Raw genomic sequence first — 461,373 nt, 5'->3', positions numbered from 1 at the left:
CATTCGGACAGGCCGATACTCACTGGGAGCAAGGCAGACGACCGATTGACATAGCAAAGAGCCAGGCATTTATCGCTGGCAATGAGGTTCACGTTTGGCTGGCACAAATAGGGTCTTTACCTGCGTGCCAAGAAGTGCTCTCCCAAGAAGAAGGAAGACAAGTCGCAAGCTTCCGATCTCCTCACGATCAGGATCGTTACCAATTTTCACATCGTCTCCTCCGGTTTCTTTTAGCTGCTTATATCGAAATACAGCCTTCTGCCATCCACTTTCAAAAAAATCGCTTCGGAAAACCATCACTTCTCCATCACGACATTCCATACGCCCTTGCATTTAATATGTCGCACTCGCGAGATCATGTCTGTTACGTATTCGCCAGAAATCGTGCGGTAGGCATCGATCTGGAGTTTCTCGATCCTGACTTCGAGTGGGACGGTATTGGGCAAGCTGTTTTTTCCCGAGAAGAACAGCATTTGCTCAAATCCATGCCAGAAGCCGAACAGAACCGGGTGTTTTTTCAGCTTTGGACGAGAAAGGAAGCTCAGCTCAAAGCGCTTGGGCTCGGATTAGCTGCGCTTGATTTGGAGGCAGATCGAGGGGAAAGGTTTGCGATAGAGAATCTGCAGCTGGTGCCATTTTGTTATCAGAACCATTACGTAGGGACGGTGGCGACAGATTCAGATACGCCAGTCGTTCGTTTTTGTTCGTTCAAAGGTCAAGACGCGTTCAGGACGTGAAGGTGCAAAAGGAGGAGTAGCAGGTGAAAAACATTCTTTTGGAGCAAGAGGACATGTATCGTGAGGGACAAAAGCGTCGCTTCACGGAGGAAGAAAGAAAGCGGGATCTTGCCTTTTGGAAACGTAAAATGGGCTATGAGCCTCCCGAGCAGTATTTGCCTGCCGATTTTTCGAGAACCTCACCGGCTTCAGCACCTTCTAGAACCACCCGCTCTTATTCCTTCCAAGCAGCGATCCGGCAGAGTATCGAGACGTATGCCAAGCAAGCACAGGTACATTCGTTTCTCGTACTGCTTACGGTATTAAAAATGATGATGCATCGCTATAACGCCGAAGACGAAATCCGTGTCGCAGCCTTGTTGTCTGGCACAATATCAGAACTTGCGCCAATGGCAAATCCGGTGATCGTACAAAGCTTTTGGACTGGGGAAAAATCACTGGATAAAGCTGTGCGAGAAGTCCAAGAGGCTTTCGCGGAAGCTAGGGAGCATCAGAGTATTCCACTCGATGAGCTTGCATCGTTGCTCGGTTTGAGCCAATCTGCTGGATCTGTTCCTTTGTTTCGCGTCATGCTGGACATGTCTTCCTATGGGGAGAATTTGACGGAAGGAAACCTGCTGGCGAACAGGGACGATGGATGGCATGGTGACGTCGAGACCGATCTGACGTTTAGAATCGTAGAGTCAGAAGAAGAGATGACGCTCGCGATCACGTATGCGACGGACCTGTTCAAAGAAGAGACCATCAACCGAGTAGCGGGGCATTATTTCAAGCTGCTGGAGGGCGCACTCGCAGATCCAGCTGCGAGGCTGTTCACCTTGCCGATTTTGACGGATGCCGAGCGCAAGCAGCTGCTCGTGGACTGGAACACAGCAAAGCCAGCTTATCCCCGTGACGCGAGCATGGTGGATCTGTTTGAAGAGCAGGTGAAGCTTGGGCCCGATCAGATTGCCTTGCTGTTTGAAGATCAGGAAATCTCCTACCAACAGCTCGATCGTCGGGCAAATGAAATCGCTCACCGCCTGAATAACCTAGGGATTGTCCCTGAGCAGCTCGTCGCAGTGTGTCTAGACAGATCGCCAGACATGATCGCCAGCTACCTGGGCGTGCTAAAAGCTGGAGGGGCCTACGTACCTATTGATTTGACCTACCCTAGTGAGAGGATTGCGTACATGCTGGAAGATTCAGCGGCATCCTTTGTGATTACCACTGAACGCATCTTTGCAGAGCTTCCCCGGCTGAACGCTACGATGGTTTTCCTCGATCAGGATTCACTGGAAGCCAAAAGCAAGGCCGATTCGTTCCCCAGAAGCAGCAGCGCTGTTCATTTGGCTTACGTGATGTATACCTCTGGCTCAACGGGAAAACCAAAGGGCGTCATGATTGATCAACGCGGGATCGTTCGCTTGGTGAAAAATATCAACTACGCCAGCGTGGGGCCGGATGAGACGTACATGAATTTGGGCGCGGTCGCCTTTGACGTATCCGCCTTTGAAATTTACGGCGCGCTTTTAAACGGAGGCAGGCTGGTCATCCTGTCCACCAATAAGCCTTCCTTTGGTGAGATCGCGCAGACGATTCAGCGTTACAAAGTCACCTCTCTCAATGTCACCCCGGATCGGCTCAATGTCCTGCTGGAGGATCACAGCGAGGCGCTGGTTGGATTGCGCCAGGTAATGCCGGGTGGAGAGGCGCTGCCCGTGTGGCTCGCTCGCAAGTGCCTAATGAAGCTCCCGCATTGCAGATTGATCAACCTGTATGGACCGACGGAGAATGCGGTCAACACGACGAGCTATCCTGTCAAAGAGATCGCGCAAAATGAAACGACCATCCCGATCGGACGTCCCATCGCGACAGATCGACTGTATATTCTGGATTCGCAGCTGCAGCCGGTGCCGATCGGAGTGATTGGCGACTTGTACATGGCAGGAGATGGCGTGGCGCGGGGATATTTGAACCGGCCAGAATTGACAGAAGAAAGATTCCCGCTTGACCCGTTCAGCCCAAAAGCAGGCGAGAGAATGTACAAATCGGGGGATCTGGCACGCTATCGAGCGGACGGCCATGTGGATTTTATCGGTCGAGCAGACGATCAGGTGAAGATTAGGGGCTGCCGGATTGAATTGGGGGAAATCGAAACGGTTGTGGGGCTCTTCCCAGGGGTTCGCCAGTCTGTGGCAGGGGTGACAAAAGGCAAGGATGGAACCGCAGGCCTCGTCTCCTACGTGGTGATGAACGCAGGTGCCAGCTTTCAGCAGCAAGCGATCCGAGCGTTTGTCCGGGATAAATTGCCCGAGTACATGATTCCCACCTTCTTTGTGGAGCTGCAGGAGGTCCCCGTTACGCCGGTTGGCAAGATCGACCGCAAGCGATTGCCTGTACCCACGGTAGCCAGCAATGAAGCACACTTCACCGCGCCGCGAAATCAAATCGAAGATACGCTCGTGCAAATCTGGGAGCAGCTGCTGGACGTAAAGCCAATCGGTGTCACGGACAACTTTTTTCACCTAGGCGGCAATTCGCTGCTCGCTATGCGTATGTTCTCCTATATGGAAAAAACGTTCCAGAAACGACTTGCTGTCTCGAGTGTCTTCCAGGAAGACACGATCGAAAAGCTGGCGAAGCTGCTGACATCTGACGAAGATCACGCAGAGCTGTCCAAGTCACTGGTGCCCATTTCGCCCGTTGGAACGAAGCCCCCTTACTTCTGCATTCACGGCGGAGGGGGAGAAGTGTTGATCTACGGAGAATTGGCGCGCGGCTTGGGGCAGGATCAGCCGCTGTACGGGTTGAGGTATGTTGCAGGTGCTCCCGAGGTAAGCGTAGAGTCGATTGCACGCAAATACATCCACGAGCTTCGCGAGGTTCAGCCAAAGGGACCTTATCATCTCATCGGGTTTTGCCTTGGTGGCGCGATTGCTTACGAAATGGCACAGCAGCTCTTGCAGGCGGGAGAAGAAATCGAGCTGCTTGCGATCCTCAACTACGCGAGCCCAGCTCTGCCTCCGCTGAAAATGCAAGACAAAATCATCAACAGCTTCAAACTGCTATTCCGTCTGCCTTCCGATCTGCGCAAACCGTTTGTGCTGCAAAAGCTGCGGTTTGTAGGGAAGGTGCTGAAGAAGTCCGTAGATGAAGCTTCACCCGAGGATGACAACGTGCAAGAGCTAGTTTCCGCGACGCGCTCCTATCGGCCTAAGCCATACCCCGGGAAGATCTTGCTGATCCGTGCGGTGACAAATCTCAATCCTGCAGAAAGACTCGGCTGGCAAACGTCGCCGACCGGACTCATTGAAGAACACTGCATGGAAGCGGATCACGCCATGATCCTGAAGGAACCGCATGTAGGTGTCCTGAGAGGTCATTTACGAACGCATTTACAACGGAAAGAATAAGAGCGGACAAAGGCAAAAGCCGAATACCAAGACCTAAGCCGAATACCAAGACCTAAGCCGAATACCAAGACCTAAGCTGATTCCTGATAACGGGATCAGCTTTTTTGCGTAGAGGCGGATTCTTTTGGGTGTTTGCCCATCACCTGAAATGGGTGGGCGACATAAGGTAATCATGACTGGTCAGATACCTATTTTGGAGGAGGATGTCTCCATTGGATTCTCAAACTCGGGTCTATTTTCCTTACGTGAGCCCGCATGATCCTTGCCCGCCGATTCGCGTCAAATCCTACTACGTCCCACCTCAGCTTTTTATTGGCTTTCAGCCTGAAAACCTGCCGCAGTTCTCTCCTATGGAGGCTCTGATGCATGGAACGCTGTGGCCTGCACTGTACAGCCCTTACGTTCCGACAGGACAGAGGGAAAGAAGAGGGGAGGGCCATCATGAACGCTAATCCGCATACAAGACCTGGCGATGAGCAGTACATGGAAATGCTTACACAGCTGCAGGCAGTTGACTTCGTCTTGTGTGAGCTGAATTTATATCTGGATACCCATCCGAATGATGCGAACGCCATCGAGCAATACAATGAACTCGTGCAGCAGCGCTGGCATATGGCCAATGAATTCGAGACCTTGTACGGACCGCTCATGAACCTCGGACACAGCTATTCGGGTTATCCATGGCAATGGAACGATACACCTTGGCCTTGGCAAGTCTAACATAGAGAAATGAGGGAGAAAACGCGACGATGTGGATTTATGAGAAAAAGCTTCAGTACCCGGTTCGTGTCGGCAAGTGCGATGTCCGCATGGCGAAATTTTTGATGGAGCAGTACGGCGGTGCCGACGGTGAACTGGCTGCTGCCCTGCGCTATTTGAATCAACGATACACGATCCCGGATAAAGTCATTGGACTGTTGACGGATATCGGGACGGAAGAATTTGCGCATTTGGAAATGATCGCAACCATGGTGTACAAATTGACCAAGGACGCAACGGTGGAAGAGCTGGAGGCAGCGGGATTGGGTGCCCATTACGCCAACCACGACCGAGCTCTTTTCTATGAAAATGCTGGTGGAGTGCCTTTTACCGCTACTTACATTCAAGCAAAAGGCGATCCCATCGCCGATTTGTACGAAGACATCGCAGCGGAAGAAAAAGCGCGCGCGACGTATCAATGGCTTATTGACATGACGGATGATGTGGATATCCAGGACGGCTTGAAGTATTTGCGTGAGAGAGAAGTTGTCCACTCTTTGCGCTTCCGTGAAGCCGTGGAGATTTTGAAAGAAGAGCAAGGCCGCAAGAAATTCTTCTAACTTTATAGGCGAATGAACGATGGGCCAATCGGGCACACTGGGGGATGACTGAATTTGGAAAGGAGTGTCCCGATGAAGGCCAGACGTTTTGTTTACCGATTATTGCTGCTGATCGGGATCGCTGCTTGCGTGGAGTGGTTCGTCTATGCGAATAACGAAGCGGCCCCAACAGAAGCAGCGGTCGAAGCAGGGCACAGCCATCAGCAAGCTCCGACCTTGAGCGTGACCCATACTCTGAATCAGGATGATTTGGAGCTCAAGATTGCGGTCACGAATTTTTCTTTTTCCCTCGAAAATATGGGAAAAGAGAATCGACCAGGAGAAGGGCATGTCCATCTCTATCTGGATGGGAAAAAGGTGGCAAAGGTATTTGAGCCCACTTACGTAATGAAGGATATTCCTAGCGGCAAGCATGAGGTCATGGTGGAGCTGGCAAATAACAACCATGAATCCTACGGCGTCTCCCAGCGTATTCCGATTGAAGTCAAACCGTAGATCGAGAATCACCAAGGCATTTCATGCAGAAAGCCGACGTTCCGAGTGCCCGTTTGGCGCACTTAGAAGTCGGCTTTTTCTGTAACAAGCTTCTGTTATCGCATTTGTACCGTTACCTGTGCTTGCTGGTCCGGCAGAGCAATGACCAGGGTTGGGTAGGAAATGACCTGGATTTTCATCGAGCCGGGAGCGGGGGCCTTCACGTGTACGGATACCGTAAAGCCATGCGGACCTGTACGCTTCACTTGATCGGCTACCAGCTGATAGCCGCCAGTTGGGCGTTGTCCGGCTCCGATGACGACGTACGATTTGCCATTGGCACGAACGATTGTATGACCACCGCTTTTTCGTACTTTGCTAAGAGCGCTCTGAACGGCTGGTGGATAAGGGGCAGCTACCGGCTCGTACTGTGCATTCACAGTCTTGACCTCTTCCGCAGAAGTCGCTGTTGGGGTAGGATGTGGAGTAGGCGACGATGGCTGAATTCCTGTCAATGTCAAAGCAGCAGAGAGCAACAGTCCGGGAATCATTGTAAACATCTCAAACATCCCTCCATAATTGTGGATATCCTTTTGAAAATGAAAAGAAGAGGTGACAGTCGTGCGAGTCCAGGATTCGCTGGAATATTTGTCCGAAACAACTCGGCAAGCAATCATGGTGGAGCAGACGAAACGCTTTGGTGCCGCTGATGATCAAAATCTGTCCACCCGGCTGCAAGACCCGCAATTTCTGCGGCGCGTGTGGGAGCAGGCCAGTGACATCGAACGAAACGTCATGAAGCGATTTGTCATCGCATCAACCAGAGGCTTTTTTAGCAAACGCGCTTGGGAGCGAGAAGCTGCCTCTGACCAAAGACAATTAACCGTCGGCTTGACTAGGCTGAGACGGCTGGGGTTGGTTATGACCGTCCGCAAAATGTGGAGCGAGATCGGTTATCTCATGCCGCAAGAGATTCGGGAGCAAATAACAAGCTTCATGCTCGCGGAACCTTCGAGGGCGTTCGTGACTCTTTCAAAAACGCTCCCTTATTATATAACGGGTGGACGGGGCATACATCTGGATCTTTTTGGGCTCCTGCTATTCATTCGCGACAACCAGGTACCCGTTACACAAAAAGGCAGCATTCATCGCAGGATGTCGGTACGCATGGCAGGGATCATTTCCCTGTCGGACGAGCATTGTGCGGGCTTGACGCTGGCCCCTTTGGATCAAGAAGAAAGAGAAGGACTGGCATTAACTGTCGCGCTGGACATGGCGATTCGCCTTGGTTTCATCCACGTCCAAAACAAGCACCTCTCCATACGTCCGCAAGAGGTCCGGCGCTGGATGGCGCAGTCGTCTCCTGACCGCTGGAGGGGATTGTATGAGCAGGTGGCAGCCCAGTACTTGCCACATGGCGACTGGTGGGAGGCTTTTTCCCTTCACATGAGACAAGCCCCGCTTGATCAGTGGTGTTCCTTGACAGAGCAAATGCACATACTAAAGGAAGCTGGTTTTTCTATGCCCGCTGACGCCGAGCAGCTCATTGCATCCAAATGGCTTCACCTTCTTTTGGGAATGGGATGGATTCAGCTAGGGAGCGACAGTGAGAATCAACTGTACTGGCGCTGGATCAGTCTGCCTCATTTGACAGCAGAAGAAGGGTGGTTCATCGATGCGACGGGCGCGATCACGATCCCTCCCCTCGTACCGCTGTTGCAGGTGTGGGAGATCAGTCGGTTTTGCACTATCCTTTTTGATGGTCCGATCATCCGGGGGGAGATCCAGGCGAAAGAGGTGCAAGCGTATCTCGCCTCCGGGAAAACCGAGGAGCAAATCATCGATTTATTGCGTGCAGGATGCGTCCATCCGCTGCCAGAAGCTCTTGTGGAGACGATCAGCCAATGGGCAAAGACGGCACGTCAGATTCAGATGGAGCCGTATTATCGGGTGCGAACCGCTCATGCAGGGTTTCTCGAAGAGTGGAAGGAAATCACTGACTTTCAACCATTTTTATCGCAGATCATATCTCCAACCGACTTTCTGATCGCACTCTCCCAGAAATCCCAGCTTGTGGAGCTGCTCCGTGAGTATGGCTACGAGCCTCAAGTGCTTTCGCAAACGCCAGATTTCTTCGAGACTGCTGATCAAACGGCAGAGGGAACAAATGCGCCCGCAGGCTGGTTCGTGGTGGAGCGTCCGTGGGATGGATACGCGGTAGAGAACACTTTTCCCGATCCGTTGGAAGGGATGGGGGAGGTGGCAGCACTGCCCAAAATGTGGACGCAGCATTTTCAATCGTACCACCCACAATCGATGCGAGACTTGTTGAAGCGAGCAAGCGAATTGCAGCTTGAGGTCGAGATTGGGCGGGCGGGCAAGGACAAGCTGCGAGGATTGCCAACGGATGTGCGAATTGAGATGGGGTACTGGACTGTGCTGCTTGCGGGCGAAGGTGGCAAACAGCGCTATCGCCTGGACGATATTGAGCGAGTGCGCATTGTAGTGCCCGATTATCTGTACGAAGGGGTATGATCGTGGTACAATCGAGGGGTAGTTACCTTGAGAAAGGAGGTCTCGCCAAATGGAAACATTGGAAGCAGCGGACATGACACAGCTGTTGATGGAGTCACACGAACTGTCCACAATGATCAACCAGTCGCGCGAGGTCTCGGACTATCTGTCGGCCAAAAGGCAAATGGAGGCAGATGTGGAGGCGCAGCGGTTGTTGGCGCTTTTTGAAAAGAAGAAAGAGCAGTACGAGGATGTTCAAAGATTCGGGAAGTACCATCCCGACTACAACCATATATCCAAAGAAGTTCGCGAGCTGAAGCGTACCATTGAGCTGCTGGATACCGTGCAGGCGTTCAAACGGGCGGAAGACTCCTTGGATGAACTGCTTTACCAAGTGAGCCGCACGATCGCAAATGCCGTATCGGGTACGATCAAGGTTCCGAGCAACAATCCGTTTCTGGAAGCACAGAGCAGCGGCTGCGGAACAGGAGGAAGCTGCGGCTGCAGCGTGAAAAAGCCATCCTGATCCGCATCGTACTAGCGATTTTCTCTTAGCAAAAAGCAGTCCTCACAAAGGTTTCCGCAGCAAAATTGCTTCTCGTTTGGAACGAGAAAACGGAAACGATAAACGTGATGGCGGTCATCTGAGCGCACGTAAATGCACTCAGGTTTCAATTTTGTACCAGTAGTCAGGCGCTCTCCCGTTTCCATCAGCCGTGTAGTCAGGCTCGTGGCGGGGAGCGCGCTGCTTACATAAAAGAAGCGCTGGCCGGCGTGCGTGCGCCAGTTGTAAGACGTGATGGTTCCTTCTTGGAGAAGCGTTTTTTCAAATTGCTGATAAAACGTAGCCAGCATTATCGACCACGATTCCTTTCATTGGAAGCTTTCAAGGTCATTATACCACGATTTGGGAAGGAGACCGACGCCAAGACATGAGAGAGCGACGTCTGGGGGTTGCCGTGTGGGTGAAGAACACGCGTGCCGCCAAAAATTTACGTAAATTTGGCACCATTCACTACATCTCCAAGCGGTTGAATTACGTTTCGATGTACGTTGATGCCAAGCTCATTGACGAAACGATCCGCACCATGGAGAAATTGCATTTCGTCACAAAAATCGAGCGGTCCCATCGCCATGAGATTCCGGTTGAGTACAATAACGCCAGACCGGATAAGGCGAAGGAGTACGATTACAAGCAAGAGAAAAGCCAGCTGCTGGCTCTGGCTGAGACGCTCTCCACAGAGGAAGGGAATCAACCGACAGCAGTATCTTCCTAAAAACAGACACGAGCTGCCAGTTTTCGGCAGCTTTTTTCCTTTTGCTTACACCTAGAACATGGTATTCTTAGAAGAGGAAATCCATAAGAAGCAAGTATGAATCCGTTTTCATGGAATAAAGAATAGCGGTGGAAAGGTGGGGGAGTACCTTCATGATACATCTAGATATTAACTGTGACTTGGCCGAGGGCTTTAGCAGAGGGCGACAATTTGAGGATTTGGGCATTATGAAGTGGATCACCTCCGTCAATATTGCGTGTGGCATGCACGCTGGTGACCCACATATCATTTGCCGAACGATCGAAGCGGCGCTTAGGCATGATGTGAAAATTGGGGCGCATCCTGGCTATCCGGATGTTCAAGGATTTGGGCGCCGTTCCATGAATCTTTCGGTGAATGAGGTTTATGAACTGGTTTTGTATCAGGTCGCAGCTCTTTCTGGCATGACTCGTGCTCTCGGAGGAGAATTGCATCATGTGAAATTGCATGGTGCGCTGTATAACGAGGCTGCAGAAAGACCTGAGTTGGCAGAGGCAGTCGTACAGGCAGTTGCTGACATCGACGAGGATCTGATTCTGTATGCCTTGTCAGGCAGCAAGCTGGTGGAGGCAGGCTTGGAGCATGGCCTTCAGGTAGCCGAGGAAGTGTTTGCAGAGCGTGCTTATCTGCCGAACGGTCGGCTGGCCCCTCGCGAGCTGGAGGGCAGTGTGCTGATCAGTAAAGAGGAACGAATGGAGCAGACGCGCCAGCTGGTTCTCAAGCAAAGAGTGAAGACGGTAGATGGCCAGCAGATCGATCTGGCTGCAGATACACTTTGTGTCCATCACGAAAGCTCGGATGTCCTGCAGTTCCTGGTGGAGCTGCATCGCTGGGCAAAGCAGAACGAGGTCGTCATCGAACCGATTCATGCCCGATAGGCACAAAGCGGAAAAGAAAAGCCATGCATGTGACATCCCCCCGGTTAGCGGGACAAGGATGTCGCAGCATGGCTTTCTTTGATTCGTCCGTTCTCGATAAACAAAATCACGTCCGCAAGCTTTTCGGCTTCTTCGCGATCGTGGGTGACAAGCAAAAAAGGAATATTCCACATTCGATGCAAACGAAGCAGCTCATCCTGGCACTGCTTGCGTGTGTCTGCATCAAGGGCGGAGAGCGGCTCATCGAGAAGCAAAATATCAGGCTCGGTAGCCAATGCCCGCACCAAGGCGACACGCTGCTTCTGCCCCCCGGAGAGCTGATGGGGGTACTTGTCCAGCAGGTGATCGATGCCGACAGTCGAGAGCAAAGCTTCGAGACCAAGCTCATGGCCTGGCTTCATCCCGTAGCGAATATTTCGGGCGACGGTCATGTGTGGAAAGAGCGCGTAGTCCTGAAACAGGTAGCCGATTTTTCGTTTTTGTACGGGCATGGGCTTCTTCCCCTGCTCGAAATAACGTTGATCCCCAAGGGTAATCTCGCCGGCATCCGGATGTACGAGGCCGGCGATGGTGCTCAGGATGGTTGTTTTCCCGGAGCCGGATGGACCGAATAGAGCCACAATTTCCTGGTTCACGGAGAACGAGACGTCCAGCAAAAAATCCGGAAGCTGCTTCTGGATCGAAACCTTCAACATGGAGTCCACCTGCCTCATTTGTGATGGGCATACCGACGGAGATTTCGCTTACTCCACCAGTTCAGCCAGAAAGTCGTACCCATTCCCAGTGATACGATGATGACTACCCAGAACATCGCTTTTTCCATTTGACCTGCTTCGACGGCGAAGTATATCGCAACAGGAATGGTATCCGTTTTCCCGGGGATGTAGCCTGCGAGCATGAGAGTAGCCCCGAATTCTCCCAAGCCGCGTGCAAAGGAAAGGACAAACCCTGCCAAAAGCCCGGGCCATGCGAGAGGGAAGGAAACGGTCCAGAACAGACGCCATTCAGACGACCCAAGAGTTCTGGCGGCATCCTCCAGGCGGCGGTCGATACTGGTAAAAGCAGCAACAGCGCTTTGATACATCAACGGAAAAGAGACGACGATGGAGGCAATCACTGCCCCTGTCAGGGTAAAGACAATTTGGATCCCAAACCATTCATGTAACAGCTTTCCGAAAAATCCGTTTTTGCCAAACAGAATCAAGAGGCCGAACCCCACGACAGTTGGTGGGAGAACCAGCGGGAGCAAAAAGAAAGACTCCAGCAGGTTTTTTCCGAAGAAATCCCGCTGGGTCATGATTCGGGCAAGCAATAAGCCGATGACAAAAACGAGGGAGGTGGAAAGCGCGGCTACTTTCAAAGAGAGGATCAAGGGTGTGAAATTGGTTTCGATCAACGCTGGCCACCTCCATTCCGTTTCTTATTGGAAACCGTATTTTTTTAAGATCTCTTTTCCTTTATCAGAAGTCAAGTAGGAAAGGAAAGTTTTTGCTGCATCGGCATGCTCAGAAGCGGCGACAACGGCACCTGGATACACGATCGGATTGTGCCAGTCGGAATTTGCGGTCGCCAATACTTTCACGTTTTTGGAGATGAGAGCATCACTGGCATACACGATTCCCACTTCCGCGTTACCAGACTCTACAAAGGTCAACACTTGACGCACATCGCTGCCGTAGACGAGACGATCCTTGACGCTGTCGCTGATTTTCAGGGTGTCCATGACTTCTTTTGCATAGCGGCCTGCTGGAACGGTTTCCGGTTCGCCAACCGCAATATGCTTCAGGGAAGCGTCAGTCAGCTTTTCAAAGGAATCGATGGTAACGGAGCTAGACGCACCGGTGATGAGAACCAGCTCATTTTTGGTAAAGTCTTGACGGGTATCTTTGGTAATCAACTGCTTTTCTTCCAAGCCATTCATGTCCTTGGCACTTGCTGACAAGAATACGTCAGAAGGAGCACCTTGTCCGATTTGCTGCGCTAATTTGCCCGAGCTTCCAAAGTTGTAGGAAACGGTGATGCCGGGATTGTCTGCTTCGAAGGTGGATTTCAACTCATTGAGAGCATCGGTCAAGCTGGCAGCGGCGGAAACCATGATCTCTGCTTTTTCGGTTGGCGCTGCAGGAGCTGCAGGAGCTTCCGATGCCGATGTGGCAGGGGCAGGCTGAGCTGCCTGAGGTGCTGCAGGAGTGCCGGAGCACGCAGTGAGCAAAAGGCCCAGAGAAGTACATAATGCGAGTAATTGCTTTTTCATGAAGAAAACCCTCCGTAATTATATTTAGTTATAATTAACTATAACTTGATATAACTAGATTATATTAGGTTGTGTTCAATAATCAATTGCCATTTTACGAAAAGTAAAAGAAAATGAAAGGTAGGAATAAGGAAATAGGGGGTCAGCCATGAGCAGTGAAAATTCATATACGACAGAGGAAATCGCCAAGCTGTTGCGGATCTCTAAGCTGACCGTGTACGACTTGATAAAAAAAGGAGACTTGCCTGCGTACCGGGTTGGACGGCAGATGCGAGTAGATGCAAGCGATCTGGAAGCCTATAAAGCAAAGGCCAAAGGAGAGTACAAGCAGCAGCCAGCAGCTTCTGCTCCTGGAGCTGGGGCACAAGTGGCAGAACCCGTTTTGGTAAAGGCAGGAGCCGTCCGGGACATTATCATCAGCGGGCAAGATGTCAGCCTCGACATGCTGGCCAGCCACTTGCGAAGCCGCGATCAGGCCTATCGACCTCTTCGCTCTTATGTAGGAAGTATAAACAGTCTCATCGCGATGTACGCAGGACAAGCTGACATTGTAAGCACACACCTGTTTGATGGAGAAACGGGCGAATATAACATTCCGCACGTGAGGAGCATCCTTTCCGGGCACCGGTACATGATCGTCAATCTGCTGTCGAGATGGGCTGGCTTTTACGTGCAGCCGGGGAACCCGAAAGCGATACAGACTTGGGCAGACTTGCGTAAAGCAGGTATCCAGATGGTCAATAGAGAGAAAGGCTCAGGTGCGCGTACACTGATCGAAGAGGAGTTTCGGCTGCACAAGATCAAGGGCAGCGATGTAATGGGCTACGAGCGGGAGGAAGCCAATCATCTCGCTGTGGCAGGCACCGTCGCACGGATGGAAGCCGATGTAGGCATTGGCATTGAGCGGGCAGCGGCTATGGTCGGAGTGGATTTTGTACCATTGGTCCGCGAGCGATACGATTTGGTTCTTTTGAAAAACGAGGAGAACGAGCAGCTGATATCCCGCGTGCTGGAGATATTACGCTCAGAGCTGTTTCAAAAAGAGCTGAGTGCAATCGGAGGATACGAGCTGACGCATACAGGGAAGATCATGTACGAGACTTGGTAAACCACATGGAGACCGCCGTCCCAGCAAGAGTGATTGCGAGGAGGCGGCTTTTTCTGTGCTTGATCGACAAAATAAACCTTTTCTTTACAGAATCTCCCGAATTTCTACTCAGGTTGACAAGGATTTGCTATTATAAAAAAAACGAATGCTTGCCGCCGAGCGATTTGAGGGTTGACATGAAAAAAATTCAACAAACGAGTTTATTGGTTTGCATCACGATTTTAATCCTGTTTGGTTCAGCAGGAATCGTTTTCTACTGGCCGACGATATCTCAGGTGCTGGCAGAAGCTATGAGCAAATCAACAGGAGAAGAACAGATCGGTGCAGATCCGTTTTCCTATGATCCGCCGCTGCCCTCCTATGTAAAAGACCTACATCCGAAATACCATATACAGGCTGAACTGCATACGTCAGACGCAAAAATAGCCGGTAAAATGACCGTGGAGTTCGATAATCCGAAAACCAAGGATATCCGCTTGTACGTTTATGACTATCTATGGAACCGAATGAGTGTGAAATCCATCCGCTATAAGGATAAGCCGCTTGCGTTCGACAGGGAGACAACCGCGATCAAGCTTGCGAACCCGTTTGGTGCAGAGCTGCGAGGGGCGCTTGCGATTGAGTTTGAAAACCCGGTACCGCGCAGAGGGACCCGTTTTGGGGTCAAAGATGACATCTGGACACTGACGACGTGGTACCCGATGCTGGGCGCGCAAAACCAGCAAGGAAAATGGTACGATCCTCCCTTGCGCATCGATTATGGGGATCCGTTCATTTATCATTACGCGGATTACGACGTGACCTTCGTCTCGCCTCAAGGCTATAACTGGGTCAGCTCCTGGGGGCGTGGAGTCAGCACTCCGCTGGATGGCAGTAGGCAGCAGGTGCGCTATCAGGGGAAAAAGCTGCTGAATTTTGCGTTGGTAGGAAGTCCGCTTTATCACGTGGAAACGATCACTCTGGGGCAAAACCTCTCCGTGGATATCGCTTCCGTGGACAAGGGCAACATCGAGAGGATCAAAACGATTGCCCAGTCGGTTTTCCCTACCTACGCGGATTGGTACGGAAATCTGCCGTATCCCCATGTAGCCATTGCCGAGACGAGCACAGGGACTACTTATGCGATGGAGTATGCCAACATGGCGATTTTCAAGCGCGATATGTACCAGCGAAATCTCATCGATCATTGGCTGCCGCATGAAATCGCCCACCTGTGGTGGTACAACAGCGTGGCTACGCTGGAAGCAACACACGGCTGGCTGGACGAGGGCCTGGTAGAGGTCAGCGTGACGCATTATTTGCAAAACCGTTACGGAAACCAAGCGGCTAACTCCCTGCTGGACGAGTATGCGAGTGACTCTCAGCGTTTGGGGCAGCGCTACCCCGGTGGAAAGCTGGACAAGCCGCTGCAGAAGTTTGCTACAGAAGAAGAATTTCACTGGACGTGGTACTCGCGGGGAGCACTGCTCTTTGACCACTTGAGACGTCAGATCGGCGACGAGGCTTATAAACAATTTTTGCACAAGGTGCAGCAAAATTATCATGGCAGTGTCATTGGTGCTGAGCATCTCGACCAGGCATTAGGACAAGCCTTGCGAGGCGAAGCGGTATATTTCCGTAAATATACGCAGGCTCTTAATACAACAGCATTCGGGCCGGTACAATTCGAGCCATATGTGACTACCTTTATTAACGGGATGAGCTTTTATCCGTCCATCCCCGCTAGAGTGACGAATCAAACGGCCTACATTCCTTTGCGGGAAGTGGGGGAACGGATGGGGCTTGCGGTGGAATGGTCCAAAGAGAAGCAGATGATTGAGGTATCCGGAAATGGGCGAGTGGCCTACCTCAAAGAAGGCGACACTTTTGCATGGGTAGCAGGTAAGCGGGTAGATCTGGGTAAGCCCATCCGTTCGATCAAAGAGCGTACGATGGTTCCTATGGCGTTCTTCCGATTGGCGATGGACTTTGAGAGCGTGTATGACGCGCAGGAAAGAACGGTAAAATTTGTGACGCGCAAGGCATCCGGAAAGGCGGGAGAATAAACCATGAAAAACGTGGTGCTGGTTGGATTTATGGGAACGGGCAAGACAACCGTAGGAGCGGCGTTGTCAGAAGCGCTTGGCATGACTCAAATCGACCTGGACGAAGAAATCGTGAGAAGAGAAGGCAAAAGCATCCCTGCTTTGTTCGCTGAACAGGGAGAAGCGTACTTCCGTGATGCTGAAAGCAAGTATTTGGCCGATTTGCTGGAGCAGGGTCCTTGCATCCTGACTACAGGGGGAGGAGTCGTTCTCCGTCCGCAAAACGTTGAGGTCATGGTCCAAAAGGGCTTGGTCGTGGCTCTGTCCGCCTCCGAGGAAGAGCTGATCAAGCGGTTGGAAAACGATACAGGTCGTCCGCTGCTGGCAGGAGGAGTGGCACAGCGCGTGCGTACGCTGCTTGCGGAGCGTGCTGGCGCTTATGACTTCGCACCGATCCAGATCGACACGACGGGAAAAAGCCTGACCGCGATCGTCGAGGAAATAAAGGGACATTTGGTTGAAAACGAAGCAGGCGGGGAAGACTAGGAATGAAGCGCTCCGCCGCAGGGAAGACGGCGTGAATCCGCACGACAAAGGAGGCACGTACCATGTCTTTTCAGGAGTATTTAAAATTTCTGACCAGATTGTTTGTCCAGTACATGGAGACCCCGAAAGATGAACGGCGTCAGCGGAAGATGCCGCGGGAATCCTGGTCGTCCCGCTGGTTTGGGGCGATCCCCATGTCGATAAAGCTGTTATGGCGTAAATAACCCCATACCTGGAAACGTGGACGGAGGATGCATATGGCGAGAGTCGCAGTAGAACAATCTCTATCCCAAATCAGCAAGATGCTGCGGGATAACGGGTATGATGTCGTCGATTTGGGTAACTGGCAGCAAGTTGTAGATGCTGTCGTCATTACAGGACAAGATGTGAATGTGCTAGGCGATGAAAGCAAGACCATTACGGGCGCCCCTGTGATCAATGCGGAAGGCATGACTGCCAGCGAAGTGTTTCATGCCGTTCATGAGCGATTGTCTCCGACAGAGCATCGCTAAAGCAGGGAAAAAGCCGCGACAAAAGACAAGCTCTCCACCGTGGATACGGCAAGGGAGCTTGTTTTATTTTTGTCTATGACCATTTTCTGTCTATTCAGTTAACGATTTTGTCGATAAAGATTCTCAAAACCCCTTGACAGATAATGATTTTCAATATAAAGATCCATAAAATCTCCATTTGTAAAATAGGAAAAAGGCGCATACAATAAAAATAAGTATTTGATTAAAATTATTCTAAATAAGAATCATTCTCTGTGAGACATGAATCATAGAAAGCAGGTGCGCAATTATGTACGATTATCATCATCTTCCTCATGTAAAGGAACAATCCAAATCAAAGAAAACATTGTGGATCACTCTCTTTTTGACACTGTTTTTTACGATCGTAGAGATTGTAGGGGGAATCGCCTCCAATTCACTCGCGCTGCTGTCTGACTCCGCGCATATGATTTCCGATGTGCTGGCGCTGGGCCTCAGTATGCTGGCGATCTACCTGGCTACGCGCGAGCCCGATGCCAAACGTACTTTTGGCTATCTGCGCTTTGAGATCATCGCCTCCTTCCTGAATGGCCTGGCGCTGGCCATCATTGCGATTGGAATCTTGGTCGAGGGCATTCATCGCTTTATCCAGCCGCAAAACATTGATTTCAAGCTGATGCTGATCATCTCCACCATCGGTCTTATCGTGAATCTGGTGTTGACACTTGTTTTGTCGCGCAGCATGAGAGAGGAAGAAAACTTGAATGTGCAAAGCGCGTTGTGGCATTTTATCGGTGATCTGCTCAGCTCGATTGGAGTCATCATCTCGTCCGTGCTCATTTATTTTACAGGCATGTACTTCTTTGACCCGTTGATCAGTATGGTGATTGCCGTGATCATATTCATCGGCGGAGCCAAAATTATTCGAGAATCCTTCTTGATCCTGATGGAATCGGTGCCGGAAAAATTCGATCTCGATGAAATCCGTTCTGAAATCTCCAAGATCGAAGGCGTGGAGGATGTGCATGAACTGCATTTATGGGCCATCTCCACCGAGCACTACTCGCTTACTGCCCACGTGTTTATTCATGACAACATTCAGACCTTTTGCGTCATTTTGGCGATTAACGAAATGCTGAAGGAAAAGTACGGGATTACTCATGCAACGATTCAGGCAGAGCACGCCTCCTTCCATAACCATGGGGAATACGGAAAGCATTTTCTCGAGACACACCCCGCCCATTAACGAAGCGAGGAACCACATGAAAAAGGATAGAGCGGCTGAGTGAATTCAGTGCTCTATCCTTTTTTGTTTTTTGGGAAATTTACTGTATCGGCATCGCTTGAGCTGTTTTGACATGAAACGTGCCGACTTTATGGGCGTACGAGTAAGGGACGAAACGCAATCCTTCATCCCAAACTCCGACATAGGCATTTTGATCGTTCCACAGGTGGAGAGAGCCGACAACGAAAGGAGCAAGCACACGAGAATGGTACATCGGTACGGTCAACGTGACTGGCCCCGCCTCAGATTGCTGCTGCCAGAGCTGCGCCAGGCTCACATCTGAAGCGGAATACAAATTATACACCCAGCTGATCTGATCGAAGGGGCTTGCTTCTTCGGAGCGCAGCACCCGTGCTTGTGTCAGACTCTGACCTTCGCGTACAAGCGCATCCACGGGTAAGGAGCTCATTACCGCTTCATTCGCGGTGAAGTCTGTCGGGTAGGATTCACCCGTTTTCGCATTCACCATTTGTGCGGCAGGGTTTTGAGTCAGCAGCCAGTGGGAAGCGAATCCGTCATAGACGGGCTCAGCAGCGATTTCGCGCGGAGCAAAAGCGTCATCGAACAAAATGTACTCGCCTACCCCATATTCCAGCAGAACGAATTTTTCAGCACCCTTCGGGGAGGGCAGCTCGCCGACGACGAGATAGCCGACCTGCTTTCCGTTTTGGCTAATGCTGACAAGCCATTGATGTTGACCTGCTCCCAAGGTTTGAACGTCGGTTTTTGCATTTTGCCATTGCTTGAATTGGGCATCGCGGGTTGCGATCGTGTCCATCCACGAGTGAATTTGCGTCTGAAATTGTTTGTCCCAGCCGCCTTCCCCTTCTGCATGGGCAGGAGTGAGATACACGAGCAGGGAAAACAGCGCGATAAAGAACGGAACCAAGCGTCTGGTCACTTGCATGCACCACCTTTTGCAAAGGCTTTCTACGTTCCTATTGTAACCAGGTATGCCAAAAAGATTTGTTGCAACTTGTCTTCTCCTTGTCATCTTTTCTCGCACTTCTTTTACAGAATTCGTCCGGATACGGGGGATTTGGATGCGTTTCTCCCTTTTGGCGTCGAGTTGGACGGAGGGGTAGACGACAGGTAAAACAGCCCGCCGTTGATAAACTGTACCTCGATTCGCGGCTCGTACTGCCAGGTCAGCTCATCCATGCGACGCTGCCGTTCCTCATCTGGTGTACTTTTTCGCCATTCCTTCTGATTGACTTCTTCTTTAGGAGTTTCATGAATGCCGTTCGCACGTAAAAAGTCGAGGATTCTTCCTCCCGAAGCCCGATATTCGTCAAACGTCTGCACTTGTTCGACAGGAGGGGGAGTAGGAGCGGCAGGAGCTTCCATCTCCGGGATTATCTCGACATTTTCCTCCACTTCTTGCTCGTCTTCTTCTTTCTCCGCAGATTCGGGTTCGCGCCGGGCAAGCTCTTCGTAGTAGGCTGAGAGGATCTCGAGTTCTTCCTGCAGACGAGCTTTGGCTTCCTCTGCCCAGGTTTGGTCCTCTAGCTCCAATACATCTGCTACCGTCTTTTCTGCCATGCTGAGTGCCTGAGGAACGGTGATCCGTCGATCCAAGGTGTAAAAGTAGTCCGGGATCGTCGGAGTGAGCGGCAGGCTGAATAAAAACGACGTGAAATTATGGACCACCTGCGGGTTGTGAAGATTGATCCCCAGGTAGAGCAGGATGTCTCGCTTCTTGTCACAGAGGAGAGAGACTTTTAAATTTAGCCCCAGCCAAGGCACGAGCGGCGTCGAGCGGCGCGTTCCACCCAGCACCCCGCCCTTTTGTTCATACATGCAAAGAAAGCGGCCATGCTTTTGGGTAGAAGCAAAGATCTGCTGCATGCGTGCGGCTCCGAGATGGAGGTATTCTGCCCGCTTCCCCTCAGGAATGCGGTCAGGGTGAAAGGCAAATGTCATCACTAACGGCTGGTAAGCGATGTTCATCTTTTCTACCCAGCTCCAATAAAACGGGCGGTTGCCGATATCTTTGTCTACCTCGACGGGGAGCTTGACGGTCAAGTAATCGGGATGGGATTCGACGATATGGGCAGAAAAGGAGGCGAGATAGCGCTCCACAAATTGTCGAACCTGCTCTTGCTGCATAGGAGAACCTCTTTTCGTGTTTATTGGTCTGCGGCTTCGGATAAAGGTGAAGAAGTCCGAGCCTGCGTCTGCCGAATGGCACGAATGGCATGTCCCATATTGTCCAGCTTGAGAGCCATTTCTCTGGACGAGCGGGAATCCATGATGATCTGGATGAGATTTTCTTCGAGCGAATGGTTGAGATTGAGGCGCTCCACGATGTCATCCAGCTCTCCGATTACCATCTCGAACAAATCGATTTTTTCATAGAGCAGATTCAGGATGTGCTCTTCAATCGTACCCACGGTAGACAGATTGTGGATATGGACATCCCGTTTCTGCCCGAGTCGATGGACGCGCCCGATCCGCTGCTCGACGCGCATCGGGTTCCAGGGCATATCGTAGTTGATGACCTGGTTGCAAAATTGCAAGTTAATGCCTTCCCCACCTGCTTCCGTAGCGATCAGGACTTGGGCGCGGTTCTGAAACAGGTCGGTCATCCAGTCCTTTTTGCTGCGTTTGAAGCCGCCGCGAAAGGGGACAGAGGTGATGCCATGGTCATGCAAATACTTTTGCAGATAGTTTTGGGTGGCGCGGTACTCCGTAAAGATAATTACCTTGTCGTTGATGTCTTGAATCAGCTCGACGGTTTTGGCAGCTTTGGAATGCGTGTCGATCTGCTTGATCATCTCGACGAGCTCCATGATTTGCTCACGCATCACAGAGTTCTCAGCGGTGCGCTGATGCATATGGTATAAGGTCATGAAGGCCGCTTCCTTGCTGGAACAAACCTCGCGCTGCAAGGTGATCAGCGACAGCGAGTTAAAACCGCCACCTCTACCTGTGATGCCGGTATGGTACTGCTCTCGAACGAAGCGGGTTACGCCATCATAGAGAGCCATTTCTTCGGCAGACAGCTGAATGGGCACAGATTGCACGCGGCGGCTGGTAAATTGAATCCCGCCATCGCTTCGTTTGTTGCGGATCATGACCTTTTTGATTTCTTCCCGCAGCTTCTCGCTGTTTTTGGATTGGCGTTTGCCTTCGACGTAATTGGAAGAGAACGTCGCGTTATGTCCCAAATGACCCGGCTTAAGCAGATTGATCAGGTTGTACAGTTCGTCCATCTCATTTTGAATCGGCGTTGCGGTCAAAAGCAGGCAGTATTTCTTGCGGATTTCCTTGACGAACTGGTAGTTGCGGGTGCGCTTGTTTTTGAGCTTGTGTGCTTCGTCAATGATCAGCATGTCATAGTCGATATCGAGGACGTGGCGACGATGCGGGTCCCGTTTCGCCGTATCGATAGAAGCCACGACGACATCATGCTGCCGCCACATGTACTCCTTTTTTTGGGCGACAGCGGTGATCCCGAATTTTTGATACAGCTCCTTCGTCCACTGAATGACGAGGGAGGCGGGGACCAGCACGAGGATCTTTTTCGCCAGACCGCGGACCATGTATTCCTTCATAATAAGTCCGGCCTCTATCGTTTTGCCTAATCCTACTTCATCCGCCAAAATGGCACGTCCGCGCATTTCTAGCAGGACTTTTTCCGCCGTTTGCAGCTGATGAGGAAAAGGAGACAAAAGAGGCAGATACTTTAAGGACTGCAGCTGGTCAAACTCGCGCACGGCCATGGCTTCTTCGGCCTCCAGAGCCAGTTTAAACAGCTCCCACTTGTCCCAAGGTCCGTCCTCCTGCATGCGCTCCGCAAGCGGATCGAGCCAGCTGGTGTCGAGGGTAAGAGGAATATTCGGCATACGTATAGCTCCTTTGCATGTCTGTGCCATATCTTACATAACGAGAGGAAAAAATCTTAACGTTTTTATTTTCATAGATCATTTTGTTAAGTATTTCTTAAGATGACTGTGAATTTGCATATTTTCAAGTGCGTACTCTCATGGTAGGATATAGAGGAAGTTCACTTGTTAGTATGGAATCATATGAAAAACTTATGTATGACCACAAATCCAACGCGAATGATAGTAGCAGGGAGAGACTGCCGATCGAGGCAGCGCCGAAGGAGCAAGCCGGTAACGGTGAATCTCTCAGGCAAAAGTACCTCTACTGGACGCAACTCTGGAGAGAGCTCAATTCGGAGCCACCAAAGGGGAAACTTGCAAGTGAGGTGTTCCCCGCCTCGCTTGATATGCAAGGTAACTCTCAGGTACCAAGGACAGAGGAGGAGAAATGGGCACCATTACTTGGTGTACCCATTTTTCGTCCTCTTTTTTTACGTGTAGGAATTTATAAGCGTAATGCTTATGAATTCTGGAGCGCATGGAAACTTTCCGCTAAAACGCGGTCGCTCCTCCATGAGATGGCCTCGATAGAGGTTTTCTTATGCGGAAAAACGTCAGTCGTTTTTCCAGCTTGGATGTTATTCGCGGGGAAAAACGCCAACCTAAGTTGGCTATCAGGAGGTGCCGATATGTCCACATTAAAAAGAACACCGCTGTTTGATTCTTATGCAAAGTACGGTGGGAAAACTATTGACTTCGGCGGCTGGGAATTGCCTGTTCAGTTTTCCAGCATCGGTCAAGAGCACGAAGCAGTCCGGACAAAGGCTGGTCTGTTCGATGTTTCCCACATGGGAGAAGTGGATGTTAAAGGAGAGAACGCACTCGCTTATCTCCAACGCGTCACAACCAACGACGTGTCGAAACTGGCGGTAGGTCAGGCACAGTACAGCGTGCTTTGCTACCCGGATGGAGGCACCGTCGACGACCTTCTGGTGTATAAATACGCAGATGACCACTACCTGCTGGTCATTAATGCTGGCAATATTGACAAAGACTACGCTTGGCTGCAAGAGCATTTAATCGAAGGGGTTACGATTGAAAATATCTCTCCTCAAACCGCTCAGCTTGCGATCCAGGGACCAGCAGCAGAGGGTATTTTGCAAAAGCTGACGACGACGGATTTGTCTCAAATTGGCGTGTTCCGCTTTCAATCCGACGTATTGGTCGATGGAGTTCCGGCCCTGGTTTCCCGTACCGGGTATACCGGTGAAGACGGCTTTGAAATTTATCTGGCTGCAGACCAAGCAGCAAAGCTCTGGGACACCCTCTTGGCTGCAGGAGCTGAAGAAGGCATAGTTCCATGCGGTCTCGGCGCTCGTGATACTTTGCGCTTCGAGGCAAAGCTCCCTCTCTACGGACAAGAGCTGAGCCAAACGATCACTCCGATCGAAGCGGGTATCGGCTTCGCGGTGAAGGTCGACAAAGAAGTGCCGTTTATCGGCCAAGAAGTATTAAAAGCGCAAAAAGAAAACGGTGCTCCGCGCAAGCTGGTCGGCATCGAAATGATCGACCGCGGTATCCCGCGCACACACTATCCGGTTTATGTAGGCGAAGAGCTGATCGGAGAAGTAACGACAGGAACACAGTCGCCGACTTTGAAAAAGAATGTGGGTCTGGCGCTGATCAAAACAGAGCATGCCGCTCTGGGAACGACACTCGAAGTGGAAATTCGCGGAAAACGGCTGAAAGCGCAAGTGGTTGCCGCTCCTTTCTATAAACGCCCGAAAAACTAACGGCAATGCCCATTTCCCTTACTAAAGGAGGACTACGTTCGTGAAATACCGCTACCTGCCCCAAACCGATCAGGACAAGCGCGAAATGCTGGACACACTCGGCATTTCCAGCGTAGAAGAACTGTTTTCTGACATTCCAGAGGAAGTGCGCTTCAAAGGTGCGCTTCAAATCCCGGAAGCACTCTCTGAGCCAGATCTGGTCAAATACTTTACCGGTCTGTCCAATAAAAACGTCAACTTCAGCACGCACGTAAACTTCCTGGGTGCCGGTGTTTATCAGCACTACACGCCAAGCACAGTCAACCACATGCTGCTTCGCGGGGAATTTTTCACTGCGTATACACCGTACCAGCCGGAAATCAGCCAAGGCGAGCTGCAAGCGATTTTTGAATTCCAGACCATGGTTTGCGAGCTGACAGGTATGGAAGTCGCAAACTCGTCCATGTATGATGGCGCGACTTCGCTGGCGGAAGCTGCGATGATGGCTGCTGGACATACTGGCAAAAAGCGCGTAATCGTCTCTCGCGCCGTACATCCAGAAGCACGCGGCGTTCTGAAAACGTACGCGTACGGCCAAAACGTAGAGCTGATTGAGGTCGGCATCAACAGTGACGGCGTGACGGATCCACAAGCGCTGGAAGCTCTGATCAATGACAGCACAGCAGCAGTGATTGTCCAATACCCGAACTTCTTCGGCAACGTAGAGGATCTGTCTGCGATCGAATCCATCGCACATGGAAACGGCGCACTCCTGATCACTTCCTCCAACCCGCTTGCTTTGGGCGTGCTGGAAGCTCCAGGAAAGCTGGGCGCGGACATCGTGGTAGGCGACATGCAGCCATTCGGTATTCCGGCTTCCTTTGGCGGACCACACTGCGGTTACTTTGCGACCACTACCAAGCTGATGCGCAAAATGCCAGGTCGTATCGTCGGTCAAACGAAAGATGAAAATGGCAAGCGTGGCTTCGTACTGACGCTGCAAGCTCGTGAACAGCACATCCGTCGTGAAAAAGCGACTTCGAATATTTGCTCCAACCAGGCGCTGCTCGCTTTGGCAGCATCCATCACCATGACGGCACTCGGCAAGCAGGGTGTGCAGGAAATGGCGATGATGAACCTGCAAAAAGCGCACTATGCCAAACAAGCCCTGCAAGCAAAAGGGCTGGAAGTTGTTTTCGCTTCGCCGTTCTTCAACGAATTTGCCGTGAAGCTGTCCAAACCAGTAGCAGAAGTAAACAAAAACCTGCTTGCTGCAGGCATTATCGGCGGCTACGATCTGGGACTGGATTATCCAGAGTTTGCGGACCATATGCTCCTGGCCGTAACGGAACTGAGAACGAAAGAAGAAATTGACCAACTGGCGCAGGAACTGGAGGCGATCACCCGTGCATAAAAACCAGGAGAAAGCACTGATTTTTGAAATGAGCAAACCAGGCCGTGTGGGCTACAATCTGCCTGAATTGGATGTGCCCGAGGTAGAAGTAGCCAGCCTGCTGCCGAAGCATCTCATCCGGGAAACACCTGCGGAGCTGCCGGAAGTATCCGAGCTGCAGCTCGTTCGTCACTACACTGAGCTGTCTCGTCGCAACCACGGGGTAGACAACGGCTTCTATCCGCTCGGCTCTTGCACGATGAAATACAATCCGAAAATTAATGAGGATATTGCTCGTTACCCTGGCTTTGCTCAAACGCATCCGTACCAACCAGAAGAAACCGTACAAGGCGCACTGGAGCTGCTCTACAACCTCCAGGAAGAACTGGCTGAAATCACGGGCATGGATAAAGTAACTCTGCAGCCAGCAGCTGGGGCAGCAGGGGAATGGACAGGTTTGATGATGATTCGTGCTTACCACGAGAGCCGCGGGGAAGGACATCGCACAAAAGTCATCGTGCCGAACTCTGCGCACGGTACCAACCCAGCTTCTGCAGCTGTTGCGGGTCTCGATACCGTAACGATCCCGTCGAATGAGCGCGGCTTGGTAGACATCCAAGCTTTGCGTGATGCAGTTGGATCTGACACCGCTGCACTGATGCTGACCAATCCAAACACGCTGGGTCTGTTTGAAGAAGATATCGTGGAAATGGCACAAATCGTGCACGAAGCCGGCGGACTCCTGTATTATGACGGAGCCAATGCAAACGCGATCTTGGGTATTGCCAGACCAGGGGATATGGGCTTTGACGTGGTGCATCTCAACTTGCACAAAACCTTTACGGGTCCTCACGGCGGTGGCGGACCGGGTGCAGGTCCTGTCGGGGTCAAAAAAGTACTCGAGCCATTCCTGCCAACTCCAATCGTGGAGAAAAAAGAAGATGGCACATTCTACTGGGATAGCAACCGTCCACAATCTATCGGCCGCGTAAAAGGCTACAACGGAAACTTCGGTATCCTGGTTCGCGCGTACAGCTACATTCGTACGATGGGTCCAGAAGGCTTGCTGCAAGTATCCCAAAACGCAGTGCTGAACGCGAACTACATGATGCGCCGCCTGGCTACGGCTTACCATCTGCCGTTTGATCAGGTTTGCAAGCACGAATTCGTCTTGTCTGGCGTGATTCAAAAGAAACTGGGTGTTCGTACACTCGATATTGCAAAACGTCTCTTGGATTTTGGCTACCATCCACCAACCATCTACTTCCCGTTGATCGTCGACGAGTGCCTGATGATCGAGCCAACCGAGACCGAAACCAAAGAAACGCTGGATGAGTTCATCGACGCGATGCTGCAGATTGCCCGTGAGTGCGAAGAAACTCCGGAGCTCGTACAGGAAGCGCCACACACCACTGTGGTAAAACGACTGGACGAAGCAACCGCTGCACGCAAACCAATCCTGCGCTACCAGCCGCAAGCTTAATAGCCAAGAGAAGCGAGAAACCGCCTGATCATTTGGGCGGTTTTTCTTTCCATATGGCGATGTTATGATGAGGGGTATGGGGGTGTCGGGATGAAAAAGCGAATTGTCTTTACCGGCGGTGGTTCTGCAGGACATGTGACCGTCAATCTTGCGTTGATTCCCCATTTTCTCGAATCTGGCTGGGAGGTCGCCTATATGGGCTCCACAAACGGCATCGAGAAGGAACTGGTAGTCGGGCTGGCAGGAGTTCAGTACGTCGGGATTTCCACCGGGAAGCTGCGGCGTTATTTTGACTGGAAAAATGTCACGGATCCGCTGCGTGTCGCCAAAGGAATCGGGGAGGCCTTTCTCTTTTTGCGAAGGTGGAAGCCGGACGTGATCTTTTCAAAGGGAGGCTTCGTTTCGGTGCCGGTGGTACTAGGGGCGTGGATGAACCGATTGCCTGTGGTCATACACGAATCGGATCTGACTCCAGGGCTCGCCAACCGATTGTCTGTGCCATTCGCGAGCAAGGTTTGTGTGACCTTTCCAGAAACGGTCCAGCATCTGCCACAAGCAAAAGGGGTGCATGTAGGAGCTGTGATCCGCGCTGAGCTCTTGAAGGGCTCTCGGGAGCATGGTATCTCCTCCTGCGGTTTTACGCCCAAAAAGCCGGTTCTGCTTGTGATGGGAGGTAGCCTGGGCGCACGACGCATCAATGAAGTCATTCGCTCCCAGCTGTCTGCACTCCTGGAGAGCTATCAGGTGGTTCATATCTGCGGCAAGGGTCAATGCGATGATTCGATTCAAAGGGCAGGCTACCGTCAATACGAATATGTCAAAGAGGAGCTTCCTGATCTCTTGGCGATGGCCGACATGGTCGTATCCCGGGCTGGCTCCAATGCTATTTTCGAATACCTGGCATTGCGAAAGCCGATGCTGCTCATTCCTTTGTCCAAAACTGCCAGCCGCGGGGATCAGATAGTAAATGCGCGGTCGTTTGAAAAAAGAGGCTTTTGCGAGGTTCTTTTGGAGGAGGAGCTGACAGAATCCACGTTTCTTGCTGCACTGAAAAAGCTGGAGGAAAATCGGTTCCAGCTAATGAACCGGATGAAGGAAGACTCTCACACGGATTCTTTGGTGAAGGTCATCGCTTTGCTTGAGCAAACAGCAGGGTAAAGGAAGCCCACAGAGGTATTGCCGATTCCCCCGGCAGAAGGCTACAATGGATGCGTAGTGAAGAGGGAGGTACATAGAATGGAACAGTGGCGTTATATCGTGACGGAAGCGATGTCTCCCGCGATGAATATGGCAGTAGATGAAGCGATTTTACAGTTGCACAGTGAAGGCAAGGTACCGCCTACTGTTCGTTTTTACACATGGAATCCAGCCACGCTGTCGATTGGCTATTTTCAAAAGGCAGTCAAGGAAATCAACATGGAGGCTTTGCGTGAGAGCGGTTTGGGCTTTGTGCGCAGGGCGACAGGGGGACGTGCGGTTCTGCACGATAATGAGCTCACCTACAGTGTGATCGTGTCCGAGGACCATCCCAAAATGCCTTCCAGCGTGACAGAAGCCTACAAGATCATAAGTCTTGGGCTGCTGCACGGTTTTCAAAATTTGGGACTGAAGGCAGAGATGGTGTCGCTCGCCAGTGAAGAAGAAAAAGAGAAGTACAGCTCTCCTGGCTCGTCTGCTTGCTTTGACTCTCCTTCCTGGTATGAGCTCGTGGTAGAAGGGAAAAAAGTAGCGGGCAGCGCGCAGACAAGACAAAAAGGGGTCATCCTCCAGCATGGCTCCATCCTGTTGGACATGGACGTAGAGCTGTTGTTCTCCCTGTTGAACTTCCCGTCTGAGCGAGTCAAGGAAAGAATGATGGACAGCTTCCGCCAGAAAGCAGTCACGATCAACGAAGTGAGTCCTCGTCCTATTGGTTTGCAGGAAGCGATCGCAGCATTTGGGCCGGGCTTTGCATCTGGTTTGGAAGTAGAGCTGGTGCCAACGGAGCTGACTGCAGAAGAGCTGGCGCTGGCAGAAGAGCTGGCGCGCACGCGATATTCGACCGACGAGTGGAATTTGCGGCGCTAGTATTAACCGCACTAGAACAAAAGAAGCTCCCGAGGCCATCGAGATGACCGAGGGAGCTTTCGTTCTTTAGACAAGCACGCTCTCGTTGATGTGCTGCTCAAACAGCTCTTGCAGCTTTAGGGAAAGGGGGCCAACTGCACCGGTTCCTACGGGCTGTCCGTCTACAGACACCAACGGCATGATTTCTGCGGTAGTGCTGGTCAAGAACACTTCGTCAGCTTGCTTCAGGAAGTCTGTGGTAAAGGCTTCCTCGTGAACAGGAATGCCATTTTCCTTTGCGAGGTCGATGACGACTTGGCGCGTGATACCGTGCAGGATCATGTTGTCTGCCTGGTGCGTGTAGAGAGCGCCGTTTTTAACCGCGAAAACGTTCGCGGAGCTGCATTCGGTCACGATACCGTTCCGGTGAAGGATCGAATCCTGAGCGCCCGCGTCCTTTGCGTACTGTTTCACGAGAACAGCACCCAAGAGGTTCAACGTTTTGATATCGCAGCGAAGCCAGCGGATATCTTCGATCAATTGCGCAGTCATTCCCTTTTTCATATCTGCCAGAGGGCGTGCTTTCGGACGGGCAAAAGCCATGAGGACAGGCTCAGTCTTTTCTGGTATATCGTGAACGCGAGGGGAAATGCCGCGAGAGACTTGCAGATAGAGAGTTGCATCCACATCTTTCGTAATGTTGTTTTTCTCCAGCAGCTGCTGGGCGAGCGTGCTCAGCTCGTCAGCAGTCCAAGGCAGCTCCATTTTGATCTCCCGTGCACTTCTGAACAAGCGGGTGAGGTGAGCATCCCATTGATACATTTTGCCTTTGTAGATTCGCACAACCTCGTAAATCCCGTCTCCAAAGTTGTAACCTCGATCCTCTGGATGAACGGCTACTTCCCCTTCTTCTACCCATTTTCCACCTACATACAGCATGGTGAGTCCTCCTTCGGTCAGTTCAAGAATAATGATGACAGGAATGAATTGCTAGAACAATCTGCAATTACCCTACTTACGAACAATTGGTTGCTAACCCTTCCAGCGGTTTTTATGACTCAACCTTAGCAAATCGACACAGGAGGGTCAATTTGAAAGTAGCGAAAAGGCTATCAATTATTTCGTCAGAAAAAGCCGTGTCTATAAAGAAATATAATGCTGTCGGAGCGCATGCTGAAAAAGCAAGAATCGACGGTATTTCTGATTCGACATCAGACGGAAGGAAGAATAGGGGGAAGGAAAACTAAAGCTGTCGTCCGCTGGCGTGGGATGAAGGTATTTGACTAACTATTCTGACTAGACGCTGTTTGCAGCATCGGCTCATAATAAAAAGGCAAAGAGGACGTAAGGAGGGAACTGCCGTGCGACCGTTACGAAATTACTCGCTGACTGCCTTGCTAGCCGGTGGGCTGCTACTGCTGCCGTTGCCCTTCTTCACAGAGGCAAATGCCCAATCGGTGCCTGAATGGATCGATGCAGATACGCTATATGAGCATGTGGAAAAATTGGCGCGTACACCGCGGCCACCCGCTACGGAGTCCGAGTTTGCAGCAGCTGTTTATGTAGAGAACCAGCTTCGTGCATACGGCTATGAAACCGACTTGCAGCCTTTTTACTACTACACCTATCGCCAGCCATCCAGTCTCACCCTCTCTGTGGAGGGATGGAAGGACTCTGCGTGGGATGTGCGCAGCTTTACATACGGTCCGAACGGGACAGGAACAGGGGAGCTGGTAGACAGCGGCTTTGGAACTGCTGCTGACTTTCAGGATGGGAAAGCAAGAGGGAAAATTGCGTTGATAAAAAGAGGACAGACGACATTCGGGGAAAAGGTTAGACAGGCAGCTGCTGCCGGTGCTGTGGCGGTTGTCATCTGGAATGATCGGGAGGACAATAGGAAGGCAACACTTGGAGAGCCGCTTGATATGTCTGTTCCCGTGGTTTCCCTATCAAAAGAGCAGGGAAGCAGGCTGCAGGAGGCGCTAAAAAAGGGAGGGCTCAAAGGAACCGTAAAGGTAGACGGTGGATTAACGACCAGGCAGACCTCGTACAATATCGTGGCATCTCGAAAGCCGGCCCAGGCAGGAACAGGACAGACCGTGCTTGTGACCGCTCATCATGACAGCGCTGCAAAATCACCAGGTGCGAACAACGGGGCTTCCGGCGTTGCAGCCTTACTGGAGGTCGCGAGGATGCTAGCGGAGCGACCGATCGATACGGAGGTGCGCCTGGTGAGCTTTGGCTCGACTTCGGCAGGGGAGAGAGGACCAGCTGCGTATGTAGAATCCCTCTCGGATGCCGATAGGCGGAAAACCATCGCTGCTTTTTGTCTGGATGCTGTCGGGAGCAGGGAGGCGGGAGATCTCACGGTAACGGATGAGCAAGGAACAGAAAGTTTGCCTGTCTCCCTGGCAGAGAGCAGCGGTGCCGTGTTCTCTACGGTCTGGAATGATCGGGGAGAGAAAACGGGTGATCATCTGGCTCTCACAGAAGCAGGCATACCGTCCGCCCTCCTCACGAGAGCCCCGGCAGATTCTTGGCGGGATCAGCCAGAGGACACAGTAGAGAAGATCGACCGCGAGCGTCTCGCAGAGGCTGTTCATGTCGTATTCTCCGCGGTGACTCAAATAACTGACTTGGCATCACCAGCCTACAGGGAAAACACGGTCGGCAGCCAAAGGGGGAAATCAACGGAATCCGAAGCAACGCAATAGCAAAGAGAGAACAAAAGCGTCCTTGAAAAGGGCGCTATTTTTATGGGCTCGGACGAAAGAGAGTGTGTCGAACAATGTCGAGTGACAAGGAATAGTCACGAACTTAGAAAAGTCGTATAATTTTTAAGAGTCCTAAAAAAGTTCTCCATTATCTGATTTTTGTGAATGAGCGTCACGGATTATACGACATACTTCCTAGCTATCCATCCTCACATAAAGCCGAAGTTCGCACACCAAAGATCGTGGAGGTCGTAATGAATCGCATTGGGTATCATCCTTTATTCATTCTTTTTCTATTCCTCGCGGGGTGGTTCCCGTTCACTCTTTATTTGCTCGCGTCGAATAAACAGCTGATCAACACACCGCATCTCAGTATCATTCCTGTCATTCTAGGCGGGGCAATCATCTGGCTGCTGTATGGGAACTGGCGCACCTTTCATCGGAGCAGGCAGGGAGGAGCCGACCTGGAGCAAACGCAAGTGCTATTGGAAGCCTTGCTGCAGCATCCCACTGATGCGATCGCGATCATGGATGCAGAGGGCAGAATTGAGCGGATCAATCACGCTTACGCAGAGCTGACGGGATACACAGAAGAAATGCTGCTCGGGAAAAAACAGCCGCATCTACATAAAAAACGAAGTGAAGATATTCAAGCGATGTACACTCAGGTTTTGCAGGGCAGTACTGCCAGCGGTTGTGAAACGTGGGTACACCAAAACGGATCGCCGCTCGTGGTTTCTTATACGTTGACCCCCGTTTTCAATCAGAGGGGAGAGGTCGCATGGATAATCGGCTGTTCTCGAGATCTGACGGAGCGAAAAAGAATCGAGCAGGAGCTCAAAGCGAGCAAAGCCAATTATCGCCTGATCACAGAAAACATGTCGGACATGATTTTTGTCTATCAGCCGAATGGCAACGTCCTGTACGCATCTGCTTCCCACACGAAGCAGCTTGGTTACCCCATCCATGAGCTTGTCGCGATGAAGCCGGATGAACTCGCCGGTTTGATTCATCCAGACGATCTGGCCATGGTCGCAAAGGTTTTCACTCGGGATTGGGAAAAATGCAGCGGGACGACGATTGTGTTTCGCATCCGACATCAGGAAGGGCACTGGATCTCGATCGAATCCAGATACAATCCCATTCTGGATGAAGCGGGTAAGCTCGATAGTGTCATGATTGTCTCTCGAGATGTATCCGAGGTCATGCACACGAAAGAACTGCTGCGACAAACGGACAAGCTCTCTGCGATCGGACAGCTGGCCGCAGGTATTGCGCATGAAATTCGAAATCCGCTAACTTCCTTGCGAGGATTTGTGCAGCTGCTGCAAGCCTCGCTCGCTGACCCGCGCTACTGCGAAATTATGCTGGCAGAGCTGGACCGGATCAATTTTATCGTGAGCGAGCTGCTGGTATTGGCCAAGCCACAGCAGATGAAATTCCAGGAGAAAAAACCGACGCAAATCATCTATGATGTCATCTCCTTGCTGGAAAGCCAAGCAAACATGAACAACGTCATCTTTCACGACCATCTCGAGAGGAGTCTGCCGACTATCTCTTGTGATGAAAATCAATTGAAGCAGGTCTTCATTAATGTCTGCAAGAATGCGATCGAGGCGCTTCCTCAGGGGGGAGATATCTACGTGGAAAGCACGAGACTCGCCCCATCGCGTATCCGTATCAGCATCCGTGACACAGGAAAAGGGATCGATCCAAGCCGGATACCACGTCTTGGGGAGCCGTTTTATACGACGAAGGAAAATGGAACAGGACTTGGCCTCATGGTCAGCTATCGCATTTTGGAAGAGCACGGGGGCAGTTTAACGATCGAGAGTGAGCCGGAAAAAGGAACGACCGTACATATCACGCTGCCTGTATAGGTAGACGAAGACCCCCTGGAGTCTATTTGCCCAGGGGATCCGTTTATTTGGGGGCTTGGCGTTTCCAGATGAAGCGAATTAACAGGCCAAGGCCGCAGTAGGTAGTACCCGAGGCAATGAGCGGGACACTCCAGCTTAACGCCATGGGGAGCAGAGCAAACAGGGCGAGAAAGGACAGCATCACCAGGAGCAGTGGCAGGAGCTGAAGATCATGGCGGTCTGTAATGGGCACGGCGAGGGCGTACAGGATCGCTGCGATGAGGACGCCCCCATGAAAGAGGGAAAACAAGCCGAGCAGCCAGTCACCCTTGGGGATCAGCTGCAGCATGATCAGCTTGAAGGGAGATGCAGAAGCATGAACATCGTGCCAGTAAGACAACAAAATCGCATGTCCGGTGATGAGAAGGAGAAAGAACAGCAAGGAGCCGATGCCAACCCCGAGTCGAATGGATTGTGGGTGTGCGACATTCTTTACCAAAGGAATGGCTACAGCTAGGCAAAGCAAAAAGTGCAGTCCAACGTACAGCAGGGCATGAACGATCCAGTTCAGGTTCATCTGATAACCGAGATTGGGGATAGGAACATGGGGTTGTTCCAGGAAGATCAATCCGAACAGCAGAAATCCCGAAGCGAGGGAGACAGACATCCCAGAAATCAGCCATGACCAGCCCTTTTGCAGCCAAACAATGGCGACAAGCACGGGGACGAGGACAAAGAGGAGCGGGGATGCTCCAGCCGGTGCCTGCATCGCAAACTGTCCGGTAATGACGCCTGCATACGCTAATAAAAACAAATGAGTAAGAACGGAAAGCGTAGGACCAAACGCTTCCCCGAACCAGTGCAAAAAAAGCTCGTGCAAGGAACGGATGTGGGCACGATAACAAATACTCAAAACAGAATAGCCAAACCATCCGAGGGCAAGACTGGCGAGCACCGCCCCGATCGTTCCCCAGGAACCGAAATAAGCAAAGAAGCGAAGCCACTCATATCCACCCAGATACGTACCCCCAAGGGCAGCTCCTGCAAAAAGAACGGCGATTTGCCAAGCGCCTTTGTCCATAGGCATCATCCTTATTTCCAACTTGGTACAAGTGTATGAGGATGCAAGGCTTGTTCAGAACCGAGGATACTAATTAAACTTTAATGTTTGCTATTTATGGTAAATTGCATATAATGGATAAGGACAACAGGTAAATAGTGAAAACGAGGTGACGTTTCGTGAAAATTGTAGGAATTTCCGGGAGCATGAACGCCGATTCCGCTACGAAAAAGGCAGTGAGCATCGTTCTTGATGCAGCAAAAACGGCAGGTGCAAAAGTAGAGCTCATTCATTTGGGTGAGTGGCCAATGCCTTTATATGACAATCGCGAGGATTCCTCCACCTATCCAAAGGTGGTTCATGATTTTATCCAGAAAATTACGGAAGCAGACGGGCTAGTCATCGGTTCACCCGAGTATCACGGTACGATGACAGGGGCGCTGAAAAATAGCTTGGACTTTTTGGAAGGTCGCCATTTACGGGATAAGCAGGTTGCCATTATTGGAGTAGCAGGGGGAAGTATGGGAGCAACCAATACGGTCAATACGCTGCAACTCATCATGCGCAATTTGCATGCATGGCCGCTTCCTGCAAGTCCAAGCATTCCAAATGCTTACAACGCATTCACACCGGAAGGCAAGCTAAAGGACGAGCGTCTGCAGGCCCGATTTGAATTGCTGGGCAAACAGCTGGTCCAGTACATCCAATCGATGAACCCGCAAACGGAAAAACAGGTCCACTAAGGCAGGTTCCCCTTGCAAATCGTTTTCATTACGCGGTATTATATTTCTACGTGCTTTTTTGTACTATGCGGAAGCGATAGTATAAGAAAAATGATGGCTTGCGCTTTTTGGCGATAACCCGGGTTTTTCGAAGGACGTCAGAAATACGGTTTGAAATGAGGGGTTCACATGCCGACGCCGAGTATGGAAGACTATTTGGAACGCATTTACAGCTTAATTGAAGAAAAGGGCTATGCTCGTGTCTCCGATATTGCTGAAGCGTTGGAAGTACATCCCTCTTCGGTTACGAAGATGGTACAAAAGCTGGACAAAGATAAATACCTTGTCTACGAAAAGTACCGTGGTCTTGTTTTGACGACAAAAGGGAAAAAGATAGGCAAACGGCTCGTTGATCGTCATAGCCTGCTGGAGGAATTCATGCGGGTGATTGGTGTCGATGAAGATCATATTTATCAGGACGTGGAAGGGATCGAACACCACTTGAGCTGGGAGTCGATCACTTGCTTGGAATATTTGGTTCAATACTTTCAGGCAGATCCTATCCGGATGGAAGAGCTGCGGCGCATTCGTCAGGAAGATGAGCAAAAAGAAGAATAGCATAGGTGGGGAAATGAGAGCGTAGGCCGACGTGGCTTACGCTTTTCTTGTGTAGAAAAAAGGGAAAAGATTCCGAGCCCGTATACATGCTACATAGCGAGACTTCGAACGAAGTGAGAAAGCAAGACGTTCTTTGCGCAGCCAAGCTTTCGCATGGAAATGCTCGGCAATTCCGAGTTTTCTAGTCGTAATGGATAGGCTATCCCCCTATATTTGGTAAAGAGATTTCAAATTCCAGTCACAGGGGGCGAGCAGATGAAAGCGGACGCGGTCTTTGAAGGTGGAGGGGTGAAGGGGATCGCTTTTATCGGAGCCTTGAAGGTCATGGAGGAGCATGGGTACACATGGGAAAAAGTCGCGGGAACATCGGCTGGCTCGATTGTAGCCGCCTTGCTGAGCGCTGGCTATACCAGCCTGGAGCTGAAGCCGATTTTTGAAGAAATGGATTATCTATTTTTTCTTCAGCGAAAAGGGCTGGGGCGTCTTCCCGTGATTGGCCCGATCATTGAGCTCGTGTTTCACGAAGGCCTGTTTCGAGCAGATCGCCTGGAGCTGTTTATCGAGGAGCTGCTGCGTCGCAAGGGGATTCGTACATTCGGGGATCTGCCGCCGGAAAAGCTGCGAATAGTCGCATCAGATGTAACTGCGGGCAAGATGCTGGTTTTGCCGGATGACTTGCCGCGCTACGATATCGAACCCAATGATTTCCCGATTGCGAAAGCAGCGCGGATGTCCTCCTCCATTCCTTTCTTTTTTCAGCCTGCTCATCTGCAAAGCGAGGGACAGAACCATTATATTGTCGATGGGGCTTTACTCAGCAACTATCCGGTTTGGCTATTTGATGTGCCAGGCAAACCACAGTGGCCGACGATCGGATTTCGACTGCACGACAATAAGATCGAAACGGAAGCGACACCTATACACGGGCTCTTTTCGTTTACGCGAGGCCTGCTGACGACGATGCTGGACGCACACGACAGACTGTACGTAGAGAAAGCAAGTGCTGTCCGTACCATTTTCATCAACACGCTCGGGATTCGTGCTACTCAGTTTCAAATGCCTCTCGAGCTTCGTCAAAAGCTGTTCACGTCCGGGGAGGAATCGGCGCAGCGCTTTCTGGGGAAATGGGACTTCGAGGAGTACGTCAAGGTTTTTCGGAATACGTCCCCCAAGCATCTGGTCTAAGAAAAGGGGGGATAAAAAAGAGACAGACAGCTGCAACCGGCTGTCTGTCTCTTTTTCGTTCAATGCGAAATGTTGTTGTGTGAGTTTTGGTCGTCCTGTTTTTGCTTGGCCTTTCCTTTTTTGCCATCAATGACTCGGAAAGGATGATCTCTCCTGGGGGTGGGAGCCTGCTTTTTGGTCGCTTGTCGCAATCCAGGCGACTTCGGCTTGGTTGGCTTCGGTTTGCGAGGCCCGCTGCTACGCTGGAAAAACGATCCTGTACGCAAGTAGTTGCGCACCACGATGATGAGCAAAACAGACAACCCCAGAATGATCAACGTATTCACAGGGTCTTCGATGAACGTCAACAGAAAACCGTAAATGGCCAGCAACATTACGATCAAAATCACTGGTGGAATGCGGCGTAACATAGGGCCTCACCTCTGAGAGATTCAAAAATGCCTCACGTTATCAATTCGCTGCCATTCTCTCTTGGACCTGTTGTTGATCAAGCTCGCGCATTTTCAGGAAGGAGGCGATGGCCACTTCCACCTGATGGTCTTCCGGTTCGCGGGTTGTAATTTTTTGCAGCCACAATCCCGGGTATCCCAGAAAACGCAGGACAGGTGTATCACGGAGCTTGTTTGTCCATTGCAGCACCTCATAAGAGACGCCCATTACGACTGGCAGGAGAACGATGCGCTGTATGACTCGTTCCGTCAGGGAATCATAAGGGAACAGGGAGTAAATCACTACGCCAACGAACACCGTGAATATGAGAAAACTGCTACCGCAACGATAATGCAGGGTGGAAAATTTTTGTACATTGGCTACTGTTAATTCTACCCCGGACTCGAACGCGTTAATCACCTTGTGTTCTGCCCCATGGTATTGAAACAGCCTTTTGATGATCGGTGCTTTCGCGATCGCGGTGATGTAGCCGAGAAGCAGAATAATTTTGAAGCCGCCCTCTGCAAGCGTCTGCGGGACGCCATCCGGCACCCATTTTCCCAGAAGGAACTCGGCTAGGAATACAGGGACGAGCGTAAAGACAAATTTCCCAAACAAGAAAGACAGGACACCTACGAGGGTTACGCCGAGAATCATCGTCAAGCGGGAAGGACTCTCCGTCACTTCTTCGCCGGATTCTGAGTTGTAGCGTTCAGAGGCAAAGTTCAGGTGTTTTGCCCCGTTTGCAGCGGATTCGATCAATCCGACAACCCCACGCAAGAACGGAATCTTTTTCAAGGGAGTAATCCATTTATATTCCGTACGGGGTGCTTCAAAATACTCAATTTCTTGATTTTTTTTCCGAATAGCTGTGACGGTCATGGATTTGCCACCGAACATGACACCTTCAATGACGGCCTGACCACCGTAGCTAGGTACGATTTGCTGCGCCAACTTGAATCACCATCCTTATTCCCTATATTAACGGAAATAGAGTCTTGAAGCTACATACAGTTCATGGCCTAACAAGTAAATGTCAACAATTAGTGAAAAACAGCAGCAACGCACATACTAGAGACGAGGTGATGGAGAGTGGATGCAACGAAAACTCGGAGAAGTTTTAGAGGTTTGCGGGGAAGACAGAGTGAACAGCATAAACAAGAGCAGCGAACGGAACAGAGCGCATCGAAAAAAATATTGGAAGTCGCTTTCTGGGGGACAATCTTCTGGGGAATCATCCGTTTGATTGCCCATTTTTTAAATTTGACCCCCTATGGCTTAGGCTCGTTCGCACGTCCGATCCTGGCTGGAATCGATGAGAAATCCCTTGCTGCCCTCGGTCTGGGAGTTATCTTTCTGTTTGTAGAGTCCCTGATCGTCTCCGCTATTTTTTCCACGCTGTTTGGCAAGATGAGAGTGTGGTGGAGCGGTTTGGTATTGGGGGCTGTTATGCTCTTGGTAGCAGGATTTTTCTTTCGGATCGGGAATTGGGAGATGTCCACGTTTAGTACAGAAGCTGCTTGGTATTTGTCTTACGGGTTGTTTATCGGGATGACCTTGACCCTCGAGGCATCTGATGAAGAATAGCAAACTAATGATGGGTGGAAACGCCCATTTCTGCCCGTTAGCGTGCGAATCTTGCCATCTTTCTTAAAACAGTGGATCGACAGTTGAACTCTGCAAGGCTTGTGGTAAAATGTTTCATTAGTAAAAAAACTTTTTATGAGAAATCCTACCTGGGAGGGATGAACGATGGCTTCCGTTCTGGTGCTGAATGGGCCGAATCTCAATTTATTGGGAATGCGGGAACCGGGAGTATACGGCAGTGAAACGCTAGAGGACGTGGTCACAAACCTGCGCAAGGTGATGCAAGAGCTGGGTGGCGAACTGGAGCACATTCAGTCCAATCACGAAGGCGTACTGATCGACGCCATTCATCGCGCAAAAGGCGTGCATGATGGGATCCTAATCAATCCAGGTGCATTTACACACTACAGCTACGCGATTCGCGATGCTTTTGCGAGTGTAGCTCTGCCAACCATTGAAGTACATATTTCCAATGTTCACGCGAGAGAAGAGTTCCGGCATCAATCCGTGATCGCCCCTGTTGTCGTTGGGCAGGTAGTCGGCTTGGGAACAGACGGATACGAGTGGGCATTGCGTGCACTGGTTCGTAAAATCGAGAAAAAATAGACCAATGGGTTGTTCATAGAAAGGGGAGGTTGTCATGCAACAACGTCTGGACAAATTGCGCGAGGCTTTGGCAAATGTGGGGGCAGATGCTCTGATCACAGAAAAGGCGGAAAACCGATTTTATTTTAGTGGATTCACCGGTTCTACGGGGTGGGTCGTCGTAACTGAAAAGGAAGCGTTTCTCGTAACGGATTTCCGCTATGTGGAGCAGGCTGGGGAACAAGCTCCTCACTTCACGGTTGTTAACAACGAGCGCAAAGCAGTAGAAGCGATCGCAAAGCTTCTGAAAGAAAAAGGAGTAAAGCGTCTGGCATTCGAAAGCTCTGTTTCTTTCCAGACACATCAAGAGTGGAGCAAAGCCTTTGATGGCGTAGAGCTCGTAGCAACAAGCGGCCTGCTGGAAAAAATCCGCATGTTCAAGGATGAGTCGGAAATGGTCATCATCCGAGAAGCGGTGCGTATTGCCGAAGCGGGTTTTGCGCATATTCAAAGCTATATCCGACCTGGAGTGCGCGAAGAAGACGTAGCGCTGGAACTGGAATTTTTCATGCGGAAGCAAGGCGCATCCGGTTCTGCCTTCGACATGATCGTCGCATCCGGTCCTCGCGGTGCATTGCCGCACGGTCGGGCAAGCGAAAAAATCATTCAAGCGGGCGAAATGGTCACCCTCGATTTTGGTGCTGCTTACAAAGGGTACAACTCTGATATTACGCGTACCTTGTCCGTAGGGGAGCCAAGTGCCAAAATGAAAGAAATCTACGACATCGTTCTGCGTGCCCAGATCGCCGGGGTGGAGGCGTTGAAGCCGGGTGTGACGGGGAAAGAAGCGGACGCTGCAACTCGGGACATTATCGCGGCTGCAGGTTATGGTGACTGCTACGGGCACAGTGCAGGACATGGTTTGGGTATTGAGGTGCATGAGCTGCCAAGCCTCTCCACGGTCAGCACGTTTGTACTGGAGCCAGGCATGCTGGTTACGATGGAGCCAGGGATTTACGTAAGTGGCTTAGGTGGCGTTCGGATCGAGGATGACGTGCTGATCACGGCGGAGGGCCACGAGGTACTCAACAAGTCCACGAAAGAGTTGATCATTTTACCGGTGTAATTTATACTTATCCTGTTATCGATTGATTTGGGAGGACTATCATGATCTCTGTGAACGATTTTCGGACAGGTTTGACGATCGAAGTAGACGGCAACATTTACACGGTTCTTGAATTCCAACACGTAAAACCGGGTAAAGGTGCGGCATTCGTTCGTTCCAAACTGCGCAATCTGCGTAACGGCAATACGACTGAAATGACCTTCCGCGGCGGCGAAAAAGTAAACCCTGCGCGGATTGAATCCAGCACAATGCAATATCTGTATGCAAGCGGCGATGACTACACTTTCATGAATACGGAAACGTATGAGCAAATGACGTTCACTCACAGCCAAATCGAGCGCGAACTTCGCTTCCTCAAAGAAAACATGAACGTGCAAATCATGCAGTACAACGGTGAAACCATCGGAATTCAGCTGCCAAACACAGTTGAACTCGTGGTTACCGAGTGTGAGCCAGGCGTAAAAGGCGACACTGCTTCCAACGTAACGAAAAAAGCTACCCTGGAAACAGGATTCGTTGTCAACGTGCCTCTTTTCGTAGAAGAAGGCGAGCGTCTGATCATCGATACTCGTACCGAAGCATACGTTTCTCGCGCATAAAAAGGGAAAGACGAAAGAAAGGCAGTACCCACTCGAAGGGTACTGCCTTTTTGTATTATCGTCCCCCGAGCCATTCCCACAGCTTCAGCACGAAAGCGGTTATGCCCGCAGCCATGAGAGGGCCGACCGGAATGCCCCGCAGAAAGACGATACCAATAATCGAGCCAATGACCAAGCCGACGATCATATGGGGCTCGGTCCGAAGCAGATCGAGTCCTTTGCCGTTCATCCAGGTGGCGAGTGCCCCACCCGCCAGTGCAGTCAAGCCGACGACGGTAGTGAATAAGGGGAGCACATCTTTCCACGATATTTTTTCACTGGCAAAGGGAACGAGGACGGAGATCGTCAGGAATAGCAACCCCAGCTCCAGCCCGCGTCTTTCTACGGAAGGAAAAAAACGTTCCAGCGCCGTGAGCTTCAGAACCAAAAGGATGCTCGCGGCAGTAGCGATGATCGGTGAACGGCCTATTAACCCTATCACGATTAGGATGACGAGCATCACTTCTCCAGACATCATTGGCATCAAAACCCCTGTCCCTGTTCTCCTTTCACTCTATGAGACAAGGTGTGGGAGTATGCGTTTCTCCTTGATGAAGGGAACGAGACGGTACTGATCGACTTTTGCACAGTAGGATACATCGTCCGCAAAATGATGCTGCATCAGGCGTCTTCCCGTAGTGGTTTGCGGCAAAAGCTCACCGATTCTGTCTGCAAAATACAAGTAGCTTGCCTTGAGAGCCTCTCCGAGATCACAGACTTGAAAATGAGGTGCCATTTTTTGTGCCTGAGCGATCATGAGTCCCGCTGCCAATCCATCCTCGAGGGCGAACTCGGAGCGCGTTCCTGCACAGTACAGTGTGACGTCCAGATGAAAGCTCAGAGCGTGGGACATACAGGCGGTGGCATTGAGGAAGCAGCCAATCAGAAGGGCAGCGGCTCGCTCTGCCTTTTGGATGGCACGTGTTCCGTTTGTGGTGGTCAGGATCAGCTGTTTGTCAGTTAATGTTCGAGCAGCGATTTCAGTGGGAGAGTTGTTGCAATCAAAATCCGGGATTTTGCGGCAGTGACGCTCGCCAGCTAGCAGGCAGCCTGCTGTGCGTAAAGCATTTGCCTGACCGATTGTCTCTACGGGAATGACGGAAACACAGCCGTTGCCGAGAGCCGTTACAATGGTACTGGAGGCGCGCAGAACGTCGATCACGATGACCACATGGTTGCTAATCTGATCGAACCGTATTTCCTCCACGGATGGAACAACTTCTATTCGCACGCGGCAGGCCTCCCTGCCTCCATGATAGCAGCAGTGTCTCCCCGTAAGCCTCGACGAAGCGTCTCCACTGACAAGACATCCTGATAGTGGATATTCCCTAAGTTTACTGTTGTGCCGAGTGTGCAGATCAACAGCACTTGCTGCTCTTTTTGGGGAGCCTCCCAGATGAGACGACTCGCCCGTTCACCGGCAGCTCTGACGACATCTCGTATAAATGTGTCATCTGCACGGCCGTTTTTGTCAAAGATGCCTACCGTGCCGCTTTCTCTCGCTTCCACGATCACATGACTGGCCCCAGCTTCTAGGTCTGCCTGCAGCGTCTTCAAAAGCTCTTCACGCTCCGCTCGATAATCCGAAGCCTTTTTCCCTACCTCGGAATAAACGAACAGTCCAGCTTCACAGCCTGCCGTGATGGCAGCTCTACGCTGTTCTGCGCTCAGCGGAAAGGTACCGTCTGAAATCTCCACAGCGTTAAAGCCAGCCGATTTGATCGCTTTCATGTAAGCGGAGATGGGGGATTGTCGCAGGGCGATCTCAAAGAAAGTGCCGCCTGGCATAATGTGCAGCCCGTACTGGACCGCTAGATGCACTTTTTGCCTTAGCAGCTCATCAGGATACAGAGCCGCTGTGCCAAAGCCTAACTTGTATATATCCATATAAGGAGAGGCCATTTCCAGCAGATCTCGATAGGCGGTAAGTCCGACGCCTTTGTCAATGACCATCGTCAACCCCTCTGCCCGCGGCTTTTCTCGCCTGGAACCGGAGGGATTTGCCCAATGAACGGGCAAAAAAGGGTGGTCGCAGTCTAGCATAGGCTGTTTCCTCATTTCTTCTAGGCGTATGGTTCAGTGTATGCCTCTTGCTGAGCAGGAGTGAAGGCTTGCGTCTCTAGGCGATTGCCCAGAGGAGTGCTGAACGAACTAGGTACAAGCATAGAGTGGAAGAAAGGGAGGACGAGCGAGATGTGGGAAAAAGCAATTATCGGCATGGCAGCGCTGCGCATACTGTCTGGGAGCTTGGAAATCCTGGCTGCTCTGCTGATCCTGAAAGTAAATGAAGTGGAAAAAGCTCTTCTCATTAATTCCGGGCTGGCGATTGTGGGACCCGTTATCTTGATTACGACGACCACCATTGGCCTTCTGGGGATGTCGGATCGTATCAGCTTTTCCAAGCTGGCTTGGATCTTGGTCGGCATTTCGTGCATTTTGATAGGGGTGCGCAAATAAATCCCCAATTCCTTCCACTGGTAACCATCTACTCCTCTGGGAATGATAGAGGAAGGAATGGACAAGAGGAGGGGAATGATCATGCTCGAATCGTTGACAGAGCGAATTTCATACTTGCGCGGTCTGGCAGATGGGCTGGATGTGAGCGAAAAGAGTGCAGAAGGCAAGCTGCTGGTAGAAATCGTGGGTATTCTGGATGAGGTGCAAAATGAATTTCGCGAGCTGCATATGAGGATCGAGGAAACAGAGGATTACATGGAAGCGATCGATGAAGATCTGGAGGATGTGGAGCTGATCCTGTTTGACAACGAGGAGGAGCTCTATGAGACTGTCACCGATTGCGAAGACAGCGAGGATGACGAATACGTTACCTACTATGATCTGGATGATGATGAGGATGCCCGCGTGTACGAATCCGTGGACGACGAAGATCATTTGGAAACCACGTATGAATTTGCATGCCCGTCTTGTCAGGAGATGATTTTCTTGCATGAGGGTGTAGATGAAGACGGTTACTATCATTTCGTCATCGAGCCGTATCATGCGGGATCGGAGATCGAAGCTATCAATCCCACCTAAAAGCTTCTGAAAACGAAGCCTATGCAGCCCGTCCTGTGCGTATCGTGCAGGGCGATTTTTTTGTGCAGATAAGATGGGAAAAGATTCTGATCCAGCAGCAGGGCAGCGTGACGCGAAGTGAACCTACACGGGGGCAAAGGGGATCACAGAAGGCTTCGTCCGCCGAGTTTTTGAGTGGAGGAAAAAATAGAATTCTGCGAGAGTACAGGATGCAAGTTGAGGAGGACTCGTAGAGTTTTCTTAGCATAAATCTCGTCCAGCCGTGCATAGGATGGAGGTAAGTCAATGTGGACAAAGGCTGGATGAATATCTGGCCACAAAAGGAGGGTTACTGCTGTGAGAGAGATACTGGCGATCTTGCCCGCTTCCGTACGAAGCATTTTGACCGCCCTCCCCTCCGCGGTCAGAGAGCATCTGGAGGAAATACGGCTTCGGCAAAATCAGCCACTAGAAATCCGTTACGGCCAACAATCCAGCTACGTGACGCCAAGCGGCCAGCTTACAGCGATCGCCAAGCAAGGGTGGCTGTTTACCGAGGAAAACGCAGTGAAACTGCTAAATCAGGTAAGCCAGCATTCCCTGTACGCGCTGGAGGAAGAGCTGAAGCGCGGGTACATCACTGTCGTTGGTGGTCACCGGATCGGTATTGCTGGCAAGGTGGTGCTGGACAGAGGCGAAGTAAAGGGGATTCGGGATGTAACGAGCTTCAACATCCGGATCGCCCGCGAGAAAAAAGGAGCAGCGACGAAGGTCATGCCGTACCTGTTTGAGGGGGGGAAGCTGCAAAATACGTTACTCATCTCCCCGCCGCAATGCGGGAAAACGACGCTGCTGCGTGACATGGCCCGCTCTATCAGCTACGGGAGTGAATGGGCGTCGAGTCGCAAGGTAGGGATCGTGGACGAGCGTTCGGAGCTGGCAGGCTGCCTCCAAGGAGTGCCTCAGCGAGATGTAGGCCCACGTACGGATGTGCTTGATGCTTGTCCCAAAGCTGCCGGCATGATGATGCTCATTCGCTCGATGTCCCCGGATGTTCTGATCGTAGACGAAGTAGGCAGACCGGAAGACGGAGAGGCTGTCTGGGAAGCGATTCACGCGGGTGTCGCCGTCATTTGCTCGGCACATGGGGCTGATGTTTCCGAAGTGGCGCAAAGACCGATGCTTGGCAAGCTGATTCAGTATGGCGCCTTCTCTCGCTACATCGTGCTGAGTCGCTCGCAAGGAGTCGGAACGATCCAAGCTATTTACGACCAGCAATTAAAACGAGTGGAAAAGGAGAAGGTGGCATGGTCAAGCTGATTGGAGCAGTGCTGATCCTGTTTTCCGCTTCCATGGTCGGATGGCAGATTGGACGTTATTACGCGTATCGCCCGATCCAGCTTCGCGCCCTGCTCGTCGCCCTGCAAATGCTGGAGACGGAAATCGTCTACGGCTTGACCCCGCTCCACCGCGCATTTGTAAAGGTGGGCAATCGCGTAAACGAGGAAGTCGGCAAAATGTTTGTCTTCGCTGCAGAGCTCTTAGTGACAGAAAAGGCACACTCCGCTGAAGATTCTCTGCGGCAGGCGATGAGCCGTCATTGGTCGCAGACGGCGCTGCGCAAGCAAGAAGGCGATGTGCTGGCAAGCCTTTCGCAAGTACTCGGTTCCTCCGACCGGGAAGACCAGCAAAAACATCTGCGGCTCGCCGTCACCCATTTGCGGGGACTGGAGGAAGAGGCGCGGGTCGAGCAAGCGAAATACGAAAAGATGTACAAGAGTCTCGGGTTTTTGGGTGGACTGCTGGTCGTCATCCTGATGTTCTAAAGGCGAGGTGTTCACAGTGGGTTTTGATTTGACACCTGTTTTCCAGATCGGTGCAGTAGGATTTATCACAGCGATCCTGCATGCCATACTCAAGCAGGCAGGGAAGGAAGAAATCGCGCATTGGGCTACGCTGGTCGGGTTTGTCATCGTCCTGTACATGGTATCCCACTACATTGGCGATCTGTTTACCGAGGTGAAACGTGTCTTCCTTTTTAACTGAGGAGGCAAGGGCAGATGGAAATCGTACAAATCGTCGGACTTGGGCTGGTGGCTACCATTCTCGCGCTGGTCATCAAGGAACAGAAGCCGATGTTCGCCTTTTTGCTGGCGATCGCGAGTGGCGTCATCATCTTTTTCTTTCTCGTCGGAAAAATTGCCGAAGTAATCCGGATCCTCGAACGGTTGGCCGTCCAGGCTGATCTGAACCTCGTATTTCTGGAAACGATCCTCAAAATTATTGGAATTGCGTACATTGCTGAATTCGGTGCACAGATGACGAGAGATGCGGGACAAGGGGCAATCGCTTCCAAGATCGAGCTGGCTGGCAAGGTTCTCATCCTGGTCATGGCGGTACCGATTATCCAGATCATTATCGAAACAGTCATCGACTTGCTGCCTGCATGAGGGGAGGGATGAAGTCCGTGGTGCGTACAGGCAAAATAATCGTACTCTTCCTGCTATTCCTGCTTGTACCGTTTGGAGCTGCGTCTGCCGAGGGGACAACCACCTCCGGACCGATTAATCAAATGGTTCAAGAGCAGGTCGACCATTTGCAGCTGGAGCGGGTAGAGCAGTATTGGCAGCAGCTGCAGCGCGAGTACAAAGGCTACCTGCCTGACCTTCAATCACCGGGCTTTATTCAACTGCTCATGCAGCAGGGCGAGCTGAGTATCTCAGGAGTTCTTATGGGAATGGGCAAATTTGTCTTTCACGAAATTTTGATGAACGGCAAGCTGCTCAGCTCCATCATTATCATTACCGTGTTCGCGATGATCCTGGAGACCATGCAAAATGCTTTTGAGCGAAACGCTGTTTCCACTGTAGCTTACTCGATTGCGTACCTCGTGCTGATGGTACTCGCCATCAACAGCTTTCACGTCGCCATTTCTTACGCCAAGGATGCAATTACCGACATGTCCGACTTCATGCTCGCGATGATTCCGCTGGTAATCGCGCTCTTGGCGTCCGTGGGGAATCTGGCAACGGCGACGATGTTTCATCCGCTCATCATCTTCATGATCAACATCAGCGGCATGATGATTTCCTACGTCGTGTTTCCCTTGCTCTTCCTCTCTGCGATGCTGTCGATCGTCAGTCTCTTTTCCGAGCGGTATAAAGTGACACAGCTTGCAACGCTGCTGCGCAACATCGCGATGGGGGTACTCGGGTCGTTTCTCACCATCTTTTTGGCGGTGATCTCGATCCAGGGAGCGACCTCAGCCGTAACCGACGGCGTTACCTTGCGAACAGCCAAATACATCACCGGAAATTTCATTCCCATCGTCGGCAGGGTGTTCTCCGATGCAGCAGATACCGTGCTCAATGCTTCGCTGCTGGTCAAGAACGCAGTCGGATTGGCAGGTGTGGTGATCCTGATCATGCTGTGCGCGTTCCCAGCCCTGAAGATTTTGGTGCTGGCACTGATCTACAATCTGTCATCCGCGGTATTGCAGCCTTTAGGAAATAGCCCGATCATTAGCGCACTGGGAACGATCGGCAAAAGTCTGTTGTTCGTTTTCGCTGCGTTGGCAACGGTGGGACTGATGTTTTTTCTGGCGATTACCATCATTATTGCAGCGGGCAACATCTCCATGATGGTTCGGTAGGTGATCAAATGGACTGGTTAACGCTCTGGCTAAAAAAAATCATCTTGCTCGTGCTCTTGGCAGCCTTTCTCGATCTGATCTTGCCCAATACGACTTTGCAGCGATACGTCAAGATGGTGATGGGGCTTATTCTGCTGCTGACGATCATCTCACCCGTTTTCTCCTTGTTTAGCCTGTCGCAGGATGACCTGGCGCTGCGGCTTGACCGATACCAGCAGGAGTTGAACAAGCCCGCTGCAGTGGAATGGAAGCGCGTTACTGACAAGCTGCTGGGTGAGCAGGACGCACAGGTGACAGCGTACGTCCAGTCGCAAGTGGAGGCGGCCGTGAAAGCAAAGGTCAAAGACGAGTACGGCATGGAGGTCCAGCATGTGGAAATCCAGGTGAACTATCAAAATCCCGAGCAGCCTGCTTTGGAAAAAATCGAGCTGAGCGTGGGGGATAGCGAACAGAAAGGAAAGTCTTCGATCACGCCTATCAAGCCGGTTCAACCCGTCTCGATACAGCTGAATGGTCAAACGGTGACAGATACGAGAAAAGACATCGAAGCGGCTTCGCAAAAGCAAGATCCTACGTATGCGAAGATCGCTGAAGATATAGCAAAGCAATGGGGCCTGACGAACGATCAAGTGGTCGTTACGGACGAGTCTCACCAAGGAGAAAAACAGTAACGGATGTGGCTTAAAAAGCGAGGTGAGTAAGATGCTGGAAAAGCTGAAGAAGCTATGGGAAGGAAACAGTGGAAGCAAAAAGCTGAAGCCCCTTCACTATCTGATCGTCGTACTGGGGATAGGGATCGCCGCTATGATACTGACCGACTTTCTGCGCGTGGAAAAAGATGCGCCGCTTGGTTTTATCGGCGGCACGGAGACGGACGCGACTTCGGGAGCGAGCAGTGCAGGATGGTTTGGGAGCGGTGGCGGCGGTGGGGATGGGACTGGAGGCGATTCGGCAGCACCCGCCATCGGTGGATCACCTGCACCGGATATCATCGCTGAATATGAAAACAATTACGCAGCGCAGCTTCGCGATATTTTGGCAAGCGTCGTGGGAGTCGGAGAAGTCGATGTCATGGTCAATCTGGAGTCCACTCCCGAGCTAGTCATGGCAGAGAATCGCAACAACCGATCTTCCACCAATCAGGAAATGGACAAAGACAGGGCAACGCGCAATCAAAACGACCAAACAAAGGATTCCGAAGTCGTCATCGTACAAGGGGGCAAACAAGATTCGCCTGTCATTGTCAAGACGATGAAACCCCGTGTCAGAGGTGTCCTGGTAGTCGCGAAGGGCGCCGATAACATCCAGGTCAAGGCGTGGATCACCGAAGCTGTCCAAAAGGTTTTGGATGTTCCCGCCTACAAAATATCCATATTGCCCAAAAAAGGGTAGGAGGTAATGGCGAATGATTCTGCGCAAGCAAACGGTATGGTTGTTGACAATGCTGGCTGTTATGGTGGTGCTGTCCGGGTATTACCTGGTAAAAGGGCCGCAAGATCAAATGCCCACTTCCGGACAACAGCAGGCGGTAGACAAACAGGAGCAAATCTCTGGGGTCGTTGTTGAGTCCAAGCAAGTGGATCAGCCGCAGCAAGCAACACCTGTAAATGCGAAAAATGAGAATCCGGTAGCAACCAATCAGCCTGCTCCTGCTGACACGAAAGCACCTGCCACCCAATCCACACCTGCTCCACAGCAAAACGTTGGCAATGCAGTCGTTCCTGTAGCCGAAACATCCAGCGAGATCTTCCAAGGCTACAAAATGAAGCGGGAAGCACAGCTTCAGCAGCAAAAGGATGAACAGCTGGCGATCATCGGCAGCTCAGATTCCTCGGCTCAAGCCGTAGCAGATGCACGCACCAAATACGAGCAGCTCTCCACGCAGGAAAGTGCGACGACAAACATCGAAGAAATGCTGAAAGCCAACGGGTATCAGGACGCGGTTGTCTTCGTCCAAAACGACAAAGTGACCGTCATTGTGCAAAAAGAGAAGCTCTCTGCAAACGAAGCGGTCGATATCATTGCGCAAGTGAAGCAACAGCTGAACGTGCCTGCGACAAACGTAACGGTTCAATTTAAAACAACGTAAAATCCCCGCTCGCAGCGGATCCCGTGGATAAGTTTACCGTTATAAGGGAAGCGAGAGATGGGCATGATGGTAAGGATTTCCTCACTTCTTCGCAAACAGAAGGGGGGAAATCCTTTCTTGACGTGTTATGGGCAACAGGCTACCATTGATTTATGCTTCGCTCTTGATACATATATAGCCACCCAGGAACATCTAACGAAACGAAGGAGTGCTCATTCGTGTTGAAAATTCATGAAATCCGAGAAATTATTAAGCTGATTGATCAATCTTCCATTAATGAATTCAAGCTGGAGACAGAAGGCGCGAAAGTAACGCTGAAAAAGTCTACCGGTATGGAAACGGTAGTTGTATCTCAACCAGTCGCGGCAGCTCCTGTACAAGCTGCTCCTGTCGCTGTAGCTCCAGCTCTGCAAGCTGCGCCTGTGGCTGCACCTGCTGCAGAAGCACCAAAAGCGGCTCCAGCAGTGGCAGCAGCAGACGATGCGAGCCTGCACAAGATCGTATCTCCGATGGTAGGAACGTTCTACAGCTCTCCAGAGCCAGGCAAGCCTGCGTATGTACAAGCCGGCGACAAAGTAAACGCAAGCAAAGTGGTTTGCATCGTGGAAGCGATGAAGCTGTTCAACGAAATCGAAGCCGAAGTCAACGGCGAGATCGTAAAGGTTCTGGTCGAGGATGGCCAACTGGTTGAATACGGACAGCCATTGTTTTTAGTGAAGCCGGAATAAGGTGGGGGAGAGCGGAATGTTTCAAAAAGTATTGATTGCCAATCGCGGAGAAATCGCAGTGCGGGTCATCCGCGCATGCCGCGAGCTGGGCATTCGTACGGTCGCCGTCTACTCCGAAGCGGATCGTGAAGCGCTTCATGTAAAAATGGCCGACGAAGCCTACTGTATTGGTCCAAAAGCATCCAAAGACAGCTATTTGAACATAGCCAACATCATGAGCGTAGCGACCAAGGTGGGGGCAGATGCCATTCATCCAGGCTATGGATTTTTGGCGGAGAACGCTGACTTTGCAGAAATTTGTGCAGCATGCAATATTACGTTTATTGGACCAGATCCGGATGCCATCGTAAACATGGGGGATAAATCTACTGCCAAAGATACGATGAAGGCAGCAGGGGTTCCTACTGTTCCTGGTACGGAAGGTCTGATTGAAGATGTTGCGGATGCCATCAAGACAGCGAACGAGATTGGCTATCCGGTGATGGTAAAAGCAACAGCAGGCGGCGGCGGACGCGGGATGCGCGTCGCAGTCGACGATGAGGATCTGGAGAAAGCCATTCGCCAGGCGCAAAACGAGGCCAAAACGGCATTCGGCAACCCGGGCGTCTACTTGGAAAAATTCGTAGAAGGTCCTCGCCACGTAGAAATTCAAGTGATGGCAGACAAGCATGGAAACGCGGTCTATTTGGGCGAGCGAGACTGCTCGATTCAGCGCCGTCACCAAAAATTGATTGAAGAAGCTCCATCGCCAGCCTTGAGCGAGGAACTGCGCAAGCAAATGGGAGAAGCCGCTGTCGCTGCTGCCAAAGCGGTATCCTACCACGGAGCGGGTACAGTAGAGTTTTTGTTGGACAAACACGGCAAATTCTACTTCATGGAAATGAATACCCGTATTCAGGTAGAGCATCCGGTAACAGAGCTGGTAACGGGCTTTGACCTCATCAAGGAGCAGCTGACGGTAGCAGCTGGACAGCCGCTGTCGTTTACCCAAGAGGACATCGTGCTGGATGGCTGGGCAATCGAATGCCGGATCAACGCGGAAAATCCTGCGAAAAACTTCATGCCATCTCCAGGTCGCATTACCGAGTATTTGGCGCCGGGTGGCTTTGGTGTGCGTGTGGATAGCGCGGCGTATGCTGGCTACTCCATTCCACCTTATTACGATTCGATGATTGCGAAGCTGATCGTCTGGGGGAAAGATCGCAACGAAGCGATTGAGCGCATGAAGCGTGCACTGGGAGAGTTTGTTGTGGAAGGCATCACGACAACCATTCCTTTCCACCTCAAGGTTCTCGAGCATGAAGTCTTTGTGAGCGGTCATTTTGACACGAAATTCCTGGAGACGTACGAGCTGAACCTCGACGAGGAATAGGCGCTTATTTGTAAAAAAACAGAGCGCTTGGTATAATGGAATACAAATCCAAAGGGAGGTGCGAAGCGTGGAAGAATTTTCTCCAGATTTAGATAGAACAGAACTTGGGAAGGTCCAGATCGCTCCTGAAGTCTTGGAAGTGATCGCCGGCATGGCTGCGTCCGAAGTAGAAGGCGTAGCACAGATGAGCGGCGGTTTCGTTGGGGAAATAGCGGAACGATTAGGCCGTAAAAATATTGCTCGGGGAGTTCGGGTAGAAGTAGGCTCTCGTGAAGCAGCTGTGGATGTCTCGATTATTGTCAAATACGGACACCGCATCCCGGATGTCGCTCGAAATATTCAAGATAGTGTGCGCAATGCAATTGAGAGCATGACAGGGCTGTCGGTTGTGGAAGTAAATGTACATATCGTAGATGTAGAGCTGAAAGCGGAAGAAAAAGCGCCGGCAGCTGCAACTGCTGTGGTGGAAGATTACCAGCGCGTGCGCTAAGACAGGCAACGGATGGATGCCCCCTACTCACAGGGGGCATTTTCCTCATCAACCGCTGCACCATACTGCTACCCCGAACGTGCCATGTTTGACTGAGTGAAGCATGGTTGAAGGAGAGATGCATGTGAACTTGTTCGACCGGTTTATTTTGACGATCTACAGTTTTGCGCTGATTATACTTTCCTGCATTGCGATTGCAGCGACTAGTGGTTTGATTTCTCCGGATGTGTTTCGCCCTTATGTCGAGCAAATGCTCTCAGGGACGAATCTAGCCTATCTCATCGTCGCGATTATTTTCCTCGTTGTCAGCCTTCGTTTCTTTTTCAGCTCATTCCGTTCAAACAAGCCTAAAGTAGACCGCGGTATTCGTCAACGCAGCGATTTGGGTGAAGTCAACATTACCCTTCAAACCATCACAACGATTGCGGAGCGTGCTGCTCGTCGAGTAAAGGGCGTGCGTGACATGAAGACTAGTGTCAAGGCATTGGAGAGCGGAAATATCATCACCCTGCGTGTATCGGTAGACGGAGAAACTCCTTTGCCTGATTTGACTCAAAAGCTGCAGCAGGACGTCAAGGAACAGGTCGAAGGGATCGCGGGCGTCGTGATTTCGGAAGTGACGGTCGTCGTGACGGAAGTGGCTCAACAAGATAACTACGCGGCACGTAAACGGGTGGAATAGAAGGTGAGAGCCATGCTATGGGAGTTATTGTGGGAACACAAGGGGAAACTATTGGGGATCTTGGCTGGATTTATTTTCGGGATCATCTACCTTCTCGTGGGCTTTTGGGATACACTGGTGTTTGTTGTGTTTATCGGTACCGGTTATTACATCGGCCGAAAGCTGGATCATAAAGAAGACTTGCGGGAAATTTTGGATCGGATTTTGCCAGGCAAGTTTCGGTAACGGATGTTCGGGTGCTCCCGGTAAATCTGTCCGCTCCCGAACTCAAATTTAATAGTAGGTGAATGGAATGAAACGAAGAACAGCACGAGAAAAAGCAGTCCAATGTCTTTTCCAGATCGATATGGCGGAAGTTCCGGTAAAGGAAGCTGTAGCGCTGGTTATGGAGGATTCCGAAGAGAACGCCCAGTACCTGCGTTATCTGGTGGACGGTGTCCTGACGAATCAGGCTGCGATTGATAACGAGATCAAACAATACTTGCGCGGCTGGCAGCTGGATCGCATTGCCAACGTAGATCGCGCGATACTCCGTCTGGCTTTCTACGAGATTATGTTTGAAGCAGAGACTCCTGACAAGGTCGTCATGAACGAAGCGATTGAAATTGCCAAGCTGTTTAGTGATGAGCAATCCCATCGTTACATCAACGGTGTCTTGTCCAGCTTCCTGCATGCTCGTGAGACTGCGCAGGCGTAAACAGGGCAGGGGACCGGGGCATGACTAAGGTAATTTTGGGCATCGATACGAGCAATTACCGGACATCACTGTGCTTGGCTCAGGAAGACGGCCGGATTGTGGCAGAAGCGAAGCGCCTTCTGAAAGTGAAGGAAGGCAAACGCGGGCTGCAGCAATCTGAAGCCGTCTTTCAACATGTGATGAACTTGCCGGAATTAAGTGAACAAATGAAGTGGAACGAGTACGAGATCGAAGCGATCTGCGTCAGCGAAAAGCCGCGTCCAGTGGATCAATCCTACATGCCTGTATTTAAGGTAGGGGAGGGCTTGGGAAAATCACTGGCTACCTATTTGCGCGTTCCGCTGCATTTGACGACACACCAGGAAGGACACATCGCCGCAGGTGAATATACGGCTGAGAAACGTCCGGGTGAAAATCGCTTTTTGGCCGTCCATTTATCTGGCGGTACGAGCGAGCTGTTGGTTTGCGAACGTCATGAAGCTGGCTATGCGATTGAAAAGGTCGGCGGCACGATCGATTTGCATGCCGGGCAGCTCGTGGATCGGATTGGCGTGGCACTAGGAATGTCGTTTCCAGCTGGACCTCAGTTGGAGGAGCTTGCCAAAGGCGCATCCGGTGAGTTTCGCATCTCTTCGGCGGTAGATGGCTTATCCTTCAGTTTTTCCGGTCCGGAGGCTTCGTTGCTGCGCGCGATCGGGGCAGGTCAAGCAGCTCCTGCTGATATTGCACGCGCGACTGAGCAGTGCATTGCCAATACCTTGGAAAAAACCTTGCGCTATGCGATAGAACAAGGGCTACCGAAGGACATACTGATTGTAGGCGGAGTAGCTGCGAATCAATACATGCGCGAACGATTGATCAAGCGCTTGGAGCATCCGGCAGTCAAGGCTCGGCTGTATTTTTGTGATCCGGTTTACTCGGGTGACAACGCATACGGGGTAGCTATGCTGGGGTGGATGAAGCAAAAGACGAACATTGAATAAGTTTGAACATTTTATGATTCGTCTTTACAGCTCGCTGTGAAATCGTTACACTACAGGTAACGACGTTATGAAGGAGGTTTTTTCTCCATGGCTGCAGTTATTGTCCAAGGAAAAGAAGTCGCGCAAAGCATTCGTGCCGAATTGGCGAACGAAGTGGCGGAATTGAAAAAACAAGGCATTGTTCCAGGGTTGACCGTTGTGTTGGTCGGTGATGACCCTGCTTCTCAATCGTATGTACGAGGCAAGTCGAAGGGCTGCGAGGAAGTTGGAATCGCATCTGAGCTGATTTTGAAGGATGCTTCGATTACAGAGGAAGAACTGCTTGGTATTATCCAGCAATTGAACGAAAATCCGAACGTTAATGGGATCTTGGTTCAACTCCCTCTGCCGAAACATATCTCCGAAACGGCCGTGATCGAAGCGATTCATCCGGATAAAGATGTGGACGGCTTTCATCCGATCAGTGTGGGAAACATGGTGCTGGGAAATGAAACGTTTCTTCCATGTACGCCGCATGGTATTATTGAACTGATCAAGCGAACAGGTACGGAAATGAGCGGAAAGCATGCGGTAGTCATCGGTCGGAGCAACATCGTGGGCAAGCCCGTCTCACTCTTGCTGCAGCAGGAGAATGCTACCGTGACCATGTGCCATTCCCGGACGCAAAACCTCGAGGAATTTACGAAAAAAGCGGATATCCTCGTCGTAGCGACAGGACGTGCGCACATGATCGGAAAAGAACACGTGAAACCGGGAGCTGTCGTGATCGATGTAGGTGTAAACCGCATTGAGACTGGCAAGCTGGTAGGTGACGTGAAGTTCGATGAAGTGAAGGAAGTCGCGAGCTATATTACGCCGGTACCTGGCGGCGTTGGACCGATGACCATCACCATGCTATTGAAAAATACAGTGGCGGCAGCTCGCAAGCAAGCCAACCGATAAGTCACAGACAAGGGAAATGGGTAAAGGTACTTTATCCATTTCTTTTTTATACAGGAAGAATTTATTAGATTCTTAGCCAGTATAAGGGCAACAAAGACTCCACCAAAAGGCTTGGTGGAGCCAGGTTTTCTAACAGTGGGAGGGCTTCGCCGAAAACTTTCTTCGAGTACGCAGCAAAATCTTCTCGAAGCCAGCAAAAGAGGTTTTCTATCTAGGAGGAGCGCATGGCTATTCAAGATATTTTATCTGTCAGTGATCTGAACCGTTATATCAAAATGGTTTTGGAGAAAGACTCGCGGTTGCAGGATGTGTGGGTGAGAGGGGAAATATCCAATTTTACGCATCATTCGAGCGGACATATGTATTTCACGCTCAAGGACAAGCAGTCGCGAATAAAAGTCGTCATGTTCGCCAGCTATAACCGTTTTTTGCGCTTCTTGCCCAAGGACGGGACCAAAGCGATCGTTCGTGGTTCGATATCCGCGTTTGAACGGGATGGCGCGTACCAGCTTTACGCCAAAGAGATGCAGCCGGACGGACTGGGATCTCTTTATTTGGCATTTGAACAGCTTAAGGAAAAGCTTGCGTCAGAAGGGCTGTTTGCCGCCGAAAGAAAGCGGCAGCTTCCCCGTTTTCCAAAAAGAGTCGGAGTCGTGACTTCTCCGACAGGTGCTGCGATCCGCGATATTTGCACGACGATTCGCCGAAGGTACCCGCAGGCAGAGATTGTGCTCGCTCCTGCAGTCGTACAGGGGGTGGAAGCACCGGCGTCCATTATTTCTGCGATACGTATTATCAATGCGCAATCTGATATTGATGTGCTGATTGTAGGGCGTGGCGGTGGTTCCATCGAGGAGCTGTGGGCTTTTAACGACGAAAAGGTGGCGAGGGCAATCGCGGCTTCCGTCATCCCGGTCATCTCTGCAGTTGGTCATGAGACGGATATTACGATAGCTGATTTTGTAGCGGATGTACGCGCAGCAACACCGACAGCCGCAGCTGAGCTCGCGGTACCGCACTATTTAGAATGGGTCGAGAGGGTCAAGCAATTTGACGCGAGAATCCAACGGGCGGTACTTACGCGTATTTCGGACCAGCGCAAGCGACTGAACCAGCTCGGCAATTCGTACGCGATGCGCCAGCCGCAGCGCCGTTTAGAAGAGGCAGCCGAGCGCCTTGATCGCGCGCATTTGCGAATGAAGCAATCGATGAAGCATTTGCTTACCTTGCGCCGTGAACGCTATGAACGGCTTGCTCAACAAATCAAACGCTACCGGTTGGCCGACCAGGTAGGGGAGCGCCGCAAGCAAGTCCTCACCGTCCGCGCCCGATTGGACGAGCGGATGCGCAGGAGATTGACCGAGCAGCAAATGGCTTTTTCTGCAAGAGTGGCCCAGCTGGACGCACTCAGCCCGCTCAAAGTCATGCAGCGAGGGTTTTCGCTCGTCTATGCCGGAGGGCAGATCGTTAAATCCGTCGAGCAATTTGCGAGCGGGGACGAGCTCGTGGTACGATTAAGTGATGGCAGCGCGACTGCACGCGTGGAACAGATTGATCGGGAGGAGAAGCACAATGGCTCGAAAGAAAACGGAGCAAGAGACTGATCTGCAGTTTGAAGAAGCAATGAAGCGTCTGGAAGAAGTCGTAGCGCGTCTGGAAGAAGGGGATATCCCATTGGAGGAAGCGATTACGCTGTACCAGGAGGGGGTCACTCTTTCGCGGATATGCGGACAGAAGCTCGATGCGATCGAGGCGAAAATTACCCAGCTGGTCGAGGAAGACGGCATGCTGAAACAAAAAGCTTTTCGCGCGGAAGGGGAAGCGTAATGGCTGTGGATACGTTTGATACTTACTTGGCCGAAAAGACAGCCTATATTGAGGAAAAATTAATTCCAGCGCTCGAGCAGCAAGGCGTCCCGCAAGCTCTTTACGATTCGATGAAATACTCCTTGATGGCAGGAGGCAAACGACTGCGTCCGATGCTGGTCCTTGCTGTTCTGGAAGCGCTGGACAAGCCGCTTGAGCGTGGAGTGCCATTCGCCGTTGCGTTGGAAATGATCCATACATACTCGTTGATCCACGATGATTTGCCTGCCATGGACGATGACGATTTGCGCCGTGGCAAGCCAACGAACCATAAGGTTTTTGGGGAAGCAACCGCCATTTTGGCAGGGGATGCCTTGCTGACGAGAGCGTTTTCTCTCATTGCGGAGTCGTACCGCAATCACCAGGACGTTTCTGCTTTAACGACGGTCAATCTGATCGCGGAATTAGGCAAACGTGCGGGTGCAACTGGTATGGTTGGAGGGCAAATGGCCGATATCGAGGGAGAGACCAAGCAGCTTGAGCTCAAACAGCTTGAGTTTATCCACGAGCACAAGACCGGTGATCTTTTGATCGCTGCCCTGCGTGGTGGCGGCTATTTGGCAGAAGCGACCGAGAAGCAGATGGAGCTATTGACTCGTTATGGCTACTGCATCGGACTTGCTTTTCAAATTCAGGACGATATCCTGAATGTCGAGGGCGACGCAAGCCAGCTTGGAAAAGCGGTCGGCAGCGATGCAGAACGCCAAAAAGCGACGTATCCAGGCATTCTTGGTCTTGCCCAGTCCAAAGAACGCGTAGCCGCATTGATCACGGAAGCAAAAGCAGCTTTGTCAGCTGCGGGTATGGAGCATTCTGCCTTGAGTCCTTTGGCAGATTATGTGCGCAATCGGACCAAGTAATGGCGCGTTTAAGAAAAGGCCAGTGTGTTTTTCGGTGTAATCCGGACGACGCACTGGCTCTTTTTGTACATTGCTGCTGAAAAGAAAAATCCTCTCTGACAACCCAGAGAGGAGGGGAAATGGTTTTACAGTGCTTTATCGTTTACATGATCCAACCAGCTCTCGATATCGCCGATGACGGATTTCACGCAACCATCCTCGAATGGCGAGATCAGTTTTGCGATAGCGACGAGCTCTGTGAATGATTTGCTGCCGCCTTCCCGGCACAATGTCAGATAATCCTGCCAAGCGATATCTGCATTTTCCTGAGCCCGCTTCCAGAACTGGAAGGCGCAGATCTGTGCGAGTGTGTAGTCGATGTAGTAGAAAGGATCGCGGTAAATATGGCTTTGCTGCTGCCAAAAGCCGCCTTCTTCCAGGAACTCATTTTCGTCGTAGTTACGATGGGGTAGATACTTTCGTTCGATTTGACGCCAAGTGCTTTTTCGCTCCGCAGGCGTCATTTCCGGTTTTTCATAGACAGCATGCTGGAACTCATCCACAGCGACCCCGTACGGAATAAAGGTCAAACCACTGCTCAGATGGGCGAACTTATATTTTTCGGTATCCTCTTTAAAAAAAATCTCCATCCACGGCCAGGTCAAGAACTCCATGCTCATGGAATGAATTTCGCAGGCTTCGTAAGTAGGGAAGTGGTATTCAGGAACTTCAAAGCTGCGGCTTACGTACACCTGAAAGGCGTGCCCGGCTTCATGTGTCAGTACATCGATATCGCCAGAGGTTCCGTTGAAGTTGGCAAATATGTAAGGCAGCTCGTATTTGCTCATATACGTGCAGTAGCCCCCGGTAGCTTTTCCCTTTTTGCTGAGCAAGTCCAGGCAGTCATTCTCGAGCATGAACTGGAAAAACTCATCGGTTTCCGGGGAAAGCTCGGCATACATTTTCTTGCCGTTTTCCACGATCCACTCAGGAGAACCTTTTGGTGTCGGATTGCCTGTAGCAAAATCAAAGCTTAGATCGTAATACTTCATGACGTCTACGCCGATGCGTTCCCGTTGGCGCTCCGCCAGCTTGGTAGCGACAGGAACGATATGCTCAAGAACCTGCTTGCGGAAGATGGCGACCTGCTCGGCGTTGTAATCGGTGCGGTTCAGACGGGCGTAAGCAAGCTCGACAAAGTTGGAAAAACCGAGCTTTTTCGCGATTCGCGAGCGTACCTGGACCAGATCGTCGTAGATTTGATCGAGCTCTTCCGCATGCTTTTGGAAGAAAGCGTACTTCGCTTCATTTGCTTTTTTGCGTGTAGCTCGATCGGTCGAGGTCTGATAGGGAATCAGCTGCGGGATCGTACGCTCTTCCCCTTCAAACTGAATTTTTGCGGAGGCGATGAGCGCGACATAGCGGCTGGTCAGCCTGTTTTCCTCCTGCAGATCACTCACGACTTCAGGGGAAAAGGTACGGAGCGTAGTTTCGGCGATCCGAAATAGCTGCGCCCCCCATTTTTTCTCAAGATCGGTACGGAAGGTGGAGTGGACGATCGCATCGTAGTAACGGGAAACAAGACCTTGGTACACAGGACCGACTTCATCCCAATAGTCCTGCTCCTCCTTGTAAAAAATATCCTCGGTGTTTATGGTATGGCGAATCTGGGCGACTTCACGAGCGGATTCGACTTCCTGGCGCAGCGTGATGAGCTGCCCCATTACCCGGTCCTGCTCTTCAAAGCTTGAGGCTTGTGTAAACGCCTGCAGTAACTGGTCAAATTGCTGTTCTACCTGCTCCATATTGACCCGTTCATAAGCAATTTGGGTAAACTTCATGGAAGTACCACCTCTTTTCAGTTTTGTTCGATCCACTTTATTTTAACGTGTAGAAAAATACAAGCGCAATGACTTATGAAATCGGTTGCACATACTTTTTTGCCGCGTTGCATGACGGATGGAGGGCTGAGATGGGTAAAAGTTCTCTTGCTAGAAGCGGGACATCTTTCACTCGTATTCGCTGATATTGATGAAAAGTGGTGTTTTTGTATAGAAACCGTTATAATGAAGCGAGCGTAAATGAAGCGTAATTGAAGGCTCTGCCCAAAGGGGGAGCCGTGTTTTCCTTGGGTTGGATTGGATTGCAGCACGCACAATCGCCGGAGAACGAACAGTGGAAAGTGAGGAATACCCATGCTGCTAACTACTATAAATGATCCTCAAGACTTAAAAAAGTGCACTCAGCCGCAGCTATATACATTGGCCTCCGAAATCCGGCAGTTTCTTGTGGAGAACCTGTCCAAAACGGGCGGCCATTTGGCTCCAAACCTTGGTGTAGTCGAGCTGACGCTGGCTTTGCACTATGCATTCGAAAGCCCTCGGGACAAGTTGATCTGGGACGTAGGGCACCAGGCCTATGTACATAAAATGCTGACGGGACGCCGCGACTTGTTCCCTACCCTTCGTCAATACAAGGGGCTGTGCGGGTTTCCGAAAATGATTGAAAGCCCACATGACGTGTGGGAAACCGGGCACAGCAGTACGTCCTTGTCTGCAGCGATGGGGATGGCGACAGCCCGCGATTTGAAAAAGGAAAAAAATCATGTGGTTGCTGTGATCGGGGATGGAGCCTTGACCGGCGGGATGGCGCTGGAGGCACTGAACCACATCGGGCATGAGCGGAAAAACGTGATCGTGGTGCTGAACGATAACGAAATGTCAATCGCTCCGAACGTTGGCGCCCTGCACAACTATTTAGGCAAACTGCGTTCCACGGAGAACTACCAGTGGGCAAAGGATGAGATGGAAGGCCTCCTCAAATCCATCCCTGCTGTAGGCGGAAAGCTGGCCAATCTGGCAGAGCGTTTCAAGGACAGCATGAAGTATTTGCTCGTTTCCGGGGTTCTATTCGAGGAGCTAGGGTTTACTTACATTGGCCCAATCGACGGGCATGACCTTGGTCTGCTTCTGGATACCATGAAGACAGCCAAACAGACAAAAGGGCCTGTCCTGATTCACGCGATCACGAAAAAAGGAAAGGGCTATGCCCCAGCGGAAGCGGATTCGGTCAAGTGGCACGGAATCGGCACCTACAAGATTGAGTCTGGTGATACGCCTAAGTCAGCGCCGACCTATACATCGATCTTTGCTGAAACCATGATGCAGCTCGCGAGTGAAGATAAGAATATCGTCGCCGTGACACCTGCGATGCCAGCTGGCTCAGGGCTAATCCCGTTTGGACAGAAGTTCCCGGAACGCCTGTTTGACGTCGGGATCGCAGAGCAGCATGCTTGTACGTTTGCTGCCGGATTGGCGACCCAAGGCTTGAAACCGGTTTTGGCTATCTACTCGACGTTCTTGCAAAGGGCGTACGATCAACTGATCCACGATGTGGCTCGTCAAAAGCTCAATGTGGTATTTGCCGTGGACCGCGCGGGTTTGGTTGGCGCAGACGGCGAAACGCATCAGGGCATGTACGATACCGCCTTTATGCGGATCATTCCCAATATGGTCATCATGGCGCCGAAAGACGAAAACGAGCTGCGTCATATGATGAAAACGGCATCCGTTTACGAAGAAGGACCGATTACCTACCGTTACCCACGTCTGCCTGTGCGCGGAGTCGACATGGACGAGGAACTCAAGGTACTGCCGATCGGAAAAGCGGAAATCGTACGCGAAGGCAAGCATGTGGCGATTGTATCGTTCGGGCATGTTTTCGAGGTAGCTGAGCAAGCAGTGGACCAGCTGAAGAGCGAGGGATTCGAGCCGATGCTCGTCAATGCCCGCTTCTGCAAACCGCTGGATGAGGAGCTTTTGCTGCGCCTTGCCAAAGAAGGCTACCACATCATTACCGTAGAAGAAGGCGCGGAAATGGGCGGGTTTGGCAGTGCTGTACTGGAATGCTACAATCGTGCAGGCTATCACGATGTAAACGTGCAGATGATTGCAGTTCCTGACTATTTCGTCGAGCATGGCAGTGTGAAAGAACAAAGGCTCGAAGTAGGTCTCACGGCAGAAAATATTGCGTCCCGTGTGCGTGCGTTGATGCCAGTAACGAAGGGCGTAGTGGAAGCATGAGTATTCGAAAAGAGCGTGTGGATGTCCTGCTCGTGGAGCGGGGTATGTATGAAACGAGAGAAAAAGCAAAAGCAGCTGTCATGGCTGGGCTCGTTCAAGTAGCGGGCGAGCGCTGCGACAAACCGGGAACCAAATTCCCGGAGGATGTCGCGATTACAGTCAAAGGGGAGGTCCATCCGTACGTAGGACGCGGTGGGCTGAAGCTGGAAAAAGCATTGCGTGTTTTTGGGATTGACATGACCGGACGAGTCATGATGGATATCGGCGCTTCTACGGGCGGGTTTACGGATTGTGCCCTGCAGCATGGCGCACGGCTCGTCTATGCGATTGACGTGGGTTACGGCCAGCTGGCGTGGAGCCTCCGTCAGGACGAACGTGTCGTAGTCATGGAAAGAACGAACTTCCGCCATCTGGATCCTGAGACCTTTGCTCATGAAATGCCGGACTCTGCGTCCATCGACGTATCGTTCATTTCCTTGCGATTGATCTTGCCGGTATTGCACCGCTTTCTCCAAGACGGCGGAGAAGTGGTCGCGCTTGTTAAGCCACAGTTTGAAGCTGGCAAAGAAAAAGTTGGAAAGAACGGTATCGTACGGGATCCAGAAACCCATGAAGCCGTTTTGACAGACATTGGAGAATATGCCCGTGCGCTTGGCTTCTCCTTGAAAGGTTTGGATTTCTCACCGATCACAGGAGGAGAGGGCAACATCGAATTTGTCATGCACGCTGCAAAAGGTGGAGACGGGCTGGATTCGGAGGAGTGGCTAAAACTGGTAACAGAGGTAGTCACTTCAGCTCATGCCGTGTTAAAATAAGGAAGTGCACAAAGCCTCGGGAGTTTTGTCCGAAACGAGGCTTTTTATTTATGCATGAGAAGTTGTATACTTGTATAAGGATTTCCAACCAACCGGTTTGGGGTGGACCATGTGAAGAAAATTGGAATTATAGCGAATAAAGGAAAACCAGAGGCGCGAATCGTTGCACGCGAGCTGCTTTATCTGTTAGAGGACCGTGGTGCTGAGGTTTTTCTGGATGAACACATCGCATCTGACCTGGGACGTGCCGAGCTGGGAACGACTGTAGAAGGGATCGGGAAACAAGCCGACCTCGTATGTGTACTGGGAGGAGACGGTACGCTCCTGGGTATCGCGCGTCAGCTGGCTGGGCGTTCTTTGCCGGTACTGGGGATCAACCTCGGGACATTGGGCTTTTTGTCTGAAGCAGAGCCGGAGAACCTGCAGCACGCTGTCGATAATCTCCTTTTGGGAAAGTATGATATAGAAGAACGCACCATGCTGGAAGCAACCCTTGTCCGCAAAGAGGTCAGCTTGGGCACGTATACCGCAATGAATGACATCGGAATCGCAAAAGGCTCCTTTTGCCGAATCATCCAATGCGCGGTCTATTTGGACAACGCCTATGTGGCGACCTTTAGTGGCGACGGTGTGATCGTTTCGACGCCGACTGGCTCGACGGCGTACTCGTTGTCTGCAGGAGGACCGATCGTTGCCCCAAATGTGGACATGCTATTATTGACGCCAGTCGCTCCTCATTCATTGACTGCAAGACCGATGGTGCTCTCTGGAAACGAAGTCATTCGCATTGAGGTGGATGCCGTTCATCAGGAAATGGGGCTGTCCATTGATGGTCAATTCGGCTACAGGCTGGAGGGCGGCGATCAAATTTTCATTAAAAAGTCCCCGTATGTCACACCATTGATCAAATGGAAGACAGGCGGCTTTTTCGAAGCAATTCGTACGAAATTACAAGGGGAATGGGAGTAAATCATATGAATAAAGGGCAACGACATATCCGAATCCGGGATATCATCAGCAACACTGAGGTGGAGACCCAGGATGAGCTGGTGGAACGTCTGCGTGCGGCTGGCTTCAATGTGACGCAAGCGACTGTGTCCCGTGATATTAAGGAGTTGCATCTGGTAAAGGTGCCGCTGCCAGATGGAAGGTACAAGTATTCTGTGCCAACCGAACAAAAGTTCAATCCACTGCAGAAGCTAAAACGCATGCTCGTCGATTCTTTCATAAGCATCGACAAAGCCGATCACTTTATTGTCCTGAAAACCTTGTCTGGACATGCAAATGCGGTCGCTGAACTGATTGACAACCTGCCCTGGGAAGAAATCATGGGAACGATCAGCGGCGATAACACGATTTTGATCATTTGCCGTTCCAAGGAAAATACTGACGAAGTGACAAAGCGTTTAATGGAAATGCTGTAAAGGGGTCACATGCTATGTTAGTGGAACTCTCCATTCGTAATTTTGCCATTATCAAATCGGTAACGGTGTCTTTTCAAAGAGGGCTGAATATCTTAACCGGTGAAACAGGAGCAGGGAAATCCATCATCATTGATGCGCTGGGTCTCTTGCTGGGAGGAAGGGCATCCGCCGACTTTGTCCGTTATGGAGAAACACGGGCAGAGGTCGAAGGATTGTTTGAGCTGCCAGCGCTTCATCCGGCTTTAGCCGTGTGCGAGAGTGTTGGTGTCCAAGTCGAGCAGGATGGCATGCTGGTCGTGAGAAGGGATATATCCAATCAGGGCAAAAGCATCATTCGCCTGAACGGACAGTTGGTCACCCTTGCCATGCTGCGCGAGCTGGGACCGTGGCTGGTTACCGTACACGGACAGCACGATACGCATATGCTGATGCAGTCGGACAAGCATATTAACTGGCTGGATGCATACGGGGAGTCGGCGCTGGGAGCAGCGAAGGCAGAGTATACAAAACTGTACACGGCTTTTCGCAAAACAAAACAGGATTTGGAACGGATGGCCAGAAATGAACGAGAGCTTGTTCAACGTATCGATCTGCTGGAATATCAGCTCAACGAGATTGAGTCGGCCCAGCTTTCCCCTGGAGAAGATGACAAGCTGCAGCAGCAGCGAAAAAAATGGATGAACATTGAGAAGGTTTATTCATCCATGCAGGACGCGTATCGTTCCCTGTATGGAGATCAAAAAGGGATGGACTGGCTTGGGCACGCCATGGGCGAGCTAGAACGCGTGGTTGGCTACGAAGAACAGCTTGGACCCATTTTGGAATCCGTCCAGAGCGCGTACTACCAGATTGAAGACGTGGTGCATCAGCTGAGGCATTTGTCGTATCAGATGGACTTCGAACCAGCTCAACTGGCAGAGGTCGAAAGTCGGCTGGATCAAATTCAATCGCTAAAACGAAAGTATGGCAAAAATGTAGATGATATTTTGGAGTATGCCGCGACGATTCAGGACGAGCTGGATGACATGCACCACTATGAAGATCGTCTCCAGCAGGTTCAGGAGCGGCTGACAGAGCTTGCAGCGGACTTGGCTGTAGAGGCTATGGAGCTGTCAGTCATCCGCCAGGAGTGTGCGCAAAAGCTGGCTGTCGAAATCGAGCAGCAGCTAAAAGAGCTGCACATGGAACGAGCTCGTTTTGCCATCGACGTCCGACAAACGCCGGATGAGGATGGTGTCGAGATTGAGGGCATCAAGCGGCAGGTAGACGCTAACGGGATGGATCAGATCGAGTTTCTCATCTCTCCCAACCCCGGCGAGCCCCTGCGTCCGCTGGCCAAAATCGCATCCGGTGGCGAGCTATCCCGTGTGATGCTGGCGATCAAGGCCATTCTCGCAGGGACAGATCAGGTCGAGACCTTGATCTTTGATGAAGTGGATACGGGAGTCAGCGGGAGAGCGGCCCAAGCGATTGCAGAGAAGCTGGCCCGAGTTGCCGGTCAGCGGCAGGTCCTCTGCATTACGCACCTGCCTCAGGTTGCTTCCATGGCAGACGCTCATTTTCTCATCCGAAAGGAAATGAGTGACCACGAAACGATGACGTTGGTAACGAGACTGTCAGATGACGAGCGCGTGATTGAGCTTGCTCGCATGCTGAGCGGTGCGGAAGTTACGACGAAAACAGAAGAGCATGCTCGTGAAATGATCGAGCTTGGACGCGAAAGAAAGACTGCTACCTGACAGAAGGGTAGCAGTCTTTTTTTCCTGACATAATCCGCTTCCTCGGAGGCAACATTAAAGGTACACAAGGTGGAGGTGTCACATAGGTGTAGGTAGGGAACGGTAGGAGTGATTGCTGGTGATCCGACAGAACAAAAGAAAATGGATGGGAAGTTTCCTTCTCCTCATCACGGCCCTCGTCGTGAGTTCCACCCCGTTCCGCGACCTGTCGTCCTTTCCTCACGAATTGCGAGTGATGGAAGGATCCCTCGAACAGTTGCGCGTCTCCGTGCCAGTAATGGGCACTCTTGTCAACAGCAACCCCGACATTTTGCACGTCAATGGGACGCAGGCGCGTGAAGTGTCCGTTGATTTGAGCAAGCCGATGTCCGTCGAGCCTCGTCGGGCAGGTGAAGCCCAATTGCAGGTGAAGTGGCGGAATATCCCCCTGACAGCCGTCAAAGTGAACGTCCTGCCTGATTTGCGTTTGTATCCCGGCGGGCAGTCGATTGGCGTCAAGCTTCAAACAGCGGGTGTTCTCGTCGTGGGCCATCATTTGGTGGATGATGGCAAATCCAAATTCTCACCTGGAGAGCAGTCTGGTATACACGTAGGAGACATGATTGTCAAAATGAATGATCTGTACATCAACGACATGAGCGATGTCAAAAAGATGATCAACGAGGCCGGAAAGAAGAATCATCCGGTGCAGCTCTTAGTCGTGCGTGGAAAAGAAAAGCTCAACCTCACTCTGCAGCCAGCCAAAGACAAAAAGGATAACGAGTACCGAATGGGTCTGTACATTCGCGATTCGGCAGCAGGAGTAGGAACGCTTACTTTTTATGATCCCCAATCAAAGGCGTATGGTGCGTTGGGACATGTCATTTCCGACGTGGATACTGGGCAGGCCATTGTCGTTGGGGACGGGCAGATCGTGCAAGCCAGTGTGACATCCATAGAAAAAGGACAGAGCGGCAATCCCGGTGAAAAGTTTGCTCGTTTTTACAACGAGAGTGAAGTGCTAGGAAACATCACCAAAAATACTCCTTTCGGCATTTTTGGAAAAATGAAGGACGAACCAAAGAGAAGCTTTTACGATGAGCCGCTCCCTGTTGCTCTGGCAGAGCAGGTAGAAGAAGGTCCTGCCAAAATCTTGACCGTCGTTAACGGGCAAAAGGTAGAAGAGTTCGATATTGAGATCGCTAATGTGATCAAGCAGCATTTTCCTGCGACAAAAGGCATGATTATTAAAGTGACGGACAAACGTCTCCTGGAAAAAACGGGTGGCATTGTTCAGGGAATGAGCGGCAGCCCCATTATCCAAAAAGGAAAGATTGTGGGAGCAGTGACACATGTTTTTGTTAACGATCCAACTTCGGGCTATGGCTGTTACATCGAATGGATGCTGCGCGACGCTGGGGTCAATGTGCGCAACGCACCTGAGTCGGAGCAGCAATCCCCGATTGGCAAAGCAGCATGAGGACAGGGAGACGGGCCGTCACGCGAAAAAGCGAGACGGCTTTTTTCTCTTTCCGTCGAGAAGGTTCGCTCTATGGCAAATGAGCGTATTCTTTGTCGAAATATCAGTTAAATCGTTCAATCTTTCGTCATTGGCAGGAATGAATATCGGTTTGTCGAATTCCTTTAGTAGTGAAAAGATGGCTTGGACTTATTCTTATAAATCACCAACTTCTAAGATGCCACCTTCTTTCCAAAAGACCGTCCATTGTTAGGAGGAACGACTTTGAGCAAGATTGAAGTGTTGTTGGCAGATGATAACCGCGAATTCGTCAATCTGTTGGAAGAGTACATTAGTAGTCAGTATGATATGGATGTCGTTGGCGTAGCGTACAACGGTAATGAGGTAGTTAGACTGCTCCAAGAACGTGTGCCCGATGTTTTAATTTTGGATATTATCATGCCTCATTTAGATGGTCTGGCTGTATTGGAACAAATTCAGGCCATGCGTTTGTCTCCACAGCCGAAAATCATCATGTTGACTGCATTCGGACAGGAAGAAATTACGAAAAAAGCGGTGGAGCTCGGAGCTGCCTACTACATCCTCAAGCCATTTGACATGGAGGTTCTGGCGCAGCGCATTCGCCAAATGATTTCGTCGAAGCCATCTTCCTTTGTCACCTCGGTAAAGCCGCAGTCTACCTTGCAGGTGAGAGGACGGAATCTGGACGCCAGCATCACCAGCATTATTCATGAGATCGGGGTTCCGGCTCATATCAAGGGCTATTTGTATTTGCGTGAAGCCATCACCATGGTGTACAACGATGTCGAGCTGCTAGGATCCATCACGAAAGTTCTGTACCCGGATATCGCGAAAAAGTTCAACACCACAGCAAGCCGCGTAGAGCGTGCGATCCGCCACGCGATCGAGGTTGCCTGGTCCCGCGGTAATCTGGATTCCATCTCCAGCTTGTTTGGCTATACCATTTCTAACACCAAGGCGAAGCCAACCAACAGCGAGTTTATCGCGATGGTCGCGGACAAGCTGCGGATTGAGGCCAAGATTAGTTAGGGCTCTTTTTAAAGAGATCTCATATTGACCCAAAGACATCCCTGTTCACAGGTTCGATCTAACCATGAACAGGGTGTTTTTGTTGAACTTACATGGATGAAGCAGCAGGCTAGCGGCGCAGGTGTAAGGACGTGACCGTGTTTCACGGGCAAACGCCGGAAAAGAAGGGACATAAAAGTGTCAGCGATCGCAGAAACTAGCGCTTTAACCAGTGAAGTTCTTGCCCGTCATTTTACCCTTTTGGAGGTATTCCCGAATCCTTTTTTCCTGGCATGCATGAGTTTAGAACACCCCCAAATGTGCAGCAAACAGTTGAACCATCTGGATAACCATGTAAAATAGAAGAGAAACTATACTGAATGAGGCGGGTGTACAAGTAATGCGTAACCTAGATGAGATCCTCGAATTCAACCGTCAATTTGTAGAAAACAAAGAATATGAAAAATATCAAACCACCAAATTTCCGGACAAGCGTTTGGTTGTCTTGTCTTGCATGGACACGCGTCTGGAAGAGCTGCTTCCGAAAGCGATGAACATGCGAAACGGAGACATCAAGCACGTAAAAAGTGCGGGGGCGATTGTCTCTCACCCTTTTGGAAGTATCATGCGCAGTATTTTGGTTGCGATCTATGAGCTGAATGCTGCGGAAGTCATGGTTGTCGGCCACTACGACTGCGGGATGAGCGTGATTGACAGTAGCCGCACTATGGAAAAAATGATGGATAAAGGCGTATCGGCTCAGACCTTCTCGACATTGCAGCACGCGGGAATCAACCTCAAGCAATGGCTGCGTGGATTTGAGAATGTGAACGAGAGCGTGAAGAGCAGCGTGGAAACGATCAAGAATCATCCACTGTTGCCAGAGAGCGTTGCAGTACACGGTCTCCTGATCGATCCGGTAACAGGAAGACTTGATGTCGTCGTGAACGGGTATGACAAGATTTAAGGGATGAGTAATCCAAAGCTTTCTACGATCACACGCAAAACCTTTCTGCAAAAACTCATGCACTGGGCAGGCCGACTGGTCGGTCTAGGTGTGGCGGCGGGTGTGTACAGCTATGGCTGGGAGCGGCATTGGATTGAAACAACAGAGGTAACGATCACGCTGCCGAAGCTGCCAGATGCGTTTCGCGGGATGAAGCTCGTGCATTTCAGTGACCTGCACTTGGGGCACTTTAGTGAGCCAAAAGATGTCCAGCATGTCGTGGACCTCATCATGAGCAAAAAACCTGACATGATCTGCTTTACAGGTGATCTGGTGGACGAGAGCACACGGTATCTTTCCGTTGTACTGCCGATTCTCGGACAGCTGGATGCCCCGTTGGGTAAGTATGCGGTGCTCGGCAATCATGACTACCGTGCCAGGCAGCAGCAGGTCATTCGCGATACGCTAAGCAATGCAGGCTTTGAGGTCTTGGACAACCGGCACGTACGCGTGGATAGGCAAGGCAGCTTTCTGCATATGGCAGGCGTGGACGATGTTCTGTTTGGGGTACCTGATTTGGCGAGAGCGCTTGGGGATATCCCCACAGACGAGGCCGTGATCCTGCTGGCGCATGAGCCGGATTTTGCGGATGAGACGGCAGCTTATCCGGTCGGATTGCAGCTATCGGGGCACAGCCACGGGGGACAAGTCAGACTCCCGTTGATTGGAGCCATATTGACCCCTAAGCTTTCCCAAAAATACGTACAAGGGCTGTACAAGGTAAAAGACTATTCGCTGCAGGTCTATACATCAAGAGGGCTCGGAACGACGATTTTGCCCATTCGCTTATTTTGCAGACCGGAAGTGACCGTCATCACACTACATTAATAATGGTCTTTCATCCACCGGACGAATTGCTGAAAAGCTTCGTCCTCTTTTTTTGGGTGCAAATAGGCGATGAGGGTAGGGCGTACGAGCTCACCCTCCGCGATATCATGCGCGACCAGCGATCCTGAGCAGAGCTCTTCTTGGATCGTTCTCTCTGGCAGCATCGTGATGCCTAGAGACTGCTCCACCATTTTTTTGACGGCACTGAAGCTGTCCAGCTCCATGATCGCATTCGGGAACACGCCGTGCTGAGCAAGAAACCGGTCGATTCTTTGACGATAGGGAGCTGTATGATTGCCAAAGAGGATCATTTCTTCGGTTCCCCATTCAGGAAAGCCCGGAAATCCTTTTGCCCAAGGGTGGGTCGGCGAAGTGACGAGCAAAATTCGGTCACTTGGCAAGAACTCCTGGTAAATATGTGGGTGATACATCTCGCTCCCGAGAAACGCGATATCGGCTGTTCCGGTCAGCAAGGCACTGAGCGATTCCTCGTATAAAGTGGAGCGCACGTAACAGGTAAATTGGGGATTTGCCTTTCGATACTGCCCGATGAGACGGGGGAGCTCGTAGGCAACAAAAGCTTTGCCTGCGACGATCGTCATGGATTGGCGCTGCTTTTTTTGCTCCGTAAAGGCTCTCATTTGCTCCACAATATTGGCGGCGATGGGCAGCAAACGACGCCCTTCTGCTGTCAGGGATACGCCGGAAGCAGTCCGTACGAATAGCGCAGTAGAAATCTGGCGTTCCAACTGCTTGAGTCGATGGGTGACCGTCGATTGGGCGAGGAATAGAGCTTGTGCTGCGCGATTGATCGACCCATGCCGGGCGATGGTCAAAAATATTTCTAAACTCTCCTTGTCCATCTCGTCCTCCACTCCTTAACGGATTTGTCGATATCTAGTTATCAATATTCTATAACAAAGTAGGAGTTTTTTGGAATAAGATAGTGGCAGGAGGTGTTCTTCATGATCAATAAGGATGATGTGAAAAAGGCTGTTCAAGCTCAATTTGGAAGAAACGCCGAAAAATATGTTCAAAGCGAAAGCCATGCAAAAGGTGACGATCTAGACCTGCTGATAGACTGGCTGCAGCCGAAAACGGACTGGATCGTTCTCGATATTGCAACGGGTGGCGGTCATGTGGCGAGAAAGCTGTCTGCCCATACCGAGCTTGTTGTGGCAACTGATTTGACGAGGATGATGCTGGAGGCGGCGAGACGGGCCAATATCGAAGTAGGTGCTGGCCCCATTCAATACGTGCAGGCGGATGCGGAGGCCCTCCCGTTTTTGGATGAGTCCTTTGATGCAGTCACTTGCCGGATTGCAGCGCATCACTTCCCGGACCCGGAAGCTTTTGTCCGCGAGGTAAGCCGGGTATTGCGTCCAGGGGGAAGCTTCCTTTTGATTGACAACATCGTTTCGGATGATCCTGACCTCGCAGCGTTTTTCAATCATATCGAAAAACTGCGTGACCCGAGTCATGTACGGTGCTTGGCTGTGAAAGAGTGGATCGATTTGTTCACCCAGTATGGACTGGTCGGAAAAATGCAAAGGCATCGGGTCAAGAGAAAAGATTTCAAGCAGTGGGTAACCAGGACTGCGGAATCCAAAGAACAGGAAGAAGCTGTAGAGAATGCCCTGCTTCAGGCGAGCGATAAACAAAAAGCCTATTTGGAAATGCTGGTGGAGGACGGCCGCGTACGAACGCATCAGATCGAGGAGTGGATGGTGCTCTGCCGCAAAGAGAGAGGAGCTTTGTAGAGATGGGAAACGAGTTTGCATGGATGGGTATTGATCACGTTCAATTAGCGGCACCGGTTGGCTGTGAAGAGGAAGCTCGCCGTTTCTTTGGGGACGTGTTGGGAATGACAGAGGTGCCCAAACCCGAGAAGCTGAAAGTTCGCGGCGGGGTATGGTTTCAGTGTGGACCTCAGATGATTCACATTGGAGTAGAAGCAGTCTTTCAGCCGGCAAAAAAAGCCCATCCTGCATTTTTGGTCGGGAATATCGAGCGTTTGCTGGCGCATTTGCAAGAAAGCGGCATTCCGATACGAGTCGATGACGAAATTCCAGGGGTGATCCGATTCTTTACGGAAGATCCGTTCGGAAACCGATTGGAGTTTATGGAGGGGAAATGAGATGGGGATGGATTTTCATGCGGAAGAAAATCAAAGCTCATACATAGGTCGCACCGCCGATGAATCCTGGAGACAGGCGATGAAAGCGATTGTTCAACCAAAGGGCAAGCGAGTAATCGATATCGGCTGCGGAGGAGGGATCTACAGCAAAGCGTGGGTGGAGCTGGGAGCTGCTGTAGTGATTGGTGCCGACTTCTCCGAGGTGATGCTGAAAGCAGCGTGGGAGAATTGTCATCAGGACCCCCACATCAAATTGATTCGCAGGGCAGCTCACGCGACAGGGCTGGATAGCGGAAGTATGGATATCGTCTTTGCCCGGGCGTTGATTCACCATCTCCCTGAGCTCGATCCCTTTATGGAGGAAGCGTATCGGTTGCTCGCGCCGGGAGGACTGTGTATCATCCAGGACAGGACCATGGCGGATGTTCTCATGCCAGCATCTCCTACTCATTTTCGTGGCTATTTCCTGGAGCAGTTTCCGCAGCTGCTGGCAAAAGAGGCCAAACGGCGACCGGAAGATCAGGCAGTACGGGAAGCGCTGCAAAAAAACGGTTTTGCGCAGATTGCGGCCACCTCGCTATGGGAGGTCAGAAGAAGGTATGAGCGGTGGGAGGAGCTGGAACAGGATCTCTTAGCAAGGACAGGGCGCTCGATCCTGCATGAGCTCGCTGATGAAGAGCTGCAAAAACTGGTCACCTACATCGGAGAAAAAGTAGCGCATGAGACCAGCATAGAGGAGCAAGACCACTGGACGATATGGATAGGCATAAAGAAATAAGGCATAATAGACAAGAAATCATTCTCTAATTGTGAAATCGTTTGTCACAAATTTGGATATGCTTGTCTCATTATTGATGAAGCTTTATAATGAAATTGCCATTGTATTCCGGTTCGCGTCATCTTGGTAAAGGAGTTGTCGTACTTATGAAAGTGGTTTTGTTTGATTTCCTCATGTTTGTCTTTACGATTTTCATCGCTTGGGGCTGTGTTAGCTCTCTCAAGGCGAGAAACAAGTTTGCGATCGGCTTCGGGGTTGTTTCTTTGCTCGTCTTCCTTTTTGCCGACGGTCTGATTATTTATTACGCAACTAAAGGCGCGTAATAACTTCAAACATGATTGAGGAGAGGCTGTGCACCTTTGCGCAGCCTCTTTTTCGTGTGCATAAATATCAGGCGTTCACGCATGAGCAGAGGGAATTTTTAGCATACTAGGTTCGGAGGTGGAGCAGGTGATCAAGCGAAAAAAGCCTGGTACCTTTTCGAGCGCGGCAGTCGTCCTGGCAGATCGCAAGACAAAGCAGCTGTGCAAACGACTGGGCTCCGAACATATTGCGCTCATTGATCATGCAGACGTAGATGAGATGGCGGCCCGTTCTTTATTGGACACCGGAGTACAGTCTGTTATCAATTTGTCTCCTTATATGACAGGGCAATACCCGGCAGAGGGGGCAAGGCGGCTTCTGGCAGCAGGTGTACGGCTCTATGAAATCCCCGCCAATTACTATAACCCCGCAATGATTGATCAACTGAATGGCTGCCAGGCTTCCCTGACGAACAGCCAGCTGCGCTTCATAACGACACAAGGCGTGGAGACGATCATTCCGCTCCAAATGGTCACCGCCGAGCATATCCAAGCGAAGTGGACGGAGGCAAACGTCACACTGGATGAAACGCTTTCCTTATTTATTGACAATACACTCCAATATGCCAGTCGGGAAAAGGACCTGTTCCTCAAACCTTTGTGCCAGCTGGATTTACGTACCCGAATGGAGAATCGGCATGTAGTGGTGGTAGTTCGCGGCAAGCACTACCGTGAAGACCTGCAAACACTTCACGCGTACATCCGAGAATACCGTCCGATTCTAATTGGAGTGGACGGCGGCGCAGACGCATTAATCCAGGCCGGATACATCCCTGATCTGATTGTAGGAGATATGGACAGCATCTCTGACAAAGCGCTGATGTGCGGCGCCGAGATCGTGGTTCATGCCTTCTCAGACGGAAGGGCACCGGGTAGGTGGAGGGTCAGCGACCTTGGACTGGATTATCACTTGCTGCCTGCACCTGGCACGAGTGAAGACGTCGCCATGCTATTGGCTTATGAAAATAACGCAGAGCTGATCGTAACGATCGGTACGCATAACAACATGATCGATTTTCTCGAAAAAGGGCGCAAGGGGATGGCAAGCACCTTGCTCGTACGCACGAAAATTGGAACGAAGCTGATCGATGCCAAGGGTGTCAATCAGCTCTATCAGCCACGCTGGTCGTGGAAGCTGTGGGGATGGTGTATCGCTGCCATGCTGACACCCATTACCGCCGCGCTCATGATCAATCCAGTTGCTAGGCACGTTGCGCAAATGCTGTGGACGCAATGGCGTACTTGGGCTTTTTAGGAGGCAATTCATTGATACACTTTCGATATCATTTGCTATCTCTCACGGCCGTCTTTTTTGCGCTGGGGGTAGGAATCCTTTTAGGAGGAACGGCTGGTCATGCTTGGTTCGCTGTGGGGGAACAAGAAGTACTGGCGAAAATGGAGGCCAAATACGATCGGGCGCTCAAAAGCAACAATGAACTGAAACAGCAAATGAACCAACTGCTCAGTGAGGTCGAGAGAAGCAATGAGGAAGTCATTCATTTGATGGCGATGCGCTATTCGTCTGATCTTTCCGGGAGCAAGGTTTTCGTTTGGCACGAGCCTGAGCTGAAGCTGGAGCCGATCAAACGGCTGCTGCGAACAGTTGGTGTGGATGTTTTGCCATATGCGGAAGGTCGCGCTCTCTCTGATGGCCTGCTCCTGGTGTTTGCCCATGAGGAACCCTCGTGGCTGGAAAGCTTGCCAGGACCCCGGCATTGGCTGCAGCTCGAGCAAGTACCTGATTCTCCTGCCAAGCAGTGGGCATTGCTGGAGAAAGTCCGAAAATTGCTGACGGAGATGAGGGTGGAACGTGAAAAAAGTTAGTGTCGTCATTCCCGCATACAACGAAGCAGACGCGATCGGAGCCACGCTTCGTGCCATTCGCGAGCGCTTTTTTTGCAATGAGCTGATCGTCGTTGATGATGGCAGCAAGGACGGGACCGGAGAGCTGGCAAAAAAATGGGCTGATCTGGTCATCCAGCTTCCCGGAAATCGTGGAAAGGGCGCCGCCTTGCAGACGGGCTGGCAGCATGCAAAAGGAGAGGTTGTCCTATTTCTGGATGGGGACCTGCGCGAAAGTGCCGCAGAAGCCGCGCACTTGCTTTTACCGGTTCAAGAAGATGCTTGTGACATGGCTGTAGCTGTTCTCCCGCCACCAAAAACAAAGGGGGGAATGGGCCTGGCGAAAGGATTGGCTCATCACGGCATCCGCATGCTTACTGGTTTCGAGACGCTAGCCCCACTATCAGGACAAAGAGCCGTGCGCAAAGAAGTTTTGGATCAGCTAGGAAAACTGGACAAAGGATTTGGCGTAGAGGTTGGTTTGACAGTGGATGCTCTGCGGGCGGGCTATCGGGTGATGGAAGTACCCGTACGGTTTTCCCATCGGGAGACCGGCAATGACATGGCGGGCTTTTGTCACCGTGGAAAAGAGTTTATCGCGATCAGCCGGACCCTTTGTCGAAAATGGTGGGAGGGACATGCATGGGCACGGAATGGCTGATAGCAGCGGCAATCGGGTTGCTTCTCCCTGTAGGAATCCACCGAAGGCTTCTCGTGACCGTACGAAAAACATTTCGTAAGCGGGGCATGCACCGGGTGAACTATCAGGGAGTGGAAGTGGTGACCGCTGGGGGTGTCATGCTCGTCATCTCCACGGCTGCTGCCCTGTTCGGGATGCTGGTGGTAATCGGGATCGGCTCGAAGGAGTCGTGGGTCTGGAAAGAAGGGGCGTTCATGGGGGCAGGAATGCTGGCCATTGCTTTCTGGGGCTGGCAGGATGACTGCTCCGTGGACAAGCAGGCAAAAGGATTTCGGGGCCACTTCGGTACGCTCTGGCGCGAGAGACGAATGACGAGCGGTTTGTGGAAAGTATGGGGCGCGGGGAGTACCGCCATTGTTTTGGCCTTGGCCCTTGGACCCGAAAACTTGTGGTCGGGTCTTTTAACCGCTTGCTTGCTAGCCAGCGCTGCCAATGTCCTCAATCTGTTTGATTTGCGGCCGGCCAGGGCGATCAAAGTCTTTTGGCTGCTGGAGGCGGTGGCGATCACGATCTGCTACTGGACGAGTGACCTGCCAAGCTTTTTCAAGCATGGCATCTGGCAGTTGCCCATGCTGGCTGCGACTTGCATGCTTTTCCGTCACGATGCAGGGGCACGCGTCATGCTCGGCGACACCGGTTCCAATACGCTTGGCTTTGTTGTCGGGTTTGCGTTTGCAGCCGGGACTCCACTGATCGTTCAGCTTATGATTTTCCTGCTGTTTGTCGGCGTACATATAGTGGCGGAGTTCTTTTCGATATCGAAGCTCATCGAGAGCAGCAGATGGCTCACACGGATTGATCGGTGGGGGAGATCAGCAGAGCCTTAAAAAACAGAAGAACCAGGCTGTTCATAGCCTGGTCTACTCGTCTTCGTCTGGCTCCGGTATCATGAAGCGCGGCTGCACACGATTTTTCTTGCGCTCGTGGTGCAGGATAAAGCCTGCGATAAACAAAACGGGGATGACAAAGCATAAAATTCCTGCAATCAGCTTTCCCCACAAGAAGCTTACCTCGGGGGAGATGGAGTAAAAGAACGCATCCCGAATCAGCTTGATTCCGTACATCGCTATGGCAGCAGGAATCACCATGATCAGAAGTGCGATCATCTTCTGTACGACCAAGGGTGTTTCACACCTTTCCTTCTCTTCCCACTCATCATATCGAATGAGGTCTTGCTTGTCCATAAGCGGCGTGCAGTGAACGAGCGCACGCTAGACAACTACGCCTGTCCTTCACCGAACCATTGGAGTACAATGGTAACGAGTACGATTGCGAAAAGTGAGGGGGCACACATGCACAAGCTGCTCATCGTTGGTGCCGGACGGGGTGGAAGCGCACTTTTGCGCATGCTGAATCAAATGGATCGCATTGAAATCGTAGCTGTTGTCGACCATCGACCAGACGCCCCGGGTCTCGCGCTGGCGCGTTCTTTTGGCATTCCGACTGATATTGACTACCGTCCGTATTTGGATGCTGATCTGGACGTGATCCTGGAAGCGACAGGCGATCTGGGCGAATACAAGCACTTGCGTCATCTCAAGCAGGAAAAGACCGTACTGATCCCCGGCACGTTTACCCGAATCGTGATGAAGCTCATCCGGGAAAGAGATAAGCTGATTAACGCCATGATGCAGAATGAGCGTGAGCGGGAAACGATGCTCGACTCCACGCACGATGCGATTATTGGTGTAAATCGGCAAGGAGTCATTACCTTGTTCAACAAGGCAGCTGAGAGATTGATGGGGATTGAAGCCAGCAAAGTGCTGGGCACCGGGGTGACAGAGCGTATACCGAACACCCGGTTACATATCGTATTAGAGACGGGCTCACCCGAATTGAATCAGGAACAGATTTTGCCCAATCAGACGCGAATCATTACCAATCGCGTGCCAGTCCGCAATGAACGGGGAGAAGTAGTCGGAGCCGTAGCGATCTTTCGGGACATTACGGAGATCATGGCTCTCGCGGAGGAAGTAACAGATTTGAAAGAGCTGCAAAGCATGCTTCAGGCAATCATCGACTCATCAGATGAGGCCATCTCCGTCGTGGATAAAAACGGGAACGGTCTCCTGATCAACCCGGCTTACACTAGACTTACGGGTTTGACACAGGATGACATCATCGGAAAGCCGGCCACTGTCGATATTTCCGAAGGGGAAAGCATGCATATGCAGGTCCTGAAAACGAAAAAGGCAGTACGCGGCGTACCGATGAAGATTGGTCCAAAGCGCAAGGATGTCATGGTGAATGTGGCTCCCGTGATGGTAGATGGAGAGCTGAAAGGCAGTGTCGGTGTCGTTCACGACGTGTCTGAGTTCAAGCGTCTGACGGAAGAACTGGAAAAAGCACGCCGCATTATTCGTACGCTGGAAGCAAAATATAGCTTTGCAGACATTATCGGGTACAGCGAGACCATGCGACTGGCCATCGAGCAAGCACAGAAAGCTGCTCTTACACCTGCCACGGTCTTGCTTCGAGGAGAGTCGGGTACGGGGAAAGAGCTTTTTGCCCATGCCATTCATAACGGAAGTGAACGCAAGTATAAACAGTTCATTCGTGTCAACTGCGCTGCTATTTCCGAGAGTCTCTTGGAAAGCGAGCTGTTTGGCTACGAAGAAGGTGCCTTTACAGGTGCGCGCAGAGGCGGAAAGCGTGGACTTTTTGAAGAAGCGAGCGGCGGGACTATTTTTCTGGATGAAATCGGCGAGCTGTCCATGAACATGCAAGTCATGCTTTTGCGCGTCTTGCAGGAACGGGAAGTCGTACGAGTCGGGGGGACGAAGCCGGTCCCGATCGATGTGCGGGTCATTACCGCTACCCACGTCAATCTGGAGTCCGCGATTTCGGCCGGAAAGTTTCGTGAGGACCTGTACTACCGACTCCACGTCGTTCCCATTCAGATACCGCCACTGCGGCAGCGATTGGAAGACATCAAGCCGTTAGCCATGCACCTTTTGCGCAAGTACAACCTGGAGTACGGTCGTAATGTAGAAGAAATCGACGAGCGTGCCCTGCAGCTGCTGCTTACCTATCATTGGCCAGGAAACGTGCGCGAGCTGGAAAATGTGCTGGGACGAGCGATGATCCATATGCGAATCAACGAGCGCATGATCCTGCCAGAGCATTTGCCCCCTTTAGAGCGTAGGGCTGCCTCACGTAGCGAGGAACCAAGACCAAGCTTGCAGGCAACTGGGAAAACGCTGAAGGAAGCGATGGAAGAAGCGGAGCGCGAGCATATTTTGCGTGAACTGAAAGCGGCCGGCGGAAACAGGACGTTGACAGCTAAGCGTTTGGACATTTCCATTCGCAGTCTTTACTACAAGTTGGAGAAGCTAGAGAGTATGGGAATGATCGATCAAAGTAAGTGAGACGTCCGTGCAAGAAACTGCATGCAAAATTTTGCATGATCGTGCAAGAAACTGCACACTAGACAAGCCGGAAGCCTACGCCTACACAGGTAAATAAAGCGCTTTCAAAACACAGAACGACTTGGCACGACTTTTGCATTAACATCTCGACGGGAAGTAATCCAAACGGATCCCATGTATTTCAGCCAAGAGCTACTATGATGACAACGATCGATACTAGGGAGGTTTCTTCATTGAACATCTTTGACTACATGCAAAAGTACGACTACGAGCAATTGGTATTCTGTCAGGACGAAAATTCCGGTTTGAAAGCCATTATTTGCATTCATGATACGACATTGGGTCCAGCACTCGGCGGTACGCGGATGTGGCCGTACAAAACGGAAGAAGAGGCAATCATTGACGTATTGCGCCTCGGACGCGGTATGACATACAAAAACGCTGCAGCAGGTTTGAACATCGGCGGCGGTAAGGCAGTTATCATCGGCGATCCGCGCCAGCACAAAAGTGAAGAACTTTTCCGTGCGTTTGGCCGTTACATTCAAGGCTTGAACGGACGTTACATTACAGCCGAGGATGTAGGAACTACGGTTGCCGACATGGACATGATCCATTTGGAAACCGATTACGTCACTGGGGTATCTCCGGCGTTTGGTTCCAGCGGCAATCCATCTCCGGTGACAGCATACGGTGTATATCGCGGTATGAAGGCAGCGGCTAAGCTGGCTTATGGAACAGACGATCTGTCCGGACGCGTAGTAGCGGTTCAAGGGGTAGGAAACGTAGCGTACAACCTTTGCCGTCACCTGCACGAAGAAGGCGCGCATCTGATCGTAACGGATATCAACGAAGAAAACGTAAATCGTGCCGTCAATGATTTTGGAGCCAAAGCAGTGGGCGTAAACGAAATCTTTGGTGTAGAATGCGACATCTTCTCTCCTTGCGCACTGGGAGCGATCATCAATGACGATACGATTCCTCTCTTGAAAGCGAAAGTAATTGCAGGCGCGGCTAACAACCAGCTGAAGGAAGAACGTCATGGCGATCAGATCCACGAAATGGGCCTCTTCTACGCGCCAGACTACGTGATCAATGCAGGCGGCGTAATCAACGTGGCGGATGAGCTGCAAGGCTACAACCGCGAGCGTGCCCTGAAAAAAGTAGAGACCATCTACGACAACATCCTGAAAGTATTCGAAATCGCTGAGCGCGATGGCATGGCTTCTTATCAGGCTGCTGACCGTATGGCCGAAGAACGAATCGCCAGTGTAGCAAAATCGCGTAATACTTTTCTGCAAAACGGCAAGACTGTTTATCATCGCTAAGTAACACGATGATCCCCTTTTCCCCTGACCGTTGCGCATCATGCGGTCAGGGGGTACATATGCTTTGTTCTTTGAATATTCATAAACGCCGAAAACGTGGGTGACCCCACTGGTAATGGAAGGAGCCAGAGGCGGCTTTTTCGATAGCGGTTTTTCCCTACGAAAGGAGAGTTCAGATTATGTCTCAGGAGTTTGATCTGGTCGTTTTGGGCGGTGGAACGGGAGGGTACGTGGCAGCGATTCGCGCCTCCCAGCTCGGGATGAAAGTAGCGATCGTCGAAAAGGAAAAGCTCGGCGGAACCTGCCTGCACCGTGGGTGTATCCCCTCCAAAGCGCTTTTGCGCAGTGCGGAAGTGTATGCCACCCTCAAGGAAAGCGATAAATTCGGGGTGCTAGCTGGTGAAGTCGGCTACGATTTTTCCAAGATTCAGGATCGTAAGCAAGGAATCATCGAGCAGCTGCACAAAGGCATTCAATATTTGATGAAAAAAGGCAGCATCACTATTTTTGAAGGCTTTGGACGGGTAATGGGACCATCGATCTTCTCCCCTCAAGCCGGTGCTGTTCGGATCGAAAAGGAGAATGGGGATCAGGAGATGATCGTTCCTCGCTTTTTGCTGCTTGCGACAGGCTCACGTCCTCGTACGCTGCCAGGACTGGTTATCGACGGGTCTTATGTAGTAACAAGTGATGAAGCCCTGCAGTGGGAGCAGCTGCCAGAATCCGTTGTTATCGTAGGCGGCGGAGTGATCGGGATCGAGTGGGCATCTATGCTGAACGATTTCGGAGTAGAGGTCACCGTGGTTGAGTATGCCGATCGCATTCTGCCTCTGGAAGACGAGGAAGTCAGCAAGGAAATGGCACGTCTGCTGAAAAAACGCAAAGTAAACATCGTGACCTCTGCCAAGGTTTTGCCTGAATCTCTGGAAAAGGGAGAAGGGCGCGTCATGATTCAAGCGGAAACAGCTGGAGGCGTGCAATCCTTTGAAGCACAAAAAATCCTCGTTTCCGTGGGGCGCCAGGCAAATGTAGAAAATTTGGGACTGGAAGCGACAGAGATCAAGGTCGAGCGTGGCGCTGTCGTTGTCAACGAGCATTTTCAAACGGCGGAATCGCATATTTATGCAATTGGCGACGTGATCGGCGGGCTCCAACTAGCTCACGTAGCATCCCATGAAGGCATTTTGGCAGTTGAGCATATGGCTGGTCAAAATCCTCATCCCATGGACTATACAAAAGTACCGAAATGCACCTACAGCCGCCCGGAAGTGGCAAACGTCGGCTTGACTGAAAAAGAAGCGAAGGAAAAAGGCTTTGAGGTAAAAGTGGGCAAATTCAGCTTCAAGCCGTTGGGGAAAGCGATCATTTACGGAGAAAACGATGGCTTTGTCAAGGTTGTTGTGGATGCCAAAACAAACGATCTGCTAGGTGTGCACATGATCGGTCCGCATGTGACGGACATGATTTCGGAAGCGGGTCTCGCTCGCGTATTAGATGCGACCCCGTGGGAAATCGGCACGACCATCCATCCGCATCCGACGCTGTCTGAAGCCTTGATGGAAGCGGCTTTGGCAGTAGAAGGAAAAGCGATTCACAATTAGCGAGGAGGGCAAAAGGCGATGACTACGAAGCGACATGAACAAGTAGGTTTGACGGACGCACAAGTCCTTGACATGTACTATTACATGCTGTTGGCTCGTAAAATTGACGAGCGCCAATGGCTGTTGAATCGAGCGGGAAAAGTACCGTTTGTCATTTCCTGCCAAGGTCAGGAGGCTGCACAGGTCGGTGCTGCTTTTGCCATGGAAACCGGCAAGGATTACTTGTGTCCGTATTATCGTGACCTGGGATTGGTCCTAGTATTCGGGCAAACAGCTCGCGACTGCATGCTGTCTGCTTTCGCGAAAGTAGAGGATCCGAACAGCGGCGGTCGCCAAATGCCTGGACATTTTGGCGGGAAAAAATACAACATCCTGTCTGGCTCGAGTCCCGTTACGACACAGGTACCTCATGCAGTAGGCATGGCGATGGCAGGGAGAATGCAGCAAAAAGACTTCGTCGTGTACGCATCGTTCGGGGAAGGCTCCAGCAACCAGGGGGATTTCCACGAAGGGGCGAACTTCGCAGGCGTGCACAAGCTGCCGGTAATCTTTTTCTGTGAAAATAACAAATACGCGATCTCCGTGCCGTTGAAAAAGCAGCTGGCATGTGAAAGTGTAGCAGACCGCGCAATCGGTTACGGCTTCCCTGGAATCAGTGTAGATGGAAATGACCCGATCGAAGTCTACCGCGTAACGAAAGAAGCGGTAGAACGTGCGCGTCGCGGCGAAGGGCCCACGTTGATCGAAGCGGTCATGTATCGTCTGGTTCCGCACTCCAGCGATGACGACGACCGTGTATACCGTACGCGTGAAGAAGTAGAGGAAGCGAAGAAAAAGGATCCGTTGATTGTCTTTGCTGCGTATCTGAGAGAGATTGGCTTGCTGGATGAAAATACGGAAGCAGATATGCTCGCTCGCGTACAGCTGGAAGTGGATGAGGCGACGGAATATGCGGAAAATGCGCCGTATCCTACACCAGAATCGACTCTGACACACGTATACGGGGAATAAGGGGGAATCCAGATGGCGGTCATCTCATTTATTGATGCGATTACGATGGCGATGCGTGAAGAAATGCGTCGCGATCCCAATGTATTTGTCCTCGGGGAAGACGTCGGCGTCCGCGGCGGTGTTTTTCGTGCAACCGTTGGTTTGATTGAAGAGTTTGGCGAAGAGCGCGTGATTGACACACCACTGGCGGAGTCTGCCATCGTCGGTGTGGGGATCGGTGCGGCGGCTTATGGCATGCGCCCCATCGCTGAAATCCAGTTTGCTGATTTTATCATGCCGGCTGTCAACCAGATCGTCAGTGAAGCGGCGAAAATGCGTTACCGCTCCAACAACGACTGGAATTGCCCGATCACGATTCGCGCTCCATTTGGTGGCGGCGTACACGGTGCCCTCTACCACTCGCAATCGGTAGAAGCGATGTTTACGAATATTCCAGGTCTGAAGGTAGTAGCGCCTTCTACGCCGTATGATGCAAAAGGCTTGCTCAAGGCAGCGATCCGCGATGAAGATCCGGTATTGTTCTTTGAACACAAGCGCTGCTATCGCTTGATCAAAGGCGAAGTGCCTGATCACGATTACGTTCTGCCGATCGGCAAGGCAGATGTCAAGCGAGAAGGAAGTGACATTACCGTTATTTCCTACGGTCTGGCCTTGCATTTCTGCCTGCAGGCAGCGGAAAAGCTCGCGCAGGAAGGGATCAGTGCCCACGTGCTCGATTTGCGGACGCTCTACCCGCTGGACAAAGAGGCGATTGCAGAAGCGGCGTCGAAAACGGGGAAAGTTCTGATCGTGCATGAGGACAACAAAGAAGGCGGCGTTGGCGGCGAAGTAGCAGCCATCATTGCCGAGCAGTGCCTGTTTGATCTCGATGCTCCGATTAAACGTCTGTGTGGTCCTGATGTACCGGCTATGCCGTACAGCCCGCCGATGGAAAAGTTCTTTATGCTCAACCCGGATAAAGTATTGGAAGCGATGCGGGAGCTGGCCAACTATTAAGACGAGGAGGACCTAGGATCATGGCAACGAAAGTACTTATGCCCCAGCTCGGAGAGAGCGTGACCGAGGGCACCATCAGCAAATGGCTCGTCAAAGTGGGCGACACGGTGAAAAAGTACGATTCTCTGGCAGAAGTCACAACAGATAAAGTAAATGCGGAAGTCCCATCCACGGTGTCTGGCCGCGTAACCGAGATTGTGGTACCAGAAGGGGAAACCGTCGCGATCGGCACCCTCATTCTTTATATAGAAGAAAGCGGGGAAGCAGGAGAGACGCAAGCAGCTCCTGCAGCCTCCGCAGCTCCTGCCGCACCAGTGGCAGCAGTGGCTGTCACGCAGCAAGCTGATCCAAAACCAGCGGTAGCCCAAAATGCGGCAGCGCCAGTTCGAGAAGCTGGCAAACAGCGCTACTCTCCGGCAGTCATGGTATTGTCCCAGGAGCATGGAATCGATCTCTCCCGCGTAGTAGGCACGGGTGCAGGTGGACGGGTGACGAGAAAAGACGTGCAGGCTATTATCGATGCAGGTGGTCAAAAGCCGGCAGAAGTCGCACAAGAGCCGGTGGTTGCACAAACGCCATCAACACCTGCACCGACAGCAGCCCCTGCAGCAGCTAGTGCTCCTGTCGCACATACTTTGGCACCGGCTGAAATTCCGGTAGCGAGTGGGGATCAGGTCATTCCAGTATCCTCGATCCGTCGTACGATTGCGAACCGCATGGTGCAAAGCAAGCACGAGGCACCACATGCCTGGACGATGGTTGAAGTGGACGTTACCAACCTCGTAAACTTCCGCAATCAAGCAAAAGGGGAGTTCACTCGCAAAGAAGGTATCAACCTCACGTTCCTGCCGTTCTTTATCAAGGCAGTCGTTGAAGCGCTGAAAGAATACCCGATGATCAACTCTACCTGGGCAGGGGATAAAATCATCGTGAAGAAAAACATCAACATTTCCATTGCCGTATCAACAGATGACGCGCTGTACGTTCCGGTCATCAAGGATGCGGATCAGAAGTCCATTTTGGGAATTGCGAAAGCAGTCGATGACCTGGCAGCAAGGACTCGCGCAGGCAAGCTGACCATGGACGATATGACAGGTGGCACCTTCACGGTCAACAACACCGGCTCATTCGGCTCCATCCAGTCTCAGCCGATCATCAACTCGCCGCAAGCCGCCATTCTCAGTGTGGAGTCTATTGTGAAACGCCCGGTTGTCATCAACGACATGATTGCCATCCGCTCGATGGTCAATCTGTGCATGTCGCTTGACCACCGCGTGCTCGACGGCCTGATTTGCGGACGCTTCCTGCAAAGCGTCAAGCAAAAGCTCGAAAGCATCGGACCGGATACAAAACTGTACTAAGGAAAAGGCCAGACGCTTTCACAGGTCTGGTTTTTCTCTGCCCGGCTTTTCAGGCAGAAAAATAAAGTTGGCCTGCAGCCGCAAACGGATGTAACTTTTTACCGAACCCTTGCGTCTTAGCAAATGTAAGCAAGGAGTCTATCATTTTCCGGAGAATAGATTTCCTCGGATAAGCATTTATGGTAAACTGATAGCGATCTGCTAGAGAAACATTTCCTGATTTTGGGCAAATATGGGAGGAAAAACATGGAGAAGAGTAAAAAAGCACTGCCGATCGTACTCGCATCTGCACTGGCAGCTACCCCTTTGGTTGCAGTGCCGCAGCAGGCACATGCATTAACAGGTGTGTCGATTACAGCTGATGATGAAGAAGCTGGTGAAACGACTGACTACGATATTGAATTTACCACTGGAGATTTTATTGATTCTGGTGATAAAATTTACGTCAAGTTTGATAAAGATTTTGACTTGGATGACGTTGATGAAGATTCCATCGACGCCGATTTTGATATTGATGGTGTAAAAGTAACCAGCGGCAATGTCGTTGAGATCACTGTCGATGAAGATATCGACGATGATGAAGATCTCTCCTTTACCATTTCGGATGTCGTCAATCCAGATGATGAAGATACCTATGAGATCGGCGTGAAAACGACGAATGAAACCACCTATAAGTACGATGAAATTGACATCGAAGACGGCGGCAGCAGCAGCTCCGACGATGAGTTCAATGTAGACCTGAGCAGTACAGTAGCTGGCGAAAAAGTTTCGCTCGAGCTTGGGGATTTTGACCTCGACGGCAGCGATGAGCTGGAGACCGGCGAAACCATCACGGTTATTTTCCCAGATGAAGACATGCTTCCAAGCAGCATTTCCAAAAGCGATGTAAAGGTGAATGGATATGCAGCAAAAGCGGTAGACGTTGATGGCGATGAAGTCTCGATCGACGTACCGAGTGGTGCAGACGGCGATGACTACATCAACCTGGAATTCTTGAAAGCGGCAGGCATCTCGAACCCGGATACAGCTGACGATTACACTTTTACAGTCAAGTATGATGGAACTACATACGAGTCCGAATCCGTTGACATCACCAAATCGGGTTCCAGCAGCGCCGTTTCCGGCAACTACACGGTAAATCTGTCTGATCCGGCTGCAGGCGCTCGCTCCAGCTATATTTTCGAAGCTGACTTTGGTAAAGACCTGAAGGCAGATTCTGACCTGATCATCGAATTCCCTTCCGCAGAAATGGTGCCGATGATTTTGAGTACCTCCGATTTCAGTGTGAATGGGAAAGAACCGAAAAAAGTGGGGGCAATCGGCAACAAAGTATACATCACGACTCCAACCAGCTTCAGCGCGGACAGTAACGTCAAGGTCGTTGTTTCGTATACAGCTTGGATTACCAATCCAAAAACAGCTGGCTCCTATACACTGAAAGCGACAGCTGCAGGAAAAACGATTATTTCCAAAGCGTTCACGATCGGTGGCTCTACCGTAAATCCGACAACGCCAACAAACCCTACTACACCAACGTCGCCGACAGCTCCGACGACTCCTGTCAATAACAGCACAGCGACCATCACGCTGACGACGACTGCGCTGAATCAGGCAACAGGTGTGAATGTGGCGATCAAGGGACTTGGTGTCGGTCTGGCAAAACAACGTGACTTCATCGAGCTCGTCTTCCCGGCAGGCTACAAAGTACCGGCTTACATCGCTCCAGCGAACATCACGGTAAACGGCGTTGCAGCGAACTATGTAGCGGTTCGCGGTCAAAACGTTCTGGTGTACCCGTCCCAGGATATCCCGGCTGCAACAGCGGCGACTGTATCGATCACAGCTGCAGCGAACATTGTGAACCCAGCTGTGAAAAACGCGTACAGCATCAGCGTGTTTACTTCCGAAGAAAAAGGTCTGCAATTTGCTCGCGCGGTTGGCGTAGGAATGCCAGCACCGGTACAACCTGCACAGCCTACGGCTCCAAAACCAACAACACCAGCTCCAACAACACCGACTCCAGCGCAGCCAGCTGTAACGGTGCCTTCCAATGCAGCGCTGTTTAAGGTAAATGCAAAAACGTTTACTCTGCATGGAAAATCGTATCCTCTTTCTCAAGCGCCATATTTGGCTGGAGGAAATACGACGATGGTTCCAGCCCAGTTCTTTAAAGAAGCTCTAGCTTTGACTACGCAGTGGAACAACCAAACTGTTGCGATTATCAGCGGTACAAAGGTGTTGAAATTCTCCGTTGGTTCCAACAAAGCGCGCGTAGGCAATACAGAAGTGACGCTGCCAGCTCCAGTTGTACTGAAGGAAGGTATGCCGATGATCCCTGTTCGTTTCGTAACGGATAATCTCGGCTACAAAGTAGGCTGGGATGCGAAAACATCCAGCGTATACGTTTACCGTTAAGAATAAGCAGCTTCTCTAAATCAAAACCCCCTTGCCAAGTCGGAAGGGGGTTTTGATCATGTGTTCCTATTTGCTGGTTATTGAAAATAGAAAAACGTCGGAACAATCAGGGAGAGAACAAGAATGCCAATCAAAATTTTGGCGATCAAGGATTGCTTCATCTCAGTGATCCTCCTTTCTATCAGGGAAAAATACGGTATTTGGGGAAAATGACGGCTCTAGGCCCGAAAAGGTGTGCTAAAATGATGAGGAAAACAGTACAAGCTCCTTTCATTTTACCGAATCAAACAAGGTGTAGCAACAACCGTTGTCCACTGGAAGGACATCGTGATGAGCACCGGACTGATTGGGAAACCTGATTCCATAGAAAAGGATGAGTGCAGTGAAAGCACCGAACAAGATAGCCCATATCGGAATTGCTGTGAAAAGTCTGGATCATGTTCTTCCCTTTTATACGGAGCAGTTGGGTTTAAAGCTGCTCGGGAAAGAAGAAGTGGCGAGCGAGCAGGTACGAGTCGCCTTTTTGGAAATTGGGGAAAGTCGTATCGAGCTATTGGAACCGCTTTCAGAGGAGAGCCCCATTGCGAAATTCATTGAAAAACGGGGAGAAGGGATCCATCATATCGCCCTGGATGTTGACGACGTTGAGAGGCGTCTTGTGACTTTAAAAGAAAATGGTGTACCTTTGATCCACGAGAAACCTAAAGAAGGGGCTCACCAGGCGCAAATTGGATTTTTGCACCCGAAAGCGGCACAGGGCGTTTTGTATGAGCTTTGCCAATACCCGAAGGATGCTGTGCATTAAAGAGCCAGCCTCGTACTTGAAAGATTGCGACGTTTTCATGGTAGAAAAAAATTTTTTGCGGTATACTGGAACTTGAGAATATGTACCAAAATCGGACAGTGATGTAGGAGGTTACAACAGTGATCAACCAAGAGCGTTTGCTAAACGAGTTTTTGGAGCTCGTACAAATCGACAGTGAAACAAAAAATGAAGCACAAGTGAACAAGGTGTTGAAAGAAAAACTGATCGGCATGGGCTTTACTGTTCAAGAGGATGATGCAGCTGCGAAAACCGGCCACGGTGGAAACAACCTGATTGCTACTCTGGAAGGCACTGGAAACGGTCCGACAATCTTGTTTAGCAGCCATATGGATACGGTAGTTCCTGGAAACGGTATCAAGCCGCAAGTCCGCGATGGTTATGTTTACTCGGATGGCACCACAATCCTCGGTGCAGACGATAAAGCAGGAATCGCTGCGATCTTCGAAGGCATTCGCACCTTGAAAGAGCAAAACCTTTCTCATCCTACGATTCAGGTCGTCCTGACTGTCGGCGAAGAATCCGGGTTGGTGGGCTCCCGTGCTATGGATTCCAGCCTGCTGAAGGCGGAAATGGGCTTTATCCTCGACTCGGAAGGTCCTGTAGGTAAAATTACGGTTGCGGGTGCTGGACAGTACCGCATCGTGACTAAAATTCATGGGAAAGCAGCGCATGCAGGCGTGAACCCAGAAGACGGAATCAGTGCGATCTCTGTCGCAAGCAAAGCGATCTCCCGTATGCCGCTTGGACGTATCGATGCGGATACAACTGCAAATATCGGCCGTTTTGAAGGCGGAAAAGCATACAATATCGTTACGGATTACGTAGAAGTTTGGTCGGAAGCTCGCAGCTTGGTAATGGACAAGCTGGAAGCGCAAGTGAAGAAAATGACGACTGCGTTTGAAGAAGCGGCTGCCGAAATGGGCGCAACTGTTGAGAACGATGTCATCTTCATGTACCACGGCTACAAATTCAATGAAGATACGCCTGTCGTTCAAAAAGCGATTAACGCCGTAAAACGTGTGGACCGCAACCCTGAGCTGGTAGCAAGTGGCGGGGGCAGCGACGGTAACGTATTTAATGGCTACAATATCCCTAGCGTGAACTTTGCGATTGGCTATGAAGAAATTCATACGAAAAACGAACGGATGCCAATTGCCGAGCTGAATAAGGCTGCTGAGCTCGTACTCGCTGTTATCGAAGCGGTACAAGAATAGAATGGATAAAATGACAAGTCGGGATTCCCTTTGGGTGTCCCGGCTTTTTTTCGATTAATGATTGGGTCAAGCCCAACTCATCATACAATAGGGGAGAGAGCGGGAAGGGAGGGGATGTCGTGCTTCGTCTGGCTTTGGGGACAGTTGTGCGCGTGATCGAGGAGCGACCAGGTTTTCAGTTGATTGGGCTTTGGATGGCAGAAACGGGGCTGCATGAGGAAGCGATGTCCTTTGCCCAGGAAGAGTATGTGCCAGGAGACAAAGTCATTGTCAATACGACGGCCGTCCATTTAAAGCTTGGGACGGGGGGCTATCATGTGGTTGTGGGCAAAGCAGACCGCATGAACGAATGCGATCTAGCTCCCACGCAATGGGGCCATATCATGAAAATGCGCTATTCCCCTTGGCAGCTGGCAGTCGATTCCGTAGAAGAGCAAGCTAGTCCTCATCACGACCTGTTTCTTAGGGAAGATCTGTCTTTAGAAGGGACACCGGTTTTGATCACAGAGCTGCATAGCCTGCTCCCTGCTTCGGTGATCGCATGGAAACAAAAAAATCCGGAATCGAAAATTGTCTATGTCATGCCAGATGGCGCTTCCTTGCCGATGGCGCTCAGCCGGCACGTCCATCAGTTAAAGAGACAGGGATTTCTGGATGCGACGATTTCGACCGGACACGCTTGGGGGGGCGATCACGAGGCGGTCACCATCCACAGCGGGCTTTTGGCTGCACGGCACGTGGAAAAAGCAGATCTCATCATTTGCACACTTGGTCCTGGCGTGGCAGGAACGGGCACATCCTATGCCTTTTCAGGTATTCAATTGGCGGAAGTGATTCATGCGGTTTCCATCCTCGGTGGATTTCCGTTAATGATTCCGCGCATCAGCTTTGCAGATTCTCGTCAGCGTCATTATGGCATCAGCCATCATACACAAACGATTTTGCAGCGTTATGCCCTGCGTCCAGTCGTGCTGACCATGCCGCTAATAGGCGATCATCGCGATAGCCTTCTCGAACTGCAAGCAGCTACGCTGAAGAAGCTGGATAAGCACCGCCTAGTATGGGGAAAGGTACCGGATGAGCATAGGCTTTCGTCGCTGGAGCAAGCGTACGGCTTGTCCTTTACGACGATGGGCAGAACCTGGATGGAAGACCCTGTACCTTTTCAGACTGCCGTTCTTGCTGTTGATTTATTGTGCAGCTGGCGTGAGGGGCTGGCGAAAGCCTTTAGCGACGACCCGCATTGCTTCGGCGCTCCAGATACGCTTGCAGCGTTAGATCTTTTTTCGACCAGGACCGAAGCGCAGCCTTGATTTCCCAAGCTTTTCCTACCAGGCGCAACTGCTTTTCACTCACATAGGTTTTCATCACTGATCTCCTCCGCTACAATGAATGTGGACAAGCTTTATGCTCCCAACTTATGGTGGATCTCGAGCATTTAGAACGAAGAAAAAGACAAAGGGAGGATTTCTCTTGAACAAGCATGAGCATCTCTACGAAAAAACGATTTCCAGTCAGCCCATTTACGATGGACGAATAATCAAAGTAAAGGTCGATGAGGTTCAGCTTCCAAACGGCAAGACAGCCAAGCGGGAAATTGTGAACCATCAGGGGGCTGTGGCGGTGCTGCCATTGACAGATGACGGGAAAATGGTAGCTGTTCGGCAGTTTCGCAAGCCTTTGGAACAAACAATCGTGGAAATTCCGGCAGGGAAGCTGGAGCCAGGCGAAGAACCGCTCAACTGCGCAATCCGGGAATTGGAAGAAGAAACAGGCTATAGGGCAGAAAAAATGGAGCTGCTTAGCTCGTTTTATACCTCGCCAGGTTTTGCAGATGAGCTTTTGCATGTGTACATCGCGACTGGTTTGACAAAAGGGGAGAGCAGACCGGACGAAGACGAGTTCGTCGATGCTCTTGAGCTGTCGCTGGAAGAAGCGCACGAGCTGCACCGTACGGGAGAAATCCGCGACGCAAAGACGGTGGTAGCATTATTTGCATGGGAAAACAGGGTGCTGCGTTCCCGTGGCTAATAACGACATGACCGAATACTTCTGTGACATGCACATTCATATCGGAGGCACGAGGAGTGGGAAGCCGGTCAAGATTACGGCATCGCGCCAGATGACGCTGACCAGCATATTGGAGGAGGCATCTGAGCGAAAAGGCATGGATGTCATAGGAATCATCGATGCCCATTCTCCTGAGGTGCAAGAGGAATTGATCGATCTGATCAAAAGCGGGGCGGCGCTGGAGCATCGCGATGGAGGGATTCTTTACAAGGAAACGATGCTCATCCTCGGCTGCGAGGTTGAGATCAAGGAAGAAGCGCGCGGCGAAGCCCATTTCCTCGTGTACATGCCCGATTTGCGAGAAATGCAGTCGTTCACTGGGTGGCTGGCAGCCCGCTGCAAAAATGTCACGCTGAGCTCCCAGCGGATACGAACCAGCTTGAACGAGCTGCAGTCCTATGTGGAGCAGGCAGGGGGCCTCGTCATACCCGCTCATATTTTCACACCGCATAAAGGACTCTATGGGAGCTGCACCGATTCCATGGCAGAAGTGCTAGATTCCGCGAAAATATGGGCAGTTGAGCTGGGCCTTAGTGCCAACACGCAAATGGCTGATCAGTTGTCAGAGCTGGCAAACAAGACGTTTCTCACCAATTCAGACGCCCATTCGCTAGGAAAAATCGGGCGAGAGTACCAGTCGATTCGTATGAAGGAGCGCTCCTATAAGGAATGGGAAAAAGCCATTCGAAGGGAAAACGGCAGAGGAGTAAGCGTCAATTACGGTTTGCAGCCGCAGCTAGGAAAGTATCATCAGACAGCCTGCCACAGCTGCCAATCTCTGTTGCCGGCAGATGCTTTGGGCAGATGCCCCGAGTGCGGTCACAAGCAGATTGTTCGTGGAGTAGCAGCACGGATTGAAGAGCTGGCTGATGTTCCGCTGGGCACTCATCCGGCCCATCGTCCACCTTACGTAGAACAGGTTCCGCTTGAATTCATCCCGGGAGTCGGGCCGAAGCTTTTACAAAAGCTGTACGACGCCTTTGGAACGCAAATGAATGTCCTCCATCGCGTAAGTCGAAATGAGCTAGCTGCGGTGGCAGGCGAAAAAATTGCGGATTGGATTGACAAGGCCAGAGGCGGAAGGCTGTCGGTTCAAGCGGGTGGGGCAGGAACCTACGGGCGGATTGTTGAAGACTGAGCAGGCATAGCGTCAGGTTTGTCCGCATAAGCTTTACAGTAATCAGTGAAGCGGGAGGCGACTTAATGTGCGTTCACGAGTCGGACAAACTATCCAGGCGTATGCAAGAGATCATCAGTCGCTCTATTGGTTCACGATTGTCTTGTTTACCATGGGCATCATTTTTGGAGCCGTGCTGGTCAATTCCTTGCCGTTATCGCAAAAGCAGGAGCTGAACGGGTTCCTTCAATATTTCTTCAACAGCTTATCCACCCAAGGAATTCCCGAGACGACGACTCATTTTCAAGAAGCGTTTGGACACTATGCGAAAACCATCGGGATCATGTGGGTGCTGGGACTTTCGATTATTGGACTCCCTATGATCCTCCTTATGCTCTTTTTAAAAGGAGTTGTCGTCGGTTTCACTGTCGGGTTTCTGGTCAACCAGCTGCAATGGCACGGGGTCACTTTTGCTTTGCTGGGAGTGCTGCCGCAAAATCTACTGGTTGTTCCTGCCCTTTTTATCGTAGGGGTGAGTGGCATTTCTTTTTCACTCCGTTTGATCAAAACGAGATTGGTCAGCAAGCGAGATGTCATCATGCCTCATTTTGTCGGCTATACCGTGCTTGTGGTTTGCATGCTGGCCGTGTTGACGATGGCAGCGCTGTTCGAGACGTTCGTATCACCGAGGCTGATGCAGATTGTCCTTAATTAAGAATAATTATCATGTAAGAACTTCTGCATTTGACTTATTCAAGTACCCTCTACTATAATAGGAACAGGTTTCATGCGAGCGGGGAGGGGCATTAATGTTGGAAGAAAAGTTAGAGAAAATTAAGCAGCAATTGCATTCACAAAACTACAAGTTGACACCACAGCGTGAAGCCACTGTTCGCGTCCTGTTGGAAAATGAAGAAGACCATCTGAGCGCGGAGGATGTCTACCTGTTGGTGAAGGATAAAGCGCCGGAAATCGGACTTGCAACCGTCTATCGGACCTTGGAGCTATTGAGTGAACTGAAGATCCTGCACAAAATGAACTTCGGCGATGGCGTAGCTCGGTACGACCTGCGTGATGACAACGCAGCCTATCACCACCACCACTTGATATGCCTGAACTGCGGCTCTGTCGATGAAATATTTGAAGACTTGCTTGTCACAGCAGAGGAAAAAGTCAAGAATGTTTACAACTTTTACATTACCGATCACCGCTTGACCTTTTACGGAATCTGCAGTCGCTGCATTGATAAAGTAAATGTGGAAGACTTCAAATAAAGAAAACTTCTCTGGGAACGGAGAAGTTTTTTCTTTTCTTTTGCGTACAGGATAATTTTTCAAATCTCGCCGATTTCTCTTGCATGTAATGGTCATCGTTCCCGCGTGGCATCATACAAAGGTAATAAGAGAGACTGGAGGCGATATGCCGATGATTATTGGAGTACCCAAAGAAATAAAAAACAACGAGAATCGTGTAGGGCTGACTCCGGCTGGGGTGAGCTCGTATAAACAGGCAGGGCATCGTGTCCTCGTGGAAATGCATGCGGGCATGGGCTCGGGCTTTGGGGATGAGGACTACCTGGCAGCGGGCGCCGAAATATTTGAGAAAGCAGCAGATGTGTGGAGTCAAGCAGACATGATCTGCAAGGTAAAAGAGCCCTTGCCAGACGAATATCCATCCTTTCGGGAAAACCAGATTCTGTTTACGTACTTGCATCTGGCGCCGGAAAAAGAGCTGACCAAACAGCTCATGGACAAAAAGGTAGTGGCCATCGCTTACGAGACGATTCAAACGGACGATCGCGCGCTTCCTCTGCTCATGCCGATGAGCGAAGTCGCAGGCAGGATGTCAGTCCAGATTGGCGCGCAATTTTTGGAGAAGCCGCATGGAGGAAAAGGAATCTTACTCGGAGGCGTACCCGGAGTACCTCCAGGGAAAGTGGTTATTGTGGGTGGCGGGATCGTCGGTACCAACGCAGCGAAAATGGCGATCGGCTTGGGTGCAGACGTAACCATTCTGGATATCAATGCCAATCGGCTCAGGGAGCTGGACGACACGTTCCAAGGCAGGCTCCATACACTGATGTCCAACCACTACAATCTGGCAGAAGCTGTCAAACATGCCGACCTCTTGATTGGCGCGGTTTTGATACCAGGAGCGCGTGCGCCGAGATTGGTGACGGAAGAGATGGTCAAATCGATGTCGCCAGGTTCGGTGATTGTAGATGTAGCCATTGATCAAGGGGGCTCGATCGAGACTGTCGACCGCATCTCGACCCATAGCGATCCGACCTATGTCAAGCATGGCGTGGTCCACTATTCGGTAGCCAATATGCCAGGCGCAGTACCTCGCACCTCGACGATTGCGCTGTCCAATGTGACGTTGCCATACGGTCTGTTGCTTGCCAATAAAGGCTATCGCGCTGCCATCTCCCAGCATCGTGCATTAGCACGCGGAGTAAACGTCATTAACGGACACATCGTGTATGAAGCCGTAGCCAAATCCTTGCAGCTGCCATACACACCGCTTGATGATGTCTTGTCTGACATGCCGCTATAGCAGCGCATGCAGGTGTGGACAAGTGCATATAATGGTGAAAAAGCATAGGAGGGAGAGAACATGCGGATTCCGTATCGACGCGTGATGGAAGCGCTGCGTTTTTTGCTGCTCTTCGTTACGTGTACCTTACTGTCTTACGGAATCATCACGATTTTGACCGACAAGCTGATGCCGGCCAATCCGTATGAGGAACCACATGGCAATGCGGTAAAAGTGGTAAAGCTATTGAACTCTCCAGAGACACAGGACTTGGAAGGATATTTTTCACGATTGCAGCTTTTTTATGAGACGGGCGAGTAGCATAGAGCGAAGGGCACCTGCGCATTTTTTTGTGAAAAAAGCAGGAGATTCTTCATTGGTGTGGAAAGCAATACAGGATACTTATCACCTGAAGGGGACAGCTTCATGGACAGTCTGATTGATCAATTTATCCATTTCCTGGCTGTAGAGAAAGGGCTATCGCGCAACACCCTGGAATCGTACCAGCGGGATATGGTAGCCTATACTACGTATTTGCAGGACCAAGGCATCACGCGCATAGAAGATTCCACGAGAACGCAAATCATTGGCTACCTGCTGGTGCTGCGGGAAAAGGGCAGAGCGACAGCGACACTCTCGAGGAACATGGCTTCCATACGTGCTTTTTATCAGTTTCTCGTTCGGGACAAATACATAGACAAGGACCCATCTATCCATTTGGAAACCCCGAAGATTGAGAAGCGGCTGCCGAAGGTGCTATCGATTGAAGAAGTGGAGCGGTTGCTGGAAAGTCCCCCTGTGCATCATCCGGCCGGGTTGCGCGACAAGGCCATGCTGGAGCTTTTGTATGCTACAGGGATTCGGGTCTCTGAGCTGGTTAACCTTGATGCAGCTGATGTAAATCTCGATATGGGATTTGTGAAGTGCATGGGGAAAGGCTCGAAGGAACGGATTATTCCATTAGGCTCTGTCGCTGTCCAGATGGTTCGGCATTACTTGTCCGCAGGCAGGCCCAAGCTGGTAAAAGGAACAGGAGATACAGCCCTGTTTCTGAATCACTTGGGAAAACAGATCACGAGACAAGGATTTTGGAAGATCATCAAGCGCTATGCGCAAAAAGCCAATATCCGAGCCGAGATTACGCCGCATACCTTGCGCCACTCGTTCGCCACTCATTTGCTGGAGAACGGGGCTGATCTGCGCTCTGTTCAGGAAATGCTCGGTCATGCAGACATTTCCACAACGCAGATCTACACGCATGTGACACGTACCCGAATCAAAGATATTTATGCCAAAACTCATCCGCGCGCGTAACTTGCACGTATGAGGAAGGAAAAAGAGAGATACCTTAGGGAAAAACACTCCGTCGCGTTTTAAGACGGAGAATGCTTTTTGCATCAGGTCAGACGTCAGACGACTTGATCGCAAAATCTAATTTTTGTGGAACTGGAGGCGTTTGCATTGCGTTTTTCGCGAGTGTTTTTGATTGTGATGGACAGTGTAGGGATCGGTGAACTTCCTGACGCTCCGAAATTTAATGACGAAGGTGCTCATACACTTGGCCATATTGCGCAGCGAGTAGAAGGCTTCAGCCTGCCAAATCTGGCACAGCTTGGCTTGGGAAACATTGCGCCCCTGGAAAATGTACCACCTGCAGCAGTACCTCACGCCCACTATGGAAAAATGCAGGAGATTTCCATGGGGAAGGATACCACGACGGGTCACTGGGAGATCATGGGTCTCCACGTGTCAACACCGTTTAATACGTACCCGGATGGTTTTCCAGAGAGCTTGATCCGTGAATTTGAGGAGCGGATTGGGCGCAAGGTACTGGGGAACAAGGTAGCGTCGGGAACAGACATTTTGGATGAGCTGGGCGAGGAACACATGAAGACGGGAAATGTCATCGTTTACACGTCTGCAGATAGTGTGTTCCAGGTGGCTGCTCACGAAGAAGTGATTCCTTTGGAGGAGCTGTTCCGCATTTGTGAAATCGCTCGTGAACTGACTTTGCGCGACGAGTTTGCGGTGACGCGTGTCATTGCGAGACCGTTCGTAGGACAGCCTGGAAACTTCTCCAGAACTTCCAATCGTCACGACTATTCGGTCAAGCCATTCGCACCCACTGTTATGAACCGTTTGCAGGATGCGGGATTGACTTCGATTGCAATCGGAAAAATTAGTGATATTTACGCAGAAGAGGGAATCACAAAATCCATTCGTACCAAGGACAACATGGATGGCGTGGATCAATTGCTGAAAACGATGAAGGAATCCTTTACCGGATTGAGCTTTGTCAACCTCGTCGATTTTGACGCGAAATTCGGGCATCGCCGTGACCCGCAAGGCTACGGAGAGGCGCTCATGGAGTTCGATGCACGTATTCCAGAGCTGCTGTCCGCCCTGCAGGAAGGAGATCTGCTCCTGATTACTGCCGATCATGGGAACGATCCTGTTCACCATGGCACGGATCACACGCGTGAGTATGTCCCTCTGCTTGCCTACCACAAAGGGTTGACGGTAGGTTCGGATCTGGGAATTCGTGGAACATTTGCGGATTTGGGAGCAACGATCGCGGACAACTTCGGAGTGGAAGCACCTGTCATAGGAAAAAGCTTCCTAAGTCATTTAAAAAGATAAAGCATTTATAAACATTAATATAGAAGAAACAGAAAAAAAGGAGTGTTTTACATGGCAAATTTCCATGAAGCAGTAGCCTATATTCAACCAAAACTGGAAGAAAAACCTACGATCGGCTTGGTGCTTGGATCGGGTCTCGGTGTTCTCGCAGATGAGATTGAGAATCCTGTTATCATTCCATACAACGAAATTCCAGGATTTACGGTATCGACAGTCGTTGGACACAAAGGACAGCTTGTGATCGGAAAGCTGCAAGGCAAGCAAGTTGTAGCGATGCAAGGCCGTTTTCACTTCTACGAAGGACACGGGCTTGATGCGGTAGTTTTCCCGATCCGCGTCATGAAGCTGCTCGGTGTCGAAACCATTATCGTCACAAATGCAGCAGGGGGAATTAACGAAAATTACGATCCGGGCAACCTGATGCTCATTTCCGACCATATCAACATGACATTCCGCAACCCGTTGATTGGACCAAACGATGATGAGATGGGCGCGCGCTTCCCGGACATGTCTGAAGCCTATTCGAAAGAGCTGCGTCAAATTGCAAAACAAGTCGCAAGCGAGCAAGGCATTGAGCTGCAGGAAGGGGTTTATGTAGGACTGCTGGGCCCAAGCTATGAGACACCGGCTGAAATCCGCATGCTGCGCATCCTCGGTGGAGACGCAGTAGGAATGTCGACAGTACCGGAAGTGATTGTAGCGCGTCATATGGGCGTGAAGGTACTGGGGATTTCCTGCATCAGCAACATGGCAGCGGGTATTTTGGAGCAGCCCCTGTCCCACGATGAAGTCATGGAGACGACTGAAAAAGTAAAAACGCAATTTTTGGCGTTGGTGAACGGGATCGTCGCCAAACTGTAAGCGGTAACCTAAGGAGGGACCTGGAATGCGCATGGTCGATATTATCGCCAAGAAAAGAGATGGCGGCGAGCTGACAACAGAGGAAATTCAGTTTTTGGTGACGGGATACACAGACGGGACTATTCCCGATTACCAAATGTCTGCCTGGGCAATGGCTGTCTTTTTCCGTGGGATGACACCTCGCGAAACAGGCGACTTGACGATGGCAATGGCAGGGTCTGGCGAGCAGCTGGACCTGTCTTCACTGTCCGGAATCAAGGTGGATAAGCACAGCACAGGAGGAGTAGGCGATAAAACGACACTCGTCGTGGCTCCACTCGTTGCGGCAGCAGGCATTCCTGTTGCAAAAATGTCCGGGCGTGGTCTGGGCTATTCGGGCGGTACGATTGACAAGCTGGAGTCGTTTGCCGGATTTGCGGTGGAACGTTCGCGGGAGCAATTCCTGCAGCAGGTCCGCGATATTGGCGTATCCGTCATCGGACAATCAGGGAACCTCACACCAGCGGACAAAAAGCTGTACGCCCTGCGTGATGTGACAGCGACCGTAGAAGCGGTGCCGCTGATCGCAAGCTCCATCATGTCCAAAAAAATCGCCGCCGGTGCTGATGCGATTCTGCTGGATGTAAAAGTGGGCAAGGGTGCGTTTATGAAAAGCATCGAGGAAGCAGAAGTGCTGGCAAAAGCAATGGTAGACATCGGGACACAGGTAGGAAGAAAGACAGTGGCAGTCATCAGTGACATGAACCAGCCGCTTGGTTTTGCTGTGGGCAATGCCTTGGAAGTAAAGGAAGCGATCGACACGCTGGCAGGAAAAGGTCCGCGTGACTTGACGGAGCTTGCGCTGGCAATTGGTTCACGCATGCTTGTTTTAGGTGGTCTCGTCGAGGATGAGCAATCCGGCAGAGCCAAGCTGGAAGAGATCATGGCATCTGGAAAAGCGGTAGAGAAGCTGGCGCAAATGGTAGAAGCGCAAGGTGGAGACAAGAGTGATGTTTACGAGACATCTCGTCTTCCGAAAGCCGTGATCATCCATGAGCTGGTGGCTTCCGAGGATGGATACGTTGCGCAGATTGATGCGGAGGCAGTGGGGCATGCATCCGTTGTTTTGGGTGCGGGCAGATTGACGAAAGAAATGGCCATCGATCTGGCCGTTGGCATGGTGCTGCACAAAAAACGGGGGGATCAGGTAAAAGCTGGCGACATCCTCATGACCATTCATGCCAACAAAGAGGAGCTTTTGGCCAGTGCCCTCCAGGAGCTGGAAGGGGCAATCGTGATTTCGACAAAGCCTCCTGTCGATCAACCGTTAATTTATAAAATTATTGGATAAGACCGTTATGTGATTGACAAAGAAGATGGGGGTGCACGATGCAGTCTGCATCCCCCTCTTTTTTTGTGTAAATATACAGTTTTCAGAGTTATTATGGTTGATATTATTCAGGTTTTCCTATTCAATATGTATTACCGATAGTTTTTTTGATCAGTTAAAAAATATTTGATTGTTCATATGCTCTTTATAATGTTTTATATTTCTACTTGTCAAATTTCGTTGACACCGCTATCAATTCAGATTACTTTTAATGTATCAAAGATATTGTAAAAGATTTTTTCGAATTTCGTAAAAAAAGGATGGAGGTTCCCGAAAAATCGTATTTATGAAAAAGCTGGACCAGGTTGACAAGCAGATCCTGCAAATTTTACAGGAAGACGGACGAACACCGTATACAGAAATCGCGCATCAACTTGGTGTAAGTGAAGGTACGATTCGTTCTCGAATCACACGACTGTTACAGGATGGGGTCTTCCAATTCGTGATTCATCCTGACCCTGAAAAGCTAGGGTTACATGTACAGGCCATTATTGGACTTACCACAAGGCTCGGCATGCAGAAAAATGTCGCCGAAGAATTGAGCAGAATATCTGCCGTGCGTTTTGTGGGTGCGTTTAGCGGTAAGCACGACTTGATCATCCAAGCGTGTTTCCATAGCAATGACGAACTGATCACCTTTGTCAACGAACGACTCTCTCAAATTGAAGGGATTGCTGCAGCGGATGTTTCTCTGGAACTGAAGCAGTACAAAGATTCTTTCTCTTTCGTTCAGGATGACGAGGTGACCTTGCAGTGAAAGGGGTTGATGCCTTCCAGCCGAAGTCGCTTTGCTTCGCTTGATGTTCCTTTTTTTCGTCCTTTATTTTCTGAAAAAAGACAAAACAGAAAACGTACTGGGGGTAATTGCGTTGAAAAAGAATATTTTTGCATTGGTGAGTTCAGTAGCAGTACTCGGAACGGCTTTGGCTGGTTGCGGTGGCGGCCAAGAAGCAGCAAAACCTGCAGAACAGCCAGCTGGCAACACACAAACCCAAGCACCTGCTGCTGCACCTGCTGCAGAGAAAAAGCCACAAGTGCTGAAAATGAATCTTCATTCCGAGCCGCCAACAGCGGACCCTGGAATTGCGGAAGACACTACTTCCGGCGCAGTAATTCTGGCTACCTTTGACGGTTTGACACGGATTGGCGGAGATGAAAAGCCGCATGAAGCAGCTGCGGAAAGCTACACCGTTTCGGACGACAAGCTGACCTATACCTTCAAAATCCGTGATCACAAATGGAGCAATGGAGATCCAGTAACAGCGAAGGACTTTGAATATGCTTGGAAGCGCGCTCTCGATCCAAAAACAGCTTCCAACTACGCATATCAGCTGTACTACATCAAGAACGGGGAAAAAGCGAATAAAGGCGAAGCAAAGCTGGACGACGTAGGAGTGAAGGCACTCGACGATAAAACGCTGGAAGTGAAACTGGAGAACCCAACTCCTTACTTCCTGGAACTGCTTGCATTCCGTACTTACTTCCCAGTCAATCAAAAAGTGGTTGAAGGAAATGAGAAGTGGGCAGGCGAAGCTGCAACACACGTAGGTAACGGACCATTCAAAATCGAGACATGGGAACATAAGAGCAAAATGGTTCTCGTGAAAAACGACAACTATTGGGACAAGGACAATGTGAAGCTCGACAAAATCGAGTTCTCCATGGTAGAGGATGAAAATACTGAATTGTCCATGTTTGAAAATGGTGAACTCGATTGGGCCGGCGCACCAATGAGCGCATTGCCTACCGATGCAATCCCTGCTTTGAAAGAGCAGAACAAAATCACTACCAAGCCTATCGCAGGTACTTACTGGTACAAGTTCAACACAGAAAAGCCACCGTTTAACAACGTGAAGATCCGTAAAGCGTTTGCATTTGCAGTTGACCGTCAAGGCTTGATCGACAACATCCTGCAAACGGGTCAGATCCCTGCAACAGGTGCAGTACCACCGTCCATGGTGTTGAATCCAAATGGATACTTCAAGGACAACGACCTGGAAGCAGCGAAGAAGATGCTGGAAGAAGGTATGAAAGAGCTAGGGATTTCCAAACTGCCTGCCATCACACTGTCGTATAATACATCTGAAGCTCACAAAAAGATTGCAGAAGCGATCCAAGACCAATGGAAGAAAAACCTTGGCGTCGATGTAAAACTCGAAAACAAAGAGTGGAAAGTATACCTCGAAGATCTACACAATGGTAACTTCCAAGTCGGACGTATGGGCTGGCTGGGTGACTTCAATGACCCAATCAACTTCCTGGAGCTGTACAAAGACAAGATGGGTGGAAACAACGATACTCGTTGGGAAAATCCGAAGTACAAAGAGCTCTTGAACCAATCCGCATTGGAAGGTGATCTGGACAAACGTAAACAGATCCTGGCTGATGCTGAACAAGTACTGATGGATGATATGCCGATCATGCCAATCTACTTCTATACACAATCTTGGGTACAAAATCCAAATGTAAAAGGCGTTCAAATGACAGGTTTGGGCGACGTAGACTGGAAAGGCGCTTACATCGAGTAGTACCGTTTTCTATACCACGTATAAAGATTCTGCTTGAAGGAATCGGGCTTGGTAGCGAGAGGGTGTATGGTGGACCATATACCCTCTCGTATTCCGACCCTTTCCATATAAATTAGATGGCGAAAAGCCAGTAGAGAAAAAATATGATTGCAAGAGATCATAATTATTGGGTTATTTACACAGCCGATTTTTGCACTGTGTGTCGGCTTGCTTTACGCAGTGTAAAGATGGGAAGTGAAAGCATTCATTCATAATTTTTGTCAAGGGGGTAAGTTAGTTGATCCGTTATCTTGGTAAGCGCATCATCTTCATGCTCATCTCACTCTTCTTGATCGTAACGGCGACCTTCTTCATCATGAAGGCAGTCCCTGGTGGACCGTTCACGTCAGAGAAAAATGTTCCAGATGAGATCAAAGCGGCTCTGGAGGCCAAATACAAACTCAACTTGCCGATGCATGAGCAGTACTTCAACTATTTGAAAGGTGTTGTGACTTGGGATTTGGGTCCGTCCTTCACGGAAAAATCTTCGACAGTCAATGAAATGATCAGTCGTGGTTTCCCTGTCTCGGCACACTTGGGTGCGCAAGCGCTTTTACTGGCTATTTTCGGAGGTATTATACTGGGTGTCATTGCAGCGCTAAAGCATAACAAGTGGCAGGACTACTCAGCCATGGTCATAGCGGTTTTGGGGCTATCGGTACCGGGGTTCATCCTGGCATCCTTCTATCAGTACTTCTTCTCCATTAAATGGGGCTTGCTGCCAATTGCGAAGTGGGAAGGTTTTGAATATACCATTCTTCCATCCCTGGCACTTGCTGCGTCTCCAATGGCGTTTATCGCTCGTCTGACTCGTTCCAACATGATTGAGGTATTGGGTCAAGACTACATCAAGACAGCGAGAGCAAAAGGGTTGCACACCATGACCATCACGATCAAACACGCAATCCGTAATGCATTGTTGCCAGTCATTACTTACCTGGGTCCATTGATTGCCAACATTTTGACAGGGGCATTTGTTATCGAGCGTATCTTCGGTGTTCCTGGTCTGGGTCGTGAGTTTGTCCTTTCCATTACAAACCGTGACTATACCGTAATTATGGGGACAACTGTATTCTACTCCATCATCCTGGTCGTAATGATCCTGATCGTTGACGTAGCGTACACATTGGTTGACCCACGGATTAAGCTGGCAGATGCAGGAAGGGAGTAATGATAAGATGCAACAATTGACGAAAGAGCATTTTGAGCCAATTTCTGTTGACCTTCGCCAATCGGAAGCTATCAAACGTCCCAGCCTGTCGTTCTGGGCTGACGTGTGGCGCCGTTTGAAAATGAATAAAGTGGCAATGGCATCCCTGATCTTTATCGTAGTGCTGATCGTTGCCGCGATTGTCGTTCCTTTTGTAACCAATAATGACTATTTTACGACTGATTTGGCAGGAAAGAACAAAAAACCATCTGTTGAACACTGGTTTGGTACTGACGATCTAGGACGCGACATGTTCGTTCGTATCTGGTACGGCGCACGTATCTCGCTAGAAGTAGGTCTTGCAGCAGCGTTTATCGACTTGGTCATCGGCGTAATCTGGGGCGGTCTCGCAGGTTTCTACGGTGGTAAAGTAGATGAGATCATGATGCGTATTGCCGATATTTTGTTTGCAATTCCATATCTTCTCGTTGTTATTTTGCTCATGGTTGTGTTAGAACCAGGAGTAGGGACGATCATTATCGCCTTAACGATAACCGGTTGGATCGGGATGGCCCGAATTGTTCGTGGTCAGATGCTCCAGCTGAAATCTCAGGAGTTTGTACTTGCAGCGCGTTCTTTGGGTGCTGACGCAAATCGTCTGATCTTCAAGCACTTGATTCCAAACGCTCTGGGTCCAATCATCGTAACGCTGAGCTTGACTGTACCATCTGCTATCTTTGCAGAGTCGTTCCTGTCCTTTATCGGACTTGGGGTAGCAGCACCTGTTGCATCTTGGGGCACGATGTCGTCCGAAGGTCTGCCGGCCATGAAGTACTATCCATGGCGTTTGATGTTCCCGGCATTGTTTATCTCCGTGACCATCTTGGCATTTAACTTGTTCGGTGACGGTCTGCGCGACGCAGTAGACCCACGCCTGCGGAAATAGGAGGGATCATCGTTATGGAACGCATTCTTGATGTAAAAGACCTGCATGTCTCCTTCCATACGTATGCAGGGGAAGTAAAGGCAGTACGCGGTGTAAATTTCCACGTGAACCGCGGGGAAGCAGTTGCGATCGTAGGGGAGTCCGGCTGTGGGAAGTCCGTAACCGCTCAAACTCTGATGAAGCTGATTCCAATGCCTCCTGGTGATATTAAAAAGGGAGAAATCCTCTTTAATGGCGAGGACATCGTCAAAAAGTCGAATAAAGAAATGGAAGGTATCCGCGGTAAAGATATCGGGATGATCTTCCAGGATCCAATGACCTCTCTGAACCCAACCATGACGATTGGGAGCCAGATTACAGAGGGCTTGGTCAAGCATCAAAATATGAGTCGTACCGCTGCTCGCGATCGTGCTATCGAGCTTCTGACGATGGTAGGAATCCCACAACCGGAAAAACGCATTGAGCAGTATCCGCATGAATTTTCCGGCGGGATGCGTCAACGTGCGATGATCGCCATCGCGCTGGCATGCTCTCCAAAACTGTTGATCGCCGATGAGCCGACAACAGCACTCGACGTTACCATTCAAGCGCAAATTCTTGATCTGATGAAAGACCTGCAAAAGAAAACAGGTACTTCCATCATCCTGATTACGCATGACCTGGGCGTTGTAGCGGAAATGTGCGATCGCGTCATCGTGATGTACGCAGGGAAAGTGATTGAAACGGGAACCGTAGATGATATTTTCTACAACCCACAACACCCATACACAAAAGGTTTGCTGCGCTCTGTTCCGCGTCTTGACCTGAACCGCGACGAGCCATTGACTCCGATCTTCGGAACGCCGCCGGACCTGTTGCGTCCACCAGTTGGCTGTGGTTTTACAGCACGTTGTGAGTCTGCGATGCGTGTGTGCCAAGAAATCGATCCTGACTTAACAGAAGTCAGCACGTCCCAACGAGCAGCTTGCTGGCTCCAGCATCCGCTTGCTCAGAACCGCGCAGGATCGTAGGAGGAGGGTAAACAGTGGATAACCGTGATACGCTGATTGAAGTCCGCAATTTGAAGAAGTTTTTTACCATTGGTGATAATACACTGAAAGCCGTTAATGATATCTCTTTTGAAATTAAACGCGGTGAAACGCTTGGTGTCGTAGGGGAATCTGGCTGTGGGAAGTCCACAGCTGGCCGTACCCTGCTCCGTCTGTACGATGCGACGGAAGGCGATGTACTGTTTGAAGGCAAGAGCATCATGAACCTCAACAACCAAGAGATGAAGGCGATGCGCCGCAACATGCAAATGATCTTCCAAGACCCATACGCTTCGTTGAACCCGCGTATGACAGTAGGGGATATCATCGGTGAGGCGCTGGATATTCATAATCTGGCTTCCGGTCAAAAACGGAAAGAGCGCATCCAAGAGCTGCTGTCCTTGGTGAGCTTGAACCCAGAGCATATGAACCGCTTCCCGCATGAATTCTCCGGTGGTCAACGTCAACGGATCGGGATCGCTCGTGCGCTGGCAGTAGAACCGAAGTTCATTGTTTGTGACGAACCGATCTCTGCGCTGGACGTTTCCGTACAAGCGCAGGTAGTCAACCTGCTCGAGCAGTTGCAGGAAAAAATGGGTCTGACGTACATGTTTATCGCCCATGACCTGTCCATGGTAAAATATATTTCCGACCGCGTAGCTGTTATGTACTTGGGCAAGATGGTGGAGCTGGCTGAAAGTGATGCCTTGTATGAAAAGCCACTTCACCCTTACACGCAAGCATTGCTGTCTGCGATTCCGATTCCGGATCCGGAAATCGAGCGTAACCGGGAGCGCATTGTACTCCAAGGGGACGTACCGAGCCCGATGAATCCGCCAAGCGGCTGCCATTTCCGCACCAGATGCCCGAAAGCAATGCCGGAGTGCGCTGCTTCCGTTCCTCAATGGAAAGAAATCGAGCCAGGCCACTTTGCTGCTTGCCATTTGTATAACTAAGACTTTTAGCGGGTTCTCAAGCCATCCGGCAGGGAACTCGCTTCCTTTTCAAAAAGTGGTTTTACCTCTGATAAAAACGGGTATGATACCCAGGAGCATACTTATCAGAGGTATTTTTTTCTGCATTTGATCTGGTAAAATGTAGAGTATTTAGTAAAAGGGGGTAAGTATTAATGAAAAAATTCTCACTTCCTCGTAGGAAGACGAAGGGATCGGGTTCTGGAAACGGAAACTCCTCAAAGCTGTTTCAGAAAATCCAATCCCTAACAGAAAAATCAACAGGACAGCTCCAGGGCTCCCTCGCGACAAAGATGATTGTATTCGGTCTTATACTCGTACTTATCATTATCGGTTCCTTGCAATACATAGCGCTTTCCTTTTCAAAGTCAACTTTAATTAACATTACTTCCAATCAAGCTAAAATGTTAGCCGAGCAGCATGCTACCAGCATGAATGACTGGCTGCAAGGAATTGTGGATTCTACAGAGACAGCTGCTTCCAAGCGAGTGATGACGACAGAGCTAGAACCGCTTATTATGGAACAGTTCAGTTTGCTGCGCCAAAGCCACAAAGAGATCTCCAAGATCTACCTGATCGACAGTGCGACCGGGAAATCCATTTACTCCCTTACCGGGAAAAACGAGATCAATTTCAAAGAAAAGAAATACTTTAACGATGCAATCAGTTCAAAGGCCACTGTTGTTTCGGATGAAGAAATTGTCGAAGGAATTAATAAGAGTTTTCTTTATATTTCGACACCGGTTGGCGAGCAGAACAAAGATACGTCGCGCGTATTTGTCGTTGGATTCACGATCGATCAAATCGTGGAGAAAGCACAAGAGATTCCGTTCATGCAAAATGGCTATGCCTTTGTGGTTCGACCAGATGGTTTGGTTGTCGCGCATAAAGATGCGGAGCAAAACAACAAGCTTACACTGGCTGGAAAAAGCGAGTACAGCGATATGCTGGAAATGCTGAAAAATGACACAAGCAACAGCCTGCAGTACAAAGACCATGGAGTGGCTAGCTTTGCCGCATTTGCACCGATTCCCATTTTGCACTGGCATGTCGTTCTTTCGACGGGTGTGGATGAGGTGTATGGTGAGGTTAACAGCATGGGTTGGTACTTTGCACTCATCAGCATTCCTGTCATCGGGATATCTGTATGGCTGATCTGGTGGTTCGCCAAGCGCATCCGTTCGTCTCTGTACGCAATTGCCAAGGATATGGACCGGATCGGAGCAGGACAGTTCGATGTCCATGTTGACGTAAAAGGGAACGACGAGCTGGCCATGGTAGGTCGCAAAATGAACGAAATGGCTGCAGAACTGCGTAACCTGATCGCCTTGGTGCAAGGACAAGCCAATCAGCTGAACATCGCAACGGACGAGTTGACCTTGTTTGCAGAGGAAAACAAGGGAGCTATTCAGGTTATTACGACTAACATCTCGTCTATTGCCGACCGCGTTTCTACACAAACGAATGAAGTACAAGCGACCGCCCATACTGTTTCTGAGATATCGCAGGGTGTAGAACAGGTAGCTGTTTCGGCGGAGTCCACTTCCGTTGCGACGACACGTACCTTTGAACGGGCACAGGGTGGCTTGCAGCTGGTAGAGGATGTTATCAGTACCGTACGTCAGGCCACCACAGAGGTCGAGCGTACGGCAGTACAAATGCACAGCCTTCGTGAGAGAGCGCGTCAAATTACGAGCATCGTAGAAATGATCAGTGGCATCGCATCGCAGACGAACCTGTTGGCGTTAAACGCTGCGATTGAAGCAGCCCGTGCAGGAGATGCCGGTCGAGGCTTCTCGGTAGTTGCGAGTGAAGTTCGCAAGCTGGCTGAAGAAAGCAGCTCTTTCTCCGAACGGATCGCTTCCATCGCCCACTCGATCAACGATGAAGCCATGGATATGACGCAGCATATGGACGAAATCGTGACGATGGTCAGCGGGGGCTTGAAATCCGTTGAGTCAGTTGGCACTGCTTTCCAAAATATCGTCGCGGATATTCAATCGGCCGCAGAGCAAAGTGAATCGATGACGGCTACCTCCGAGGAAATGGCAGCAGGCAACCAGGTTGTGACCAACTCGATGCAGCGACTTGCAGTGATGTCGGATGAGATCAGCGACTCTATTACCGGTGTAGTCGAAACGGTAGACGAACAGCTGAATTCGATTGCGCGAATCAACGAGAATGTAGAACAGCTGAAAAAAATGGCGGACGAGCTTACCGAGAATGTGCGCCGCTTCGTTATCTAATACAAGAATCCCTTCTGCTTTTGGCAGGGGGATTTTTTGTTTCCAGCCAGCCAAATTTCGCTGGAACAAGAGCTTGGCAAATCCACGTTTTCAAGTGAATATTTTCCTATGCCATTGGTGAGAATAAAACCATGAATGGAGGGAAGAGACTGCTATGAAACGGAATGGATATCTCGCTCTATGCTTCATCATGTGTTTCACCTTCTTTTCTCCGATGGCTGTAAGGGCTGCTGAGAAGTCTGGACCGCAGACTGGAGAGATGAATTTTGCACCGCACGCGCGATCAGCTGTCATGATCGAAGCGGATACGGGCACGGTTCTGTACGACAAGAACGCGAATGAAAAAATGCCGCCTGCCAGCATCACCAAAGTGATGACGATGCTCCTCATTATGGAAGCAGTGGAACGAGGAGAATTAAAACTTACGGATAAAGTGAGAGCAAGCGAACGGGCTGCTTCCATGGGCGGATCGCAGATTTTTCTCCAGCCGGGTGAAGAAATGACGGTGGAGGATATGATTAAAGGCATTGCGATTGCCTCCGGAAACGATGCCTCTGTCGCGATGGCGGAGCATCTGGGAGGGACAGAGGAAGGCTTTGTCAACCGTATGAATGAACGGGCGAAGCAGCTGGGCATGAAAAACACCCATTTTGTGAACTCGAATGGGCTGCCTGCTGAAAACCATTATTCCTCTGCACAAGACATTGCCATCATGTCACGAGAGCTATTGAAGCACGAAGGAATTACGCGGTTTACAGGTACTTATCAGGACTACCTGCGCAAGGATAGTGCAAATCCGTTCTGGCTTGTCAATACAAACCGTCTGGTGCGTTTTTACGAAGGCGTAGACGGCTTGAAAACAGGCTACACAGGCGAAGCCAAGTATTGCTTGACCGCAACGGCCAAGCGCAATAATATGCGAGTCATCGCCGTCGTCATGGGGGAACCGGACGTAAAAACGCGCAATAACGAAGTGGCTACGATGTTCAATTACGCGTTTACCCATTTCCAGGTCATGCCGATGTACAAAAAAGGGGAAGCTGTCCAGCGAATCACGGTGGACAAAGGCCAGCAGCCACAAATCAATGCGATTACTCCACATTCCGTCAGTATGCTGATGAAAAAAGGAGAATCGGCTGACCAATACACGAAGGAAATCGTTCTGGATCAACGAGTCTATGCACCGGTCAAGCAGGATCAGGTCATTGGACACATCTTTATCCGAGCGAAGGATGGGAAAGAAGTGAACCGGATCGATCTGTATCCGGAGCAAGCAGTGGCAAAAGCAGGTATGTGGGAGATTCTTAAGCGGACCACCAAGAATGTATTTATCAGCTACTAGGCAGACACCATGAACGCGAAAAGAATCGAGTTGCCTCGAATGGAATACGGTGGCTGCTCGATTTTTTTGTTCTTTTGTCGACTGGCAGGAATTGGTTAAGACGAAGAAGAAAGAGACTTTCATTACGGGATGAAGGAGTGAGTCAGCTATGAGTTTGCGCATCGCGATGGAGACCAAGCAGGATGTGCTGGTAATCCGTTTGCAGGGAGAGCTGGACCATCATACGGCAGAAGAGCTGCGCGGTAAGGTGGATGAAATTTTGCGCGCCCCCCATATTCGCCATATTGTTTTGAGCTTGGCTGAATTAACGTTTATGGACAGTTCAGGCATCGGAGTCATTTTAGGCAGATACAAGCAAATATCCGCACGCTCGGGGGACATGTATGTGACCTCCATCAACCCTACGATTTACCGGATTTGTGAGATGTCTGGCTTATTCAAAGTGATTAAGTTTCGTGAAAACGAAGCAGATGCTCTGCTCGTCCTGGGGGTGGCGTAAATGATGGCACAACGAAATTTTATGTCCGTGTCGTTCGCAGCGTTAAGTCAAAATGAAGCGTTTGCCCGTGTAGCGGTCGCCTCGTTCATTTCTCAGCTGGACATTACAATGGACGAGCTGGAGGAGATCAAGACGGTGATTTCTGAAGCGGTGACCAATGCGATTATCCACGGGTACGACGAAAATCCAGAGGGTGTGGTACATATCTCCGTGCAAATTGACGAGGGAACCATCGACATCGTCGTGGAAGACAAGGGAAAAGGGATCGAAGACGTGGAGCAAGCCATGCAGCCATTGTATACAACCAAACCGGAGCTGGAGCGTTCTGGAATGGGTTTCACCATTATGGAGAATTTCATGGATTCTTTGGAAGTGGCGACTTCCGTCGGTAAAGGGACGACAGTTCGCCTAACCAAACGCCTGTCGTTTGCCAAAGCCTTGCAAAATTAGGGGTAGTGCCAAATGGGTGCTGATATCAAAAATGCGAGTCAACCATTTCTGACCAATGACCAAGTGAAAGAGTTAATCGCCAAGAGCCAGGACGGTGATGCTGACGCACGTGAGCTTCTTGTGAACAGCAACATCCGGCTGGTCTGGTCCGTCGTCCAACGTTTTATAAACCGTGGCTATGAAGCAGATGACTTGTTTCAGATCGGTTGTATCGGTTTGCTCAAAGCCGTCGACAAGTTTGATCTTTCCTATGACGTGCGTTTCTCGACGTATGCTGTTCCCATGATCATTGGGGAGATCCAGCGGTTTTTACGCGATGACGGAACTGTCAAGGTGAGTCGATCGTTGAAGGAAACAGCGAACAAGGTAAGACGAGCAAAAGATGAGCTGTACAAGCAATTTGGCCGTGCCCCCACGATCGCCGAGGTAGCGGATGCTGTGGGAATTACGCCGGAGGAAGTGGTCTTTGCTCAGGAAGCGAGCAGAGCCCCGTCTTCCATTCACGAAACCGTCTTTGAAAACGACGGAGATCCGATCACCTTGATCGATCAGATTGCGGATGAAGGCGTAAACAAGTGGTTTGAGAAAATCGCCCTAAAGGATGCGATCAGCCGCTTGAGTGAGCGCGAGCAGCTCATTGTCTATCTGCGCTATTACAAAGATCAGACGCAGTCAGAAGTGGCAGAGAGGCTTGGTATTTCGCAAGTTCAGGTATCGCGTTTGGAGAAGAGGATTTTGCAGACGATCAAAGATCAGATCGAGCATTGATGAACTACGAAATAGGCGGCACAGGAACACCAGAGCGAATCTGCTTTGGTGTTTTTTGATGTGCACAAAGAAACGAGTAGACTTACGGTTTCGATTAGGGGTATGGCATTTGGGGAGGGACACATACTAGCGAATACAAGAGAGGGAGCAAGAAGGAGGGGGTTATTTTGAAAGAGCCGATGTTTTTACGGCTGCGCAAGCGCTTGGCAGTTAAACCCGAGGCGCTGATCACGATGGGTGATGTCTGTCAGATTTACTGGAATGGAGAAAGGGAAGAGGCAATCAAGCGCATGCCGATCTACCGGGTGAAGCCAGAGGATGGCAACCTGATCATTATTGATATCATGCAAGTCATCCAGCGGCTGCGTTCTGCCTATCCGGAGGTAGAGCTGGATATTCAGGGAGCGCCGCAGCTTATTGTGGAGGTACTCAACCCTCGAAAGAATGCCAATCCGGTGCTCGTAGTCCTGGTATGGATTCTCCTGTTCGTCGGATCCGGTTTGGCGATCATGAATTTTCATACCGACGTGAGCATGCTTCAGGTCCATCAGCGAATCTATACGCTGATTACGGGCTTGGAGAGCAAACAGCCACTCTGGCTGCAGATTCCGTATTCGATCGGCATCGGCATGGGGATGATCCTGTTTTTTAACCACATTTTCAAGAAGAAAATCAACGAAGAGCCAAGCCCGCTTGAAGTCGAGCTGTTCATGTATCAACAAAGCCTCGATCAATACTACCTCCAGCACGAGAACAAGGAAAATCAGCGGACCAAGACATGAGTGTCTGGATCACGGTGCTGCTGGTGCTCATCGGGCTGGGTGGCGGTCTTGCTGTCGGCAGCGGTTTGGTAGCGTTTATTACTGTGCTGGATATCATACCGCGCTTGACGCAGCTCACAAATGCTCACCGCTATATTCGCGCATTCGAGTGGTCCTTAGTCATGGGAGCTCTCTTTTTCACGCTCGTTGATTTTTTTCATTGGGGTGCGAGACTTCCTTTGTTCGTATCGTCGATTTACGGGATATTTGCAGGTATCTTTGTCGGCACTTTGGCAGCTGGCCTGACCGAGGTACTGAACGTATTTCCGATCCTCGCCAAGCGTTTACATATGGATGGCAAGCTGCTCTACCTGCTGATGGCAGTCGTATTTGGCAAAGTGACAGGCTCGCTTTTGCAATGGTTCCTTCACTTGTGAACTGGTAAATACCTCTATTCATAGGCATCTTTTGAAAAAGGAAGGATATAGGTACAGTTGACATTTTGGGCAATGAATCATAGTGAACAAAGGAGTGAAAAATGTGGCGACCAAAACAAAGTCCAAACCTATCGGGTCCATGCAAATGACCAAACAGCTATATCAGCAGCAGGCTTCCAAATACCAGCCGAAGCGAAACGTGCTGTTAAATTCCATCCGCGCTTTTTGGGTGGGGGGAGCCATATGTCTGTTCGGGCAAATCCTGCAAAATATGTACATTCACTTTTTCGGCTTTACGGAAAAAACGGCAAGCAATCCGACCGTGGCGACGCTCATTTTTATCTCGGTTTTGCTTACCGGGTTTGGGGTTTATGACAACATCGGTCAATACGCAGGCGCAGGCTCTGCCGTTCCTGTAACCGGCTTTGCCAACTCGATCGCAGCGGCAGCCATTGAGCACCGTAGCGAAGGCTTGGTGCTCGGTGTCGGCGGCAACATGTTCAAGCTCGCCGGGTCCGTCATTGTTTTCGGAGTGGTGGCCGCATTCATCGCCGGTATTATCAAAACCTTGTTCAAAATGATCTTCTGAGGGAGGGAACGCGGTGGATAGCAAGAAGCAAGTGTCCCGTATCAATCGGCAAACATGGCATTTCGCACAGGATGTTCGCTTGCAGGCATCAGCAGTGGCGGTAGGTCCCAAAGAAGGGGAGGGACCGCTGGCTGCTTTGTTTGACAAAATACACGACGATATGTACGCCGGTCAGCAGACGTGGGAGGACGCGGAAAAGCAGCTGATGGAGGATGCCGTGACGATGGTCCTGCAAAAAGCCAAGATCACGGAAAAGGACGTAGATGTCATTCTCGCAGGGGATTTGCTCAATCAAAATATCACGACCAACTTCACGGCGGAAAAGCTGGCGATACCTTTGCTCGGGATGTATGGTGCCTGCTCGACTTCGATGCTGACTTTATCCAATGCAGCCGCACTGGTCAACGCAGGCTACGCAAGCAAGGCTATCGCAGCCTGCAGCAGCCACAATGCGACAGCAGAGAGGCAGTACCGCTATCCAACGGAATACGGTGGTCAAAAGCCGCCCACGGCACAGTGGACGGTGACGGGCTCGGGAGCAGGTCTCGTCGGCATAGGCGGCAATGGACCGCGCATCACCTATGCCACGATGGGAAAGGTCATCGATATGGGGATTAAAGATCCATTTGACATGGGTTCGGCGATGGCTCCGGCTGCTGTGTCTACCTTGCAGACACATTTTCAGGACACGGGTCGATCTCCTCAGACCTACGATCTCATCGTAACGGGAGATCTTGCTTCCGTGGGGTATCCGATCGTGAAGGAGCTGATGCTCAAAGACGGATACAACATGGAGCCTGTCTACAACGACTGCGGTTTGATGGTGTTCTCTCCTGACCAGGACGTCTTCGCTGGCGCGAGTGGTTGCGCGAGCAGTGCTGTGGTTACGTACAGCTACATCATGGATCAGCTGCAAAAAGGGCTGCTAAAGAAAGTATTGGTTTGCGCAACCGGTGCGTTATTGAGTCCGGTCAGCTATCAGCAGGGACATTCCATTCCGTGTATCGCTCATGCGGTAGCACTCGAAGGAGGCATATGATGGAATACGTGATTGCGTTTGTCATTGGAGGTCTCGTTTGCGTAGTCGGTCAGCTGCTTATGGACGTTGCCAAGCTGACTCCTGCACACGTGATGAGTACGTTGGTCGTGACGGGTGTCGTCCTTGATTTCATAGGGGTCTACGACAAGTTTATTGACTTCGCCGGGGCGGGTGCAACGGTCCCGATCACGAGCTTTGGGCATTCTCTCTACCACGGGGCGATTGGCGAAGCTGAACGGCACGGTCTGATTGGGGTCGCGACGGGGATTTTTGAAGTGACCAGTGCAGGGATCTCGGCGGCGATTGCTTTCGGCTTTTTAGCTTCACTCGTATTCAAGCCAAAAGGATAACCGAGTTTCGCAGGTAGAGGCGGTGAAAGAGGATGGATCAAGAGCCACGAAAGGTAATCCTGGTGACAGACGGGGACCACGTCGCGCAAAAGGTAGTTGAAACGGTAGCCAGAGAACTGGGAGGCCGATGCATTTCTCTTTCTTCCGGCAACCCGACACCGCTTCGTGGTAAGCAAATGGTTGAGCTGATTAAAATGACTCCGCACGACCCCGTCATCGTCATGTTTGATGACAATGGAGACTTTGGGCAGGGGCGAGGAGAGCAGGCCATCGAGTATGTGGCCAAGCATCCGGATATTGAGGTGATCGGTGCGATCGCTGTGGCTTCCAATACGCGCTCTGTACAAGGGGCGACAGTCGCCTATTCCGTCGACAATCACGGACAGATCGTGGAAGAAGCTGTAGATAAGGATGGCTATGCGGATCAGGAATTGAAGCATCGAATCTATGGGGATACCGTAGATATTCTGAACTCTCTTCAGATCCAAAATGTAATTGGCATCGGAGACATCGGAAAGATGGAAGGCAAGGACAGCCTGAGTAGAGGATGCCCGATCACCAGAATAGCCGTGCAATGGATTTTGGAAAGGAGCAAAGTTCATGACCCAAGTAACGGAGAAGCGTCGTCCCATCTCAGAGAGGATCGATGAGAACAAAGCCTATTTGAATGATCGGCTTGGCATTGGAACCAGCTTTGACATCGGTGCACACGAATTTTTTATCGGAGGCACCCAAGTCGTTCTTTATTACATAAATGGGTTCGCAGACAGCCATTTGATCACTCAAATTATGCGAGACCTAAACGATTTGCGGAGCAGAGAAGTTCAGACCAATATTTTTGACCATCTGTTTTACAAGTACATTCCTTTTTTTCAGCTGGAAAAAGTAAGCAAAACGGATGAGTTCATGGACAAGCTGCTGGTTGGCCAGATTGGATTGATCATTGATCATTCCTCCGATGCGATTATCATGGATGCGAAAGTGCTGCCCGTTCGCTCTCCTCAGGAGCCTGATACCGAGCGGATCGTACGGGGGGCGCATGACGGCTTTACGGAAGCGTTGGTTATGAATACCGTGCTTACTCGGCGGAGAATACGGGATGAGAGACTTCGCTTTGAAATTATGCAAATTGGGGAGCGCACCAAGACGGATGTAGCGGTGGCGTATCTGCAGGATGTTGCGAATCCGAAGCTCGTAGACACCCTGAAGGAGCGACTGCAAAACATTCAAATCGACGGGATCCCGATGGCCGAGAAGACGGTCGAGGAATTCATTATCGGGAAGACGTTCAATCCGTTCCCCATGGTCCGGTATACGGAGAGGCCGGATGTGGCAGCCGTTCATTTATTGGAGGGACACGTCCTCATTTACGTCGATAACTCACCTAGTGTGATGATCACTCCGGCGACTTACTTTCATCATGTTCAGCATGCGGAAGAATATCGGCAAACACCAGTTGTGGGAGCTTACCTGCGATGGGTTCGCTTTTTTGGTATCTTTGCTTCTCTTTTCATTCTACCGGTCTGGCTGCTGTTGGTTATGCATCCGTCCATGATTCCAGATCAGCTCCATTTTATAGGGATCAAAGACAAAGGGAGCATCCCGTTATTGGCGCAATTTATGATGGCGGAGATCGGGCTTGATTTGATGAGGATGGCGGCCATCCATACTCCAGCTCCCTTGTCAGTGGCGATGGGACTCTTGGCGGCTATTCTAGTGGGGGATGTAGCGATCAAGGTTGGATTGTTTGCTCCAGAAGTCATCCTCTATCTAGCGGTTGCCGCTATCGGGATGTTTGCAACTCCCAGCTATGAATTGAGTCTGGCCAACCGTTTGGTACGGATCTTCTTGGTTTTGATGGTAGGCTTCTTCTCGACCCCAGGACTCATGATCGGGTTACTGGCAGTTTTGATCTGCCTGGCAGGTACGCGCTCTTTGAACACGCCGTATTTGTGGCCATTCATCCCGTTCAACTACAAAGGATTCAAAGACATCATGATTCGGATCGCGGTTCCGAGCAAGAACAACCGGCCAAGCATCGTCCGATCGCAAAATAGTTCCAGGCAATAATATTCTGAAAACGGCAGTGAACACCCATTGTCAAATGAACGTCCATGTAGTACATTTGGATGGGAAGCCTTACGGAGCCTGGTATGTTCGGCAACTGACACTCTTGTCGGTTGCCTTTCTCTATAGGAGAGATTCGTCGCAGAAGAATTGGGGAGGAAAGACACATGTTTTTACACGGGACAAGTCGAGTAAACGAGCAGGGGAACCTGGAAATTGGCGGCTGTGACACAACACAATTGGCAGCACAATACGGAACACCACTCTATGTATACGATGAAGCACAGATTCGCAGCAAGTGCCGTGATTATGTTGAGGCGTTCCGTAAATCTGGCTTTGCTTTTCAGGTAGCTTATGCCAGCAAGGCTTTCTGTACAATGGCCATGTGCAAATTGGTGGAAGAGGAAGGCTTGTCTCTCGATGTGGTATCCGGGGGAGAGCTGTATACAGCTCTGCAAGCGGGTTTCCCGGTTGAGCGTATCCATTTCCATGGAAACAATAAATCTCTCGATGAAATCGTAATGGCACTCGATGCCAAAATCGGTTGCTTCGTCGTCGATAATTTTTACGAACTGCACCTGCTTGACCACTTGGCAGCAGAACGCGGAGAAAAGGTATCTGTTTTGCTGCGCGTGACTCCTGGTGTGGAAGCTCATACCCATGAGTACATCTCTACGGGACAGGTTGATTCAAAATTTGGATTTGATGTGAAACACGGTCAAGCACTGGAAGCAATGAAATTTGCTCATGAAAGCAACCATCTGCATTTGCTCGGTGTTCACAGTCATATTGGCTCCCAAATTTTTGAGACGGACGGCTTTATCGTTGCCGTACAAAAGCTCACAGAACTGCTGGGTGCAGCAAAAGATTCCTTTGGATTCTTGCCTGAGGTATTGAATGTTGGAGGTGGCTTTGGTATCCGCTATGTAGACGGCGATACACCACAGCCTGCCGAAACGTACATCAAGGCAATCACAGACACGGTGAAAGCAGAGCTGAACGCACGTCATATTCCGCTTCCTGAACTGTGGATCGAGCCAGGCCGCAGCATCGTCGGCGACGCAGGCACGACACTGTACCGAATCGGTTCCCAAAAAGAAATTCCGAATGTCCGTAAATACATTGCCGTAGACGGTGGTATGACGGATAACCTCCGACCAGCCTTGTACCAGGCGGAGTATGAAGCGGCGATCGCGAACAAAATGAATGAAGCCGCGACAGAAGTGGTGTCCATCGCGGGAAAATGCTGCGAATCCGGCGATATGCTGATTTGGGATGTCAAGCTTCCTGCGGCGGTTGCCGGAGACATTTTGGCTGTCCCGAGCACAGGTGCCTATGGCTATGCCATGTCAAACAACTACAACCGCATCGCCCGCCCAGCAGTGGTATTCGTAAAAGAAGGCGAATCCGAGCTGGTGGTCAAGCGTGAGAGCTATGCAGACGTCGTTGGTCATGACCTGCTGCCGAAACGAGCTCAATTGCAGCGGTAATGAGGAAGAGAAATGAGCCTCCCTGGCTATGCAGGGAGGCTTTTTTAGGTCCGAAGTAACATTATTCATGAATCCTCCATCCCTCATTTACAGGAAATTAACAAGCGACTGCCATAATGGGGGTGGCGAGGAGGAACGATTCACCATGTGGTCGACGCTGAAGCAGCACTTTCGACGCATCCCCTTTTTTTCTTTGGATAAGCGCCAATGGATGAAGCAAGTCATTCGTCAGGAAGTTGACAAAGGGCGCAGTATCGTCATGTTTTATGTAGACATCGTCAAGCTGACTGAGGTAGAGAATCGTTACGGCGATGTGATAGCCAAACGGGTTCTGCAGCAATTTGAAAGGATTATGCCGCCTGTATCTAGGCAGGTGTTTGAGATGAGAGGGAAAATCCTCGCGATCCAGAAGCTATGGGGCGATGATTTTGCCATTTATGTTTCTTTTAAAGGGAGCCTGAATGAAGAGGATTGCCGGATGCTGTCCATCCATTTTCAGGAGCAGGCGGAGAAGCAGCTGAATCGTCATGTAGGCTTTGTCAATCGGGAAGCGCTGCGTGTCCATATAGGCTATGCGGACATACCGGGAGAAGATATTGTCAAAGAAATGTACACGTCCGTCAAGCGTGCTGTGCATATGGCAAAATACGGAGTCACATCCGAAACGTATACGAATGTTACACAGTTTCACAAGCTGCTCGCAGAGGAAAATGTCAGCATGCGCTTTATGCCCATCATTCATTTGCCGGACGGAGAGACGCTGGGCTGGGAAGCGTTGGCACGCGGGCCTGTGGACAGTCTTTTCGAGTCTCCAGCGATGCTGTTCAAATATGCTGAGGAGACGGACTCGGTTTTTCGATTGGAGCATATTTGTCGGAAACGAGCCATGGATCAGCTGCGCTATCTGAAGCCGTCACAGAAGCTGTTTATCAATCTCGATCCGCGTGCGATCGACGATCCGTACCTGCTGCGGGGAGAGGTCTTTTCCCAGATTGAGCAGTTTGGACTGAATCCTCACAATATTGTGCTGGAAATTACCGAGCGTCACGCGATCTCCAACTATGCGGTTTTTCGCAAAATCATTGAAGAATACCGGAAAAAAGGATACCTGATCGCAGTAGACGATGCAGGAGCGGGGTATTCCAGTCTGGAATCGATCACCGAGATTTACCCGGATTTTATCAAGCTCGACATGTCCCTCATTCGCAATGTGGATGTCGATCCGATCAAACAGGCATTGCTGGAGACATTCGTCCAATTTGCCAACAAGGTCGGGTGCAAAATCATTGCAGAGGGCATCGAGACGCAAAGAGAGCTGGAAACCTTGATGGAAGTAGGGGTCGCCTATGGGCAGGGCTACTATCTGGGGCGGCCAGACAAAGGGATGACGCATGTCCGCGGCGAGGCCTTGAATTTCTTGCGATTCATGCAGGAAAAACGAACGAGCGGACGAGATGAGCCTTTGCTCTTTACCCCCGCCATGTCGGAAATTCTCGTGAAGACGATCTGTGTGGATAAGCAGGAAAGAGTAAGGCGTGTCCATGAAATCTTTGAACAGAACCAGCGGATCGAAAGTGTCGTTGTGCTGGAAAAGGGAAAGCCGATTGGCCTCGTGATGCGTTTTCAGCTGTATCAAATCCTGGGGGGCCAGTACGGTATCGCCCTGTATTACGAGCGCCCGGTTTCACAGGTCATGAATGCAAATCCACTCACCGTGGATCGCGATGACAAGCTGGATGAAGTAGCCAGGCAGGCGATGGCCCGAGATTCCCACCATCTCTATGACGTGGTGATCATTACGGGTGAGGAGAAGGAGTACCTGGGGATTGTGACGGTCCAGAGCTTGCTGGACAAAATGGCCTCGATCAAGCTGGAAATGGCCAGCTCTGCCAATCCGCTCACAGGTCTGCCAGGCAATATACAGATCGAGCGGGAACTAAACAAGCGAATCAAGCAAAGAGAGTCACAAGTCGTCATCTACTGCGACCTGGATCGGTTCAAATGGTTCAACGATCGGTACGGCTTTGAAGTCGGAGACCAGATCATCGTGCGTACAGCAAATCTTTTAAAGGAAGCTGTGAGGTGCTATGGGAGTGCGACTGATTTCGTGGGTCATATTGGCGGAGATGATTTCATCGTCATTACGCAGGAGAGCTGTGCCGCTGAATTGGTCAGCTTTTTGATCAATGCGTTTTCACCGTATTTCATCGATATCTATGAAAAACGCCGGATGGGGGATGGTTCCGTACTCTCCATGTCCATGGCAGGCGTACGTCTGACACCGGGTTGTTATGCGAATGTGGAAGCGATTGCTGAGCGGGCAGCCTTTGTAAAAAAGCTGGCGAAGGAGCTGCCGGGGACCGTCTTTTTGGACGAGTGGGATTGTGCAGCGGATGATGTGCACACTGCGTCCCAGGGTTAAATTGGACGGCGCACCAAACGCATGGTAAAATGGGTACGTTAACTTTACCAGGTCTGGAGGCTATACATATGAAAAAAGCACAAATCACCATGGAAAATGGGAATGTGATCGAGCTCGAGCTGTACGATCAGGAAGCTCCTGGCACAGTTGCCAACTTTGAAAAACTGGCTAACGAAGGCTTCTACAACGGCTTGTCTTTCCACCGTGTTATCCCAGGTTTCGTAGCCCAAGGCGGATGCCCTTATGGAACAGGTACAGGCGGCCCTGGATACACCATCAAATGTGAAACGAAAGGCAACCCGCACAAGCATCTGCGTGGAGCTCTTTCTATGGCGCATGCTGGTAAAGACACAGGCGGAAGCCAGTTCTTCATCTGCTACGATTCTTTCCCTCATCTGGATGGCGTACATACTGTATTCGGAAAAATTACTTCCGGTATGGAACACGTGGATGCAATCAAGCAAGGCGACAAAATGGGTACGGTAAAAGTATCTGCTGAATAAGAGGGCTTTCTCTCCAAACACTGGCGATGGATTTCGCCAGTGTTTTTTGTTTGGGAAAGGACACGTGAATGCTAGGGGGAGAAGGCTTGTAAGCATATCCATCTACTGGTATGCTAGAAAATAGACGATTTTTTTGAGGAGGAACCAATGGATCTATTTCATTTTGATTGGAAGACGGTGCCGTTCCGCATGATTGCGTTCGTCATCGCCTTCTCTTTGCATGAATGGGCACATGCTTTTGTGGCCTGGAAGCTGGGTGACAACACGGCCAAGGATGAGGGGCGCTTGACCGTAAATCCGATTCCCCATATCGATCCGTTCGGCTTGATCCTGATTTTGTTTGGACCGTTTGGATGGGCGAAGCCAGTACCGATCAACCCGCTGCATTTTCGCGGAAACAAACGGCTGGGGATTGTGTACGTGTCTGCTGCGGGGCCGTTGGTAAATCTGGTGCTTGCCATCTTGTTCTCCGTCTTGTACATTGTGGTTGGCCACAATGACGCATTGGTGGGAATGAATGAAAAATTGGCATTCGCGATTCAAACCACGATGGAGTTTTGTATTGTGATCAACGCCGCCTTGTTTGTTTTCAACTTACTGCCGATTCCGCCTTTAGATGGATACAAAATTTTGCGTTTCTTGTCCCCTAGACATTTGGACCGATTCTACTACAATTTTGAAGTGTATGGACCGTGGATCCTGCTGTTGCTTATTTTTATTCCAGGAGTCAGTTCTACCATTTTCGGAATACCGATGGGCTTTATGATCCTCTGGGTGCAAAAAGTAGCCGTTCAGATCGTTACACTGTTCATATAAAGGAAACGAGGGACTACCGTGGCTTACAGCATCAAACTGGATTCCTTTGAGGGGCCGCTCGACCTGTTGCTCCATTTGATCGACAAGGCCGAAGTGGACATTTACGACATTCCCATCGCGGAAATAACCGAGCAGTATCTGGCGACGATTGATACGATGCAGCAGCTGCAGCTGGATGTCGCGAGCGAGTTTGTCGTGATGGCGGCGAGTCTCCTCTCGATCAAAAGCAAGATGCTGCTGCCGAAAAAAGAGGAGCACGTCTTTCAACAGCACCTCGATATGGACATAGAAGAGATCGACCCAAGGGAAGAGCTGGTACAGCGCCTGTTGGAGTATAAACGCTATAAAATGCTCGCCGAGCGCCTGCGAGAAATGGAGATCGGACGCAATCAGGTATATACTCGACCTGCAGAGAATTTGGCACCGTATGTGAAAGAAGAGGAGAACACCGTCAAGGACGTGACCCTCTACGACTTGATCTCCGCCCTGGAAAAGCTGGTGAAGAAGGTCAATGACAAGCAGCCGATCACCAGGGTATCCCGTGACGAAGTGTCGATTAAAGATCGAATGCATGAAATTCGCCAGCTGGTGCGGGTTGGGGGAGGAATGGTGCGTTTTTCTCAGCTGTTTTCCCGAGGAACGACTCGTTCCGAGATTGTGACCAGCTTTTTGGCTCTCCTGGAGCTGATGAAAGCAAAAGAAATTACGTGCATTCAAAATCAGTTGTTTCAAGACATCATGATTTGTGAGAACACGACGAAAGGAGTCCCTGAGGATGGACTATGACAAGCTGAAAGGCGTCATTGAGGGCTTGTTGTTCATTTCGGGCGATGAAGGCATCGATGCCAAGGAAATCAGTGAGATTACCGAGGTATCGGAGGAAGAAGTCATCGACTTGATTGAAGACATGAAAGCAGATTTCCGCCGGGCAGGCAGGGGGATTCAGATCGTAGAGGTCGCGCGGGCTTATCAGCTGACGACATTGCCTGAGCATGTGCCTTATTTCGAGCGATTAGCCAGTTCGCCTAGCCAATCGACCCTATCGCAGGCAGCACTCGAAACGTTGGCGATTATTGCGTACAAGCAGCCGCTGACCCGTTCGGAAATCGAAGAAATACGGGGTGTGAAATGCGAGAAGGCATTGAATACGCTGCTGTCCAAGCAATTGATTCGCGAAGCGGGACGAGCCGAAGGGATTGGGCGGCCGATCCTGTACGCGACGACCAAAGATTTTTTGGAACACTTTGGCTTGCGGGAAATAGGCGATCTGCCAGAACCCCCGGTCAATCTGGATATTGAGGAAGCTCGCTTGGAAGCCTCGGCTCTCTTCGGCAAAGCAGAAGAGACGACAAACGACTAGACACACCGGACAGTTTTTCGTACTAACAGATGACTCGTCCCCATATACATGGTACAAACCTTTGCTTCGCTGTACTTTGTAATGGGGAGGACGTTTATGAACGTACGAAATTTATTGTCCGGCGTGCTCGTCGTTTTTCTTTTTATACAGGCTCTGCTGCCAGCTACTGAGGTGAAGGCAGCGGCGTCTCCACCCGGATTGTCTGCGGAAAGCGCAGCCTTGATAGACGTTGCGAGCGGTCGCATCCTTTACTCGAAAAATGGCTCAAAGAAAATGAGGATTGCCAGTCTGACCAAAACGATGACCGCCATAGTCGCGATCGAGTCGGGCAAGCTGGATCAAGTCGTGACGGTTCCCCCGGAAGCGGTTGGTGTCGAAGGCTCCTCGATCTATTTGAAGCGTGGAGAAAAATTGACGCTGGAAGAGCTGCTGTACGGGTTGATGCTCCGCTCCGGTAACGATGCGGCTGTGACGATTGCGACAGCAGTGGGCGGCTCCTTGCCAGGCTTTGTATACATGATGAATGAAAAAGCGGCATTGATCGGGATGGAGCATTCCAACTTTACCAATCCGCATGGGCTGGATGACAGCAACATGCACTACTCCACGGCGGAGGATATGGTCAAGCTCTCTGCCTATGCGCTGCGAAACCCCGTTTTTCGGCAAATTGTCTCTACAAAAGTAAAAGATATTTCGTGGGAAGGCGAGCAGTGGGATCGAAGACTGCTCAACAAAAATAAAATGCTGCACCTATATAACGGTGCGGATGGCGTAAAAACAGGCTATACAAAGCTGGCAAAGCGCTGCCTCGCTACTTCTGCAACGAGAGAGGGACGACAGCTCGCCACCATTACCTTGAATGCATCGGATGACTGGAATGATTCAGCCAAGCTGCTCGACTGGGGGTTTGCGAACTTTCCTGTGAAAGAGCTCGTAGGACAAAAAGAAACCGTCAAGCCGGATACACCCGTCACGCTAGAAGCAGGTACTCATTTGGTCACGATGAATTCGTTCCGTTATCCGCTGCAGCAGACGGAAGCAGAAGCAGTCCATAAGAAAATTGTTTTAGGTGAGTCGATCATCAATGGAAAAATGAACGGCCAATTGGTAGGGTTCATGCAGATCTACCTGAAAGACGATATGATTGGCCAGGTGCCTCTTCTCGTGAGTGTGGACACACCGACATCAGCTCTTCCAAAAGCGGAGGCTCATAGCTTCTGGCAGCAGTTCTGGGAGATCGCTGCGGGGGGGCTGTGGAGTGCTTAACATCATCTGGCTGGCTCTGATTGTCATCAGTATCGTCGTAGCGGCGATTAACGGACGAATGGAGCTGATCAACCAGGCTGCGTTCGAAGGCGCGAAAACAGGAGTGACCGTATGCTTCGGCCTCTTGAGCATACTTGCATTCTGGATGGGGCTGATGCGCATCGCGGAGAAATCCGGATTGCTGGAGCTTTTGGCACGCGCTCTGTCACCTCTCATCCAGCTGCTGTTTCCCGATGTTCCCAAAGGGCATCCGGCAATTGGCTACATTCTGTCCAATATGAGCGCCAATTTGCTGGGACTGGGAAATGCAGCAACTCCGATGGGTCTCAAAGCCATGGAAGAATTGCAAAAGCTCAATGGCGATAAGCAGGTAGCCTCACCGGCCATGTGCACGCTTTTAGCGATCAATACGGCCAGCATCACGATCATACCGACGACCATGATCGCGATTCGCATGCAGTACGGCTCGGTCAATCCGGTAGAGATCGTCGGGACTACCTTGCTTTCATCCTTTGCTGCTACCATCGTAGCTCTGTTGATTGATCGCTGGTATCGTTATCGCCATGTACGTCGTTACCGATAGGGGGAAACCGCATGTACCAATGGGTATCCCTGATTTCTCTTTGGGCTATCCCCGTCACGATCGCCTTTGTGCTGCTTTACGGCTGGCGCAAGCAGGTTCCGGTGTATGAGACGTTTGTCGAGGGGGCAAAAGGCGGCCTGACGACAACGATTCGCATACTCCCTCACTTGATTGCGATGATGGTCGCAGTAACGATGTTCAGGGAATCCGGTGCCCTCGAGCTTTTGCTTGGCCTATTGAGACCCGTGCTGGATACGCTGCATTTTCCGGAAGAACTGGTCCCGCTGGCCTTGCTGAGACCGTTGACAGGTACAGGTTCGCTGGCCATCGCGACTGATTTGATCGCTCAGCACGGACCGGATTCTTTCCTGGGGAGATTGGCTGCAACCATGCAAGGCAGTACAGATACGACCCTTTACGTGCTGACTGTTTATTTCGGAGCCGTGGGGATACGCAACTCTTCCTACGCATTGAAGGTCGGACTGTGGTCGGATCTGGCTGGGGTTATCTTTTCACTACTTATCGTTACGTACGTTTTTTCATAATGAGCCAAATAGGATGGACAGGGAAAAACTTCCGCACCTCGGGGAAGTTTTTCCCTTTTTCTTGTCCACACTGGTAAGAATGGGTATGATGTTGTAGAGGTGAACCATGAATGGAACGATTACAAAAAGTATTGGCACACGCCGGAGTCGCCTCTCGTCGTCACTGTGAAGAATTGATTGTGCAAGGGCATGTACAGGTAAATGGCAAGGTGGTACGAGAATTGGGTACGAGAGTAGACCCGCAGGCTGATCAAATCTTGGTGCATGGAAGACCCATCCAAACCGAGCAGCATGTCTATCTGATGCTACACAAGCCCACAGGCGTCATTACGAGCGTATCCGATCCCCGTGGACGACGGGTTGTTACCGACTTGTTAAAAGGAATCAAAGAGCGGGTCTATCCCGTTGGACGATTGGACTATGATACGTCTGGCTTGCTGCTGCTTACCAACGATGGCGAGCTTGCCAACAGGCTGGCTCATCCGAGCTACGAGATTGATAAAGTCTACCGTGCATGGGTGAAGGGAGTCCCTTCTCCCGACAAAGTGAAGAGGCTGGCAACGGGTATTTCGCTGGAAGATGGCATGACATCGCCCGGTGAGGCTAGGCTGCTGAAAACGGCTCCAGCGAGAGACAAGGCATTGGTGGAGCTGACCATTCACGAAGGGCGCAACAGACAAGTGAGGCGCATGTGCGATGCGATCGGGCATCCCGTCCTTGCCCTGGAACGCATACGTCTCGGTTTTTTGACACTGGAAGGACTTTCGGCAGGACAATATCGTCCTCTGACCAGTGCGGAAGTTGAAAAGCTGAAGCAAGGACTCGTACAGAATCGGAAAAGCAGAGCGCGCAATCGTTGATTCGTTCAAAATGTGTTCATAAGTTATGCGCTGCCGGAAAATCTAGGAACGCTATAATAGAAAGGAAAAACGTTGCAATTCTAATAGTGGTAGATGGGAGTTAGGGCAACATGAACAAAAGCAATCGTACATACATAAGAGTCGCCGTATTGGGCCTCTTGCTCGTGGCACTTGTCTTTGCTCTCTATTCCAGCTTCGTTAAAGATCCGAACGCTGTTAAGGTAGGGAAAGCTGCACCAAATTTCAGTCTGCAGCAGCTGAACGGGCCAGATATGGCATTGAGTGATCTGGAAGGCAAAGGAGTCGTCCTCAATTTCTGGGGGACCTGGTGTGAGCCCTGTAAAAAGGAATTGCCGGCCTTGCAGCAGCAATACGACCAGTTCAAGGATAAAGGACTTGTCGTAGTGGGGGTAAATATTGGAGAGTCGACGGTTGCCGTAGAGCCTTTCGTGAAGCAGTTCGGTGTTAACTTCCCGATTCTCTTGGACAGTCAATCGCAGATTACCAAGCTGTATCGCATCGGACCGATCCCGACGACATTTTTCATTTCGCCGGACGGGGATGTAGAAGAAATCTTTATCGGTCAATTAAACGAAGCTATGATTGCACAAAAAGTGTCGAAAATCTTGCCGTAAGTGAGGTTCAATAATGGATCAGCGAAAATGTGAATGTGGACATACCAATCCCATTGGGACGCTGCTCTGCGAATCTTGCGGCAAGCCGCTGGACATTGAGATCGAGGAGCAGACAGCATTTCCGGACATGCGCTACGAAGGAATGGCGCGCCGTTCACAAACGTATACGAAAAAAGTAATTGATCGAGTTTGGAACTGGTTTTCTTCTGTCAAAATTGCAATCGGTATCATTATTGTCATTTTGATAGGCTCCGCTGTAGGAACCATTTTTCCGCAGCAGCAATACATACCTGTACCAGTGCCCACCGAGGCCGATGTCGCCCGTTTTTATACGGAAACCTACGGGAAGCTGGGTACGATCTACTATGAATTGGGCTTTCACAATCTGTACTCTTCCTGGTGGTTTGTAACGCTTCTCGTGATGCTGGGGACATCCCTCGTGATCTGTAGTCTTGACCGGGTCATTCCCCTGTACAAAGCGTTGAAAAAACCACGTCTCAACCAGCATAAGTCTTTTTTGAAGGGACAAAAGCTGTTTGCGGAAGGGCCGATGCCAGAAGGAGCCAAGCAGGACGAGCTTCTGGCAAATGCCGCGCAAGTGCTGCGTAAAAAAGGCTATCGGATATTCTCCACGGATCGAGCCCTGATGGCGGAAAAAGGCCGGTTTAGCCGTTGGGGGCCTTACATTAACCACATTGGTTTGATTCTTTTCTTGATTGGCGTTTTGATGCGCAGTATTCCCGGCTTTTTCATGGACGAATACGTATGGGTCCGCGAAGGGCAGACCGTTGCGATCCCGGACACGCCTTATTACGTCAAGAATGTTTCCTACCACACGGAATACTGGTCGGAGAGCGAAATGCCCGAGAAGCTGGATTTAAAAGGCGGGGTCATTCCAAAGAGCTTTCAGACAGATGCCATCCTGTACTTGAATAAAAACGCGGACTTGCCGGGAGCAAAGCCAGACCTGATAGAAGTAAAAAGCGGACCGATCGTCGTGAATCATCCGATGGAGCACGAGAGTCTTTACCTCTATCAATCAGGTGTACAAGAAATGCAATTGGGAGCGCTTAACTTCAACCTCATCGATCAAAAGAACGGGAATAAAGAACTTGGCTTGATCAAGGTCGATCTGTACGACCCTCCCAAAGAACAGGATCTAGGCAATGGTATCAAAGTTCGAACACTGGATTACTTCCCCGATTTTATTATGGGGGCTGACGGTAAGCCAGCCACGCAAACCAACCTGCCCAAAAATCCGATGGTCGCTCTGGAGATCGTTGCGGACAACGGAAAGACCAGTGAAAAGATGGTGTATCTGCAAGGCTCTGTCATCACGCAGAAGTCCGATCCACAATATGGTTTGGTCATCCGTAAGCCTGATTTGATCGATATCACGGGATTGAATGTTCGGATGGACAAAGCAGTGCCGTTGATCTACTTTGGATCCTTTATTTTCATGATCGGGGTAGCGATGGGCTTCTTCTGGCAACATAGACGGATTTGGGTCCAGTTCCAAGAGGATGACGTAATGCTGGCAGGACATACCAACAAAAACTGGTTTGGCTTGCGCAGAGAGGTTGACGGGCTGATCGAACAGACGAAGCTGCCATTGACCGTAGAAGAAAAATCGAAGGCGTAATCGCTTCAAGGAGGGACACTTGACGTGCAGTTCATCCAAGTGAGTGACTGGTTATTGGATATTGCGTTTCTGCTCTACGTGCTCTCGTCCATTGTTTTCGTCATAGCTATGACGGGGAAGAATTGGGCGGGGCGCGACCCCAAGCAACATGAAGCAAAGTATGGACGGATTGCCTACTGGCTCGCCGTCATCGGCTTTATCGCACAGACAGGCTATGTCGTGACTCGCTGGATTGGGGGAGGACATAGCCCAACCAGCAACATGTTCGAGTTCATGGCGTTTTTGGATTTCTGTATTATTCTTGCCTATCTGATTATTTACAGGATTTATAAGCTGACGGTAATCGGAGCATTCGTGTTGCCACTCGGCGTGATCATGCTCGCGTACTCCTATGTGTTTCCCAAGGATGTTACACCGCTGATCCCATCTCTGCAAAGCTACTGGCTGCATATTCACGTAACGACAGCAGCGCTAGGTGAGGGGATTTTGGCAGTCGGCTTTGCGGCTGGTCTGATGTATTTGATCCGCACAGTACCGCAAACCGTATCTACGAAGAGTACCAAATGGCTAGAAGTCGTTCTGGCTGTTGTGCTGATGCTGGTTGGTTTTATCGGGATGGAATCGACATTCGCCCGTATGGACCAGAAAACAGTATTTGAAATGAACAAAGAAACACAGAATGCAATGGGGCAGATGGAAAAGGCTCAGGCTGAGTACACGATGCCAGCTCTTGTAGCTCCAGCTGATGCTACGATCATCAAGCAAGGTCCGATGTCTCCGCTGTTTACAGCGCCTACGTGGATGGAAGGCAAGGATGCTGCTCGCAAGCTGAACACCATGCTTTGGTCGGTGCTTACAGGTGTTGTATTGTATGGGGTTCTGCGGTTGATCTTCCGAAAACGTCTGGGGGCATTGATTCAGCCATCTGTAGAGGGCATTGAACCAGAACTGCTGGATGAAATCAGCTATCGTGCCATCAGTATCGGATATCCCGTGTTTACGCTGGGTGCCCTGATTTTTGCCATGATTTGGGCGCAAGAAGCGTGGGGACGCTTCTGGGGTTGGGACCCGAAAGAAGTATGGGCATTGATCGTATGGCTGTTCTACAGCGCGTACTTGCATTTACGACTCTCCCGCGGATGGATCGGTGCGAAGTCTGCCTGGATGTCCGTTATCGGGTTTGTCATCATCTTGATCACACTGGTCGTAGTCAATCTGGTTATTGCTGGTTTGCACTCCTATGCTGGTGTATAATTTATCCGAGAAAAAAGCTGGTCTAGACCAGCTTTTTGGACTATCTTCCATCATTTATACGAAATCAAATCGCTAAGAGGTGTTGGGCATGGAGAAATTGGCACGTATCCTTGTGGTGGATGACGAAGAACGCATCCGCCGTCTGTTGAAAATGTATCTGGAAAGAGAAAACTTCTTGATCGACGAGGCAGACAACGGAGAACAGGCAGTCGAAATGGCAGTCGGGAGCGACTACGACATCATCTTGCTCGATCTGATGCTACCGGGAATGGATGGGATCGAAGTTTGTCAGCGCATTCGGGAATTCAAAGCGACTCCGATTGTCATGCTGACGGCAAAGGGAGAAGAGACCAATCGCGTTCATGGCTTTGAAGCCGGGGTTGACGATTATGTCGTGAAACCGTTTAGTCCTCGTGAAGTCATGTATCGTGTAAAGGCGATCCTGCGTCGTTCGTCGGCGACCGCTTATTTGAAAACAGAGACCTTTAACAGCCATTCTGTCCTGGTCTTTCCCGAACTGACCATTGATCATGACGCGCACAAAGTGATTGCCAGTGGTCAAGAAGTCAGTCTTACTCCTAAGGAATATGAGCTATTGCACTATTTGGCGCTTTCTCCAGACAAGGTATTCACTCGCGAAGAGCTGCTGAAAGATGTATGGAATTACGAGTTTTTTGGAGATCTTCGCACGGTTGATACACACATCAAGCGTTTGCGTGAAAAATTAAACCGTGTGTCTCCGCAGGCAGCGAATATGATCGCTACCGTATGGGGTGTCGGTTATAAATTAGAGGTGCCAAAATAAAGTGGATGTCTTTTTTCGCAGCGTTGTCGGAAAGCTTTGGATGACGATCATTGCTTTGTTTGCTTTGGTACTCACGATTTTCAGCTTGCTCATCGTACAATCCTTTGACAGCTTCTATACGAACAGACAGACGCAAAATTTGCAGGATCTGGCGGAAGGATTATCAAGCGGATTGTCCGCAAGTTCCAATACACAAGGCGCTTTGGAGATGGCAGCGGCATTTGGCGTCGTGCATCATACCGGAATGGTGGTATTGGACGATCAGAAAAACGTCATTGGGAAGAGCGAGGGGAAAGGTCTTCCCAGCATACCGGTCGATGACCTGCTAGCTTCTCCTGAGCTAAAGCTTGGAGAGGCCTTGGCGGGTCAACATCCCGCACCGAAACGAATCTATTTGCAGGTGGGGGCGAACGATCAAAAGAATCCCAATGCGAGTCTGCAGCTGATCGCGGTAGCCGTGCCGATGGAGTATACCGCTGGCAAGCATGGCTCTGTCGTCATGTATCAGGCGATGGAAGATTTTGATGATACGGTGAATGAAGTTCGCTTCCTGATCTTTGTGGTTGGCGTTCTCGCTTTTGTTTCTACCACGGTGTTTGCCTTCTTCCTATCGTCGAGGGTGACGATTCCTTTGCGTCAGATGAAAGAAACCGCTCATCGCATTGCGGAAGGGGACTTTCATGCAGAGATTCCCGTCCGTACGGCAGATGAGACAGGGGAGCTTGCCGCGTCCTTTAATACGATGGCTGCTCGCCTTAACCAATTGGTAGATGCGCTGTCCAAGGAAAAAGAACAATTGGCGAGCGTACTGAGAAGCATGGTTGACGGTGTGGTCATGATCGATGCAGAGGGAAAAATCGCCTTAACGAATCCTCCGGGTGAGCGCTTTTTGCGCGACTGGAAATTCGAGCATCCAGATGAACCTGCTCCGTTGTTCCCCATCTATCAGCAGGTTGTTCAAACGGGTCAGGAAGTGACAGAGGATATCCCGCTGCAAGGGCGGAATTGGGCGCTGGTCATGGTTCCGGTAATCGATCGCGAGCAAATTCGTGGGGCAGTCGCTGTCCTGCGCGATATGACACAGGAGCGCAAGCTGGATAAAATGCGCAACGATTTTGTAGCAAACGTATCCCATGAGCTACGGACGCCGCTGTCCATGCTGCAAGGATACAGTGAAGCGATCGTGGATGATATCGCAACTACACCGGAAGAACACAAAGAACTGGCGCAAATCATCTACGATGAGTCCGTGCGCATGACCAAGCTCGTCAATGAGCTGCTAAGCCTGGCGCGAATGGAAGCAGGTCATGTGGAGCTGTTCCGCGAGCCTGTGGAGCTGCGGCCGTATTTGGAGCGGATCCAGCGCAAGTTTACGAATTTGGCGCGGGAACGGGATATTCATTTGCTTTTGGAAATGTCAACCTCTCACAATGTGGTCAGTATGGATCCCGATCGCATGGAACAAGTGCTGACCAACCTGATTGACAATGCGCTACGACATACTCCCGGCAAAGGCAGCGTGACCATCCGGGCTCGCGGCGACAAGACTTTGCTGCTGGAGATTAGCGACACGGGCAGTGGTATTCCCCAGGAAGATCTGCCGTTTGTTTTTGAACGCTTCTATAAAGCCGACAAAGCGCGTACGCGAGGTCGGGTAGGCGGCACTGGACTTGGCCTTGCCATCGCCAAGAACATTGTCGAGGCTCACGGCGGGACGATTGGCGTACAGAGCAAAATGGGAGAAGGAACGACGTTTACGATTGCCTTGATGCTGCAATCGAAAACAAAATAGGAGTGTAGAGAGAAATGATCAAGACGATTCTTTTTGATGTAGATGGGGTTATGCTGAGCGAAGAACGTTACTTCGATGCTTCTGCCTTGACGGTATGGGAAATGCTGTACAGCCCACAGTATTTGGGCGTAAGGTCTGATTCCTTTACACCAGCTCCGGTGGAAGAGGAAATACGCCGGGTGCGTGACCAAGTGTTTGCAAATGACAAAGTGCTGGATCTGATCAAAGCGCGCGGCATCAACTCCAACTGGGACATGGTTTATCTCGCGTTCTCCTATCAAGTGATTCGGTTGGTAGAAGCTCTGATGCCGCATGTAGGCGATGAAGCAAAGAGTATTCTCCGTGGACAAGTGGACCGTGCTGAACTGGCCAAGCTCAGAGAGTGGGGCGCTGCTTATGCACCCGACTTTACGGTTGACTATGCAGCCTTTATCCCTGATTTTGCAAAAGGCTCCGCACAAAAGGCAGAAATGCTGCTGTACTTGAATCAGATCACAAAAGAGCGTCTTGGTGTAGACACAGAAATCTTCTCTCGCAGCAGCACCCTATGGCAGCTATGCTACGAAACGTTTCAGGAATGGTACTTGGGTGACGAGAGGGTAGCGGCTTCTATCGGTCGCGAAACCAGTCAGACTGGTAAAAAAGGCTTCCTGACAGACGAGATCCCGATCGTACCACCTGCGGAAATGATCGAGCTGTTCCGCACGTTGAAGGAAAAGGGATATACGCTTGGAATCGGTACAGGCCGTCCTACGATCGAGACACATGTTCCACTCTCGGAAATGAAAATCCTGGAATGGTTTGACCCAAATCGCGTGGTTACCGCATCTCATGTCTTGGAAGCGGAAGAGGAATTCCCGTCTTATGCGCCAATGTCCAAGCCGCATCCGTACTCGTATGTAAAAGGGTTGCTTGGCTTGTCTGCTCCGAATAGCGATGTGGTAAACTTCTCTTTGCCTATTCAAAAGGGTGAGGAAGTCCTGATCGTAGGAGATTCGCCGGCAGACTTTCTAGCCGCACGCTCCATGGGCTGCAAATTTGCCGCAACGCTTACGGGGCTGTCTGGTCAAGAGGCTCGTGCGAAGTTTGAGGAAGTAAAAGCTGACTATATTCTCGACGACGTGAGAGATCTCTTGACGATTCTTGAATAGAGGATTCAACAAACCTAAAAAAGACTCTGCCTTAATCATTTCGGCGGAGTCTTTTTTGTACAGTAAGAATTTATAAGATTCTTAGCCAGTATAAGTGCAACTAAGACTGCGCCAAAAGGCTTGGCGCAGCCAAGTTTTCTAATGTCTGCAAGCTTATTCCCACTGCAGTGATTTCAAGCATTGAAAGAGAAAAGCGTGAATCAAAAAGGGATGGATCGAATCATTTCTAACGATCACTTCATAGGTACCGTCAGCCTGCGTGTAGAATAAGACATCGGTATAATCTTTGTTGTCCTCAAAGAAGGAACGCACCTGCTTTAGCCGGCTGCGCATTTCTTCCGTTTGGACAGTAATCTGAAAGGTGACGTCATTCGTGTTTGCAGCTTCTGTGATAGTGATTAAAGATTCATCAAATGTATAGCGCAGCATTTGTACTCCTCCTTACCAGATAAAATAGCGCAGATACACATACAAATGCGAAATGGCAATCGAGAGAAGCATGAGAGGGAAGGCAACCTTCAGGAAGCCGACGAAGCTGATGTTGTAGCCTTCCTTGGATGCCAATCCAGCAACAATGACGTTCGCACTTGCTCCGATTAATGTACCGTTACCGCCCAAGCAAGCTCCGAGTGCAAGACTCCACCACAGCGGTTCTAAATTGGTAATTCCGAGTGCTCCCATCTCTTTGATCATCGGGATCATCGTCGCGACAAAAGGGATATTGTCTACGAAAGCAGAAGCAATGGCACTCAGCCATAGGATCAAAAGGGAGGTATGCAGCGGATCTCCTCCTGTCAGGTTGATTGCTTCGCCGGCCAGCTTCGCGATGACGCCAGTTTCCACGAGGCCCGAGACGAGAACGAAGAGACCAATGAAGAAAAAGATCGTACTCCACTCGACTTTGCTGATTGCGTCCTCCAAATAATGTTCGCCCGTCAATAGCAGCAGGAGGAAAGCGCCCGTCAAAGCAATCGTCGCCGTCTCCAGCTGCAGAGCTCCGTGAAGCATGAAGCCAACGATCGTCAGGGCCATCACAGTGAGTGATTTCTTTAGCAAAACAGCATCCGTAATCTCATCCCTCTCGTTCAATTGCATGATTTTTGCACTGAGCTCGGGGGATGTAACAAGTTGCTTGCGGTAAATCAGAACAAAACAGAAGACCGTAGCCGCCATGATGATTATGATGACCGGAGCCAAGTTGAACAAGAACGCCATGAAATCTAATTCAGGAACCGCACTGCCGATCATGATATTCGGCGGATCTCCGATGAGAGTAGCGGTACCGCCCGCATTCGAGGCAATGATCTCACTAATGAGAAAAGGAATGGGGTTTAGCTGTAGCTGACGTGCGATGCTAAAGGTCACGGGCACAATCAGCAACACGGTGGTGACATTGTCCAAAAAGGCAGAAGCAACCGCTGTAATGATGCTCAGATACACCAGGATACGTATCGGTTTTCCTTTGGCAGCCTTGGCTGCACGAATAGCCACGTACTTGAAGACGCCAGTCTGCGCGGTTACAGTAACGAGTATCATCATCCCGATCAGCAAGCCCAGCGTATTGAAGTCAATATGATGGATAGCTTGCTCTTGAGAGACAATCCCGAACAGTACCATGAGGATCCCGCCGGACATCGCTACGATTGTACGGTGCAGCTTTTCACTGATTATAAATGCGTAGGTAACGAGAAAAATGCCAATGGCCATGATTGCCTGGTTCGTCATAACAGGCTCCTTTCGTAAGCGATGGTCTTGTCCTATTATATCCATTAGGAAAAAAAGGGTAAAGAAAAAGACCCGGTTCTTCACCAGGTCTTTGCAGTCTTTGCGATGGACTACAGCTCGATCTGTGTAACGCTTTTTACTTCCGCCAATTCACCCATGGTATCGAGCAATTCAGCAGTCAGCGGTTTATCGACAGACAGCATCATGATCGCATCTCCACCAACGTCGCGGCGTCCCACCTGCATGGTCGCGATGTTGACGTTGTTTTCACCCAGGATCGAACCCACGCGTCCGATTACCCCAGGACGGTCATTGTGGTGGATGTACAGCAGATAGCCTTCTGGAGCCACGTCGATCGCGTAGTCATCGATTTTCACGATGCGGGCACCATAACCGTTCAGACGAGTACCTGCGACTGTACGGGTTTCCTGAGTCGTTTTCAGGGCTACGGTCAAGAGGTTGGTAAAGCCTTTGTTTTGTGCCGCTTTTTGCTCGGTAACCGTGATGTCGCGCACTTTGGCAAGCAGAGGAGCATTGACGAAGTTGACTTCCTCCCCGAGGCGGAAAGAGAGCACACCTTTCAATACGGTACGAGTCAGTGGCGAAGTATCTACATCCGTCAATTCACCGCTGTATTTGATTTCGATTTCCGAGATGGAGCCGACCGTTACTTGTGCGAGGAAATGACCCAGCTTTTCGCCAAGTGTGAAGTAAGGCTGCACTTTTTCCATCACATGCGCAGGGATGGATGGCAGGTTCACCGCATTTTTGAACGGCTCGCCACGAAGTACTTTCAGAATTTCTTCCGATACGTCTACTGCTACGTTTTCTTGCGCTTCGATTGTGGAAGCACCGAGGTGAGGAGCGGTTACCACTTTTGGATGACCGACCAATGGATTGTCTACTGGCGGCTCCACTTCGTATACGTCGAGAGCCGCACCCGCTACTTTACCAGTCGTGATGGCTTCGTACAGCGCTTTTTCATCGATGATCCCACCGCGAGCGCAGTTGATGAGACGAACGCCGTCTTTCATTTTGGCGAACTCGCGGGAGCTGATGATGTGGCGTGTTTCTTTGGTCAGTGGGGTGTGAACCGTGATGAAGTCAGCAGCACGGCAAATCTCGTCGACGGTTGCGTTGATCACACCCATTTTTTGTGCGCGTTCTTCTGTCAGGAACGGGTCAAAGCCCATGACTGTCATACCGAATGCTTTTGCACGCTTGGCTACCTCAGAGCCGATACGGCCCATACCAAGGATACCCAGTACCTTATTGTTGAGCTCCACGCCTTGGAAGCTTTTGCGATCCCATGTACCGTCAACCAGCTTTTTGTGAGCTTGTGGAATGTTGCGGGCAACAGCCATCAGCATGGCAAACGAATGCTCTGCCGTAGAGATCGTATTTCCGTCTGGAGCGTTGATGACAGGAATCCCTGCTTGGGTAGCAGCGTTGATATCGATATTGTCGACACCCACACCTGCACGACCGACAGCTTTCAGCTTTTTACCAGCAGCCAGCACTTCTGCCGTCACTTGGGTTTGGCTGCGTACGAGCAGGGCATCGTAATCGCCAATGACTTCGAGCAGATCAGTAGGGGAGAGGTCTGTTTTGCGAACGACGTCTACATCAGGCGCGTCCAGCAGTTGTTGAATTCCGAATTCGCTAAGTGGGTCAGTAATCAGTACTTTATACATGTGCGATGAGCACCTCCTGAGCAGCTTTGACACCGGCACCCAGCTCTACAGGAGCGCCGATTTGGTGGAGCGACATTTCAATAGCAGCGATCACTTGCAGAACATCGAGTGGCTCGCAATAGCCCATGTGACCGATGCGGAAGATTTTCCCTTTCAGGTGTTGTTGTCCACCTGCAATCGAGATGTTGTAATGCTTGGTCAATGCTTTGCGCATCGCTTCGGCATCAAATGCGCCTTGTGGGTCGCAGGAAGTAACGGTAGTAGCCGCATACGCATCTTCAGCCATCAGCTTGATATTCAAAGCTCGCATGGCAGCGCGCGTCATATCACGCATCAGCTCGTGACGCTTCACGATGGCTGGCAAGCCTTCTTCTTCCAAGATATCAAGCACTTCAGCGAGACCAAAGATCAACGATACAGCAGGTGTGTACGGAGTCGTTTGATCCTTCAAGCTCTTGCGGTATGCTTTCAGGTCCAGGTAGAAAGCAAGGGATTTGTTTTGCTCAATGACAGCCCATGCACGCTCGCTGGCAGCCAGGAAAGCAAGTCCAGTCGGGAGCATGAAAGCCTTTTGGGAGCCAGTCACGACGATGTCAACACCCCAAGCGTCCATTTCGCAAGGAACAGCACCCAGGCAGCTTACCGCGTCTACGATGAACAGAGCATCGGATTGTTTGCGGATGACCTCTGCAAGCTCAGCGATCGGGTTTTGGACACCTGTAGAAGTCTCACAGTAGGTAGCAAAAACGGCTTTGACTTGCGGCTTTTCTTTCAGGAAAGCATCCAGAAGCTCTGGTGTTACGGCTTCGCCCCAAGGAACTTCAAGACGGTGAGCAATGACGCCGTAGCGCTCGCAGATTTTTGCGAATCTTTCCCCGAAGTTTCCGCTGACCAAAATGGCTGCTTCATCACCGGGCTGCAGTGTGTTGACCACACCCATTTCCAGGGCGCTTGTGCCGCTTCCTGCGATGATGTACACATCTTGCTGTGTACCGAAGTACGGCTTCAGGCGCTCAGCCGTTTTTGCGAATAGAGCAGAGAACTTGCCGCTGCGGTGTCCCATCATAGGCTGGTTCATCGCTTGTTGAACACGTGGCGGGATAGGGGTAGGGCCAGGAATTCTCAAAATTTGTTTGTCAGTAAACATGTTTCTCTCCTCCTAAGTATGATTGCGATAATAAACTTGTCGGCGCCAAGCCATATGGCGGAGCCTGTATGCCTTTATACTTTCGTTCTGTATCGCGTTAGCGAACACAAGTGGATGAAAGTATAAAAAGCCTCCCGTTCTCACACTGCTCCTATTACAGAACAGTGAGGGACGAGAGGCTTTGCTTCGCGGTGCCACCCTCATTTACCCTTCTTTTCTCAAAGAAGAGCCTTAGCAGGTACATGACCTAAAGAGATAACGGATCAACCGTTCGCGTCTACTAAACAACCGTTGTTCGACGCAACAACTCGGAAGTGCTTATCTGTGAGTGGAACCACCGATTCGCAGCAAACATCGGCTCTCTGAGGGTTTCCGGACACAGCGTTTCTTCGTCATCGCTGTTTATCAGTATGTGTCTCGTAAGATTTGTACTTACGATATCATGGCAAAAAGGGTGTCGTCAAGCACAAAAAACGGAAAAAATGAACGATGCAAATAAAAATGTATTTAACGTTCGTAAATAATAGGCTAATCAATAGTTTCGGAAGGTTAAAAACAACCAAATTCCGAACGTTAAGATATTCATCTCACAAAAAATGGGAAATCCCGGATTTAATGTTCGGTTTTTGCGTTGCTTTTATTGTATCGAAAAGTGCTGGAAGTTGAAATGGTAATTTGCTGATCAACCGTTCACTTGCAAGTGCGAAGAAACTGAAAAACCTCTCACGCACGAGGCGGAGAGGTTTCGATCCATGTAGATGGAATGAACTATTCCACTTTGATAGAATCAGTTGGGCATCCTTCAGCGGCGTCGCGAACGTCGTCTTGCAGGATATCCGGGATTTCAACGCTGTTTGCATTGTCATCCAGTTTGTTGAAGGCCAAGCCCTCATCATCGTAGTCAAAGACGTCAGGAGCAGTAGCTCCACAGGCGCCGCATGCAATACAAGTATCTTTATCTACCCATGTTGTCATCGTCGTTTCACCTCCCATTACGAAGTGGTACGTCCACTATCATAGACCATTGTATGCTCTTGCTCAAAAGATTTCAAGATTGAATCAGTCTAAAAATGTACGACTACTTGTAAAGCGGAATTTCAGGAGCCTTCAGCTGGGAGTAGAGCTTTCCACTCACTTGCTTAAAGTCGCCTGGATGAATCGCGTCTGTGGCGTTTAACAAACGAATGGCGTCTGCCACATCCTGGATGCCAAGGTTCTGGGCATCTTGTGTCGCAACAAGACTGTCAATGCGAGCCGTCAAGTCTTCGGGGCTGTAGCTTTTCCATTGCTTGTCTTTTGCCATCGCAGTAGCAGCAACGTACGTCCGATAATGGAAGGGATATTGCTTCCATTGTCCAGTGGTCACTGAAGCGGGCAATGTTTTAGGCAAAGACTGTTTCACGACATAAGCGGACTCCCATGCGGCTATTGAGCGGTACAGCATTTCTTGAGCCGTGAGCCAGCTGTTTTGAAAAAGCGGCATGCGTGCTGCGATTGCAGCTGGGGTTAAGGCATTACTATTCTGATCGGATCGCACCTGCTCCATACTATCCAAATAAGCCCGTACGCTGTTCGCAAAATTGCTGTGGGCTTGTACCAATAAAGGAGAAGTCGGGAGCGGCACGTTCTTTTCCAATGCTTTCAGTGTCTCTTCAGCCTGCTTCGTCAAATATTTTAAAGACTCAGCCTGTTCTTTTTTATCCATGGCATTCCATTTCGCCATTTCATCAAAGTGCGCTTGACGGAAATGGAGCAGTGGAGCATACACCGAGTAATAAAAGCGGATAAAATCCTGCTCATTGTAGAGCTTTTGTGCTTTTAATTGCTGGTCACGCATGGCTTCTTGCTGCTGAGCTTCAAGGGCAGCGGCTCGCTCCGCTTCCATTTTTGTTTTCATATAATGCGCCCCGAAAAAAAATCCACCAACCGTACAAGCAAGTGTTATGATGATCATATAGGCCATCATAAATTCTGATTTTTTCAATCGTTTTGTCATAAAACTCCTCCATATGATAATTGCAGCAGATGAGTGATAAAGATAGATCCATAAAGGAGTACCAATGAACAATCGGAGCATTGCGGCACAGGATTTTTTATGCGCTGTGACCATAAACGCCATGATTCCTCTTGCCAATGAGCGAACGCTTCAGGCAGCCTTTTACATTTTGCGAGGCCGAAAAGCCAATCAGACTTTGCAAGACGTACATTTGTACCACCTTTATCCGTATTATCGGATGTTTCCGCGTTTTACAAAAGAGGATTGGGAGAAAATTGTTTCAACTTTGTTGCAGGAAGAATGGATTGTACCGCTTCCTGCAGTGACAGCGACATCCAAACCATCATTCTCGATCACGGAAAAAGGGATTGACCAAGCCGAGCAATGGAAGGCTGCTTTTCAACTGGAGCGGTGGAACGAGCCTTTCACAGAATCAGGAATGGCTGAAAAAATAGAGCTGTTTTGGCAGCGTCTTCACTTGCTCGTACAAACCGTTTCCCAACTTCTCGCAGGAGATTTGGGATTCTTTCCCGTCGTTTCAGACAAAAAAATTCAGCAGTGGGTAAAAAACCAGTTGGCTTCACAAACCGCCCGCGAGCAATGGCAAAAACGGCTCGGGGAAGAATTGCACACGCTCTGGAGCCCACTTCCTGAGGATGTCCAAAAACTGTTGATCGGGCAATTGTCCGGGGCTACTCAGGTCGGGAAAACGCTGGGACAGCTAGCCGCGCAGCAAAAGGACTCGGCATTTTATTTACAATTGCCATTCCGCTATGGACTTGCTATGTCCATCCTGCAGCTGCAAGAAGACCCGGCCCGTTTTCCCTTGTTGTCCCATCTCGTCGTGCAAACAGAAAAATGGGACACGCGTTTGACTGAGAGCGCTGCACGCACATATGCCTTGGTGCAGCGCGGGATGAGCATCGAACAAATCGCTGATGCGCGCAAAATCAAAGAAAGCACCGTGGAGGATCATCTGGCCGAGATCGCTTTGCGTTGTCCGGAATGGGATTGCTCTACCTATCTAGAGCCAAAACTGAGCGCTGTCATCATCCAGACCAGCGAACAGCTGCAAACGAGCAGGCTTCGTCTCATCAAGGATCATTTGGGCGAAGCTGTCTCGTACCTGCAGATTCGGCTGGCCTTGGCACGCAGACAGGGGGAGAGGTGGACGTGAACAGAAGATTGCTAGAGAAATTGCAGCTGCATTTTGGACATGCTTCCTTTCGACCAGGTCAAAGAGAGATTATCGAGAGACTGCTTTCCGGGCAAAATGTCCTTGCGATTCTTGCTACAGGGGGAGGAAAGTCGGTTACGTACCAGCTCCCAGCTTTGCTTTTACCCGGTATCACAGTGGTGGTTTCTCCGTTAATCTCCCTGATGATTGATCAGGTGCAGCAGCTGCGCACACGCAGGCGGATTCCAGCAGCTTATGTGAACAGTTCGCAGGATCCGGCTGAATCACGAGAGATCCTGCGCGAGCTCGGTAACGGTGTGTACAAGCTTTTGTATATTTCTCCGGAAAAACTGCAGCAGCCGTACATCCAGTCCGTACTGAAGCGGATAGGGGTGTCGCTCGTTGCAATCGACGAGGCTCACTGTATTTCCCAATGGGGACATGATTTTCGGACGGACTATTTACGTCTGCCGGATGCGATCAAACATCTGGGAAATCCTCTGGTGCTGGCAGTTACAGCAACCGCAACAGAGGATGTACGAAAAGAAATCAGTCAGCAGCTGCAAATTGCCCAGGAGAATGTGATGTCGCAGCCTTTGAATCGGGAGAATATCGCACTCGATCTGGTAAGGGTGAGCGATGAGGGAGAGCGCCGTGAGCAAGTCCTGCAGTTGATGGATGAACTGAAAGGTCCAGGTATTGTGTATTGCAGTACGAGAAACGCTGTAGAGGTACTCGTAGCCTCGTATCAACTGCAGGGATCAAAAAGAGTACACGGCTATCACGGTGGCATGGAGAGCATGGAGCGAATGCTGATCCAGTCGCAGTTTCTCTTAGGCGAGTTGGACGTGATCGTTGCTACCAATGCATTTGGTATGGGGATCGATAAACCCGATATACAATATGTGATCCATTACCAGCTGCCTGCCAGTATGGAGGCGTACGCGCAGGAAATCGGTCGCATTGGACGAAACGGGCAGCCAGGCTATGCCGTCTTGTTCTATGTAGAGGATGATTGGCAGATCCATCAGCACATGGTGGAAAAGGAATACCCTACTCAGCTGCAAGTGATGCAGTTTTTTCAAGTCTTCAAAACCGCTGCGACAGCAAACAAGGACGCGTGGGGACCTACTGAAATGACCGAAGAGATGATTCAGATGCTCACTTTTTACGCAGAGCAGACAGGTCTTGCTCAAGAGGTGGCTGCCGCGTCTGATTCGGGAGCCGAGCATGTGCAGCGCATTTGGCAGGAAACCGAGAAACGAAAACGGCTGAAAAAGCAAAAGCTGTACGAAATGCTCAGGTATGTAGAAGATGCGAATGATTGTCTGCGGAAGAAGCTGAACCGTTATTTTGGCGAGGAGCAGGCGGCATTTACTCTTCATTGCTGTTCGTGCTGCGGGCTTGAGAGACAGGCGTATCAAGGCGATCGGACGAATACGCCGGACAAGAAAGATGAAAACTCTTGGGATTTGCGGCAGGCTTTGGAGAAGCTCTTGCCGAAAAAATAAAGGAGGAACAAAACCAGTGAAGGACAGCGGGCAAGAGATAGATGAAGCTAATCTGCGGTTAAATCTCTGGCTGACTCAGGGTTTGGTTTTGGCAATTGCCGCAGGAAGCAGCTTGTTCTTCCTAGGCTGGGAACGCACCGTCGGGTTGTTTACGGCCCCGGACGGGTCGGGGCTGGCGATGGCGCTGCTCGTTGCTCTCGGTATCATTTTGGCAAGCGTAGCGATGGATCGGTACTTGCCGAGTAGCTGGCAAGACGACGGCAACGTGAATGAAACAGTGTTTGGAAACATGTCGCTGTTCATGACCCTACTGGTTTGCATTTCCGTTGGAGTGGGAGAGGAATGGCTGTTCCGAGGCGTCGTCCAGTCCTGGATCGGCAACTTATGGACGAGCATCATCTTCACGCTCATTCACGTTCGCTATCTGAAAAAGCCGCTGTTGTTTATCAGCGTGTTTGTCACCAGCCTGCTTTTAGGGATGCTCTTTGAACGGGAAGGGACTTTGTGGCCATCGATTATCGCTCATATTCTCATCGATCTGGTATTGGCTTCCTATCTGCAATTTACATTAAAAAGGAGAAAGGGGAAGAAACAGTGAGTACGGAACAAACTGGCTTGCCTCCTCGTCGTTCGCGAACAAAACGACCTTCTGGTTCCATCTCGTTAAAAAAGCTCATTACGTCCGGACTGTATCTGTTTGGTGCCCTTTTTTTCGGGTTGATTGGTGTTGAACTATACCAAGCAAAAGTGAGTCACCCGTCTGAGGGGGAAGGTAGTCCTATTGTTTCAACCGTGACAAATTCCCCGACCCAGTCAGTGGCAGCTAGTACAGAGCCCAAATCCCCTGCACCAGCGCCTGTAGAACAGCCTCAAACACCCAAGACAACTGAGGAGGCATCTGCACCTAATCAGCCAGCACTTCCAGACGCTAGTCAGGGACCAAAGCCTGATGGGGCCCCGGCAGGACAAACAGGGATCCAGGAAGTTGCCGGGAAAGCGGAGAGCGTCACCAAGCCGCAGACAGATGCCAAAGCAAGTACACAAGCCAAACCGAGTGCGGCAGCCAAACCAGATGCAGCCGTGCCAAAACCAAAGGCAATCAAGCATGTCGTGCAAAAAGGCGAGACACTGTACATGCTTTCGCGCAAATATTATGGGAACAACTCCTATGTGGCTAAAATTGCAAACTACAATGGTCTCTCCCTCGAAGCACAATTGACAGCGGGAAAGGTCGTTCTCGTCCCACTTCTTCCGTAATGAGTCTCCCTGACCCAGGTTATGCTATGGAGAAATGCAAACGATGGGCGGGGAGCGCATGATGTACGATACCATTATCGTTGGCGGTGGGATTGGCGGACTCCAAACAGCGATCCAGCTGGCACGAAGCATGCGTCGTGTAGCGGTTGTAGACACTCCTGGGGGAAGGTCAACTATCGCCAAATCCTACCGGAATATCCTTGGCTTTGAGGATGGGGTAAGCGGAGAGAGCTTACGCAGGCAAGGCAGGGAGCAGGCAGCCAAATACGGGGCTGTCTTCTTTGCTGATGAAGTCGTTAAATTGGAAAGTCAGGGGGAAGCTGGCTTTTTGGTACATAGGAGAAACGCGGTGCAGCCGCTGGAATGCCGGACCTTGGTCATGGCGACGGGGATAAAGGATCCATTTCCGGCCATCCCCGGCATCGAAGAGTGTCTGGGAACATCCATTTTTCTATGTCCGGACTGTGACGGCTATGAGACCCTAGAGCAGCGTACTGCTGTGATCGGAGCTGTCCCACAGGCAATCGAGATGGCAGACGAGCTTGCTTTCTATACCTCGAAAATTTATCTCATTAACCATGCGCAGGCACCCGTGCCACCAGAGCTGAGAGAGATGCTGTCAGACAAAGGCTATACCTTGCTGGACGCAGCTGTGGAAAGAATGCTTCATGACGACGGAGGGTTGAGGCAGCTGATTCTTTCAACGGGTGAACATCTGGAGGTAACCAGAGCTTTTCTCTCGTTTCCGGGTGCACAAGTTCAGACGGATCTTTTAAGGCCGCTATCCGTGAGACTGAATCCAAAAGGACATGTGCTTACAAACCCGAGAACGAAAGAGACGGATCATCCGAATCTGTGGGCGGTTGGAGATATAGTGGAGCATTCCCAGCAGGTAGCGATCGCGATGGGGGACGGCGCACAGGCCGCCATCTGGATTCAGAAGAGACTGAGAGAGCAAGGCTTTACGGAACGCCGGTAGTCGGCGTTTTTTCTTTTTACAGGAACCCGAACTAGCAGCACTCAATAAGATGGGGAGAAGAATGCACGTGAGGTGAATGGCTTTGTGATGGCGGTCATGGGAAGAAGCCTGCTGGTAGGGGCGCTTGCCTGGATACTGGGAAACGGAGCTTTTCATGTATTTCCTTCGAGGTACGATCACTTGGCAAGCATGGGAGAATGGCTATCCATGCTCTTGTTTTCGCCCGTCGAACTGTTTCTCTCCTTGGTTCTATTTGTAGTCGCAACGGCACTTCTTTTGGGGCTTTTGCACTTTCACATTTTTCACTTTTTCCAGGTTCGATTTGTCGATAGGAAAAACGCCTGGATGCATGTGTTCATGTCCTTTTTTTCACTCTTTTTGTTTACCGTTCAATTTGTAAAAATGCCGATCCCGACTGTACTCTTGGCCGGTTGGGTCGTCATCTACGAGGCAACCCAAAAGCGCCTGCTTTTCCTGGGAAAGCGCAAAAACTGACAGCTGACAACAAAGTCCGATACGCAGGCTCCTGCTATCGACAGCACACGTGAAAGGTGCGAAGACAAGCGCAAGGTGTAGCGTGGCTATGTTCCAGATGACAAATGTGATATGATAGGACTACCTCGGATTTTCCTAAACGAAGAAAAAATGGATGAATGACAACAGGTATTCGTCGGAAAATGCGGAGAACTCTTACAGGCTTACAATCATATTTTGTAGTACGACTGGATGGCGAGGAGGGACAGTCATGCGTGTTGAACGCCTTGGTCAAGATAAAATACGAATCTTTTTAACGTTTGATGACCTGTCAGAGCGCGGGATAGAGAAAGAAGACATGTGGCGTGACATTCCTAAAGTACATGAACTGTTCAACGACATGATGGAGCAGGCGTATCATGAACTAGGTTTTGAAGTGTCAGGGCCTGTTGCCGTTGAAGTGTTCGCCTTGCCAGCTCAGGGTATGGTCGTGATCGTTACTCGTGGCAAAACCGGCTCAAAAGACGGGAAAGAAGAAGAGGATTTCGACGACGAAGAAGTATATGAGCTTGAGGTGACGCTTGAAGAAAGCGACCTCATCATCTACGCCTTCCGTGATTTTGAGCACATGGTAGAAGCTGCTCACCGAATAAATGCTCTTTTAACCAATGGAGGCTCCGCTTACTTCTACCAGGGCAAGTATCACCTGGTGCTGGAAGAAGTGGAATTGGATCAGGAGCGCTACCACAAACTGATTGCGATCCTCTCTGAGTACGGGGAAGCGACGCCAACAACCATCTACGTATTGGAGGAATACGGGAAGGTTGTTGTGGCAGATGATGCAGTAAAAGAAATATGCAGGCATTTTACGTAAGAAAATGCTTGGGGAGATAAAAAAGCACCTAGTTTCTTGCTAGGTGCTTTTGCTGTGTGTAGGTGGAGAGATGACGACGTGGTCGCTGTGTTGGTTATTTCTATAATTGGGAAAAGCTGTTCTTCGTGTGAGGGGATTTCTCTTCCGAATGGGAAAAAAATAAGGACAACCCAATAAATTTTTCAACAAAATACACCATGTATAAACTTCCAGAATTACTCTTTTTATAATGACATGATTCCTCAGGATTGGTAATGAAACCTGCCAAGTTGGAGAGGCTATAAGTACGATTCCTATCGCGTTTTTTTGTTTGTACAGCAAATTCAGACTACTTATATCAAGGGTTTTGCGGATTGGCAATATTTTGCATGATTATGCCTTTCGACACGAGAAAACGCTTACGAAATGGAAAAAAGGTTTTTTTATACCTTCTCATACTGGGGACAAACATGTATACTAAGACCTGCGTTTACCGATAACATTTTTGAGGTGGTAAGTAATGGGTAATCAAGACGTGGTAACCGAAAGCACCCAAGGGGAACAAAAGCAAGAGAGCTTGAACTTGCTTGAATCTACTCAAGTGGTGATCAAGGAAGCACTGGAGAAACTAGGTTACCAAGAATCGATGTTTGAACTCTTGAAGGAGCCGCTACGCGTTTTGACTGTACGCATTCCGGTTCGCATGGATAACGGCGAAGTAAAAGTGTTTACTGGTTATCGTGCACAGCACAACGATGCAGTAGGTCCAACCAAGGGGGGCATTCGTTTCCACCCGGAAGTTACAGAGGATGAAGTAAAAGCACTGTCCATCTGGATGAGCCTCAAAGCAGGTATCGTCGATCTGCCATATGGTGGTGGTAAAGGCGGTATCATTTGTGACCCGCGTGAAATGTCTTTCCGCGAACTGGAACGATTGAGCCGCGGTTATGTTCGCGCAATCAGCCAACTCGTGGGCCCGACAAAAGATATTCCGGCTCCAGACGTATTTACGAACTCGCAAATCATGGCTTGGATGATGGATGAGTACAGCCGTATTCGTGAGTTTGACTCCCCTGGCTTCATTACGGGAAAACCGATCGCGCTTGGTGGTTCGCACGGTCGTGAAACAGCAACTGCAAAAGGTGTAACGATATGCATTCGCGAAGCAGCAAAACGCCGCAACATCGACGTAAAAGGTGCTCGCGTCGTAATCCAAGGTTTTGGTAATGCTGGTAGCTATCTGGCGAAATTCATGCACGATGCAGGCGCTAAAGTAGTCGGTATCTCCGATGCTTACGGTGCGCTGCACGATCCAAATGGTCTGGATATCGACTATCTCCTGGATCGCCGTGACTCTTTCGGTACAGTTACGAAGCTGTTCAACAACACGATTACAAACAAAGAGCTCTTTGAACTGGATTGCGATATCCTGGTGCCTGCAGCGATTGAAAACCAAATTACTGCTGCAAACGCTCACAATATCAAAGCTCAGATCGTGGTAGAAGCAGCCAATGGTCCAACGACATTGGAGGCAACCAAAATTTTGACGGAACGTGGCATTCTGCTTGTTCCAGACGTACTGGCTAGCGCTGGCGGTGTCACTGTATCCTACTTCGAGTGGGTACAAAATAACCAAGGCTACTACTGGACAGAAGAAGAAGTGGAAGCGAAATTGGAGCAAGTTATGGTGCGTTCGTTTGAGAATGTTTACTCCTTGTCTCAAACACGCCGTGTAGACATGCGTTTGTCCGCTTACATGGTGGGCGCTCGCAAAATGGCTGAAGCTTCTCGTTTCCGCGGTTGGGTGTAAACTCCTGACTGTTCTCGACATACACAGAACCAAAAACCCCTCCAAGCTGCAAAGCAGGAGGGGTTTTCTTGATGAGTCGTATTTGCAAGATTAGCGGTCAAAAAGATGCTGAAGCTGCTGGAAATGACGAGTTTGCTGCAGCGTTACGATGAGCTTCAAACGAGCTTTCTGTCCGTTTAAGCCGTTGGAGAAGATGATACCAAGCTCTTTTAACTGGCGGCCTCCGCCTTCGTAATCGTAAACGTCCTGGACTTGGCCATTGTAGCAGCGGGATACGAGAACGATCGGAACTCCCTTATCCAGGAGCAGCTTTAGGGTAGGGAGGATAGCTGGCGGTAAATTCCCGAGTCCGAAAGCCTCGATGACCAAGCCGTCGATCGGCTGCTCCAGCAAAAACTGCAGCCAGGAAGGATCCATGCCGGCAACTGCTTTGATCAGGGGGACGTTAGCGTCTGCGTGAGAAATGGCGTAATGTTCACGAATCAAGGGTGCATGATGGTAGTGGACTTGTTTCTTCGCGATCGTACCGATAGGCCCAAATTGAGGGGACTGAAAGGTGGCTACGTTGCTCGTGTGCGTTTTGGTGACATGACATGCTGCGTGAATCTCATCATTAAAAACGACGAGAACCCCTTTGTTGTGGCTGTCAGGATCTGCAGCTGTACGAACAGAGGAAATCAGATTGACAGGTCCATCTGCTCCAAGCTCATTGCTGCTTCTCATCGCACCGGTAACCACAACAGGGACAGAGTGAGGAAGGGTCAAATCGAGAAAATAGGCAGTTTCCTCCAAAGTATCTGTGCCATGTGTGATGACGATCCCGTCGAAAGGCTCTGCAGCGAGCTCTTTTTCAATGTGCAGGCGCAATTGATTCATGATGGATGGAGTCATGTGGGGGCTTGGTAGATTCAGGACGTTTTTCATGGTGATATCGGCGTAGCGTTCGAGAAACGGAACAATTTTACTCACAGCTTGGTCATCCATCGGTTTTACTCCTTCAGAGTCATCCACCGACATGGCAATGGTACCACCTGTATTTAATACCAATATTTTTTTCAACATGATCTCTCTCCTGTAGCGGGTTTTCATCAACCATTATTCATGGTACGATGAATATCAGCCTTGTGTAAAGGAGCAATACACAGATGATTGCTATGATCGGAGCGGCAGTTGCCCCCGGCATTGCCATCTTGAGCTATTTTTACCTGCGTGACAGTTTGGAGCCGGAGCCGATTTCGATGGTAATCCGGTCATTTATCTTTGGTGTCCTATTGGTGATCCCGATCATGGTGATCCAATACGTCATGCAGAACGAATGGAACTGGCGGGACGGCATTGTCGCGGAGATTTTCCAGTCCGCTGTTGTAGAAGAGTTTTTTAAATGGATGGTCATCTATTTCACAGCGTATAAGCATGTAGAATTCGATGAGCCCTATGATGGAATTGTTTATGCCGTGGCGGTTTCTCTCGGCTTTGCTACGTTGGAAAATCTGTTTTATTTGATTCTGAATGGATTGGATATCGCCTTTTGGCGCGCTTTGCTGCCAGTGTCTAGCCACGCCCTGTTTGCCGTATGGATGGGGTATTACCTAGGGTTAGCAAAGTTTTCGCGAGGGGTGCGCAAAGAGAGAATCTTTCTCTGGGTTTCCGTCCTCTTGCCAATCAGCTTGCACGCGTTGTACAATGCGATTTTCTTGTCTGTTCAGAATTGGCTGGTCGTCATTGTACCGTTTATGCTCGTACTCTGGTGGCAGGGCTTGAAAAAGGTGCAGCGAGCGCATGATTACGGTTCTAAAAAGCTCTCTTCCCGTCCACAATAGACGAGAGGAGGAGACGAGACGTGTTTAAAAATCAACGAGCCAAAGTGACCATTCGCTGCAACGTATGTGGAGAAAAGTTTACCCTGCGCGGTCGTCGAGAACCGGGAGGGCAGGTAGAAACGGGTTTCAAACAGTGTCTGTGTGACAATGACAAACATTTTAGTATCAATGAAGCGTAAGCGAATATGTGTGAAGGGGACCGATGCGATGAGCATGGGTCTTTTTTCTTTTTAGTAGCCTCCCCCAGAAACAGATGCATAATCCATACTTCCTCCACTAACAATATGCACAGATATCATTACTTGCCAAGGGGGATACACGCCGTGCGGATGAAATGGATCGCGGGTGTTCTACTGGTGCTCGTTGCGACTGGGTTTACCGGGTACGAAGCTTTCTTTGCACAGAGAGGGAGTGCTGCTGTATCAGGAGTGGAAATGGCGGCTCCAGCCAAGCAGAAACCGAAGACCAAAGGCAATCAAACCTTTCATCCTTCGAAAATCTCCGCAAATGATCTGAAGCTCATGGCCAACGCCGTCTACGGAGAAGCGAGAGGGGAGCCATTTCAGGGACAGGTTGCGATTGCGGCGGTCATCCTCAACCGAGTAAAAAACCCATCGTTTCCGGACACGCCAGCTGCTGTCATTTTTGAGCCGCGAGCATTTACAGCAGTTGCAGATGGACAGATCTGGCTTACGCCTAACGAAAATGCCCGCAAGGCTGTTCAAAATGCGTTGAATGGAATGGATCCAACTGGCGGATGTACATACTACTTCAATCCCGTCACGGCAACCTCTAAATGGATCTGGAGCAGACCTCAAGTCAAAAAGATTGGGAAGCATATCTTTTGCCGATAAGCAGTTGATTGCGTAAGAGAAGGAGTGAAACGTATGGTATACGGAGCTACAGCACGAGTCTTGCTTCCGGTGGCAGTAGTCGCCTTGATTGGAGCCGGAATGTGGGGATATCAGGAGCATAACGAAAAAAACTCGGTCTTGATCAAAGCGGAAAACTCCTATCAACGGGCTTTTCACGATCTGACCTATCACGTAGACAAGCTGCATGATGAGCTGGGCAAAGCACTAGTCATCAATTCACGGCGCCAGATGACACCGACTTTGACGAATGTATGGAGGCTTGCCTACGCGGCTCAAGCAGATGTCGGGCAATTGCCGCTGACGCTGATGCCGTTTAACAAGACGGAGGAAATGCTGTCGCGCGTTGCGGATTTCTCGTACCGAGTAGCCGTACGGGATTTGAATAAAGAGCCGCTCACCGAAAAAGAGTATGGTACGCTGAAAAATCTGCACAAGCATGCGGCAGGTATACAGGACGAGCTGAGAAAAGTACAGTCCAACGTCATCGACAAGCAGCTGCGCTGGATGGATGTCGAGACAGCGCTCGCTTCTGATGACAAGAAGTCGGACAACACCATTGTTGATGGGTTCCGTACGATAGAAAAGAAGGTGCAGGAGTATCCCGACCTCGATTGGGGAGTGGGCATTCAGAGCCTGGATAAAAAGAAGCAGCAGCGGATCAAAGGAATCGATGGCAAATCGATTACAAAAGAAGATGCGCATAAGAGCGCGGTTGATTTCCTAGGAGACAGGGCAAAGGGCGCTCAGGTAGAAGTCGATGAGAATGGAAAAGGCCAGGAATATTCTGCATACAGTGTCCGCGTCACTTCTCCCGACAAGAAACAGGCCATCAATCTGGACGTAACCAAGCGTGGAGGAAAAGTCGTCTGGATGATGAATGAGCGGCAGGTAGGGGAAGAAAAGCTCGATATGAAGCAGGCAGAAGAAAAAGGGCGCAAGTTTCTAAAAGACCATGGCTATGACAATCTGGTGGTCGCAGAGACAGACAGCTACGAAAGAAGTGCCGTCTACACTTTTGTGCCAGAGCAGGACGGTGTGCGGATCTACCCGGATTCCATAACGGTGGAAGTCGCTTTGGACAACGGTGAGGTAACTGCCTTTAACTCGACGGAGTACTTGTTCAATCATAAGCAGCGGATCATCTCCAAGCCGCGTATCAGCAAAGAAGAGGCGCGGAAAAAAGTAAATCCGAGTGTCAAGGTCACGAGCGAGCGTCTGGCATTGATCGAAGGCAAAAACGACGGAAAAGAAGTGCTGGTATGGGAAATGACCTGCTCGTTTGATGGCAGTCCGTACATGATTTACATCAATGCCATGAATGGCGACGAAGAAGAAATTGTCAAAATGGATACGGGACAAGGCGACCAAGCAGAGCGATAAAAATGGTTGCAGGAAATGGGGAAAGCCTATCATTACAAAGGCTTTCCCTATTTGCCGGATTGGAAGAAGGCGGTATATAATGGGAACGTGAGAAGGGACAAGGAGGGACGTTTCCATATGTTACTACCAAGAATTGGACAAACGATCAGGCTAACCTTTGCGGGTTCCTCTGAGGATACAAGTGTACAGACATTCAAGAGCCGCGTCGTAGATATGAAAGACGAGATCGCTTCGATCGAACTGCCGACCAGTGAAGAGACGGGTCGGACAGGCTTGTTTGGAGCAGGTGCGGCGTGTGAGGTGTGGTATGTGGGAGAAGACGGCTCCCGCTATGAGTTTCACTCGTCCATTACAGGCAGAAGAAGCGAGCCGATCCCGGTATTGTTTTTACAGCTTCCGCCGAAAGAAGAAATTTTACGGACACAGCGCAGAAACTACTTGCGGATTGACACCGCACTCGATATTGCCGTAAAACTTGAAGATCCGATTCGCAATTATCATTTTGTGGCGAGGACGGTGGACATTTCTGGCGGCGGGCTTTCCTTTACATGCGATGAGTCGTTCCGTATTCAGGACCATGATTCACTGAAGGTTTGGATTTCCATGCCTAGCAAAACAGGTCAAGTCCAGCACGCTTATGCAGTCGTGGAAGTCGTCAGACAGAAGCCTGCCGAGAAAAAGGGATTGCATCAGTGGATCTCCGGAAAATTTACGGAAATAAGCGAGCAGGATCGGGTAAAAGTCGTGAGAGCATGCTATGAAAGACAGCTAGAGCTTCGCAAAAAAGGCGTTGTAGAATAACGTCTACGACAAAGGATGTGGCCCTGATGACGAGCCAGTATAACGAGCGCTTTCGACGTTTCGCAAGCAGGATGGAAAGAGGCATCATGATCGGAATTGTAGTTTGCGCCCTGATGCTAATCATTGGGGAAATCGCCATTTCATACGTACCTGCTCGCATGCTTTTGATCGAGACAGAGCGGTTGGAAGGCGTTTCTCGGCTCCCATGAGGGTTTGCGCATGCTTCCATACTATGGTACTATTATAGATAACATAGGAACAAACCACGTTTTTCAGGGGCTTCGACAGAAGCTTTTCTTGTTTCTATTCCCTTTCAGAACTACTGTACATAGCAGGTGAGATGTAAATGAACATTGCCATTGATGGGCCAGCGGGAGCAGGAAAAAGTACTGTCGCAGGAAAGGTTGCCAGTCAGCTAGAATACGTGTATATCGATACGGGTTCCATGTATCGCGCGTTGGCTTGGGCTGTGTATCATCACCAGCTTCCGATCGACGATGAAGCTACTGTTTCCGAACTATTGCAAAACAACGAGATCCGCTTGGTTCGAAAAGCTGGACAGCAGCATGTGTACTGGAATGATACCGACGTGACTTCCTTTATTCGTTCCAATGAGGTGAGTCAGTACGCTTCGATCGTAGCTAGCTACGGTAGCGTTCGTGAACAGATGCTGGTGCTGCAGAGAAATTTGGCAAAGCAGGGCAACGTTGTTATGGATGGTAGAGACATAGGGACGCACGTACTGCCAGATGCCGAAGTCAAAATTTTTCTGACTGCTTCCATTCGGGAGCGTGCGGAAAGAAGATGGAAAGAACTGCTCGCAAAGGGAAGCCAAGTACAATTGGCTGATCTGGAGAAAGAAATTGAAGAGCGGGATTATCGCGACATGAATCGGGATGTAGCTCCCTTGCGCCAGGCTGACGATGCTGTGCTGGTAGATACTACGGGAATCTCGATCGATCAGGTCGTCGACAAGATCCTGCAAATCTGCGAGCGAATGGGAGAGTCTACCCAGTGAGCTATTATCGTACTTTTCGAGGATTTTTTCGAATTATTTTTTCGCTTGTCTATCGATGGCAAGTGATCGGGCGTGAACATATACCTAAGGAAGGCCCAGTCATTCTTTGCTGTAACCACATTTCCTTGTGGGATCCGCCACTTCTCGGCTCGGGGATTGAGCGAATGGTCAACTTCATGGCGAAGGAAGAGCTTTTCCGTGTTCCGGTGATCGGGTTTCTTATCACGAAATTCGGTGCCTTTCCGGTGAAACGTGGTGCTGGTGATCGATCTGCCATCCGCACGACGTTGAAATTGTTGGAAGATGGAAAAATCTTAGGAATCTTCCCAGAAGGTACCCGCAGCAAAACAGGGGAACTGGGTGAAGCGATGCCGGGCAGTGCGATGTTTGCACTGAAGTCGCAGGCGCAAGTCATTCCAGTAGCCATCATTGGACCTTACCGGATGTTCCGTCCTATCAAAATCGTATACGGTGAACCGATTGACCTCACCAGACTGCGCGAGGCCAAATCGAGCGCGGATACGTTGAAAGAAACGAGTGAACTGATCATGACGCACATTCAAAAATTGCGTGATCAGCATCGTTCCTAAGCAGAGAGTATAGAATTACCAAAGGGTAGAATACTAATTCTGCTGGAACATACTGGCTTCATCAGCAGGAACTGCTAGTCTTACGACGGCAGTTAAAAATATACTTGCTCCCGCTTCTTGTAACGTGGTGAAAAGAACGTCTACATAGATGGTCTGGGACTGGATGGTATTAAGGAGGTCTTTTTGATGATGGAAGAAACGAATGTAAGTCTAACAGATGCAGCAACGGTTTCTGTGGGGGATGTTGTCAAAGCAACCGTCACAAAAGTTGAAGACAAACAAGCGTTGGTAGATGTTGGCTACAAATACGATGGACTTATTCCTATCAGTGAGCTTTCCCCCCTGCATGTCGAGAAAGTGTCGGATGTAGTAGCTGTAGGGGACACCTTTGATGTGAAAGTAATCAAGCTCAACGATGAAAAAGAAGAGCTCGTGGTTTCCAAAAAAGCAGTTGCCATGGAATCCTCTTGGTCTGACCTGGAGCAAAAAATGCAAGCAGGCGAAATCATTGAGGCAGTAGTGAAAGAAGTCGTGAAAGGCGGTCTCGTCGTAGACGTTGGCGTTCGCGGTTTCATCCCTGCTTCCATGGTTGAGCGTCACTTTGTTGAAGATTTCTCCGATTACAAAGGAAAATCGTTGACCCTCAAAGTGGTTGAAATGGATAAGGAAAAGAATAAAGTCATCCTCTCGCACAAAGCCGTGCTGGAAGACGAAGCGAAAAAACAAAAAGGCTCTATTCTCGATAAAATCCAGCCGGGTCAAGTGCTGGAAGGTACTGTGCAACGCATGACCGACTTCGGCGTATTTGTCGACATCGGTGGCGTAGATGGACTGGTACACGTTTCGGAGCTCGCTTGGAACCGCGTAGACAAACCGTCTGACGTCGTAAAAGAAGGCGACAAAGTAACGGTGAAGGTCCTCAAGGTTGACAAGGAAAATGAACGCATCGGGCTGAGCATCAAGGAAACGCAAGCAGGTCCTTGGGCGAAAGTGGCGGAAGAGTTCAAAGCGGGTTCGATCGTTGCAGGTACAGTAAAACGCCTCGTTTCCTTTGGTGCATTCGTTGAAGTGGCTCCTGGCATTGAAGGTCTGGTGCACATTTCCCAAATCGCGAATCGCCGGGTGAACACACCAGGTGAAGTGCTCAAAGAAGGGCAAGAAGTTCAAGTGAAAATCCTGGACGTTGTCCCTCAAGAGCAGCGTATCAGCCTGAGCATCCGCGCGGTTGAAGAAGATCGCGTAGAGCAAGCAGAGCGCGCCAGCAAAAAAGAACAACAGCAATTCCAACAGGAAAACAACCAGCCAATGGGTGTGACACTGGGCGAATTGTTCGCTGATCTGAAGGATAAATTCAAGTAAGCTTCGCACAGATAGAGGAGGGGATACGCATGAGGCGTATCCCTTTTTGTATGGAGATATAGCAGACAAGGGGGACAAGCATGGACCGTGCTACGCGAAAGGTCGAACATGTTCAGCATGCACTTTCAACCAACGAATTCGGAGCCAATGCCTTTGACGATGTAAGCTTTTTGCCAAACAGCCTGCCCAATTCGAGCTACGAGAAGACATCCTTGGATTGTGAGGTAGGGCCTTATCGCCTGCGTTCTCCGATTATGATCAATGCGATGACAGGAGGAGCAGCGACCACGACGGACATCAATCGGAAGCTCGCCGTGCTCGCACGCGAGAGGGGACTTGCGATGGCGGTCGGCTCGCAGATGGCTGCCATCCGTGATCCACTAGTGAAAGACAGCTATGCGGTCGTGCGAAAAGAGCACCCCAAAGGAATTTTGTTCGCAAATGTCGGAGCAGAAGCAACGGTAGAAGAAGCGATGGCCGCCGTAGAAATGATTGAAGCAGATGGCTTGCAGATCCATTTGAACGTCATGCAGGAGCTTTTGATGCCAGAAGGAGATCGGGATTTTCGAGGGTATCTCGAGCGCATTCATGAAATAAAGGAGCGCGCGGCAGTGCCTGTGATGGTAAAGGAGGTCGGCTTTGGGATGGCGAGAAAAACGATCCGGGAGCTGGCACAGGCAGGGGTCACCATCATCGATGTCGGTGGCAGGGGAGGCACGAACTTTGCAAGAGTCGAGAACATGCGCAGGACAGAGCCGCTATCGATGTTTGAAGAGTGGGGATTGACCACTGTCGATAGTCTGCTGGAAGCTGCTTGCGATTCTGGCAGGGGCGTGCATTTCGTGGCGACGGGGGGAATTCGGAACGGATTGGATGCAGCCAAAGCAATTGCACTCGGTGCTTCCGCAGTGGGCATGGCAGGTGCTGTCCTGAAGCTGGTGCAGACACGAGACATCGAGGGCGGCCTCGCTGCTTTGGATGAGTGGCATCAGCAGGTGCGTATCGCGATGACGGCACTTGGTGCGCATCGCCTGGAACAGCTGAGAGAACAGCCAGTAATGATCACGGGAAAAACAGCGGAAAAAGCTCGTCTGCGTGGAATTGCCCTGGAGGAATGGGCGCAAAAGATGTAAGAGCAAAAACTCATGAAAGACTGGGGCTTGAGGCATACTTTGGGGAGAACACCACATCTTGAGGAGATGAACATGAACGAGGGAACCATTGCGCTCCTCTCCCAATGGAGTTTGCTTTGCTTGGTCTGGATGGGGAGTATAGACGCACAGCTGCTAGAAATGAGGATCTCGCCAAAACGTGTGCTTGCTGTCATTTGTTCCTTCTTGATTTGCACCTTTGTCAGCTGGAAGCTGTACTTTGCCCCGATTGAAGTGAGCTTAAGCGGTACATTGCTCCCGCTGCTCACAGGTGCATGGCTGTATTACGCTCGCATGCAGCAGCTGCGACGCCGATTGTATGTGCTCGGGGCATGTGCAACAGCCATTTTGCTGTTTTGGCTGCAATGGCTGTTCTTTACGGATCCAATCCTGATGTTCTGGGACGAGCGTATCATCATTCCGGTAGCGGCCATCCTATCGATTTTGGCGATGAGTCGGCAGAGCGTAGCACAGCTGTTCCAAGTGATCATCTCCCTTACTTTGGCAGATGTCCTCTATTCTCTGTTTGTCTGGAAGCTGTCGGGAACCTGTCAGCTTGGCGGTGAGTATGCCCAGGATATGCTTTGGAGTACGGTGTCTTTATGGTATTTGGTGAGTGTCACCCGTCTTGCGGTTTTCCGGATCGTAAAATGGAGAAAGTCTGTGTCATCCCATTCCCAGCAGAAAAGGTGGTGAGGCTCCTTTGTTTAAAGAGCTGCTAGCAAACGAGTTCGTCTTTCCGCTCATGCTGGGCTTTGTCTTCGGGATTCTCTGCCGAATCAATTTGCTGCGCACCGACTATCGACAATACCCGACCTATCCGCATGGCAAAATTATTCACGTTTCGCTCGGAGTCATCGCATCCGCTTTGGGAGCGCTAGCTATTCCGGCACTGCTGAAGGAAAACTATACGGCGGTCACCTTTCTTACAGTCGCAGCACAGCAGTTCCGTGATGTGCGAAATATGGAGAGAACGACTTTGAACGAAATAGACAAACAGGAGCTTGTGCCACGGGGAGGTCCCTACATCGAAGGGATCGCGATGGTCTTCGAGGGACGCAATTACTTGGTAATGTTTACATCTCTGGTGACGACGTCCGCGATGATCTTTTTTCAGTGGTGGGGAGGGGTAATCGCAGGTGTCATTGCCCTGGCGATCGCTTCCAAGCTAAAATCGGGAAAGACGCTCCAGCTGATCGTGGAGGTCGAGAAGGCACCTCTGCGAGTGGAAGGAAAGGATCTTTACGTGGGCGACATTTACATCATGAACGTAGGTTTGGAGGAGTCCCAGAAAGTAATTTCAGAGCAGGGCATGGGGTTTATTCTCGTTCCAAAAGATGCGAATGCAACCGTCACGATCGCCCATCCGGGGCAGCGTCAGGCGATTTTGCACGACGTAGCGACTCAGCTTGGTGTTTTTACGGATGCAGGAGAGCCTTCGCTGACGCCTTTGGTGAAACGCGATCTTCATTCGGGGCGCTTGGGCGTGTTCTTGTTGCCGCAAGTGAAAGATCAAGATCGGGCAGAAGCCGTTATACGCGCCGTTCCGATTTTGGAGAGTGTTTTCCGGATGCCGCAAAAGACGAATGCAGCCAAGCAGGAGGTGTAGGCTTTTGACCAGCCAGATCTTGGCCGTGATCACTTTGTCCAAGGAGAACATAGCAGGTGGGGCACCCATTTTTATTGAGCCAAACAAGGAAAAGATGCAGCAGACAGCGTTTACGCTGGAAAAAATTTTAGACGCGATGGTGCATGAAGTGAGTGAGGATACCCTCATCGTTGTTCGGCATAAGTAGTCTATGGTATGATAAGCTGTGAAATAACTCCAGTGAGGGTTCTTTCGTGATGAGTGATCGCGCAAGAGTGGTCTTCATCATGGATTCAAAAAGTTAATGAGAGAGAGTGTTGTTGATTATGGGATTGCCAGTGGTAGCCATTGTGGGGAGACCCAACGTGGGCAAGTCCACGATTTTTAATCGATTGATTGGTGAGCGCATCGCCATCGTAGAAGACATGCCGGGTGTTACCCGTGACCGTTTGTACGGAAAAGGTGAATGGTTAACCCATACCTTTCATGTAATTGATACAGGTGGGATCGAGTTCGGAGAGACCGACGAAATTCTCACACAAATGCGTTACCAGGCGGAATTGGCGATTGATGAAGCAGATGTCATCATCATGATTACCGATAGCCGCACAGGTGTGACGGATGCTGACGTTGAGCTGGCGCGGATGCTGAATCGCACAGGCAAACCCGTCGTGCTCGCCGTCAATAAAGCGGACAACCCGGAAATGCGCGCGGATATTTACGATTTCTATTCGCTGGGATTAGGGGAGCCGTTTCCTATTTCCGGTAGTCACGGTCTTGGACTGGGGGACATGCTGGAGGAGGTCGCGCTGCACTTCCCAGAAAGAAACGAGGACGAATACAGCGAGGATGTCATCCGTGTATCGATTATCGGACGTCCAAACGTAGGGAAATCCTCGTTGACCAACGCAATCCTGGGTGAAGAGCGCGTGATCGTCAGTGACGTAGCGGGTACTACGCGCGATGCGATTGACACGCCTTTTGAGCGGGATGGCCAAAGCTATATCCTCATCGATACGGCAGGGATGCGCAAGCGTGGAAAGGTGTACGAAAGCACGGAGAAATACAGTGTGATGCGTGCCATGCGTGCCATTGAGGACTCCGATGTCGTACTCGTAGTGATCAACGGGGAAGAAGGCATCATCGAGCAAGACAAGAAAATCGCCGGATACGCACATGAAGCCGGTCGCGGTATCATGATCGTCGTCAACAAATGGGATGCCGTGGAAAAGGACGACAAGACGATGCAGCGATTTACAGAGCTGATCCGCGAAGAGTTCAAGTATCTGGACTACGCTCCGATCCTGTACGTTTCGGCAAAATCCAAGCAGCGGGTACATACGATCTTGCCAAAAGTAAACGAAATCTCCCAGGCGCATGCTATGCGGGTTCCTACGTCCGTACTCAACGATCTGGTAACAGATGCAACAATCCGGACACCACCACCGTCCGACAGGGGAAAACGACTCAAAATCAATTATGCGACACAGGCAACAGTTAAGCCGCCTACGTTCATTCTGTTTGTGAACGATCCGGAGCTTATGCATTTTTCCTATGAACGTTATATAGAGAACAAGATACGTGAGGCATTTGTCTTCGAAGGCACGCCAGTACGGATCTGGACACGTAAAAAAACGTAGGGAGAGAAAACCGCCATGGTGTTATTATCCTGGGTGATCAGCTATCTAATCGGATCGATCAGCTTTAGCTATCTCATCGCCAAAAAAGTTGCAGGAATTGACATCCGTTCACATGGTAGCGGCAATGCGGGTGCCACGAACACGTTGCGTGTATTGGGAAAAGGGCCAGGAATCGCTGTATTGATTTTAGATGCGCTTAAAGGGCTCATCGCGATGGGGATTACTCATCTGATCACCGGCGATCCTACTGCCTATGCCGTTTCTGGTCTGTTTGCGATTGCGGGCCACAACTGGCCGATCTTTTTTGGGTTTCGCGGGGGAAAGGGCATTGCGACTACACTTGGGGTAGCTCTTGGCTTTTCTCCCATTGCTTTTCTCATTGGCGCTGTCTTGGCTGTATTGGTCATTGCAGTGACGCGATACGTGTCACTGGGATCGCTTGTACTGGTTACCACGATTCCGATTACGGTATACGTACTGGATAAGCCGATTGCTTTTTTCTGGACAAGCTTGATTCTCGCTGTTTTTGCTTACGTTCGTCATTATAATAATATCCGAAATCTTCTCGCAGGCACGGAAAGAAAACTGGGTGACAAGTCAAACCGAAAATTAAGCTAAAACCTTGTCCATAAGGGAAAAGGGGAGGGAGTTTGATTGATTCAAAATGTTGCCGTGATCGGTGCTGGCAGCTGGGGTACTGCTCTCGCTTCCGTATTGGCGGATAACGGGCATCAAGTCACGCTCTGGGTGAGGGATCCCAAGCAAGCTGAAGCAATTACGACCACACACAGGAATGAAAAATATTTACCAGGAGTCGAGCTTTCCGCGCGAATTGCTGCGACCTCCGATATGCAAACAGCTGTATCCGAGAAGCCGGTTGTTTTGTTGGCGGTACCTTCGCATGCAATGCGTCAAATCTGCCGCGATCTTGCTCCATCTCTCGCTTCGGATGTGCTCTTGATTCACGCGGTGAAGGGCTTTGAGCTGGGGACGCTTAAGCGTATGTCCGAGGTGATCCAAGAGGAGCTTCCGTTTGAAATTTCTTCTCGACTCGCTGTCATCTCTGGGCCAAGTCATGCGGAGGAAGTAGTCCGCCGCCAGCCGACAACGGTTGTTGTAGCTTCTGAATCAGAGAGCAGCATGCTTCGTTCTCAGGATTTGCTGATGAATCGCAACTTCCGCGTCTATACCAACCCAGATCTGATTGGGGCGGAGCTCGCGGGGGCTTTGAAAAATATTATCGCCTTGGGAGCTGGCATGTCGGACGGTCTCGGATTTGGTGACAATGCAAAGGCTGCTTTGTTGACACGCGGCCTTGCGGAAATCAGTCGTCTGGGACTCAAGCTGGGAGCCATGCCGCCCACTTTTGCAGGACTGGCAGGAATCGGTGATCTGGTAGCGACCTGCACCAGCAAGCACAGTCGAAACTGGAGAGCAGGCTTCCTGTTGGGACAAGGGAAAAAGCTCGAGGAAGTGCTTCAGGAAATCGGCATGGTGGTAGAGGGTGTGCGCACCACGCAGGCTGCTGATGTGCTTGCGAAGCGCGAGGATGTAGAAATGCCGATCACCCATGTTTTGTACGGCGTACTGTTCGAAGGAAAAGATCCTCGCCAAGGCGTGGAGCAGCTCATGGGAAGGCTGAAAACCTATGAAACGGAGTATTTGAATCCGGATCATGTGTAGGCGAATGTCTCACACATTTAGGCTCCTGCACATACCATAAGGGTGTAAACCTTGGTAGCAGGAGGAGGCCCATCCATGAACAATCCATTTTCCGGCGGTTTTTTGGATCGTCTGAAAGGCAAAGGAACAGGCACTGACAAAATTGATGAATCCAAGCTGCGCTCGTTAGCCAGCCAAGTGAAGAAAAGCGATTTTGAAGACGAGACAAAGCTGCGTCAAATCATCAAAACACTCGCTGCAATGAGTGGGAAACAGCTGACAGCTGAAAAGGAAGATAAGATCATCGAGATGTTTTACAATCAGGAAATCAACATCCACGACATGTCTTCCTTGACAAAGCTCCTGAAATAAGAGAAATGGGCGATTATGCCCGTTACCTGATGGGAAAACCGTCATACAGTAAGACTAGGAACAATCATGGCTCTACAGGGACATGGCTGACCTACAGAACGAAGAAAAAAAGAGGGATCTCATCCCTCTTTTTTTCGTTGCTTGGAATTGTTGCTGCCGACGGTCTGACTCAGCAGACTTTGAACGAGCGGGGATTGCAGCAGCCCCAGCAGCTGGCCGATGTCGATATTTCCGAGAGGGTTGCCGCTGCCGCTGGTGGTAGCTTCGGGCTCCGAGGATTCTTCTACCATGCGAGAGGCCTCCGAGGCGCCTCTGCGCTTGGAAGGGGGGCGTTCCGCCGAAACCGTCTCTGCTTTTTCGGCAGGGCTCTTGCCCAGGTTTTCAAATATCTCCATGGCCCCGTACAAGGAATCCATGGTTTCCTCGACTTGTCGGATCGTCGTGCTGATTCCTTTAATATTATTGCGCATCTTGGAAACGGACGTCCGCAGATCGACAGCCGGTAGCGGCAGCAATTTTTTCGGTGTCACGGCCAAGGATGCTTCTGTCACTTGTTCGCTCAGCTTCTTGCTGGGTATGGGGGCGTAGGGATTGCGCCACTTGCGTTTGCTGCTGCTCGATTTGTTGCTCACTTGCCATCCCTCCAATGGGCGAATTCATCACGATAGTCTATGCGAATGTCCAGAGGGAGGTTCGCAAGCGTCAGACGGACAGCGTCGAAGTATGGTATAATGAAGCAAAAAATGCAAAGGGTGCTGTTTTTCCAGATGTATATCGATCCTATGACGAAGATGAACATTTCCCTGATTGCCATGGGTCTGATGTTCGTCTGCAACCTACTCATGATTTATGCCAGGAAAATGACCAATGCGTTTCTGCGTTTTTTGGTCAAGACATTCGCATTTTTAATGCTTCTTGCGATTTTTGTCATGATTCTTATCGTTATTTTTGTATAAGGAGAGGAAAGAATGTCTCAGCTAACGCTAGTGACACGCGCTGGGAGCCACGACTTGCCTGTGGAGCTGAACCAGACGGTGGTCGCTATCGCCAAAAAGCATAAGGTTGTATGGGGGCACGCCTGCCAGCGAGGAGTATGTGCACAGTGTCGAACATTCGTTTTGGAAGGTGCCGAATTTTTGAATGAGGTCACGAAGGAAGAAAAGCTCCGGCTGCGCAAAGCAGAGCGGGCAGAGGGCTTCCGGCTCGGCTGCCAGATTCAGGTTGTGCAGGATGGGGACGTAAAGCTCGCACACCGACCGTATTGACAGGAGATTCAACGAATGGGAAGAGTAACGTTTTTACCAAGCGGAAAAAGCATCAAATCAAGATCCGGCCAAACCATGGTGAGTGCAGCTGCGGCAGCGAGGGTAGTCATTCCGCAGCGATGTGGCGGACATGCTTCATGTCTCATGTGTCGCATTGTTCTGGAGAGTGGGGAATTGTCACCTCCAAGCCAGCTGGAGCACAGAAAAATGCCGGAAAAGGATCTGGCACAAGGAATCCGACTAGGCTGTCAAGCAAAGGCCACGGATAAAGACTGCACGATTCGAATACCAGAGGGTCGCTTGAAATCCGTCGTACAGGCGGCATTGGAGCGGCAGCGCGAGGAAAACGAACATTAGGGTAAGAGGTGTACGTACATAATGTGGCATTCATGGCAAAAATCGTTCAAGCTGATGCTAAGCTTGACTCTTCTTTCCGTATTGCTGTCCGGCTGTTTGTATCCGGATGAGCGAAAAGCGGAAAATCAAGTACCCAGTACATTTTATCTAGAAGCAACACAGAAGGCGATCGAACAGTTTCAGAAGGATACAGCGGTTCTGCCGATCGTGACCAAGCCGTTGGATACGCCGATTTTTGAAAAATACGAGATTGATTTCCGAAAAATGACGCCGCGATACATGCCGGATGTCCCAGGCAATGCCTTTGAAAAAGGCGGCGTTTACAAATACGTTCTGATTGATGTAGAGACCAAGCCTGCGGCAAAACTGCTAAACCTCGGAGCTGTCAGTACCGTTGCCGACGTGCAATCGGCCGTGAACCGCTACCGCAATTTCTACAACAAGCTCCCGGTAAAGGAGGATTTAGGAAATGGCTACTTTACGATCGATCATGAGGAAATCGGAGTAAAAACGTGGCAAGTACCGTCCACGCTGGGGAACTCTTTGCTGCCTCTCGTGATGAACGCAAATGGGGAAGTAGGGATCGATTACGCAGCGGATATTGCGCAAGTCCTGCGAAATACCAAAGCAGCCGTTCCAAAAAATACGGATCCGCGCTATGTATTTGCACGGGAGTCCATGTTTGTTCCGGCGAAGTCCTTCCCTTATGAAATGGTGAATGGAGAGCCGCGGCTGTTAAAACTGTAAATCAGTCATGAGGAAAAACGACTCAAAGCAGAGTCGTTTTTTTGTTCTAGTTATCTGTTTCTCACATATATTTGTACTGTCCACAAAACTAGTACGAGGTTCCCGGGAAAATACTGGCGGTCAGGGATAATTCGGAAAAATGGTCATAGTGTAAAAATAGACAAATAGAAGGAGGTCATCGATGGTGGAACGAGTCGACATCTTTAAAGACATTGCCGAACGGACGGGCGGAGATATCTACCTGGGAGTGGTAGGGCCTGTACGTACGGGAAAATCGACCTTTATCAAGCGGTTTATGGAGCAGGTCGTCATCCCGAACATCCAATCAGAAGCAGAGCGAATCCGTGCCACGGATGAGTTGCCACAGAGTGCTTCTGGCCGAACAATTATGACGACAGAACCAAAATTTGTTCCTAACCAGGCCGTCAATGTACATGTAACCGAAGGGCTCAGCATCAACGTCCGCCTCGTTGACTGCGTCGGCTATACGGTACAGGGTGCAAAAGGATTTGAAGACGACAACGGACCGCGCATGGTCAACACTCCTTGGTATGAGGAGCCTGTTCCATTTGAAGAAGCGGCCGAGGTCGGAACGCGGAAAGTGATTCAGGAGCACTCGACGATCGGGATCGTGGTGACAACAGACGGCAGCATCGCGGAAATCCCGCGTGTGGGATACATTGATGCCGAGGAACGGGTAGTCAATGAGCTCAAAGAAGTCGGAAAACCTTTCGTCATCGTGGTCAACTCGACTCGCCCACGTTCAGATGAAGCGCAAAATCTGCGCTTGCAGCTGCAGGAAAAATACGATGTACCTGTAGTGGCCCTGTCGGTAGATCACATGACCGAGCAGGAAATTCTGCTTCTGATGAGAGAAGTCCTGTTTGAGTTCCCTGTCCATGAAGTAAACGTCAATCTGCCGAGCTGGGTCATGGTCCTGGAAAATGGCCACTGGCTGCGTCAGAACTATGAAGAGGCCGTACGTGAAACCGTGCAGGATATTCGCCGGTTACGCGATGTGGACCGTGTCGTCGGCTTTTTCAACGACTATGACTTCGTGGAGCGGGCCTCACTCGCAGGCATGCATATGGGGCAAGGGATCGCGGAGATCGATCTTTACGCTCCTGATGAGCTGTATGATCGCATTCTGATGGAAATCGTCGGAGTGGAAATCAACGGAAAGGATCATCTGTTGAAGATTATGCAAGAGTTCGCTCATGCGAAACGGGAGTACGACCAGGTAGCAGAAGCTCTGCATATGGTTCGGAGTACGGGCTACGGGATAGCGGCTCCGTCGTTGCATGAGATGACCTTGGACGAACCTGAACTCATCCGCCAGGGGCCGCGTTTTGGAGTCAGATTGAAAGCGACCGCGCCTTCGATTCACATGATCCGAGTGGATGTAGAATCTGAGTTTGCGCCGATTATCGGTACGGAAAAACAGAGCGAAGAGCTCGTCCGCTACCTGATGCAGGACTTTGATAAAGATCCGCTTTCGATCTGGAATTCGGACATTTTTGGACGTTCGCTGCATTCCATCGTACGTGAGGGAATTCAGGCGAAAATCACGATGATGCCAGACAATGCGCGCTACAAATTGCAGGAAACACTGGGACGAATTATCAATGAAGGCTCAGGCGGACTGATTGCGATCATCCTCTAAAATCAGGTGTAAAGTCCTATAAAGGTAGGAAGGGAATAAGGCATCCGGCGTGACGGGATGCCTTTTTTTCTTGTATTTCGCTTTATTTCGACAGGAGGGGCTTGAATTTAAGAAATCCGTGTATTACTATAAGCTTGTCAGAACGGTAAAAACAACCAATCGTGTATAAAACGACTTGTTTCGGTTAAGAAAAATAGTAACGAGGGACTTGGTGTTCTTTGAGGGGAGGTGAACAAGAATGAACAAAACAGAACTGATTGCAAAAGTGGCTGACACCACTGAACTCACCAAGAAAGATGCTACCAAAGCAGTTGACGCGGTACTCGACGCGATCGCTGAGGCATTGAAAACAGGTGACAAAGTCCAACTGATCGGCTTTGGTAACTTCGAAGTTCGTGAGCGCGCGGCTCGTAAAGGTCGTAACCCACAAACAGGTGAAGAGATCGAAATCGCTTCCAGCAAAGTACCTGCGTTTAAACCAGGTAAGCAACTCAAAGACTCCATCAAGTAATCGTCACATTTCGTGATCGAAACACTTACATAAAAAAATCCACATTTTCGTGATGTGGATTTTTTTCTGCCTTCCAAACACTTACATAGGGGAATTCTTGTCAGATCTTTTTGTTTTTTTGATTTCAATATGATAAGATTGGTGTTGCTTGTCTGTCAGAACTTAGAAAGATCTCGTAGAGTGAGAGTCAGAAAGTAGGAGGTACCGAAATGAACGTCGATTTAGATAAAATACAACAGGCCGTTCGCATGATTCTGGAGGCAGTTGGCGATAACCCGGATCGTGAAGGATTGTTAGATACTCCGAAACGTGTAGCGAAAATGTACGCCGAAGTTTTCGAAGGCATGCACATAAACGAAGAAGACTATTTCGAAACAGTGTTCAGCGAGGACCATGAAGAAATGGTACTCGTCAAGGACATTCCGTTTTACTCGATGTGCGAACATCACCTCGTCCCGTTCTTTGGAAAAGCGCATGTGGCGTATATTCCAAAGGGTGGAAGAGTAGTCGGTCTGAGCAAATTGGCTCGCGCTGTGGATACGGTAGCGCGACGTCCCCAATTGCAGGAGCGAATCACCTCGACGGTAGCAGATGCGATCGTAAGCAAACTGGATCCGCATGGCGTCGTTGTTGTGGTAGAGGCGGAGCATATGTGTATGACGATGCGTGGTGTGAAAAAACCTGGCTCCAAAACAGTGACTTCAGCTGTGCGTGGGTTGTTTAAAGAAGATGCTGCCGCTAGGGCAGAAGTATTCAGTTTGATCCGCCCGTAAAACGTCTTGTAAACAAGAAAGAAACGGAAATTTTTCTTGACGCTGCAGGTAAATTATTGTATAGTACAGATGTACGTCGGGATGTGGCGCAGCCCGGTAGCGCGCACCCTTGGGGTGGGTGAGGTCCAGGGTTCGAATCCCTGCATTCCGACCATTTACATCGCAATTAGCGGAACCTGAGGATTCAGGTTCCTTTTTGTTTTTCAAGATGATACCAATTTCACTATTGGCTTCCTGTTCTTTCTTTTCTATAATAAGAGGGAGACAAGCGAGGAAAGGTTGTTAGTTGTTATGAATGTACCCGTATCGCTTCAGCCCTATTTGAACCAGCTTTCCTATGGCACAAATACTGCTTCGGCAGCTCTTCCGTCTGTGGATGACGGCTTGTTTTCTGATGTGCTGCAAGCGCAGCTCGCTTCGGGTCAGCGCGTGATTACAGCAGAAGAGATTATTGCCGAACTGGACGGTTCGCCAGAATGGAATTTTGCGCAGAGACTAGAAGAGGTAGACACGAATTCATCTGCGGCAAATACGACAGCAGGTGGACGAGCTTCTACTCTCCCGACTTCCGCTCTTTTAGAAAAGATTGATCGCATGGCGCGTTCGATCGGTGTAGACAACGACCTCATTCGTGAAGTGGTGCGAGCAGAGTCCAATTTCAACCCATCGGCGGTTTCGCAGGCGGGTGCCAAAGGTCTGATGCAGCTGATGGACCAGACGGCAAAAGCGATGAAGGTTCGCGACGTATACAATCCGGATGAAAATCTGGCAGGGGGAACCAAGTACTTGAAAAGCCTCCTGGATCGCTACGATGGCAATGTGAAAGTAGCCTTGGCAGCGTATAATGCCGGCCCGGGTCGCATCGGACGATTGGGTATTGACAACGATGCGGAGCTGGAGGAGAAATATAGCCAGTTGCCACAGGAAACGCAGCGCTATGTGGAAAAAATCATGAACAGATTGCAGTCTGACCGGACATCATAGTAGTCAATGACACATAACGCTTGGCAAGGAGGATAAACAGTGTCACAACCAACCGTGTTCAATCAAGATTATTTCGTAGTAAAGGCGAAAGAAAACGGGGTCCACGTCATCGGGCTCACTCGGGGATCCGATACTCGTTTTCATCACACGGAAAAGCTCGATAAAGGCGAGGTCATGATTTTTCAATTTACCGAGCACACTTCCGCAATTAAAGTACGCGGGAAAGCGGTCATTTACTCTCAACACGGAACAATCGACACGACTGAATAAGCTGTACGTTTTGTGCAAAAGCAGGCATAGCCTGCTTTTTTTGTTTGTACAATGATGGAGAGGAGGGATGTCTATGCCACGTAGACTGTTTGCGGCCATCGCTGTTTCTGCCTTTTTGGCTCTGATGCTGTCACTTGTCCCGAACACAGGGTGGAAACGGACGGATGTTCCGACTTTCCAAGCTTCCCGTCCGATTCATCTAAGCGAGCAAAATGCATTGGATTTGTTTACAAGCATGACAACACATTATAATATTAAGCGTATAAAATGGGATAACCCGTCGCTTTATGTCGATTTGGCGGTGAAGCCCTCTGATAAGGTTGAGCTTTCCGAAGTATATCAGGACTTTTACAGCTTGACTCATGAGTTGTTCACACTCACGGATAATGTCAAACAGGTGTACTTTCGCGTGCTGGAGGAAAGGGACACTCCGAAAGAGTCGAGACTTCTCGTTGCCATTGAGTCAAATGGGACAGACGCGGATGCATTTGACAAGCCGCTCGCGACGCAAGTGGATGTGGAGCAATACGTCAGAGATTCTTTTCCGGTTCGAATCGATCCGTATTTTTACGAGAGAATTAGTCCCTGATGATAGAAGTATGGTATGATAGCAAGGACGGCCATTTGACCGGGTAGTACAGATAGACCGATCGTGTACGGAACACATCAGACATCATCAGGTTGTGCACAGCTTGTGGAGGAGGACGCATGAGCAAAGAACATACCCCATACGTAGAAGAAGTTCGAGTGATCATCGAACAGATCTACAAGAGAAGTACCCACTCCTATGTAGAACATTATGTAGACGTTCCTTCCATGGCGGAAAATCGTCTGGCCCTTTTGTACCTGTTTTTGATGGAACAAGGGATGACCAAGGAACGCTCGATGATTTTCTGCACAGCGACTGGGCTTGTCCAATTAGGCTTGGACATTCACGAGTACGTGAAAAATGATTATGAACGGACACAAAGTGACGAGCGTAATCGGCAGCTGACCGTTTTGGCAGGTGATTTTTACAGTGCACGCTATTATGCTCTACTGGCAGAAGCTAGTGAGATCGAGGCGATCCAAGTCTTGTCTGGAGCCGTGCAGCGTGTAAACGAAGCGAAGATGAAGCTGTACTTGGCAGGCAAGGACAGCAGACTTCCTTCAGCTGAAGAGTATTGGGAGCTGCGAAATACGATCGACACGGGATTGTACGTAGCAGTCGTACAAGCGTATGCCGGCACGGATGAGAAGCGTCGTTTCTGGACGAATCTCATGAAAGAGACGGCAAAAGTAGAGAGCGTTATCGGAGAATGGGAACAGTTGAAATGGCAAGAACAAGTACCTTTTGGTTTTGCCCGTTTTTTGCTGCAAAAACCAGGAACGACGATCTCGCAGGTCATGTCCGGTATTGAGCAAAAAGCGCTTGAGATGATTGGTCTGTGCGAGCAAATGGTACGAACGCTGCATCCTGTGGAAACCCGCAATATGCTTGCAACCATGACGGCCCGTTACTCCCACCGGATCAACCGCCTGAAACGGGTTATTGAGGAGATGTAGTCTACGTGAACCAAGCCCAAATGAAAGAGAAGGCAGAATACGTTCATTCCGTTTTCGAAAGCATTGCGGATGAATACGACAAAATGAACAATGTCATCAGCTTTGGAAGCCATGTGGCATGGCGGAACTACACGATGAAGCAGATGAACATCCAGCCCGGACAAAAAGCGATAGATGTTGCATGCGGAACGGCTGACTGGACCATTACACTCGCGCAGGCAGTGGGGAAAGAAGGCAGTGTCGTCGGCCTCGACTTTAGCCAGAACATGCTCGATGTCGGTGCATACAAGGTGGCCCAAAAAGGTGTAGGAAATAACGTACAGCTCGTCAACGGCGATGCGATGCAGCTTCCTTATGAAGATAATACGTTTGACTATGCGACAATCGGGTTTGCGCTCCGAAATGTACCGGATGTCCAGACCGTTTTAAATGAGATGGCACGTGTGGTGAAGCCGGGTGGAAAAGTCGTTTCACTAGAGGTGTCCAAGCCTCCGTTTATACCTTATCGCAAGCTCTTTTACTTTTATTTCTACAATATTTTGCCGCTGGTGGCGAAGTGGACAGTAAACAAGTACGAGCAATACGCGTGGCTGCCAAAGTCATTGACCAACTTTCCAGACAGCCGCGAGCTTGCCAAGATGTTCCAACAAGCTGGACTGGATCCAGTACAAGTCAAGCTTTTCATGGGTGGAGTAGCAGCCCTGCACATCGGTACCAAGCCATAGCGGATTCTTTTGGCCGCCTACCTGCGGGAGCAACGTTGAAAGCGCTGACCGGGTAGGTTGCTTTCGGTATTTTTTCAGTGATGGGAAGTGTATTACATGAGTCTTCGTAAATTGAAAATTATTCTGGAAATGATTAAGTTTGAGCACTCGCTTTTTGCGCTGCCGTTCGCTTTTATGGGCGCGGTTTTGGGGAATATTGTTATAGAAAAAGCATGGCCGACCTGGATGGAAATCTTTTGGGTAACAGTTGCCATGGTAGGGGCTCGCAGTGCGGCGATGTCCTTAAACCGAGTTATTGACCGTGTCATTGATGCGAAAAATCCGCGGACAGCGAACCGAGCGATTCCCGCAGGCTTGATTTCCATTGTGGAAGTCACTCTGTTTATCGTCGTCTCCTTCGCAGTGCTTTTCATTGCCGCGTTCCAATTAAACGATTTGGCTGTGAAGCTGCTGCCACTCGCAGTATTCGTACTGGTTTTGTATTCTTATACGAAACGCTTTACTTGGCTGTGCCATTTTGTGCTGGGGGTTGCCATTGGTTTTGGTCCACTGGGTGGCTGGGTGGCTACGACAGGACAGGTTGACGGGATAGGACTTCTCTTGTTCGCGTCCGTCCTGTTTTGGACAGCTGGATTTGACATTATTTATGCTTGCCAGGACAGTGAGTTCGACCGAAAAGAAGGGCTGTTCTCGATGCCTAGCCGTTTTGGTGTGGCGAATGCATTGATGGTCGCGCGTATTTGTCACGTGATAACTTTTGTGGGGCTCATGTCTTTGTATGTGGTAGCCGACTTGTCGATCTGGTTCTTGATCGGCGTCTTGATCTCCGGCGCGATTTTGATCTATGAGCACAGCCTGGTCAAGCCTACAGATTTGTCCAAGCTGGACGTAGCCTTCTTCAATATGAACGGGATTTTGAGCGTGGTCATGTTTGCCTTTACCATGATTGATCTGGTGATTTCATGAGTGAACAGAAATGGGCTGTCGGGATAACAGGAGCGAGTGGTGCTATTTATGGCGTTCGACTGGTGCAGGAACTGCTGTCAGCTGGACATACGGTGCATCTCATCATCACGGAAGCTGGCTGGCAAGTCTTTCATGACGAGCTCGATTGGGTGACGGATGACCGTGAAGGCCTGCTGCGGGCTAAGCTGCAGCAGGATTTTCCCGGGCAGCTCCATTACTGGGGCCTTCGTGATTTTAATTGCCCGGCTGCCAGCGGTTCTTACAAATGTGACGGGATGATCGTCGTTCCTTGCTCAATGGGTACCGTTTCAGGAATTGCACATGGGGCATCTGGAAACCTGCTGGAGAGAGTAGCAGATGTAATGATCAAAGAAGGGCGCAGGCTGGTTCTCGTGCCGCGTGAAACACCACTGAATGCCATTCATTTGGAAAACATGCTACAATTAAGCAGGTTGGGTGTAAAAATCCTGCCAGCGATGCCTGGCTACTATCAGAAGCCGCAAACTATGGATGATCTCATCAACTTCGTCGTAGGAAAAGCTTTGGATGCATTGGATGTACCACACTCGCTGTTTCGGCGTTGGGGGGAATAGAAGCATGCAAAAGTCCTTGCGAATTGGACAGATCTTGTATACAAATGTACTCCCGGTCTATTTTTACTTTGAGCAGGAGCGTTTTGAGGATCAGATCGAATTCATCCGGCAAGTGCCCGCTCAACTAAACCAGGCAATGGCGCGCGGTGAAATCGATTTGGGTCCAATCTCTTCCTTTAGCTACGCAGAGCATGCCTCCCGCTATGTGGCACTAGCAGATTTGTCTGTCAGTGCCAATGGGAGAGTAGGCTCCCTTTTCTTGTTTAGCAAAAAGCCGATTGAACAGCTGAACGGTGCAAAGATTGCATTGACGAACACGTCAGCGACGACAGTCAATTTATTGAAGATCATTCTGTCTAAGTTTTACGATTATGAGATTTCTTACGTTACACAGGAACCGATACTTGCTGACATGCTGCGCGCAGCAGATGCGGCTTTATTGATCGGTGACGACGCGATTCAGGCGGTGAGAAACGGCGGCGACCTCCACGTGTATGATCTGGGAGAGCTGTGGCATCAGTTCACTGGATACTCGATGACCTTTGCGATCTGGGCTGTACGAAAAGAGGTCCTGGCCGAGCAAAGTGAACTGCTTGCTGACGTGCATGCCTCTTTTCTTGCGAGCAAGAGAAAGACAAGAGAAAATCCAGGCCCGCTCATTGACTATGTCCTCACCCACTTTGGCGGTGACAAGCAAGAATGGGCTCATTATTTTCAAGGTTTACAGCACGATTTCGGCGACGTACAGCGGATTGGACTTTTGTATTACTACCGATGCGCAGCGGAGCTGGGACTTCTACCGGCACCGGCAACCGTCGACCTTTGGCAGGCTGGTGGACGGCAGACCAATACTACGTTGACGAGATAGGTGGAACGGATGAACCTGGTCGATATTTACTTTAAAATGAAAAAGGACGTCCAGTATATTGAAGACGAGCTGGAAAAATCGATTGATACAGACATGCGAGAGCTGAATCAATCTGCTACTCATCTTCTCAAGGCAGGTGGCAAGCGGATTCGTCCGGTTTTTGTCCTGCTCGGAGGAAAATGGGGAAATTATGATGTCAAACGTCTGAAGCATGTGGCTGTTCCTTTGGAGCTGATTCACATGGCCTCCCTTGTCCATGACGATGTCATTGACGATGCCGACAAGCGTCGCGGAAAAGATACGGTTCGGATGAAATGGGACAATAAAGTGGCGATGTACGCTGGCGACTATATTTTTGCCCGTGCCCTGGCTATTGCGGCCGAGCTGCCCATCCCACAGCTGCATCAAATCTTGTCTAACGCGATGGTGGAGCTGTGCAAGGGGGAAATTGAGCAAGTCAAGGATCTCAAGAACTGGGATCAAAATTTCCGCACGTACTTGCGTCGGATCAAACGGAAAACCGCCTTGTTGATCGCAATCAGCTGCCAACTCGGCGCTGTGGCTAGCGGTGCTAGTGAGGAATTGATCCGGAAAATGTACTGGTACGGCTACAATGTCGGTATGGCCTTTCAGATTACGGATGATATTCTTGATTTTACAGGAACAGAAAAGCAGCTAGGGAAACCTGCAGGTAGTGATCTCGTGAATGGCAACATTACGCTGCCTGCCCTCTATACCGCTCACTTCGGCCGCACGCGGGATCGCTTTCAAACGTGGATGAATGAAGAGACGTTTTGGGATCATGTCGATGAAGCGATTCAGCTGATCCGTTCAGACGAAGGCATTGCTTTTTCGCAGCAGCTTGCAGAGCGTTATATTGCACGGGCACATGCCATTTTAAGGGATTTGCCTAACAACCAAGCCAAGACTTCTTTGTCCGGCATCGCTGATTTTATTATTGAACGCAAATTTTAATGAATTTTAACCGAGTGGCTGTTGCTTGGCCCCTATTCTTTTGATAAAATTTTCGTTGGTGTAACGTGCACCAATACATAGCTCTAATGGAGGCATACTTACAATGGAAAAAACGTTCCTTATGGTAAAACCTGATGGCGTACAACGTAACCTGATCGGGGAAATCGTTTCCCGTTTTGAGAAAAAAGGATACCAACTGGTTGGCGCGAAGCTGATGGTTGTTAGCCGTGAACTGGCTGAAGAGCATTATGCAGAGCACAAAGAGCGTCCTTTCTTCGGCGAACTGGTAGACTTCATCACTTCCGGTCCTGTATTCGCTATGGTATGGCAAGGTAACAACGTAATCACAACCGCTCGTGCAATGATGGGCAAAACCAATCCAGTTGATGCTGCTTCCGGTACAATCCGTGGCGACTTCGCTACTTCCGTTGGCATGAACATCATCCACGGTTCTGACTCCCCTGAGAGCGCTGAGCGTGAAATCGGTCTGTGGTTCTCCGCTGAGGAAGTTCTTTCCTTCGAAAAAACAATCCAACGCTGGATCTAAGAATGGAATGCAGAAAAACCCCGAGCCCGGGGTTTTTTTCGTTATTTTGACAAATATCCCCACGTATTTGATAGGGTTTTCTCGAATTTTGGCGAATGTAAAAAAGGTAAGCTGTCAAAGGGGGAGCGTTCCCATGGAAGATAAGGATTTTCTTCAATTTATTGCAAACATCAAAAAAATGACCGGAATTGACCTTGCCCTCTACAAAGAAGCCCAGATGAAGCGCAGGTTGACATCTCTACGGGTAAAACGAGGATATGATACGTTTACGCAGTATTTTGATGCGATATCCAAAGACAAGACATTGTTCTATGAATTTTTGGACCGTATGACAATTAACGTATCCGAATTTTTCCGCAACCCTGGAAGATGGGAAGTGCTAGAAAATAAGATCCTTCCGCGCTTGACCAAGCAATCGCCTCGGATCAAGTGCTGGAGCGCTGCCTGTTCGACGGGGGAAGAGCCGTATACGCTGTCGCTCATTTTGCTGCGAAAAAAACTGGCGGCCACTGTGCTTGCATCCGATATCGATGAAGGTGCATTAGCAAAGGCAAAGCAAGGTGTCTATACGGACCGTTCCTTGCAGGATTGCCCGAAGGATTTGATCACGAAGTATTTTACGAAAGACGCGCTAAGTTATCGGGTTACGGATGAGGTGAAGAATCTCGTATCCTTTAAAAAGCATAATTTGCTTGCGGATACGTTTGATACACAGTTTGACCTGATCATTTGCCGGAATGTCATGATTTATTTTACGGAAGAGGCGAAACACGAGCTGTATCAAAAATTCAGCCGTGCCCTGAAGCCGGGCGGTGTACTGTTCGTAGGCAGCACGGAGCAAATTTTCCAACCACAACAATACCAGCTGGAGACAGAAGATACATTCTTTTATCGCAAAATGGGATGATTTGAGTGCCGCTGCTTGTATATCTCTGCCCTTTTTTTCCAAGACTAGAATTATCGACATGTATATTCTGGGGGGCAGCAGATGGATAAATACAAAGTCATTGAGGCATATCGCCGGGGTCTGATCACTTTGCAAGAGTGCGGACAAATACTCGGTGCGGAAAAGCAACAGCTTGACGATTTATTGCGAGCGGATCACTCCCGTCATTCATTGGGGTCCAATCCTTTTTTGATGGTAGATCATTTCTGAACAGCGCCAAGACTTCCAGCAGCGCTTCTCCTAAAGGGAGGGGCGTTTTTCCTGTAAAAGGGGAGAATCTGTAATCGTTTATGACTTTGGTATTTCCACCGAGTACTAGGTATGATATTATAGCGCTTAAAAGTGATAAAGGACAGCATCCCGTTTGAGTAGGGAAAAAGGGATCGGGCTGCCTGGAGGATGGAGGAAGCTAGTAATGCGTTACTTGACAGCAGGAGAGTCTCATGGGCCGCAGTTGACTGCGATTATTGAGGGTGTGCCAAGCAATCTGCGGATTTCCATTGAGGCGATCAATGAGCAGTTGGCTCGTCGTCAAAAAGGACATGGCCGTGGCAGAAGAATGCAAATTGAAAAGGACCAGGTAAAAATTCTTTCCGGTGTTCGTCATGGCTATACAACCGGAGCTCCGATTACGCTGGTCGTGGAAAATAAGGATTGGACACATTGGCAAGGAATCATGAGCGCAGAACCGGTGGAAGAGGGAGCAGAGGAAAAACGTCGTGTATCCCGTCCACGCCCGGGCCATGCGGATTTAAATGGCGCGATCAAATATCACCAGCGCGATATGCGCAATATTCTGGAACGTTCCAGTGCACGTGAAACGACGATTCGCGTAGCAGTAGGAGCTGTCGCTCGCGAGCTGCTCGCAGCGTTTGGAATCCGCGTAGGCGGACAAGTTCTGCAAATTAATGACATCGTTGCAAAACGGGAGCATGTGAGTCTCGACGAATTGATTGCACGAACAGAGGAATCGCCGGTTCGTTGTCTCGACAAGGAAGCCGAAGTGCAAATGATGGCAGCGATCGATAAAGCCAAAGAGGATGGAGATTCTCTCGGCGGGATCGTAGAGGTAATCGTAGAAGGCGTGCCAATTGGTCTGGGAACACATGTACAATGGGATCGCAAGCTGGACGGCCGTCTGGCACAGGCCATCATGAGCATTCAAGCTTTTAAAGGGGTAGAAATCGGAATCGGATTTGAAGCGGCCGGTCTTCCAGGATCGCAGGTCCATGACGAAATCGAATGGAATGAAGAGACGGGCTACAGCCGAAAATCCAATCGCGCAGGCGGCTTGGAAGGCGGTATGACAACGGGTATGCCGGTAGTGGTTCGCGGTGTGATGAAGCCGATTCCTACGCTGTACAAGCCGCTCATGAGCGTTGACATCGATTCCCGAGAAGCGTTTTCCGCGAGCATTGAGCGTTCGGACAGCTGTGCGGTTCCAGCAGCGAGTGTCGTCGCCGAAGCAGTTGTGGCATGGGAAATTGCAAATGCGATGTGTGATAAATTCCCATCTGACTCGATGGATGACATGGTGGAAAACGTTCGTCAATACCGGGCTTACACGGAGAAATTCTAATGAATCACGAGACTCTGACTGTAGAATTGGGCGAGCGATCCTATCCGATTATTATTGGAGAAGGTCTTTTGCAGCATGCACCGAAGCTGCTGCAGGAGGCTGGCATTTCTTCGAAGAGTCAGCTGCTGATTGTAACAGATGAACACGTGGCGGAGAATTATTTGGAGCCGCTGCGTGAAGTCTTGGCAACGGCAGGCTACCGCACGACGGCGAGCGTGATTGCTGCGGGCGAGCAATCCAAAAGCTTGAGCGTCTACGACCGAATTTTGACAGAAGCCATTCAGGCAGGGCTCGATCGCAAGTCAGCGGTGCTGGCACTCGGTGGTGGTGTTGTAGGTGATTTAGCAGGTTTTGTCGCAGCTACCTATATGCGTGGTATCGACTTTGTTCAGCTGCCTACTACGCTTCTGGCTCATGACAGCTCGGTAGGGGGTAAGGTTGCCATCAATCACCCCCTCGGGAAGAACCTGATCGGTGCCTTCCATCAGCCGCGCGTGGTCATCTACGATACGTCTGCTCTGCATACGCTTCCGAAAAGGGAAGTAGCAGCTGGCTTTGCCGAGGTAGTCAAGCATGGGCTAATCTCGGATGAAGCATTTGTCGATTGGCTGGAGGAGCATGCAGACCGTTTGTGGGGGCTCGATTCAGAATTGTTGGCAAAAGCGATTCAACGAGGCTGTGCGGTGAAAGCGGCGATCGTGTCAGAGGATGAAACAGAGCAAGGGAAACGGGCCTTGCTTAATTTGGGCCATACATTTGGGCATGCGTTTGAGGCATTGAGCGCTTATTCCGCGCTGAACCACGGAGAAGCCATCGCGATTGGGATGTGCGTCGCAGCCAAAGTGGCCGAACGGGTAGGAATTGCCGAGAAGGGTGTAGCTGAACGGACAGAGCGCGTGCTGAGCCTGTACCATCTCCCGACAAAATGGCCAGCGGGTCTCACGCCGGAAGCGGTGCTCGAAGCGATGAAGCGGGATAAGAAGACCGTTGGCGGGAAGCTCGCTCTTGTTTTGCCACGGGCAATCGGACAAGTAGAACTAATCAAAGACATCGACGAAGAAATCATCTTGACAGTGATGCGAGAAGAAGTGGAGGCGTAAGCATGGGAGTGCGAGGAGTCAGAGGAGCCATTACAGTGGAGGTCGACACACGTGAAGAAATCGTGTCCTCCACCAAATGGCTGTTGGAAGAAATGGTCAGCAAAAATGAGATTGCAGCTGAAGACATAGCAAGTATTATCATTACTACGACGGAAGATGTAAGTGCTACCTTTCCTGCGCAGGCTGCACGCTTGCTCGAGGGCGATGGATGGCAATACGTTCCGCTGATGTGCGCGCGCGAAATTCCTGTTCCGGGTGGTCTGCCTATGTGTGTGCGTGTCATGATGCATGTGAACACGGACAAACAAGCAAAAGATATTCAACACGTATTTCTGCGGGATGCGGTTAAACTCCGGCCCGATCTGACAAATCGATAGTTGACATTCTGGGCGCTCTCTTTTACGATAAGTGAAACGAGAGCGTCTCGTTTTCCGGATTGATGAATTACCGGCTGAGAGCAGAGTAAGTAGAGCAGAGTTGAGATGAGTTAGGTTGAGGAGAGAAGAGCAGGCTGGGTATATTTTTTGCGCCCATTCCAGTGCTCGCACTGGTTTTTTTATTATCCCAATGCTTGATAAAACGGGATAGTAGGTGGGCAGCTGATCATTCACCTGTGCCAGAAGCTTGGCAATTCCAAGTTTATTATGAAAAAGTCCATCTTGGATTTTCATAAAGCTTGAACGTGGTCTCGAAACGGCCACCAAACAACGGGCAATCAATCTCGTTGTTTGTATAGAAATTCTCCCCCTACCTCTCGCTCTAGTTAGCGGGCAGGGAAGAGCACGGATCAAAATTCCGTCCCGTTCTTTCCCCCGAAAAAGGAGATGAGAGTCCATGTATTTCCCCTCTTTAGCCGAGGTCCAATCCCTTTCGGCTTCGTATTCTTTAATTCCTGTGAGCATGACCTTGTTAGCTGACTATGAGACACCAATTCGTTTGTACCAAAAGGTTCGCCAAAGTGACTCGTTCCTTCTCGAGAGTGTGGAAGGCGGAGCGAGATGGGCACGTTTTTCCTTCATCGGGATGAATCCTTTTCAGATCGTCGAAGCAAAGGAAGAAGAAATTACCGTGCTGCGCCGTAATGGAGAGCGCACGTCCCTCCAAGGGAATCCGGTTCAGTACCTCCGAGAAGAATTGGATCGTTTCAAAAGCCCCAAGCTGCCTCGTTTCCCACGGCTTAGTGGTGGAGCAGTAGGGTTTTTCGGTTACAATACCCTACGTTATTTTGAAAATCTTCCAGCCCATCGACAAGAGCGTTTGACTGTTCCGGATATGCGTTTTCTGTTTGTTGATGAAATGATCGCCTTTGACCATTTAAAGCAAGAAATCCAGCTGATTGTAAACCTGCATGTTGAGGCGGGAGATACACCAGCCGTCATTGCCGAAAAATACGAGCAAGTCTGTGAACGACTTGAACAGCTGGCTGCGAAAGTAAGTGAGCCCCTTCAGGCAGACCGCCGTATTCAGGTAGCTGAACAAGAGCCGACTCCTCTCACTGTGGAGCCCAATATGAGTCGAGAGAAGTACGAGCAAATCGTGGAGCAGGCGAAAGAATACATTGCCGCGGGCGATATTTTCCAAGTGGTGTTATCCCAGCGATTCTCCGTGAAAACAGATGTGGATCCTTTTGCGGTCTATCGATTGCTGCGTACGTTAAACCCGTCTCCGTACATGTACTACCTCGAGTACGAAGGAGAAACAGTAGTCGGGACTTCACCGGAGCTGCTGGTACGGGTCGAGGATGAAAAGGTAGAAATGCGGCCGATTGCGGGTACGCGCAAAAGAGGAGCTACCCCACAAGAAGACGAACTGCTGGCGGCAGACCTGCTCGCGGACAACAAGGAAAGAGCCGAGCACTACATGCTGCTCGATCTCGGACGAAACGATGTGGGCAAAGTGTCCGCCTACGGTAGTGTCAAAGTAGAGGAAGCTTTGGTGATCGAAAACTACTCCCATGTCATGCACATGGTGTCGCACGTGACAGGCAGGCTTCGTGAAGATCTGCATCCATTTGACGCTCTGCTTTCCGCTTTTCCAGCAGGTACGGTATCCGGCTCTCCCAAGCTTCGCGCGATGGAAATTATCGCAGAGCTGGAACCGGATGCCCGCCACTTGTACGCAGGAGCGATCGGGTACATTTCCTTTGACGGTTCCTTGGATAGCTGCATTACGATCCGCACGCTGTTCTTCCAGGATGGGTACGCGCATGTGCAGGCTGGAGCGGGGATTGTCGCTGACTCTGTACCTGCGAATGAGTATCAGGAGACAATCAACAAGGCAGCGGCTATGATCTCCGCACTCGAAAAAGCGGAGCAGCTGTTTTCGCGCAAGGAGGAATTGTCATGCTAACGCAAGCACTCGAGCAGATTCTGCAAGGCAAGCATTTGGATACCGCTGTAGCCGAGGAAGCGATGGGAGAGATCATGGACGGCAAAGCGACGCCTGCCCAGATCGGGGCTTTTCTCGCCAGCCTTCGCTTGAAAGGCGAGCAGGTGGAAGAAATTCTCGGCTTCGCCAAAGCGATGAGAGCACGCGCTACGACGTTTCCGATCGAACTGCCGGGCTTGGTGGATACGTGCGGAACAGGCGGCGATGGCAGTCATACCTTTAACATTTCTACGGCGAGTGCTTTCGTCGCAGCGAGTGACGGCGTTCGCATTGCCAAGCATGGCAATCGTGCCGTATCCAGTAAAAGTGGAAGTGCAGATGTGCTCGAAGCACTGGACGTTCCGGTCAACCTGACTCCGAAAAATGCGGCGGACTGCCTGCGTGCAACGAATCTGTGCTTCCTGTTTGCGCCGCTCTATCACCAAGCGATGAAGCATGCGGCAGGACCACGCAAGGAGCTGGCTGTCCGCACCGTGTTCAACCTGCTCGGTCCCTTGACGAATCCAGCCAACGCCAGTCATCAGCTGATGGGTGTCTATGATGCCAAGCTGCTTCCGACGATCGCTTCCGTCCTCGCTCAATTGGATGTCAAACGAGCGCTGGTCGTAGCAGGAGAGGACGGCTTGGACGAACTGACAGTAACCGGGATCAGCCATGTGGCAGAGCTGCGCGATGGCAAAATCACTACCTATGAAATACAGCCGGAGCAATTCGGATTGCGGCGCTACGAGAAAGATGCCTTGCGCGGTGGAGATGCAACGGAAAACGCGGCGATCATCCACGATGTTTTTGCCGGAAAACGCGGAGCGCCACGCGATATCGTTTTGCTGAACGCAGGGGCGATCCTGTACCTGGCAGATCGGGTGAGCTCGATTGAAGCAGGTGTGATCCGCGCTGCTGAACTGATTGACGACGGACTCGTGATGAATAAGCTCGAGCAAGTCCGCCAGATTGCAGGAGGAATGATTCATGCTTCGTAAAATTGTCGAGAAAAAACGGGAAGAAGTTAGCCGCCTGCACATAGGGAATACGATGTCCAGCCTGCTTTCAGCGGCAAAATCCGTAGAAGCGCCGCGAGGTTTCCGCAAAGCCTTGGAAACAAGCACAAGGGCTGTCAGTGTCATCGCTGAGGTGAAGAAAGCCTCGCCATCGAAAGGACTGATCCGCCCTGACTTTGAGCCAGTGAGCATCGCCAAAGCGTATCAAGCGGCGCAGGCAGAGTGTCTGTCGGTATTGACCGATGAGTCCTTTTTCCAGGGAAGCCTGACTTATCTGCAGATGATCCATGAGGCAATCGATCGACCTTTATTGCGCAAGGACTTTCTTATTGATGAAATGCAAGTCGTAGAAGCCCGGGCAGCAGGAGCAGATGCCATCCTGCTGATTGCGGCCATTCTCGAGGGATCACAGCTGCGTCATTTGTACCAGACAGCAGAAGAGCTGGGCCTGGATGTCCTGGTGGAAGTTCATGATCGTCGAGAGACCGAGATGGTGCTAAGGCATATCACTCCCACGCTATTGGGAATTAACAACCGCAACCTCCATACGTTCCAAACGGATCTGGCAGTGACCCATGAAGTGATTTCCGAGATCCCGACCTCGATCACAGTCGTCAGCGAGAGCGGCATTTCAGCTCCTGCGGATATCGAAAACGTGCGGAAGGCTGGGGCGAGAGTAGTCCTAGTAGGAGAGCATTTCATGCGACAGTCCGATGTGACGAAAGCCGTGATTTCCTTGGTTGGCGAAACGAATGCTGCGAAGCCGGGGGTGATCCTGTGACGCGCGTCAAAATTTGTGGCATCAAACGGGTGGAGACGCTTGCTCTCTTAAAAAAACTGGGCGTGGATTACGTAGGCTTCGTTTTTGCTCCGAGCAAGCGCCAGGTAGATGGCCCCACAGCCAAGTCCTTGCTGAGCGAGGTCCCCGAACATCCTCCAGCTGTCGGCGTGTTCGTCAATCCCACTCTACAGGAATTGGATGACCTTCTCGCGGACGTACCGTTAGCTGTTATTCAGCTACATGGTCAGGAGACGCCAGAGTACTGCCAACAGGTCAGGGCACGATATTCTCTCCCTGTTTGGAAAGCATTGGCGGTGGGCGGAGAGGAAGATGCTGCAGCAGAAATCGCACGTTACGCCGGTTCCGTTGACGCGTACCTGTTCGATACGTACGATCCGAGCCAGGCGGGAGGAACGGGTAAACGTTTTTCTTGGGAGCAGATCCCGCAGCTGCAGGAGGCTTGCCAGGAAAAAACGTGCATCATCGCTGGCGGGATCAATACAGGAAATGTATCGGAGCTCATCAACCGTTACCAAGCAGGGATGATTGATGTTTCAAGTGGAGTCGAAACAGACGGCGAAAAGGATGCCGAGAAAATAAAAACATTGGTGGAGAGGGTGAAAGGCGCATGAAGCAAGCTACGACAACTACGCGAATCGTGCCAGATGAAAAAGGACGCTTTGGGGCGTTTGGAGGAAAGTTTGTACCGGAAACGCTGATGAACGCGTTGACCGAGCTGGAGGCTGCTTTTGAGGAAGCGACCCAGGATCCGGCTTTTTGCGGGGAACTGAATCATTTGCTGAGCGAGTATGCAGGCCGGCCTACGCCACTTACGTATGCCGAGCGTTTGACTGAAGAGCTGGGTGGAGCCCGTATTTACCTCAAGCGGGAAGACCTGAACCATACAGGGGCACACAAGCTGAATAACGCGCTGGGTCAAGGGCTTCTGGCTAAACGCATGGGGAAAACCTCAATCATCGCAGAAACAGGAGCGGGTCAGCACGGAGTGGCAAGTGCGACTGTCGCTGCGAAATTGGGTCTTTCCTGCAAGGTTTTCATGGGGGAAGAAGACATTCGCCGTCAATCCTTGAACGTTTTCCGCATGAAGCTCTTGGGGGCGGAGGTAATCCCGGCAGTTTCGGGCTCTCGCACGTTGAAGGATGCGACGAATGAGGCGATTCGTTACTGGGTTTCCAATGTAGAAGAGACGTTTTATGTGATCGGATCTGTCGTCGGTCCGCATCCTTATCCATACATCGTTCGTGAGTTCCAAAAGATTATCGGAGAAGAAACGCGTGCCCAAATCCTGAAAATGCTCGGAAGACTTCCGGATGAAGTAATCGCGTGTGTAGGTGGGGGTAGCAATGCGATCGGGATGTTCTACCCGTTCATTTCGGACGAAGCGGTTGCCCTTCGAGGGGTGGAAGCGGCTGGACAAGGCGTGGATACGGACAAACATGCGGCGACCTTGAGCCTTGGTCGTCCCGGTGTGATCCATGGTTCCTTGACGTATCTGCTGCAGGATGAGCATGGACAGGTACAGGAAGCACACTCAATCTCGGCAGGCTTGGATTACCCAGGGGTAGGTCCGGAGCACGCGTATCTAAAAGACAGTGGCCGCGTGACGTATACGTCCGTTACCGATGCGGAGGCGCTGGAGGCCGTACAGCTTCTCTGCCGAACAGAAGGAATTATCCCTGCTCTGGAGAGTGCCCATGCCATTGCGGAAGCGATCAAGCGAGCACCGCAAATGTCCAAAGAGGAAATTCTCGTCATTTGCCTGTCTGGTCGGGGAGATAAGGACGTATTGACGATCCAGGATGCGCTGGAGCAAACCGCAGAGGGAGGCGAGCAATAATGACAGTAGCAGCCGTAAACCGTATTGATCGATTGTTCGAAGATCGCAGCCGCAAACGTTTCATTCCGTTTATCACAGTAGGGGATCCTACGCTGGAAGCCACTTATCAGCTCGCACACGCGATGGTAGAAGCGGGAGCGGATCTGATCGAGCTTGGCATACCGTACTCGGACCCGCTGGCAGATGGGCCAACCATTCAACGCGCCTCGCAGCGGGCACTGGCAAATAACATCTCGATCATCGATGCCTTGCAGCTCGTGAAAAGATTGCGTGATTCCGGCATGGAAGCCTCTCTTGTCTTGTTCTCGTACTTTAATCCCGTTCTCCAGTATGGCGTAGAGCGATTCTTTGCGGATCTGGCTACTTATGGGGCAGATGGTGTGGTCATTCCAGATTTGCCGATCGAGGAAAATGGACCCGCAGTCGAGGCTGCGAAAAAGAACGGGATTCACGTCATTTCCTTGGTGGCACCTACTTCAGAATCACGCATTCAAACGATCGGGGAGCAAGCCACTGGTTTTCTGTATTGCGTGTCGTCCCTTGGCGTGACTGGCGCTCGGGCTAGCCTGCGGGAGGATTTGTCAGATTTCCTCAGCAGAGTAAAGGCGAGCACGAAGGTTCCGACAGCTGTTGGCTTCGGCATCTCGACTCCAGAGCAGGTCAAAGCCGTGGCGCCGCATACGGATGGTGTGATCGTCGGGAGTGCGATCGTCCTCGAAATCGAGCGACACGAGGAGCAATTGAGAGATCCAGCCCAATCCGAAGAGGCTGTCGCAAAAATAAAAACCTTTGTACAACAGTTAGCCAGTGCGTTACAATAATCACTAAAAAGGTCTGGAGTGAAATGTAGATGCAACCGAAGCAACGAATTTTGAATGCGCCAGTATACCAACCCGGCAAACCGATCGATGATGTCAAACGGGAATACGGGTTGACCGAAGTCATCAAGCTGGCGTCTAACGAAAACCCGTATGGCTCATCGCCAAAGGCAAAAGAGGCAATCGTTGCTCATTTGGACAATTTGGCTTTGTATCCGGACGGTGCGAGCCTGAATCTTCGTTGGGATTTGGCTGAATTCCTCGGAGTAAAACCGGGTCAGTTGATTTTCGGAAATGGATCAGATGAAAGTCTGTTGATGATCTCTCGCGCGTATTTGAGCGAAGGTACGAATACCGTGATGGCATCGCCGACTTTTTCACAATATCGCTCCAATGCTATTATTGAAGGTGCTGAGCTGATCGAAGTTCCTTTGAAAAATGGCGTTCACGATCTCGAAGCAATGGCTGCGGCTATTAACGAACAGACGCGCGTTGTATGGGTGTGCAACCCGAACAACCCATCGGGTACGATCGTAACGACAACGGAACTGGAAGCCTTCTTGAAAAAAGTTCCGAAAGACGTGCTCGTTGTTTTGGACGAAGCGTATTACGAGTACGTAGTAGATCCAGAATATCCGCAAACCATTCCGATGCTGGCGGAATATCCAAACCTGATCATCCTGCGCACATTCTCCAAAATTTACGGACTGGCTACCATGCGTGTGGGCTACGGAATTGCATCCGAAGAGCTCGTCTCTCAACTGGAGCATGTTCGTGAGCCGTTTAACACAGGAGCATTGGGCCAAGTAGCAGCACGTGCCGCTCTTCACGATCAAGACTTCGTGAAAAAATGCCGCGAGCTCAACCGCGAAGGCATGAAGCAATACACGGATGCTTTTGAAGAATGGGGTCTTGACTACTTCCCGTCTCAAACAAACTTCATTCTGGTGAACCTGAACCAGGATTCGGACGAAGTATTCAAGAAGTTTTTGAGCAAGGGGATCATTCTCCGCTCCGGGAATGCACTCGGCCATCCGGGCTACCAACGCATTACAATTGGTACGCCGGAGCAAAATGAGAAGGTTCTTGCCGTTCTGAAGGAAATCGTCACAGGCGCATTGAAATAATCATAGAAGATGCCGGGACACCCCCGGCATCTTTGTCTACACGCAAGCAGGAAGGATCGAGAAGTCAAAATGAAAAAAACCACCATTGCAGTACTAGGTGTTGGGCTGATTGGCGGGTCAATCGCCTTGTCAATGCGTCGCGACCCCGAGATTCGGGTTGTCGGGTATGACGTGAGACAAGATCGGCTGGACAAGGCTCTGACGTTGGGCGTCATCCACGCGGGTACGACAGATTTGCAAACAGCTGTCAGAGAGGCCCACATCATTTTCCTAGCAGCACCTGTAGAACAGATATTCTCCACCCTCCGAATGCTCGATGGCTTGGAGCTTCAATCCGATGTGATTGTGACGGATGTTGGCAGTACGAAAGCAGAGATTGTACGAGAAGCGCTCAAAGTGATTCCTCCCCATGTGACTTTTATCGGGGGCCATCCAATGGCAGGATCGCATAAGTCCGGCGTAGAAGCAGCTTCGGACCGCCTCCTGGAAAATGCCTACTACGTTTTGACTCCCTCTGCGGGAACTTCCGAGCAGCAGGTCAATCGTTTAGCGGACATTTTGTCTCTGACAAGAGCAAAAGTTGTGCAAATGGACCCTGAGACGCATGACCAAGTAGTAGGGGCAGTCAGTCATTTCCCTCACGTGCTCGCATCGGCACTCGTCAATCTGGTAGCAGGCTACGACGGGGAAGACGGGTGGCATGCTCGGTTGGCAGCCGGGGGGTTCCGTGATATTACCCGTATCGCTTCGAGTAATCCACGAATGTGGCGAGATGTTTTGCTGCAAAATCGCGAGCCTCTATTAAAGATCGCCAAGGATTGGGCGAATGCGCTGGAAGAAGTCATGGACCTGGTCAAAGCGGGCGATGCAGATCGAATCGAGCAATTTTTCCAGACAGCGCGCGATTTTCGCGATGGGCTGCCTGAGCGTAAAGCGGGGGCGCTGCCGCCTTTATACGATTTGTATATCGATATTCCCGACCATCCGGGTGAGATCGGACGAATCACGACACTTCTGGGTGCCAGGCAGATCAATATTATCAACCTGCAGATTCGGGAGACGCGTGAAGATATATACGGAGCCTTGCGTATCACGTTCCAATCGCAGTCTGAAATGGAAAAAGGCGAGGAGCTGCTTCGTTACTTCGACTACAACGTTTATAAGCGAGTGTAGGAACAGAAAGGCAGCGGGCAGTAAGCAAGGGGTTTTTTACTATAATCAGACTTTACAACGAAGACGCTTCACAGCATGACTGTCATGAGAAAAAAGGGGAGTGGAACAGTGCTTCGCGTACGTCAAGCTAATACAATTCAAGGAACCGTTCGAGTTCCAGGAGATAAATCGATTTCTCACCGGGCAGTTATGTTCGGATCTTTGGCAGAGGGCACGACGACGATCGAAGGATTTCTGCCTGGAGCGGATTGCCTTAGCACAATTAGTTGTTTTCGCCGGATGGGTATCCAGATCGAGCAGCAGGGAGATAAAGTAACCGTACACGGGAAAGGCTGGTATGGCTTGCAGGAGCCAGCGGAGCGGCTGGATGTCGGCAACTCCGGTACCACGATTCGTCTGATGTCCGGGATTATGTCCACACAGCCTTTTCACGTAGTCATGGAAGGGGACGAGTCCATCGCGAAAAGACCGATGCGTCGTGTGATTGGACCGCTGCGTCAAATGGGTGCCAAAATTGACGGGCGAAAAGACGGAGAGTTTACTCCACTGGCGATCCGCGGGGGAGACCTCCAAGGAATTGCCTACCAATCTCCTGTAGCGAGTGCCCAAGTGAAATCCGCAATTTTACTGGCTGGCTTGCAGGCAAAGGGTGTCACGAGCGTCACGGAGCCTCACTTGTCTCGTGATCATACAGAACGTATGCTGCAAGCTTTTGGCGTGCATGTCGTACGCGACGGACTTACCGTATCGGTAGAGGGTGGACAAGAGCTGAAAGGACGTGCGATTCAGGTGCCAGGGGATATTTCCTCGGCAGCTTTTCTGATTGCTGCTGTGATGATGGTGCCAGGCAGCTCTCTCTTGATTGAAAACGTAGGGATCAACCCGAGCCGTACGGGAATCATTGATGTCGTACAGCAGATGGGTGGAGACCTACAGCTGGTAAATGAGCGCGTAGTGAATGAAGAGCCGGTCGCAGATTTACTGGTCAAGCATTCTCAGCTTCATGGCACCGAGATCGCGGGTGATATTATCCCTCGTCTGATTGATGAAATCCCTGTGATTGCTGTAATGGCCACGCAGGCAAAGGGAAAAACGGTGATTCGGGATGCCGAGGAGCTGAAGGTAAAGGAAACGGATCGGATCGCGACAGTAGTAGGTCAGCTGAGTAAATTCGGTGCCCAGGTGACTCCAACGGACGATGGGATGATCATTGAAGGGGAAACAGCGCTAACAGGGGCAACGATCGACAGTATGGGAGATCATCGTATCGGGATGGCTATGGCGATTGCTGGCCTTGCAGCTCGCGGTGAAACCATCATCGAAAATGAGGAAGCGATCAATGTATCCTTCCCAGGCTTCGCTGAACTGCTTGAGCAAATCAGTAAATAGAAGAGACAGGAAAAATCCGCATGGGGACGTGCGGATTTTTTGCTTGTACAGCGCCATAAAGCAAGGTGGAGCTGCGTTTTCGAATACAGCCAAGTTTTCTGTGCAGGTAGAGAATCGTTTGAAAGCCGAACAAATCTTCCCAGTAAAAAAATATGTCTGAAGATCCTATTTTTAGCGAAAATGATTTGACAAGCGCTTACATTCCGTTTATTATAAAACTACAGTATGGTTTCTCTCCACTCCTATCCAATATAAAAAGCACAGTGGTGCTACCGTCGTTTGAATGCGCTTACATCAACGACGGTATTTTTTTGTACTTTTTGCCTGATTCGCGCATATGCTCGTACAAATCGGCATCTCGACGTGGGGATCGAGAGGAGGACGAGCAATGTCGCTGGAGGAAATGATTCTTCGTGGTGGAACAGTCGTTTCACCTTATGGCGCACAGGAAGCTGATGTTTGGATCGTAGACGGAAAAATAACGCGAGTCGCGAAAGATACCCTCCTCAAGACTACATACGGGCAATCACCCAGCGAAGTAGATGTCTCCGGGATGTATTTGCTTCCGGGCTTTATCGCTATGCCACACACTCCCTATTATCGAATTCGAGATCGTGGTGTCTACCTAGAGAGCATGCACTCCTTGATAAAAATGGGCTGTACAAGCCTCGTTGATACCTTTTATCCCGATGCGTGGATGAACCTCGCCCAGGTCCGTTATCAGCAGACTGCGCATTTCAACAGCTTGATTGATTATGTCTGGCATGTGGGACTGGACATCAGTCAGCTGAAGCCGAAAGAGGTTTCCAGGTGGCAGAAATACGGTTATCCGGCCCTGCAAATAACGGGACGAGCTCCAGAAGAAATTTCCAGCGTAGATTGGGAAACGATATCGCAACTTCATACGTCAAATAAATCGATTCTCCATTTACAGTTGACGACAGGCAGCGTGACAAAGGATCAAAAGGAGCGTTTGCTGAGAGCCTGGCTGGAGGCGACGAAGCATTGGAAGCTGCGAACAGTTATAACCCAGTCCACTACAGAGCTGGATATGGAGGGCTATGATCCTTACTACCATCTATTTCGCTTGAAAAGGGAATGGACAGATCGAGGGATGCGCCTGCTGCACCGAAACTGGTTTCGGTCTTTGCCGTTTCTCGCGCCCTTGCATGATGTTCAGATTGATTTGCGCAAGCGATGGTGGTATCATGAGGAACTGCTCTGCCTGTTAGTTCGTCTGGCTTCGACAAATGTCGCCAAAGCCATCGGGCTATACCCGAGAAAAGGGAGCTTGCTCCCGGGATCAGATGCAGATATTGTTTTCCTGAAAAAGGAAAATTGGTTGACAAAGTCTGATGTTTCCACTATTCTCAATTTTAGTGAAACGCAACTTCCAACATCTGTTATGTCGAACGGTAAGTGGATATATCGAGATTCGCGATTTTGTTCTACAGTAGGCATGGGGCGGTGGTTATTCGACACCAAACCCTACACATATGTCATTTAACCCCATAAATGGGGGTTTTTTCGTGAAGGATTCCGGCTAACTATCGAGAAAAAGAATCGTAGAGACGCGCAACTTTTTACATCCCCAGCTGTCTAATTATGCAAAGGCAGCTAGGGATCGGAATCGCAAGGAGGTAATCCTGATCATGACCGATTCCCAGCTTATCCGAGATATTAAAGAAGGTAATCTGGAATGCTATGCTGAACTGATTCGTCGATATGAGAAAAAGATCCTCTCCTTTGTCACTCATTTACTGCGTCAGGCACATCTGGAACATATCGCAGAGGATATCTGTCAGGAGACGTTTTACAAGGCGTATAAAAGCATTCATTCTTTCCGAGATGTAGAGGCGACCTTTTCGACTTGGCTCTATACCATTGCCCGCAACTCCGTATTGAGTGAGCTGCGCAAAAGCCGTAATTCGGACGTGTATTTGGATGATACGCTGCAAGTTCCTGTAGCATCAGCCAAAGCGCTGCCGGAACAGGTTTTGCTGCGAAATGAACGCGAATTGATGGTCAGACAGGCAATCAATAGTCTACCTGAAAAACAGCGTTCTGCCCTTATATTACGAGAGTATGAACAAATGGATTACACGGAGATTGCGACCATCCTTGATTTGACGGTCAGCTCTGTGAAATCGCTATTGTTCCGCGCTCGGCAAAGTATTAGAGGTCAGTTGGAGACCTACATCCTGGACCCTCATTTGGATGAAGCTGAAGGGATGAATCGATGATGAGATGTGAAGAAGTTCAGGAAATTTTACCTGAATACGCCGACAATCTGTTACCTGAAGTCACAAAGCGACGTGTGGACAATCACATGGCGAGCTGTCTTGCCTGTCGGGCGGATTACGAGATGTGGACAGACAGTGGTGAATGGATGAAGATGGACAAAGAAGAGTACCACAATGTGACTCCTTCTCGTTCCATCGTGGACGCGGTCATGGCCAGGATTCTCTCCGAGGAGAAGTGGGCGATTCCGATTGGTCGGAAAATCTTTAGCGTGACAGCGAGAATGCGCCGCATGAGCGCTAGCGTGGCGGTAGCGCTGCTGATGCTGTTCACGTTCACCTTGTACCTGGACACAAGTTCTACAGAAGAAGCCAATTCTTTGGTGATCAACGGAGAAGTGATGGCGATGAACTCACCGAAAGCACAGGTGATTTCGTCCTCCATGCAAACAGACGATGGTACGTATGTGGTAGAGGCGCAGACTCCGATTTCAGCGGATGACCCGCTTGCCAATGCGACAGCGTCGATCCAGCCACTGGATGGAAAGCCGAACTCTAGTGATTTGGGCAAACCCAACTACAGCATTGTGCTCAGTGTTTTTGGAATTCTCATAACGGTTATCACAATGAGCTGGCTTACGCGGGCATAATGGTATATGATCAAAGAAAAGAAGACCGTCCTCGGACGGTCTTTTGTAGCTCTACATCGGATGATAGCATCCGCGTAACTTTACATATGAGGTGAGCAGTAATGCCGAAAAAATGGCTATATGTCATAGACGAAGCAGTAAAACGGATCGAGAATGATGAAGTGGAGCTCGGACTAACCGCTCTGCAAAAAGTACAAGAGCATGGCAAAGACTTGCCTGATGTCATGATGTATTTGGCTGAGGTCTGGTACCGACTCGGTCATTTGGAAGAGGCGTCAGCGCTCCTAACAGAAGTCATGGAAAAAAATCCGGGCATGGAGCCATCCCTGCGCCGTGAATGTCAAATGCTGCTGGCGGAGATCGCACTTGATTCCAGCGATTTTGAGACAGCGCAGCATCTTCTTTATGAGTGCAAAGAGTCTGGTTACGAAAGCATTCAGCTCGACTTGCTGTTAGCGGATCTTTACTCGCTTCAGGATCTGGATGAAGTAGCGGTGAAATACCTGGAGCAGGCACGTCAAAAAGAGCCGGAGAATCAAGATTTGCTTGCGGCATTGGGCAATCTGTACTTCCGCATCGGTGAAGACGATAAAGCGATGAAGGTACTGGAGCAGGCAGGGGAGGAGAGCCTTTCCTTGCTCATGATCAAGGGCCGCTCACTGGCACAGAGTGGGCAGTTTGAGCAAGCTTATCAAGTCTTCCGTCAGGCACTTGTCCTCGACCATTCTCCAGAGGTGCTCTATGGAGCAGGAATGATGGCGTTCCATCTGGGACGTCTGGATGAGGCTTCCGAGCTGATCAATCAATTGCAGGCATTGGATGAAGAATACGTGGCCGCGTATCCGCTGGCTGCAGATATCCAGCTATCGCTTGGCCGTACAGAAAAAGCGATCGATTCCTTGAAGCAGTATGTTTCGTTATCCGGCTTCGATTTGGACCAAATTCGCAGACTCATTGCCCTCCTCACTCAGGCTGGGCGCTACGAGGAAGCGAAGGAATACCAACAGCTGCACGATTTGTGGGATGAACAGTCCGAGGAAGAATAACAAAAGCTGGGAAGAAAACAGGAAGTCACACTTGTGGCTTCCTGTTTATTTTTCCGCTTATTGGCAAGAATGAGGGATACAAGTAAGTCATCGTAAAGAAGGGATGCAAGATGAACTTAGCTGAGATCTTGGTCTACACCGATATCCGGCAGCTCCATCAGATTGCCAACCATTACGGATGCGAATGCAACCCTCATTCCAAAAACGAACTGATCACCTCACTACTGTCGAGTCTGAGGCACAGGTTGACCATTTCGCAGGAAGTCGAACAGCTTTCAAAAGAAGAAACGCATTTTATGTTGCTGCTGTTTCTCGATAAGCGCACGGTCATGTCTTTGGAGGATTTAATGGCAAAGGCGGGGATCGTCCTCGAGAGCAGCAAGGAAAAGAAGCAGGAAGAAGCGAGGCGCTATATTGCGGCAGCGATGCGGCGAGGCTGGATCTTTCCTGCGAAGAGTAAGACGGTGGGTCAATACCAGATTCCATTGGACATCCGAGAGCCGTATTTGCATGGCTGGCTGGAAAAAAGGCGAACGCAGCAAGCGCTGATTTTATCAGGACCAGAGGCGTATCGAGACGAAGGGACTGCCCTTTGCGACGATATCATGCAATTTTTACAATTCCTTCAGAGGGAACCTGTTCCATTGACGGCTGAGGGAGGGATGTACAAGCGTCATCAGCAGCAACTGTTTCAGTTTCTGCATGTGAAAGAAGAAACATTGCAGCCGCAAAAATGGCGTTTTGGCTACGGCCTGCATTTTGACCTGTACCCGGATCGCTTCTCCTTGCTCTACGATTTTTGTTACTTCCATAAATGGATAGACGAATCGGGCGGAAGAGTGGCTATTACGGAAGCAGGAAATGAGCGCTTGCAGCTTTCGTACGAGGATCAGCACTATCACGATCTGATCCGTTTCTGGATGAGACTGTACAAGCGGGCGATTCCCAACTTGCCGATGCTGGTCCAGCTGATCCCGTTAATCGCTTCTGGAGGCTGGGTAACCCAGCAAGGATTGATGGACACGCTTCTGCCATGGATCAAAGAGTTTTACTACGATTCACCTGTCGATATTTTGGTGAATCGCGTGTGCAAGATGATGGTTCATCTCGGTCTGCTGCGTGTTGGCCAGGATGAGAATGAGCAGTGGATGTACACCGCGACGTATGCTAGCCAGACATGGCTTCGCAAATACAATGGCTTTACGGAAACGACTATTTTATTGAAGTGAGGGATGGGTATGGAGTGGCCAAATTTCTATTCCAACGCGTACGGAACAAACAATCAAATGGTGTCCGGACTGCTGTCCGAGATGGTTATCGACGAGCAGATGCGCCAGTATCGGAAGCGTACATTGTATCAGGAAATTGACGAAGCTTTGGCTGCGAAAGACAAAGAGGTATTCCTGCGCCTGACCGATGAGCTCAAGGAAATCATGGCGTACGAGCAAGCGTAAGGCAATCGTGTCGTCCTGGCATTTGCCAGTCTCCACAGATTCATGGTACGCTAGTTTCCAGAATCTACGTGATGGAAGAGGAGACGACCTTATGCAGTGGAATGTGAATGAATTGGAAAACTGGGAGGAGCTGCGGGGCTTTGTAGACACCGCACTTCTCCCTATTTATTTGTACCGGGAAGGAAAAGAAGTTTCCGAGCATGCATGGCGGATGAACTACCTGCTGAATGTAGCGGCAGCGATCGAGCAGAAGCTGAAAGGAAGAGTCCTGCTCTATCCGGTTAGCTATCATTTTGCCGAAGAACAGCTTGCTCAGCAGACACCGGAGGGATTCAACTTCTGTGTGCTGCTTCACTTCCGAGGCGATCGCATACGCGCGGTCGAACCTGCACAAAAGTCAAATTTGCTCATGCTGCCGGTAGGGGATGAAGATCTGGAATCTTCCTTGCGCTTTGAAGTTACCGTCGACGTTTTATATAAAGAGATAATTCGTCATTGGCAGCAAAGAACGTCTCAATAAAGTAAGCGTTTTCCGGTAATACTACAGGAAAACGGGAGGGACAAGGTGTAATTTTTGACAAAATGGCAACAATCACCTCCCTAGTAGGGATTGGACGAAGACATGTCCACTGGACATTCTTGACATCTCAAAAGTCGTTAGCTATGATTGGGATTGACCTAGTGTATGTGTGAGAAAACGCCATCGTTGCGCTATTTTACAGGATAAGGAGGGAAAAAAAGAGATGGGCGACAAACGCGAAATGTCCAGACGTACTTTCTTGAACTACGCTCTGATGGGAACTGGCGGGTTCCTTGCAGCGGGTATGATCACTCCAATGATTCGCTTTGCGGTTGACCCCTTGCTACAAGGACATGCAGGTGGAGATAAAGTGGCAGTTGGCAGTCCGGATGAGTTTAATGCCGAGCCAAAGCGTGTTGAATTTAAGGTACATACCAAGGACGGTTGGTATGAATCAGAGTCTACACTGTCTGCATGGGTAACCAAAAACGACAAGGGTGAGATCCTCGCTCTGTCCCCGATCTGTAAGCATTTGGGTTGTACAGTAGACTGGAACACCAGTCCTGAACATCCAAATCAGTATTTCTGTCCGTGCCATTTGGGCCGTTATACCATTAACGGTGAACACATCTTGGGAACGCCTCCGACAGTATCCCTCGATGAGTACGAGACGGAAGTAAAAGATGGAAAGCTGTATCTGGGGAAAGTAAAAGGAAATCCTCGTCCGGGGGTGACAGGCTAAGATGTTACAGAAAATGTACGACTGGGTCGATGAGCGCCTGAACATTACTCCAATGTGGCGTGATTTGGCTGACCACGAAGTACCAGAGCACGTGAACCCAGCACATCATTTTTCCGCTTTCGTTTACTGCTTTGGTGGCCTAACGTTCTTTATTACCGTTATTCAAATCTTGTCTGGTATGTTTCTTACGATGTACTATGTACCAGACATCATCAATGCGTATGAGTCCGTAAATTACCTGCAGAACGAAGTAGCATTCGGGGTAATCGTACGCGGTATGCATCACTGGGGAGCCAGCTTGGTTATCGTGATGATGTTCCTACATACGTTGCGTGTGTTCTTTACAGGTGCTTACAAAAAGCCTCGTGAGCTGAACTGGGTTGTCGGAATGCTGATCTTCTTCGTGATGCTCGGCCTTGGTTTCACAGGCTATCTGTTGCCTTGGGATAACACCGCTTACTTTGCGACCAAAGTAGGTTTGGAGATCGCAAACTCCGTTCCATTCATTGGTCCTTATGTAAAAATGCTCTTGACTGGTGGAGACATCGTAGGGGCGCAGACACTCTCTCGCTTCTTTGCGATCCACGTATTCTTCCTGCCAGGTGCACTTCTCGGCCTGCTTGGAGCTCACTTTGTAATGATTCGCGCTCAAGGTATTTCCGGTCCACTATAAACAGTCTTCGATTACTAAGGAGGAAATAGCATGGCTAAACAAGACAAAGATGCTACCTTCGTCGGAGACTCACGGGTATCGGCGAAGCGCATCCCAAACATTTCTCCATCTTACTCTGACTTCCCAGGTAAAACCGAAGCCTTCTGGCCGAACTTCCTGTTGAAAGAGTGGATGGTGGCAGCTGTTTGCTTGGTCGGCTTCCTCGTGCTGACGGTTTCCCACCCGTCGCCGTTGACTGACAAGGCAAACCCGAATGATACCTCATTCGTACCGTTGCCAGACTGGTACTTCCTGTTCCTGTACCAAATGCTGAAGTATCCTTGGGCATCCGGTGACTGGGTAGTCCTCGGAACCATTATCATTCCTGGTATCGCTTTTGGTGCTTTGATGCTGGCTCCTTGGTTGGATACCAGCAAAGAACGTCGTCCAAGCAAACGCCCGGTTGCAACTGGCTTGATGCTGACTGCACTGGTTGGCGTATTCTATCTGACTTGGGCTGCAGACCATGAGCATTCCCTCAGTCATTCTTCCAGCAAAGCGGGTGGAGATCACGGTGGCAGCGGCGGATCTAGCGCAGCAGCACCTGCTCCGGCTGATTCCAGCTTTACCGCTGACGCTGTTTGGAAAGCGCAATCAAGCTGCATGGGATGCCACGGTAAAAACATGGAAGGCGGCATGGGGCCTAACCTTCAAAAAATCGGTAGCAAATACGATGCCACTCAGATTGCCGACATCATCCATAACGGTAAACCACCTGCAATGCCAGGCGGTATGATTAAAGATGAAGCGGAAATCAAAAAGCTGGCTGAATACATGGCAAGCTTGAAATAAGCTAATAGGGAAAAAGCTGGCTGACGAAAAGGTCAGCTTTTTCTTTAGCGGCGTACACAGCGGGAGACGATAATCATGATCTGGTGGGAGTGGTTTAGGCATTCGTTGGGGAAAAGATGGTTTCTATGGACGCTCTTTGTTGTCAACTTCTTGGGTACCATATACGGATTTGTCTGGTATGGTAATCAATTGGCCGAAACACCTGCGTTCTTAACTCCTTTTGTTCCGGATAGCCCGACAGGTAGCGGACTTTTCGCGCTAGTTCTACTTACCTATTTGTTGGGTCGCCACATTCCTGTACTGGAAGCATTAGCTGGCATCACCAATTTTAAATACGGTGTCTGGGCGGTCTGCATTATTTTGGCTGGATGGATGATGGGAAATGAAGTGCGTTGGACGGACATCATGCTAATCGTCTCGCATGCGGGTATGGCTGTGGAATCTGTATTATACGCTCGATTTTACAAGCTGAGTTTATTGCCAGTAGGGATTGCGGCTCTATGGACACTCAACAACGACTTTCTAGATTACGTGATGAATATCCATCCGTGGCTGCCGAGTGTACTCGATCCTTACGAAGGAATAGTTGGCTTGTTTACCGTTCTGCTCAGTTTAATTTCCATTTCCGTTATATGGTTTGTAAATAGCAAATATACAACAAACAAGGTCTAATCTTGTCCTCCTTTCCATAGTCTGTACAAGGGAAAGGAGGTTTTTTGCGTTGAAGAAAAACATCCGCTACTTGCTCTTTTTCTTGAGTGTTGGCTTGTTTTTATCCTGGCCGATTCACAATCTATACTCACAGCTGGATCAGCCAGTAGAAGAGAAGCAGCTGGCTGCCCTCGATCAGATCGCACATGAGTTCTTGTCAAATGTGAAAAAAGGGGACATGGAGAACGCGCAGAAACAACTCGTTCAATTGGCGGATCAGTTCCCCAATCAGCATTTGCCGATCCCCATCCGGATTGAAAGTCTCAATGCGGTGACCCAGTCGATCCTCGCAGCGAAACAAAGCTTTGCCTCTGCAAACGTGAGTGAACAACAGCTACTGTGGCATGCGACGCAAGTGCGAGTCGCCATAGATGCTTTGACCCACGTGCACCAGCCGATGTGGAGAAGCTACTATCCTTCCTTTGCGACACAGGTGCAAAATTTGCAGCAATCTGCGGTCGAGCGCAATTACGCGCAGTTTCGGGAGCAGTTTGACGAGAATTATCAGTTGTACCTCGTGATCAAGCCGGCAATGAGCATACAGCTTCCCGAGAGCCAGATGTATTCGATCACGACTGCCTATGAGGTGATCTCCAAAGAAATGCGCAATGCCCAGATGGATTGGCAGTTGGTCCGGGAAGCACTGCGTGATTTGAATGGATCGATGCAGCTGGCATTTGTCGGGGAAGAGAAAAGTACCTTTGCCAGACTGATGATGAGGCCAGATTCGCCTATGGTCATGCTGGTGTCGGTCGGGATTGCTTTGCTGGTCGCTTTGTCCTATGTTGCTTGGAAAAAATATGACGGCGAAATCCGTTCTGCCTAGAGGGCGGGGGATAGCCAAAAGCAAAAAGACGCGGGTAGTTGCTCCCGCGTCTCTTTCGTCTGTAAGTAGAAGGGTTAGTTTTGAATCGGCTGCTTGTTTTCATCCAAGGTAAAGCCTTCACCCAGTACTTCGTGAACATCGTTGACGATGACGAAAGCGTGCGGGTCGACTTCCTGAACGATATTTTTAAACCGCATCACTTCGTTGCGGCTGACGACAACGTAGATGACTTGCTTGGACTCACCGGAGAATGCACCTTTCCCGGAAAGTAAGGTTACGCCGCGGCCCAGATCGAGGATTTGCTTGCAGATTTCGTCGGTTTTCTCCGAAATGATGGTGAGAGCTTTTCCTGCATAGGCCCCGTCCTGGAAGAAGTCAATGACCCGTGCGGCGATGAAGACGACCACCAGTGTGTACATCGCGCTCTCCAAGTTCAAATAGAAGAGAGAAGCGCCAATGACGAGAATATCACCGAGAAACAGGGTGCGGCCCATGCTGACCCCCATGTATTTTTGCAGCAGGCGGGCGATGATGTCTACGCCACCAGTCGTGCCTCCGTAACGGAAGATGATCCCCAGCCCTACACCGACAGCGACCCCGGCGTACAAGGATGCCAGCAAGCGATCGTTCATCGGGAGCGGAAGTACGCCGTCAAAGACCGATAGAAAGACAGAGAGGGAAACGGTACCGAGAATGGTATAGAAAAAAGAAGTCCGGCCGAGAATCTTCCACCCCAGAATAAACAGTGGGATGTTTAAGACTAAAAAGACAACCCCTTGATCCACGACTGGGAACAGCAGCTTGATGAGAATGCTGATGCCCGTTATTCCGCCTTCTGCAAGGTGATTGGGAATGTTAAACGAGTTGATGCCAAATCCCATGATGGCAGAACCAATGATGATGGCAATGATGCTTTTAAAACGTACATTCATAAAGTCCTCCTGTTCGCCAATCGGTCATGTTTGCGATCCCAATTGACCTGTAATGCAGGTAAATCGCCTGTTACCTGAATCCATACGATTGCCATTATAATGGAACGTTTATTTGATTGTCCATATGCTGGAAAGCGGAAGTATTGAGATTTGGCAAACGGAGCCTTTTCGGTTACGATAAGTGAAAGAGAGAAGCATGACTAAAGGAGTGAGAAGATGGAACGGAAGAAGACCATGCAAGAGATGCAACAGGAAGTGGATCAATACATATCGCAATTTAAAGAAGGCTACTTTTCCCCTCTCTCGATGATGGCGAGAATGACAGAAGAAGTAGGCGAGCTGGCAAGAGAAATCAACCATTTCTATGGCGAGAAGCCAAAGAAGAGTGACGAAGGCGAGAAAACGGTGGAAGAAGAGCTTGGGGACGTGCTCTTTATCGTGATCTGCTTCGCCAATTCGCTTGGTATCGATATGCAAGAAGCGTTTGATCGTATTATGCACAAATTTAATACACGCGATAAAGATCGCTGGACAAGAATAGAGGAGAATCAATCATAATGGAGAAGCAGATTCGGGTTGCAGTGGCGGGTGCCAAAGGTCGCATGGGTCAGGAAGTAGTAAAAATGCTGGGAGAAGATGCTCAGCTGATTTTCACGGGAAATCTGGATACGAGAGGCGACGAGGAATCCATTCGCTTGCAAATGGAAGAAATGAAACCGGACGTGCTGGTGGATTTTACGACGCCGCATAGCGTATATCGCCATATGGAAATTTGTCTGCAGTACGGTGTTCGCCCTGTTGTAGGGACGACTGGATTGACACCTGAACAGTTGCAGGAAATGACTGATCGCTATCGGGATGCAGGATTGGGAGCAATCATCGCACCGAACTTTGCGATTGGTGCGATTCTGTGTATGAAATTCGCGGCATTGGCGTCCAAATACATGCCGCATGTGGAAATCATCGAATTGCATCACGATCGCAAGCTGGACGCACCGAGTGGCACAGCTTTGAAGACGGCTGAGATGATTGCAGCGGTACGGGAAGAGCTGAAGCAAGGACATCCGGAAGAAAAAGAAATCATCGCCGGGGCACGTGGAGCAGAATACGAAGGCTACCGCATCCACAGTGTAAGACTTCCAGGCATGGTTGCCCATCAAGAGGTTCTCTTTGGTGCCGTGGGTCAAACCTTGTCCATTCGTCATGACTCGATCAGCCGTGAATCGTTCATGCCCGGCGTCAATATGGCTATCAAGGCAGTGGTGAATATGAACAGCCTGATCTATGGCTTGGAGCATTTGATAGATTAAACGATCGTTTAAAAGTCGATCTCAAGTGAACAGTAAGGGAGAGGTTTGCGTGAAAATTGCTTTAATCGCACACGATCGGAAAAAAGAGGAAATCGTTCACTTGGCAATGGCCTATGAGTCCATCCTGGCGAAGCATACGCTGGTTGCCACGGGAACAACGGGACTGCGCATCATGGAAGCGACTTCGCTTACCGTCAGCCGCGTTTTGTCAGGGCCGCTGGGTGGGGATCAGCAGATTGGAGCCATGATTGCACGCAATGAAATGGATCTCATCATCTTTTTGCGTGATCCGCTGACCTCCCAGCCGCATGAGCCGGATATCACGGCACTTTTGAGGCTCTGTGATGTGCACAAGATTCCTTTCGCGACAAACCTCGGTACAGCTGAAATCGTACTGAAGGCGCTGCAGCGGGGCGAGCTGGATTGGCGTGAGGTAGTACATAAGGAGAATGAGGAATGAGTTCACTCGATATTTTGGCCATTGGCGCTCATCCCGACGATGTCGAAATTGGGGCATCCGGGAGCTTGCTGTTGGCTGCCAAACAAGGAAAGCGTGTCGGCATTCTGGATTTGACATACGCTGAACTTTCCTCGAATGGAAATGTGGAGCGCCGTCAGCAAGAAGCCGCTGCTGCAGATAAACTGCTTGGCGTAGTGGAGCGTTTTAACTTTGGCTTGCCTGATCGCGGATTGGAAGCGGTCAAGGAGGAAGCGATTCGCAAAGTGGTGGAGCTGATTCGCACGACTCGTCCACAAATCGTACTGGCGCCCTATCATCAGGATCGTCATCCTGACCATGAGAGCGTCAGCCGAATTGTGCGAGAGGCGGTCTTTTCTGCTGGAATTCGCAAGTATCTGGCGGATCAAACGCCACCTGCTTATCGTCCCACCCAGTTGCTGTATTACTTTATCAATTCTACGGTGACTCCCCAGGTAGTCGTCGATGTGACCTCCGTTTATTCAGAGAAAATGGAGGTGCTCCGATGCTACCGCAGCCAGTTCGAGCTGGAGGAAGGCAGTGTGACAACGCCGCTCACGAACGGGTATTTGGAGATGGTCGAGTACCGCGAGCGCCTTTTCGGACAGCAAGCGGGCGTGACCTATGCGGAAGGCTTTATGAGCGCTACACCCTATGTATTGGCTAACCTGTAAGAAGGAGTGACACCCTGGTATGAACATCGGGATCACCTGTTATCCGTCTCTTGGCGGATCTGGCGTCGTTGCCACTGAACTTGGGAAGCTACTGGCAGAGCGGGGCCACCAGGTGCATTTTATCACCTCGGGGATGCCATTTCGCTTGGGCAGCTTTCACCCGAACATCTTTTATCATGAAGTCGAAGTCAACAACTACAACGTTTTTAAATATCCGCCCTATGATCTGACACTGGCAAATCGTATGGCACAGGTCGCCAAAAATGAGAAGCTGGACTTGCTGCATGTTCATTATGCCGTTCCCCATGCCTTGTGCGCCTTTTTGGCGAAGCAGATGGTCGGCGATCATTTGAAAATCATGACGACCTTGCACGGTACCGACATTACGGTCTTGGGCTACGATTCCAACCTGCGCGACATGATCCGGTTTGGTATTGAGCGCAGCGATATGGTGACAGCGGTATCCAAAGATCTGATTCACCAGACACATGAGCTGTTGCACGTGGATAAAGAAATCATTCCTGTTTATAACTTCGTCGATAAACGCAGGTATTACCCCAAGGATGTTCGTGAGCTGAAGAAAAAGTTTGCTCCGAACGGAGAAAAGATCTTGATGCACATCTCCAACTTCCGTGCCGTAAAGCGGGTACCAGATATTGTTGAGGTGTTTGCCAAAGTACGTGAACAAATGCCGTCTCGTCTCTTGCTGATCGGGGAAGGCCCGGAAATGGGACTCGTTCGCCAGATGATTGCCGAGAAAGGTTTGACAGATGATGTCTGTTTCCTAGGTAAACAGGAGGATGTGGCAGAAGTGCTCTCCCTCGCGGATGTCATGCTGCTTCCTTCTTCAAAGGAAAGCTTTGGACTGGTCGCGCTGGAAGCGATGGCTTGCGGAGTCCCCGTGGTTGCAACTGTCGCAGGTGGACTGCCAGAAGTCGTACTCGATGGCGAAACGGGCTATTTGTACGAGATCGGCGATGTAGCAGGGATGGCGAGTGGAACCGTACAGCTTTTGCAAAACCAGGAGCTATACGAGACTTTCTCCCGTAACAGCATCCACCGCTCGTGTGAAACGTTTTGCCATGATACGATTACATCCCAATATGAAGCGCTTTACGCTCAGCTGCTGAAAGGGTAGAGCCAGCAGGACGTGCACGGATATTTATGATCGCGGCAGGTTGCTTTTGGTCAGCTGATGCAGCTTGGAGATGAATATAAATAACCCGTACAAAAATTTCATCAGAAATACCCCCTTTGGTAGGCGGACGGGACGGAAATGGAGGGAGATTACATGGGAAAAGCACTAGCGATACGGATACTGCAAACCTTGGAAGAAAATGGCTTTGAAGCCTATTTTGTGGGTGGCTGCGTCCGCGATTGGCTGCTCGGAAGACCCGTGCATGATATAGATATATGTACGAATGCCCATCCTGGCGACGTCATCCGTCTGTTTCCCGACCATGTTCCTACAGGGCTGAAGCACGGGACCGTTTCTGTGAAAATAGACGGGCACTTTTTTGAAGTGACGACCTACCGGACTGAAGGCAAGTACGAAGATTATCGCAGGCCCAGTGATGTGCAATTTGTGGACGATCTGAGACTAGACCTTGAGCGGCGCGATTTTACCATGAATGCCATGGCGATGGATCTGCGCGATCACCTGCAGGATCCTTTTGCGGGACGTGACGATCTGGCAAGGAAGCTGGTGCGGGCCGTTGGTGATCCGGAAGAGCGCTTTCGGGAAGATGCCTTACGCTTGCTGCGCGCGGTTCGGTTCTCCGCTCAGCTGGGCTTTGCGATAGAAGCGCATACACAAAATGCGATGAAGCAGACAGCTCCGTTATTGGCGCATATTGCGGTCGAACGAGTCAGGGAAGAGCTGAACAAAATGCTGGCGAGCGCTGCACCGGAAAAGGGCTGTCAGTTACTGTGCGAGACGAAGCTGCTGGACTATTCGCCATTGCTTTCCCAATTGTTCGTCCAATCAACGAATCATGCCTGGAGGCTCGTGCATCTGACAACGCTCTCGCAGAAATGGGCCATGCTGATGTATGCGGCGGGCTCATCCGTCTCGTCTGCCCGTGAAGTGTGCACGCAGCTGCGGATGTCGAAAAAGGAAACGGAAGCATGCGTGACTCTGGTTGAGCTACTCCTGCGAATACAGCCGCGTTGGGATGAGCCAAAAGCGATCGAGTGGGGGCCATTGCTGTTGGAGGCAGGCTGGGAGGTTTGCACCGACTTGGCTGCACTGCTGCAAGGCTGCTGGTGGAACAGACAGGACGAAGAGCTTGCTCTCACGCTGCGCAAAGCGCATGAAGCGATGCCGATCAAAACCATAAAAGAGCTTGCGGTGTCAGGCTTGGATTTGCAAACCGCACTGCAGAAGAAGCCGGGTGAATGGATTTGGCGTACACTTGCGACCCTCTTGTCTCAAGTGGCCCTGCATGGTTTGCCCAATACACCGGAAGACTTGCTCGAGGCGGCAAAGAAAGAGGTTGCACGAAATGAATATTAAACAGGTCATTTTAAAAGCCTTTCATGATCACCCTGGAGAGTTCATCTCTGGAGAAGAATTAAGCCAGACGTGCGGCTGCTCGCGTACAGCGGTTTGGAAGCATATCGAGGAGCTGCGAAAGGACGGCTATGAATTTGAAGCCGTTCGCAAATCCGGCTATCGCTTGCTGACGGCACCGGACCGTTTATCTGCAGCTGAGATCACGGCCGGGCTGGACACAAAACGTATCGGACAGCAGGTTATCGCACACGATGAAGTGGTGTCGACACAGCCGCTTGCACAAGAAGCAGCCGCTCGCGGAGCAAAAGAGGGCACTCTCGTTTTGGCCGAGCTGCAGACTGGCGGAAAAGGCCGCTTGGGGCGTCCATGGCATTCGCCAAAAGGAACGGGCATCTGGATGAGCTTGATCATCCGACCTGCCATACCGCTGCCAAAGACGCCGCAAATGACCCTTTTGACTGCGGTAAGTGTCGCTCGAACCATTCGGGAAGAAACGGGACTTCCCGTCAAAATCAAGTGGCCGAACGACATATTTATTGGGGATAAAAAGGTTTGTGGAATCTTGACCGAATTAAACGCAGAATCGGATCGAGTGAACTATCTCGTGATCGGTATTGGCATCAATGCAAACAGCGTGGAGGAGGACTTTCCACAGGATCTGGCGAAGATCGCGACTTCCCTGCGGATCGAGTCGGGACAATCCTTAAAGCGTGCGTCGTTCATCCAGCAATTTTGCCGCTTTTTTGAAGAGGAGTACGATTACTACTTGGAGAACGGGTTCGGGCGTGTAAAACAAGAGTGGGAAGCTCATTCCTACACGATAGGCCGCTGGGTAAATGTGCAAACGATTTCCCAAAGGCTCGAGGGACGAGCCATCGCTCTTGACGATGAAGGCGTTCTAATGGTGGAAGATCAGGCCGGTGTCGTACATAAAGTGTATTCCGCTGACGTCAATTATCGTGCAAATCCGTAAATCTTCTGTTATACTCCATAAAGTGGAGGCTGTATCACGTGGTGAACGGTACTCCCGGAGTAATTTATGGTCTTATTGCGAAAGCTTAAGTGAATGAAGAATGGACAAGAATCTGCTCAGAGCCTGTGTGGACCGAGACAGAAGGAATCCGTAAAAGACGTTAAATGTCTCTTTGGCATGGACAACCTTCTCCCGATTTCGGCGAGAAGGTTTTTTGATTCCATTTGCCCCACAGGTTAGGTGCGTACAGAGGTGAAAAGGATGGCAAATGGTACTAAGCAAATCACTACTTCGGACATCCGAAAGAAGAAAGAAGCGGGCATTCCCATCACCATGATGACAGCATACGACTTCCCTTCTGCCAAGCTGGTCGAGGAAGCGGGAGTGGACATGATATTAGTAGGGGACTCGCTTGGGATGGTCGTACTCGGCTATGACTCGACAATTCCTGTGACGATGGAGGATATGGTCCATCATACGAAAGCGGTTACCCGTGCAGCAAAAAGAGCGTTTGTTGTAGCAGACCTGCCTTTCCTCAGCTATCACGGAACGGTAGAGGAAGGTGTAAAAAATGCGGGACGCCTCATGCAGGAAGGCTTTGCAAAAGCAGTAAAAATGGAAGGCGGACGAGAGCTGGCTCCATTGGTTACACGCTGTGTACAAGCAGGAATCCCCGTGGTAGGTCACATTGGCTTGACGCCCCAGTCGGTTCATCAGCTAGGGGGCTATAAAGTACAGGGACGTGATCTGGAGCAAGCACAGAAGCTGTTGGAAGATGCACTTGCTCTGCAGGCAGCCGGCATTTTTGCGATCGTTCTGGAGTGTGTTCCTGAGGAAGTGACGGGAATGATTGCGAAAAAATTGGACATTCCTGTAATCGGAATCGGTGCGGGTGTGACCTGCGATGGTCAAGTTCTCGTCTTCCACGATGTAGTCGGCTATGCGTCCTCGATCACACCGAAGTTTGTCAAACGCTATGCGGATATTGGAGAGACGATTCGCGAAGCCGTAGCGGGATACGTTCAAGATGTGGAAAAACGGAGCTTCCCTGCGCCCGAGCACGTCTTCCGCGCGTCGGAGGAAACCATCAAACAGCTGTACGGCGAAGGAGTGGCCACCAAATGATTCAAACCATGCAGCAGATCTCAACCATTGCAGAAATGCGCGTTCATATAAAGGAAGCAAGACGTCTGGGCAAAACAATCGGAATTGTACCGACGATGGGCTTCCTGCACCAAGGTCATCTGAGTCTTGTAAAAGCAGCGAGAGAAAAATGCGATCTCGTGGTCATGAGTATTTTTGTCAATCCGCTGCAATTTGGTCCGAACGAAGATTTTGAGCGGTACCCTCGAGACATCGAACACGACCGGCAAATGGCCCAATCTGCAGGCGTAGACCTGCTGTTTACGCCAGAGGTCAGCGAGATGTACCCGAAACCGATTTTGACCAATATTTCCGTATCCAATGTTACGGAGCAGCTGTGCGGTAAATCGCGCCCTGGTCATTTTGACGGGGTAGCGACTGTCGTGACCAAGCTGTTTCAGATTGTACAGCCTGACTACGCGTTCTTTGGTCAAAAGGATGCGCAGCAGGTCGCAGTCGTCACGCAGATGACGTATGACTTGTCCATGCCTGTACAGATCGTTCCTTGCCCAATCGTACGTGAGGAAGACGGGCTGGCGATGAGCTCGCGAAATGTGTATTTGACTCCAGAGCAGCGCAAGGAAGCATTGGTTTTGTCCCAAAGCTTGAAGCAGGCAAAGTCTTGGCTTGGGGAAGGGGTCGCCCTGTCCGAGATTCGTGGGCGGATTATCGACATGATCGCTGCGATGCCTCTTGCGTCCATTGACTATGTAGAATTGCTGCGCTATCCGGATTTAACTCCTATTGAACAGAGAACACCGGGAGAGTCGATCATCATCGCGCTCGCGGTCCGTTTTGGCCATACAAGACTGATCGACAATCTCATTACAAACATCTAAGATCCACGAGTGATAAGGGAGGAATTACCTGTGTTCCGCACGATGATGAAGGCAAAAATCCACCGCGCCACCGTAACCGAAGCCAATCTCAATTACGTAGGCAGCATTACGATTGATAAAAATTTGTTGGATGCGCTGGATATTTTACCAAATGAAAAGGTGCAAATTGTCAATAACAACAATGGGGCCCGCCTGGAAACCTACGTGATCGAGGGAGCGCCGGGCAGCGGTGTCATTTGCCTGAATGGAGCGGCTGCCAGGCTCGTACAGGAAGGCGATATCGTCATCATTATTGCGTATGCGATGATGACCGACGAAGAGGCTCGCACCTATAAGCCGCGCGTTGCCATCATGGATGAGAAAAATCAGATCAAGGAACTACTCGGAGAAGAGATCCACGCGACGATCCTGTAACCGGCTATCAGATCGCCCTGCATAGAGCCACCCACCTTGTGAGACAATGAGAGTACTCACGCCTCATAGGGGGTGGCTTTTGCGTGAAAATAGAAGAGTGGTTCCAAGTTTTGCGTTCCAAAGCGGAAACGATTGAGGAGCAGTGGTCGGATGCCTCGGAGCAGGAGAGACTGCAGCTGGCCGACCAATTGTTCTATTTGCGCCAGGTAAGTGATACTGTCGTAGATTTGTGGCTACAGTTTGAAGAGCGATTATCCAATGCGATCAGGCGTGTGAAGGAAATGGAAGGGCAAATCAGCCCCGCAGAAAAAAGTGTACCGGGCGCTGAAAGCCTGTCCGCAGTGAAAGCAACGATGACTATGACAAACGAGCAGGGAACAGCCATGGAAAAAACGGAGAAAACCAGCTATACACCTGCCTCTCCACCCAAGGAAGCTAGCGCGTATGAGCCGATGTTTCGCCGGGGAGAAGGCTTCTATCATCTGCGTATGTATCAGGATGCGAAAAAGTGCTTTGCCGAGCTGATGGAGGAATCCCCCGATTGGGAGAGCGGACGCTTGTACTATGCGTATAGCTTGTTGTTCTGTGAGGAACAGGAGGGGGCTTTTCGCGAATTCCGTTTGCTTAGCAGATCAGCCAGCTCGCCTACAGTCGTGGCTATCAGCTACAATGCCATAGGCTGCATTCTTGCGGAGGAGCAGCAATGGCTGGAAGCCGCTCAAGCCTTCAAGCTGTCTCTGGAAGCGAAGCCGGATCAGGAGGAAGCACGCTATAATTTGGCGCTCTGCTACTATCTGGACGGGGATGCGCAAGAGGCTTTGGATGAAATTGAACGCTATATGCAAAAGGATGAGCACGATTGGGAAGCCCAAATGCTATGGCTGCGAGCAGCCCAGCAGTTGCAGGCAATGGATGAGGAAGCCGAGCTGACTCCCCCGCCTTCTTTGCAGCTTCCGACGAGGGAGCTGGATAATGACACGCTGCAGGAAATGGCGTCCTTATACGAATCGGTGGGCAACTATCACAGGGCGCAGATCTGCTATCATTTCTTGTCGGAGCGTCTGCCAAAAGCGGGCTGGGCTTGGCACGGTCTGGCCTGGAACACATGGCTGATCGCAGGTACCAAACGGGCATTGACCTTGTTGAAGAAAGCCATTTCGCTGTCACCTGAAAACGACGATTTTACCTTTAGCTTTGGGTGGATGCTCTTGTTTGACGGACAGGTGGACCAGGCGATGGCAGCGTTTCGCCACATCCTGGAAAGGGACCGAGACAATCGCCTGGGACAATCTGGGATGATATCCGCCTACGAAAAGCTGGGTGAGCTTGCTTCGGCAAGGCGGCTGGCAAAAGAATTTACAGACGATCAGGATCCTTACGTTCGTGCACTTGGCTATTTCCATCTGGGACGTTTGGCTGTCGTCGAGGAAAACTGGCGTTTGGCGGAACAATATTTTCAGCGAACACTTACACATGCGGAGCATTTCCGCGAAGTGCCGATATACATGCAGCTGTGTGCAACGAAGTTAGGAGAAACAGTGCGCAATAAAGAACTGTTTCCATCCTAACGGAGCAAGAAAGCAGGAAATCCGCCTGTCGTTGCCGAAGTGTGTGGGGGGAGCGGATGACTAGGGTCCGCCCAGGTTACGAGGTGACAAACGTTTGAATCGATTACTGGTAGTAGACTTTGAAACGACGGGAAGCCATCCACGCCAAGGAGACAGCATCATCCAGATCGGAGCCGTTGCGATTGACGATGGAATCGTGACTGACAGCTTTTCCACCTTGGTGAATCCGGGACAGGCGATCCCTCCTTTTATTACCCAATTGACAGGTATCACGGAGGAGATGGTAGCAGACGCTCCTTCGCTAGAGGAAGTTTTTCCGCGTTTGCTGCGGTTGCTGGATGGACGGGCTTTTGTTGCCCACAATGCAAGCTTTGACCTCCAATTTTTACAAGAAGCCCTGCTGAGCCAGGGCTATTATGCGTTTGACGGCTATGTGCTCGATACTGTTGAGATGTCGCGCTTGTTGATGCCCACTCAAAATAGCTACAGGCTGGGTGAGCTGGCCTCCGATTTGGAAATCGAGCATGAGAATCCGCATCAGGCGGACAGCGATGCGATGGCGACTGCTCAACTGTTTTTACATCTGATGAATATCGTAAATGAAATGCCGCTGGTGACAATTCAGCGACTGCAAATGCTCGTTTCATCCTTTCGATCGGATATTGACGCGCTTTTGCGCTATGTGGAAATGGAAAAAATGGCGGAGATTCCATTGCTAGATGCCGAGGCCGAGCCCGTTTTAAACGAGCCGTCTGAAATGTGGGATATTTACCGTCAGCTGGCATTGCGCAAACGTCGAGAAAAGCTGACCGCTTCGCTTCGCACACCTGCGTACGACACAGCGCCAATAGCGCCTTTTGACGAGCTGCTGGGTCAAGTGCTAGGCGACGCGGGAAGCATGAGCGTACACGTCGCGGGGTATCAGCGCCGAGATGCTCAGGAGGCGATGATGCACGCGGTGTTTGAAGCGATGCAGGACGGCTCGCATCTGCTGATCGAAGCAGGTACCGGCACAGGAAAATCTTTGGGGTATCTGTTTCCAGGTATCATCTGGGCAAAGCAAAATGGACAGCAGCTTGTGGTCAGCACGAATACGATCCAGCTTCAGGAACAACTGTTCAACAAAGAAATCATGAGCTTGCAGCAGACGCTCCCCTTTGAATTCAGTGCGGCCACCTTGAAAGGCAGAGGAAACTACCTGTGTCTGCGCAAATTTGAGCAGGCACTCGAGGAGCCGGTCGAAGGCAGCAGTCAGGAAATGCGTCTGGTCAAAGGTCAGATGTTGGCATGGCTGACGCAGACTGAGACGGGGGATGTGGAAGAGCTGAGCATGCCCCCGACCGGACAGTTGTTTTGGCAGCAAGTAAAAAGTGATACAGGCTCTTGTCTGAACAGAGCTTGTCCTTGGTTTAGCCGTTGTTATTACTTCCAAGCAAAGGATCGAGCAAAGGACGCTGACGTTTTGATCGTCAATCATGCTTTGCTGATCAGTGATCTGCAAGCGGAAAATCGGATACTGCCGCCCTATGAAGTGGCGATTATCGACGAGGCGCACCATCTGGAAGACGCCGCGACCCAGCATATGGGAAAACAGTTCACCACGACCCAGCTCTTGTTTCTCTTGGACCGGGCGTCCGTGGAGCCAGGTGCGGCACTGACTCGCTTTGCAGAGGAATGGGAGAGCTGGGTAGGTGCCCCGCAAGACTTTGTCGCAGAGCATATGGCGGAGCTGAAAGCCCTGTACGCTCCTTTGCGTGATAAAGCTACCCACTGGACGCAGCTGTTGTATGCTTGGGCCTCGGACCGTGCGGAGGAAACGACGGAAGCAGGGAGAGAAACGGTCCGCTATCGGGTGGAATCCTTTACCGGTAAACATGAGCGGATCCGAAAAACGACGCACAAGCTCATCGAAAGCATGTCCGCCTTTGCACAGGTGTTTGATCGTTTTGTTCGAGGGCTGCCAGCTGACGATAAGCCGCCGTTTGCTTTGCGCAGTTTGCGGACAGATCTGTTCGGGCTATTGAATGACTGGCAAAAGGTCACCGAACTGCTCCATTTCTTTTTACTGGCGCAAGATCCGCAGTACGTGTACTGGATGGAGGTAGAGGCACGGACAGCGCGCAAGCAGGTGCATCTTTCGGCAGCGCTCTTGAAGGTCTCTGATTCTCTTGCCGAGCCGCTTTTTGCTCAGAAACAGAGCATGATTCTCACTTCGGCGACCTTGACTGTGAAAAACAGCTTTTCTTACGTAATCAATCGATTTGGGCTGGATCAATTACCGGAAGAGAGAGTCAGAACGCTCTCCATTCCTTCGCCTTTTGATTATGAACACCAAGGCTTGCTGCTCATCCCGTCCGATTTTCCTGCGCCTGGCAAGGAAAACGATCTGACTTATGTAGATGCGGTGGTGCAAGGCTGTGTGGACGTCGTGCTGGCATCCAAGGGGCGCACGCTGATCCTGTTTACTTCTCATTCGATGCTGCGTTTAGTCTATAACGCGATGAAGGAACGTCTGGCAGATGCCCCTGACTCCTATACCCTTCTCGGACATGGGATCGACAGTAACAATCGAAGCAAGCTGGTCGGATTGTTCCAAACGATAGAGAAAAGCGTACTGCTTGGAACCAGCAGCTTCTGGGAGGGGGTAGATATCCCTGGCGATGCACTGAGCAGTCTGGTTATTGTCAAGCTGCCGTTTACCCCACCGAATCATCCGGTTTATCAAGGACGTTCCGAGCTGCTGAAGACAGAAGGAAAGAATGCGTTTATGTCGATGGCATTGCCCCAGGCTGTGATTTTGTTCAAGCAAGGGGTAGGGAGATTGATCCGGCATCATCTGGATCGTGGTGTCGTCGTGCTCTTTGATACGCGGATCGTCGAGGCGAGATATGGGCGGTCTTTTCTGCAATCCCTGCCTCCTTATACCGTAGAGAGCGGGCCATGGCCAGAGCTGCGCGAGAGAATCGAACCATTCCTCGGTATGTCCACCTTGTTAGACTCATAAAATGAAGCAATAGTCTCCCAAGGATTTAGGTGATAAAATAGTGGGATGGAAAACAAAATGGCGCTGGTTGCTTCTGGGGTTTTGTGCGGCTTTTCTCCTCGCGTACTCGTTTGAGAGTCCGTCACAGAGTGCGGTAAAGGTGGAGGATCCGTATGCCAGTGAGAACGAACAAGACTTTTTAGGTCTTGTGATTACCTATTTTGCCCTTCCACATGGAGAGAGCACGCTTGTCCGATTGCCAGGTGGCAAGACGATGCTGATCGATTCTGGAAGTGCAGAAGATTGGCCAGTTTTGTTTGAACGATTGTCCGAGCGCAAATTAACGCGACTGGATTACCTGGTCCTGACCAATGACCAGCCGGAGCATGTGGGTGGCTACGAGCAGCTCACTGGAAAAATTCTGGTTGAAAACGTGATTGTACCGAAGCTGATTGAGCAAAGCATCGTCAAAGCGCTCCCTGTGCGCTCTACCCTCAAACGGATTACGGTCACAGCTCCTGGCGAGTTCAAGCTGAGCAGTGAGGTATCTATGCAGGTGCTGCTGCCACAGGAGCCGTTGTTTCTGTCTCCACAAAACAATTCGCTCGTCTTCCAGCTGAAGCATGGGAATCTGCGATTTTTGTTTACCAGCGGGATTAATGAGCAAGCGGAGGAGCGTTTGCTGCAGTGGCATCCAGACCTTTTGAAAGCAGAAGTGCTGAAGGTCGGGGACCAAGGCAGCAATCAAGGCTCTTCCCAGCCGTTTTTGACGAAGGTCGATCCACAGGTGGCGATCATCCAGACAGGGAAGAACAAGGACAGCATGAGAGACGGCCACTCCGAAGTGCTAGAGCGTCTGGGGGAGTCGTGGGCTGAGACGTATATCACCAGTCACGATGGAATAATCACGATTTTATCGAATGGGGTAGATTACCGGGTATTGAAGGCTAAGAAATGAAGAGGGGAGACCAAACGTGGCCAAACAAGAAAAGATTTCGGAAGCGGTTGTCCGCCGCCTGCCGATCTATCTGCGCTATTTGAGTTACTTGCAGCAAGTGGGCGTGGCAACCGTTTCCTCTCAACAGATGGGCAAGAATCTGGACGTCAATCCGGCGCAAATCCGAAAAGATCTCGCCACGTTCGGGGACTTTGGCAAAAAGGGAATTGGCTACGATGTAAATTACCTGGTAGAAAAAATACGTCAAATCCTCAAGCTGACAGATGAAATCCGGGTAGCCTTGGTTGGTGCCGGGCACTTGGGCCATGCGATCAGCAACTACAACGCTTATTTGAAGGATAACATGCGTATTGCGGCCATCTTTGATTGCGATCCGGAAAAGCTGGGGAAAAAAGTGGCTGGGTTGTCCATTCAGCCCTTGGAGGAGCTGGCACAGACCATCGCAGATCAACAGATCAAGCTGGCGATTATTACTGTGCCTGCACCGGCTGCGCAATCCGTATGTGATCAGTTGACTGAAGCGGGGATCAAAGGGATTTTGAACTTTGCGCCCACCACGATTCGCGCCCCGAAAGATGTGCGAATTCACTATGCTGATGTGACATCCAATATGCAGAGCTTAGCTTATTATCTAACGTAAAGAACGGAGTGTATCCATGAAAAAGACGATCCTCATTCACGCAACGGTTCTAACAGTTAACGAGACGAACGAAGTCATCCACGATGGTGCTGTCGCATTTGAAGGCGATACCATTACGTATGTGGGTCCTACACCAGAGGACCTGTCTGACGCAGGCTATGATGAAGTCATCGATCAAAAGGGCGATTATGTCCTTCCTGGCTTGATCAATACGCATGGGCATGCAGGAATGTCTCTGCTGCGCGGGTACGCGGATGATTTGCCGCTACAGCAATGGCTGGAGGACAAGATGTGGCCGCTGGAAGCACAATTTACGGCGAATCACGTGAAATGGGGCACCCATCTTTCTCTGATCGAGATGATTCGTACCGGTACGACTACCTTCGTAGATATGTACGACCACATGGATGAAGTAGCAAAAGCCGTTGATACGGCTGGTATGCGCGCTCGTCTGTGCCGGGGAATGATCGGCCTGTGCTCGGAGGAGGAGCGTCAAGCAAAGCTGCAAGAATCGGTGAAGTTTGCAAAGGAATGGCACAACCAGGCAGATGGACGCATCACAGTCATGATGGCACCACATGCTCCGTATACATGCGATCCACAGTTCATTACACAAATCATTGAAAAAGCAGACGAGCTGTCCCTCCCGCTTCACATCCATATGTCCGAAACGGCTTGGGAAGTTGGACAGAACGAAAAGGACTACGGGCTTCGTCCGGTAGCTCATCTGGAAAAGCTCGGCATGTTTGCCCGTCCGACACTGGTTGCGCATGCAGTCCATCTGACGGATGAAGAGATTGACATTTTGGCAAAATACCAAGTGAAAGTTTCCCACAATGTCGTGAGCAATCTGAAGTTGGCGAGCGGAGTCGCTCCTGTACCAAAAATGCTGGCAAAAGGCGTAAGCGTCTCGCTGGGTACAGACAGCTCTGCGAGCAACAACAACCTGAACCTGTTTGAAGAACTGAAGCTTGCTGCGATTTTGCATAAAGGTGTGAACAACGATCCTGTAGCGGTACCGGCAGAGGAAGCCCTTCGGATGGCGACTCGCTATGGAGCCGATGGTGTATTCCAGGCAGATACGCTGGGCAGCATCGAAGTGGGCAAAAAAGCAGACCTCATCGTACTGGACAGCCATCAAGCTCATTTCCATCCGGCTCATGAACCGATTTCCCATGTGGTGTACGCGGCGAATGGACGCGATGTAAAGGATACGATTGTAGCAGGGAAGTATTTGATGCGTAATCATCAATTGCTGACTTTGGATGAAGAACGGGCTATTTACGAAGCCAACCGTGTGTTTCAAGCATTGAAACGGTAAAAAGGCTCCTGTCAGGTGAGGACAGGAGTAAAGAGGGTTAGGTGTAGGTAGGGGAATTTGGTTTCAACAACTTGCCGTGCTCATTTTCGCCATAGCTCGCTCAAGAGATGATGACGGAAATGCAGGGTGGGTGTATGAGACGAGTTACGCAGTGGTGAAGACAATGCTGCCCAGGAGACGCGGTATTCCTGCAATAAAAACCCTAGTACGTCAGGAGATGTAGTCTGCCCAGAACTCTTCACGCGCTCACCTCCTCGGGGTGTACATGTAGTATGACCGTCATGTTCCATGCTATGATTAGCAACTTTTCCGTCCGGTTCTAAAACCTTCCCGTATAGCATAGGCTTAGACAAAAACGGGACAGGGGGATGTGGACATGTATGTACGGCCCAGGCTGCTTTGGTGGCTCGTACCCATCTTTCTCAGTCTGTTTTTCGTGGGTATCGCTCTCGGCAAGCTCGGCAGCGAGAGCGACATGAAAGGCGGTCGAGTCATGGAGCAGGGAGCAGGGGCAGGCTATGATCCAGTAACACTGTCTATGCTTTTGGAGCAATTGACCAAGGACGAAGAGCGATCCTTCATTGTCTATATGAAGGATCAAGCCTTGAGTGGACGATACCAGCAGGAACGATTCGAGTTGAGCGGAGAAATAGGCGGTCATCAATTGGAGATTGCACGTAACGGTGAGCCACAGGTAAACGTACAAATAGATGGGCAGAAGCAGGATAGTGCCTTGCTTCCCTACGCATTGTACACACCGCACGAGCATGCGGCAGTGATCAAGAGCGTCATGCAATCAGTAGCACCTCAACCTATGCAAGATCCTAGCGGGCATGGCTGGAAGGGATATCGACTGTCCGTGCCGCCAAGGGAAGTGACTTCTCTTCTTTCCCTCTGGCTTGGGCCATCGTTTCCAGTCTCCGAAATGACGCCGGAGCTAACCAAAGGAATAGGCGTCACCTATCAGCTGTGGTACGAGCCTGCCACGGGTACTATCCAGCAAATGGATATCGAGATGCAAATCAAGACCGCTGCAGGGGAAAAACGGGATCAGCTGCGCTTCCGCCTGTAGGGTCATGGGGAAAAAGGAGTTATTGGACTGTGGCAGTGAGAATGTTCGTGGTCGTGATCGCCGCTCTCGTAATTGTCGGGACGGGCTTCACGTACCATTTAGCCTCTTCCGTCGTAGGGGCACGAAGTAACTTTGATGAGCAAGTCATGAAATGGGTAGAGGAGCGCACAACGATCACACAGGTTGATTCGATTGATGAGTACAGAGGAAAGCAGAGCTATGCTGTCGTACTCGGGAAAAACAAAGTGGGAACACCAGTCGTAGCGTGGCTGACGGATAAAACGGCTGCGTTTGATCGGATGGATCGTGCTGTTCCGCGGAAAAACGTGGAAACAGCCGTGCTGAAAAGCTTCCCTGATGCGACCATCACGCATATTGTGCCTGGACTGGAAAACGAGAAGCGTTTTTGGGAAGTAACCGTGAAAGATAAGGATGGGCGTTTTCGCTATGTGCATTACGATTTGTTCAGTGGTGCCCTGCTTGCCTCTTACGTGTTGTCCCCTACGTTTTAAATCAGGACAAGTACGTGTTAAGCGCAAAAGACCTTTTCGATGGGAAAAGGTCTTTTTGTTGTTCCGAGAACGCTGCAATGGCATCATAACCAGTAACTGTATAATAAAATGATATACTCATATGATATACTGGTTTCGTTGAAGAGAGAGAACAGAACGTATTGGCAAGGGGGAGAAGCTACAGTGCAAATGAAAAAGGGTACAATTGGACTGTCCTTGGTAGCGACACTTGCTCTCCTGTTCGGCGGATGGTTCTTGTATCAAAAGATCGAGATAGAGGAACCGATCCGTACCGAAATCGGACAGCTGCAATCGGCTTCATTAACGCATTTGGACGTGGGTAAAGATCAAATTCAGATAGATTTGAAGGTAACAAAGCCTGAATCGTTTCCCGAAGAATACCGCAAGCTGGTGGACGTGACATCGAAGCTGTCCGCCAACAAGAAAGTGGTCATTTCCGTCGATAACCAGTCACCGGATTTGCGAGAGATTTGGACGAATGGTCAGTTTGTATTTACAGAGGCGATCGATCTGCATCAATACAGCCGGATTCCACAGCTCGTGGAACAATGGAAAAAAGACCATCAGTTAGATGATGCGTCTGCCTTGATGGATGACAACAACATTTATGTTTATCTAAAAAAGGGAACGGAGGATTTCTATACGATCGTTCCCCGAACCCTGGAAGATGAGGTGACGGCTCGTGGGTAAAGAAGCCTTGATCGGTATCATCCCCGGAGTCTTGATCTTTCTGTTGTTTCTAGGCGTAAATATTACTCCTTTTGTACTGTTCGCATTGGTACTCGGGGGTCTTTTTTTCCTCTTGATTCGTCAGCAAGGCGGTCAGGGAGGCAACTTTGCGCTCGGAGGAAAGAAAAAGCAAAGCAAACATGTCATTCCCAAAACGGATATACAGTTCGCTGATATCGGAGGACAGGAGCGAGCGAAGAAGGAACTGAAAGAAGCCCTGGATTTTCTCGTGTACAAAGACAAGATCGAGCAGTACGGCATCCGTCCCATTAAAGGTGTCCTGCTGACAGGTCCTCCAGGAACAGGGAAGACGCTGATGGCCAAAGCGGCGGCGAACTACACCAACTCGGCATTTGTGGCAGCCTCCGGATCCCAGTTTGTAGAGATGTACGTGGGTGTTGGTGCGCAGCGTGTTCGCGATATGTTTAAAGAAGTAAAAGCCATGGCGGAGAAAAATGGTCAGGACAGTGCGATCATTTTCATCGATGAGATTGATGTCATCGGGGGAAAACGCGATGGTCAGCAGCAAAAAGAGTACGATCAGACGTTGAACCAACTGCTCACGGAAATGGATGGCGTCGCGACTAGCGACAAGCCGCGTGTACTCGTCATGGCGGCAACCAACCGCAAAGACATGCTGGATTCTGCCTTGCTGCGTCCAGGCCGCTTTGACCGCCACATCAACGTCGATTTGCCAGATAAGCCGGCTCGCGAACAAATTTTGACGATTCATACGGCCAACAAGCCGCTGGGCTCCGATGTAGCGCTGGAAAAGGTAGCGCAGGAGACATTTGGTTTCTCCGGCGCTCAGCTGGAGAGTGTTGCGAATGAAGCGGCGATCTATGCGATGCGAGACAGCAGCTCGAAAATTGAAGCGCGTCACTTTGCCTATGCAGTTGACAAGGTTATGCTCGGTGAAAAGGTTGACCGTGAAGCCTCGGCAGAAGAGAAAAGACGCGTGGCGCTCCATGAGCTCGGACATGCGATCGTCAGCGAATTGGTGCGTCCGGGCTCCGTTTCACAGGTAACCCTAAGCCCACGTGGACAAGCATTGGGCTATGTCCGTCAAAATCCGCTGGAGGATCGTTACCTGTATACGAAAGAGGCCATGGAAAAACAGATCATGGTCAGCCTAGGCGGTGCGGTAGCGGAAGAAATTTATTATGGTGGACGCAGTACGGGCTCGAAGAACGACTTTGAGCAAGCGCTAGGTATGGCGCAGGAGATAGTTCAGAGTGGGATGTCGCGTCTGGGGATCATCCATCCGCAGTTTATCGATAAGACACGGATTCACGATGAAGTCGAGTACCTGCTGGACAACCTTCTGAAGCAGACGCACGATATGCTTGGAAAATGCGATGCCGTCTTTAAAAACGGGTTGCAGACGTTGCTGGACGCAGAGGTCCTACAAGGCGATGAGTTCCGTAAGCTGCTCGAACAAAACCAAACAAAAGAAGAAGTACTCGTGTAAAACACACGGAAGCTACGTCTTTTATAAAGCCTGCTTGTCAAAGGTTGATCCTTTTGGCTGGCAGGTTTTTTTGTGCCTGTGACACAGATGAAGTACCGTGCAAATGAACTCTATCAGCCACATTAAGGATAATTTTTCCTACCGTGTACCAAACGCCTATTTCCATGAATACCCTACATAAGATACGGGAAAGACATCAGGAGGCAAGGAGACTCTATGGCAAATGTAAATCGGCGAAAGCTAAATAAAAATCTGGGGAAAACGATGCGGCAAAATTCCCTGGAAAACGAAATTCCGCTCTTGCAAACCAATAAAGATACGGATTGGCTCCAGGAGCTCGAGACAGAATTGCTGGAGGTAGATCTTACCTCAGGCTTCCCCAATCAGACGAACATCGAGCCAAGCACGCCAAAGACACCGCCTTTTCAAAAGATACCGAAACAAGGTATTTCTTCTAATCAAACAACCTTTACCCGTGTGATCAAGGACCGCAATGATGACCGGGTGAGATCGTTTGTCTATACAGATGACCTGACTGATCAATCCGTCACGAATGAAAAAATCGCCAACCGCGCCATCGATGCTAGCAAAATTAAGCCTGGAACCTTGGAAACGGCGCTGCTCAAGGATTATGCCGTAGACAGCAGCAAGCTTGCCGACCAAAGTGTGACCTCGAATAAAATCGCACCCCACGCGGTCCAAAGTGAACACATAGCAAAAGGAATCATCAACAGTGACATGATTTGTGATCGCTCAATCTCCGGTCAAAAGCTTCTGAACAACAGCATCACTTCTGATAAGCTGGCGGATAAAGTCATTGACTCGATGAAATTTGCAGAGGGAGCGATTCAAAGCAAGCATATCCAGGAGCAGTCGATCACGACTGAGCTGGTTCAGGATCAGGCGATTACCGGAGACAAAATCAAGACAGGCGGCGTTCAGACCAGGCATTTGGCCAATTACGTCATTAATTCCGTGAAGCTCGAGGATGGCGCGGTTACGACCGACAAGCTCCGCGATGCGGCGGTCACGGCCAACAAGATCGATGAGGATGCCGTCGAGTCCCAGCACATACGCGAAGGGGCCATTTTGCATCATCATCTGGCAGAACATGCAATCGATAGCGACAACCTGGCACCCGGATCTGTGACGGATGTCCATATTGGCTTTCAATCGATTTTCAGTCAGCATCTCCATCCAGAGGCGGTCACCAGTGACAAAATCGGCACGTTTGCTGTATTGACTGAGCATCTGGATCATTCGAGTGTGACCTCGGAGAAAGTCGCGAAGGAATCGATTGGCAGTGTTCATCTAAAAGCGGGCAGCATTCAGACCACTCACTTGCAAGACAATGTCGTAACCACGAAAAAAATAGCCGACGACCAAGTGACGACCTCCAAGGTGGCAGATCGCGCCATCACCGGCGATAAGCTGGCAACTCGCAGCATATGGGGTCATCATTTGCTGGAAGACAGTGTGGATGCCAAGCATCTGGCTGACGGAGCGGTCATCCCTGAAAAAATCGCCAAAAAGTCCATTGAAGAACAGCATTTGACCGATCGCCTCATTGGCAGCAACCATCTTCGGGAGTATGCGGTTCAAACCCATCATCTCGCGGACCACGTCATCACGACCTCCAAGCTTGCCCCGGAATCCGTTTCTACCGATAAAATTACGGAATTAAGTGTAAACACGGGCAAACTGGCAGATTCAGCGGTGACAGCGCAAAAGATGGCGAGCGAGGCCGTGAAAACACGCCACCTGAGCAAAGCGTCCGTGACTGGGGAGAAGCTTGCAGAAAAGGTCATTACCAGCGCACACCTGGCTAGTTTGTCCGTTCAAAACGAACATCTCGTCCCGAAATCCATAACGAAGGAAAAGCTGCAGGAAGGCAGTGTCACGCGAGAGAAGCTGGTTGATCGCGTGGTGGACGGCAACAAGCTGGAATACAAATCGGTAACAGGAGAGCACGTCGTTTTAGAAAGCTTGACCGGCAAACATCTGGCTGAAGGAAGCGTCACGGGTGAAAAGCTGGCTCAAAAAGTCGTTGAGACAAAGCATCTGAATGACCGAGTTGTCACAGAGGAGAAGCTTGCGGATGGCAGTGTGACGGGAGCGAAGCTGGCGCCTGGATCGATTCAGGAGAAGCATCTGGAGGATCGATCGGTTACGGCGGATAAGCTCGCTTTCCAGCCTGTGCACACCAACAGGCGTCTTGGTACCACGCTGCAGCAGTTTGGGTTTGCCCCTTTTCGGATGGAGGCCAATCAGGCAAGCGTGGACGTCAAAGTGTCGCTGATGGAGCACTACGCGAATACGAACTACTGTATCGTCGGAATGACAAATCAGGCGGGTCTGGCAGCAGCACTTAAAAAGCAAAACAGGTCGACAGCGATCATCACCGTATTCCGACAGTCCGCAATTGAAGAGACGAGCGGTGTTCTGCAATGGATTGCGATCGGCGAAAAAGGAAGCAGAGTGGACGAAGAAGAGGACTTGCTCGAATCGACGGATGAAGCAGACGAGTTGCAAGCGCTGGCGGATGAGGAACCGATGGCGGATGAGGAACCGATGGCGGATGAGCAACCGCTGGCAGCATTGGAAGAGGATCTTGAGAGTTTGGAAGACTTTGCAGAATTATCACAGGATCAAGAAGAAGAATCATAAAAATAGGAACCTTTCTGCAAATGGCAGGAAGGTTTTTTTATCCTGGTTTCAATCAGTGAGTTTGTTTTCATAATATGATTATGGTAAACTATATAGGCAGTCTTTCATTGAATTTGCCTAATCCCAATAGTATAATTGTTAGGTATACCCGTTAGTTATTTGTCTGTGACGGTAAATGGAGGGAAATGATTCGATGTTGACGACGATTGCTCGAATTGGGCAGCATGTTGGACAAGAAGTACGTTTGGGTTGCTGGCTGTATAACAAGCGTGGCAGCGGGAAAATCCAATTCCTGCAATTGCGTGATGGCTCCGGCTTTATTCAAGGGGTTGTGGTGAAAGCAGAAGTAGCTGAAGATGTCTGGGAACAAGCAACGAAACTGACGCAAGAAAGCTCACTATACATAACAGGTGTTGTTCGCGCAGATGATCGCGCACCCAGCGGATACGAATTGAACGTGACGGGTGTAGAAATCATCCAGCTCGCGGAAAACTATCCGATTTCCCTGAAAGAACACGGTGTAGACTTCCTGATGGATCATCGTCACCTGTGGCTGCGTACACCACGTCAGCGTGCAGTCATGGCGGTTCGTTCCGAAGTCATTCGTGCGATGTATGAATTCTTTCAGGAAAATGGGTTCTACAAAGTCGATCCTCCGATTCTGACCCCAACCTCTGCGGAAGGAACGACAAACCTGTTTCATACGAAGTATTTTGACGAGGACGCGTACCTGTCTCAATCCGGTCAGCTGTATATGGAAGCAGCTGCGATGGCATTGGGCCGCGTGTACTCGTTTGGTCCGACTTTCCGTGCAGAGAAGTCGAAAACGCGTCGTCACCTGATCGAGTTCTGGATGATCGAGCCGGAGATGGCTTTCGTGGACCAGGAAGAAAACCTGCGTATCCAGGAAGCATTTGTATCCCACGTGGTACAATCCGTCCTGAAAAATTGCCAAATGGAATTGAAAACCTTGGAGCGCGATACCAGCAAGCTGGAAAACGTGAAGGGCGACTTCCCGCGTATCAGCTACGATGATGCGATCAAGCTGCTCCAAGAAAAAGGCAGCGATATCAAATGGGGCGATGATTTTGGTGCTCCAGATGAAACGACCATTGCGGAGCATTTCGACAAGCCTGTCTTTATCACGAACTATCCGACCGAGATCAAGGCTTTCTATATGAAGCCAGATCCGAACCGTCCAGAAGTCGTACTGTGTGCGGACATGATCGCTCCAGAAGGCTATGGCGAAATCATCGGCGGCAGCCAACGTATCGACGATCCAGAGCTTCTGGAAAAGCGCTTTGCCGAGCATGAGCTCTCTGAGGACGCTTATCGCTGGTACTTGGATCTGCGCAAATACGGTACCGTGCCTCACTCCGGGTTTGGTCTGGGGCTGGAGCGTACCATTGCATGGATCTGCGGGTTGGATCATGTTCGTGAAACGATTCCATTCCCTCGTATGCTGTATCGTCTCTACCCGTAATTTGTATCGCGGCGCATGTATATACACCCTGTTGCTGGAGGGCAGCAGGGTGTTCCTATTGTTTACGTACTCCCTTGTCATTCCAACACAGAGGTGAATCAGTTTTATGGACTCCCAAATATTGCAATTGTTGCAAGAAGGTGCAACATCCGTCTCCAACCTGCTTCTGAAAATGTATAAACGCATGTCATTGGCAGATGACGAGATGATGCTGCTCATCCACCTGCTTTCCTTTCAACAGGAGGGGAATCGTTTCCCGACCTTGACAGAGCTGGAAGAGAGAATGTCCATGTCTAACATGCGATTAATTCAGTCTTTGCAAAAGCTGTTGAAGGAAGAGTGGATTAGCATTGACGAATTTGTAGACCCCCAAACCGGAATGCGGCATGAGCAATACAATCTGACTCCTTTGTATCGGAAGCTGTACCAAACCTGGCGTGAACAGTTAGCAGCCCCGCAAGTGATGGAGACGATCCACGAGCCATTCCGTCAAAGCGCTGCGGCCCTTGACGATGAACCTGTTGCTATCTACAGCCGATTTGAGCAAGCCTTTGGTCGCCCGCTGTCACCCTTTGAGCTGGAAAGCATTCATATGTGGACGGGACAAGACGGCTATTCGGAGGAATTGATTTTAACCGCCTTGCGTGAAGCAGCGACGGTAGGGAAGCTGCACATCCGCTATATCGATCGGATTTTGCTCGAATGGCAAAAGCAGCAAATCACCAGCGTGGAGCAAGCGCGGCTTTACAGTATGAATTTCCGCAGAAATCGTCAACCGCTTTGATTGATCCCAATCGAAGCGGTTTTTTCTTTGCCGCGATACCGGATACGTACCCATTTTCCTTGTGCGTCATAACCTATAGCATACATGACGAGTTGAGTGATGCTTCTGTTTCGAGCATAGCCCTCGGGTGGCAGAAGCAACACAGTTGGAGGGAATGTCTGTGGAAAAAAAGAAGAAATGGGATCTTCCTCATTGGGTTATGCCAGGCGTTTTTTCTGGCAACTACGTGGTAGATGAAGCGGTAGAACGTATCTCGATTGTCAAGCCGGTAGAAAAAGGAACAGAACCGGAAAAGGAAGAAGCGCTGGAAGCGATGGTGGAGGAAGCTTTGGAAACCGCGTTGAAGCAAAGTCCCCCGCCTACGGCTGAGCAGCCGATTGAAATCATCTTGACCCAAAAGGAATCGGTCCTCCGCGATCATGTGGAAAAACTCGAGCTCGAAATGGCTTCCTTAAAAGAAGAGATCGCATCCTGGGAAAAGCGGTTCAAGGAGTTCGAAGAAAAGCAGGCAAAGGAGCATCAATACTTGTATCAGGTGGTCCTTGCCTTGAAAAAGGAGTGGGAGAGGGAGCGAAATGAAGATCGCCATCATTAGTCCGGGTCCATTCTCCGTGCCGCCTGTCAAAGGAAGCTCCGTTGAGCATGATATCGACGAAGTCACCAAGATGATTGATCCAGAGCACCAGGTCACCATTTACACACGAACCTGCGCTACTTACCCCAAATCAGCGGTGGAGGAGAACCGGCAGTTCATTCGCTTCCCCTATAATGGGCCAAAAACATACTTACGGCGCATCATTTCCCATATTCGCAAGAGGAAGCCGGATGTCATCATGGTGGAAAACCGGCCGATCTATGTCCTGACCTTGAAAAGACACTTCCCGAAAACTCCGGTATTTGTCAATATGCATTCCCATGTCTATGGCTCGCCGGGTATGATCAGCAAAGACAAAATGAAAAAAGTGGTGAGAAAGGCTTCCGGCTTTTTTACGAACAGCGAGTTCTTACGTCGTCATTTTATGAAAACATGCAAGATACCTGCCCATAAAATTCATGCGGTTCATTTGGGCGTAGACGTCAGTCCTTATCAGGTAGCGAAAATACACTATTCGATCCGCAAAATACGCAAGGAAATCGGCTTAAAGCCGGAAGACCGCGTCCTTTTCTATGCGGGAAGGCTCATGCGGGCAAAGGGTGTTCATGTCTTGCTAAAAGCGTTCAAGGAAGTTTGTGAGCAGGATCCGCTGGCTCGCCTCGTAATCGTCGGGGGCACGGGGTATGGAAGCAATCGCTTGAATCCCTATGTACGCGAGCTGAAGCAGCTGGCTAAGCCGCTTGGTGACAAGGTAAAGTTCGTCAACTTTGTTCCGAGCGCGCAGATGCCGCTGTACTATCAGGTAGGGGATATCGTCGCGACTCCTTCCGTTTGGAAAGAAGCGTTCTGCCGCGTGAATCTGGAGGCGATGGCATCTGGAAAGCCGGTCATCACGACTCCACGGGGAGGCATAGGAGAGGTCGTGACCCATCAGGGAAGCGGGTTTTTAATCCCCCCCAAGGACTGGAAAGCGGAGCTGCCCGCCCTGTGGAAACTGCTCTGGAGCGCCCCTGCCATTCGCACGGAGATGGGGAAAAATGCTTTGATGAGAGCCAAGCAGTTCTCCTGGTACGCGACGGCACAAGGGTATCTCGAAGTGTTTGAAAAGGCGTTGAAGAAACGCAAGGCTGCGTCACCTACGACGGAGCAAGACCTGCGTAAAACAGGATAATCCCGCGGCAGGACCTATAGGTGCCTGCCCTTTCTTTCGTTCGGCTGGACGTCTGCCCTGTCCAGAAATCAAGAGGCGCATACCTTATAAGTATCGCAGAGCACCTTTGGGGAGTGATACTTGTGAAAGGGTTAATCTTGTGCGCTGGACGGGGTACGCGTCTTCATCCGTTCTCCTATTCGCAGCCCAAAACCCTCCTCCCTGTGGCCAATCATCCGGTTTTACACTACTGCATCCGCAAACTGCGTGAAGTGGGTGTCTATGACATCGGGATCGTCATTCACCCTTCCCAAGTGCAAATTCCTCCTTTGGTAGGCGATGGTAGTCAATTCGGGGCTACCATTACGTTTATCGAGCAGAAAGAACCCTTGGGAATCGCCCATGCCGTCCAATTAGCGCAACCGTTCTTGCATGACGAACCGTTTATTTTGTTACTCGGTGACAATTTGTTGATGGATTCGCTGCACGGGCTTACGCGTGCGTTTTCCGGAACAGCAACCGACGGCGTAGTGATGCTAAGTGAAGTGGAGAGACCACAGGATTATGGGATCGCCGAAGTACAGGAAGGGCGTCTGGTTTCGGTCGAGGAAAAACCCCGCCAGCCGAAAAGCAATCTGGCGGTTATTGGCGCATACCTGTTTACCAAACCCATTTTTGAGTCGATTGCTACACTTCAGCCATCTGCCCGTGGTGAGTACGAGATCACGGACGCAATCCAATCCTTGATTAATCGTGGTTATCATATTGCCCATGCTGTCGCGAGTGGAAAGTACTCGGATGTAGGGACGATCGATAGATGGCTGGAGGCAAACAGGTGGATGTTGACAAGTGAACTGGGACGACAACATCAAATGGGAAAAGATACCATCGTTGAAAACTGTGAAATTGAAGGCCCCGTTTTGATAGGGGACGGATGCCAGATCCGCAATTGTCGTCTAGGACCCTTTGTCTCCATTCAAGACGGTGTTCACTTAGAAAATTGTGCGCATATTGAAAACAGCATTTTATTGGAAAATAGCTCCCTGTGCGATGTCGCATGGAAAATCTCAGACAGTGTATTCGGGCGTTCGTCACATCTGACAGGAAATTCAACCGACAGTAGTGGCGTCTTTATTTTGAGTGACAAATCCTCGATTCGCATTCCAGCCAACAAGAGGGAGGAGCCATGAATCCGACCTTTACCGTAGTGATTCCGACGTATAATCGCGCCAAGTTTATTCGCAAAGCGATTAGAAGTGTGATCAGGCAGTCTTGTAAAGACTGGAAGCTGCTGATCATGGATGACGCCTCAACAGACAAGACGCGACAAAAAGTGGATAAATACCTGTTCCATCCGAATATCTCCTACTATCGCATGGAAAAAAACTCAGGGATTTCGAAAGTGATGAATCAAGCACTAGCGATGGTAGATACGCCTTACCTCGTCCAGCTCGATTCGGATGACTGGCTGCCGAGGAAAACCTTGAAAGTGCTGAAGAGATACATTCGCAAAAGCAAACCGAGCACAGCTCTGTATTACGGAAATGTGAAAATCTGGCGGGTTCGGAGAGGGCGGTACTACAATCCGTTCCTTGTCAAACACAAACATTTCCGCAACAAGTATCAATTTCTCAAATACAATCGCTGGATGGTCGCACCTCGCTGCTATCGGGTAGCCGCGCTTCGAGAGGTGGGCGGATGGGATACCTCCGACAAGTATGAAGGGCGCATTATGGAAGACCGGCGCATCATCCTGCGCCTGATTGAAAAATACCGGGTACGCTTCATCAATAAAAAGCTTTACAACCGCACGAAGCACAGGGGACAGCTGACAGACGGCAAGATGAAACGCAGACGGAACCACTTGCGGCGCAAGACCTTTAAATACTACCTCAAGCGGTGGGGAAACAGGTTTAAACCCGTCTATGGTTACAAAAATGGATACCTGGTCATCAAACGTTTACGGAAAGTGAGGCGGCGACGGCGATGACAAAAGCGCTGGTCACCGGGTGTGCCGGATTTATAGGATCCCATCTGACGCAGCGTCTGCTGAGTGAAGGGGTGACCGTGATCGGGATCGATGGATTTCTGGATAATTACGATGTGGCGGCAAAGCTTCGTAATTTGGCACAGATCGGCAGTCATCCCGCTTTCACCTTTCACTCAACGATGCTGCAAGCGCAGCGTTGGAAGGATTGGCTCGAAGGAGTAGATGTCGTTTATCACCTCGCTGCGCTCCCAGGTGTGCGCAATAGCTGGGGGAAAGCCTTTACCGACTACGTGAACCACAATATTCTGGCGACGCAAATGCTGCTGGAAGCATGCCTGCAGCAACCAAAACCGCCTACGGTAGTCGTGTCCTCCTCCTCGTCGGTATACGGTACCATGCAAGGTTCGTTTACCGACGAGACAGCGCCGCTGCGTCCGGTTTCTCCGTACGGGGTCACCAAAGAGTCGATGGAACAAATATGTCAGGTCTATGTGAAAGCGTACGGCTTGCGTGTCACGATGCTGCGCTACTTCACGGTCTACGGTCCCAGACAACGCCCGGATATGGCGTTTCATCGATTCTTTCGCCAGCTGATGAAAGGGGAGCAGGTAACCATATTCGGAGATGGTCAGCAATCGAGAGACTTTACTTATGTGGCAGATGCGGTCCAGGCCAACATTTTGGCAGCGAAGTTTGCCGCTCCAGGAGAAATTTTTAACGTGGGAGGCGATCGGGAAATCAAGCTTCTCGACGTCCTGGCGATCATGGGCGGCTTGTTGAACGTCACGCCAAAGCTCACGTTTCAAAGTGGTCCAGCAGGTGATTCAAAGCGTACATGCGCCGACATCACGCTCGCTCAGACGCGTCTTGGATATAAACCGCAAGTTCCCCTCGAGGAAGGTCTTCGTTTGCAATTAGCAGATATGCGCGCACAAGCCAAGGGATAACTCTCAAGAAATGGGAGGCTAGTTGCATGCATCGGGTTCTGGTCTATCGAAGAAAATTTCTTCCGAGAAGTGAGACGTTTATTTACGAACAGCTGGTAGGTCACAACCAAGTAAAGCCGGTCGTTTTGACCAGACAGCGCCCCTTTAACCGCAAACAATTTCCATACTCGCCGGTCTATGTGCGAAAGCATATGGCCGGCCTCTCCACATGGTTGAGGAAGCATAAAATCAAATGCTTGCACGCGCGTTTTGGACCTGCGGGCTTGGAGCTGCTTCCATACGCTCGAAAAACGCGCTTGCCGCTGATTACCTCGTTTCATGGCTTTGATGCGACGAAACGGGTAAAAGGAAATCCGGGATACCGGCGCGCACTGCGGAAATTGTTCCGCAAAGGAAAGGCATTTACCGTCGTGAGCGGCCATATGAAAAAACGATTAATCCGTCTCGGGTGTCCCGCGAAAAAAATAACGATGATACGCTCCGGCATCGACCTGAGGAAGTTTCCTATGCAAGCGCCTCGTGCTGTTACCAATGAGGAGTTTCGCCTGCTTAGCGTGGGCCGCTTGACAGAAAAGAAAGGGATGGACACGTTGGTGAAAGCCTTTGCCAGCGTGCGAAAGAAGCATCCCAGAGCCAAGCTCATCATCGTGGGAGAGGGCGAGGAAAAGCGAAAGCTGCGACGGCTGATCAAAAAATACAAGCTCGGGAAGCAGGTTGTGCTCAAAGGTGCCCTGCCACATCAAGAGGTTCAGCACGAGCTGGCGAAGTGCCATTTGTTCGTCATCGCCTGCAAGACCGCACGAAACGGTGATCAAGAGGGGATACCGAATGTCCTGATGGAAGCCATGGCCACAGGGCGACCTGTCATTTCGACTTATCATTCAGGAATACCCGAGCTGATTGAGCATAAAGTGACAGGGTACCTAGTCCCTGAGCGATCTCCATCCAAATTGGGCAGGATGATCAACCATGTATTGGACGCGCCAGGCGAATGGGGCGAGGTCGTCGCACGCGCCAGAGAAAAGGTAGAGCGCAACCATAACATCGAGAAGCAACGCGCGAAGCTAGAAGACCTCTATCTGCGCGTGATGAAAAAATGATGGGGTGAAAGAATGAAGGTTGCCGTTATCGGTACCGGGTATGTTGGTTTAACGACTGCGGTTTCACTCGCGATGCACGGCCATGAGATCCTGGGGATCGATCTGGTTGCAGCGAAAATTGCCCAGCTCAGGCAGGGCAAGTCGCCGATCTACGAACCAGGATTAGAAGAAGCCTTGACGCAGATGCTAGAGCAAGGAAACCTGCAATTTTCAACAGAAATCAAGGATGCCAGTGAAGCGGAAATGATGTTCATTTGCGTAGGAACGCCGGAAGCCTCGGATGGATCGGCGGATTTGTCTTATTTGCTCGCTGCGGTTTCGGATGTAGCATCCTTGCAGCAACCGTCTTCTGGCAAACGTGTCATCGTGATTAAAAGCACAGTCCCAGTGGGAACAGGAGACAGAATCGCAGAGCAGCTTCGCGGGAATGACAGTCTTTACGTCGCCTCCAATCCAGAGTTTCTTCGCGAAGGAAGCGCCATGCAGGACGCTTTGAATCCTTCGAGGATTGTCATAGGTGCCGACCATGAAGCTGCGTTTGCCGCGATGGAACAGCTCTACAAGGGTGTAAACGCTGCGAAAGTGACGACGACGAGAGCCAACGCAGAATTTATCAAATACGCTTCCAATGCCTTTTTGGCGACGAAAATTTCTTTTATGAACGAGCTGGCCAGGCTGAGTACGGTCCTGGGGACAGATATTACAACGGTGGCGCAGGGAATGGGATTGGATAGTCGGATTGGACCTGAGTTTTTGCGGGCAGGTGTCGGGTACGGGGGCTCCTGTTTTCCGAAGGACACGATCGCTCTGCTTCAGTTGGCTGGTCAGCATGGGATATCCTTGTCGATTTTGGATAAAGTCCGCGACGTAAATACGACCCAGCCGGCTTGGTTTTTGGAGAGGCTGGAGGAACAGCTGCATGGGGTGGCGGGGAAAAAGATCGCCGTCCTAGGTCTCGCCTTCAAGCCGGACACCGACGACATTCGCGAAGCGCCATCTCTGAAGATGCTGGAGGCTTTGCAGAAAAAAGGTGCTTCTATCGCGGCTTATGATCCGATTGCCTCGGCGATCGTAGAGGCTCAGTTTCCAAACGTCGAATACGTGAAGCATCCGTCTGCCGCATTTAAAGGGGCACACGCTGCCATGCTGATCACGGAATGGAAAGAATGTGTCCAACTGGATTGGAAGGAGATCAAAGCGAGCATGGCAGCTCCGATTTTGTTCGATGGACGCAACGCTTGGCCGGGCGATCTTCTGAAGGATGCCGGGTTTGCGTACACAGGGGTAGGTAGAAGCTGACTTTTCCATACAGGGAAGGTTAGCTTTTTCTTTGGTTGATTTGAACAGAGCGGCATAATACGATAGGATAATCATATGGATGATTTCACCAATAAGCAAACTACGAGGGAGTGATCACGGTGAACAAAAGCAAAACACTGCCTAAACGCAGTGATGTCCCTGTCGAATACAAATGGCGTCTCGAAGATATTTATCCCAGTGATTCCGATTGGGAAAAGGATGTGCAAAAAGCCAAGCAGCTCGCAGACCAGTTGGCAGGGCTGAAGGGCAAGCTCGGACAGTCCGGGAATGACCTGCTGGCTGCATTGAAGCTGCAAGATGAGCTTCTCCAGACCCTCGATCAAGTCTTCGTCTATGCACGGATGAGACGTGACGAGGACAATGCCAACAGCACGTACCAAGGATTGACAGACCGAGCAACGAGTCTGAGCACCCAGGCGTACGGTGCGATTTCTTACATACAGCCGGAAATATTGGAGATCCCTACAGACGAGCTGGAAAAGTGGATCAGCGAAGTGTCCGGGCTTGCTCATTACCGTATTTTGCTGGACGAGATTACGCGCTTCAAGCCTCATACGCTGTCTTCCGAGGAAGAAGCCCTCTTGGCCAATATGAGCGAATTGGCGTCGGCACCGAACAAAATTTACGGCATGCTGTCCAATGCGGACATGAAATTCCCGATGATCACGGATGAAAACGGGGAAGAAGTCGAGCTGACCAAAGGCCGCTATACGCAGTTTATGGAAAGCAAGGACCGCCGTGTGCGAAAAGAGGCGTTTGATGCGCTGTACGAGACGTTCGGGAAGTTCCGCAATACGATTGCAGCATCCCTTACGTCGGCTGTGAAAGGCGATGTGTTCTACGCCCGGACTCGCAAGTATCCATCTGCGCTGTATGCGGCACTGTTTGCGGATAATGTAGACCTTTCCGTGTACGACAACCTGATTGCGACCATTCATGAGCATTTGCCGCTGATGCATCGCTATATCGCTTTGCGGAAAAAGCTGCTCGGAGTAGATGAGCTCCACATGTACGATCTGTACGTGCCAATCGTGCCGGAAGTAGACATGAAAATACCTTATGATCAGGCGGTTGAGACGATCAAGGTCGCACTGAAACCGCTTGGGGAAGAGTACGGGCGTGTGCTTGCGGAAGGCTTCTCCAAAGGCTGGATCGACGTGTATGAAAACGAAGGCAAGACAAGTGGCGCCTACTCTTGGGGGGCGTATACCACGCATCCGTTTGTGCTGATGAACTATCAGGACAATGTGAACAACATGTTTACGCTCGCACATGAAATGGGGCACGCGCTGCACAGCTACCATTCCAACCACGCACAGCCGTATACGTATGCCGACTACAAGATTTTCGTAGCGGAAGTCGCGTCTACACTCAACGAAGCGCTGCTCATGCACCATCTGCTGGAGACGACGACCGACAAAGCGCAAAGAATGTATCTGATCAACTACTACCTGGAGCAATTCCGGGGAACGGTCTTCCGCCAAACGATGTTCGCGGAGTTCGAGAAGATCGTTCACGAGAAGGAAGAGCAGGGCGAGCCTTTGACAGCCGATTCACTGAGCGAAATCTACCGCGAGCTGAATGTGGCTTACCATGGGCCGGATATGGTCGTCGACAAGCAGGTTGACTTGGAGTGGGCAAGAATTCCTCATTTCTATCGGAATTTCTACGTGTACAAGTACGCGACCGGTTTTTCTGCAGCAACCTCCCTCTCCAAACAAATTTTGGAGGAGGGCCAGCCCGCCGTCGATCGCTATCTCAATTTCCTGAAAGGCGGCAGCTCCGACTATCCGCTGAACCTGCTGAAAAACGCGGGCGTAGATATGACGACTCCCGATCCGATTCGCGAGGGCTTGGCGGTCTTCAAAGAGCTGCTGGAAGAAATGGAGCAGCTGGTCTCGAAAGGATAAAGAAAAGCAAGACACAGATCCGAGAAAGCAGTCAGGGCGTACGCCTTGGCTGTTTTTTTTGTTTGCTTTTTTTGTAAAAAATGAGAAAAAAAGTAACGGCTGGCTATTTGTTTCGTATATACTTATGTCCTGCGCAATATTGTCCCTCCGCCCTTGGACGGAGGAGAAGTTCCACCCGTTGGCTGTTTTGCACAGGAGGGAAAAACTGGCACAATGATGCAAGGAAATGATTGCGAAATAGGTGGAGGAATCTAGGTGAAAAAACGAGCGTCGATTATGTTGGCTTCCTTGCTGCTCGTAGCAACGGGATGCGGCCCTGCTCCTGAAGCTCCTCAGCAGGCAGAAGTAAAGGCAAAAGTAGTGGAAGTGGTCAACGTACAGAAGGCTGCACAACCTGTCATGCTGCGTGTAACGGGCATGGTGGAAGCAAAGCGGGATGCTGTTCTGCCTTTCGGGACAGGGGGGACGATCTCAGCCATCCAGGTGAGCAAAGGAGCCAGAATCGGTCAAGGGCAGCTTTTGGCGACACTGGATACCCGTTACTACCAAAAAGAAGTGGAAGTCGCGGCAAGTCAGGTCGCAGAAGCGGCAGCACGCAAGACACAGACGCTCAAAGGGGCGACGGCGCAAGCGATCGAGCAGCAGCGTCTGCAGGTAAAAAGTGCGCAAAGTCAGCTGGATAAAGCCCGGCAGGATGTTACAGTAGGCGAGAAGCTGTTAGCTGGAGGAGCTATTTCGCAAAGCGAAATAAATGACCGGAAGCGGGCGCTGACACAAGCCGAAATCGCGGTAAGAGACGTACAATTGGCGCTAGACGAACTGTTGCGTGGAGCTGAGCCAGAAGACGTGGCAGTCGCCAACGCATCCATCAAGCAGGCGACAGGTCAGGTAGATCGAGCGAAAAAGACGCTGGAAGATGCGAAGATCGAAGCGCCTTTCGCAGGCACAATTGTAGAAGTCTTCAAACAATCCGGGGAGCAGGCCTCACCGGGTGAACAGATCATCCATTTGGTCGATTTGTCTGAGGTAAAGGTGACACTGGATATTACCAATGACAGCATTGGCCAGTTCCAGGAAAAAGCAAAGGTGCAAATTGTCTCAGATGACGGGAAGAAAAGCGAAGGAACGATAACCTTCGTATCCCCCGTTGTCGACAAGCAGACGGGTAAATACCGCGTCGAGGTCACCGTCCCGAACCCGGATAACTACTGGCGCGGAGGCATGACTGCAACGGTGGAGGTTCCACGCAAGATCGCCGGCTTCCTGGTACCTTTGGAGAGTGTCGGGGTAAGCCAATCCCAGCACTACGTCATGGCAGTGGAAAACGGTTTGACTGTCCGTAAAGAAGTCAAAGTCGGTCAGATGACAGGGGACCAGGTTGAAATCCTGTCCGGAATCAAAGAAGGGGATCAGCTTTTGCGCACCGGCATTACGTTCTACGTAGAGGGGCAAAAAGTAGAGGCGAGAGGAGAATAGCGGTATGAACAAGATGATTCTCTTTTTGCTAAAGCGCCGGCTCATTGTCTACCTCTTCACGTTTCTGTTGGTGATTGCAGGGATAGGCTCATTGACCAGCTTCAACGTCGAGCTGGTACCGAAAACCAACTTCCCCGTTCTGTCGGTCAACGTATCGGGTGGATCCATTCCACCAGAGGAAATGGAAGACAAAGTCACCAAAAAGATCGAGCAAGAATTAAAGTCCATTACGGAAATCAAGGAATACACATCGACGACAGGCTCCGGCTCCGTGAACATTCAAATCACTGCAAAGGAAGGAACAGGCGAAAAGGTCAAATCTGACGTGCAAAATGCTGTGAACCGACTGCGCAATGACTTCCCAAAAGCAGTGGACCGTGTGGAAGTCAATCAAATGAGCTTTGGTGACGATGCCCTGATCGACTATGCCCTGGTTGGTGCTGATCCGCAAGCGATGCTGAGCCTAGCCAAGACGACGATCAAAGACCGCATTGAAGCTGTTCCCGGTGTAAAGGAAGTAGAGATTTCCGACCGCAGCTTTGAAAATCAGATTGCCGTCACGCTCCGTCCCGAGCAGCTAAACGCTTTTCGGACTACACCTGGAGAGGTCATAAGTCAGCTGCAGCAAACCAACTGGAAGCAAGCCGTCGGAACATTGGAGAACTCCGGGTTTGATACGGTAGTCATGGTCGATGATACGTACAGCACCGTACAGGAAATGACGGTTCTCCCGATCGAAACGCCAAATGGAACAGTCACGCTGAGCCAGCTCGCTACGATCGAGGACCTGCGCGGAAAGGTCAAGGATTCCGTGGCACTGACCGATGGAAACGTCTTCGTTCACTTGAGTGTCAAACGCGCAGAAGGCAGTGATCTGATCACGACGCAAGGCAAGGTCGAAGAAGTCGTCCGTGACATCCAGGCAGAGGCAAACGGCCAATACCAAATGAAGGTCATGGTAGAAGCCGTCTCGTATATTCAGCACGCAGTGACCAACCTCAGCCGTGATGTCATGATTGGCGGCGCGCTGGCCATCATCATCCTGTTCGTCTTCCTGCGCAACTGGCGCGTCACACTGGTCATCGCGACTACACTGCCATTGTCTGCCCTCATGACCTTCATCGCGATGAAACTGGGTGGCTACAACATCGACATGGTGAGCTTGCTTTCTCTCAGTCTATCCGTAGGTCTCATCGTGGACGCCGCTATCGTGGTTCTGGAGAGCATTTATCACTTCAGAGAAAAGGGCGAGCCTTTGACGCAAGCGATTGTCAAAGGGACCAGGGAAGTACTTACTCCGGTTTTTACGTCGCAATTGACGATCATTATCGTATTTCTCCCGCTGATTTTTGCAGATTTTGAAGACTGGCTCAAACCGATTTTAGCTACGATTGCTTTTACGGTTTCCTCGGCCATTATTGCGTCTACCATCGCTGCGTTTTTCTTCGTGCCGGTCTTCTCTGATCGCTTCTTGCAAAAGGATAAGAAAGTTTCCCTGGAAGGAGAGGTCAAGGAGCACAGAATCGTTCAGTGGTTCAGCAAGCTGCTGCAGCTTGCCCTGCGTCACCGGGTGAAAACGTTGCTGGTAGCCGTCGCCACTTTCGTTGTAGCAGGAACGATGATGCCGCTCATGAAGATGGGGCAAGGCATCGATGCCAACGAAAATCTGGTGTTTGCCACCATCGAGATGCCGACAGGCTCAACGCTCGAAAAAACGCAAAAGGCCGCATTGGCTGGAGAAGTAGCTTTGCGCGAGATTCCCGAGGTAAAAGACGTATTCTTCTTCTCATCCAAAGAAAGCTCGGAAATCTTTATCTCCCTGCGCCCGAAAGGTGAGCGTCAGCGAGACAAGGAAGCACTGACAGCAGATGTGAATGAGCGCCTCAAAGCGATACCGGGCATTGATTCCATTTCTACAAACTTTGGTGGGCAAGGTACGGATGCACCGATCCAGCTGGATATCGTCGGGGATGACATGGAGCACATGCGCAAGATCTCCTCCGATGTAGAAGGCATGCTCGCCACGATTCCTGGTGTTGACAACATCCGTAACGACTTTAAAGAGGGCAAGGAAAAAGTGACCCTCGTACCCAAGCAGGAAGCGATGTCCCGCCTGAACGTCGACCCTCGTTCCCTGCTGCAGCAGCTCAGTACAATGATCGGGGATCAACCGATCACGTCCATCACGAAAGACGGAATTGACGTAGATGTCGTCGCCAAGCTCCCTGACAATTGGCTAAAGCACCCTGATCAGCTGAAGCACATGATGATTACGAGCAAAAGCGGGTCACAAGTGCCTTTATCCGAATTGGTAGATTGGACGTACAGCAAATCGCCAGTAGTCATCACCCATGACAAGGGTGAGCGAATCGTGACGGTTTCAGCAGAAATGCAAGGAACCGACTTGGGGGCAGTTGGCAGACAGGTAACGGAAAAGCTCCCTACGCTAGCTGTGCCTGCCGGCTATCGCATTGAAATTGCGGGGAAGCTGAAGGAACAGAGCGCCAATATGACCCAAGGAATCTTTGTATTCGCCGGCGTGCTCGCACTGATTTACGTCGTGATGGTCGCGCAGTTCGGAAGACTGTCTCAGCCGTTTATCATCTTGCTGACGATACCGATGGCACTGGTTGGCGTCGTGATTGGCTTTGTTCTGACCCAGCGCGTATTCGGTGAGATGGCCATGATTGGGATTATCATGCTCGTGGGGATCGTGGTGTCGAACGCCATTTTGCTCATTGACCGTATCAACCTGCTGCGCGGTCGCGGTATGAACTTGGCAGAGGCGATTGTGCTAGGGACCAAAGAGCGTGTGCGTCCTGTCATTATGACCAAACTGACGGCGATACTAGGGATGCTCCCGATGGGTCTTGCCATGGCAGAGGGCTCCGATCTGGAGGCACCGCTCGCGACAGCGGTCATCTCAGGCCTCGTATTCCACACGATCGTGACGCTTGTTCTCGTGCCTGTCTTGTATTCCTTGTTTGAAGGGGCAAAAGAGAAGCGGCTCGCCCGCAGACTGGCACGTCAAGACAAGCGCCAGGCGAAGAAAGCAGAGAAAGCCAATCTGCAGCCGACGCAAATGTAAAAGGAACACAAAGAGAGAAGAGGAGTGCATGATCCCTCTTCTCTTTTGCTTTTCGTCCTTCAGAAAGTTCTGTAGAATAAAGAGAGAGCCATAAGATTTGACTGATGGGCATCATGAAGGGAGAATGGTTATGGATTTGCAATTGCAGGGAAAGACAGCGATCGTACTCGCATCGTCAAAAGGGTTGGGAAGAGCAACCGCCATTTGTCTCGCGCAAGAAGGGGCAAATGTCACAATCTGCGGTCGTGATGAAGCCGCATTGGCGTCTGTACGGGATGAGATCGAGCAAGCGACAGGGAAGTCTCCACTGGCAGTCACGGTTGATGTGACCAAAGAAGAAGACATCAAACGTGTTGTAGACGAAACGGTTCGTCATTTTGGCAGTGTACATATTTTAATCAACAACTCGGGCGGACCGACTCCAGGTACATTCGATCAACTCAGTGACGAGCACTGGGTCAAGGCATTTGAATTGAACCTGCTCAGCTATGTTCGGGCGATTCGCGCCGTGTTACCGCATATGCGCGCCAATCAGTTCGGGCGCATCATCAACTTTGCTTCCTCCTCTTTTAAGCAGCCGTTGGAGAACCTGATCCTCTCCAATACATTTCGGACTGGTGTGCTCGGCCTCGCCAAAACACTGTCTGCTGAACTCGGCCCGGACGGCATCCTGATCAATACGGTAGGACCGGGACGGATTGCCACCGATCGTGTGAGACAGCTCGATGAGATGGACGCGCAGAAGCTGGAATCCAGTGCAGACGAAGTGCGCAGCTTTTTTGAGAAATCGATCCCTCTTGGACGTTACGGTCAACCGGACGAGTTTGCGCGTATGGTTACGTTCCTCGCATCCCCTGCCAACAGCTATGTGACGGGTCAATCCTTCCTCGTAGATGGCGGGCTTGTACGTGCAATCTAGCGTTTTTTTAGCCTGTTGAAAAAAAGTAGACGTAGAAAGGGGTCTTTCCATGAGCAAAGAAAGTTCGTTTGATATTGTCTCCAAAGTGGATTTGTCCGAAGTAAACAATGCCATCCAGACTGCACTGAAGGAAATTGAAAACCGATTTGATTTCAAGGGCAGCAAAAGCAAAATCACGCTGGAAAAGGAAGAGCTCGTCCTCGTATCCGATGACGAATTCAAGCTCGGGCAGGTCAAGGATATTTTGATCGGGAAGCTCGTAAAACGGGAAGTTCCCATCAAGAACCTGGATTATGGCAAGGTAGAGCCGGCCGCTGGGGGTACGGTGCGCCAACGCGTCAAGCTGGTTCAGGGGATCGACAAGGAAAACGCGAAAAAAATCAACACCATCATCAAGGATGCCGGATTGAAAGTGAAAACCCAAATCCAGGACGATCAGATTCGCGTGACCGGAAAAAGCAAGGATGAGCTCCAGCAGATCATCCTTGCCATTCGCAAGTCAGACCTTCCACTGGACGTGCAATTTATCAACTATCGATAAATGCTAGAAAAGTTTTGCTTCTAACTCTCTATATTTTCGCGTATGCATGTACAAATAAGTGACAAGCTTGAGCGAAAGGGAGAGTAGAGACATGAAGGTCTTTATCGTCAGTATGCGCAATCTCATTTTGGGTGGAATCGTCGTCCTGATCGTCCTGGTAGCGGGCATCGTGTTATTGGTAAAAGATCCTTTGCACGTATCGGATTCGTATCGACCGACTGAAGAAAGCGTACCGGCTTCCTCGGTTCCCGTAACTCAGCCCGTCGGTTCGGAAAAGCCCTCGCTGAACATGGACATTTCGGTAGACGGTACGACAGCGGAAGTAACGTTGCTCACGCAGAATTTCCAGTTTACACAGGAAAATGGCGATATGAGCCAGCAAGCGGTATTTGGTCAAGGTCACGCTCACCTGTATTTGGATGGAGAAGCCAAGGGCATGATCTACCATCCCGAGTTTCTTTTAAAGAAGCTGCCAAAAGGAGAGCATGAGCTGCGTGTAGAATTGAACTACAGCAATCACCTCCCCTATAAGGTAGAAACCACTCAAAAGTTTGTCGTGAAGTAAGCAGAAAGCGTTCCAATTGCGGGACGCTTTTCTTTTTGGAGTAGAGCAGGAATATGTTGGAAGAGAGAGAATTTTTCCAATGGCAAGGTCGATTTGTCTGAATATTCGGAGGTGTTTTGCATGCTGCGTGAAATCACAATCGGAGATTTATTGGATGAAACGGCGGGTCAGTACCCAGAGAAAGAGGCCCTCGTTTATCATGAGAGGGGACTTCGCTATTCGTTTGCTCAATTTCAGGACATCTGCAATCAGGCAGCACGAGGATTTCTGTCTTTAGGGATTCAAAAAGGAGAGAACATCGCGATCTGGGCCACGAATGTCCCGGAATGGGTCATCTCCCAGTACGCCACGGCAAAAATGGGAGGCGTTCTGGTAACCGTCAATACGAGTTATCGAACGCATGAATTGGAGTATTTGCTGCGACAGTCGGAATCGACGACCCTGCTCTTGATCGACTCCTATCGCGATGCGAACTATTTGGGGATGCTCCGGGAGATTTGTCCAGAGCTTGACACCTGCGAGCCAGGCAAGCTTCAAGCAGAACGGCTTCCTCATTTGAAAAATGTGATTTATATCGGGGAAGAACGGCAGCCAGGGATGTTCTTATGGCAGGATCTGATGGAGCGGGCGAATCTGGTCCAGGAGGAAGAGCGGATCGCCAGGCAGCAAAGCCTGACCCCTGATGATGTGATCAATATGCAGTACACCTCAGGGACCACGGGCTTTCCCAAGGGTGTCATGCTTTCCCATACGAATATTGTCAACAATGCGATCAAGGTAGCCGAATGCCAGCGGCTAGGCGTGCAGGATCGCGTATGTATCCCTGTTCCCTTTTTTCATTGTTTTGGCTGCGTCATGGGAACCTTGGCGTGTGTCGCTACAGGGGCCACGATGGTTCCTGTCATCGCATTCGATCCGGGTATCGTGCTGGGTGTGGTGGAAGAAGAACGATGCACGGCCCTGTACGGTGTACCCACCATGTTTATCGCAGAGTTGAACCATCCGACCTTTGCCGAGCGGGATTTAAGCTCGCTGCGGACGGGTATCATGGCAGGCTCGCTGTGCCCGATCGAGGTTATGAAAAACGTCGTCCATAAAATGGGCATTCGAGACATCACGATTGCTTACGGGCAGACGGAGTCTTCACCCGTTATTACACAGACCGTCCCAGAGGATTCCATCGAGCGGAAGGTATCTACAGTGGGACGCCCGCACGCAGGAGTCGAGGCGAAGGTCATCGACCCGGTCACGGGTGAGAGCCTGCCACAAGGCGTGCAAGGCGAGCTGTGCACGCGCGGATATCTCGTGATGAAAGGCTACTACAACATGCCTGAGCAAACGGCGCAAGCGATCGACGCTGAAGGCTGGCTGCATACCGGGGATTTGGCAACCATGGACGAGGACGGCTATTTTCAAATTACTGGCCGCCTGAAGGACATGATCATCCGTGGGGGAGAGAACATTTATCCGCGGGAGGTAGAGGAGTTTCTCTACACTCATCCCAAAGTCCTCGACGTCCAGGTGGTTGGGGTACCGGACCCGAAATACGGGGAGCAGGTGCTGGCGTGCATTCGTGTGAAGCCGGGTGAAGCCCTGACCGAAGAAGAGGTGCTCGAGTATTGCCAAGGGAAAATCGCCCGCTTTAAAATTCCGCGCTACATTCAGGTAGTTGATGAGTACCCGATGACTGCTTCCGGCAAGATTCAAAAATTCAAACTGCGGGAGCAAGCCATCCAGTCGCTAGGACTGCAGGGAGATACAGGTATCGAAACAGCATAAGCTGGTCTGCAAGTCTTTACATTCGTGCAGGTCTCCACTATCATTGATGGGAAATGCAGGGAGAGGGGCAGCAGGGATGGAGATCAGACAACTGGGACCAGAGGATGCACAAGCCTTTGCAGCATGCAGATTAGAAGCGCTGCAAAAGGATCCGGATGCTTTCGGGTCGACCTACGAGGACGAAAAGAATCGCACGCTGGAGGAATGGCAGGAGAGGCTGACCCAGACTCCGGGAGAAAACGCATTCTTTGGCGCTTTTGAAAAGGGAGAAATCGTAGGAACCATCGGCTTCTTCCGCCATAAGGGAAGAAAAGTCAGACATAAGGGAGCTATTGTCTCCATGTACGTAAGGGAAGTACATCGAGGCAGCGGGGTGGCTGCTGGCTTAATGAATGCGGCACTCGATTACATCCGCGGGCTGGGAGATGTCGATCAGGTGCAGCTCGCCGTCGTTACCACGAATCCGGCAGCGGTTCGCTTTTACGAGAAAATGGGCTTCCAAACCTATGGATTCGAGAAAAGAGCGTTGAAGGCAGGGGAGCGCTACTTCGATGAAACGCATATGTACCTGCTCATCGAATAGATCGAAGAGAAGAGGGGCTACGGAAACAAAAAAGCGAAGGCATGGATCCCGTGCCTTCGCCTCTCTTTTCTATTAGGAGCGTTGTGCTTCGTACGCAGAGATTTTGTCTTCGTACTGCAGCGTCAGACCAATGTCATCCAGTCCGTTCAGCAGGCAGTAACGACGATAGGGATCCACTTCAAACGGATAGGAAAGACCCTCGTTGTCTTTCACAACCTGCTCCTGCAAGTCGATGGTCAGCTGGTAGTTTTCACGGCTTTCTGCCCGTTTGAACAGCTCGTCGACTTGTTCTTCGCTCAGCTTGATCGGCAAGAAGCCGTTCTTGAAGCAGTTGTTGTAGAAAATATCCGCAAAAGATGGTGCGATGACCGCGCGGAATCCGTAGTCCGTAAGCGCCCAAGGGGCATGCTCACGGGAGGAGCCGCAGCCGAAGTTGTTGCGGGCGAGAAGAATGGTAGAATCCTTGTACGCTGGCGTATTCAGGATGAACGAGTCAATCGGTGTGCCGTCTACGTTAAAGCGCCATTCGAAGAACAGGAACTGGCCAAAGCCACTGCGCTCGATCCGCTTCAGGAATTGTTTAGGGATGATGGCGTCTGTATCTACGTTTACACGGTCGAGAGGGGCTACCAGACCTGTGTGGATGACAAATGGATTCATTGGAATACCTCCTTGCTCACGTTCTCATTTTTCCATTCACGTACGTCTACGAAGTGGCCAGCAATCGCCGCAGCTGCAGCCATCTCCGGGCTCACCAGATGTGTGCGTCCGCCGCGTCCTTGACGGCCTTCGAAGTTCCGGTTAGAGGTAGACGCGCAGCGTTCGCCCTCCGAGAGGATGTCAGGGTTCATCGCGAGGCACATCGAGCAGCCGGACTCGCGCCAGTCAAAGCCAGCTTCTTGGAAAATGAGGTGCAAGCCTTCTTGTTCGGCGAGCTGTTTCACCGATTGGGAACCAGGAACGACCATGGCATGAACAGCAGGGGAGACCTTGCGTCCTTTTGCCACCTCAGCTGCTTTGCGAAGGTCTTCGATCCGACCGTTCGTACAGGAGCCGATAAACACGCGATCGATTTTGATTTCATTCATTGGTGTGCCAGGCTCAAGACCCATGTAAGCGAGCGCGTCTTGCGCAGCTTTGCGTTGTGCAGTGGTTTCGAAGGATTCTGGATTTGGTACGGTGCTTGTGATGTTGGTACCCATTCCAGGGCTAGTACCCCATGTCACTTGCGGAGCGATTTGTGTCGCGTCGATTTCTACCACTGTGTCATACGTCGCACCTTCGTCTGTGACAAGCTGTTTCCACGCTTCTACGGCAGCCAGGAAGTCTTCGCCCTGTGGTACGTAACGCTTGCCTTTCAGGTAGTTAAACGTAGTCTCGTCAGGAGCGATCAGACCCGCGCGAGCGCCGCCTTCGATCGTCATGTTGCAGACGGTCATGCGCTCTTCCATGGTCAGCTTGCGGATGGCAGCACCTGTATACTCGATGACATAGCCGGTAGCGAAGTCAGTTCCGTATTTTGCGATAATCGCCAAAATTAAGTCTTTTGCGCTGACTCCGAATGGCAAATCGCCATTTACGCGAACTTCCATCGTTTTTGGCTTGAGCTGCTGGAGGCACTGGGTCGCCAGTACGTGTTCGACCTCGCTGGTACCGATCCCGAATGCCAGGGCACCGAATGCACCGTGTGTAGAGGTGTGGCTGTCCCCGCAAACGATCGTTTTCCCTGGATGAGTCAGACCGAGCTCAGGACCGATGACGTGCACGATCCCTTGGTCAGGGCTGTTCAGGTCAGCGAGGGTGATGCCAAACTCTTGGCAGTTCTCTGTCAATGTTTCCATTTGCTGACGGGAGATCGGGTCTTTTACATTGAAGCGATCCGCTGTAGGAACGTTGTGGTCCATCGTAGCGAAAGTGAGCTCTGGACGGCGAACCTTGCGACCAGCCAAGCGAAGTCCTTCGAATGCCTGTGGAGAGGTAACCTCGTGAACCAAATGCAGGTCGATGTACAAAAGGCTAGGTTTTCCTGCTTCCTCGTGAATCACGTGATTGTCCCAAATCTTTTCAAACATGGTGCGTGCTTTCATAATGACGATTCCTCCTTCGTTCGAAACTCTTATCAAGGTTGTATCATGGTAAAGAAAATAGTTCAAAGATATAATAATTATGAGAAGGATAGTTTTTGCCTATCGGGAGGTTTTTTATGGAGTTACGACAAGTTCGCTATGTGCTTGCAGTCGCAGAAGAACGCAGTTTTTCGCGAGCAGCAAACCGATTACATCTGGCTCAGCCATCGCTTAGCCAACAGATCGCCAAACTAGAAAAATTGCTCGGAGTGAGCTTGTTTCATCGGCTGCCCCAACACGTGGAGCTGACGGATGCAGGACAACGTTTTGTGCAGGTCGCCCAAACATTGGTCGATATGTCAGAGGGCCTGGAGCGCGAGATGCGTGCGTATGCGGTCGGGGAGAGCGGAAAGCTGCTCGTCGGTAGCTTGCCGATCACGGGGGCGTACGTCCTGCCGCGCGTCATTTCTGCCTTTACCAAGCAGTTTCCGGGTGTAGAGCTGCAGCTGATGGAGGATACCTCCAGTCATTTGGAGCAGCTGCTCGTGCGGGGGAAAATCGATGTGAGTCTTTTGACCATGCCAATCAGTGATCCTTCCCTGGAAATTATTCCGGCGATCAATGAGGAGATTTTCTTGGCGCTGCCCCCTAGTCATCCTCTGGCGAATCGGAAGGAAGTCGATTTGGCGGAAGTAGCCGACCAGCCCTTTATTTTGCTAAAAGAAGGACAAGGCTTCCGCACCATTTCCCTGCGTCTCTGTGAGCAGGCGGGCTTTCGACCCAAAATCGTTTTCGAGAGCAGCAACATCCAGACCGTGCAGTCTTTAGTGGCAGCGGGAATGGGGCTTTCCTTTGCTCCCAAAATGATTACGCTGGCACCTGGCACCGTAGAGCCGCCTGTCTACGTCCGCATGACAGCCAAGCCGTACCGGACGCTCGTCGTGGCGTATCGCAAGGACAGGCCGCTGTCTCGTCCTGCTGAGGTGTTCGTGCAAAATCTCGTCGAACAGGGAGAACATATCTAAAGCAAAAGGCGCGCCCTTTTTTGCCCTCGAAGTCCCTGCAGCTACACTTCCAGTTACGCATGATCGGCAAGGTTGTGATACACTATTTCCAAATCATTCTGGGAGGGAAACTTACCATGAGAGAAGTAAAAACAGAAGCAGATTTTGAACAAGTAATCTGTGCATCAAAGCCAGTTGTCGTGAAGTTCTTCACAGATTGGTGCCCAGACTGTCACCGGATCGACCCATTCATGCCAGCGGTTGAAGAAAAGTATCAAGCAGAGCTGGACATGATTTCGGTAAACCGCGACACTTTGCCAGAGCTGTCCCAAAAGCTGGATGTATTCGGAATCCCCAGTTTCATTGCCTTCCAAGAAGGAAAAGAACTGGTTCGCTTTGTTAGCAAGCTGGGCAAAAGTCGTGAAGAAATCGAGCATTTCCTGGATCGCGTCATCCAAGTAGGGAAAGGGCTGGAGCAAGCCTAAGTCTTGAGTAGAAATGCCAGGGAGAATCGAACGCCATGCAAACCATGAAAAAAGAAGGGGAGTGGCTCATAGCGCGCTTGACAGCCGCTGACGCAGCCGCCACCCCGATTGGGAACCTGCTTAGAGAGGGATGGAAGCTGCCTCGCAAGCAGGTCCATCTTTTATTTCAGCACAAAGAAGTTTTGATCGACGGTCAGCCTGTGGCGCAGCACGCAAAGGTGGAAGAAGGGCAAGAAATCCGGCTGCGTCTATGCCAGCCGGAGCCGTTTGGAATCGAGCCGGTGGAAGAGCCACTCGACGTCTTGTACGAGGACGACCACCTGCTAATCGTTGAAAAGCAGGCAGGAATCTTGCTGCATCCAACAGAGCCGCACCACCATTTGACGTTGGATCATCTGGTTGCGGGCCACTTTTTCCGCACAGGGCAGCAGGCAAAAGTACGGCATGTCCACAGGCTGGATCAGGATACCTCTGGTGTCGTCCTGTACGCCAAGCACCCTTGGGCGTCCGCCATTTTGGATGAGATGCTGCGCGAGAGGCTCATCAAACGGACGTATGTGGCCTTCGTACATGGGCAGGTGGCCAAAGAGAGCGGGAAGATCAATCAACCGATCGGAAAAGACCGCAATCACGCCACACGTAGAAGAGTGACGCCAAATGGGGATACAGCCATTACGCACTATACGGTACGAGAGAAGTATCGCAACGCAACCAAAGTCGAATGCAGTCTGGAAACAGGGAGGACCCATCAGATTCGGGTTCATCTCAGCTACATCGGACATCCATTGATCGGCGATACCTTGTACGGAGGCAAGCGCGACGGGATCTTGCGTCAGGCTCTGCACGCAGAAGTCCTGCAATTTACGCATCCATTTGGAAATGAAACTGTCAAAGTGCATGCCGATCTGCCAGCCGATCTGGTGGAGCTGGAAAAGAGACTCAGATAAGTGCCAATGCTGTCGTAGGTGAATAAACTGCCAGGGAGGAATCGAGAGAGGGTGGTGTGATGAAACGACCCACGATCGGTGTTCTGACCTGGCGCGAAGGCAAACGATTTGCAGAGCCGGCGTACTTCCGGCGTCTTCTCCGGGCAGGACAGGAGCTGGGCAGCACGGTTTTTTTGTTTTCTCCCAAGGATGTGCTGGCACAAGGTAAACAGGTGAGAGGATTTATTCTCGACGCAAATGGCAACTGGCAGGCGCGGATATTCGACCGGCCGGATGCCGTTTTTGATCGATACCGCTATACGCCAACGCAAGCTTTTAAAGACTATGTCGCGTTTCGCCGCACGAGCAATTTCCTCTATGCCAACAATCGCTTGGCGAATAAATGGCGCGTGCATGAGGTGTTGTACCGGGATGAGCGGATGCATCGCTGGCTGCCGGAAACCTTTTTGTACAACCGTGCCAACTTCGTTAAAATGCTGGGCAGGCATTCCTTTTTGTACGTCAAGCCGCTGAACGGTACAGGTGGGCGCAACATCCTTTGCATTGAAAAGACGGATCAGGGCTACCGCTTGCTGGGTCGAGACAGACAGCGATCGAAAATATCTACCGTCGTCAAACAGGCGGATGCTGTTTTGCGCTATGTCGACCGCTGGACGAGGGCAGAAAAGTATATTGTGCAGCAAGGACTTCGGCTACAGCTCGTCCCGAAACGGGCTGTCGACATGCGTCTGCTGATTCAAAAGGACGGCAATGGTGATTGGAGAGTTACGGGGCACGGCATGCGGGTCGGAGGAGAGCGCAGCGCCACGTCGAACCTGCACGGTGGCGGAAAGGCGATGATAGTCCCGGAGTTTTTGCGTCCGCGATTTGGGGATGCGAGGACCATGGAAATCGTGCGAGACTGCGAGCAGCTCGCCTATCAGACAGCAGAATCCCTGGAGAATCACTTTGGCAGGATGGTGGAGTTCGGCCTTGATATCGGCATTGATGTAAACGGACGTGCATGGCTGATCGAGGTGAATCCGAAGCCTGCACGCGAGGTGTTCCGGGAGATGGGTGCCGTGCAGCAGTACAAACAGGCCATTTCGAGACCAATCGAATACGCGATGTATTTGGCTCGTACGAAAGGGCAGGAAGAGAAAGAGAAAAAGTATTCTCGCGTATCTGCTAGGCGGTGAGGCGAGCGTGAATGACAGGAAAGAGCCGGACCAGCAGCAGGTCCGGCTTTTGCATTTGCCATTGTGCGTGAAAGGAAGCAATCAGAAAGATACATAATGATTATTATGTAAACCAACGCCGTAGTGAAACCAGCAGCTATCGGCAGTCGCAGGGGGCATCTTTTCGATTAAAACAGGTCCTGGGACAGACGAACCATATCGATCACCTGAATGCCGTTTTCAAAGATCGGCTCGTCGTAATGGCGGAGAAAAAAGTCCCGGTCCACTCCTGTGATGCGAAAGCCGCATTTTTGGTAAAGGGCGAGCTGTCCAACGCTTGAATTTCCCGTACCGATCTCCAGCGTGCGGTACCCGAGCAGCTTCGCCTGCTCAATCGCATGGAGGACCAGACGTTTGCCGAGACCTTGTCCTTGCCTGGCCTCCGCGACAGCGATATTGACTAGCTCGATCGTATCCGGGCGGGTCGGCAGCAGCACGTACACGCCGTAGATGGCATCAGTTTCCTGAGCGATATAGCATACGCCCCGTTTGATATATTCTTCTACTAGCTTTTGCGAAGGATCTGCCAGCAAGAGCAAGTCTAGCGGGACAGGGCAGGAAGCAGGCAATGGGATGATTTCCATGTCAGTCACTCCTTGAATGGATTACTTTTCGCCTTTCTCGATGTGCTGTTTCAAAAGCCGCAAAAGCTCCTTGGACGTCTTGGTCAAGGAGTTTTTTTTCTTTTTGACCCAGGCGATCTGCATCTTGATTTGCTCACCGTTCATCAACAGAGGGACCACCACGATTTCACCGTCATCCAAAAAGCCGTGGTTGCGAATCGAAAGCTCCGATAGAAAGGTGATGCTCGTCCCGTTGACGACCCTGCTTTTAATGGCCTCGATATTGTTGGTGGTCAAAGAGTACTTAAAGTAATCACTGTTGTTGAAGTAGTTGCGGAACCAATCCTTGATGCTGCCATTATAAATGACGATGCGCTGATCGATCACTTCTTCGGGAGTTAAAGACTCTTTCTTGGCAAGAGGAGAGTCTTTATTGATACAGACAAAGGTTTTGGATGACATCAGCACCTGATAATCCAGCTCTGGGTCTTGCCGAATCTCGTCATTTAAGATCAAAAAGCCCAGATCGACCAGGTTGTTTCGCACTTCATAAATAATTTCCTTCGAGCTTTTTTCTGCAACTTCGATTTGTGTAGAAGGGTGCTCGCTCATAATGGCTTCCAGAGATTGGTTCAGGATCAGCATGAACATTGGAACAGAGGCGAGTTTGAGTTCCCGTTTTGCTTTTGGCCCGTGCTCATCCGCAATCTCATTGAACTCACTGACTTTGCTCAAGATTTCCTCGGCTTTCTGGATCAGCTTCCATCCGGCTGGTGTAGGCACGATACCTGTTCGAGAACGAATGAACAAAGTAAAGCCCAGGTCCTGCTCCATGCGCGAGATCGATTTGCTGACAGCGGATTGAGAGACGTGAAGATTTAGGGCAGTAGCTGAAATGGAGCCCGTTCTGGTTGTTTCTACTAAATACTGTAGCTGTTCAATATTCACTTGGCACCCTCCAGTATGACAAAATCTCATACCAATATGACTAACCTGTATTTTATCAGGAGACAGAAATGAAATACAATATAAACAATTCAGTAAACCAATTGTGAATGCGCTTTCTACAAGAAGACGCGTTCTTGGTTTTAGAAAGTAAGAAAACTCATTGATCAAACAAGTTTCATGACAAAAGCAAGCGATGAGGGGGAGCAGGATGAACGAGTTGAACCAGGCTGTTTGCTGGGTAACAGGCGCTGCGGGGGGAATCGGTAAAGCCGTATGCTCGCTGATTATTGCCAACGGAGGGCATCTGGTCGTATCGGATGCGAACGAAGCAAAGCTGTATGAGCTCTGCGAGGAACTGAAAAACGAGCAAACGAAAATTTTGCCGATCGTGCTGGATGTCTCCGATCAGCAAGAGGTAAGAGTGGCTGGTGAAAAAATAGAGAGCATGTTTGGTCGTTTGGACGTTCTCGTAAACGGTGCAGGGATTTCTCCGAAAGGGGAGAATGGGCGAGTTCTGGTAGAAGACATGGACCCGGCTATTTGGAGAAAGGTATTGGATATTAATTTGAATGGCACCTTCTACTGTAGTCAGGTAGCAGTCAAGCTCATGAAAAAACATAAAAAGGGCCATATCGTCAACATCGCTTCTTCCGCTGGCCGTACATACAGTCCGATCACAGGAGCACATTACGCCGCGAGTAAAGCAGCAATGATCTCGCTGACTCGCCAGCTGGCAGGAGAAGTAGGGCCGGACGGGATCTATGTAAACGCTGTAGCGCCTGGGCGAATTGATACCCCGATGATTTGGGATGTCGCTTCAGAGGTGAACGAGAATGCCGCGAATAATACGCCATTGCGCAGGTTAGGCACACCGGAAGAAGTGGCCAAGGCGATCGGATTTTTGATTTCCGAGCAGTCAAGCTTCATCACGGGAGCCGTCATTGATGTGAATGGTGGGCGATTCATGGTGTAGCAGCGGGGGGAGAGTGGTCAGCAAACTCTTGTCACAACCTAATTAGATAGTTGCGAAATTAGTTTGCCACATCCTTAGCTTGCGCAAATCATTTTCCTGCTAGCGAGAACAGTGAGTATTTTATCGTCGGGCGCAGCTTCTAGCGAATGAAGCTGCTAGATCGAACATACGAGGAGGGCCGGTTGTGAGTACAAAACAAAAAATCATTGATACGGACGTCCATCACGAGATTCGTTCAACAAGAGATCTGCTTCCTTACCTGCCGGATCAATGGAAACGTTATATTGCAGAGTATGGTTGGGTGCCAGAAAGAGCGATTCCATTCAATCAGGTGCGCAAAAATACGAAATACCGGATGGATTCCATTCCGGAAGACGGAGCGACGCCAGGCTCCAACTTTGATCTGCTGAAAGAACAGCTGCTCGACAAGCATGATATGTCGTATGCCGTACTGACCGGTTGGTTTTACGAGGCTACCGTAGCGAAGGGCTGGTATGAGTTTGCAGCTGCGAGGGCCTCTGCTTACAACGATTTTACGGTAGACAAATGGCTGTCGAAGGATAAGCGCTTGCTTGGTTCCATTACGATTCCCAGAGAGCCTGAAGCAGCCGTGCGAGAAATCGACCGGATGGCGGCACATCCGCAAATGGCACAGGTCATGCTTCCGATCGGGGACTTCGCTTGGGGAGATCCATATTTCCACCCCATATTCGAAGCGGCAAACCGGCACGGACTGCCGATCGCCATGCACCTGTCCGCGAGCATCACCGCTCAAGGGGGAGACTTCCTCCGTTATTACGTAGCGTGGCGCTCTCTGCATCCGCAAGCGTATATGACTCAGGTGATCAGCTTGATTACGAACGGCATATTCGATAAGTTTCCGGATCTGAAGGTCGCATTGGTGGAAGGCGGCTTTGAATGGGTGCCGTTCATGATGCACCGCATGGACTCTGCGTACAAGGCTCTGAGACAAGAGACGCCATGGGTCAAGCGTATGCCGAGCGATTATTTCCGGGACAACATGCGGTTCACCACGCAGCCGTGGGATGATCTTACCGCCCGGGAGTTTATGAATGTAATTGACATGATGGGTTCGGAAGACATGATTATGTACGCTTCGGACTATCCTCACTGGGATTTTGATCCGCCTGAGCGTACGATGCCGCATCAAATTTCCGATTCCTTGAAGCAAAAGATCCTGTATGAAAATGCACGTGATTTTTACCGCTTGTAGATCATTAGCCGCTTGGGCATTGAAGAAAGGAACTGATCAAAAATGAAGCACCTCGTGTGTCATTACGACGATCTGCTGCTGACCCAAAAAAAGTCAGTTTCGATTGATCGAAAGCCGATTGTCGTCGTCCGCTCGGAAAGTGGCGACGTGTATGCCCTTCGCGATGTTTGCCCGCATAAAGGACCTTGCTTGTCTGAAGGCATGCTGGATAAAGGCTGCGCGGGAAAAGAGGTAGGGGAGTATATTTTTGAACCGGACAAAGATGTTCTGAGATGTCCGTGGCACAGCTGGGAGTTCGACATCAAAACAGGGTGCTCCTTGTTCGATCCAGACAAGGTGCGAGTCAAAACCTATGAAGTCACCGTAGAAGACAACAAAGTATACGTAGAGGTTTAGCAAGTGGCAGCAAGCAAGAAGCAGCAGGAGTTGCTTCTTGCTCGAGACTCAATGATAGAAGGCAATGGAGGGAAAGCACGCATGAAGTACGTACGATTTTCTGAAAACGCTTCCGTTTCTTACGGTCTTGTAGAGGGAGACGAAGTCATCAAGCTAACGGGATCGATATTTGCATCCTACGAAAAAACGGACAAAAGATATGCGATTCATCAGGTTCAACTGCTGGCTCCCTTGCAGCCAGGCAAAATCGTGGCAATCGGGTTGAATTACAAGAAACATGCGGAAGAAGTGAACAAGCCTTTGCCAGAAGAACCGATGATGTTCCTCGTGGCACCGTCTGCGGTCATCGGTCCGGATGAACGAATTTTGCTGGCTCAGCCTGAACACAGAAATGAGCATGAGGGCGAGCTGGCGATCGTGATAGGAAAACGGGCGAAAGATGTATCTGCTGAAGAAGCCCTTGACTATGTGCTCGGCTATACCTGTTGCAACGATGTATCCGACCGGATCTTGCAGAAGAAAGACGGTCAGTTTACACGGGCAAAATCGTTTGAAACCTACAAGCCGCTCGGTCCCGCGATCGTGACAGACGTCAATCCGGATGACCTGCCGATTCGGGTCCGGGTGAATGGAGAGGTCCGGCAGGATTCCAACACGAGCGACATGATCTTCCCTACTGCGGAATTGATCTCGTTTGTTTCCAAAGTCATGACCCTTGAGCCAGGAGACATCATCATCACGGGGACTCCATCGGGTGTTTCTCCGATGTACGCTGGAGATGTCGTCGAAGTGGAAATTGAGGGGATCGGTACACTGAAAAATGTAGTGGCCAACAAGCCATAAAAAATCGGGGGGTCTCTTGATGAACAAAAGGAAGCTTGTATCGCTGGCAGGGCTGGCTCTTTCACTCGTTATTGGTTTGGCAGGCTGTTCAGGTGCCGGTCAGACATCGGGCGGCACGGCCAACTACCCGGACAAACCGATTCAAATGATCGTACCCTTTACGCCGGGCGGCACGACGGACATCGCGGCCAGAGCGCTTGCAGGTGTCATCAATAAATACATGCCTAATGGCCAGACCGTGGCTGTTATCAACAAAGACGGCGGTGGGGGAACCATCGGAGTATCCGAGCTCTTCCAGGCAAAAGGGGATGGCTACACGATCGGCATGGTGACGTCCGGGCCGATGACGATCAAGCCTCATGGCGGGCAAGTCGCTTACAAGCCGGAAGATTTCAAGCCAGTGCTGGAAGTCGTGGCAACCCCCAATGTATTGATCGTGAAATCGGATTCTCCCTGGAAAAACTTTGACGAATGGCTGGATTATGTAAAAGCAAATCCAGGTGACTTCAATTACTCCACGACGGGAACCGGCCTCACGCAGCACATTACCATGGAGAGCATTCAAGTAAAAACAGGAACGAAATTGACGCATGTCCCGTTCAACGGGGGCTCTCCTGCGATCATGGCCATGTTGGGCGGCAACGTTGCCGGAGCCTTTGTGCAGACGACCGAAGCGATGCCCTACATTCTCGATGGAACGGCTCGTCCGCTTTTTGTGGCAGGCACTTTCAAGCCGGAAGAGCTCAAAGATGTGCCGATGCTCTCTGACAAGAAAATTGATGTTCGCGGCGATGTCTGGACAGGAATTGCCGTTCCGAAAGATGTTCCGGATGAGATCGTTACGATCTTGCACGATTCGTTCAAAAAAGCACTGGAGGATCCGGCCGTTGTCGATCAGTTCAAAAAGATTGGGGCAGCCCCTGTCTACAAAGGACCGGCCGATTTTAAAGCGATTATCGAGCAGGATTACCAAACGAACGGGGAAGTTTTGCAAGCGATCGGATTGAAAAAATAAAGAAGGGACGAAAGACGTGCAAAACCGGTACGTCTTTCGGTTTTCTCCAAAAGGGGTGTTCGAGTGCGAAACGCAGGCAGCTGGGCAGCTGTTGTCCTCTTGATCTTTTCGGCACTTATCCTGTGGCAGTCGCTAGGGATGGAAAACCAGAATGCACTTGGCTTTGGTCCAGGGTTTTTTCCATTCTGGCTGAGCCTTTTGATGATCGTCTTGTCCATCGCATACTTGTTCCAAACGAGAAAAGACCGGATTTCCATCAAGGAAATGCTTCCGAAAAACAAAGGGCTTCGGGAATTTCTGCTCATTCTCGTGGCGATGGCTGTGTTTGTTTTGACAGCAGAGTGGATCGGCTTCATCGCCGCTGGGACGATTTCCGTATTTTTGCTGGTTTACCGAGCATTTAGCAAGGGTGTTGCAGTGGGGTTCTCGATCGGAATTTCGCTCTTGTTGTTCTTCATCTTTGTGAAAGCATTGTCTGTGCCGTTGCCGGTTAATTCATTTGGGTGGTAAAGGAGTGAAGATATGGAAGCATTGGATTCTCTGATCAGCGGATTCGCTCATGCAGCGACCTGGGAAAACCTGCTTTTCTGTATTATCGGGGTTTCAGTAGGAATGTTTGTCGGTGTCATGCCAGGCTTGGGGCCAGTAGCGGGAACGGCTATCCTTATTCCGATCACATACGGAATGGACCCTACGTCGGCGATTATCATGCTGTCTGGCATTTATTACGGTGCGATGTACGGCGGGACGATTACTTCCGTTTTGATCAATATACCGGGCGAAGCAGCGTCCGTCATTACCTGTATTGACGGCCACCAGCTGGCGCGCAAGGGAAGAGCGGGGCTGGCGCTGGGCGTATCGGCTATCGGGTCGTTTGTGGGTGGCATAACAGCCTTGCTGGGGCTCTCGTTCATGGCGATTCCGCTCACGAAGCTGGCACTGACTTTCGGCCCACCCGAATATTTTGCCCTCATGATCCTTGGGCTGGTCATGCTGATTGGCTTGATGGGCAAGTCGCTGGTGAAAGGATTTATTGCGGCTGCCTTTGGACTTTTGCTTTCCTTGGTCGGGATCGATCCGATCTCTGGCGCCACCAGGCTAACGTTTGGTGTGCAGGACTTTTTGGGCGGGATCGATTTTGTCATCGTAGCCATGGGATTGTTTGGGGTATCGGAAATCCTCATGAATGCCGAGGGCCAGAACAAACTGGAAAAACCGGAGAAAGTAACAGGGCTGCTGCCGCGCAAAGGCGAGTGGGCTCCCACATCCAAATCGATCGGACGGGGGACCGCGCTCGGTTTCCTGATCGGGTTAATCCCAGGAGCCAATGCTGTACTCGCATCGATCGCATCCTATTCCCTGGAGAAAAGAATCGCCAAAAACCCGGATCGCTTCGGGAAAGGGGCCATTGAAGGGGTTGCAGGTCCGGAGACAGCCAACAACGCATGCTCGGGAAGCGCTTTAATTCCGCTATTCACACTAGGTCTACCCAGCTCACCGACGGTTGCCGTCATCATGGGCGCATTTATCATGCACGGTCTGCAGCCTGGACCGCGGTTATTTACCGAGCATGCAGACTTTGCTTGGGCCGTCATTGCCAGCATGTTCATCGGCAATATCGTATTGCTTGTCATGAATCTCCCGCTCGCCAATGTATGGGCAAAAATCGCGCTTGTTCCCTATAAAGTGCTGCTGCCGCTCATTGTCATGTTTACCATGGTAGGAGCCTACACGGTTCGCAATAATATGTTCGATGTCGGAATGATGATCGTATTTGGACTGATCGGCTATGTCATGAAAAAGCTCGACATTCCCATCGCTGCCACGGTTTTGACGCTGGTGCTCGGATCGCAAATCGAAAGCTCTCTGCTGCAGTCCCTGGCGATCTCCAAAGGAAGCGCAGACATTTTTTTCACCCGTCCGATTGCGGCAGGTTTGCTCGTCGTGACGGTGGTGATCCTGCTGGTCAGTGTGTGGGCGGGCATGAAGAACAAGAAAGACATGCTGGCAGGAGATCTGGAAATATAAATGGATTCCCATAGAGGAGAAAGAAGGATGAAAATGGACTTCAATTCGCAAAAACTAACTGAATTTTCCAATTCATGTCTCGTGAAAATCGGCGTGCCACAACACGAAGCAAAAATCATTACAGAGACGATGATCGAGGCGGATGCGAGAGGAATCCACAGCCACGGACTCATGCGACTCCCGATTTACATAGAGCGAATGCAAAAAGGTCTGGTCAAAAAAGCCGCCAACATCCAAGTCGTGAACGATTCCAAGTCCATCGCGGTCATGGACGGAAATGGCTCGGCAGGGCAGGTAGTAGCGACCCAGGCAATGGAGCTGGCGATCGAGAAAGCAAAAGAATATGGCGTCGGAATTGTCAGCGCGAGAAACAGCAATCATTTTGGCATCGCTGCGCATTACGCGTTGATGGCGAGCCAGCAAGACATGGTGGGAATCGTTATGAGCAATACGGCCCCGCTGATGCCTCCCACAGGGGGAGCGGAAAAAGTGCTGGGAAACAATCCGCTTGCTATTGCGGCTCCAACGTTGCTAAAGTTCCCACTCCTTCTGGATATGGCACTCAGTAACGTAGCATTAGGCAAAATCCTTTACGCTCAAACAAAAGGCACGGAGATTCCAGCAGGCTGGGGTGCAGACCGGGATGGAAACCCTACGACGGATCCTTCCGCTGTCCTCAACGGCGGCTTTATTCTTCCCGTTGGCGGTCCCAAAGGCTTCGGCCTCGCGCTGATGGTAGAGCTGTTGACAGGTGTCTTGTCCGGCGGGGCATTCTCCAAAATGATTCCGTCGATGTACGATCTCACGCAAACGCAATCCATCGCCCATTTCATGCTGGCGATCAACATTTCTTCCTTCATGGAAGTAGAACGGTTTAAAGAGCTGTCGACGGTTCTTTCTTCCTACGTGAAAGACGCAGTCAAAGCAAACGGAGTCGAGGAACTGTACTTGCCGGGTGAAATCGAATTGTCCGCAGAAGGAAAGCGGATGCAGGCAGGCATTCCCGTCGCTGACAATGTCGTGGCTGAATTAAACAAGCTCGCAGAAGCACTGCAGGTTGAGCCGCTGCACATCCAGTAATACAGGACAGGAGGGTCCAGACATGAATACAATCATCGACTTGACAATGCCCATTTATGAAGGAATGCCTCAGCATCCTTCTCACGGAAGGACGCCGATGTTTCTGACAGGCACGAGGACCCATGACGTGTGGAGGTCGTTTAGCCGGAAAAATTACTATAACGAAGAGGATCTGGTGTCGTTTCAAAATGAGAACATCATCGTCTGCGGACACACAGGCACACATATGGATTCCTGCTTTCACGGAGATCCTGAATCGCCGTACACCATCGACAAAATGCCGATTGAATGCGGCTTTGGCGACGCGATCTGGCTCGATGTCTCACATCGCTTTGGGCCGAAAGCGCGAATTACTGCAAAAGACCTGAAGGATGCAGAAGCGAAAACGGGGACGTCCGTCCGCAAAGGAGATATCGTGCTCATTTTTACGGGCTGGTCGGCCATCCAGGACCCGGCGAGCTATGCCCTTGACCATATGGGCCTATCGATTGATGCCGGAGAATGGCTGCGTGAAAAACAAGTGAAAACGGTGGGAATCGATACATGCAATGTGGATGCGCCAGGTGAACTGACGCTGCCTGTTCACATGAATTTTTTGCGTCCGCGTTGTCTCGGGTTAGACAATGATGCGTTTATTGCCATCATTGAGAATCTGATCAATATCAACCGGATTCCCAAGTCCCGTTTTTTGTTCTCGGGAGCGCCGATTCCGTATTTAGGTGGTACAGGCGGACAAGTGCGGGCACTGGCAATTGTTGACTAAGGAGGAAGCAGCATGGCGAGGCTTACGAATTTCTTTACGGTACTTATGAGAAAATATTTGCCCGATCCTTTTGTTTTTGCCATAGGTTTGACGCTATTGGCTGTTCTGCTGGCGGTACTGGTAGAGGGGCAAAATATCGTGGCTACGGCAGCGGACTGGGGAAAAGGGTTTTGGAATTTGCTCGCCTTTACTACACAGGTTGCTGTGATGCTCGCGATGGGATACGTCTTGGCGAGAGCGCCGATTGTGGACAGGCTGCTGGATCGGCTCGTCAATCTGGTGCATACGCCGAGAACCGCCATCATCGCAGCCACGTTGGTGGGCGCAATCGGCAGCTATCTGAACTGGGCTTTTGGGCTTGTGATTGGAGGAATCGTGGCGACCAAGCTTGCGTCGAAAGTGAAAGGTGTCCATTATCCGTTGATTATCGCGGCTGCGTATAGCGGCTTTAGCCTATACGGGATGGGGCTTTCGTCGAGCGTGCCCGTCCTCGTATCGACCCCCGGCCATCCGTTGGAAAAAGCCATGGGCGTCGTGCCGTTGAGCGATACGATTTTTGCCTGGCCGATGGTGATTACGACTGTCGTGACGATCGTAACACTCCCGCTGCTGAATGCCTGGCTTCATCCGAAAAAGAAGGAAGAAGTAATCGAGTACAAGCTGGAGGCAAGTGCCCAACGGGAAGTAGCAGCAGGAGCCGAACTAGCTCTTCAGCAAGAGAGCGTCACGCTGGCTACGAAGCTGAACAACAGCCGCATTCTTAGCCTGCTCATCGGTTTGCTGGGATTCACCTACATCATTTATCATTTCGCCACAGGCGGCTCACTGGACTTTAACATTATCAATTTTATCATCCTCTTTGGCGGGATTTTGCTGCTCGGTACGCCTGCTAATTACGTGACGCAGCTAAACGAAGGGATCAAAACGGTCTCAGGTATTCTCCTGCAATATCCGTTTTATGCGGGAATCATGGCGATCATGGCGGGATCGGGCCTGGTAGACACCATTTCTGCGATTTTCGTCAAACTGTCCGATGCTTCCACGTTGCCGCTGTGGGGGCTGTGGAGTTCGTACATCATCAACTTCTTCGCGCCGTCTGGAGGAGGGCACTGGGTAGTGCAAGGCCCATTCATGATCGAAGCAGCCAAACAGCTGGGAGCGCCATTCAATCAGGTATCCATGTCTGTCATGCTGGGGAACGCGTGGAATGATTTGATCCAACCGTTCTGGATCCTTCCCGTGCTGGCTATTTCCAACCTGAAATTGAAAGACATCATGGGCTATCTGGTCATCATGATGCTGTGGGTGGGGGTTATTTTCAGCGCAGGGGTGCTGCTCTGGGGATACCTGGGGTAGTACGCATGCGAAAAAAAGCAGGAAATGTCGAACATCATCGCGAATATAATCTTTCGCCGTTCCCGTTCGCTTGAATACGTCCCCCCAATATTTGGCGACAATGGGGAGAGAAGGAGTGATGAGCGTGGAACAACTGCTTCAATTGGCGAAGGATTATTGGCCGGTTGCGCTTTGCATCATCGTGGTGGTCATGGCAGCTCAGTGGATGCTGCGCAGTCTGTTTCGGATCATTTCGCTGCTTGTGGTGATTGGGGTCGTTCTGGTCCTCTTCTTCCAATTCAGTCCTGAAGAAGTGATACAGATGGGGCGTCAGGCAGTTTCCGCTACGCAGGAAGTCGTCGACAAAACGATCAAGCCTGTGCTGGATGGGGAACTGAAGGATGCGGACATTGCTTTTCAGCCGGATGGCAGCTACGAAGTAAGGACAGCGAGTATTCGGATTGTTGGGAAAAGAGGCGAGTCGAAAGCCACCGTCTATTATAAAGACGAGAAATGGGAAGTCGACATTGGTCAGCTAGGAAAAATGTTTGAGGATCGACTGGGAAAAGCGGAACAAGAAGGAACGGCTTTGTAGCAGCTGAAAAACAAAAGGAAGACGCAGACTCCTGTGAGGGAGCTGCGTCTTTTTTGCATGTATCGATACTCCCTATGATTCCATTTGCGGTGGAATGCGCAGGCGGGTTGCTTGCTCATAGGCATACGCCATACGAATTAAAGTCGGCTCGGAGAAGGCAAGACCGGTGAACATGATCCCAAACGGTTTTCCTGCGGAGGTGTAGCCCGACGGCACCGTGACAGAAGGATAGCCTGCGCGTGCGGCAATTCCGTATCCTTCGCTGCCTGGGAAGAGGATACAATCCAGGTCGTGCTCCGTCAGCACGGCATTGATTCCTTTGTCCTGCGACATTTCCAGATCGAAGGCGCGCTGATTCAGATAGGCCGCTTCCGTCAAGGTTCCACTCGTCGCATTGGCTCGCTCCAGCAAAACCTGCCCGAACCGCAGTGCTCGTTCCTCATGCTCGCGGTTAAAGGCAATGACATCTGACAGCGTACGAATAGGGTAAGAAGCGGGCAGCGTTTTCAGGTAGGCGTTTACACCGGATTTGAATTCATTCAGGAGTACACTCGGCCCCCATTTCGCATTTTCGGTTGGGATGGTTACGGCATCGATGACAGTAGCACCTGCTTGCCGTAAATGGTTGATGGCATCCTCGTACAATTTCTTTTCCTCGTCATCGTACCTGTCCAAAAAGAAGGAGCGGATGATCCCGATACGAGCGCCCTGTAAGCCATTGACATCGAGGAAAGGCCGATAGTCTGCATGGGAGAGGCCGAGACTTTTGCCTGTTACCGGATCTTGTTCGTCTACACCAGTGAGGGCGCCGAGTAAAATGGCAGCGTCTTCCACCGTGCGAGCCATGGGACCGGCTGTATCCTGACTGGTTGAAATAGGGATGATTCCTCTGCGGCTGATGAGACCCACAGTCGGTTTGATGCCGACCAGTGAATTTTTGACAGAAGGGTGCAGGATGGAGCCGGATGTTTCCGTCCCGACTGCAACAACAGCAAAACCGGACGCGATCGCAGAGCCTGAGCCTGAGCTGGACCCCCCGACGTCCAGCTGACCGGGTCCATATGGATTCAAGACTTGTCCGCCGCGAGAGCTGTAGCCGTTTGTCATATTCTCCGTCATGTAGTTGGCCCACTCGGTCAGGTTTGTTTTCCCTAAAAGCACAGCTCCTGCCTCGCGAAGGCGAGCGGCAACGAACGAATCAGCAGAAGCATAGGAGTCTGCAAGGGCGAGTGAGCCTGCTGTTGTGTGCATGGAGTCGCCGGTTGCGATGTTGTCCTTGATCAAGACGGGAATACCGTGAAGTGGTCCGCGGCTTCCTTTTTCCACCCGTTCCCGATCGAGAGCTTCTGCAATGTGGAGGGCATCCGGATTGATTTCGCTGATCGCATTGACGGCGATTCCTTGCTTGTCGTATTGGGCAATTCTCTTTAAAAACAGGAGGGTCAATTCCCGAGAAGTGGTCGTTCCTGCTTCCATCGCTTGCTGCCATTCCCGAATCGTAGACTCATGGCTAAGCTCCATTATATTCACCTTTTTCATTCAGTTTTGACAGTTTCTATTTTACTAAATAATAGAGTGCAGTTGAAGCAAGGGATCAAATGGATCGGGAAACGAACGAAGAAATGCGAGGCGCGGGAGTGAAACTGTAAATTCGGGTGGAATTTTTTTGTCTTATTAAATTGGAATAACCCTTAAATTACCTTAAATAAACTCGGAAACAGGTGGTGAAACACGCTTTAAATATGGGTGATTATCTGAATAGACGATTTTTAATTTATTATTTAGTCTGTTCAGACAATGGGAATTAGTCAGTCAGTTGCTAATATTAAAGCGTACAAAAGACATGCGAAAGAGCAGCCAACCAAAACACCAAGATGGGGGATTTTAGGTGAAAGCAGATTTGATAGTTGCAAACGCATTCATTTTGACCATGGAAGGGAAAGGAGTCGGAATGATTGAGAATGGCGCTGTTGCGATTCGAGGGGATACGATAATCGATGTAGGTTCCTCTGATGAAATCGTAAAAGCGTACAAGACCGACCGATTGATTGATGCGACAGGCAAATTGGTGATGCCGGGTTTGATCGACGCCCACATTCACACAGGGCTCTCCCTGTTCAGAGGAGCTGCCCAGGATATGTCCCATTGGATGCAAAAAGGCTTGTGGCCTTTTAAAAAAAATACCAAAGAAGACGAAATGGTGAAGGGCTCGATGCTCAATATCATCGAGGGAATCAAAGCCGGTACGACTACGTTTTGCGATTTTGACCACGGCATGAACAAGATCGTCGCCAACTACAAGCGAGTGGGTGCAAGAGCGAGGGTCGCCCAAACCGTCAACGAAATGCCAGACAACGTCTCTTCGGTTCCTGTAGGCGAGCTGTATCCTCTTGATCCTTCTATTGGGGAGTGGAAGCTGCAGGAGAATATTCAGCTGATCGAAGAGTGGCACGAAAAGGAAAATGGCCGAATTACCTGTATGCTTGGCCCTCAAGGACCGGACATGCTAAGTGTGGAGCTTTTGCTGCAGATCAAAGCGTTGTCTGAAAAATACGATACGCGAATTCACATGCATGTGGCTCAAGGGGACAGAGAAATCAATCAAATGGTGAAGAGGTACAACAAGCGGTCGGTTGCCTTCTTGGATGAACTGGGCTATCTGAGCCGCCGATTGATCGCCGTCCACCTCACAGAAGCCACCCGCGAGGAGACACACCTGGTAGCAAAAAGAGGATCCTCTATGATTTATTGTGCAGGCAGCATCGGAATCATAGACGGACTGGTACCGCCAGTGATGGACTTTCTGGAGGCAGGGGGATATGCGGCACTTGGATCAGACCAGGCCCCAGGAAATAACTGCAACAACATGTTCAACGAGATGAAGTTTGCCGCTATTTTGAACAAGGTAAAATATTCGGATCCGAAAGTCTTTCCGGCATGGAAAGCGCTGAGAATGGCAACGATCGAATCAGCAAAAGCGATTGGGCTGGAGCATCAGATCGGAAGCATCACGAAAGGGAAAAAAGCAGATCTCATCCTCCTGAATTTGCTTGAGCCCAACCTTTCTCCGATTATTACGGATCCGATCAGAAACATAGTCCCCAATCTGGTTTACGCCGCGAAAGGCAGCGAAGTAGAAACCGTGATCATCGATGGCCAATTCATCATGGAAAATCGTCAAATGCAAAGAGTAGATGAGAAGCAGGTTGTACTCGAGGCACAGCAGGCAGCAAATCAAATCGCGCGGAGGGCACGAGAAGATATCGAGCATGCGCAGAGCGATATTTTACACATGATGAAAAACGGTTATCTGTAATCAAATATATATTTATCTGAAAAGAGGGAATGTTTCATGAAAAAAGGTTTGCTTGTATTTGTAACGCTTCTTTTACTCTTGATGACAGGATGCTCGCAGGAGACAGGGTCTGTAGCACAAGAAAAATCGACCATCGAGAAGATTCAGGAAAAGAAAAAGCTGGTCATCGGGTTCGGCTCTGGCGACATCCCGTTCCACGTAAAGGATAAACAAGGAAATTGGGTTGGCTACGAAGTTGATTTGGCTAAAGCCATGGCAGAGTCACTGAAGGTTGAAGTCGAGTTTAAGCAGTTTGAGTTCAGTGCGTTGATACCTGCTCTGCAAAACGGAGATATCGATATGATTCTCTCGGCTATGACCATTCGCGGCGACCGTGCTCTGGCAGTTACCTTTAGCCAACCGTACTACTCAACCGGCGCAGTGCTTATGGTACCGAAGGCAGATACCACGACAAAATCGTGGGAAGAGCTGGACAAGCCAGGCAAAAAGATCGCGGTTTCCCAAGGTACGACGGGTGCCCTGCTGGCTAAAAGCATCATTAAGCAAGCAAGCATTCTGGACTATGACAGCTTGACTAACGCAGCTATGGCTGTATCGCAAGGACAAGCTGACGGAATGATCTACGATGAAACAGCAGTTCGCGTGTATGAATTAATGTACCCTGGTACAGTTCGCGGAATTTACAATTTGATCTCTACTGAAAATCTGGGGATCGCTTTGAAACTGAATGATGTGAAAACACAATTGTGGTTAAACTCTTTCCTGGATTCCTACAAGAACAGCCCAACGGATCTGGCATCCCACAAAAAATGGTTTGAAACCAACGATTGGCTGAGCGAAGTAGAGCAGAAAAAGTAAGGCATGGGTCAGAGGGGGAAGCAATCTCCTCCCCCTCGATTTAGTAGCAGAGAATGTGAGCTGGAGGTCAATCGATGACATATGACTGGAGCGTAATCCCCGAGAATCTGGATCTATTTTTGGAAGGAATTTGGCTGACGCTGGAAATCTCTCTATTTTCCTTGGTTTTGAGCATTCCCATAGGCATTCTTGCGGGTCTCTTGCGGGTATCGAACAAGAAGGGGCTCTCTTTACTTGCATCCGCCTATGTAGAGTTTATCCGTGGTGTACCGTTGCTCGTTCTACTGATTTGGATTTACTTTGTCATGGGGAAAGTATTGAAATTGGGTGAATACTGGTCGGCTGTGATCGGACTGGCATTCTTTTCTGGTGCGTTCATTGCCGAAATTGTCCGCGCAGGGATCCAGGCAGTTCCCCGTGGTCAGATGGAAGCAGCCCGTTCCTCCGGCATGTCGTATTTGCAAGCGATGAAGCTGATCATACTGCCGCAAGCTTTTCGACGCGTGCTGCCTCCAATGGCATCACAATTCATCATTCTTATCAAGGACTCTTCTTTGGTGTCCACGATCTCGGTAATCGACCTCACGCTAGTCGGAAAAAACCTGGTGGCAACGACGTTCCGTTCGCTGGAAGTATGGACGTTCATCGCGTTGATCTATTTTGTCATCACGTTCTCCCTCTCCCAACTGATCGGCTATCTGGAAAGAAAGTATCGAGTTGTGGAGTAGGTGAAGAGATAAAAGCGTTTGCTACACACGGTTTGACAAAACGAAAGAGAAGGCAGAGGAGGAGTCACGTGATTTCCATCAAGGACGTTTCCAAATATTACGGAAACCACAAAGTACTGAAAAACATCCATTTGGAAATTCCCCAATCCCACATTTATGCCCTGATTGGTCCCAGCGGAGCAGGAAAAAGTACACTGATCCGCTCCATCAACGCGCTGGAGAGCATTCAGGAGGGCGAAATCACAATAGATGGTGTTCAGGTTCATGCAAAAAATACAGACATCAACAAGCTCCGGAGCAACGTCGGGTTCGTTTTCCAATCCTTTAATCTCTATCCTCATTTGACGGCATTGCAAAATGTATCGATAGCTCCGATTCAAGTGAAAAAAGAAAACAAGGAGCAAGCGGAGGAGAAAGCAAAAGCATTGCTGACCTCATTGGGGCTGGGTGCCAAAATTTCCTCTTTTCCAGGGCAGCTTTCGGGTGGACAGCAGCAAAGGGTTGCCATTGCCCGTGCCTTGGCAATGGACCCGAAGGTGATGCTATTTGATGAACCGACGTCCGCTCTTGACCCGGAGATGATTAAAGAAGTACTGGATGCTATCCGTAATTTGGCTTCAACAGGCATGACGATGGTGGTAGTTACCCATGAGATGGGGTTTGCTCGAGAAATATGCAACGAGATCGTTTTTATGGCGGACGGAAAAATCGTTGAGGTAGCGCCTCCAGAGAAGTTCTTTACCAATCCGGACACGGAACGGGCGAAGGATTTCCTGGCGAAAGTTCTTAACCATTAAAAAAAGCAAAGATTTGCAAGAAAAAAGGCGATTTTGCAGATGGAGGACCCTATGAAAGTAGATATGATTATCGCGAATTCGTTTCTCATGACGATGGAGGGCAAGGGAGTCGGCATGATCGAAAACGGCGCTGTCGCGATTAAGGACAATATCATCGTGGGGACGGGAACTACGCAGGAGATCCTATCGACACACAGGGCCGAAAGATTGATAGATGCCACGGACAAGGTAGTCATGCCGGGGCTGATCAACGCTCATCTTCACTCGGCAGGAGCATTGTTTAGAGGGATGGCCCAGGATATGTCCCATTGGATGCAAAAAGGACTGTGGCCACTAGCGAAGCATACGCAGGAGGAAGAACGAGTACGCGGTTCCCTGCTGAGCATCATGGAGGGTGTGAAAAGCGGAACGACCACCTTCTGTGATTTTGAGACACCGATGAATGAAATCGTAGGGAATTACGTGAAAATCGGGGCAAGAGCGAGAGTGGCGGAAGTTGTCAATGAGCTGCCTGATACCATTGGGGCTTTGCCAGTCGGAGAGCTGTATCCATTTGATCCGGCAACAGGACAAAGAAAGCTACAGAAAAACATCTGCTTGATGGAACAGTGGCACGAGCAGGAAAATGGGAGAATTACGTGCCTGTTCGGTCCGCAAGCTCCCGATATGATGAGCAAGGAACTACTTTTGGAATTGAAAGAACTCGCAGAGAAATACAACACCCGACTCCACATGCATGTAGCGCAGGGAGATAGGGAAATCAACCAAATGATCAAGCGGTACGGCAAACGCCCCATCGCTTTTCTGGATGAATTGGGCTATCTGGATCAACGCTTGATGGCTGTCCATTTGACAGAGGCGACCAAGGACGAAATCAGACTGCTCACGAGCAAAGGGGCCTCCATGATGTATTGTCCGGGAGCGATTGCGATCATTGATGGGCTTGTTCCGCCTGTCATGGATTTTGTGGAGGCAGGTGGTACGGCTGCGCTAGGAACGGATTCAGCTGCAGGCAACAACAGTATCAACATGTTTAACGAGATGAAATTTGCGGCTATCTTGAACAAGGTAAAGCGACAAGACCCCAAAGTGTTTCCAGCCTGGTTGTCACTCAGGATGGCCACCGTAGAAGCGGCAAGAGCCATCGGGCTTGATCACGAGATTGGGACGATTACCAAAGGGAAAAAGGCAGATATTATTATTGTGAATGTAGATGATCCTGGCTTGCGTCCCGTGATAGGTGATCCGATTCGTAATATCGTCCCGAATCTCGTCTACGGAGCACGTGGGCATGAGGTGGAGACAGTCATTATTGACGGCCGCGTCGTCATGGAGAAGCGGAAGCTGCTTACCATCGACGAAAAACAGTCTATTATAGCTGCCCAGGACGTAGTCAATCAAATTGCACAAAGAGCGCATGACGATATCGTCGGTTCAGAGAGTGATCTGCTCAAAATGATGAGGGCAGATTACCTGTAAGAAAGTAGAATAACTGCCGTTGCAGAGATTTCTATGCAATGGCTTTTTTTTATCGGATCAGAAAATAAAAAATGATTGAAATGTTCATCGGGAGTTTGTATCATTACAAATAGGGTTAATACCCTTAAATAACCCTTTAATTTTCCGAATATTCATTTGTATGGAAGTTCGAAGTGTCGCTGAGGAGGAGTATAGGCAATGAAGCTTTGGGGAGGGCGTTTTCGCAAGGAAGAAAACAGACTTATGGAGGATTTCAACAGTTCCTTGCATGTAGACAAGAGGATGTACTTTGAGGACATCTCAGGCAGCATTGCGCATGTAAACATGCTCACTCAATGTGGCATCCTAACAAAAGAAGAAGGCAGCAAGATCCTCGAGGGACTGAAAGCCATTCTTCGGGACATTGAAAACGCTTCACTGAGAATTGAAGGGAATTACGAAGATATTCATAGCTTTGTAGAAAGCAATCTGACGCAGCGAGTAGGGGATACAGGAAAAAAGCTGCATACTGCTCGAAGCAGAAACGACCAGGTGGCCGTGGATATCCGCTTATATGCGAAAAGGAAAGCACAAGAGGTAGTCAGCGTAATCGAGGAGCTTCAGGACAGTCTGCAGAACAAGGCAAACGAAAACCCTGTGATCATGCCAGGCTATACGCATCTGCAGCGGGCACAGGTCGTTACGATGAAGCATCATTTGATGGCGTACTACCAAATGCTTGAGAGAGATAAAAAGAGAATCTTGAATGCGCTGGATATTTTAAATGAGAGCCCGCTTGGATGCGGCGCCTTGGCTGGGACAACCCACGCGATTGATCGGGAGATGACGGCTCGAGAACTTGGCTTTGCCAAACCTGTGGACAACTTCATCGACGGTGTCAGTGACAGGGATTACTTATTAGAGCTGATGTCAGGCTTTTCGATCATTATGATGCACGTAAGCAGACTGAGCGAAGAGCTGATCTTGTGGAGCAGCCAGGAGTTCAAATTCATCGAGATCGACGATGCGTATGCAACGGGAAGCAGCATTATGCCGCAGAAGAAAAATCCGGATGCAGCCGAGTTGATTCGCGGGAAAACAGGCCGAGTCTACGGTTCGCTCGTTTCCTTGCTGACTACCATGAAGGGCTTGCCTCTGTCGTACAACAAAGACATGCAAGAAGACAAAGAGGCGTTTTTCAATGCGCTGGACACGACTCTTTCATGTCTGCAGATCATGTCAAAAATGATCACTTCCATGAAGGTTAAGAGTGAAAACATGGAGACATCAGTGAAAAAGGGCTTCTTGAATGCAACGGAGCTGGCTGACTACCTCGTGAAGAAGGGGATCGCCTTTCGAGATGCGCACAGCATCGTAGGCGCTGTCGTCATCTTCTGCGAGGATCGCGATAAAGGGATTGAGGATCTCTCCCTTGAGGAGCTGAAGACCTTTGACTCCGCTATTGAAGAGGACATTTATGAATATATCGATTACCGCAATATTTTAAACAAGGGGACCAAGGTCGCTCTCTTGTAGGGGGAGGGAATCATGCGCATCAAAGTCATCAATCCTGACTATGGAATGACAGCAGAAACCTTACGGAGTCGTGAGCGGATGCTGGCTGCGATCGCAAGGCCAGATACGGTCATCTCCATGGACTGCCTCACCGATTCCCGGGTTGAAATAGACTCTGCTTTGGATGTAGTCCTTGCAGGAGCCGAAATCGTGAAGCGCGCAAGCCAAGCCGAAAAAGAGGGCTATGACGCTGTCGTACTCTATTGCTTGAGTGATCCTGCCATCGTGGCATGCCGAGAGGTCGTCCGAATACCGGTGATCGGAGCCGGACAGGCTTCCATGCTCGTGGCAAGTATGCTGGGATATCGTTTTTCCATCCTTACGACCTCGTTTCAACGAATTCCGGAAAAAGAAGAGTCTGTCCGGTATTCGGGAGTGGATCCGAGCAGACTGGCTTCCGTGCGGAGTATCGCCATTCCAGGCGGAGATCCACGTAAAGACATTCCGACGACCGTTCGGCTACTGGTTGAGGCGGGACGAGAATGCTTGGAAAAGGACCGGGCTCATGTGCTGGTTCTCGGCTGTCTCAGCTTTGCGGGGATGGGGCAGGAGCTTTCCGAGCTAACGGGTGCACCCGTGGTCGATCCAGCCTTTGCAGCAATTAACATGGCAGAGCTTTTCCACTCTCAGCACTTGTCGCATAGCCGCATCGCCTATCCTGCGCCACCGGCCAGGGAGCGAAGCTGGAGCCACGGGGAGCTGTAGCCTGGCGCTTGTGAAGGACTTTCAAACCGGTTTCTCATTTTACATTTCATTATAAAAAGGGAGTTGTTCATCCATGAAAAAGAAAGCAATTGGTGGTGTCATTTTGACAGCGGTCCTGTCCGTAGCGTTACTGGCGGGCTGCGGAAATGGCGGACAAGCAGGGACGAATGCGGATAACAAAAAGTCGGACAAGGAATTGGTTGTCGTGACCAACGCAACCTTCCCGCCATTTGAATCCGTAGATACTTCAAGCGGAACGAAAAAATACGTTGGCTTGGACATCGATATCGCCAATCAAATCGCCAGCAATCTCGGTGTCACCCTGACTTTTAATGACATTGCCTTTTCCGGCCTGATTGGCTCTTTGATGGATGGACGAGCAGATTTTGCTGTATCTGCCATGTCTCCTACAGAGGAGCGCAAGAAAAACGTGGACTTCTCCGACTCCTACTTTATTCCTCGCAACGCGATCTTAGCGGCGAAAGGTTCAAACTATACGGCACTGGATCAAATGGGTGGCAAAAAGATCGCAGTCGTATTCGGCACAACGTATGAAAAAGATGCAAAGGCCATTCCAGGTGCGAACGTCGTAGCACTGGACAACAGTACGGCGGTGATTCAAGAGCTGAACAATAAACGTGTAGATGCAGCATTTATCGACGGCTCCCAGGCTGCGGTATTCGTACAAAAGAATCCTGAGCTGGAATTCCACCTGCTCCCACCAACCGATGATTCCTTTGCCTTTGCTTTCCCGAAAGGCTCCAAATGGGTAGAGCCATTTAACCAAGAATTGAAGAAAATGAAGGACAACGGTGAGTTGAATAAACTGATTGAGAAATGGCTCGGTAAAGAATTCAGCCAACAATAAAGGAGTCAGCTATGAATCTGCAATTTGAGCAAATCATTCCCAGTATTCCGTTCCTTTTGGACGGAATACTGGTCACGCTGAAGTTTACTGTCCTTTCTGCAATTGCGGGTTTTATTTGGGGAACAGTTCTGTCCTTGTTCAAAATTTCGGGATTTAAGCCGCTTGCCTGGTTCGGTATTGCGTATACATCGGTTTTCCGTGGTACTCCATTGCTGGTGCAGCTGTTTCTCGTCTACTTCGCGACTCCGCAGCTGACCGGGTATAGTATTCCTGCTCTGGAAGCTGCAGTCCTCACATTCGGGTTGAACTCTGCTGCGTATATATCCGAGGTGATCCGCGGGGGGATCCTGGCAGTTGATAAAGGACAGCGTGAAGCAGCTATGTCCTTGGGCGTTCCCTACCGCCGCATGATGATTGACATCATTTTTCCGCAGGCACTGAAGCACATTCTGCCTGCCCTGGTCAATGAGAGCATTGGACTTTTGAAAGACTCCACACTGGTAGCTACTATTGGCGTCATGGATATTTTGCGCGGGGCTCAAGTGATCCAAAATGAGACCTATCTGGCCTTTGAGCCGTTGATTGTAGCGGCCGCCATATACTACGTACTCGTCATGATCCTGACCTCCATCGCCCGCCAGCTTGAAAGGAGAGTGCGCAGAAGTGATTAAGATAGAGGGTCTATCCAAACGTTTTGGTAGTCTTGATGTCCTCCATGATATTTCAATGGAAATTAACAAGGGAGACGTTGTGGCGATCATCGGTCCTTCCGGGTCAGGCAAATCCACATTGCTTCGCTGCATGAATTTGCTGGAGACACCGACAAAAGGATCGATTCTCATTAAAGGGGAAGACATCACAAAGCCGAAGACCAATATTCTGACCGTACGTCAAAATATCGGGATGGTTTTCCAGCACTTTAATTTGTTCCCGCATATGACCGTTTTGCAGAACATGACCTATGCCCCCATGAAGGTAAAAGGAATTTCCAAAGAAGTGGCTGAGCAAAAAGGGATCGAATTGTTGACGCGAGTGGGTCTTCGAGAAAAGGTAGATGCTTACCCTGGCAAACTGTCGGGAGGTCAAAAGCAGCGGGTCGCCATCGCGCGTTCCCTAGCCATGGAGCCTGAAATCATGCTGTTTGATGAACCGACCTCTGCGCTTGACCCAGAAATGGTGAAGGAAGTGCTGCAGGTCATTCAATCGCTAGCGCATACCGGCATCACGATGGCGCTCGTTACACACGAAATGGCGTTTGCGAGAGAAGTGGCAGACCGTATCTGCTTCTTGGATGGGGGCAGGCTGGTAGAGGACGCAAAGCCTGCTGAGTTTTTCCAAAATCCAAAATCAGAGCGAGCCAAGCAATTTCTAGATAAAATGATTTAGCAAACCAGGAGGTGGCACAAAACGTGAACGATATGCGTTTGAAATGGCCGAACGGAGCACGGTGTGCCGTCATGTTGAGCTTTGACGTAGATGCGGAAACGATTTGGGCAAATGGAAACAAACATATCGAAGGCGGCGAAAGCTTTATTCGGTCCCTTTCAATCGGACAGTATGGTCCTCTGCGATCGGTTCCGCGAATTCTGGAGCTGTTGAAAAAATACGATCTTCCGGCAACATTTTTTGTCCCTGCGTGGGTGGCTGAACAATACCCGGAACCGTTTGTCGCGATTGCCAAGGATGGACATGAGCTGGGACATCACGGCTATTTGCATGAGCGCTTTGTTGATCTGACTTCGGAAGAGCAGATAGCTATTATTGAGCGGAGCCAGGCGATTTTCAAACAAATGGTGGGAAAAGAAGCGCGGGGTTTCCGGACACCTTCTGGGGACTGGGCAAAGCAAACGCCACAGTTGTTACGCGATGCAGGCTTCTTATACTCCAGCTCCATGCGCGGGGACGATCGCCCCTACCGAACGGTCCTGAATGGGGAGACTACGGACTTTATTGAGATTCCTCCAAGGTGGGAACTGGATGACTACGTGCAGTTTGGCTATAACCTGTATCCAGCCGAACCTGTTGGACAAGACCGCATAACGAGTCAGGAATGCGTACTGGATAATTTCAAACAGGAATTTGAAGGGTACTACCGGTACGGCCTGTGCTATGTGCTCATGATGCACCCGCAAATTATCGGCAAGCCTGGACGGATATTGATGCTGGAAAAATTAATTCAGCACATCAAGTCCTATCCGGATGTGTGGTTTGCTACAGGTGAACAAATCGCAGAGTGGTGGAAAGAGAACTACTAGAGAGTAGGAGGGCGCGGAATGCCTGATAACAATATTGTCTGGCCGAACAACGCGAAGTGCGCAGTTACGGTGACGATAAACTTGGACGCGGAGTATTTTTGGCTCAGCATGTTTCCTGATAGTATTCATCGTCCAAAAACTCTTTCGATGGGGCAATATGGTCCGCATCGAGGGCTCCAGAGAGTTTTGGATGCATTGGACCAGTACGGTATTTCAGCCACTTTTTTTGTTCCTGGAAAAGTAGCCGAAATCTATCCGGAACACATTCAGGAGATTGTGAGACGAGGTCACGAAATCGGTCATCACGGCTATGCACACGAGAATTTCGGTCATTTAACAGTGGAACAACAGCGTGAGGCATTAGAAAAAGGGTTGGAATCGTTAGAAAAGGTAAGCGGAACCCGTCCCGTCGGCTTCCGTGCGCCAGAAGGGGAAATGACCCAAGGAACCTTGGATTTGCTGCAGGAAATGGGCTTTTTGTACTCGAGCTCTCTGTTCGGAGATGATCGTCCGTATTTTCATAAACGGGACGGCCAACAAACCAGCTTGATCGAGCTCCCTTTGCACTGGGAATTAAATGACTTTCCTTTCTTCGCATTCAACTACACGCCTGCTTTTCCGGCAGGGCAGGGACGGATCGCCAATTACACACAGGTTCTGAGCACGTGGAAAGAGGAATTGAAAGGCTATTACGAGTATGGCCTGCATTATGTTGCCCAGTTTGACCCACAGACCATCGGTACGCCTGGCAGGATCGCTTTGCTGGAGCAGCTGCTCGAATTCATCCGGGAAAAAGACGATGTGTGGATCTGCAATGGACGTGAAATGGCAGAATTTTACGGGGTAAACCGGGCATGACGAACGAAACCGTAGCACTGATCCAAAGCCACAAGTCCATTCGGAAATATACAGATGAGCCAGTCTCCGAGGAAATTCTCGAGGCGTTGTTTGCTTCTGCCCAGTGGGCACCAACCTCCCATAATGTGCAGGCGTACAGTATTATCCGTGTCAAAGACAAAGAAACGCAAGGAAGGCTGGCAGAGCTTTGCTCGCAAAGATTCATTGGGACGAGCCCGGTCCTTCTCGTTTTTTGTGCGGATTTCCACCGATTGCAAATGACCTGCGAGATGCATGGAACTCGTTTCACACTCGGTGAGCCTGAAGATTTATTGGTAGGTGCAGTAGACACCGCGCTTGCCGCTCAGAATGTCATGATTGCAGCCCGATCGTTTGGATTGGGTGGCGTCATGATTGGCGGTATTCGCGATAACCCAGAGAAAGTAAGCGAGCTGCTAAAACTCCCGCGATACACCATGCCGATCATGGGCATGTGCTTGGGCTATCCGGCGGAAGATCCGCTGCAAAAGCCGAGGCTGCCCCAAAGTACGGTCATTCACGAGGACAGCTATCGATCTGATCGGACGCTCGCAGGCTTGGAGCAATACGAGACGATCTCGGCAGCCTACTATCAAAACCGGACAAACGGAAAAGAGACTAGGGGATGGACGATGCAGATGGCGGAGTATTTCAACACGGCCAGACGCGCGAATATCCGAGCCTACGTCGAGAATCAAGGTCTTCTAAATAAATAGTAGATACGAGGAGTTCTGCTCATGGATGCCATAGCCAGAACTCTTTTTTTTGCATTTGCGTATATACTGAAAACCTATTGGTGGGATATCATATAAGTGGTAGAAAATATGAATGTACTGATTAGTATGTGCGAAAGTAGGAATCATGGTATGTATCAAATCGGAGTTGTAGGGCCAAATACGTCGGTAGACAGGATTCTTGGTCTGGCTGATGAATTTGGGCAGGTCATGCGATTTATTCCCTTGCCATACAGTGAATTTCAAGAGACGCGAAACATTGTGAAGGAAAATGATCACCAAGTGGACATGTGGCTTTTCTCTGGGAAGCTGTCCTACTTGATTGCCAAGAGCGTGCTTGAATCGGACGAAAATCTTGTGCACATTCAACATACGGAGTCCAGTCTTTATCGGTGCTTTCTGCTGATGGCGTATCACCAGGGGAAATTTATCGAGCGTGTAAGTATTGACGAGTTAGCTGATTCACAGTTGGAAGTGGCTCTTCAACAGCTGGATTTTCCCGCCAAGGATCTTTTTGTGAAAACCTATGATATCGAGACCAATCCGGACGACTTGCTCGCATTTCATCTTCAATTGTGGCGAGAAGGAAAAACAGAGGGAGCCATCACCTGCTTTGAGGGTGTTTATCTTGCGTTGAAGGAAGCGGGCGTTCCTGCTTACTGGTTTACTCCAAGTGAGCTGGAGGTTCACCAAGCCTTGCGCATTTTATCAGAAAGAGTGAGAGCGTTTTATTTTAAGGATACACAGATCGCTGTCGAGATCATCGAAATTGACGACTTTGACAAAATTGCTGAAAACGCGAGAAATCCGTACCGATTGCAATACTTGGAGCTGCGGTTGAAGGAAGCTCTGATCCGACTTTGTGAGACGATCGATGGTTCACTGATGGAGCGCGGGAACGGCCGCTATGTGATTTTTAGCTCTCGTGGAGCGATCGAACGCAGAATTGACATGCTGAGAAAAACAATCGAGCAGCTCTCACTGGAGTCCGAGTCGAGAGTGGCAGTAGGAATTGGGTTTGGGGAAACCGTTTTTTCAGCGGAAGTGAACGCGCTCCGGGCCATTCAGCACTCCAAGGAAAAGACGGAGCCTGGAATTGTAATCGTTCAGGAGGATGGAAAAGTCATTGAAACGGCAGGAAAGGATCAAGGATTATCCTACTCCTATCGAATGGACGATCCACAGTTTCTGGATCAGTTAAAGAAAGCGAATGTAGGAATCCGCACCTATAACAAAATCGCCGCCTTTGTCAGAAGGATGGGGTGGACAAACTTTACCACGAAGGATTTAGCTACCCAGCTCCATCTTGATGAGCGAAATGTTCGTCGGATTATTACGAGCCTGTCGGAAGTGGGTCTGGCAGCTTATGTGGGGGAAGAGGCTACCTCTTTACGCGGGCGACCGAGTAAGATTTATCGTTTGGAGTAAATCAGAACAGCTAATTAGGGGATACAGCGAGGGGACGAGCGAGAAAAGCAAGAGAAAAGCTGACACCGTGAAGGGGGTCAGCTTTTTGTTTACACGATCTTATTTGCTTGCTCCGGCAGCCTCGAGCTTTGCCTTTTCTTCCGCTTCCACGAAACGGTTGCGAGGATGCTCGCGGCATTCATCCGAGCAGGAACGCTTGTAGGTTTGCTCGCACTCAGGGCAGCAGAAATGCTGTTTGTTGCAGAATGGGTTCGCGCAGTTTACATAGCGGTCTTCCACCTTGCCGCAGTAGTGGCAGCGTCCGATGACAACATCTTCTTCCGTGTGGTTGATCGGCACAGAGATGCGCTCGTCAAACACGTAGCACTTCCCATCCCACAGGCGACCTTGAACTTCCGGATCCTTCCCGTAGGTGACAATTCCGCCGTGAAGCTGATACACATTTTCAAAGCCTTGATCCAGCAGCACACCTGTCAGCTTTTCGCAGCGAATTCCGCCAGTGCAGTAGGTGAGTACTTTTTTGTCCTTGAACTGGCTCATGTTTTCGCGGATCCACTCAGGGAATTCACGGGAGGAATCCACCTCTGGGCGAATCGCGCCACGGAAATGACCGAGATCATACTCGTAGTAGTTGCGGCCATCGAGGACAACGACGTCATCTTGCTGCAGCATTTCGTAAAACTCTTTTGGGCTGAGGTACTTTCCTGTTTTCTCGTTAGGATCTACGTCATTTTCCAGACGCCAGGTAACGAGCTCTTTCTTTGGACGGACGAAGATTTTTTTGAAGGCATGCTCATCCGACTCATCTATTTTAAACCACATATCCGCGAAGCGCGGGTCTTTGCGTACGTATTCCATGTAAGCTTCTGTTTGTTCAATGGTACCGGAAACCGTTCCGTTAATTCCTTCCGGAGCGACGATAATCCGTCCCAAGAGGCCGTTGTCTTTGCAGAATTGCAAATGCTCGGCAGCGTACTCCTCGTAATTTTCAATCGGAGTATACTTGTAATACAGGAGAATGCGATATGGTTTTTGTACTTGCAAGGTACAATCCACCTTTCTTTTCACAATATTGATTTTTAGATACAACGGAGAGTATACCACATCGAATGTAAAAATGCGTAGAAAAAGAAAGGGATTTGTGAGCTTTCTATGAAAAAATGCGTGTAAAAGCCGCCTTGCTGGGAGGAGAGCCTTCTTGTACACTATGAGAGGATCATAGGTAGAGAAAAAGGAGAGACGAATCATGATGCTAACAGGTGAACGCGTAACCGCACAGGTAAAAATAAAGAAGCTTCATCCCGATGCAGTCATCCCACAGTATGCACGCGCAATGGATGCCGGCTTTGACTTGGTGGCAGTAGAGGATGTCCTGATCGCACCAGGCGAATCAGTGAAGGTGCCGACTGGATTGGCATTTGCCTTGCCGGAAGGTTTTGAGCTGCAGGTGCGTCCCCGTTCGGGAATCAGCGCGAAAACAAAGCTGCGTCTATCGAATGCGCCAGGAACGATTGATGCCGGTTATCGCGGGGAAGTGGCTATTCTCGTTGACAATACGCGGGAAGCAAGCCGCGCGTACAAAAACGTTTGTCTGGATGCCAGCGAAAAAGAAGTTACCTTGGATAAAGAAGTGGACATCCATAGCTATCTGATCAAAAAAGGGGACCGACTCGCGCAAGGTGTGATCGCGATTGTTCCGGTTGCCCAGTTTGAAGTCGTTGACGAGCTCGATGAGACCGAGCGTGGTACAGGCGGCTTTGGAAGCAGCGGCATCAAAGGCTAGTAACGCGTCATTATACTCAATCAGGATGACAAAAGCCCCTTACTGTTGTAAGGGGCTTTCCTGTTTCACCGGTTAAACTTTCGCTGTCAAAAATTGATTGATCCGCTGCAGGTCTTCGTCGGATAGGGATCGTCCATCTTCTTTGACAAATACACAGGTGCCATATACCCAATCCAGATACCCCTCTGAGGTAATCGGAAAATTATTGGCTTCCACTCCGCGTGCATCTTCATTGACGATCAGGGAGATTCCTGCAAGGCTGTCGTCTACTACGACTTCGATCTCGCCTCCGACCAACTCCTGCAGCTCGTCCTGTCCGTCTACCTCGTAGGAAAAGGCAGCTTCGTGCGGGCGTTTGACGTACACGTGAATCATGCTCGACCACTCCTTTGACCTTCATCATACCCGAAAAGGACAAAAGGCGCGATAGCAACGGATTAGCCAGTGGGCGTTGGTTATCCTAAAAGGGATCACGAATGAGGGGACATGGACATGAACCTGATGACAGGAAAATTGTATTGGCCGACAACACTTGCCGAGCCGCCACGATACCCAGAACTTTCGGAAGACTTGCTTTGCGAGGTCGTGATCGTGGGCGGAGGGATTGCCGGAGGTCTATGCGCCCACTATTTGATGAAGCACGATGTGGATGTCGTGTTAATAGAAAAAGGATGGATTGGGGAGGGAAGCAGCCGAGCCAACTTGGGGATGCTGCAATTCGCAAATGATAAATCGTTGACTTCCTGTATGCGCTCCTTTGGGGAAGAGAGAGGAAGACGATTTTATCAATTATGCCGTCAAGCACTTGATCAGCTTGAGATCATCTCCCGTTCCTTGACGATTTTTCCTGATTTTCAGCGGAAAGACAGCCTTTATTTTGCCAGTCAGCCGCAGGATGTCGAGTCGCTTCGTACCGAGTACGAAACCCTGATCCAGCATGGATTCCCCGTCTCTTACTGGGGGCAGGAAGAGATCGAGAGCCATTTTTCCTTCTCCAAGCCCGCGGCCATTTATTCCAAGGGAGATGCGCAGATCAATCCATACAAGCTGACCGTGGGACTGATAGCCGATGCTGCTGCTCGAGGCATGCGGGTATATGAGCATACAGAGGTCGTCCATCAAAAAGAGGAAGCAGGAGATATGCTCATCCTGACAGGAAAGGGAAACCGTATCCGGTGCAAACGGATTGTATTTGCCACCGGCTATGAAGCACAGGCCTTGAAACGCAACCCAAACGCAATCCGATCCAGCACATCTGCGATTGTGACGAAGCCGGTCAAAAGCTTTCTCGGATGGCCGAAAGCCTGCCTGATCTGGGAGACAGCCCGACCCTACATGTACATACGGGCAAACGAGGAAGGGCGCATCATTGTAGGAGGATTGGACGAGCCGAATACAGACCCCAAACATCGCGAAATGACAGTGCTGAGCAAGCGAGATCTGCTGCTAGAGAAGGTACAGGCTTTATTTCCGCAGCTAGCTCTGGAGGTGGAGTACTACTGGTCCGCAGCATTCGCCTCCACCCACGATGGCCTGCCCATGCTCGGGGACCAAAAAGACTACCCGAATTGCCTGTTTTCGCTTGGATATGGGGGAAATGGCACTGTCTATTCAACGATTGGCGGGCAGATCATTGCCGATTTGATTGTAAAGGGAGAAAATCCTGACGCAGCCCTGTTCTCCTTTGATCGTCCGAAATTCGCTTCATCTGCCCCGAAGTCGAGCCATTCGTAACGGATTTCGTCAAGAGCGACAATCCGTTTTTTTGTGCTGGGCAAAAGAATCGGGGAAGGCAGTGTTTTCTGGTACTTAGTTCCTAGGACCGGAAATAAGGTTAGAGTGTGACCGCGAAAGGAGGTGAAGAAATGGCGGCTCGCTTTTTGAAAATCGCTACCGTTTACTTTGTTCTAGCCATTATTTTAGGAATCGTTATGGGAATCACGCATGTTTTTGCCTATGCATCTGTCCACGCCCACCTGAATCTGGCGGGGTGGGTCACGCTTGCAATCATCGGACTGATTTACAAAGCTTATCCCCAAGCAGCTGGGAGCAGGCTTGCGAATTGGCATTTTTGGCTGCACAATCTTGGCCTGCCGGTTATGCAGGGATCCTTGTTCCTCATGATCCTAACGGGGACAGAATCCTTCGTTGTAGGGGCCATTATTGGTTCTTTGGTACTCGGGATAGGCATTCTGCTTTTTGCGATCAATGTATGGAAGCATGTCACGGAATAGGTGCTTCTATCGCCAAGCAGCGCGAGCTTTCGGATGGGAACCCGAGTGCACGCGCTGTTTGGGCTTGGGAGGGGACGGTGAATAGAAGGAGTTGGAATGAGTCAAGATAGGTCTATCTTTTCTCGCGGGGAGGGGGTAGGTCTATGCAAAAGAGCATGCACAAAAAGAGTGGGATCGTGCCCTCCAAACAATGGTACACAGCTCTTCTTACGACCATTTCGCAAGCCTTCCAATTGAAAAAGAACCCGCTTCCGTGGGGCAGGGCGATCGGCGCTGGCATTTGCTCCGGAATCCCTGTATTGCTTGGATTGCTAGCGGGAAATCTGCCCTACGGGATGCTCGCCGGGATCGGCAGCTTTACCTATTTGTACGTATTCAATATTCCTTACGCCCAACGTGCAAAAAAACTGTTGTTCGTCATGCTCGGACTCGCCTTTTCTGTCGGCTTGGGGACACTGGTGGCTCCCCACCCCTTGGCGGCAGCGATTACAGTGGGATGGATCGGCGCCGTTGCAACCTTTATCTTTGGAGCATACAAAGTAGCGGGACCTGCTGCTATTTTTTTTGTCCTGGGCTTCTCCCTTGCAACCGGAATGCCGATTGACCAGTCGGCAGCTCCGCTTCGGGCAGGGCTGGTCCTGCTTGGGGGAGCCTTGGCATGGGTGATGGGCATGAGTGGTTGGCTCCGCAATCCACATGGACCGGAGACTACCGCGCTGAAAAAGGTTTATTTGGAGCTCGCCAAATTCATGGACTCGGTAGGCAGTGCAAAGGCACATGAGGAGAGGCAAAAACTGGTACTTTTACTCAAATCAGCTGAGGAAACGTTGTATGCTGGGCACATCTCCTGGCAGCAATCCGCTGAATACCAGCGACTTCATTCCTTGAATGATCAGGCCAATGCCATTTTCCTCGACATCCTTGCCCATATGGATCAATCGAAGGACAGGCTCCCCGCATATTTAGGACGATCTGTACAAGCGATAGCCTCTGCGCTCGGGGAAAAGGACAAGAGGCAGCAAGAAGAGAAGCAGCGAGAAGAGCCTTATGAGCACAGCGAGGTCACAGAACGACTGGAGGCCAGTATCCGTGAGGCGTTGGCGGTGCTGGAGGCACCTGTCGCCACTCTGGAGCAAGAGAAGGTCGGGAGGCGAACATCCTTTTGGGTGGTGATTGGCGGTTCATTTGATAAAAATTCGATTGTGTTTCTCACATCGGTTCGCTTTGGACTGGTATTGGCCGTCGCTGCGATTCTCGCCTATTCCTTTGAGCTGAACCGATCGTATTGGGTAACGTTAACCTGTGCAGCGGTGATGTCCGGTTCGACGATTATTGCCACATTTCACCGTGCGATTCAACGGTCGATAGGTACAGTCGTCGGTATCCTAGTGGCTATCATCGTTTTGGCTGCGCATCCCCACGGACTTCTCATCGCTGTATTCATCATGCTACTGACCGCATTGACGGAGCTGTCAATCGTCCTCAACTACGGGCTTGCTGCCTTCTTTCTTACACCCAATGCCCTGCTTTTGGCAGAGAGTATGGGACAGCAACAGAGCATCTCCTTTTATGCTTCGGCAAGGCTCATCGATGTGCTTTTGGGCTGTGCGATTGGACTTGTTGGGACCTTGCTTATCGGGAGGCGCCAGGCGTCAGCCTTACTGCCGCACTACATCGCGAAAACGATTCGCAGCCAGCAGCAATATTTGTTAACGCTTTTTTCCGAGCAGAAAAATCAATCCGATCTCAGAGCGTCGATGGAACGAAGAAAAATGCAGACGAACCTGAGCAATTTGCGGATTGTTTATACGACAGCAACAGGAGAAATCCCCAGTGATAAAACGAAGCTGGAATTTCTCTGGCCTGTCATTTTCTCCATCGAGCAGATCGGCTACCTGCTCGAATCCTGCTTGAAATCGGCTCAGTGCCCCATTCTCCCGGACCAAACGCTGTCACAGCTTTTGCTCGTCTTTGAGAACATGGCGAAATCAGCGGAGAGACAAACCTCTTCCGCTAAAAAAACGATCCCCCCAATCAGCGGATTCCCACAGTTGGAAAGGGAAATTCGAGAATTGCAGGACGCGCTGGTCATGAGCGTCAAAGCTTAACGGTAAAGAGCTCCTTCGCTTGCGGAGGAGTTTTTTTGCATTCGACATGATCCCTGTCCCCGGGATGTGCCCAATTTCTTCCCTGGGCAAATGCCACCCGAACTTTGCCTAGGGCTTCGGCATAATGTACATGGAAATATGGTTGACAGGAAGAAAAAGGCAAGTATAATTTTTAATAACTAAGTATTCCGATTAAAATAGTATAGATTGAAGAGGAGTGAAAAAACCTACATGAGCAAAGCAATCAGTCCCATCCAGAAATGGTGGAAACGAGCAGGATTTGTTTTATTGGCGGCTGCCATTGGTGGGTGCTCGTCAACAACACCGACGGGAGGAGAAACAAAAAACACGGATGCGGCTGCTGCTCCTGCGGTTGAGCTGTTGAATGTTTCGTACGATCCGACCCGCGAATTTTACCAGGACGTGAATACCGAGTTCGCGGCGGAATGGAAACAGAAAACCGGTCAGACGGTCACCATCAAGCAATCTCACGGCGGTTCCGGTAAGCAATCCCGCTCTGTTATCGATGGGCTGGAAGCCGACGTTGTCACACTTGCTCTCGCCTACGACATCGATGCGATCGCAGAGAGAGGCTTGATTCCGAATGACTGGCAAAAGAAGCTTCCGGACAACAGCTCTCCTTATACATCGACGATTGTTTTTCTCGTGCGAAAAGGTAATCCGAAGCAGATTAAAGATTGGGATGATTTGATCAAGCCGGGCATTTCCGTCATCACTCCGAATCCAAAAACCTCTGGGGGAGCCCGCTGGAACTATTTGGCTGCCTGGGGATATGCTTTGGAAAAGAATAACCATGACGAAGCAAAAGCCAAGGAATTTGTGACAAACCTCTTTAAAAATGTTCCCGTTTTGGACTCTGGTGCTCGTGGTTCTACGACGACCTTCGTGGAACGTGGGATCGGGGATGTACTGATCGCATGGGAAAATGAAGCGTATCTCGCCGTCAACGAGCTGGGCAAAGACAAGTTTGAGATTATTAATCCGTCGCTGAGCATTCTCGCGGAGCCACCTGTGACTGTGGTCGACAAATATACCGACAAACACAAAACAAGAGAAGTGGCTGACGCGTATTTGCAATTCCTATACACCAAAAAAGGGCAGGAGCTTGCAGCCAAACACTACTACCGGCCACGTGACAAAGAAGTGCTCAAGGCACATACCCCTGCATTTCCAGAGATCAAGCTGTACACCATCGACGAATGGTTCGGTGGATGGACAAAAGCCCAAAAGGATCATTTCTCGGATCAAGGCATCTTCGACCAAATCTACAAGCCTTAATCATCTAAACCATCAGAGGAGTTATCTCCATGAGAAAATCATTACGCAACAGAGGGTTTTTGCCTGGCTTTGGAATGACTATGGGCTATACGATCGTCTACCTTAGTTTGCTGGTGTTGATCCCTCTGTCTGTTTTGTTTTTGAAGGCGACGACCATGAGCTGGGACCATTTTGTCGGCACGATCCTCGATAGCAGGGTGCTTGCTTCCATTCGTGTAAGCATCCTGACTTCTTTCTTCGCTGCCTGTGTAAATGCTGTGTTTGGCGTATTGGTAGCCTGGGTGCTGGCACGCTATCAGTTTTTCGGAAAACGAATCATAGACGGGATTGTAGACCTGCCTTTTGCCTTGCCTACGGCAGTCGGCGGGATCGCGTTGACTTCGATTTATGCGGAAAATGGCTGGATCGGACAGTATTTGGCGGAGTGGGGGATAAAGGTTGCATACACCCCCTTGGGCATTTGGGTAGCCTTGACCTTCATCGGGCTGCCGTTTGTGGTGCGTACCGTCCAGCCGGTTCTCCAAGACTGGGATCTCCAGATGGAGGAGGCCGCAGCGACCTTGGGAGCGAGCCGCTTGCGTACCTTCGTGCGTGTGATCCTGCCACATCTGATGCCTGCCATTCTCACCGGCTTTGCGCTTGCTTTTGCCCGTGCGCTCGGCGAATACGGCTCGGTCGTCTTTATTTCCGGCAATATGCCCTTAAAGACGGAGATTGTTCCTTTGCTGATCATGACCAAGCTGGAGCAATTTGATTACGCAGGGGCAACGGCGATTGCAGCAGTGATGCTGATCGCTTCCTTCGTGATGCTGCTCATCATCAACTACCTGCAATGGAGAATCAACAAATTTGACGCCGCACGATAGGAGGTGCAAATTTTGAAGCATTTGACCGAGCCGCGTTACATTCGCTGGCTGCTGACCGGGATAGCCTTTTTATTTCTCGCCTTGTTTCTGATATTGCCGCTGATCGCTGTATTTACAGAAGCATTCAAGCAGGGAGCCCAAGTCTTTCTGGATTCCATAGCGGAGCCTGAGACGCTTTCTGCCGTGAAGCTGACGCTGTTCGTGGCTGCGATCAGCGTCCCGCTCAACGTCGTCTTTGGCATAGCGGCGGCATGGGCCATTGCCAAATTTTCTTTTCCTGGAAAAAACGTGCTGCTGACGCTCATCGATCTTCCTTTTGCTGTTTCCCCCGTTATTGCGGGTCTGATCTTTGTGCTGTTGTTCGGGAGTCAGGGCGTACTCGGCCCACTGCTTGAAGTGTACGACATCAAGATCATTTTTGCCGTACCGGGAATTGTGCTGGCGACCACATTCGTGACGTTTCCCTTTGTTGCACGCGAGCTGATTCCGATCATGGAAGCGCAAGGAAAGGATGAGGAAGAGGCAGCTGTCTCGCTAGGGGCGAGCGGTTTTAAAACCTTCCTCCGCGTGACGCTGCCCAATGTGAAGTGGGGCCTTTTGTACGGCGTCATATTGTGCAACGCCCGTGCGATGGGAGAGTTCGGGGCAGTATCGGTCGTTTCCGGACATATTCGGGGCATGACGAATACGCTCCCTCTGCATGTAGAAATTTTGTACAACGAATATCAGTTTGCGGCTTCCTTTGCCGTAGCCACACTTCTTGCCGTGCTGGCACTCGTGACGCTCATCGTCAAAAGCCTGATTGAGTGGAAGACAGAGCGACAGCACGCCGCTGAGGAAAAGCATTATCACTACGAGGGGTCAGGAGAGAGGGCCGTATGAGCATAGAGGTTGTCAACATTACCAAATCCTATAAGAACTTTACGGCATTGAAAGATGTCAGCCTGCAAATACCCGAGGGTGAACTGGTGGCTTTGCTCGGTCCTTCCGGGTCAGGAAAAACGACACTGCTGCGACTGATTGCCGGATTGGAACAGCCGGAGCAAGGCAGCATTCTCTTCAATGGCGAGGACAACACAGATCGGGATGTGCGGGAGCGGAGAGTCGGCTTTGTGTTTCAGCATTACGCTTTGTTTCGGCACATGAACATCTTTGACAATATCGCGTTCGGCTTGACAGTCCGCTCGCGCAAGACACGACCGAGCAAGCAAGAAATTCACGAGCGCGTCCATTCCCTGCTCAAGCTGGTCCAGCTGGAAGGATTGGCACACCGCTATCCGTCTCAACTGTCTGGAGGACAGCGGCAGCGGGTGGCATTGGCGCGCGCACTCGCGGTTGAGCCCAAATTCCTGCTGCTCGACGAACCGTTCGGTGCCTTGGATACAAAGGTCAGGCAGGAATTGAGACGATGGCTGCGTCATTTGCACGGAAAGCTCGGATTGACTATTCTGTTCGTCACGCACGATCAGGAGGAAGCGATGGAGCTGGCTGATCAGGTGGTGGTCATGAATGAGGGAAGAGTCGAGCAGGTAGGTCCACCTGAAGAGATTTACAACTATCCGGCAAATCCGTTTGTCTACAGCTTCCTGGGACGTGTGAACTTGTTTCGGGGAAGAATCCAGAATGGCATCGTGAAGCTCGGAGAAGCAGAGTTTGAGACGGGCAGTGTGCAGCAGCCAGGCGAATACCCCGCCATCGGCTATATGCGGCCACACGATGTAGAGGTCTCCCTGACTCCGAAATGGGAGCAGTCGGTGCAAGCACAAATCCGGCATATTTCCCCGCTCGGTCCGATTGTCCGTCTGGATTTGAAAAGGCTCGATACAGAAGAAGTGTTCGAGGCAGAGCTGACTCGTCAACGTTTTACAGAGCTTGGGCTCGCTGAAAAAGCTGTCGTCTACGTAACCCTGCACAATCTGTCGTTTTACGTAGATTCCCAAATTGCTCAAGCACCTTCGCCAGCGTTTATCCCACTCCAGGCGAGTATATGAGAAAAGAGAGAACCGGACTGCTTGTGCGCAATCCGGTTCTTCCTGTGTCGATGGCCTGCCTTATTCGCCGCGCTGCTTGGACTGGGTCTGTTCTTTTCCGAGGGTGTTGGATGAACGGGTTTGAGAAGGGTTTTCCTTGTTGCCCATTTCATTTTTTACGCCATTTTTCTTGGACATATTCCTTACCTCTTTCTTGCTGGATTGGAAGTTCTGTGCTAGCTTTCCCATGTTTGATTCCTTCTATTGATAAAATGCTCCGCGATTTTTGCATTATCCGGTCAACTCTGGTAAGATAAGTGTTTGAACGATTCAAAAAAGGCAGGTATTGCGACGATGATAAGCACTCAGAACGTGACGCTGCGCTACGGCAAACGCGCACTGTTTGAAGATGTATCCATTAAGTTTACCCCAGGTAACTGTTACGGCCTCATCGGCGCGAACGGTGCGGGTAAGTCCACTTTTGTCAAAATTCTCTCCGGAGAGATTGACCCTACCAGTGGACATGTCTCTGTAACTCCAGGCGAACGGATTGCAGTATTGAAACAAAATCACTTCGAGTTTGACGAATTTGAAGTGTTGAAGACGGTTATCATGGGTCACAAGCGACTCTATGAGATCATGGAAGAGAAAACAGCGCTGTACATGAAAGAGGACTTCTCTGAAGCCGATGGTAACCGCGCTTCCCAGCTGGAAGGCGAGTTCGAGGAGCTCAACGGTTGGATGGCGGAAGCGGATGCGGCGAGCCTGTTGATCGGTCTGGGCATTTCGACAGATCTGCACGACAAGCTGATGAAGGATCTGTCTGGTACGGAAAAAGTACGTGTGCTCCTGGCGCAAGCTCTGTTCGGAAACCCACATGTCCTCCTGCTTGACGAGCCGACCAACCACTTGGACATCGAGTCGATTCGCTGGCTGGAAAACTTCCTGGCTGACTACGAAAACACAGTAATCGTCGTTTCCCATGACCGTCACTTCCTGAACAAGGTGTGCACGCACATCGCCGATATCGATTTCGGCAAGATTCAAATGTACGTGGGTAACTACGATTTCTGGTACGAGTCCAGCCAATTGGCACTGAAAATGGTTCGTGATCAGAATAAGAAAAAAGAAGAAAAGATGAAGGAACTGCAAGAGTTTATCGCGCGTTTCTCCGCCAATGCTTCCAAGTCCAAGCAGGCGACCTCGCGTAAAAAGCTGTTGGAGAAAATTACACTGGAAGACATCCGTCCGTCCAGCCGTAAGTATCCGTTCATCAACTTCAAGCCTGAGCGTGAAGCGGGCAAAAACCTGCTGCAAATCGAGGGCTTGAGCAAAACGATCGAAGGGGAAAAGCTGTTTGACAAGCTGCACCTTGCGATCAACAAAGGAGATAAAGTTGCATTTGTCGGACCAAATGAGCTGGCAAAAACGACCTTCTTCCAAGTGCTGATGGGCGAAATTCAGCCAGACAGCGGCACTTTCGAATGGGGCGTTACGACTTCCCAGGCCTATTTCCCGAAAGACAATGCGGAGTATTTCCAGACTGATCTCAACCTGGTTGACTGGCTCCGTCAGTACTCCAAAGAGCAAGACGAAACCTTTATCCGCGGCTTCCTGGGGCGCATGCTGTTCTCCGGGGATGAAGCGCTGAAAAAGGCAAACGTATTGTCCGGGGGAGAAAAAGTTCGTTGCATGCTGTCCAAAATGATGCTGGCTAGCGCCAATGTCCTCATCATGGACGAACCGACGAACCACTTGGACCTCGAATCCATTACCGCACTGAACAACGGATTGATCGATTTCGATGGCACACTGCTGTTCGTGTCTCATGACCACCAGTTCGTACAAACCATCGCGAACCGCATTATCGAGTTCACACCAAAAGGCATCATCGACAAAATGATGACCTATGATGAATACCTCGAAAGCGACGAAATCAATCGTTTGCGCGAAGAGCATTACGCATAAGCTGCCCTTTCAATAGGAGCGGGACTCTGCCAGATTTGCGGCAGAGTCTTTGCTGCGTTTCGCCCAAAAAGCCCTCAACCTTTTACGGCAGAGGGCTTTTTTCTATGTACGTCGTCCGGCAATTAGGTTGGTGTTTCCTCAATGAATTCCAGCTTGTGCAAAAAAGCTTCCTTGCTCGTAAAAATGAGCCGCTCTTTACGTGGAGCCGTAAAAAATACCACGATGTGCTCCGCATCAACATATTCCACAATGCCGCGTTTTTTCGGCCGCTCCCGTGTCTTCACCGGTTTGTTCAACCAATCATCCATCTATTTTTCCTCCTGCTTATCGCATGCACCCATTATAGCAGACTTAAGAATGACGCCCAACGGCATGGACCGTCAAGGCGATCCGAAACAGCAGTTGGTCCTGCCCGTTTTCGGGGTGAAGCCCTGTCAGATCACGAATGAGCTGCAGACGATATTTGATCGTGTTTTTGTGTACAAAGAGACTTTTGGCTGCATCGACATGATTGCCATTCGCCTGAATAAAGACGTGCAGTGTTTGCAGCAATTGTCCGTTTTTCTCAGCGTCGTATTGGACGATTTTACTGAGGCACTCCTCGGCGAGAACGCGGGCTTCTACGTTCGGCTGCTCAGCAAACAGGATGCGCTCCAGCGCGAGATCCCGATAGGATTGCATACGCAGCGGGAGGTGACCGCCCATAGTGTGCGTATGGTCGTTTGTATGAAACGCCGTACGCAAACTGATCTGTGCTTCCCGATAGCTTTCCGAGATCCCTTCCCAGCCGAGGTGACGGCGACCGATGCCAATCGATACAGCAGGCATTTCGCCGGTAGACAAGAGTGCTTGCTGCAACAAGGCGAAGATTTCGCTGTCCGCATGGGGGGCTTGCTGTTCAGCGAATGGGACGAGCAGCAGAAGGTGGTTGTCCCGATCGAGTCCTGACAAGATGCGTTGGGGCGTTTTGGAGAAATACCTGTTGATCAGCTCGAGCAGCGAATGATTTTCCTGCCAGGAAGTCATGGTCGTCTGGCTCGACACATCAGCACGAAGTAAAACGGCAAAATAGTGATCATCAAGCTCCCAGCCTACTTCTTGTGCCCTGCGAGTCACTACACCGCGCGGGCCGGCATGTCCACTTACCAGCCATTGCAAAAAATCGTTGCGAAAGCGCTGATAAGTCTCATTCACCGTTTGCTGGCGCTGCATTTCGAGCGAGAGCAGTGCGGCACTTTGTTCGATGGCGACCTTTTCCCAGCTATGCAAATCGCGATGCAGGCCATCGATTAAAATGCCACCCTGTATTTGCTGTCCGCATAGCACCCAGCGGAGGTAGGAGCCATTTTCCAGTAGTACAAGCGGTTGATTCATGATGGCAGGGGGAGCGGGGTGACCACATTGTCTCTCGATCCAGGCGATGCTCTGGGACAGCTCTGAAAAGGGGGATGTCCAGTTCCACCGATGGGATGGCGAGTAAATGGTGACGGGCGCGTTCAATGCTTCCTGCAGCAGCTTCGCGAGCTGGCAGACGGGGGCACCGATTGTAAGATGCCGATGAAACCGCTCGTAAATGGCATGGGTTTGCTCGAGCTCGGATCGCTGCTTGTCTACGATGTAGCGTACGACTGGGACGATTACGTCAGACCAAGCTTTTTCCATAGGAAAAGAGAGAATGGGCATCTGTTTCTGAGCAGCATGCTCGATGACAGCGAAAGGGAGGGACTCGATATAGCGCCCCAGTTTGATCGCGAGGCCAGGTGTCCCTATATCGGCCAGAGAATCGATGAGCTGGATGAGTCCTGCTTCGATCGTTTCCGTTTGCGAGAGAAAAGGAAAACCGGTTGTCAGGACAAATTCTCCTTGGCGCAGCCAACGATGGCCGTCAGGCGAGTCGAAAGAGGTAACACCCAGCAGCTCTTTTTCCAAAAAGGCATCCCCAGCGAGGATGGCATTTTCGTCAAAGCCTCCGACGGCTATGAGTTCACGCACAGTGATCATTCCTATCCTCCTCTCGTTTCGTTCATTTATCGGAAATGGACAAAGGGCAGACCCTTTTTCTGGCAAATCGAACAAAGGAAAAGAGCGAATCTTTCGATAATCTTAGATTACATGTCCCAAGTGTCCAACGGCAATGGGACAAATTGTACAAAACAGGGGGATTTGCATGAAAGCTAGAGACTGGCTGGGCGTACTTCCGTTCGTAGGGATGCTGGGCGGCGTACCGTTTGTGAATCAAGTCGAACCATACGTGCTCGGAATGCCGTTTGTCCTGTTTTGGATCGTGCTGTGGGTCGTATTGACGTCCGTGATCATGGCGATCGTGAATCGGCTCGACCCTCGTACAAGAGAGGAGGAGCACCACGGATGAACAGTGCACTGATCATCATTTTTGCGGTTCTCCTACTGGCGATTTATTCAGGCATCCGCGCTCAAAAGGGAAAAGAAATGACCATGGAGCAGTGGACAGTAGGGGGAAGGGGCTTCGGTTCGATCTTCATTTTTCTGCTCGTGGCGGGTGAGATTTACACCACATTCACGTTCCTTGGCGGCAGTGGCTGGGCCTACTCCAAAGGGGCACCCTCCTATTACGTTTTGTCTTACATCGCACTTGCCTACGTCATTTCCTATTGGCTGCTGCCGCCGATCTGGCGCTATGCCAAGCAGCACAGACTCGTCTCCCAATCCGATTTTTTTGTCAGCAAATACAACAGTCCCATTCTCGGTATTTTGGTTGCGGCCGTAGGGGTTATCGCAATCATCCCCTATTTGATCCTGCAGTTTAAGGGGCTCGGCATCATCGTCTCCGAAGCTTCCTATGGATCCATTTCACCGGCGGCAGCGGTATGGATCGGTGTAATCGGCGTTACCATCTACGTCATGATATCCGGAATACATGGCTCAGCGTGGACGGCTGCTATCAAAGATATTCTGATCTTTTTTGTCGTGGTCTTCATGGGTCTGTATTTGCCTTTTCACTACTACGGTGGGATAAAACCCATGTTTGAAGCAGTGGAAGTGGCAAATCCAGGGTTCCTGACGTTCCCTGATGAAGGGCTGAGCGTCTCTTGGTACATCTCCACTGTTCTGGTGACCGTGTTTGGTTTTTACATGTGGCCTCACACTTTTGGTTCCGTCTTCTCCGCGAAGAACGAGAATGTCTTTCGCAAAAATACGGTGATGCTCCCGCTGTACACGATCATGCTGCTGTTCGTCTTTTTCGTCGGCTTTACTGCGATCCTGCAAGTTCCTGGACTGAAAGGTGCAGATGGCGACCTGTCCCTTTTGCGGCTGTCTTTAAAAACTTTTGATCCGTGGATCGTCGGTGTGATTGGAGCGGCAGGACTTTTGACTGCACTCGTACCGGGATCGATGCTGCTCATGACCGCAGCCACACTGCTTGCGAAGAACGTATACAAAGTCATGGCCCCTACTGCTTCGGAGGCACGGGTAGCGAAGGTCGCGAAGCTGCTCGTGCCAGTCCTGTCTCTAATCTCTCTGTATTTTACGCTAAGCGGAGGAGATACCCTCGTGACGCTGCTGTTGATGGGGTACAGTCTGGTCACACAGCTGTTTCCCGCCTTGCTGTTCAGCCTACATAGGCAGCCATGGGTCAATAAATACGGAGCCTTTGCCGGCATAACAGCCGGGGTGCTTACTGTCGCGTACGTGACGATTTCGAAAGTGACGATCGCCAGCATGTTTCCGAACTGGCCGGCTGTGATCAAGGATCTAAACATCGGAGTGATTGCTCTGTTGGTCAATATCATCATCATGTTTGGTGTGACGTTCGTGACGCGCACGTTGCTTACAACGGACCGTCATCCGGCGAATACGGAGGGGACCCCGACAATTTGAACAATCTGGCGAATACGAAGGGGACCCCGACAATTTGATCTCGCAACGATAAAAACGAGATAGTGAAAAGGAGAGGTAAATAAATGGCAGATACTGTGTTTCTCAATGGACAAGTCATTACCGTGGCGCAAGACAATTCCGTGGCGGAGGCGGTCGCGGTACGTGGAAACCGGATTGTAGCTGTCGGGACCAACGCCGAAGTAGAGTCCTATATCACCCCCCGGACGAAGGTCATCGATCTGCAGGGGAAGAGCCTCTTGCCAGGCTTTATCGATGCTCATCTGCACATCACGATCTACGGCACGAACAAGCTTGGGGTAGACTGCAAAGCTCGTTCCATCGCCTCGATCAGCGACCTGCTGGAGGCCCTCAAGGACCAAGCACAAAAGACTCCAAAAGGCCAGTGGGTCAGAGCATGCGGCTTTGATGAGAGCCTCATGATCGAGAAACGTTATCCCACCCTAGCAGAGCTGGACGAAGTATCCACAGAGCATCCGATTTTTGTCATGCGGACATGCGCACATCACTCGATTGCGAATTCCATGGCGATGGGGATCGCGGGATACGACCAGGATACACCTGATCCACAAGGGGGAAGAATTGATCGGGATGCAGCTGGAGCCTTGACAGGATTTCTCGTGGAAACGGCGCATATGAAGATGTTTGAGCTCGCTGCCTTTACGGAAGAGGAGTACAAAGAAGGTCTGCGACTGGCCTCCGAGGATTTTGTCGCTCACGGCATCACGAGTGTGCATGACGCTGGCGGGTACGGGCCGGACAACTACCGGGCGATGCAAAAGGCCGTCCAGGCAGGGGACGTAAAGGTGAGGATTTACGCCATGATATGTGCGCTCAATCAGTCGGAGGATTTCGTTCGCAAAATGATCGATGCGGGAATGGTGACCGGGACCGGGGATGAACGCTTTCGCATCGGGCCAGCGAAGGTCTTTACAGACGGGGCGAGTATCGCTCCTACGATGGCGATGCGCGAACCTTTCGACAGCCGACCGGATGATTGCGGAATTCTCTACTACGAACAGGACGAGTTGAATACGATTTTGGGAGAGGCACATGCGAAAGGCTTCCAAATAACGGCGCATGCGCAAGGGGACAAAGCGATTGAGATGCTGCTGAACTGCTTTGAGGCAGCATTGGCTGCGAATCCGCGAGAAAATCACCGGCATCGCATCGAACATGCAGGCGTATCTGCCCCTGACCTGATCGAGAGAATGGCCCGCTTGCAGGTCGTCCCGATTCCCAACCCTGCTTTTATTTATGACTACGGCGACACCTATGTAAAGAACATTGGGAAGCGAGCAGGGCATATGTTTCCAGCGCGTGATCAGATCGACCACGGCATTATAGCGGCCGGTGCATCCGACAGTCCGGTGACGAGCTTCCATCCTATCGTCGGCATTCATGCGGCTGTCAATCGTCGGAGCAAAACGGGACAGGAGGTCGGGGCCAATCAGCGGATCAGTGTGATGGAAGCCATCCGTATGTTTACGTGGAATGGAGCCTACGCCAGCTTTGAAGAGGGGGTGAAAGGAAGCGTTGAAGCAGGAAAATTAGCGGATCTGATCGTGCTGGATGGAAGCATTCTCGATACACCGCATGAGAAAATCAAAGATTTGCGGGTGGAATTAACCATGATTGACGGTGAGCTTGTCTATCAAAAGCAGGACGAGGAGGTCATGCAGTCTTGAACGTAAAAGCGAGGACTCTCACTATCCATTCAGATCGGCTGCAAAAACGGATTCAGGAATTGGCGCAGATCGGAAAAATAGGAGAAACCGGCGTTTGCCGTCTGGCATTGTCAGCGGAGGATCGGGCAGGCGTCGATCTGGTTCGAAGCTGGATGGAAGAAGCGGGGCTACAGACACGTGTAGATGACTTTGGCAATCTGATCGGACGTATGAATGGACGCAACCCGGACATTCCCATCCTGATGGTCGGCTCGCATATCGACTCTCAGCCGTACGGTGGGCAATTTGATGGTGTCATAGGTGTGCTGGGAGCCTTGGAAGTGGTACAGACCATGCGGGAGCAGTCTCTCGTCCCGGAACAGAGCATGGAGGTGATCGCGTTTTGCGACGAGGAAGGCTGCCGCTTTCAGAAAGGACTGTTCGGCTCTCGCGGCATTTTGAACCGGCTTGAGCCTGGTGAGCTTGAGCGAACCGACAAAAACGGCGTGACCCGCAGGCAGGCTCTGATCGAATTTGGCTGTGACGCTGAGGCTTTGGAGGGCTCTGTTTACCCGGAAGGCAGCATTGGCGCTTTCTTGGAGCTGCACATTGAGCAAGGTCCGATCCTTGATCGCGCGGATGAAGCGGTGGGAATCGTGTCTGCCATTTCGGGTCCGCTGTGGTGGACGGTAGAATTGACAGGCTTTGCAGGTCACGCGGGCTCCGTGCCGATGAACATGCGCCAGGACGCACTGCTCGGTGCCGCCAAGGTCATCGTTGCGGTCAATGAGCTGGCTAGGCTGGACCCTGCCGCACCGACAGTCGGTACCGTTGGTCATCTCGAGGTATTCCCGGACTCGCGCAATATCATTCCGGAACGGGTGCGTTTCACGGTCGATCTGCGGGACATCGATCTGGAGCGCCGAAACGAGCGGGAACAGGCTTTGCGGGAGGTGATCGAGCTGGCTGCGATGGAGGGGGGGCTGAAGTACACGATCACGGAAGATACAAACAGCGATCCGCGCTATTGTGCGAGCTGGATCAAAGACATCATACGCGAGGAGTGCAAAGCGTTGGGAATTGAACCGCGTGAGCTGATGAGCGGACCTTTCCATGACGCACTGGCCCTTTCTTACGTATGTGACTACGGCATGATCTTTGTTCGCTGCAAAGACGGCATCAGCCATAATCCTCAGGAGTTTTCCACCTATGAGGATATCGCGCTTGGCACCGAGCTGTTGTACAAAACGGTTCTGCGCATGACGAATCCCACATCCTAAATTCACTACTGGACGCCCATCTCACCCAGAGGTGGGTGTTTTTTGTTCCTTCATAAGCGAGACATTATGCTGGCTTTTTGCTATATTTTAGTCATGTGAAAAAAGAAGGAGTGGAGTGGCATGAAAATGCGTGTTTCCGCTGTGCAGTATCATCTGCATACCATACATAGCTTCGACGAATTTGCCCATCAGGTAGAGCACTACGTGAAAAACGCACAGGAGTACGATACCGAATTCCTGCTGTTCCCTGAGCTGTTCACGACACAGTTGATGTCCATTGGCGATGAACAAGGGAACGCCCTGCCGATCACAGCCCTGCCTTCCTTTACCGAGCAGTATGTGAACCTGTTTCGTTCGCTAGCGGCGAAATATGAGATGTATCTCATCGGGGGAACCCATATTATCGAAGAAAACGGCAAGCTGTACAACACGGCTTTCCTCTTTTATCCCGACGGCCGCGTAGGTCAACAGAAAAAGATCCATATCACGCCATGGGAAGTGAAAGGCTGGAATATGGGAGCGGGGGATTCCCTGCAAATTTTCGAAACGGACAAAGGCAAAGTCGCGATGATCATTTGCTACGATATCGAGTTCCCTGAGTGGGTTCGTATTGCGAAGGCACGGGGAGCGGACGTCATTTTCTGCCCTTCCTGCACAGACGATCGCCATGCGTTCCATCGCGTTCGCTATACCAGCCATGCCCGCACGATCGAAAACCAGGTTTACGTCGTGCTGACAGGTACAGTCGGTTCCTTGCCGACAGTGGATTTCATGCGCGCCAACTTTGGTCAGGCAGCTATTTTGACACCAAACGATGTGCCTTTCCCGCCACGCGGCATTCTCGCGGAAGGCGAAATCAACAACGACATGCTCGTCACAGCAGATCTGGACATTCAACTGCTGTATGATGTTCGTGAAAAAGGATCAGTCACGACTTGGCGGGATCGCCGTACGGACCTCTATACCGATTGGAAATAAGGATCGCCTGCAGGAGGTAGCGGATGTATCGAAAAGAACTGTATGTCTTCGAAAAAGACAAGCCTCATGCGGCTGTCGTTCGCAACTATAGCGAGCAGGACTTTGCCCAGCTGATTCAGATACAGGCAGAGAGCTTTCCCCCGCCATTCCCATCTGAGCTGTGGTGGAATCGGGAGCAGCTGACAAACCACGTCACGTTATTTCCAGAAGGCGCCATCTGCGTCGAGGTGGAGGGGGTCTTGGCAGGCTCCATGACAGGACTGCTAGTAAAATTTGATCCAGCTCACCCGGAGCATAAATGGGAAGAGATCACGGATAATGGCTACATCCGAAACCACGATCCGCAGGGCGACACGTTGTACATCGTCGATATTTGCATTCGTCCCAGTCATCGCAAGCTCGGTCTTGGGCAGTTGATGATGCAGGCGATGTATGAGCTCGTCGTACAGCGTGGTTTGCAGCGTTTGCTCGGCGGCGGGAGAATGCCTGGCTACGGCCGGCATGCGAGTGAGTGGACACCGCAAGAGTACGTGGAACGAGTCGTAGCTGGAGAGGTGAAGGACCCCGTTCTTACCTTTCTGATGCGCTGCGGACGCACACCTGTACAAGTGGTCCCCAACTACCTGGAGGACGAAGAATCTAGGAATTACGCTACTTTGATGGAATGGAAAAATCCGTTTCTGACGTAGCGAAAGCCGTCAGCGGCCATCATTTTATTCTCATGAGAGTACTAGGAGGATGTTTCATCTATGGAATTCGTGCGTATTCAGCATATCGACAACCCGTTGTTCGCAAAAATGCACCGTTTGATGCAGGAAGTATTTCCACCAGAAGAAGTGCTTGATTACGAGCTGTGGAGAGAGCCGCTCGAAGATCCAGACATTCGTGTATTTGTCGCTGTTCACGAAGGAGAAGTAGTAGGGACCACCGAATATCGTTACTATACCGATATGAACGTGGCAATGACGGACTTCACCATCGTTGGCCGCGAGGGTCTTGGGGTCGGACGTTTTCTGGCGAGAGAGCGACAAAAGGATCTGGAAGCGCTCGCGAAAGCAAACGGCAAAGAACTGTACGGCATGTTTGCAGAAATCTACGATCCGTACCGCGTAGAAGAGCATGCGTTTGGCGGGATCAAACCGATGGATCCGTTTGTTCGCCGAGAAGTACTCTCTCATTTGGGCTACAAGCGTACGAACATCGCGTACGTTCACCCATCCTGGCAAAATGACGGGGAAGCCGTAACCGGTTTGGACTTGGGCTTTATGCCGGCAAACGAAGAGCAAACGACTTTGGAAGCCGACCTGATCGTGTCCTTCCTCACACGCTATTATTCTGTATTGCCGCAAAAGCCACAGGCTTGGCTGGACATGGTGGAGAGCTTGTCTGGCAAAGAAACGGTGGAACTGCTGCCGATCTAAGCGTATCTCACCGAGAGCGAACTCCTGTGGAGCGATTCTACCCGCTTCATAGGAGTTTTTTTCATTTACATCAAACGAAGAGAGGGGGAGAACGCAAGTGAATGCACAAAATTTGGCGACGATCCTACTGTATCTGGCTGTCATTTTTCATCTGTTAGGGATGAGTGGCTGGGTAGTCGCTACGATGGCACAACCGATTCAACTGGCGACTCTCGGTCTGCTTCTGACCGCTATCTTTGTCTTGCGGAAAAAGAAACGGAAAACGAAACGCCGACCGCGAAAACCTCCAGTGGAGGTAACAGCCATGCTAGAGCGCGCAGAAGGAGGGGAAACCGGAAAGTGAAAGCTGCCTGATTTCAGGAAAGGATTGGAAATTGCGAAGGGAAAAGCAGGGGAAGCAGCGAACATTGTGGGTATAGAGGTGGCAGGGGTGTTGTGTTGCAATTGCAACGCTGCTGCCACAGTTTGCAACAACCGTGTTTACCAAAATCACGATTAATTAACAGAAAATTTGCAACATACTGATTTGGCACGGGAGTTGCTACAGAATTTTACTGCTGCGACAAAATTACACAAAGTGAGGGGAGCGCATGTCGAACCAACCGATTATATGTGTCGAGAACGTCTCGTTTGCCTATCAGGTAAACCAGGATCAGCAAATACCCGTGCTCCAGAACGTCTCCCTCGAAGTATATCCCGGAGAGTATTTGGCGATTATCGGTCACAATGGCTCCGGCAAGTCGACACTTTCCAAACACCTCAATGGCATCCTCACACCGCTAGAAGGAAACGTGCTGGTCAATGGGATCAATACGCGGGACAAAGGACGTATTCATGAAGTGAGAAGCCGAGTAGGTATGGTCTTCCAGCATCCTGACAATCAGATCGTGGCAACGATCGTGGAGGACGACGTCGCATTCGGATTAGAAAATATCGGAGTATCTGCAGAGGAAATGAAAGATCGCATTGATTTTGCTCTTGATGCAGTGGGCATGAGCGCTTTTCGCCATCGACCGCCCCATCACCTCTCTGGTGGACAAAAACAGCGGATCGCGATTGCAGGGATCTTGGCTATGAAACCACAGTGCCTGGTCTTGGACGAAGCGACGAGTATGCTGGACAGCTACGGTCGTCAAGATATATTGGCTGTCGTCCGTAAGCTGCACAGGGAGGGCATGACGATCGTGACGGTAACGCACCACATGTCAGAGGTAGCCGAAGCGGATCGCGTCATCGTCATGGAAGGAGGCAAAGTCGTTCTGCAGGGAACGCCCCGAGAAGTGTTTGCCCATCAGGAAAAGCTGCGGGAGCTCCACCTCGATGTTCCGGATGCCAGCCGCATAGCAGCGCTGGTTCATTCGGAGTACTCCGCCTTCAATCCCAATCTGATTCACAACGAAGAGGTGGTCGCGGAAGTCACTCGCGTCCAGATCAGGGAAGTGGAGGCGAGCGGATCATGACACAGCCGATTGTAGACATCCGAAATTTATCTCATATTTACATGCAAGGCACACCGCTGGAGCACCGCGCACTCGATGATGTGACACTGCAAGTAGCCGAGGGCGAATGCATGGCGGTCATCGGACATACCGGCTCAGGAAAATCGACATTGATCCAGCATTTAAACGGCTTGATCCGTCCGCAATCGGGTACGGTGATTATCAATGGACTGGATGTTTCCCAGCCCAAAGTTGATATCAAGAGCTTGCGGCGCCAGGTCGGCCTGGTCTTTCAAAATCCGGAGGACCAGCTGTTTGAAAAGCTGGTAGGAGACGATGTCGCCTATGGCCCTTTTAAGATGGGGCTTCCCCTAGAAGAGGTTCGCCGCCGTGTTCACTGGGCGATGGAGCTGGTAGGCTTGTCTTTTCAGGAAATGAAGGATCGACCTACTTTCGCCTTGAGCGGCGGGCAAAAGCGAAAAGTGGCTTTGGCTGGAGTGCTTGCCCTGCAGCCCAAGGTACTCGTCCTGGATGAGCCGACAGCAGGACTCGACCCTCTTTCGCGCAAAGAGCTGCTGGAGCGCATTCGCCATCTCAATCGCGAAGAAAATCTGACGGTCATCTTCGTTTCTCACAACATGGAGGAAGTCGCTCAGCTGGCTGACCGGGTTTACGTCATGGCAAATGGAAAGGCAGTCTGTGACGGATTTCCACGGCAAATTTTTGGGAACGAGGAGCTTTTGCGTCAGCATCATATTGGAACACCGGAATCGGTGGACATTTTGTACAGGCTGCGCACGGAAGGGTATTCGATTAACCCAGAATCGTATCTTCCGGAAGAAGCTGCCTACGAAATTCTGAAAATCTTGAAACGCTAGGGGGGAACAAGATGTCAGCAGAATTTGAATTGACCCGAAATATCACGATTGGACAATATTTGCCGACTGGCTCCATCATTCACCGGTTGGACCCGCGCTTTAAGCTGGCAGCCTTTGTGATCCTGATTTTAGCGATTGCCGTATGCAACACCTACATCGGGAATATTTTTGCGATCATCATGTGCGTATGGCTGTTTCAGATATCCAAAATTCCCATTCATTACGGGATTTCCGGAATCAAGCCAGCTATTCCTTTCATTATCATCCTCGCGATTTTGCAGCTTCTCTTTTATGGAGGAATTGCCAATGGCGGTGCCGTTTATTTCGAGTACGGCTTCATCAAGATCACCAGTGAGAGCATTCGGCTGGTTCTCGTTTCTGCCATGCGCTTCGTCGAGGTTATCTTCCTCTCCAGTGTCCTTACACTAAGTACTTCCACCACTGAGCTGACACATGGGATGGAGAGACTGCTTGGTCCGTTGGAAAAGGTAAAATTTCCGGTTCATGCCTTCGCATTGATTATTACGATTGCCATACGCTTCGTTCCTACCTTCGCCATGGAGATGGAAAAGATGATGAAGGCGCAAGCTTCCCGAGGTGCCGATTTCGGTACAGGGGAGTGGTGGCGCATCGTGCAGCGCACGAAAGACATGTTTCCTATCATTATTCCGCTGTTTAACGTGGCTCTGGCGCGTGCAGAGGACTTGATCCTGGCGATGGAAGCACGCTGCTACATTCCGGGTGCGGCACGTACGAGGTTCGCTCATTACAAGGCTGCAAGCAAAGATTATGTCGCCATTGTCCTGAGTGTAGTCATTTCTGCCGTGATGCTGGGAATACCGTGGTAGTAAGTCAGGGAAGTCTCCCTATACGGGATTTCCATAGAGAACCAGTAAAAAAGGAGGAATATGCATGGAGAAAGGCTTGACGGTACGCAGGATTGTTATTGCAGGGGTATTGGGAGCGATCGCGATCTTGCTCGGGGTCACGCGTCTGGGCTACATACCGGTTCCGACGGCAGCGGGGAATGCCACGATTCTGCACATCCCGGCAGTCATCGGCGGGATCATGGAAGGCTGGGGCGTTGGCATGATCATCGGTCTCATTTTTGGAGTCTCCTCTTTCTTAAACGCCACCGTTCCCTTGTTTAAAGACCCGCTCGTTGCCATTTTGCCTCGACTCTTCATCGGGGTAACGGCTTATTTGACCTATGTCGGACTGAAAAATGTCAATCAGTATGTCGCGATCGGGGTTGCAGGCTTTGTAGGCTCGATGACGAACACATTGCTCGTACTCGGCATGGCCGTCATTCGTGGCTATATGGCAGCAGGAGTAGCTGCTACTGTCGCGATTACAAGCGGTTTGCCTGAAGCAATCGTTTCCGTCATCGTGACGCTGGCAGTCGTAGCTGCATGGAAGAAGCTGGGCACCTCAGGAAAACAAAAATCGAAAATTTCCGGAGACTTGTAAAAGATGAATGGAACCATTACGGATGTGCCTGGCATCAAAGTCGGGCACGCGCAAAACACAGATGCCTTGACGGGATGTAGTGTGATTTTGATGGAGAAGCCATCCGTATGCGGCGTGGATGTCCGGGGTTCAGCCCCGGGCACCCGCGAGACGGACCTGTTGGACCCGATGAACATGGTGAGTGTCGTGCATGCCATTTGTCTGTCCGGTGGTAGTGCATACGGGCTGGATGCCGCTGCAGGAGTCATGCAGTATCTCGAAGAAAAGGGCATCGGTCTCGATGTAGGGTTTGGTGTTGTACCGATTGTTCCAGGTGCAGTCCTGTTCGATCTGGCAGTCGGCGATCATAGAATTCGTCCAGACCGCCAGATGGGGTATGAGGCTGCTGTCAACGCGAGCAAAGATCCGGTACAGCAAGGAAATGTAGGAGCAGGCACTGGTGCGACGGTCGGAAAGCTCAACGGCTTTTCCAATGCGATGAAGAGCGGGCTGGGCTCAGCATCAATTACGCTAGAAAATGGCCTGGTCGTCGGGGCGATCGTGGCGGTCAATGCGGTCGGTCACGTCTTTGACCCGCAAACGGATCGTATCCTGGCAGGCCCACGCGATGAGCAAGGAACGATGGTAGACAGCGTAGAGGTGATGAAGCGCTACTCGTTTTCTCCGATTCCACCGGGTACGAACACGACGATAGCAGTCGTTGCGAGCAATGCTGTACTCACCAAGTCCGAAGCGAAAAAAGTCGCCCAAATGGCACACAATGGACTGGCGAGAACGATTCGTCCGATTCACACGATGAATGATGGAGATACCATTTTTTCCGTTGCCACCGGTGATGTGAAGTGCAGCGTCGATCTGATAGGCTCTCTCTCGGCTGATGTGCTGGCTGCGGCTGTACTACAGGCAGTGAAGCAGGCAAAAGCAGCTGGGGGACTTCCTTCACACAGCAGTCTTTCCAAGTAACATATCCCCTACCGTTCACACAAATCGATGCAGAGGAGTGATTGTCAGATGAACCAAGTAATTTCCTTTGTTGATGAGCAGGAAGTCGTCCGATTGACCCAGGATCTCGTCCGAATTGACAGTGTTTTCCGGCCCGAGCAGGCAGGCGCGAACGAAGAGCGAGTAGCCCTTTTTGTCGCAGATTATTTGCGGAAAATGGGACTGGAGGTCTACTATGAAGAGGTCGTTCCAGGTCGCCCCAATGTCATCGGGATCTATGATTCAGGCAGGCCGGGAAAAACGCTGTTGTTTGAGGCGCATACTGATGTGGTGACGGAAGGAGACCGGGATGCCTGGAGCTATGACCCGTTTGGAGCGACGATTTCCGGCGGACGCATTTACGGCCGGGGCTCCTGCGACACCAAAGGCAATCTCGCAGCTGCCATCTGCGCGGTCAAGGCGATCCAACGCTCCAAGCAGGAGTTCACGGGCAAGATTCTTTTGTGCATCCCATGTGACGAGGAAGGCATGATGATTGGGATCAAGGATTTCATTCGCCGCGGATGGGCAAACAACGTCGATGCTGCGATTATATGCGAGCCTGAGGAAAATCAGCTGTGCATCACACAAAAAGGTGCGATGAGGGCAATTCTGCGCACGTATGGAAAAATGGCGCATGGCGCAATGCCACTTACCGGCATCAATCCAAATACGCGCATGGCGCGAGCGATTGTGGCCTTGGAAGAGCTGGAGCGCAAGGAAATGGCGCGCTTGGGTCAGCATCCGATGCTAGGCTGGCCAAGCATTACGCCGACGATTTTACAAGCGCCTGTCAAAGGGGACGCTCAGATCAACGTGGTGCCGGATCAATGCATGACGACACTTGATATTCGCACCGTTCCCGGGCAGGATCACGAAGTGCTGCAGGGGGAAATGTCTGCGATTCTTGAAGTTTTGGCTAGAGAGGACGACAAGTTCAAAGCGACGCTGGAGATCATTGAAGAGCGCCCTTGGACGCTGACTGCCATGGAAGAAGAGGTCGTCAAGGCAGTGGCAAGCTCCTATCGGGAAATTACGCGTAAGGAGCCAGTGTACAATGGAGTGCCGGGAGCAACGGACGGGACGTTTTTGCATAAAGCTGGCATCCCGATCCTGACCACCGGAGCAGGAGACCGCCATATTCCGCATCATGCCGACGAATACGTGGATATTGACCAATTGGTAGAGTCCACCCAGCTTTTTGCTTTATCAGCGCTGACGTTTTTGACGCAGCCTGTACGTGCCTAAAGAAGTGACACACCCTGCCGGAAAACCAGCGGGGTCTTTTTTTTCCAGAAAACTTGCTTCATTCATCCACATTTTTTTATACTAGCAGAAGATTCTTGTTATCCTCATTTGCACGTAAAATATACAGGAACCCGACAGAGGAGGCCCTCGTCATGAATATGCGCTGGGATTTGGATGTATTGTACACGTCATTTGATTCACCTGAATGTGAGCAAGATTGGGAACAGCTGTGCCGCGAGACGGAGGACGTCCAAAGCTGGGCGAGGGAACAGCTTGGCAACCAAGAAAATGCAGTAGCCAAAATGGAAGCGTACATAACCAAAATGACTTCGATCCAGCAAAAACAAAACCGCTTGTACAGCTTTGCGGAGCTGACAGCGAGTGTGGATGCCAAAAATGAAAAGGCACTGCAAATGGTGGAGCGAATTCAAAATCAATCTGTGGAACTGGTAGAGCCAAATGTCCAGTTTCAAAAATGGCTGGGTGCTGTTGAAGATCTGGATGCGCAGATCGGGGAGTCTGCCTTGCTAGAAACGCACCGCTTCATGCTGAAGGAAATGGCTGAAAAAAGTAAGTATATGCTGAGTGAAAAAGAAGAAATCATTATCGCCAAAATGAAAAATACCGGCTCCAACGCTTGGACCAAGCTTCAGGAAATGCTGACTTCGACCTTGCTCGTGGAAGTAACCGTGAACGGCGAAAAGCAGCAGCTGCCGCTTCCTGTCGTGCGCAATATGGCGTATGAGAAAGATCCGGAAGTGCGCAAGCAAGCGTATGAAGCAGAGCTGGCTGCTTACAAAAAGATCGAGGAGTCTTCTGCTGCAAGCCTCAATGGAATCAAAGGCGAAGTGATTACCGTAGCCAAGCTGCGCGGCTATGAGTCCGTTTTGGATAAGACGTTGAAAGACGCGCGTATGGATCAGGAAACACTGGATGCGATGTGGACAGCGATTCGGGAAAGCCTGCCAACCTTCCATAAATACTACAGCAAAAAAGCAGAGCTCTTGGGTCATGCATCTGGCAAGCTGCCTTTCTACGATATGTTTGCTCCTGTAGGCGATGCGGATATGCGGTTCACGTATGAGGAAGCTCGTGACTTTATCGTCAAGCATTTCGGAAGCTTCAGTGAGAAGCTGGCCAATTATGCTGCTCGTGCTTTTGACAATCGTTGGATTGATGCCGAGACGCGGGAAGGAAAGCGGGGCGGAGCGTTTTGCGCCAATTTGCACGTGGTCGGGGAAAGCCGCATCATGGCGAACTACACTGGCAGCTACAATGACGTCAGCACGCTTGCACACGAGCTTGGACATGGATACCATGGGGATTGCTTGGTGAAGGAAGCCTTCTTCAACAGCGATTATCCGATGCCGATCGCGGAAACGGCGTCCATCCTCTGCGAGACCATCATTGCAAATGCCGCCCTACAGCAAGCTACTCCAGACGAAGCATTCGCTATTTTGGAGAATGACATTTCTGGAGCAGGCCAAGTGATTGTCGATATCTACAGTCGCTTCCTTTTTGAATCAGCCTTGATTGAAAAAAGGGAAAATGGTTCGTTGTCTGTGAATGAGTTAAAGGAATTGATGCTGCTGGCTCAAAAAGAGGCCTATGGCAACGGCTTGGATCCAGAAATGCTGCATCCGTATATGTGGGTCTGCAAGCCGCACTATTACAGTGCTGATTACAACTACTACAACTTCCCATACGCATTCGGGATTTTGTTTGCAAAAGGACTGTACGCAGTCTATCTCGAGCGTGGGGAGGCGTTCGTGGAGCAGTACGATCAGCTGCTCGCTGTCACCGGTAAAATGAGCATTGCCGATGTGGCTGCCATCATGGACGTGGATGTGCGCTCCGTTGATTTCTGGCGGAATTCCTTATCCCTCATCGGCAAAGACATCGAGAAGTTTGTTGAACTGGCTGCCTCCCGTTAAACAAATAAAGAAGACAAAAAACGTCCAATCGACCTCTGGACGTTTTTTTTGCGCATAGCAAGTTACTTGCAGGGAGAAAGTAAGAAAAACAAATGAGGTGATTACGTGGTGAACGGATTGCAGTTGTTGGATCTGCTTCGGGAGACAGAGAATAAAATGCTGCATTTACATAGAGCCATCGATAAAGTAAGCAGCGAACCGGATTTCAAGGAGACGGTGAGCGTTCTGACGGTGGTTGTCAGGGACTATCAGCTTCAGCTGGATAAAATGAAACAGGCTCTGGGGGCTCTGGAAATTAACACCGCTCAAAGCGCCTCCCAGTCCAACCGTGCACAAGAGGCTCATTAAGTAAAAAATGCAGCTGAGGAATCTTTGCAATCAGATTCGTCAGCTGCATTTTATTTGCTGGGCTTACTGAAAATCAATGTAACGCTTGGCGCCGTAGAATGGATAGAGCTTGTCCATGTACTCGACCTTGCTGTAGCGAACATCCTCACCATTTGCATGAACAATGACGCCGTTACCCATGTAGATCGCTACGTGGGATACTCGGCCCTTGCCCAGTGCATCATAAAACAAGAGATCCCCTGGCTGAGCCTGATCCATCGAAATGGGCTTGCCGCTGCCGAATTGTTCTTCGGAAGTGCGGGGGAGTGTAACCCCAAGCTTGTCAAAAACGTAAGAAGTAAAGCCGCTGCAATCAAAGCCGTTCGTTGTTGTTCCACCCAGAACATACGGGGTATTCAACAGAGGTTCAATGATTCTGTCCAGGCGTCGTACACTAGCCGTATCAAGCTCACCCGTAAATTCCAGGTCGTCTGCGAGTGCAGAAGTGCTCAAATACTTGGAGGATACATAGGCTTCTTTTCGATCCTCGTATTCGATTCGCGTCCACTCGCTGCCAGGCTCGACTACTTCCACCGTGCTGCCCAGACGAAGCTTGCCAATAATTCTGCCATCCATGGAGGGTTCGCGGCGCACGTTCACGTTATCGCCTGTTACCCGAGCCTTGCCTTCCAGCGCATCTGGTTTGGCTTCGGATGGGGCAGAAGCGGCGGGCTGCTCTTTGCCGGAATTGTCAGAGGAAGAAACCAAGTCCGGAGGCGTAGAAGATGAGCCATCCGGGAGGTTGTCCCCCGCCAAGAGCAATTGTTGGCCAATGGCCAAACGGTCCGTATTCAGTTGATTCACTTGCATGAGCTGGCTCACCGTGGTTTGATGCTCACGTGCGATTTTGCTCAGCGTATCACCTGCTGATACCACGTAAAGGGGTGAAGCTGCGTGGGCAGCAGTAGGCAGCAGAGTGAAGAGGGCGAGGAAGGTGATCAGCCTCGAAGTATGTTTCATGTCATCGTCTCCACCAATCTACTAAATTCTGCATATCTAGATAAAATTCTAGCGGAATTTCGTTGGTAAATCTATGAAAAAATATAAAAACGAAAAAGTTTTTAAAAACTATTGCATTTTAAAATCGAATCATGCTATATTACAGAAGTCGCCGCGAGCAAAACGCGAAACGGCGCGATTGAACAAGCCTGGAGCTGTGGTGAAGTTGGAGTTCACGCCGGTCTGTCACACCGGAGGTCGCGGGTTCGAGTCCCGTCAGCTCCGCCATTTTATCTTCCAATATTGGACAGATAATAGGCGATTTTGAAAGATTATGCCGGTATAGCTCAATTGGTAGAGCACCTGACTTGTAATCAGGGGGTTGTGGGTTCAAGTCCTATTGCCGGCACCATTTTATCTATACATGCGGTCATGGCGGAATTGGCAGACGCGCTAGATTCAGGTTCTAGTGGTGGCAACACCGTGGAGGTTCAAGTCCTCTTGACCGCACCATGTAGATGGATTGGTTTTGAAAATTGGATTTTTTTCGTTTTATGCGGTCGTGGCGGAATTGGCAGACGCGCTAGATTCAGGTTCTAGTGGTGGCAACACCGTGGAGGTTCAAGTCCTCTCGACCGCACCAACTTTCGCATTCTCTGTGGATTTGCCCGAATTGATTCGGGCTTTTTTTGTTTTTCAGGAATATACATACACTTACAAAAAATAATGGACTTACAATTAATTTTGCCATCCTGTACAATGACAACGTAGGAAGAAAGGGGAGAGTTCTCGTCCATGATCATCGAGATTTTTCAAGACACGATTTGCCCATGGTGCCGTATTGGTAAAAAGCATCTGTTTGAAGCGATTCGCCAGTGGCAGGGTGAGCCTATTGAAATTCGCTATCGTGCTTATCAGCTTGATCCACATACACCGAAAAACGGTTTGCCGTTTTGGGAAACGATGGCGGCGAATAAAGGCGGCAGAGCAGCTGTAGAGCAAATGGTGCAGCATGCAGCGCGCGCAGGAGAAGCAGCGGGCATTCCCTTTGACTTTCAAAAAGTAACCCAATGGCCGAATACGATCGCCTCCCACACGCTCATCAAGCTTGCTTCGGAAGACAAACAAACAGAGGCTGTTGATGCGGTTTACAAAGCGTACTTTGAAGAGGGAAAAAACATTGGCGACATCGATGTCCTTCTTGCGATTGCAAAAGAGCTCGGCTTAGATCAAGCGCAGGTACGCCAGGCTATTGAGACGGACGCCATGCAAGCTCAAATCGAGGAAGACATCGCGTATGCACGGGAATTACAAATCACAGGAGTACCGTTCTTCGTGATCGATAACAAGCTGGCGTTATCGGGGGCACACCCACCGGAAAACTTCCTGAAGGCTTTTCAACAGGCGATCGAGACAACGAATTAGTTTTGCTTGCCAAACAGAGTGAGAACCGCCAATAATCGGCGGTTTTTTTCGTTGATAGATGTCCAACATTTGCAGGTTGATACCAGCTTGCTTCGTGTGTAGAGTAGGAACTGACGAGGATCGAATCATTGCATACAGCTACGAATAAGCGAGGGAATAAACGATGAAAAAATCCTATACCTGGACGGCTCCTGTGCTTGCTTCTGCACTCCTGTTTGCAGCGCTGTCTCCTGTCGTACCGGTTTATGCAGCCAATGGTACCGCCGATGAGACTATTCAACCGACACAAGCTGAACTAAGAGAGAAATATTTGGACAAGATGGATCTAAAGTCAAAGGATGTCCTGGGCTTTTACTATACGTCTATGAACGGAAGCACGGATGCTCGCAAGCACAACATCAAGAAGGCCATCAAGCGAATCAACGGGCAGAAGCTAAAGCAGAATGAAACCTTCTCCTACAATGGAACAGTGGGCAATTCCAACATTTCCGAGGACGGCTGGCAAAAAGCAGGTGCAATCGTCAATGGGCAATTGGTAGAAGACTACGGTGGAGGCATCTGCCAGGTGTCCAGCACGCTGTTTAACGCGGCAAATGAAGCGGGTATGACGATGGTAGAGCGACATGGGCACAGCAAGACTGTCGGCTATGTACCAGCTGGTATGGATGCCACTGTTGCCTATGGCTATCTCGATTTTCAATTTGCGAATCCGTTTGATGAGAAGGTAAAAATCAAAGCGAAAACGTTTGACAACGAACATGTCGTAATCGCCATCGTTCGCGCCTAATGAATAGCTAGAACCATCTTCCAAGCAGGGAGGGCCCCCATACGGGATAGGGCCTTTCCTGCTTTTTTCTGCTGGAAAAAGGGACGAATTGGACCGAATCTATGGAAAACTGTTGTGCACTCCCTCATAAATGTAATGGTGCAAGACCATACTGGTTGAAAAAGGGAGGTGGATCATCATGTACGTACAAGTGACAGGAGAGCGTGACAATCTGTCGGTCATTGTGATGGGGGAACCTCTGGCTGGTCAGCCGAGTGGTCCTTACAAGCTGCCTGGCAGGCTTGTGAAAGCACTAAAACCTCAGGACCTCCCGATGGAAGTCTGCTTTACACTCGATGGCTCTCTCCCTTCTGGCTACGGGTTTTATCCCGAGGACCGGGTCGTGTTTCAGCGCGGGCACAAGGAGCAGTCTCTGTGGATTCGGGTCACTTCTACCTATGTCCAAAGCGAGTGGGATGGCTTTTTTCCTTTGGAAGTGACGCTGCTCGCCCGCAAACAAGCACTGGAAGAACAAACAGGCTTCGTTCAGATCGGATATGAGGCAGGGGAGCAAATCTCCGTTATTCACTATGAATTTGAGTGGGAGCGAACGGAGCCTACGGATTTGGAGTCGGCGCTTGAGGCGATCTGCGACACCGTATGTGAAATCGAAGCGAGAGGAAATGCAAATTTGTGGCCGCGAAAGGGTCCTTCCTTTGGTTAGGCAGGAAAGCTTTTGCACGTACGACCCACCGTGATATAGTAAAAAGGAATTCACAACCAGTTGTCCGTGTAAAAGGAGAGAGAGACTATGAAGCAAATCGGAAATATTTATTGCGTTGGACGTAATTACAAATTGCATGCGGAAGAGCTGGGTAATGATGTGCCGACGAAGCCAATGATTTTTGGCAAGCCGACTCATGCGCTGGCAGAGACAGCTGGTGGGGAGATCGTACTGCCAGGAACTCGCGGAGAGCTTCATTATGAGACGGAGCTTATCATTCACATCGCCCGTTCCTATGAGCCTGGAGTGACGCTGGATGAAATGGTAGACGAGATCGCATTGGGCATTGATTTTACGTTGCGCGATGTCCAAAGCGAATTGAAGAAAAAAGGACATCCGTGGCTGCTCGCCAAAGGGTTTAAAAATTCAGCGATCTTGACGCCTTTTCATGCGTTTCCGGGGCTGGAGGAATGCCTGAAGACGGACTTTACCCTGCTGAAAAATGGAGAGCAGGCTCAGCGCGGGAATATTCGCAATGTCATTTTTGATTTAATGACATTGATCCAATATATCTCTGAGCATTTTGGGCTGGAAAAAGGAGATATTATCTATACCGGAACGCCTGAGGGTGTGGGACCGGTAGCAGATGGGGATGTACTCACTTTCCTGTGGGGCGACCAAAAATGGGGAGAATTTACGGCGCGGCTGCGCTAAGAAACTAGAAAAACAGACGATAAAAAAAGCCAGCTTCTGACAGGATCAGGGAGAAGCTGGCTTTTTCTATGGCGAAAGCCCTTGTTGATAGTGATTCTCAATGCGTATGGTTCCATAGAACTAAAGGGTTGTAACCGCACAGTTTTCCACTCGATTTCCATCTAGTTCAATGCTACCAATTTCCGTATTGGTAAATTTTACGGTCTTATCCTCCAGTTTCCTCCTGAGGTAATCTGACGTTGTACCCACGAAGGGTGCCACAACATGACAAGGAGGAAAAGACAAGTGACGAAACGAGATTGGGTAATGAAGTCAACTGTAGCAGTCATCCTGAGTACGTCCCTGTTAATGGGTGGTCAAGTTGGACAAGCAGCGGCCGCTAGTACGACCTATGAACAACAAACCAGTGAGGTAGCCTCTATCGCCAAATCCTTGGTCGGGAAGCCTTACAGCTACAAAGCTTCTGGACCAAAAGAATTTGGATCAGCTGAGTTAGCAACATATGCTTACAAACAGGTTGGAGTAAAAATTGGAAGCACAATCAGTGGTCTATACAAAACAGGAACCAAGGTATCTTCGATCAGCAAGGTGGAAGCTGGGGATCTGGTCTTCTTCTCTTCGAACGGTTCCGGCAGCCCTACTTTTATGGGGGTATACATAGGTAATGGTCAATATGTCTATTCTTCCGAAGGCGAAGGAAAAGTAGTTCTCAAGAAGCTCTCTGACTACAGCAAGAAGTTCTTGGGCGCGCGCAGAATCATAGAGGATTCGTCGTCGGATAATTCGTCGAATTCGAGTACGCCGACGTCAGACATCGCCAGCAAAGTCATCAAGAATGGGGAGAAGTATTTGGGAACCAAGTACAAATACGGCTCCAGCAGCAGTACGACCAAAAGCTTTGACTGCTCCTCGTTTACACAGCGTGTCTTCAAGGAAGCAGGAATTACGCTCCCACGTGATTCCCGTCAGCAGTCCACTGTCGGAACAACTGTCTCCAAAAAGAATCTGCAAAAAGGCGATTTGCTCTTCATGAAAGCTTCAGTGAACAGCTCTTCGGATCGGATCACGCACGTAGCGATTTACGCAGGAAACGGCAAAATCCTGCATACTTACGGCAGCCCTGGCGTTACCTATTCCAAGTTCGACGGCACGAACTGGGAAAAACGCGTTGTCAAAATCAAACGTGTGATCTAACTCGTCGGAATCGAGTGAATCATAGGAAACGGCTAAGAATCGTAGCGATAGGCTCTCTTGCATAGGCAAGGGGGCCTTGATTCTTTTTGGAGTAGTTCTTTTGTAATGTAAGACGAACCAGAAGGCGAATAGTTTCACAAAAACGGGTTGCCAAATGTTTCATTACCTTAGTAAATTATTTGGGTTCGAATCGACTATAAAGAGGAAAAATTGCAAAAACGTCGAATTATGTTACTGTATACTTGAAAAAAACGGGGGTGTTTCAGGTGGAATTGAACATGCCAGAATTTTATAATTTTGCGGCACAGGTGGATGAATGGGCGGTTAAGCATCCGGAGAAGCGTGCAGTCTGGGAGTTAGACGAGCAAGGAAACGAGGCTGTTTTAACCTATGACGAGCTGCGCCGTTATTCCAACCGTATTGCAAATGTCCTTGACACCATCGGGATCGAGCAGGGAGACAAAGTATTGGTGCTCGTCCCGCGGGGAACAACCGCATACGGTCTGTATTTGGCGTTGTTGAAGCTGGGTGCTGTCATCATGCCAGGCTCAGAGATGCTTCGCTATAAAGATATTGAGTACCGAGTCAATCATGCAAAGGCGAAAGCGGTCATTGGCTTTGAAGGGATCCTGGAAGAAGTGGAGCCTGCCCGTGGGCAATGCGACTCACTCCGCCATTTTGTGACGATTGGCCCTGCAAAGGAAGGCTGGATTGGGCTGCAGGATCTACTGGGTGATCAGGATGAGGAGTTTGTTTGTGCTCAGACACGAGCAGATGAGCTTGCCTTTTTGTCCTATACATCGGGAACAACTGGCGGGCCAAAAGGCGTCATGCACGTGCATGGGTGGCCATTTGCCCATTTGGCGGTAGCAGCCAAGCAGTGGCTGGACGTACGGGAAGACGATACGGTGTGGGCAACAGCAGGTCCAGGCTGGGCAAAATGGATCTGGAGTCCTTTTGTCTCCACGCTAGGTATGGGTGCGACAGCCTTTGTTTACAAAGGCCGCTTTGGCGCAGAGACTTATTTGAATCTTTTGCAAAAATACCCTGTCTCTGTCCTGTGTGCGACACCTACCGAGTACCGATTGATGGCAAAAGTATCGGATCTGGATCAGTACAAGCTTCAGGCGTTGCGTTCTGCCTGCTCGGCAGGCGAGCCGCTCAATCGGGAGGTTATCGATACGTTCCGCCGCGTATTTGATCTGACTGTACGCGATGGGTATGGGCAAACGGAAAACACCTTGCTCGTCGGGACCTTTGTCGGAGTAGAGCCAAGGCCTGGTTCCATGGGACGTCCGTCTCCTGTTGTTCGGGTAGCGATTGTCGATGAGGAAGGTGCGGAGCTGCCGACCGGCAAAGTAGGTGACATCGCCATCGACCGCCACATGGTAGCGCTGTTTAAAGGCTATTTGGACGATCCAGAGCGCACGGCAAAAGCCTTTCGTGGAGAATGGTACGTGACCGGGGATCAAGGACGGATGGATGAAGACGGTTACATTTGGTTCGAAGGCCGCTCCGACGATATCATCATCTCCGGCGGATATACGATCGGACCATTCGAGGTAGAGGATGCGCTGGTGAAGCATCCAGCTGTAGCAGAGTGCGCAGCAGTAGCCAGCCCGGATCCGGAGCGGGGGAATATCGTCAAGGCGTTTGTGATTTTGAAAAAAGGAAGCACACCATCGGATGAGCTGACTGCGGAGCTGCAAGAGCATGTGAAGAATTTGACGGCTCCCTACAAATATCCACGAAAAATTGAATTTGTAGAGGAGCTTCCGAAGACCTCCTCCGGTAAAATCAGAAGGATCGAGCTGCGTCAAAAGGAGAAGCAGCAGCAGAGCTAACCCGCCTCTCGCTGCGTCTTACGGAAATGTAAGGTTCCTGTAAGTGGATTCGATGGGACGTACGTTGCCTTTTCCCTACAATGAGTACAGAAGCAAGGTAGGGGGAATGCAGCATGAATCAACTTTCCGTATCGGCGACCCATGAAAACGATCCTCTGTTTACGATAAAGAACGTCGATAGACCGAAGAGAAAAAACGCATCCTGGAAAAAACGTCTAGGGGCGACTGTCATCCTGATCATCGTCAGCGTTTTTTCGCTTCCGAGCATTCTTGCCTTTGCTGGGAATGCATGGATCGACCCAAAGAAGCTGCAGCAGGCAGAGAAGGCGGCTTCTGGCAGCTACGTGACATTAGATGAGATGCCGGACTACTTGTGGCAATCTTTTGTGGCGATTGAAGACCATCGCTACTGGAAACACCATGGGGTCGATTATATCGCCTTCGCTCGGGCGATCTGGGCAGATGTACAAGCTGGTTCCTATGTCCAAGGGGGCAGTACGATTACGATGCAGCTCGCACGCAATCTGTTCTTGACCCAGGACAAAACGATCCTGCGAAAGGCAAAGGAGATCGCGATCGCCTATCAACTGGAACAGCGATACAGCAAAAAAGAGCTCCTGGAGATGTATTTGAACGTCATTTACTTTGGCCATGGCCAGTACGGGATCGAGTCCGCCAGCCAGATGTACTTTGGAAAAAGGGTGAATGGAGCAGATTCGAGTGTGATAAGCCTTGGCGAGTCAGCCATCCTGGCATCCTTACCGAAGGCTCCCGAGGCATATTCTCCACTTAAGCACTGGGAAAAAGCGAAGGAGCGTCAAGCCGTCGTTCTGGGACGGATGGTCGAACAGGGGCTGATTACTCAAGAGCAAAAGCAAGCGGCGCAGGAGGAAGCGACTTCTACAAAGAAGTCGTTTGCGCGGGCAATCTAGCATGCCGAAAGCTTCTCTGTATGGATACAGGGAAGCTTTTTTGCCGTTTCTTTTGCGAAACCGTTCTATCCAATTTTCTGCAAGCATTCCTTTACTAAGGAAGAGAATAGCTGCCCATGAGCGGAGCAGCCATTCCTTTCTTCATTATGTAGTACGATTTACGGCTTTACTCAGAGCATCCTCCAGGACATGCGCGTATTGCATCGTTGTTTCGATCTTAGAGTGGCCGAGCTGTGCCTGCAACTGATGAGGATCAGGATTGAGCCGCAAAAACTGGGTAGCAAAGCTGTGGCGCAGCTTGTGAACGGACAGATCCGGGATTCCGAAAGCTTTGGCGTATTTTTTAACCAGCTTTTGCACAGAACGCACTTCGATACGATGTCCATGGGGATTGGAGGGGGAGACAGCTAAAAAAACGGCATCTTCCTGTGCAGACGGATGGTAGTTGGCACGAACCTGCAGATATCTGGCTAAGTACTCTTTTCCCCAGTCACTAAAGAAAGGTGCGTCCTCCTTTTTTCCTTTTCGTATCATCTTCAGCTGGTTTTTCTCCAGCACGATGTCAGACAGATTTAGACTGACAATCTCGGATACCCGAAAGCCGCCAGACAGAATCATGGCAACGATAGCCGTATCACGATCACGGTTTTGCATGTGGTACTGCTGCTTTTTTGTGGTTTGGCAGTGGGCCAGGTATCCATTGTAAATGAAATCAACAAACTGGTAGATCTCATCGTCAATCAGGATTTTCGCCCGTATGGCGTGCGCCCGTGCCAGAGGAGTCAGCTCCGTGGTCTCCAGCTCGATTTTTGCCAGTACATTGCGCTTCAAATACGAATCGCCATGTTCATCTTCAGCGATGACCGATAAATAATGAAACAATGATTTGAGACTGGAAATCTTCCGACTGATGGTCTTGTCACTATACTCTTTTCGTGAGCTTTTCGTTGGATGGGTCAGAAGGGCAGAACGCTCGTAAAGATGGGACTCCTGTAGGTAGAGGATGTAGCTTTCCACGGATTCCTTTTTCAGTTCGTTGAGATCTGCTAAAGGAATTTCCTTCATGTCAGTTGCAGCAGTCAGTCCCTCGGTCATCATCCAGCGAAAGAAGAATGAGCAGTCACGCAAATAGCCGAGCAGCGTGGAGGGCGAGTTTTTTTTCGTTTTTTTATGTTCGATAAACTTTTCGACGTACCATGGGTAAGAGCCAATGGATTGCAAAAGCTGCAGGGCGTCGCGCTGTTTGGTCACCGACAATGCTAACACCACCAATCTTGTTGAATAGTATACGAACATATATTCTATCAGAAACGAAACAGTCTGGGAATTGCAAATTGCGCTATAGACAGGGGTTTTCTGGCAAGGTAAGATAGAGCGTATGTACATAAACCGTAGTACTTCCGTTTTATTGGGTTAAAGGAGGAAAGAAAATGGCAACATGGAACCTATCGCAAACCAAGCATCACGTTCTCCTATGCAACGGCAGCAGCTGTAACCGGAAGGGCGGAGAAGAAGTAACCGTCGCCATCCGTGAGGCCATTGCCGAGGCAGGACTGGACGATCATGTACACACGACTCGTACGCGCTGTAATGGACGCTGTGAAGATGCACCTGTCATGATCGTGTATCCAGAAGGCATCTGGTATAAACAAATCACACCTGAAATAGCGCCTTCACTGGTTGAACAGCATTTTGTGAAGGGCGAGCCGGTAGCGTCGTTAGTCTCGCACCGTTTTGAGGACGGCTTTGTTCGAGTAGGAGACGCTCCGCAAGGGATTCTAAAATCAGAAAAAGGAAAGAAGTAGCCACAAACCGCACTTTAGCCTAACCGCTGGAGGGTGGTTTTTTTTTGCGGGAAACGCCAAGATTTCGAAGGGCTAATATGGAGGGTTCAGGAGAAATTATGAGGAACGAGATCAGAAAAAAATAGTGAAAACGCTCTCTATAATGTCTTTGTCATATGGACACGACAGGAGAAAAGTGATAATCTTAATACAAATAAAGCTGATATCATGCGATTTCATTCAAATATTAATGTCTTTTTCAGAAGTACACATGTATTTGTGGAAATTACTTCTACCACTGAAATGATGGAGGGATTCGACTTGGCGAGCAAAACCTTGACCACTTTTTTACATGAAAATTTGGCGGATCTGAAAAGCAAAGGGCTATACAACGTAATCGATCCGCTGCAAAGTGCGAATGGTCCGGTAATCAAGATCTCTGGCAAAGAGCTGATTAACCTCTCCTCGAATAACTATTTGGGACTGGCAACAGACCAGCGTCTGATCGATGCTGCAGTCGCTGCTGCACAGAAATACGGTGTTGGGGCAGGTGCGGTCCGTACCATTAATGGAACCATGGAGCTGCACATTCAATTGGAGGAAAAGCTCGCAGCTTTCAAGCATACGGAAGCGGCAATCGCGTATCAGTCCGGATTTAACTGCAATATGGCCGCCATTTCTGCGGTTATGGACAAAGACGACGCGATTTTGTCCGATGAGCTGAACCACGCTTCTATCATCGATGGCTGCCGTCTGTCCCGCGCTCAAATCATTCGCGTGAACCACTCGGATATCGATGATCTGCGTGCGAAGGCCAAGGAAGCTAGAGAATCCGGAAAATACAAGAAGCTCATGGTCATAACGGACGGCGTATTTTCCATGGATGGGGATATTGCCAAGCTTCCGGAAATCGTTGAGGTTGCTGAAGAATATGACCTCATGACTTACGTGGATGACGCTCACGGCTCTGGCGTGTTGGGCAAAGGCGCTGGAACCGTAAAGCATTTCGGTCTGTCGGATAAGATTGACTTCCAGATTGGGACCCTTTCCAAAGCCATCGGGGTTATTGGAGGTTATGTAGCGGGAAGACAGGAGCTGATCGACTGGCTCAAGGTACGTAGCCGTCCGTTCCTGTTCTCGACTGCACTGACTCCTGCCGATGTAGCGGCATCGATTCAAGCCATCGATATCCTGCAAAGCAGCACAGAGCTGCACGACAAGCTCTGGGACAATGGCCATTACCTGAAAAAGGGTCTGAAAGAACTGGGCTTCGATATTGGTGCAAGCGAAACACCTATCACGCCTTGCATTATTGGCGACGAACAACAAACACAGGAGTTCAGCAAGCGACTGTATGAAGAAGGCGTATATGCCAAAGCGATCGTGTTCCCAACCGTTGCAAAAGGGACAGGACGCGTGCGGAATATGCCAACTGCTGCTCATACCAAAGAAATGCTGGATCGTGCCCTTGGCATCTACGAAAAAGTTGGGAAGGAAATGGGGATCCTGAAATGAAGAAGATATTAGTTACTGGCGCATTGGGACAAATCGGCTCGGAGCTCGTCATGAAATTGCGCGAGGTATACGGAAACGACCAGGTAATCGCGACAGACATCAGAAAACGAGACGAAGACCAGGTGGTGCAGTCAGGGCCATTTGAAATTCTCGATGTGACGGATGCCACTCGCATGTTCGAGCTTGCAAAAACACATCAAGTAGACACCATCATGCATCTGGCTGCCCTTCTTTCCGCTACGGCGGAAGCAAAGCCACTGCTCGCGTGGAACCTGAACATGGGTGGACTGGTAAATGCTCTGGAAGCAGCTCGGGAGCTCAACTGCCAGTTTTTCACGCCAAGCTCTATTGGGGCATTCGGTCCTTCTACGCCGAAAAATGGCACCCCGCAGGATACGATCCAACGTCCTACGACCATGTACGGGGTAAACAAAGTATCGGGTGAATTGCTGTGCGATTACTACTACCAGAAATTCGGCGTTGATACGCGAGGCGTGCGTTTTCCTGGTCTGATTTCCTATGTAGCACCTCCGGGCGGGGGAACGACAGATTACGCCGTCGAAATTTACTACAAAGCGATCCAAGAAGGGGCATACACCTCTTATATCGCCAAAGACACGTACATGGATATGATGTATATGCCGGATGCGCTGAACGCGATCATCAACCTGATGGAAGCAGACGGCTCCAAGCTGAAGCATCGCAATGCCTTCAACGTGACAGCCATGAGCATCGAGCCAGAACAAGTGGCAGCTGCGATTCGCAAGCACATTCCTGAATTCAAGCTTTCGTATCAAGTCGATCCTGTACGTCAGGCAATCGCGGATAGCTGGCCGAACTCCATCGACGCGAGCTGTGCGAAAGAGGAGTGGGGCTTTACGTACGAGTACGATTTGGAAAAAATGACGGCAGATATGCTCACGAAGCTGCGTGGGAAGCTGCTGCAAAAAGTCGGATAAATAAATACCTAAAAACGAGAGACTGTCGTCGTGGATAAAATTCCGTGAAGGCAGTCTTTTTTCTACAGTAAGAATTGATAAGATTCTTAGCCAGTATAAGTGCAACTAGGACTGCGCCAAAAGGCTTGGCGCAGCCAAGTTTTTTTCCAATCGTTGGGTAGATTGGCTGTTCCATAGGAGGCAAATCTATGCTAGAATGATATGCGAACGATTGTTCTGGATGGTGTGATTACTTCCGGAGTCCTGGGGCAAAGGATGGTGCAAGTATGGAGAATGCTGAAATTGATGCGCTGATCGCATATATTCACCGATATATCGATGAGCCGCTTCCTCTATCACGATTGGCATCGTATGTCGCGTATAGTCCTTATCATTTTACACGTCTTTTTAAGGAAAGAATGGGTCTACCACCGCTCTACTACGTGTCTTCGCTTCGCCTCCAAAAAGCAAAAGACCTCCTGATCCACACGAATATGAGCGTCCGCGATATTGGGCTGGAGATTGGTCAGCAAAGCTTGGGGACATTCTCCAGTCGTTTTACTGAAAAAGTCGGCGTTTCCCCGACGGAATTTCGCAACTCGCTACAGGCGACCCATACAAACCTTCATGCCTTGCGCTCGCTAGGGGCATGGCAGCTGGAGCATCCTGTCTCGCCGGGGCGAGGGCGAGTGGTTGGAACCGTACATAGCGATTACCCGTTTGAAGGTGTCATATTGATCGGCCTTTTTGCAAAACCTATACCGGAGGGACTCCCTCTGTATGGGACCGTTCTTTCTTCACTGGGGCATTTCTGTTTTACAGGAGTCAAGCCTGGTACGTATTATCTCATGGCAACATCTGTTCTTTGGGAGATGCAGGCTTCAGAAATTTTACTTCCCCACACGACGCTGCGTACGCGCTCCAAAGAGCCGATTGTGGTCTCTTCAGGAGCCATCGTCCCTCATCGAGATGCATGGCTGTATCCACCGGCACCAGACGATCCCCCCATCCTGATTTCTCTTCCCCTGCTGGTAAATAACTTTCTTGCAAAGATTTCCAACCATCATCTTATCAATCAGTGACAGTGTATCAGTACGGAGCTAACCATCTGTTCCAGAGACATCAGCAAGTATCAGCCGGCTCCCGACAAGTTTCACGAGAATGTTCTTTCTTTTCATTCGAATCACCAAACAGGAAAAGAGGCCGCAATGATCATCGACAAACAGGAGTATCACGTGAAGGGCATTACGTATACGATACGATCAGCCGCTCCATCCGATGCAGAAGCACTGTCTGGGTTACGAGTCAAAATCGATGGAGAAACTGAAAATTTGGACAGAGAGCCCGGAGAAGCTTTCATTGATCCTGCAGGATTTGAACAGCTCATCCAAATGGATACAGAGCTGCCGAGAAATCTGTTCCTGGTCGCGGCAGTGGAGGAACAGATCGTGGGATTTTCCCGTTGTGAGGGAACCTATTTGACTCGTTTTGCTCATAAAGCAGAATTTGGCGTTTGTATCTGCAAAGCGTATTGGGGATACGGTATTGGCAAACATCTATTGAAGCAATCCTTGGCATGGGCGGACTCCAATGGCATCAAGAAAATGACGCTCAACGTCCTGCAGACGAATGAGAAAGCGATCCAGCTATACGAGAAGCTAGGATTTGAAGTCGAAGGAGTATGGAAGCATGACCGACTTCTCTCGGACGGAAACTACTATCACACAGTGGTGATGGGAAGGTTTTTGGAAGAGCCGGAAAGCGGGGAGTAGCACAAGGCGGCTCCAAAAAGGAACCGCATGGACATTCGCGAAAATAGGAGAACAGGGGGGAGTAGGCGATCTACTTTGCTGACGAGAGAAGGCAGCGGTCTGAAAAGGATTAAAAATGTATATACTTCTTCGGCTCTGCAGCTAGATTCATTCTTTTAGCCTTTGCAACACCGGGCCGAAAGCGATGACGATTCAGCCAATAGATCAAGGCGTTGGAACGGTAGTTCACAGCGGCGAACTTTTTCCCATCGTGATATTCCCAGAATGGATGGTCGATTTGGAAACATCCTGCTATTCAAGCTGTACCTATTTTTCAATCAAGCGAGCAAGGAGGGAGAAGAGGCATGGACGAGGCAGCTTATCGGGATTTCTACGAATCCATCGGGAAGAAAAACGGGTGGGATTTCAGTCGCTTGCAAGTGAAAACAAAAGGAGAGACATGGGATTTCACCCATGAAGTCCTGCAGCGATGCCGTCCAAACGATCTGGTACTCGATATCGGGACAGGTGGCGGAGAAGCCGTTTTAAAAATAGCCAGCCATGTGCGGCTCTTGGTAGGGATCGATCATTCAGGCGCCATGATCCAAAGAGCACAGGAAAATCTCGTCTCCTCACCGCACAGGAATGTCCGATTCTTTCAAATGGATGCGTCCGCCCTTTCTTTCCCCGATGGCTTTTTTGACATGGTTACGAGCAGACATGCTCCTTTTGATTCCTATGAGATAGCGAGAGTATTAAAGCCAGGCGGCGTTTTTTTGTCACAGCAAGTAAGTGAGCACGACAAGTATGCGCTCAAAAGCTGCTTCGGCAGAGGACAGTGCTATGGTGAGGATGATGGATCGCTGCGTGAAAAATACCGACGAGACCTGCAGCTGGCTGGATTGGAAGTAGAGGTTCGGGAGTACGATGCGGAAGAATACTACCAGTCAGTGGAAGATCTACTGTTTCTTTTATCGCATACGCCGATCATAACGGCTTTTGGTGAGTACGCGGATGATTTTCATCAACTTCATACCTACCTAAAGCAAAATAACAGCGAGCAGGGGATTTGGACCAACGCAAAACGGATCTTGCTGGTGGCGACAAAAAAACACGAATAGCACCAGGATTGTACGCAAATAAAAGACAGTGATGCTTTCCGACTTCCTCTCCGTCGAAAGCAATCACTGTCTTTTTCATTGGATGCAGTTACATTTTTTGTCTCGCTTGCTTCAGCGAGATCGAATTCGCGATCGAGGTCCACACATCCGTGGATTCCGAACCGATATACCAATAGGCGAGGCCACCGATTTGCCAGGTCAGGCTGGACTGCGCTTTTAGCCCAAGCGATCGACTCTCTTCCAGCCAGATGGAGTGGGATACGCCTTGCTTCTTGAAGGTAGAGCGGTACTGACCGATGGAGGAATCCCATATCGTGCTCGCTTTGTATTGGGAGAGGAGCTGGTACGACTGCGGAATCGAGATGTCCGTAGACTGTAGCTTGCCGCCGGATTGATACCAGTCTCGAGTATAGAGCGGCATTCCAACGATCAGCTTTTGTGCCGGAACATCGTCGAGGACACCTTTGATTACATTTTCAAACCAGGGCAGCGAAGCTACAGAGCCAGCTTTCGTCGCTCCGACCCAATGTTCTTCATAGGCCATCAATACGAGATAGTCTGCATAGCTTGCCAATTTCGCATAGTCGAACGGTTCGCTCCAATCGGTGTCTGTATCGGGTGGAATATCGACCGACACGACGGCTCCTTTTGCATGCAAGGCAGCAGCGAGTTCTTTTACGAATGCTGTGAAATTGTCGCGATCAGCAGGATTGAATCCTTCAAAGTCTACATTGATTCCGTCCAGCTGGTACTTGTCTACGAACGTGCTCAACTTCTGCACGACGGCCGTCCGCTTGGTTTTGTCAGACAAGACCGTATGGGTCGTGGTCGGATCAAACTGATTTCCAAACAAAGCCCACACTTCTTTTCCGTTTTTCTGTGCCCAATGAACGAGAGCTGCGTCAGAAAAATCGCTGACAGAACCGTCCTTCTGCAGGAAATACCAACGTGGAGAGAGCGTATTGACGCCAGATTTTTGTACCTGCGCAATAAATTCCTCCGTGGTGGACTGATACTGCCAGCCCAAGGACACCAATGGTTTTGCCGATACGGTCTGCGCATTCAATTCATCGAGTACTCGTTTCAGGAGGACGGCGGTCTCTTCGCGGGACATGGCGGCTGTCGGGCGGAAATAGCCTTGGTAGCCTACCAGCCATTTCTTGTTCATGGCGGCGCTCACCGAAGAACGTGCCCAGCTGGAAATCGTATTGGCATCTTTGACGGAAGGAGAAGCGGTAGAAGCTAGTTTCAGCCCCAACGCTCGCGTCAAAAAGGTAGCAGCTTCCTGGCGTGAAATCGTTCGATTCGGAGAAAACGTAGTGGCACTCGTTCCGCTAGCCATATTGAGAGATACCGCTGCTTGTATGTACCCATACGCCCAAGAAGATTTGGGCACATCTCCAAAAGAAGCCACACTGCTTGAAACAGGCTTTACGCCCAGGGTGCGATCTAGCATTGACACAAACTCGGCTCGAGTAACGGGATGATCCGGATGGAAATATCCGTTTTCATCGCCTGATACAATGCCGGCCTTTTGCAACGAGGCGATTTGCTCTTTTGCATAGCTTGTGGAAATGTCGCGCAGGCTGCTCGATGCGGCTGTCGAGGCAGGGGCACTGACTCCCATCGTGAAGCAACAGGTAAGCAAAACAATTGTGAGGAGCGACATATGTATGTGTTGTTTTTTCATCATACATCCAGTATAAGGAGAGATACCCAATCTTTCATTGATCATATATTGGCAGGGAACCAAGGGTTGACATCCGGGGAGAACGTATTTTGGACTCTGGGATATGATATGATAGTACGGAAACGAAAAGAGAGTAGAAACGAGGCGGGAGAGTTATGGAAGACGTACTGATCGTCGGTGCTGGTCCGTGTGGTCTGGCCGCAGCGATCGCTTGCAAGAGAGCAGGGCTAAACCCGATTAACATAGAAAAAGGTTCGCTCGTCCACTCTATTTATCGATACCCGACGTATATGATTTTTCACAGCACGGCGGAATTGTTGGAAATTGGAAAAATTCCTTTTACGACTGCTCATGACAAGCCGACGCGCCAGGAAGCGCTCCAATACTATCGGCTGGTGGCATCACGGGAAGAGCTTCGTGTCCACACCTTTGAGACCGTGACTTCGACCGTTCGCACGGAGGTAGGCTTTCAAGTAACGACGACGGATCGTTTTGGCGGCCAGCATACGTATGAGACCAAGAATCTCGTCATTGCCACAGGATATTTTGACAATCCCAATCGGCTAAACGTGCCAGGCGAGGATTTACCGAAAGTATCTTCGTTTTATAAGGAAGCGCATCCGTATGCGGGATTGCGTGTTGCCATCGTCGGCGGGAACAATTCTGCCGTAGATGCCTCCATAGAGCTGGAGCGCGCAGGGGCAGAGGTGACCGTCATTTGCCGCAGAACAGAAATATCCGAGAGAGTCAAAGCGTGGACGCGGCCTGTCTTTGAAAGCTTGATTCACAAGGGAAGGATCCGGATGATGTTCGGATCAACGGTCGAGTCGATCGGGGAGCGCTCCATTCGGGTAAAAACAGGGGATGAGATCGTGGATATCGAGAACGATCATGTGTTTACGTTGATTGGGTACCGCCCGGATCGATCCTTCCTGCAATCACTTGGCGTACAGATCGATCCAGAGACGGGTTCGCCTGTTCATCATCCGGATACCATGGAAACCGATGTGCCAGGACTGTACATCGCGGGCGTCATCGCATCCGGTCACCGGACAAAGTCCATTTTTATTGAAAACGGCAGATTCCACGGCGAGGGAATTGCCCGCCACATTACGTCACGCTTGGCCAGGTAAGCCGTTTACATCGTCCATTCCAGCTGTTTGCCGCCGATTAAGTGGTAATGCAAGTGAAAGACGGTTTGCTGTCCATGCTTGCCGATGTTGGTGATCACACGGAAGCCGGGGTCTTTTACTTCCATCGCTTCAGCCACTTTTTGCAGTGCGAGATGGAGATGACCAATGAGCTCTTTATCCTCAGGTTCAATGGCCATCAGCGATTGAATATGCTTTTTCGGGATCATCAGTACGTGTACCGGTGCGATCGGGTTGATATCATGAAAGGCAACGACGTGATCATCCTCGTACACTTTTTTAGACGGGAGTTCCCCGTTCACGATTTTACAAAAGATACAATCCATGCTTCTCAACATCCTTTCCAGCTTTTGATAGGGGTAAAGCCTACTTCGTCATCCGAGTAGGCTTTACCTTTTCTTTCTTTTGAATGGATTTTAGCCGGTTACCTGCTTGTACATCCAAAAATACAGGAATAGAATGCAGATCGCAAAGAGTATCGCATACGCAGGCTTCAGCCAGGTCGTCAAAACGTAACAGGATGCCACGAACAAGACCAGCCCAATGGCACCTAAGATACCGCTTTTTTGAGCCAGATGGAATTCCTGCGTGTTTAGATACTGGATCTGAAGCATCATGTTTAACAAGGTAAGAATGGGCAGCGTCGTAATAATGCCAGAGAGAAAAATATTCTTGGTCTTGCTCAAGTAAGAAGCGAAAACCAGAACACAGCCACCGATCAGAAACTTAATGACATAGTCGATCATTGAAAAATGCCTCCCAAGTACTCGTCAAACGAAATGCAAGCAAACGTGTTCATTATAATCCTCTCGCGTGAAAAAATGTAGCTAAATTTCATTAATACTAAATATGGATTTGTTTATTGACTCTCCCCTTAGAGGAGCCTTTATTCTTTGTTCGAGGAGGTGACGAATGGATGCTGTATACGGTAAAGGAACTGTCCGCGATTTCCCAGGTGACGATTAAAACCTTGCACCACTACCACAAGATTGGACTTCTTTTGCCTGAGAAAATGAGTGAAGCGGGCTACAGGCTTTACGGCAGAGCGGAAGTGGAGCGGCTGCAAGCCATTTTGTTTTATCGGGAGTTGGAGATCCCGTTGGTGCAAATCAAGCAGCTGTTGGAGAGGGATGTAGATCGATTGCACATCCTGAATGAACAAAGAACCATGCTGCGAAAGAAAGCGACTAGGCTTGGGCAGATTCTCGGGACATTGGAAAAATCGATAGAGGCGGTTCAGGGAGGCGTAACGATGGGAAAACAGGAATTGTTTGCAGGATTTTCAAGCGAGGAAGAATGGAAGAGTGCGCTACAAGAACAAAAAGAGTACTTGCAAGACACCTACGAGGCAGAGCTTGACACGAGTACCATAGACGTGCAGGAAATGAACGAGCAAGCGCGAGAGGCTGTTTTATTCATGACAGAGATGGCAGATGCCTTAAGAGCTGGGGTCAAGCATTTTGACGATCGAATCAAAGAGAAAATCCAGACGCACTTGGCGTTTTTAAACCAGCATGGTCACACCATAACGGCCATTGATTTCGCCAATCAAACAGCGTTTTTTCTCCAGGATGACTTTCATCTGGCCATGCTGGAAGCACAGCAAACCGGACTTGCGTACTATCTATCTGCAGCCGCTCAGGCATATGCTGCAGCTCCACTCACTCCATCTTAAAAAAGGAGAGCACAGGTAACGTTTTCGCTACCCGTGCTCTTTCGCTCTTTCTCTTCTCAGCCTGTCGTCCCAGCTTTCGGGAACGCTCTCTCTAAAAATTGCAGGACCTCCCGCCACGAATGCTCGCAGGCATAGGCATTGTTCTTGGCAGTTCCGCCATTTAGCTGTGTTCGTGTGGTCGGGATATAGGGAAAACGTATCATGTGCCCCGTATTTTCATAGCGCAGGTGAACGACTTCATGGGGGAAGCGGTTTTCTTGCAAGCGTTTAACCATTTGCTCGCAGTGTTCTGCAGATGGCCACCAATGGTCGTCATCAGAGGATAATAAGAGGATAGGGCCTTGGATCCGCTCAACAGGAATGCTTGCGTCCTCCATCCACTCGCAGTTTTTCCAGGCTTCTTTATGCAGATGGTCGATTCGCTCCTTGGTCTGTAGTCTCTCGTTCGCTTCACGGGACTGTGTTTCTGTCCAAGGGACGAAAGGAAGGGGTTCTCCTCGAAAGGACCAGGAGGACTGTGGGGAAAAAATAGCGGAGTCAGCAGATTCGGTATCACATCCAATACATACGGTAGAACTGGGACTGGAAGCGATGACGGCTCGAATATCAGGATCGAAGGACCCCATGACAAGGGAGAGCTCGGCCCCTTTGGAACGGCCAAAGACCGCGATTTTTTCCGGATGAACCTGGGGTTGCGTTTTTAGCCACTGGATGGCATTCTGTATGTACTCTAAAGGAATTCGGCGGATGTCGTCAGGAAGATCGTCGCATTGAAAATAAGCCAGAGCAAGAGCCGGATACCCATGTGACGCAAACAACGCGGCAAATTGGGAGGAAGACCCGATCCCACCTTCACTGCCACCTAAAACTAATACGGCTGGGCGCGGTTCCGCATGTGGATCGAAAAAATACAGGCCAACGAGACCGTTCTCCCGGATTTTCTCGATGGAGACCTCTGGAGAGACAAAGATGCGGGTAACATTCGCTTTGGCAATGACTTTTCCGTGGACCTCGGCGGATAGATGAATTTCCGTCGAACGAGGCGCAAATTCAAACGTATCCAAAGAATGAGGACTGTAAAAACGCTGACTCTGCACGTGCATGGACCAAAACAGTCCCATCGGATCGATTCCTTCGTAGGTTCCGAAGAGGGGAGCTTGAGAAACGAGATCGACATTTCCGTCCTCATCTGACTGAAAAATTGCGTGGGACGACGCGGACATCTCTCCCCCTGGCATTCCATCCGTGAGGGTCGCGTGGAGTGTAATCAGTTGATGCGGGGCAAAGCCACTCAGTGTAATATGGACAGGGACGTCAATTAAGGCAGTGGATGGGGTAACCTCAATTTGTGGACGTAGCATGACAAACATCATACCCTTCCTTTATCTAATAAGAAAAACCGCAAATTCATTATAGTAAAGATCAAATTGGGACAGAAGGACAAGATGTGACAGTTCAGGTAACTTGACTTCCCCTTTGAGATGTAACTATAATCATTACAACGAAAGGGTGACCGAAATGAAAATCAGTAGCCGTTTTTCTGTGGCTGTGCATATCTTATCACTACTTTCCATCGAATCCTCGGCACACTGTACGTCCGAATGGATCGCAGGCAGCGTGAATACGAACCCTGTAATTATTCGGCGGGTGATGGGGCAGTTGAAAAAAGCCGGGTTTGTCCATGTGCGCCCGGGTGCGGGTGGAGCTTCGCTTACGAAAGAATTGAAGGATATTACTTTACTTGATGTCTATCGAGCCGTAGATGTCGTGGAGGAAGGTCGTCTCTTCCATATTCACGAGCAGCCCAATCCGCAATGTCCAGTGGGTGCCAATATTCAATTCGTGCTGGAGCTCATCCTGACTCGTGCGCAGAACGCGATGGAAGAGATATTGGGGAGTGTTACGCTGGCGGATTTGGTTACGGACCTGCGCGTCCAGATCGCTGCCAATAGTTAATCGCTACAGGAACGAAGCCGCCCGGAAAGGGGTGGCTTTTTTGTGTGTAACGCCTTGTTTCATCCCCGTTTTTCAAGGGTAATACAGATCAAGCAAGCGCAGCAGCACTTTGAGGATTGAGAGCATCGTCTCCATCCAGCACAACATTCCATTTAGGAGGGATTTTGATGTATGCCATGGATACGAAAGTGAAAACAGTGCGAAACGTCACCGAAGCTGGAGAGCAAGTCAGAAAATTCAAATTAGAAGGGTACCGGGATGACTATATCTTTGTACTTGCCTATGACAAAGACCGTACCGAGCGAGTAGCGGAAAGTGCCAACGCGGAACAAATTGGGGTGCTGGAGGAAGGCTTCGGTACAGCGATTGCGAACGTCTTCCGCTCCCGCGATGAAGCGCTGCGTGCAAAACTCAGATCCATGGGCTTCATTCAGGCGGAAGCTGAGCGTCTGGAGAGCGAAATGGAAAATGACAAGATCGTCGTGATTGCATGGGGCGGTACCTACTACGAGGGAAATGACTACGATTCGTCTATCTATTACTATCCGCCGATGTTTTAGGTCGAGAAGAAGGCAGGAGCTCTCTCCAAGGCTTGGGGAAAGCTCCTGTCCCGGGAATGCCAGTATATCGAAAGGGGATGGGAAGTATGCGTGAGCTGATCATAAACCAAATCGAGAAAGCGAGAAGTGAACTGTACCAAGCCGCATATGCGACGGGCAGTCCAAGCTTTTCTGGAGCCTTTGTGCTAAAAAAATCACGGAAGCTGGACAATCTCATCTACCGCTACTTGAAAAGCGTGAAGACAGGCGAGGGGAAGTCAGAAAGAAATCGCAGAGCGCCATGAAGCTTGTAATAAAGAGTTGAAAAAAAGCCGGGGATCCATGATAAGTGGATGCCCGGCCTTTGGCGTGCGGGTTATTTGCCTTTGAGGAGATCCGATAACAGGATCCCGTTTCTTTTCAAACCGGTAATGTCACAATCGGTTCATGCAACAAGGGATAAATGGCAATCTCGTAATTGCGCATGGGAAAGGTCGCAGCGATGAAAACTTACGGGTTTATATTGCCATGTGGCCCCTGATACATGCGTCTGTTGCAGATTCGATTGCCTTGTCTCTAAGCTCATCCCCTTATCTCCTTTACCGTATTTAGAAAGACAGCCATGCTAGCTTCGGATCTTTTCAACAGAAAAACAGCCCTCGTCCAGTAGGATCGGACTAAGGCTGCTTTCGGGCGTTTAAGAGCTGCTTCGTGCACAGCTATTGAATCGGATCGGGGATCTTGTTTTCATCGATAATTTCACTGCCAGTTTTGAGATCCTTCATTTCCTCGCCAAGCTTTTTGATTTCTTCCATATTTCGTGCCATGGAGCCGTTCTTCGCTTGCTTGACTGAGGTGGATGGCGACTCTAGAAAACGCTGCTCCAGCTCGATCAGCTTCTCATAGGCGGCTTTTCGGACGGAGAGAGGAACGGTCCTGCTCTCTTCGAAGGATGCCTCTTCATAGTTGATCACCGTGTGGCCATGCTCAAAGGTGACAGCCGTGACAAACAACGGATAAACTTGCCCTGTCTTTTCACAGAGGATAGGGAGGCGGTAGGTCGAGGTGACCGTATGTTCGATCCGCTCGAATCCCATCTCGATAAATTTTTGGTGGACAGCAGGATATTCCATATTTTCACTTCCTTACCGAAAAGTTTGGATACACAAGCACAAGTTCCGTTAGCTTCTTCCTTGCATATCTTCTTTGACGGACTGAAGGGTATCCGCTACCATTTGATTTCCTTCCATTGCTTTGTCCGACAGCTCGGAAGCCTGGATGCTGATTGTATCTGCAGCGTTTTGCGCTCTTTCCTTCAGAGTAGAAACGAGCCCCATGCTCTTTTCGCTGAGTGAGCCCAGAGCGTTGGACAAATCCTCTCGCAAAGCCGGACCGGATTTTGGCGCCATCAGCAACGAAGCCGCTGCCCCGATCGCTCCTCCGATCAACATTCCTTTCAAAAGACTTTTCTTGTTTTCAGCTGTTTGATTCATCGTCCATCTCTCCTTTTATGTGGCAGTTTGTTTGGTTCCTACTAGTCAATAAACGTTTTTTTCGAAAGTGAAACACAGAATGGTCTATTTCGAAAATTAGCTGATTCACGTGTCTTGCAGATGGGTAGTAAAAGGAAGGAGCTCCCAGCAGGTTCATGCTATGATAGGGAAAGAGTAGGGGAGCTTCCCCTAATTTTCTCGTGATAGGGGGTTGCCATGGATATAGTCATTGTAGACGATAACGAAACGAACCTAGTCATCATCGAAAAAATCTTGCGAAAAGCAGGCTATCATCATCTGGTGCTGCTCTCATCGGCGAAAGAGCTCTATCATTTTCTGGAAATGGATTCTCCCAATGCGGCCGAGGTTCCAGTCGATTTGGTGCTCATGGACTTGATGATGCCGGAAATTGACGGGGTGGAAGCATGCAGAACCGTCCTGAGTCAGGAGAGGTATCGCGATCTGCCTATCATTTTTGTTACAGCTATGGGCGATTCCTATAAAATGGCGGAAGCGCTGGATGCAGGTGCCCTCGACTACGTAATGAAGCCGATTAACAAAGTGGAGCTATTGGCTCGTATCCGATCTACTCTACGGCTCAAGCACGAAAAAGATTTGCGTAAGAAGAGAGACAAGCGAATTCAAAATGAGCTGGAGCTTGCAAGACAAGTCCAGCGCAGCATGCTCTCAAGCCCGATACGGGATCAAGCAATCGAGATATCGGCTGTCTATAAACCATCCTCTGAGCTTGCGGGAGACTTTTATGCCTGGCATGCTCTTGGGGCAGGGCGCTATGGCGTCATCTTGCTGGATATGATGGGGCATGGGATCTCGTCCTCGCTGGTGTGCATGTATATGTATGCTGCCCTCAAGGACACGATCATGGGCTTGAGCGAGCCAAAAGCGGTCATGGAAGAGCTGAATCGTCGCATGAACCAGCTGCAGATGTCAGATCGACTCATCCAATATTACTTCACCGCTATTTATTTGGTCGTTGATACTGAAAAACGGACAATCCAGTATGTGAATGCTGGTCATCCGGCGGGAATCGCGATAGTAGATGGAGAGACGGTGCAGTTGACAGAAGGGTGCTGTGCACTGGGATTTTTTCCGCAGATCGATATTGGGCAAGGCGAGATCTCCTATAACGGGGAAGTACGCATCCTTCTCTTTACGGACGGTTTGGTGGAAAGGCTGGAGGAACAGACGGACGATGCTGCTGTGCTGATAAACAGCTTGCGAGAGCTGGATGAACACGATCCGAGCGCTTTGCTGCAGCGATTACAGCTGAAAACAGCAGAAGAACCAAAAGACGATATGTGCCTGGTGATGATTTCGACGAGCTGACACCACATATATGAATGCGAGGCAATCAAAAGAGAGAAAGGGAGTATGCGAAATGGCAGCAGAAAAATTCTCCATTGATCAGAGGGAAACGGATAAGGCGATTGTTCTGCATTTTCATGGTGAACTTGATTTGGAAGTGGCCGCGACATTGTTCCGAGACAAGCTCGAGACTGTAGTCTACCGAACAGAGAAAGAGCTGGTCTTGGATTTGACAGATTTGTCTTACATCGATAGCACCGGGATCGGAATTCTTGTCTCTGTCCTGAAGATTCGCAACGAGCGAAAGGCAGCTTTGACGGTTCAGAACATTCCGGCGGGTGTACGCAAGCTTCTGGAGATTACGGGCATCTCCCCATTTTTGCTGGCAGGTGTAAAAGGTGACGCTCATTAGGAGAGCGTCGTCTTTTTATAGCAAAAACCACGGAAGGGCAGACTCGCTGTCCCTCCGTGGTTTTTTGCTACTTGCCGAGGTAGGCATCGAGCATCCATCGATGCTTTTCAAACGAGGAATGGATTGCAATGAGCATATCAGCCGTTGATTGATCACGATGCTCTTCTGCCAAGGTAATCCCGATTTTGATTTCCTTCATGATGCTCTCCAAATCCTCGGACAGTGCTTCCACCATTTGCTTCGCATCTTCCTCACCTGTGGCTTCCTTAATCGTCGCCGTGGCTAGATGCTCCTTGAGAGTAGCGGTGGGGATCGTCTGCAGGGCCAGCATTCTTTCTGCGATGGCGTCCAGATGCACACCGACCTCGGTATACAGCTCCTCAAATTTGATGTGCAGGGTGAAGAAATTTTCGCCTTTCACGTACCAGTGGTAATGATGCAGCTTCATATAGAGAACAGAGAAGTTGGCTACTTGCTGATTGAGCGTATCCGTCAAGTACATCGAGTAGGCTGCCGGGGTTGTCATAGGGAATCCCTCCGATTCATGGAATAGGTGTTGACAGCAACTCTTACCCCGTTACAGCTCTCTTTGAAACAGAACAAAATTAATGAAAAGAAGGCTGTTTCAAATGTAGAGAAAGGTGGGTAATAATGCGAAACAGTCCAGGGGGAGGAGAGGCTATGTTACTAGAAATTAGCGCGCTTTTGATCGCGGTCGCGTTTGTGATCCTCACTTTTTATTTGATTCGCACCCTGCAAGCAGTGAAGAACTCTCTGGATGAGGTCACCAATACCTTGGTTCAAATGAAAATAGAGGTAAGAGAGATCGGAGACGAAGTGAAAGAGGTGGTGGAAAACGCCAACGAAATGGCCGTGGATCTACGAACGAAGCTTACGATGCTGGATCATTTGTTTAGGAGTGCAAATGATGTCGGGCAGGTCGTCCACGAATTAACATCGTCGCTTAAAGAGTCTGCGACCTCCCTGATCGCCTCGATGACAAGCTTCAAAAACAGCAAGAAGACAGCACAGCCGACTGGCAAATGGCATTCCCTTTTGGAGGGAGTCATAGCTGCTGCTGATCTATGGCAGAAAGTGAAGTCCTCACGTTCAAATGCCCCCGGCACGCGGTAGTCAAGAGCAGACCCGGTACACAAAAAACTGTTGTACACTTAAGAAGAATAGCAAGAATCAGGAAAGGAAAGAGGCGCAATCATGAACCCATACGTTAGTTTTTCGATACCCGCCCAGGCGGAATATTTGGATATCGTGCGTTTGACATTGTACAGCTTTGCGACAAAGGCTGGTTTTTCCTTTGAGGAAATCGAGGACATGAAAGTGGCAGTCTCGGAGGCATGCAATAACGCGATCCTGCACGCGTATGGAGATAACGAAAATGGCAGGATCGATTTGCGCCTGGAACACGATGGGGAGCATTTGCGGATTACCATAAAAGACCATGGGCAAAGCTTCGTATTTTCCCAAGAAGGGATCGGCATTCCGAAGCAGCAAGAGGATATCAAGGATCTCACTGTGGGGGGTCTCGGCATTTTTCTGATGGAAGCCCTGATGGATGATGTCCGAGTGAGCACGGGAAACGGCAGCGGTACAGAGATTGTCCTGTCGAAACGCCTCAGTAGAAATGGGGAATACGTATGAATTCAAATAAACCCAAGGAGGCTTTGTACGAGCTGTACTCCAAAATGAAGCTTTATCGGGAGACAGGCTGTCCACAGATCGCAACTGAACTCTTGGTGCACTATGACCAGGTCATTCAGACAGCGGCCTCCAAGATGTCGAGAAACCGTCCTGACCTGGCAGAGGACTTGTATCAGGTGGGACGCATCAAAATACTTCGCTTGTTCGAGCAGTACGATCATACTTTAAACATTCCATTTGAAGGCTATGCCATGAAAAGCTTGATCGGTCATATGAAAAACTACTTGCGGGACAAGTCCTGGTACATACAAGTGCCGCGAAAAATGAAAGAGAAGAGCTCTCTCGTTCAACGAATCATTGACGAGCTCACGATCAAGCTCGAGCGATCGCCAAAAATGGAAGAGATTTCTGAACAGGCAGGACTGACTGTAGAAGAGACGATCGAGATACTCGTGGGCCGCGACTACTACAACTATACTTCGTTAGATACGCCGCTTTCTCCGGAGGGGGAGAGCACAGCAACGATCGCCGACATGATCGCAGAGCCCGCCGATGATTACCAGCAGCTGGAGAAACGGCTGATGGTGGATGAGGCGATGAGCTGCTTGAAGAAAGAGGAAAAAACGGTCATTTCGCTTATTTATGACGAAGGCCATTCTCAACGGCAGATTGCCGAACGGCTTGGCGTATCGCAGATGAGTGTGTCGCGAATTCAAAAGCGGGCGATTGATAAGCTGAAGAGTGCCTTGTCAGAATGAAGAGCGCAAAACCAGGCGCTCTCTTTCCCTTTTCCGTTACGTATCAGGGAATATGATAGAATAATTGGGAAATATTTTCTGCACGAACCATAGGGAGAGAGGAAGCGGAAACATGAAGGGCGTAAATTTTCCTATTCAAGCTAAGATTTTTATCAGCTACCTAGCGATCGTGATTTGTTTGGGAATCTCCCTATTTATCGTGAACGGTCAAATGAAAAATCTGCAGGCAGAGATCGATGTGATATCCAACCACGACATGGCCGTACATGAATTAGCGAATCAGATCCAAAAGAATATGCTGGACATGGAAACAGGGATGCGAGGATTCATGATTACAGGGGATGAACAGTACCTCGAGCCTTATCAGATCAGCAGCCGCAGCTGGCAGGATAACTATAACAAGCTGTACGCGCTTCTGGAGGACAATCCGGATCAGCAGCAGGCCCTAGAGCAAATGCGTCCGCTCATCTTAAGCTGGATTGCCAATGCCGGCGAGTTTGTCATCCAAAACAAGAGGGAAAACAACGAAGCGGCATTGCAGCAGTACTTTGCACAAAACACAGGAAAGAACGCGATGGACGACATTCGCTCGCAAATGTCTTCGCTGGTAGCCAAAGAAAAGAACCTGACAGCAGACCGTGTGGCGAAGCTGAACCAGAGTAACGAGAACGTGCTTTACATCTGGTATGTCATTGCCGGGGGCGTGACGCTGATTAGCTTTGCGATGTCCCTTTTCTTGTCCTCGTCCATTGTCAGGACGATTAGACAGGTCGTGAAGACAATCAAAGATATTTCGAAATCGGATACGGGAGTGGATCTGAGTGCGCGAATCCACGTACAGTCAAAAGATGAGCTCCGAGATCTAGCGGAAGCCACCAACGACCTGCTGAGCAGCTTAGAAAAACAGAGCTGGATTCAAAGAAGCTTGACGGAAATTTCCACCCTTTATCAGGGGATCACAGATATTGGCGATTTGTCCAAAGCGGTCATCACCGTGCTCGCACCGAAGCTTCAAGCAGCATATGGCATCGTGTATCTGCGGAAAAATGCCGGCAATGAGACCGTTTTTGTCCGGGTGGCTGACTATGCTCTAGCGCATCAGAATACCACAGACACCTTTCGCGTGGGAGAGGGGCTCGTCGGGCAATGCGCCTTGGATAGACGGATCTTTCTCTTTGACAATTTGCCTGAGGACTATCTCAAGGTGACGTCAGGTTTAGGAGAAGCGGTTCCCCGCAATCTGGTAGTCGCTCCGATTACCGTGGAAGGAAGAGTGGAGGCAATCATCGAGTTTGCTTCCTTTCAACCGTTCGAAGCTTCCCATCTGACACTGCTCGACCTGCTGCAGGATAAGTTTGGACAGGCGATTCTCAACGTACTGGGTCGAATGGAAGTGGAAAGGCTGCTCAGCGAATCCCAGGTGATGACCGAGGAGCTACAGACCCAATCGGAGGAGCTGCAGACCCAGTCAGAAGAGCTTCAGATGCAGCAAGAGCAGCTGCGTATCACGAATGAATTTTTGGAGGAGCAAAACCTGTTTGCCGAGCAGAGAGCGACCGAGCTGAAGAAGACACGTGATGAGCTTGCCGATTATGCCCGAAAGCTGCAGGCGAGCTCCCAGTACAAGACGGATTTCTTGGCCAATATGTCTCATGAGCTGCGAACCCCGCTCAATAGCATTCTGATTCTCTCCCAGATGCTCATGGAGAATCATCAGGGGGAAGGCGAGGAAACGGAAGTGGAGGAATACTCGCGCGTCATCTTGCGTGCGGGACAGGATCTGCTGCGTCTCATTGATGACATTTTGGATTTGTCGAAGATTGAGGCAGGCAAGATTGAAATTTTGACGGATGAAGTAAATGTTTCCGAAATCCCGCAATCCATGCAAAGTATGTTCGAACCGATCGCAGCGAAGAAGCAGCTTGCTTTTGGCGTGGAGATGCATCCGGATACGCCTTCCGTCCTTTTGACAGACGGACAAAGACTGCATCAAATCTTGAAAAATCTGCTGTCCAATGCCTGCAAGTTCACGGAAAAGGGAAGCGTGACCCTGCGGATTGAGCCAGCGCATCCAGATCGTGTACGCGAGCTGCTGCCGCAGTTACAGGAAGAGCAGGTTTTGTCCTTTTCCGTGATCGATACGGGGATCGGCATCCCTTGTGACAAGCAGGAGATCATCTTTGATGCCTTTCAGCAGGTAGACGGCACGACTAACAGGCAGTACGGGGGAACCGGTCTCGGCTTGTCTATCTGCCGCGAGTTCACTCGCTTGCTTGGAGGCGCTCTATCCGTAGAGAGCGAGCCGGAGAAAGGCAGCACCTTTACCTTGTATATTCCGAACCGAACAGAACGGCAAGTCCAGCAGCAGGCAGCCGAGCAAACGGCCGCAGAAGAAGTTGCGGCTGGTGGCAGTCAGCTGCTGGAGGAGATCGAGCGCGAGAAGGATTCGGACGTGCACGTCGCAGACAGCGTTCCTTTACAGGAGCACCTATTCCAAGGCAAGCATGTACTGCTAGTGGATGATGATGCACGAAATGTATATGCGCTCGTGACTGCTTTGGAGCGAAAAGGAGTCAGGGTCGAAGTCGCTGAAAACGGGAAGCAGGCGGTGGATCTGCTGCTAGTAGATCGCAGCTACGACTTGGTGCTGATGGATATCATGATGCCGATCATGGATGGTTATCAGGCGATGAAAGCCATACGCGATGACCTTGGCATGACGGATATGCCGATCATTGCCCTGACAGCCAAAGCGATGAAAAATGAAAGAGAAAAATGTATGGAGGCGGGAGCTTCGGATTATATCATGAAGCCGCTTAATATCGACCAGCTGTTTTCGCTTATGCGGGTGTGGCTGACAAAGTAGGTGAACGAAACGATCATGGACATCTCTATCATCGAAGCATCGGAGGAAGTGTATGCAGAACGGGAGAGCTTTGCAGACGATGAACGCCAGCAAATCGAGATCAATCTGCTCCTGGAAGGAATCTATCAAATGTACGGATACGACTTTCGGGGGTACGTGCGGTCATCTCTTCGCAGACGAATCTTGAACCGAATGAAAGCGGAGAGGCTGCCGACCATCACGGCTCTACTCGAGAAGGTTTTGCATGAAGAAGGGGTACTCGAACGCCTCTTGAACGATTTGTCGATTCGCATGACAGAAATGTTTCGAGATCCCAGCTTTTTCGCAGCATTTCGAAAGCAGGTGGTTCCGCTACTGAGGGGATTGCCCGAGATTCGCATTTGGCATGCTGGCTGTGCGACAGGGGAGGAGGTTTACTCCATGGCGATCCTGATGCACGAGGAAGGACTTGGTGAGAAGACCAAAATCTACGGGACGGACATGAACGAGAAAGCCATAGCAGCTGCGAAAAAGGGAGCTTTCGCCTTAAAGCAAATGCAGCAGTATACGAAAAATTACTTGGAGGCTGGGGGATCAAAAGCCTTTTCCGAGTACTATACGACTGATCATCAATATGCGTATTTTCACCCCGACTTGAGCGAGAACATGATGTTTGCCCAGCATAATTTGGTGACAGACGGTTCGTTTAATGAATTTCATGTGATCTTGTGCCGAAATGTCCTGATCTATTTTGATCAGGAGCTGCAGCAGCACGTCCATCGCTTGATGCACAGCAGCTTGTCGGACGGTGGATTTCTAGGGCTGGGAAGCAAGGAATCGATTCTGTTTGCCCCGGATCGAGTGTATTATGAAGACTTTATCCCGCAAGAAAAAGTTTATCGAAAACAAGCTGTGCAAAAATAAGGAAGAAGGACCGCTACAGTTGTTGATGGTTTCCATCGAGCAGCAGCGGTCCTTTGTTTCAGTTGCCGAAGTTACGGTTAAGAAAGAGTAAGAAGAAATCAAAAAGAAATGATCCGAGAAAGCAGGTGTTCCTATGCTAGGATGGTCCATGACGTTCCTGATCATCGCTCTGATTGCCGCCGTTTTCGGTTTTACCGGAATCGTTTCGGCAGCAGTGGGGATTGCGAAGTTCCTGTTCGTCGTCTTCTTGATTCTCTTTGTCCTCTCGCTCCTTTTCGGCAGACGGAGCATCAGGTAACGAAGTTCCCAATGAGCCAGCGAAAGTTTGAACCGACTGTCCGGTGGACCGGACGGTTTTTTTCTGTTCCTAAGTACGCTATTAAAAGCCGCTGGACTGTCATAGAAATGAAGAGAGAGAAAGGGAGGTGATCAGGATGGCTCGTGAAGTCGTGATTGTCGAGGCGGTACGTACGCCAATCGGCAAGAGAAATGGGATGCTTAGCGGCATACGCCCCGATGAGTTGGCTTCAAAGGTATTGCGAGAACTGATCGATCGCACGGGAATAGATGCAGGGTGCATCGAGGATGTGATCCTTGGCTGCGTGTCACAGGTCGGGGAACAGGCAGGTGACATCGCTCGCATCGCCTCCTTGATTGCCGGTTTTCCGATCGAAGTGCCGGGGACAACGATCGATAGACAGTGCGGTTCCAGCCAGCAAGCTGTCCACTTCGCAGCACAGGCAATTTTGAGCGGAGATATGGATATTGTCATTGCAGGCGGGGTAGAGAGCATGAGCCGCATTCCGATTGGTTCTGCCAGCCAGGGAGCAAAGCTGAGTCCAAAATTGACGGCAGCCTATGAGATCATGCACCAAGGGTTGTCTGCGGAAAGAGTGGTCGAGAAGTGGGGACTATCGCGGGCGCAGCTGGATGAATTTTCAGCCCAAAGCCATGCCCGAGCCCTAAAAGCGCAAGATGAGGGGCGATTCGAGCGAGAGATGATGCCCATTTCTATCCCGAACGCAGCTGGAACCTTCTCTCTGATGACGCAGGATGAAGGACCGCGTAAAGGCTCGACGGTCGAGAAGCTGGGGACGCTCAAGCCTTCGTTTTTGGAAAATGGTCGCATCCATGCAGGGAATGCCAGCCAGATCAGCGATGGTGCTGCCGCTCTTCTTCTCCTCTCAAAAGAAAAAGCAATCCATCTTGGTCTCAAGCCGCGCGCGCGAATCGTGGCACGCTCTGTCGTTGGCTCCGATCCAACACTGATGCTGACAGGACCTATTTCAGCCACCAAAAAGGTGCTACAAAAAGCGGGGTTGACCCTCGCGGAAATGGACCTGTACGAAGTGAATGAAGCGTTTGCTCCTGTCCCTCTCTGCTGGTTGGCAGAAGTAGGCGCAGATCCTGAAAAGCTCAATACAAACGGCGGGGCCATTGCTCTGGGCCATCCGCTCGGGGCAAGCGGCGCACGTGTGATGGTCACGCTTCTACACGAGCTGGAGCGTACCGGCAAACGTTTTGGATTGCAAGCGATTTGCGAAGGGATGGGTATGGCAAATGCAACGATAATCGAGCGGTTGGACTAAGGGGGCGCGTATGCTGTCAGACATACTCGTTATCGATTTTTCACAGCATTTACCTGGGCCCTATGCGACCCTTCGCTTGGCGGATCGCGGAGCACAGATCGTCAAAGTCGAAACCCCACGAGGTGATCCAGCGCGACATTCCGTACTACAGGACGGAACTGACCGATACTTGTTCCAGGCGAACGGGCGCAGCAAAAAAAGCATGGTGCTCGATCTGAAGGAGGCGTCCCAGCGCAGCGTTGCCCTCGATCTCATCAGGCAGGCAGACGTAGTAATCGAGAGCTTTCGCCCGGGCGTGACAAAGCGCTTGGGAATCAGCTATGAGGATGCACTGATCGTGAACCCTGGAATCGTATACTGCTCCTTGACTGGCTATGGGCAAAATGGACCGATGCATCAACTGGGGAGCCATGATATGAATTTTATGGCTTTGAGCGGCGCACTTGCGCAGCTGAAAGATGAAGAGGGGGTGCCGATCCCGCCGAGCCTGACTTTTGCAGATATGGCAGGGGGAATGGCTGCTTCAGAAGCCATTTTGGCTGCCCTCATCCAAAGAGGAAAAACAGGAAGGGGAGCTTACCTCGACATAGCGATTGCGGATGTCGTCCTGTCGCTGATGACCACACATGTGACAGTGGAGTCTGGCAGCGGCGAGCAGCATGGACTAGCCAAGCTGTCCCGAGGATATGTATGTTACGGGATCTATCGCACGAAGGATAAGCGGTACGTTGCATTGGGGGCATTGGAATCAAAGTTTTGGGACAACTTTTGTTTGGCCGTGGATAGAAAGCAGTGGCTCTCTGCGCGTATGAGCTTGCAGCGTGAGGATAACCCGATCTTCCTAGAAATGAAGCAGCTGTTTGCGAGTCGAACCTTAGCCGAGTGGACGACATTTTCCCTGACGATTGACTGCTGTTTGACACCGATTCTCGAGGTCGGGGAGCTTCATCAGCATCCCCAGATTCAGGCAAGAGGACTTATTCAGGAAAAATGGGGACAGCGCTATGTGGGTACGTGTTATTTGGAACAGAATAGCGTGCTTGATAAGGCAACACCAGCGCCAACGCTTGGTGAGCACACGGAAGAATGGCTCGCTCGTTTGGCGAGACGTCCTTGTTGAGGGAAGCTGGCTGTATAAGCACGGCTGGAAAAAATCTCCTGTGCTCGCTATAATGGTTTTTAGGATCACAATCGGCAGTTCGACTAGGGTGTCATCGCATGTCTTTCCATTCTCTGTAGAGCAGGAGGTGGAGCTTTGCGTCAAACCTATCGTATCATTGTCATTGATGACGATCCGATCACTCGCATGGATTTGGTGGAAATGCTGCAGGATGCAGGATATGATGTCGTGGCAGAGGGGAAAAACGGAGAGGAAGCTGTCCGTTTGACGCAAGCGTTGCACCCCCATCTCGTCATGATGGATGTCAAAATGCCGGGGATGGACGGTTTAACAGCGGCAGAGCTCATCCAAAAGAGCTGCCAGGCATCCGTCCTGCTGCTAACGGCATACAGCCAGAATGAGATCGTAGCAAAAGCGAAAGCAAAGGGCATCCGTGCTTGTCTGGTCAAGCCAGTCTTGGAGGAAGAGCTGCTTCCCACCGTGGCATTTGTCTTGTCAGACCTTTCGCAGAATAGGTAGATTCCTACTGGCGTCCCATTCGTTCATGCACTAGAATACAATATGAGTAGATCATTATTGATGAGGAGTTGCTACGCATGACGGAGCCGAATCAAAACGAAAAAGAAACGTCCGAACAAAAACCAGGAAAAATCAGCTTGCAAGAGGCGATGAAACGCAGACTCGCGGAGAAAAAGGCTGAGCAAGCGCAAGCCAACAATCCGATCAACCAAAAAGCAAAAAATCAAGCGATGAAAAGCCAACAAACGAAAAAGCCAAACAATCAACGTAGACGTACAGGCGTATAAAATACGACGGAATGATACGGAACAAAAAGGGGATGTGCAGATTTCGATGCTGCGCGTCCCCTCTTTTGTTCGGATGATGACAAGAAGGCGGTGAGTGAATTGAAAGTAGAGCGACTGCTGGCAATCGTCATCATGCTTCTCAATAAGCGGAGAATGCGTGCATCAGAGCTTGCCCGTCATTTTGAGGTTTCTCTTCGCACGATATATCGTGACCTGGAGGCGATCAACACGGCAGGAATTCCGATCGTGGCTTACCCTGGCTCGAACGGCGGATACGAAATTATGGAGAGCTTTACGATCGATAGACAGTATCTATCCTTCGAGGAGCTGTCAACCGTGCTCGCCGCTTTGAAGGGCGTACAGACGTCGATCTCGGACAAACAGGTCCAGCATTTGCTCGAAAAAATAAAGACGCTGATTACGAATGGGAGCGAAGCGATCGGGACCAGGCAAAATCATCCGATCGTCTACGATTTCAATCCATGGGGGAGTACCGAGGAATCCATGCGCAGGGTTAACCAGCTCCGTGAGGCCATTGAAAACAGGCTGCGCGTATCCTTTGTTTATTCCAAGCTTCAAGGAGATCAGGTGAGTAGAACAGTAGAACCGATCACGCTGGTCTTGAAAGGCTACGTGTGGTACTTGTACGGCTACTGTCTTTGGAGACAAGCGTACCGTCTGTTCCGACTTTCACGTATGAGCAGTGTGACAACCGTAGCGGAACATTTTCAACCGCACGCGACCGGGATGGACGCATTGAAGTGGCTAGAGGAGTGGAACAGTCCAGACCAAATCTCCCTGGTTTTGGAGTTCTCGCCGAGTGTCGCTGTCAGGGTTCGGGATATGTTTCGACCGGAAGCCGTCACGGCAAAAGAGAATGGCATGCTAGTCGTTCAAACACAAGTCGCTGATGATGAGTGGTTGTACGGCATGCTGCTTAGCTTTGGCGATTCGTTGCGGGTAGTGGAACCAGACAGGGTGAGGCATCGACTTTACGAAACGGTAAAAAAGATGGTTGCAAACTACGAGAGCTCGCAATGTTGACAGACAGCTGTCAAGGTACGGCCTCTATACTGTGCTTGTAAGCAACTCTTTGAAAAAGGGAGCGAAATGTCGATGACGAAGCCTATTTTTGTTGAGCTGGGGGAAATGAGAGTTTCCGGAATAAGTATCCGTACAACGAACGAGCAGCAAAGCGAGGGCGATAATACGATTGGCGAGCTGTGGAAAAGGTATGACACAGAAGGAATTCAGGAACAGACCCCTCATCAGTTGGATTCAAATGTGGTATTCGGTGTGTATACGGACTACGAAAGTGACGAAACGGGAGCTTATCGATTGCTAATCGGTGCTCCTGTGACGATGGAGAACGAGATGCCCAAAGAGCTGGAGTCACTCGTGATCCCAGCGAGCACGTATGCTGTGTTTACGTCCAGGCGCGGGCCACTTGTGGAGGTAGTCGTAGAGCTGTGGCAGCAGGTATGGGAGTGGTCCCGTCAGCCAGGGAATAAGCGTACGTTTCGTGCTGATTTCGAACGCTATGATCGTGTGAATTGTGCGGATCCAAGCCACGCGCAAGTCCAGTTGTTTATCGCATGTGAACCGGAGTGAAGCACGCGTACCGATGCGCGGGAATAGGGACGGGACCAAGCCGAGAGAAACCCCTCGGCTTTTTTGCCTTGTGTGGACTTTCTTTTCTCCAACACCATGATTTCTTCACAAGTTTCGATTAAGCTAGAAGGGTATGGTTAGATGAGAGGAGTCCAGCGATAGATGGATTGGATAACAAACGTAGAAGGGCTGGCAGAATGGATTCGCTCCTGGGGAATTCTCGGGGTGATCGGCAGTATTGTACTCAATATCGCTATTAGTGTGGCTGGGGTGCTCCCCTCTATTTTCCTGTCGGGGGCAAATGCGATTGTCTACGGACTGGTCGGAGGTTTCTTTGTTTCTTTGACGGGGGAAGTGCTCGGAGCGACAGTCGCTTTTCTCGTATACCGCTATGGATTGCAAAAATCAAAGGGACTTCAAAAGCTGGAGAAGTTCTCCTGGATCCACAAGATAAACGAATCATCTCGCATTCGCAAAGGGCTGGCGATTGCCTTGCTGCGCATGAATCCCCTGATCCCTTCCGGCGTCATCAACCTGGGAGCGGCCTTGACGTCGATTTCCTTTGCTGATTTTCTTCTCGCTACGCTAGTGGGGAAAATACCATCGATGGTTTTCGAAACCTTTGTCGGTCACGATCTGGTGTACCTGTCTGAAAACAAGTCTCGGTTGATTATTTCATTGCTTGCAGGCTCTCTCGTCTTTCTGTTGTTCTGGAAAAGAGAGAAAAGCCGTTCATCGTAAGTCCTAGTACGAGCCAAAGGAGGACGCTTTATGTCGACGATTTTGCTGGTAGATGACGAGCCGCAAATAGTGGAGATCCTATCTTCCTATTTGCAAAAGGATGGCTTTCATGTCGTGACAGCAGAAACAGGCAACGAGGCTTTGGAAATGGCTTCTTCTCTTTATCCCGACTGTATCATCCTGGATCTGATGCTTCCGGATTTGGGCGGAGAAGAAATCTGCCAGAAAATCCGTTTGCATTCGCGGGTACCGATCCTGATGCTGACAGCGAAAAGCGGGGAGACAGATCGCATACATGGTTTGGAAATCGGGGCGGATGATTATTTGGTCAAGCCCTTCAGTCCTCGAGAACTGGTTGCTCGTGTTCGGGCTGTCCTGCGACGAGCCGGTGATTACCAAGCCTTGACGGATCAGGTGACGGTTGGGGACTTGTACGTTTCACTCGGGGACAAGCGAGTTCGGAAAAAAGACGACTGGCTCGAGCTGACTCCGAATGAGTACCGATTGCTTACGACCTTATGCCGATATCCAGGGAGGACGTGGAGCAGAGAAGAACTTGTGGCGCAGGTGCTGGGGTATGACTACGACGGCTTTGACCGGACGATCGATACTCACATCAAAAATTTGCGGCACAAAATAGAGGATGATCCGAAAAATCCGGTTTACATCAAAACGGTATACGGCTTCGGCTACCGCTTTGAAAACCCGGGGAAGAACTGAGGACACCATGCGAAAAATCTGGGTGAAGCTCGCATTGGTGCTCATGGCGGTAGGAACCTTGGCGATCATGCTCACTACCTTTTTGTCGATGAAAGAGATGGACTATCACTTCACGATGTACCTCGATGAAGTCCGAAATCAACAAAATCAGAAAATCACCCAAATGGTCATCCAGGCTTATGAGCAAACCGGCAGCTGGGACAAAAATAGTCTGGATAAAATGAAAGCCGTCTCCTCGGTGCTAGGCATGCGATTCACCTTGTTTGATGCCCAGTATAAGCAGGTCCTGTCATGGGGAGGGGATGCAGAAAACAGAAGCATGGCAGACGACATCCCGTTGGAGTTAAATGGGCGAGAAATCGGCTATCTCTCCATCGCCTACCATGATGAAAATTCGTATCAGTCCATGGAAAACCACTTTCAGCTGGCGCATACCAATGCCATGCAATGGACGATGTTTGCTCTGATTTTGCTCGTGATTCTCATGAGTGTGTTGCTGGCACGTACATTGGTAAAGCCACTCGTGCAAATCAGTGCTGCTGCAAAGAAAGTAGCAAAGGGCAATTTGTCAGTCCGTGTAGCCGAGCCCGGCGGTCACGACGAAATCGCTTCGCTCGTCGATACCTTCAACAATCTGGTGCACAGTCTGCAGCATCAGGAGGAACTGCGCAAGCGCCTGACTTCTGATATTGCGCACGAGCTGCGAACCCCGTTAAATACGCTTTTGGCGCAAGTCGAAGGAATGATCGATGGTATTTGGGAAGCAAGCCCTGAGCATTTGGAGTCGACACGTGGTGAGGTTTTGCGCTTGAGTCGGCTCGTACGGGATCTGGATCAGGTGATTCAAGTCGAGTCGGGGGCTTTGCGCATGAATCGTGAAAAGATCAATCTGAGCGCGCTTGCAGGGCAAGTCCTCGATGCAATGAGTGCAGCTTTTACCCGTGACCACATCCAGATAGAAAAGGAACTCGCAGCAGCTGCGTGGGTGATGGGCGATCCTGAGCGGCTGGCACAGGTGATGACAAATCTGCTCAACAATGCTTGCAAGCATCTGGAAGCAAACGGGAAAATAGCGGTCCTAGTAAAGCTTTCAGGAGATCGGGTTCAGCTGCATATCGAAGACAACGGTGCTGGAATTCCGAAAGAAGATCTGCCCTATGTCTTTGACCGTTTCTATCGTGGGGATCGCTCACGAACGAGAGAGCGCGGCGGATCGGGCCTCGGACTGACTGTGGTCAAAGGGATTGTGGATGCTCATGGAGGCCAGATCGATATCGAAAGTGAGGTCGGACGCGGAACGGCAGTGTCTGTAACGCTTCCTGCTATCCGCCCTTTGCATTAGTGGATACCCTGCCATTTTTTGCGATACGCCAACGGGGTCATCTCCACATGCTGTTTGAAAAGATGAATAAAATGGCTGACGTTATCCATTCCCGACAGGCTTGCAATCTCGCCAACGGTCAGATCAGAGTAGGTAAGGAGCTCCTTTGCGTACGTAATTCGTCGATGGATCACATACTCGTTGGGTGTATACCCTGTGTATTTCTTGTACTCGCGCAGCAAATGGTATTTGCTGATGGCGTGCTGGTTCGCCAGATCATCCAAAGAGATCTTCTCCTGAAAGCGTTTGTCCAGGTCAGAAACGATTCGCTGGATATGAGCCGGCAGGAAGGCGCCGTCCGCTTCCTGTGGACTCGTCATGATAATCATTTCTGTGAGCAAATATGGGAATGGACTCATCAGAGTGGAAACAAACGCACATTTACAGCTGATTTTGAGCGGTACGATGGACATAACTGTGCGGATCCAAGCAACGCGCAAGTCCAATTGTTTATTGCATGTGAAGCGGACGGAATAGACTGCAGATATCAACTAGTGTGAAAAGATGGGGTAAAAGCCGAGGAAAGTATCACCTCGGCTTTTACTGTTTTACATTAACTAACGGCTCAATCGTGAGTCGGTATTCGATTTTGAACTTCATTTTCTCCCAAAGATTCCGCCACTCGCTATCACTGATTGGCTTAGAAAAAGGATGAAGAGTTCGTGTACCAATTTCCAGAGGGTCGATCTTCCATTGTTGCATGATCTTCAACAAATCGGAGGTACGACTTACTAAGTATTCCTCAATGTCTTGATGGAGTTTAGCCAGCTCCTCCTGCTTGTGTATATTTTTGTTCCCTCGATACTCCTCAAGACGGCCAGTGAGTGCAATCTTTATCGTCATATTATTGTAGGTAGGGTCTAGATCGATGTCGACTTTGGAGCGGACATGACCTAAGGTGACATCGGAGGATGGTATAGCAAAAAGTTTTAGGTAGTGATCATTATCAATCAGCTGAAAAATTTGGTCGTCCATGAGGGGAAGCATATTGATCATCTTGTCATGCCTGAACATGGCTGTCCCTTTGTACGTGAAATTGTCCTTCTTCACTTCAAACAAAGGTAGATACGGGTCAGCATAGGGCGAGAATAGTTTGTTTTTAAATTGATGCAGATTGAGGATGCTCATCTCTCCTTGATTACTCGCTTCATAGTGTTTGAGCATGCGATAGAGGAAATAATCCAGATTCGCCTGGTTATTTAGCTGTGCTCTCATGAACTCTTCAAAATTTCCTCTAGAGATGATGAGATATAAACGCTGAGAGATGTCCGTATCCATCAAATAGGTACTAATGAGCGGTAACACCCCTTTTCTAGCGAGTTCTTCATTGATGACGATTACACGTAGCTGTCCAGGTTTCAATTCTCGATAATAGATCAGATTAAATTCTTTTCCACCTTGCTTTTGCAGATCGACATTTAACGTCAGCATTCTTTTCTTCTCATGGATGAGGGGAGGGACCAACGAACTGATTTCCAAATGTCTATCATCGGACTGGTTGAGCGACCAGAAAATGACGGGGGCGATTTCCTCGATTGTATTGTTCTCCACAAAAGGAGAGCATCCCGTCGCCGCTATGATCCCACTTAAAATGGCCAATGCAAAAGCTGCGTGTATCCAGCGCATGGCTACACCCGTCCTTTTCGATAGATAGAAATAAGAAGGAAGGAAGGAACCAACAGATAGGTGATCGCCCCCGACCAGATTTGCAGGTTCAACAACCTATTGACCACGGTGCCACCATTCCAAGTCCATTCGTTGATGATCATCGTGCAAGCGAGTATGGTAAGCCAACTGGCGAAATATCCCATTCGAGAGGTCGGCTTGGTCGTTTTTTTACCAGCGATTCTGGCTGCGCCATAGAAACACAGCAGTAAGACGGAAATGGCAAATACAAATTGGAAAAGATAGATGGACACCAATAGCATGTCAATGCGTTCAATGACAGGTGATTGCAAATATCGGTACATATTCACAACGGGATAGATGCTGGTACTTAAATAATTCGATCCAAAAAAGAAGAGAGATCCAACAAACAAAAGCAAATATTCGAGGACAGAGAGAGCATTTGCATACGCTAAGCTTTTGAAGGTATTGTCATTCGGACGGAGCCAGGGACCCAAACAAATCAAGTATTCCGGTCCTGACAACGAAGACCATATAAATAACAGCCCGTCCCAATTAACTTGTGACCATTCCAGGGGGATTAAGGGGAAGAGATCATGGAAAGCCGCAATCGGAGGCAGATAGAACGGCACAATAAGCAGGATGATCCAGATGATCATGAAAAAAGCAATCACAATAAAGCGGATGGTGATTTCCATTCCTTTGGAAGCGACATACCAGCTGATCAAGAACATAAAGAGAATCAGCCATCTTTGATTCATAGAAGGGTAAATAAACGTATGTACAATCTCGACATATCCTATGAGAATAATGGATGCTTTCAACAACAGAAAAAACAAGCTGATCCATGCGAAAAATCGTACCAAGGTCTCACCAAATAGCTCAACGAAGCCATCGTACCCCTTTGTGGCAAACCTCGAACGAAACCATTTGGACAACACCATCAGATTGAAGTGTGAGACGATTCCTACGAGTACGATTCCCCAAATCATATAGGGATGAATCAAATAAGTAGGCATGATGATCACAAAGTAAAGCATCTGAAAGCGGTTTGCCATCATAAAGATGTAGATACCGTTATATGTGGTAGATTTTTCAAATAACGAAAGTGCAGTCACCAGATCATCTCCTTCGGCTCATTCGCCATTTCTGCACCGGATGTAAGTATTCAGGACGCGTTTTCATCCATGGTAAGGGAGCTCTTATGAACAGATCCTTCCACTCTTTGAGATAGAAAGGAGCGACCGGTGCAAAGTAAGGTTGCTTCAATGAACTTAACCCATTCAAGTGGGTGAGAATACCGATTGCACCGAGTAGAATGCCGAACAAACCGAGATAAGCAGCGAGGAGCAGTAAAATAAATTGCAAGAGCGAATTGGATTTCGTGACTTCGTAATTGGGTACTAAAAAAGAAGCAATGGCGGATATGCCCACGAGTACGATCAAGACATTACTGGCAAAACCAGCTTCAACTGTGGCTTGACCGATGACGATCCCACCAATGACTCCCAACGTTTGTCCTGACTTCGTTGGCATTCGCAGACTGGCTTCCTTTATAATTTCCAAAGTGATCAACATGAGGAACGCTTCCCAAAAGGGGCTGAATGGCAGTTTGCTTCGCGATTCCAACAAGACGAAGAGGATCTGCAAGGGAATCATCTGGTAATGATGCGTAGTCACGGCGACATAAAACGGAATCAACGTGACGGAAATGATAAAGCTCAGATACCGGATGCAACGCAAAAAACTAGAAATAATCCAGCGTAAAAAATAATCTTCAGGTGATTGAAAGAGATGAAAAAAGGTGATAGGGGCAATTAAGGCATAAGCCGTGTTGCCTACCATAATCACAAGTTTGCCGATCCCCAATGAAAAAGCACAGGAATCCGGGCGATCCGTTTCCTGAAACTGAGGAAAGACGCTATGCTTATGATCTTCCATAAAGGCAGCGACTTGGGAGGAGTCCAAAAATTGATCAAAATCAATCGATGCTATTTTCTTGCGAGCGATGGAAACATAATCCGGATTGGTGATTCCTTCGATGTACAGGATGACGACCTCAGTTTTACTGATGGATCCAATCGTAAAAGACTCCGTTTTCAGATTCATCAGTGGGATTCGTCTGCGAATCATCGTGATATTTTGTTCCAACAGTTCACTAAAGCTGTCTTTTGCGCCATAGATAATGGTTTCCGTACCAGATTGCTGGATAGAACGACTCAATGTATTTTGCAGGGGGACCGCCCAAAATTCCTCATGATCCATACCGTACAGGATCACATTTCCGCGCAGGAGGTGGGTTTCCGCCTCTTCTAGCGTGATCATTCGGGAAACTTTGGAGGATATCATATACTCGTGGATCGTCAGGTGGGAGCTGGAGATTAGTGGTTCGACAATCGCTTCATTTAATCGCTCTAGATTAACTAGCGATCTTATATAGAGCAGCATCACCTGCTGGCCGTTATTCGTTTGTCGTTCGATGATTTCCGCTTCGTCGATGTTGGCCAATACCCGTTTCAGATCATCCAGTGTGACAGGGGTTTGAACGGTAGTACATGGTATTGTTTTTGTGGGATCATTATTGTTCTTATTTTTTTTCGAAAACATCAGTATCCATCACCTTGAGGTTCTATTGTAATGAGTGATTTAGCAAAAAGTGTCAATTTCTTAACCAGGGTTAGTATTGTCTGAACGTATTCTTTTATGCAACATCATGATTTCTTCACAAGTTTGGTTTACTCTGCAGAGAGAATAGTTCATGAGAGGAGTCCGGCGATTTCATGGAGTGGTGAACAAACGTAGAAGGAATGGCAGAATGGATTCGCTCGTGGGGAATTCTCGGTATCATGGGGAGTATTGTCCTCAACATTATCATCAGTGTGGCAGGGGTGTTCCCGTCCATCTTTTTGTCTGGGGCGAATGCGATTGTCTATGGGCTGGTGGGCGGTTTCTTCGTTTCATTAACGGGGGAAGTACTGGGAGCAACGGTGGCATTTCTTTTGTACCGATATGGCTTACAAAAATCAAAGGGTCTGAAAAAGCTGGAGAAGTTCTCATGGATACATACGATTAATGAATCGTCTTGCTGAGGATGAATCCGCTCATTCCATCCGGAGTTATCAATCTGGGGCAGCACTCACAACCATTTCCTTTGCTGATTTTCTCCTGGCTACGATTCTGGGAAAAATACTATCGATGGTCTTCGAAACGTTCGTTGGACATGATCTGGTCTATCTTTCGGAAAATAAATATCGGCTGATCTTTTCCTTGTTGGCGGGATCATTGGTGTTTCTGCTTTTTTGGGGAAAGGAGAAAAAACGCTCGCAACGATCCTAGCAAGTGATCAAAGGAGGTCCTTTCAAGCCAATGAATTACTTTGGAAAGCGAGGTAGGAGTAGGTACAAGTGTCTTTGTTGTACTTCCTGCTAACCCGCCCCCGATCAATTGACTCGCTGCCACCTTTTGCGGTACGCCAACGGGGTCATCTCCACACGCTGTTTGAAAAGATGAATAAAATGGCTGACGTTATCCATTCCTGACAGGCTTGCAATCTCGCCAACGGTCAGATCAGAGTAGGTAAGGAGCTCCTTTGCGTACGTAATTCGCCGATGGATCACGTACTCGTTGGGTGTATACCCTGTGTATTTCTTGTACTCGCGCAGCAAATGGTATTTGCTGATGGCGTGCTGGTTCGCCAGATCATCCAAAGAGATCTTCTCCTGAAAGCGTTTGTCCAGGTCAGAAACGATTCGCTGGATATGAGCAGGCAGGAAGGCGCCGTCCGCTTCCTGTGGACTCGTCATGATAATCATTTCTGTGAGCAAATCAACGAGATACTTCGAGGAAAGAGGCTCGGTTCGGATGTCTTTTTGCAGGTTCACCTCGAGAAGCTGCGAGAGGATCTGCGGGATCGTACTGGACTCGTCCAACGTGAGTACAGGTGAACCATTTTTCATGAATTGCTCGAAATAGCCACGGCTGTTGCTTCCATTAAAATGGACCCAGGCGAGCTCCCATCGCTCATGCTTGTCTGTCTTGTAATGCTGGTATTCCTGACAGTCAATAAAAAATACTTGGTTGCGGTTTAGCTCATGTGTCTCCCCTAGATAGTGCAGGTAGCCTTTCCCGGCCAAAGTATACACGATCAAAAAGGAATTCAAGCTTTGACGCTCGGTGAAATAGGTTGGAAGTGTACGGAAATGGCCCACTTCCTGGACATAAAAATAGGTTGATTTTGCCGCCATACTCGGAGTCGCAATGATACGGATGGAGTCGTCCGTCCAGTCATGTGCGGCTTTTTCCATGTAGCTTCCCATTTTAGCCCTCCTTGAGCAAGATTCTGTTATAAATGAACAAGATGCGTGGATGTTTCTTTTATTGTAAGCGAATACAATGGACGCATAAAGCTCGTATTTTTTTCAAGGAGTGGTGCAAGATGACGATTCTTCAACCGATTAAACCGATTAAAAAGGCACGAATTGGCCTGTATACGATTGGGTTGGCCGTCTATTGGAAACAGTTCCCTGGACTTCGCGAGAGACTGCTGGAGTACGGACGTTTTATGCAGACGAAAATGTCCGAATACGGCGAGGTCTTTTTTTATGGGCTGGTCGATACGGAAGCAGAAGGAAGAGCGGCAGGGGAATGGTTCAATGAAAAGAACGTGGATATGATTTTTTGTCATTCTGGTACGTATTGCACCAGCTCGGCCGTTTTACCCGTGCACCAGATCTGCAAGGCTCCCGTAGTGGTATTGAATCTGCAGCCAGCTGCAAGAATCAACTACGAGCAGACGACGACAGGGGAATGGCTGGCGCATTGCGGAGCGTGCCCGGTACCGGAAATATCGAATGCGTTTGCGAGGGCGAATATTCCGTTTCGTGTCATCAACGGACTGCTAGGGCTGGACTATACACCACAAATTTCCTTGACAAATGAAAACACAAAGGAGCAGCTAGCGGCCATTCGAGCATGGAAGAGCATCGAGGAATGGATTCGTGCTGCAGCGGTTCCCCGTACGCTGCGTCATAGCCGCTTTGGGTTTCTAGGAAATACATACAGCGGAATGCTCGACATGTACAGCGACTTCACCATGATTCAAGCGCAGGCAGGGCTGCATGTAGAGATTTTGGAAATGTGCGATCTCGATCGGATGCTGCGCGATGTGACGGAAAACGAAGTGCGGGAGAAGCTTGCCCAGGTGCAGGAGATGTTCACGATCAGCGAGGATTCGCCAGCAGACCCGATCGCCAAGCGTCCGACAGAAGAGCAGATGCAGTGGTCCTGCCGAGTCGCAGCTGCACAGGAAAAGCTGGTCCGCGAGTACGATCTGGATGCATTGACCTACTATTATCATGGAGCTCCTGGAAGTGAGTACGAGAAGCTGCAGGGAGGCTTTATTGTCGGGCATTCACTGCTGACGGCACGCGGGATTCCGTGCGCTGGAGAAGGGGATCTCAAAACTGCCGTGGCCATGAAGATTTGCGACATACTCGGAACAGGAGGAAGCTACTCGGAGATCGTCGTTGTAGACTACGAGGACGAGACGATCTTGCTCGGTCATGACGGGCCTTTCCATATTGCCATATCGGAGGGCAAGCCTGTCTTGCGCGGGATGGGACTGTACCATGGCAAGCAGGGAACCGGCGTGTCCGTAGAGGCAAAAGTGAAGACCGGTCCTGTTACTACGCTAAATGTGACGCAGACGGGCGAAGGCAAGCTGAAAATGATCATCAGCGAAGGCGAGTCGACCAACGGACCGATCATGAAAATCGGGAATACCCAAACGCCGGTCAAGTTCCGCCAGCATCCGGATGATTATATGGAGAAGTGGTTCCAGGAAGCGCCGACACACCACTGCGCGATGGCAATCGGGCATCAGGCGAAGCTGTTTCAAAAAGTGGCAGAGCTGATGGGGATCTCGCAAGTGACATTGTAAGTAATCTGAATAGGCAGCGAAAAGGCGCTCTACCGATTGGGAAGGGCGCCTTTTGCATTTGGCTTATGGCAACGACGATAAGTATCTCTTTCGTAGCGGCACACTCACTTTCCTTCTCGTGATTTCCTCAGCAAGGATCACTCGTACAAGCTCCTTCAGCAACGCAAAAGCTGAATAAAGACAAGGTATCCAAAAAAACAAACGAAAAACCAAAAAAAGTCCTGCGTACGCATGTAAAACTGGTATAATCAAAACTATACAAATAATTACGACAAGACGATCAATATACAAGGGGAAAGAGGATGACAATGCTTGTAGCCGAAAGACACGAAAAGATTGTCCGTCTGGTCAACGATAGAGGGAGTATCCGGGTTTCCGAGTTGAGCGATATTTGCCAGGTAACAGAAGAGACGATTCGCAGAGATTTGGATCGTCTGGAGGAAGCGGGGCGCCTGGTGCGGAGCCATGGTGGTGCTGTCAGCATTGCCGAGCACCAACCGGAAATCCCCTATATCGAGCGGGAAATTACCATGATGGAGGAGAAAAAGCGAATCGCCAGAAAAGCCGTTTCCAACATCGAGCCAAACGACCGCATCATTCTGGATGCCAGCACCACGGCCTGGTATATGGCTTCGATTATTCCCGACATACCGCTGACTGTCCTTACAAACTCCATCAAAGTCGCGATGGAGCTGAGTACAAAGGAAAAGGTCGAAGTCATCTCAACGGGAGGAAAGCTGGCACCACGGTCGCTTTCGTTCTTGGGTCCAAGCGCGGAACGCTCTTTGGATCAGTACCATGTGGACAAAGTGTTTCTCTCCTGTAAAGGAATCCATCTGGAGCGCGGGATCAGCGAATCGAATGAAATGCAGGCGCTGGTCAAGAAAAAAATGATCGGCATTTCTGACAAAGTCTATCTGCTTGCAGACACGAGCAAATTTGGTGTCCAGGCCTTTACTTATTTTGCGGAATTAAAGCAAATCAATGAAATCATTACCGATGATGAAATCGATGCATTGCAGGTTCGCCAGCTGCAGGAAAAAGGCGTAGCCGTAACGGTAGCTCCATAAGCAGAAGCAAGAAAAGGTGTACGAAATCGAGTACGCCTTTTTTTCACAGCAAAGCCAGGACCTTCCTAAGCGGGACGTGCATTTTCGAGATCTCTTAAGCAAAGAGAGTGCGTGTGTTGAAAAAAATAGCAGAAATTTTTTGAAAGGAAGAAGGAAATCAGAAAGATACAACGAATGCATAGATACAGAACATAAATAATAAAATACAAACAAAAATAAAACAAAATGAGATTGTCCATTCTTGTTTGTCTGAAGTCTTTTGTTATCTCTTGTTCAACAGGATTTTCACCGTTTTAAATCTGTGAAAGGATGTATTTGGGTAATATTCCCACGTGCAACCTGTATGTCTACTTCTGCTGTCCAATCATTCAAAAAGAAACAAAACAAACAGACGCAGGGGACAAACAGAAAAGAAGAGGCATCCGTGATTTGAGAGCGCTTACTTTAGGCGCAGTTGATTTTTCTATCCGATACTAAGCGGTCCTCGTGACTGTTTTGTATACATAATGGAAGATAAGGGGAGGAGCACAAATGAAGAAGTTCTTCACATCGTGTCTGTCTTTGCTGCTCGCAGTAACGGTTATGGTCGGCTGCAGCACGCAGGCGCCAAAGTCTGCTGACAACGCTGGCAGCACAGGCGGTGCAGACGGCGGTAAAAAGAGATTTGCCATTATTTTTAAAAACACAGGGAACCCATATGGGGAGAAGCAGATGGAGGGCTTTAAAAACGCCATTGAGGAACTCGGCGGCGAAGCTATCCTGAAGGCCCCAGACCAGCCAACAGCGGAAGCGCAAATTCAAATGATCGAGGAACTCATCTCTCAAAAAGTGGATGCGATCGCCATTGTCGGGAATGATCCGGATGCATTGCAGCCAGCCTTGAAAAAGGCAATGGATGCCGGAATTAAAGTATTGTCCCTCGACTCGGCAGTAAATGCGCAGAGCCGGATGGTTCATATCAATCAGGCGGACCCAGAGCGGATCGGCCGCGTCCAGATTCAAGCAGTAAGCGAAATGATTGGCGGCAAAGGCGAAATCGCCGTTCTCAGTGCTACGTCACAAGCAACCAACCAAAATACATGGATTGAATGGATGAAAAAAGAGCTGGAAGATCCAAAATATAAAGATATCAAGCTGGTGAAAGTAGCGTATGGGGATGACCTTCGCGACAAGAGCGTAGCGGAAACCGAAGCACTTTTGAAGTCCTATCCGGATCTTAAGGGAATCATTGCTCCGACTACTGTAGGGATTGCAGCAGCAGGTAAGGTTCTCACGGACAAAGGCTTGAAAGGAAAGGTACAGCTGACGGGTCTTGGTTTGCCGAGTGAAATGGCAGAATATATCGAAAGCGGCGTGACTCCATGGATGTACCTGTGGAACCCAGTGGATGTAGGCTACCTCGCTGGCTTTGCTGCTGACGCACTCGTCAAAGGGACGATTACCGGTAAAGTAGGAGATAAGTTCAAGGCAGGTCGCCTGGGTGACAAAGAAGTGATCCAGGATGGCGATGGCACACAGATCATGCTGGGCGATCCATTCAAATTCGACTCCAGCAACATCGGCGAGTGGAAGAAGGTTTACTAAGCAAGGCACAAAAACAGCGAACAGTCAGGACACGTTTCGTGTGATCCTGGCTGTTTTTTTATTGAAATACAGCTAAGTAGCTGCCGAGCTATAGCGTAGCCATGCATCTTACAAAGCTTTACACAAGTTTACATTCCCGGCATTGAACAAATCGGACAACCATTTCGAATATACTTGAGGCAGCGATTCGGTTAACGAACAAAAGCGAGGGATCACGCTCTTGACAGCAGGTGGTGAGCAGAAGAGGGAGGCGAGCTCACCAAAGAGAACAGTCGGTCTAAGCATACCGGAGAAAAGGAAGCAAACAGGGAGGTATTTCATGTACGCTGCAGGGGTTAACGGAGCAATCATACTTATTTGGATCTTAGTCGGTCTTGGAGTTGCAGCCATCGTAGGTTTGGGAGCGCTTGCCTACCACTATGTTGCTTAACACATCTGTCATAAAAATAGTGGATTGAAGTGACTTGGGGAAGGGCGGATCCATCTGTCTTTCCTTTTTAGTTGGAAACCGATGACCTCACCATTTGGAATTTTGTAGAGGATCGGTATAAGCGGAAAGTCTTGATCATTGGCATTCCTTTTTAAATGGGCTATGATGACTGTTGGTTGAGGCAGATTGAATAAATCCTTAAAAATGACGATAGAGCTGGAGGCGGTGCTGATGTATGAAGTGTATATCGATGGAGCAAGCGCCGGAAACCCTGGTCCCAGCGGTGCAGGTATATTTATGAAAAAGGATGGGGAAGTGGAACAGTATTCCATCCCACTGGGGAATATGGACAATCACGAAGCAGAATTCCGAGCTTTCTTAATCGCGCTGCAAATATGCAAAGATAAGGGATATAGCCAGGTCTCATTCCGGACCGACTCACAGCTTGTAAGCCAAGCAGTTGAGAAGGAATTTGTCAAAAACAACAGGTTCGTTCCCTTGCTTGCAGAAGCATTGACGCTTATTCGTCCCTTTGATTTGTTTTTTATAAAGTGGGTGCCAAGCTCTGAAAATAAAGCAGCGGATGAATTGGCAAGGGCTGCGATCCGAAACAGGAAGTCGAAAGGGGGAGCGGGGGGAAATACCGCAATTTAGAAGAAATGTCCCGCTCTTTTTCACGATAGAATGGGGGAGCTGAAATTTTCTCACGTGCATCTGCCATGGATCCGTATGTGCGATCCATGCGACACGGAAAGGAGTGCGTTTGTGGACACACAGCAGGACATAAACCGAGCGCAAGGAACATTCGGGAGCAAAGCGAACTTTACGGTGGTCATCGTCATGATTTTGGGTGTATTCGTGGCGATTCTCAATGAAACGCTGCTCAATGTGGCGTTATCGAAAATCATGGCGGACCTCGGGATTTTGCCTAGTACCGCTCAGTGGCTGACTACAGGATATTTGCTGATCATCGGCGTACTCATTCCGGTCACCGCTTTTTTGCTACAGCGTTTTACCACTCGAACGTTGTTTTTATCAGCGATGGGATTATTTACAGTGGGAACGTTCATTGCGGCGGTTTCTTCTGGTTTTTCCCTGTTAGTCTTAGGAAGGATTCTCCAGGCGGCTGGCACCGGCCTCTTGTTCCCGCTCTTGACCAACGTGGTGTTTGCCATTGTCCCGCTGGAAAAGAGGGGCTCCGCAATGGGAACGATCGGGATCGTCATCACGTTTGCTCCGGCAATCGGTCCGACATTGTCTGGAATCATTGTGGAGCATTTCAGCTGGCGATACCTTTTTTACGGAGTACTGCCCATCGCTGTTTTTGTGATGATCTTTGCCTTTATCAGATTGAAAAACGTCACAGAGACGACCAAACCAAAGGTAGATTTGCTATCGCTTCTGCTCTCGACTGTTGGATTTGGGGGAATTGTGTACGGATTTAGCAGTGCGAGTGAAGGACATGGAGGATGGGCAGGCTACTCAGTCTTGCTGCCGATTGTGGTCGGTCTCTTATCGCTGGTGCTCTTCACCATTCGGCAGTTAAAAATTGCGGAGCCTTTGCTTGACCTGCGAACCTTCCAGTATCGCATTTTTCGAATCTCTACCTTAATCATGATTATCGTGATGATGGCGATGTTCGCTGCGATGATGCTATTGCCGATCTTTCTCCAGAACGCCTTGGGTTACAGTCCGTTTGAGGCTGGATTAGTGATGCTGCCAGGGGGAATCATCATGGGCATCATGTCACCCATCACGGGCAGGCTGTTCGATAAATTCGGAGCGAAGTGGCTGGCGATTGTAGGCTTGATTTTGATTGCACACACCTTGCTGCAATTCGCGTTTATTACCGTTACGATCTCTTACCTCACGATCATGCTGTTCAATACACTGCTCATGCTGGGGATTTCCATGCTGATGATGCCCGTGATGACAAATGCACTCAATGAGCTGCCACCGCCTCTGTATCCACATGGCACCGCGATCATTGGGACGCTGCAGCAGGTAGCAGGAGCTGTCGGGACTGCCTTGTTGGTAACTGTCATGATGAATGGGACCGATCGATATTTGCAAAACTCCGCACCTGGCCAGGATGAATCTACCCTGCGTATGCTCTCGATGATTGCAGGAATGAAAAGTGCGTTCCTGCTGGCATTTGCTTTGGTTATCGTCGCTTTGCTTGCTTCCTTTTTCCTGAAGCGCGCAGGCAAACCGAAGCAGCCACAAGGCGCGAAGCAAGTGTCACCGAACTGATTAGGGAAAGAAGACCGTCTCTGACGTACCGAAGGGATGGTCTTCTTTATGCTTGTTGACATTTGGTAAATTTCACTATACAATTATCTTGAATTTGAGATATTTCTCCAATAAAATGGTGAGACGCGACTTTTTCTCCCCATAAATCTCTAATTTAAGATATACGATTTCGAGAGGGGTTATTCCGATGAGTGAATTTACAAACCTGGTGAAACAAAGAAGGTCCGCAACAAAATTTATACCCGATGTAGAAATATCGGCAGATGAGCTCGATGAGATCTTTTCGCTCGTGAAGTTTGCTCCCTCTGCGTTCAACTTACAGCATACTCATTATGTCATCGTCAATGATGCAGAAATGAAGAACAAAGTCTTTGAAGCCGCACAAAAACAGTATAAAGTGAAAACTGCATCAGCGGTGATCCTGGTCCTGGGCAATCAAGAGGCACATACGCAGGCAGGGAAAATCAATGAGGGGCTTCTCCAGCTGGGGGTAATCGATAAGCGGGAATACGACGACACTGTCTCCTCGATCCATCGGTTTTATGAAAAAGGGGGCGAGGCGTTAAGACGCGATGAAGCTATACGATCTGCAAGCCTGTCTGCCATGCTGTTCATGCTGGCAGCCAAAGAGAAAGGGTGGGATAGCTGCCCGATGATTGGCTTTGATCCCGAAGCGATTCGCGAGCTGCTTAGCATCCCAGAGCAGTACGTACCGGCATTGATGATCACGATAGGCAAGGAAGATATGTCGAGCCAAAGAGTCCGAGGCTATCGCAAGCCAGTTGGAGAGTTTGTCAGCTATAACCAATTTACTGTGAAGTGAAAAGCAGGTTTACATAAGGGCGAAAGCATTTCAACGAATGAATGCTGCGGCTGGGTGGATACTAATATCGTGGAAAGTCCCGCCGAGTACAGAATGTTGCGCTGAATATGCAGCCGCTATCTGCCCAGGTAAAAAACAAAACCAAAAACGCCGGGCCCTAGTTACAGGACTCGGCGTTTCTATCCCTTTTCATTATCCGATAAATTCTTGAACCCAGTACCCGTTCACAAAACCTACACCGATTTTGGTGAAAGCAGGATTCATGATGTTTTGACGGTGGCCTTCACTGTTCATCCATTGGTTCATGACTTCATCAGCAGTTTGTTGGCCCATCGCGATGTTTTCACCAGCGGTCATGTAAGACACACCAAATTGTTTCATCATATCGAATGGAGAGCCATACGTAGGGCTTGTATGGTCAAAGTAGTTGTTGCTGGACATGTCAGCCGCTTTTGCTTGTGCGACCTTGTTTAGGGAAGCGTCCAGCTCCACTGGCTTCAGGCCTGCTTTAGCCCGCTCCTGGTTAACCAGATCAGCTACCTGCTTCATGACAGCGGATGCGTCAACTTGCTTTTTAGCTGGCTTCGCGGGTTGTGGAGCAGGTACCGGCTGCTGTTGAACCGGCTGTTGTACAGGCTGCTGAATAGGTGTCGCGTATTGTGGTTGAACAGGTTGTTGCATCACGGGTTGATAGCCGTATTGTGCTGTATATGGGAACGATTGAGTTTGTTGTTCAAGGGCCGCGGCAGAAGCTGTGTTAGAAAAGCCGGAAAGAACAAATCCCAATCCCAAAGTCGCGATCGTAATTGTACCAAGGCGTTTCATATTCACATCGTCTCCTTTTTTTGGCCTACGAGGTTAGCTGACGGATTCGGATTGAGGAAACAACCCTACGCACTATGGCGATTCACCCCATGCAGATCTCTCATCTGCAAAAGAAGATCCCCCGCACTTCCATTCGAGAGGAAGTTTCGGCTGTTTTGTTTGGCATGACCCAGAATAACAGAGATTCACCTGTGAATGAAAGGCATAAATTTTGGTAGGATTCATGTGTTATATGCGGACGCGGGTCGAGAGCGCACGTCTTCCTTGCAAGAAACGACTGACTAGATCGGTATCAACAAGTCGTTAAACTTGCTCTTAGCGCTTGAAGGAAGACAAATGATTCTTCAGATGGCAAGCCAGTTGAATTTTTAGCATGTCCTCCTGACTGTCAAATCGAAGACCTAGTCGTTCCTCGATGCGTTTTAAGCATTGAGACAGGGTATTGATACGAATATGAAGTTTCTTTGCCGTATCGATCGCGGATCAGTTACATGCCACATACTGCATGAGCGTTGTCTCCGAATCACTGCTTTGAATGTGGGCCGCGCGCAGGGGAAGGAATATTTCTTCGGAAAACTTCTCGATGTCCTGCGAGGACTGATGCAGAAAAAGCGATTAATCCCAATCTCTTCGTAGCTCATGAGACCGGATTGGTGCGGTTGATTAAAAAAGAGATGGTCTTCTGGGCTTCCTCATAGCTTTTGGCTATCTCTTCTACATTGAGGTAAGTACCACCGATACCACCGTAAAGGAAATGTTGATCGGTGTTCAGCCATTCCCGAACAATCGTTTCCAGCTGTGAGGTGATATGCTTTATTTCAGCAGCCTCATTCACGGAAAAAAGCAGCGTGATTTTGTTGTGAAATCCAAAAGTCCGTTTATTGATGGCGGATAGCCGTTGATTGATTTTCGATAGCAGCCGTTGCAGCCGGGCTTCCACTTCATAAGGTTCAAAAGATCCAGGGATTTCGCATTAGCAAACAAACGTATAGGTGTTGATTTTAAAAGGAAGGGAGACAATCATGCATCCTAATAGCACCGACCCAATGAAGATCGGGTATAATGCCTCTAAAAAGATCATAATGTTTGGAAAACTACTGGTTCATCCCAGTAGTTTTTTCGTTTTTCCTACATTGCCATCCAAACAAACGAAATGTTGACAAAGTCCACTAAATCAACTAGATTAATTGTTGACTATGTCCACTAAAGGAGGCCAACCATGAGCCTGGATGAAGGCATCATCGCAGATATTCGGCAATTCAATCGCTTCTATACCAATATTCTTGGTGTGTTAAACAAGCATGTATTGGATACCGGATATACGTTGACAGAGGCGCGGGTTGTCCTGGAGATTGGCTTCATGGAGCCGTGTATTGCGAATCAGCTGGTCGAAAAATTAGACATGGATCGCAGCTACATGAGCCGAATCATCTCCAAGCTCCAAAAGGATGGGCTTCTCGAGAAGGAAAGCTCCCCATTGGACAACCGGACGAGCCTGATTCGACTGACTCCAAAAGGGGCGGCGTTGTTTCAACAGCTGAACGAAAGATCGGATGAACAGATCGAGCGGCTGCTAGATGGGCTATCACCAACAGAAATCAGTGAGGTACGTTCTTCGATGTTGTTTATTCAAAGCAAAATGAACCGATTGGAGAGGGCGCAGAATGATTCGATTTGAAAATGATTATACAGAGGGTGCACACAAGCGGATTTTGGAGCGGCTATGGGAAACGAATGAAGAGCAGACATCCGGGTACGGGACGGATGAGCATTGTGAAAAGGCGAGAGCGTACATTCGAACAGCGTGCGACGCACCGAATGCCGATGTCCACTTTTTAGTGGGAGGAACGCAGACCAATACGACTGTGATCGCCTCCATTCTTCGCCCGCATCAAGGTGTCGTGAGTGCCACTACGGGCCATATCGCTGTGCACGAGACAGGGGCCATTGAAGCGACTGGTCACAAAGTTCTCACCGTGCCGAGTGAGGATGGAAAAATTCAGGCACATCAAGTCAAAGAAATATACGATGCCCACTGGAACGACGTCACTCATGAGCATATGGTACAGCCTGGCATGGTGTACATATCCCATCCGACGGAAAATGGAACGACCTACACGAAAGCGGAATTGGAAGCGATCAGTAAGGTTTGCCGGGAAAACGGGTTGCCATTGTTTCTAGATGGCGCTAGGCTCGGATACGGTCTCGTTTCTGAGGAGTGCGATTTGACACTGGCTGATGTGGCAAGACTCTGCGATGTCTTTTATATTGGTGGAACAAAAGTAGGTGCGCTGTTTGGGGAAGCAGTCGTTATGATGAACGATGCCCTGAAAAAGGATTTTCGGTATATGATCAAGCAAAGAGGTGGCATGCTGGCGAAGGGAAGACTGCTGGGGATCCAGTTTGAAACTCTGTTTGAAGATGGCCTGTATTTTGACATTTCCCGTCATGCGGTCCAATTGGCGATGATGATTCGAGCTGCATTTGCGGAAAAAGGCTTTTCGTTCCGCTACGACTCGACAACGAATCAGCAGTTCCCGATTTTGCCCGACGAGATCTGCAAGGAATTGGGCAAAAAATATTCGTTCTCTCATTGGGAAAAAGCGGATGAGACGCATAGTGTTGTGAGATTCTGCACCAGCTGGGCTACGAAAAGGGAAAATGTAGAGACGTTGATCGAGGATATTCGGGCGTTGTAAAAAACGAGTCCGTAGCATCAAAACAAGGCAGCAAAGTAGAAGAGGACGTTATCTTATGTCCAAAGCTACTTCTGCCTTGTTTTGATTTAGTCTCTTCATTTTTTGTAAATAATTTTCCGGGGAGATTTACTCATAATATCACTCATAATTTCAGCTAAATGGGACGGCATGTATTTGATTCGGTTCATTATCCATTGTTGGATGACGCTGATGAATACGGAGGAGAAGTAGTAGCTATACAAATCTCTATCGTCAGTCGTCAATTCATGATCGGATGATGCAATCTTTTCATAAAAAAACTGATGGAGAGCAGAAAACATCCTTCCCCAAAAAACAGGGACGTTCCCTTCGTGAAGGAGAACCCGGAAAATATGAAAATGCTCACCCACAAAAGAAAATAGGGAAAGAGAAATGGCGTAGTAGGAATCATGCTGAGGGTTCTCTGTTTTTCGCATGGCCTGTACCATGTCAGCTAACAGGGTATCCATGATGTCATTCAAAAGGTCATCTTTATCCTGATAGTGCGAGTAAAAGGTGACACGGTTGATATCTGCTTTGTTGGCAATGTCTTGAACGGTAATTATCGTGAATCTATGTTCTTGCAGAAGACTGATCAAGGCGTTCCGAAAGCATTGACGCGTTCGTTTCACCCTGCGATCCTTCCCCATAACTCCTCGTTCGCGAACCATCTGATCGATCCCCTCACTTTTATAAGACTAGGAAGGAAACATGCTTTGGAGTGGCTTTCTCAAAGCGATGTAATTAAACTGTTTCGCCATTTGTTCAGGTGAGTACTGGAAGTCGTTCTTAATCCAAAAGCGGACGACCCCAATGATGACGGAGGAGAGGTAGATAACGTAAATATCTTCATCGGATGACATTCTCTCGTCATTGTCGGACAGATACGTCATTCTTTCCGAAAGGTATTTTTGCAAGGTTTGAAAGAGCTGATTGTGAATGTATCCTTCCAATTGCTTGCTCTCAAACATGACCTTGAAAAAAAGGGAATTCTCCAGAATGTACGTGAAAAAAGGAAGGCTGCCAGGCTTCTCTTGATTGTAATCAATTTTGTATTCCGAGGCTTCGCTTGGCATCACGTATCTCTGGGAAACCCCGTGTATGATTTCCTCAATGAGTTCTGTCAATAACTCCTCTTTGTCACGGTAGTGAACATAGAAGGTTCCTCGATTAAAGTCAGCTTCTTCCGCAATATCAGAGACGGTGATGGAGTTAAAATCCTTTTGCTTGATTAAATGCAGCAGAGCAGATTTCAGCGTTTCACGCGTACGCCTTACTCGTCGATCCATGTGCTGACCATCGGGTGGCATGGACTTCTACCTCCTTATTGACAAATTCGGGATGGGTGTAAAACATCTGCGTGATAGTTATACACAGTGATAGGAAATGGACGTTTAACTACAGAACCCGCTTTTTTGATTATTGCGGCGATTTTGACTATCACTATAATAAACTACAAGAACACGCATATTCAACACAGTATAAATAATCTGAAAAATGCGCGTTTGAAAGGTACAAGGGAGGGAGAGAGAATCTGAGGAGCTTTAGAAATAGAAATATGTAAGCGTTTTACAAAGGCTTGCAAGAGGAGGATCGTACCATGAGTCTAAGGAGTAAGGCAGCAATTACAGGGATCGGGGAAACCATCTTTCATAAAAATTCCGGCACAAAAAACATTCTTCAATTGGCAAGTGAGGCTTCTGTTGCGGCTATTAAAGATGCTGGTCTTTCCTTGTCAGACATTGATGGCATCATTACGTTGAGCCCTTTATCCGCCAATAGTCGATTGAATTTGCCTCTAGCAGAATTTCTCGGCATAAAGCCGACGTACAGTGATGAAGTATCCGTGTATGGGGCATCCGGGGCATACGCTCTGAAACAGGCCGCGGAGGCGATCACAGCAGGAACAGCCAGAAACATCCTGGTCGTTGGCTCCGATTTGAACTTTTTACAGCATCGGTCAAACGAGTCGATTCCCCTGATGGAGGACTACGATGTCCCCTTCGGAATCGATGCCAATGTAGCCTATGCCATGGCAGCAAACTTGCATCATCATTTATATGGAACAACGGATGAGCATAGAGCGAAAATAGCGGTTGACCAAAGATATAATGCCAGCTTTTACGAGAATTCTCTTTTCGGCAAAAAAGCTCTCACCGTAGAAGACGTTCTGCAATCACCTGTTATCAGTTCTCCCTTCCATTTGTATGAAATCGTTTCCCCGTGTGAGGGAGCGCTAGCTTTTATCGTGAGCCCTTCGGAAGACGCGAAAAAGCTCACACCCCATCCGGTTTACATTGACGGCGCTGGCTTTTACAACGGTCACTTTTTAATTTCACAATCGCAGCTCTTCCATAACGGCGTGACGACCCCGATCAAGAAATCCTCTGAAATTGCGTTTCAAATGGCAGGTATCTCAACAAAAGACGTGGATGTTTGCGGTTTTTACGATTGTTATACGATTGCTGTTCTACTGACTATCGAGGATATGGGCTTTTGCAAGAAAGGGGAAGGGGGCCGTTTTGTCCTGGAGCATGATCTCACTTTTAAAGGAGATTTTCCTGTCAACACAAGTGGTGGGCAGCTTTCCGTCGGCCAACCTGGGGATGCTGGGGGCATGGTAAATGCGATCGAAGTTGTCAAGCAGCTGATGGGAAGAGCAGGTGAAAGACAAATACCTGATGCTGAAATCGGGATCGTTAATGGCAATGGAGGCTTCTTCTCTACAGAATGTACATTGGTATTAAGGAGGGGATAGGCGATGAAGTTCGGTTTTGTTGAAAGAGGAGAAGCAAAAGAATACATGGATGGCCTCGCCCAGTCAGAATTGCGAATCCAAAAGTGCAAGGAATGCGAGAAGTATGTTTTCTACCCTAGACAGTATTGCCCGCATGATATGGGGGAGCTTGAATATGTGAAGGCAAGTGGAAAAGGAAGAATCTTAACCTACTCGCAGGTATTCAAAACCGGGCACCCATTATGGGCGAACAGCACTCCTTTTGCGGTGGCTATCATTGAGCTGGAAGAAGGGGTCTCGATGGCATCCCATGTGGTTGGCGTAGATCCTTCAACGGTACAAATCAATCAAGCAGTTGAGGTTGTTTTTCAAAAGGTGAATGGAACCACATTTCCATTTTTTCGACCCATTTAGCATAATCACGCATGAGGCTACAAAGGAGGAGTTGAACCATGATTCATCATCCGTATAAACCTTTACTATCTCCAGAGTCTGTCGCTGTTGTCGGCGCTTCCAATACACCAGGCAGTATCGGACATACAGCGATTAAAAACTTTGCAGATATTGATTTTCGTGGAAAAGTTTACGGGGTGAACCCTCGATATGAGGAAGTGGTCGGATTTCCCTGCTACCCTTCCTTACTGGCCATTGACAGTCCGATCGATGTTGTGATCGTGGCGGTCGCAAGTCATTTGGTAGAAGGTACGATACGCGAATGCATCGAGAAAAAAGTCAAGTTTCTGGTCATCTTTAGTTCCGGATTTGCTGAGACGGGAGAGAGTGGTCGGAGTAAACAGAACGAGATCATGGAACTGTGCAAAGCAAATGACATTCGGGTGGTCGGCCCCAACGCACTTGGAATCTATAATAACCAAAATAAGGTACTTCACAGCTTTATTCCGGTGTCATCCTTAGCACCGACACCGATAGGGGAGATTGCGGTTATTTCGCAAAGTGGTGCAACGGGGATGACTTTTGTCTCAACAGCTGGGGACGAAGAGATTGGATTCTCTTATATGTTTACGACAGGCAACCAAATGGACCTGAACACCAATGATTTTTTGGAGATTGCCATTGAAGATGCGTCCACAAAAGTTATCAGTCTTTATATGGAAGCAGTCCCGAATGGAGAAAAGCTGAAGCAATCGGCCAAAAAAGCACTAGCCGCCAGAAAACCAATTGTGGCTTTAAAAGCGGGCCGTTCTGATGCAGGAATGAAGGCTGCACTCTCTCATACTGCTTCCATGACCGGATCCAACCAAAGCTTTAAAACGGTTGTAGAACAATTGGGTGTTACGGTCGTGGAAGAAATCGAAGAGATGATCAATGCGCTAAAAGTATTTCGGAGTGGCAAACGCCCTGCCGGGAAGCGGGTGGCTACATTAGTCATCTCAGGTGCTGCAGGAATTATGCTTGCGGATACGGTTACGGAGCTGGGCCTCGAGATGGCTGTGCTGGAAGAATCCACGAAGCATCGGCTTGCCGAAATCGTCCCTAGCTATTGCTCTTTGACGAACCCCGTTGACATTGCTTCTACCTATACAGGTGACCAGCGACTGTACAAGCATTGCATCGAGACCTTGGCTGCAGCGGAAGAAGTGGATATCGTGATTGTCCATCTCCCACAAATAGGTCCATTGGGAGAAAAAATGGCCAACGAAATTGTAGAAGTTGCTGGCAGCACTACCAAGCCAATCATTGTCGCAATCACTGGTCCTGAGCAACATTTCGGTACAGTGAAGCGAATCTTGAATCGAGGCTACGTTCCTCAATATTCATCTTTGAAAAGTGCTGGGATTGCAGCAAAACAACTGGTTTCTTACGAAGAAAGATACCATCGCTCTCTGCGGCAAAAAGAGCTTGAAATCGAACAAACCGCAGCTGCTCTTGAACTGGTGCCAATTGAAATCAACGATGTATCCGTTCTTACGGAACCAGAGGTAAAGCAAATCCTGCAAAGCTTCGGGGTTCCGGTTCCCAAGCATGTAACCGTGACCAAAAGAGATGAGCTCCTGGAAAAGGTCAAGGAGCTAAAGTACCCTGTCGCAGCAAAAATTGTTTCTCGCCAAATCACACACAAAAGTGACGCAGGCGGTGTCGTTCTATCCATAAACGATGAGCGTGCATTAGCAAGTGCGTATGATTCCATCCTAGCTCAAGTAAGGGAGAATTGTCCGGAGGCTTTAATCGAGGGTGTCTTGGTTGAGGAGCAAGTGGAAGGCCCCTTCCTGGAAGCGTTCGTCGGAATAAAGCGTGATCCAGTCATGGGACCCATCATGATTTGTGGCTTAGGCGGCATCTATGTCGAGGTTTTAAAGGACATTGCCCAACGACCCGCTCCGATCAGCGAAGAAGACGCATTGGAAATGATTCAAGAATTGAAGTGTTATCCAATATTCACCGGGATACGAAAGGGGCTTCGCTATGATGTGAGTGCTTTCGCAAAGGCTCTATCCCAACTATCACAGATAGCCGTGTCAATGGGGGACAAATGGACCGGTCTCGAAATCAATCCATTGATTATCCGTCCGTCAGGTGAAGGTGTAGTTGCGCTGGATGGCTTGCTGATAGTAGAAGAATAAAAGACTGAATATTCAGATTTATAAAGGGGGTACACATGAATTTTGAGACAGTGTTATTTGAGAAGAAAGGCCGTGTAGCGCTTCTTACGATAAACCGCCCCCAGGCAATGAACGCGATTAACTCGCAAGTATGGTGGGAAATGGGAAACGCTTTGGAGGAATTTGCAAACGATCCGGAATTATGGGTCGCTGTCATAACTGGAGCAGGTAACCGTTCCTTTTGTGCGGGTGCCGATTTAAAGGAGGTCGCTGCGGGTAGGTCACTCGTTCCAGAAGGAGGGGAAAAATGGGGCTTCGCTGGAATTACCCAGCATTTTGTGAATAAACCGATCATTGCTGCTGTGAATGGATTCGCTCTGGGAGGAGGAACGGAAATCGCCCTTTCCTGCGACCTTGTAGTAGCTTCGGAGCTAGCGACCTTTGGATTGCCAGAGGTGAAACGTGGAATCCTGGCAGCAGCTGGTGGGCTCTTGCGTCTTCCCAGACAGATACCTCTAAAAATTGCCGTAGAAGCCATCGTAACGGGAGAATCCATGACTGCAACTGATGCGTTGCGATGGGGGCTGATTAATCGAGTAGTTCCGCATGATCAAGTTGTACCGGCTGCGATCGAATTGGCGCTAAAAATTTGCGAGAATGCGCCTTTAGCGGTTCGGACAAGTAAAGAGATCATTTATCAGGGGCTCGATGTTTCCCTGGATCACCCGCCGCGTGCATGGGAGATAAATGAAAAGCTATCCAGTGAAGTTTTGAGCTGGGAAGATGCAAAAGAAGGAACACGAGCATTTGCAGAAAAACGGAAACCGAACTGGATAGGTCGGTAGGACGACTTATAGATTTACCTAAACAAGCTTTGCGGTCCCATCCTTCTGTGAGTGGGTTGGCTGTGAAATCTAATCGCAGAAGGATGCTCTTCTATCATCATTGAAGGAGGAAGGTATATGTCGGTCAAATCCCCGTGGGTCGCATTTCTCGGACTTTTGTTTGGAACGTTTACTGTCATAGAAGCAATGGCTTTTCAGATTCCAGCCTTGCCTACCCTTACAAAAGAATTTGGCATTCCAGTAGCGATCTCTGGTTTAATTAGCCTCTTTTATTACTTGGGCCATACCGTTTTTGCACCGGTTTTTGGGAACATTGCAGACCAGATCGGAAGAAGAAGGATCATCTTGACAGGACTTGTTGTTTTTACAATTAGTGAATATTTGGCTGCGATGAGTGTGAATTTCACGATGTTTTTGATAGCACGCGTCTTTCAAGGCATCGGTGCTGCGTGTGTGGTCCCAGCTGGCATTGCCTATGCTACTTATCTATTTCCTAACGAGAGGAGAGGGATGGCCCTCGGTGTTTTATCTGCGGTTGGTACACTCGGAGCTGCAGCAGGCGGGCTGATTGGAGGCTTTCTTATTGGCAAATTCGGGTGGCAAACGATCTATTTGGTGAGTGGAACCCTATCGCTAGTAGGAATTGTTTTGGTCAAGCTGACTGTACCTGAAACTCCACGAAATCAAAGAAAGCCTTTCGATTATCTCGGATCTATTTTTCTTTTACTCACCGTTGGAACTCTTCTCTCTGTTACTACCCTTATCGCTAATCTTGGACTCAAATCTCCGTATACCATTGTCACTCTTCTAGCAGGACTCGTTTTTGCAACGATCTTTTGGGGCGTGGAAAAGAAGAGTGAATTTCCCTTTATCGATCTTTCTCTCCTGAAAAACCGTATGTTCATTTTACCTCTGCTGCTAACCTTTTTCCTCGGGATCTGCTACCAAGGCGTCCTCTATACCAATGCATTCTTCGTCAGCTCAAAAGCTGGTGGCGGACCGGAACTTGCCGGTATGCTAACTATGTACGTCTACCTGACAGGTGCTCTATTTGGACTGGTTGGAGGAAAATTGGTGGATGAGTTCCCCATGAAAAAGGTGATTATATCCAGCTCGGCGCTGTTTGTGATTGGATCGATCATCTATTCAACCTATACGGCAAGTACACCCTTTTGGTATGTTGCAATGACGGTGATTATCCTGGTAGCAGCTTTCCTTACCATGTCCCCCGCATGCATTAAGATGGCATTGGCAGAAGTGTCGACTGACAAACTTAGCACGGGCTCAGGAACCTATACGATGATACGCGATTTGGGTAACCCCACTGGACAGACTACTTTTTTAGCACTGTTCGGAACCATCTCCGTTTCTTCGTTGGGAGCTGCCTTACTCGGACAGGCAAAGCAAGCAGGAGTCAGCGATAGTCTGATGGGGAAGGTAGAAGAGGCAGGAAATGTGGCTGGGGAGCAAATTGATTCCGAGCTAGTGAACCATTTGAACACGCTGGGAATTCAGTTTCAGGACTTGTTGAATGCAGCGAAAATCGATGGCATGATTATCTCTTTGAACTGGATGAGCTACATCGTCATTGCTATCGCGGTACTTGTTTTTGTAGCCGCTTTCTTTTTGCCGAATCATCAAGCGAAGAAAGTGATGAGCAAAAATGGCCTATCCACAGATACGTCTGCCCACGAAGCATAAGCGGAGTGTGCTTGACTCGAAACAAAAAGGGACCCCCAAAAAGGTCCCGTTTCGTTTCGAGTTTTTACTTCGTCGCAAGCTTCGCTTCTGTAGCTTGCTGTTTTTGTTTCTGATAGGCTTCATCCGGCCTTTTCGATCGAATCAGGATCGCGGTCGCCAAGAGAGCGATACCGTTGATGATGAACACGACACGAATCGGGATGACTCCGCCGAGAAAACCACCGATCACGGGACCCAGCATTGTCGCAATCTGTGTAGAGGACTGGTTGAGGCTGAATGCTCTCCCGCGAAACTCGGGGTCCGTCACTTTGACGATCATCGCGTTGATGGACGGGTAAACGGCCGCGAAGAACAAGCCGTACCCGAAGCGCAACACTCCGAACCCATACAGATTGGTGAAAAAGAACTGCAGCAGATTGCCGACTGCGCCGCCGATCAGACCGATAAACAGGATTTTGGAGTAGCCCACCTTGGTTCCGAGCTTGCCCCATCGAGGTGCCGCAATCACAGTTGCGATCCCGACCGCAGCGAAAATGATACCGGCACTGAGTGAAGCATCCTTCTGGGAAGCACCCAGTTGCAGAACATAGACGGTGAGGAGGGGCTCAAGCAGCATGACGGACATCGTGACGATCAGGCTAAGGCCCAGGATCGACATAAGCGATTTGTTGGCGATAGCCGAGCGCAAATCCTCACGTACATTCGATCGCGTACCAGAGCGGTTTAGATTGGTTTCCCTCACCAGAAATGTGGCGATGAGAGCCGCGATCAGCACGACAGCTCCGGAAAATAAAAATGCCTCCCGGTTCCCCCACATGTGGCTGACTACGCCGCCGACGAGGGGACCAATGATGCCTCCAGTAGCACCGGATGTCGCCATGACTCCAAGTGCATATCCAACATGTTTTTCAGGTGTGTTTGTCGCAACCAGCGCGATAGAGGCAGGAACAAATCCGGCCAGAAGCCCCTGAAAAATGCGCAAGACGACAAACAGGTACGGGTCGTTGATAAAGTAGGTGAGAAAGTACAGCACAGCTAGGCTATATCCAGATCGGATCAGCATCGGTTTTCGGCCGTACTTGTCTGCGAGAGATCCCCAATAGGGAGAGATCAAGGCACTCGCGAGAAAAGTGATGCCGAATGAAATACCAGACCAAGCTTCCAAGTGTTCATTAACTCCGAGAGAACTGTGAAGGAAGATGGGTAAGAACGGTATTGCGATGGAATAGGCTGTGCTGCAAAAGAACACCCCAACCCATAGTACAACTAAGTTTCGTTTCCAAGAAAAATCCATCTTTCTGTCACAACCTTTGCAGTAAAAAAGCAGGATGCTCGCATTGATTATTCTAGCACTGCTTATACCCCCTGACTAATAAAGAAATGCGATCATTCTTATGCCAAAGTGAAATAAGCAAAAACTGGGTGAAAAACTTGACGGCCTGTATTTCGTGTCGGAAACTGAATGTAGATCATGAAAAAGGAAAGCGTTTCCTGATTGGGAGGGGAAAAAGATGAAGGCAGTCGTCGTTGAAAAACCAGGTGGTCCAGAAGAGTTGAAAATCAGGGAGGTTCCGATTCCTACGCCAGGGGAGGGAGAACTGCTAGTCCGCGTCAAAGCAGGGGCGATCAACCGTACGGATATTTTGGCGAGAAAAGGAGGAGGGTCTGCTTATAAAAAAGCGACGAACCGACTCGGGGTGGAAATGGCCGGTGTGGTTGAGGAAGTGGGAAAACAGGCAGGGGCATGGCAAGCAGGCGACAAGGTCATGGGACTGGTCAGCGGAGGCTATGCGGAGTACGTCGTGATTCCAGCCGATCGAGCGATGCGCATTCCTGATAATCTGAGCTATATCGAAGCTGCAGCGATCCCGGAGGTATTCCTGACAGCCTATCAGACGCTGTATTGGATCGGAAAGCTGCAGGAAGGCGAGACCGTCCTGATCCATGCAGGAGCGAGCGGAGTGGGAACAGCTGCCATTCAACTGGCCAAGCAGGTATCAAAGGCAAACGTGATCGTGACAGCTGGCTCTGCGGAAAAGCTGGCCTATTGCAAAGAACTGGGTGCCGACCATGTCATCGATTACAAACGAGCAGCCTTTGAGCAGGAAGTCGAGAGAATCACCGACGGTAAAGGGGCCAATCTGATTCTCGATTTCATCGGAGCCGCCTACTGGAAAAAGAACATCCAGAGCGCGAGCATGGACGGAAGGCTGGTCTTGATCGGCACACTAGGGGGAAAAGAGACAAACGTCGACCTGTCTGATCTGATGGGGAAAAGATTGCAGGTTACGGGAACTTTGCTCACGCCGCGCAGTGATGCGTACAAAGCTGAGTTAAGCCAGGAGCTCGCACAAAAGATACTTCCCCTGTTCGAGAGCGGTGTGATCAAGCCGATCATCGATACGGTATTCCCGCTGGAGGAGATTCATCTGGCGCATCGACGTATGGAGGCAAATGAGAACATCGGCAAGATCATCTTTCGCGTAGGAGAACAAGCATAACAGGCAAAAAGTACTGCATCTTTCCGCTCAAAAGCTCCACGGTGATTGTGACACTGCTGGATGCGCGCTATGATAAAGAAACAGACAGAACCTTCAAACAACTATGGGCGGTCCTCCAAATCTGGGAAAAGGTGGGTACGACATGGCGAGTGATTGGGATGCTTCGGTTTCAAAAAGGGAAGAGGGACAAAAGGAGCAAATCAAGGAAAGTGTTTCACGACGCAAGTTTTTGCAAAGAACGGCGATGCTCGGTTTGGCAGCGGCTGTTCCCGGATCTTTGCTGACGATGTCCGCGATGGCTGAGGAGAAAAAGCCGGCAGAGAAAGTCAAGCTGTCCGCGGGAAGCATTGTCGATGTACCAGGCGTGAAGGTCGGCCAAGTATCGGACGAGCAGGCATTGACTGGTTGTACAGTCGTTGTCCTGGAAAAAGGGTCCGCGTGTGGAGTCGATGTACGTGGTTCAGCGCCGGGAACCCGGGAGACAGATCTGCTCAATCCGATCAATTCGGTGCAGGAGGTCAACGCCGTTGTCTTGACTGGCGGAAGTGCATACGGCTTGGACGCGGCGAGCGGTGTGATGCGCTATCTGGAGGAGATCGGACAAGGCTACAACGTAGGCGTGGGAGTGGTCCCGATCGTTCCGGCTGCCGTCATTTTTGACCTGTCGATCGGAAGCTCCAAGGTCCGTCCCGACCAGCAAATGGGGTACGAGGCAGCAAAGCTGGCAAGTAAACAACCGGTCGAGCAAGGAAATGTGGGAGCGGGTACGGGAGCCACGGTAGGGAAAATGGCAGGAATGAAACGAGCGATGAAAGGCGGACTAGGCTCAGCCTCCCGCCGGTTGCCAAACGGGCTGGTCGTCGGTGCCATTGTCGCTGTCAATGCTGTGGGCGAGGTGCGTTCTCCGTTAACTGGCGAGATATTGGCAGGTGTCCGTGACGATGATGGAAGCTTGCGGGATAGCTTGGCTTGGATGATTGACGCCAGCCCCCCCCCAGTGCCGTCTGGAACCAATACGACGATCGCGGTTGTCGCGAGCAATGCGAATTTAAATAAAGTCCAAGCGAACAAAATCGCGCAAATGGCACATAATGGACTGGCGAAAACGATCAATCCCGTACATACGATGAGTGATGGGGATACCGTGTTTGCTGTCGCTACAGGCGGTGTGGATGCCTCGGTCAATCTGGTTGGAGCACTCAGCGTGGAAGTGCTGGCAGAAGCGGTCGTGAATGCAATCTTGGCCGCAAAAGGAGCAGGCGGCGTTCCAGCCTATCAGGATTTGCACGGGAGGAAATAAGACAAGCAGATAGAAAAGGGACCCTTACGGCCGTCGGGAATGACTCCTGCCTGTTGCCTGGGGGTCTTTTCTTTAGCCATAAACGAAGAGCAAAATACGGCGCAGGCATGTGTCCCGGCATCGGGTTGCTGCCGTTCCACTGTAGATGTGGATGGATATATTGTCTAGCAGAAGGGTGGTTCATTCAGGAGCGGAGAAAGGGGTCATTCGATGCCGTACAACTCATCCAAGTGGGCGCTTCACAAGTTTTATTCTCGTTCTTCCAGCTTAGGAAGGTATCTTCCACCCACGGCAGTCCTGTCACGAAAGACGTTGTCCGCATATTTACGGCGCTATTCCTCGGTATACATCAAACCGGACGCGGAACATACGGGGACGGGAATCATCCGTGCATGGAAAAAGAATGGCAGGTACTCTTTCGTAAAAGTGAAAGGCAAGAAAAGGGAGAGCAGTTCCGTGGAGGGGCTGTACAAAAAGATTCGAAAATCGAATGGAAAAGGGCGCCATATCATTCAAAAGACCATTCCTCTGGCGAAAGTAAACGGACGGCGCTTTGACATCCGCGTCATGATGATGCGCAACGCCACGGGAAGCTGGGAGTATGCAGCGATGCTCGCGAAGGTCGCCGGTAAAGGCAGCATCATCTCAAATGTACGTCGTGGAGGAGGCTATGCTTTGCCGGTCGCAGCGGCATTAGCACCGTCTCTATCCCAGGCGAAAACAGCAGAGGTCAAACGAAGGCTCGTGCAGCTAGGCTATCAAATCAGCCGATATTTCGATCGCTTCAAAAGGCGCTCCGAGCTGGGAATTGATTTTGCGGTAGACAAAACTGGTCGGATCTATTTGATTGAGGTCAACCACGAGGTGCCATCCCATGTCCTGTTCTTGAAATTAAAAGACAAATCGCATTTTCACAATATCCGAAGACTGGCGAGAGCTTATAAAAAACGGAAAAAAGGTAGATAAATTCGGGGGCAAAGACTTCCTTGTGGTCTTTGCCTTTTTTATGCGCACTCCTGTCTTCTTCCGACGTGTGCCTCTGAAGGGACATTAGGAAAGGGATTCCAAGAAAAGGGTCGATATTGCGCGAGCTTGCCTATATAATGAAAATGATTATCAAAGGTGCTTCGATTGGAGAAATGCCTGAAAGAGAGAGGAGTTGCTTGCATGCTTCGCCGTTTTTTTTCCTATTATCAACCCTATAAGGGATTGTTCCTACTTGATTTTTCATGCGCCATCCTAGCTGCGATGCTCGAATTGGGCTTTCCTGTCGCGGTAAATATGGTCGTAGACAAGCTGCTGCCCAGCAAAGACTGGCCGCTGATCCTGTGGGCTTGCTTCGGACTGCTGATCATGTACATACTCAATGCAGCCATGAACTATGTAGTTACTTATTGGGGACACATGCTGGGGATCAACATCGAAACGGACATGCGAAAAAAATTGTATGACCATATTCAAAAGCTCTCGTTCCGTTTCTTTGATAATACCAAAACAGGGCATCTGCTATCCCGATTGACCAACGACTTGATGGAGATCGGAGAAGTGGCGCACCATGGGCCGGAAGACTTGTTTATTGCCATCATGACGTTGGTGGGGGCATTCTTCCTGATGTTTAGCATCAATGAAGAAATGGCGATCATGACGTTCTTGGTGATTCCGATCATGATTTGGCTTGTCATCCACTTTAACCGGAAAATGACGACTGCTTTTCACCGCATGTATGGAGACATGGCAGACTTTAATGCACGCGTAGAAGACAACGTAGGCGGGATGCGCGTTGTCCAAGCATTTGCCAACGAGGCTTTTGAAAATGGGCGCTTTGCCGAGAACAATCTTCGCTTTCGTTTGACGAAGCTGCTCTCGTACAAGATCATGGCGCAAAATTCCTCTGTCAGCTATATGATGATGAGGCTCGTCACGCTATTCGTCTTGATCTGCGGAAGCTGGTTTGTCTTGCAAAATCAGCTGACCTATGGGGAATTCGTCGCTTTTCTGCTGCTGACCAACGTGTTTTTCCGTCCGATGGAAAAAATCAATGCTATCATCGAAAGCTATCCAAAAGGAATTGCAGGGTTTCGACGATACATCGAGATTATGGAAACGGAGCCGGATATTACGGATGCACCGGATGCGATTACGGTCGAGAAGCTAAGAGGGGACATCCAATACAAAGGCGTATCCTTCAGCTATGATCAGGAGTCAAGTATCTTACGGAACATCGACTTGAACATTCGGGCAGGGGAAACGATTGCGTTTGTAGGACCTTCTGGAGCGGGGAAAACCACATTGTGCAGCTTGCTCCCTCGTTTCTATGAAATTGACGGCGGTAGTATCACCATCGATGGAAGGGACATTCGCAAGATCAAACTGTCGTCGCTGCGCAGTCAGATCGGGATCGTTCAACAGGATGTATTCCTGTTCTCTGGATCGATTCGGGAAAATATCATCTATGGGAACCAAACGGCAACAGAGGAAGAAATTTGGGAAGCAGCCAGACGTGCCAAGCTCGATGAATTTATCCGCGCGCAGCAAGATGGGTTGGAGACGATTATCGGAGAGCGCGGAGTCAAGCTGTCTGGCGGTCAAAAACAAAGGCTGGCGATTGCCCGCATGTTTTTGAAAAACCCGACGATCTTAATTCTGGATGAAGCGACATCTGCTCTGGATACCGAGACGGAAGCGGCAATCCAGCAATCGCTGGCGGAATTGTCGAGGGGGAGAACGACATTGGTGATCGCGCACCGTTTAGCCACTATCAAAAACGCGGATCGCATCATGGTTGTGACCGAAGAAGGGATTACGGAGCAGGGCAGCCACGAACAGCTGCTGGATCAGGAAGGGGTATACAGCAGACTGTATCAAGCCCAGTTTGGAACCTATCTCGAACAATCTCGCACCGCATTCACCAGCTAAACAGGATCGAAGGATCAAAGCCACGGCTCGACGTCGAATCGAGCCGTTTTTTTATGCAGAAATGATCCGCTTCGCCTAAAGGCAGCGAATGCGAGGCATGTCCTCACTAGGGAGAGGCATGCCTCACCCAAGTTTTCTCACGACTGCGACCATGGAACTAGACAGAAGATATATTCATCCAGTAAAGTAAAGGAAGATTATAAAAATTTCCAAAAATGAATACCAGCAAACAAAATTCCGGGAACATACGTGCTGTAGGGCATGTATCAGAGGAAGGGAGTGTTCCGATTTGCAGATATGGCAGCAAAGGGACGAAAGGTGTGTCGCAGATGACTACGATAGCGAACTCATCCTTGCTCTGGAAAGACAGGAATTCCTACTTCATTATCAACCTGTCATCGACTTGAAAACGGGAAAAATCGTCGGGGCAGAGGCTTTTCTGCGCTGGAATCATCCCAGGCGGGGTTTACTGGTAGCGAGAGAGTTTCTTTCAGGGGTCAAACAGACGAATACGCTTTTTTCTATTCAAGAGTGGGCCATACAGCGAGTTTGTATGCAAAATAAGAAATGGCAGGAGTCCGGCATTTCACCGTTCCCTGTTTCCGTAAATCTGTCACTGCTCTCCCTCATTCATGATGATTTGGTAACGGTGGTAGAGCGTGCGCTAGAAGCTAGCGGACTAGAATCGAGATGGCTGGAGCTGGAACTGACAGAGGATATGGCGTTCGATGCCGAGCAAGCTTTGGAAATACTGCTTCAGCTGAAGCGTATCGGTGTTACGATCAGCATCGACGATTTTGGACGTGGCTATAGTTCGCTCTCCCAGCTCAAGCGTTATCCGATCGACAAACTCAAAATCGATCAATCCTTTGTGCAGGATCAGGCAGAAGAGATGGTGGTCACAGCCATTATTGGCATGGCGAAAAATTTACGCCTTCAAGTGGTCGCAGAGGGCGTCGAGTCAAAAGAGCAGCTGCACTTTTTGCAAAAGCACATGTGCGACGCAGCACAAGGGTTTTTCATCGCAAGGCCAGTCGCTGCCCACGAGCTTCTCATGAATATGGCGCTCGCTCAAGAGATCGTGGCTAAGCATGGAAACGGGTTGCTATCAAATGAAGCCGTGCAGGAGCCATGGAGAGCCGGACACACGCGCTGCGAACTAGCCAATCTTTTGAAAAATCAGCAGGGCATGATTTTTACATTTCGGAAAATAGGCGATAAGTTCATCCACACACTCTGTGAAGGCGAGCTCATGCATCGGACCGGACTTTTGTCCGAGCAAGTCGTGGGCAAAGAGTTGAAAGAGTTTTTGCCGGCTTTCGAGGCCGAGAGAAAAACGCGTTACTATGAGCGAGCCTGGAATGGGGAAGAGAATATCAACTACGAGGGTCAGACGAACGGTGTCTTTTATTTGGCAGCGCTGCGTCCCATCTTTCAAAATGGTGCCGTCAAAGAAGTCATCGCCTCCTGTGTCGATATTACGGATTTAAAAAGAGCGGAAGCAAAACTGCGCGAGAGTGAAGCCAAATATCGTGTGATCGCGGAAAACGTGTCGGATATGATCGTGGTCCTCGATCAAAGAGGCATGATTACCTATACCTCTCCTTCCGTTTCCTCGATTTTGGGGATATCCCCGGAGGAAGTGCACGACAAGCACATGCTCACGTTTATTTTGCCAGACGAAAAAGAGCGGGTACGGAAGCATGTGGAGGAAATGATTAAATGGAAATTGCCACAGCAGCTTATTCTCTCAGGGAAGCATCGAAATGGCAGTAAGCTGATTCTCGAAGCCAAAGGTTCTCCTGTTTTCGATTGTCAGGGGGAGGTTCAGCAAATGATCTTCCTGATCCGCAATATTACCGCTCAAGTACATGCAGAGGAATTTTTGCGCAAGATTGACAAGCTCGCTGCAGTAGGCCAGCTCGCAGCTGGAGTCGCGCATGAGATTCGCAATCCCGTTACTTCCATCAAGGGGTTTGTCCAGCTTCTCAAGCAAGATCGCGGCAAGAAGGAGTATTTTGATATTATTCTTGCGGAGTTTCAACAGCTGGAAAACACGTTGCGAGAATTTGTGTTTTTATCCGGGCAGCGCTCCCTGTTAGAAGAGCAAGTGGAGCTTTGCACGATACTCGTGAGTGTCGTAGGGCAGCTTCAGGAGACAACGGTTCTTCATGATTTGAGACTGGACTTGGTGGAGGGGGAGTCATCAAAAATACGCTGTAATCCCGGTCAAATTCGGCAGCTCTTTCTCAATCTGCTGTCCAATGCCATGGATGCGATGCCGGGTGGAGGAACCATTCAGGTCAGCATGTTCAACGAGGGCAGCGACAAAGTGAAAATCCGTATTGTCGATGAAGGCTGCGGGATGAGTCAAGATCGTCTGAACAGGTTAGGGGAGCCTTTCTACAGCACAAAGGAAAAAGGCATTGGCCTCGGACTTATGGTCAGTTATAAAATTATTGAGTATCACCAAGGCTATGTCCATTTTTCCAGCGATCCGCAAAAAGGAACGACAGTAGAGGTCGTTTTTCCCATAGAGAAGGTCCGATCAGTTACTTGATCGGACCTTTTTTGTGCAGGAAGAATGAAAAGATTCCTAGCCCGTATAAGTGCAGCTAAGGCTCCGCCACAAAGCTAGGCGGAGCCGAGTTTTCTAACTTATGAATGAGGGGGAGATTCGTAGTGCTTTCGGATGGCATCGAGCAGACGTTGCCAAGCGTCCGGTAATTTGGGTGGCTGCTTGGAGGAGTCCACTTTGGATGGAAGCACTCCTTTTTTGTCCTTTTGGTCTTCCATTCGCGTCTCTATCCTTTCGTATCGAGCCATTCATGGCGCAGCGCAAACAGCTCGCGAAGCTCTGAGGTCGACAGCTCCGTAATCCAGGATTCACCTGTACCGACGATTTGTTGACTAAGGGAGAGCTTTCTTTCCATCATCTCATCGATGCGCTCCTCGATGGTTCCGAGCGAAATGAATTTATACACTTGCACATTTCGTCGTTGGCCGATTCGATGGGCACGGTCGGTTGCCTGGTTCTCGACGGCAGGATTCCACCAACGGTCGTAGTGAATGACGTGGTTGGCTTCGGTCAAGTTCAGACCGGTTCCTCCTGCACGCAAAGAGAGGATGAAGATGGCGCCGCGCTCTTGATCAGGCAACGCTTCATTTTGGAAGCGGGCGATCATGTCGTCCCGCATTTCCTTTTTGGTCGATCCATTCAAAAAGAAGACAGGACCATAGCCCTCTCGAGTCAGCACACGCTGCAGCATGTTGCCCATCTCGATATATTGCGTAAAGATCAGGCAGCGCTCGCCCTTTTGCCGGATATCCCCGACTAGCTCCAGGAGCCGCTCTAGCTTATGGGAACGGCTCGCTTCCTCACTCGTCGCGATTTCGTTGAGGATGAGAGCAGGGTGATCACAAAGCTGCTTCAGCCGGGAGAGAGTCGTGAGGATGAGCCCGCGCCGCTCCATCGGACTCGTATTTTCCATCCGGGCAAACATCTCCTGGATGGCTGTTTCATAAAGCGCCCCTTGTTCTGCAGTGAGAGGGACGTACTCTTTCCCCTCGTTCTTTTCTGGCAGATCCAGCTGAATGCTAGGGTCGGTTTTCACCCGGCGGAGCAAAAAGGGCTGAATCAGTCGTTGAACTTGCTGTATCAGGCTCTGATCCTGGTCCCTCTCGATTGGGTGTACGTATCGCCGGGCGAAGTCACCCAAGCTCCCCAAATACCCGGGGTTTAGGAAGTCAAAAATGGACCACAGCTCGCTCAAACGGTTTTCGATAGGGGTGCCTGTCAAAGCAATCCGATGCCAAGCCTGCAAATCACGTACAGCCGATGCTTGCTTGGTATATGCATTCTTGATGTTCTGGGCCTCATCCAGACAAATGGCATTCCAGGTGATGGAGGAGAGCTCTTTGTCATCCAGATGGGACAGGGCATAGGAGGTGATGACCAGATCTGCCCCTTCAATAGCAGGCAAGAAGTCTTCCTTTTTCAGACGGTTGTTGCCGTAATGGACAAAGACCTTCAGGGAAGGGGCAAAACGCTCCAGCTCTTTTTGCCAGTTGCCGATGACCGAAGTCGGACAGATCAAGAGGGAAGGGGTGTCCGATACGCCATTTTGCTTTAGCTGCAGCAAATAGGTAATAAACTGTACGGTTTTCCCCAACCCCATGTCGTCCGCCAAACAAGCGCCTAGTCCGAAGCGGCGCAGGAAAAGCAGCCAGGAGCTGCCTTCCAGCTGGTATTTGCGCAGTGTGCCGCGGAAGGTGGACGGTTGCTCGAGGATCGGAATTTGCTTCGTCTCTTGCAGCTGGTGCATGAGCTGCAGCAAGTGTTGATTCAACTCGACTTCCATCGTCAGCGAATAGCCGTCTAGCTCGTCATCATCGAGCAAATCGTCTTCCTGCTCCTCGGGTGCAGTCAGATGCATTTTCATGACATCGCGAAACGTCAGGGCATTCTTGCCTTTTGATTTCTTTAAGGTCTCTTGCAGCTGCAAAAAGAGATCCGGGGTGAGCTGCACCCAATGTCCGCGTATTTTGAGCAGCCGCTGCTTCTGCTTGATCAGCTGCTCAAACTCTTCTTCACTCAGCTCGATCGGACCTAAGGCGAGCTTCCACTCGAATTCCATCACTTGCGAAATTCCTAAAAACGATTGTCTGCTCGCCCCGACTGAGGAGGTGACCTTGGCTTTCAGCTTCGGTCTGACCCTGCGCGCCTGTTCCCACCAAGCAGGCAAGAAGACATGAATGCCTGCTTGCACAAGCAGCAAGCTGCTGGCGGTCAAAAAAATCCACGCTTGCTCATTGGAAAGGCGTGAAAGCAAGAGGGGCTCCGCACTGGAGGGAGTCTCCCAAGGCAATATCTCCTGGCATTTGTGAAGATCGTGCAGGAACCTCTCCCAGTGCTCGACCCATTCCTCAGGGATATCCGCGCGAGAATAGCCATGTGGAGCATCAAGATCCCGTTCGATTAAGAACAGGCGGTCCGGTTCTTCGCGGTCCTGCAGATAGACGGAGAGCTGCCAATCCGAAAAGCTGTCCTCGGCCTCCACCAAGCGCAGACATGTACGAAAAGGAGTCAGATCCGGGAGCCAGCCGATGGATTGCAGCCATTCCTTTTCTTCCAAATGTGGCGAAAGATCACTGCCCATGACCATAAGCGCCGGAAACTGAGTCAATAATTGATCCCAGGCGAGTCCGACCTCACCCCGTGATAGAAGCGCTTCTTCCAGGGCAAGTGTTAGCCAATTCCGGCAAAGTCCCGAAATGTCTTCGGGAGCATCGATCATTTTCCATCCGTAGCGGCCCATCTTCCATTGCTCAAAATCAGGGGAGATGGCACCAGCAGCAAGTGCTTGCTGAATGACACGCGCCATTTCCTGATAAGACGTAAACGTATGATCGAGTTCATAGGTCATGTGCTGCAGCCAGGCAGGAGAGGCAAAAAAGGACAGGGCTTCGGACGGACTCAGGAGCAAGCCGTACTCGTTTTTTTCCAGAAAGGTTCCGTAGAACGATTTCTCATCCCAAGCAAACAAGGTACTGCCGAGTGTCTCTGGGTCGATTCGTTCTCCGTGTGGTCCAGATCCAGTGATCAAAAAACGCCCGTCTGCCATAATCTCTGCGGCGAGCACCAGCGTAGTGACGATGGTCATAAGTTCAGATTTCCTCTCCTTAGCTCCTCCTGGAAGGCGCGCAAACGATTGTGCTTCGTAGACAGTTGCTCGACAAATTGCACCCAGCGTGCTTCCTGATCCGCTTTGCTAAAGGCAGCTCTGGCCTTCTTTAACAGCTTGATAGCCTCTTTATAGGCTGGTCGGTTTCGTTCGCCGATCAGCCGATTGATTTCTCGTACATACAGAGGGAAGAGCAGAGAAGGCTGCCTGTCTTCCACTTCTTTAAATGGAGTTGCCAAAACCTCTGTCAATGGCACGTGATAGGACATCTGCAAATCGATCCACTGCCGAAACTGCTGTTGATCAAATAAGTAGGACGAATACTCATGGAAGCTGCTAGGCAAAAAGAGCTTCAAACTCTCTCCGCACTCACTCGCCCTGCCGACGCGCTCCATCGCTTCCTGCCAGATGGCCATCACAAGCTGGTAGTTCTGGGGATCCGCTTGGCCGATGAGGGACTGCAGCCAATCCGTCCAAGTCAAAAAGCGCTGCCAATCCTCATTTCGAGCGAACATTTTCAAATAGGGCAGATAAAAGGAAAGCGTGAGTCTACTGTTGGCAATCCATGTCTCTTTGGCAGCTTTATCCTTGCCTGCCATGACATAAAAATGAGCACGCAGCAGCTTGTAAATTTCCTGCTCGGATGGGGTGGCCGAAGTATGGTGAAGCAGCCGTTCTAGATCCTCGACCTCCGCTTGTATCCATTCCGGTACCTGCAGCAGGTGCCACCAAAGAAGCTGGTAGGCAAAGGTCCAGTAAAGAGCCGTCGATTCTGTTTTCTTCATTTTTTTGACGATCTGCATGGTCTCTTCCAGTAAATCCCGATGCTTTGCGTGTAGCTCCTCCACATCCAGGTAAAACAAAGTGCCTTCCAGCTGCTCAACCAAGCGTTCAGCAGTTTGGGATAAGTCTTGGAACCAGTACGACTGCCGATTCGTTTTGACGAACTCCTGCAGCTTCAGGAGGTGAAAGACGATGGCGTGCACCGTAAATAGCTGCGCACGGGCAGTTGACCAGCCAGCAGCGACACTCAGGACATTTTGATAGCTGGACATAAGCTCCGAGGAAGCCCGATACGTTTCCATCGCAGAGGGGAGGTTGCGTGTCCAGCTTTCCAAAAACGTCCACCAATCGCGTACAGGACTGCCTGGCGTCAGCGGGGACTGCACAGCTGCTGTACCTTCCTGAGCGGTCACCTGGTTACTATTTCGAAAGGTAGGAACGAGCATGGCAGGGGAAAATCTCGCTCGTCGCGGCTGTTGGGCACGGGACAGGTATTGGCGTGGATTTTCGAAAACGCTATACATCTGAAAGAACGTCGCTGCAATATGCTTGCACAGCCGACTGTACGGGCAGGTACAGGTACTGTTCTGGACATCCTCGAGATCCAGTACGACATGGTATACCTGCGTGCCTTGTACATCGCTGGTCAATAGCGTTTCCTTTTCGACGCGGGTGTTGAATACCACGCCATCCGAAAAGTAGGAGTATCCACGCTCCATGATCGGCCCTTCCGCAAAAACGAGGAGCTGCTCGCCTGCCTGCACTGCTTGTTCCCGTGTCAGTTCTCTTTGCAACATCTGGTTTGATCCTCCGCACGAAGTGTCATCCCTCCATTATAACCCAAACAGCGGGGAATGGAAAAAGGAAGAACCTCTAGCAATCCGTAAATCCGTTCAAAAAGGCAAAAATCTGGTTATAAAGAGGATCATTCGATTGATAGAGACTGACCATGGCTTGCTTTCTTCCATTTTTGCCAAAAAACCAGCCACCCGTATACCAGGCAAGAGGAGATTCAAACTGATAAGGGCCGAAGTATCTCCCATCCTCATCCGTGCCACCTGTAGCTCCAAGCCGTAAGTAATCCTGCAGCTTTTCTCTTTTCGCCTGATCGTACGTGACGGCCAGATCAAACTCGATCTCGAAGCCCATGCCATTTTCGTAAGCAGAGGCAGCAGCTTTTGAAATGCTTCGCTGTGGATTGAAATAAGCATTGGGCTGCAGAAAAGCGAGATCAAAACCCAAAGTGCTCCATTCGTTCCAGCCGTTTGCGAGCTGGTAAGGAATCCAGATCGACTTCAGCTGACAACCGTCTACCTGGAGGGAGTGAATCTGTTGGTTTACCTCTTTGATGACGAAGCGATCGTCGAAAGCTCCTCCGTGTTCATACAGGCTCTCCTGTAGCCAATAGAATCCTTTCAGGTGCAAGCAGCATTTCAGGGGACTGCTTTCCCACTTCGACAGAAACAGGCAGATCCATTCGACGACGGCTTGTACGCGCAAAAGGTCATTGGTAAAAACCTGTGGATTCGGGTAGGGGAGCGCTATCCAGACATTTGTCGTAGAGAGGGCGGATCGATGGACAGCCTGGCAAAGTGCGTCCAGATTCCGATCACACAAGAACAGCTCATCTAGGTAACGAACCCACTCCGCCCAATTGGCAGGAGACTTTTCATTGCGTGTCAAAAAGCGCCCTTCGCCTGACTCATTGAGAATTCCAAGGGCAAGGAACAGGAAGTCGGTAAACATCGTACCGTCCACACACCCTGTTTGCGCATCCACGTGGGTCAAGAGCGGGAGAAAATCAGTCGTTTCCCAAAATTGGTAATGGGGCGTTCCATCCGTACCAATACTGTAGCCCGCATACGTGAGGAACAACTGATCAATGAGCCCTTCTTCCAGAGAGGGATAGGGAGACAAGAGTCACCACCGCTTTCCAAAAAGGATCGGTTCTAGAAATCACGGTTTATGTATATGAAGAAGCGGGTGGAGCTATCCCAAAGGGGAGAAACGTTGCGAATAGAGTTAAAAAAGCTCAGCAATCGGTAAATATTGTGCAAGCCACTCATCTTGAGAAAAATGCCCTCTGTTTTGAGGGCATTTTTTCCTATTCAAATAAAATTAGCGAAAGGAAGAAAGAGAAGGTAGACAAGCAAAGAAAGGAGTTGGCGAAGGGACAGGAAGGCTATTGGAGCGAGGTGAGCAGAAATTCGCTAAGACTTCTAAGTGTACAGAGACTTCTACCTGGATTTCTGCACATAGCAGTACTTCCAAAGGCACCATTCCTCCGAGCAGAACATTCCCGATGGGTCTACATTCGAGAGCGAGGATTTGGCAAAAGATATTGTGCTCATCTAGAGGTTCAGGCAGGCAAAGGACGATCTCATGTTCGATCTGCACGGTTGAATCAAAAACGCATCGAAACGCATCTTCACCTATAATGGTCACTTCGAGGTTGGAACTGAATAGGAACTGCACAACACCTATTCTGATCGCTGTTCCATTTACCAGGATTGTTTCACGCCGAATACCTATGACACGACATAGGGGGAGCTCCTCAGTCTCCTGACAGGAAATAGAGATAGGTATACCGGAGGAAACAGCTTCATTTACCAGCTCCTGGCAGTTTTCTGGAATCGACACGTTATTTCGGTATTGATTCGTAAGGAACACCCAGTCATATATTTTGGGGACATGAATGCACTCGGGCTGCAAGTTATTCGGCGCTGGTGTTGGTACGGGTGTAGTCGTGCAGGACTCAGGTACGTAAACGTAGACAGGCGGATAGGGCAGGAATCGTTCTGTTTCAGCTTCGATCCAGCTCACGAAGGCATCGAGATTCGTTGGGATATCCGGAATGCCGACTGCGTTGCTTGATTCCACACCATTATTAGCCGTGATTCGGAGGGAAAGGATTGCCTTGTAGTATCGATTTTCTTGTTGGGCTGCATCTTCCGGGGACCAGATATCTCCTACTGAAAAACTAACGATATAGCGGTCCTCCTCCACATTGACAGTTACCAGTCCTTCAGCTGGTTGAAAAACAATCGGACTGTCAGGCGTATGAACGAAAGCTACTTGGATGGAGGCTAAGCTAAGCTGGAAAGTGCCGTCGTTAATGGGTAGTGAGGGAGTGGGACGACGAGGAATCATGTCAGTAATGACAATGTCCTCGGTAAGCGTATAGACTTCTCGTGTGAATTCGAGCATCTGATCACGTAGAGCGTTTTGAGCATCATTAATATCTCGTGGAACGATAAAGGCGATCCCCGAAGAGGCGACTTTATCCAGATATTCAGGTAGCAAGATGGCGGAACCAATCCCGATGCTGTCAATGACAATACCGTTCGCACGTGCCGTTTCCGCCGCGTCAATCATGAATTTTTTGGCTTCGTTGCTGGCATAGATATTTCGTGAGGTTTGTTCGTAATAGTCAATTAGACGCGTTTGAGGTATTTTTTGGTCCGTAGCAAAGATCATTAGCTCCGTATCCGAATTATCAAACGTCACGGTATTGAGGGATTGGCCAATGATACTTTGGGAGTAAAAAGGATCTACGTAGACAGGTTGGAGCGGAATGCCAGTTGGCGATTGAGAAAATTGCCAAATGCCGCCAGACTTTGCGAAGAACGGGCTTTTCTCGTAGTAGAAGTAATTGGCGGTAAACCCAATCAAACCATTCGACCAATAGTAGCCATTGAGAGCGATTGGATCGAGAAAATTAGGGTTGCTCGGGACACGAGTGATATTATCCGCATTTCTCCCATCAAAGTTGTGCCATTCACCCGCAAAAGGATTGATGACCAAGCTGGATGTAGCATCTTCAAAGAACTCGTTACTTCGGCTAAAGGCACGGAGTTTAAGACGGACGGACTGTAAAGCGGTGAAGGTCGCCGGATCATAGTTGCTGGGGTCGATTCCTTCCTGGATGAGATCTGCATCTGTTACCTGTGCAAAAATGCCATTGTATACAGCAAATAGAAGAGAGTTTTCCTGGACGAATGTAGCGGAGTTAATGCGCGTGGGGATGTTCGCTTGATTATAGTAAGCATAAAAATTCGAGGAAGCTGCACTTTCTCCATCCGTAATCAATATAATTAGTTTGTGGGCATTTTGCGGAACGCCGTTCAATAGATCTGTAGCCAGCAATAACCCGGATTGGACATTGGTGTTGCTGTAGCGACTGATGTTATCGACCATCTGAAGGACGCTTGCCTCGTCTTGATAGAAGAATTCTGTTTTGTTCGAGACACTTTGAAAGTTGAGCAGAGCTGTTTGGGCTTGGGTGGGATCGTACGAGTTGGCCCCAATATAGAAATCCTCGACGACACCCATACCACCCGCAGAGATCGTGGAAGGGGATGGGTTTACAAGACCGCTGAACTTACCCTGTCCATCTGCTTTCGTGACGTGTACTCTCGCGCCATTTCCAAAAGTGACGAGTGCAAGGTGCTTCTCAATGGATGCATATTCCGCTGAAAAAATGACGTTCAGGAACTCGTGAATGGCTTCTTCTGCAACTTGATAACGAGTGGCTGTATTATTGTTCATGTCCATCGTTCCCATAGAGGCTGTGGAGTCGACAACCAGCACCAGGTAGAGCGGTGAACCTGAGAGACCCGAGAGACCTTCCGCTGATAGGAAAAGATCGAAGGAGCAGGAATCAGCAGAGACTGCCTGTTTTTCGATGTGTAGGGCTATGGCTGAATCCTCCTTTCGAAAATAGCGTTCTCTCCAAACTGTAGGTGGGCAAGTTGTTACATTCCATTTTATGTGCCCTGTAGGGAAAAGGAAGGGCGTTTGTACAAATCCGAAAAAATAGGTTCTGTTCAAAATTGGACGAGCTCCGTTTGTCAAGCATTTTTCACGCGAATAAAAGAAAGAGAATCGCCTGAAGAATAGAGTTTGGATACATAATCCAAGTGAAAAGTGGTGAGCGCATGATTTATACCGTTACCTTGAATGCTTCGATCGACTACCATGTATGGCTTCAAGCACTGACTCAAAACAGTATCCACGAAGCGCAAAAAGAGTGGAAATCAGCAGGTGGAAAAGGGATCAACGTCTCGAAAGTTCTGCGAAATCTTGGGCAGCCGAGCGTAGCTCTTGGCTTTGCAGGGGGCTTTACGGGGGCATTTATTCGCCAGGAGCTCGAGCGGGAAGGGATTGTTCACCAGCTCCTTTCGATCGCAGAAGATTCGCGAATCAATATCAAAATCAAGGCGGGGACAGAAACAGACATAAGCGGCGTGTCGCCTTCTATCCCAAGCGAAGCCCAAGGCCAGCTCCTAGCCCAGCTCGAGCTCCTGGCGCATGGGGATGTGCTTGTACTCGCAGGGAGTGTTCCTGCAAGCATGCCTGCAGATTTCTACGGTACGATCTTGCAACGCCTGCGTTCGCGAGGTGTACGCGTGATTCTCGATGCGAAAGGAAAGGCGCTTGCCCATGCTTTGCCAGAGAGACCTTTTTTCATCAAGCCCAACCAGCACGAGCTTGGAGAACTTTTTGGAGTGCAGGTTTCGACTCGCGAGGAAGCCGTACATTACGCAAAAAAGGCGATGGAAATAGGGGCAAGCAACGTGATTGTGACTCTGGGAGGGAACGGAGCAGTGTTCGTGAGTCCAGAGACGGAGCTGGTCGCACAGTTTCCGAAACAACAGGCAGTCAATTCCATAGGTGCTGGAGACTCGGTAGTCGCAGGGTTCTTGTATGGAGTTTCACACCAGTGGGAAATCAAGGACGCCTTTCGTTTTGCTGTGGCGGCAGGCTGTTCGACTGCGATTTCAGAAGGATTTTGCACACGTGAGAGCATCGATGCCATTCTACCCCAAATTACAGTCATAGAGTGTTAAGTGAGTAGAAAGAAGGCCACATAAAGCTCTCTTCTACGTAAAAGTAAGCTTTTCGAGTCAGCCTCCCTTTGGCGGGGCTGGCTATTTTTTTTGCGCTTGGTGGGAATGATGAAGCTATAGAAAGAGGGGAAGGATGGTGCAAATGGTAGGTACTGTTATCGGTACGACACACAAAAAGACGAAAAAGAGAAGAATCCTCACGAGAGCGTTCATTATATTCGTAGGTGCTTTGCTTGTATCAGTCGGACTGGAAATTTTCCTCGTCCCCAACAACATTATCGATGGCGGGGTAACAGGACTCTCCATTATGCTGTCTCATTTGACAGGACTGAAGTTGGGGCTCTTTTTATTTCTCTTAAATCTTCCATTTTTAATTATTGGCTATAAGCAAATCGGAAAAACGTTTGCCATCTCGACGTTATTCGGAGTCGCGGTGATGTCTGTAGGTACCTTTCTTTTGCTGCCGGTACCGAGCTTGACACATGATCTGCTCCTTTCTGCGGTTTTTGGCGGCATTATCGTGGGGATCGGGGTAGGTTTGGTGATTCGGGCAGGAGGTTCACTAGATGGCACCGAGATCGTCGCGATTCTTTTAACCAAGAAAAGCCCGTTTTCCGTAGGCGAAGTCGTCATGTTTTTTAACATTTTCATCCTGGGCAGCGCTGGTTTTATTTTCGGGTGGGATCGGGCGATGTACTCCCTGATTGCCTATTATATTGCCTACAAAATGATTGATTTGACGATGGTCGGTCTTGAGCAGTCCCGATCTGTTTATATCATCAGCGACAGTCCCGACGAGATAGGTGACGCTCTAGGTGCGCGATTAGGGCGAGGGATTACCTACTTGAGCGGAGAAGGCGGGTATTCCGGCGAGGATAAAAAAGTCATCTTTTGTGTCATTACCCGATTGGAGGAAGCCAAATTAAAATCGATCGTGGAGGAAATCGACCCTTCTGCCTTCTTGGCGATTGGTCATATTCACGATGTGTCGGGTGGAAGATTTAAGAAGAAAAACATTCATTAAGCGCATGAAATGGGCCTTCCCTTGCTACAGAAACATACGTCTGAAGGCAAGGGTATCGAAAAATGATTATTTTTTCAGAACGTTGTAAATCCACTGTTGATTTTTAAGCTTTATGAATTTATGATAAATCTATTAAAAATGAAATATTCATTCCGAAATTCGGAACATCAAATAATAGGGTCAAGTAGGATGGTGAAATATGCGTACAAGCACGATATGGAGCAGCGACGGCATCTTTTTTTCGATGAACGGCAACGTATCTCCGAAAGGAATCCGGAATCGGATTACCGTCCCTGCGCAACGATCAACCTGGGAAGCAGCAGCTATGGTGGAGCTGGCGGGAAGAATCGGTCTTCATTTGCCCGATTTGCCGCTTCCTGTTTACGAGAATCTGTTTGCAGAGGATCGACTCGACTCTCATTCGGCGGGGGAGATGCCAGCGGACCAGCGCCATTTCCACCTCATTCTCGGCCATGAATGGAACTGGCTGACCGATATCCTGGGAGACCGAATCCACGCGCTAGAGCCCTATCACCAGAACGAGCAGCTGGAAAATGGAATTCTACAGGTGATTCCAGAAGAAGAGGGTACGATTCTGGTTGTAACGGGAACGTCACCCCAGATGACGCTTCATGCAGCTCGCGCTTTGGTTGCCGAGTCATTCGATTACAAAAGTCTCCTGCAAAACGGTCATGTGCTGCTAGCAGCAAAGCAGGGGAGCGGCCCGAGCGAAGCTAGACCAGAAAATAGACGGCAGCCGTCCTTGTACTCCTTGCATAACCTCTTTACGACAGAAGGAATCTATCAAAGAAAAGAGGGAGAGTTCCTCCCGACACTCGATGTCAGCTTGTCTGTGAACCGAGCCGCTCAGGAAGAAACCGTTGCGTTTATTGAGCTGGGAGCAAGACTCGCTCAGGCAGCCGGAGCGGTATGCTTCCCCTTGACTCATACTCGTGGAGAGACAGCGGCTTCAGAGCGCTTTGTCGTGGAGATCGATACTGCCGTAGGAGAAAAGGGAAACCAGCAGAAGCTTCAGCTGAGCAATCAAAAGCGTTCACTCAAACTGATCAGTCACTCAGATTATCTCGTCGCTTTTACGCGAGAGATTCTCGATGAGGGATTGGAGCCTCTTGATTCCTGGAAGAAGGACACATGGCGGCAAAGATTTTCACAGCTGAAAAGCAGCAGTTCTGATGTAGCGATACGTGCGCAGCTAGGAATGCAAGCGTTTACCCATCATCTGGCTGACGAAATACAAACCCTGCACGTACCAGAGCACCTCTTTTCTCCTGTTGAATTGTGGCAAAGCTATGTGGGGGATAGGGAGAAGGACAGATCAGTTTCTCTCCAGATGGAAAAGGAACAGCCAATTTGGGCAGCGGAGTGGAAAGACGCTGGTGAACTGGAAGAGATTCAAGCGTATTTGCTCGAGCAAATCGAAAAGCTGCAAGCGGGCATAAATCCAGTCGGGTCGCTAGAGCTGGAAGTCACGACCACTTGCAGTGAACCGACCTTTCGCGAATGGTCACAGCAGCTTCAGTCCAAAATCCACGAACAATGGGGACTGCTCTTGCGATTTGTTTACAGGGATGCCAACAAGTCGGGTCTAAACTGGGCGGTGCAGGAGGTTTTGCCGCAAATCAAAGAGCTTGCCGGGATCGATCGTGTCGAGCTTCGAGCGCGCGCTTTCCAGCCTGGCGAAAAACATCTGGATTTGGTCCATCGGTTTTTGCAGGAGCTGTATCCGTTTGATTCGATTTTGGCGAATGCTTTGGCTCTCTCCCTTGAGCGAATCTCATTGAAGCTGATGGAGGATGAAGCTGCCCCGATGTTCAGTGTAGCTGCCTTTGACCAGAGTGGGCGTGAGATAGAGGCGTGGCGATGGGAAGGCTGGGTGGAAAGTCTGCCTTACATGCCTGGACAACCAAAGAAGGGGAACGTAATAATCCCTTTCGCAGGTATTCGTATTTACGAAGGAGCGACAGGCTACGAAATCGCTAGCCAGTCTTTTCCTACCAACCCGTATCGTTTCTGGAAATGGTATCAAGCTTCTGTCCTCCCGCAAGTCTTGGAACAGGTAGGAAGCAACCCGGGTGTTCCTAAGTTTTCCAGGCTTGAATGCCACGTAGGGATGGATGCAGTAGAGAAGAAATTGCCGCATCTGGAAGAGAACAGCTCTGTATTGGAAGCTTTGCACGAGGACATTTACTTTTATACGCTGCATGCCATGCATGATCATGGAAAAAGAGTAGGGGATCCGGAATGGGACGCACCGGGGGGCATCCTCCCGTACATGCACGTAGAACCAGGAGCGAAGCCATGGGCAAGCGTAGCGCTTTATGCGTTTCCTTCCGATCACCGGGTCTGGTATACCAATCATGAGCAGCAACGAGAGGTAATCCATCCCCTCGCTCCCGAGCTTTTTGCGGAGGCGCGCATCACGGAGCGGACTTCTGTTGATGGTCGTTTGGCGTTTTCGTTTGAGGGGGGTGGCGAGCCTCGTTTGGAAAAAGAATGTGGGGATTGGCTCGCTGCAGCAGCATGTTCTGCGCAGCCTATCCTACAGAACGCCCCGAATTTGCAAGAGAAGAAATCCATCTGGGAGGACGTTTTCGTCAACGAAGATGTGCAAGGCTGGCTAGACGAGAGAGTAGGACACATCCCAGGCAGTGTGACCCCGATTGACTTTTCTTTGAACGGAAGCTGGATTTGGCTGGTCGAGCTGTTCGCTCAGGGGAAAGCTGCCAAGGCATCCTCCCGCCAAGAAAAGCACGGGCTGTATAAGCCAACCTTTTTTATCAATGCGAGACATCATGCGAATGAAGTGTCGAGCACGAACGCTGCTCTGCAAATGATCGAGAAGCTTGCGGCTGATCCTGCGCTGCTCGAATCAGTCAATCTGGTCATCGTCCCTTTGGAAAATGTGGATGGAGCTGCATTGCATGCAGAGATGGCGAAGGAAAATCCATGCTGGAAGCTGCATGCCGCGCGTTATAACGCGTGCGGGCTCGAATTTGCCAAGTATCGTTTCCAGGAAGGCGTCTCTTTTGGCGAAAGCCGTGTCTACCCGAAAGTGTGGGAGCGATGGGCTCCAGACATTGTATTGGATGATCACGGGATTCCATCTCATGAGTGGATTCAGCCATTTAGCGGGTACAACAGTCCGCCGCGTTTTCCGGTCTCGTATTGGATCCCGAGTGCGCGTATGTACACGATCTGGCGGGAGTTGACGGAAGCTACCCATGAACAGCGGATCGCCTATGAATCCCTCCGTTCGTATCTGACAGCAAGGCTCGATGAAGATCAGGAAATAGCCGCGGACAACAAGAGCTGGCTGCAGACCTACAGGCGATGGGGAAATGATTTTGACAACGTGCATTTTCCGATTGAATTGTCCAATGGCAGCATCGCTTATACACGGGACAGCCCGATCAATCGCAGCTCGCATGATCTCATCGAAAGGTTCCCGGAGTGGGTTACCGCCGATTTGATGACAGAGGTGAATGACGAAACGGTCTATGGGAAAGAGCTAGCCGCATGCCGCCATGCTCATCATGTTGTGCACCAGTCAATCGCAGACTGGATGAAAGACAGGCCCATCGAAGTTCGTGTTTGCCAGGAAAAATGGGCAGACGGCGTGACTCGGATCGGTCTTCAACGCACCAGACCCTTGTAGGAAAAACCACATCCAACATCGTTTGAAGGGAGTTTTAGTATGGTTCTGATTGGCGTTGCGATTGTTATCATCGGCTTCATTGTGCGTTTAAATCCACTTTTGGTAGTTACGGTAGCAGGTCTTGTCACAGGGCTTGTTGCCCAGCAATCTCTTTTTGACATCATTGAGCAGTTTGGAAAAGCCTTTACCACCAACCGGTACATGGCGATTTTTATCGCTACGCTACCAGTCATCGGTTTGCTGGAGCGCTATGGCCTTCGTGAACAAGCCGAGTCGGTTGTGGCCAAGATCAAGGCGGCGACAGCGGGCAGAATCATCAACGTGTATTTCTTTATTCGCGAAGTAGCAGCCGTATTCGGACTGACGTCTATCGGTGGACATGCGCAAATGGTTCGGCCGTTGGTAGCACCGATGGCGGAAGGGGCGGCAGAAGCCAAGTACGGGAAGGATCTTCCCGATGACGTGCGTCAAAATATCCGTGCACACTCTGCAGCAGCAGACAATATCGGTGTGTTTTTCGGAGAAGATGTCTTTATCGCGATTGGCGCCATCTTGCTGATGAAAGGCTTTTTCGACCAGAACAACATTCCGTCCGATCCGCTCCAGATGGCCATGTGGGCGATTCCTACCGCGATTGCGGCCCTCATCGTTCACAGTATCCGTTTGAATATGCTGGACCGCTCGTTGGATCGCAGATTTGGGCACAAGCAGAATAAATCCGCAGGAAAGGGGGAATAAGCTTTGTTTCTTTCGATTGAAGCAGTCTACATTTTTCTAGGAATCATTACATTGCTCGGAAGCTTGTATACCTTCCGCGATCAGAAAAATCCAAGACGCGTGACGTCAGGACTCTTCTATTTTCTATATGGGATCAGCTTGCTGCTCGGCAGCGTCATTCCCCCGTTTGTCATGGGACTTCTCGTGATCGTCATGGTCATTATCGTGGGCGCCGGCGGCTTGAAAGTAGGGAGCTATGGCGAAGCGAGTGGGGAAGAGCGTCAGCAGAACCGCAAGCGATTGGGCAACTGGCTGTTTCTGCCTGCCCTGCTGATTCCGGTTATTACGATCCTCGGTACCACTGGTATGAAAGATGTGAAAATCGGTGAGTGGTTCATACTGGATCAAAAGAACATTACGTTGGTGTCACTGGCTCTGGCTACGTTGATCTCCTTGATTGTCGGAGTGGTGATGACGAAAAGCCGTCCGATGACTCCGATTAAAGAATCCCGTCGTTTGCTGGAAGCCATCGGTTGGGCAGCAGTACTCCCGCAGATGCTGGCAACACTGGGAACCATCTTCACCAGTGCAGGTGTGGGGAAAGTCGTCTCGGATTTGGTCAGCACCATTATTCCGACACATTCCTTGTTCTGGGTCGTATTCGCTTATTGTGTAGGGATGGCTTTGTTTACGATGATTATGGGCAACGCGTTTGCAGCCTTTCCGGTGATGACGGCAGGGATCGCTGTCCCGCTCTTGATTGGTCAATTCGGGGTGGATGCCAACCATTTGGCAGCGATTGGGATGTTTGCGGGATATTGCGGGACTCTGATGACGCCGATGGCAGCGAACTTCAACATCGTGCCGGCAGCTCTACTTGACTTAAAAGACAAAAACCATGTCATTCGTGTCCAAGTGCCTACTGCCCTGATTCTCTTATGCTTTAACATCGCGCTGCTGTACTTTATTTCGCTGTAAGCAGGCAAAGCCAAGTTCTCTAAACTTCAAACAAATGATAAAATATGGACAAACAGTACCTGAACACGGGGGATAAGAAGAGTCCATGATTCAGAACAAAAACAAGACGGTCGTCAAATCGATGGAGCTGCTCAACCTGTTCATTGAGCACTCCCGATTGAGCCTAAATGAAATGGTAGAGCTGTCAGGGATTCCGAAAACGTCCATTCATCGGATGGTAGGCTCCTTGGAGGGGATGGATTTTCTGCAAAAAGGTGAGGACGGCAAATACTCGCTCGGACTGTTGTTCCTGCAGTTTGGTCAGCTGGTCGCAGAACGGTTGGACATTCGTCAAATCGCCTTGCCAGCCATGACGAAGCTGCGAGATCAAGTAGAAGAGGCTGTGAATCTGATTATCCGAGACGGGAAGGAAGCCATCTACATCGAGAAGCTGGATACGAATCACCCCGTTCGGCTCTACACCAAGATCGGCAGGAGATCTCCTTTGTATGCAGGAGCATGCTCGAGAATCATCCTCTCTTATATAGAAGAGAAAGAACGTGAGCGGTATTTGCAGGAAACGGAGCTGCTTCCCATCGGCCATGGAACCATTACGGATAAAGAGCGGTTACGGCAAGAGCTGGAGCTGGCTCGCGAAAAGGGCTATACCATCAGTTACTCGGAGCTTGAGAATGATACGGTATCGATTGCAGCTCCGATTTTTGATCACACTGGCCGTTTAGTAGCTGGCATCAGCATTGCGGGTCCACAGGTGAGGTTTGAGAAGGAGCGAATTCCGGACCTGATTGGGCATCTGTTGAAAGCATCGGAAGAGATCTCACGAGAACTGGGATGGCGAGGCGCCAAATAAGGACAGCCATCCGGGAAGGGGACCAGTCATGAAAACGATACTTGTCACCGGATTTGATCCGTTTGGAGGCGAATCGATTAATCCCGCCTGGGAATCAGTCAAGTGCCTAACGGAGTCTCAATCCTCGGACTACAAAGTAGAGGTGCGGCAAATTCCCACTGTTTTTGATAAATCGCTGGAGCATTTGTATGCAGCAATCGAGGAAACACGCCCCGATATTGTTTTCTGTATCGGGCAGGCTGGAGGAAGAACAGACCTCACCGTTGAGCGGATCGCAATCAATGTCAATGATGCACGCATCCCCGACAATGAAGGCAATCAGCCGATTGACACAGCCGTGGTAGAGGGAGGTCCGGTGGCGTATTGGTCGAACCTCCCCATTAAAGCGATCGTAAAGAGGCTGCGGGAAAACGGGGTTCCCGCGTCGATCTCACAAACGGCAGGCACCTTTGTATGCAATCACCTGTTCTATGGATTGATGCATAGGATCGCAACTACGAATCCTTCCATCCGAGGAGGATTCATCCATATTCCGTATTTGCCAGAGCAGGCAGCGAGGCTGGCAGGTCAACCGAGCATGGCCGTTGAAACCATTGTAAAAGGGCTGCGTATTGCTATGGAAGCGGCATTGGCCCATGAAGAAGATATCACGATGATGGGTGGGCAAATTAGTTAATCAAGAGGAGGGAATCTCCTCTTTTCCTTTATCCATAATTCGGAATGATAATCCCGATAATCGGAATGAAAGGGGCGGAAAGGTGATTAGCCACGAATTCTTCCCTTTAGGGGATTCAGGTGTTGTGGTCAAGCTGGGAAACACCATTGACGAGAGCACACATCAAAAAATAAAAACGTTGTCAGATCGTTTGCGGGACGAACGGCTGACGGGAATGGTCGAAATCGTTCCAGGGTATACGACGGTCACCGTGTATTACAATCCAGTGGCTTTGTATGATCCAAGCAGCGAGCAAACGCCTTATGAGAGAGTCACTGCGTACCTTCGCGAGATCATTACGCATGCCGAAAGCGAGATTCCCAGAGAGCCGAGGCTCGTGGAGATACCTGTTTGCTACGGAGGGGAATGTGGACCCGATTTGGATGAGGTGGCAAAGCACAGCGGACTGGCTCCGGATGAAGTCATTCGCATTCATTCAGAGCAGCAATATTTGGTGTATATGATCGGCTTTGCACCGGGTTTTCCTTACTTAGGTGGACTGGATGAACGGATTGCGACTCCGCGCCGGTCGACTCCACGCACGGCTATCCCGAGGGGAAGTGTTGGGATTGGAGGCTCTCAGACAGGGATCTATCCAATCGTGAGCCCAGGAGGATGGAATATCATCGGTCGAACGGCCCATCCCTTGTTTCGCCCGGAGGATCAGGAGCCAAGCCTGCTTCGCGCAGGAGATTTGGTGCGCTTTCGTCCCATTTCCTGGGAAGCCTTTCAGGAACAACAGGAGGTGACTTCATGAGTGTAGAGGTGATTCAGCCAGGCGTATTAACAACGGTGCAGGACCTGGGGAGAATAGGCTATCAGCAGCATGGAGTCATCGTTGGAGGGGCGATGGATACATTCGCCGCACGAATAGCCAATATGCTCGTAGGGAACCAGTCGACAGACGCTGTTCTTGAGCTGACCTTAAAGGGTCCGAGCCTGCTCTTTCACGAGGATCTGTTGATTGCGGTTTGCGGTGGGAATTTTTCCCCTTCTATCGATGGGAGACGGATGCCAGCAAACCGCCCCGTTTGGGTGAGGCGTGGAAGTATCCTGCAGTTTTCCCATGCCAGACTAGGCTGTCGAGCTTATTTGGCGGTGGCGGGAGGATGGGATGTTCCTGTCGTGATGAGAAGTCGCAGCACGAACTTCCGAGCAGGATTTGGCGGCTATGAAGGGAGAATGCTGCAGGGGAAAGACGTAGTAAAACCAGGCGCGCCGGGTGAATACAGCCGGCATCTCGCTAGCGAGTTGGCCAAGCAGGCAGGCACGAATCCCTTTATCCAGACAGACTGGTTTGTTCCGAAAAACATGTTTGCTTACATGGGGCAATCTGTGATCCGGGTTATGCTGGGAGAGCAGCACCCTGATTTTACCGATCAAAGTCAAAAGGATTTTTGGGCGCAGTCGTTCCAAGTGACTCCACAGTCCGATCGCATGGGCTATCGGCTGTCGGGACCGATATTATCTCTTTCCTCCCCGCTGGAGCTGACATCTGAAGCCGTAACAGCAGGAACGATCCAGGTGCCCCCTAGCGGACAACCGATTATATTGTTGGCAGATCGTCAAACCATCGGTGGATACCCGAAAATCGGATATGTAGCCACGGTGGATTTACCGGTTTTTGCACAGCTCAAGCCAGGTGATGCCGTTCGTTTTCAGCCCGTTTCTGTCCGCGATGCACAAAAATGGCTGTACGAAAGAGAGCTCGAGCTAAAACAACTGAGGGTAGCGATGGAACTCGCTGCTGGATGGAGGTAAAAGATGAAATACGTTGATATCAACTGCGACATGGGCGAGAGCTTTGGTGCCTACCGCTTGGGAAATGATAGAGAGATTTTAGACTACATCAGCTCTGCCAATATTGCCTGCGGCTTTCATGCAGGAGATCCGGCCACGATGAGAAAAACGGTGCGCATGGCTTTGGACAAAGCAGTTGCGATTGGCGCTCATCCCGGTCTGCCCGATCTCGTCGGTTTTGGCCGACGCAATATGGACATTTCTCCCCAAGAAGCGTACGACATGGTCGTATATCAGGTCGGGGCTCTGCAGGCGTTCATTCAGGCAGAGGGAGGCACGATGCAGCATGTGAAGCCGCATGGCGCGCTCTACAATATGGCAGCGACAAAAGCATCGCTCGCCGAAGCGATAGCAGAAGCGGTCTACAAAGTGAATCCGGCACTCCTTTTATTTGGATTGGCAGGCAGTGCATTGACACAGGCCGCAGAACGCATCGGCTTGCGAACAGCAAACGAGGTATTTGCAGACAGAACCTATCAGCAGGATGGAACGCTCACCCCGCGCAGTCAGCCGGATGCCATGATCACCGATCAGGAACAATCTCTGCAGCAGGTGGTGCGCATGGTAACAGAAGGGCGTGTCCTTTCGCGACAGGGGGTCGACGTATCGATTCAGGCAGATACCATTTGCATCCATGGGGATGGGGCGCATGCCTTGGAATTTGCCCAAAATATTCATGAGGCGTTTGCTCGCGCAGGAATCCAGCTGCGCGCATTTGCAGCCAAGAGTTGATTTGTATGTTTGATACAGAGAGAAGAAGCCTGGAGCATGGGACTGACCCCCGTCGCTCGGGCTTCTTTTGCTTTCTGCTCTGCTTTTTTGCCCGATAGATGATAGAGCACCAATAGGCAGGGGATATACTCGATTTTGATACTGTGGATTCGAGGAGAGCTTGCGTGCTTGTTTGAGATCTTGATGTACAATCGTTTACACAAGTTTACACTTCCGTCATTTGACCCAGAGTGATCCTCCTCTGTTTTATACTTGAAGCAGCCACATGACAAACAGGAAAGCCATCCGATCATCGGGCGGCTTTTTTGTTTGTCTTGATGCGATTTTTAGTGGAGGTGAGATCATGAGTAGTTGATGAGAATTTACCAAATCACCCATATTGTTTACAAATAATGAGTATTCGAAAGTTGATATACTTCATTGTGCAAATGGATAGATCGGTGGTGTAGCGATGAGTACATAATCGGTAAATTCGTGAAACGTATTATCATTCATTACCTAAGGTTGGAATTATAAGAGAAGCGGGGAAGGGAACATGAAAACCAAAGCAGTCAGCCTCTTTTTATTGCTGCCACTGTTATTCGCATTCGTATGCGTACCAATGGCACAAGCAAAAACGGAAGATGAGTCCATCGAGGAAGTTCTTGATATGGACAGGCAACTCATTCATCTACAAACGACCATGCAGTTTTTAGAAGCGGTAGCCAATAAAAAGGGAGATCAGAAGCTGGCCAAGCAAATGGCAAAGAAATCAGCGTCTTTGTCCAAAAGGAACAAGGAGCTGCATGTAACGCCGAAGGATAAAAATCGCAAAGCCCATCAACAAAAGATAAAGAAACAACTCCTCACACAAAAGGGCAACATCAAAAGCCTGAAGAGCGATTACGAGAAGCAAATCTCCAGCTACTGGAAGCAGCTCATGCCGAGCTTTATCGACCAAGGGCAAGCCGCTCCAGCCTCACTAACGCGTAGCGCCATTACTACAATGGCAGCGACAACCATAGCAGCAGATGCCGTCATCGACCCATTTGAACCAAATAACAACGAGAACGAAAGCTATCCGATAACCGTTGGAAATCTCTATGATTCCAAGATCTCTACTTTAGACGATCAGGACTTCTACCGTTTCAACTCAGGAGCCCTAACAGGAACCCTGACGGTTAAGCTGGATGTTCCAGCCGATAAAGACTATGACATGGTGGTCATGGAAAATTTGGACACGACGGTGGGTTTTGGTATGACCTCCGGGCAGGGAAAAGATGAGAGTGTCAGTTTCCAAGTCAAGCCGAATACGAACTACTACATTGCTATTTTCAGCTTCAATGATTTCAGTACGACTGAAAATTATCACTTGTCATTGAGCAAGGTCACTGCCGTACTGAACTTGACTAGCCCGATCGACATCAGTTTGCCAATGGGAGAGATTCCTGCCTACCGATTTTCGGCTCCCGTTGCTGGGACGTATCGCTTCTACACAGAGCCGTATGGTGGATTCGGAGCTCCCTTTGATACTTTTCTCGCCATCTTCTCCGACGAGCAAATGGCGAATATGGTTGGCTTCAATGACGATGTAGCACAAGACAATCTTCTTTCCGAGATGAAGGTACCCATGACACAAGGACAAACCTATTTCGTCTACGTATCTTCCGCGGAACAAGCAGGTGTGCATACACGTCTGACGGTGTCATTGGATCCGAGTGCAACGGTCGCTTCCTCTCTTCTGCATGAATCGTCCGCCAATGATGGAAGCATGACAGAGAAGCAAATCATTACCCTTAGCAATGGCGTTTTCGCATCGGATGTCGCCAATAGCGTTACCGTACAATCGCTCCCAGCTGGCCTGCAGCCGGTCATTACACGCAATAGCAACACACAGCTCACCCTTCAACTGACAGGAAAAGCAGTCGAGCACGAGAGCAAGCATCGTATCGAAGGAATTACCGTCACCATTCCCAAGGGTAAGGTTGTAGGGGCTCTCTCTAACGTGGTCTCCAGTCCATTCGGTATTGCCTTTACAGATACAGAAGCCATCGTGCGCGATGTACCGCAAGATTTGAACGTCGCGGCTGGGCAGAAGACAATCCTGAAGCTGACAGCGCCTTTTTCCGGTCCGTATGAGCTTTCTACCACGTATTACAACGGAGCTACGGGTGAGGGAACGAGCAATACGGTGCTGTCCCTCTATGAAGACTATGGACAAACCCGCTTGATAGCGTCCAACGATGACGGTGACACACCACCGTTTTCCAAGATGAATGCGTCACTGAAAAGCGGTCAGGATTACTATGTAGTCCTTTCCGGAGCAGCTGGGGGAAGTGCCCACGCCCGACTTTCCGTGCGCTACCTGGGCATGGAGTATATTTATAACGCAAAAGGACAGCTCGTACAGACCAAGCAAAACGGTGTGGTTTTGACAGAATGGATCTACGACGGGAACGGCAACGTGATCCAGAAAATCGTTCATGAATAAGGGAGACGGAAAATCGATGCGAATCAAGAGATGGCAACAAAAATCACTAAGTTTTCTACTCATTGGCGCGCTTCTGCTACCTGGTGGAGTCCACGCCGAGTCTGCGCCGGTCAGTGATCCTGCGGGATCGGACCCCGTTGCACAAGTAGCGGATACAAAACAGTGGGTGCAAGCTGCCAAAGAAGCGATGAAAGCAGCGGCCAAACAAACAGAGCCTAGCGCTGCGGAGATTCCGGAGGTCTCGGAAAAAGCTGTGAATGAACAACAATGGGATTCGATGAAGGCAGCGGATGTCTGGAAGCTGTCCCAATCATTGAACAGGCAGGCTCTTCAAATCGTTGCTTATTTTTATCCAGAATGGGACCGCTTTTTGTCCCATGATGAACAAGTAGACAAGACGGCCTGGTTCGATGAGACCGTGATGGAAAAAATCGAGCAACTGGATGGCGGCCAACGCGACCTGCTGCTGTCCAGCATCCCTGTGATTCAGATTTTCGTTGACCAGTGGGAAGCAGCTAAACAGCAAGAAGAACAGGCCAAAAACTTTTCGTCTAAAAGACAACCACAATCGGCGCTCGCTACAGCACAAGCTGCTGCTGTAACCCCTCCAGATGCCATGTATGACCCAAAAGAACTGACTTCGCAATATCGCAGAACGAATACGGACAACCCGGTAGATGAAGTCTATCGCACGGCGAATGTGAAAGAAATGGATCTGCAGCTTGATGGGAAGCATGGGATGGATTTTACGTTGGAAAGAACCTTTTCTTCCCTGGAATCCATAAAAGATGACGCGTATTTATCAACAAGCGGGAAAAACAAAGTAGCGATTCATAACGAGACACAAGATCCGATTTTGGTAAATGGGTGGTCGTTCAACTTACCTTCCTATCAAGAAGTGAACAAACGATCTTCGAAATGCACCTATTATGATGGACAAAACCGATCTGGTTGTGGCATGTATAGCAATGGCAAGCGCTACATTTTTAGTTTAGAGGATGGCACGGTATTAGAGTCATCCAGCAAAACAGGGGATTGGGTGAATTATCCTTATAGTGGCGCGAGCATGAAAGTCTTTCCGGATCAGACGGGTAAGACAGTAAAAGACGTTGCTCAGTTGACCTTTAATGGAAATACCTATTTATTCCAGCGGGAAACTACCAGTGCTGATGGGTACGCGGATGTTGATATCGTAACGAAAACGAATTCATATGGAGATAAAATCACGTACCGTTTGGATCCAAACGGTGGGAAACCCATCGAAATGATCGATAGTGTCGGAAGATATATTGTGTTGGAAAAACCAAAAAACGATGTACAGGTTAGTGCGTTAAAGGTTTATAAAGACGCAACAAAAACAACGCTGCTAAAGAATCTGGAGTACGTAGGAAACCCCTATGGCAGCCTTGATCAAATTGTAGAGCATGATGTCAGCGGGGGCGGAGCAGACAAAATTCTGGCCGAATACACGTATTACAACCCGGATCTGCATGGAAAAGCTGAGTTTAACTTTTATGAAAACTATTCTTTGCCTGCCACAGCGGAGCAAGGAATAACCCTCGATGAGAATGGCCGGGAATCCAAAGCATACGTCACAACGGAAATGAAAGAGCGTGCAACTATGCGCTATCGTCTGTTGCAGCGTGTGAACTATCCCGTTGAAGGATTGACCATGACGTACACCTACAATCCCTATAAGCCGGATACAACCGATTTCTTAAATCCAAGCCAGGTACGCTTGTTCTACGATGAAGAGAAGCTGACATACTCCGCGTATCCTCCGGTAACCGCGGTGAACTTCCGCTTTAATCAGACAGCTCACCCAGATACGGGCGAAAGCAAGACCTATTCGTTTACAAAATACTATCCGTTGACGAATAAAGAGATATGGAAAACGCCAAAGGCTGATTCTACCCGCTTGAAGAATCAGACCGTCCGAGACGGATCTGTGGTCGTCACGCAAATACAGCAAGCAGGACTTCCTAGTATCGAGCGTACCTTTGCACTGAACGAGGGACGTAGTTTCTTGCCCCGTTCCGTAAAAACATACATCGGAACAGGCGCTGATACCGACACAATCGAAGGAAAGCTGGCGCTGACGGAAGACGGCAAGGAATACCGGTATGCTCCTGCATCCTACACGAGCTTTTTGTACGAAGGAAAAGCGACGAAACCACTGTTTACGTTTTCCTTTGCTGGACGCCCATCCTCGATGACAGATAATGCTGACGTGTATGCCTTTTTGCTTGCGCCAACCAGTGCGAATCTCTCTCGTGTAAAGGCCCGCTTACCTCTCTATGCGGAAGTTACGGAGTATGTATACAACAGCTATGGGGATGTGGTTAGTGAGAAGGATCCTAAAGGAAACGTGACCACTACGAAATATCTACCAGCTACAAGTACGTTCCTGCGACTACCATCCGAAGTGAAGAAGACAGCGGCAGGGAATGCCAGTCATTATCACCAGGAGACGTATACGTATCAGGATAATCAGTTGGCTACGGAGAAAATCGTTGATTCCTATCCGGATGGGGTAGGAGTGAAGGTCGATCAGGTAGACCGGACGTATACGTACAACAATAAGCTTGTAGCATCCGTAACAGAAACGAGTACCGGTGCAGATGCAAAGACGGTGACCCAAACGATCAGCTCTTATGATGACCTAGGACTGTATCCTGAGGGAATCAGTATGAGTGTGGAAACATCCCCCAATGTGCAAACCAAGCTTACGCATACCTTTGTCTATGATGCGCTAGGGCGTTTGCAGGCACGAATCTATCCGGACCAAAGCTTCGTGCAATACGAGTTCGATACGCTGGGACGACCCGTGAGCGAGCAGTTTACAAACACAGAACTGCAAAACCGAACCATTACGTACACGTACGAGGATGGCAGTCGAAAGGTCACGACAAATCTGCCAGATGGGACGAAGAATTTCGCTTACTTTACCCCCTTTGGCGAAGTAGAGTACAAGGGTCAGGTAGGGACAGATGGAACGATTCGCCCGCTGTTGTACAATACGTATTCCCTAGATGGAAATCACGTTGTTTCAAGCGAACCGTATGCCCTAAAGGATCGAGCGATCACCTATGTGTACAATCAGGACGGTACGGTATGGCAGAAAAAAGATCCAAAAGGCACGACGGTGTATCTTTCTGCCAATACCATGAGTGACGGGACGAATTATCTCCCCGCTATGACTACCCTGACAGTGGAGCCCAATGGACTTCAGACTACAGCTTATCACGATCGTCACGGGCAACTGGAGAAGGAAGTCAGTCGTACCAGTGATGGAGCGCAGAGCCGGACACAGCTTTATGCACGCAACGACTTCGACCAGGTAGTCCGACAAACAGAAAAAGACCAGACGGGCAGCACCCGATCTTGGAGCTATCGCTATACGAATAATGGTCAGCTCGTATACTTGCTGGATCCGGAGCAAAATACGTACCAATACGAGTACGATTCTCTTGGAAATCTGGCAACCGTTACGGAGAACAAGACACTGACGACGAGAAACCATTACAATGCGTTGTCGTGGAAGATGGGAGAAGAAGATGTTCCTACAGGAGCATTGGAATATTACTCCTACAAAGTCAACGGTCAGCCTGCCACCTTTACCGATAAGGCAGGTAACCGTCACGAGTACTCCTATACAGCCTTCTACGATCTGGCAGGATTGACGACGAAAAACAAAGCAGGAACCGTAACGAATAAAGAGACGAAGGAGTACTACCCGAATACGTCTCTTGTGAAAAAGGAAACGAACAGCAATGGTTCCAACGTGAATCCGACCAGCCCGACCTACCGCGAGACGAGCTATACGTACGATCCACTGCAACGGATGAACAGTGTAACAACGTTTGGTCGTTCTTACTTGCTCGGCTACAATGATCGGGACGATTTGATGGATTCCCTGACTTACCCAGATCAGTCGCAGGTCACCTATGCTTACGATACGGCTGAACGTCTGCAGGAAGTAAACAGCCCGCTGGCAGGTGTAGTGAAGTATGATTATCATACAGATAGCACTGGGGAGAGCTACCAGATTGAATATCCGAATGGACAACTGGTAGACCGCAAGATGGATTCCTTTGGGCAGGTAGAGCACGTTACTCAGAGCAAGAATCAAGTACCGGTATGGACAGAAAGCAACCAGTATTCCTTTGGTAACGTTACAGGTATTCAACGAAATGGAACTTCCTATAGCTATGAGTACGATAAAGTGGATCGCCTCAAAAAGGAAACAGCACCTGACACAACGAATCAATATTCGTATGACGGCCGAGGTAATCGCTCAGCATTGGATGGGAAAAAACCTTTAGAAAGCGGCAGTGTTACGTACACCTTTGATGAACGCAACCAACTACGTGGTACTTCTAATGCTAAAACAGGGGATACGTCCGCCTACACCTACTTTGGAGACGGATTGCGTGCTACTAAAGTAGAAAACGGTACCGAAACCAAGTATATCAATCTGAATGGCAAGGTCATTGAGGAACTCGATGCAGCTGGGAATGTGGTAGCCCGTAACATCTGGGGCAATGAACTCTTGTTCCGCGAGGACTTTACGGCTGGTAAAGGCGGGTACTATGGATATAATAGCCATGGGGATGTTGTGTCTGTTACGGATGGCAGTGGGAACAATCTGAACACCTATGAATACGACACGTGGGGAAATGTCGTTTCGGAAACGAAAGGGATGGCCAATCCGTTTAAGTACAGCGGGGAGATTTATGATGAAAAGACGGGCTTGTATTATTTGCGTGCAAGGTACTATGACCCAAGCGTTGGGCGGTTTATTTCGGAGGATACGTATAAGGGGCAAGTGGATAATCCGCTTAGTTTGAATCGGTATACTTATGGACACAACAATCCGCTTAAATTTGTTGACCCGAGTGGTCACGATGCTGTTATTCATGCGGATTTTGCTCCTAGTAATGGGACGATTTATAAGTCAGCAAATCAATTAACCTTGCCAGAAGCACTGCTAATTTCAGTTGATCCAAGTTATTCGCCAGAGCAAAGGGCAGTAGCACAAGGGATTGTATGGAAGAGTATTGTTTCACCGGACAAAGGTGGACCGGCTGTAATAGCCAATGCATCTAAATATGCCAAGATTCCACAGGTTGCAAAATCTACCTTAATAAAAGGACAGACGTTAGGTGTAATTAAGCATCCTGTATTGGATTACACTCGTGTAGGTAGTGCATTAAAGGCAGACCCATATCACGCTTTTAATGATATTATTGATAACTATGCGAGTTATGCTGCAAAATTTGCTCTAACTGGACAAAGAGACGGAATAGACAAGACTTTATATCAAATTGAAGGTTCGATGGTTGTTTATGAAACAAAATATGTATTTGATAAAGCAACACGTAACACTATTATGACTACGGTGAGGAAAGATATAGAGGGTGTTTTTGAATGGATAACGACTCCTAAAAATGAAGTAACTCATAGGGTTTTTATTCCAAATGGTAAAGTTACTGGAACACCTAATAACTGGGGGAATTAGATGACATACTCACTTGATTTGTTTAATGACCTTAATGTGTATTATAACTGGGAAACCCTATATGTTGGCAGACTACTTGGTTTACTCGAACCAAAAGAAGTGACTCGGTACGCGATTGATTTCTTGGAGAAACATCCTGATATTAATAACAAGTATGTTTTAGAGTTAGCTTGGGATTTACCAGAGGAAGAGATGAACCATCAACTCATCGAAGTTCTTGAAACCCTTTCTAATGGAGCATTTGGTGAGGAGTCCGAAAGATGGATCGTCGAGAAGAGAAAATGGCGGTACTGCATCTTGAAGACGGTAGCGGTAGATTCTAGATACTCTAGTTCTTTGTTCGAAAAGATAGAGGATGTATTCTCTATTTTTGGATGTCCAGATGATATGTATACATTAATTAGGGATGTTTCCAATGTTAGGTATTTGCCAACATCAGAAAAGGGGAAGGAGACAGAGGAAGACAAAATTATTCAGTTGTTAAAAGATTTCCTCACTATAGAAGAACAGTTTCTGTTCTCGAACTAGAGACTTGTAGGTTAAACCCCAAACGAGTAACCAACCTCGTCTGGGGTTCTTTTTTGCCCTCACAATCGCCGTGGCGGCAAGTTAAAGAACCCCCACCCAGTGCCGAATAAATCTTTTTATCTCTATAGCGAGAACATAACCCTTGTAATATCCGTACATAGTTTTCATGGAATGAGATGTACGCACGTAAACAGGTACAAAAAGTTACCCTAATTCCTCTATTCTCTCCACTAACTTTGCCCCCATTATTGCCAGTTACCACCGTTTTTCCTTGTAAAAACCTTACCTTCGTTTTCTCCCGTTTTTCTCAAATATCCTATGAAAACGCAACTAATCCCATGCTCATCCCGATGGGGAGGAGGAGAACAAAATAGTCTATTTTCTTGCATCAATCCGCAAGGATACAACGATGTTTATTGTGCAAGAGGAAGTGAGACAACAAAATTCTTCGCAACTAATGCGTATGGTGTCCCGACTATTTTCGGTGTAAGGGTCATAAACAATCTGGTAACGTGCCAGTTCAAATATATAGGTAAGGATACGCTTCAGGCTAGCCGCCTTGCCCTCTAATATAGTCCGAAATTCGTTAAAAAATTTCGGTGGGGGGTTGAGAATATGGAAGGGGTGAAAGTTTCTATTGACCGTATTGTCATTGATTTCACCAATGTCTATTGGAGTTTCTTCATTCCATTCAGACAACGTCTTTGTGATTACTTTAATGCATCGCTTTATGTTCTGGACAAGGGCTTCAAGTATCATGTTCATGTAACAGATGGAGAACATTACCTGCATGTCTCCTATCAGCTTGCGTATGCGAAAAAATCCCTAAAGCACACGCTACGAATCGAATGTCATCCTGACAGTCTGATTCACTTCAAATCATGGCTCATGCAATTGAAAAGGGTCTCCCACGCTATCCTCTTTGTGCGGTGTGATGTAGCATTTGACATTCCGTTACCCTTATCTGAGTTGTTCACCTTATCGTTAACTGGGCGGAACATGCATTGCGAAAAAGGAACAAGATACTCCAATGAACGGCATCAAAGGCAGGTAGCAGGATACTGCCGAGTTTACGATAAGAAGTTGGAACTAGCTGAGAAGCAAGGGAAGAAAATCGAGGGCGAATTGACGAGGTTTGAAATCGTTTATGCTCCAAAGAAGAAGATACCGCTTGATGTTTTGGTACAGTATCCGCCTCAGTTTAACAAGTATTATCTGTGTACTCATTTGACCTCGCCAGAACTGTTAAAACCGAAAATGCTTCTAAGAGTAAACGCATTGATGAGTGGTGAACTGGAACAGAGACAGGTAACGGGATATTATCGTAGGCAAATTGAGGTGGAAATGAGAAAACGCCCAACGCTCGATTTTGATAACGTAGCTGTGGAGCAATGGGAAGAAGCTGTAACGACGCCATGTGCAATACTTAGCGGTGTTGTCAGTAAAGTACCAGTAGCGTAATAGTCTACTCATCTTCCAAGACTAGCAACTCATGCAGTTGAATGTTTAATGTCTTACAAATCTGCTCCAAAGTATCAAAGTAAGCGGCGTTGACTTTATCGGAGCAAAGATGGCTAACCGTACTTGGGCGGATATTCATTCTACGGGCGAGTTCTCGTTGACTGATTCCTTGTTCCTCAAGGATTTCTCTAAGACGTAATCGAATAGGCATATGAATCCTCCATAACGTAATACCGTTACAATTTAGTGATGTTTCTTTCATAATATCACCTAAAAACTATTGAGTGCAACGGTATACCGTACTATAATAATATCGTGATACGGAATACCGTTACATTAATCTCAATTTCTGTAACGGTGGGGGAGAAAATGCGATGAAAGTCATTGGATATGTACGGGTTTCCACACAAGGGCAAGCAAAGGACGGCTACAGTTTAGGTTATCAACAAGATGAAATTCTAGCTTACTGTAAGGAACAAGGATGGAATCTCCTGCATGTGTTTTGTGATGAAGGCATATCGGGGGCAAAGGTAGACGAGGAAGCGTTAGAAGTGGATAGAGAGGGCTTTCAGGACATGTTAGCCGCCCTCTCTACCGAAACCATCGACAAAGTAGTTGTCCTCAATACAAGCCGTTTATGGCGGTCTGACATCGTAAAGGTATTGGTACATCGGGAGTTCAAGAAACATGGTGTAGATGTACAAAGCATTGAACAGCCGACCTACAGCATCCACAAGAAAGACCCAAGCGACTTCCTGATTAACGGGTTAATGGAACTGCTCGACCAGTATCAACGGCTCGAGATAGCGATGAAACTAGGCAGAGGACGCAACAAGAAAGCACAGCAGGGCGGCTACGCAGGAGGAAGAGCAACCTTTGGCTAACAGTGCCAAAAGGTCAGAAGGCTTTACAGATAGATCAGAAACAGGCAGAAACGGTTCGGAGACTGTTTGCCATACGTGAGCAGTATCAAACATGGTCACTCTCTCAAATGGCTCTACAGCTAAACGTGGAGGGCTACAGAACCGCACAAGGCAAGTCATTTACGAAGGTTCAGGTGAAGCGAATCCTAGACCGTGAGGGCTTCTACAAAGGGCAGTATACATACGGTCACATTGAATCACAAGGCATACATCAACCGATTATTTAGAACCTTTTCAGTCGTCTAACAGAGAATGTACTAGCTGACGTATCCGTGCGTGGTCATTTATATGATTAACGCTTGTTCGGAGGGTGCTGACATTCTTTGCATAGACAACTGAAAACAACTAAGATGAGGGGGAATGAATCATGAATAGTAAATTGACATTGCTTTATATTGGCGTAGACCTGCTTGGGATGCCACAATTAAAAAAATTGAAAGCAACCCATACGGCTTCGGTTTATTCGTTTATTCAGCTAATGCAATTCAATATGCCCCTTTAGGTGGTCTAGCCGCTGGGAGTTTAAAGATTGTAAAAACAGCAACCTCAGTCATAAAAAATGATAAGAGGCTTGTGAGAGCAGCAATGGAAATGGGGAAAGACCCAAGAGTCCAATCTGAGGCAGATAATTTAGTTAAGAGTTTTCTAAGTGGAAACACAAATCCGGGTAAAGGCTCAAAATCGCTTGGATTTGGAGGAATCTATGAAATGCGTGGTGCAAACGGGGCTAGAGTATACTTTAAAAATGTTGAAAGTGGAATCGAGATTGTTGGTAAATCTAATAAGGCAAATCAGGCTGATGTTATTAAAGTACTAAGAGACCTTTACGGTAAATAACCTAGAGGGGGAGAATTAATTGGAGAATTATGTGATAAAATATCCTTCATATTTTGATGAAATTGAGGATATTGAAAACGATAATATTGATGTTTTTATTGAAACAGAAGATGGATTTACGTATACCTTAGTCGTAACAACTCCAAAATATTTATTTTCGTACATGGATAAAGAAGGGGTAGACTTTATTCCTGCTGCACCTCCAGAGGTCATCGTAAAGAAACTTTCAAAAGAAGTAATAGAAAAAGCAGTAAAGACCTATTTGGAAGATGATTCTTATTGGTTAAAGCTATACTTTTTGGCAGGAACGAATGAAGGATTGTTTGATGTGAAGGAAATGGACAAAATATTAGACAAGATTAAAAGAACAAATAAAGATATTTTTGGATGATTTTATCCCCCAACCGAGGATCAACGCTCGTTTGGGGGATTTTTTTGCTCTTGGACTCGCCCTTGAAAAGGGGGCAATTGAAATAAACCCCACCCAGTGCCGAATGAACCGTTTTATCTCCAAATAGGCAATATAACCATTGTAATACCCGTACCAAATTTTCGTGAAATGAGATGTACGTACGTATAAGTCTATAAAAAGTTACCCTAATAATCTACGAGGATGTAACGATTATTACTATGCAAAGGGACATGAAGCAAAAAAGACTCTCGCAACTAATGAGTATTCCATTCCGACTACTTAGAATGTAAAGGTCAAAAACAATCTGGTAACGTGCCAGTTTACATATAGCATCTTGGGAAGGACATGTGAAAGGCTAACCGCCATCCCCTCTAATTTAGCCAGAAATTCATCAAAATTTTTGGAGGGGGAAGAACATGAGCAACATCAAGCTGTCGATTGATAAGATTGTCATTGAATACAAGGATGTGCATTGGAAATTCTTTAATCCAATTAAACGAAACATCTGCGATTACTACGGTATCACCGAGTCTAGTGGAAGATCCCCAAGAAAAGAATCGTCTCAATGTAACTCAAAAAATGGATTCAAACGTCCTTAACTGGAACGAGGAAGAGAATCTTATTAGATACAGTGTAAAAAAACGAGGTAGCACAGACTGTTCAACGTACTATGTGGTAACTGGTATGACTGAAGCCGGTGAAATGATTACTTCGAATGAAGTTGAAATTGCCTCAGATGCAAATAAGCTAAACTCTGTTCTTTCAGGGGAGATTGTTCTGTTCGGAACACCTGGCCCTGTTGAAGATACGATAGGGGCAGCAGGCTATAAAGGTTGCCCAGTTGGATCCAGAAAGGCTATCTGGGTCCCTCAATCGTCGCTGCAGCTGCGAGCATGTTTTTATGGAAGGTAAATCTAGCAAAAAGGGAGCGCTAGAAAGCGAAGTTCTCCGTGGGATACAAGAACACTCGTTACGAAAGGATGGCAAAGGAAAACCGACCTTGATACACTGTAAGGAATGGGAGAGGAGGGACGCAACCGTGGAACAGAAGATTCCATTGCACGCCCAGCTGAGAGAACTGATCCGTGAAAAAATAGCGGATGGTGAATACGCGTATGGGCAGCCGATCCCATCCGAACGTGAGCTGGCCGCAACGTATGGATTGAATCGCATGACAGTAAGGAACGCCATCGAAGCATTGGTCCAAGAGGGTGTCCTTAAGAAAGTGCAGGGAAAAGGTACATTCGTGACGCAATCAAAAATCGGTTCCAATCTGTACAAGCTGCAAGGTTTCAGCAAAATGCTGTTGTCCAAAGGGATCCAGCCGTCCACGAAACTGTTGTATACAGGGAGACGAAGAGCTGGTTTGAAATATGCAGCAATTTTCAATATAGATGAAGAGGCGGAGCTATACCGTATCATACGGCTGCGTTTGGGAAATGACGAACCGTTTACATTGGAGGATACACTGGTTCCGTACGACCTGGTTTCCCAAATAGACCAGTACGACTTCGGGGTACACTCGCTCTACGACTTGTTTGCAGCTAATGGAGTAGACCTGGACATGGCCTACGAAACGTTGTCCCTTGTAAAGGTTCGAAATCCGGAAGCAAAGTTGCTTCAAGTCCCGACTGACAGTGTCGTTTTTTTACATGAATGCAAAAGCTATGACCGCGATAGTCGGGTAGTGGAATTCACAAAATCATATACGAATGGTCAAAAAAGCTATTTCTTGGCAGACCGTCACTAATACCTCACCCCCCTTTGCTTCGCGTGCCCTACAGGCATGTGTAAGTCAGAGGGGTTTTTTGTGACTTTTCAGATTTTTATTGACCAGGCCCCTCAAGTGGTATAGCATAATGGTTAAGTGGTATATATTTTGCGATTGGTATATAACGTTAGTGTGGTATACAAATATACCAGTTGGTTGGAGGCAGGGGTAGACTTGGCAAAATACGATACTGTCCGTTCGGATCTTGCAGAAAAAATAGAAGCATACATAAGTCAAAGCGGGCTGCGTGCCCATGATAAGCTACCTTCGGAGAGAGAGCTCAGCTCTCACTGGGGCGTTAACCGGATGACATTGCGTCAAGCAATCGAACGACTCGTGGATGAAGGCATCCTGTATAGCATTCACGGTAGTGGAACGTATGTAGCACCACAAAAAATTAACCGGAATTTGTGGCAGTTCCTCTCTTTCTCCGATGCCATGAAAGAGGCTGGGCTGCACGCACAAACTACCGTCATATCCATTCGAAAAATGGAAGCGAACAAATGGCTCGCGAAGACTTTCTCCATTTTGCTTGGCACGGAAGTCTATGAACTCGTGCGGATAAGGCATGTCGAGCATGAACCATTTGCGTTGGAGACCATCTACGTCCCCTGCCACTTGTGCCCCGGATTGGAACAGCATGATCTGGAACAGCAATCACTCTATGCGATCCTGCGTGAGGTTTATCATATAGAACTGACAAAGAGCAAACAGGAAATCAGCATGAGCTACTTGACTGAAGAGGAAGCGTCCTATCTGGGCGTGGCGCCTGGCGAGGCTGCTATCTGCACGAAAGTAGTTACCGCCACGGAGGAACAGGTCCCAATCGAGTACACCATTGAAATCGCCAGAGGAGACCGATGCAAGTTCAGCACGATTCTAAAGTAGCTGCAAGGACTCAGACAGGTTTTAAAGCATGAACGCTTTAAAATAGATTACGATTGTCTACCATTGGGGAGGAATAGGCTATGTTGAAATTTGATTCGGATTTGTTTCTGCAAGCAGTGGGAAAGGAGGCGATTGCAGAGCGTGAGAAAATCGAAGGAATTGTCGACCACATTTCTGCCAAAGGCTTTTCGAATCTTTTCCTGATTGGTGCGGGGGGAACCATCGCGATGATGTACCCGTATGAGTACATTCTGAAGTCGAATTCAACGTTGGAAGTTCACGCTGAAATTGCTGCGGAATTCATGGTCATGAACCATAAGCATTTCAGCAAAGATTCTGTCTGCATTTTTGCCTCTGTATCGGGAACGACAAAAGAAACGGTGGCAGCGGCACAGTTCTGCAAGGAAAGGGGAGCTAAGACGATTGGATTGGTCGCAAATCCAAACACCCCGTTAGCTGAAATCGTCGATCACTGCATCACGACAGGACACGAAAAGCATTCGTTTGATACCTTCTTCATTCACCTGTACATGCTGGTCTTCCGTTTCATGCACAACAACAATGAGTTTCCCCTCTATGACAAATTTGCCAAAGAAGTAGCGATACTTCCACAAGCACTGCTCAGTGCCATGGAGTCTTTTGAGCAAAGAGCAGAAGCATTTGCTATCAAACACAAAAACACGGATTACCATATGCTCGTCGGAGCTGGCAGCCTCTGGGGCAACACATACTCTTATGCCATGTGCATTCTAGAGGAAATGCAGTGGATTCGATCGAAGTCCATTCACGCGGCAGAATTTTTCCATGGAACTCTGGAATTGGTTGAGGAAAACACGAGTGTCATCCTCCTGAAAGGGGAAGATGAGACACGGCCATTGGTGGACCGTGTAGAGCGCTTTGCCGAGAAGATGACCAAAGAGCTGTTCATCATCGACACCAAGGAGTTCGCACTGGAGGGCATCAGTGAAGAGATGAGAGCGTACTTTGGGATCAGCGTAAACTGGGCAGTCCTCAATCGCATCAGTGTATACCTGGAGCGCGAACGGAACCACCCGCTGGAAACCAGACGCTATTACCGAAAAATGGAGTACTAAATAGAAGCGACGAGCACTACTGCGGTAGTGCTTTCGTTGCCAGAAGATAACAAGGGGGGCTGGAAACATGAAAGTAATTGGCTTTGGTGATAACGTGGCGGATGTATACCTACATACAAGGACGCGCTATCCGGGGGGGAATTCTGTGAATTTTGCAGTGTTTGCCAAGCAGCTTGGTGTTCCTTCTGCCTATCTAGGTGCCTTTGGAAATGATGTTATCGCAGAATTCATTCAAGAAGAACTAACGAAAATCGGCATCGACTTATCACACTGCATACAGTTGGAAGGGGAGAACGGCTTTGCCCAGGTCAACCTTGTCGAAGGTGACAGAGTATTCGTCGGGGGAAATGGGGGAGGTATTTCAACAAAGAACCCACCTATATTGGACACAGAGGATCTGGAATACTTGAAGAGTTTTTCACTGATCCATTCTGGTTGTTATGCTCATGTAGAGAGCGAGCTGCCGAAGCTTCGGCAACTGGATGCTTTGGTAGCCTTTGACTTTTCTGAAGAATCCAAATTCCGTACGGATAATTATTTGCAGAAAGTATGCCCCTTTATCGACTTTGCCTTGTTTTCAGGAGGCTCTTTGACCCGCTCGGAGATCGAGACATTAGTCAATCGGGTAAATGGCCATGGCGTGAATCATATTCTGATCACCAGAGGCTCACAGGGTCCACTGTTCTTTAGCCATGGCGTATTGTACAGAGGGACTGTCGAATTCGTGCAGCCGGTGGATACGATGGGAGCGGGAGATTCCTTTTTAACAGCATTCCTCATCCACTTGGTCCAATTCGGCTGGACAAAAACCCATGCACCAACTGCGGAAGCCATCGAAAGAGGGTTGCAAGTGGCTGCCTCATTTTCAGCGAGGACCTGCTTAGTGGATGGAGCATTTGGTCATGGCCAACGGTATTAGGAAAAATCCAAGTTTGAACTTGACAGAATCATCTGATAACTTTACTATTTTGGTAAAGGTATATACCAATTAGGAAAAGGTTGAGTCGGCATGGAATCACACAATAGAGAAAACACTCCATTTTATAAACAGTTGAAGAGCATAATCATGGATGACATCGAAAGAGGAAAGCTGTCCAGCGGAGACAAGCTGCCTTCTGAGCGTGAGCTGGCAGATTTGTACGGGGTCAGCCGAATGACGGCCAGACATACCTTGTCCGTATTGGAAAGGGAGGGAATAGTCGAACGTAGGGTCGGGGCGGGAACCTTCATCACGAACAAAAAAATTGAAATGGACTTTATCACTTTCAACAGCTTTACCAAAAACATGCTTGGCAAAGGTCTCACACCACGAACACTGCTGCTATCTGTACGGAAAGATCAAGCGAGACCCTCCTTGGCGAGAAAATTAAAGGTGCCCGATGGAGAAGAAGTCATTGTGTTCAAACGTCTGCGCTTGGTCGATGACACACCCGTGGCAATCGAGGAATCATTCCTTCCGTACTTGTTCTGCCCAGGAATTGAAGAGCACATTGCAGACAATACGTCGCTGTATCAGGTGCTGGAGGACCTGTACGGCATCGTACTCGTGAAGGCTAAGGAATATATGCAGGTTACGTTTTCAGATGATTCCGAGAGTAAGCTCCTGCGGATTAAATCGGAAAGTCCCTGTATCCTGTTGGAAGCGGTTGCATTTGATAAAACGGGACGGGAAATCGAATTTTCCAAATCCATCACGCGCAGCGATATCGTCCGCTATTATTCAGAATTGAACCTAAAATAATACAGCAAAGAGGGATGTCAAATTTTTTTAGGATCAATGGTATATACCATTATGGGGAGTGATCAATGTGTTCACGTTTACCAAAAAAATGGCCGTCCTTGGTACGTTGGTCTTGTCTTTAGTGGCGAGTGGGTGTTCCAGCAGCCCATCTTCCGGAGAGGGTCAATCGGCTTCCGACTCTTCAGAGGAGGGCAAGGTTGAGCTCAAACTGCTGCACAAATGGCCGCAGCCGCAATACGCCCCCTATTTTGAAGAAGTCATCAAGGAATTTGAGAGTCAGAATCCTTCCATCACAGTAAAGGTGGAAGCTGTCGCGGATGAACCGATGAAAGACAAACTCCGCGTGATCATGGGGGGAGGATCCGTTCCAGATATTATGTTCTCGTGGTCGGGTGAATTCGCACGGAAATTTGTAAGATCAGGTGCGGCGATGGACTTGACTGAAGCAATGAATGCCGACCCGGAATGGAAAAAGGGTTTCATCCCCGCCTCACTCCAGCCATTCGTCTCCGATGGCAAAAACTACGGTGTACCCCTGCGCTTTAACGGGAAATTCTTTGTCTACAACAAGGAGATCTTTGATAAGCATCAGCTGCAAAAGCCAAAGACTTGGGAAGAATTTTTGCAACTTTTAGACAAATTAAAACAAGCCGGGGAAACGCCTATCATCTTAGGTAATGCTAGTCCATGGGCTGCCATTCACTATTTGACCGGTCTGAATCAAAAGATGGTTCCTGATGATGTCCGCGCTAAGGATTACAATCCTGGAACAGGAGAGTTTACCGACCCTGGTTACATCAAAGCGCTGCAGTATCTGAAGGACTTGAAAGACAAGGGATATTTCAACGACAACATCAACTCCAGCTCGCATGACATGGCGACGCAGATGTTTTTTGCCGGCAAAGGCGCGATGATGTATGTGGAGTTAGAAGAATTCCAAGAGGCACAAAAGAACATGCAGGTTCCGTTCGACTTCTTCCCGATGCCTGCAATCCCAGAAGGAAAGGGCAATCAAAACTATATTACCGGAGCGCCGGACGGTTTCATTGTCTCGTCAAAAACTCAGCACCCAAAAGAAGCAATCGCATTCTTGAAGTTTTTGACCAGCAAGCAAAATGCGGAAAAGCTCGTGAAGCAAATTGGCTGGCCTAGTCCGATTGTCGGCGCTACCAATCCGGATACTGCCTTGAAGCAGGTAGCAGAAGCCGTCGAAATGATGAAGAGCGCAGAAGGAATGGCCGAATGGCTCGATACGGACGTGCATGCGAAAATAGCGGACACGTACCTATCGAATATCCAGCTGCTACTGGATGGAACGAAATCACCGGAGGAGATCATGCAGGAAGTCCAGGGGGTCGCTCAGGAGGTCAATCAGGAAGTCAAGCAATAGGCATTTTGGGTAAGCGACCGTTGGGCTGCTTACCCTCTTCCTAGGAGGGAGACTCATGTTGAAATCGACGTTTCATAATGCCCGGTCCGCACTCCCTTTTATCCTTCCAGCCCTTCTGCTCATCGTGCTGTTCGTGTTTCTCCCGATTATCTTCAACCTTTACTACAGCATGTTTCGATGGAGCACATTTGAGGTGAATAGGGTTTTTGTCGGGTTGGATTACTACGTCAAACTGTTTCACGACCCTGTCTTTTACACTGCTTTGAAAAACAACTCGCTCTACGCGCTGATCTCCCTACTGTTTCAGGTCGGAGGTGGTTTGGTGATCGCAGCTATCCTGGAGGAAAAGGTCATCCGACGTTGGCAGCCTTTTTTTCGGACAGTGTTTTTTCTCCCAGCGGTCATTTCCATCTCGGTAGTGGGCCTCATGTGGCAGCTGTTGTACAACCCAGAAATCGGGCTAATCAATGGGGCACTGAAGACAATCGGTCAAACCGAATGGATGCACCCCTGGCTGGGTGATAGCAAAACGGCAATCTACGCAGTAGTGGCTGTCTCTCAGTGGCAGTACACCGGGTACATGACCATGCTATTTTTGATCGCGATGCACAAGATCCCGGGAGAATTGTACGAAGCAGCCATGATAGACGGTGCCAATCGTCTTCGTACCTTCTTTCATATAACCATCCCGCAGCTGAGAGAAATGATTCTCGTGGGAAGCATGATCACCGTGATTGGTGCCTTTAAAGTGTTTGATGAGGTGTACGTAATGACCTTCGGGGGTCCTGGACGTTCTACAGAAGTGCTGGGGACCATGCTGTACCGTGCAGCGTTTCGCAACGATGAAATGGGGTACGCCTCGACGATCGGAACCATCATCTTTGTCATTACGCTAGGCTTGTCGCTCTTGCAAATGCGACTCGCAAAAACGGGCCAGGAGGTGTAGAGGGCGTATGGTATTTTTGCAAAAATGGTATCGCGTTTTGATCTGGGTGTGGTTTTCCGCCTATGCGCTCTGCATCCTGTATCCGTTGTTCTGGCTTGCGATGAACGGGTTCAAATCCAATCGCAACTTTTTTCTGGACCCATGGGGAATGCCGGATAAGTGGCTGTGGAAAAACTACGTCTCCGCCTGGGATGCGGGAATCGGTCAATACTTTCTGAACAGCGCCTTTGTCACAGTAGTCTCGGTGCTGCTTGTTCTGGTCTTAGGCTCGATGGCTGCCTTTGGACTTAGCCGGTTTCACTTCAAAGGGGCGAACATTTTGCTACTCATCGTGGTGAGCGGATTGATGCTGGCTCCGCAGGTTAGCCTAATTTCCCTCTACAAAATACTTCAGATGATTGGCCTATACAATACACACTGGGCTCTGATCGTGCCCTATGTCGCATTCCAACTGCCGTTTTCCATCTTCCTCATGCGTTCCTACTTTTTATCCATCCCAAGAGAGCTGGAGGAATCTGCGACGATTGACGGATGCAGTACTTGGCAAGTCTACTGGCATATCATCTTGCCAATGGGAAAGCCAATCTTGGCTTCGGCTGCCCTCCTTACGGGGATGAATGTGTGGAATGAATTCATGTTTGCCATGGTGTTCATCGAAGATTCCGCACTTCGGACGATACCGGTGGGATTGATGAACCTGAGGAGCCAGCTGAATACCGATTTTGGTGTCCAATTGGCTGGACTGGCCATTTCTGCAATTCCAATGATCATCATGTTCATTCTGTTCCAGAAACAGTTTGTTCGTGGCATGATGGCAGGCAGTGTAAAAGGTTGAACCATCTCGAATAGGTTTATCGTGTGGGGATCCAAAATAGGGAGGGCATATGGCAACCATAAAGCGTGCGCAGATCACGGGGATGAACTTTCATTACCTGCACTATCCACTAACGTATTTTTTGGAATCCATGGTTCGCTTCCAATTTGAGCAGATTGAGCTTTGGGGAGCGGCGCCGCACTTTTATGTAGAGGATCTGTCCTTAACAGAAATCAGGGGCATCAGGCGCCAAATCGATGACCGCGGTCTGAAAGTGGTGTGCTTCACCCCTGAGCAATGCATGTATCCGATTAATCTCGCAGCTAAGGAACAGACCATTCGCGAGCGAAGCAAACGATATTTTGAAAAGTCCATTGAGGCAAGCGCCGAATTGCAGTCAGAGCTCGTACTGGTGACTGCAGGATGGGGCTATCGAAACGAAAGCAGGGCGGAAGCATGGAAGCGTTCGTGCGAATCCCTGCAGCAGCTTGCCGAGTATGCAAGGCAGCGCGGTATTACGCTCGCGTTAGAGCCTTTGCAGCGTATCGAGTCCAATCTGGTCTGTAATTTAACCGATCTGATGGAAATGGTAAACGATATCAGTTGCCCATCCGTGAAAGGGATGGTGGACACGGTCGCGATGGCTGTGGAAGGAGAAGAGCTGGACAGCTATTTCGAACGACTGGGTGAGGAGTTTGTGCACATTCACCTGGTAGATGGAAAACCCGGTGGACATTTGGCATGGGGCGATGGGAATCTTCCATTGGCGTCGTATATGCAGATCCTCGAGCAACATAATTACAAAGGAGCATTGACGCTGGAATTTACCTCCTCCCAGTACGTACTTGATCCGGATCAGGCGATAGAAGCATCGCTTCGGCGACTCGAATCGTTCGTTGCAGTGGAAAAATAGGAGCTACTAGTCTAGTCACTTTCAAAGGAGGAGAAGCGCATGCTGAATGAAATGGTAGATCGAGTACTCGAGGAATATAAGAGTAGAGAGATTGAAAAAGTTTTCCTAGTCGGGTGCGGAGGTTCGTCCGCGCTCATGTACGCCAGCAAATATGCCTTGGATCACGAAGCCAAAACGATTGATTCCGATCTTTACAGCTCCAATGAATTTATCCACCGCCATCCTGCTAAGCTGAGTGAAAAATCCCTCGTCATCCTTTGCTCGCACTACGGCAAAACGCCGGAAACCGTGAATGCCGCTTGCTTTGCCAGAGAAAAAGGGGCTATGACCGTCTCCCTTACCTATGATCCGGATTCTCCCCTGGCAGAAGCATCTGAATTTGTCATCGTGTATGAGGAGGGGAAAGAGCAGCCTTTCCTAAACGATGCGCATGCGATCATGTACGAATTGGTCTTCGGTCTTTTGTATATCAAGGAAGGCAATCCCAAATACGAGGCCATCATCCATTCGCTAGCGGCACTGCGTCCGGTGATCGAAAAAGCGAGGGAGCAAGCCCTTCTTGCAGCACAAACCTTTGGCCGTACGTACCGGGATGCTAGAATCATCTATACCATGGGCAGTGGTGCCAACTATGGTATCGCCTACTGGTTTGCCATCTGCATTCTCATGGAAATGCAATGGATCCATTCCCACGCTATTCATGCCGGGGAGTATTTTCATGGACCATTCGAAATATTGGATAAGGGAGTACCTATTATCCAGCTTGTTGGTCTCGACGAAACTCGTCCCCTCGAAGAGCGTTCCCTCGGCTTTTCTCGGCAGTATGGCGATACTATCATCACCCTGGATGCCAAAGACTTTGATTTAAGCGAGGTGGACGATCAAGTGAAGGGGTACATCGCGCCGCTCGTACTGCATCGGGTACTGCGAGTCTATGCGGAAGAGTTGGCGAATGCGCGCAATCACCCGCTCAGCACACGAAGATATATGTGGAAAGTGGCCTATTGATTATCTACAGAAAATAGATGGCGTCTTCAACTGCACGTGGAAAAGAATCAACAAGGTTCTTTCAGGCAGCTGGGGGCGCTGCTGTCGTTTCGCTAATGGAGCAGAGGAGGAGAGAGACTGTGATTAAAGGAATTGTTTTTGACTTCGATGGACTTATCCTGGATACCGAAACGATCTGGTACCACTCATTTCGTGAAGCCTTTGAGCAGCACCAGCTGGATTTACCGCTCCAAACATTTGCTTCCTTTGTGGGGACACATGGAGGAGCGTTCAATACGTATCTGAAAAAAGTGGCAGGGACTAAGGAGAAACTCGAGACGATCAGGCGAGTGGCAAATGATTTACATCGGGAAAAGATCAAGGAAGTGGAAGCAAGGGCTGGTGTACGGGATTATCTGGCTACGGCAAAAGAACTTGGACTGCGAATCGGTCTAGCCTCCAGTTCGAACCGAGCATGGGTCGAAGGGTTTCTTCGGCAGCTCCGGCTTCTTCCCTATTTTGAAGTGATTAAAACCGCCGATGATGTGGAGAGCGTAAAGCCAGACCCTGAGCTGTACGTAAAAGCTGTGAGTGCTCTTCACCTTAGCCCAGACGAGGTCCTTGCTTTCGAAGATTCAGCCGCAGGAGCAAAGGCGGCGAAAGCAGCAGGGCTGCAATGTGTGATCGTGCCCAATCCCGTCACAATGGATTTGCTGTTTGAATCCTATGATTGGCGGTTGGAATCCATGGCCCAACATCCTTTGACTCACGTATTGGCGAAGCTGGATAGAAAGTGGAGTGAAGACTCTCGTGGCCCTCTTTGAGAGAAAGCTGCTCTTTATTTCATTTGTTGGCATGCTGTTTTTCGGTTCCATCGACTCCCTGCGAAGTATCATGACCCCCTTGATTCAAAAGGATCTACACTTGAATTATCTTGAACTGAGCGGTGCATTTTCTTTGGGATCGTTTGGGTATTTGGCAGGCTCTTTTCTCGGAGGACTTGTGATTGACAAAAAAGGGTTGAAGTTTGTCACGGTGTGGGGAAGTTTTCTTATTGCCGTAGGACTGCTTCTTTACATGAATGTGGAGAACTATAGTCTGTTCGCATCCGGTTTTGTCCTCGCTGGGATCGGGGGAGGCTTCCTGGAGATCGGGATAAACGGTGCAGTACCCGCCGTAGCAAAATCCGCAGAAGACCAGGCGAGATATTTCAACTGGCTGCACGGGTTTTACGGTGTCGGAGCATCTGGGCTTCCAATCCTCAGTATCTGGATCCTGCAGCTTTCTCCCGATTGGCGAAGCGGCTTTTGGGTGGAATTGGTGCTGCTTAGTTTCATCCTGCTGTTCGTTATCTTTTTTCGATACGGTCAAGTGACCACACATAGTGGAAAGCCCCATTCACAGCGAGAGACTGTGCCAAATACTATCAAATCAGGAGGGTATACCAGACTCGTTGGATTGCTTCTGGCTATCTTGGCATATGTAATGGCAGAAGTCGGCTATGCTACTTGGCTCCCCACTTATCTTCTGCAAGTTAGAGCTCTGCCGCTTTCAGAGGGGGCTTTGTACTTATCGGGTTTCTATCTGGTTTTTACCGCCGGACGATTAAGTGCACATTGGTGGATTCATCGGATTGGTCAAGAGAAGACGGTTATGATCAGCTCAACACTAGGTATACTCTTGGTTGGCACTGCCATCGTCTGGAGAGGGGAGGCAGCAATGGCCCTGTTTATCGTGTCTGGAATCTGCTTTGCGGCAATATTCCCGACGATTGCAGCCATTGCTTGCTCCCTGTATGCGAATCAGGCGGGGAGGATCCTTGGATATTTGTTTACAGCATCTGGTCTGGGAGCTTTGGTAGGGAACGGTATGATTGGAGTCATCGCCAACACCTATGGCATCGAATGGGCCTTTTCCGGCATCATTTGCTTTCTGACCTGTGTGTTCCTATGCATGCTTGCCGTGATCCGAAGCAAGGAGAGAATACCAACAGACGAATCATTTGTTCATTCTAAAAATTCCTAGGATAGTAAGTGGGAACTCAATAAATGGGGACCTAGAAGAAAGTCAAGACAACCTAAGCAGAGGGGCGAAGCCGGATTTTTCCAAGCTGCTTAGACTGGAGGAAAAGCAAGCCGGTGAGTGTCTGTCCATTTTCGCGCTGTATATGGCTCTGTAGCCCTGTAAAAAGCCTTACCGACGGATTGATGGTATACCCTTCGCGTTGTTGACGGCCTTTGATGCTTCGCTGGAGCCGCAGCGGGTTCTGCGACGTACCCAACGTTTACAATGGAGCGGAAACGAAGCAGATGTCTAGTTATAGGGGCGATTACTATCTCGGTTAAGATAGTGATCGCCTATTTTTTATTTTAAATATAATATGTATTAGACTGGATAATAAAGTTCTTAGACTGGGGCCACGTTAGGCTAACGGCAGATTTACTCAACAAACAGTCACGAAAAAACGGCTGATGAAACGGGCTCATGTAATTTTTTTTCGTTCGTTTCCGATGTCACAAATCAGAGCCTTACATCGTTCTATGTGCAAAACGTAAAAGGGGAGCTGAGGAACGATGAACGACTTGACATGTGTCATCATAGGAGGCGGCTATGCAGGGCTACAAGCGCTCAAACAAATAAAGGAAAAGACCCGGGGCATAGCGAATGGACGGCGAATTCGGTTTGTTCTGATCGACAAGCAGCCCGGTCATTTGCGCAAATTGAGAATGTTCCGTCCGACTGCGGTCGAGGAAGAGATTGTGATTCCCTGGGATCATTTAGCTCTAAAAGATTTCGAATTCGTACAAGGTACGGTTGCGTCCGTGGATAGTAAGGAAAAACGGATTCGATATACGGATGCGCAAGGAAATGATGCCCGAATGCAGTATGACTTTCTAATCGTGGCGGTCGGCAGCATTGTTCGGCGACCGGATCCCGATCAAGGAGGCATCGCCTTGACCGACCCGCAAGCCGCGACAGACATCCGGGAACACTGGCGTGCCAACCTATGGAAGGCTGCAGACGAGAAGGATCCTGGTGAACGCAAGAGACTGATGACCATCGCGGTTGCGGGAGCAGGCATTAGCGGCATGGAGACGTCCGCCGAGCTATCGATCGCCATGAGGAAGGAAGCAACGGCGCTAGGACTGAATCCATCCGATGTCTCCGTCTATTTGCTGGATGCACAGGAACGACTACTTCCGGAAGTGTCGGATAAATTTAGACGGAAGCTGGATCAGCGGCTCATCGAATGTGGAGTAACGGTACTTCATAATCGTAAGGCGATGCGAGAGGAAGCAGGAGTGGTAACGCTCAGCAACGGCGATTGTCTGGCGGTTGGTCTATGTATTTGGACGTTGGGCTTGATACCCAATCCGGGCCTCCGAGGGATGGGCTTGCCGCTTACTCCTGATGGGAAGGTACTGGTGGATGAATGTTATCGCGTCCAAGGGATGCCGAACGTTTACAGCATTGGCGACTGTGCGGGAATCGTCGATCCGATAGACGGCAGAGCAACTCAGATGACGTGCTTTGAAGCTGGGGAGCAGGGATTACTACTGGGAAAGATCGTGATGGCAGATTTGGACGGCCGTTCGGCTCCAAGTCATCATTCAGCCAAATCGAATATGGATGCTTTCACCATTGCACTCGGGGAAGAAGGGGTGTTCTGGATACGAAAATGGGGACTCGATATGGTCATGACAGGAAAGATTCCGGGGAGAATCAAGAAACTGGTAGAGGATGCCGCCAGTATGCTTAGATAGAAAACGAAGGAGGGACAGCGATTGGAAGAACTGTACGATCAATATAAAGCGCTGCTGTTCACGCTGGCTTATCAGATGACAGGCTCCGCGGCAGACGCGGAAGATGCGGTACAGGACGTATTTGCCAAGGCGTACGACGTACATCCTGAACGCTTGGAAGAACCGAAGGCGTATTTGTGCAAAATGGTAACCAATCGCTGCCTCGACCTGCAGAAGTCGGCGCGGAGGCGGAGGGAAATGTACGTTGGTCCGTGGCTACCTGAGCCGATTCGTACGCAGCCAGTGGCAGATACGTTTGAGATGACGGTCGTCCGGCGCGATCTGCTGTCTTACGCCATGCTCGTGCTGCTGGAGAGGCTGACGCCAACAGAGCGTGCGGTTTTCGTTCTGCGCGAGGCGCTGGGCTTTGATTATCCCGAAATAGCTGAAATGCTTGGCAAGCGAGAGGCGAATTGCCGCAAGCTGATGAGCCGTGCAAAAAGCAAGATGGGTATATCTGAGGAGGAGACGGTTGTGGCCGAAGCGGTCGAACTGGAATGGGTTAGCCGGTTCCTTACATCCCTCGAGAAAGGTAACGTCGATCAGATACTGTCCCTGCTGACTGAAGATGTCATGCTTGTCTCCGACGGGGGCGGAAAAGTACTCGCGTTCACGCGTCCGATACAAACGCGCGATCAAGTGGCGCGAATCCTTGCCGGCGCGTTCGAGGGCATAAAACCTTATTATCATGGAAAGCTTCACTCCGAGTGTGCCCATCTGAACGGTGAGACCAGTATCGTACTCCGTTCGGGAGACGAAACCGTAGCGGCTATGTTTTTACAACGCCAAAACGGAAAGCTTTCCGGAATCTACATCGTACGAAACCCGGATAAGCTTACACAGGTTTAGGCTGCCAACCACAGACTTTGTATCCACCATGAATTAGTCTAAATTAAATAAGTAATCTCCCGGAGGAATAACTGCCACATTAGCTAATGATGAAATGCAACATAGGAGGATGGAATGTCCTGGAGCAAATTGAAACAACAGCTGGAGAGTTTTCTCTGTCCTGCCTTACAAGGAAAAGTTGAATACCGTGCGACCGGCTATCGTTATTTACCAGACAAAGCAGGACTGTGCTATATTGCAGTAGATAAAAAGAATGTACTCCATATGAGTGATAAAACGACCTCAATCAAATGGTATCAGACGGAGCAGGAAATTAAGAGTGATCCGGATATCCGAATTCCTATCAGCGAAGAAGAAATCGAAGCTGTCAGAAAAGAAACCAAGGGGACAGTTCCGGAAGATCGTCTAAGAGTCATTGCAAGAAATAGAAAAATGGCAGAATATGCAAAGGAGCTTTTGTTAGCCCAAGCAGCATTAAGCAAATCAAATTTCAGCGGTGTAGCTACTAAATTTTTATCCACTTCTATAGAGGAAAGCATGGAGAGCAATGATATCTTATTGAATATCCTAGCTTTGGTGGACAGACGAGTAGGGAAAAAGCGAATTTTAAACATGGCCGAGAAAATGAAGGGAAAGCATCCGATTGTTCAGTATTTTTATGAATTACGTCTTCGTACTTTATGAAAACAAATAAATGATTCACATCCGACCGAGAAAATCCGTCCAGTATTCCTTGAATCCTCTTCGCGGCAACTGCCTTTCGATTGATATTGCTTCTAGGGCTTGTTAGAAAATGGTTTCCCATTCGAGACAAGAATGTTTCTACGCGGGGAGGGGAACAATCATCCATACAAGGGATAAATTGAAACTGAGGGGTTTTCATGGAACGAGTGAACTGCGACGTATCCCCGCTAAAGGGGGAGATGAAAGAGCAACTGACGGCAATTTCCAGTGCAATCGAACAAAGCATTCTTGCACTCGAGAATGAAAATGGATGTCTGCTCGGAACTTTCGATCAGATTCGCAGCCGGTTTAGCCAGCTGGAGACCACGGCGGCTTCCTTTTACTTGCAATGCTATTTGGGTCCGTATACAGACAAATACACCGATCTTTCCTTGGCTGTGCAAAACTTATCCTCGCGCAGACAAGGGGCATTGATTGTCGTCGAGCGAGAAGATTCACTCCAATCGTACCTGCAAGCCGGAATTCCGATTGGAGCCTGGATGACCCATTCCCTGCTGGAATCGATCTTTTTTCCGGGTAGTCCCTTGCATGACGGGGCAGTTGTTATCCGGGAAAATCACATCCTCTCAGCGGCAAACGTCTTGCCCTTATCGCATGTGTCCGTTGGAGAACAAAAACTGGGAACAAGACATCGAGCGGCTTTGGGACTCAGCGAACAATGCGATGCTCTGATCATCGTCGTCTCCGAAGAAACGGGAAAAGCATCCTTTGCCATGCAGGGTCACATGTATCCGATTATCACCCATTAATCCAAAGAAATAGAAAAAGGCGCCGTCTAAGGGGGAACCTGCGACGACGCCTTTTTCGTATTCAGGATCCCGCGGAGTTCAGCCTTCTTTGGAACAGCCAAACGAGAAACATGAAAAAAAGATACACGCTGGTAAAAACAGCAGCCAACGCCATATTGGCAAAGCGGGGACCGATTCCAAGAAGGTCGCTTTGATGGAAGTAGGAAAGAAATTCCAGGGATACCAAGGAGAGAATCCATAGGGAAGTAGCTAGGATATAGGCCAAATCAACCACTCATTTCAGGTATGGTTAATTGGTTTATCGGTATGGGAGATGAAAATTTTTACAGCGGAGCAAGAGGAATTTTCGTAAATTGGGCCTGTGATTGATAAATGATTAGGAAGAACTATTCGCAGGTAGATCTGATGGTATAGAAAAACGGAGGAAGCCAGGGAGAATTGGACTAGCTGCCTGAGAGTGCCCAAAACGAAAAGAGGCAGTGCAGAACATCGATCTCGTTCCGCCTGCCCTATTTATTACGCCCAGTTGCCGTTTCGGAAAATCGGTTCCCGGCTGCCATCCGCCGTTTCCCCGTCGATATTCATTTCGGCCGAACCGATCATGAAGTCGACATGAGTAATACTGCTATTCAAACCGTATTCCTCCAGCTCTTCGTTGCTCATATTGGCTCCGTTTTCGATGTTGACGGGGTAAGGATTCCCGATGGCCAAATGGTTCGAAGCATTTTCATCGAAAAGCGTGTTATAAAAAATGATGTTCGACTCCGAAATGGGGGAGAAATGCGGAACCAGAGCCACTTCACCCAGGTAATGGGAGCCCTCGTCCGTTTCAATCAGCTTCGTGAGCGCAGCCTCTCCTTTTTCAGCCTTTGCGGAGACGATCCGTCCGTTTTCAAAGGTAAGCGTGAAGTTCTCGATCAGGTTGCCTTGATAGCTCAATGGCTTGGTGCTGGTGACCGTTCCGTTTACGCCTTGTTTGAGAGGGGCTGTAAAGACTTCCTCGGTTGGCATGTTGGCCATGAAGGAGGTGCCATCTTTATTGACGCTGCCTCCGCCGATCCAGATGTGGCGAGGGGGAAGCTCAATGGTCAGGTCCGTCCCTGGTGCTGTGTAATGCAAGAAGCGGTACTGCTTCGCGTTGAGCTCGTCGACTTTTTCATTGAGCTTTGCATGATGGTCGTGCCAGGCTTTCACAGGATCCTCCGTATTGACGCGTGTAGCGCGGAAAATGGCTTCCCAAAGTGCGCGCTCCTGCTCTTCTTTTGGCAGGTCTGGAAACACGACAGATGCCCAGGCAGGCGACGGCACGGCAATGACACTCCAGCTCACTTTGTCAGCCATGGAATAGCTGCGGAACGTATGGAGAGCCTGACCAGCCGTACGATTGGCGGTAGAGATTCGCTCCGGGTCGACCCCTTTCAGGAGATCGGGATTGGATGCATTGATATAAAGAAAAGCCGCTCCGTTTTCCGCGAGCTCTTCCAGTCCTTTTGCCCGCCACATCGGGTACTCGCGAAAGGCCTCATCAGGAGCGAGATCGTACTTCATTCTGGTGAGTTCATCGTCAGTCCAGTCGATTTGTACATTTTTGGCGCCGGCTTCGTACGCTTTTCTCGCTACGTTGCGCACGAATGCAGCTGCGGAGATGGGAGCTGTGATGACGAGAGTCTGCATGGGCTGGACGTTGACACCGACTTTAACAGCTAGCTCGGCATAGCGATCGATTAACGATTCATCATTCATCGAGAAAACCTCCTATGTACAATACCTATCCTTCCTCCTTATTATAGCTGTCCAGCTGGTTTTTTCTTCTATTAATTTTTATTGCGCATTTCCTAGGAAAGCGCAGAAAGAGACAGAATCCCGCTGCTTTCGAGCCGACCTTTGGCGATCGCTTTCTTTTTTGGAAATAGAGGAATATTCCAGTAAGAATCCAATTTTAATAAATAGAAAACATTTTACCGAAATCGAGGGAGGCGTGAGCATTGAAATCAAGACCGACGCGTGAGCATGTGGCAGTTGAGCAAACCTGGAATCTGGACGACTTATTTTCTACCCAAGAAGCGTGGGATGCCGAGCTGCAGGAAATACTTGACCATCTTCCATTGCTCACTGCATTTAAAGGGACATTACATACTGGGGCAGAAAATCTGCTGGCTTGCCTGGAAGCGAGAGATGAGCTTGTCGTAAGGGCGCAGCTCGTGGCGACCTATGCCAGATTGCGTACTTCGGAGGATGGGACCAATCCGCAAAATCAGGCAATTTCTGCGCGGGTGGGAGATGCGATTTCTGCCTTGAATGCAGCACTCTCGTTTATTTCCTCCGAGATCCTCGACTTGCCCGACGGTACGATCGAAACGTATCTGCAGGAGGAGCCGGGGCTTGAGACATATCGCAAGAGCCTGCATGAGCTGTTGGAAACAAAGCTCTACCGTTTGAGTGCAGATACCGAATCCGCTCTCGCAGCGTTAGGGGAGGTCTTTTCTGCTCCGTACACGATTTACAATCGAGGAAAGCTGTCTGATATGACGTTTGCAGCTGTACAGGACTCCCAAGGGGCAGAGCATCCGGTATCGTTCGCCCTGTTTGAAACAGATTATGAAATGTCGTCAGATACGGCACTGCGTCGCGCTGCTTACGAATCGTTTTCGCAGACACTTGCCAACTACCAAAACTCTTTTGCAGCCGTGTATGCATCGGAGGTCAAGCGGCAAACCGTGATGTCTCGCTTGCGTGGGTATGAATCAGTCACGCAAATGCTGCTTCAGCCCCAGCAAGTCACTTTAGATATGTATCATAATATTCTCGACATCATCGGGACACAGCTCGCTCCCCACATGCGGCGCTATGCCAAGCTAAAAGCGAAAGAGCTGGGTTTGGAGAAATTGCAGTTCTGCGATCTGAAGGCGCCCCTCGACCCGGAATTTAGTCCGCCTGTAACGATAGAAGAAGCGGGCAAGTTGATCAAAGCCGCTTTGCAAGTGATGGGGCCCGAATACGCGCAGATCATGGAAACAGCGCTGGACAACCGTTGGATCGACTACGTAGACAACGTAGGCAAATCGACAGGCGCCTTCTGCTCGACTCCGTACGGAAACCATTCGTACATTCTGATTACCTGGTCGGGCAATATGCGCAGTGCGTTTACGTTGGCTCATGAGCTCGGTCATGCTGGCCATGGGATCCTTTGCGGCCAAAATCAGGCTTATATCAACTTCCGTCCGACGATGTATTTTATTGAGGCACCGTCGACGTTAAACGAGCTTCTTTTGGCACAGCATATTATGGAGCAATCCGACGACCCTCGCCTGAAGCGCTGGGTGATCATCCAGCTGCTGAATACGTACTATCACAACTTCGTGACACACATGCTGGAAGCGCAGCTGCAACGAAAAGTGTACGAAGCCGCACAAGTCGATGTTCCGATTACCGCGAAGAAAATGTCCGAGTGGAAAGGCGAGGTCCTTGCGAATTTCTGGGGAGATGCTGTCGAGCTCGATGCAGCGTCCAGCCTGACTTGGATGCGTCAACCGCACTACTACATGGGGCTATATCCATACACGTATGCAGCAGGCTTGACGGCTTCCACAGCAGTAGCAGCGAAAATTCGGGAAGAAGGACAGCCAGCAGTGGATCGTTGGCTGGAGGTTCTAAAAGCGGGAGGAACGAAGCGGCCGCTGGAGCTGATGAAGATGGCCGGGATCGACATGTCTGATCCACAACCGATCCGCGATGCCGTTGCCTACGTGGGCAGCCTGATAACCCAGCTGGAAGAGCTTTTTGCCGCGCAGGAGCAGTAAGGAAGCAGGAATGGCTGAGCTTGTGCAGGTGAAAGCCGCGCAAGCTCTTTCTTTTTGGAGAGGAGCATAGAATGAGACCATTTACCCAGCGTGCAGTGGAAATCATTTCGCAAATACCGGCAGGGACTGTCATGACCTATGGCCAAATTGCCGGCTTGGCAGGCAGTCCGAGAGGGGCGAGACAGGTGGTGCGAATCCTTCACTCCATGAGCAAAAAGCATAAACTGCCCTGGCATCGCGTGATTAACGCGAAAGGCATGATTGCACTGGCAGATGAAAGTTCATTTCACGAGCAAAAAATGCGATTGGAAGCAGAAGGAGTGCGAGTGTCCGAGGATGGGGCGATTGACTTGAATACCTTTCAATACGTTCCCGCCGAAGAGCTGGATCCGTTTCTACGCGAAGAAGAAAGAGGGTAAAGCAAACAGGCCTGCGCCTAGGCAAGCCTGTTTTTTGCCGTTTAACCTTAATATCCCACTTCTACGGAAGCAATGACGACGTAGGCCAGGTCGTTTTTGTCTTCTTTTTCAGCGATGACCACACCGCTGCTGGTCAGCATTCCACCTTCTACTACATCAAACGTGACTTCCCCATAAGGCAATTCTGCACGGACGGTGTCCAAATCCAATTTGTCTTGGTCCGCAGGGACAGCCAAGCGAACATTGACTTTCATGTTGTGAATATTGTTCTCCGGGAGAACCATGCGCAGACCCGGCATCGAGTTGTGATGAATGGCATTTTGAACGGCACGTACAGCTGCCTTGGTGACGTTTTGTCCATGCAGGTCAATGCCCATCCCGATTTCAATAAACATGACTTTTTCCATATTCGTCTCACTCCTATGTAAGCCTTCTTTGTCCCTGTTATTTTATCACGTTGTTGGGGACGAGATTGTGACAAAACAAATGCTCACGACGAGAAGTAGTGGATCACAAAATCTCGAAAGTGGCGAGTGGCAATAGGCATATAGCGGCTTTCCACCCAGGATAGCCCAATCGTTCGATGGCAGCTCGGCTGGTCAATCGGCAAGTAAACGAGCGACTCCATCCGATTTTCAGCTTGCCAGTAGGAAGGAATCAGGGCATGGCCCAAGCCCGCTTTCACCAGGCCGTAAATGACTTCTGGGTCTGTACTTTCAAATGCGATATTGGGAGTGAATCCAGCCTGTCTGCAAAAATCATCAGTGATCTCCCGCAAGCTGTAATCGGTCGTCAAGCTGATCATTGGCTCGTTCGCCACTTCACGTAAATGGATGCTTTGCCGCTTAGCCAACGGGTGAGAAGGGGAGACTGCGAGCAAAATTTCCTCTCTCATGATGGGTTCACAGGTTATTCCTGGCTTGCGGATTGGTGGGGTAGAGATGCACAGATCGATCTCTCCGCTCTCCAGTTTTGCTAAGACCTCCATGGAGGATAGATTCAATAGTTTAAAGCTGACATGCGGGTGGCTGGTGAGAAATTCACTGAACAGCTTGGGAAGCAAACGTGTCGTGGTAGCACCAAGCGTAATGCTCCCGCGTTCAAGACCGGCCATATCTGCCACGACCCGCTTTCCTTCCTCCAGCTCTTCAAATGCACGATCGACCCGTTCCAAAAACGCTTTCCCAAACTGGTTTAGCTTAATCCCTCTTTTTTGCCGGTCAAAGAGAGGAACGCCTAACGTTTCTTCCAGTCGTGCGATGGTTTTGCTCAAAGATGGCTGGGCGATATGCAGCTCCTCAGCCGCTCGCGTCATGTGCTCCGTGCGTGCCACGACCTGAAAGTACATCAATTGCAAGAGCTCCACAGGACTTCGCTTCCTTATGATAGATTTAAAGCTATCGTACCATAATGATTTTTGTATTTGTTAGAATGGATCATCTCCTCGAAAATAAAGTCACAAGAGAGAGGAGAGAACCATCATGATACGAGTTCTTTGGGCTATTTTACTGGTTGCTGTCAGCACGAATTTTCCTTCCCCCTTTTTCCCGATTTACGCTGCCCATTACGGCCTGACGAATTTTGAGGTTACGGCTTTATTCGCTACCTACGCTGCTTGCCTGCTGCCGCTTCTGCTTCTCGCCGGACCAGTGGGAGAGAGGATCGGAATGAAACGGGTAGCGTTTGCGGCGCTGGTCATGACGGTGATCTCAGCGGGCATATTTCTCGTGGCCAACCGTCCATGGATGCTCTATGTGGCGAGGGCTGCAGAAGGCATAGCGGTAGGAGCATTTATGGGGACGGGTAACGCACTGCTGCTCAGACATAGTCCTTATCGTACTTCCGTTTCCATGACGCTATCGGGCATTTTGACGATGGTTGGCTTCGGGCTCGGTCCCTTGATTTGCGGCGCAATCATTCAATACAGTCCGTGGATGCCTGAAAAGCTGCCTTACTTGCTATTGCTGCTTGGCATGGGGAGTGCAGCAGGTCCTATCCTTTCTCTTCGGGATCAGGAACCGCACACAGATCGGCATCAAGCCTTCCGAATCCGGTTGGGCATACCAGCTGAATCCCGCAGGCTGTTCTGGTCGTTCGTTGCACCTGCTGCGTTTACCATGCTTGCACTCAACGGGGTAGTCATTTCCCTGATTCCGGCATATGTTCGAGCACTTCTACATTCAACGAATCTGGCAGTACCTGGCCTGTTGTTGTTTGTATTTTTTGGTGGAGCGGCAGTGGCGCAGTGTTATCCCAAGCCGGAGGGGCGCTTGCAGCGGATACAGACCGGGATTGCTTGCCTGATCGCGGGGACGTGGATGATGATTATGGCCGGATCGCACGAGTCCATGGGGCTGCTATGGCTGGGAATGGCCCTTATGGCGATCGGGAACGGCTGGGTTTTTCAAGCATGCTTGCAACTTGTAGGGAAAATGGGCGAGACCACTTCCCATGCGCGAGCTATCTCGACTTTTTATGTGGCGGCGTATCTGGGGATGGCATTTCCCACGATTGGGGTTGGAATGCTTTCTACCATGTACGGATTGATGCCAGCACTGATTGGCTTCGGTATGCTGGTGACGGTAATCGGTCTGGGAATTCTGGTATCGCCGGTATGGCTTGAAAAAAGGAAAATCGCGACTTCCAATTGATCGATTCATGCATGGAGGATGAAGGAATATGCAAAGCGATAGCGCCAGCATCTTCCTTTTTTCAGCATGAAGGAGTATTTTTATACAAAAAAGGAAATGAAAGCATGAGAAAATTAGACAAGATGAATAAAAGAATAATCAAAATTACCAGAATGTTTGTACAGTTTGTGAAATGACGCGTTAACGTAAAGAAGGGTAACATTCATTATAAATATACGTGTTTGGGGGAGGTGTACCTACCTACGATGACCTGTGTACAGGAATGACGCCCGATGACACATCTTTCAGATCGAGAGGAGCAATTCTATGAAAAAACCTTCGCGTGTGCTATTTTTATTTATTTTAATTCTGATTATTCTGTCATCCGCTGTTTTGAGCGGCTGTGGAAAGAGTGCTAGTTCCGGGCGAGTGCTTACGATCTCTCAGCAAAAAGACCCTGGTACGGCAGACGTTCAGTTAACGACCGATGATTATACGATTCCTCTAAACATCTACGATCGACTGGTTGAAGCCAAAACCGTGGCACCTGGTAAATCCGAGCTGGTTCCAGGGCTGGCGGAGAGCTGGGATGTCTCTCCGGATGGATTGAAGTACACCTTCCACCTGAGAAAAAATGTAAAGTTCCACAATGGCGAGATTTTCAAAGCGGATGACGTGCTGTTTACGTTCGATCGCATGCTGGATCCAAAGACAAAAGCGTTGAACACAGACTTCTTGGACATGATTGCAGGCGCACAGGAGCGCATGGATGGAAAAGCAGATAGCGTCAGCGGTTTGAAAGTGATCGACGACAATACGATTGAAATTACGCTGTCAGAGGCCTTTGCTCCTTTTGTAGCGAACCTCGCAACTCCTCCAGGCTCTATTTACAACCGAAAAGCCGTGACAGAAGCAGGCGATCAGTTCGGACTTGAACCGGATAAAACGATTGGCACGGGACCATTCAAGCTCTCCAAATGGTCGTTGAATGACAGTGTGGAAATGACAGCCTTTGCGGACTACTGGCGTGGCGCACCGAAATTTGATGGACTGGTTATGAAAATCGTACCGGATGCAGAGACAAACCGGATGATGTTTGAGACTGGCAAGCTGGACATCTTGGATTTGGAAGACTCCGCGTCGCAAATCCCGCAGTTTAAAGGCAACGACAAGTGGAAGAACCAAGTCGTGAGCGGGCCAATCGTAGGTGTGTATTATTATGCGTTTAACGAAGACATGGAAGCCTTGGGCGATGTGCGCGTGCGCAAAGCCATCCAGATGGCCATTGACCGTCAAACGCTTTTGGACAAACTGTACAACGGAGAAGGCAAGCTCGTAGACGGCATTTCCCCGCCTGGGCTTTTGGGTTATAACCCTGACTTGCCAAAAATTGAATATAGTCCAGAAAAAGCGAAAGCGCTTCTGGCAGAAGCCGGATACCCGAATGGCTTTGACATGGAAATTGCCCAGGTAACGGATAGCCCGAATACGCTGAAAATGAACGAGGCCGTTCAAGCCATGCTTTCTAAAGTAGGAATTAAGGTCAAAATCACGCAAATGGACGAATCTACCTATTTTGCGACGCGTAAAGAAGGGAAACTGCCGTCTGCTCATAATAACTGGTCAGCCGACTACAACGATCCCGACAATTTCTTCTATACGTTCTTCTCTGCGAAAAATGCAAAGGCTCGTTCTTTCAACTACACAAACAAAGCCGTTCAGGATGATCTAGAAAAAGCACGGACAATGGTTGATCAAAATGAACGGATCAAACTGTATCAAGAGCTGGAAAAGAAAATTGTTCAGGACGATGCAGCATGGATCCCGCTCTTTGCACTCAATCACCTGTTTGTCGTTCAACCTCGGGTGAAAAACTTCCAGGTGTCTTGGAACGGCTGGTCGGCTATGAGCTTCTATGACATTGATATCGTGGAAGAAAAATAAGCGGTTAGGCAAGAAGAAATGAACAGTCTCCCGTAAAAATAACTACTGCTGCCTGGTAGTTATTTTTACATAGGGGGCTGTTGTGAAAAGGAGGGGCCTGATGGGGGCGTACATTGCAAAAAGACTACTCATTTCCATTCCTGTCATATTCGGAATCTCACTCATTACGTTTATCATGCTCAATGTCATTCCCGGTGACCCTATTGCTCTCATGATGAAGGAGCATATCAGTACGGATGTGGTAGAGCGAGTCCGTGCCCAAATGCATCTCGACGATCCTGCTTACGTTCGATTTTTCCGTTTTGTCTGGGATGCCTTGCACGGTGATTTTGGGACTTCGTACAAATTAAATCGTTCGGTGACGACGCTGCTGCTTGATGCGTTTCCAAACACACTGGCTCTGGCTATGTCAGGAGCGCTGGTGTCATGGATCATCGGGATTCCGGCTGGTGTCCTTTCAGCCGTGAAAAAGCGTTCCTTTCTGGATAACAGCATCATGGGATTCTCCCTATTGGGTGTGTCTATTCCCGTTTTCTGGGCAGGACTGCTGTTCCAGTACATCTTTTCCATGGTTTTGGGGATCTTGCCTGTTTCCGGATTTAGCGGACCCGAGTATTTGATCATGCCCGCGATCGTTCTCGGCTGGAGCTCGGCGGGTACAATCGCACGGCTAACGAGATCGAGCTTGCTGGAGGTCATGCGAAACGACTATATCCGTACGGCAAGAGCAAAAGGGAATCTCGAGATCAAAGTCATTCTCAACCATGCTTTGAAAAACTCGATGCTTCCCGTTGTTACCGTCATGGCTCTGCAAGTGGCGGGTCTACTGTCTGGCGCGGTCATTACAGAAAGTGTATTCGGTATTCCGGGAATCGGCAGGATCGCGGTAAACGCCATTCAGAGCAGAGATATGCCGCTTTTGCAGGGAGCTGTCATGTTCACGACTGTTCTGGTCATCTTGGGGAATTTGGTTGCAGACATACTCTATTCCCTGATCGATCCACGGATCAAATATGACTAAAGGAGGACATGACGCATGAATCTAGCGAGAAATCTCATGCTCAAAAAAGAAGTAATAGAAGCCAGTGACGAGCTGGTCAAAGAGACCTTTTGGCAGGACGTGTTCCGATCGCTGAAAAAAGATCGGATGGCGATCACCGGCGGTATTGTTATCTTGCTGTTTGTTTTAATGGCGATCTTTGCCCCGTGGATCGCTCCCCATGATCCGTATGAAGTCAATCTCGACAACCAATTTCAAAAGCCTGGCCTGGAGCATTGGCTTGGAACGGATATGTTTGGCAGGGATGTTTTGTCCCGTATCATCTATGGCTCTCAAATCTCTCTTTTGATCGGTCTTGTTCCTAGCATGATTACGATGTCGATCGGGATTGTCCTCGGAATCGTCGCTGGTTATTTCGGGCGGAGAACCGATTTTGTCATCATGACGATCTCGGACATGGTGCTATCGTTTCCATCCTTGCTCTTGGCGATGGTGGTCATGTACACGCTGGGGGCCAGCCTCTTAAACATCTTTATCGCGCTTAGTATCGTGGGCTGGGCAGGAACGGCGAGGGTGGTACGTGCTCAGACCTTGTCCCTGAAAAATAAAGAATTCGTGGAAGCGGCCAGAGCGGTAGGGGTCAAACCCTACATCATCATGCTGCGGCACATTCTCCCCAACTGCATTCCGCAGTTGCTCGTTCTGTTTACGCTGGAAATCCCAGGCTCTATCCTTTCCGAAGCGAGTCTTAGCTTTCTGGGCGTAGGGGCTCAGCCGCCTGCATCCAGCTGGGGACTCATGGTCTCCAACGGAAAAGAGTTTCTATTCAATGCCCCTTGGGTAGCGATTGCACCGGGGATCGCCATTTTAGTGATCGTCTTGGCGTTCAATTTCCTGGGAGACGGCCTGCGCGATGCACTGGATCCATACTTGAAGCAATAAGGGGGAGCTTACGGATGAGAGAAGACAATACCATCTTGGAAATAAACAACCTCAAAACGTATTTTTATACGGATAAAGGTGTTGTCCCTGCAGTAGATGATGTCAGCATCAAGGTGAAAAAAGGCCAGATTGTCGGGATTGTCGGCGAATCCGGCTGTGGAAAGAGCATGACGTCCCTGTCGATTATGCAGCTGATAGCGCCACCTGGGAAGATCGCGGGGGGAGAGATCCGTTTTGATCAAAAAAATCTGGTAGGGATCTCCAAGCAAGAAATGAGATCGATCCGTGGAAATGAGATCTCGATGATCTTTCAGGAGCCGATGACCTCGCTCAACCCCGTTTATCCGGTGGGAAAGCAAGTTGCTGAAACGCTGCTGCTGCACAATGAAAATATGACCAAAGCGGAAGCGAAGCGAAAAGTTATCGAGATGTTTGCGATGGTCGGGATTCCGGAACCGGAAAAGCGCTATAGCGTCTATCCGCATCAGCTCTCGGGCGGGCTGCGGCAAAGGGTGATGATCGCGATGGCTTTGATCTGCCGCTCCAAGCTGTTGATCGCCGATGAGCCCACAACTGCTCTCGATGTGACCATTGAGGCCCAGATCCTGAAGCTGATGAAAAATTTGCAGGCAGAGATCGACACATCCATCATTATGATTACGCACAACCTGGGGATCGTCGCCGAGATGTGCGATTATGTCTACGTCATGTATGCAGGGAAAATCATGGAGCAAGCCGATGTTTTTGACCTGTTTGATAATCCGAAGCATCCCTATACAGAAGGATTGTTAAAGTCCATTCCGAGAAGAGATGTGCACCAGAACAAATCAAAAGGTCTGTACAGTATCGAGGGGATGGTTCCCAATATGCTGCAGCTCCCACGCGGCTGTCGTTTCCATCCGCGATGCGATTATGCGGTAGACGCTTGCCGTGAAGTAGAGCCACAGCTGGTCGATATGGGCAACGATCATCTGGTCAGATGTATCAAATACAATCAGTAAGGAGGGGAAGAGATGGACAAGGCACTCATGCAAGTGAGAAATGTAAAAAAATACTTCCCCGTAGATAAGGGACTGTTTGGGAAAAAAACAGGTACGGTCCATGCTGTGGACGATATCAGCTTTGATGTGTACGAGAAAGAAACACTGGCCATCGTGGGAGAATCGGGCTGTGGGAAAAGCACGCTGGGGAGGACCTTGATACGGCTCCTAGATGCGACGGAAGGAACTGCACACTTCGAAGGTCGTGACATTTTTTCACTGCCGCAAAACGAACTGCGACAGCTGAGGAAACAGATGCAGATCATTTTCCAGGATCCCTTTGCCTCGTTAAATCCTCGAATGAAAGTATCGGATATCATCGCGGAGCCGTTAATCACACATGAGTCGCTCGGGAAAAAAGAGAGGGAAGACCGTGTAGCAGAGCTGATGGAGCTGGTCGGTCTGCGTAAAGCATACGGCTCCCGCTATCCCCATATGTTCAGCGGCGGACAGAGACAGCGTATCGGGATTGCTCGTGCTCTGGCTCTGCATCCGAAGTTCATCGTCTGTGATGAGCCCGTGTCCGCTCTGGATGTATCGATCCAGTCGCAGATTATTAACCTGCTGCAAAAGCTGCAGGAACAAAACAATCTGACGTACCTGTTTATCTCCCACGATTTGAGTGTCGTTCGTTATTTCTCGGATCGGATCGGAGTCATGTTTCTGGGAAAAATGATGGAGCTTGGGCCGACGGAAGAAGTGTATCGACAGCCACTTCACCCGTACACCAAGTTTTTGATCGCAGCGGCGCCGGTCCCCGACCCGCGTTCGCGCAATCAGGAGAAGTTGATTTTGGAAGGGGATATTCCCAGCCCGCTTCGTCCGCCATCCGGCTGTCGATTCCATACGAGATGTCCGTATGTACAGGACATTTGCAAAAGTAAGGAGCCGGAAATTCAGCAATTTGATGGTCGGTCAGTCGCTTGTCATTTCCCGTTGGTATAACAGAAGAAGAGTTAGGCGTTTCATCCTTGCTTCCACTTTGATCTTTTTGAGCCATTCTTATTGTGTTTATGGTCAAGACGTGTCATGATTACATCTTGGCATCAAATAGATCGATGGACTTTTCATTAATGGAGGCAGGACAGAAGTGGAACGGTATCCTTTTCAATACGACCCTACCCAGTCGTTTATCTCGCAAGTGAGCGATTGGGTGGCGGACGTTTTTTATGACATCTTGCCAGATGCAGGCTTCGAAGTACGAGATGAACAAATTTACATGGCTTTTCAGCTGGAACGCGCTTTTGCTGAAAAGCAAACGATTTTTGCAGAAGCGGGTGTCGGGACAGGGAAGACGCTGGCTTATTTGCTGTATGCCATTTGCTACGCACGGTACACGAGAAAACCGGCAATCATCGCCTGTGCCAATGAATCGCTGATTGAACAATTGGTCAAGCCACAGGGAGATATCGCCAAGCTAGCGAAACATCTCGATTTGACCATCGATGCGAGAATGGGGAAATCTCCGGATCAGTATCTCTGTCTGCGGAAGCTCGACGAAGTAAGACATCAGCCTGAGCTTGGCGAAGACTTCCAGCTGATTTATCAAGAGCTGCCTCCTTTTGTACATGCCTACGAAGCTTTGCAGTCGTTTTACCCGTACGGAGACCGCGCTGATTATCCTGAATGGAACGATGAAAAATGGGAAATGGTCAACTGGGATTCGTTCCAGGATTGCTTTGCTTGTGAAAAACAGCATCGCTGTGGGCAAACACTTTCGAGAAACCATTACCGAAAATCAGCCGATTTAATCATCTGTTCCCATGATTTCTATATGGAGCATGTTTGGACGTACGAGGCCAGAAAAAGGGGAGGTCAGCTGCCTCTTTTGCCAAGCCACAGCTCGGTAATCTTTGATGAAGGTCACCTGCTGGAGCCTGCCGCACAAAAGGCACTGACGTACAAGCTGAACCACGCTGTATTTGAAGAAATCATTACTCGCCTGCTCAAAGGCGAAATCCGTGAATCTCTTGCAGTTGCTGTGGAAGACGCTATTACGCAGGGCGAAGAAATGTTCTTCCAGTTGGACAAGCATAGCCAAGCGGTCATCGGCTCCAATCGGAAAGAGATTCATTTTGATGCCGCTCTTTTGCAAGCCATCAACCGCTTTACCGAGCAGATCGGCTGGATCGAAGAAGAGCTTGCCCTGGAGAGCGGGCTATATACGCTGGATGAATTCCAGCTGCGTATCGTGGAAGAGCATTTGGAGATGATGCAGCTCGCTTTGCGCTTGTTCCGACAGCCTGACCAAGTCATCTCGTGGATGACGCAGGAGGGGACGGGGACTGGCTCGACACTCGTCGTCATGCCGAAAATGGTACAGGAGGTCTTGAAAGAGCGCGTCTTTGCTGAAGCGATGCCGATCATCTTTTCCTCAGCGACGCTCTCTGTCGATGGCTCGTTTCAGTTTGTAGCGGACAATTTGGGAATCAGTCATTACTTATCGTTCTCCGTGCCGTCTCCGTACGATTATCCGGAGCAGATGGAGGCTTTCGTTCCGCATTTGTCTGAAGAAGCCGTTTTCCAGGAAAAAATGAAGGCAGCGACTGCGCTTTTGAAGCGTACAGAGGGACGCGCCTTGCTGTTGTTCAACTCCATGGAGGAAATGCGGCAGTTCAAGCAAGCCATAGCGAGTGTGCCCGAATGCGCGGACATGCGCATTTATTATGAGGGAGATCAGGAAATCACTCACCTCATCTCCAGTTTTCAGGAGGACGAGCAGAGCAGCCTCTGTGCCGTATCACTGTGGGAGGGGCTTGATGTCCCGGGATCTTCCCTGTCCAATGTTGTGATCTGGTCTCTGCCGTTTCCTCCAAACGATCCCGTCTACGCTGCGAAAAGAAAAAGTGCGGCTGCATCTTACGAGGAAGTCGATTTGCCCTATATGCTACTGCGGCTTCGCCAAGGGATTGGCAGGCTGATTCGGACGAGAGAGGATAGCGGTATCGTGTCCATCTTAAGTACGGAGCTTTCTACAAACGACAAGCTGAGACAGCACGTAAAGGATGTCTTCCCGGCCGGTGTGGAATGGAAAACAGTCTTGTAGTTTGGACAGCATGCAAAGAAGAGCAGGAACGGTTGTGTTCCTGCTCTTTTCTTTTTTCTTGTACAGAAAGAATGTATTCGATTTTTAGCGAGGGCTTGGAGGAGCCAAGTTTCCGAACGCGTATGGGAAGTTACTCCGGCATATTTCCGACGCTGGGATCTGGCACAAAATCAGCTTGGTAGCTCGCGTATTTGACTTCGGAAACCATTCCTTGTGCGGCGTGTCCGAGATCGTGGCAGTGGAACATCCAGTCACCCGGATTATCAGCGACAAAGGCAACGACGAAGGCTTCTCCCGGTAGAATGTTCAGCGTGTCCTTGATGAGCGGCGAGCCCGAGACCGGCTGGCCGTTTTTGCTGAGCACCTGGAAAAAATGACCGTGCAGATGCATCGGGTGGATGTCTTCTTGGGAACGATTGACCATGGTGACCTTGACGAGATCTCCTTTTTTCACATTCAAAGGCGGAACATCCGGAAATGTCTTCCCGTTGATGGTAAATGCCATCTGCCCATCCATCGTCTGCGTGTTCAGATCCATTTGATACGTAATATCGTAAGGCTGATCCAAGCTGAATCTGCTTTTGGCTGCCTCTCCATATTTGGTAATGTCAACGATCGGCATTTGGGTCGTATCCGGCTTCGCTTTCTCCTTCTCATAACCTTTGTAGAGGATGGGCACGGTCAGTGATTTTGCCCCAGGATAAGGGCTTTTCTCTTCTAGCAGCCAGCTTCCGGGCTTATTTGCCACGAACTCGATGTCGTAGCGCTCTCCGGGAGCGATGTTCAGCAGCTGCCCGTTAATGAGGGGCGGGTTGTGAATAGGCTGGCCATCGGTTGAGACGATCCTGTATTCATGCCCTTGCAGGTTCAGCTTATGCGAAAGATACCCGGCATTGACGAGGCGAAGCCGTATCTTTTCTCCTTCCTGCACGTGAATCGGAGGGATTGCCGGACCGGTTTTTCCATTGACGGAAAAAATCGTATACATCAGCGGCATCATTTCTGCGTCACTCATACCGGCCATATCTTCGTGACCATTAGCAGCATGCTGGCTTTGGTTGATAGCAGGATTTGGGCTGCTGCTCATGGAGCCATGGTTCATAGATCCGTGATCCATAGTCCCATGATCTCCTCCTACGCTATTGCCACCGCCATGCATTTCGGCCATACTGTCGTCCTGCATCCATTCATCCAGGACAAGAGTGACATCCTGATCGGCAGGATCTGCCGTAGGAGCAGCAGGCTCGACGACGAGAGAACCATAAAGCCCTTTATCCACCTGCACGGAGCTTCTCTGATGCGAGTGATACCAGTATGTGCCTGCCACGCCTGCAGTGAATTCGTAGGTGAAGCTCTCATTCGGTTTTACGGCGTTTTGGGTGACCCCCGGAATGCCATCCATGTTGTTGGGAACCGGCAAACCATGCCAATGAATGGTGACCGGCTCAGGGAGTTCATTTTTCAGTACGATTTTTACTTTCTCCCCTTGCTTGACGCGCAATTGAGGTCCAGGTACGGTTCCGTTATACGTATAGACGTTCTTCATGGTCTGGTCGTCCAGATGGAGCATGCTTTCTTTGGCTGTTAAGGTAAAGGTGTTTCCAGTCAGTACTTCAAATGCGCTGGAAGTAGTCACACCCGAGTTCTTCGTCTGCATTTCATGACCTTCATGGTTCATCGAGGTGCTAGTATTGGAGCAAGCGGACAGGGTTAATCCCCCAGCCAGTAGGACAGACAGATAGCGCCACTTTTTCCCTGCATACCATGTAAACAAGTGAATGCCTCCTTTGCAGTTGTATAACGTGAAGGTAGCAAAACAATATGGAGAAACCATGAAGACATCGATGTATGAAACTTCTGTTACGAATGTGGCAGGGATCAGAAGTTGGACGAAAGACCTGCTATAATGGAGTATCAATGGTGAAAAAATGGAAAGCAGATGAGAGTAGGGTAGGTGTAGTCGTTGGGTAATGTAGATTTGGCGAGCTTGCCGTGGAGTTTATTTTGGGTGGGAATCGCATATTTTCTGGTGACCGGTGTGTTCTTTTGTCTGGGGTTCATGCGTCTCCTTTCGCAACGGATTCGCAGTGGCATTATTTTCATGGCGATTGCGGTCATTAGTGGAGGACTTTTCTTGAATTATTTGTTTACACATCACATTTAATGTTGGAAAATGATCATAGATTGTCAGATCATTTCCGGTACGGAGCAACGCTTACATAAGGAAGCTGTTGGCAGATATTGACGCCAACAGCTTCTCTTTCTTTTTGTCGATGAATTCCGGGAAAGTTTCCTCCCGAACTTCGTAAACATTTTGTAACGCGTTTTACCTGCGGATCGTCTTATAATCGACTTACTCGAGGTTACCTCTGCTTGAAGCGTACATATGAACCCATACTCGCAAACGAAAGGTAATTTCCTGTAAATGGGTACGGGAAAGAGGCGATGAATGATACATCAATAAACGAAAAGAGGACATCACCCCCCAAAGCGAGTCGCTACACACATCCTGAATACGGGCAAATATGATTGGAACCATGAAAAAGGATACCAGCCCCCGTTTTTTATTTAGGAGGGCTTTGCATTCATACAGCACGCATTTCCCGATGTGGAATGGCTGACCCCGGTCAACTTAAGTCAATGAACAGAATGGAAACAAAAAGGGGAGAATGCAGATGAGCTGCATATCGAGTACGGAAAAGTCTCATCAAGAATGGAACCACGCACGCAGGGGAGGCCGTCAACATGCCTGAGCCATGGAAAGGCACCAGCCGATACATGGCTGGAATCGACGGGCTGAGAGCCTTGGCAGTGCTTGCTGTTATTTTGTACCACATCAATTACAACTGGGCACCTGGAGGATTGCTGGGTGTCGGAATCTTCTTTGTCCTCTCTGGTTATCTCATAACGGATCTGCTCATTGCCCAGTGGAGCCGGAATCAACGTCTCGATATGAAAGATTTTTGGTTACGTCGTGCCCGCAGGCTGTTACCCGCTCTTTTGCTGTTGCTGGTTGTGGTTGTAGCTTGGGTAAATTGGTTCAAGCCAGACCATCTTTCCAGTATGAAAGGCGACGTCCCAGCAGCCGTGCTGTACGTCAGTAACTGGTGGCTCATTTTTCAGGATGTTTCCTATTTCGAAAAGTTTGGCCCTCCATCGCCATTCGGTCATTTATGGTCGTTGGCAGTCGAAGAACAGTTTTACTTGTTCTGGCCGCTATTACTCGCCCTCGGGCTTCGTTATATGAAGCGACGTGGTCCGCTCGTCGTGATTACACTTTTGGCTGCCGCTATCTCAGCAGCAGCGATGGCGTGGATGTACGAACCTGGACTCGATCCAAGCCGCGTCTATTACGGTACGGACACACGTGTGTTCGCTTTGCTGATCGGTGCGGCACTCGCGATGGTGTGGCCGAGTCGCAAGCTATCCGCTTCCATTTCCCGCCGTGCGCGCTTATCCATTGACCTGGCTGGTGGTGCTGGCCTTGTCATTATGCTGTTGGCGATCTGGAAAACGAATCAATATGATGAGTTCCTGTATCGCGGAGGTCTTGTCCTTCTCTCTGTCGTAAGTGCTTTCGTCGTCGCTGCATTGGCTCACCCCGCGAGTACACTCGCCAAATGGATGGGCTGCAAGCCTTTGAAATGGCTTGGCGTTCGGTCGTATGGGATCTATCTGTGGCATTACCCGGTCATTGTGCTGACCAATCCCGGTCCGGAGCATACAGATGCATACGCCATCCCTCGCGCCATTCTTCAAGTGCTCGCTTGCATAGTCCTGGCAGCTCTATCATGGAAATACATCGAGGAACCGATTCGCCATGGAGCACTGGGAAGAATCTGGTCGCAAATGGCACAGCGTCGTGAAGGGCAGAAAAGAAGCTATAAGAGGATCATTGCCTATGCATGCGCGGTGGTTTTGTGTGCGACATACTTCGGCGTTGCATCGCTGACCTCTGATGCGACGGCTAGTCAAACCCCTATCCCTAGCAAAAAAGTGGAAGCCCCTAAACCAAATGTCGTTTACACGGTTGAACTGCCCAAGCAGGTAGGTCCAGTCCATCCGAACGGTACTGTTGGGAATAAGCAAGGCGCCTCTCCAAAGGCGGAGGAAAAGGGCGGTAAAAAGGAATCATCCGCGCAAACAAAGGCTGACGGGAAATCGACGCCAGCAAAAGATTCGGCACCGAAAAAGGATGTAGCTGTCGCTGATGAGAAGACTGAAAAACAGGAAGTCCAGACAGATCAGACTGTGACAGAAGAGCAAGACCAGAAAACAGCCGACTCGAATGAAAAGCAAGAGCAAAAGCCGATGGGATCTGGAAAAGGAGTCACGGCGTTGGGCGACTCCGTTATGCTGGATATCGAACCTTTTCTGGAAAAGCTGCTGCCAGGCATTGTCATCGACGGCAAAATCGGAAGACAAATGTCACAAGCTCCTGCTGTGCTGGCGAACCTCAAAGCAAAAGGGCTGCTTGGCAACACGGTTGTCATCGAACTGGGGACGAATGGGTCCTTCAGCGAGAAGCAGCTAATCAAGCTTCTGGATTCACTTGATGGAGTTGATCACATCATTCTGGTGAATACGAGAGTTCCGAAGCCTTGGGAAAGTGTCGTCAATACAACACTTGCGCAAGTGGCTGCGACCTACCCGCATACCGTTTTGCTCGACTGGTACACGGCGAGTACAGGCAAGGAAACCTTTTTCTATGATGACGGCGTCCACCTCAGACCAGAGGGTGCGAAGTTTTATGCCGAGTTCTTGGCGAAAGCCATTCAGAAAGTAGCTACCGAGAAGAAGGGTTGAAAACAGGATAACGGCAAGGCAAGGACAGCACACTGTTGCTGTCCTTTTTTCTTGTGGAAAAGACCGCTTTTGCCCCATTTTTATTCGGACTATTTTTCCAAGTCGTAATATTTTCGCCATGTTCGCAGCCGGGGCAGTATGTGATGATGAATGCATCAAGCGTTCAAGGTCAATGGCTTTGAACTCCCAGCTTTCAGGCTATTCGATTCCTTCCTTCAACTTGACTCCTAATGACAGTAGGGATCGAGCTTTCCTGGACACTTTTATGATGATCAATACGATTTTTTTAAGAAGAGCAAATAAACGGATTGTCAGCCAAGGGAAAAGAGCCGATCGACTCCCAAAGGTATATTTGGCTACCGCTATGAAAAATGTGGAGTCTCTTGGATACACGTTCTCCTATCGATTGATGCATGCTTTACGCACCTTATCCAAGGACCAGTTTGCAGCGTTTTATCGTCAGCTGGACGCGGATATTCGGTCGCTGCTCGGCGCACATGTGCAGTACCAGCCTATGTATCCTCTTTCTGGCGAGATATTTGAGCCCGCCACGGTTGCGAACAAGATGGACGTCACGGCTGATACGCAGATTGCGATTCCTGTCATCATGGACCTGGTGAAACGCGAGGTCATCTGGACAGATTTAGCATTGACGAGAAATCCACACCACTACAATCATGTCGAAGGCAACCAAAAAGGTATGGTACTGATGGGGAAAGCCATGACGGCCTGGCGAAAGCCTGACCTGTACGATTTGTTCTCTCTCCATGCGGAAGCAAGAGGGGAGTCGGTAGAAACCCGAGATCAAGCGGATGCTATTTTTTCTCCAGAGGAAGGGGTAACGCCCTTCGATATCGAGCAGATTATGGCAGAATATCTTGTTTGAGGGCAAAGCCCGCGAAAATCCATTGCTGCAAATCCTACCCAAAAAAGAAAGCAGTCGGTGATAGGCAGCCGGCTGCTTTTTTCATGTTCGTGGGGGGAGCTCTCTTTTTTACCTGAGAATGCACAACAAGATTGATTGGCACTAGAAATGAAAGAAAGTTACGCATAGTCAACTTTAGTTAGTATTTTTTACCAAAGATTGCTGCTACCATAGTTTTGCTTCCGCCTGTTCGTTGCTAGAGGAGCGACTTGCCAGGGAGAAGCGTTCCAATACAAAGAAAGGAGGTAAACCCTAAATAATGAAAAGAATGATAGCACGACTTCTGGTGTTTTTTCTGCTTTTCTCGATCCTTCAGCATGTGTTCATTCAAGAAAAAGGGAAAGCGGCGGATTTACCCGATGTGATACAGGTGGAAGCAGATAAGTTTGCGGATAATTACGGTGCTTATCCGGATGGCTTGTACTACGATGGTGAGCCAAACACGTTGATGGTCGGGTATGCGCGAGATCAAGGGGGAGATTATGGACCGGAGAATGCTGCCCTTCGTTTTGACCTAAACGGCGTAAAAACGGATAAAAAGATCGAGTCAGCTACCTTGCAAATTTATGTGTACAAGGTAGAAACAACTGGCGGAGATGTGCCCTTTATTGATCTATGGGGATCGTTTGATGATAACTGGGAGGATGACGCGTACCAAATTCTACCTAGCTATCATGAAAGAATCATTTCGAATGAGATGCTTCCCAGTACCTTTACTGGTTGGAAATCCTTTGATGTGACCAGCTTTGTCAAAAGCAATATCTCAGACAAAAAGGCGACATTTGTTTTAAGAGGGCGACAAACCGCTCCACCTGTTCCCCTTTTCTATCAGCCGCAAATCGTTTTCTACGACAAAAGAAATGCCAGCTACGCATCTCGGCTGGTAATTACTTATGTCTCGAATACGCCGCCAACCGATATCCTAGTAACACCAGGCTCACTGCCAGAAAACAATGCCATAGGAGCGGTAGTTGGTACACTATCGGCAATAGACCCTGATCCGGGAGATACCTTTACCTTCCGCATCCAAAACCCTTCGGTGCCTTTTACGATTGAAGGTAACCAGCTGAAAGCGACTCAGTCGTTTGACTATGAAGCAGGGGCGACCTACCTCGTACCCATAACGGCAACAGACTCGGCTGGAAATGCTGCTGCCAAGGTATTGACCATTCAGGTGACCGATGTAGATGAACCGCCAACGACAGCATCCGTTATCATCAACGGTGGTGCAGGTGTAACAAATTCAGCAGATGTAACACTTGTCATGACGCATGATGATCCTGACGCCGCCGAGCCTCAGTACCGTTTATCAAACGTGGAAGACAGCCAATGGAGCGTATGGAAACCGTTTGAGTCGCCCGTTACCTGGAGCCTCTCAGCAGGTGAAGGGACCAAAACGGTGTTCATGGAGCTGCGCGACGGAACGGGGACTGTCCTAAAAGCGCAGGATCGTATTGTGCTGGATACGACCCCTCCAACGGGGATGATCGAGATCAATAACGGGATTTTAGCGACTTCCACTGAACGGGTAGAACTTACGGTTCAGGGAAGTGATGCAAACGGACCGGTAGAAGTGATGCTGTCAAATGACAACGGCTTTACAGGCAGTTGGATACCTCTTCCCACCAACAACAAGCTGGAATGGAACTTGACAGGTGGAGACGGAGAGAAAACCGTCTACGCGAAGTTCCGTGATGGTGCAGGGAATGTTTTTTCCACCTCAGATACAATCGTTTTGGATAAGACACCACCTGTTGTGTCCGGGATTACGCATAATGGTATCTACGCTGTGGACGTCATTCCGGTCTTTAATGAGGGTACAGCGACATTAAATGGTGCTGTTTTTGTCAACGGCACGAAGGTGAGTGCGGAGGGTACGTACACTTTGCGCGTAACAGATGGCGTTGGGAATACGACTACGATTGGCTTTACTCTGGATAAGACAGCGCCGTCAGGAAGTCTCAAGATCAATGGTGACGCCAATTTTACGAATGCAATGGCAGCCACCTTGCAAATTTCCGTCACCGATACCAGTGATGAACTGCAAATGCGCTTTTCCCCTGATACCAGCGATCCTGCCAATTGGACTTCGTGGGAAGCAGTAACTGCTACAAAAGCGTGGTCTTTGCCAACAGGGGACGGGGTCAAGACGGTTTCCATGGAAGTAAAGGACAAGGCTGGGAATACCGCCAGCTTTTTTGATGAGATTATACTCGATATGACGAATCCAATTGGGAGCTTCGAGATTAATCAAGGAAATACGTTTACCAACGCGAGTGACGTTACTCTGAGTGTGGAATCGGCTGATGCACACGCGGTAGAAATGCGCTTGTCCAATGACAATCTGACGTGGAGCCAATGGTACGCGGCACCGGCAAGGGGTGACGTTCCGTGGAAGCTGGATGGTGCGGATGGTACAAAAACGGTCTATCTGGAACTGAGAGATCTAGCGGGGAACCAAATCGCCCTTCAGAAGCAAATCACTTTGGATGCCAACGGACCGGTCGTGACAGGAGTCAGTCAGGATGGTGTCTATCAAAACGATGTAACCATTGTCTTTAACGAGGGAACTGCAACATTGAATGGCGATCCGTTTACAAGCGGCTCTCTCGTCAGTGGAGAAGGAAGGTACGAACTGGTCGTTACCGATACCGCGCAAAATCGCACGACGATTCAGTTTACGCTGGACAAAACGCCACCTACTGGAAGCTTCAGCATCAATCGTGGTGCAGAATTTACAAAATCTGAGGATGTCACCCTACTCTTCGCCTCACCAGATGCAGACGACATCGAAATGGCAGTTTCCAACACGGATGACAATACGGGGACATGGGAGCCATTTGCAGAATCAAAAGCGTGGAAGCTGGCTGATGGCACGATGAACGGCTCCAAAACGGTCTATGTGAAGCTGCGGGACAAGGCAGGGAATATCACAAAGCTAAGTGACACGATTGAACTGGATGTAGTGGCACCGAGTGGATCGCTTTCGATCAACAACGGCGATCCCCATACCAAGTCGCGCGATGTTGTACTTACGGTAACAGCGAGCGATAGCACGAGCGACGTACAGGTCCGATTCGCAAATGGGGATAACGACTGGAGTGCATGGGAAGCGGTATCTGCATCCAAAGCATGGCAGCTGGAGGCCGGTGATGGGCATAAGACCGTAGATATGCAAATGACAGACAAGGCAGGAAATATCACTACCGTTTCCGATACCATCGAGCTGGATGGTGAGGCTCCTGTTGTCACCGGAGTCGAGGACAAAGGCGTTTACAAAGATGACGTTACCATTACCTACAATGAAGGAACTGCGACGTTAAATGGGTCTCCATTTTCAAGCGGCGAAGCGGTAACAAGCGAGGGCAAGCATGAGCTGGTCGCTCAGGATGCCTCCGGGAATGAAACCAGGGTAATCTTTACCGTGGATAAAACCCCGCCAACGGGATCGTTTGTCATTAACCAAAATGATCGCTTGACCTACTCCACCAGCGTGAAACTGCAAGTCACCGCATCCGACAATGTGAGTGATGTGGGGATGCGCGTCTCCAATGAAAATGGCAAATGGAGCAGCTGGGAAAAAGTGAAGGGAACAGTGCCGTGGACATTGACGAATGGCAATGGCACGAAAAAAGTTCTGATTCAGCTTCGCGATGAGGCAGGCCATACTACGGATCTGGATGATTCCATTGAGCTCTATGTACCACATGTACCGAATCCGCCAACTCCGCCAGCAACCAATCCGGTTACCGGAGTCGAGCTTGACGAGGAAGAACTGACGCTGCGGGTGGGGGAGACAGAAACCCTTCATGCGATCGTAAAGCCGGGGAACGCTACCGACAAACGAGTCAAATGGGAAAGCAGCGACTCGGAAATCGTCCAGGTAGATGGCGAAGGCAAGGTCACGGCTGCAGCTCCAGGGACAGCGACAATCACAGTGAGAACGGTTGACGGGAACAAAACGGACTCAGTGGAAGTAACCGTTAAGGAAATAGCGACCTTCCAGCTGGAAGCAAGTGAACCATCCTACTGGTTAAAGCCCGGAGGTAGCACGTATTTTAGGCTTTATAAGGTGGAAGGCAAAAAGCGCAAACTCATCACCAGTGACAAACAGGTTGTATACGACACTGCGAACGGGCTGGTAACCGTCAAGCAAGGTCGTATGACGGCGGGCAAGAAAGCGGGAGAAGACCTCATTACCATTCGCTACATGGGTGAGGAGCTTGAGATTCCGGTGACCGTGACCAAATCAACGATTCGTTCTTTGTCGACTTCCCTCAAGGATTTGGTGCTAGAGAAAGAGCAGGAGAAGCAGCTCTCGCTGACGGCGAACTTTACAGACGAGAAAACGGAAGAAGTCACGCGAAAAGCAACCTGGTCCTCCAGCGATGAAGCGGTCATCGAAGTCACAAAAGAAGGAAAAGTGAGAGCGAAGGCAACAGGAAAGGCTGTCATCACTGCGAAATACGGCGGCAAAAAAGTGAGCAGCCGCGTGCTCGTTGTGAAAGAGAAAAAAGTACAAGATTTACGGGCATCACGTACTTCCCTACGTCTAAAGGCAGATCGAACAGGAGAGATCGTTCTGTATGCCATCTATGAAAATAATTACCAAGAGATCGTAACCAGTGAAGCCAAATGGACAGTGGAAGATCCAGAGATTGCGTCCGTAGAAGAGGGTGTAGTCACGGCACTAGAGTCTGGTGAAACAACCATCGCTGTGGAGTATGAAGGCGAGACCATCACGATTCAACTGAAGGTTTGGTAATCGAAGCGATGTGTGCAGGACGCAGATTCAAGCGTTTACTCGCAGGGTGGGGAGAAATCCCCGCCTCTTTTTGTTAGGAAGGGCAGCAATAGCAGGAATTAGAGAAGTTCTTTGCGAAAAAGAAAAGACAACTGACAAATTCGCTCGTATTGGCAGTGTACCAATCTACTTTCTGGAAGGCGAGGGCATGTATATGAAACCGAAAGTGATTATTTATAAAAAAGTGGAACCAAGTGTACTCGAGTACGTCCAGGAAGCCTGTGAAGTCGTCTATTTTGAGCAGCTTCATGCCGATAATATGCAGGCGTTCTACGAAGAATTAAAAGAGGCAAAGGGACTGCTAGGAACGGGTCTGAAAGTAAACGACGAGCTGCTGGAAAAGGCACCGAACCTGCAAATCGTCAGTAATGTGGGGGTGGGCTACGACAATCTGGATGTACCTGCGCTCACAAGACACGGTGTAATGGCAACAAACACGCCCAATGTGCTGAATGAAACAGTGGCAGACACCATGATTGGTCTGATGCTCGCAACCGCACGGCGCATCCCGGAGCTGGATCACATGATCAAGTCTGGCAATTGGACGTCGCACATCACGCCTGAGTATTACGGGGTGGACATGCACCACAAGACGCTCGGGATCATCGGGATGGGGCGCATTGGTGCTGCTATCGCAAAACGTGCCCATTTTGGCTTTGGGATGAATATCTTGTACCACAATCGATCCCGGAATGAAGAGGTAGAGAAAACCTATCAGGCCACGTATTGCAGCCTCGAAGAGCTTTGTCAGGAGGCGGATTTCATCTGTTTGATGGTTCCGTTGAGTGCAGAAACAACCAAGCTGATCGGGGAAAAAGAATTCCGATTGATGAAGAAGTCGGCCATTTTTGTGAATGGCTCGCGCGGCGCCACGGTAGATGAGGAAGCACTGGTTTCGGCCTTGCAAGAAGGAGAGATTTTGGCAGCGGGGCTGGATGTCTTTGTTCAAGAGCCGGTAGACCCGAAGCATCCACTCTTGTCTATGCCGAATGTGGTTACTCTGCCACATATCGGATCGGCTACATGGGAAACGAGACAGGCGATGGTGCAATTCGCAGCAGAGAACTTTGTGCAAGGAATTCTTGGCAATCGACCACCTGCGCTGATAAATCCGGAAGTGCTGGAATCCGAAAAATAAACGGCGACGACAAAAGACAACGGACAACGTTGTCTTTTCCTTTTTAGAAGCCAGGAATGCTTAGGGAGACATCCTTCATCGCAACGCCTGGACATAAGAAAAATTGAAAGACGTGACCGGGTTGTTGATCCATCCTTGCGGTCAGGAATACCGGTACACGTCTTCTGTTTCTCACGACATGAGTCAAGTCTTATCGCTAAGCGTTTGCTAGGGCATAGAAAGTAAGATGAGCTTCTTTTCTACCGAAAGCTGCTTTTCGAACAGCTAAACTTTAAAGACATTCACGGTATCACGCAGCCCCTGTGCCATCTGATTCAAGCGCTGGGCTGATTCAGAGATGGCCTGCAAGGAAGAGAACTGCTCTTCCGAGGCCGCAGCGACATCTGTAATTTGGTCGGCGGACATTTGGGAGATGGAAGCCAGCTGAGATACCGTAGCAGATACTTGCTGGGAGCTCGCGGACATTTGCTCCGATACAGCAGAAACGTCTTCCACCTGCACCGCCACTTGCTGGGTCGCATTCAGGATATGCTGGAAGGCATCCCCTGCATTTTTCGCAACCTGGATCCCCGTTTCCACTTCCTTCGTACCTTGCTTCATGCTTTGTACAGCCTTGCCCATCTCCTGCTGAATTTCATCGATCAGGTGAGTGATTTGAGCGGTCGATTTGGAGGACTGTTCGGCAAGCTTGCGAACCTCGTCTGCCACCACCGCGAATCCTTTCCCATGCTCTCCTGCGCGTGCCGCCTCGATCGCCGCATTCAAAGCCAGCAGATTGGTTTGGGAGGCAATCTCCGTGATGACATCGACGATATGGCCGATCTCTTTTGAACTGCTCTCGAGTGAGCTGAGAGCGGATGCCGAGATTTGAACAGAGCGGCTGATCGAATCCATCTGATCAATGACCATTTGCACAGAATCCGTTCCTTTTTCCGCTTCCTTCGACATGTCGAGGGAGGATTCTGCAACGGAGGAGGTAGATTCCGCAATCCGCTGAATGCCTGTGGCCATCTCTGTCATCGCACGAGCATTCTCGTTTGCAGAGAGGGAGGTAGCATCTGTACCTGCCTTCAATTCCTGGATGGTTTCGGTCACTTGCTGCAAGGTAGCCGTATTCTGAGCCGCACCTTCTGCCAGCTCATGGGCCGATGTCGCAGCGTGCTCTGCGTGTTTTTGGACGTTTTCGATAATCGTGCGCCAATGACTGATCAAGCCGTTTACTTTCTCCGCGACCAGGCCCAGCTCATCGTTTTGTTTCACTTGGATGGAGACATCCAGGTGGCCTTCATTCATTTTTCCGATTACCTGTACCAGATCTTTCAGTGGAGACAAGAATTTACGCAGGAAGCCGTATTGTAAGAGGAAAACGATAATAAAGGATGCTAGGAAGCCAATTCCCAACCATTGAAAGAGCTCTTGCTTGCCTCGATCCACAATATTGGCATTCGTATCCACGCCAAAAATCGCAATGATATTTCCGTTTTCATCCATTAGCGGCTGCAGGATCGTGACCCACGTGCCGTACACGTCAGTGTAGATTCCTGTATTCACTGCCTCTTTGCTCTGCATCAGCTTCTCGGCGGCAACTACCCACTGAGGCGCTTGCTCGAAGTCATCACCTGCTTTGAAGCCAGCTTCATACACATGCGTAGGCAGTGCGATTGTGAGGTTGGTATTGCCGTTTTTCAGTTCTGCACCAAAGACGTACGCTTGGGCAATGTTTGGATTTTCTTTGGACATCCGGTCGAGCTGGGCCGTTAGTTTTACTTGAACTGGGTCTTTTGGATCATGTTGTGTAAGTGCACTCTTGATGTCCGCAATGTCGATCTCTCCCTTTGCGTAAGCAGCGAATCCTCGTGCCTGCTCATCCAGGTTTTGCTGAAGGATTGTATCCTGAACAACAAAGCTGGCGACCCCCAACATCAAGCCCATCAAGAGAATCGTCAAGCAGGAGAGCACCAGATTCTTACCAAAGAATGAGACCTGCATCTTCTTGCGTGGCATTTTTTTCAACTCCTTTATCTATTTTGGTGGGAAAAATGCTCCGTTAATTGAATTGCAAGAATCGTGCCATTTTTTAGGTGATTTTTTTGTCGATTTACATTATTATTTGTCAAATAAGGACGATAATAGAATAGAGACAAAGGAGCAGGATTCTGAGGAATCAAGTGAAGGAAGAAGGAGTGTTTCCAATCAAAGGGAAGAAAAAAGTAGCCATTATTGCAGGATCTAGTAAAACTGCTGCGGCGATCACAGACCAGTTGAGTGCCCTATTTGGTGCCTTTATAGAATTCTATGGTTTCTCGCAAAAGTCTTGGAACAACGATAGTAATTACGACATGGTTCTCATCAGTACGCAAACGATCTTTACACGCGAGCTCGCACCTAAAATTAAACCGGGCACAGTGATCTTGATCATTCGGCGAACCTTATTGCGGACCAGCTGGGAAAAGGTGATGGCGATTCCTGTTGGGTCGAAGCTTCTCATGGTCAACGACGAGAAAGATTCTGCGGAAGAAACGATCGCCCTTTTGCGGGAGCTGGGAGCAGGTCATATCGAGCTTTTCCCATACTATCCGGAAATCCAAAATTGTCCGCCGTATCCTTCTGCGATTACACCAGGGGAAGGGCAGCTTGTACCAGACGGTGTCACCCGCGTGATCGATATCGGAGAGAGGGTCATCGATGTCAGCACACTCGTCGACATCCTAACACAGTTTAATCTCCTGCATAGTGACGCTCGAGATATTTTGTCTGTTTATTCTGAATCTATCATTACCAGGAGCCAAGGGATTCAGATCACGATGCAAGGCTTGATTCATACGAAACTGCTGCTGCAGCAAACGCTGGACATGGTACAGGATGGCGTCATCGCCTATGATATGAACGGAAAGATTACGTTTTTTAATTCCGCTGCGCAAGCCCTGTTCGATTGTACGGTTCAGGAGGCCGTCCAATTGACGGTAAACAGCTTGTTTGCGCGGGTCAAAATCGATTTGGATGCGCTGACAGAAGAGTTCAGCGAAGCTCTTTTGCAAATTAAAAAACACAAGGTTCTCGCAAGCAGACAGATTATCGAGGAAAATGGCCACTCGACAGGCGGGGTCCTGACCTTAAAAGCGGCACGCCACGTAGAAGAGCAGGAGCTGAAGCTGCGGCTGCATGCAAAAGGATATCATGCCAAATACTCTTTTGACGATCTAGTGACAACCTCGAGTCGTATGAAAAAAGTAGTAGAGCAGGCAGAAAAAATGGCTAACAGTGATCTTGCGGTGCTGATTCTGGGGGAGAGCGGAACAGGCAAGGAATTGTTTGCCCATGCGATTCATCAGGCTTCTACCCGGTCCTCGTATCCGTTCGTTGCCGTCAACTGCAGCTCGTTGCCGGATAACTTGCTGGAGAGTGAGCTGTTTGGCTATGAAGAGGGAGCTTTTACGGGGGCGCGCAAAGGGGGCAAGCCTGGGCTCTTTGAGCAAGCACACAAAGGGACGATCTTCTTGGATGAGATTGGGGACATTTCTCCGA

The 461,373-nt window shown here is 49.9% G+C and carries 450 protein-coding genes, 5 tRNA genes, 3 pseudogenes, 3 riboswitches and 1 other annotated feature (2 of these 462 running past the window's edge); of the genes and pseudogenes, 390 read left to right on the top strand and 68 right to left on the bottom strand.

Features of this window, described 5'->3' with window-relative positions; genetic code table 11:
- From EDM59_RS08750 to EDM59_RS08725, 6 genes are all read left to right on the top strand, one after another.
- A protein-coding gene (locus tag EDM59_RS08750; RefSeq protein ID WP_183192845.1) for a 4'-phosphopantetheinyl transferase family protein crosses the window boundary here: on the top strand, window positions 1-737 show its 3' portion. Its footprint begins 97 nt before the window's first position; the window shows 737 of its 834 coding nt (coding positions 98-834); its start codon lies off the left edge, out of view; the stop codon is at window positions 735-737.
- Window positions 738-760: 23 nt separating this feature from the next.
- Window positions 761-4,132 carry a non-ribosomal peptide synthetase gene (locus EDM59_RS08745; RefSeq protein WP_122923205.1) on the top strand — a complete coding sequence of 1,124 codons (3,372 nt, stop codon included), beginning with the start codon at window positions 761-763 and terminating at the stop codon, window positions 4,130-4,132.
- 212 nt (window positions 4,133-4,344) lie between these two features.
- Entirely contained in the window at window positions 4,345-4,584 is a 240-nt protein-coding gene (locus EDM59_RS08740; RefSeq protein WP_122923204.1) for a spore coat associated protein CotJA, read from the top strand.
- On the top strand, window positions 4,574-4,852 hold the full coding sequence (locus tag EDM59_RS08735; RefSeq protein WP_122923203.1) for a spore coat protein CotJB: 279 nt from the start codon (window positions 4,574-4,576) through the stop codon (window positions 4,850-4,852). The genes EDM59_RS08740 and EDM59_RS08735 overlap by 11 nt, the downstream gene beginning before the upstream one ends.
- A gap of 29 nt (window positions 4,853-4,881) precedes the next feature.
- Entirely contained in the window at window positions 4,882-5,451 is a 570-nt protein-coding gene (locus tag EDM59_RS08730; protein WP_122923202.1) for a manganese catalase family protein, read from the top strand.
- A 72-nt stretch (window positions 5,452-5,523) separates the two neighbouring features.
- On the top strand, window positions 5,524-5,946 hold the full coding sequence (locus tag EDM59_RS08725; protein ID WP_122923201.1) for a hypothetical protein: 423 nt from the start codon (window positions 5,524-5,526) through the stop codon (window positions 5,944-5,946).
- A gap of 95 nt (window positions 5,947-6,041) precedes the next feature.
- Here the strand turns inward: EDM59_RS08725 and EDM59_RS08720 are convergent, their stop codons facing one another.
- Window positions 6,042-6,485, bottom strand: a complete 444-nt coding sequence (locus tag EDM59_RS08720; protein WP_122923200.1) for a protease complex subunit PrcB family protein — start codon at window positions 6,483-6,485, stop codon at window positions 6,042-6,044.
- A gap of 61 nt (window positions 6,486-6,546) precedes the next feature.
- Between EDM59_RS08720 and EDM59_RS08715 the strand changes: the two genes are divergently transcribed.
- Together EDM59_RS08715 and EDM59_RS08710 are read left to right on the top strand one after the other, a co-directional pair.
- Window positions 6,547-8,460 carry a hypothetical protein gene (locus EDM59_RS08715; RefSeq protein ID WP_122923199.1) on the top strand — a complete coding sequence of 638 codons (1,914 nt, stop codon included), beginning with the start codon at window positions 6,547-6,549 and terminating at the stop codon, window positions 8,458-8,460.
- A 49-nt stretch (window positions 8,461-8,509) separates the two neighbouring features.
- Window positions 8,510-8,965 carry a YlbF/YmcA family competence regulator gene (locus EDM59_RS08710; protein ID WP_122923198.1) on the top strand — a complete coding sequence of 152 codons (456 nt, stop codon included), beginning with the start codon at window positions 8,510-8,512 and terminating at the stop codon, window positions 8,963-8,965.
- Between the two features lie 11 nt (window positions 8,966-8,976).
- Here EDM59_RS08710 and EDM59_RS08705 read toward each other — a convergent pair whose 3' ends face one another.
- On the bottom strand, window positions 8,977-9,294 hold the full coding sequence (locus tag EDM59_RS08705; protein WP_122923197.1) for a hypothetical protein: 318 nt from the start codon (window positions 9,292-9,294) through the stop codon (window positions 8,977-8,979).
- A gap of 77 nt (window positions 9,295-9,371) precedes the next feature.
- Here EDM59_RS08705 and EDM59_RS08700 point away from each other — a divergent pair, with 77 nt between their 5' ends.
- Window positions 9,372-9,716 carry a YlbG family protein gene (locus EDM59_RS08700; protein ID WP_092268086.1) on the top strand — a complete coding sequence of 115 codons (345 nt, stop codon included), beginning with the start codon at window positions 9,372-9,374 and terminating at the stop codon, window positions 9,714-9,716.
- 152 nt (window positions 9,717-9,868) lie between these two features.
- Window positions 9,869-10,633 carry a 5-oxoprolinase subunit PxpA gene (locus EDM59_RS08695; RefSeq protein WP_122923196.1) on the top strand — a complete coding sequence of 255 codons (765 nt, stop codon included), beginning with the start codon at window positions 9,869-9,871 and terminating at the stop codon, window positions 10,631-10,633.
- Between the two features lie 44 nt (window positions 10,634-10,677).
- Here the strand turns inward: EDM59_RS08695 and EDM59_RS08690 are convergent, their stop codons facing one another.
- Genes EDM59_RS08690 through modA form a run of 3 tightly spaced genes read right to left on the bottom strand, consistent with a single transcriptional unit; the run spans window position 10,678 to window position 12,887 of the window.
- Complete coding sequence (locus EDM59_RS08690; RefSeq protein ID WP_122923195.1) at window positions 10,678-11,328, bottom strand: ABC transporter ATP-binding protein; 651 nt, start codon at window positions 11,326-11,328, stop codon at window positions 10,678-10,680.
- Between the two features lie 14 nt (window positions 11,329-11,342).
- Window positions 11,343-12,029, bottom strand: a complete 687-nt coding sequence (gene modB, locus EDM59_RS08685) for a molybdate ABC transporter permease subunit (protein ID WP_122923194.1) — start codon at window positions 12,027-12,029, stop codon at window positions 11,343-11,345.
- 24 nt (window positions 12,030-12,053) lie between these two features.
- A complete protein-coding gene (gene modA / locus EDM59_RS08680; protein WP_122923193.1) occupies window positions 12,054-12,887 on the bottom strand; it encodes a molybdate ABC transporter substrate-binding protein in 834 nt (277 codons plus the stop codon).
- Between the two features lie 148 nt (window positions 12,888-13,035).
- Between modA and EDM59_RS08675 the strand changes: the two genes are divergently transcribed.
- The 6 genes from EDM59_RS08675 (at window position 13,036) to EDM59_RS08650 (ending at window position 18,302) form a co-directional block, all read left to right on the top strand.
- Entirely contained in the window at window positions 13,036-13,995 is a 960-nt protein-coding gene (locus EDM59_RS08675; RefSeq protein WP_122923192.1) for a helix-turn-helix transcriptional regulator, read from the top strand.
- Between the two features lie 176 nt (window positions 13,996-14,171).
- Window positions 14,172-16,040, top strand: coding sequence for a stalk domain-containing protein (locus tag EDM59_RS08670; protein ID WP_122923425.1), 1,869 nt, complete (start codon window positions 14,172-14,174; stop codon window positions 16,038-16,040).
- 3 nt (window positions 16,041-16,043) lie between these two features.
- Window positions 16,044-16,565: a shikimate kinase gene (locus EDM59_RS08665; RefSeq protein ID WP_122923191.1), complete on the top strand. Its 522-nt coding sequence runs from the start codon at window positions 16,044-16,046 to the stop codon at window positions 16,563-16,565.
- 62 nt (window positions 16,566-16,627) lie between these two features.
- On the top strand, window positions 16,628-16,789 hold the full coding sequence (locus tag EDM59_RS08660) for a YqzE family protein (RefSeq protein ID WP_092268094.1): 162 nt from the start codon (window positions 16,628-16,630) through the stop codon (window positions 16,787-16,789).
- A gap of 33 nt (window positions 16,790-16,822) precedes the next feature.
- Window positions 16,823-17,077 (top strand): YkuS family protein, encoded by a 255-nt coding sequence (locus EDM59_RS08655; RefSeq protein ID WP_122923190.1) that lies wholly within the window; start codon window positions 16,823-16,825, stop codon window positions 17,075-17,077.
- A 289-nt stretch (window positions 17,078-17,366) separates the two neighbouring features.
- On the top strand, window positions 17,367-18,302 hold the full coding sequence (locus EDM59_RS08650) for a cation diffusion facilitator family transporter (RefSeq protein ID WP_122923189.1): 936 nt from the start codon (window positions 17,367-17,369) through the stop codon (window positions 18,300-18,302).
- 79 nt (window positions 18,303-18,381) lie between these two features.
- Here the strand turns inward: EDM59_RS08650 and EDM59_RS08645 are convergent, their stop codons facing one another.
- From EDM59_RS08645 to EDM59_RS08635, 3 genes are all read right to left on the bottom strand, one after another.
- Complete coding sequence (locus tag EDM59_RS08645; RefSeq protein WP_122923188.1) at window positions 18,382-19,242, bottom strand: hypothetical protein; 861 nt, start codon at window positions 19,240-19,242, stop codon at window positions 18,382-18,384.
- Between the two features lie 110 nt (window positions 19,243-19,352).
- Complete coding sequence (locus EDM59_RS08640; RefSeq protein WP_122923187.1) at window positions 19,353-20,450, bottom strand: YqhG family protein; 1,098 nt, start codon at window positions 20,448-20,450, stop codon at window positions 19,353-19,355.
- 20 nt (window positions 20,451-20,470) lie between these two features.
- Complete coding sequence (locus tag EDM59_RS08635; protein ID WP_122923186.1) at window positions 20,471-22,189, bottom strand: DEAD/DEAH box helicase; 1,719 nt, start codon at window positions 22,187-22,189, stop codon at window positions 20,471-20,473.
- 219 nt (window positions 22,190-22,408) lie between these two features.
- A riboswitch (glycine riboswitch) is annotated at window positions 22,409-22,503 on the top strand.
- Window positions 22,504-22,619, top strand: a riboswitch (glycine riboswitch).
- Between the two features lie 241 nt (window positions 22,620-22,860).
- Between EDM59_RS08635 and gcvT the strand changes: the two genes are divergently transcribed.
- From gcvT to EDM59_RS08610, 5 genes are all read left to right on the top strand, one after another.
- Window positions 22,861-23,964, top strand: a complete 1,104-nt coding sequence (gene gcvT, locus EDM59_RS08630; protein WP_122923185.1) for a glycine cleavage system aminomethyltransferase GcvT — start codon at window positions 22,861-22,863, stop codon at window positions 23,962-23,964.
- Window positions 23,965-24,004: 40 nt separating this feature from the next.
- Window positions 24,005-25,357 carry an aminomethyl-transferring glycine dehydrogenase subunit GcvPA gene (gene gcvPA, locus EDM59_RS08625; protein WP_122923184.1) on the top strand — a complete coding sequence of 451 codons (1,353 nt, stop codon included), beginning with the start codon at window positions 24,005-24,007 and terminating at the stop codon, window positions 25,355-25,357.
- Entirely contained in the window at window positions 25,350-26,819 is a 1,470-nt protein-coding gene (gene gcvPB / locus EDM59_RS08620) for an aminomethyl-transferring glycine dehydrogenase subunit GcvPB (protein ID WP_092268102.1), read from the top strand. Before gcvPA ends, gcvPB begins: the two co-directional genes overlap by 8 nt.
- Before the next feature lie 90 nt (window positions 26,820-26,909).
- Window positions 26,910-27,977, top strand: coding sequence for an undecaprenyldiphospho-muramoylpentapeptide beta-N-acetylglucosaminyltransferase (locus EDM59_RS08615; protein ID WP_122923183.1), 1,068 nt, complete (start codon window positions 26,910-26,912; stop codon window positions 27,975-27,977).
- A 78-nt stretch (window positions 27,978-28,055) separates the two neighbouring features.
- A complete protein-coding gene (locus EDM59_RS08610; RefSeq protein WP_122923182.1) occupies window positions 28,056-28,886 on the top strand; it encodes a lipoate--protein ligase family protein in 831 nt (276 codons plus the stop codon).
- A gap of 66 nt (window positions 28,887-28,952) precedes the next feature.
- Here EDM59_RS08610 and dat read toward each other — a convergent pair whose 3' ends face one another.
- Window positions 28,953-29,804, bottom strand: a complete 852-nt coding sequence (gene dat, locus EDM59_RS08605; protein ID WP_122923181.1) for a D-amino-acid transaminase — start codon at window positions 29,802-29,804, stop codon at window positions 28,953-28,955.
- A gap of 152 nt (window positions 29,805-29,956) precedes the next feature.
- Between dat and EDM59_RS31005 the strand changes: the two genes are divergently transcribed.
- The 3 genes from EDM59_RS31005 (at window position 29,957) to EDM59_RS08595 (ending at window position 33,459) form a co-directional block, all read left to right on the top strand.
- Window positions 29,957-30,112: a hypothetical protein gene (locus EDM59_RS31005; protein ID WP_183192844.1), complete on the top strand. Its 156-nt coding sequence runs from the start codon at window positions 29,957-29,959 to the stop codon at window positions 30,110-30,112.
- Window positions 30,113-30,226: 114 nt separating this feature from the next.
- Window positions 30,227-31,579 carry a M28 family peptidase gene (locus tag EDM59_RS08600; RefSeq protein WP_122923180.1) on the top strand — a complete coding sequence of 451 codons (1,353 nt, stop codon included), beginning with the start codon at window positions 30,227-30,229 and terminating at the stop codon, window positions 31,577-31,579.
- 254 nt (window positions 31,580-31,833) lie between these two features.
- A complete protein-coding gene (locus EDM59_RS08595) occupies window positions 31,834-33,459 on the top strand; it encodes a PAS domain-containing sensor histidine kinase (protein ID WP_122923179.1) in 1,626 nt (541 codons plus the stop codon).
- 43 nt (window positions 33,460-33,502) lie between these two features.
- On the opposite strand, the gene EDM59_RS08590 is transcribed toward EDM59_RS08595, so the two are convergent.
- Window positions 33,503-34,519: a hypothetical protein gene (locus tag EDM59_RS08590; protein WP_122923178.1), complete on the bottom strand. Its 1,017-nt coding sequence runs from the start codon at window positions 34,517-34,519 to the stop codon at window positions 33,503-33,505.
- A gap of 158 nt (window positions 34,520-34,677) precedes the next feature.
- Between EDM59_RS08590 and EDM59_RS08585 the strand changes: the two genes are divergently transcribed.
- The 3 genes from EDM59_RS08585 (at window position 34,678) to EDM59_RS08575 (ending at window position 37,023) form a co-directional block, all read left to right on the top strand.
- Window positions 34,678-35,241, top strand: coding sequence for an NADPH-dependent FMN reductase (locus tag EDM59_RS08585; protein ID WP_122923177.1), 564 nt, complete (start codon window positions 34,678-34,680; stop codon window positions 35,239-35,241).
- A gap of 168 nt (window positions 35,242-35,409) precedes the next feature.
- Window positions 35,410-35,838: a transcriptional regulator MntR gene (gene mntR / locus EDM59_RS08580; protein WP_092268110.1), complete on the top strand. Its 429-nt coding sequence runs from the start codon at window positions 35,410-35,412 to the stop codon at window positions 35,836-35,838.
- 255 nt (window positions 35,839-36,093) lie between these two features.
- Complete coding sequence (locus tag EDM59_RS08575; RefSeq protein WP_122923176.1) at window positions 36,094-37,023, top strand: patatin-like phospholipase family protein; 930 nt, start codon at window positions 36,094-36,096, stop codon at window positions 37,021-37,023.
- Between the two features lie 59 nt (window positions 37,024-37,082).
- Here the strand turns inward: EDM59_RS08575 and EDM59_RS08570 are convergent, their stop codons facing one another.
- Both EDM59_RS08570 and EDM59_RS08565 read right to left on the bottom strand, forming a co-directional pair.
- Window positions 37,083-37,433 carry a hypothetical protein gene (locus tag EDM59_RS08570; RefSeq protein WP_122923175.1) on the bottom strand — a complete coding sequence of 117 codons (351 nt, stop codon included), beginning with the start codon at window positions 37,431-37,433 and terminating at the stop codon, window positions 37,083-37,085.
- Between the two features lie 40 nt (window positions 37,434-37,473).
- Window positions 37,474-38,406 (bottom strand): DUF1385 domain-containing protein, encoded by a 933-nt coding sequence (locus tag EDM59_RS08565; RefSeq protein WP_122923174.1) that lies wholly within the window; start codon window positions 38,404-38,406, stop codon window positions 37,474-37,476.
- Between the two features lie 174 nt (window positions 38,407-38,580).
- Here EDM59_RS08565 and EDM59_RS08560 point away from each other — a divergent pair, with 174 nt between their 5' ends.
- From EDM59_RS08560 to efp, 4 genes are all read left to right on the top strand, one after another.
- Window positions 38,581-39,039 (top strand): YqhR family membrane protein, encoded by a 459-nt coding sequence (locus EDM59_RS08560; protein WP_246010941.1) that lies wholly within the window; start codon window positions 38,581-38,583, stop codon window positions 39,037-39,039.
- A 165-nt stretch (window positions 39,040-39,204) separates the two neighbouring features.
- On the top strand, window positions 39,205-39,645 hold the full coding sequence (gene aroQ, locus EDM59_RS08555; RefSeq protein WP_122923172.1) for a type II 3-dehydroquinate dehydratase: 441 nt from the start codon (window positions 39,205-39,207) through the stop codon (window positions 39,643-39,645).
- Window positions 39,646-39,679: 34 nt separating this feature from the next.
- Entirely contained in the window at window positions 39,680-40,750 is a 1,071-nt protein-coding gene (locus EDM59_RS08550) for a M24 family metallopeptidase (RefSeq protein WP_122923171.1), read from the top strand.
- Between the two features lie 41 nt (window positions 40,751-40,791).
- Window positions 40,792-41,349, top strand: coding sequence for an elongation factor P (efp, locus tag EDM59_RS08545; RefSeq protein WP_122923170.1), 558 nt, complete (start codon window positions 40,792-40,794; stop codon window positions 41,347-41,349).
- Between the two features lie 55 nt (window positions 41,350-41,404).
- Here the strand turns inward: efp and EDM59_RS08540 are convergent, their stop codons facing one another.
- Genes EDM59_RS08540 through comA form a run of 3 tightly spaced genes read right to left on the bottom strand, consistent with a single transcriptional unit; the run spans window position 41,405 to window position 43,431 of the window.
- Window positions 41,405-41,866 (bottom strand): DUF441 domain-containing protein, encoded by a 462-nt coding sequence (locus EDM59_RS08540; RefSeq protein ID WP_092268117.1) that lies wholly within the window; start codon window positions 41,864-41,866, stop codon window positions 41,405-41,407.
- Between the two features lie 36 nt (window positions 41,867-41,902).
- Entirely contained in the window at window positions 41,903-42,619 is a 717-nt protein-coding gene (locus EDM59_RS08535; protein ID WP_122923169.1) for a 2-phosphosulfolactate phosphatase, read from the bottom strand.
- Window positions 42,610-43,431, bottom strand: a complete 822-nt coding sequence (comA, locus tag EDM59_RS08530) for a phosphosulfolactate synthase (RefSeq protein WP_122923168.1) — start codon at window positions 43,429-43,431, stop codon at window positions 42,610-42,612. Before comA ends, EDM59_RS08535 begins: the two co-directional genes overlap by 10 nt.
- A gap of 150 nt (window positions 43,432-43,581) precedes the next feature.
- On the opposite strand from comA, the gene EDM59_RS08525 reads away from it, so the two are divergent.
- The 21 genes from EDM59_RS08525 (at window position 43,582) to EDM59_RS08425 (ending at window position 58,764) form a co-directional block, all read left to right on the top strand.
- Window positions 43,582-43,845, top strand: a complete 264-nt coding sequence (locus EDM59_RS08525; protein WP_122923167.1) for a YqhV family protein — start codon at window positions 43,582-43,584, stop codon at window positions 43,843-43,845.
- An 81-nt stretch (window positions 43,846-43,926) separates the two neighbouring features.
- Entirely contained in the window at window positions 43,927-44,424 is a 498-nt protein-coding gene (locus EDM59_RS08520) for a CD1247 N-terminal domain-containing protein (RefSeq protein ID WP_122923166.1), read from the top strand.
- A 336-nt stretch (window positions 44,425-44,760) separates the two neighbouring features.
- Complete coding sequence (spoIIIAA, locus tag EDM59_RS08515; protein ID WP_122923165.1) at window positions 44,761-45,723, top strand: stage III sporulation protein AA; 963 nt, start codon at window positions 44,761-44,763, stop codon at window positions 45,721-45,723.
- On the top strand, window positions 45,711-46,229 hold the full coding sequence (gene spoIIIAB, locus EDM59_RS08510) for a stage III sporulation protein SpoIIIAB (RefSeq protein WP_092268123.1): 519 nt from the start codon (window positions 45,711-45,713) through the stop codon (window positions 46,227-46,229). Before spoIIIAA ends, spoIIIAB begins: the two co-directional genes overlap by 13 nt.
- Before the next feature lie 16 nt (window positions 46,230-46,245).
- The gene (gene spoIIIAC, locus EDM59_RS08505) at window positions 46,246-46,449 is read left to right on the top strand and encodes a stage III sporulation protein AC (protein WP_055743465.1); all 204 of its coding nucleotides are present in this window, start codon (window positions 46,246-46,248) and stop codon (window positions 46,447-46,449) included.
- A 14-nt stretch (window positions 46,450-46,463) separates the two neighbouring features.
- Window positions 46,464-46,853: a stage III sporulation protein AD gene (spoIIIAD, locus tag EDM59_RS08500; protein ID WP_092268124.1), complete on the top strand. Its 390-nt coding sequence runs from the start codon at window positions 46,464-46,466 to the stop codon at window positions 46,851-46,853.
- An 8-nt stretch (window positions 46,854-46,861) separates the two neighbouring features.
- Window positions 46,862-48,055, top strand: coding sequence for a stage III sporulation protein AE (gene spoIIIAE / locus EDM59_RS08495; RefSeq protein ID WP_425455936.1), 1,194 nt, complete (start codon window positions 46,862-46,864; stop codon window positions 48,053-48,055).
- 8 nt (window positions 48,056-48,063) lie between these two features.
- The gene (gene spoIIIAF / locus EDM59_RS08490) at window positions 48,064-48,726 is read left to right on the top strand and encodes a stage III sporulation protein AF (RefSeq protein ID WP_122923164.1); all 663 of its coding nucleotides are present in this window, start codon (window positions 48,064-48,066) and stop codon (window positions 48,724-48,726) included.
- A 31-nt stretch (window positions 48,727-48,757) separates the two neighbouring features.
- Entirely contained in the window at window positions 48,758-49,447 is a 690-nt protein-coding gene (spoIIIAG, locus tag EDM59_RS08485; RefSeq protein ID WP_122923163.1) for a stage III sporulation protein AG, read from the top strand.
- 13 nt (window positions 49,448-49,460) lie between these two features.
- Window positions 49,461-50,144 carry a SpoIIIAH-like family protein gene (locus EDM59_RS08480; protein ID WP_122923162.1) on the top strand — a complete coding sequence of 228 codons (684 nt, stop codon included), beginning with the start codon at window positions 49,461-49,463 and terminating at the stop codon, window positions 50,142-50,144.
- Window positions 50,145-50,362: 218 nt separating this feature from the next.
- Complete coding sequence (gene accB, locus EDM59_RS08475) at window positions 50,363-50,872, top strand: acetyl-CoA carboxylase biotin carboxyl carrier protein (protein ID WP_183192843.1); 510 nt, start codon at window positions 50,363-50,365, stop codon at window positions 50,870-50,872.
- A 16-nt stretch (window positions 50,873-50,888) separates the two neighbouring features.
- Complete coding sequence (gene accC / locus EDM59_RS08470) at window positions 50,889-52,244, top strand: acetyl-CoA carboxylase biotin carboxylase subunit (RefSeq protein ID WP_122923161.1); 1,356 nt, start codon at window positions 50,889-50,891, stop codon at window positions 52,242-52,244.
- A 67-nt stretch (window positions 52,245-52,311) separates the two neighbouring features.
- Window positions 52,312-52,734, top strand: coding sequence for an Asp23/Gls24 family envelope stress response protein (locus tag EDM59_RS08465; RefSeq protein ID WP_092268129.1), 423 nt, complete (start codon window positions 52,312-52,314; stop codon window positions 52,732-52,734).
- 118 nt (window positions 52,735-52,852) lie between these two features.
- The gene (amaP, locus tag EDM59_RS08460) at window positions 52,853-53,416 is read left to right on the top strand and encodes an alkaline shock response membrane anchor protein AmaP (RefSeq protein WP_174769252.1); all 564 of its coding nucleotides are present in this window, start codon (window positions 52,853-52,855) and stop codon (window positions 53,414-53,416) included.
- A gap of 12 nt (window positions 53,417-53,428) precedes the next feature.
- Window positions 53,429-53,641 carry a DUF2273 domain-containing protein gene (locus tag EDM59_RS08455; protein WP_092268131.1) on the top strand — a complete coding sequence of 71 codons (213 nt, stop codon included), beginning with the start codon at window positions 53,429-53,431 and terminating at the stop codon, window positions 53,639-53,641.
- A gap of 67 nt (window positions 53,642-53,708) precedes the next feature.
- Complete coding sequence (gene nusB / locus EDM59_RS08450; RefSeq protein WP_122923159.1) at window positions 53,709-54,113, top strand: transcription antitermination factor NusB; 405 nt, start codon at window positions 53,709-53,711, stop codon at window positions 54,111-54,113.
- 20 nt (window positions 54,114-54,133) lie between these two features.
- The gene (locus EDM59_RS08445; protein ID WP_122923158.1) at window positions 54,134-55,096 is read left to right on the top strand and encodes a tRNA (adenosine(37)-N6)-threonylcarbamoyltransferase complex transferase subunit TsaD; all 963 of its coding nucleotides are present in this window, start codon (window positions 54,134-54,136) and stop codon (window positions 55,094-55,096) included.
- An 87-nt stretch (window positions 55,097-55,183) separates the two neighbouring features.
- Window positions 55,184-56,038 carry a bifunctional methylenetetrahydrofolate dehydrogenase/methenyltetrahydrofolate cyclohydrolase FolD gene (gene folD, locus EDM59_RS08440; RefSeq protein WP_122923157.1) on the top strand — a complete coding sequence of 285 codons (855 nt, stop codon included), beginning with the start codon at window positions 55,184-55,186 and terminating at the stop codon, window positions 56,036-56,038.
- Between the two features lie 224 nt (window positions 56,039-56,262).
- Window positions 56,263-57,642 (top strand): exodeoxyribonuclease VII large subunit, encoded by a 1,380-nt coding sequence (xseA, locus tag EDM59_RS08435; RefSeq protein WP_122923156.1) that lies wholly within the window; start codon window positions 56,263-56,265, stop codon window positions 57,640-57,642.
- Complete coding sequence (xseB, locus tag EDM59_RS08430; RefSeq protein ID WP_122923155.1) at window positions 57,611-57,865, top strand: exodeoxyribonuclease VII small subunit; 255 nt, start codon at window positions 57,611-57,613, stop codon at window positions 57,863-57,865. Before xseA ends, xseB begins: the two co-directional genes overlap by 32 nt.
- Window positions 57,865-58,764, top strand: a complete 900-nt coding sequence (locus EDM59_RS08425; RefSeq protein ID WP_122923154.1) for a polyprenyl synthetase family protein — start codon at window positions 57,865-57,867, stop codon at window positions 58,762-58,764. Before xseB ends, EDM59_RS08425 begins: the two co-directional genes overlap by 1 nt.
- 125 nt (window positions 58,765-58,889) lie before the next feature.
- Here EDM59_RS08425 and EDM59_RS08420 read toward each other — a convergent pair whose 3' ends face one another.
- Window positions 58,890-60,584 (bottom strand): M3 family oligoendopeptidase, encoded by a 1,695-nt coding sequence (locus tag EDM59_RS08420; RefSeq protein ID WP_122923153.1) that lies wholly within the window; start codon window positions 60,582-60,584, stop codon window positions 58,890-58,892.
- Window positions 60,585-60,938: 354 nt separating this feature from the next.
- On the opposite strand from EDM59_RS08420, the gene dxs reads away from it, so the two are divergent.
- The 9 genes from dxs (at window position 60,939) to EDM59_RS08375 (ending at window position 71,125) form a co-directional block, all read left to right on the top strand.
- Window positions 60,939-62,825, top strand: a complete 1,887-nt coding sequence (gene dxs, locus EDM59_RS08415; RefSeq protein ID WP_122923152.1) for a 1-deoxy-D-xylulose-5-phosphate synthase — start codon at window positions 60,939-60,941, stop codon at window positions 62,823-62,825.
- Window positions 62,822-63,640: a TlyA family RNA methyltransferase gene (locus tag EDM59_RS08410; RefSeq protein WP_122923151.1), complete on the top strand. Its 819-nt coding sequence runs from the start codon at window positions 62,822-62,824 to the stop codon at window positions 63,638-63,640. The genes dxs and EDM59_RS08410 overlap by 4 nt, the downstream gene beginning before the upstream one ends.
- 111 nt (window positions 63,641-63,751) lie before the next feature.
- Window positions 63,752-64,609 carry an NAD(+)/NADH kinase gene (locus tag EDM59_RS08405; RefSeq protein ID WP_092268141.1) on the top strand — a complete coding sequence of 286 codons (858 nt, stop codon included), beginning with the start codon at window positions 63,752-63,754 and terminating at the stop codon, window positions 64,607-64,609.
- A 5-nt stretch (window positions 64,610-64,614) separates the two neighbouring features.
- Window positions 64,615-65,064 carry a transcriptional regulator AhrC/ArgR gene (gene ahrC / locus EDM59_RS08400; protein ID WP_122923150.1) on the top strand — a complete coding sequence of 150 codons (450 nt, stop codon included), beginning with the start codon at window positions 64,615-64,617 and terminating at the stop codon, window positions 65,062-65,064.
- Window positions 65,065-65,078: 14 nt separating this feature from the next.
- On the top strand, window positions 65,079-66,803 hold the full coding sequence (recN, locus tag EDM59_RS08395) for a DNA repair protein RecN (protein ID WP_122923149.1): 1,725 nt from the start codon (window positions 65,079-65,081) through the stop codon (window positions 66,801-66,803).
- Between the two features lie 118 nt (window positions 66,804-66,921).
- Window positions 66,922-68,262 (top strand): SpoIVB peptidase, encoded by a 1,341-nt coding sequence (spoIVB, locus tag EDM59_RS08390; RefSeq protein ID WP_122923148.1) that lies wholly within the window; start codon window positions 66,922-66,924, stop codon window positions 68,260-68,262.
- Between the two features lie 264 nt (window positions 68,263-68,526).
- Window positions 68,527-69,312, top strand: coding sequence for a sporulation transcription factor Spo0A (spo0A, locus tag EDM59_RS08385; RefSeq protein WP_092268145.1), 786 nt, complete (start codon window positions 68,527-68,529; stop codon window positions 69,310-69,312).
- Window positions 69,313-69,691: 379 nt separating this feature from the next.
- Window positions 69,692-70,258, top strand: a complete 567-nt coding sequence (locus tag EDM59_RS08380) for a beta-class carbonic anhydrase (RefSeq protein ID WP_122923147.1) — start codon at window positions 69,692-69,694, stop codon at window positions 70,256-70,258.
- Window positions 70,259-70,261: 3 nt separating this feature from the next.
- Entirely contained in the window at window positions 70,262-71,125 is an 864-nt protein-coding gene (locus EDM59_RS08375) for a metallophosphoesterase (protein WP_122923146.1), read from the top strand.
- On the opposite strand, the gene EDM59_RS08370 is transcribed toward EDM59_RS08375, so the two are convergent.
- Complete coding sequence (locus EDM59_RS08370) at window positions 71,122-71,988, bottom strand: LysR family transcriptional regulator (RefSeq protein ID WP_122923145.1); 867 nt, start codon at window positions 71,986-71,988, stop codon at window positions 71,122-71,124. The two genes, EDM59_RS08375 and EDM59_RS08370, sit on opposite strands and share 4 nt — an antisense overlap.
- Window positions 71,989-72,093: 105 nt before the next feature.
- On the opposite strand from EDM59_RS08370, the gene EDM59_RS08365 reads away from it, so the two are divergent.
- The 8 genes from EDM59_RS08365 to EDM59_RS08330 all read left to right on the top strand — a co-directional run bounded on the left by EDM59_RS08365 (window position 72,094) and on the right by EDM59_RS08330 (window position 77,771).
- Window positions 72,094-72,885 carry a class I SAM-dependent methyltransferase gene (locus EDM59_RS08365; RefSeq protein WP_183192868.1) on the top strand — a complete coding sequence of 264 codons (792 nt, stop codon included), beginning with the start codon at window positions 72,094-72,096 and terminating at the stop codon, window positions 72,883-72,885.
- 2 nt (window positions 72,886-72,887) lie between these two features.
- Window positions 72,888-73,262 (top strand): VOC family protein, encoded by a 375-nt coding sequence (locus tag EDM59_RS08360; protein ID WP_122923143.1) that lies wholly within the window; start codon window positions 72,888-72,890, stop codon window positions 73,260-73,262.
- Window position 73,263: 1 nt separating this feature from the next.
- The gene (locus tag EDM59_RS08355; protein ID WP_122923142.1) at window positions 73,264-74,040 is read left to right on the top strand and encodes a class I SAM-dependent methyltransferase; all 777 of its coding nucleotides are present in this window, start codon (window positions 73,264-73,266) and stop codon (window positions 74,038-74,040) included.
- 146 nt (window positions 74,041-74,186) lie between these two features.
- On the top strand, window positions 74,187-74,363 hold the full coding sequence (locus EDM59_RS08350; RefSeq protein ID WP_122923141.1) for a DUF2759 family protein: 177 nt from the start codon (window positions 74,187-74,189) through the stop codon (window positions 74,361-74,363).
- 127 nt (window positions 74,364-74,490) lie between these two features.
- The gene (gene steA / locus EDM59_RS08345; protein ID WP_122923140.1) at window positions 74,491-75,657 is read left to right on the top strand and encodes a putative cytokinetic ring protein SteA; all 1,167 of its coding nucleotides are present in this window, start codon (window positions 74,491-74,493) and stop codon (window positions 75,655-75,657) included.
- A gap of 11 nt (window positions 75,658-75,668) precedes the next feature.
- Window positions 75,669-76,226, top strand: coding sequence for a copper transporter (locus tag EDM59_RS08340; protein ID WP_122923139.1), 558 nt, complete (start codon window positions 75,669-75,671; stop codon window positions 76,224-76,226).
- Complete coding sequence (locus EDM59_RS08335; RefSeq protein ID WP_122923138.1) at window positions 76,213-76,905, top strand: glycosyltransferase family 2 protein; 693 nt, start codon at window positions 76,213-76,215, stop codon at window positions 76,903-76,905. Before EDM59_RS08340 ends, EDM59_RS08335 begins: the two co-directional genes overlap by 14 nt.
- On the top strand, window positions 76,887-77,771 hold the full coding sequence (locus EDM59_RS08330) for a UDP-N-acetylmuramyl pentapeptide phosphotransferase (protein WP_122923137.1): 885 nt from the start codon (window positions 76,887-76,889) through the stop codon (window positions 77,769-77,771). Before EDM59_RS08335 ends, EDM59_RS08330 begins: the two co-directional genes overlap by 19 nt.
- A gap of 33 nt (window positions 77,772-77,804) precedes the next feature.
- Here the strand turns inward: EDM59_RS08330 and EDM59_RS08325 are convergent, their stop codons facing one another.
- Window positions 77,805-78,065 carry a DUF2627 domain-containing protein gene (locus tag EDM59_RS08325; protein ID WP_092268157.1) on the bottom strand — a complete coding sequence of 87 codons (261 nt, stop codon included), beginning with the start codon at window positions 78,063-78,065 and terminating at the stop codon, window positions 77,805-77,807.
- A gap of 171 nt (window positions 78,066-78,236) precedes the next feature.
- On the opposite strand from EDM59_RS08325, the gene EDM59_RS08320 reads away from it, so the two are divergent.
- From EDM59_RS08320 to EDM59_RS31370, 10 genes are all read left to right on the top strand, one after another.
- The gene (locus tag EDM59_RS08320; RefSeq protein ID WP_122923136.1) at window positions 78,237-80,312 is read left to right on the top strand and encodes a sigma 54-interacting transcriptional regulator; all 2,076 of its coding nucleotides are present in this window, start codon (window positions 78,237-78,239) and stop codon (window positions 80,310-80,312) included.
- A 233-nt stretch (window positions 80,313-80,545) separates the two neighbouring features.
- The gene (locus EDM59_RS08315) at window positions 80,546-81,637 is read left to right on the top strand and encodes a Glu/Leu/Phe/Val dehydrogenase dimerization domain-containing protein (RefSeq protein WP_092268159.1); all 1,092 of its coding nucleotides are present in this window, start codon (window positions 80,546-80,548) and stop codon (window positions 81,635-81,637) included.
- Window positions 81,638-81,816: 179 nt separating this feature from the next.
- Entirely contained in the window at window positions 81,817-83,238 is a 1,422-nt protein-coding gene (gene lpdA, locus EDM59_RS08310; protein ID WP_122923135.1) for a dihydrolipoyl dehydrogenase, read from the top strand.
- A gap of 18 nt (window positions 83,239-83,256) precedes the next feature.
- Window positions 83,257-84,249, top strand: a complete 993-nt coding sequence (locus EDM59_RS08305) for a thiamine pyrophosphate-dependent dehydrogenase E1 component subunit alpha (protein WP_122923134.1) — start codon at window positions 83,257-83,259, stop codon at window positions 84,247-84,249.
- Window positions 84,250-84,261: 12 nt separating this feature from the next.
- Window positions 84,262-85,245 (top strand): alpha-ketoacid dehydrogenase subunit beta, encoded by a 984-nt coding sequence (locus tag EDM59_RS08300; RefSeq protein WP_092268162.1) that lies wholly within the window; start codon window positions 84,262-84,264, stop codon window positions 85,243-85,245.
- A gap of 20 nt (window positions 85,246-85,265) precedes the next feature.
- Entirely contained in the window at window positions 85,266-86,606 is a 1,341-nt protein-coding gene (locus tag EDM59_RS08295; RefSeq protein WP_122923133.1) for a dihydrolipoamide acetyltransferase family protein, read from the top strand.
- A 246-nt stretch (window positions 86,607-86,852) separates the two neighbouring features.
- Window positions 86,853-89,021, top strand: a complete 2,169-nt coding sequence (locus EDM59_RS08290; protein WP_122923132.1) for a copper amine oxidase N-terminal domain-containing protein — start codon at window positions 86,853-86,855, stop codon at window positions 89,019-89,021.
- A gap of 382 nt (window positions 89,022-89,403) precedes the next feature.
- The gene (gene mce / locus EDM59_RS08285) at window positions 89,404-89,826 is read left to right on the top strand and encodes a methylmalonyl-CoA epimerase (RefSeq protein WP_122923131.1); all 423 of its coding nucleotides are present in this window, start codon (window positions 89,404-89,406) and stop codon (window positions 89,824-89,826) included.
- Between the two features lie 119 nt (window positions 89,827-89,945).
- On the top strand, window positions 89,946-91,061 hold the full coding sequence (locus EDM59_RS08280) for a M20/M25/M40 family metallo-hydrolase (protein ID WP_092268166.1): 1,116 nt from the start codon (window positions 89,946-89,948) through the stop codon (window positions 91,059-91,061).
- A gap of 119 nt (window positions 91,062-91,180) precedes the next feature.
- Window positions 91,181-92,374: a DUF3866 family protein gene (locus tag EDM59_RS31370; RefSeq protein ID WP_122923130.1), complete on the top strand. Its 1,194-nt coding sequence runs from the start codon at window positions 91,181-91,183 to the stop codon at window positions 92,372-92,374.
- A gap of 7 nt (window positions 92,375-92,381) precedes the next feature.
- Here the strand turns inward: EDM59_RS31370 and EDM59_RS31365 are convergent.
- Window positions 92,382-92,429 (bottom strand): annotated as a pseudogene (locus EDM59_RS31365) (hypothetical protein); the annotation flags it as partial.
- A 105-nt stretch (window positions 92,430-92,534) separates the two neighbouring features.
- On the opposite strand from EDM59_RS31365, the gene EDM59_RS08265 reads away from it, so the two are divergent.
- The 44 genes from EDM59_RS08265 (at window position 92,535) to EDM59_RS08050 (ending at window position 135,990) form a co-directional block, all read left to right on the top strand.
- Window positions 92,535-93,092: an NUDIX domain-containing protein gene (locus EDM59_RS08265; RefSeq protein WP_122923129.1), complete on the top strand. Its 558-nt coding sequence runs from the start codon at window positions 92,535-92,537 to the stop codon at window positions 93,090-93,092.
- Window positions 93,093-93,099: 7 nt separating this feature from the next.
- Window positions 93,100-94,269, top strand: a complete 1,170-nt coding sequence (locus EDM59_RS08260; protein ID WP_122923422.1) for an endonuclease Q family protein — start codon at window positions 93,100-93,102, stop codon at window positions 94,267-94,269.
- 67 nt (window positions 94,270-94,336) lie between these two features.
- On the top strand, window positions 94,337-94,963 hold the full coding sequence (gene spoIIM, locus EDM59_RS08255) for a stage II sporulation protein M (protein ID WP_122923128.1): 627 nt from the start codon (window positions 94,337-94,339) through the stop codon (window positions 94,961-94,963).
- 94 nt (window positions 94,964-95,057) lie between these two features.
- Window positions 95,058-95,522: a ferric iron uptake transcriptional regulator gene (fur, locus tag EDM59_RS08250; RefSeq protein WP_055743511.1), complete on the top strand. Its 465-nt coding sequence runs from the start codon at window positions 95,058-95,060 to the stop codon at window positions 95,520-95,522.
- A gap of 151 nt (window positions 95,523-95,673) precedes the next feature.
- Window positions 95,674-96,804, top strand: a complete 1,131-nt coding sequence (gene ald / locus EDM59_RS08245) for an alanine dehydrogenase (RefSeq protein ID WP_122923127.1) — start codon at window positions 95,674-95,676, stop codon at window positions 96,802-96,804.
- Window positions 96,805-96,864: 60 nt separating this feature from the next.
- On the top strand, window positions 96,865-97,104 hold the full coding sequence (locus tag EDM59_RS08240; protein WP_122923126.1) for a YqzK family protein: 240 nt from the start codon (window positions 96,865-96,867) through the stop codon (window positions 97,102-97,104).
- 105 nt (window positions 97,105-97,209) lie between these two features.
- Complete coding sequence (gene xerD, locus EDM59_RS08235) at window positions 97,210-98,097, top strand: site-specific tyrosine recombinase XerD (protein WP_092268218.1); 888 nt, start codon at window positions 97,210-97,212, stop codon at window positions 98,095-98,097.
- Window positions 98,098-98,244: 147 nt separating this feature from the next.
- Window positions 98,245-99,423: a phosphopentomutase gene (gene deoB, locus EDM59_RS08230; protein ID WP_122923125.1), complete on the top strand. Its 1,179-nt coding sequence runs from the start codon at window positions 98,245-98,247 to the stop codon at window positions 99,421-99,423.
- Window positions 99,424-99,474: 51 nt separating this feature from the next.
- Entirely contained in the window at window positions 99,475-100,284 is an 810-nt protein-coding gene (locus EDM59_RS08225; protein ID WP_122923124.1) for a purine-nucleoside phosphorylase, read from the top strand.
- A 25-nt stretch (window positions 100,285-100,309) separates the two neighbouring features.
- Complete coding sequence (locus tag EDM59_RS08220; RefSeq protein WP_122923123.1) at window positions 100,310-101,614, top strand: pyrimidine-nucleoside phosphorylase; 1,305 nt, start codon at window positions 100,310-100,312, stop codon at window positions 101,612-101,614.
- A gap of 325 nt (window positions 101,615-101,939) precedes the next feature.
- Window positions 101,940-102,410: an Lrp/AsnC family transcriptional regulator gene (locus tag EDM59_RS08215; RefSeq protein WP_092268176.1), complete on the top strand. Its 471-nt coding sequence runs from the start codon at window positions 101,940-101,942 to the stop codon at window positions 102,408-102,410.
- 112 nt (window positions 102,411-102,522) lie between these two features.
- Window positions 102,523-104,181, top strand: coding sequence for a peptide ABC transporter substrate-binding protein (locus EDM59_RS08210; protein ID WP_122923421.1), 1,659 nt, complete (start codon window positions 102,523-102,525; stop codon window positions 104,179-104,181).
- A gap of 277 nt (window positions 104,182-104,458) precedes the next feature.
- Complete coding sequence (locus tag EDM59_RS08205; protein WP_092268177.1) at window positions 104,459-105,391, top strand: ABC transporter permease; 933 nt, start codon at window positions 104,459-104,461, stop codon at window positions 105,389-105,391.
- 7 nt (window positions 105,392-105,398) lie between these two features.
- A complete protein-coding gene (locus EDM59_RS08200) occupies window positions 105,399-106,316 on the top strand; it encodes an ABC transporter permease (protein WP_122923122.1) in 918 nt (305 codons plus the stop codon).
- Between the two features lie 14 nt (window positions 106,317-106,330).
- A complete protein-coding gene (locus EDM59_RS08195) occupies window positions 106,331-107,326 on the top strand; it encodes an ABC transporter ATP-binding protein (protein ID WP_122923121.1) in 996 nt (331 codons plus the stop codon).
- 14 nt (window positions 107,327-107,340) lie between these two features.
- Window positions 107,341-108,300, top strand: a complete 960-nt coding sequence (locus tag EDM59_RS08190; RefSeq protein WP_122923120.1) for an ABC transporter ATP-binding protein — start codon at window positions 107,341-107,343, stop codon at window positions 108,298-108,300.
- A gap of 173 nt (window positions 108,301-108,473) precedes the next feature.
- On the top strand, window positions 108,474-110,564 hold the full coding sequence (locus tag EDM59_RS08185; RefSeq protein ID WP_122923119.1) for a methyl-accepting chemotaxis protein: 2,091 nt from the start codon (window positions 108,474-108,476) through the stop codon (window positions 110,562-110,564).
- A gap of 154 nt (window positions 110,565-110,718) precedes the next feature.
- Entirely contained in the window at window positions 110,719-111,906 is a 1,188-nt protein-coding gene (locus EDM59_RS08180; protein WP_122923118.1) for a D-alanyl-D-alanine carboxypeptidase family protein, read from the top strand.
- A 148-nt stretch (window positions 111,907-112,054) separates the two neighbouring features.
- A complete protein-coding gene (gene spoIIAA, locus EDM59_RS08175; RefSeq protein WP_122923117.1) occupies window positions 112,055-112,405 on the top strand; it encodes an anti-sigma F factor antagonist in 351 nt (116 codons plus the stop codon).
- Window positions 112,406-112,855, top strand: coding sequence for an anti-sigma F factor (gene spoIIAB / locus EDM59_RS08170; RefSeq protein ID WP_092268184.1), 450 nt, complete (start codon window positions 112,406-112,408; stop codon window positions 112,853-112,855).
- A gap of 12 nt (window positions 112,856-112,867) precedes the next feature.
- Complete coding sequence (sigF, locus tag EDM59_RS08165; RefSeq protein ID WP_122923116.1) at window positions 112,868-113,623, top strand: RNA polymerase sporulation sigma factor SigF; 756 nt, start codon at window positions 112,868-112,870, stop codon at window positions 113,621-113,623.
- 167 nt (window positions 113,624-113,790) lie between these two features.
- Window positions 113,791-114,405 (top strand): stage V sporulation protein AA, encoded by a 615-nt coding sequence (locus EDM59_RS08160; RefSeq protein ID WP_092268189.1) that lies wholly within the window; start codon window positions 113,791-113,793, stop codon window positions 114,403-114,405.
- Window positions 114,402-114,821: a stage V sporulation protein AB gene (locus tag EDM59_RS08155; protein WP_122923115.1), complete on the top strand. Its 420-nt coding sequence runs from the start codon at window positions 114,402-114,404 to the stop codon at window positions 114,819-114,821. Before EDM59_RS08160 ends, EDM59_RS08155 begins: the two co-directional genes overlap by 4 nt.
- Window positions 114,822-114,924: 103 nt before the next feature.
- Complete coding sequence (spoVAC, locus tag EDM59_RS08150) at window positions 114,925-115,410, top strand: stage V sporulation protein AC (RefSeq protein ID WP_122923114.1); 486 nt, start codon at window positions 114,925-114,927, stop codon at window positions 115,408-115,410.
- 13 nt (window positions 115,411-115,423) lie between these two features.
- Window positions 115,424-116,449, top strand: coding sequence for a stage V sporulation protein AD (gene spoVAD, locus EDM59_RS08145; protein ID WP_122923113.1), 1,026 nt, complete (start codon window positions 115,424-115,426; stop codon window positions 116,447-116,449).
- On the top strand, window positions 116,449-116,799 hold the full coding sequence (gene spoVAE, locus EDM59_RS08140; protein ID WP_122923112.1) for a stage V sporulation protein AE: 351 nt from the start codon (window positions 116,449-116,451) through the stop codon (window positions 116,797-116,799). Before spoVAD ends, spoVAE begins: the two co-directional genes overlap by 1 nt.
- Window positions 116,800-116,831: 32 nt before the next feature.
- A complete protein-coding gene (gene spoVAEA / locus EDM59_RS08135) occupies window positions 116,832-117,449 on the top strand; it encodes a stage V sporulation protein SpoVABEA (RefSeq protein WP_122923111.1) in 618 nt (205 codons plus the stop codon).
- Window positions 117,400-118,869: a spore germination protein gene (locus EDM59_RS08130; protein ID WP_122923110.1), complete on the top strand. Its 1,470-nt coding sequence runs from the start codon at window positions 117,400-117,402 to the stop codon at window positions 118,867-118,869. The genes spoVAEA and EDM59_RS08130 overlap by 50 nt, the downstream gene beginning before the upstream one ends.
- Window positions 118,870-119,033: 164 nt before the next feature.
- The gene (gene lysA / locus EDM59_RS08125) at window positions 119,034-120,356 is read left to right on the top strand and encodes a diaminopimelate decarboxylase (RefSeq protein ID WP_092268196.1); all 1,323 of its coding nucleotides are present in this window, start codon (window positions 119,034-119,036) and stop codon (window positions 120,354-120,356) included.
- A 145-nt stretch (window positions 120,357-120,501) separates the two neighbouring features.
- Window positions 120,502-122,778, top strand: coding sequence for a GGDEF domain-containing protein (locus tag EDM59_RS08120; protein WP_122923109.1), 2,277 nt, complete (start codon window positions 120,502-120,504; stop codon window positions 122,776-122,778).
- A 68-nt stretch (window positions 122,779-122,846) separates the two neighbouring features.
- The gene (locus tag EDM59_RS08115; RefSeq protein ID WP_092271984.1) at window positions 122,847-123,281 is read left to right on the top strand and encodes a peptidylprolyl isomerase; all 435 of its coding nucleotides are present in this window, start codon (window positions 122,847-122,849) and stop codon (window positions 123,279-123,281) included.
- A gap of 147 nt (window positions 123,282-123,428) precedes the next feature.
- Window positions 123,429-124,097 carry a site-2 protease family protein gene (locus EDM59_RS08110; protein ID WP_092271987.1) on the top strand — a complete coding sequence of 223 codons (669 nt, stop codon included), beginning with the start codon at window positions 123,429-123,431 and terminating at the stop codon, window positions 124,095-124,097.
- 18 nt (window positions 124,098-124,115) lie between these two features.
- Entirely contained in the window at window positions 124,116-124,883 is a 768-nt protein-coding gene (locus EDM59_RS08105) for a segregation and condensation protein A (protein WP_122923108.1), read from the top strand.
- Window positions 124,873-125,457 carry an SMC-Scp complex subunit ScpB gene (gene scpB, locus EDM59_RS08100; protein ID WP_092271994.1) on the top strand — a complete coding sequence of 195 codons (585 nt, stop codon included), beginning with the start codon at window positions 124,873-124,875 and terminating at the stop codon, window positions 125,455-125,457. The genes EDM59_RS08105 and scpB overlap by 11 nt, the downstream gene beginning before the upstream one ends.
- Window positions 125,458-125,553: 96 nt before the next feature.
- Complete coding sequence (locus EDM59_RS08095; protein ID WP_122923107.1) at window positions 125,554-126,723, top strand: D-alanyl-D-alanine carboxypeptidase family protein; 1,170 nt, start codon at window positions 125,554-125,556, stop codon at window positions 126,721-126,723.
- Window positions 126,716-127,306 carry a nucleoside recognition domain-containing protein gene (locus tag EDM59_RS08090; RefSeq protein WP_122923106.1) on the top strand — a complete coding sequence of 197 codons (591 nt, stop codon included), beginning with the start codon at window positions 126,716-126,718 and terminating at the stop codon, window positions 127,304-127,306. Before EDM59_RS08095 ends, EDM59_RS08090 begins: the two co-directional genes overlap by 8 nt.
- Window positions 127,307-127,317: 11 nt before the next feature.
- A complete protein-coding gene (locus EDM59_RS08085; RefSeq protein WP_122923105.1) occupies window positions 127,318-127,851 on the top strand; it encodes a spore maturation protein in 534 nt (177 codons plus the stop codon).
- Window positions 127,852-127,961: 110 nt separating this feature from the next.
- Window positions 127,962-128,711, top strand: a complete 750-nt coding sequence (locus EDM59_RS08080) for a pseudouridine synthase (RefSeq protein WP_122923104.1) — start codon at window positions 127,962-127,964, stop codon at window positions 128,709-128,711.
- A 110-nt stretch (window positions 128,712-128,821) separates the two neighbouring features.
- Complete coding sequence (gene resA, locus EDM59_RS08075; protein WP_122923103.1) at window positions 128,822-129,346, top strand: thiol-disulfide oxidoreductase ResA; 525 nt, start codon at window positions 128,822-128,824, stop codon at window positions 129,344-129,346.
- 13 nt (window positions 129,347-129,359) lie between these two features.
- On the top strand, window positions 129,360-130,988 hold the full coding sequence (gene resB, locus EDM59_RS08070) for a cytochrome c biogenesis protein ResB (protein ID WP_122923102.1): 1,629 nt from the start codon (window positions 129,360-129,362) through the stop codon (window positions 130,986-130,988).
- 24 nt (window positions 130,989-131,012) lie between these two features.
- Complete coding sequence (gene ccsB / locus EDM59_RS08065) at window positions 131,013-132,242, top strand: c-type cytochrome biogenesis protein CcsB (RefSeq protein WP_092272015.1); 1,230 nt, start codon at window positions 131,013-131,015, stop codon at window positions 132,240-132,242.
- A gap of 88 nt (window positions 132,243-132,330) precedes the next feature.
- Window positions 132,331-133,047, top strand: coding sequence for a response regulator transcription factor (locus EDM59_RS08060; protein WP_122923101.1), 717 nt, complete (start codon window positions 132,331-132,333; stop codon window positions 133,045-133,047).
- Window position 133,048: 1 nt separating this feature from the next.
- Entirely contained in the window at window positions 133,049-134,839 is a 1,791-nt protein-coding gene (locus EDM59_RS08055; protein ID WP_122923100.1) for an ATP-binding protein, read from the top strand.
- A 14-nt stretch (window positions 134,840-134,853) separates the two neighbouring features.
- Window positions 134,854-135,990 (top strand): HAD family hydrolase, encoded by a 1,137-nt coding sequence (locus tag EDM59_RS08050; RefSeq protein ID WP_122923099.1) that lies wholly within the window; start codon window positions 134,854-134,856, stop codon window positions 135,988-135,990.
- Between the two features lie 153 nt (window positions 135,991-136,143).
- On the opposite strand, the gene EDM59_RS08045 is transcribed toward EDM59_RS08050, so the two are convergent.
- The 6 genes from EDM59_RS08045 to EDM59_RS08020 all read right to left on the bottom strand — a co-directional run bounded on the left by EDM59_RS08045 (window position 136,144) and on the right by EDM59_RS08020 (window position 142,675).
- A complete protein-coding gene (locus EDM59_RS08045; RefSeq protein WP_122923098.1) occupies window positions 136,144-136,419 on the bottom strand; it encodes a hypothetical protein in 276 nt (91 codons plus the stop codon).
- A gap of 12 nt (window positions 136,420-136,431) precedes the next feature.
- Window positions 136,432-137,715, bottom strand: coding sequence for an ArsB/NhaD family transporter (locus EDM59_RS08040; RefSeq protein WP_122923097.1), 1,284 nt, complete (start codon window positions 137,713-137,715; stop codon window positions 136,432-136,434).
- Between the two features lie 110 nt (window positions 137,716-137,825).
- Window positions 137,826-139,409 (bottom strand): phosphoglycerate dehydrogenase, encoded by a 1,584-nt coding sequence (gene serA, locus EDM59_RS08035; RefSeq protein WP_092272030.1) that lies wholly within the window; start codon window positions 139,407-139,409, stop codon window positions 137,826-137,828.
- Window positions 139,402-140,556 (bottom strand): pyridoxal-phosphate-dependent aminotransferase family protein, encoded by a 1,155-nt coding sequence (locus EDM59_RS08030; RefSeq protein ID WP_122923096.1) that lies wholly within the window; start codon window positions 140,554-140,556, stop codon window positions 139,402-139,404. The genes serA and EDM59_RS08030 overlap by 8 nt, the downstream gene beginning before the upstream one ends.
- Before the next feature lie 164 nt (window positions 140,557-140,720).
- Window positions 140,721-140,961, bottom strand: a binding site (T-box leader).
- Window positions 140,962-141,324: 363 nt separating this feature from the next.
- The gene (locus EDM59_RS08025) at window positions 141,325-141,531 is read right to left on the bottom strand and encodes a ferredoxin (RefSeq protein ID WP_031305339.1); all 207 of its coding nucleotides are present in this window, start codon (window positions 141,529-141,531) and stop codon (window positions 141,325-141,327) included.
- 103 nt (window positions 141,532-141,634) lie between these two features.
- Window positions 141,635-142,675: a hypothetical protein gene (locus EDM59_RS08020; protein WP_246010939.1), complete on the bottom strand. Its 1,041-nt coding sequence runs from the start codon at window positions 142,673-142,675 to the stop codon at window positions 141,635-141,637.
- Here EDM59_RS08020 and EDM59_RS08015 point away from each other — a divergent pair.
- The 8 genes from EDM59_RS08015 (at window position 142,659) to EDM59_RS07980 (ending at window position 150,613) form a co-directional block, all read left to right on the top strand.
- Window positions 142,659-143,729 (top strand): YpbB family protein, encoded by a 1,071-nt coding sequence (locus EDM59_RS08015; RefSeq protein ID WP_246010938.1) that lies wholly within the window; start codon window positions 142,659-142,661, stop codon window positions 143,727-143,729. The genes EDM59_RS08020 and EDM59_RS08015 overlap by 17 nt on opposite strands.
- Window positions 143,726-145,240, top strand: a complete 1,515-nt coding sequence (locus EDM59_RS08010; protein ID WP_122923093.1) for a RecQ family ATP-dependent DNA helicase — start codon at window positions 143,726-143,728, stop codon at window positions 145,238-145,240. The genes EDM59_RS08015 and EDM59_RS08010 overlap by 4 nt, the downstream gene beginning before the upstream one ends.
- A 16-nt stretch (window positions 145,241-145,256) precedes the next feature.
- Window positions 145,257-145,838: a CPBP family intramembrane glutamic endopeptidase gene (locus EDM59_RS08005; RefSeq protein WP_122923092.1), complete on the top strand. Its 582-nt coding sequence runs from the start codon at window positions 145,257-145,259 to the stop codon at window positions 145,836-145,838.
- Complete coding sequence (locus tag EDM59_RS08000) at window positions 145,835-146,497, top strand: LysM peptidoglycan-binding domain-containing protein (protein WP_122923091.1); 663 nt, start codon at window positions 145,835-145,837, stop codon at window positions 146,495-146,497. The genes EDM59_RS08005 and EDM59_RS08000 overlap by 4 nt, the downstream gene beginning before the upstream one ends.
- Before the next feature lie 43 nt (window positions 146,498-146,540).
- A complete protein-coding gene (locus tag EDM59_RS07995) occupies window positions 146,541-147,476 on the top strand; it encodes an NAD(P)/FAD-dependent oxidoreductase (RefSeq protein ID WP_246010937.1) in 936 nt (311 codons plus the stop codon).
- Between the two features lie 72 nt (window positions 147,477-147,548).
- Window positions 147,549-147,971: a hypothetical protein gene (locus tag EDM59_RS07990; protein WP_183192841.1), complete on the top strand. Its 423-nt coding sequence runs from the start codon at window positions 147,549-147,551 to the stop codon at window positions 147,969-147,971.
- A gap of 250 nt (window positions 147,972-148,221) precedes the next feature.
- Window positions 148,222-148,824 carry a genetic competence negative regulator gene (locus tag EDM59_RS07985; protein WP_092272051.1) on the top strand — a complete coding sequence of 201 codons (603 nt, stop codon included), beginning with the start codon at window positions 148,222-148,224 and terminating at the stop codon, window positions 148,822-148,824.
- Window positions 148,825-149,323: 499 nt separating this feature from the next.
- The gene (locus EDM59_RS07980; RefSeq protein ID WP_122923090.1) at window positions 149,324-150,613 is read left to right on the top strand and encodes a Glu/Leu/Phe/Val family dehydrogenase; all 1,290 of its coding nucleotides are present in this window, start codon (window positions 149,324-149,326) and stop codon (window positions 150,611-150,613) included.
- A 90-nt stretch (window positions 150,614-150,703) separates the two neighbouring features.
- On the opposite strand, the gene EDM59_RS07975 is transcribed toward EDM59_RS07980, so the two are convergent.
- On the bottom strand, window positions 150,704-151,675 hold the full coding sequence (locus EDM59_RS07975; RefSeq protein WP_122923089.1) for an asparaginase: 972 nt from the start codon (window positions 151,673-151,675) through the stop codon (window positions 150,704-150,706).
- Window positions 151,676-151,758: 83 nt separating this feature from the next.
- Between EDM59_RS07975 and prsW the strand changes: the two genes are divergently transcribed.
- The 17 genes from prsW to EDM59_RS07895 all read left to right on the top strand — a co-directional run bounded on the left by prsW (window position 151,759) and on the right by EDM59_RS07895 (window position 164,869).
- Window positions 151,759-152,433 (top strand): glutamic-type intramembrane protease PrsW, encoded by a 675-nt coding sequence (gene prsW, locus EDM59_RS07970; protein WP_092272061.1) that lies wholly within the window; start codon window positions 151,759-151,761, stop codon window positions 152,431-152,433.
- A 20-nt stretch (window positions 152,434-152,453) separates the two neighbouring features.
- Window positions 152,454-152,612, top strand: coding sequence for a hypothetical protein (locus tag EDM59_RS31000; RefSeq protein ID WP_183192840.1), 159 nt, complete (start codon window positions 152,454-152,456; stop codon window positions 152,610-152,612).
- A gap of 150 nt (window positions 152,613-152,762) precedes the next feature.
- On the top strand, window positions 152,763-153,287 hold the full coding sequence (locus EDM59_RS07965; RefSeq protein WP_122923419.1) for a cell wall hydrolase: 525 nt from the start codon (window positions 152,763-152,765) through the stop codon (window positions 153,285-153,287).
- A 33-nt stretch (window positions 153,288-153,320) separates the two neighbouring features.
- Window positions 153,321-154,688 carry a germination protein YpeB gene (gene ypeB, locus EDM59_RS07960; RefSeq protein ID WP_122923088.1) on the top strand — a complete coding sequence of 456 codons (1,368 nt, stop codon included), beginning with the start codon at window positions 153,321-153,323 and terminating at the stop codon, window positions 154,686-154,688.
- A 117-nt stretch (window positions 154,689-154,805) separates the two neighbouring features.
- Window positions 154,806-155,489: a flagellar brake protein gene (locus EDM59_RS07955; RefSeq protein WP_122923087.1), complete on the top strand. Its 684-nt coding sequence runs from the start codon at window positions 154,806-154,808 to the stop codon at window positions 155,487-155,489.
- Between the two features lie 26 nt (window positions 155,490-155,515).
- Window positions 155,516-155,698, top strand: coding sequence for a hypothetical protein (locus EDM59_RS07950; protein WP_122923086.1), 183 nt, complete (start codon window positions 155,516-155,518; stop codon window positions 155,696-155,698).
- 137 nt (window positions 155,699-155,835) lie between these two features.
- Complete coding sequence (cmk, locus tag EDM59_RS07945; RefSeq protein WP_122923085.1) at window positions 155,836-156,507, top strand: (d)CMP kinase; 672 nt, start codon at window positions 155,836-155,838, stop codon at window positions 156,505-156,507.
- A complete protein-coding gene (locus tag EDM59_RS07940; protein WP_122923084.1) occupies window positions 156,504-157,097 on the top strand; it encodes a lysophospholipid acyltransferase family protein in 594 nt (197 codons plus the stop codon). Before cmk ends, EDM59_RS07940 begins: the two co-directional genes overlap by 4 nt.
- Window positions 157,098-157,283: 186 nt before the next feature.
- The gene (gene rpsA, locus EDM59_RS07935; protein WP_122923083.1) at window positions 157,284-158,456 is read left to right on the top strand and encodes a 30S ribosomal protein S1; all 1,173 of its coding nucleotides are present in this window, start codon (window positions 157,284-157,286) and stop codon (window positions 158,454-158,456) included.
- 80 nt (window positions 158,457-158,536) lie between these two features.
- Window positions 158,537-159,589 carry a type 2 isopentenyl-diphosphate Delta-isomerase gene (gene fni, locus EDM59_RS07930; protein ID WP_122923082.1) on the top strand — a complete coding sequence of 351 codons (1,053 nt, stop codon included), beginning with the start codon at window positions 158,537-158,539 and terminating at the stop codon, window positions 159,587-159,589.
- Between the two features lie 72 nt (window positions 159,590-159,661).
- Window positions 159,662-160,303, top strand: a complete 642-nt coding sequence (locus tag EDM59_RS07925) for a YphA family membrane protein (protein WP_122923081.1) — start codon at window positions 159,662-159,664, stop codon at window positions 160,301-160,303.
- Window positions 160,304-160,310: 7 nt separating this feature from the next.
- Window positions 160,311-161,216, top strand: coding sequence for a YIEGIA family protein (locus EDM59_RS07920; protein ID WP_122923080.1), 906 nt, complete (start codon window positions 160,311-160,313; stop codon window positions 161,214-161,216).
- Window positions 161,217-161,220: 4 nt separating this feature from the next.
- On the top strand, window positions 161,221-161,403 hold the full coding sequence (locus EDM59_RS07915; protein ID WP_092272091.1) for a capping complex subunit for YIEGIA: 183 nt from the start codon (window positions 161,221-161,223) through the stop codon (window positions 161,401-161,403).
- 118 nt (window positions 161,404-161,521) lie between these two features.
- Window positions 161,522-162,835 carry a ribosome biogenesis GTPase Der gene (der, locus tag EDM59_RS07910; RefSeq protein ID WP_122923079.1) on the top strand — a complete coding sequence of 438 codons (1,314 nt, stop codon included), beginning with the start codon at window positions 161,522-161,524 and terminating at the stop codon, window positions 162,833-162,835.
- A gap of 15 nt (window positions 162,836-162,850) precedes the next feature.
- On the top strand, window positions 162,851-163,453 hold the full coding sequence (plsY, locus tag EDM59_RS07905; protein ID WP_122923078.1) for a glycerol-3-phosphate 1-O-acyltransferase PlsY: 603 nt from the start codon (window positions 162,851-162,853) through the stop codon (window positions 163,451-163,453).
- Window positions 163,454-163,489: 36 nt separating this feature from the next.
- Window positions 163,490-164,518 carry an NAD(P)H-dependent glycerol-3-phosphate dehydrogenase gene (locus tag EDM59_RS07900; RefSeq protein WP_122923077.1) on the top strand — a complete coding sequence of 343 codons (1,029 nt, stop codon included), beginning with the start codon at window positions 163,490-163,492 and terminating at the stop codon, window positions 164,516-164,518.
- 75 nt (window positions 164,519-164,593) lie between these two features.
- Window positions 164,594-164,869: a stage VI sporulation protein F gene (locus EDM59_RS07895; protein ID WP_092272101.1), complete on the top strand. Its 276-nt coding sequence runs from the start codon at window positions 164,594-164,596 to the stop codon at window positions 164,867-164,869.
- A gap of 119 nt (window positions 164,870-164,988) precedes the next feature.
- Here the strand turns inward: EDM59_RS07895 and EDM59_RS07890 are convergent, their stop codons facing one another.
- Complete coding sequence (locus tag EDM59_RS07890) at window positions 164,989-165,501, bottom strand: hypothetical protein (protein WP_122923076.1); 513 nt, start codon at window positions 165,499-165,501, stop codon at window positions 164,989-164,991.
- A gap of 99 nt (window positions 165,502-165,600) precedes the next feature.
- On the opposite strand from EDM59_RS07890, the gene EDM59_RS07885 reads away from it, so the two are divergent.
- The 44 genes from EDM59_RS07885 (at window position 165,601) to EDM59_RS07675 (ending at window position 201,508) form a co-directional block, all read left to right on the top strand.
- Window positions 165,601-165,825: a DUF2768 family protein gene (locus EDM59_RS07885; protein WP_246010936.1), complete on the top strand. Its 225-nt coding sequence runs from the start codon at window positions 165,601-165,603 to the stop codon at window positions 165,823-165,825.
- A 12-nt stretch (window positions 165,826-165,837) separates the two neighbouring features.
- A complete protein-coding gene (locus EDM59_RS07880) occupies window positions 165,838-166,134 on the top strand; it encodes a 2Fe-2S iron-sulfur cluster-binding protein (protein ID WP_122923075.1) in 297 nt (98 codons plus the stop codon).
- Between the two features lie 15 nt (window positions 166,135-166,149).
- Window positions 166,150-166,491 (top strand): 2Fe-2S iron-sulfur cluster-binding protein, encoded by a 342-nt coding sequence (locus tag EDM59_RS07875; protein ID WP_122923074.1) that lies wholly within the window; start codon window positions 166,150-166,152, stop codon window positions 166,489-166,491.
- Between the two features lie 21 nt (window positions 166,492-166,512).
- Window positions 166,513-167,238 carry a hypothetical protein gene (locus EDM59_RS07870; protein ID WP_122923073.1) on the top strand — a complete coding sequence of 242 codons (726 nt, stop codon included), beginning with the start codon at window positions 166,513-166,515 and terminating at the stop codon, window positions 167,236-167,238.
- Between the two features lie 184 nt (window positions 167,239-167,422).
- A complete protein-coding gene (gene spoIVA, locus EDM59_RS07865; protein ID WP_092272512.1) occupies window positions 167,423-168,901 on the top strand; it encodes a stage IV sporulation protein A in 1,479 nt (492 codons plus the stop codon).
- Between the two features lie 238 nt (window positions 168,902-169,139).
- Window positions 169,140-169,412: an HU family DNA-binding protein gene (locus EDM59_RS07860; protein ID WP_092272119.1), complete on the top strand. Its 273-nt coding sequence runs from the start codon at window positions 169,140-169,142 to the stop codon at window positions 169,410-169,412.
- 209 nt (window positions 169,413-169,621) lie between these two features.
- Window positions 169,622-170,185, top strand: a complete 564-nt coding sequence (gene folE, locus EDM59_RS07855; RefSeq protein WP_092272122.1) for a GTP cyclohydrolase I FolE — start codon at window positions 169,622-169,624, stop codon at window positions 170,183-170,185.
- A gap of 77 nt (window positions 170,186-170,262) precedes the next feature.
- Window positions 170,263-170,339 (top strand) — tRNA-Pro (locus tag EDM59_RS07850).
- A gap of 137 nt (window positions 170,340-170,476) precedes the next feature.
- Complete coding sequence (locus EDM59_RS07845) at window positions 170,477-171,169, top strand: lytic transglycosylase domain-containing protein (RefSeq protein WP_122923072.1); 693 nt, start codon at window positions 170,477-170,479, stop codon at window positions 171,167-171,169.
- 39 nt (window positions 171,170-171,208) lie between these two features.
- Entirely contained in the window at window positions 171,209-171,439 is a 231-nt protein-coding gene (mtrB, locus tag EDM59_RS07840) for a trp RNA-binding attenuation protein MtrB (RefSeq protein ID WP_092272128.1), read from the top strand.
- Window positions 171,440-171,512: 73 nt separating this feature from the next.
- Window positions 171,513-172,028, top strand: coding sequence for a hypothetical protein (locus tag EDM59_RS07835; RefSeq protein WP_122923071.1), 516 nt, complete (start codon window positions 171,513-171,515; stop codon window positions 172,026-172,028).
- A 119-nt stretch (window positions 172,029-172,147) separates the two neighbouring features.
- Entirely contained in the window at window positions 172,148-172,984 is an 837-nt protein-coding gene (locus EDM59_RS07830; protein WP_092272135.1) for a heptaprenyl diphosphate synthase component 1, read from the top strand.
- Between the two features lie 5 nt (window positions 172,985-172,989).
- Window positions 172,990-173,709 (top strand): demethylmenaquinone methyltransferase, encoded by a 720-nt coding sequence (locus EDM59_RS07825; protein ID WP_092272139.1) that lies wholly within the window; start codon window positions 172,990-172,992, stop codon window positions 173,707-173,709.
- Between the two features lie 96 nt (window positions 173,710-173,805).
- Window positions 173,806-174,675, top strand: a complete 870-nt coding sequence (locus EDM59_RS07820) for a UbiA-like polyprenyltransferase (protein ID WP_122923070.1) — start codon at window positions 173,806-173,808, stop codon at window positions 174,673-174,675.
- Entirely contained in the window at window positions 174,672-175,268 is a 597-nt protein-coding gene (locus EDM59_RS07815; RefSeq protein ID WP_122923069.1) for a UbiX family flavin prenyltransferase, read from the top strand. The genes EDM59_RS07820 and EDM59_RS07815 overlap by 4 nt, the downstream gene beginning before the upstream one ends.
- Window positions 175,269-175,272: 4 nt before the next feature.
- Window positions 175,273-176,136: a menaquinone biosynthesis protein gene (locus tag EDM59_RS07810; protein WP_122923068.1), complete on the top strand. Its 864-nt coding sequence runs from the start codon at window positions 175,273-175,275 to the stop codon at window positions 176,134-176,136.
- A gap of 9 nt (window positions 176,137-176,145) precedes the next feature.
- Window positions 176,146-177,111, top strand: coding sequence for a polyprenyl synthetase family protein (locus EDM59_RS07805; RefSeq protein WP_122923067.1), 966 nt, complete (start codon window positions 176,146-176,148; stop codon window positions 177,109-177,111).
- A gap of 103 nt (window positions 177,112-177,214) precedes the next feature.
- Entirely contained in the window at window positions 177,215-177,658 is a 444-nt protein-coding gene (gene ndk, locus EDM59_RS07800; RefSeq protein WP_122923066.1) for a nucleoside-diphosphate kinase, read from the top strand.
- A 133-nt stretch (window positions 177,659-177,791) separates the two neighbouring features.
- The gene (locus EDM59_RS07795; protein WP_122923065.1) at window positions 177,792-178,565 is read left to right on the top strand and encodes a CheR family methyltransferase; all 774 of its coding nucleotides are present in this window, start codon (window positions 177,792-177,794) and stop codon (window positions 178,563-178,565) included.
- Window positions 178,566-178,646: 81 nt separating this feature from the next.
- A complete protein-coding gene (locus EDM59_RS30995) occupies window positions 178,647-178,814 on the top strand; it encodes a hypothetical protein (RefSeq protein WP_170184360.1) in 168 nt (55 codons plus the stop codon).
- 205 nt (window positions 178,815-179,019) lie between these two features.
- On the top strand, window positions 179,020-180,183 hold the full coding sequence (gene aroC / locus EDM59_RS07790) for a chorismate synthase (protein ID WP_122923064.1): 1,164 nt from the start codon (window positions 179,020-179,022) through the stop codon (window positions 180,181-180,183).
- The gene (gene aroB, locus EDM59_RS07785) at window positions 180,183-181,283 is read left to right on the top strand and encodes a 3-dehydroquinate synthase (protein ID WP_122923063.1); all 1,101 of its coding nucleotides are present in this window, start codon (window positions 180,183-180,185) and stop codon (window positions 181,281-181,283) included. The genes aroC and aroB overlap by 1 nt, the downstream gene beginning before the upstream one ends.
- Before the next feature lie 2 nt (window positions 181,284-181,285).
- Complete coding sequence (gene aroH / locus EDM59_RS07780; protein WP_092272168.1) at window positions 181,286-181,660, top strand: chorismate mutase; 375 nt, start codon at window positions 181,286-181,288, stop codon at window positions 181,658-181,660.
- Window positions 181,661-182,117: 457 nt separating this feature from the next.
- Window positions 182,118-183,632, top strand: coding sequence for an anthranilate synthase component I (gene trpE / locus EDM59_RS07775; protein ID WP_122923062.1), 1,515 nt, complete (start codon window positions 182,118-182,120; stop codon window positions 183,630-183,632).
- On the top strand, window positions 183,626-184,651 hold the full coding sequence (gene trpD, locus EDM59_RS07770) for an anthranilate phosphoribosyltransferase (RefSeq protein WP_122923061.1): 1,026 nt from the start codon (window positions 183,626-183,628) through the stop codon (window positions 184,649-184,651). The genes trpE and trpD overlap by 7 nt, the downstream gene beginning before the upstream one ends.
- On the top strand, window positions 184,641-185,450 hold the full coding sequence (trpC, locus tag EDM59_RS07765) for an indole-3-glycerol phosphate synthase TrpC (protein WP_122923060.1): 810 nt from the start codon (window positions 184,641-184,643) through the stop codon (window positions 185,448-185,450). Before trpD ends, trpC begins: the two co-directional genes overlap by 11 nt.
- Entirely contained in the window at window positions 185,447-186,082 is a 636-nt protein-coding gene (locus EDM59_RS07760) for a phosphoribosylanthranilate isomerase (protein ID WP_122923059.1), read from the top strand. The genes trpC and EDM59_RS07760 overlap by 4 nt, the downstream gene beginning before the upstream one ends.
- A complete protein-coding gene (gene trpB / locus EDM59_RS07755; protein WP_092272179.1) occupies window positions 186,079-187,308 on the top strand; it encodes a tryptophan synthase subunit beta in 1,230 nt (409 codons plus the stop codon). Before EDM59_RS07760 ends, trpB begins: the two co-directional genes overlap by 4 nt.
- Window positions 187,308-188,129 (top strand): tryptophan synthase subunit alpha, encoded by an 822-nt coding sequence (trpA, locus tag EDM59_RS07750; RefSeq protein WP_122923058.1) that lies wholly within the window; start codon window positions 187,308-187,310, stop codon window positions 188,127-188,129. Before trpB ends, trpA begins: the two co-directional genes overlap by 1 nt.
- A gap of 29 nt (window positions 188,130-188,158) precedes the next feature.
- Window positions 188,159-189,253: a histidinol-phosphate transaminase gene (hisC, locus tag EDM59_RS07745; protein WP_122923057.1), complete on the top strand. Its 1,095-nt coding sequence runs from the start codon at window positions 188,159-188,161 to the stop codon at window positions 189,251-189,253.
- A 69-nt stretch (window positions 189,254-189,322) separates the two neighbouring features.
- Entirely contained in the window at window positions 189,323-190,426 is a 1,104-nt protein-coding gene (locus EDM59_RS07740) for a prephenate dehydrogenase (RefSeq protein WP_122923056.1), read from the top strand.
- A gap of 108 nt (window positions 190,427-190,534) precedes the next feature.
- A complete protein-coding gene (aroA, locus tag EDM59_RS07735) occupies window positions 190,535-191,815 on the top strand; it encodes a 3-phosphoshikimate 1-carboxyvinyltransferase (RefSeq protein ID WP_122923055.1) in 1,281 nt (426 codons plus the stop codon).
- Between the two features lie 388 nt (window positions 191,816-192,203).
- Window positions 192,204-193,322 (top strand): amidohydrolase family protein, encoded by a 1,119-nt coding sequence (locus tag EDM59_RS07730; protein WP_122923054.1) that lies wholly within the window; start codon window positions 192,204-192,206, stop codon window positions 193,320-193,322.
- A 145-nt stretch (window positions 193,323-193,467) separates the two neighbouring features.
- Window positions 193,468-194,058 carry an RNA polymerase sigma factor gene (locus EDM59_RS07725; protein WP_092272197.1) on the top strand — a complete coding sequence of 197 codons (591 nt, stop codon included), beginning with the start codon at window positions 193,468-193,470 and terminating at the stop codon, window positions 194,056-194,058.
- Complete coding sequence (locus EDM59_RS07720) at window positions 194,055-194,705, top strand: zf-HC2 domain-containing protein (RefSeq protein WP_122923053.1); 651 nt, start codon at window positions 194,055-194,057, stop codon at window positions 194,703-194,705. Before EDM59_RS07725 ends, EDM59_RS07720 begins: the two co-directional genes overlap by 4 nt.
- A gap of 101 nt (window positions 194,706-194,806) precedes the next feature.
- On the top strand, window positions 194,807-195,751 hold the full coding sequence (locus tag EDM59_RS07715) for a tetratricopeptide repeat protein (RefSeq protein WP_122923052.1): 945 nt from the start codon (window positions 194,807-194,809) through the stop codon (window positions 195,749-195,751).
- 110 nt (window positions 195,752-195,861) lie between these two features.
- The gene (locus EDM59_RS07710) at window positions 195,862-196,980 is read left to right on the top strand and encodes a hypothetical protein (RefSeq protein WP_122923051.1); all 1,119 of its coding nucleotides are present in this window, start codon (window positions 195,862-195,864) and stop codon (window positions 196,978-196,980) included.
- Window positions 196,981-196,989: 9 nt separating this feature from the next.
- Window positions 196,990-197,205, top strand: a complete 216-nt coding sequence (locus EDM59_RS07705) for an IDEAL domain-containing protein (RefSeq protein WP_092272208.1) — start codon at window positions 196,990-196,992, stop codon at window positions 197,203-197,205.
- Window positions 197,206-197,296: 91 nt separating this feature from the next.
- Window positions 197,297-197,725, top strand: a complete 429-nt coding sequence (locus EDM59_RS07700; RefSeq protein WP_122923050.1) for a DUF2487 family protein — start codon at window positions 197,297-197,299, stop codon at window positions 197,723-197,725.
- A 223-nt stretch (window positions 197,726-197,948) separates the two neighbouring features.
- Window positions 197,949-198,467 carry a Rieske (2Fe-2S) protein gene (locus EDM59_RS07695; RefSeq protein WP_092272214.1) on the top strand — a complete coding sequence of 173 codons (519 nt, stop codon included), beginning with the start codon at window positions 197,949-197,951 and terminating at the stop codon, window positions 198,465-198,467.
- Window position 198,468: 1 nt separating this feature from the next.
- Window positions 198,469-199,140, top strand: a complete 672-nt coding sequence (qcrB, locus tag EDM59_RS07690; RefSeq protein ID WP_092272216.1) for a menaquinol-cytochrome c reductase cytochrome b subunit — start codon at window positions 198,469-198,471, stop codon at window positions 199,138-199,140.
- 30 nt (window positions 199,141-199,170) lie between these two features.
- Window positions 199,171-199,971 (top strand): menaquinol-cytochrome c reductase cytochrome b/c subunit, encoded by an 801-nt coding sequence (locus tag EDM59_RS07685; RefSeq protein ID WP_122923049.1) that lies wholly within the window; start codon window positions 199,171-199,173, stop codon window positions 199,969-199,971.
- A gap of 75 nt (window positions 199,972-200,046) precedes the next feature.
- Complete coding sequence (locus EDM59_RS07680; protein WP_092272222.1) at window positions 200,047-200,643, top strand: DUF1405 domain-containing protein; 597 nt, start codon at window positions 200,047-200,049, stop codon at window positions 200,641-200,643.
- 49 nt (window positions 200,644-200,692) lie between these two features.
- Complete coding sequence (locus tag EDM59_RS07675) at window positions 200,693-201,508, top strand: sporulation protein YpjB (protein WP_122923048.1); 816 nt, start codon at window positions 200,693-200,695, stop codon at window positions 201,506-201,508.
- 74 nt (window positions 201,509-201,582) lie between these two features.
- On the opposite strand, the gene EDM59_RS07670 is transcribed toward EDM59_RS07675, so the two are convergent.
- Entirely contained in the window at window positions 201,583-202,440 is an 858-nt protein-coding gene (locus EDM59_RS07670) for a YitT family protein (RefSeq protein WP_122923047.1), read from the bottom strand.
- Window positions 202,441-202,656: 216 nt separating this feature from the next.
- Here EDM59_RS07670 and EDM59_RS07665 point away from each other — a divergent pair, with 216 nt between their 5' ends.
- The 37 genes from EDM59_RS07665 (at window position 202,657) to EDM59_RS07480 (ending at window position 244,958) form a co-directional block, all read left to right on the top strand.
- Window positions 202,657-202,998, top strand: coding sequence for a nucleotide pyrophosphohydrolase (locus tag EDM59_RS07665; protein ID WP_092272232.1), 342 nt, complete (start codon window positions 202,657-202,659; stop codon window positions 202,996-202,998).
- Window positions 202,998-203,750, top strand: coding sequence for a 4-hydroxy-tetrahydrodipicolinate reductase (gene dapB / locus EDM59_RS07660; RefSeq protein ID WP_122923046.1), 753 nt, complete (start codon window positions 202,998-203,000; stop codon window positions 203,748-203,750). Before EDM59_RS07665 ends, dapB begins: the two co-directional genes overlap by 1 nt.
- Before the next feature lie 49 nt (window positions 203,751-203,799).
- Complete coding sequence (locus EDM59_RS07655; RefSeq protein ID WP_092272237.1) at window positions 203,800-204,210, top strand: methylglyoxal synthase; 411 nt, start codon at window positions 203,800-203,802, stop codon at window positions 204,208-204,210.
- On the top strand, window positions 204,207-204,902 hold the full coding sequence (gene bshB1 / locus EDM59_RS07650; RefSeq protein ID WP_122923045.1) for a bacillithiol biosynthesis deacetylase BshB1: 696 nt from the start codon (window positions 204,207-204,209) through the stop codon (window positions 204,900-204,902). Before EDM59_RS07655 ends, bshB1 begins: the two co-directional genes overlap by 4 nt.
- A 19-nt stretch (window positions 204,903-204,921) precedes the next feature.
- Window positions 204,922-206,040 (top strand): N-acetyl-alpha-D-glucosaminyl L-malate synthase BshA, encoded by a 1,119-nt coding sequence (gene bshA / locus EDM59_RS07645; protein WP_122923044.1) that lies wholly within the window; start codon window positions 204,922-204,924, stop codon window positions 206,038-206,040.
- A 153-nt stretch (window positions 206,041-206,193) separates the two neighbouring features.
- Window positions 206,194-207,417, top strand: a complete 1,224-nt coding sequence (locus tag EDM59_RS07640; protein WP_122923043.1) for a CCA tRNA nucleotidyltransferase — start codon at window positions 206,194-206,196, stop codon at window positions 207,415-207,417.
- On the top strand, window positions 207,407-208,390 hold the full coding sequence (locus EDM59_RS07635; RefSeq protein WP_122923042.1) for a biotin--[acetyl-CoA-carboxylase] ligase: 984 nt from the start codon (window positions 207,407-207,409) through the stop codon (window positions 208,388-208,390). The genes EDM59_RS07640 and EDM59_RS07635 overlap by 11 nt, the downstream gene beginning before the upstream one ends.
- Before the next feature lie 261 nt (window positions 208,391-208,651).
- Window positions 208,652-209,515: a 3-methyl-2-oxobutanoate hydroxymethyltransferase gene (gene panB / locus EDM59_RS07630; RefSeq protein ID WP_122923041.1), complete on the top strand. Its 864-nt coding sequence runs from the start codon at window positions 208,652-208,654 to the stop codon at window positions 209,513-209,515.
- On the top strand, window positions 209,512-210,372 hold the full coding sequence (panC, locus tag EDM59_RS07625; RefSeq protein ID WP_122923040.1) for a pantoate--beta-alanine ligase: 861 nt from the start codon (window positions 209,512-209,514) through the stop codon (window positions 210,370-210,372). Before panB ends, panC begins: the two co-directional genes overlap by 4 nt.
- A 30-nt stretch (window positions 210,373-210,402) precedes the next feature.
- Window positions 210,403-210,786 (top strand): aspartate 1-decarboxylase, encoded by a 384-nt coding sequence (gene panD, locus EDM59_RS07620; RefSeq protein WP_092272259.1) that lies wholly within the window; start codon window positions 210,403-210,405, stop codon window positions 210,784-210,786.
- 83 nt (window positions 210,787-210,869) lie between these two features.
- Complete coding sequence (locus EDM59_RS07615; RefSeq protein WP_122923039.1) at window positions 210,870-212,354, top strand: tetratricopeptide repeat protein; 1,485 nt, start codon at window positions 210,870-210,872, stop codon at window positions 212,352-212,354.
- A gap of 94 nt (window positions 212,355-212,448) precedes the next feature.
- Window positions 212,449-215,358, top strand: coding sequence for an ATP-dependent DNA helicase DinG (gene dinG, locus EDM59_RS07610; RefSeq protein ID WP_122923038.1), 2,910 nt, complete (start codon window positions 212,449-212,451; stop codon window positions 215,356-215,358).
- Window positions 215,359-215,398: 40 nt separating this feature from the next.
- Window positions 215,399-216,295 (top strand): ComEC/Rec2 family competence protein, encoded by an 897-nt coding sequence (locus EDM59_RS07605; RefSeq protein WP_122923037.1) that lies wholly within the window; start codon window positions 215,399-215,401, stop codon window positions 216,293-216,295.
- A gap of 16 nt (window positions 216,296-216,311) precedes the next feature.
- The gene (locus tag EDM59_RS07600; protein ID WP_092272270.1) at window positions 216,312-216,935 is read left to right on the top strand and encodes a redox-sensing transcriptional repressor Rex; all 624 of its coding nucleotides are present in this window, start codon (window positions 216,312-216,314) and stop codon (window positions 216,933-216,935) included.
- A 16-nt stretch (window positions 216,936-216,951) separates the two neighbouring features.
- Window positions 216,952-218,256 (top strand): amidohydrolase, encoded by a 1,305-nt coding sequence (locus EDM59_RS07595; RefSeq protein WP_122923036.1) that lies wholly within the window; start codon window positions 216,952-216,954, stop codon window positions 218,254-218,256.
- 376 nt (window positions 218,257-218,632) lie between these two features.
- Window positions 218,633-219,328: a hypothetical protein gene (locus tag EDM59_RS07590; protein WP_122923035.1), complete on the top strand. Its 696-nt coding sequence runs from the start codon at window positions 218,633-218,635 to the stop codon at window positions 219,326-219,328.
- Between the two features lie 29 nt (window positions 219,329-219,357).
- Entirely contained in the window at window positions 219,358-219,840 is a 483-nt protein-coding gene (locus EDM59_RS07585) for a cell wall elongation regulator TseB-like domain-containing protein (protein ID WP_122923034.1), read from the top strand.
- Between the two features lie 183 nt (window positions 219,841-220,023).
- Complete coding sequence (locus EDM59_RS07580; RefSeq protein WP_122923033.1) at window positions 220,024-220,551, top strand: hypothetical protein; 528 nt, start codon at window positions 220,024-220,026, stop codon at window positions 220,549-220,551.
- Window positions 220,544-222,061 carry an AAA family ATPase gene (locus EDM59_RS07575; protein ID WP_122923032.1) on the top strand — a complete coding sequence of 506 codons (1,518 nt, stop codon included), beginning with the start codon at window positions 220,544-220,546 and terminating at the stop codon, window positions 222,059-222,061. The genes EDM59_RS07580 and EDM59_RS07575 overlap by 8 nt, the downstream gene beginning before the upstream one ends.
- Before the next feature lie 216 nt (window positions 222,062-222,277).
- On the top strand, window positions 222,278-224,728 hold the full coding sequence (locus EDM59_RS07565; protein ID WP_246010935.1) for a WIAG-tail domain: 2,451 nt from the start codon (window positions 222,278-222,280) through the stop codon (window positions 224,726-224,728).
- Window positions 224,729-224,921: 193 nt separating this feature from the next.
- Window positions 224,922-226,211 carry an asparagine--tRNA ligase gene (gene asnS / locus EDM59_RS07560; RefSeq protein WP_122923031.1) on the top strand — a complete coding sequence of 430 codons (1,290 nt, stop codon included), beginning with the start codon at window positions 224,922-224,924 and terminating at the stop codon, window positions 226,209-226,211.
- A 106-nt stretch (window positions 226,212-226,317) separates the two neighbouring features.
- The gene (locus EDM59_RS07555; protein ID WP_122923030.1) at window positions 226,318-226,995 is read left to right on the top strand and encodes a DnaD domain-containing protein; all 678 of its coding nucleotides are present in this window, start codon (window positions 226,318-226,320) and stop codon (window positions 226,993-226,995) included.
- A gap of 160 nt (window positions 226,996-227,155) precedes the next feature.
- The gene (locus EDM59_RS07550; RefSeq protein ID WP_122923029.1) at window positions 227,156-227,590 is read left to right on the top strand and encodes a hypothetical protein; all 435 of its coding nucleotides are present in this window, start codon (window positions 227,156-227,158) and stop codon (window positions 227,588-227,590) included.
- Window positions 227,571-228,761 carry a glycosyltransferase family 4 protein gene (locus EDM59_RS07545; protein WP_122923028.1) on the top strand — a complete coding sequence of 397 codons (1,191 nt, stop codon included), beginning with the start codon at window positions 227,571-227,573 and terminating at the stop codon, window positions 228,759-228,761. Before EDM59_RS07550 ends, EDM59_RS07545 begins: the two co-directional genes overlap by 20 nt.
- A 122-nt stretch (window positions 228,762-228,883) precedes the next feature.
- Window positions 228,884-229,930, top strand: a complete 1,047-nt coding sequence (locus EDM59_RS07540) for a glucose-1-phosphate thymidylyltransferase (RefSeq protein WP_122923027.1) — start codon at window positions 228,884-228,886, stop codon at window positions 229,928-229,930.
- Entirely contained in the window at window positions 229,927-230,730 is an 804-nt protein-coding gene (locus EDM59_RS07535) for a glycosyltransferase family 2 protein (RefSeq protein WP_092272303.1), read from the top strand. Before EDM59_RS07540 ends, EDM59_RS07535 begins: the two co-directional genes overlap by 4 nt.
- A complete protein-coding gene (locus EDM59_RS07530; protein ID WP_122923026.1) occupies window positions 230,727-231,677 on the top strand; it encodes an NAD-dependent epimerase/dehydratase family protein in 951 nt (316 codons plus the stop codon). Before EDM59_RS07535 ends, EDM59_RS07530 begins: the two co-directional genes overlap by 4 nt.
- A 26-nt stretch (window positions 231,678-231,703) precedes the next feature.
- A complete protein-coding gene (locus EDM59_RS07525; RefSeq protein WP_122923025.1) occupies window positions 231,704-232,777 on the top strand; it encodes a glycosyltransferase in 1,074 nt (357 codons plus the stop codon).
- A gap of 12 nt (window positions 232,778-232,789) precedes the next feature.
- On the top strand, window positions 232,790-234,076 hold the full coding sequence (locus EDM59_RS07520; protein ID WP_122923024.1) for a UDP-glucose dehydrogenase family protein: 1,287 nt from the start codon (window positions 232,790-232,792) through the stop codon (window positions 234,074-234,076).
- A 119-nt stretch (window positions 234,077-234,195) separates the two neighbouring features.
- Window positions 234,196-236,007, top strand: coding sequence for an oligoendopeptidase F (gene pepF / locus EDM59_RS07515; protein ID WP_122923023.1), 1,812 nt, complete (start codon window positions 234,196-234,198; stop codon window positions 236,005-236,007).
- Window positions 236,008-236,262: 255 nt separating this feature from the next.
- A complete protein-coding gene (locus EDM59_RS07510) occupies window positions 236,263-237,483 on the top strand; it encodes an efflux RND transporter periplasmic adaptor subunit (RefSeq protein ID WP_122923022.1) in 1,221 nt (406 codons plus the stop codon).
- A gap of 4 nt (window positions 237,484-237,487) precedes the next feature.
- Window positions 237,488-240,571, top strand: a complete 3,084-nt coding sequence (locus EDM59_RS07505; protein ID WP_122923021.1) for an efflux RND transporter permease subunit — start codon at window positions 237,488-237,490, stop codon at window positions 240,569-240,571.
- 130 nt (window positions 240,572-240,701) lie between these two features.
- Window positions 240,702-241,490, top strand: coding sequence for an SDR family oxidoreductase (locus EDM59_RS07500; RefSeq protein WP_122923020.1), 789 nt, complete (start codon window positions 240,702-240,704; stop codon window positions 241,488-241,490).
- Window positions 241,491-241,539: 49 nt separating this feature from the next.
- The gene (locus tag EDM59_RS07495) at window positions 241,540-242,031 is read left to right on the top strand and encodes a YajQ family cyclic di-GMP-binding protein (protein ID WP_092272324.1); all 492 of its coding nucleotides are present in this window, start codon (window positions 241,540-241,542) and stop codon (window positions 242,029-242,031) included.
- A 91-nt stretch (window positions 242,032-242,122) separates the two neighbouring features.
- Complete coding sequence (locus EDM59_RS07490) at window positions 242,123-242,596, top strand: hypothetical protein (protein WP_122923019.1); 474 nt, start codon at window positions 242,123-242,125, stop codon at window positions 242,594-242,596.
- Window positions 242,597-242,716: 120 nt separating this feature from the next.
- On the top strand, window positions 242,717-244,375 hold the full coding sequence (locus tag EDM59_RS07485) for an AMP-binding protein (RefSeq protein WP_122923018.1): 1,659 nt from the start codon (window positions 242,717-242,719) through the stop codon (window positions 244,373-244,375).
- Between the two features lie 76 nt (window positions 244,376-244,451).
- Window positions 244,452-244,958, top strand: coding sequence for a GNAT family N-acetyltransferase (locus EDM59_RS07480; protein WP_122923017.1), 507 nt, complete (start codon window positions 244,452-244,454; stop codon window positions 244,956-244,958).
- A 72-nt stretch (window positions 244,959-245,030) separates the two neighbouring features.
- On the opposite strand, the gene leuD is transcribed toward EDM59_RS07480, so the two are convergent.
- Complete coding sequence (gene leuD / locus EDM59_RS07475; protein WP_122923016.1) at window positions 245,031-245,618, bottom strand: 3-isopropylmalate dehydratase small subunit; 588 nt, start codon at window positions 245,616-245,618, stop codon at window positions 245,031-245,033.
- A complete protein-coding gene (gene leuC / locus EDM59_RS07470; RefSeq protein WP_122923015.1) occupies window positions 245,615-247,045 on the bottom strand; it encodes a 3-isopropylmalate dehydratase large subunit in 1,431 nt (476 codons plus the stop codon). Before leuC ends, leuD begins: the two co-directional genes overlap by 4 nt.
- A 116-nt stretch (window positions 247,046-247,161) precedes the next feature.
- Between leuC and EDM59_RS07465 the strand changes: the two genes are divergently transcribed.
- The 4 genes from EDM59_RS07465 (at window position 247,162) to EDM59_RS07450 (ending at window position 250,638) form a co-directional block, all read left to right on the top strand.
- On the top strand, window positions 247,162-248,049 hold the full coding sequence (locus tag EDM59_RS07465) for a LysR family transcriptional regulator (RefSeq protein ID WP_122923014.1): 888 nt from the start codon (window positions 247,162-247,164) through the stop codon (window positions 248,047-248,049).
- 116 nt (window positions 248,050-248,165) lie between these two features.
- Entirely contained in the window at window positions 248,166-248,513 is a 348-nt protein-coding gene (locus EDM59_RS07460; protein ID WP_122923013.1) for a thioredoxin family protein, read from the top strand.
- A 35-nt stretch (window positions 248,514-248,548) separates the two neighbouring features.
- A complete protein-coding gene (locus EDM59_RS07455) occupies window positions 248,549-249,460 on the top strand; it encodes an RluA family pseudouridine synthase (protein ID WP_122923012.1) in 912 nt (303 codons plus the stop codon).
- 59 nt (window positions 249,461-249,519) lie between these two features.
- Complete coding sequence (locus EDM59_RS07450; RefSeq protein ID WP_122923011.1) at window positions 249,520-250,638, top strand: YheC/YheD family endospore coat-associated protein; 1,119 nt, start codon at window positions 249,520-249,522, stop codon at window positions 250,636-250,638.
- 167 nt (window positions 250,639-250,805) lie between these two features.
- Here the strand turns inward: EDM59_RS07450 and EDM59_RS07445 are convergent, their stop codons facing one another.
- Both EDM59_RS07445 and EDM59_RS07440 read right to left on the bottom strand, forming a co-directional pair.
- Window positions 250,806-251,261 carry a GNAT family N-acetyltransferase gene (locus tag EDM59_RS07445; protein WP_122923010.1) on the bottom strand — a complete coding sequence of 152 codons (456 nt, stop codon included), beginning with the start codon at window positions 251,259-251,261 and terminating at the stop codon, window positions 250,806-250,808.
- A gap of 21 nt (window positions 251,262-251,282) precedes the next feature.
- On the bottom strand, window positions 251,283-252,188 hold the full coding sequence (locus EDM59_RS07440; protein WP_183192839.1) for a LysR family transcriptional regulator: 906 nt from the start codon (window positions 252,186-252,188) through the stop codon (window positions 251,283-251,285).
- 208 nt (window positions 252,189-252,396) lie between these two features.
- On the opposite strand from EDM59_RS07440, the gene EDM59_RS07435 reads away from it, so the two are divergent.
- The 11 genes from EDM59_RS07435 (at window position 252,397) to EDM59_RS07385 (ending at window position 262,450) form a co-directional block, all read left to right on the top strand.
- Complete coding sequence (locus tag EDM59_RS07435) at window positions 252,397-253,161, top strand: SDR family NAD(P)-dependent oxidoreductase (RefSeq protein ID WP_183192838.1); 765 nt, start codon at window positions 252,397-252,399, stop codon at window positions 253,159-253,161.
- Between the two features lie 184 nt (window positions 253,162-253,345).
- Window positions 253,346-254,395 (top strand): amidohydrolase family protein, encoded by a 1,050-nt coding sequence (locus tag EDM59_RS07430; protein WP_170184356.1) that lies wholly within the window; start codon window positions 253,346-253,348, stop codon window positions 254,393-254,395.
- 42 nt (window positions 254,396-254,437) lie between these two features.
- Window positions 254,438-254,791: a Rieske (2Fe-2S) protein gene (locus EDM59_RS07425; RefSeq protein WP_122923006.1), complete on the top strand. Its 354-nt coding sequence runs from the start codon at window positions 254,438-254,440 to the stop codon at window positions 254,789-254,791.
- An 81-nt stretch (window positions 254,792-254,872) separates the two neighbouring features.
- Window positions 254,873-255,634, top strand: coding sequence for a fumarylacetoacetate hydrolase family protein (locus EDM59_RS07420; protein WP_122923417.1), 762 nt, complete (start codon window positions 254,873-254,875; stop codon window positions 255,632-255,634).
- 19 nt (window positions 255,635-255,653) lie between these two features.
- Window positions 255,654-256,649, top strand: coding sequence for a Bug family tripartite tricarboxylate transporter substrate binding protein (locus EDM59_RS07415; protein ID WP_122923005.1), 996 nt, complete (start codon window positions 255,654-255,656; stop codon window positions 256,647-256,649).
- A gap of 63 nt (window positions 256,650-256,712) precedes the next feature.
- Window positions 256,713-257,159, top strand: a complete 447-nt coding sequence (locus EDM59_RS07410) for a tripartite tricarboxylate transporter TctB family protein (RefSeq protein WP_122923004.1) — start codon at window positions 256,713-256,715, stop codon at window positions 257,157-257,159.
- A gap of 12 nt (window positions 257,160-257,171) precedes the next feature.
- Window positions 257,172-258,677, top strand: coding sequence for a tripartite tricarboxylate transporter permease (locus EDM59_RS07405; RefSeq protein WP_122923003.1), 1,506 nt, complete (start codon window positions 257,172-257,174; stop codon window positions 258,675-258,677).
- 27 nt (window positions 258,678-258,704) lie between these two features.
- Window positions 258,705-259,757: an Ldh family oxidoreductase gene (locus EDM59_RS07400; protein WP_183192837.1), complete on the top strand. Its 1,053-nt coding sequence runs from the start codon at window positions 258,705-258,707 to the stop codon at window positions 259,755-259,757.
- Between the two features lie 22 nt (window positions 259,758-259,779).
- Window positions 259,780-260,520 carry a cyclase family protein gene (locus EDM59_RS07395; RefSeq protein ID WP_122923001.1) on the top strand — a complete coding sequence of 247 codons (741 nt, stop codon included), beginning with the start codon at window positions 259,780-259,782 and terminating at the stop codon, window positions 260,518-260,520.
- A 12-nt stretch (window positions 260,521-260,532) separates the two neighbouring features.
- Window positions 260,533-261,876, top strand: a complete 1,344-nt coding sequence (locus EDM59_RS07390) for a short-chain fatty acid transporter (protein WP_122923000.1) — start codon at window positions 260,533-260,535, stop codon at window positions 261,874-261,876.
- 118 nt (window positions 261,877-261,994) lie between these two features.
- A complete protein-coding gene (locus EDM59_RS07385; RefSeq protein ID WP_246010934.1) occupies window positions 261,995-262,450 on the top strand; it encodes a hypothetical protein in 456 nt (151 codons plus the stop codon).
- A 72-nt stretch (window positions 262,451-262,522) separates the two neighbouring features.
- Here the strand turns inward: EDM59_RS07385 and EDM59_RS07380 are convergent, their stop codons facing one another.
- Window positions 262,523-263,971: an amidase family protein gene (locus tag EDM59_RS07380; RefSeq protein ID WP_122922999.1), complete on the bottom strand. Its 1,449-nt coding sequence runs from the start codon at window positions 263,969-263,971 to the stop codon at window positions 262,523-262,525.
- Window positions 263,972-264,338: 367 nt separating this feature from the next.
- On the opposite strand from EDM59_RS07380, the gene EDM59_RS07375 reads away from it, so the two are divergent.
- The 14 genes from EDM59_RS07375 (at window position 264,339) to EDM59_RS07310 (ending at window position 278,048) form a co-directional block, all read left to right on the top strand.
- Complete coding sequence (locus EDM59_RS07375) at window positions 264,339-265,766, top strand: amidohydrolase family protein (protein ID WP_122922998.1); 1,428 nt, start codon at window positions 264,339-264,341, stop codon at window positions 265,764-265,766.
- Between the two features lie 36 nt (window positions 265,767-265,802).
- Window positions 265,803-266,624, top strand: a complete 822-nt coding sequence (locus EDM59_RS07370) for a transporter substrate-binding domain-containing protein (RefSeq protein ID WP_122922997.1) — start codon at window positions 265,803-265,805, stop codon at window positions 266,622-266,624.
- Between the two features lie 74 nt (window positions 266,625-266,698).
- Window positions 266,699-267,352 (top strand): amino acid ABC transporter permease, encoded by a 654-nt coding sequence (locus tag EDM59_RS07365; RefSeq protein WP_122922996.1) that lies wholly within the window; start codon window positions 266,699-266,701, stop codon window positions 267,350-267,352.
- A 68-nt stretch (window positions 267,353-267,420) separates the two neighbouring features.
- Window positions 267,421-268,149 (top strand): amino acid ABC transporter ATP-binding protein, encoded by a 729-nt coding sequence (locus tag EDM59_RS07360; protein ID WP_122922995.1) that lies wholly within the window; start codon window positions 267,421-267,423, stop codon window positions 268,147-268,149.
- A 51-nt stretch (window positions 268,150-268,200) separates the two neighbouring features.
- On the top strand, window positions 268,201-269,628 hold the full coding sequence (locus tag EDM59_RS07355; RefSeq protein ID WP_122922994.1) for an amidohydrolase family protein: 1,428 nt from the start codon (window positions 268,201-268,203) through the stop codon (window positions 269,626-269,628).
- A 198-nt stretch (window positions 269,629-269,826) separates the two neighbouring features.
- Complete coding sequence (argH, locus tag EDM59_RS07350) at window positions 269,827-271,143, top strand: argininosuccinate lyase (RefSeq protein ID WP_122922993.1); 1,317 nt, start codon at window positions 269,827-269,829, stop codon at window positions 271,141-271,143.
- A gap of 12 nt (window positions 271,144-271,155) precedes the next feature.
- On the top strand, window positions 271,156-271,887 hold the full coding sequence (locus EDM59_RS07345; protein ID WP_122922992.1) for an aspartate/glutamate racemase family protein: 732 nt from the start codon (window positions 271,156-271,158) through the stop codon (window positions 271,885-271,887).
- A gap of 73 nt (window positions 271,888-271,960) precedes the next feature.
- Window positions 271,961-272,755: a transporter substrate-binding domain-containing protein gene (locus EDM59_RS07340; RefSeq protein WP_122922991.1), complete on the top strand. Its 795-nt coding sequence runs from the start codon at window positions 271,961-271,963 to the stop codon at window positions 272,753-272,755.
- Between the two features lie 11 nt (window positions 272,756-272,766).
- The gene (locus EDM59_RS07335; RefSeq protein ID WP_122922990.1) at window positions 272,767-273,426 is read left to right on the top strand and encodes an amino acid ABC transporter permease; all 660 of its coding nucleotides are present in this window, start codon (window positions 272,767-272,769) and stop codon (window positions 273,424-273,426) included.
- Window positions 273,419-274,141, top strand: a complete 723-nt coding sequence (locus EDM59_RS07330; RefSeq protein ID WP_122922989.1) for an amino acid ABC transporter ATP-binding protein — start codon at window positions 273,419-273,421, stop codon at window positions 274,139-274,141. The genes EDM59_RS07335 and EDM59_RS07330 overlap by 8 nt, the downstream gene beginning before the upstream one ends.
- Before the next feature lie 32 nt (window positions 274,142-274,173).
- On the top strand, window positions 274,174-275,010 hold the full coding sequence (locus tag EDM59_RS07325; protein WP_122923415.1) for a polysaccharide deacetylase family protein: 837 nt from the start codon (window positions 274,174-274,176) through the stop codon (window positions 275,008-275,010).
- A gap of 18 nt (window positions 275,011-275,028) precedes the next feature.
- Complete coding sequence (locus tag EDM59_RS07320; protein ID WP_122922988.1) at window positions 275,029-275,868, top strand: polysaccharide deacetylase family protein; 840 nt, start codon at window positions 275,029-275,031, stop codon at window positions 275,866-275,868.
- Window positions 275,865-276,602, top strand: coding sequence for an oxygen-insensitive NADPH nitroreductase (gene nfsA / locus EDM59_RS07315; protein ID WP_122922987.1), 738 nt, complete (start codon window positions 275,865-275,867; stop codon window positions 276,600-276,602). The genes EDM59_RS07320 and nfsA overlap by 4 nt, the downstream gene beginning before the upstream one ends.
- A 150-nt stretch (window positions 276,603-276,752) precedes the next feature.
- On the top strand, window positions 276,753-278,048 hold the full coding sequence (locus EDM59_RS07310) for a helix-turn-helix domain-containing protein (protein ID WP_122922986.1): 1,296 nt from the start codon (window positions 276,753-276,755) through the stop codon (window positions 278,046-278,048).
- 99 nt (window positions 278,049-278,147) lie between these two features.
- On the opposite strand, the gene trhO is transcribed toward EDM59_RS07310, so the two are convergent.
- Window positions 278,148-279,092, bottom strand: coding sequence for an oxygen-dependent tRNA uridine(34) hydroxylase TrhO (gene trhO, locus EDM59_RS07305; protein WP_122922985.1), 945 nt, complete (start codon window positions 279,090-279,092; stop codon window positions 278,148-278,150).
- Between the two features lie 202 nt (window positions 279,093-279,294).
- Here trhO and dut point away from each other — a divergent pair, with 202 nt between their 5' ends.
- Window positions 279,295-279,831: a dUTP diphosphatase gene (dut, locus tag EDM59_RS07300; protein ID WP_122922984.1), complete on the top strand. Its 537-nt coding sequence runs from the start codon at window positions 279,295-279,297 to the stop codon at window positions 279,829-279,831.
- 72 nt (window positions 279,832-279,903) lie between these two features.
- Here the strand turns inward: dut and EDM59_RS07295 are convergent, their stop codons facing one another.
- Window positions 279,904-280,206 (bottom strand): DUF3846 domain-containing protein, encoded by a 303-nt coding sequence (locus EDM59_RS07295; protein ID WP_122922983.1) that lies wholly within the window; start codon window positions 280,204-280,206, stop codon window positions 279,904-279,906.
- A 117-nt stretch (window positions 280,207-280,323) separates the two neighbouring features.
- Between EDM59_RS07295 and EDM59_RS07290 the strand changes: the two genes are divergently transcribed.
- The 7 genes from EDM59_RS07290 (at window position 280,324) to EDM59_RS07260 (ending at window position 288,329) form a co-directional block, all read left to right on the top strand.
- Window positions 280,324-281,565 (top strand): NAD(P)/FAD-dependent oxidoreductase, encoded by a 1,242-nt coding sequence (locus tag EDM59_RS07290; RefSeq protein ID WP_122922982.1) that lies wholly within the window; start codon window positions 280,324-280,326, stop codon window positions 281,563-281,565.
- A 131-nt stretch (window positions 281,566-281,696) separates the two neighbouring features.
- Window positions 281,697-282,065, top strand: coding sequence for a heme-copper oxidase family protein (locus EDM59_RS07285; protein WP_122922981.1), 369 nt, complete (start codon window positions 281,697-281,699; stop codon window positions 282,063-282,065).
- A gap of 143 nt (window positions 282,066-282,208) precedes the next feature.
- Window positions 282,209-284,173 carry an FUSC family protein gene (locus tag EDM59_RS07280; protein ID WP_246010932.1) on the top strand — a complete coding sequence of 655 codons (1,965 nt, stop codon included), beginning with the start codon at window positions 282,209-282,211 and terminating at the stop codon, window positions 284,171-284,173.
- Window positions 284,174-284,404: 231 nt separating this feature from the next.
- Entirely contained in the window at window positions 284,405-285,472 is a 1,068-nt protein-coding gene (locus EDM59_RS07275; protein ID WP_122922980.1) for a sulfate ABC transporter substrate-binding protein, read from the top strand.
- A gap of 29 nt (window positions 285,473-285,501) precedes the next feature.
- Entirely contained in the window at window positions 285,502-286,338 is an 837-nt protein-coding gene (cysT, locus tag EDM59_RS07270) for a sulfate ABC transporter permease subunit CysT (protein WP_122922979.1), read from the top strand.
- A gap of 12 nt (window positions 286,339-286,350) precedes the next feature.
- On the top strand, window positions 286,351-287,220 hold the full coding sequence (gene cysW, locus EDM59_RS07265) for a sulfate ABC transporter permease subunit CysW (protein WP_122922978.1): 870 nt from the start codon (window positions 286,351-286,353) through the stop codon (window positions 287,218-287,220).
- Window positions 287,217-288,329, top strand: a complete 1,113-nt coding sequence (locus tag EDM59_RS07260; protein ID WP_122922977.1) for a sulfate/molybdate ABC transporter ATP-binding protein — start codon at window positions 287,217-287,219, stop codon at window positions 288,327-288,329. Before cysW ends, EDM59_RS07260 begins: the two co-directional genes overlap by 4 nt.
- Window positions 288,330-288,389: 60 nt before the next feature.
- Here the strand turns inward: EDM59_RS07260 and EDM59_RS30990 are convergent, their stop codons facing one another.
- The gene (locus tag EDM59_RS30990; protein WP_183192869.1) at window positions 288,390-288,557 is read right to left on the bottom strand and encodes a hypothetical protein; all 168 of its coding nucleotides are present in this window, start codon (window positions 288,555-288,557) and stop codon (window positions 288,390-288,392) included.
- A gap of 105 nt (window positions 288,558-288,662) precedes the next feature.
- Between EDM59_RS30990 and EDM59_RS07255 the strand changes: the two genes are divergently transcribed.
- Entirely contained in the window at window positions 288,663-290,276 is a 1,614-nt protein-coding gene (locus EDM59_RS07255) for an ABC-F family ATP-binding cassette domain-containing protein (RefSeq protein ID WP_092272527.1), read from the top strand.
- Between the two features lie 122 nt (window positions 290,277-290,398).
- Here EDM59_RS07255 and EDM59_RS07250 read toward each other — a convergent pair whose 3' ends face one another.
- Both EDM59_RS07250 and EDM59_RS07245 read right to left on the bottom strand, forming a co-directional pair.
- Window positions 290,399-290,584 carry a hypothetical protein gene (locus EDM59_RS07250; RefSeq protein WP_122922976.1) on the bottom strand — a complete coding sequence of 62 codons (186 nt, stop codon included), beginning with the start codon at window positions 290,582-290,584 and terminating at the stop codon, window positions 290,399-290,401.
- 43 nt (window positions 290,585-290,627) lie between these two features.
- On the bottom strand, window positions 290,628-292,277 hold the full coding sequence (locus EDM59_RS07245; RefSeq protein ID WP_122922975.1) for a PucR family transcriptional regulator: 1,650 nt from the start codon (window positions 292,275-292,277) through the stop codon (window positions 290,628-290,630).
- A 166-nt stretch (window positions 292,278-292,443) separates the two neighbouring features.
- Between EDM59_RS07245 and EDM59_RS07240 the strand changes: the two genes are divergently transcribed.
- The 16 genes from EDM59_RS07240 to EDM59_RS07165 all read left to right on the top strand — a co-directional run bounded on the left by EDM59_RS07240 (window position 292,444) and on the right by EDM59_RS07165 (window position 307,796).
- The gene (locus tag EDM59_RS07240) at window positions 292,444-292,647 is read left to right on the top strand and encodes a DUF3311 domain-containing protein (RefSeq protein ID WP_092272402.1); all 204 of its coding nucleotides are present in this window, start codon (window positions 292,444-292,446) and stop codon (window positions 292,645-292,647) included.
- Window positions 292,644-294,134, top strand: coding sequence for a sodium:solute symporter family protein (locus EDM59_RS07235; RefSeq protein WP_122922974.1), 1,491 nt, complete (start codon window positions 292,644-292,646; stop codon window positions 294,132-294,134). The genes EDM59_RS07240 and EDM59_RS07235 overlap by 4 nt, the downstream gene beginning before the upstream one ends.
- 83 nt (window positions 294,135-294,217) lie before the next feature.
- Window positions 294,218-295,840 carry an amidohydrolase gene (locus tag EDM59_RS07230; protein ID WP_122922973.1) on the top strand — a complete coding sequence of 541 codons (1,623 nt, stop codon included), beginning with the start codon at window positions 294,218-294,220 and terminating at the stop codon, window positions 295,838-295,840.
- Complete coding sequence (locus EDM59_RS07225) at window positions 295,837-297,099, top strand: M20 family metallo-hydrolase (RefSeq protein WP_122922972.1); 1,263 nt, start codon at window positions 295,837-295,839, stop codon at window positions 297,097-297,099. Before EDM59_RS07230 ends, EDM59_RS07225 begins: the two co-directional genes overlap by 4 nt.
- 120 nt (window positions 297,100-297,219) lie before the next feature.
- Window positions 297,220-298,077, top strand: a complete 858-nt coding sequence (locus EDM59_RS07220) for a carbon-nitrogen hydrolase family protein (RefSeq protein WP_122922971.1) — start codon at window positions 297,220-297,222, stop codon at window positions 298,075-298,077.
- Between the two features lie 23 nt (window positions 298,078-298,100).
- Window positions 298,101-298,766: a GNAT family N-acetyltransferase gene (locus EDM59_RS07215; RefSeq protein WP_122922970.1), complete on the top strand. Its 666-nt coding sequence runs from the start codon at window positions 298,101-298,103 to the stop codon at window positions 298,764-298,766.
- 60 nt (window positions 298,767-298,826) lie between these two features.
- On the top strand, window positions 298,827-299,498 hold the full coding sequence (locus EDM59_RS07210) for a GNAT family N-acetyltransferase (RefSeq protein ID WP_122922969.1): 672 nt from the start codon (window positions 298,827-298,829) through the stop codon (window positions 299,496-299,498).
- Between the two features lie 97 nt (window positions 299,499-299,595).
- Window positions 299,596-299,841: a hypothetical protein gene (locus tag EDM59_RS07205; protein ID WP_122922968.1), complete on the top strand. Its 246-nt coding sequence runs from the start codon at window positions 299,596-299,598 to the stop codon at window positions 299,839-299,841.
- A gap of 247 nt (window positions 299,842-300,088) precedes the next feature.
- Window positions 300,089-300,958 (top strand): energy-coupling factor transporter ATPase, encoded by an 870-nt coding sequence (locus tag EDM59_RS07200; RefSeq protein ID WP_122922967.1) that lies wholly within the window; start codon window positions 300,089-300,091, stop codon window positions 300,956-300,958.
- Window positions 300,955-301,815: an energy-coupling factor transporter ATPase gene (locus EDM59_RS07195; protein ID WP_122922966.1), complete on the top strand. Its 861-nt coding sequence runs from the start codon at window positions 300,955-300,957 to the stop codon at window positions 301,813-301,815. The genes EDM59_RS07200 and EDM59_RS07195 overlap by 4 nt, the downstream gene beginning before the upstream one ends.
- 11 nt (window positions 301,816-301,826) lie before the next feature.
- Entirely contained in the window at window positions 301,827-302,663 is an 837-nt protein-coding gene (locus EDM59_RS07190) for an energy-coupling factor transporter transmembrane component T family protein (RefSeq protein WP_122922965.1), read from the top strand.
- Window positions 302,664-302,727: 64 nt separating this feature from the next.
- Entirely contained in the window at window positions 302,728-303,285 is a 558-nt protein-coding gene (locus EDM59_RS07185) for an ECF transporter S component (protein WP_092272434.1), read from the top strand.
- 3 nt (window positions 303,286-303,288) lie between these two features.
- Window positions 303,289-304,248, top strand: coding sequence for a P1 family peptidase (locus EDM59_RS07180; RefSeq protein WP_122922964.1), 960 nt, complete (start codon window positions 303,289-303,291; stop codon window positions 304,246-304,248).
- Window positions 304,249-304,296: 48 nt separating this feature from the next.
- The gene (locus EDM59_RS07175; protein WP_122922963.1) at window positions 304,297-305,514 is read left to right on the top strand and encodes a M20 family metallopeptidase; all 1,218 of its coding nucleotides are present in this window, start codon (window positions 304,297-304,299) and stop codon (window positions 305,512-305,514) included.
- Window positions 305,515-305,666: 152 nt separating this feature from the next.
- Window positions 305,667-307,448: a M3 family oligoendopeptidase gene (locus EDM59_RS07170; RefSeq protein WP_122922962.1), complete on the top strand. Its 1,782-nt coding sequence runs from the start codon at window positions 305,667-305,669 to the stop codon at window positions 307,446-307,448.
- Between the two features lie 105 nt (window positions 307,449-307,553).
- Window positions 307,554-307,796: a hypothetical protein gene (locus EDM59_RS07165; RefSeq protein ID WP_122922961.1), complete on the top strand. Its 243-nt coding sequence runs from the start codon at window positions 307,554-307,556 to the stop codon at window positions 307,794-307,796.
- A gap of 63 nt (window positions 307,797-307,859) precedes the next feature.
- On the opposite strand, the gene EDM59_RS07160 is transcribed toward EDM59_RS07165, so the two are convergent.
- Entirely contained in the window at window positions 307,860-308,795 is a 936-nt protein-coding gene (locus tag EDM59_RS07160) for a C40 family peptidase (protein ID WP_122922960.1), read from the bottom strand.
- Between the two features lie 190 nt (window positions 308,796-308,985).
- Between EDM59_RS07160 and EDM59_RS07155 the strand changes: the two genes are divergently transcribed.
- The 11 genes from EDM59_RS07155 (at window position 308,986) to EDM59_RS07105 (ending at window position 316,373) form a co-directional block, all read left to right on the top strand.
- Window positions 308,986-309,062: transfer RNA gene (locus EDM59_RS07155), tRNA-Asp, on the top strand.
- 48 nt (window positions 309,063-309,110) lie between these two features.
- A tRNA-Thr gene (locus EDM59_RS07150) sits at window positions 309,111-309,186 on the top strand.
- 14 nt (window positions 309,187-309,200) lie between these two features.
- Window positions 309,201-309,287 (top strand) — tRNA-Leu (locus tag EDM59_RS07145).
- A gap of 43 nt (window positions 309,288-309,330) precedes the next feature.
- Window positions 309,331-309,417: transfer RNA gene (locus EDM59_RS07140), tRNA-Leu, on the top strand.
- Window positions 309,418-309,569: 152 nt separating this feature from the next.
- Window positions 309,570-310,199, top strand: coding sequence for a DsbA family oxidoreductase (locus EDM59_RS07135; protein ID WP_122922959.1), 630 nt, complete (start codon window positions 309,570-309,572; stop codon window positions 310,197-310,199).
- A 163-nt stretch (window positions 310,200-310,362) separates the two neighbouring features.
- Entirely contained in the window at window positions 310,363-310,986 is a 624-nt protein-coding gene (locus tag EDM59_RS07130) for a VanW family protein (protein ID WP_122922958.1), read from the top strand.
- A gap of 178 nt (window positions 310,987-311,164) precedes the next feature.
- A complete protein-coding gene (locus tag EDM59_RS07125; protein WP_122922957.1) occupies window positions 311,165-311,689 on the top strand; it encodes a hypothetical protein in 525 nt (174 codons plus the stop codon).
- Window positions 311,690-311,776: 87 nt separating this feature from the next.
- The gene (locus EDM59_RS07120; RefSeq protein WP_122922956.1) at window positions 311,777-312,403 is read left to right on the top strand and encodes a fumarylacetoacetate hydrolase family protein; all 627 of its coding nucleotides are present in this window, start codon (window positions 311,777-311,779) and stop codon (window positions 312,401-312,403) included.
- A 285-nt stretch (window positions 312,404-312,688) separates the two neighbouring features.
- A complete protein-coding gene (locus EDM59_RS07115) occupies window positions 312,689-313,597 on the top strand; it encodes a C40 family peptidase (protein ID WP_122922955.1) in 909 nt (302 codons plus the stop codon).
- Window positions 313,598-313,875: 278 nt separating this feature from the next.
- Window positions 313,876-315,441: an acetate--CoA ligase gene (locus tag EDM59_RS07110; protein ID WP_425455933.1), complete on the top strand. Its 1,566-nt coding sequence runs from the start codon at window positions 313,876-313,878 to the stop codon at window positions 315,439-315,441.
- A gap of 113 nt (window positions 315,442-315,554) precedes the next feature.
- Complete coding sequence (locus tag EDM59_RS07105; RefSeq protein WP_122922954.1) at window positions 315,555-316,373, top strand: transglycosylase domain-containing protein; 819 nt, start codon at window positions 315,555-315,557, stop codon at window positions 316,371-316,373.
- A gap of 144 nt (window positions 316,374-316,517) precedes the next feature.
- On the opposite strand, the gene xerS is transcribed toward EDM59_RS07105, so the two are convergent.
- The gene (xerS, locus tag EDM59_RS07100; protein WP_122922953.1) at window positions 316,518-317,630 is read right to left on the bottom strand and encodes a tyrosine recombinase XerS; all 1,113 of its coding nucleotides are present in this window, start codon (window positions 317,628-317,630) and stop codon (window positions 316,518-316,520) included.
- Window positions 317,631-317,803: 173 nt separating this feature from the next.
- Between xerS and EDM59_RS07095 the strand changes: the two genes are divergently transcribed.
- The 6 genes from EDM59_RS07095 to EDM59_RS07070 all read left to right on the top strand — a co-directional run bounded on the left by EDM59_RS07095 (window position 317,804) and on the right by EDM59_RS07070 (window position 323,482).
- Complete coding sequence (locus tag EDM59_RS07095; RefSeq protein ID WP_122922952.1) at window positions 317,804-318,178, top strand: (2Fe-2S) ferredoxin domain-containing protein; 375 nt, start codon at window positions 317,804-317,806, stop codon at window positions 318,176-318,178.
- A 300-nt stretch (window positions 318,179-318,478) separates the two neighbouring features.
- Complete coding sequence (locus EDM59_RS07090) at window positions 318,479-319,672, top strand: glycine C-acetyltransferase (RefSeq protein ID WP_092272533.1); 1,194 nt, start codon at window positions 318,479-318,481, stop codon at window positions 319,670-319,672.
- A complete protein-coding gene (locus EDM59_RS07085) occupies window positions 319,669-320,631 on the top strand; it encodes an L-threonine 3-dehydrogenase (RefSeq protein ID WP_122922951.1) in 963 nt (320 codons plus the stop codon). The genes EDM59_RS07090 and EDM59_RS07085 overlap by 4 nt, the downstream gene beginning before the upstream one ends.
- A gap of 266 nt (window positions 320,632-320,897) precedes the next feature.
- Window positions 320,898-321,692 carry a helix-turn-helix domain-containing protein gene (locus EDM59_RS07080; RefSeq protein ID WP_122922950.1) on the top strand — a complete coding sequence of 265 codons (795 nt, stop codon included), beginning with the start codon at window positions 320,898-320,900 and terminating at the stop codon, window positions 321,690-321,692.
- Window positions 321,693-321,818: 126 nt separating this feature from the next.
- A complete protein-coding gene (locus EDM59_RS07075) occupies window positions 321,819-322,382 on the top strand; it encodes a GNAT family N-acetyltransferase (protein WP_122922949.1) in 564 nt (187 codons plus the stop codon).
- 344 nt (window positions 322,383-322,726) lie between these two features.
- The gene (locus EDM59_RS07070) at window positions 322,727-323,482 is read left to right on the top strand and encodes a class I SAM-dependent methyltransferase (RefSeq protein ID WP_122922948.1); all 756 of its coding nucleotides are present in this window, start codon (window positions 322,727-322,729) and stop codon (window positions 323,480-323,482) included.
- A gap of 88 nt (window positions 323,483-323,570) precedes the next feature.
- On the opposite strand, the gene EDM59_RS07065 is transcribed toward EDM59_RS07070, so the two are convergent.
- Window positions 323,571-325,172 carry an S-layer homology domain-containing protein gene (locus EDM59_RS07065; protein WP_246010930.1) on the bottom strand — a complete coding sequence of 534 codons (1,602 nt, stop codon included), beginning with the start codon at window positions 325,170-325,172 and terminating at the stop codon, window positions 323,571-323,573.
- 155 nt (window positions 325,173-325,327) lie between these two features.
- On the opposite strand from EDM59_RS07065, the gene EDM59_RS07060 reads away from it, so the two are divergent.
- Window positions 325,328-326,305, top strand: coding sequence for a YpdA family putative bacillithiol disulfide reductase (locus tag EDM59_RS07060; protein WP_122922947.1), 978 nt, complete (start codon window positions 325,328-325,330; stop codon window positions 326,303-326,305).
- Window positions 326,306-326,310: 5 nt separating this feature from the next.
- On the opposite strand, the gene EDM59_RS07055 is transcribed toward EDM59_RS07060, so the two are convergent.
- Window positions 326,311-326,649 (bottom strand): histidine triad nucleotide-binding protein, encoded by a 339-nt coding sequence (locus EDM59_RS07055; protein WP_092272490.1) that lies wholly within the window; start codon window positions 326,647-326,649, stop codon window positions 326,311-326,313.
- 90 nt (window positions 326,650-326,739) lie between these two features.
- Window positions 326,740-327,069: a GlpM family protein gene (locus EDM59_RS07050; protein WP_246010929.1), complete on the bottom strand. Its 330-nt coding sequence runs from the start codon at window positions 327,067-327,069 to the stop codon at window positions 326,740-326,742.
- 170 nt (window positions 327,070-327,239) lie between these two features.
- On the opposite strand from EDM59_RS07050, the gene EDM59_RS07045 reads away from it, so the two are divergent.
- Window positions 327,240-327,998, top strand: a complete 759-nt coding sequence (locus EDM59_RS07045) for a MerR family transcriptional regulator (protein ID WP_122922946.1) — start codon at window positions 327,240-327,242, stop codon at window positions 327,996-327,998.
- Window positions 327,999-328,054: 56 nt separating this feature from the next.
- Here the strand turns inward: EDM59_RS07045 and EDM59_RS07040 are convergent, their stop codons facing one another.
- Entirely contained in the window at window positions 328,055-329,359 is a 1,305-nt protein-coding gene (locus EDM59_RS07040) for an acyl-CoA thioesterase/bile acid-CoA:amino acid N-acyltransferase family protein (protein WP_122923410.1), read from the bottom strand.
- A 157-nt stretch (window positions 329,360-329,516) separates the two neighbouring features.
- Here EDM59_RS07040 and EDM59_RS07035 point away from each other — a divergent pair, with 157 nt between their 5' ends.
- The 3 genes from EDM59_RS07035 (at window position 329,517) to EDM59_RS07025 (ending at window position 330,798) form a co-directional block, all read left to right on the top strand.
- Window positions 329,517-329,954, top strand: a complete 438-nt coding sequence (locus EDM59_RS07035; RefSeq protein WP_122922945.1) for an Rrf2 family transcriptional regulator — start codon at window positions 329,517-329,519, stop codon at window positions 329,952-329,954.
- A 167-nt stretch (window positions 329,955-330,121) separates the two neighbouring features.
- Complete coding sequence (locus EDM59_RS07030) at window positions 330,122-330,514, top strand: YflT domain-containing protein (protein WP_122922944.1); 393 nt, start codon at window positions 330,122-330,124, stop codon at window positions 330,512-330,514.
- A gap of 86 nt (window positions 330,515-330,600) precedes the next feature.
- Complete coding sequence (locus EDM59_RS07025) at window positions 330,601-330,798, top strand: aspartyl-phosphate phosphatase Spo0E family protein (protein WP_183192836.1); 198 nt, start codon at window positions 330,601-330,603, stop codon at window positions 330,796-330,798.
- 414 nt (window positions 330,799-331,212) lie between these two features.
- On the opposite strand, the gene EDM59_RS07015 is transcribed toward EDM59_RS07025, so the two are convergent.
- Both EDM59_RS07015 and EDM59_RS07010 read right to left on the bottom strand, forming a co-directional pair.
- Window positions 331,213-331,626 carry a hypothetical protein gene (locus tag EDM59_RS07015; protein WP_122922942.1) on the bottom strand — a complete coding sequence of 138 codons (414 nt, stop codon included), beginning with the start codon at window positions 331,624-331,626 and terminating at the stop codon, window positions 331,213-331,215.
- A gap of 48 nt (window positions 331,627-331,674) precedes the next feature.
- On the bottom strand, window positions 331,675-331,986 hold the full coding sequence (locus EDM59_RS07010; RefSeq protein ID WP_122922941.1) for a YtxH domain-containing protein: 312 nt from the start codon (window positions 331,984-331,986) through the stop codon (window positions 331,675-331,677).
- Between the two features lie 216 nt (window positions 331,987-332,202).
- Here EDM59_RS07010 and EDM59_RS07005 point away from each other — a divergent pair, with 216 nt between their 5' ends.
- Together EDM59_RS07005 and EDM59_RS07000 are read left to right on the top strand one after the other, a co-directional pair.
- Window positions 332,203-333,333, top strand: a complete 1,131-nt coding sequence (locus tag EDM59_RS07005; RefSeq protein ID WP_122922940.1) for a PP2C family protein-serine/threonine phosphatase — start codon at window positions 332,203-332,205, stop codon at window positions 333,331-333,333.
- A 52-nt stretch (window positions 333,334-333,385) separates the two neighbouring features.
- Window positions 333,386-333,724 carry an STAS domain-containing protein gene (locus EDM59_RS07000; RefSeq protein ID WP_122922939.1) on the top strand — a complete coding sequence of 113 codons (339 nt, stop codon included), beginning with the start codon at window positions 333,386-333,388 and terminating at the stop codon, window positions 333,722-333,724.
- A 67-nt stretch (window positions 333,725-333,791) separates the two neighbouring features.
- Here the strand turns inward: EDM59_RS07000 and EDM59_RS06995 are convergent, their stop codons facing one another.
- Window positions 333,792-334,250 carry a Dps family protein gene (locus EDM59_RS06995; RefSeq protein ID WP_246010928.1) on the bottom strand — a complete coding sequence of 153 codons (459 nt, stop codon included), beginning with the start codon at window positions 334,248-334,250 and terminating at the stop codon, window positions 333,792-333,794.
- 155 nt (window positions 334,251-334,405) lie between these two features.
- On the opposite strand from EDM59_RS06995, the gene EDM59_RS06990 reads away from it, so the two are divergent.
- From EDM59_RS06990 to EDM59_RS06920, 15 genes are all read left to right on the top strand, one after another.
- Window positions 334,406-334,858, top strand: coding sequence for a DUF948 domain-containing protein (locus tag EDM59_RS06990; RefSeq protein ID WP_183192835.1), 453 nt, complete (start codon window positions 334,406-334,408; stop codon window positions 334,856-334,858).
- A gap of 81 nt (window positions 334,859-334,939) precedes the next feature.
- Window positions 334,940-335,383 (top strand): anti-sigma B factor RsbW, encoded by a 444-nt coding sequence (rsbW, locus tag EDM59_RS06985; protein WP_122922937.1) that lies wholly within the window; start codon window positions 334,940-334,942, stop codon window positions 335,381-335,383.
- Window positions 335,380-336,141, top strand: a complete 762-nt coding sequence (locus EDM59_RS06980; protein ID WP_122922936.1) for a sigma-70 family RNA polymerase sigma factor — start codon at window positions 335,380-335,382, stop codon at window positions 336,139-336,141. The genes rsbW and EDM59_RS06980 overlap by 4 nt, the downstream gene beginning before the upstream one ends.
- Before the next feature lie 112 nt (window positions 336,142-336,253).
- Window positions 336,254-339,007, top strand: coding sequence for a CHASE3 domain-containing protein (locus tag EDM59_RS06975; protein ID WP_122922935.1), 2,754 nt, complete (start codon window positions 336,254-336,256; stop codon window positions 339,005-339,007).
- 15 nt (window positions 339,008-339,022) lie between these two features.
- Window positions 339,023-339,910 (top strand): CheR family methyltransferase, encoded by an 888-nt coding sequence (locus tag EDM59_RS06970; RefSeq protein WP_122922934.1) that lies wholly within the window; start codon window positions 339,023-339,025, stop codon window positions 339,908-339,910.
- Window positions 339,911-340,043: 133 nt separating this feature from the next.
- Window positions 340,044-340,208 carry a DUF1328 domain-containing protein gene (locus EDM59_RS06965; protein WP_092270371.1) on the top strand — a complete coding sequence of 55 codons (165 nt, stop codon included), beginning with the start codon at window positions 340,044-340,046 and terminating at the stop codon, window positions 340,206-340,208.
- 136 nt (window positions 340,209-340,344) lie between these two features.
- On the top strand, window positions 340,345-341,499 hold the full coding sequence (locus EDM59_RS06960; RefSeq protein ID WP_122922933.1) for a thiolase family protein: 1,155 nt from the start codon (window positions 340,345-340,347) through the stop codon (window positions 341,497-341,499).
- A 10-nt stretch (window positions 341,500-341,509) separates the two neighbouring features.
- Window positions 341,510-342,619, top strand: coding sequence for a CaiB/BaiF CoA transferase family protein (locus tag EDM59_RS06955; RefSeq protein ID WP_122922932.1), 1,110 nt, complete (start codon window positions 341,510-341,512; stop codon window positions 342,617-342,619).
- 135 nt (window positions 342,620-342,754) lie between these two features.
- Entirely contained in the window at window positions 342,755-343,138 is a 384-nt protein-coding gene (locus EDM59_RS06950) for a response regulator (protein ID WP_122922931.1), read from the top strand.
- A gap of 77 nt (window positions 343,139-343,215) precedes the next feature.
- Window positions 343,216-343,425, top strand: coding sequence for a hypothetical protein (locus EDM59_RS06945; RefSeq protein WP_122922930.1), 210 nt, complete (start codon window positions 343,216-343,218; stop codon window positions 343,423-343,425).
- Window positions 343,426-343,524: 99 nt separating this feature from the next.
- Window positions 343,525-344,469, top strand: a complete 945-nt coding sequence (locus EDM59_RS06940) for a helix-turn-helix transcriptional regulator (RefSeq protein ID WP_122922929.1) — start codon at window positions 343,525-343,527, stop codon at window positions 344,467-344,469.
- Window positions 344,470-344,541: 72 nt separating this feature from the next.
- Entirely contained in the window at window positions 344,542-345,036 is a 495-nt protein-coding gene (locus tag EDM59_RS06935) for a GyrI-like domain-containing protein (RefSeq protein ID WP_122923408.1), read from the top strand.
- A gap of 162 nt (window positions 345,037-345,198) precedes the next feature.
- On the top strand, window positions 345,199-345,777 hold the full coding sequence (locus tag EDM59_RS06930) for a TVP38/TMEM64 family protein (RefSeq protein ID WP_122922928.1): 579 nt from the start codon (window positions 345,199-345,201) through the stop codon (window positions 345,775-345,777).
- 30 nt (window positions 345,778-345,807) lie between these two features.
- Window positions 345,808-346,497, top strand: a complete 690-nt coding sequence (locus EDM59_RS06925) for a response regulator transcription factor (RefSeq protein WP_122922927.1) — start codon at window positions 345,808-345,810, stop codon at window positions 346,495-346,497.
- Between the two features lie 7 nt (window positions 346,498-346,504).
- Window positions 346,505-347,839: a sensor histidine kinase gene (locus tag EDM59_RS06920; RefSeq protein WP_122922926.1), complete on the top strand. Its 1,335-nt coding sequence runs from the start codon at window positions 346,505-346,507 to the stop codon at window positions 347,837-347,839.
- Here EDM59_RS06920 and EDM59_RS06915 read toward each other — a convergent pair.
- The 4 genes from EDM59_RS06915 to EDM59_RS06900 form a co-directional block, all read right to left on the bottom strand.
- Window positions 347,836-348,198 (bottom strand): helix-turn-helix transcriptional regulator, encoded by a 363-nt coding sequence (locus EDM59_RS06915; RefSeq protein ID WP_183192834.1) that lies wholly within the window; start codon window positions 348,196-348,198, stop codon window positions 347,836-347,838. The genes EDM59_RS06920 and EDM59_RS06915 overlap by 4 nt on opposite strands.
- 220 nt (window positions 348,199-348,418) lie before the next feature.
- Window positions 348,419-349,504, bottom strand: a complete 1,086-nt coding sequence (locus EDM59_RS06910) for a Ger(x)C family spore germination protein (RefSeq protein WP_122922924.1) — start codon at window positions 349,502-349,504, stop codon at window positions 348,419-348,421.
- 2 nt (window positions 349,505-349,506) lie between these two features.
- Window positions 349,507-350,622, bottom strand: a complete 1,116-nt coding sequence (locus EDM59_RS06905; RefSeq protein WP_122922923.1) for a GerAB/ArcD/ProY family transporter — start codon at window positions 350,620-350,622, stop codon at window positions 349,507-349,509.
- 4 nt (window positions 350,623-350,626) lie between these two features.
- Window positions 350,627-352,111: a spore germination protein gene (locus tag EDM59_RS06900; RefSeq protein ID WP_122922922.1), complete on the bottom strand. Its 1,485-nt coding sequence runs from the start codon at window positions 352,109-352,111 to the stop codon at window positions 350,627-350,629.
- Between the two features lie 200 nt (window positions 352,112-352,311).
- Between EDM59_RS06900 and EDM59_RS31360 the strand changes: the two genes are divergently transcribed.
- The gene (locus EDM59_RS31360) at window positions 352,312-352,593 is read left to right on the top strand and encodes a TVP38/TMEM64 family protein (RefSeq protein WP_246010927.1); all 282 of its coding nucleotides are present in this window, start codon (window positions 352,312-352,314) and stop codon (window positions 352,591-352,593) included.
- 351 nt (window positions 352,594-352,944) lie between these two features.
- Here the strand turns inward: EDM59_RS31360 and EDM59_RS06890 are convergent, their stop codons facing one another.
- Window positions 352,945-353,820: an AraC family transcriptional regulator gene (locus EDM59_RS06890; RefSeq protein WP_122922921.1), complete on the bottom strand. Its 876-nt coding sequence runs from the start codon at window positions 353,818-353,820 to the stop codon at window positions 352,945-352,947.
- 119 nt (window positions 353,821-353,939) lie between these two features.
- Here EDM59_RS06890 and EDM59_RS31355 point away from each other — a divergent pair, with 119 nt between their 5' ends.
- The 6 genes from EDM59_RS31355 to EDM59_RS06860 all read left to right on the top strand — a co-directional run bounded on the left by EDM59_RS31355 (window position 353,940) and on the right by EDM59_RS06860 (window position 361,602).
- Window positions 353,940-355,442 (top strand): L-fucose/L-arabinose isomerase family protein, encoded by a 1,503-nt coding sequence (locus tag EDM59_RS31355; protein ID WP_122922920.1) that lies wholly within the window; start codon window positions 353,940-353,942, stop codon window positions 355,440-355,442.
- 308 nt (window positions 355,443-355,750) lie between these two features.
- Window positions 355,751-356,512: a DeoR/GlpR family DNA-binding transcription regulator gene (locus tag EDM59_RS06880; protein ID WP_122922919.1), complete on the top strand. Its 762-nt coding sequence runs from the start codon at window positions 355,751-355,753 to the stop codon at window positions 356,510-356,512.
- A 531-nt stretch (window positions 356,513-357,043) separates the two neighbouring features.
- A complete protein-coding gene (gene rhaS, locus EDM59_RS06875; RefSeq protein WP_122922918.1) occupies window positions 357,044-358,096 on the top strand; it encodes a rhamnose ABC transporter substrate-binding protein in 1,053 nt (350 codons plus the stop codon).
- A gap of 661 nt (window positions 358,097-358,757) precedes the next feature.
- Complete coding sequence (locus tag EDM59_RS06870) at window positions 358,758-359,180, top strand: reverse transcriptase-like protein (RefSeq protein WP_122922917.1); 423 nt, start codon at window positions 358,758-358,760, stop codon at window positions 359,178-359,180.
- A 186-nt stretch (window positions 359,181-359,366) separates the two neighbouring features.
- Window positions 359,367-360,779 carry an MDR family MFS transporter gene (locus tag EDM59_RS06865; protein WP_425455947.1) on the top strand — a complete coding sequence of 471 codons (1,413 nt, stop codon included), beginning with the start codon at window positions 359,367-359,369 and terminating at the stop codon, window positions 360,777-360,779.
- Between the two features lie 187 nt (window positions 360,780-360,966).
- Complete coding sequence (locus EDM59_RS06860) at window positions 360,967-361,602, top strand: nitroreductase family protein (RefSeq protein ID WP_122922916.1); 636 nt, start codon at window positions 360,967-360,969, stop codon at window positions 361,600-361,602.
- Window positions 361,603-361,794: 192 nt separating this feature from the next.
- On the opposite strand, the gene EDM59_RS06855 is transcribed toward EDM59_RS06860, so the two are convergent.
- From EDM59_RS06855 to EDM59_RS06845, 3 genes are all read right to left on the bottom strand, one after another.
- Window positions 361,795-362,427, bottom strand: a complete 633-nt coding sequence (locus EDM59_RS06855) for a CAP domain-containing protein (protein WP_122922915.1) — start codon at window positions 362,425-362,427, stop codon at window positions 361,795-361,797.
- A gap of 7 nt (window positions 362,428-362,434) precedes the next feature.
- A riboswitch (cyclic di-AMP (ydaO/yuaA leader) is annotated at window positions 362,435-362,589 on the bottom strand.
- Window positions 362,590-362,742: 153 nt separating this feature from the next.
- A complete protein-coding gene (locus EDM59_RS31740; protein ID WP_122923406.1) occupies window positions 362,743-362,904 on the bottom strand; it encodes a helix-turn-helix domain-containing protein in 162 nt (53 codons plus the stop codon).
- 160 nt (window positions 362,905-363,064) lie between these two features.
- Window positions 363,065-363,367, bottom strand: a complete 303-nt coding sequence (locus EDM59_RS06845) for a CdaR family protein (protein WP_122922914.1) — start codon at window positions 363,365-363,367, stop codon at window positions 363,065-363,067.
- Between the two features lie 279 nt (window positions 363,368-363,646).
- On the opposite strand from EDM59_RS06845, the gene EDM59_RS06840 reads away from it, so the two are divergent.
- Window positions 363,647-364,105, top strand: a complete 459-nt coding sequence (locus EDM59_RS06840) for a MarR family winged helix-turn-helix transcriptional regulator (protein WP_122922913.1) — start codon at window positions 363,647-363,649, stop codon at window positions 364,103-364,105.
- Complete coding sequence (locus EDM59_RS06835) at window positions 364,092-365,126, top strand: threonine aldolase family protein (protein ID WP_122922912.1); 1,035 nt, start codon at window positions 364,092-364,094, stop codon at window positions 365,124-365,126. Before EDM59_RS06840 ends, EDM59_RS06835 begins: the two co-directional genes overlap by 14 nt.
- A gap of 95 nt (window positions 365,127-365,221) precedes the next feature.
- Here EDM59_RS06835 and EDM59_RS06830 read toward each other — a convergent pair whose 3' ends face one another.
- Both EDM59_RS06830 and EDM59_RS06825 read right to left on the bottom strand, forming a co-directional pair.
- Window positions 365,222-365,815 (bottom strand): TetR/AcrR family transcriptional regulator, encoded by a 594-nt coding sequence (locus EDM59_RS06830; protein ID WP_122922911.1) that lies wholly within the window; start codon window positions 365,813-365,815, stop codon window positions 365,222-365,224.
- A 27-nt stretch (window positions 365,816-365,842) separates the two neighbouring features.
- On the bottom strand, window positions 365,843-366,454 hold the full coding sequence (locus EDM59_RS06825) for a TetR/AcrR family transcriptional regulator (RefSeq protein WP_122922910.1): 612 nt from the start codon (window positions 366,452-366,454) through the stop codon (window positions 365,843-365,845).
- Between the two features lie 290 nt (window positions 366,455-366,744).
- On the opposite strand from EDM59_RS06825, the gene EDM59_RS06820 reads away from it, so the two are divergent.
- The 5 genes from EDM59_RS06820 (at window position 366,745) to EDM59_RS06800 (ending at window position 372,988) form a co-directional block, all read left to right on the top strand.
- On the top strand, window positions 366,745-367,902 hold the full coding sequence (locus EDM59_RS06820; protein WP_122922909.1) for a thiolase family protein: 1,158 nt from the start codon (window positions 366,745-366,747) through the stop codon (window positions 367,900-367,902).
- Between the two features lie 3 nt (window positions 367,903-367,905).
- Window positions 367,906-368,295, top strand: coding sequence for a Zn-ribbon domain-containing OB-fold protein (locus tag EDM59_RS06815; RefSeq protein WP_122922908.1), 390 nt, complete (start codon window positions 367,906-367,908; stop codon window positions 368,293-368,295).
- A gap of 38 nt (window positions 368,296-368,333) precedes the next feature.
- Complete coding sequence (locus tag EDM59_RS06810) at window positions 368,334-370,463, top strand: acetate--CoA ligase family protein (RefSeq protein ID WP_122922907.1); 2,130 nt, start codon at window positions 368,334-368,336, stop codon at window positions 370,461-370,463.
- Between the two features lie 35 nt (window positions 370,464-370,498).
- A complete protein-coding gene (locus EDM59_RS06805; protein ID WP_122922906.1) occupies window positions 370,499-371,287 on the top strand; it encodes a crotonase/enoyl-CoA hydratase family protein in 789 nt (262 codons plus the stop codon).
- Window positions 371,288-371,404: 117 nt separating this feature from the next.
- Window positions 371,405-372,988: an MFS transporter gene (locus tag EDM59_RS06800; RefSeq protein ID WP_122922905.1), complete on the top strand. Its 1,584-nt coding sequence runs from the start codon at window positions 371,405-371,407 to the stop codon at window positions 372,986-372,988.
- Window positions 372,989-373,052: 64 nt separating this feature from the next.
- Here the strand turns inward: EDM59_RS06800 and EDM59_RS06795 are convergent, their stop codons facing one another.
- Complete coding sequence (locus EDM59_RS06795; protein WP_122922904.1) at window positions 373,053-374,282, bottom strand: MFS transporter; 1,230 nt, start codon at window positions 374,280-374,282, stop codon at window positions 373,053-373,055.
- 217 nt (window positions 374,283-374,499) lie between these two features.
- On the opposite strand from EDM59_RS06795, the gene EDM59_RS06790 reads away from it, so the two are divergent.
- From EDM59_RS06790 to EDM59_RS06770, 5 genes are all read left to right on the top strand, one after another.
- Entirely contained in the window at window positions 374,500-375,489 is a 990-nt protein-coding gene (locus EDM59_RS06790; RefSeq protein ID WP_122922903.1) for an NAD(P)H-quinone oxidoreductase, read from the top strand.
- Window positions 375,490-375,784: 295 nt separating this feature from the next.
- A complete protein-coding gene (locus EDM59_RS06785) occupies window positions 375,785-376,789 on the top strand; it encodes a P1 family peptidase (protein WP_221176046.1) in 1,005 nt (334 codons plus the stop codon).
- A 210-nt stretch (window positions 376,790-376,999) separates the two neighbouring features.
- A complete protein-coding gene (locus tag EDM59_RS06780; RefSeq protein ID WP_122922901.1) occupies window positions 377,000-377,755 on the top strand; it encodes a YheC/YheD family protein in 756 nt (251 codons plus the stop codon).
- Between the two features lie 201 nt (window positions 377,756-377,956).
- The gene (locus tag EDM59_RS06775) at window positions 377,957-379,705 is read left to right on the top strand and encodes an ABC transporter ATP-binding protein (RefSeq protein ID WP_122922900.1); all 1,749 of its coding nucleotides are present in this window, start codon (window positions 377,957-377,959) and stop codon (window positions 379,703-379,705) included.
- A gap of 289 nt (window positions 379,706-379,994) precedes the next feature.
- Window positions 379,995-382,265 carry an EAL domain-containing protein gene (locus tag EDM59_RS06770; RefSeq protein ID WP_246010922.1) on the top strand — a complete coding sequence of 757 codons (2,271 nt, stop codon included), beginning with the start codon at window positions 379,995-379,997 and terminating at the stop codon, window positions 382,263-382,265.
- Between the two features lie 244 nt (window positions 382,266-382,509).
- Here EDM59_RS06770 and EDM59_RS06765 read toward each other — a convergent pair whose 3' ends face one another.
- The 4 genes from EDM59_RS06765 to EDM59_RS06750 all read right to left on the bottom strand — a co-directional run bounded on the left by EDM59_RS06765 (window position 382,510) and on the right by EDM59_RS06750 (window position 391,002).
- Window positions 382,510-385,368, bottom strand: a complete 2,859-nt coding sequence (locus EDM59_RS06765; protein WP_122922899.1) for a DEAD/DEAH box helicase — start codon at window positions 385,366-385,368, stop codon at window positions 382,510-382,512.
- Window positions 385,365-386,969: an SWIM zinc finger family protein gene (locus tag EDM59_RS06760; RefSeq protein WP_122922898.1), complete on the bottom strand. Its 1,605-nt coding sequence runs from the start codon at window positions 386,967-386,969 to the stop codon at window positions 385,365-385,367. The genes EDM59_RS06765 and EDM59_RS06760 overlap by 4 nt, the downstream gene beginning before the upstream one ends.
- 76 nt (window positions 386,970-387,045) lie before the next feature.
- Window positions 387,046-388,089: a DUF4855 domain-containing protein gene (locus EDM59_RS06755; RefSeq protein ID WP_122922897.1), complete on the bottom strand. Its 1,044-nt coding sequence runs from the start codon at window positions 388,087-388,089 to the stop codon at window positions 387,046-387,048.
- A 201-nt stretch (window positions 388,090-388,290) separates the two neighbouring features.
- Window positions 388,291-391,002, bottom strand: coding sequence for a BMQ_0737 family morphogenetic spore coat protein (locus EDM59_RS06750; RefSeq protein ID WP_148040825.1), 2,712 nt, complete (start codon window positions 391,000-391,002; stop codon window positions 388,291-388,293).
- 107 nt (window positions 391,003-391,109) lie between these two features.
- On the opposite strand from EDM59_RS06750, the gene pfkB reads away from it, so the two are divergent.
- From pfkB to EDM59_RS06680, 14 genes are all read left to right on the top strand, one after another.
- Window positions 391,110-392,021 (top strand): 1-phosphofructokinase, encoded by a 912-nt coding sequence (pfkB, locus tag EDM59_RS06745; protein WP_122922895.1) that lies wholly within the window; start codon window positions 391,110-391,112, stop codon window positions 392,019-392,021.
- Between the two features lie 142 nt (window positions 392,022-392,163).
- A complete protein-coding gene (locus tag EDM59_RS06740) occupies window positions 392,164-393,045 on the top strand; it encodes a YitT family protein (protein ID WP_122923404.1) in 882 nt (293 codons plus the stop codon).
- 199 nt (window positions 393,046-393,244) lie between these two features.
- Window positions 393,245-396,721, top strand: a complete 3,477-nt coding sequence (locus EDM59_RS06735) for a M14 family metallopeptidase (RefSeq protein WP_122922894.1) — start codon at window positions 393,245-393,247, stop codon at window positions 396,719-396,721.
- Between the two features lie 39 nt (window positions 396,722-396,760).
- Window positions 396,761-397,459, top strand: a complete 699-nt coding sequence (locus EDM59_RS06730) for a DUF969 domain-containing protein (RefSeq protein ID WP_122922893.1) — start codon at window positions 396,761-396,763, stop codon at window positions 397,457-397,459.
- Window positions 397,460-397,462: 3 nt separating this feature from the next.
- Window positions 397,463-398,416 (top strand): DUF979 domain-containing protein, encoded by a 954-nt coding sequence (locus EDM59_RS06725; RefSeq protein ID WP_122922892.1) that lies wholly within the window; start codon window positions 397,463-397,465, stop codon window positions 398,414-398,416.
- A gap of 85 nt (window positions 398,417-398,501) precedes the next feature.
- Window positions 398,502-399,266 (top strand): IclR family transcriptional regulator, encoded by a 765-nt coding sequence (locus EDM59_RS06720; RefSeq protein WP_122922891.1) that lies wholly within the window; start codon window positions 398,502-398,504, stop codon window positions 399,264-399,266.
- A gap of 28 nt (window positions 399,267-399,294) precedes the next feature.
- Complete coding sequence (pcp, locus tag EDM59_RS06715; RefSeq protein WP_122922890.1) at window positions 399,295-399,942, top strand: pyroglutamyl-peptidase I; 648 nt, start codon at window positions 399,295-399,297, stop codon at window positions 399,940-399,942.
- An 85-nt stretch (window positions 399,943-400,027) separates the two neighbouring features.
- On the top strand, window positions 400,028-400,738 hold the full coding sequence (gene pxpB / locus EDM59_RS06710) for a 5-oxoprolinase subunit PxpB (protein ID WP_425455946.1): 711 nt from the start codon (window positions 400,028-400,030) through the stop codon (window positions 400,736-400,738).
- Complete coding sequence (locus EDM59_RS06705; protein ID WP_122922888.1) at window positions 400,735-401,742, top strand: 5-oxoprolinase subunit C family protein; 1,008 nt, start codon at window positions 400,735-400,737, stop codon at window positions 401,740-401,742. Before pxpB ends, EDM59_RS06705 begins: the two co-directional genes overlap by 4 nt.
- Window positions 401,743-401,745: 3 nt before the next feature.
- A complete protein-coding gene (locus EDM59_RS06700; RefSeq protein ID WP_122922887.1) occupies window positions 401,746-402,513 on the top strand; it encodes a LamB/YcsF family protein in 768 nt (255 codons plus the stop codon).
- Window positions 402,514-403,048: 535 nt separating this feature from the next.
- Complete coding sequence (locus EDM59_RS06695; RefSeq protein ID WP_122922886.1) at window positions 403,049-404,983, top strand: hypothetical protein; 1,935 nt, start codon at window positions 403,049-403,051, stop codon at window positions 404,981-404,983.
- Between the two features lie 16 nt (window positions 404,984-404,999).
- A complete protein-coding gene (locus EDM59_RS06690; protein ID WP_183192833.1) occupies window positions 405,000-410,504 on the top strand; it encodes an RHS repeat domain-containing protein in 5,505 nt (1,834 codons plus the stop codon).
- Window positions 410,505-411,032 (top strand): DUF2247 family protein, encoded by a 528-nt coding sequence (locus tag EDM59_RS06685; protein ID WP_122922884.1) that lies wholly within the window; start codon window positions 410,505-410,507, stop codon window positions 411,030-411,032.
- Between the two features lie 615 nt (window positions 411,033-411,647).
- Window positions 411,648-412,493, top strand: coding sequence for a replication initiation factor family protein (locus EDM59_RS06680; RefSeq protein WP_122922883.1), 846 nt, complete (start codon window positions 411,648-411,650; stop codon window positions 412,491-412,493).
- Window positions 412,494-412,497: 4 nt separating this feature from the next.
- Here the strand turns inward: EDM59_RS06680 and EDM59_RS06675 are convergent, their stop codons facing one another.
- Entirely contained in the window at window positions 412,498-412,704 is a 207-nt protein-coding gene (locus EDM59_RS06675; RefSeq protein WP_122922882.1) for a helix-turn-helix domain-containing protein, read from the bottom strand.
- Window positions 412,705-412,867: 163 nt separating this feature from the next.
- Between EDM59_RS06675 and EDM59_RS06670 the strand changes: the two are divergent.
- From EDM59_RS06670 to cdaS, 20 genes and pseudogenes are all read left to right on the top strand, one after another.
- Window positions 412,868-413,643: pseudogene (locus EDM59_RS06670) on the top strand (recombinase family protein).
- A 140-nt stretch (window positions 413,644-413,783) separates the two neighbouring features.
- On the top strand, window positions 413,784-413,918 hold the full coding sequence (locus EDM59_RS31580) for a hypothetical protein (RefSeq protein WP_281274553.1): 135 nt from the start codon (window positions 413,784-413,786) through the stop codon (window positions 413,916-413,918).
- Between the two features lie 83 nt (window positions 413,919-414,001).
- Window positions 414,002-414,253, top strand: a complete 252-nt coding sequence (locus EDM59_RS06665) for a hypothetical protein (protein WP_122922881.1) — start codon at window positions 414,002-414,004, stop codon at window positions 414,251-414,253.
- A gap of 19 nt (window positions 414,254-414,272) precedes the next feature.
- Window positions 414,273-414,644 (top strand): hypothetical protein, encoded by a 372-nt coding sequence (locus EDM59_RS06660; protein ID WP_122922880.1) that lies wholly within the window; start codon window positions 414,273-414,275, stop codon window positions 414,642-414,644.
- 1,060 nt (window positions 414,645-415,704) lie between these two features.
- A complete protein-coding gene (locus tag EDM59_RS06645) occupies window positions 415,705-416,415 on the top strand; it encodes a GntR family transcriptional regulator (protein WP_183192832.1) in 711 nt (236 codons plus the stop codon).
- Between the two features lie 195 nt (window positions 416,416-416,610).
- Entirely contained in the window at window positions 416,611-417,324 is a 714-nt protein-coding gene (locus EDM59_RS06640; protein ID WP_183192831.1) for a GntR family transcriptional regulator, read from the top strand.
- Window positions 417,325-417,404: 80 nt separating this feature from the next.
- Complete coding sequence (locus tag EDM59_RS06635) at window positions 417,405-418,418, top strand: SIS domain-containing protein (protein ID WP_122922876.1); 1,014 nt, start codon at window positions 417,405-417,407, stop codon at window positions 418,416-418,418.
- A gap of 67 nt (window positions 418,419-418,485) precedes the next feature.
- Entirely contained in the window at window positions 418,486-419,337 is an 852-nt protein-coding gene (locus EDM59_RS06630) for a PfkB family carbohydrate kinase (RefSeq protein WP_122922875.1), read from the top strand.
- A 90-nt stretch (window positions 419,338-419,427) separates the two neighbouring features.
- The gene (locus EDM59_RS06625) at window positions 419,428-420,159 is read left to right on the top strand and encodes a GntR family transcriptional regulator (RefSeq protein ID WP_122922874.1); all 732 of its coding nucleotides are present in this window, start codon (window positions 419,428-419,430) and stop codon (window positions 420,157-420,159) included.
- Between the two features lie 67 nt (window positions 420,160-420,226).
- On the top strand, window positions 420,227-421,549 hold the full coding sequence (locus EDM59_RS06620; RefSeq protein ID WP_122922873.1) for an ABC transporter substrate-binding protein: 1,323 nt from the start codon (window positions 420,227-420,229) through the stop codon (window positions 421,547-421,549).
- A 55-nt stretch (window positions 421,550-421,604) separates the two neighbouring features.
- Complete coding sequence (locus EDM59_RS06615; RefSeq protein ID WP_122922872.1) at window positions 421,605-422,495, top strand: carbohydrate ABC transporter permease; 891 nt, start codon at window positions 421,605-421,607, stop codon at window positions 422,493-422,495.
- A gap of 7 nt (window positions 422,496-422,502) precedes the next feature.
- A complete protein-coding gene (locus EDM59_RS06610) occupies window positions 422,503-423,330 on the top strand; it encodes a carbohydrate ABC transporter permease (protein WP_122922871.1) in 828 nt (275 codons plus the stop codon).
- A gap of 49 nt (window positions 423,331-423,379) precedes the next feature.
- Window positions 423,380-424,222, top strand: a complete 843-nt coding sequence (locus tag EDM59_RS06605) for a sugar phosphate isomerase/epimerase family protein (protein WP_122922870.1) — start codon at window positions 423,380-423,382, stop codon at window positions 424,220-424,222.
- 39 nt (window positions 424,223-424,261) lie between these two features.
- Entirely contained in the window at window positions 424,262-425,230 is a 969-nt protein-coding gene (locus EDM59_RS06600; protein ID WP_122922869.1) for an SIS domain-containing protein, read from the top strand.
- Window positions 425,231-425,352: 122 nt separating this feature from the next.
- Entirely contained in the window at window positions 425,353-426,033 is a 681-nt protein-coding gene (locus EDM59_RS06595) for an HAD-IA family hydrolase (protein WP_246010968.1), read from the top strand.
- Window positions 426,008-427,234, top strand: a complete 1,227-nt coding sequence (locus EDM59_RS06590; protein ID WP_148040824.1) for an MFS transporter — start codon at window positions 426,008-426,010, stop codon at window positions 427,232-427,234. Before EDM59_RS06595 ends, EDM59_RS06590 begins: the two co-directional genes overlap by 26 nt.
- A 548-nt stretch (window positions 427,235-427,782) precedes the next feature.
- Window positions 427,783-428,973 (top strand): NAD(P)/FAD-dependent oxidoreductase, encoded by a 1,191-nt coding sequence (locus EDM59_RS06585; RefSeq protein WP_122922866.1) that lies wholly within the window; start codon window positions 427,783-427,785, stop codon window positions 428,971-428,973.
- 21 nt (window positions 428,974-428,994) lie between these two features.
- On the top strand, window positions 428,995-429,861 hold the full coding sequence (gene sigJ / locus EDM59_RS06580) for an RNA polymerase sigma factor SigJ (protein ID WP_122922865.1): 867 nt from the start codon (window positions 428,995-428,997) through the stop codon (window positions 429,859-429,861).
- 114 nt (window positions 429,862-429,975) lie between these two features.
- A complete protein-coding gene (locus EDM59_RS06575) occupies window positions 429,976-430,545 on the top strand; it encodes an SF0329 family protein (RefSeq protein WP_122922864.1) in 570 nt (189 codons plus the stop codon).
- Between the two features lie 197 nt (window positions 430,546-430,742).
- Window positions 430,743-431,354 carry a sporulation-specific diadenylate cyclase CdaS gene (cdaS, locus tag EDM59_RS06570; RefSeq protein ID WP_122922863.1) on the top strand — a complete coding sequence of 204 codons (612 nt, stop codon included), beginning with the start codon at window positions 430,743-430,745 and terminating at the stop codon, window positions 431,352-431,354.
- 516 nt (window positions 431,355-431,870) lie between these two features.
- On the opposite strand, the gene EDM59_RS06565 is transcribed toward cdaS, so the two are convergent.
- Window positions 431,871-433,097 (bottom strand): aminopeptidase, encoded by a 1,227-nt coding sequence (locus EDM59_RS06565; protein WP_122922862.1) that lies wholly within the window; start codon window positions 433,095-433,097, stop codon window positions 431,871-431,873.
- 242 nt (window positions 433,098-433,339) lie between these two features.
- Here EDM59_RS06565 and pepF (EDM59_RS06560) point away from each other — a divergent pair, with 242 nt between their 5' ends.
- On the top strand, window positions 433,340-435,154 hold the full coding sequence (pepF, locus tag EDM59_RS06560; RefSeq protein WP_122922861.1) for an oligoendopeptidase F: 1,815 nt from the start codon (window positions 433,340-433,342) through the stop codon (window positions 435,152-435,154).
- Between the two features lie 71 nt (window positions 435,155-435,225).
- Window positions 435,226-435,573: an MGMT family protein gene (locus EDM59_RS06555; protein WP_122922860.1), complete on the top strand. Its 348-nt coding sequence runs from the start codon at window positions 435,226-435,228 to the stop codon at window positions 435,571-435,573.
- Window positions 435,574-435,620: 47 nt separating this feature from the next.
- Here the strand turns inward: EDM59_RS06555 and EDM59_RS06550 are convergent, their stop codons facing one another.
- Together EDM59_RS06550 and EDM59_RS06545 are read right to left on the bottom strand one after the other, a co-directional pair.
- Window positions 435,621-435,980 (bottom strand): Lin0512 family protein, encoded by a 360-nt coding sequence (locus EDM59_RS06550; RefSeq protein WP_122922859.1) that lies wholly within the window; start codon window positions 435,978-435,980, stop codon window positions 435,621-435,623.
- An 83-nt stretch (window positions 435,981-436,063) separates the two neighbouring features.
- On the bottom strand, window positions 436,064-436,939 hold the full coding sequence (locus tag EDM59_RS06545; protein WP_122922858.1) for a LysR family transcriptional regulator: 876 nt from the start codon (window positions 436,937-436,939) through the stop codon (window positions 436,064-436,066).
- Window positions 436,940-437,054: 115 nt separating this feature from the next.
- Here EDM59_RS06545 and EDM59_RS06540 point away from each other — a divergent pair, with 115 nt between their 5' ends.
- The 7 genes from EDM59_RS06540 to EDM59_RS06505 all read left to right on the top strand — a co-directional run bounded on the left by EDM59_RS06540 (window position 437,055) and on the right by EDM59_RS06505 (window position 446,175).
- Window positions 437,055-438,224, top strand: a complete 1,170-nt coding sequence (locus EDM59_RS06540) for an MFS transporter (protein ID WP_122922857.1) — start codon at window positions 437,055-437,057, stop codon at window positions 438,222-438,224.
- 306 nt (window positions 438,225-438,530) lie between these two features.
- Window positions 438,531-440,147 carry an ABC transporter substrate-binding protein gene (locus tag EDM59_RS06530; RefSeq protein WP_122922855.1) on the top strand — a complete coding sequence of 539 codons (1,617 nt, stop codon included), beginning with the start codon at window positions 438,531-438,533 and terminating at the stop codon, window positions 440,145-440,147.
- A gap of 100 nt (window positions 440,148-440,247) precedes the next feature.
- On the top strand, window positions 440,248-441,168 hold the full coding sequence (locus EDM59_RS06525; protein ID WP_122922854.1) for an ABC transporter permease: 921 nt from the start codon (window positions 440,248-440,250) through the stop codon (window positions 441,166-441,168).
- Between the two features lie 15 nt (window positions 441,169-441,183).
- A complete protein-coding gene (locus EDM59_RS06520) occupies window positions 441,184-442,089 on the top strand; it encodes an ABC transporter permease (RefSeq protein ID WP_174769283.1) in 906 nt (301 codons plus the stop codon).
- A gap of 14 nt (window positions 442,090-442,103) precedes the next feature.
- Window positions 442,104-443,090, top strand: a complete 987-nt coding sequence (locus EDM59_RS06515) for an ABC transporter ATP-binding protein (RefSeq protein ID WP_122922853.1) — start codon at window positions 442,104-442,106, stop codon at window positions 443,088-443,090.
- 12 nt (window positions 443,091-443,102) lie between these two features.
- Window positions 443,103-444,074 (top strand): ABC transporter ATP-binding protein, encoded by a 972-nt coding sequence (locus EDM59_RS06510; RefSeq protein ID WP_122922852.1) that lies wholly within the window; start codon window positions 443,103-443,105, stop codon window positions 444,072-444,074.
- 145 nt (window positions 444,075-444,219) lie between these two features.
- On the top strand, window positions 444,220-446,175 hold the full coding sequence (locus tag EDM59_RS06505) for an ATP-dependent DNA helicase (RefSeq protein WP_122922851.1): 1,956 nt from the start codon (window positions 444,220-444,222) through the stop codon (window positions 446,173-446,175).
- Between the two features lie 130 nt (window positions 446,176-446,305).
- Here the strand turns inward: EDM59_RS06505 and EDM59_RS06500 are convergent, their stop codons facing one another.
- Window positions 446,306-447,949 carry a multicopper oxidase family protein gene (locus EDM59_RS06500; protein WP_425455931.1) on the bottom strand — a complete coding sequence of 548 codons (1,644 nt, stop codon included), beginning with the start codon at window positions 447,947-447,949 and terminating at the stop codon, window positions 446,306-446,308.
- 234 nt (window positions 447,950-448,183) lie between these two features.
- Between EDM59_RS06500 and EDM59_RS06495 the strand changes: the two genes are divergently transcribed.
- The 5 genes and pseudogenes from EDM59_RS06495 (at window position 448,184) to EDM59_RS06475 (ending at window position 457,848) form a co-directional block, all read left to right on the top strand.
- Window positions 448,184-448,339 carry a hypothetical protein gene (locus EDM59_RS06495; protein WP_246010918.1) on the top strand — a complete coding sequence of 52 codons (156 nt, stop codon included), beginning with the start codon at window positions 448,184-448,186 and terminating at the stop codon, window positions 448,337-448,339.
- Window positions 448,340-448,920: 581 nt separating this feature from the next.
- Window positions 448,921-450,981, top strand: coding sequence for an acyltransferase family protein (locus tag EDM59_RS06490; RefSeq protein WP_122922848.1), 2,061 nt, complete (start codon window positions 448,921-448,923; stop codon window positions 450,979-450,981).
- 520 nt (window positions 450,982-451,501) lie between these two features.
- Window positions 451,502-451,867 (top strand): annotated as a pseudogene (locus tag EDM59_RS31735) (cytoplasmic protein); the annotation flags it as partial.
- 298 nt (window positions 451,868-452,165) lie between these two features.
- Entirely contained in the window at window positions 452,166-456,671 is a 4,506-nt protein-coding gene (locus tag EDM59_RS06480; RefSeq protein ID WP_122922847.1) for an Ig-like domain-containing protein, read from the top strand.
- A 193-nt stretch (window positions 456,672-456,864) separates the two neighbouring features.
- A complete protein-coding gene (locus tag EDM59_RS06475) occupies window positions 456,865-457,848 on the top strand; it encodes a 2-hydroxyacid dehydrogenase (protein WP_122923403.1) in 984 nt (327 codons plus the stop codon).
- Between the two features lie 264 nt (window positions 457,849-458,112).
- Here the strand turns inward: EDM59_RS06475 and EDM59_RS06470 are convergent, their stop codons facing one another.
- Window positions 458,113-459,852 (bottom strand): methyl-accepting chemotaxis protein, encoded by a 1,740-nt coding sequence (locus EDM59_RS06470; protein ID WP_122922846.1) that lies wholly within the window; start codon window positions 459,850-459,852, stop codon window positions 458,113-458,115.
- Window positions 459,853-460,031: 179 nt separating this feature from the next.
- Here EDM59_RS06470 and EDM59_RS06465 point away from each other — a divergent pair, with 179 nt between their 5' ends.
- Window positions 460,032-461,373 carry the 5' portion of a sigma-54 interaction domain-containing protein gene (locus EDM59_RS06465; RefSeq protein ID WP_122922845.1) on the top strand. The gene runs 743 nt beyond the window's last position, so the window shows 1,342 of its 2,085 coding nt (coding positions 1-1,342); it begins with the start codon at window positions 460,032-460,034; the stop codon falls past the right edge of the window.

The organism is Brevibacillus nitrificans (genome assembly GCF_003710965.1).
Lineage (GTDB): Bacteria > Bacillota > Bacilli > Brevibacillales > Brevibacillaceae > Brevibacillus > Brevibacillus centrosporus.
The sequence above is the reverse complement of the archived record's forward strand: the minus strand, read 5'-3'. Positions and strand labels throughout refer to the sequence as shown.

Bases quoted from the DNA above. Each gene is read 5' to 3' on its own strand.
- EDM59_RS08735 (WP_122923203.1), top strand. From the start codon at position 4,574: ATGAACGCTAATCCGCATACAAGACCTGGCGATGAGCAGTACATGGAA.
- EDM59_RS08730 (WP_122923202.1), top strand. From the start codon at position 4,882: ATGTGGATTTATGAGAAAAAGCTTCAGTACCCGGTTCGTGTCGGCAAG.
- EDM59_RS08725 (WP_122923201.1), top strand. From the start codon at position 5,524: ATGAAGGCCAGACGTTTTGTTTACCGATTATTGCTGCTGATCGGGATC.
- EDM59_RS08720 (WP_122923200.1), bottom strand. From the start codon at position 6,485: ATGTTTACAATGATTCCCGGACTGTTGCTCTCTGCTGCTTTGACATTG.
- EDM59_RS08710 (WP_122923198.1), top strand. From the start codon at position 8,510: ATGGAAACATTGGAAGCAGCGGACATGACACAGCTGTTGATGGAGTCA.
- EDM59_RS08705 (WP_122923197.1), bottom strand. From the start codon at position 9,294: ATGCTGGCTACGTTTTATCAGCAATTTGAAAAAACGCTTCTCCAAGAA.
- EDM59_RS08700 (WP_092268086.1), top strand. From the start codon at position 9,372: ATGAGAGAGCGACGTCTGGGGGTTGCCGTGTGGGTGAAGAACACGCGT.
- EDM59_RS08695 (WP_122923196.1), top strand. From the start codon at position 9,869: ATGATACATCTAGATATTAACTGTGACTTGGCCGAGGGCTTTAGCAGA.
- EDM59_RS08690 (WP_122923195.1), bottom strand. From the start codon at position 11,328: ATGTTGAAGGTTTCGATCCAGAAGCAGCTTCCGGATTTTTTGCTGGAC.
- modA (WP_122923193.1), bottom strand. From the start codon at position 12,887: ATGAAAAAGCAATTACTCGCATTATGTACTTCTCTGGGCCTTTTGCTC.
- EDM59_RS08675 (WP_122923192.1), top strand. From the start codon at position 13,036: ATGAGCAGTGAAAATTCATATACGACAGAGGAAATCGCCAAGCTGTTG.
- EDM59_RS08670 (WP_122923425.1), top strand. From the start codon at position 14,172: ATGAAAAAAATTCAACAAACGAGTTTATTGGTTTGCATCACGATTTTA.
- EDM59_RS08665 (WP_122923191.1), top strand. From the start codon at position 16,044: ATGAAAAACGTGGTGCTGGTTGGATTTATGGGAACGGGCAAGACAACC.
- EDM59_RS08660 (WP_092268094.1), top strand. From the start codon at position 16,628: ATGTCTTTTCAGGAGTATTTAAAATTTCTGACCAGATTGTTTGTCCAG.
- EDM59_RS08655 (WP_122923190.1), top strand. From the start codon at position 16,823: ATGGCGAGAGTCGCAGTAGAACAATCTCTATCCCAAATCAGCAAGATG.
- EDM59_RS08650 (WP_122923189.1), top strand. From the start codon at position 17,367: ATGTACGATTATCATCATCTTCCTCATGTAAAGGAACAATCCAAATCA.
- EDM59_RS08640 (WP_122923187.1), bottom strand. From the start codon at position 20,450: ATGCAGCAAGAGCAGGTTCGACAATTTGTGGAGCGCTATCTCGCCTCC.
- EDM59_RS08635 (WP_122923186.1), bottom strand. From the start codon at position 22,189: ATGCCGAATATTCCTCTTACCCTCGACACCAGCTGGCTCGATCCGCTT.
- gcvT (WP_122923185.1), top strand. From the start codon at position 22,861: ATGTCCACATTAAAAAGAACACCGCTGTTTGATTCTTATGCAAAGTAC.
- EDM59_RS08615 (WP_122923183.1), top strand. From the start codon at position 26,910: ATGAAAAAGCGAATTGTCTTTACCGGCGGTGGTTCTGCAGGACATGTG.
- EDM59_RS08610 (WP_122923182.1), top strand. From the start codon at position 28,056: ATGGAACAGTGGCGTTATATCGTGACGGAAGCGATGTCTCCCGCGATG.
- dat (WP_122923181.1), bottom strand. From the start codon at position 29,804: ATGCTGTATGTAGGTGGAAAATGGGTAGAAGAAGGGGAAGTAGCCGTT.
- EDM59_RS08595 (WP_122923179.1), top strand. From the start codon at position 31,834: ATGAATCGCATTGGGTATCATCCTTTATTCATTCTTTTTCTATTCCTC.
- EDM59_RS08590 (WP_122923178.1), bottom strand. From the start codon at position 34,519: ATGGACAAAGGCGCTTGGCAAATCGCCGTTCTTTTTGCAGGAGCTGCC.
- mntR (WP_092268110.1), top strand. From the start codon at position 35,410: ATGCCGACGCCGAGTATGGAAGACTATTTGGAACGCATTTACAGCTTA.
- EDM59_RS08575 (WP_122923176.1), top strand. From the start codon at position 36,094: ATGAAAGCGGACGCGGTCTTTGAAGGTGGAGGGGTGAAGGGGATCGCT.
- EDM59_RS08570 (WP_122923175.1), bottom strand. From the start codon at position 37,433: ATGTTACGCCGCATTCCACCAGTGATTTTGATCGTAATGTTGCTGGCC.
- aroQ (WP_122923172.1), top strand. From the start codon at position 39,205: ATGGCTTCCGTTCTGGTGCTGAATGGGCCGAATCTCAATTTATTGGGA.
- EDM59_RS08550 (WP_122923171.1), top strand. From the start codon at position 39,680: ATGCAACAACGTCTGGACAAATTGCGCGAGGCTTTGGCAAATGTGGGG.
- efp (WP_122923170.1), top strand. From the start codon at position 40,792: ATGATCTCTGTGAACGATTTTCGGACAGGTTTGACGATCGAAGTAGAC.
- EDM59_RS08540 (WP_092268117.1), bottom strand. From the start codon at position 41,866: ATGATGTCTGGAGAAGTGATGCTCGTCATCCTAATCGTGATAGGGTTA.
- comA (WP_122923168.1), bottom strand. From the start codon at position 43,431: ATGCTAGACTGCGACCACCCTTTTTTGCCCGTTCATTGGGCAAATCCC.
- EDM59_RS08525 (WP_122923167.1), top strand. From the start codon at position 43,582: ATGTGGGAAAAAGCAATTATCGGCATGGCAGCGCTGCGCATACTGTCT.
- EDM59_RS08520 (WP_122923166.1), top strand. From the start codon at position 43,927: ATGCTCGAATCGTTGACAGAGCGAATTTCATACTTGCGCGGTCTGGCA.
- spoIIIAB (WP_092268123.1), top strand. From the start codon at position 45,711: ATGGTCAAGCTGATTGGAGCAGTGCTGATCCTGTTTTCCGCTTCCATG.
- spoIIIAD (WP_092268124.1), top strand. From the start codon at position 46,464: ATGGAAATCGTACAAATCGTCGGACTTGGGCTGGTGGCTACCATTCTC.
- spoIIIAE (WP_425455936.1), top strand. From the start codon at position 46,862: ATGAAGTCCGTGGTGCGTACAGGCAAAATAATCGTACTCTTCCTGCTA.
- spoIIIAF (WP_122923164.1), top strand. From the start codon at position 48,064: ATGGACTGGTTAACGCTCTGGCTAAAAAAAATCATCTTGCTCGTGCTC.
- spoIIIAG (WP_122923163.1), top strand. From the start codon at position 48,758: ATGCTGGAAAAGCTGAAGAAGCTATGGGAAGGAAACAGTGGAAGCAAA.
- EDM59_RS08480 (WP_122923162.1), top strand. From the start codon at position 49,461: ATGATTCTGCGCAAGCAAACGGTATGGTTGTTGACAATGCTGGCTGTT.
- accC (WP_122923161.1), top strand. From the start codon at position 50,889: ATGTTTCAAAAAGTATTGATTGCCAATCGCGGAGAAATCGCAGTGCGG.
- amaP (WP_174769252.1), top strand. From the start codon at position 52,853: ATGCATGTGAACTTGTTCGACCGGTTTATTTTGACGATCTACAGTTTT.
- EDM59_RS08455 (WP_092268131.1), top strand. From the start codon at position 53,429: ATGCTATGGGAGTTATTGTGGGAACACAAGGGGAAACTATTGGGGATC.
- nusB (WP_122923159.1), top strand. From the start codon at position 53,709: ATGAAACGAAGAACAGCACGAGAAAAAGCAGTCCAATGTCTTTTCCAG.
- EDM59_RS08445 (WP_122923158.1), top strand. From the start codon at position 54,134: ATGACTAAGGTAATTTTGGGCATCGATACGAGCAATTACCGGACATCA.
- folD (WP_122923157.1), top strand. From the start codon at position 55,184: ATGGCTGCAGTTATTGTCCAAGGAAAAGAAGTCGCGCAAAGCATTCGT.
- xseA (WP_122923156.1), top strand. From the start codon at position 56,263: ATGGCTATTCAAGATATTTTATCTGTCAGTGATCTGAACCGTTATATC.
- xseB (WP_122923155.1), top strand. From the start codon at position 57,611: ATGGCTCGAAAGAAAACGGAGCAAGAGACTGATCTGCAGTTTGAAGAA.
- EDM59_RS08425 (WP_122923154.1), top strand. From the start codon at position 57,865: ATGGCTGTGGATACGTTTGATACTTACTTGGCCGAAAAGACAGCCTAT.
- EDM59_RS08420 (WP_122923153.1), bottom strand. From the start codon at position 60,584: ATGAAGTTTACCCAAATTGCTTATGAACGGGTCAATATGGAGCAGGTA.
- dxs (WP_122923152.1), top strand. From the start codon at position 60,939: ATGCTGCTAACTACTATAAATGATCCTCAAGACTTAAAAAAGTGCACT.
- EDM59_RS08410 (WP_122923151.1), top strand. From the start codon at position 62,822: ATGAGTATTCGAAAAGAGCGTGTGGATGTCCTGCTCGTGGAGCGGGGT.
- ahrC (WP_122923150.1), top strand. From the start codon at position 64,615: ATGAATAAAGGGCAACGACATATCCGAATCCGGGATATCATCAGCAAC.
- recN (WP_122923149.1), top strand. From the start codon at position 65,079: ATGTTAGTGGAACTCTCCATTCGTAATTTTGCCATTATCAAATCGGTA.
- EDM59_RS08380 (WP_122923147.1), top strand. From the start codon at position 69,692: ATGCGTAACCTAGATGAGATCCTCGAATTCAACCGTCAATTTGTAGAA.
- EDM59_RS08375 (WP_122923146.1), top strand. From the start codon at position 70,262: ATGAGTAATCCAAAGCTTTCTACGATCACACGCAAAACCTTTCTGCAA.
- EDM59_RS08370 (WP_122923145.1), bottom strand. From the start codon at position 71,988: ATGGACAAGGAGAGTTTAGAAATATTTTTGACCATCGCCCGGCATGGG.
- EDM59_RS08360 (WP_122923143.1), top strand. From the start codon at position 72,888: ATGGGAAACGAGTTTGCATGGATGGGTATTGATCACGTTCAATTAGCG.
- EDM59_RS08355 (WP_122923142.1), top strand. From the start codon at position 73,264: ATGGGGATGGATTTTCATGCGGAAGAAAATCAAAGCTCATACATAGGT.
- EDM59_RS08350 (WP_122923141.1), top strand. From the start codon at position 74,187: ATGAAAGTGGTTTTGTTTGATTTCCTCATGTTTGTCTTTACGATTTTC.
- EDM59_RS08330 (WP_122923137.1), top strand. From the start codon at position 76,887: ATGGGCACGGAATGGCTGATAGCAGCGGCAATCGGGTTGCTTCTCCCT.
- EDM59_RS08320 (WP_122923136.1), top strand. From the start codon at position 78,237: ATGCACAAGCTGCTCATCGTTGGTGCCGGACGGGGTGGAAGCGCACTT.
- lpdA (WP_122923135.1), top strand. From the start codon at position 81,817: ATGTCTCAGGAGTTTGATCTGGTCGTTTTGGGCGGTGGAACGGGAGGG.
- EDM59_RS08305 (WP_122923134.1), top strand. From the start codon at position 83,257: ATGACTACGAAGCGACATGAACAAGTAGGTTTGACGGACGCACAAGTC.
- EDM59_RS08300 (WP_092268162.1), top strand. From the start codon at position 84,262: ATGGCGGTCATCTCATTTATTGATGCGATTACGATGGCGATGCGTGAA.
- EDM59_RS08295 (WP_122923133.1), top strand. From the start codon at position 85,266: ATGGCAACGAAAGTACTTATGCCCCAGCTCGGAGAGAGCGTGACCGAG.
- EDM59_RS08290 (WP_122923132.1), top strand. From the start codon at position 86,853: ATGGAGAAGAGTAAAAAAGCACTGCCGATCGTACTCGCATCTGCACTG.
- EDM59_RS08260 (WP_122923422.1), top strand. From the start codon at position 93,100: ATGACCGAATACTTCTGTGACATGCACATTCATATCGGAGGCACGAGG.
- fur (WP_055743511.1), top strand. From the start codon at position 95,058: ATGTTGGAAGAAAAGTTAGAGAAAATTAAGCAGCAATTGCATTCACAA.
- ald (WP_122923127.1), top strand. From the start codon at position 95,674: ATGATTATTGGAGTACCCAAAGAAATAAAAAACAACGAGAATCGTGTA.
- EDM59_RS08240 (WP_122923126.1), top strand. From the start codon at position 96,865: ATGCGGATTCCGTATCGACGCGTGATGGAAGCGCTGCGTTTTTTGCTG.
- xerD (WP_092268218.1), top strand. From the start codon at position 97,210: ATGGACAGTCTGATTGATCAATTTATCCATTTCCTGGCTGTAGAGAAA.
- EDM59_RS08225 (WP_122923124.1), top strand. From the start codon at position 99,475: ATGGCAAATTTCCATGAAGCAGTAGCCTATATTCAACCAAAACTGGAA.
- EDM59_RS08220 (WP_122923123.1), top strand. From the start codon at position 100,310: ATGCGCATGGTCGATATTATCGCCAAGAAAAGAGATGGCGGCGAGCTG.
- EDM59_RS08215 (WP_092268176.1), top strand. From the start codon at position 101,940: ATGAAAAAGCTGGACCAGGTTGACAAGCAGATCCTGCAAATTTTACAG.
- EDM59_RS08200 (WP_122923122.1), top strand. From the start codon at position 105,399: ATGCAACAATTGACGAAAGAGCATTTTGAGCCAATTTCTGTTGACCTT.
- EDM59_RS08195 (WP_122923121.1), top strand. From the start codon at position 106,331: ATGGAACGCATTCTTGATGTAAAAGACCTGCATGTCTCCTTCCATACG.
- EDM59_RS08185 (WP_122923119.1), top strand. From the start codon at position 108,474: ATGAAAAAATTCTCACTTCCTCGTAGGAAGACGAAGGGATCGGGTTCT.
- EDM59_RS08180 (WP_122923118.1), top strand. From the start codon at position 110,719: ATGAAACGGAATGGATATCTCGCTCTATGCTTCATCATGTGTTTCACC.
- spoIIAA (WP_122923117.1), top strand. From the start codon at position 112,055: ATGAGTTTGCGCATCGCGATGGAGACCAAGCAGGATGTGCTGGTAATC.
- spoIIAB (WP_092268184.1), top strand. From the start codon at position 112,406: ATGATGGCACAACGAAATTTTATGTCCGTGTCGTTCGCAGCGTTAAGT.
- sigF (WP_122923116.1), top strand. From the start codon at position 112,868: ATGGGTGCTGATATCAAAAATGCGAGTCAACCATTTCTGACCAATGAC.
- EDM59_RS08155 (WP_122923115.1), top strand. From the start codon at position 114,402: ATGAGTGTCTGGATCACGGTGCTGCTGGTGCTCATCGGGCTGGGTGGC.
- spoVAE (WP_122923112.1), top strand. From the start codon at position 116,449: ATGGAATACGTGATTGCGTTTGTCATTGGAGGTCTCGTTTGCGTAGTC.
- spoVAEA (WP_122923111.1), top strand. From the start codon at position 116,832: ATGGATCAAGAGCCACGAAAGGTAATCCTGGTGACAGACGGGGACCAC.
- EDM59_RS08130 (WP_122923110.1), top strand. From the start codon at position 117,400: ATGACCCAAGTAACGGAGAAGCGTCGTCCCATCTCAGAGAGGATCGAT.
- lysA (WP_092268196.1), top strand. From the start codon at position 119,034: ATGTTTTTACACGGGACAAGTCGAGTAAACGAGCAGGGGAACCTGGAA.
- EDM59_RS08120 (WP_122923109.1), top strand. From the start codon at position 120,502: ATGTGGTCGACGCTGAAGCAGCACTTTCGACGCATCCCCTTTTTTTCT.
- EDM59_RS08115 (WP_092271984.1), top strand. From the start codon at position 122,847: ATGAAAAAAGCACAAATCACCATGGAAAATGGGAATGTGATCGAGCTC.
- EDM59_RS08110 (WP_092271987.1), top strand. From the start codon at position 123,429: ATGGATCTATTTCATTTTGATTGGAAGACGGTGCCGTTCCGCATGATT.
- scpB (WP_092271994.1), top strand. From the start codon at position 124,873: ATGGACTATGACAAGCTGAAAGGCGTCATTGAGGGCTTGTTGTTCATT.
- EDM59_RS08095 (WP_122923107.1), top strand. From the start codon at position 125,554: ATGAACGTACGAAATTTATTGTCCGGCGTGCTCGTCGTTTTTCTTTTT.
- EDM59_RS08085 (WP_122923105.1), top strand. From the start codon at position 127,318: ATGTACCAATGGGTATCCCTGATTTCTCTTTGGGCTATCCCCGTCACG.
- EDM59_RS08080 (WP_122923104.1), top strand. From the start codon at position 127,962: ATGGAACGATTACAAAAAGTATTGGCACACGCCGGAGTCGCCTCTCGT.
- resA (WP_122923103.1), top strand. From the start codon at position 128,822: ATGAACAAAAGCAATCGTACATACATAAGAGTCGCCGTATTGGGCCTC.
- resB (WP_122923102.1), top strand. From the start codon at position 129,360: ATGGATCAGCGAAAATGTGAATGTGGACATACCAATCCCATTGGGACG.
- EDM59_RS08060 (WP_122923101.1), top strand. From the start codon at position 132,331: ATGGAGAAATTGGCACGTATCCTTGTGGTGGATGACGAAGAACGCATC.
- EDM59_RS08050 (WP_122923099.1), top strand. From the start codon at position 134,854: ATGATCAAGACGATTCTTTTTGATGTAGATGGGGTTATGCTGAGCGAA.
- EDM59_RS08045 (WP_122923098.1), bottom strand. From the start codon at position 136,419: ATGCTGCGCTATACATTTGATGAATCTTTAATCACTATCACAGAAGCT.
- EDM59_RS08040 (WP_122923097.1), bottom strand. From the start codon at position 137,715: ATGACGAACCAGGCAATCATGGCCATTGGCATTTTTCTCGTTACCTAC.
- serA (WP_092272030.1), bottom strand. From the start codon at position 139,409: ATGTATAAAGTACTGATTACTGACCCACTTAGCGAATTCGGAATTCAA.
- EDM59_RS08030 (WP_122923096.1), bottom strand. From the start codon at position 140,556: ATGTTTACTGACAAACAAATTTTGAGAATTCCTGGCCCTACCCCTATC.
- EDM59_RS08025 (WP_031305339.1), bottom strand. From the start codon at position 141,531: ATGACAACATGGGTAGATAAAGATACTTGTATTGCATGCGGCGCCTGT.
- EDM59_RS08020 (WP_246010939.1), bottom strand. From the start codon at position 142,675: ATGGCGTTTATGGTCACAGCGCATAAAAAATCCTGTGCCGCAATGCTC.
- EDM59_RS07995 (WP_246010937.1), top strand. From the start codon at position 146,541: ATGGGCGGGGAGCGCATGATGTACGATACCATTATCGTTGGCGGTGGG.
- EDM59_RS07985 (WP_092272051.1), top strand. From the start codon at position 148,222: ATGCGTGTTGAACGCCTTGGTCAAGATAAAATACGAATCTTTTTAACG.
- EDM59_RS07980 (WP_122923090.1), top strand. From the start codon at position 149,324: ATGGGTAATCAAGACGTGGTAACCGAAAGCACCCAAGGGGAACAAAAG.
- EDM59_RS07975 (WP_122923089.1), bottom strand. From the start codon at position 151,675: ATGTTGAAAAAAATATTGGTATTAAATACAGGTGGTACCATTGCCATG.
- prsW (WP_092272061.1), top strand. From the start codon at position 151,759: ATGATTGCTATGATCGGAGCGGCAGTTGCCCCCGGCATTGCCATCTTG.
- EDM59_RS07965 (WP_122923419.1), top strand. From the start codon at position 152,763: ATGAAATGGATCGCGGGTGTTCTACTGGTGCTCGTTGCGACTGGGTTT.
- ypeB (WP_122923088.1), top strand. From the start codon at position 153,321: ATGGTATACGGAGCTACAGCACGAGTCTTGCTTCCGGTGGCAGTAGTC.
- EDM59_RS07955 (WP_122923087.1), top strand. From the start codon at position 154,806: ATGTTACTACCAAGAATTGGACAAACGATCAGGCTAACCTTTGCGGGT.
- EDM59_RS07950 (WP_122923086.1), top strand. From the start codon at position 155,516: ATGACGAGCCAGTATAACGAGCGCTTTCGACGTTTCGCAAGCAGGATG.
- cmk (WP_122923085.1), top strand. From the start codon at position 155,836: ATGAACATTGCCATTGATGGGCCAGCGGGAGCAGGAAAAAGTACTGTC.
- rpsA (WP_122923083.1), top strand. From the start codon at position 157,284: ATGATGGAAGAAACGAATGTAAGTCTAACAGATGCAGCAACGGTTTCT.
- fni (WP_122923082.1), top strand. From the start codon at position 158,537: ATGGACCGTGCTACGCGAAAGGTCGAACATGTTCAGCATGCACTTTCA.
- EDM59_RS07925 (WP_122923081.1), top strand. From the start codon at position 159,662: ATGAACGAGGGAACCATTGCGCTCCTCTCCCAATGGAGTTTGCTTTGC.
- der (WP_122923079.1), top strand. From the start codon at position 161,522: ATGGGATTGCCAGTGGTAGCCATTGTGGGGAGACCCAACGTGGGCAAG.
- plsY (WP_122923078.1), top strand. From the start codon at position 162,851: ATGGTGTTATTATCCTGGGTGATCAGCTATCTAATCGGATCGATCAGC.
- EDM59_RS07895 (WP_092272101.1), top strand. From the start codon at position 164,594: ATGAACAATCCATTTTCCGGCGGTTTTTTGGATCGTCTGAAAGGCAAA.
- EDM59_RS07885 (WP_246010936.1), top strand. From the start codon at position 165,601: ATGAAGCAAAAAATGCAAAGGGTGCTGTTTTTCCAGATGTATATCGAT.
- EDM59_RS07880 (WP_122923075.1), top strand. From the start codon at position 165,838: ATGTCTCAGCTAACGCTAGTGACACGCGCTGGGAGCCACGACTTGCCT.
- EDM59_RS07875 (WP_122923074.1), top strand. From the start codon at position 166,150: ATGGGAAGAGTAACGTTTTTACCAAGCGGAAAAAGCATCAAATCAAGA.
- EDM59_RS07870 (WP_122923073.1), top strand. From the start codon at position 166,513: ATGTGGCATTCATGGCAAAAATCGTTCAAGCTGATGCTAAGCTTGACT.
- EDM59_RS07860 (WP_092272119.1), top strand. From the start codon at position 169,140: ATGAACAAAACAGAACTGATTGCAAAAGTGGCTGACACCACTGAACTC.
- folE (WP_092272122.1), top strand. From the start codon at position 169,622: ATGAACGTCGATTTAGATAAAATACAACAGGCCGTTCGCATGATTCTG.
- EDM59_RS07845 (WP_122923072.1), top strand. From the start codon at position 170,477: ATGAATGTACCCGTATCGCTTCAGCCCTATTTGAACCAGCTTTCCTAT.
- EDM59_RS07835 (WP_122923071.1), top strand. From the start codon at position 171,513: ATGCCACGTAGACTGTTTGCGGCCATCGCTGTTTCTGCCTTTTTGGCT.
- EDM59_RS07830 (WP_092272135.1), top strand. From the start codon at position 172,148: ATGAGCAAAGAACATACCCCATACGTAGAAGAAGTTCGAGTGATCATC.
- EDM59_RS07820 (WP_122923070.1), top strand. From the start codon at position 173,806: ATGAGTCTTCGTAAATTGAAAATTATTCTGGAAATGATTAAGTTTGAG.
- EDM59_RS07815 (WP_122923069.1), top strand. From the start codon at position 174,672: ATGAGTGAACAGAAATGGGCTGTCGGGATAACAGGAGCGAGTGGTGCT.
- EDM59_RS07810 (WP_122923068.1), top strand. From the start codon at position 175,273: ATGCAAAAGTCCTTGCGAATTGGACAGATCTTGTATACAAATGTACTC.
- EDM59_RS07805 (WP_122923067.1), top strand. From the start codon at position 176,146: ATGAACCTGGTCGATATTTACTTTAAAATGAAAAAGGACGTCCAGTAT.
- ndk (WP_122923066.1), top strand. From the start codon at position 177,215: ATGGAAAAAACGTTCCTTATGGTAAAACCTGATGGCGTACAACGTAAC.
- EDM59_RS07795 (WP_122923065.1), top strand. From the start codon at position 177,792: ATGGAAGATAAGGATTTTCTTCAATTTATTGCAAACATCAAAAAAATG.
- EDM59_RS30995 (WP_170184360.1), top strand. From the start codon at position 178,647: ATGGATAAATACAAAGTCATTGAGGCATATCGCCGGGGTCTGATCACT.
- aroC (WP_122923064.1), top strand. From the start codon at position 179,020: ATGCGTTACTTGACAGCAGGAGAGTCTCATGGGCCGCAGTTGACTGCG.
- aroB (WP_122923063.1), top strand. From the start codon at position 180,183: ATGAATCACGAGACTCTGACTGTAGAATTGGGCGAGCGATCCTATCCG.
- aroH (WP_092272168.1), top strand. From the start codon at position 181,286: ATGGGAGTGCGAGGAGTCAGAGGAGCCATTACAGTGGAGGTCGACACA.
- trpE (WP_122923062.1), top strand. From the start codon at position 182,118: ATGTATTTCCCCTCTTTAGCCGAGGTCCAATCCCTTTCGGCTTCGTAT.
- trpD (WP_122923061.1), top strand. From the start codon at position 183,626: ATGCTAACGCAAGCACTCGAGCAGATTCTGCAAGGCAAGCATTTGGAT.
- trpC (WP_122923060.1), top strand. From the start codon at position 184,641: ATGCTTCGTAAAATTGTCGAGAAAAAACGGGAAGAAGTTAGCCGCCTG.
- trpB (WP_092272179.1), top strand. From the start codon at position 186,079: ATGAAGCAAGCTACGACAACTACGCGAATCGTGCCAGATGAAAAAGGA.
- trpA (WP_122923058.1), top strand. From the start codon at position 187,308: ATGACAGTAGCAGCCGTAAACCGTATTGATCGATTGTTCGAAGATCGC.
- hisC (WP_122923057.1), top strand. From the start codon at position 188,159: ATGCAACCGAAGCAACGAATTTTGAATGCGCCAGTATACCAACCCGGC.
- EDM59_RS07740 (WP_122923056.1), top strand. From the start codon at position 189,323: ATGAAAAAAACCACCATTGCAGTACTAGGTGTTGGGCTGATTGGCGGG.
- EDM59_RS07730 (WP_122923054.1), top strand. From the start codon at position 192,204: ATGTCGCTGGAGGAAATGATTCTTCGTGGTGGAACAGTCGTTTCACCT.
- EDM59_RS07725 (WP_092272197.1), top strand. From the start codon at position 193,468: ATGACCGATTCCCAGCTTATCCGAGATATTAAAGAAGGTAATCTGGAA.
- EDM59_RS07720 (WP_122923053.1), top strand. From the start codon at position 194,055: ATGATGAGATGTGAAGAAGTTCAGGAAATTTTACCTGAATACGCCGAC.
- EDM59_RS07715 (WP_122923052.1), top strand. From the start codon at position 194,807: ATGCCGAAAAAATGGCTATATGTCATAGACGAAGCAGTAAAACGGATC.
- EDM59_RS07710 (WP_122923051.1), top strand. From the start codon at position 195,862: ATGAACTTAGCTGAGATCTTGGTCTACACCGATATCCGGCAGCTCCAT.
- EDM59_RS07705 (WP_092272208.1), top strand. From the start codon at position 196,990: ATGGAGTGGCCAAATTTCTATTCCAACGCGTACGGAACAAACAATCAA.
- EDM59_RS07700 (WP_122923050.1), top strand. From the start codon at position 197,297: ATGCAGTGGAATGTGAATGAATTGGAAAACTGGGAGGAGCTGCGGGGC.
- EDM59_RS07695 (WP_092272214.1), top strand. From the start codon at position 197,949: ATGGGCGACAAACGCGAAATGTCCAGACGTACTTTCTTGAACTACGCT.
- qcrB (WP_092272216.1), top strand. From the start codon at position 198,469: ATGTTACAGAAAATGTACGACTGGGTCGATGAGCGCCTGAACATTACT.
- EDM59_RS07685 (WP_122923049.1), top strand. From the start codon at position 199,171: ATGGCTAAACAAGACAAAGATGCTACCTTCGTCGGAGACTCACGGGTA.
- EDM59_RS07680 (WP_092272222.1), top strand. From the start codon at position 200,047: ATGATCTGGTGGGAGTGGTTTAGGCATTCGTTGGGGAAAAGATGGTTT.
- EDM59_RS07670 (WP_122923047.1), bottom strand. From the start codon at position 202,440: ATGAATGTACGTTTTAAAAGCATCATTGCCATCATCATTGGTTCTGCC.
- EDM59_RS07665 (WP_092272232.1), top strand. From the start codon at position 202,657: ATGGAACGGAAGAAGACCATGCAAGAGATGCAACAGGAAGTGGATCAA.
- dapB (WP_122923046.1), top strand. From the start codon at position 202,998: ATGGAGAAGCAGATTCGGGTTGCAGTGGCGGGTGCCAAAGGTCGCATG.
- bshB1 (WP_122923045.1), top strand. From the start codon at position 204,207: ATGAGTTCACTCGATATTTTGGCCATTGGCGCTCATCCCGACGATGTC.
- bshA (WP_122923044.1), top strand. From the start codon at position 204,922: ATGAACATCGGGATCACCTGTTATCCGTCTCTTGGCGGATCTGGCGTC.
- EDM59_RS07640 (WP_122923043.1), top strand. From the start codon at position 206,194: ATGGGAAAAGCACTAGCGATACGGATACTGCAAACCTTGGAAGAAAAT.
- EDM59_RS07635 (WP_122923042.1), top strand. From the start codon at position 207,407: ATGAATATTAAACAGGTCATTTTAAAAGCCTTTCATGATCACCCTGGA.
- panB (WP_122923041.1), top strand. From the start codon at position 208,652: ATGGCAAATGGTACTAAGCAAATCACTACTTCGGACATCCGAAAGAAG.
- panC (WP_122923040.1), top strand. From the start codon at position 209,512: ATGATTCAAACCATGCAGCAGATCTCAACCATTGCAGAAATGCGCGTT.
- EDM59_RS07595 (WP_122923036.1), top strand. From the start codon at position 216,952: ATGAAAAAGACGATCCTCATTCACGCAACGGTTCTAACAGTTAACGAG.
- EDM59_RS07590 (WP_122923035.1), top strand. From the start codon at position 218,633: ATGTATGTACGGCCCAGGCTGCTTTGGTGGCTCGTACCCATCTTTCTC.
- EDM59_RS07565 (WP_246010935.1), top strand. From the start codon at position 222,278: ATGGCAAATGTAAATCGGCGAAAGCTAAATAAAAATCTGGGGAAAACG.
- asnS (WP_122923031.1), top strand. From the start codon at position 224,922: ATGTTGACGACGATTGCTCGAATTGGGCAGCATGTTGGACAAGAAGTA.
- EDM59_RS07555 (WP_122923030.1), top strand. From the start codon at position 226,318: ATGGACTCCCAAATATTGCAATTGTTGCAAGAAGGTGCAACATCCGTC.
- EDM59_RS07545 (WP_122923028.1), top strand. From the start codon at position 227,571: ATGAAGATCGCCATCATTAGTCCGGGTCCATTCTCCGTGCCGCCTGTC.
- EDM59_RS07535 (WP_092272303.1), top strand. From the start codon at position 229,927: ATGAATCCGACCTTTACCGTAGTGATTCCGACGTATAATCGCGCCAAG.
- EDM59_RS07530 (WP_122923026.1), top strand. From the start codon at position 230,727: ATGACAAAAGCGCTGGTCACCGGGTGTGCCGGATTTATAGGATCCCAT.
- EDM59_RS07525 (WP_122923025.1), top strand. From the start codon at position 231,704: ATGCATCGGGTTCTGGTCTATCGAAGAAAATTTCTTCCGAGAAGTGAG.
- EDM59_RS07520 (WP_122923024.1), top strand. From the start codon at position 232,790: ATGAAGGTTGCCGTTATCGGTACCGGGTATGTTGGTTTAACGACTGCG.
- EDM59_RS07505 (WP_122923021.1), top strand. From the start codon at position 237,488: ATGAACAAGATGATTCTCTTTTTGCTAAAGCGCCGGCTCATTGTCTAC.
- EDM59_RS07500 (WP_122923020.1), top strand. From the start codon at position 240,702: ATGGATTTGCAATTGCAGGGAAAGACAGCGATCGTACTCGCATCGTCA.
- EDM59_RS07495 (WP_092272324.1), top strand. From the start codon at position 241,540: ATGAGCAAAGAAAGTTCGTTTGATATTGTCTCCAAAGTGGATTTGTCC.
- EDM59_RS07490 (WP_122923019.1), top strand. From the start codon at position 242,123: ATGAAGGTCTTTATCGTCAGTATGCGCAATCTCATTTTGGGTGGAATC.
- EDM59_RS07485 (WP_122923018.1), top strand. From the start codon at position 242,717: ATGCTGCGTGAAATCACAATCGGAGATTTATTGGATGAAACGGCGGGT.
- EDM59_RS07480 (WP_122923017.1), top strand. From the start codon at position 244,452: ATGGAGATCAGACAACTGGGACCAGAGGATGCACAAGCCTTTGCAGCA.
- leuD (WP_122923016.1), bottom strand. From the start codon at position 245,618: ATGAATCCATTTGTCATCCACACAGGTCTGGTAGCCCCTCTCGACCGT.
- leuC (WP_122923015.1), bottom strand. From the start codon at position 247,045: ATGAAAGCACGCACCATGTTTGAAAAGATTTGGGACAATCACGTGATT.
- EDM59_RS07465 (WP_122923014.1), top strand. From the start codon at position 247,162: ATGGAGTTACGACAAGTTCGCTATGTGCTTGCAGTCGCAGAAGAACGC.
- EDM59_RS07460 (WP_122923013.1), top strand. From the start codon at position 248,166: ATGAGAGAAGTAAAAACAGAAGCAGATTTTGAACAAGTAATCTGTGCA.
- EDM59_RS07455 (WP_122923012.1), top strand. From the start codon at position 248,549: ATGCAAACCATGAAAAAAGAAGGGGAGTGGCTCATAGCGCGCTTGACA.
- EDM59_RS07450 (WP_122923011.1), top strand. From the start codon at position 249,520: ATGAAACGACCCACGATCGGTGTTCTGACCTGGCGCGAAGGCAAACGA.
- EDM59_RS07445 (WP_122923010.1), bottom strand. From the start codon at position 251,261: ATGGAAATCATCCCATTGCCTGCTTCCTGCCCTGTCCCGCTAGACTTG.
- EDM59_RS07435 (WP_183192838.1), top strand. From the start codon at position 252,397: ATGAACGAGTTGAACCAGGCTGTTTGCTGGGTAACAGGCGCTGCGGGG.
- EDM59_RS07425 (WP_122923006.1), top strand. From the start codon at position 254,438: ATGAAGCACCTCGTGTGTCATTACGACGATCTGCTGCTGACCCAAAAA.
- EDM59_RS07420 (WP_122923417.1), top strand. From the start codon at position 254,873: ATGAAGTACGTACGATTTTCTGAAAACGCTTCCGTTTCTTACGGTCTT.
- EDM59_RS07415 (WP_122923005.1), top strand. From the start codon at position 255,654: ATGAACAAAAGGAAGCTTGTATCGCTGGCAGGGCTGGCTCTTTCACTC.
- EDM59_RS07405 (WP_122923003.1), top strand. From the start codon at position 257,172: ATGGAAGCATTGGATTCTCTGATCAGCGGATTCGCTCATGCAGCGACC.
- EDM59_RS07400 (WP_183192837.1), top strand. From the start codon at position 258,705: ATGAAAATGGACTTCAATTCGCAAAAACTAACTGAATTTTCCAATTCA.
- EDM59_RS07395 (WP_122923001.1), top strand. From the start codon at position 259,780: ATGAATACAATCATCGACTTGACAATGCCCATTTATGAAGGAATGCCT.
- EDM59_RS07390 (WP_122923000.1), top strand. From the start codon at position 260,533: ATGGCGAGGCTTACGAATTTCTTTACGGTACTTATGAGAAAATATTTG.
- EDM59_RS07385 (WP_246010934.1), top strand. From the start codon at position 261,995: ATGAGCGTGGAACAACTGCTTCAATTGGCGAAGGATTATTGGCCGGTT.
- EDM59_RS07380 (WP_122922999.1), bottom strand. From the start codon at position 263,971: ATGGAGCTTAGCCATGAGTCTACGATTCGGGAATGGCAGCAAGCGATG.
- EDM59_RS07370 (WP_122922997.1), top strand. From the start codon at position 265,803: ATGAAAAAAGGTTTGCTTGTATTTGTAACGCTTCTTTTACTCTTGATG.
- EDM59_RS07365 (WP_122922996.1), top strand. From the start codon at position 266,699: ATGACATATGACTGGAGCGTAATCCCCGAGAATCTGGATCTATTTTTG.
- EDM59_RS07355 (WP_122922994.1), top strand. From the start codon at position 268,201: ATGAAAGTAGATATGATTATCGCGAATTCGTTTCTCATGACGATGGAG.
- argH (WP_122922993.1), top strand. From the start codon at position 269,827: ATGAAGCTTTGGGGAGGGCGTTTTCGCAAGGAAGAAAACAGACTTATG.
- EDM59_RS07345 (WP_122922992.1), top strand. From the start codon at position 271,156: ATGCGCATCAAAGTCATCAATCCTGACTATGGAATGACAGCAGAAACC.
- EDM59_RS07340 (WP_122922991.1), top strand. From the start codon at position 271,961: ATGAAAAAGAAAGCAATTGGTGGTGTCATTTTGACAGCGGTCCTGTCC.
- EDM59_RS07335 (WP_122922990.1), top strand. From the start codon at position 272,767: ATGAATCTGCAATTTGAGCAAATCATTCCCAGTATTCCGTTCCTTTTG.
- EDM59_RS07325 (WP_122923415.1), top strand. From the start codon at position 274,174: ATGCGTTTGAAATGGCCGAACGGAGCACGGTGTGCCGTCATGTTGAGC.
- EDM59_RS07320 (WP_122922988.1), top strand. From the start codon at position 275,029: ATGCCTGATAACAATATTGTCTGGCCGAACAACGCGAAGTGCGCAGTT.
- nfsA (WP_122922987.1), top strand. From the start codon at position 275,865: ATGACGAACGAAACCGTAGCACTGATCCAAAGCCACAAGTCCATTCGG.
- EDM59_RS07310 (WP_122922986.1), top strand. From the start codon at position 276,753: ATGTATCAAATCGGAGTTGTAGGGCCAAATACGTCGGTAGACAGGATT.
- dut (WP_122922984.1), top strand. From the start codon at position 279,295: ATGATGCTAACAGGTGAACGCGTAACCGCACAGGTAAAAATAAAGAAG.
- EDM59_RS07295 (WP_122922983.1), bottom strand. From the start codon at position 280,206: ATGATTCACGTGTACGTCAAACGCCCGCACGAAGCTGCCTTTTCCTAC.
- EDM59_RS07290 (WP_122922982.1), top strand. From the start codon at position 280,324: ATGAACCTGATGACAGGAAAATTGTATTGGCCGACAACACTTGCCGAG.
- EDM59_RS07285 (WP_122922981.1), top strand. From the start codon at position 281,697: ATGGCGGCTCGCTTTTTGAAAATCGCTACCGTTTACTTTGTTCTAGCC.
- EDM59_RS07280 (WP_246010932.1), top strand. From the start codon at position 282,209: ATGCAAAAGAGCATGCACAAAAAGAGTGGGATCGTGCCCTCCAAACAA.
- EDM59_RS07275 (WP_122922980.1), top strand. From the start codon at position 284,405: ATGAGCAAAGCAATCAGTCCCATCCAGAAATGGTGGAAACGAGCAGGA.
- cysT (WP_122922979.1), top strand. From the start codon at position 285,502: ATGAGAAAATCATTACGCAACAGAGGGTTTTTGCCTGGCTTTGGAATG.
- EDM59_RS07260 (WP_122922977.1), top strand. From the start codon at position 287,217: ATGAGCATAGAGGTTGTCAACATTACCAAATCCTATAAGAACTTTACG.
- EDM59_RS30990 (WP_183192869.1), bottom strand. From the start codon at position 288,557: ATGGGAAAGCTAGCACAGAACTTCCAATCCAGCAAGAAAGAGGTAAGG.
- EDM59_RS07255 (WP_092272527.1), top strand. From the start codon at position 288,663: ATGATAAGCACTCAGAACGTGACGCTGCGCTACGGCAAACGCGCACTG.
- EDM59_RS07250 (WP_122922976.1), bottom strand. From the start codon at position 290,584: ATGGATGATTGGTTGAACAAACCGGTGAAGACACGGGAGCGGCCGAAA.
- EDM59_RS07245 (WP_122922975.1), bottom strand. From the start codon at position 292,277: ATGATCACTGTGCGTGAACTCATAGCCGTCGGAGGCTTTGACGAAAAT.
- EDM59_RS07240 (WP_092272402.1), top strand. From the start codon at position 292,444: ATGAAAGCTAGAGACTGGCTGGGCGTACTTCCGTTCGTAGGGATGCTG.
- EDM59_RS07235 (WP_122922974.1), top strand. From the start codon at position 292,644: ATGAACAGTGCACTGATCATCATTTTTGCGGTTCTCCTACTGGCGATT.
- EDM59_RS07230 (WP_122922973.1), top strand. From the start codon at position 294,218: ATGGCAGATACTGTGTTTCTCAATGGACAAGTCATTACCGTGGCGCAA.
- EDM59_RS07220 (WP_122922971.1), top strand. From the start codon at position 297,220: ATGAAAATGCGTGTTTCCGCTGTGCAGTATCATCTGCATACCATACAT.
- EDM59_RS07215 (WP_122922970.1), top strand. From the start codon at position 298,101: ATGTATCGAAAAGAACTGTATGTCTTCGAAAAAGACAAGCCTCATGCG.
- EDM59_RS07210 (WP_122922969.1), top strand. From the start codon at position 298,827: ATGGAATTCGTGCGTATTCAGCATATCGACAACCCGTTGTTCGCAAAA.
- EDM59_RS07200 (WP_122922967.1), top strand. From the start codon at position 300,089: ATGTCGAACCAACCGATTATATGTGTCGAGAACGTCTCGTTTGCCTAT.
- EDM59_RS07195 (WP_122922966.1), top strand. From the start codon at position 300,955: ATGACACAGCCGATTGTAGACATCCGAAATTTATCTCATATTTACATG.
- EDM59_RS07190 (WP_122922965.1), top strand. From the start codon at position 301,827: ATGTCAGCAGAATTTGAATTGACCCGAAATATCACGATTGGACAATAT.
- EDM59_RS07185 (WP_092272434.1), top strand. From the start codon at position 302,728: ATGGAGAAAGGCTTGACGGTACGCAGGATTGTTATTGCAGGGGTATTG.
- EDM59_RS07180 (WP_122922964.1), top strand. From the start codon at position 303,289: ATGAATGGAACCATTACGGATGTGCCTGGCATCAAAGTCGGGCACGCG.
- EDM59_RS07175 (WP_122922963.1), top strand. From the start codon at position 304,297: ATGAACCAAGTAATTTCCTTTGTTGATGAGCAGGAAGTCGTCCGATTG.
- EDM59_RS07170 (WP_122922962.1), top strand. From the start codon at position 305,667: ATGAATATGCGCTGGGATTTGGATGTATTGTACACGTCATTTGATTCA.
- EDM59_RS07160 (WP_122922960.1), bottom strand. From the start codon at position 308,795: ATGAAACATACTTCGAGGCTGATCACCTTCCTCGCCCTCTTCACTCTG.
- EDM59_RS07135 (WP_122922959.1), top strand. From the start codon at position 309,570: ATGATCATCGAGATTTTTCAAGACACGATTTGCCCATGGTGCCGTATT.
- EDM59_RS07130 (WP_122922958.1), top strand. From the start codon at position 310,363: ATGAAAAAATCCTATACCTGGACGGCTCCTGTGCTTGCTTCTGCACTC.
- EDM59_RS07125 (WP_122922957.1), top strand. From the start codon at position 311,165: ATGTACGTACAAGTGACAGGAGAGCGTGACAATCTGTCGGTCATTGTG.
- EDM59_RS07120 (WP_122922956.1), top strand. From the start codon at position 311,777: ATGAAGCAAATCGGAAATATTTATTGCGTTGGACGTAATTACAAATTG.
- EDM59_RS07110 (WP_425455933.1), top strand. From the start codon at position 313,876: ATGCCAGAATTTTATAATTTTGCGGCACAGGTGGATGAATGGGCGGTT.
- EDM59_RS07105 (WP_122922954.1), top strand. From the start codon at position 315,555: ATGAATCAACTTTCCGTATCGGCGACCCATGAAAACGATCCTCTGTTT.
- EDM59_RS07095 (WP_122922952.1), top strand. From the start codon at position 317,804: ATGGCAACATGGAACCTATCGCAAACCAAGCATCACGTTCTCCTATGC.
- EDM59_RS07085 (WP_122922951.1), top strand. From the start codon at position 319,669: ATGAAGAAGATATTAGTTACTGGCGCATTGGGACAAATCGGCTCGGAG.
- EDM59_RS07080 (WP_122922950.1), top strand. From the start codon at position 320,898: ATGGAGAATGCTGAAATTGATGCGCTGATCGCATATATTCACCGATAT.
- EDM59_RS07075 (WP_122922949.1), top strand. From the start codon at position 321,819: ATGATCATCGACAAACAGGAGTATCACGTGAAGGGCATTACGTATACG.
- EDM59_RS07070 (WP_122922948.1), top strand. From the start codon at position 322,727: ATGGACGAGGCAGCTTATCGGGATTTCTACGAATCCATCGGGAAGAAA.
- EDM59_RS07065 (WP_246010930.1), bottom strand. From the start codon at position 325,172: ATGAAAAAACAACACATACATATGTCGCTCCTCACAATTGTTTTGCTT.
- EDM59_RS07060 (WP_122922947.1), top strand. From the start codon at position 325,328: ATGGAAGACGTACTGATCGTCGGTGCTGGTCCGTGTGGTCTGGCCGCA.
- EDM59_RS07055 (WP_092272490.1), bottom strand. From the start codon at position 326,649: ATGGATTGTATCTTTTGTAAAATCGTGAACGGGGAACTCCCGTCTAAA.
- EDM59_RS07050 (WP_246010929.1), bottom strand. From the start codon at position 327,069: ATGATCGACTATGTCATTAAGTTTCTGATCGGTGGCTGTGTTCTGGTT.
- EDM59_RS07045 (WP_122922946.1), top strand. From the start codon at position 327,240: ATGCTGTATACGGTAAAGGAACTGTCCGCGATTTCCCAGGTGACGATT.
- EDM59_RS07040 (WP_122923410.1), bottom strand. From the start codon at position 329,359: ATGCTACGTCCACAAATTGAGGTTACCCCATCCACTGCCTTAATTGAC.
- EDM59_RS07035 (WP_122922945.1), top strand. From the start codon at position 329,517: ATGAAAATCAGTAGCCGTTTTTCTGTGGCTGTGCATATCTTATCACTA.
- EDM59_RS07030 (WP_122922944.1), top strand. From the start codon at position 330,122: ATGTATGCCATGGATACGAAAGTGAAAACAGTGCGAAACGTCACCGAA.
- EDM59_RS07025 (WP_183192836.1), top strand. From the start codon at position 330,601: ATGCGTGAGCTGATCATAAACCAAATCGAGAAAGCGAGAAGTGAACTG.
- EDM59_RS07015 (WP_122922942.1), bottom strand. From the start codon at position 331,626: ATGGAATATCCTGCTGTCCACCAAAAATTTATCGAGATGGGATTCGAG.
- EDM59_RS07010 (WP_122922941.1), bottom strand. From the start codon at position 331,986: ATGAATCAAACAGCTGAAAACAAGAAAAGTCTTTTGAAAGGAATGTTG.
- EDM59_RS07005 (WP_122922940.1), top strand. From the start codon at position 332,203: ATGGATATAGTCATTGTAGACGATAACGAAACGAACCTAGTCATCATC.
- EDM59_RS07000 (WP_122922939.1), top strand. From the start codon at position 333,386: ATGGCAGCAGAAAAATTCTCCATTGATCAGAGGGAAACGGATAAGGCG.
- EDM59_RS06995 (WP_246010928.1), bottom strand. From the start codon at position 334,250: ATGACAACCCCGGCAGCCTACTCGATGTACTTGACGGATACGCTCAAT.
- EDM59_RS06990 (WP_183192835.1), top strand. From the start codon at position 334,406: ATGTTACTAGAAATTAGCGCGCTTTTGATCGCGGTCGCGTTTGTGATC.
- rsbW (WP_122922937.1), top strand. From the start codon at position 334,940: ATGAACCCATACGTTAGTTTTTCGATACCCGCCCAGGCGGAATATTTG.
- EDM59_RS06980 (WP_122922936.1), top strand. From the start codon at position 335,380: ATGAATTCAAATAAACCCAAGGAGGCTTTGTACGAGCTGTACTCCAAA.
- EDM59_RS06975 (WP_122922935.1), top strand. From the start codon at position 336,254: ATGAAGGGCGTAAATTTTCCTATTCAAGCTAAGATTTTTATCAGCTAC.
- EDM59_RS06970 (WP_122922934.1), top strand. From the start codon at position 339,023: ATGGACATCTCTATCATCGAAGCATCGGAGGAAGTGTATGCAGAACGG.
- EDM59_RS06965 (WP_092270371.1), top strand. From the start codon at position 340,044: ATGCTAGGATGGTCCATGACGTTCCTGATCATCGCTCTGATTGCCGCC.
- EDM59_RS06960 (WP_122922933.1), top strand. From the start codon at position 340,345: ATGGCTCGTGAAGTCGTGATTGTCGAGGCGGTACGTACGCCAATCGGC.
- EDM59_RS06955 (WP_122922932.1), top strand. From the start codon at position 341,510: ATGCTGTCAGACATACTCGTTATCGATTTTTCACAGCATTTACCTGGG.
- EDM59_RS06945 (WP_122922930.1), top strand. From the start codon at position 343,216: ATGACGGAGCCGAATCAAAACGAAAAAGAAACGTCCGAACAAAAACCA.
- EDM59_RS06935 (WP_122923408.1), top strand. From the start codon at position 344,542: ATGACGAAGCCTATTTTTGTTGAGCTGGGGGAAATGAGAGTTTCCGGA.
- EDM59_RS06930 (WP_122922928.1), top strand. From the start codon at position 345,199: ATGGATTGGATAACAAACGTAGAAGGGCTGGCAGAATGGATTCGCTCC.
- EDM59_RS06925 (WP_122922927.1), top strand. From the start codon at position 345,808: ATGTCGACGATTTTGCTGGTAGATGACGAGCCGCAAATAGTGGAGATC.
- EDM59_RS06920 (WP_122922926.1), top strand. From the start codon at position 346,505: ATGCGAAAAATCTGGGTGAAGCTCGCATTGGTGCTCATGGCGGTAGGA.
- EDM59_RS06915 (WP_183192834.1), bottom strand. From the start codon at position 348,198: ATGACGAGTCCACAGGAAGCGGACGGCGCCTTCCTGCCGGCTCATATC.
- EDM59_RS06910 (WP_122922924.1), bottom strand. From the start codon at position 349,504: ATGCGCTGGATACACGCAGCTTTTGCATTGGCCATTTTAAGTGGGATC.
- EDM59_RS06900 (WP_122922922.1), bottom strand. From the start codon at position 352,111: ATGTTTTCGAAAAAAAATAAGAACAATAATGATCCCACAAAAACAATA.
- EDM59_RS31360 (WP_246010927.1), top strand. From the start codon at position 352,312: ATGGCAGAATGGATTCGCTCGTGGGGAATTCTCGGTATCATGGGGAGT.
- EDM59_RS06890 (WP_122922921.1), bottom strand. From the start codon at position 353,820: ATGGGAAGCTACATGGAAAAAGCCGCACATGACTGGACGGACGACTCC.
- EDM59_RS31355 (WP_122922920.1), top strand. From the start codon at position 353,940: ATGACGATTCTTCAACCGATTAAACCGATTAAAAAGGCACGAATTGGC.
- EDM59_RS06880 (WP_122922919.1), top strand. From the start codon at position 355,751: ATGCTTGTAGCCGAAAGACACGAAAAGATTGTCCGTCTGGTCAACGAT.
- rhaS (WP_122922918.1), top strand. From the start codon at position 357,044: ATGAAGAAGTTCTTCACATCGTGTCTGTCTTTGCTGCTCGCAGTAACG.
- EDM59_RS06870 (WP_122922917.1), top strand. From the start codon at position 358,758: ATGTATGAAGTGTATATCGATGGAGCAAGCGCCGGAAACCCTGGTCCC.
- EDM59_RS06865 (WP_425455947.1), top strand. From the start codon at position 359,367: ATGATTTTGGGTGTATTCGTGGCGATTCTCAATGAAACGCTGCTCAAT.
- EDM59_RS06860 (WP_122922916.1), top strand. From the start codon at position 360,967: ATGAGTGAATTTACAAACCTGGTGAAACAAAGAAGGTCCGCAACAAAA.
- EDM59_RS06855 (WP_122922915.1), bottom strand. From the start codon at position 362,427: ATGAAACGCCTTGGTACAATTACGATCGCGACTTTGGGATTGGGATTT.
- EDM59_RS06840 (WP_122922913.1), top strand. From the start codon at position 363,647: ATGAGCCTGGATGAAGGCATCATCGCAGATATTCGGCAATTCAATCGC.
- EDM59_RS06835 (WP_122922912.1), top strand. From the start codon at position 364,092: ATGATTCGATTTGAAAATGATTATACAGAGGGTGCACACAAGCGGATT.
- EDM59_RS06830 (WP_122922911.1), bottom strand. From the start codon at position 365,815: ATGGTTCGCGAACGAGGAGTTATGGGGAAGGATCGCAGGGTGAAACGA.
- EDM59_RS06825 (WP_122922910.1), bottom strand. From the start codon at position 366,454: ATGCCACCCGATGGTCAGCACATGGATCGACGAGTAAGGCGTACGCGT.
- EDM59_RS06820 (WP_122922909.1), top strand. From the start codon at position 366,745: ATGAGTCTAAGGAGTAAGGCAGCAATTACAGGGATCGGGGAAACCATC.
- EDM59_RS06815 (WP_122922908.1), top strand. From the start codon at position 367,906: ATGAAGTTCGGTTTTGTTGAAAGAGGAGAAGCAAAAGAATACATGGAT.
- EDM59_RS06810 (WP_122922907.1), top strand. From the start codon at position 368,334: ATGATTCATCATCCGTATAAACCTTTACTATCTCCAGAGTCTGTCGCT.
- EDM59_RS06805 (WP_122922906.1), top strand. From the start codon at position 370,499: ATGAATTTTGAGACAGTGTTATTTGAGAAGAAAGGCCGTGTAGCGCTT.
- EDM59_RS06800 (WP_122922905.1), top strand. From the start codon at position 371,405: ATGTCGGTCAAATCCCCGTGGGTCGCATTTCTCGGACTTTTGTTTGGA.
- EDM59_RS06795 (WP_122922904.1), bottom strand. From the start codon at position 374,282: ATGGATTTTTCTTGGAAACGAAACTTAGTTGTACTATGGGTTGGGGTG.
- EDM59_RS06790 (WP_122922903.1), top strand. From the start codon at position 374,500: ATGAAGGCAGTCGTCGTTGAAAAACCAGGTGGTCCAGAAGAGTTGAAA.
- EDM59_RS06785 (WP_221176046.1), top strand. From the start codon at position 375,785: ATGGCTGAGGAGAAAAAGCCGGCAGAGAAAGTCAAGCTGTCCGCGGGA.
- EDM59_RS06780 (WP_122922901.1), top strand. From the start codon at position 377,000: ATGCCGTACAACTCATCCAAGTGGGCGCTTCACAAGTTTTATTCTCGT.
- EDM59_RS06775 (WP_122922900.1), top strand. From the start codon at position 377,957: ATGCTTCGCCGTTTTTTTTCCTATTATCAACCCTATAAGGGATTGTTC.
- EDM59_RS06765 (WP_122922899.1), bottom strand. From the start codon at position 385,368: ATGACCATCGTCACTACGCTGGTGCTCGCCGCAGAGATTATGGCAGAC.
- EDM59_RS06760 (WP_122922898.1), bottom strand. From the start codon at position 386,969: ATGTTGCAAAGAGAACTGACACGGGAACAAGCAGTGCAGGCAGGCGAG.
- pfkB (WP_122922895.1), top strand. From the start codon at position 391,110: ATGATTTATACCGTTACCTTGAATGCTTCGATCGACTACCATGTATGG.
- EDM59_RS06740 (WP_122923404.1), top strand. From the start codon at position 392,164: ATGGTAGGTACTGTTATCGGTACGACACACAAAAAGACGAAAAAGAGA.
- EDM59_RS06735 (WP_122922894.1), top strand. From the start codon at position 393,245: ATGCGTACAAGCACGATATGGAGCAGCGACGGCATCTTTTTTTCGATG.
- EDM59_RS06730 (WP_122922893.1), top strand. From the start codon at position 396,761: ATGGTTCTGATTGGCGTTGCGATTGTTATCATCGGCTTCATTGTGCGT.
- EDM59_RS06720 (WP_122922891.1), top strand. From the start codon at position 398,502: ATGATTCAGAACAAAAACAAGACGGTCGTCAAATCGATGGAGCTGCTC.
- pcp (WP_122922890.1), top strand. From the start codon at position 399,295: ATGAAAACGATACTTGTCACCGGATTTGATCCGTTTGGAGGCGAATCG.
- EDM59_RS06705 (WP_122922888.1), top strand. From the start codon at position 400,735: ATGAGTGTAGAGGTGATTCAGCCAGGCGTATTAACAACGGTGCAGGAC.
- EDM59_RS06700 (WP_122922887.1), top strand. From the start codon at position 401,746: ATGAAATACGTTGATATCAACTGCGACATGGGCGAGAGCTTTGGTGCC.
- EDM59_RS06695 (WP_122922886.1), top strand. From the start codon at position 403,049: ATGAAAACCAAAGCAGTCAGCCTCTTTTTATTGCTGCCACTGTTATTC.
- EDM59_RS06690 (WP_183192833.1), top strand. From the start codon at position 405,000: ATGCGAATCAAGAGATGGCAACAAAAATCACTAAGTTTTCTACTCATT.
- EDM59_RS06685 (WP_122922884.1), top strand. From the start codon at position 410,505: ATGACATACTCACTTGATTTGTTTAATGACCTTAATGTGTATTATAAC.
- EDM59_RS06680 (WP_122922883.1), top strand. From the start codon at position 411,648: ATGGAAGGGGTGAAAGTTTCTATTGACCGTATTGTCATTGATTTCACC.
- EDM59_RS06675 (WP_122922882.1), bottom strand. From the start codon at position 412,704: ATGCCTATTCGATTACGTCTTAGAGAAATCCTTGAGGAACAAGGAATC.
- EDM59_RS31580 (WP_281274553.1), top strand. From the start codon at position 413,784: ATGAATAGTAAATTGACATTGCTTTATATTGGCGTAGACCTGCTTGGG.
- EDM59_RS06665 (WP_122922881.1), top strand. From the start codon at position 414,002: ATGGAAATGGGGAAAGACCCAAGAGTCCAATCTGAGGCAGATAATTTA.
- EDM59_RS06635 (WP_122922876.1), top strand. From the start codon at position 417,405: ATGTTGAAATTTGATTCGGATTTGTTTCTGCAAGCAGTGGGAAAGGAG.
- EDM59_RS06630 (WP_122922875.1), top strand. From the start codon at position 418,486: ATGAAAGTAATTGGCTTTGGTGATAACGTGGCGGATGTATACCTACAT.
- EDM59_RS06625 (WP_122922874.1), top strand. From the start codon at position 419,428: ATGGAATCACACAATAGAGAAAACACTCCATTTTATAAACAGTTGAAG.
- EDM59_RS06615 (WP_122922872.1), top strand. From the start codon at position 421,605: ATGTTGAAATCGACGTTTCATAATGCCCGGTCCGCACTCCCTTTTATC.
- EDM59_RS06610 (WP_122922871.1), top strand. From the start codon at position 422,503: ATGGTATTTTTGCAAAAATGGTATCGCGTTTTGATCTGGGTGTGGTTT.
- EDM59_RS06605 (WP_122922870.1), top strand. From the start codon at position 423,380: ATGGCAACCATAAAGCGTGCGCAGATCACGGGGATGAACTTTCATTAC.
- EDM59_RS06600 (WP_122922869.1), top strand. From the start codon at position 424,262: ATGCTGAATGAAATGGTAGATCGAGTACTCGAGGAATATAAGAGTAGA.
- EDM59_RS06585 (WP_122922866.1), top strand. From the start codon at position 427,783: ATGAACGACTTGACATGTGTCATCATAGGAGGCGGCTATGCAGGGCTA.
- EDM59_RS06575 (WP_122922864.1), top strand. From the start codon at position 429,976: ATGTCCTGGAGCAAATTGAAACAACAGCTGGAGAGTTTTCTCTGTCCT.
- cdaS (WP_122922863.1), top strand. From the start codon at position 430,743: ATGGAACGAGTGAACTGCGACGTATCCCCGCTAAAGGGGGAGATGAAA.
- EDM59_RS06565 (WP_122922862.1), bottom strand. From the start codon at position 433,097: ATGAATGATGAATCGTTAATCGATCGCTATGCCGAGCTAGCTGTTAAA.
- EDM59_RS06555 (WP_122922860.1), top strand. From the start codon at position 435,226: ATGAGACCATTTACCCAGCGTGCAGTGGAAATCATTTCGCAAATACCG.
- EDM59_RS06550 (WP_122922859.1), bottom strand. From the start codon at position 435,980: ATGGAAAAAGTCATGTTTATTGAAATCGGGATGGGCATTGACCTGCAT.
- EDM59_RS06540 (WP_122922857.1), top strand. From the start codon at position 437,055: ATGATACGAGTTCTTTGGGCTATTTTACTGGTTGCTGTCAGCACGAAT.
- EDM59_RS06530 (WP_122922855.1), top strand. From the start codon at position 438,531: ATGAAAAAACCTTCGCGTGTGCTATTTTTATTTATTTTAATTCTGATT.
- EDM59_RS06525 (WP_122922854.1), top strand. From the start codon at position 440,248: ATGGGGGCGTACATTGCAAAAAGACTACTCATTTCCATTCCTGTCATA.
- EDM59_RS06520 (WP_174769283.1), top strand. From the start codon at position 441,184: ATGAATCTAGCGAGAAATCTCATGCTCAAAAAAGAAGTAATAGAAGCC.
- EDM59_RS06515 (WP_122922853.1), top strand. From the start codon at position 442,104: ATGAGAGAAGACAATACCATCTTGGAAATAAACAACCTCAAAACGTAT.
- EDM59_RS06510 (WP_122922852.1), top strand. From the start codon at position 443,103: ATGGACAAGGCACTCATGCAAGTGAGAAATGTAAAAAAATACTTCCCC.
- EDM59_RS06490 (WP_122922848.1), top strand. From the start codon at position 448,921: ATGCCTGAGCCATGGAAAGGCACCAGCCGATACATGGCTGGAATCGAC.
- EDM59_RS06480 (WP_122922847.1), top strand. From the start codon at position 452,166: ATGAAAAGAATGATAGCACGACTTCTGGTGTTTTTTCTGCTTTTCTCG.
- EDM59_RS06475 (WP_122923403.1), top strand. From the start codon at position 456,865: ATGAAACCGAAAGTGATTATTTATAAAAAAGTGGAACCAAGTGTACTC.
- EDM59_RS06470 (WP_122922846.1), bottom strand. From the start codon at position 459,852: ATGCCACGCAAGAAGATGCAGGTCTCATTCTTTGGTAAGAATCTGGTG.